A 461373-nucleotide genomic window follows, 5' to 3' on the forward strand; every position below is an offset into this window, starting at 1 on the left:
AAACGGGCGCCGAGCGACACGATCAGGTCGGCCTCTTGCAGCGCCAGCACGGCGGGAACCGTGCCGTGCATGCCGGGCATGCCGAGGTTGTGCTGGTTCGAGTCGGGGAACGCGCCGCGCGCCATGAGCGTCGTGACAACGGGGATGCCGGTGGTCTCGACGAGCTCGAGCAGTTCTTCAGAGGCACGCGCACGGATGACTCCGCCACCCACGTAGAAGACGGGCTTCTTGGCCGAGGCCATGAGTGCCGCTGCGGCGAGGATTTGCTTGCCGTGCGCCTTGGTGATGGGGCGGTAACCCGGCAGGTCGATCTTGGGCGGCCACACGAAGGGCGCGGTCTCTTGCTGCGCGTCCTTCGTGATGTCGACGAGCACGGGGCCCGGGCGACCGGTGGAGGCGATGTGGTAGGCCGATGCGATGGTCGCCGGGATCTCGGCGGCCGACGTCACGAGGAACGAGTGCTTCGTGATGGGCATCGTGATTCCGACGATGTCGGCTTCTTGGAAGGCATCCGTGCCCATGAGGTGGCTGAACACCTGGCCGGTGATGGCGAGCATCGGCACCGAGTCCATGTGGGCGTCGGCGATGGCCGTCACGAGGTTGGTGGCACCCGGGCCGGATGTCGCGATGCAGACGCCCGTGCGACCGGAGGCCGAGGCATAACCCTCTGCCGCGTGCCCGGCACCCTGTTCGTGGCGAACGAGGATGTGGCGGATCTTGTCGGTGTCCATGAGCGGGTCGTAGACCGGCAGGATGGCCCCGCCGGGCAGACCGAACACATCGTCGACGCCCAGGAGTTCGAGCGTGCGGACGACGGCCTGTGCACCCGTCAACAGTTCGGGCCCCTGTTCGGGCGCGCCACGCTGGGCGGCGGCCTGAGAGGCGAAATCGGATGGGGATTTTGCGGTACGAGTATCCGCTGACATAACGAGTCCCTCTTCGATGGTGATGAGTGAGAGTGAAGGGCGAGAACTACCCCGTCGTCGCGCCTTCGGCTGCGGAGCGCACGAGTTTGGAGTATTTCGCCAGAACGCCACGGGTATAGCGCGGAGGAAGCGGTGCCCAGCCAGAGCGGCGAGCGTCCAGCTCAGCTTCGTCGACAAGTAGGTCGAGTGAGCGAGCTGCGATATCGACCCGTATCAGATCACCATCGCGCACGAATGCAATCGGACCTGCGTCGACTGCTTCGGGTGCTATGTGGCCGATGCACAGGCCGGTTGTGCCGCCTGAGAATCGTCCGTCCGTCAATAGTAGTACATCTTTTCCGAGGCCTGCGCCCTTGATGGCGGCCGTGATGGCCAGCATCTCGCGCATGCCCGGGCCGCCCTTGGGGCCTTCGTAACGGATGATGACGACGTCGCCCTTGGAGATGCGTCCCTCGGTGAGGGCATCCATCGCGGCGCGTTCGCGCTCGAACACGCGCGCGGGGCCCTCGAACACGCTGGCGTCGAAACCGGCGGTCTTGACGACGGCGCCGTCGGGGGCGAAGGAACCGTGCAGCACCGTGATGCCGCCCGTGGCGTGGATGGGGTTGTCGAGCGTGCGGATGACCTCGCCGTCGAGCGGGTCGGGGTTGATCTCGGCCAGGTTCTCGGCAACGGTCTTGCCCGTCACCGTGAGGCAGTCGCCGTGCAGCAGGCCCGCGTCGAGCAGGGCCTTCATGACGACGGGCACGCCGCCGTGGCGGTCGACGTCGTTCATGACGTACTTGCCGAAGGGCTTGAGGTCGCCGATGTGGGGAACCTTGTCGCCGATGCGGTTGAAGTCGGCGAGCGTGAGCTCGACCTCGGCCTCGCGCGCGATGGCGAGCAGGTGCAGGACGACGTTGGTCGAGCCGCCGAAGGCCATGGCCACGGCGATCGCGTTTTCGAACGCCTTCTTGGTCATGATGTCGCGCGCCGTGATGCCGAGGCGCAGCATGTTGACCACGGCCTCGCCCGAGCGGTGCGCGTAGTAGTCGCGGCGACGGTCGGCCGAGGGCGGCGCGGCCGAGCCGGGCAGGCTCATGCCGAGGGCCTCGGCGACGGATGCCATGGTGTTGGCGGTGTACATGCCACCGCAGGCGCCTTCACCCGGGGCGATGGCGCACTCGATGCGCTTGAGGTCTTCTTCGCTCATGGTGCCGGCCTTGCAGGCACCGACCGCTTCGAACGAGTCGATGATGGTGACTTCTTTTTCGGTGCCGTCTGACAGCTTCACCCAACCGGGCGCGATCGAGCCCGCGTAGAGGAAGACAGAGGCGAGGTCGAGGCGCGCGGCCGCCATGAGCATGCCGGGCAGCGACTTGTCGCAACCGGCGAGCAGCACCGAGCCGTCGAGGCGCTCGGCCATCATGACGGTCTCGACCGAGTCGGCGATGACCTCGCGCGAGACGAGCGAGAAGTGCATGCCCTCGTGGCCCATCGAGATGCCGTCGGAGACGGAGATGGTGCCGAACTGGAGCGGGTAGCCGCCGCCCGAGTGGACGCCCTCTTTGGCGCCCTGGGCGAGTCGGTCGAGCGACAGGTTGCAGGGGGTGATCTCGTTCCACGACGAGGCGATTCCGATCTGGGGCTTATCCCAGTCCTCGTCTCCCATACCGACGGCACGCAGCATTCCTCGGGAGGTCGTAGCTTCGATTCCGTCGGTGACGTCGCGACTGCGCGGCTTCACATCGATTTCAGACATGTTACGAGTGTAGTAGCGTCACCGCGCCCGGATTGCCGCCTCGCGGGCCGTCGCCAGCGCCGCGAGCGTGGCCGCGACCTCGTCGGGGCCGCCCACACGGAACGGCGCAATCGTGGCACCGTCTCCGCTCTTCAGCGGCAGGTCTCCGGCGTGCAGAACGGCGAAGGCATCTTCGTCGGTGACGTCGTCTCCCGCGTAGAGCGCAGCCGTGGCGCCGGTGTAGCGACGCAGCTCCTCGATGCCGTCGCCCTTGGTGGCCGAGCGCACCGAGAATTCGAGCACATCCTTGCCGTCGCGGATGGTGACACCCGGCAGCGAGAGTTCGGCGAGCGCGCGTTTTCCGGCCTCGAGCGCGACATCGTCTGCGGCGCGTCGCGTGTGCAGCGCGAAACCGGCGGGCTTCCGTTCGACCCAGACGTTGTCATAGACCGCGGCGATCTGGTCGAGCAAGCGCTCAACCTCGGCCGCGCGAGCGGATTCCTCGGGAGAGAGCGAGGCTTCGGCATCCGGGTCGTCGAGGCGCACTTCGACGCCGTGCGAACCGATGAGCAGGATCTTGTCGTCGGGCTCGGACACGTGGATGAGGCTGTCGAGCGCGCGACCCGAGACGTAGGCCACCCAGGTGTCATCGAGAGCGACGAGACGCTGGATGGCTTCGCGCGCGGCGGGCACGGCTCGAGCATCTTCGGGGCGGTCGACCGTCGGCGCGAGCGTTCCGTCGAAGTCGAGCGCGACGAGCAGGCGGTCGGTGGCGGCGAGCGCCTCGAGGGCCGCCTGCAGCTCGGCCGGGTCGGTCGAGGGTTCGGGCAGCGGTTCGATGTGCGTCATCGCCCGGGCTCCTCGTCGGTGCGCGACCCGGCCTCGGCGGCACCCGGTGCACCCGAGGTGTCCACGTTGTCGGCGACGGCCTCGCCGACGGGCGCAACCTCTGACCGGAACGCCGCATCCGGATCATCCAGAGACACGTCGGCATTCTGGATGCCCGTCGGCCCGACCTCGGACGACTGGCGGGCCTTGCCGTCATACCCCTTCTGCAGGGCGTCGAGGAACGTCTCCGACCACTTCACGACGTCGTTCTCGAGCACGCGTTTGCGCAGCGACCGCATGCGGCGCGAGCGCTCGGACTTGGGCATCTCGATGGCGCGCATGATGGCGTCCTTGGTGCCCTCGATGTCGTGGGGGTTGATGAGCAGGGCCTGCTTCAGGTCATCCGAAGCGCCGGCGAATTCGCTCAACACCAGCACGCCGTCGTTGTCGAAGCGGCAGGCCACGTATTCCTTGGCGACGAGGTTCATGCCGTCGCGCAGGGCGGTGACGAGCACGACGTCGGCTGCCAGGTAGAGCGCCACCATTTCTTCGCGCGGGTAGCCGTGGTGCAGGTAGTTGATGGCCGTGTGGCCGATCGAGCCGTAATCGCCATTGATGCGGCCGACCGTGAGCTCGATCTCGTCGCGCAGGGCCTTGTAGGTCTCGACGCGTTCGCGGCTGGGGCTGGCGACCTGCACGAGCGTGACGTCTTCGACGTTGAGGCGGCCCTCGGCCAGCAGCTCGCCGTAGGCCTTCAGGCGGTGCATGATGCCCTTGGTGTAGTCGAGGCGGTCGACGCCGAACAGGATGGTCTTCGGGTTGCCGAGTTCTTCTCGGATCTCCTTGGCGCGGGCCTGCACATCGGGGCGGCGCGCGAGCACCTCGTAGCTCTCGGAGTCGATCGAGATCGGATAGGCCTTGGCGATCACCTGACGCGTCGCGCCGACCGGTTTGTTCGAACGCGCGCGGCGCTCGGGATTGGCGTCGAGCGGGCGGAAGATGCTCGACCCCTTGGTCTCGTAGGAGAGGAGCCGGCGCACGGCGCGCGTGAAGTTGCCGGCGTCGGCAACGCGCTGGAACCCGAGCACATCGGCGCCCAGCAGGCCCTCGATGATCTGGGTGCGCCAGGGCAGCTGCGAGAACAGGCCGTAGGCCGGGAACGGGATGTGGTTGAAGAAGCCGATGACGAGGTCGGGGCGCACCTCGCGCAGCATGCCGGGCACGAGCTGCAGCTGGTAGTCGTGCACCCAGACGGTTGCACCCCGCTCGGCGAGGCGGGCTGCGGCATCCGCGAAACGCTGATTGACCTTCACATACGCCTCCCACCACTCGCGGTGGTAGCTGGGCGGCGCGATGACGTCGTGGTAGAGCGGCCAGAGGGTGTCGTTAGAGAAACCCTCGTAGTATTCCTCGATTTCCTGCTCGCTGAGCGGGATGGGGACGATCCAGGTGCCGTGGTTCTCGAAGGGTTCGATATCGAGGTCGGGGCCGCCGGCCCAGCCGATCCACGCACCGTTGGCCTTGGCCATGACGGGGTCGAGCGCCGTGACGAGACCGCCGGGAGACGTGCGCCACTGCACCTCACCGTCCTCGCTCGGAACACGGTCGACGGGCAGCCTGTTGGCCACCACGACGAAGTCGAATTGCCGCGTCTCGCCGTTCGAGGCGTCGGTCTCCTGTGACATGATCCACCTTTCGAGGCCCGAAAACCGGGCGGGTACCAGGCTATCAGCGAGCGAGATTCGACATCGGATGGTCAGAGTCCGGGTCTATCATTGGCCCAATGATCCGCATCGGCATGAGTTCCTCCTGCGTCTACCCGCTCGAGACCGAGCGAGCGTTCGCCTTGGCCGACGAGGCCGGCTACGACGGTATCGAGATCATGGTCACCAACGATCCGGTGACGCGAGACGCCGACGCCCTCCTCGCGCTCAGCGACAAGTACCAGCTGCCGATCATGTCGATCCACGCGCCCGTGCTGCTGCTGACGCACTTCGTGTGGGGCCGCGATCCGCAGATCAAGCTGGAGCGGTCGGCAGAGTTGGCTCGCACCCTTGGGGCCTCGAGCGTGGTCGTGCATCCGCCGTTCCGCTGGCAGAAGAGCTACTCAGAAAACTTCCTCGACATCGTGCGCCAGACGGCAACCAACTCGGGTGTGCACATCGCGGTCGAGAACATGTTCCCCTGGGCCGTGCGCGGCCGCAGCATGAAGGCATACGCCCCCGGCTGGGACCCGAGCGATTGGGACTGCGACGACATCACGCTCGACTTCTCGCACGCCGCGCTCTCCGGCCAGGACAGCCTCGAACTGGCCAAGAAGTTCGGCAAGCGCCTGCGCCATGTGCACCTGTGCGACGGGTCGGGTTCGCTCGACGAGGGCAAGATCTTCGACGAGCACCTGCTCCCGGGCCATGGCGGCCAGCCCGTCGCGGCCGTGCTGCAGATGCTCGCTGCCGAGGACTGGGACGGCCAGGTGGTCGCCGAGGTCAACACGCGCAAGGCCAAGACCGAGTTCGAGCGACTCATCGCCCTGCGCGAGACGCTCGAGTTCGCGCGCGAGCACCTCGGGCAACAGCGCACGAGCATGGACCACCTCAAGGGGTACCGTCGCCGCGCGATCAACAACCTGCTCCCCCACCACGAGAACACGCCGACCTCGGGCGATTCCGAGAACGCATTGACGGATGCCGCGAGCGACACGTCCACCGACTCGAACGGCGTTCTCGACCCCGAGCCCTCCGACTAGACGGGACGGGTCGCCCGCTCCCTCGGCAGCTCGGGAGTTGAGGATCATCTGTCGCGCCTGCGGGACGGCCTGTCGGCACGTGCCGTCGCGCTGTCCTGGCGCCTCGGCGAGTGTCCGCCCGTCGGTTACAGGAACGCCAGCGCGAGCGTGGCGCCGACAACGGTGATCGGCGCGACGATGAGGCCGAGGAGCGCGTAGCGCGTCCAGGAGATGCGAACATCCATGGCGGTGAGGCGCTGATGCCACAGCAGCGTGGCGAGCGACGCCCATGGTGTGACGAGCGGGCCCAGGTTGACACCGATGAGAAGTGCGATGAGGCGGTCGGGACTCGTGGCCGCGGGTTCGAGCGCCAGGTAGGCGGGCAGGTTGTCGACGAGGTTCGCGCCCACGCCCGCGGATGCCGAGAGCCGCAGCAGGTCGGCCGGCGAATTGCCCGTTCCGGCGACCTGTTCGAGGAACGCGCCGAGGCCGACGTTGTGCAGCGCCGCCATCGACAGGAACAAGCCCGACGCGAGCACGACCAACTGCCACGGCACGAGGTCGAACCGCAGCACGCGCGGGTTGCGCCAGGCCGTCACGGCGATCAGCAGCAGGGCCGCGGCCGATGCGGGCAGCCACACGGGCAGGCCCGATACGAGCAGCGGCAGCAGCAGCACGAGCACGACGGCTGACGTCACGAACAGGAGGCGATCGGATGCGGGGGCTGCGGCATCCACCGTGAACCGCCCCGACAGCGGCCGGCGATAGACGATGGCGAGCACGACGACGGGCACGACGACGCCGACGAGCGCCGGCCAGAAGGAGAGCGCGAGGAACCCCAGCGGGCCGACCCCGCCGAGGCGGTGCTCGGCGAGCAGGTTCGTGAGGTTGGAGACCGGCAGGAAGAGCGAGGCCGTGTTCGCCAGCCAGACGGTCGTGAGCGCGAAGGGCAGCGGGCTGACGCCGATGCGCCGCGCCAGCACCACCACGATGGGCGTGAGGAGCACGGCCGTGGTGTCGAGCGAGAGGAACGCGGTCGAGACGACGGCCATCAGCACGACGAAGAGCCACAACACGACCGTGCGACCGCGGGCGAGGCGCGCGGCGTGACCGGCGATCGACTGGAACACCCCGGCCTGGTCGGCCAGCTCAGCGACGACCGTGATCGCCACCACGAACAGCAGCACGGGCCAAATGCGATCGGCGAGCGCCAGAACTTCGGTGCCGTCGAGGATGCCGAACGCCCAGGCGGCGAGCCCGAGAACGAGCAGCACGGCTCCGACGAGAGCGGTTTTCATGCGGGGGTCACGCGGGAAGTCGACAGCACGAAGTTCACAGTACAACCCCCTGCGGCGAGTCGGCCCGACACGCTAGCGTGGAAGCCTACGGAGGCTAACAACATGCGCAAATACCTTATGAACACGAGCATCCTGGGCGCGGTCACCGGCGCCTGGAGTGTCATCCAGACCACCCGCAAGGGCCCGCGCGACTGGCGTCTCGCCCTGGCTTGGGCCAGCTGGATCATCTCCCTCGCACTGGCCGTCGGGTCGGTTGCCGAAGAGAACCAGCGCAAGCTCAAGAAGTAGGTCCCCCAGTTCGGGCCGGCACGTTCAGCGTGTCGGCCCGTTCTGCTGCCCGTTTGCCCTTCGTATCGACACAAATCGGCGTGTCAGCAGGGGTTTCGAATGCCTCGCGTGCACACTAGAGGCAACGACCGCCCCCTTCGCTCACAAACGGCGGTCCGGCAAGGAGCCTCACGATGTTCGGACGCCGTAGTCGCCGCTTGATCGCCGCCGAGAATGCCGCGCGCGCCGCAGCCCTCGAAGCCGGTGCCACCGGGTCGTCGCACCCCGACAGCCGCGTTGACGAGGCGGGCCCGCACGGCGCTGCCCCGGGCGCAACCGGCTCGGCCACCGTTGAGCCCATGGCATCCCCCGCACCGGTTCTCGAACTCAGCGAGGAGCGCGTCTTCGCGGCCGTGCTCGATCGTTTGCAGGACTTCGTGGGCGAGAACGGCAGCTGGACGCTCACGCGACGCAGCGACTCCGACACCGAGGTCTTCTTCCACGACATGGCCGCACTGTCGCTGGCCCGCGCCGTGACATCCACCCTCGTCGATGCGGCGGGGCTCGGTGACAGCACCGACAGCGCTCGGCGCGACGACCTGTCCGACCTCGACCGGGTTCACGCGACATCCGTCGTGCCCGCCGTCGACGGCGACTCCAACGAAGATGCGGCCGAAGCGGCCGCCGAAGCGACTGCCAACCCCGACCGCGCCGTCTCCCCCGCCGTGCGCACCATCATGGAACTCGACACCATCGCCGTGTGGGCCGACCCGAAGTCGCACGACCCCGCCTACATCGACGAGCGGATGCTGCACCCCGAGACGGCCCGCACCGCCGACGCCGACCGGGCGAATGGCCAGCGCCGAGCCTGATCCTTCACCCGGCAAACCGGGTCAGTGCAGGATGGACTCGAGGAAAATGATGCCTGCGCCGATGGCCGTGGACACCAGGCATCCGAGCAGGCACCACCACGAGCGATTTCCGCGAATGGCCAACGCGCTATAGCCGAGACCTGCAAGCGTCACGAGAACGACGCGCAACGCCCACGCCACCGCCTCCTCGCTCGTCAGTACACCGAAGACGCCCATCAGGAGCGGGATGCTCGGCAGGATCGCGGCCTCGAGCAGGCCGACCGACTCGGCCAGGGCGTGTCGCAGCGAACGGGCGACCGTGACGGTGCCCCGATGCTCGCCGCCATGGTGGCCGAGTGCCGCCGAGAAGACGTGAGCGATCCAGAAGGCGACGAGCGTGACGGCGCTGAAGACGAAGATCGCCAGGGGCCCGTTCTCGTCGTCGGCCGCCGTAGCCGTGATGAGGCTCGCATAGACGATCAGGCCGTAGATGGCCGATGGGCTAGCGAGGTGGTGCCAGAGTGCACGCAGAAGGCTCATGGCGTCACGTTAGCGAACACGCGTCTGTGGCGCGCGGTCGACTTCGAACTACCCGCGCCATCACAAGCGACACGCTGAGACGTGACGCGAGGCACCGCCCGAATGGGATCGCACCGCGCACGAAAAATGCCCCAGAATCGGCGAGATATCTGGGGCATTCAGTGCACCCCCTCGGACTTGAACCGAGAACCCACTGATTATGAGTTTGGGCGCACTCCCGCCATCGTAGTCGACCTGTTCGGAGGGCGAGCAGCATGAATAAAGTTGTCCTGATCGCGGCCACATTCAAAGATGGCTTGGAGCACTTGAGAACCGGTGATGTTCCGAAGGGCGCGGAGGTCATCATCGTCACGCCGCGCTCAAGGTACGGAGCACGTGGGGTGACCGCTGACGCGATCTACACAACGCCGGCAATGCGAGCACACCCGAGCCTCGATGACCTGCTCGAGGAGACAAGGCCCTGCCTGCTCCATGCCGCAGGCTTGGCGAGGTGGGGCGGACAGTTCCCGTTGGTGCTCAGTCACCGAGACGGAACGAAAACCTGCGTGGCAACAACTTTGGTTGCGATGCGGGGTTATGAAACGAAATGTGGAGGCACCGACTGTGCGCGCTGCCTCCCAGAATCGAACGATTCGGAGGCAGCACGATGAGACGACATGAGTTCCTTGGAGTGTCGGGGCATCCCGACGATGACGAGTGCACCTACCGAGCGGATGGTACCGACGCGACCTACTGCGGGGAACCAGAGGCAGCAAGTATTCACCAGCTATCAGGTGGGCTCTGTGATTACGACTATCGCGGGCTGATGTGCACGAGGGCCTATGGCCACGACGGCGAGTGCATCCTGGTGCCGGATAGCCCGCAGCCCGTTCCCAGTGGATGGGCCGGGGACGACGACTGGGAATCGAACGATTCTGGGGCATCGTAGCGGTGACCAAACCGACTCTCCGACTCGTGTCGAATAACGGTATGGGGAAACCGATACCGACCCCGGCTGCATGGTCGCAGCCGCTGGCGGATTACACACTGTTCCTGTCCGCTGCCAACCGACCGGCGACGACTCAGAAGCTCCGCCTGTACCATCTGCGCCGCTTCGCCGCGACCACGGGCGTCGAGCCTTACGAGGCCATCGAGCACGATCTACTCACGTACATGGGGCGTCATGCGTGGGATGCGAACACGCGCCGGTCGGTGCGATCTTCGCTGCGATCGTTCTACACGTGGGCGCACGCCAAAGGACGGATCAGCGTCGATCCGTCTCACGGTATGCCGATCGTCACGGGCACGCCGGGTCGTCCTCGACCGGCCTCTGAATCAGCCGTCGCCGCGGGCGTGACGGCGATAGATCGTCGGGTGCGGCTCATGGTCACGCTCGGCGCTCGGGTCGGCCTACGGTGCTGCGAGATAGCGAAGGTGAGCCTCACTGACATCCGGCCCGACCTGATGGGCTACTCCCTGCTGGTGCACGGCAAGGGCAACAAGAAACGGATCGTGCCCCTGAACGATCAAGTCGTGGGCGCGATCCGCGATTACGTTGCGCTGGAGGGGCTGACGGGCTACCTCTTCCCTGGTCAGATCGATGGCCATCTATCGGCAGGCTACGTGTCTAAGATCATTTCCGCGGTGCTGCCCGAAGGGGTGACGGCTCACATGCTCCGTCACCGCTTCGGGTCGCGCGCCTTCATCGGATCGAATAACGACCTACTGGCCGTCCAGCGCCTTCTCGGGCACGCGAGCGTGGCGACCACTCAGATTTACGTCGCCGTCCCCGACGACGCTCTCAGAGCCGGTGTCAACGCCGCTTGAGGGGTCGATGCCCTTCTCGATGAGCAGGTTCGTCAGGCGGTCGATCGTCGCGTCGCGCCGCGACAGGTTGCCGTTCGTCTGCTTCTGGATGGTGTCGAGTACCTGGTCCTGTCGCTCGAGCTTTTCGCCCTGCTTGCCGAGCCCGTAGAACAGACCCGCGGCGCTGGTCGCGAGGCCGAGCACGGTGATGAGCAAGCTTGTAAACGTGGCCGTGGCGTCCGGCCGATGGATGATGATGACCATGCAGCCGATGAGGCCGACGGCCGCGAGGGCGACGAATGTGATGAATACAACGGTCTTGTTCATTGGGTGCCTTCCGGGGCTATTTGACTTCGCGGAACCCGGCGAAGATCGCGGGCGACTGATCGGTTTTCTTCTCGACACCGAGGGCGGCGAACGTGTTGACCTGCGTGTCGTTCTGCATCCACTTGTAGGTGTAGTCCGACAGGTTCAGCAGGTACCAGTGAGGCCCTTTTGCGCCGGTCACGGGGTTGGTGGGCGTCTGGATGAGCCACAGGGTTTTCATGTCTTCGTCCTCTTCAATCGGTTTGGTTGGGGTCTTGGCGGGGCTCGGGAATGAGACGGCGATTTCGGCGGCGGGGATGTTGCCTGCCAGATAGTCGAGGATGAACGGGCGCGGGTCGAGTAGCGCGGCGCCCTTCTCCGTCTGCACGTGAACGTGGTTGCCGCTCGCGTTGGCAGCGGATGCGCCGGTACGGCCGATGATCTGCCCCGGCGTCACGCTCTCACCGACCTTGAGCGGCGAAGGTTCGTTGAGCATGTGGTACTTGACCACGAGGCCGTCTCGGCGCTTCACATAGACCCGGTGGCCGAACACAGGGTCGTAGCTGTTCAGGATCACCACGCCGGGTTGGATCGCGGGCACGGGGTCGTTGCCGTAGGTGGCCGCGTAGTCGTCGCCCTTGTGGGTGTCGCTGCGCTTCTTCTTGTCCTGCCCGATCCACGAGCGTTTGTCGCCGAACTTCGTGGTGCGGTTCTTAAGGTCGTAGAGGCCCATTGGTGCTCCTAGTCGATCGGGAAACTTGTCGAGCCCTTGACGCCGAAGTTCGTCCCGGGGCCGGCCGTTCGAATCTGGCCGTTGGCAAGGATCTGAATCTCGATGGCCGAGCTTGAGTAGACGCCGACCAGGTACCAGGTGCCGATGAGCTCGGAGGGCCGGAATCCGGGCGGCAGGGTGCCGATGACGGCGAACTGCGCGAACGTTTTGGGATCGAACGAAAGCTGTAGGTGGACGGTGCCGCCCTTGCGGCGGTAGCGAGCTCCGACTGAGGTCGGCGTCCAGCCTGACGAGAGCGGGATATCGAGCCACCCCGTGTCCGCCAGCACCTTGTTCACGTCGGCGTCGATCTGATCGAGCGCTAGCTGGAGGTCATAGGGCACGTTGGGAACGACCGTGCCGGGCGGGTAGGGATACTTGCGGTTGAGCGTCTGGCCCATGTCAGGCTCCTGTCTGAATCGTGATGTCGTCGGGTTGGCGGGTCTCGATGGTCATGAGGCCCGATGGCTGTTCAAAGTGCACCGCTGCGATCAGGTGGAGCTCTTCGGGGCCGGTTGGTAACTGGATCGAGATGGTGTCGCCGGGGCGGAGCCAATATGCGGCGATCGCCTCGATGGTGAGCGATCGCCCACGGGAGACGGCTCGGCGCACGAGCGATCGCGCGGCGGCTTGGGCGGTCGCGGTGGTGCCCGCGTAGTCGCGTTCCACGACCATGAGCTTCCGACCGATCGCGCCGACCGAGTAGGGGCCGCTCATCACGTCGGCGTAGCCCTGGACGACCTGATCGACCTTGTTCGCGTCGCGCCACGTGTGCCGCACGAGCACCGAGTTAGCGAAGTCTTTGCGGCCGACGCCGGTCTGCGCCGTGATGATCGTGCCGTCCACGCCCACCTTGAGCGCGAGCTTCGGCTTTCCGACGAGCGTCGGGCGCTTCGTGATGCGCCAGGTGCGCAAACCGTCGTCGTAAACCCACAGGTCGCCCGCACGGTCGGCTATATCGAGGATGGCGGCCATGCTGTTGTCACCCGCTTTGATGACGATGGGTTCGGCCCCGACCCACCCCGTGGCGCGGGTGCTGTCGTCGGCGGTCGGCGCGTTCGGGATCGACGCCCAGATGAGCGAGCGGATGGCGCTGAACGCTTCGGCGCTGGTCGGGATGGCCGTGTCCGTGACCCCTGAGCCGAAGTCCATAAGCACCCGTTCGTCGGACTGGCCCACGAGCTCCATGGTGTTCTGCGGTCGGCTCACGCGGCGATCGTCGAGGATCAGGTCTGCCATCCGCTGCACGTCGCGCGTGCCGCCCGCGTAGCGGTATCCCATGGCCACGGTCATCCGCTTCCCGAGACGCGGGTCTAGGGCATCGAGGTCGGCCTGTGACGTGGGCACCTTGCAGCGGGCGCGGAACAGGGCGTGCGGGGCTTGCGCTTCGTCAAAGGTGAGCGTGCACGACTCGACGTCCAGGGGCACGCCTGCGGCCTCGAACGCGCCTAGGTGGGTGATCGACTCAGTGAGGGCTTCCGCGGCCCGTGAATCGAACGTGACGGCCATTACTGGTCACCGCCTACGGCAAGGTCGTTGTACGTCGGGAAGATCATGGCGACTTCGTCATATGAGGCGAACTGGTCGCGCACGTCGTTGTAGGTCCAGCCGAACGAACCGGCGAGCGGGGACGACGGGCGGCGAATCTCGGTGTAGTTGACATCGACCTTGTAAAACCCGCTGGCCGATTCGCGATCGCGGTTCACGCGCACGTCGTCGGACAGGTGGTAAAGGTCACGCTCAGCCGGGTACTGCTCGCCCGTGAGCGGGTTGGTGCCGGTCGAGAACCTGAGCAGCACCACCTCGCCCTTGTCGTAGATCGCTTCAAGCTCGGTGGCCATGCTGGCGGATGCCACGAGGAACGACAGCGAGCCGGATCGGTAGCCGAGCGGGCCGAGCGCTGCGAGCTTGTCGGGGCGGTTGATGACCTGGTGCTTTGTCGAGGTCGAGGGGCGACCGTAGCTGTGCTCCAGCGTGAGCAGCGGGAAGTTCCGGTTCTGCGGGAGCACGGGTGTCAGCAGGATGTCGGTGAGCACCTGGCCGTCAAAGGTGATGGTCTGCGAAGCGGTGCCGATCGAGTAGACGACCTGGCCCATAAGCGACGCTTCGTTGTCGGTCACGAGCAGGCCGCCGTCGATGATGCCCTGGTTCGGGAACAGTCGGACCGGCGCGGTGCCGTTGCGATCGGAGCGCATGAGCTTGTCGTCTGTCGCTGCGCCGCCCACGATGAGCAGCACGGACCCGTCAGGGCTCGCGGTGGCGGTGAGTGTGGCGGGCATTAGGGCACTCCCATTCGGCCGGAACCGTTCTCGACGGCGCGGAGGTTGATGACGGCTGAGCGGGGCTTGTTCACGAACGCGTCGATCGCGGTTATCGCGTCCCGGAGGCCGGACTGCACGTCGAGCGTGATCTTCGGCCCGTTGATCTCTTTCGGGATTCCGGCCTCAAGCTCGGCCTTGTAGGTGTCGGTCGAGGTCTTACCGAGCGATCGCCAGATTTCGGCCAGTCGCCCCTTCTGATCGGCGGGCGCGTTGATGAACGCTGCGAGCAGCGGAGCGGAGTCCACGCCGAGCGAAGAGATGTAGTTGAGCGCTTCCTGCGAGAGCGTTTCCGATGCCGTCGAGAGGTTCTTTTGGTAGTCCTCCACGGCCTTCGCCTTGGCCTCAAAGTTGGCCACGTAGCCAGCGAGGTCCACCCCGCCCTCTTTGGTCGCGAACTCTTCCCACGACTCGCCAGCCTCACCGAGAGCGTCCTGGATCGACGTGGCGTAGTCCTCTGCCGCTTCGGCTTTGGCGAGCAGCTCGGGGCCACCGGAGTCGATGTAGTTCTGCTGCGCGTCAGCGGCCTGATCGGTCGCCGTCTTCGCTTCCTTGAGGTAGCCGACATATCGGTCGGTGGCGTCGGCCTGGTCCATCAGTTGCTTGTATCGTTCGGGGCCACCCTTGGCGGATGTCACCACGGCGTCGGCTTCGTCGCGCAGCTTGTCGGCGTATTCCTCCTGCTTCGCGAGCAGTTCGTCTAGACCCTCTGCATTACCGGCGTAGGCGCGCGCGAGCTCTTCGAATGAACCGCCCGATTCCGACGACGTTTTGCGCAGCTTGGCCAGGCTCACTTCGTTGTCGTCGGTCGCCGTGGCCAGTTCTTTCAACTGGTCAACCACGTAGCTGAGCGACGCCTCACCGACGTAACCGGTGTCGATGAGCTCGCCCGCGAGGTCGCCCACTTTGGCCTTGAACTCGTCGGACTTCTCGCCGCCCTGTTCGAGAGCCGACATCACGAGTCCGATCCCGAGGGCACCCGCGGCACCGGCGATCGCACCCGCGGGGCCGAGCGACGACACGATGCCACCGAGCGTCCCCTGGATGCCGTCTGCGAACGACTCTGCGGAGCCGTCGAACGATGAGAACGTTTCGGCCGCGTTGGCCTTCGCTTCGTTGCCGAGCTCGGCCAGGTCGCGCTTCGCTGCGGAGGTTGACTCCGACGTGTTGCGCTTGAGAGCGTCGCCGCCGTCCTTCGAGGATTTGGCGATCGCCTTTCCGAGCTCGGACTGTTCGCGCTTGAAGTCGGACGTTTCCTCCCGGGCGTCACGCATGGCCCGTTCGAGCTTGTCGCCGTTCTTCTGCCCGTCACGCCCGAGGTCATCGAGAGCGTCGGCCGCGTCCTCCAGCGGCTCGATGACGCCCTTCTTGACGCCGGACGTGAAGTCACGGGTATCCGAGGCCACGCCGATACTGATGCCCTTGGCCATGGCGTTACCTCTTCTCGATCAATTCGTGGAACGTGCGGATGGTGGTCTGGACCCACAGGGATGCGATGCGGGGGATGATTTCGGCGGCGGCTGGCATGACGACGTAGCCGTTCTTCTTGCGGGGGCGGAACTGCCGCTTCGTGTGACGTGTGACCTTGAACCGCTTGCCCTTCTTGGAGGTCGCCTGGTAGGTCGTCACGTCGTTCTGGTCCGCGCCGAACTCGACGCCCGCGAAGTTCTCGGAGGGCTTGAGACCGCCTGTGAGGGCTCGGCCGACCGCGGCGGACTTGAGTGTCACGTTCTGATCTGAGACGGCGACTCGGGCGGTGGAGCCGAGCACACGTGCTTCGCTGCGGGTCGAGGCCCGCTCGGCTACCGCCTTGCGCCACTCGGGGTCCACCACGGACTTCGTGACCCGGCGAATCTGCTTCGCCAGGTCACGCTCGAAACCCTTCATGGCGAGGATGACGCCCTGGAGCTCTTTCGAGTTGAAGACCGAGATGCGCACGGCGTGACCTACGTGACGGTGCCAGCGGCGTAGACCGGCTGGCCGACGACTTCGAGGCTCACGGTCGAGACACCGAATGCGTCCACCGCGCCGCCGACCGCCCCGGGCGTGATGAGCACGGTTGCGGTGAACTTCGGGCCGGTGCCGTGGGGCGAGAACTCCATGGCGACCTGCTTGCCGATGTTGTTGTTGAGGTAGATGCTGAGCGATCCGGCCGTCTCCCAGTCCTGGAGGTAGGACAGGTCCAGCTTCCACTCGGGGATGCCGGTGTCCACGATCACGGCGTCCGGCGTGCCGCCCTTGAACTTGGCGACCGGCACGGTGGGCGTGAGCGCGGCCGAGTTGATGGCTTTCTCGTAGCTGTCGGTGGCGATCTTCAGCAGGTAGTTCTTGAAGACGCGGCCCTTCGGGGCGATTGCGACCATGGGGGTTACTCCTTGTTTGATGTGACGGTGAGGGTGATGTCGTAGGCGAGGTGCTGGTCATCGAACTTGACCTTCTCGGCGTCCGCCCATCCGATGCCCGCCAGGTCGAGCTCATGGATGAGGGCGTTCACGCCGTCGTCCAGTTCGTCCTCTGCGGCGGTGGTGTCGGTCTTGGGCGAGACGATCGTGGCGGTGAACTCGATGGCGTGGAGCCCATCGGGGGCTTCGGGGAGACGGGTGATGCGCTTCTGTTTCAGCATCACGATCACGCCGGAGAGGGCGTCCACGTTGCGCTGATACGGGATGATGCGCCATTTCGGGTGCGCCGTCACGAGCGGCTTGAGCGCCCGCTCCAGCACGTGGCGCGGCTTGTTCGAGGCGGCCATCAGAGCGCCACCGGAACGGCCCGCTTGGGGCGCAGCAGCGCCTTCACTTGCCAGTCGAGCGGGAAGGGGCGCAGGACGAACTCTCCTTCGCCCATGCCGCCGTCAGGGTCGATCTTCGATGCGTTCCACAGGTTGCGGGTTTGCATCAGGTGGGCGAGCACGTAGCGCTCGGGCAGCGGGTCGTCCTCTTCGAGCTCGGGCGCAAATTCGAGCACCTGCGCCTTGGCCGAGTCCATGACGAGACGGAGGATGTCGTCATCCTGCGGAGCGTCGTCCCACACGTCGCGGATCGTGGTGAACGTGTACCAGGTCCAGACGGTCATCGAGACGCCCGAATGTAGAGTTTGCCCTCGCCCGCAAAGTCGCCGCTCGCGGCCGCCTGAATGAACGGCGGCAGGTTCGTTTCGGCGAACTCACGAGCGGCCCCGTAGATCGGGCTCGCACCCACGACGGGGAAGGGCAGCGACGTGGTGTACGTGCCTGCCGTTCCGTGCACCCACCGGGGGCCAGCGGCGCTGGTCATCATGTCGGGAGTGAGCCCGCCGCGGAACGTGACGCCACCGGCGGTGATGTTTCCAACGAACTGAATCTCGCACATGCTGTAGCCGGTCAGGTCGAGCACGTCGAGGTTGAACCGCTCGTCCTTCGAGATGGTGTACTCCCAGAGCGAGACGTCTGGGCGAGCCGGGTCTAGCGTTGACGGAATGAATTTTTGGATCGCCATGACGGCCTTTCAGAGTCGGTTGGGTGGGGTGCTGCCGCCCGGGTGAGGTCGCCGGGCGGCAGCAGGGGCGGGCTAGTTGGTGACGAGCTGGAGTGCCTTCGGGTACTCGACGCGGGTCTGGAGGTAGCCGAACAGGGCCTCGTCGTTTCCGCCTCGAGCGATGTCGATGGCCGAGACGCGGATGGGTGCGCCGCCGAGCTCCCGGGCCTGAGCGGCTTCCTTCGCGCCGACGAGCACGGTTCCCGTGGCCATCTGGGCGTGGGGCACGATCTTGAAGTTTTCGGTCTGGCCGTCTTCGAGTCCGAGGCTCATCGAGAGGAACGCGAGAACGTCGTCTTTCTTGGTGAACATGATCTGTTCGAACACGTCGGGTGCGACGACGGCGTAGGACGGGATCGCTTCGGCGGTGATGACGCGGAGAGCGCCGCGCACGACCTTGGCGATGCCGGAGCCGACGCCGGTCGGGATGGTGCCGACAGCGGCCGTCTGAGCAGCAGCGACGAGGTTGGCCAGGTGCTTGTTGTCGGACTTCATGGCGTAGCTGTCGGCGGCGAGGCGCAGGAACGACTCGATGACTTCGAGCTCACCGAAGTCCCAGAACTCGCGGGCGAAGTCCCAGCCGCCCGCGAAGCGGGTCGTGGTGAACGTGACTTCTTCGGTCGTGGGCGTGTTCGAGGGAACGTCGGCCTTGTTACCGGCCCACTCGTCTACCTCGGGCTTGACCTTGAAGCGCCATCCCTTCGACACGAGCTTGGTGAGCGGAGCGCCCGCGCCGGTCAGGGGGATGATGCGGCGCTGGTAGGTGCGGCCGTCCCAGACCTGGCCGACGTACTCGGGGACGACGACGCCGGTTCCGACCGCGCCGGTTCCGTCGATCTTGACGTCCTTGAACGCGGCGAGCAGGTTGCCGGTGTCGCCGGTCTGGACCGCATGAGCGATCGCGGCGAACAGGGCGTTCTTGTCCTGCTTGGGGGCGGCGGGGGCCGCGGGGGCGGCGTTGAACAGGCCGGGGGCGACTGCTGCGTTGGTCACGGTGGGTTCCTCTTCTGCCGGGGTTTCCGGCTCTTCGATGACGGTCTTTTCGGTGATGGTTGTGGTTTCGCCGTCCACGGTCGTGGTGCGGGTCGTGGTGCGCTTGCGGGTGACGCCCTGCTCATCGGTGAACTCATCCGAGAACTTCTCGGTCGTCACGACGGGCTCGCCCGCTGCGGGGGCTTCCGGCTCGGCGGGTGTCTCTTCGGGGTCGGTGTCCACGGCTGCGGCCATGAGCGCCGCCGACTCGAACGCGCCTCGCTCCACGAACGCTGCGCCCGTGAGCTCACCGCACGTGGCTTTGCCGTTCCGGATGCCGACGCCGCGGACTTCCGCCGAGAGCCGCATGGGCTTACCGGCCTGTTTGGCCTTCTCGATGCGGGCGAGCAGAGCGTCGTCGGCCGGGTTGCGGCCAATCCGGAACGACGCGTAAACGCCTGCCGGGCTCTCGGTGGCGGTGAGGAATCGGGCGCGGGGCTGTAGCTGGTCGTGGTCTTCGTTGGCGTTGAGCACCGAGATGTCGCCCGGGATCGTGATGATGCCGGGGCGGTCGATGCTGAACATGCCGATGTTGGTATGACCGACTTCGCCATAGGGCAGCAAGAGGCCAGAGACCACTCGCTCCTCATGGTTGGCCGTCAAGTCCCCGGCAATGATGTGGGCGTCTGTCATGGTTCTCAGTCCTCCGTGTACGGGCCGGTGTTGATGGTGGGTGCGGTGGGGTTCGAGCCGAAGTCGAACCGGATGCGCTGGCCGCGGGGGCACACGTTATCCATCGACAGCAGGGCCTCGAACGGCTCGGACCAGAACGCCATTCGGTCGGTGGTTTCGACCTTCGTGGTGGCGTCGGTTTCGTAGTTCAGCGAGGCCTTGGGCTGTGCGGCTTCGACGGCGGCGGCGGGCAAGTTGAGGAACGAGGCGATGTCGAGCTTCGCGGCGTTGCGCGCTTCGATGGCGAACGATGGTTCGGCGGTTCCTTCGAACGTGGCGGCGATCGAGTAGGGCACGAACATGACCGCGCCGTTGGGGTCCTGCCGGGCCTTGGCCACGGCGTCCACGTACTTCTTCGCTTCTCGGTCCGTCATGCCGTTGTCCTCTTTTTCGGTGAGGACGATGGCGGGAATGGGGTTGCGGGCTTTCCCGGCCCACGTCTTTTCCAGGTCTTTGGATGCACGGATCGTGGTCCCGGCGCAGTTGAGCAGACCGGGCATCGGGCCGGGCAGATACATCACGGCGTCCGGGTTGGTGACGGGCTTCTTGTCTACGAGGATGCCGCCGTTCTGGTCGAGCTCCCAGCGCTCGTAGGGGATGCGGGCGGCGTCGGTGATCGTGCCGTTGTCGCTGCGCTCGAATGCCCAGAGCGAGTGGCCGTAGAAGATCCAGTCATCGAGCGTCTGAGCGGTGCGGAACCACGGCGGGGTGCCGGTGTTGGTGCGGTAGAGCCACGTCGGCTGGTTGGCCACGAGGCCGTTCGCGTCGAGGGCACGGAGCGGGCGTCCGGCGAGCTCTTGGATGATGCGAGCTCGGCCGTTCACGACGGCCGCGACTGTCATGGCTTCGGCCCGGGTGACGGGGTTGGTGGCGATTCCGAAGATGTCGGACCAGACGAACTCCTGGAGGGATGAGTCCGACCAGGGCGACACGACGCCGGATGATCCGGCGAGGCCAGCGAAGCCGCCACCAACGAGGTTAGACGGGTCTTGGAGCCCGAATGCTTCGCGGAGTGTCGTGAGGAATCCCATGTCGAGAATCATCTGGACGCACGGCTTCATCGGACGAACGGGCGGCGTTGCGGCGGATGTATTGCGCGCGCAGACGGTGGGCATCCTGGCGGGGCGCGTGCACGTTCTCTTCGTGAAGAACCGCGGAATCGTGGGCCGCGAGCATGGTCCAGGTGAACGCCGACCAGTAGGCGCATTCGTCACAGGTGACGACGACTGAGGTCGAGGATTGGTCGAGCTTGATCGTCATGGCTTAGTCCCCTGCGGTGATGATGGATGAGGTCGTGCTGTTGCTCTTGTTCGCGAACCATTGGTCCCAGTTGCGCAGCGCGCGAGTGGCCGCGACAAGGGTCGTGATGTCGCCGCCTGATGCTTCGACGCCCCAGAGCCACACGCCCTGTTCGCCGCGCACTTCGCGCTTCGCTGCGCGGTCTACGGCGTCATCGAGCGAGGTCTGGCCGAAGTGCTTGAGCTTGCCCCGTTCGAGGTCGCGCATGATCTGCACGCACCCGGCCGCGTGCTCGCGGTAGGTCTGCACCCGGAGCCGTGGCTTGGGCTTCATGCGCGCCGTTTCGGTCGCTGTGGCCTTGCCCTCTGCGATGTCGTCGTAGGCGATCGTGGAGCCGCGGTATCGCTTGCTGAGCTCGCCATATCGCTCGGGCATCCAGGCGGTGCCCACGCGGTGCTCGACAACCTCGATGTAGGCGACGCCACGGGAGTCTCGCCATGCCACGACGATCGCGGCCACACCGCCGCCCGGCTTGATGTCGGCCCCGAATGCGACGCGAGCGGGCTTGGTCTTCTTCTTGGCCAGGGCGGCGTTCTCCCACCACTCGGCGGGGATGGCCTTGACGCCGAACGACTCGGGCCAGAGTGACAGGTACTCGCGTGCCCACTGCGGCCGCGGGAGCTTCGCCCAGTTCTTCCGCATCTTCGCCATGGTCGTCAGAGTGCCGATGCCGGGGTGGACTTCGGCCACGAGCTTCATGGCCTCTTCGATGTCCTCGATGAGCTCCCACGGTGTCGTGTCGTCCACGGCGAAGTCGATGCCGCCCATGTCGGGGCTGCCCTTGCGCAGCTGTTCGAGGAACTCCCAGAACGGGCCGACCCGCGCCTCGCCGGCCGTTCCCGAGATGAGGATGGCGGAGCCCTCTTTGGTGTCCTGCAGGGGCACGATACCGGCGAGCAGTTCGGCGCCCTCCAGCGGGTCAATCTCCTGCGCCTCATCGAGCCACGACACGTCCGCCGCCTCGCCGCGGTACGAGTCGGCGTCGGGCTTGAGCACGAGCATCGTCGAGCCGTTGTCCCAGTAGATGCCCTTGCCGACTTCGCCTCGCATGATCTTGAAGCCGCGCGACTTCGGCTCGACGGTCGGAACGGCATCCGGGCCGAAGAGCGCGACAGCCTGCGGCGGGCGCTTCGGCTTGGCCCCGCGAAGCCACGGGGGTAGCTCCTGGTCGTCGGGCGGCTGGATCGCGTCGAGCCGTCCGGCCCACTCGCGCAGACGCCGTGAACCGGCGACGCCGGACTGCGCCGAGAACGTGACCTGATAGCCGGGACGGTTCGCGCACCGGCCTGACAACAGGCAGAAGATCGTGGTCGTCTTTGACCCGCGTCGGGGAACCTCGACCACTTGCGAATCGAAATCGGCGTTCAGCGTGTCAACCATCTGCAACTGCTGGGGCTGGATCGGATTCCGCGGCGGCTTCATCATCTTGAGCGCGGCGATCGCGTCGGGGTCGTCCAGGTCTACGAGCTCCAGACCGTAGGCGCGGGCACCCGTGAGGAAGTCCAGACGGCCCTCGCGATCCGCTGTGTAACCTGAGTGGAATTTTGGAGAAATCCCCCGGTCCCGAATCCTTTCCCACAGATCGAGAGAGAATTCCGTGCTGCCCCCAAGCGGAGGTACGGGTGGATTCTCAAAAACCGGGGCAGATCGAGGCGTTTCGAGCGTCGATGTGGTCATGATGGCTACCATTCGCGGATGTCTTGTGCACGATTACGTGCGGTCGAGCGTCGGGAGTTGGTGATCTGCGCGCCGAGTTTGCCGCCCGCGATCTGGTTGCAGTTGCGTGGCCAGAGCTCGGACTTCCGGTGCACTGGCCCGACGTTGGCCAGGGTCGGCTCGCCGCCTCGGGCTGCGTCGATGCGGTGACCGACCTGCCACTTGTGCTCGCGGAGTACCGGCTTGCCGCAGTTGACGCACGGCAGCGGGAGCATGGGCTCCAGCTTCTTGCGCAGCTTCGGTGAGTGCGTCGTCCACTTCTGGTTGCGGTGGTGTTGGCTCATGACCATGCCTCCATGCGGTCGCGCTCGAACCGGCAGAAGGGCACGCGAGGATGAATGCGCCAGTGCTCTATGAGCTCTTCGGATGCGTACGCGAGGGCTCGGGTTTCGTTGCCCTTGAATAGCGTGTAGGCGTCGATGCCAGCGCGTTTCCCGCGTGCGTTGAGTAGAACCCCGTTCGTCGCCGTCTCGGCCCTCTCGTAGGCGGCTTCGAGGAACAGTTCGTACTCGACCCGCGCGGCTCTCCACTGGTCGATGGCCTGGTCGAAGTAGGCGCTCACGATAGGCTCCCGCCATGGATACCGATACTCTGCTTGCCCTGCTCGGCTACGTCGTCGGCCTCGCCGTCGCTCTGGTCGCCCTGTACTTCATCATCAAGTCGGCGGTGCTGGCCGCTCTGCGCGAGCACACGCTGAGCAGCACCACGGCCGTCTCGGTGACGACGGTCAGCGACGCGGCTGCGGCGGCACTGGCCAAACCACACGAGCCACAGCAGAGCGCCTAGCGGCCACGCAACCATCGGGTCGAGGTATTCGCCGGTCATGCGAAGAGCTCCTGTCGCACGGGGTATGCCTGACCCATGGCGAACGCGAGGGCTGCGTCCCACGTGGTGAAGAATGCGCCGATGTCATTGCAGTCTTGAACGAACCATCCGAGGCCATAGCCCCCGGTCGCAGACCCGGCCCGCGTGATGAGCCATCGGTTCGATCGCCACAGGCCTGTGTGTGCCGAGACGTGGCTGGTGCTTCCAACTTCGGGCATGCTCATGAGGCGCTCCTTGCGTAGAGGCTCGCGCCGCACCGAACGCACGTCGTGCCCTCGGCGTCTCGACGGTGGCCGTAGGTCAACTTGCATTCGTCCTGGTCGATCAGCGCTTGCGCGCGTTCAGGTACGTAAGGTTCTTTTGTTAACTGGTTATAAGTAGTTCCATTAGTTCCTAGTGGAACCGCAGCTGTCCCCCCGTGTGTCCCCCCGTGGGAACCTGTGGATAACTCTGTCCCCCCGTCCGGAGCTGCCTCTTCGGGTTCGTCTTCCTCATCCTGCGGAAGGGGGATCTCGGGCTGCGCGAACATGCGATGCCAGCCGAACTCCATGTCGTAGACGGTCGGACGGCGGTCGGCGCGGATGTGAGCCACTGCCCGCTGGTCACCGAGGCGGATTAGGTGAGCGTCCTGGAGCTCACGCAGCGCGCGGCCGATGCTCTTCTGATGCACGCCGAGCTCTTCGGCCATCTCGTACTTGCTGCGCCACGCCCTCGTGCCGTCCTGTGCCGCCACATTGGCGAGCTTGAACAGAACGCGAGTGGCAAGAGGTTTCACCACGTCATAGGGCAACTGGTCGGCCCAGTCGGTTGCTTGCCAACTCATGCCGTCCGAGCCTCACGAAACTCACGGACGATCTGCGCCTCATAGCGGCGGTGGCCGCTCGGGAGGATCGTGACGGGCATAGTGCCGTTGTCGGCCATTCGAGACAGCGTGCGCACGCTCACGCCGAGAAGCGTCGCTGCTTCGCCGGGCGAGATATAGTCTGATTCGACCTGATTCTGCTGATTGGTCATAACGGACAGAATAGGCCAAAACGGACTAGGCGCGTGACCATTGGCACAGATGTTGCGGATTTGTCCGATTTGGCCGTAATCTGTACGCATGACAATGCATCAGCCTGAATTGGACATTGAGGATGCCGACGCCGCCACTGGCCGTCGTGTGCACCTGCTCATGTGGGATCAGAAAATCACCCAGACCGCCCTGGGGAACATGATCGGAATGGAACAGTCGAGCGTCGGCAAGCGGCTTCGCGGAGAGCGTGGCTGGTCGATCGCAAACCTGCTCGCGACGGCCCGCGCGTTAAACACAACGGTCGCCTACCTCGTGGGAGAGGTAGACGACCCAGAGTGCACCCCCTCGGACTTGAACCGAGAACCCACTGATTAAGAGTCAGTTGCTCTGCCGATTGAGCTAGAGGTGCATTTCGGACCGGAATTTTGCACTTCCGGACCGAGGAATACTTTAGCAGGAGAATTGCGACGAGCGCGAATCGAGCCGCGCGGCCGAGCATCCGGGGTCGATACGCTGGGGGCATGAGTGCTGACGCATCCCCCGTTCCCGCCGGTTCTGCCGACCCCTCCGCCGCCGGAAACGCGCTGGCCGACGACCTGCGGCTCGCCCTGCGCATCGCGGATGCCGCCGACGCGATCTCGCTCGAACGCTTCCGGTCGAACGACCTCGACGTGTCGACCAAACCCGACCGCTCGTTCGTGACCGACGCCGATCTCGCCGTCGAGCGCCGCATTCGAGAGATCCTCACCGAGGAGCGGCCGGAGGACGGCATCCTGGGCGAGGAGTACGGCACGGCCGGCTCGACCGCGCGGCAGTGGATCATCGACCCGATCGATGGCACCGCCAACTACCTGCGCGGCGTTCCCATCTGGGGCACGCTCATCTCCCTCGCCATCGACGGCGTACCCGTTGTGGGCGTCGTCTCCTCCCCCGCGCTCGAGAAGCGCTGGTGGGCGGCCGACGGCTCCGGCGCCTGGTCGTCCCTACGGGGCGGCGCGCCCGAGCAGCTGAGGGTCTCTCGTGTGGAGAAGCTCGCCGACGCATCCGTCAGCTTCCAGAGCGTCACACAGTGGGACGACGCCGGCTACCTCGACCAGCTCGTCGCGCTGACCCGGGCCAGCTGGCGCGACCGCGCCTACGGCGACATGTGGGCGTACATGCTGCTGGCCGAGGGACTGGTCGACGCGGTGGGCGAATTCGATGTCAAGGAGTACGACGTGGCGGCGCTGGTGCCGATCGTGCGCGAGGCGGGCGGCGCGACATCCGCGATCGATGGCACCGATCGCATCGACCGACGCAGTTTTCTGGCCACCAACGGCCTGCTGCACGAGGAGATCCTGGCGCTTCTGCACGGCTGAGCCCCTCTCACCTGTGAGTCGGCTTTGAAAGTGAGGCGTGCTGCGGATAGCATCGTGCAACGCGGTGCCGCATCCCGACCGGTGCCGTTCGATTCTCCGAATGGACCAGCATGCCCACCCCGTCTCGCCTCAGCCGCCGCCTCCTCGCCGTGGGCGCCGCAACCGCTCTCGCCGCCTCACTTTCGGGCTGCAGCCTGATCAACAGCATCATCGACAAACCCGTCACACGGGATGCCGAGACCGAGGAAGTCGTCGAGGGAGGCACGTCGAGTGTCTTCTCCATCAAGGTGGGCGACTGCATCAACGACGACAGCACGAGCGAAGAGGTCTTCGAGGTGGAGGCCGTTCCGTGCGCCGAGCCCCACGATCTCGAGGCCTTCCACGAGTTCTCGCTCGACGGCTCGGAGTACCCGGGCGACGACGAGGTCGCGCAGCAGGCCGACACCGGATGCTACGACCAGTTCACGACCTTCGTGGGCCTGAGCTACGAGGACTCGACGCTCGAATACGCGCCCTACACGCCCACCGAGGCGAGCTGGACCGAAGACGGCGACCGCCTCGTGAGCTGCATGATCGGTGACCCCGAGGGCCGCACGACCGGCTCGCTCGCGGGCGTCGCGCACTAAGCCTCGCGGGCGTCGCGCACTCAGCCTCGCGGGCGTCGCGCACTCAGCAGCGGCTACGCGGTCTGAGCTGAACGCTTGCGCCGCTTGCGCGCCCCGAGGTCGAGGAAGCCGAGCACCAGCGCAACGGCCACGAGCGTCAGGGTCACGGCGAAACCGGCCCGGAACGCGTCATGGAAAATCTCGAGCTTCGGCGCTTGGCCGGTCTCTGAATAGATCGTCGCGTAGAACGCCGCACTCGCGGCCGCCGTGCCCATGGCCGTTCCGACGCGCTGGCCGAGCTGCGCCATCGAGCCGGCGACACCACCCTGCTCGACGGGGACCTCGGCGAGCGTGAGCGTCTGATTGGGCGAGATGACGAAACCGCCACCCGTGCCCGCGACCAGCATGCCGACGCCCATGCCGTAGATGGCCACATCGGCGGGCAGCAGCTCGGCGGCCAGCAAGACCAGCGAGAAGCCGATCAGCACGATGACGATGCCGATCACGACGAGTTTGCGGCCCACGCGGTTGACAATCGTGCCGCCGTACCAGGCCGTGACGGCCGACGACAGCGCGAACGGGATGCTGACCATGCCGGCGAACACGGGCTCGAGTCCGATGCCCTGCTGCAGGAACAGGGTGGTCAGGAGGAACATGGCGGGCATGGCCGCGAAGTACGCCATGGCGATGAGCAGGCCGTTGCGATAGGAACCCTTGCGGAATAGGTCGAAGTGCACGACGGGCGATTTGCCGATGCGCTTATAGCGGCGCTCCCACAGCACGAAGGCGGCCGCCGCGATGGCCGCCAGGATGAGCAGGTACCAGCGCGCGGGCTGATCGTCGGGCCCGCCGGTGGTCAGCACGAACGGCAGCATGACGCTGAAGGTGGCGACGGCCAGGATGAGGATGCCGATGAGGTCGAGTTCGCGCGAACCCGGCGAACGCTCCTGTTTGGCGGGCAAGAGCTTGAGCGCGAACGGCAACAGGATGATGACGAGCGGCACGTTCATCGCGAAGATGTAGCGCCAGCCATCCGTGGGCCCGCCGACCGCGATGAGCAGGCCGCCGAGTGTGGGGCCGAAGGCCGTGGAGACGCCGATGGTGGCGCCGAAGAGCCCGAACGCGCGCCCGCGCTCCTCGCCCTGGAAGAGCTGCTGCGTGAGGCCGATCACCTGGGGCATCTGGATGCCGGCCGCGATGCCCTGCACGATGCGCGCCACCATGAGGAACTCGATATTGGGGGCAACGGCACACGCCAGGCTCGAGACCATGAAGAGGCTGAGCCCCACGACGAACATGGCCTTGCGCGAGTGCAGGTCGCCGAGACGGCCGGCCGGCACGAGCGCGAGACCGAAGGCGAGGGCATAACCCGCCACGATGATCTGCAGCTCGGCGGGGCCGGCGCCGAGGGACTTCTCGATCGACGGGAGCGCGACGTTGACCTTGGACAGGTCGAGGATGGTGAGGGCGGCTACGGAGACGCAGACGGCGAAGGCCTGCCAGCGTTGACGGCCGCTGAGGGCGTTGGCGAGTGAGGACGACATATACGGGGAAGCATACTCCCGGGCTGGCGCGGCTCCGGCGGCCCGCCGATAGGGTTGACGGGACGCGTTTCGCCGGTGCGGAGCGGCCGAGTGAGGAGCACCATGTCCGAGAAACGCGCGGGAGCGAAACCCGGAACGATTCGCCGCCGCATCCGCACGACCGGGTGGCTCGCCCTGCTGGCCCTCGTGCTCGCCGTCGTGGCCTTCGTGGTGTGGACGCAGATCGTCATGGCCGGTGACCGCCGCGCCACCATCGAGGTGTTCGACAACGCGGCCGTGCAGGTGACCGACACGGGCGACAGCATCGTCATGACCCCCACGGGCGAGGATGGCGGGGCCGACGCATCCGGCGAGGGCCTCGTGTTCATCCCGGGCGCCAAGGTCGACCCCTACGCCTACCTCTACAAGCTCTCGGGCGCCGTCGAAGAGTCAGGGCTCACGGTCGTCATCACGAAGCCCACGCTCAACCTGGCCTTCTTCGACCAGCGCCCCCTCTCGACCTTCACCGAGGCCGCCCCCGACGTGACCGACTGGTTCGTCGGCGGCCACTCGCTCGGCGGCGTGCGGGCCTGCCAGTGGGCCGACACCGAGGATGTCGCGGGCCTCGTGCTCTTCGGCAGCTACTGCGCCAACGACCTCTCGCAGTCGGGTCTGCCCGTTTTGAGCATCGGCGGCAGCAACGACGGCCTCTCGACCCCCGCCAAAATCGAGGATGCCTCGGGCCGGCTTCCCGCCGACACCGAGTTCGTCGAGCTCGACGGCGCGAACCATGCGGACTTCGGCGACTACGGCGTGCAGCCGGGCGACGGCACCTCGACGGTGTCGGACGAGGACGTGCGGGCCGAGATCACCGACGCGATCGACGCGTTCGTCGGCTAAAAGCGTTTGCGTGGCCTCGCCTCGCCTCGCCTCGCCTCGATGCGAGGCCCTCATGCGTTCGACGCCACGACGAGGTTTCGAGCCTGAACGAATCGTGAGCGTATCCGCGGCGCGTTGCCCGTCAGCCCTCGAACGCGACGGGGAGCCAGCGATTTTTGTTGCGGCGCGTGAGTGCGGCCGTGCGCGCCTCGGCGATCGTGCCGAACACCGCTAGCGCGTGCTCGCCGACCTGGCGCGCGATCTCGTCATCCTCGGCCTCGAAGCGGACCACGATGCGGGGCAGGCCGCCGACGATCTGCAGGTCGGACGCTTCCACGACCGTGAGAGTGGCTGCGGCGTCCGCGACCGTGGGAAGCACATCGGCGGGGTGAACGCCCGGCCGCACCGGGCCGACGCCGATCGTCACGCGAAAAGAGGGCATTGGCCCAGGATAGGACGGACGGCCGGGACGAAAAAGCGGGCCGCCCCGAAGGACGGCCCGCTGGTGTCGCGAGAGTGTGAGAACGACCGATGGTGGAGATGGGGGGAATTGAACCCCCGTCCACTGCTGTGATTCTGCGCCTTCTACGGGCGTAGCCTGTTGAGACGTTCTACTCGGCCCCACCCTTTGCTACAGGCATCTAGGGTGACAGGCCCAGCCCGAGAAAAAGTCCCGCGTCGCCCTCAGGCGTGACGACGCAGCAAGCTCTCTAAATGGCGCCAGGGTCCGGGACGAGAGCGAACCCGGTCTGACGGACCTCGAAGCTAGCCTAGGCGGCTAGGGCGAAGTCGGTGCGCTTAGAATTGGCACCTATATTTTGCAGAGATCGTTTACGAGATAACCCTGCATCCTCGGCCCGCTTCTCGCAGTTTCGCAGGCAATGTCGAAACCGATCATCCCCTCGAAACACCGCGATAGATCGCAGCGGGTCATTCTCACACTCTGTTGACTTGTGAACCGGCGAACCGGATCGAGCGCCTCTCGGACGCAGCTTTTCAGTATAGCCCTCATGCCAGCCGAGCGCCAGCGTCGGTACGACCGGCCGCAGCACCGCTCTCCTATTGCACGCCGCTGGTCGTGATGATGCGAGTCCAGGGTCCGGGCGGCGGATCGTTGTTCTCGGCGAACCGCCAGCTCACGCGATCGCTATCACCGTTGAGGTCGCGAAACCCGAGGCAGGCGTTGACGGCGGGTGAGACATCCATGCCGGCCCCGCCGTAGCGGGCGTTCTGCGGGCGAGCGTCGCCGGCGCCGAAGACGTAGGCCGCATCGTCGTACTTCCCCGGCCCGGCATCCTGGATCTGGGCGAAGCACGTGCGATCGCCGAGGCGCAGTTCGACCCAACGATTCTTGAGATAGCTGAAGTCTCGATCGCCCGCGTGCTCGGCATACCCCGGGTCGCCCGCCCATGGCACAACGGTGTCGCGCCGGGCGAAGGCCGCATCGTTGTTGATGTCGTCGAAGGGCAGGTCGAGGTAGAACGGGTTCTCGGCGGGGGTCATGCTCGTCGGGAAGTAGTCGTCGGCCGCGAAGCGACGTTCGGTCTGGCACACGGTGTCGACGATGATGCCGTCGCAGCCGCCGTAGCTCTCTTGCCACAGGGAATCGTAGGTGGAGTACACCTGCGACCCATCCGAGGCCGACGGGTCGAAGAGTTCGCCCACCCAGAAGGTCGTCGCCACGATGTCGGTGTGCCACGGATAGCCGGGCGTCGCGAGCACCCGCACCGTGCCCGCCGACGCACAGCCGGCGAGCACGAGGGTGAGGCCCAGCACGGCGCTCATTCCGAGCGTCGACACGAGTGCCGACGATCGCACCGCACGGAGCCCCACGTCACAACGTCCGATCGGTCATGGGCTCACACTGCCACGGCTGGTCGCGCTCTCGGTAGGCGTGTGTGCCTCGACGGGTGCCGTGACGGGCGGCGGGGCGACGGCGGACTTCAGCGCGACCGACGTGGTGGGTGACACGGATGGTGCACCCACGCTGTCGTAAAGGGCGTAATCGTCCGTCGTGATGCTGCCGTTGGAGAAGATGTTCAAGCCGAAGCTGATGCCCGTGACGCCGGCCGGGATGGCGGGGGTCTGCCACACGGCCTGCGTGTAACTCGGGGATGCCGAGAACCACGGGCTCGAGGTCCAGTACTGCCAGCCGCCCGAGGCGTTCCGCACATAGACCGCGAACTGGGTGACGGTCGTCGAGGTGTACCAGGCCCGCATCGAGTAGGTCTTGCCCGCCGTGACCGCTGGGGCGCAGCTGCCGAGGTCGAAGGTCGGCAGCACCTTGGCGTCGCCGTCGGTGTAGCCCGAGACCTTGACGGTTTCGGCCCGAGTGCCCGTGTGCGCGTTCGGTGTGGTGGCGAAGGTGGCCGTGTTGGCGCCGTAGCCGCCCTGCATCCAGCAGCTCGGCAGGCCGTTCGGCCCGTCGGTTTCGAGCCCGGGGTTGACCACTCCGTTGGCGCCGGCGGTCGGGGCGGGGATGCTGGGGCCCGCGACCGCAGGTTTCACGGCTCCGCCGACGACATCGCCCACCGGTTTCACGACCGTGTTGCCCGTGGTCGCGCGGGGGGCCAACCAGCTCGTGAATTGAGCCAGGACCGTTGGAGTGATGTTCAGGTCGCCGCATCCCGAGGCACACACGTTGTGGAAGGTGAACTGCACCCATCCCCCGGCGGCCTCCGCGCGCGTCACCGAGTTCTTGAGGTCGGCCAGGGTCCACGTGCTGTCGACCTGGTCGAGCGCCTTCGTGTAGTAGGGCTCGGCCGGCGGCACGGTTTCGGCATACGCGCAGTCGAGGCATCCGAACCGCGAGCGGATGTCGCCCAGCATGCGTGCGCTGTTGTACCCGCACGACGCGGCGGCCTGTTCGGCATCGGGGGTCGACGAGGCGAAGGGGTAGGCGAAGCTGCGCACCGCATAGCCCCACCCGAGCAGCGTCGAGCGGTCGTTGCAGATTTGGCGGCGCACCTCGTCGGCGGGCAGGGTGGCAAGATCGGCGTGGCTGACGGTGTGTCCGCCGATCTCCTGCCCACCCGCCTTCAGGGTGTCGAGATTAGCTCGGGTCATGTAGCTCGGCGCACCCACGAAACCCGAGACGATGTAGAACGTCGCCTTCATGTTCTGCGCGTTCAGGGCGGGCAGGGCGGCGAGCTGGTTGGCGTTGCCGTCGTCGAACGTGAGGCTCACGGTCGTGCGCGGCTTCACGGTGGCCGCATCGGCGGGCCCGGATGTCTTCACGAATGGCGACAGGATGAGTGCGAGTGCGGCCACCACGGCCAGGATCACGGCGATCATCGGGGGCCGCGTCTCGGAGCGCTCGGAACGTCCGGGCCGCTGCTCGTCGCCGTCGTCGCCGTCGTCGCCGAGCGAGCTGAAGGTCAGAGTTGTGTTCATCATTCGACCGTCACCGACTTCGCGAGGTTGCGCGGTTTATCGACGTCGAGGCCGAGCCGCAGGGCCAATTCGCGGGCGAAGAGCTGCAGCGGCACCACCGCCTCGAGCGGGCCCCAGCGATCCATGCCGCCGACGAGCGGTCGGCTCATGCTCATGCCGACGGCGGGGATGGTGCTGCCCGCGCCGCCGATGGTGATGACCCGGCCGCCGCGCGCCGCGACCTCCGAGAGATTCGACGCGAGCCGCGGGTCGCCGTTGTCGACCACGATCACGGGCGTGCCCTGGTCGACGAGCGCCAAGGGGCCGTGTTTCAGCTCACCCGCCGGATAGTGCTCGGCCCAGCGATAGCTGATCTCCTTCAACTTCAAGGCGCCCTCCTCGGCGAAGACGACACCGGGGCCACGGCCGAGGAAGATGAAGCCCGACCGGTCGAGGACCTCGTCGACGATGCCGGGGACGACACCCTTCGAGACCTCGAGGGCCTGAGCCAGCAGATCGGGCAGCCGGCGCAGATCGTCGGTCAGATCGGCCGCGCGCGATCGGTCGATGCGGCCCGTCGCCACGAGGGCCGATACCGCCACCGCAACGCCCGTGATCACCTGGGCCACGAACGTCTTGGTGGCGGCGACGCCGATCTCGGGCCCGGCGTTGCAATCGACGACGCTCGCGGCCCGGCGCGCGACGCTCGACGCCGGGTTGTTCGTCACGGCCACGAGCCCCGCCGAAACGGGTTCGAGCTGATCGAGAACCCGCAGGATGTCGGCCGTCTCGCCCGATTGGCTGAGCGCCAGAATCAGGGTGCCCGGGTCGAGGATCGTCTCGGATGCCTCCGACGCCACGACCGAAACCGTCGGGATGCCGCCCAGGGCGCCGAACGCGCGAGCGATGACGCGCCCGGCATTCAGCGATGTGCCACAGCCGAGCACGGCGATGCGCTCGAAGGCGGGCGCCTCGAGCGACCGCCACAGGGAGCCGTCGGCGATGTGGGGCACCAGATCGTCGAGGATGCGCGCCGCGATGGCGGGCTGCTCGTCGATCTCCTTGGCCATGTAGTCGGCGTGCGATCCGCGTTCGAGCGCCGCCGAGGTGAAGGGACAGAGGGCCGCCTGGGGGGTGGCGACCCTCTGTCCGTCTCGGGTCCAGACCAGCTCGTCGGCGAGTTCGACGATGTCGCCGTCGACGAGGGTCCGGTATTCGTCCACCCAGTCGGCGATGGCGCCGATGTCACTGGTGACGAAATCTCCGATCGCCGACGACGCGACGATCAGGGGCGAATGGTGGGCGGCCGCGACGAGGCGGCCCGTTTCGGCATCCGCCACGACGAGCGCCCACGAGCCCTCGAGGCGGCGGGTCGCCGCGTGCACAGAGCGCAGCAGGTCGCCCGAGGACTCGAGGTGGTCCTCGATGAGGTGGCACACGACCTCCGAGTCGACGTCCGACGCGAAGACGTGGCCGTCGGCCTCGAGCTCCTGCCGCAGGGCGCGGTGGTTCTCGATGATGCCGTTGTGGGCCACGCTGATGCGTCCCGTGCAATCCCGATGCGGATGCGCGTTGCGGGTCGTCACGGCGCCGTGCGTCGCCCAGCGGGTGTGGCCGATGCCGAGACCCGTGAGGGGCGCACCCGCCCAGGCCGCGACATCCGTCGTCAGACCGCCGACGCGGCCAACGGAACGGATGACAGCGGTCGAGGCATCCTCCGTCACGATGGCCACGCCTGCGGAGTCATAACCCCGATATTCGAGGAGCGAGAGGGCCCGGAGGAGAAACGGTGCCGCGCCGCCCTCGACCCGCGCGGCCACGATGCCGCACATCAGCGTGCCCATCCGGCCTGGGCCACCTCGGCGACGCGGGGGCCGCCCTTGGTGGGGTCGACGATGGCCGAACGTTGAGGGTCGGCCTTGGTGGTCTCGGCGATGGCCGCCGCGACATGCGCGAGCGTCTCGTCGAGCGTGGTCCGGGGAACGAACCCGACCAGGTCGAAGGCCGCCGTGTTGTCGGGCACGCGGCGACGCATGTCCTCGAATCCCTCGGAGTACGCCTCCTCGTAGGGGACGTAGGTGATGCTGCTCGACGAACCGGTCACGCGCAGGGCGCGGAGGGCCAGCTGTTCGATCGAGATCTCCTCGGCGCCGCCCAGGTTGAACGCTCGACCGACGGCCGCGGGGGCCTCGGCGATGCGCACCAGGGCGGGCACGACATCCCCCACGTAGGAGAAGCAGCGGGTCTGCTGACCGTCGCCGAAGACCGTGAGCGGTTCGCCGCGCAGCGCCTGGCCGACGAGGTTGGGCACGACCATGCCGTAGCGGCCGGTCTGGCGGGGCCCGACCGTGTTGAAGGGGCGCACGATGGCCACCTGCAGGCCGTATTGCGTGTGATAGGCGTGGGCGAAGGCCTCGTCGATGCCCTTCGAAGCCGCGTAGGTCCAGCGCGAGGTGAGCGCCGAACCCAGCACGCGATCCGAGTCCTCCGAGAGCTTGTCGGCCGTGTTCTTGCCGTACACTTCGCTCGTCGACACCAGCAGCAGCTTCGCGTTGTTCGCCAGGCAGGCATCCAGCACGTTCTCGGTGCCGTGGATGTTGGTGCGCAGGCTCGACAGCGGGTGTTCCACGATGAGCCTGACCCCTACGGCGGCTGCAAGGTGGAACACCCGGTCGGCTCCGCGGATGGTGTCCTCGACCACCGAACGATCGAGGATGGAACCCTGCACCAGGCGGAGTTTCGGGTCGGCGAGTGCGCCCAGCAGGTTGCGCGGCGCTCCCGTCGACATGTCGTCCAGGACGACGACGTCGTCGCCGGCCGCAAGCAGATATTCGACGAGGTGGCTGCCGATGAAACCGGCGCCTCCGGTGATGACACTTCTCATGATTCTGTTCCCCTCAAGCGCTGCAAAAAAAGTCGGTGGGTGGTGCGGGTGCGGCGCGCGTCAGATGACGCGGCTCTGGGCCAGCTCGCTGTCGCGGTAGGTGGCATCCAGCACGAGCTGGTCGGTGCGCACCCAGGTCAGGTCCGTCCCCGTGTGCTTGGTGTGCAGCAGAATGAGGTCGGCGTCGAAACCGGCGGCGTCGATGACGGCATCCACCAGCCGGCCGTCGGGCAGGCGCACACCGGCGAAGTGGTTGTCGACGAAGCCGACCGTCGCGCCGTGCTCGGCCAGACCCGAGAGGATCTCGATGGCGGGCGATTCGCGCAGGTCGGAGACATCCGGTTTGTAGGCGATGCCGACCACGAGGATGCGGGCGTTGGCGAGGGCAATACCGCCGCGGGCCAGCACGTCGCGGGCGCCGTCGACGATGCGGCCAGGCCGTGAGGCGATCTCGGTCATGGCCTGCGTGATGAGCGGAGCATTGACGCGTTGCTCGCGCAGCTGCCACAACAGATAGTGCGGGTCGCACGGGATGCAGTGGCCGCCGACGCCCGGGCCGGGGTAGAACGGCATGAAACCGTAGGGCTTGGTCGCAGCCGCGTCGATCACCTCGGTGACGTCGATGTCGAGCGTGGAGCAGATGTCCGCGAACTCGTTGGCCAGGGCGATGTTGACGGCGCGAAACGTATTCTCCAACAGCTTAGTCATCTCGGCGGCGGCAACCGACGAGACGCGGTGGATGTTGGTGGTGTAGCGCGAGACGACGCGCACCGCTTCCTCTTCGCACTCGGGCGTCGCGCCACCGATCACGCGGGGCACATCGTCGTGGTCGAAGCGTTCGTTGCCCGGGTCGATGCGTTCGGCACTGAAGGACACGTAGGCGTCGACGCCGATGCGGAACCCGCGGGCCTCGAGGGGTTTCTGCACGAAGTCCTCGGTGCAGCCGACGTAAGTGGTCGACGTGAGCATGACGAGCTGACCCGGCACGGCCTGCGCCACGACCATGTCGCACGCGCTCTTCAGAATGGTGAGGTCGGGGATGAGATGCCGGTCGACGGGCGTCGGCACGCAGATGATGATGGCGCGGGCCTTCGCCAGCATGGCGGGGTCGCTCGTCAGGTGGAAGCGTTCGTCGTTCTCGGCGACGTCGAGCCGGTGTCGGTCTGCCTCGACGAGGTCGGCGCGGTGGCCGCGGATGTCGTCGAGCCGGCGTTCGGAGACGTCGAGCGCGAGCACGCGGCTGCCCCCGTGGTAATAGGCCAGGGCCGTCGGCAGGCCGACGTAGCCGAGCCCCACGATGGCGAGGTCGTAGTCGAACGTCGCGTGAGGTTTCGAGGGGGTCTGGCTGAAGATCCATTCCGGGCGGTTGTCGGGTTCTTCCGGGTGGTCTGCGGTGCGGGTCGTCGTGAGAGTAGACATGGGTTCTCCTGGGTATGTGGCAGTACCGCACGGCACACCGATCCGGGTTCAGGAGATCGGGGGCCCTGCGGCACGATCGCGGTTCGGGCCGGATCGTGTGTCGGGTGAGCAGTCCGTCCAGGGTGAGAGTCCGGGTTGCCTGGTGCCACGATCCGCCGCGGATGGCCCGGTGGTCAACGCTTTTCGCCAAGGGTGCGGTTAACGCGGCGGACCGCCGACCTCGATGCGGGTTTCCGGCGTCCCATGCGGTTTTCCGCAGTGACTCTGCGGCTGCGTGCGGGTTCGAGCTGTCGACATCCGCTTACCGTCGATGTGAACAGCCCCCAACTCTTGGAGAACCGTGCTCACCTTCGCCATCGTGGTGTTCTTCACCATCGGCCTGAACACGCTCGTGTGGACGATCGCGGGCCTCAGCCGCATCGCCGTCGAGGCCACGCGCGCCCTCCGCGTGCGCCGTCGTCGCCAGAGCGGCAAGATCTTCCCGGCGGATGCCCTCGACCACCGTCCGTCGCGCTCCGATGTCGCCGTCGTCATCGCCGCCCACAACGAGGAGACCGTGATCGAAGAGACGCTGCGGGCCGCTGGTCGGCTCATCCCGCCCTACCAGATCTTCGTCGTGTCGGATGGCTCGTCCGATCGCACCGTCGAGCTGGCCCGGGCCGCGGGCGCCAACGTCTACGACCTCAACCCGAACCGCGGCAAAGCGGGCGCCATCGTCGCGGCCCTCGAGTACTTCGATCTCGCCGGCCGTTTCGACGTCGTCATGCTGCTCGATGCCGACACGCGCCTCGCCGACGACTATTTCGAAACCGGTCTCGCGCTCTTCGACTCCCCCGACGTCGTCGCCGTGGCCGGGCGGGCGACGACCCTGCTCGACGGCCCGAAGCAGGGGCTCGAGGCCCGCATCCTCACCTCGTATCGCGAGCGCGTCTACATCGCCATGCAGTTCCTGCACAAGTTCGGGCAGGCCGCCCGGCACGCCGACGCCGTGGCGATCGTGCCCGGGTTTGCGAGCATGTATCGCTCACGCATCCTGGCCCACATCGATATCGCCGCCGAGGGGCTGACCATCGAGGACTACAACATGACCTTCGAGGTGCACGCCAAGAAACTCGGCCGCATCGCGTTCCATCCGTTCGCGTCGATCGCACACACGCAGGACCCCGACACGCTGCGGGACTACATCAAGCAGGTGCGGCGATGGAACCTCGGCTTCTGGCAGACGTTGCTGCGGCACAAGCCCCGCCTCAACCGCTTCTGGGCCGCGCTGGCGCTCTTCGTGAGCGAGCTCGCCATTTCGAGCATCGTGATGGTGGCCCTGGTGCCGATTCTCGTCGTCTCGACGCTCGGGTGGGGTCTCGAGTCGACGGGTCTGCTGACGACAGGGCCCCTCGTGGATGTCGCAACCATCGCCCCTCCCCTGGCCCTGCTCCTCGGCGTCGTGCTGCCCGACTACGCACTCACGCTCCTCGCGGCGGTCGTGGCGAAGCGCCCGGGATACCTCGTGCTCGGCCTCGCCTATCCCCCGCTGCGCATCCTCGACGCGTGGTTGTGTCTGCGCGCGTTCGTGCAGGCGCGGTCGGGCACCTCGACGGGCGTCTGGCAGAGCCCCACGCGTCGGGCGACATCCAGCGCGGTCAGTTGAGCAGCGCCACCAGATGCGATCGCGACCGCGCCCCCGCCTTGCGATACACGCGCGTGAGCCGCAGCTCGACCGTGCGCACCGACACGTAGAGCGTCGCGGCGATCTCCTTGTTGCGCAGGCCCTTCAGCACGAGGTCGACCACCTGACGTTCGTCCTCGTTGAGCGTGTCGAGAACCGCCGCGGTTTCGGAACGATTGGCCGAGGGCGCTGGAGCCCCAGGCGTCGCAGCAGCGGGCGGCGCGGCTCCGATCCAGGCGTTCGCTCCCGCAGCCTGATAGATGGCCCGGGCGGTGGCGTGCGAATGCGCGGCCTCGTCGACCTCGCCGCGCTCGAATTGGCGACCGGCCAGCATCTCCCAGGTGCGCGCCAGCAGATAGCGGGAGTCATCGTCGCGGAAGGTGGCGATCGCCTCGCGGAACAGCGCCAGACTCGTGTCGGCGGGCGCGACAATGGCGCGGACGAGCGGGATGGACAGCTCGATCCAGCGGCTCGGATGCTGCGCCTCGGCCGCCTCGAGTCGCGCCAGCGTGCGTTCGGCCGCCGTCCGGTGGCCCGTCAACACCTCGGCGAGCGCGAGATCCGGCAGGTGCCGCACGATCGCCGGGTTCGGCATGGCGTTGCTGGTCGCATCGGCGTCGTCGAGCAGACGCCGGGCATCCGCGTATCGCTTCTGGGCGAGCGCGAGAGTGCCGATGATCGCCGAGCTGATGGCCGAAACTGCCATATTGCCTTCCTCGGTCGCCCGCTCGATGGCCGCGGCGAAGAGGGCGTCGGCGGCCTCGTAGTCACCCGTGCTCAGCGCATACCAGGCGCGCAGCTGAATGCGGGATGCGCGCGCGCCGAGGTGCGGTGCCGCCACCTGCATGCGGTGCCACTCCGCATAGGCCTCGCGGGCACGTTTCATGGTTCCGGCGCGGATCTCGTTCACGACGGAGCGGAACCACACCGCCTCCCGCCACAGCGTATTCTCGTCGTCGAGACGCGCGAGCCCGACCGCGTAGAGGCGGCGCGCCTGGGCGTATTCCTCGGACATGCTGGCGGTGTCGGCCGCGAGCAGAAGCAGCCGCAGGGGAATCGTGTCGGCGTCGTCGACCCGCACGAGTTGAGGTCGGTCATAGGAGTCGATGAGCGCAACGAGCCCGTCGCGCAACACCTGTTCGGCTACGCTCGAGGTCGATCCCACACCGGCCCGGTCGATGGCCCGCCGCGCCGACACGAAGTCCCGACGTTCGGTGTGCCAATAGGCCGCATCGATCAGGAGCCGCGTCGCTCCCGTGCGATTGCGCGAGCCATGGACGGCGATGGCGGTATCGATCTCGTGTTCCGGAACCACACCCGTCTCCGTGTAGTCGACGGCGGCCCGTATCTCGGCGAGAACGAAGGCTCCCGCCGCCCGGTCCTCCCCGAGCTGAGCGTGCATCAGATATCGCTGAGCCAACTTCACTTCTCCGTGGCGGAAGAACGCGTCGACGAGGTCGAGCACGTGCCGCAACAATTCATTCCGCGCGGGCGCGACGGCGATGGCCCGCTCCGCGTATTCGACCGCCGTCGACCGGCGTCCGGCGCGCTCGAAGGCGGCACCCGCGTCGAAGAGTTCGCGCGCGGCATCCTCATCTTCGGCCGTCGTAAAACTGGCATGCCACACGGCCACCTCGGGGGCATGATCGACCGCGGTCTGAGCCAGGGCCGCATGCATTCCGCGGCGCACTTTCGGATCGATACCCCAGTACAGGCTCGAGCGCAGCAGCGCATCCATGATGCTCACGGCACGGTCACGCACACGCACGAACCCGGCGTTGATTAGGTCGTCGATCACCTCGGCATCCTCCGCGTCGTCGGTCAGAGCGTCGACGTTGGCGGATGCCTGCAGCGAGATCTTCTGCAGCATGAGCCGCTGCCGGGGGCCCAGCGCCGCCGTGCGGGCCACCGAGTCTTCCAGCACGCGCGCGGTGTGCGGCAGCGGGAGCGGCACTGCCACGCGGCCCTCGAACTGTTCGAGCGTCAGCAACCGGCCCACGTCGATGAGGGCCGCGGGCACGCCGGCGGCCTGTTCGCACACGATCTCGAGCACCCCGCCGGCGGCCGTTGGCGGGCACGTGGCACGCAGAAGCGCCAAGGAGTCCGCGGGTCCGAGTGCGGGCAGCTCGAAACGCGTCGCCGCCTGGAACATCTCGCCGCTCGGCACCCGTCGCGCGGTGCCGACGAGTCGGATGCCCGTGCCCGCCAACCGCCCGGCCATGAAGCCGAGCAGCATGAGGGATTCGCGGTCCATCAGGTCGGCGTCGTCGATCATCAGAAGAATGGGTTCGAGCCGCAGGCCCCGCAATACCGACAAGAGGTCGCGTGCGGCCTGGAACATCTGCTGCGGTTCGGTCGAGCGCAGCGTGAAGCGCCCGCTGAACTCGATGGCCCGAGGGTCGTCGAGCGCGGCGAACAGGCGAGAGAAGCCCGCGAGGGGCCACGTCGATTCGGCGGCCGTCGTTGTGATCAGGGCCGTGCGCGCCCCGGCCCGGGCTGCTACTTCTTCCAGCAGCCGCGTCTTACCGATTCCCGGTCGCCCGGTGATGAGGATGGCTTGCTCGAAATGCTCATCAGTCGTACCGAGTACGCGGTCGATCTCGGCTTCGCGGTCGAGGAAGGGGGTGCTATCGGAGGCGGACGCGTGCATGGCGATGCCATTCCGCATGAACGTCGGTATTCATGGGGACCTCCCCTCCCAGCCGTGGTCGGGTCACCGCCGGTAGGGCTGAGTCTAATCACACTCGCGAGAAATGCTCAAGCAAGGGCTTAGCAGTAATCTGCGCCTTGATCGTCGAAACCGCACGATTCGTGCGCAAAGTGGATCACACACCGTGCGCTCATTGGATAGAACCTCTGGTTATTCGCCAAGGTGGTTGCGCGACGCCATCGCGCGCGCAGCCTCGCGCGTATCTTGACGCTCGCGCAGAGCCTGACGCTTGTCGTATTCGCGCTTACCCTTGGCGATCGCGATCTCGACCTTGGCCCGGCCATCGCTGAAATAGAGCCGCAGCGGAACGATCGTGTAACCGCCGGGGGCCACCTTGTGGGAGATCTTGGCGATCTGCTCCTTGTGCAGCAGCATCTTGCGCTTGCGCCGCACGGGGTGGTTGTTCCAGGTGCCCTGGTTGTATTCGGGGATGTGCACGGCATCGAGCCAGGCCTCACCACCCTCGATGAACCCATAGCCGTCGACCAGCGAGGCACGGCCGGCGCGCAGCGATTTGACCTCGGTGCCCGTCAACACGAGACCCGCCTCATAGGTGTCCTCGATGAGGTAGTCGTGGCGCGCCTTGCGGTTGGTGGCCACCACCTTCTCACCACGTTCCCTGGGCACGGCGTCTCCTGTTCGTTCGAGCGAATTCGTTGCCCGAGCGGGCAGCCTCTCAGTCTAGCAACGAAAGAGCGGATGTCGCAGCCCGGGCACGTTCGAGACGCGGGGCTCGCGACATCCGCTCGTCGTTTAGATCTTGAGGTAGCGCTTGATCGCGAAGTTGGCCGAGAGCGCCGCCAGCACGACACCCACCACGATGAGCAGCGGGATGACGATGAACGCGTCCTGCAGCCCGACGAAGTTCACGAACTGGGCCGAGGGCGCCAGATAGCCGTCGACGAAGAAGTGCACGATGGCGAGGATGGCTCCGCCCGCCAGCAGCGATCCGATGACGGCCGCGAACACACCCTCCAAGACGAAGGGCGTCTGGATGAACCGGTTCGACGCGCCCACCAAGCGCATGATCCCGATCTCCTTGCGGCGCGAATACGCCGACAATCGGATGGTGGTGGCGATCAGCAGCACGGCCGCGATGAGCATGAGCCCCGCGATGCCGATGGCCGTATAACTCGCCACGTTGAGCGCCTGGAAGATCGAGTCGAGGTATTGCCTCTGGTCGGTGACCGACTGCACGCCCTGCTTGCTCGAGAACGCCTCCGAGAGGACGGCCGACTGCGAGGGGTCCTTCAGGTTCACCCAATAGGTCTCGTTGAGCTGCTCGGGCGTCACCAGCTGGGCCAGGTCGTTGTCCTTGAACTGTTCCTGGAAGTTGTCGTAGGCCTGCTGGTGGTCTTCGAAGTAGAACTTGTCGACGAAGGGCGCGATGGCGGGCGATTTCAGGTCGGTTTCGACCGCTGCCTTCTGGTCGGGGGTCGCTTCGCCGCCCGTGCACGTCTCGTCGGTCGAGTCGGCTGTGCACAGATAGATGGCCACCTGGGCCTTGTCGTACCAGTAGTTCTTCATCTGGCCGATCTGCATCTGCATGAGAACGGCCGTGCCCACGAAGGTGAGCGAGATGAACGTGACGAGCACGACGGAGATGACCATCGAGACGTTGCGGCGGAGCCCCGTCGTGGCTTCCTGCCAGATTAGACCGAACCTCATTTGACCGGACCCACGTTCTGCTCGTCGTCTCCTGCTTGTTCGTCGTCACCCGAGCGCAATCCGAGCCGGTCGACCAGCGAGAGGTGCGCGTTGACCTCGTCGGGCGTTTCGTCGCGGCGGGGCAGGTTCACGATGCCCGTCTGATTTCCGGTGGCGGATGCGGCAGCCCCCGTGTCGTTCTGGGCCTCGCGTCGCTCGGACAGCGGGGCCACCTGCGCCGTGTTGGCGGCATCCTGGTTGGCCTGGACGGCCTGCAGCTGGATGGCCTGGGTCTCGAGTTCGGCGGCAGCCGCGGCGGCGGCGAGTTCCTTGCGCGCGACATCGGCCTGTTCGCCCTTGACGACGGCGGGGCGCAGCTCGGGCACGACGCCCGTGTTGCCGTAGCCGCCGCCGCGTTCGTCACGCACGATGCGTCCGTCGACGAGTTCGATCACGCGGCGCTGCATCTTGTCGACGATGCCGGCCTCGTGCGTGGCCATGAGCACGGTGGTGCCCTGGGCGTTGATGCGGTCGAGCAGCTGCATGATGCCGGCGCTCGTAGCGGGGTCGAGGTTTCCCGTGGGCTCGTCGGCCAGCAGCACCTGAGGCTTGTTCACGACGGCGCGCGCGATGGCGACACGCTGCTGCTCGCCACCCGAGAGTTCGTGGGGCAGGCGGTCGGCCTTGTTGTCGAGGCCCACCATGGCGAGCACGTCGGGCACGGCCTCTTGCACGAAGCCGCGCGATTTGCCGATGACCTGCAGCGAGAACGCCACGTTCTGGTAGACGGTCTTGTTCGGCAGCAGCCGGAAGTCCTGGAACACGACGCCCAGGTTGCGGCGGAAGTAGGGGATCTTACGGTTGGAGATGGTGCCGAGGTCGTTGCCCAGCACGAAGATGGAGCCGACGCTTGGCCGCTCCTCCTTCAACACCAGACGCAGGCAGCTCGACTTGCCCGAACCGGAGGCGCCGACGAGGAAGACGAATTCCCCGCGCGCCACCTCGAGGTCGATACCCTCGAGGGCGGGACGTTTCGTCCCGGCGTATTTCTTCGTGACGTTCTCAAAGCGAATCATGACGCATTGAGCCTAAGCAGGCATCAGTCATTCGGGCGGCAGACACGCCTAGGCGTGAGCAGTCCACAGACTCGTGCCGAGCCCGACGGGCGATCTAGTCGTCGGCCGGGGCCTTGCGCCAGCGGATGCCCGCCGAGATGAAACCGTCGAGGTCGCCGTCGAACACGTTCTGCGGGTTGTTGACCTCGTAGTCGGTGCGCAGGTCTTTGACCATCTGGTAGGGCGCGAGCACGTAGGAACGCATCTGGTCGCCCCAGCTGGCCGTGATGTTGCCGGCGAGCTCTTTCTTCTTGGCGCTCTCGGCTTCGCGCTGCAGCAGGAGCAGGCGTGACTGCAGCACGCGCATGGCGGCCGCGCGGTTCTGGATCTGGCTCTTCTCGTTCTGGCAGCTCACCACGATGCCCGTCGGCAGGTGCGTGATGCGCACGGCCGAGTCGGTCGTGTTGACCGACTGTCCGCCGGGGCCCGACGAGCGGAACACGTCGACGCGGATGTCGTTGTCGGGGATCTCGACCTCGCCGGCCTCTTCCATGAGCGGGACGACCTCGACGGCCGCGAAGCTCGTCTGGCGTTTGCCCGCCGAGTTGAAGGGGCTCATGCGCACGAGGCGGTGCGTGCCGGCCTCGACGCTCAGCGTGCCGAAGGCGTAGGGTGCGTCGATCTCGAACGTGGCCGATTTGATGCCGGCCTCTTCGGCGTAGCTCGTGTCGAGCACCTTGGCCGGGTATTTGTGCTGCTCGGCCCAGCGCAGGTACATGCGGAACAGCATGTCGGCGAAGTCGGCGGCATCGACGCCACCGGCCCCGGCGCGGATCGTGACGACGGCGGGCCGCGGGTCGTACTCGCCGTTGAGGAGCGTCTGCACCTCGAGCTCGCCAATGCTCTTCTGCAGCGAGGCGAGCTCGGCGGCCGCCTCGTCCTTGGAGTCGTCGTCGCCCTCGTCGTTGGCCAGCTCGACCAGCACCTCGAGGTCGTCGAGCTGCTGCTCGATGTGCGTGATCTTGGCCAGCTCGGACTGGCGGTGGCTGAGCGCGCTCGTGATCTTCTGCGCGTTCTCGGTGTCGTCCCACAGGTCGGGTTTGCCGGCCTCTGCGCTCAGCTGCTCGATCTCGGCGCGCAGCCGATCGAGCCCCACGACCTCGCGAATGTCGGAGAAAGTGGTTCGGAGTTGGGCGATCTGATCGCCGAAGTCTAGCTCTACCATGTCACGCTCCAGCCTAGCGGGCCGGGCCCGAGGCGTAGGGTGAAGGTCTATGTCGAATGCCGCTCAGCCCTTCAACGTCAAGGGGCTCGCCGTCTCGATGTTCCTCCCCACCCTGCTGTTCTCCATCGGCGAGGGCGCGCTCATCCCGCTCCTACCCGTGGCCGCTGGTTCCCTCGGGGCCAGCCTCAGCATCGCGGCCGTCGTGTCGGCCATGCTCATGATCGGCGAGCTCATCGGCGACATCCCGAGCGGATGGCTCGTGGCACGGGTCGGCGAGCGCGCGGCCATGATCGGCGCGGCGTTTGTGTCGGTCGCCGCGGTCCTCCTCGCCATCCTCGCGCCGAACCCGTTCCTGCTGGGCGTCGCCGTGTTCCTGCTGGGGCTCGCCACGGCAGTGTTCGCGCTGGCCCGGCACGCCTTCATGACCACGTACGTGCCGCTGCGTTATCGGGCCCGGGCGCTCTCGACTCTGGGCGGAACGTTCCGCGCTGGGCTGTTCATCGGGCCCCTGCTGGCGGCTCCCGTCATCCATCTCACGGGCACGCCGCAGAGCGCGTTCTGGATCATGGCCACGTTCTGCGTGCTGGCCGCCATCATCCTGGTGGTCCTGCCCGATCCGTCGACGATGATCGGGCGGCCGAATGTCGAGGTCACGCCGGAGGGTGCCGTGGCGACATCCGGTGCCGAGCTCGTGGCCGAGGAGTCGGTGGGGCTGTTCCAGACGGTGTGGCGGCACCGCGGCATTCTGCTGAAGCTCGGGTCCGGCGCAGCCCTCGTGGCGGCGCTCCGCTCGGCCCGCACCGTGATGCTGCCGCTGTGGGCCGTCTCGATCGGCGTGTCCGAGGCGAACACGGCGCTCATCATCGGCCTGGCGGGTGCCATCGACTTCGGCCTCTTCTACTTGAGCGGCCAGATCATGGACAAGCACGGGCGCAAGTGGAGCGCCATCCCCGCCATGATCGGACTCGGTGCCGGCATGGCGCTGTTGGCGCTGACGCACGACGTTCCGGGCGCCGTCGCGTTCTTCATCGCCGCGGCCGTGGTGCAGTCGCTCGCCAACGGCATCGGCTCGGGCATCCTCATGACCCTCGGTGCGGATGTCGCACCTCCCGCCGATCCCGCGCCCTTCCTCGGCGCCTGGCGCTTCACGACGGATGCCGGGGCTGCCGCCGCTCCCCTCGTCATCGCCGCTGTCACGGCTGTCGTCTCCCTGCCGGCGGCCGCAGCCGTCATGGCGGTGCTCGCGCTCGTGGGCGCCGGCATCCTGGCCCGCAACATTCCTCCCCACGCGAGTCTCTCCACCCACCGTTGACGCTCGGCCAATCTTCGCCCAGCATCCAGGTTCGGGTGTGAGCATGTCCTGATGGGTATCGGTGTGATGTTCTGTGGGTTCGCGACCAGCATGGTCGTCGCAGCCACGACCATCGTTCTCGGATGCCTGCTCGGCTGGCCCCAGCAGAACGACACGGCCGGCCAGGTGCTCGCCGGCAGCGTGTGGATCATCCCCGCTCTCATCGGAGGCTTCGCGGCCGGTTTCATCGGCCCCGGCTACGCCATGCCTGGCCCCGACCTGGGCGAGGAATATCACTCCCGCCCGCTCAGCGTGCTGCGCCGCACCATCATCGCGGCCGTCTCGGTTTCGGGCCCCGCGTTTCTCTTCATCTTTGGTTCCGTGGTCGCGGGCATCGCGCGCCCCGTCAGCCAGCTCGCCGTGACGGTCGGGTTCTACGGGCTCGTCTTCTCGGTGCTCGTCGTGCTGGCCGGCTCGGGAGCCTTCGCGCTCGCCTTCGCTTCCACGAGTCGCAGCCTGAAGCGGGCCGCTCCGCACCCCTTGTAGACTGATTCGCGCCAGCGGGAGTGGTGAAATTGGCAGACACGCAGGATTTAGGTTCCTGTGCCTTCGGGCGTGAGGGTTCAAGTCCCTTCTTCCGCACAGATCGGCGTTCGTTTGGGTCTTGCGTCTTTTGCGCGGGGGCCATGTCCTCCCGAAGGATGAGATTGCGCGTGGCCCGAGCATTTGCCATGGATTCGGCAGGATAGCCGGATAGGCTCTCACCGTGAATCACACCGCACTCATCCCCTGGCTCGACCCCGAAGCCATCATCACGGGCGTCGGCCCCTGGGCACTCCTCGTGGTGTGCGCGATCGTCTTCGCCGAGACCGGCCTTCTGATTGGCTTCCTGCTTCCCGGTGACACGCTGCTGTTGATCACCGGCATCCTCACCTTCTCGGGCGTGATTCAGCTCGACATCTGGTGGGTGTGCCTCGCCATCGGCTTCGCGGCGTTCCTGGGCGGTGAGGTCGGCTATCTGATCGGCCATAAGTTCGGGCCCAGGGTGTTCGAGCGCAAAGAGTCCGGCCTGTTCAGCATCGAGAACGTGAATCGCACCAACGCGTTCTTCGAGCGCTTCGGCGCCATGGCCGTCATCCTGGCCCGCTTCGTGCCCATCGTGCGCACGTTCGCGCCCATCGCCGCGGGCATCGGGCACATGAACTACAAGAAGTACTCGCTCTACAACCTCGTGGGCGCGCTCATCTGGGGTGCCGGGCTCACGCTCGTGGGCTACTTCCTGGGCTACATCCCGCCCGTGCGCGACTTCGTGCAGAACTACATCGACCTGATCCTGCTGGCCGCCGTGGCCGTCACGGTCATCCCCACCGCGTTCCACTACGTGCAGTCCTCGCGCAAGGCCAAGAAGGCCCGACTCGCCACAGCCGCGACGGCTGCCGCCGAAAGCGCTCGCAACTCCGAATAACCCCGCCACACGTTTCACCCTCGGGTGGATCACCGGCTCCCACACCTCTGCCCCGCCATCCGGCACGACAGAAAGAGAGAACCTCTGATGAAACCCGCACTCCTCGGCATCGACTGGCTCGATGCCGAATGGCTGATCACCTGGTTCGGCCCGTTCGTGCTCATCGGCGTCTGCGTCGTCGTCTTCGTCGAGACGGGCTTCATCGTCCTCTCGTTCCTGCCGGGCGACTCGTTGCTCTTCACGGTGGGCCTCCTGACGGCGACGGGCGTCGTCCCCACGCCCATCGGCATCACCGCGCTGTGCGTTTTCGTGGCGGCTTTCGCGGGTGACCAGCTGGCCTATGCCATCGGGCGCAAGGCCGGGCCCGCCGTCTTCCGGCGGGAACAGAGCCGATTCTTCAACCCCGAGAACGTCGAGCGCACCAACGCCTTCTTCACCAAGCACGGCGGCAAGGCCATCATCCTGGCCCGCTTCCTGCCCGTGTTCCGCGCGTTCGTGCCCGTTGCGGCGGGCGTGGGGCGCATGTCCTACAAGACCTTCATCACCTTCAACGTCATCGGCGCCTTCGCCTGGGGCGTCGGGCTCACGCTCGTGGGTTACTTCCTCGGCCAGATCGAGTTCGTGGCCACGTATAGCGAGTTCTTCATCATCGGCATCGTACTGCTGAGCGGCATCCCCATCCTGCTCGAGCTCACTAAAGCCGGGCGCGGCTGGCTGCGCGACCGACGAGCGGGCACGGCTGCCGCGAGCGAGTAGGGCCGCCGCCCCTCAGGGGTGGACGGGCGTCTCGTGGGCGCTGTGCTGCGCGGGCTCGAGCTGGAAGGTCGAGTGGGCCACGTCGAAGTGGCTGCTCAGGCATCCCGACAGGTCGTCGAGGAGCGAACCGGCCGACCCTGACGAGAAGACCTCGGGTTCGACGACGACGTGGGCAGTGAAGACCGGCGCACCGGTCGTGATCGACCAGACGTGGACGTCGTGCACGTCGACGACGCCGCGCTGCCCGAGAATGTGTTCGCGGATGCGCGCCACGTCGGTGTCACGCGGCGCCGACTCGAACAGCACGTGCACGACATCTTTCAGCAACACCAGCGCCCGCGGCACGATCATGGCCGCGATGACGAGAGACGCGATCGCATCGGCGGGGCCAAAGCCCGTCGTGAGGATGACGACGGCCGCGATAATAACGGCGATCGAGCCGAGCAGATCGCCCAGCACCTCGAGGTAGGCGCCCTTCATGTTGATCGAGCCGGCCGCGGCGGGCCGCAGCAACAGCAGGGCCACGACGTTTGCGACGAGACCTATGGCGGCGACGAGCAGCATGATCCCGCCCGTCGGATGCTCGTCTCCCCCGTTGACCAGACGGCCCACGGCCTCGATCGACACACCCGCCGCGACGCCCACGAGGATGATGGCGTTGATGAGCGCCCCGAAGACCTCGGCGCGCTGGAACCCGAACGTGGACCGGTCGGTCGCGGGCCGCGCGGCGACGACCGTCGCGATGAGCGCAATCGTGAGCCCCGCGAAGTCGGAGAGCATGTGCCCGGCGTCGGCCAGGAGCGCGAGCGAACCGCTGAGCACGGCGCCCACGACCTCGATAAGCAGCACCGTGCCGACGATGCACATCGCACCGATCAGACGGCGCCGGTTGGTGGCGCCCGTCGCGTGGTCGTGCGTGTGCGAGTGGCCCATGATGCTTCAACCGTAAGCGCCGCGCACACGCGGATCAACCTGAGGCGCTTGATAGGAATGATGCCGGTTCTCATTACCCGAGCGGGGTATTGCCCGCGCCGCATCCGAGGCCGGTTCTCACCGGTCCGGCGACAACGGTCAAGCGGTTTCGGCGGCCGCGACGATCGAAAGGGCGGGAACGATCTGGGCGAAGGCCAGGGCGCGGTGGCTCACGTCGTTCTTCGCCGCGGGCGAGAGTTCGGCCGCGGTCAGCTCGCTGCCGTCGGGCACGAAAATCGGGTCGTAGCCGAAACCGTTGTCGCCGCGGGGGCTCGTCGCCAGGGTCCCGTGCCACTCCCCCACAACGACCTCCTCCGAGGCGCCGGCCGGGTGCCCCTCCGGCACGACGAGCGCGATGGCGCAGGAGAAATGCGCCTGACGGTGCTCGGGCCGCACATCGCCCAATTGATCGAGCAGCAGGGCGAGGTTCGCCGCCGAATCGTGCGCGTGGCCGGCCCAGCGCGCGGAGAAGATGCCCGGCGAGCCGCCTAGAACGTCGACCGCGATGCCCGAGTCGTCGGCCAGCGCCACGAGCCCCGTGTGCGCCGCGGCTGCGCGGGCCTTGATGAGGGCGTTCTCCGCGAAGGACACGCCATCCTCAACGGGTTCGGGGCCGTCGTACGCCACGACACGCACCGAGGGGACGTCGCGCGACAGGATGCGCTGGAACTCCTCGACCTTGTGGGCGTTGTGGGTTGCCAGAACGATCTCGAGCGCCATCGTCACACGCCCGTGTAGCTGACGGCGGTGCTGCCGGCGATCGCGGGGCCCGAGCCATCCGCGTTCGTGAGGGCCGCGGTCTGGATCTCGGCCAGGTCGACGGCACCCGCGAGGGCGAGGTCGAGCAGGGCGTTGAGTTCGGCGCGGTCGAACGGCGCACCCTCGGCCGTGCCCTGCACCTCGACGAAGAGGCCGCGGCCGGTCACGACGACGTTCATATCGGTTTCTGCGCGGACATCCTCGACGTAGGCCAGGTCGAGCATGGGCTCGCCGTCGATGATTCCGACCGAGACGGCCGACACGCTGTCGATGAGGGGCGTGGACTTCTGGCCGATGTACTTCTTGGTGCGCGCCCACTCGATGGCATCGGCGAGGGCCACGTAGGCGCCCGTGATGGCGGCCGTGCGGGTTCCACCGTCGGCCTGCAGCACGTCGCAGTCGATGACGATGGTGTTCTCGCCGAGGGATTTCATGTCGATGACGGCGCGCAGGCTACGGCCGATCAGGCGCGAGATCTCGTGCGTGCGGCCGCCGATCTTGCCCTTGACCGATTCGCGGTCCATGCGGCTGTTCGTCGAGCGCGGCAGCATCGAGTACTCGGCCGTGACCCAGCCCTTGCCCTTGCCCGCCAGCCAGCGTGGAACGCCGTTCGTGAACGACGCCGTGCACAGCACCTTGGTCTTGCCGAAGGACACGAGCGCCGACCCCTCGGCCTGGTCGCTCCATCCGCGTTCGATGGTCACGGTGCGCAGCTCGTCGGCTGCGCGTCCGTCGGCACGGGTCTTCTCGGTCACGGGGTCTCCTCGGGGGTTGTGCGGGTCGAAACAGTGGGGCTGGATGTGGTGGGCGCGGCGATCTCGGCCGACGCTTCGGCCAGGCCGCGCACGTCGATGACGCCCGTCTGCACCAGGTCGACGCGCTGGATCTCCCGCCCGATGAGCCGGTGCGCGAGGCGCAGGAACTCGTCCTCGCTCTGGCCGGTGGCCTCGTAGTGGTGCTCGGGCGCGGCGGGGGCGCGGCGCTCGAGTCCGCGCGACACGAGCTGGCGATAGACGTCGTTCGCGGTCTCCGTGTCGCTCGAGACGAGCGTGACGCCCGGGCCCATCACGTAGCTGATTGCGCCCTTCAAGAAGGGGTAGTGCGTGCATCCGAGCACCAGGGTGTCGATGCCCGCGTGGCGGAGCGGTTCGAGGTACTGCTCGGCGACGCCCAGAACCTCGCTGCCCGAGGTCACGCCGGATTCAACGAACTCGACGAATCGGGGGCACGCCTGTGTGAAGAGCGTCAGGTCGGGGGCCGCGGCGAAAGCATCCTCATAGGCGCGCGAGTTGATGGTGCCCTCGGTGCCGATCACACCGATGCGGCGGTTGCGGGTGACGCTCACGGCCGAGCGCACGGCCGGCTGGATGACCTCGACCACGGGCACGTCGTACCGCTCGCGGGCGTCTCGCAGAACCGCGGCCGACGCCGTGTTGCAGGCGATGACGAGCATCTTCACGCCCTGGGCCACCAGATCGTCGAGCACCTCGAGCGAGTAACGCCGCACGTCGGCGATGGGCTTCGGGCCGTAGGGCGAACGCGCCGTGTCGCCGATGTAGAGGATCTCTTCGTTCGGCAACTGGTCTTGAATGGCTCGGGCGACGGTCAACCCGCCGACCCCCGAATCGAAGATGCCGATAGGTGCGTCGCTCACGATCCCCCAGCCTACCCGTCGGTTTAGGCTAGAACCGTGAGCACATCGACGGCACTGCACACCGACCGCTACGAACTGACCATGATCGACGCCGCGCTGCAAGACGGCACGGCGCACCGACGCTGCCTCTTCGAGGTCTTCGCCCGACGCCTGCCGGGTGCCCGGCGTTACGGCATCGTGACGGGAACCGGCCGCCTGCTCAGCCTCATCGCCGATCTGCGTTTCGGCGACCGCGAGCTCGAGTGGCTGCGCGCCGAGCGCGTCGTGTCCGAGCGCACGCTCGACTGGCTCGCCGACTACCGTTTCTCGGGGTCGATCGACGGATATCGCGAGGGCGAGGTCTACTTCCCGAACTCGCCGCTGCTCACCGTCGAAGCATCCTTCGCCGAGGGCGTGTTGCTCGAGACGCTGGCGCTCAGCGTGCTGAACTTCGACAGCGCCGTCGCGAATGCCGCCACACGGATGGTCACGGCCGCTGGCAGACGTCCGCTCGCCGAGATGGGGTCGCGGCGAGCCAATGAGGAGGCGGCCATCGCGGCATCCCGAGCGGCTTATATTGCCGGGTTCGGGGCCACGAGCAACCTCGAGGCGGGTCTGCGCTGGGGCATCCCGACGATGGGAACGGCCGCGCACGCGTTCACGCTGCTGCACGACAGCGAGGAGGAGGCGTTCCGGTCGCAGGTGGCCGCGCTCGGGCCGTCGACAACGCTGCTCGTCGACACGTATGACGTGAAGAAGGGTGTCGAGACCGCCGTGCGCGTGGCCGGCACCCAGCTCGGGGCCGTGCGCCTCGATTCGGGTGACCTGCCCGTGCTCGTGTCCGAGGTGCGGCAGCAGCTCGACGAGCTGGGCGCGCGCAACACCAAGATCACGGTGACCAACGACTTGGACGAGTTCACGATCGCGGCACTGTCGCCGTCGCCCGTCGACTCGTTCGGCGTGGGAACCTCGCTCGTCACCGGCTCGGGCTCGCCCGCCGCCAGCATGGTCTACAAGCTGGTGGCCCGGCGCGACGACGACGCCGAGGATTGGACGCCCGTGGCGAAGGCGTCGGCGGGCAAGGTTTCGCGCGGCGGCCGCAAGAGTGCCGTGCGCCGACTGGATGCCGCGGGCAAGGCCACTGCCGAGGTCGTGCGCGTTCTGGGCTCAGAGCCGCGCGAACGTGCTTTCGAGACGCGGGATGCCTCGGAGCGCGGGCTCATCGTCCCGCTCGTGACCGACGGGGTCGCCGACGAGCGGTACCTCGGCATCGAGGGCACGCGCGCTGCCCGGGCACACCGTGAAGAGGCCGTGGCCGAACTTCCGATCGGAGCGCTGCGACTCAGCCGCGGCGAACCCGTGCTCGAGACGATTCTCGAATAGGACTAGTCCTTCTTCATTTTTTCGTAGATCTCTTTGCACGTGGGGCAGACGGGGAACTTCTCGGGGTCGCGCCCCGGGGTCCACTTCTTGCCGCACAGCGCGCGCACGGGTTTGCCCGTGAGGGCCGACTGCATGATCTTGTCTTTCGGCACGTAGTGCGAGAAACGCTCGTGGTCGCCCGGGTCGAGGCTTTCGTTGCGCAGTAGCTCTTCGAGTTCACGATCGAGCGTGGCCGTTCCGCCGCCGTCGGGGATGGCTTGGGGGTCGAGGGTGCTCATGCGTACGTCCATACCCTCATTTTACTCCGTGTGCGGCGACGGCGCTGGCCGTTCAGACGCTCGTCGCGAACGCCATGATCTCGGGGCCGCGCTTGTTGAAGGCGCGCCCTCCGGCCAGAACTCCGATCGCGAACACGATGAGGCCCATGCCGACGCCCGCGAGCAGCGCGTAGAGGGGCCACTCGCCGCCGTCGAAGAGTCCACGGGCCGCGAAGTACAGCGCCGGCGCCGTCAGCAGAACCGAGCCGAGGAGCGAGAACGACTGCACGACGGCACCCGTCGTTCCGGATGACTGCGGCTGCTGGAACGGGCTGTCGCCGGGCGCCGAGGCGGGGTAGGGAAAGCGCGCGGAGGTGTAGCTCGAGATGCCGACACCCGTGAGCAGCAGACTCGTCGTGACGCCGATCATGGAGGGCAGGGCATCCCAGTCGCCGAAGAATGCGATCGAGATCATCGAGCCGACGATGATGAGCGGCACGCCGACGAGCAGCACGGGGAAGGTGCGACCGAGGCGGTCGGCGGCTCCGCGCACACCGGAGGCGACGTGCAGCCAGATCGCCGATGAGTCGTGCGCGAGGTCGTTGTGCAGCGACCATCCGAGGAACACGGACATGATCGGCAGGGGCAGAAGGGCGAGCGGCGCGGCCGGAACACCCGCGACGATGAGCGGCACGATCATGATGAAGGGCAGGATCGGCACCACGAGGAGCGACACGAGGTAGCGCGGGTCGCGGCCCCAGTAGGTGATGGAGCGCGCGGCGATGACGGCTCCCGGGCGGGCCGGCATGAGGTCGAACCAGCCGAGACCCGAGTAGGTGCGCACGGCCGGCGGACGGTCGGCGGTGACCTGCATGCGTGCCACGAGCGCGCTCCAGGCAAGCCAGAGCAGGCCCAGCGTGGCAAGTGCGATCACGAGCTTCAAGAACCCGGTGGATGCCTGACCCAGCGCGATATCGCCGGGCACAGCCCACACGGCACCGAACGGCGTCCAGCTGACGACATCGGCCGCGTTCGACAGCACGGGACCGCCGCCCGACGACCAGTCGACGCTCGAGAGGAAGATGGCGGCCGGAGCCACGAGGACGATGAGAACGAGCCCGACGATGGCGCTGAATTCGCGCGAACGTCGCGAGGCGAGCAGCAGCGTGGCGACCGAGGTCATGACGCGCGCGACGAGCACGCACGTGAGCACGGCGATGAGCGCCGACAGGATGGCCATGACGAGGGTGAACCCGTCGCGCGTCCAGGTCACGACCGTGAACGAACTGAGCACCGCGATGACGATCGAGGGAACGCCGATGAGCGCCGCGGCGTAGAGCCCCAGGCTGAGCACGCGGTTGGGCACGCCGAACAGCACGAACTTGCGCGGGTCGAGGGCGTCGTCGACGCCGAAGACGACGGGCAGGAGCGTGAAGCCGAGCACGACGAACGAACCGCCGATGACGAGGATGTCGCGCGCGAACTCGGTGGGAGCGACGCGCAGCGCCACGAGGCCGAAGCTCGTGAGCCAGATGATGGCGACGCCGAGACCGCCGCCCACGAGCATCCAGATCACCTGGGTGCCGCCCCGTTTCACGAGGTTGGCGTAGATCGAGAATCTTAGTCGGAGAAGCTGTGCAACCATTCCATCCCCTCCGCGGCTTTGCGCCCACCGGCGAGTTCGACGAAACGTTCTTCGAGCGTGCCCGTGCCGCGCACCTCGTCGACCGAGCCCTGTGCGAGCACCTGGCCGTTGACGATGATGGCGACGTGGTCGCACACGCGCTGGATGAGGTCCATGCCGTGGCTCGAGAGCACGACGGTGCCGCCGTGGTCGACGTACTTCTGCAGAATCTCGATGACGTTCGCCGCCGACACGGGGTCGACCGATTCGAACGGTTCGTCGAGCACGAGCATGCGCGGCGAATGGATCATGGCGGCGGCGAGGGCGACCTTCTTCGTCATGCCGGCCGAGTAGTCGGTGACGAGGCGGTGCAGGGCGTCTTCGAGTCCGAAAGCCTTGGCGAGGTCATCCACGCGGGAACGGACGGTCGCGCCGTCGATGCCGCGCAGGACGCCCGAGTAGTAGAGCAGCTGGGACCCGGTGAGCCGGTCGAAGAGACGCAGGTGGTCGGGCAGCACGCCGATGCTGCGCTTGGCGGCGTCCGGCTCCTTCCACACGTCGATGCCGTTGATGGTGATGCTGCCCGAGTCGGGGCGCAGCAGACCCGTGATCATCGACAGGGTCGTGGTCTTGCCGGCGCCGTTCGGCCCCACGATGCCGTAGAACGAGCCCGCCGATACCTCGAGGTCGATGCCATCGACCGCGACCGTGTCGCCGAAACGCTTCGAGAGTCCGCTGACGCTGAGGACGCCCGAACCGGCGGCATAACTCGGCGCGCCGGCCTTGCGGCGTTCCTCGTCAATCGAGGTCGACGCGGATGCCGAGTCGATGAGTCCGAGCGGGGTGGCGTGGGCTTCGGGCGCGTCCACGGCGATGGCGTCGATGGCGGCTTCCTGCTCCTCATCGACCTCGGCCACGGCGGAGCCCGCAGGCGCTGCAGCGGGGTCGGAGTCGTCGGTGACGGCTGTCTCGCGAGCTTCGACGAGGGACGCTTCCGAGTCAGTGTTCGCGGGCTCACCGTTTGCGCCGAAGAGAACTGCCGCGGCATCGGTGGAGTCCTCATCGCGGGGGGCGGCTCCTGAGACAGAGCTTTCTTCGACGAGCGGCGACTCGGTGTCGACCCACGAGGGGTCGGCGCCGAACGCCGCGATCTCCTCGTCGGTGAGTTCGACCTCCGGCTCGTTCGCGGCGGCAGCGCCGGGCAGCGCGTCTGCACCGGGCTGAGCAGTCTCGGACTGAGCGGCGCCGGACTGGGCGGTTTCGGCTCGAGCCGCACCGGCCGGGGTCTCGCTGAAAGCGGCCTCGGGCTGAACGGATCCGGCCGGAGTATCCGCCGCAGTGCGCGGTGCGGCGACGCTCGCGTCGGCAGCGGCCGTGTGAGCCTGGTCTACCTTGGCCTGATCTGCGCTGGCGTCCGCCAGTGCGATGAACGGCCACTTCTTCGAAAACACAACGCGGCGAGCCGGTTCTTCTGCCTGGCCCGCAGACGTGGCGCCCACCCGGGAACCCGAGCTCGACGCATCCGGGAGCTGGAGGATCTCGGTGCGGTCGTCATTCACCGACGGGCGCGGATCGTGCTGCTCGGAGCTCACCGGCGAAACGGCGGAGTCATCGGCAGGAGTCACCGTCGGAAGCAATGAGGTCGGCTGCTGCCAAACCGGCCGCGTGACATCGTCTGCAGCCGTATCGTCCCGAGCAGTATCGACCGGTGCCGGAGGCGGGCTCGATCGCCGGTACTGCGGGGTGACCGGCTCGGGCGCTGCCGCGAACAGTTCGGCCGCCTCACTCGCCGAGAGCTGCGGTTTCGGGGGCGCGGGCGGGGCCGAGGGAAGTGTGGGGGCCGGGCTCGACAGAATCGCAGTCGGCGCCGCATCGGATGCCGCCAGCACGGGTTTCTGCGGACGCTCATCGCTCGGGGCAGCGTCGGCGGCAGGAGCCGAGGAACCCGCGGGGGCCTTCGATTCAGCGGAATCGCCTGCACCGGTGACGGTCGACCCCGACGGGGCTGCGCCGCTGGAGGTCGGTGCGGCCGTCGGGTCGTCGGTGCCCGCGCTCGAGGTAGGTGCCGATGTCGCTGCTGTTTGTTTCGCTGCCGCCGCCTTCGACGTCGTGGTTTTGGCCGCCGTCGTCTTGGCCGTCGTCTTCGAGGTCGTCTTCTTCGGCGTCGTGGTTCGAGCCGTCGTCCGCTTGGCCGCCGTCGTCTGTTTCACGGCGGGATCGGCGAGTGATTCCGAGGTCGGCTCAGCGGCCGACTGAACGGCCGCTTCCTCGGTCGCCGATGCGCTCGCGCCCGTTGCCTTCGTCGCAGCACCCTTCGTCGTCGACGTCTTCGCTGCCGTCGACCGAGGGGTCGTCGTGCGAGCTGCGGTCGTCGTGCGGGGCGTCGTCGTGCGCGGCGTGGTCGTGCGCGCGGCAGGTTTGCGAGCAGGCTTCTGCGCCGCGGCGGTCGACTCAGCCTCGGTGACGGATTCACCGACGGGTGCAGCATCAGCGGATGCCGCAGCATCGGTCGTCTTCTTCGTGGTCGTACGCCGAGCCGCCGGTTTCTTCACGGCGGGCGTCGCCGGAGCGGACGGCGCTGGCGATTCCGAGCTCTGCGACGATCCGCCGTCGTCCTGCGCCTCGCTGGCTGCAGCAGACGAGCGCGAGCCCGTCGAGCTCGCCTTCTTCGTCGTGCCCGTAGCGCGTGCGGGCGTCTTGCGAGCGGGAGCCTTCTTCGCGGGAACGGCCTTCGAGGGCGTTGCGGCCGGGCTTGCGGGCTGGGCGTCACGGGAGGCCGCGCCATCCGTCACCGCGTCGACACCCTCAGCGGGCGCCGCTCCGGTACCGGCGCCGGCACCGGACACCCCGTCGACACCTGTCGAAGTAGCGGAGCGAGGGTCGTTCGGCTCGTCGGGCACGGTTTCGGTGGGGTCTGGCTCGGCGGAAGTCACCGGTCAAACCTACCAAGAACGGGGGGCAACGGCGAGGTAACGCGTGTCGGCGGAAGCGCCTGACTGGCTGGGAGAAACCCGAGTGCCGCATAACGAAATGAGCACGACTCGTCAAGACCCGTGACCCCCAAGAGGGTGCACCGCTATCGTGGAGCCTGGCATAACGAGGTGTCGTATCACTGACTTTCGGGTGAACAGCGAGAAATTCATCGCTCAGATTCCCCCGACGAAGAGTATTTTCGCCAGAGTCGTACCTCCGGGTCGCGGCTCAACCACGATGTTGAGGAGTTCACCCGTGACCACCCAAGTAGTCATTCTCGCCGCAGGAATGGGCAGCCGTCTCGGCCGCTCGCTCCCCAAGCCGCTCACGCAGCTGAGCGACGGCCGTTCGATCATGCAGCAGCAGTTCGATAACATCCGTCACGCTTTCGGCAACGACGCCAAGGTGACGATCGTTGTTGGTTACAAGCTCGACCACATCATCGAAGCCTTCCCCGACGCGTCCTACGTCTTCAATGAGCAGTACGACCAGACGAACACGTCGAAGAGCCTGCTGCGCGCTCTCGCGGCTTCGGCGCCCGGCGGCGTGTTGTGGATGAACGGCGACGTCGTGTTCGACCCGACCGCCCTCGATCGCGCGGCCGCCATGATCAAGCGCGACCAGTCGTTCGTGACCGTCAACACCGCCAAGGTCTCCGACGAAGAGGTCAAGTACACGACGAGCGCCGAAGGCTACATCCGCGAGCTGTCGAAGACCGTCGTTGGCGGCCTCGGCGAGGCCGTCGGCATCAACTACGTGTCGCGCGACGACAAGGCCAAGCTGCAGCGTCAGCTGGCTCGCGTCGACGACCAGGACTACTTTGAGCGCGGCATCGAGCTCGCCATCGAGCAGGACGCCATGCTGGTCGAGCCGGTCGACATCTCCGACCTGTACGCCGTCGAGGTCGACTTCGCCGAGGACCTCGAGCGCGCCAACCTCTTCGTCTGATTCCCTGACCGCACAGGTCACCGAGACACAGCTTTCGACCAGCCCCGGTCGTGTCGGCCCGAACGCGTCGTCCTCTTCGGAGGGCGGCGCGTTCGGCATTGGTGGCGGCGCGCAGCGCACCACGCACATCGCGGCATACGTTTGCGGATATGTTTGAGGCGTGAGTTCTCTGGCACCAGCGCGCCCCGCACGCTCCTCGTGGGGCCGATATCGTCATGCGCTGTGGCTGCTGGCGTCACGTGACCTGAAGGTGCGCTACTCGACGAGCTTCCTCGGCTACTTCTGGTCGATTCTCGACCCATTGGTCATGGCCGGCATCTACTGGTTCGTCTTCACGCAGGTTTTCCAAAGGCCGGTCGGCAGCGACCCCTACATCGTCTTCCTCCTCACGGCCCTGCTGCCGTGGACGTGGTTCAACACCACCATCAGCGAGTGCACGCGGGCCTTCACCAAAGAGGCGAAGCTCATTCGCTCGACCACGATCCCGCGCACGATCTGGGTGAACCGCCTGGTGCTGTCGAAGGGCATCGAGTTCCTCGCATCCATCCCCGTCGTCGCCGCCTTCGCGATCTTCTCGGGCGCGCACCTGTCGATCAACGCGCTGCTGATCCCCGTGGCGATCGTGTTGCAGGCCATCCTCACCATGGGTGTCGGGCTCATCATCGCCCCGCTCGTGGTGTTCTTCCGCGACCTCGAGCGGGCCACCAAGCTGGCGCTGCGGTTCCTGTTCTACGCCTCTCCCATCATCTATGGCGTCACCGATCTGCCCGAGCAGCTGCACACGCTGGCGTGGTTCAACCCGCTCAGCGGCATCTTCAGCCTCTACCGCTCGGCGTTCTTCCCCGAGCAGCTCGACCTCATCGGCGTCGCCATCGCCGCGGGCATGTCGCTCGCCATTTTCGGCATCGGCCTCTTCGTCTTCAAGCGTTCCGAGCGTTCCGTCCTGAAGGAGATCTGATGGTCGAGGCAATCGCCGTCACGGGTGTCGGCATCCGATTCCGCCGCAATCGGGGCGGGCGCCGCAGCTTCAAGGACCTCTTCGGCCGCAGCGAGCGACGCGTGCGCCCGGGCGAATTCTGGCCGCTCCGGGATGTCTCGTTTACGGTGCAGGCGGGCGAGGCCATCGGAGTCGTGGGCCGCAACGGCCAGGGCAAGTCGACCCTGCTGAAGCTCGTGGCCGGCGTCGTGCTGCCCGACGAGGGCACCGTGAAAGTCAATGGCGGCGTCGCACCCCTTATCGAGATCACCGGCGGGTTCGTCAACGATCTCACCGTGCGCGACAACGTCTACCTCACGGCGGGGCTGCACGGCATGTCCAAGGCCGAGATCGACCGCCGGTTCAGCGATATCATCGAGTTCGCCGAGATCGGTGACTTCATCCACACGCCCTACAAGCACCTGTCGAGCGGCATGAAGGTGCGCATCGCCTTCGCCGTGATCTCGCAGCTCGAAGAGCCGATCATCCTGGTCGACGAGGTGCTCGCGGTCGGCGACAAGTCGTTCAAGGAGAAGTGCTACCGCCGCATCGACGAGTTGCTGGCGGGCGGCCGCACCCTGTTCTTCGTGTCGCACAACGAAAAAGACCTGCGCCGCTTCTGCACGCGCGGCCTCTACCTCGACCGAGGCAAACTCGTTCTGGATGCTCCCATCACCGAGGTTCTCGACCGCTACAACGCCGACTACAACAGTCACTGACCCGCGTCAACGGGCACCGACATCCGGGGCGCGCCCAGCGTCGGAGCGTAAGCTGAAAAGCCGACGTGGAGGTTCACATGAGCAACGAACGTTTTTCCGATCAGCCCCTGATCGTGGGCGGCCAGAACGACCAGATGCAGCCCTCGCGTGACCCAGCCTGGGTGCGCAGCATCGACCGCGTGCTGGCCGTGCAGCGCCCCCTCATCGTGGCCTACATCAGGTCGCTGCGCCGCCGCTACCCCAGCGCCACCCCCGAGCAGCTCATCCGCGTGCTCGAGCGCCGCTACCTCACAGCCGTCACCTCGGGAGGCGCGGCCGTCGGCGCGACAGCCGTCGTCCCGGGCATCGGCACGAGCGTCACCCTGGCCCTGTCCGGCGTCGAGACCGCGGGTTTCCTCGAGTCGACGGCCATCTTCGCGCAGTCGGTGGCCGAAGTGCACGGCATCGCCGTGAGCGACCCCGAGCGTGCGCGCGCCCTCGTCATGACCCTCATGTTGGGCAAGGCCGGCACCGACCTGCTGCAGCAGTTCACCGGGCAGGCGTTCCACAACGGCCCCGCCCGCAAGGTCTACTGGGGCGAGATGATCACGTCGAGCATGCCGCAGATGGTGATGGGGCCCGTCACCGACCGCCTCAAGCGCACGTTCCTCAAGCGTTTCGCCGTCAACCAGGGCACGTCGTTCGTCGGCAAGGCCCTGCCGTTCGGCATCGGGGCCGCTATCGGCGGCGTGGGCAACCACATGATGGGCCGCCAGGTCGTGCAGGCCGCGCGAACGAACTTCGGCCCGCCGCCCGTCGTCGTGCCGCTCGAACTCGAGCCGATCCCCTTGGCCGACGGTGAGCGCAAGCAGGGGGCGCTCGCTCGCCTCACGCGCAAGCGTTCGTCCGGCAAGCACGACGACTAATCGCAGGGCCGCTGACCCGTCGCAGGCCCGCTGACCCGTCGCGAGCTGACTGTCTCGTTGCGAGCCCACAGGCCGGTCGCGCGCCCGGATCCAGACTCGAGTCCGACTAGTCGTCGGAGTCGTCGCCGTCGTCCGAGCGCCCGCTCGGCGCTGTGCGGGCCCCCGTCGAGGCCCCGAGCTGTTCGTCACCCGAGTGCACGGCCGCGTGCTCGTCCCACCGATCCATGAGTTGCTGGATGGCGGCGTGGAAGCGTGCCGTCGTGGCACCGGGCGTCGTGTCACCGAAGTAGCGCTCGACCCAGAACGCGAGCCGCTCGGCCGAGGCCGGATCGGCACGCACGGTTTCGATGCGCGAGACGATGCGCGGAGCATCCGCTGCGTTGAGCCATTCGCAGGCCGACAGATAGCCGCCCTCGTCGATCTCGGCCTCGCGTGCCACCGGCCGGGTGATGAGCAAGGGTTTGCCGCTCGCCAACCGGTCGTAGACCATGGCCGAGATGTCGACGATGGCGACATCGGCGGCCGACAACTGCCAGCCGAGCTCGGCGCCCTGGTCGAAGACGTGCTGCGCGGCGGGGTCGCGCTGGTTGGCCGCGGCCAGCAGTTCTTGGATCTCGCGGTTGGCCTGGCCGTAGGCGCGGTCGACCACGCCGCTGCGCGGGTGCGGCCGATAGATCACGCGGTGCGTGCCCGTCTCGAGCAGGCGGCGCACGAGCGTGACGCCGTGCGAGGCGATCGAACCGTAGGCGGCTGCCGCGCGGTCTCCTTCCCACGTCGGTGCATAGAGCACGACCGTGCGGTCGTCGGGCGTGTAGGGCAGCGTGCCCGAATAGTGGTCGGCCTGCGGTCGCCCGATCGGGATGGCGCGCTTGTCGAAGTCGTAATCCCACAGAACCTTCTTCAGGCGCGCGACAGCGGCGTCACCGGCGACGAGGCTGTAATCGTAGGCCTTGAACTGATTCGTGGTCATGTACATCTTGTCGCTCTCACCATGGTTGATGAAAACGTGCCAGCGCCGCCCATAACGGAACATCTGGAAGTTCTTGGCGTTCTGATTGACGTACAAAACGATGCGGATGTCTTGTTCCGCCAGCGTCTGCTCGAGGTCGGTCACGCGCCGCACGTAGGCGACCGGCAGCGGCGACTCCTCGTAGAGCGCGGTCGCGGCCGTGGGTGCCCGGCTGAGCACGACGACGGGCCACGTTTTCGCCAGCTCGGCGAGCGGTTTGTACCACTGACGGATCTGATAAAGATTGACGGCGCTATCGGCGAAGTAGACGGCGATCTTGTAGCGACCGGGCTCGAGCGGCGTGAGTTTGGAGAGGCGTTGGGAGAGTTCTGCGCGCGCACGCCGGTTGGCCAACACGTCTCTCGCGAGGGCCACCGCACGTCGAGCGTCGTTCAGCAATGGCATCTCTCCAGGCTACCGAACTTGTGCGCGGCCCGCCCCGAAACAGGGGGCAGCGAGGTCACACCTAGATAACGGGTGGGCGGCCCGCCCGGGTCATCCGCAGCACCGTGCGCCAAGACAGCGCGCGGCGGCCACCCGGGTTCTGCCGCCAGCCCTCGGCCCAGCCACGGAACCAGGCCCTGAGGTCGCCGGGCTTGCGCCACCAGCGGAGGATCTGGATGCCCGTCCACACGCCCACATAGACGAGGGCCAGCGGCACGGGCAGGTTGCGCTTGGCGAGCCACACGCGGTTGCGCGCATTGAGGCGGAAGTACTCGGTGTGCCGGGTCGGCTGCACGACGGGGTGGTTGGCCTCGAGGTCGCCCGCATACCAGGCGATGAGGCCCTGATCCCACACGCGCCAGGCCAGTTCGATGCCCTCGTGGGCGTAGAAGAATGGTGCGGCCCATCCCCCGGTGCGGTCGAAAACCGGCCGCGGCAGGAACACGGCCGCTTCGAGACACGAGAACATGACGCTCGGGTCGCGCGCGTCGCCCTTGCGCGAGCGGGGAATCCAGCGCAGCGGGGCCGGGATGCCGGTGGGATCGTCGAGACGCGGCTGGATGAGGCCGATCTCGGGCCGCTCGGTGACGAGCCGCACGCACGCGAGCAGGAAGTCGTCGTCGGGCAGCGACGCGTCGTCGTCGAGGAAGAAGATGTAGTCGCCCGAAACGGCCCGCGCCCCCGCGTTGCGCCCGGCGGGGATGCCGACGTTCTCGGGCAGGGCCAGGGCTCGGGCGCCGCCCGGCAGATCGACAGGGTTCCAGCCGTTGCCCACCACGACGATGTCGACCTCGACGTCGCGCTGGCGTTGCACCGACAGGATGCCGCGGCGCAGGTCATCCGGACGCGTGCCCTGCGTGAGCACGACCACGCCGATGCGCGGAAGCCGACCGGCGGCCCCGTCGGAGCCCTGGTTGCGCGGCACTCTAGGCCCGCACGCGGTTCGACGTGATGATGGCGAGGAAGTGCCCGAAGAGCGTGAGGATGCCGAGACCCAGCAGCAGCACGAGAACGCCGCGCATGGCCTGCAGGTCGCCGATGAACAGGCCGACGACGGCGGCCGCGAAGATGACGAAGCTCAGCTCGACCGAGTGGAACAGGCGGTGGAACGGCACGAAGCGCGCGACCTTGCGGGCCGAGGCGAGCAGCCCCGTGCGGGGTGCGGACTCGGCGCTCGTGTAGGTGAGCTTGGCGGCGCCGTAGTTGGCCCGGGCCACGCGCACCATGTCGTTGAGCGCCTTGTTCAGGATGATGACGAGCGCGAGCAGGGCGCCGAGCGTGGTCCAGAGGTAGTCCTCGGGAGCGTCGAACGGGTAACCGGCGGCACGGATGGCGAGGGCGAGAGGAATGAGCGCCTCGGTCGAGTAGTGGCCGACGGCGTCGAGGAAGGCTCCGGCGGGCGACGACGTCTTGCGCCAGCGGGCGACCTCGCCGTCGCAGCAGTCGATGAGCATCTGCAGCTGACCGAACAACACAGCGAGGAGGGGGCCCGCAAAACCGGGCACGAGCAGTGACGCCGCGACGCACCATCCGGTGATGATCATGAGACCCGTTACGCCGTTGGCCGAGATGCTCGTGCGCAGCAGCATCCAGGTGACGTAGGGCGACAGGTTGCGCAGGTAGAGCGATGCCGTCCAGTGCTCGGCGTTGCGGCGGCCGCGCACCTCGGGCGGCTGCGCGACGGCCTTCAGCTCGGCGATGGAACGCGGGCGGGCGCCCAGGTCAACCGGTCTCTCGGTCACGTGCGGCACCGCCTCTCTCGTTCGCTCGATCGGAGATGTTGCTGGCCAACGATAGATAGCCGAGCAGGAAGCCGATCCCCCAGCAGAAGTGTATACAGGGCAGCACGACCAGGAACCACAGCATCGAGCGCGCGCCGTCGGGCCGGGCGTAGACGAGGGTCGCGAGCACGACGAACACGAGGTAGAGGGCCGGGATGGCGAAGCCGAGCGTGGGCCACCAGACATCCGCCAGGGCGCCCGTGACGAGGCCGACGAGACCCACGACGAGGCCGAGCAGGACGCCCAGGACCATCACGGGCGGCGCGAAGTAGCGCAGCGAGCGGCCGCCGGGGAAGCGTCGCGTGAGTTCGCCGCGCCACAGGCCCGTCGAGAGGAATTGGCGCGCGAGTCGAGAAAAGCTCGGACGGGGGCGGTAGGTGACGCGCAAAGCGGGCGTGAACCAGACGGTGCCACCGGCGGCGCGCAGTCGGTGGTTGAGTTCCCAGTCTTGGCCGCGTTTGATGCGCTCGTCGAACATGCCGACGGCCTCGAGCGGCTCGCGCTGGAAGACGCCCAGGTAGACCGTGTCGGCCGGGCCTTCTGCCCCGCCCACGTGGTGCGGCGTGCCCCCGAGGCCCACCTTGGTGCCGTAAGCGCGGGCGACGGCGCGTTCGAAAGCCGAGATGCCCTGAGCATCCATGATTCCTCCGACGTTGGCGGCCCCCGTGCGGGCGAGCGCTTCGACGGCGATGCGGGCGTAGTCGGGCGGGAGAACCGAGTGGGCGTCGACGCGGATGACGACGGGGTAGGTCGTCGCGCGAATGGCGATGTTGAGGCCGGCCGGCGTCGAACCGACGGGGTTGGGGATGACGCGCACACGGGGATCGGTGCGGGACAGCTCTTCGACGAGCTCTGTCGTGCCGTCGATGCTCGGCCCGAGAGCGATCGCAACCTCGAAGGGGCCCTCATAATCTTGCGTGAGCAGCGAATCGACCGCTGCCCGCACGTGCGTGACGTCGTTGAGAACCGGCATCACATACGAGACGCCCGTGGCAGGCGTCGAAGCGCCCGCTGAAGAACTGTGACTCATGCTCTCCCACTACTCGGCAGACGTCATCCGCTTGAGCCTAGCAGCCGTCTCCGCACGAATGCCCGCACGCGGGGTGCGGGCATTCGTGCGGTCGAACAGTGGAAGGTCGTGCCGATGATCGGGCGGTGAGGCGGTGCGAACGGTTAGAGAACCAGCTCGCCGAGGGTCACGTCGACCGTGAAGCTCTTGCCGTCGCGAACGTAGGTGACCTCGGCTTTGCTGTTCGCGGCGAGGGCACGAACCTGGGCGGTCAGGTCGTTGGCGTCGGTGACGGGGTGGCCGTTGAAGTTCGTGACGATGTCACCCGTTTTGAGGCCGCCCTTCTCGGCCGCGCCACCGGAGCTGATGTCGCCGAGAAGCGCACCCGCCACCGTGCTGCCCGAGACCTGCGCGGCGTCGCGCACCGACGCACCGAGCAGGCCGTGGGTCGCCTTGCCGTCCTTGATGATCTCCTTGGCGATGCGCTCGGCCGTGTCGGACGGGATCGCGAACCCGACGCCGATGCTGCCGGACTGGCTGTCCGACGAGCCCGAGCCCGCCGAGGCGATGGCCACGTTGATGCCGATGAGCTTGCCGTCGCTGTCGAGCAGCGCGCCACCCGAGTTGCCGGGGTTGATCGACGCGTCGGTCTGGATGACCGCGAGCGAGATGGACGACTGAGCCTGCGTCTGCGACTGCTCCTGGCCCGGCAGCTGGAAGCCGAACGGGTTGCTCGGCTTGTCGGTGTTGCTGTCGGAGTCGCTGCCCGATTCTTCGGGCACCGCGGACGAGGCAACCGTGATGCTGCGGTTCAGCGCCGAGACGATGCCGTCGGTGACGGTTCCGGCGAGGCCGAGGGGCGCGCCGATGGCGATGGCCACGTCACCCACGTTGAGCTTGTTCGGGTCGCCGAATTCGATGGGCTCGAGGCCCGAGGCGTCGTCGAGTTTGATGACCGCGAGGTCGTAGACGGGGTCGGTGCCGACGATCTTCGCCGAGTAGATCTTGCCGTCGTTCGCCGTGACCTGGATGGTGGGCTTGGCGTTCTGGCCGTCGAGCGTGATGACGTGGTTGTTGGTCAAGACGTAGCCATCCTTGCTGAGGATGACTCCCGAACCCGTTCCTGCGCCGTCGTCGCCCTGCACGGCGATCGTCACGACGCTCGGGGATGCCTTGGCGGCCACGGCCGACGTGCGGGTGACGCTCGTGGTGTCGTTGATCGTGACCGACTGGGAGCCGTTCGACGAGCTGGCCACGGGCGTGCCCGAGCCATCGATCAGGGCGTAGGAGCCGGCACCGGCCGCGCCGCCGATGAGCGCGCCGATGGCGAGCGTGGCGACGAGCAGAGCGGCCGTGGGGCGACGCTTGGGCGCGGAAGACGACGGCTGGTGCTGCGCGGCCGGGCCGAAGGCGCCAGTGCCGTTGCCGTGGCCTCCACCGTTGTGTGAGCCGCTGCCGGCGGGCGCGCCCTGCTGCGCGTGTGCTCCGTGCTGACCGGCCTGCTGGTGCTGACCGGCCTGCTGGTGCTGACCGGCCTGCTGGTGCTGGCCGGACGCACCCGTGGCCGGGTAAGCCGCGGTCTGAGCGAAGGGGTTCGACGCGCCCTGGCGCGGAGCACCGTAGGCGGGGTAGGGCGTCGTGGGCTGGTTGGGCTGGCCGTTCTGCGGCGCACCGTAGGCTGCGTTCGCGCCGTAGCCGGCGGCGGTCGGGAACGAAGCCGGGCGCTGCGGGATGGGACCGTAGGCGCTCTGGCCCTGCTGCGCGTTCTGCGGCTGCTGCGAGCTCGGCTGCTGAGGGCTCTGCTGCGACTGAGGTGCCTGGGGCTGCGGCGCCGCGTAGCCCTGATCGGCCGGGCGGTAGCCGTCTCGCGAGTCGTTCGAGGAGAACGCCGCGGCACCGAAGTCTTCGGTGGGGGTCACGTTCGGGTTGTGCGAAGTCTGGGGCTGCTCGGCGTCGTTCGAGCGGTCGTTGTTCTCGGCTCCTGTGGCGCCGGTGGGGTTTTCGGTCATCGGTTGCTCCTTCCAAGCAGGATCAGGTTCTCGCTCGAACCTGTGCTTATTCAATGGACCGACTGGGAACTGCCCAACGCCTAGCTGGGATATCGCTACATGGCCGAATCCGGTTTCCCTCGGGCTCCAGTTTAGCGATGCCGTAGGTTTACACCAGGATCGCGGGCGGGGCTTGACCGCTCGCGAGAGACGCATGAAAGGAAGAATCCTCGGCATGGATGCTTCAGCCCCCTGGCAGCGGACCGCTCGCGCAGCAGGCCTCCTCGGGCCCACAGGCCAGCTGTCGCCGACGATCTTTGCCGAGATGAGTGCGCTCGCCTCGGCCACCGGCGCGATCAACCTGGGCCAGGGCTTTCCCGACGAAGACGGACCAGCCGAGGTGCTCGAGGCGGCGCGTCGCGCGATCGCCGACGGCGCGAACCAGTATCCGCCCGGTCGCGGCATCCCCGATCTGCGCGCGGCGATCGCCGAGCACCAGCACCGGTTCTATGGCCTGACCGTCGATCCCGAACGAGAGGTCTGCGTCACGGCGGGCGCGACCGAGGCGCTGGCTGCAACCATCCTCGCGTTCTGTGGGCCCGGCGACGAGATCGTCGTGTTCGAGCCCTATTACGACGCGTATGCCGCGCTTGCCGGGCTCTCGGGCGCGACACTCGTGCCCGTGCCGCTGCGCTTCCCCGATTTTCAGCCCGATGAGCGCGACATCCGCGCCGCCGTCAGCGATCGCACCCGGCTCATCCTCGTGAACACGCCCCATAACCCGACGGGCACGGTGTTCGGGCGCGACACTCTCGTCACGATCCTTGCCGAAGCCGAACGGGTGGATGCCCTCGTCGTGACCGACGAAGTGTATGAACACCTCACGTTCGGCGCGGCGCATGTCCCGCTCGCGACCCTGCCGGGAGCCGCTGACCGCGTCATCACGATCTCGTCGGCCGGCAAGACGTTCAGCACGACCGGGTGGAAGATCGGCTGGGTGACAGCGTCGGCGGCGCTCATCGACCCGATCGTCACGGTCAAACAGTTCCTCACCTATGTGAACGGGGCGCCGTTCCAGCCGGCCATCGCGGCCGGGCTCCGTTTGCCGGAGGCGTTCTTCGACGGGGCTGCGGCGGCGCTCGGCGAGAAACGCGACATCCTGGCGGCGGGCCTGCGGGCCGCGGGGTTCGCCGTCTCCAACCCGGCCGGCTCCTATTTCGTCATCGCCGATGCCGCGCCGCTCGGCGTCACCGATGCGGCCGACCTCTGCCGGCGGCTCCCCGAACTGGTCGGCGTCGTCGGCATCCCGGTTTCGGCTTTCGTGTCGGCCGAGCATGCCGGCGACTACCGCTCGCTCATCCGCTTCGCGTTCTGCAAGAAACGGGATGTCCTCACCGAGGCCTCCGCACGCCTCGCGCAGCTGGGCACCGCGCTCCACGACTGAGCACAGCGCCTCTGCACCCGAGGTCCGGGCCGCGCAACGCGCAGGGCCCTGTCCGGCTCGCCGACTGCTCCTACTCCCCCGGTACGACCCGGTAGCGGCGCAGCTCGAGGGCAGGGTTTCGCCTGCGAACGGCATCGAGCTCGGCCCGGTCGAGCGTCGCATCCACGACTCCGGCGTCGTCCCCCAACTCCGCCAGCACGACGCCCGCCGGGTCGACCAGCACGCTGAGCCCCACACCGGTGGGACGCGGATGGTCGGCGGCCAGCACGAAAGCGGTGTTCTCGATCGCACGAGCGCGCAGCAGAGTCATCCACTGGTCTTCTTTGCCCGGCCCCGGCACCCATTCGGCCGGCACGACCAACACGTCGACCGCCGCATCGATGAGGCGACGCGACACCTCGGGAAAACGGATGTCGTAACAGGTCTGCAGGCCGACCCGGAATGGCCCGACCTCGAAGGTCTGGGGGGCCTCGAGCGGCCCGGGCTCCACCCACTCGGACTCCCGCTGGCCGAAAGCGTCGTACAGGTGCTGCTTGCGGTAGGTGGCGACGATCTCGCCCGACGCATCGACGGCGACGAGTGTGTTCGAGAACCGATCGCCATCTTGGTGCGCCTCGACGAGCCCCACGACGACGTGGATTCCGCTGCGCGCGGCGGCGGCCCGGACATCCCGCAGGAATGGACCGTCGAGGTCCTGTGCGGCGGCCACCATGCGCCCGTCCACCGGGTTGGCAAAGTAGCTCGAGTATTCGGGGAAGACCACGAGCTGAACACCGGATGTCGCGGCCTCGGCGATCTGCGCACTCACGGTGTCGGCGTTCACCGCCGCGTCGGCCAGCGGCGCGAACTGCACGGCACGGACACGAAGGCCCGTTTCGAGCGGCTCGGACCCTGCCGTCGCGTCACTCGCACCAGACGAGGATGCCTCGGACATGGATTCCACGCGTGCGCTCTCGGTCATGCGCCCAGCCTAGTGAGCGGCCCTCGGGCAGCCAATGGTCGGTCGAATGTCGTCCCGAGCCCCGCCCGCCAGGAGGCCCGCCGGTGACGCACGAGCCCGGACACGACGAACGGGCGAGGCCCGAAGGTCCCGCCCGTTCTGGAATCGTGTCTAGCCGATGTGCGCCGGAACTAGTCCTTGCGCTTCACGCTGTTGTCGTTGGACTGCGTCTTGGTTTCGCGCGCGCCCGGCTCGGGGACGATCTGCAACCCCTGGCCGCTGTTCGCCGAGGCGGTCAGCAACTCGAGCCATTCGCGGTTAATCGTGGGCTGCCGGCCACCCGAATACTTGAAGTACATCGGGATGCTCGGCTCGACCCAGATCGCACTGCGACCATCGCCCACGCTCGGGTCGTCTCGCCAGGTGAAGAAGAAACTCTCACCCCGGCGGAGCTTGGCGCCCATGACGAGCTGCACATGCGTCAGAAGACGGTCATCGAATTCGATCTCGATGCCGGCGTTCGCATAAATCAACGAGCCCAACGGTCCTCCTAGCGTGACTCTCAGCTAGGACAGGATACTAGACGCTCTTCTTGCCGGTGATGAAGCGCAGCAGGAAGACGATGAGCGCGATGATGAGGAGCGCGAGGCCGACCCAGATGAGGAAGTTGAGCGACGACGTGACGCCACCCGTGATCAACAGGATGACGGCGACGATGGCGATGATGATAACCAGCAGGTTCATGGGGTTCTCCCTAGTTAGGCGGATGATGCTGTAGTAAGAGCCTAACGAGATGGCGCGACATCCGTGCCGCCCCGACGGCACATATTCGCGCGCACACGTGAACCGCGCGCGTTGCACGCCGAGAACGACTCTGCAACCCCTAGATGATCCCCTGAACGCAGTCGTAACGTCGGTGACGTCCAGTTCCACAAAGCTAGGAGGCTCACTTATGAGCGCAGGAGACAAGATCGGTAACGCCGCAGAAAACCTCGTCGGCAAGGCGAAGGAAGCTGCAGGCAAGGCCACCGACAACGAACGACTCGAAGCTGAAGGACACACCGACCAGGCCAAGGCCAACGCCAAGAAGGTCGGCGAAGACGTCAAGGACACCTTCAAGAGCTAGAACGAAGGATGTTGCGTCTCTGACGCCCGAGGAGGTTCCGCGATGCGGGGCCTCCTCCGTCGTTTAACCGGGGTTGCGAGCGAGCGAGGGAGGGACCCCGAGCGACTGCGCCCGAGCGCCTGAGCGCCTGTGCCTGAGTGCCTGAGCGTCTGAGCGTCAGAGCGTCAGAGCGTCTAAGCGTCTAAGCGTCTAAGCGTCTAAGCGTCAGAGCGTCAGAGCGACTGTGCGCCTGAGCGACTGAGCGACTGTGCGCCGCACACTGAGAGCGACGGAGGACGCCGCGGGTTCTCTGGCGACACGCTCCCCGGACGGATCGGGCGCGTCAGCGGTTGTTCCGCGTGCGCCCGAGAGCGCCCACGCGGGCGTCGAGCAGGCGCAGCGCCGCGAGGGTGACGGCGTCACCGAAGTCCGCGCTCGTGCGATTGAGAGTGCGCTCGGCCACGTGATCGCTGCCGTTCGGAGAGTGGAGGGCGAAGTACACGATGACACCTGCCTGGCTTTCGGGCGGGGCAGGCTGGTTGACGACCTGCAGGACGTCCGTCGTCGTGTCGCCGAACTCCGTGATCGAGACCGGGGCCGTCACCGTGCGCGGCTCGCGCGCGGCGGGCGCGGGCTCGTCGGTGCGGGCGACGACGACCGCGAGCGTGAGGTTGGCTCCCGTGACGCGCGCGGTTGCTCGGGCCATGTCCTGCGCCAGAGCGGCGTCGGCCGGACGATCGGCGTCGAGCTGCAGCACGTGCATCGATTCGTGGCCGGGGCGCGCGACGATATTCCCGGCGAACCAGGCGCCCGACGGATCGGATTGGGCCAGCTCGTGCGAGATCGCGCCGCCGTCTTCGGGCTCGGTGACCGCGATGCTGATGCGGCAACCCCGGGCGCGCTCGGAGATCGAGGCGGCGAGGGCGGCAACGGTGCGCCTCGCGCTGTCCCCGCGGCGGTCGGGCACGGTTTCGGCGAGCATGTTCTCATTGTCGCGCGGTGTCCCCCGAACGGGTAGGGATTGACAGGGATGCTCAGCTTGGCCTCGCTGAGGCATCCGGGGTTTTGCCCATGTTCAGGCGCCGTCGCCACCCATAAGCTCGGTGTAGACACCGCCGAGAACAGGGGGCGACATGGCGCGACGCACGGAGTCCGGCCGGCCGGACTCGAATGAGCGGCCCGGCGCGGGCGACTCGACCGGTTCTGCCGACAATGTGGCCAATCCCTCACGCCGGACGTTCCTGCGCGGCGCCGGGATCGCCGCGGCGTCGACCGCCGCAGCCGGGGCAGCCGTGGGCGTCGGTGCCGCCGCCGTGAACGGTGCGCCCGCGACATCCGATCGCCGTTCAGCGGTGAACCGGCCCGCATCCTCCCCCGCGCCGACCCTGCCCCCGCGCGCGGGCGGACCCGGTTTCGATCACCTCGTCGTGGTCATGTTCGAGAACCGCTCGTTCGACAACATCTTCGGCTATCTTTACGACGACCAGACGCTGCCAGAGGGACAGAAGTTCGACGGGCTGCACGGCGGCGACCACGCGAACACCGCCCCCGACGGCACGCGCGTGCCCGCGCATCCCTATACGGGTTCGACCGACCAGATCATGTCGAGCCCGCAGCCCGACCCGGGTGAGGAATACCCGCACGTCAACACGCAGCTCTTCGGAACCGTGTCGCCCGAGAGCAACCGCGCCCTGAAGGCGCAGCGCATGACGAAACCCTTCAACGCGCCCGCCGATACGTCGCGGCCCACCATGTCGGGGTTTGTCGACGACTACGTCAACAACTACCTCTCCGACCACCAGGGCGAGTTCCCCTCGGCCGACCAGTACGGCGTCGTCATGGGCTCCTTCACGCCCGACATGCTGCCCGTCTTCTCGACTCTGGCCCGTGAGTTCGCCGTCTACGACAATTGGCACTGCGCCGTGCCCTCGCAGACGTTCTGCAACCGCTCGTTCTTCCACGCGTCGACGTCGCACGGCTTCGTCACGAACCACGGGGATGGCGGCTACGGCAAGTGGCTGCGCGAGGAGAACGCCGCGCCCACGATCTTCAACCGCCTGGGCGAGGCGGGCCTCACGTGGCGCGTCTATTACGACCGCCGCCAGGTGGTGTCGATGACGGGACTCATCCACGGCCGCGCGCTCGAGCCCTTCTGGAAGAGCAACTTCCGCACCATGGAGCAGTTCTACCGCGACGTCGAGACCGGCAACCTGCCCGACTATGCGTTCATCGAACCGCGCATGGTCTATGACCACAACGACATGCATCCGCCGGTGGGGCCGTTCACCGAGACCGACTATGACGGCCGCGTGGTCACGGGCGGCGCCATTTCGGATGTCCGCGCCGGAGAACGTCTGCTGCATCAGGTTTACACGGCCGTACGTGCGAGCGCGAGCGAACGCGGGTCGAACGCGCTGAACACGCTTCTGCTCGCCACGTTCGACGAGCACGGCGGAACGTACGACCATGTTCCTCCGCCCGTTGCCACGCCGCCCGACGGGGGCGTCAGCAACGACAGCGTCGGCAGCGGCGAAGACGGCAGCGGCAGCGACACCAGCGACGGCAACCGCGGTGCCGGAGCCAGGGAGCGAGAACGTCGCCGCCCGAACGAGATGGATTTCACCTTCGACCGCCTGGGCGTGCGTGTGCCCGCCGTAGCCATCTCGGCCTACACGAAGAAGGGCAGCGTCATCAACGAGCTCATGCACCACGGTTCTGTTATCAGCACGCTCGCTGGCGCGCACGGCCTCGAACCGCTGACCGCGCGGGATGCGGGCGCGCCGACGCTGCAGAACGCCGTCATGCTCGAGGAGCCGCGCCAGGTGACGGACTGGCCGCAGACGCACCCGCAATATGTGCCCGCGAACCCCGAGGCCGATCTGCCCGACGATTCGCCGTTCCCCTTCGGTCAGGAGGAGCGCCCGCTGAGCGCACCGGGCGTCGGGCTCGTCGGGATGCTGACCGCGAGGTTCGCGCCGGGTGAGAAGATTCCCGAGACCTATGCCGAAGCGCGCGCCACGCTCGACCGTCACGGCCGCGGGTTGTTCGGCACGACCGACTAGACGCGAGAGTTCTGACGACATCCGGACAAGAAAAAGGCCCGGAATCCGGTGAAATTCACCGTGATTCCGGGCCTATCTGTTGCGGGGGCAGGATTTGAACCTACGACCTCTGGGTTATGAGCCCAGCGAGCTACCGAACTGCTCCACCCCGCGGCACAAGAATTGACTCTAGCACGGATATCGGGGCGGCGCCAATCGTGGGCGGCTCAGCATCCGAATTCGGGGGCGAAACCTGCCTCAGTTTTCGCGACCACTGCCCGGTCGGGTCTGGCCCACCATGGGCTTCACGGCCGTGAGCGAGTGCGCGAGCGGCAGCCACCTCGTGTCGTCGGGCCAGCCGTACATGCCGTCGCCCTGCGACTGCAGACCCGGGTAGGCCTGCCACGGGATCTGGTAGTGCTCCTCATAGTGATCAAGACGCAGCGTCGCGCCCGTGATGGCCTTCCAGAGGGCCGATACCGGGTGCGACCACTCCCAGGTGCGCCCGTGCTCGATGCGCGCCTCCTGGTCGGCGTAGTCGGACGGGTCGTCGATCACGAACGGCTCGGTCGCCCCATAGGGGTAGGCGAAACGCGGGAAGCCGTTCTCGAGGCCGTCGAAGACGCCCGCCACGGGATGCCCGTCGGCGAAGTAGAAGAGCGCGCCAGGTTTCAGGAACCACTCGATGATGCTCGCCCACTCGGTCAGGTTGGGCAGCCACGTGATGGTGCCCCAGCTCGTGAACACCAGGTCGAACGAGTCCGGCTCGGGCAGTGCGTGCCGCAGGTCGTAGACGTCGGTGACGATGAAGCGCGCTCGGTCGGCGAGGCCGAGTTCAGCGGCCAGCTTGCGCGCCTCCTTGATGGCGGGGCGCGAGAAGTCGATGCCCACCACGTCGGCCCCGGCCTGCGCGAGCCGCAGCGTGTCGGCGCCGAAGTGGCACTGCAGGTGGAGGACGCGCAGACCCGTGAGGTCGAAGGTGCCGTCCTCTCCCCCGGGAAAGAGCCGCGCGAGTTCGGATTCCTCGATGGGCGTCAACCGGCCGCGGCCCGCGCGCAGGGCCGTCAGATCGTAGAAGTCGCTGGCGACGTGGACGGGAACGCGGTCATCCCAGTTGGCACGGTTGTCGTCGAGCCAGGAGGATGCACCATCCTGTTCGTCGTGCTCGTGCTCGTCCGTGGTGTGCGACATGTGGCGGTTCCCTTCTTCGACGGCGCGAAGCCTTGGTGCGAGCCGGTGCTGGCCGGCCGTTCGGTGCATAGTGCATGGTGCGTGATAAGCGATGCGTTAACGCAAACGCACCGCCCCCAATGTACAAGCGGGGCGGTGCGGATGCGCGGGGTGTGTCAGCGAGTGCGACTCGTGGTACTACTTGCCGCCGGTCAGCTCCAGCGCACGGGCCACGGCCTCGGCGAGCTTGGCGTCTGCGGCGCCATAGGCGGCGAAGTCACCCTTCTCGAGCGCGGCCTGCTTGTCGGCGATGGCCTGCTTGGCCTCGTTGAGCGCCTGCTGCAGCTGTGCGTCGGTCGCGGGATCACCCGTCGTGACGCCTGTGCCACCGTCGGTGCCGGCGTCGGTCCCGGTATCGGTGCCCGTATCCGTTCCGCCGTCGGTGCCCGTGTCGGGGTCGACGCTGGGCGTCTCGGGCGCGACGGTCGAATCCGTGCCCGTGTCACCGGCCTCGGCACCCGAGTCGCCGCCGAAGAGGACGTCGAGCGCCTCGTCGAGCGTGTTCTCGAACGCGATCTGGTCACCGAAGGCGACGAGCACCTTCTGCAGCAGCGGGTAGGCCGTCTCAGCCGTCGACTGCACGTAGACCGGCTGCACGTAGAGCAGACCGCCACCGACCGGCACCGTGAGCAGGTTGCCGTTGATGACCTTGGTCTGACCCTGCTTCAACAGGTTGATGGCCGAGGAGACGCTCGGGTCGGAGTTGAAGTTGTTCTGCACCTGGCCGGGGCCGGGCACGGTATCTTCCTTCGGCAGCGTCAGCAGCCTCAGCTTGCCGTAGTCGTCGCCCTTCACGCCCTTCTCGGCACCCGCATCGGCGTCGGCCGCGAGGTAACCCGTGAGGATTGATCGCGACGAGTCGCTCGTGCCTCGAGGGATGAACGAGGAGTACAGCGAGAACGCCGGAGCGTCCTGCCCGGGCATCTGCATCGTCAGGTAGTACGGCGGCTGCAGCGTCGTGTCGTTCGCCGTGGCCTGCGGGTCGGCCGGTGTGGCCCACGCGTCGGACCGCGAGTAGAACGGGCCGGCGTCGGTCACGTGGTACTGGCCGAGGATCTGGCGCTGCACCTTGAACAGGTCGGCCGGGTAACGCACGTGGCTCATCAGGTCTCCGGACATCTCGGAGATCGGCTTGACCGTGGACGGGTAGATCTTCTGCCAGGTGGCGAGCACCGGGTCTTTGTCGTCCCACGCGTAGAGCGTGACCTTGCCGCTGTAGGCGTCGACCGTGGCCTTGACCGAGTTGCGGATGTAGTTGATGTTGTCGAGCGCGTACTGCTGCGTCTGCGTCGCCGAATCGGCGATGGCGTTCGACAGCGACTGCGTCTTGGCGTACGGGAAGTTCGCCGAGGTGGTGTAGCCGTCGACGATCCAGACGACCTTGCCGTCGACGACCGACGGGTAGGGGTCGGAGTCGAGCGTCAGGTAGGGAGCCGCCTTCTGCACGCGATCCTTCGGGTTGCGGTCGTAGAGGATCTGCGACTCGTTGTTCACGGCATCCGACAGGAAGATCTGCTCGGACTGGAACTTGAGCGCGTAGATGAGCTTCTTGAACGCGTTGTCGAGCTTGGGGCCGCCGTCGCCGTCGAACGTGTTGTACGTCTCCTGCGAGTCGTCGGTGGCCGACGGGTAGTCGAGCTCGACGGGGTCGGTGGACGACGGCGAGCCGACGATCGAGTACTCGGGCGATTTCTCGCCGAAGTAGATGCGCGGCTGGAAGTCTCCCAGCTCACCCGAGGTGGGCACGCCAGACTCGAGGAACACGGGGAAACCGTCGGACGAGCGCTGGTTGCCGTAGGCGGCGACCAGGCCGTAACCGTGCGTGTAGACGACCGTGTTGTTGTACCAGCTCTGGGCGTCTTCGAGGCCGGACTGGCTGAGCTCGCGCACGGCCACGACGGCATCCTGGGTCTTGCCGTCGATCGTGTAGCGGTCGACGTCGAGCGCCTTGTTGAACTGGTAGTAGTTCTTGAACTGCTCGAGCTGCGAGACCGTGGGGCTGACGACCGCGGGGTCGATGATGCGGATGTTCGCGGTGGTCTCGGCGTCGGCGCGCAGGGCGCCGGGCTCGGCATCGGTCGTGGCGTTGTAGGGGATCTCTTCGACCGTGTCGACGCCGTAAGCCTCACGCGTGAGGTCGATGTTGCGTTGGATGTAGGGCGTCTCGAGCACACGCGCGTTCGGGTCGACCTGGAAGCGCTGCACGACCCACGGGTAGGCCGTGCCGATGAGCAGGCCCGAGATGAGCAGTAGCACGAGGCCGACGACCGGGAAGCGCCAGCGGCCGATGAAGGCCGTGACGAAGAAGAGCAGGGCGACGAGGATGGCGATACCGGCCAGGATGATGCGGCCCGGGATCGTGGCATTCACGTCGGTGTAGCTGGCACCCGTGATCAGGTCGCCGGTCTGCGTGAGCGTGACGTACTGGTCGAGCCAGATGCTGACGGCCTGCAGGAGCAGGTAGACACCCGCGAGGATGGCGATCTGGATGCGGGCGCTCTTCGAGATGCGCAGCTCGCGGCCGGCCACACGGATGGAACCGTAGAGGTAGCTCACCGCGACGGTGGCGAGCACGGCAAGAAGGATGACGGCCGAGGCGAACGCGACGACGCCGCGGTAGAACGGCAGCTCGAAGAGGTAGAACGAGGTGTCGAGACCGAACTGCGGGTCGGTGGTGCCCGACGGCGTGCGGTTGAACCACATGAGCACGACCTGCCAGCGCGTGGCGGTGGCGAAGCCCGCGAAGAGACCCAGGATGACCGGGATTCCCCACGTGGCGAGGCGACGCAGCGGCTCGACGAGCTCCTGGTAGCGGTCGAGCTGGCTCGAGAGCTTGGCGTACACCGGGCGCAGGCGGTAGGCCAGCTGGATCGAGATCCAGACGGGCACGGCCATGGCGATGAAACCCACCAGGAACATGCCCAGGGTGGCGAGCCATCCGGTGGTCAGGACGGTTGCGTAACCGAGCTGGTCGTACCAGAGGAAGTCGGTGTATAAACCGGAGAAGATGAAGAAGGCCACCACGAGCGCGCCGACCACCGCGAGGGTGATGGCAAGGGGTGCTCGGGAACGCTTCGGTTGGGTCGGCTGTGCTGCTGTCGTGGATGTCACGGTGTCGGCCTCTTTGCTGTCGGGGTCACCGAATCAGTCTACGTTCCGATCCTGAGAAGAGAGCCGCGCTCAGGGCGAACAGCCGCGGCTATTCGGTGGGCGCCGCAGCGGCCGTTTCGCACGTCGGAAGGGCGTCGAGGTCGCCCTTCTCGCGCACCGCATCGAGCACGGCCATCGAGTCGTTCAAGGTGGAGACGCTGAAGACTCGGATGCCGTCGGGAACGTGACCGACGACCTCGTCGCAGTTGGCCGAGGGCGCCAGGAAGATGGTCGCCCCGTCGTCGCGCGCCGCGAACAGCTTCTGGCGGATGCCACCGATCGCGCCGACCTCACCCGATTCGGTGATGGTGCCCGTGCCCGCGACATCCGCACCGCCGTTGAGCTCGCCCGGGGTGAGCTTGTCGATGATGCCGAGTGCGAACATCATGCCGGCGCTCGGGCCGCCCACGTTGTCGAGCTGGATGGTGACGTCGATCGGGAAGTCGTAGACCATGCGCGTGCCGATGCCGATGACCGTCTGCGTCTCGCCCGCGGCATCCTTCTGCTCGATGGGCGTCACCTCGATGGTCATGGGCACTCCCCCGCGCACGATGTCGATGGATGCCGGCTTATCGGCACCGTTGGCCGAGATGGCCGTGCGCACCGACTCGAGGTCGTCGACCGTCTCGCCGTTGACGGAGACGAGGTCGTCGTCGACCTTCAGCACGTTCTCGGCGGGCGAGCCCTTGGCGACCGAACCGACCGCCAGGTGCTGCGGATAGGTGTAGCCGAGCTCGGAGAGAGCGGCGGCGACGGCATCCTGCTGCGAGTCGACCATGAGCGTGGCGTTCTGCTCAGAGCGCTGTTCGGTGGTGACGCCGGGCGGGTAGACGGCCTCGAGCGGCACGACGGCGCGGCTCGGATCGAACCACGACATGGCCACCTCGAACCAGCTCGGGCGCTGATCGGGAGTGCCGTTGACCTGCACCGTGAGCATGTCGAGGCTGCCGGCAGTGTCGTACGTCTCGGCGCCCTGGATGTCGATCATGGGCACGTCTTTGTCGTCGTGCTGAACGGTGCCCAGCGTGTTGAAGACGGGGCCCGGCTGCTCGATGACCCACGGGCTCGGCCACAGGGCCAGGACGCCCAGCAGGACGAAGGCGATGGCGAGCGACAGCCACCCCGCGCTGCGGCGCCTCGACTGCGCGCTCCTCGCCGGAGAGACGGGGGAAGAGGGCTGGTCGTCGAAGAGCGTCACAGCGAGCCATCCTAGATGACCCCTCGATGGCCACCCCGGGAAACAGCCGTACGGCCGCATGTCGGCGCCCCGGTTTCAGACGCCGGACCTGTTCGCGGCGGGCGGACAGTGAGACCGCCCATCCCACGGCCTGCACCGGGCGGCACGGGTTAACGTTGAGATCAGAGCAAACGTTGCCCTGCGGAAAGGTGGCCATCGTGTCAGACGACGAGTCCAAGAAGCCCGAAGACGAATTTCAGGAGATGCTTCGCGAACTCCTGTCCGGCAACGGGGCCATCGACCCCAGCCAGCTCGCGGGAGCCGCCGGACTGCCCAACGACCCGGCCGCACTGCAGGCCTTGATCGGCCAACTGCAGAACGCCATGCAAGCCGCACCCGGTGGCGGGATCAACTGGCAGACGGCCACCGATCAGGCCATCGCCATCGCCTCGGAGGGTAGCGTCGCGACGACCCCCGCCGAGCGCAACGCCCTCGAGCAGGCCTTCCACGTGGCCGCACTCTGGCTCGACGAAGCGACGGTCGTCACGGCCCTCGCGCAGGAGCCCATTCTCATGACGCGCGCGCAGTGGGCTAAGGACACCATGCCCGTGTGGGCGCAGATGGCCGAACCCGTGGCGACGAGCATCTCCGACGCCCTCACCCGGGTCATGACCGACCAGGCCCCCGAAGAGATGCGCTCGATGATGGCGGGCGCGAGCCAGATGATGCGCAATATCGGCGGCGCGCTCTTCGCCATGCAGCTCGGCCAGGTCGTGGGGCAGCTGTCCCGCGAGGTGGTTTCCGGCGGCGACATCGGCATCCCACTGCTCGACGAGAACCGTGCGGCGCTCGTGCCGCAGAACGTCGCATCCTTCGGCGAGGGGCTCGACCTCGGCGACGACCAGGTGCAGCTCTATCTCGCGGTGCGCGAGCTGGCGCACGCTCGACTGTTCCGCCACGCCCGGTGGCTGCGACTCGACCTCATCTCGTCGATCACCGAGTTCGCGCGCGGCATCACGATCGATACCGAGCGGCTCGAAGACCTGGCGGAAGGGTTCGATCCGTCGAACCCGGAGGAACTGCGCCAGGCGATGGTCGACGGTTCGCTCATCCCGCCGAAGAGCGAGGCCCAGCTGGCCACTCTGGCGCGCCTCGAAACGACACTCGCGCTCATCGAAGGCTGGGTGGATGTCGTGACCGCTCAGGCAACGACGCGACTGCCCAAGGCCGACTCCGTGGCCGAGATGGTCCGGCGTCGCCGGGCGACCGGCGGGCCCGCCGAATCGGCTTTCGCCACGTTGGTGGGTCTCGAGTTGCGGCCGCGACGGTTGCGCGAGGCCGCGGCGTTCTGGCAGAAGGTCAGCGACGCCGTGGGCACCGAGGCGCGCGATGCCCTGTGGGCGCACCCCGATCTCGTGCCCTCGGGCTCGGATATCGACGACCCGACGGCCCTCATCGCCCGGCTCGAGGCCGAAGCGCGCGGCGAAACGCCCGAACCCGATGAGTTCGACACGGCGCTCGAGCAGTTGTTGCAGCAGGAGGACTCCCGGGAGGACGATTCTGCCGGTTCCGAGGGTGATTCGGGTTCAACCGACGAGCGTCGGGACGATCCTCCCCACGTGTGATCGAGGCCCGCGGGACGAGTTACTGCCGGTGAAAACAAAACCTGTGGATAACCGTCTCGCGGCCTGATTTCCGCGCCAGACTGGGCGCATGATCCTTCGTATCGACCCCAGCCACGTGATGGTGTGGACCTCTCCGACCACCGTGCAATTCGGCATCGACCGCAGCGTGCTCACGCTCACGGTCGATCCCGTGCGCGAGCGACTTCTCTCTGCGCTGCAGGCCGGCTGCACGTTTCGTGCGCTGTGCCGCGTCGGGCGCATCGAGCCCGTGCCGGCGCGCGTGGGGCTCAGCGAGGCGGATGTCGAGGGGTTCGTTCGTGCGCTTCGTCCCGTGCTGCTGCGGCCGCCGGGGTCGGGGTCGTCGTCGCCAGTGGCTGCCGCCGCAGTGGTGCCAGGTGCGCCGGCGCCGGTGCACGTGTTGCAGTGCACGACGTCGGGTTCACCGATCGACGAGGCTGCGCCGGCGCGCGCGATCGCCGAACTATTGCGGGTGGCCGGTCGGCCGGTCATGGCGGGGCGCGGCGTTCCCCCAGCGGCGCTGCACAAACCGGCCTTCGCCGTTCTCCTCGCCTCCTGGAGCGTGCCGCCGGCTGCGTTCCAGCGTTACACCAGCGACGGGGTCCCGCACCTGCCCGTCGTGTTCGGCGACGAATCGGTTCGAGTCGGTCCGCTCGTCCGGCCGGGGGTGGGAGCGTGCGTGCGGTGTCTGCATCTGGCTCACCGCGACCGAGAACCCGCCTGGCCGGTCATCGCCGCCCAGCTGGCCGGCACGCGCGCCCCGCAGGAGGGCGGAGCGCTCGCCTTCGACGCTGCGGGCCGGGCCGCTCGCGTGGCGCGCACCTGGCTCGACGAGCGACGTGATGTGCTGCGCGGCGGTTCGGTCAGCCTGCAGGTGCGGGCGCGGAGCGAGAAGTGGACCTGGCACCGGCCGCACGCGGAATGCGGGTGCCGATCTCCGTGAGAAAGCGCGAACGCTCGCGCGGCTGGGTCGAACGGATTCCGCGCTCAGACCACGAGAGGAAGAGCGTGCGGCGTGCGCGGGTGATGCCCACGTAGAGCAGACGACGCTCCTCGTCGATGGCCTCGAAGCCGCTGGCATAGCTGATGGGCACGAGGCCCTCGGACAGCCCGATAAGGAACACGGTGTCCCATTCGAGGCCCTTCGCCGAGTGCAGGGTGGCCAGAGTGACGGCCGAGACATTCGGCTCGTGCTGACCCGCCTGTCTCTCGAGCAACTCGTCCGAGAACTGGCGCAGCGTCGTGCCGGGGGCCGCCTGGTCGACGAGACCCATGATGGCGTTGAGCGACTCCCAGCGGTCGCGCACCGCCCCCGCCACCTCGGGCGCGTGGTGTGACCATCCGAGAGAACTGAGCACATCGCTGACCGACTTGAAGAGGGGCTCACCCGTGATCGAGACCGAGGCGCCGCGCAACGCCATGAGCGCCTGACGCACCTCGGGCAGATCGAAGAAACGCTTCGATCCGCGCATCTTGGTCGACACCCCGGCATCGGCGAGCGCCGTCTCGATGGCGGCCGCCTGCACGTTGACGCGATACAGGATGGCGATGTCCTCGGGTTTCGTGCCGCCCTCGATCGCCTCGAGCACCTGGGCGGCGACCGTGCGCGCCTCGGCGTAGTCGCTCGTGAACCCGGTGACCGTCGGCTCGATCGCCCCCGCTCCGTCATGCACCGCGTGCAACGTGAGAGCACCCGGCCGGCCGCGCATGAGCCGGTTGGCGGTGTCGACCACCTGGGGCGTCGAGCGGTAGTTCTGCTCGAGGCGCACCACCGTGGCATCCGGATGTTTGTGCCCGAAGTTCAGCAGATAGTCGCTCGAGGCACCCGCGAACGAGTAGATCGTCTGGCTTGCGTCGCCGACCACGCAGAGGTCGCGGCGGTCGCCCAACCACAGGTCGAGCAGCTGCTGTTGCAGCGGCGAGACGTCCTGATACTCGTCGACCACGAAGAAGCGGTACTGCTCGCGCACCTGCATGGCGACGGACGGCTCGGACTCGATCATGCCGGCGCAGGCCAGGAGGACGTCTTCGAAGTCGAGCTGTCGGCGCTCGTCCTTCAGAGCCTCATAACCGGCCTGCAGGTCGAGCACCTTCTCGCGGTCGAGGCGGTCGGGAATCGGGCGGTGTTTGGCACCGTACTGGTCGATGCTGAGACCCGAGACCTTGCGCCACTCGATCTCGGCCGCGACATCCCTGAGCGTCGCCGTGTCGAGTTTCAGCGCCAGCTTCTCGGCGGCATGGCCGAGGAGGCGCGCCTTGTTGTCGAGCAGAGCGGGAACCTGCCCGCCCACGACCTGCGGCCAGAAGAAGTTCAGCTGACTGAGCGCGGCGGCGTGGAAGGTGCGCGCGGCGACCTGGCCGGCACCCAGCTGCCGCAGACGCGTGCGCAGTTCGGCGGCCGCCCGATTCGTGAAGGTGAGCGCCATGACACGGTTGCCCGCATAGGTGCCCGTGGCCACGCCATACGCGATGCGGTGCGTGATGGCGCGGGTCTTGCCCGTGCCCGCGCCGGCGAGCACACACACCGGGCCGCGCAGGGCCTCGGCGGCGACACGCTGATCGTCGTCGAGCCCGGCTAGCAGAGCCTGCGGTTCGGTCGGATCGATCGCGGTCATCGGGCGGCGGGGTACGGGTCTTCGGTTCGGTCGTCGAGCGTCGGGCCACCGTCGGCCGCGAGCCAGGCCTCGATGAGGGCCCGCGCGATCGATGTGCGGCCCGGCAGGAGGAGGCCGGAGTTCTGGTCGCGCAGTTGGTCGCGCGTGAACCAGCGCAGATCGAGGATCTCTTCGCCGTCCGGACGCAGGGCCGCTGGGTCTGTTCCCGCGGCGACGCGCGCCTCGAAACCGACCATCAGCGAACGCGGGAAGGGCCACGGCTGCGAACCGAGGTAACGCGGATCGGACACCGTGATGCCCGACTCCTCCTCCACCTCGCGGATCACGGCCTGCTCGAACGATTCGCCCGCCTCGACGAAGCCCGCGAGCAGCGAATAGCGGTTGTTCTCCCACAGGGCGTTCGAGCCGAGGAGCAAGCGGTCGTCGTCATCGAGTACGAGCACGATGACGGCCGGGTCGGTGCGCGGGAAGAGTTCGTGGCCATTGTCGCAGCGTCGCGCCCACCCCGAGTGATCGTTGCGGGTGTCGGCACCGCACTTGGGGCAGAAGGTATAGCCCGCGTGCCAGTTGACGAGCGCCATCGACTCGGTGAGCAGATCGGCGTCTCGCGCCGACAGCGCGTCACCCGAGGCCCGAAGGTCGAGCCATTCGGCGCCCTCCCGCTCGGGGGCGTCGTCGGGTTCGACGGCCAGGAGCACCGTCGTTCCGGCGGGTGCGTCGGGGGCATCGTGAAGCGTGTGGCCGAGGTATCCCAAGAGCTGATCGGCGGGGATGTCCGTGCCCGAGACCAGGAGCAACGATGCTCCGCTCGCCAGTGCGCGTCGCGAACGGATGATGACGACCCGCGTTGCCGGCTCTGCGGCCATGTCGACCAGGGCGTTCTCCGGCAGGCGCGCCGCGTAGTTGCGGTTGATGCCGGTTCGAGAGAGCGGGAGATCGGTGAGGGACCGAAGAAGAGAACTCATGCACAACCAATCATCCGGGCGTGGCGGGAGGGCCGCCGACCGTTGCTCGACCTAACCTAGATCCATGGCCAGATCCCCTCTCACTCTAGCCGCGTTGGCAACAGCGGCGGTGCCGGACCTCGTGGTGACGGGCAGCGGTCCGCTCGGGCACGGCGCCGACGGCAACTACGACTCCGCTCTGTTGCGCACGGGCGACGACCGCGACGTCGTGGTGCGGGTTGCCGCCCACCAGCAGGCGCAGACGGAACAGTCCATCGAACTTCTCGCTTTGCAGGCGATGACGGCGGGCATCCGCAGCCGTCTGCCCTTCCAGGTTCCGCAGGTGCTCGGCCAGACGCAGGCATCCGGTGCTCGCGCGGTCGTCTACGACTTCCTCCCGGGTTACAGCGTCGCGGTCGACAAGATCCCCGCGGGTGACGGTGTCGCCACGTCGATGGGTGCTGCACTGGCGGCCATCCATTCGTTGCCCGGCGGTTTCGTGGCCGAGGTCGGTTTGCCGCATCTCTCGGCGGCCGAGGCTCGTGACGAGGCCCGCAACGTGATCGAACGCGCGGCGTCGACGCGACTTCTGCCCGCCGCCGTGCGCACGCGCTGGTCGCAGGCCATCGACGACGACGACCTGTGGCAGTTCCAGCCGACCGTGGTCAACGGCAGCATCGACGCAGGTTCGTTCTTGTTCACCGACTACGAGGTCGGCCCGGTCGTGTCCGGTGTCGTCGGTTGGGGTTCGCTGATGGTGGGCGACCCGGCGCGCGACTTGCACTGGTTGTCGGCGGCGGGCGAGGCGGGCGAGAGCGTTCTGGCCGCTTATCGCGCCAGCACCACGCGGCATGCCGACGGTCATCTGCGCCAGCGCTCGTTGTTGCACGCCGAACTCGAGCTCGCTCGCTGGTTGCTGCACGGCGTCGACACGCACGATCAGGATGTCGTGGAAGAGGCGGTTGCGCTGCTCGACGGCCTGGTCGAACACGTTCTGAACGACTCGATGAACCCGTTGTCGCACGACACGGGTGAGGTGTTGTCGCAGGAGGATGTCGAGGAGCTGCTGTCGCGCACTCCCCCGGCCTCGTCGCAGGCGCACCAGGGTTTCTCGTTGGAGACTGATAGCTACGAGAACTTCGATCTGGATGCGCTCGAATACGGCGATGGGCGCAGCTCGAACCGCCGCTCGGCCGGCGACTCGACCGAGGATGATTCGGACGCCGCGGGTTCTACCGGCGGCACGGACGCGCACGCCTCGGATGGTGACGAAGAGCCGGCAGACCCGTTCGCCGACGCCGACGATGAGTCCGCCGATTCCTCTCGTGCCGAGCGCGACGCTCGCACTCTTCTCGCTTCCCGTGACCACACCGAGACGGGCCCCGTCGAGACCGTTCGCGACGCCGAACACGATGCGGGCTCCGACCGCCGCTGACAGCGCATCGCATCGCTGCAGTACCGAACGCCGCTTGACGGTGGTCGGTGGTCGGTGGTCGGTGGTCGGGAGTTGACTGTCACGCCAGCATGCCGTGGCCACGCCGGTGGGGGCTTACCGCGGCTGTGCGTGCCCGGTATCACCCGGGCACTCAGCGGCTAGCGGGCACGCGTCGGCGTTACGCCCGTGACACGGCTTCGGTCCAGCGCCTCACGAGTTCCTCCTCGGAGTACAGCGTGCGCGGCCTGATGACGATGTCCTCGGCGACGTAGTAGAACACGGCGTCGATGTCCTCGGCCGGGATTCCTTTCCAACGCGCGTAGGCCACGCGGTACAGAGCGAGCTGATACTGCCGCTCCTCGAGTTCATCGTCGCCCCGGGGGCTGCGGCCGGTTTTCCAGTCGACGATCTGGTAGCGGCCATCCGTTTCGTACACGGCATCCAGTTTGCAGATGAGCACCTGCCCGGCGAGGGTGACATCGATCTCGATTTCAACGTCCACCGGTTTCCTCTCGGCCCATTCGGATGCCTCGAAGGTCGCCTGCAGGGCGCGCAATGCGTCGAGCTCGGCCCCTTCGACGGGATACTGGGTGGCGGTCAGATCGTCGCCGTCGAGTTCGAGCACCGTGGCGTCGAGCACGTCGCCGGTTCCGGTCATGCCGGAACGTTGCTCGACCCAGGAGTGGAAGAGGGTTCCGAGGCGCGTCTGACGGTAGGGCTTCTCGGGCAGAGGTCGCCTGAGGCGCGTCGCTACCTCGGCGGGGTCGCTGACGAAGTCCTTGAACCGTGAGGCGGGCACGCGCGCGGGCAGGGAGACGCGCTGGTCGCCGGTTCGCCGGTCCTCGCGCTCGGCAAGGAGGAGGGCGATATCGGCGTCCCAGCGGGTGGAACGCTCGGGGTCGGCCTCACGCACGGCGCCCGCCGCCGCGATCACCCGTTCACGGCGGGGCCCCAGGGGGTCGAGCGGCCAGTCGACGCGGTGTTGGATGCCGGCGAGCGGGTTCTCCTCGAATTCGCTGTGCGCAGGCAGCCGGTCGCCCGCCGCGCCGCGCAGCCGTTCGAGCGCTTCTTCCGTTTCGCTCAGGTAGGTGCTGGCTTCGCGGGGTTTGCTCTGGGTCGCCCAGAATGAACCGCCGAGGTGCAGGGCATCCCGCGCCCTCGTGATAGCGACGTAAGCGAGACGACGCTGTTCCTCCGAGTTGCGTTGCTCGAGCTCTTCGCCGAACCGCGTGTACGCCTCGTCGAATTCGAGGTGCGTCTCGGCGCTGCGCCACTGCAGCTCGGGCAGCACGTCGCGGTCGCCACGGAAGTCGAAGGGCAGCTCGCCGAAGGCGGTCCACCCACGTTTGCTGCGCAGCTTTCCCGGCATCTCGTCGGCGACAAGGCGCGGAACGGCAACGCTGTCCCATTCGAGGCCCTTCGACCCGTGGATGGTGAGGATCTGAACCGTTCCGGGCTCGGGTTCGTCGCTGCGGGGCGCGAGCTTTTCCCGCTTCTCGGCTTCGTCGAGCCAGGCGAGGAAGGGCCCGAGTGTTCCGGACTCGTCGACGGCGAGGTAGGACTCCACTTGCTCGACGAATGCGTCGAGGCTGGCCTGTCCGAGTGTTGCGGTCTCGTTGGCCGCGATCTCGATGTCGAGCAGGAGCTCTTGAACGACGAGCGAGACGAGGTCGAGCAGGTCGAGGCCGCCGCGCCGACGGATCCCGGCGAGTTGTGTCGCAGCGGCCCGCATGCGGCGTCGACCTTCGGCGGTGATACCGGCGAGGGCGCGGTGGGTGTCGGGCGCTTCGATGAGGAAGTCGATGGCTTCGACGAGCGAACGCGCGTCATCCGGGTTGGTCGATTGGCGCAGCGCCTCTCGCGTGCTGTCGTCGAGCAGGGCGTATCCCGTGTCGCGGTCGCTCAACCACGCGGCGAGGCGGTTGAGCGCGGCGATGTCGCGCGGGCCGATCTGCCAGCGCGCGCCCGTGAGCAGCCTGATCAGTTCGGAACCGGCGGTCGGGTCGTGCAGCACGCGCAGCGCCGCGACGAGGTCGACGATGACGGGCTGCTCGAGCAACCCGGCGAGCCCCAGCACGTGATAGGGAACGTCGGCGGCATCGAGGGCGTCGGTGAACGGCGCGATGTTCTTGACCGATCGGCACAGCAGGGCTGCCGTGCGCTGTTTTCCCGACGCCGTCGGCCGGCGCAGTTCGCGGTGGAACCATTCGGCCACCTCGCGCGCCTCGTCGTCGATCGTTTCGGTGAACGACACGTCGACGCGCCCGTCCGCCGCGGCCGGGCTCGCCCGCAGTTCGGAGACGGGCACGGTCGGCAGCACGGGCAGACGGCCGGCGACGGCGTTGGCGGCCGCCAGGATCTCGTGCGCATTACGCCAGCTCGTCGACAGAGAGTAGGTGGCCGAGGGACTGGCGGGGGCGAAGTCGGCCAGATAGCGGGCGAGGTTCGAGGCGCTCGCGCCGCGCCATCCGTAGATCGACTGGTTGGGGTCACCAACCGCCATGACGGGATGGTCGGCGAAAAGCCCCGAGAGCAGATCGGTTTGCACGACCGATGTGTCCTGATATTCATCGAGGATGACGACGCGGAAACGTGAGCGGTAGTCCTCGCGCGCCCGCGGCACGCGCCGGCAGATCTCGAGGGCCAGCGCAACCTGGTCGCTGAACTCCACGAATCCGCGGCGGCGCTTCTCCCGCGCGAAGTCGTCGGCGAGCGCGAGCAACACAGGCAGCGCGCTGAGGTCGCGCACGGTGTCGACGACCATCTTCGAGGGTGTGCGTTTGCGTGACCCCCACGGCATCGCTTCGAGCTGAACGACGCGCTCGACCATGCGCAGGATGTCGTCGCCGCGGTCGGCGGCATCATTGTCGCTGAGCGAACGGCTGAGCCAGACGACCGCCGAGGTGATCTGGTCGATACTCTTGTCGAGGGTCACGAGTCGGTCGTCGTCGCTGCGGATGACGATGTCGCGCGCGAGTCGCCAGGCAGAGGCATCCGTGATGACGGTCGATTCGGGTTCACGCCCGATGGAGCGCCCGTATTCGCGGAAGATGCCGCTGGCGAAGGCGTTGTAGGTGGACACCGTCGGCGCCTCGAGGATGTCTCGACTGCCAGCCTCGATGACGCGCCCGAGCTGTTCGATGCGCTTGAGGATGCGTTCCTGCAACTCGCCCGCGGCTTTGCGCGTGAAGGTGAGCCCGAGGATCTGTGGCACCTCGACCAACCGGTTGGCGAGCAACCAGACGATGCGGTTGGCCATGGTCTCGGTCTTGCCGCTGCCCGCTCCGGCCACGACCATGGCGGGTTGGAGCGGCGCCTCGATCACGAGGATCTGTTCGTCGGTGGGCCGCGGCAGCTCGAGCATCTCGGCGATCTCGACGGCCGAGTAGCCGCGGGGGCTGGTCTCCGCGGCCTCGCCGGCGCGTTCGTCGATCAGGGTGCTCATGCCGACACCGCCCCGACCAGGTGGATGCGGTAGACGAATCCGGCTTTCGGGTCGCGTTCGTCGAGGTCGCTGACTCCCGGGAAAACCGCGGCGGCCATGCCGTGTCCGGAGCCGAGCACACGCGTCTCGAAGCCGGCCAGCTCCTCGTCGGTCAGCGGCTTCTGCGTGAGCAACCGATAGGACTTGCCGCGCACACCCTTCGACACGTAGAGCAGGGCTCCCCCGGCCGACACCTCGGTGCCTTCGACACCGGGGATGGCGCCGCGGCGCCCGGCGAGTTGGTATCCCCCGAGCTGCGCGTTCTGATCGACGCTCGGCTGGCTGGGGGCGTTGCGCCCGGTCTTCAGGTCGACGATGACGATCTCTCCTTCGGCTGTGCGTTCGACGCGGTCGATCTTGCCGCTCAGCGTGACCTGATCGATGGTCACCTCGAACGCTCCCTCGGCGTTGACGAGGGTCGCTCCGCTGCGCAGGAAATCGGTGAGGTATTCGGAGAGCCCGTGCACGAGCGTGTCCACGGCCCGCCGTTGGCGCTCGGCGATCCACGGCGCCTCGAAGGTCAGCTCAGACCATCTGTCGTCCACGTGCTCCCACAGCTTCTCGGGCGTGACATCGGCGAGCTCGCGGGCATCGGCGGTGTTCTCGAGCGCGCCGTGCACGATCGTGCCGACGTTCGCGGCGATCCCCGACGGCATCGCGGCCATCTTGTCGATGAACCAGGCCAGCGGCGTCTTCTCGAAGGTTTCCATCTGCGAGGGCGACACGCGCACGCGGGCCTCCTCGTCGGTGAGGTCGATCAGCGGGTCGGTCGTCGTCGGCTCGCTCAGCCCGTACCACTCGTCCGGCGCCGCCCCGGGCACTCCCGCCGCAGCGAGGCGCGCGAGCGCGGCTGCCGCGTCGGCAGCGCCAGTAGCTGTGTCGGCAACGCCGGCAACTCCATCCGCGTTCGCTTCCACGTCAGCGAGATCACCGCGTGCGTCAGTCTCGCGGGTGGGCGCGGCGACCTCGCGCCGCAGGTGCCCCACCAAACCGCGCAGCGTCAGCGGATGCTCGGGGGCACCCGTTTCGGCGGGCGGCACGCTCGGGAACCGCAAGAAAGGTGACGGGTGTTCATCTTCGCTGTCGACGGCGGCCAATACGACGAGGCTGCGAGCGCGCGACACCGCCAGCTCGAACAGCCGCAACTCGTCGGACAGCACGGATGCCCGTGCGTCGAGTTCTTCGACCGGCAACCCGGCGACGCGCTGGGTGAATTCCTGCGGGTACAGCAGCGTTCCGCGCACGCGGGGGTTCGGCCACACACCGTCTTGCATGCCGGCCACGACCACCACGTCGACCTCGGCCCCGACGACGGTGTTGGGCGTGCCGAGCCAGACGGCCTCGCCCGCCGACGTGGGGGTCAGGCTGTCTTCGCGAATCGTGGCGCTGCGGGCTTCGACGATGAAGTTGGATGCCGGAGCCCCCGGTGCGCGCTCGACGAACCGTTTCGCCGCCGTAAACAGGGCCATGACGCCGTCGAGTTGGCGATTGGCTTCATCGGCGGCCAGCCCGTGCCCCAGGGCGGCGGAAGCCCACGGTGCCGCGAGTCCGCTGCGGTCCCACAGATGCCACAGCACCTCTTCGATGCTGCCGCCGTCGCCGGCCAGGCGCGTCGCCTCAGCCAGCGTCGTGGCGAATCGGTGCGCGCGGCGGGCGAGCGTCGAATCGACGCTCGCGAACCCCACCCCGGTGAGCAGGGCCTCGTAGAGCAATTGCGTGCCCTGCTTGGCTCCTCCCCCCGCCAATTCTTCGTGCCGCAACGCCAGCCGCAGCCGCCGGAGCGCCATGCGGTCGAGCCCCGAGAGAGGCCCCGTGAGCAGGTCGACGGCCGATGCTTCGGTGAGAGGCTCGGCGCCGACCGCGACGGCCGCAGCCGTGAGAAGGTGACCCGCGGCGTGATGATCTTGCACGGTGCGCGACCCGACCGAACCGCGCGTCGGCACATCGGACAGCGCCAGGGAGCGTTCGAGCGGTGCCAGGAGCGACCCCGAACGCACGACGACGGCCATCTTCGACCACGGAACCCCGTGCAACAGGTGCTGCTCGCGCAACACGCGCCCGATGCGACGGTGCAGCCGAGCGGGTGTGTTCTCGCAGACATACCGGATGCCAGACCCTTCACCGGCCTGAGTATCAGCATCAACATCAACCTCAGCATCAACATCGGCATCGCCATCGGCATCGGCCGAACCGCCGACACGCCCGCCGCGATCATCCGACGGCGAAGCCGCCTCGGCCTTTCGGTGCGCGACGACACCGGACGCGCCGATGCGCTGCGAGATCTCGCTCACTAGCCCGCGCACCTCGTCGCCGTGTCGGTGCACGGTGTCGAGCGTGAGGGTCTGGGCGTCGACGCCCAGACGCGACCCGAACTCGGCGAGCGCCAACGGATCGGACCCACGGAACGTGGCCGCCGCGACATCCGGATCGCCGAAACCCACGACCGTGACGCCGCGCCCGGCCAGGGCACGCAGGAACTCGAGCGTGGCTGCGCCCTGTTCTTGCACGTCGTCGACCAGGAGGAGCTCGAGCGCGCCGAGCGGCACACCATCGACAATCGATCGGGTGGCCTCGGAAATCAGCTCGGCCGAGTCGAGATAGGGGGTGGGAAAGCTGTCGATCACGGCCTCGTAGTCGACCATGAAGTCGGCGGCAGCAACCCACTCGGCCCGGTCGTATCGCTCGCCCGCCGTGCGCAGGTCGCCGGGGCGCAGACCGGCCTCGGTGACGCGCATCATGAGCTCGCGCAGCTCGGTGCGGAAACCGGCGAGCGCGCGCACCTCGCCGTCGATCTGCTCGGGCCAGCGCGGCCCGCCCGTGACACCGGCCTCGCCCGCGAGCAGCTCGCTGATGATGCTGTCTTGTTCGGCGCCCGTGAGCAACCGGGGCGCAGGCTCGTCGCGCAACGTGGCCTGGGACTGCACGATGCTGAACGCCACCGAGGTGACGGTGCGCGCGAGGGGGCCGTTGGTGGGCCGGTCGACCCGCAGGGCGAGCCTGTCGCGCAACCGGTTGGCCGCCAGGCGGCTGGGTGCGAGAACGAGCAGCGCGCTCGGATCGAGGCCCAGCCGGTGCACCCGGTCGACGGCGAACTGCACGAGCGTCGTCGTCTTGCCGCTGCCGGGAGCGCCGATAACGATGGCGGAGTCGCGGAGGCCCAACTCGAGCACGCCCCACTGCGACTCGTCCAGGGCAGGCTCGACGTCTGACGCGCCCGCCCGTTCGCCTGCCACCACGGGCGCAAATCCTCGTATTGCCACGTCTGCAACGCTATCGCCCACCACCGACATCGCTGGGGCGCCGCTCGGCCCCGCGCGTGTTCGCTGTCGGCGAGTGCCGGGGGTGCATCCGGCCGCCGGTGGTGCCGTAATCTGGGCAGGTAGGCAATCGAAAGGCTCATCCTGTGGAAATCCGTATCGGTATCACCAACAGCCCCCGCGAAATCAGCTTCGAGACGACGCAGTCCGCGTCTGACGTGCAGGATGTCATCGCCCAGGCTCTCGAAGCCGGCAAGGCGTTCTTCTCCCTGACCGACAGCAAGGGCAAGGTCTACCTCGTCCCCACCGTCAACCTCGGCTACGTCGAGATCGGTTCGGAAGAGTCCCGCCGCATCGGCTTCGTCGGCTAGTCAGCATGGAACTCCTCTTCGTCGTGCTCGGCGGCCTCATCATCGGCCTCATCGCCCGATACGCCTTGCCCCGGCGCAGCACCCACGGTGAAGCGCTCGTTCCGGCGGTCGCGGCAATCGCTGCCGCCGTGGTTTGGGTGGCCCTCACCTGGGCCGGCTGGCCATGGGATGGCGGATGGATCTGGGCGGTGTCGCTTGTCGCATCCGGCATCGTCGCGGTCGCCGTCGACATCCTGATCGGCCGTCGCCGCGAAGAAAGCGACCGTCGCATGCTCGTCGAACTCGGCGGATAGCAGCGCACTGAGACGCAAGAGATCGGCCCGTCAGCGCTCAGCGCGGCGGGCCGATCGTCGTATCTCGCTCAGCAGTGGATGCCGCCCTCCGACCGCCAGCACCGTGGCGGCACGCACCCGAACCGATCTCGGCGGTCTAACCGGTCACGACCTAAGCGGTCAAGCCCAGAGCATCCATTCGGCGCGTGTGGGTGGCGATGAGTTCAGTGAAGACGGGCTCGACGCGAGCCTCTTCGGTGGCCGAGCCGGGGTTGATGCGCAGGGCGTGGTGCGCCAGCAGGAGCGTGTCGCCCACGAGGCGCCGGCCCCACATAGCGAGGAAATCGGCACGCTTCGGGTCGACGTCGATCGCGTCGGTGAGCAGGGCGACGAGGCCGTTGGCCCCCGAATCGCTGCCCAGCAGACTGGCGATGCGCGGCCCGACATCGGACGGCAGCCCGTCGGTCAGCCCGATATAGAGGTCGTCGAGAAAACCCTGCGTGATGTACACCGACAGCAGCGCTTCATTCTTGGTCGCCCCGGCGGTGGACACGAGGAACTCGTCGACGGCGGGCGCGAACGGCGCCATGGCCTCGTCGGGCTTCTTCTCGCGACGCACGATCTCCGACACGATGCCCTCGTGTTTGGCCAGCGCGAAACCGGCGGCCTGGGCGATGATCTGTTTGGCGCCCAGATCGGATGTCGTCACGCTCAGCTCGCTCAGCACCTGGAAGAACCCGAGCTGCACGTAGGCGGCCTGGCCGAGGTAGCTGTCCACGTCGGGCGTGAGGTCGGAGAAGTCGACTTTCTCGAAGCCCGTCGGGCGACGGCGAGCGGACGAGCGTGACTGCTCTATCACTCCGCGACGACGCCGTACCCAGGAAACCACGGGTCCAGCTTAGATGCTCCGCTAGGGTGAGAGTGTCCCGGCGACGGATCGGGACCCTACGCCCGAAGTGACTGTGACAGGCGTAGACCTACACATTGATAACTGACAGGCGAATAATCGTGACTTTTTCCGATCTCGGCGTCGACCAAGACTTGGTCGATGCTCTTGCATCCAAGGGCATTCTCGAGCCCTTCCCCATCCAGGAACAGACCATCCCCCTCGGGTTGGCCGGCCAAGACATCATCGGCCAGGCTAAGACGGGAACGGGTAAGACCTTCGGTTTCGGTCTGCCGCTGATCCAGCGTCTCGGGCTCGACCCGGCCCCGGGCGTCCAGGCGCTCATCGTGGTGCCGACGCGTGAACTCGCCGTCCAGGTGACCGAGGACATCGAGCTCGCGGCATCCAACCGAAAGACCGCCATCGTCTCCATCTACGGCGGCAAGGCCTACGAGGGCCAGATCGAACAGCTGCGGGCCGGCGCCCAGATCGTCGTCGGAACCCCCGGGCGCCTGATCGACCTCAACAACCAGCGCCTGCTCGACCTCAGCAACGTGCGCGAGATGGTGCTCGACGAGGCCGACAAGATGCTCGACCTCGGCTTCCTGGCCGACATCGAGAAGCTCTTCTCGAAAACGCCCGAGAGCCGCCACACCATGCTCTTCTCGGCCACCATGCCGGGCCCGATCGTGGCCCTGGCGCGCCGCTTCATGACGAAGCCCATCCACATCCGTGCGACGGACCCCGACGAGGGCCTCACGCAGGCCAACATCAAGCACCTCATCTACCGGGCACACTCGCTCGATAAGGACGAGGTCATCGCGCGCATCCTGCAGGCCGAGGGCCGCGGCAAGACCGTCGTGTTCACGCGCACCAAGCGCGCCGCCGCGAAGCTCGTCGAAGAACTGAACGATCGGGGCTTCAACGCCGCGGCCGTGCACGGTGACCTCAACCAGGAGCAGCGCGAGCGGGCCATGGCCGCGTTCAAAGCGGGCAAGCGAGACATCCTCATTGCTACGGATGTCGCGGCGCGCGGTATCGACGTCGACGATGTCACCCACGTGATCAACCACACCATCCCCGAAGACGAGAAGACCTACCTGCACCGCGTGGGCCGCACGGGCCGCGCCGGCAAGACCGGTATCGCCGTCACGTTCGTCGACTGGGACGACCTGCACAAGTGGGCGCTCATCAACCGCGCTCTCGAGTTCGGCCAGCCCGAGCCCACCGAGACCTACTCGTCGTCGCCGCACCTGTTCAGCGACCTCGACATCCCGGCCGGCACCAAGGGCCGCCTGAAGCCCGCCGCCGAGGTTGCCCGTCCCCCGCGTTCGGCGACGGCCACGGGGCAATCGGGTTCGGGCCGTGGCGGTTCCGAGCGCTCGGGTTCCGAGCGTTCCGGTTCCGACCGGTCCCGCGGTGGCGACTCCGCTCGCGGTGAGGGCGGCTCGAGCCGTCCGCCGCGCACGCGCAACCGCCGTCGCGGCGAAGGCACGGGCAGCGAATCTGAGCAGACCACGTCGGGTGCCGCGGCATCCAACTCGACGGATGCTACAGCCACCGATGCAGCGGGCTCGACCTCGGCCGACCAGGCGCCCGTCGCCGCCGGCACGCACGACGGTCAGGGCACCGAGCACCACGACGGCAACAGCGCACCGCGCCGCCGCAACCGCTCGCGTCGCCGCGGCCCCAAGCCCGAATAGCCCCGGTTCGGTCGGCGCCCTGCGTGCCGCCCACAGCCTGAGAAGCGCTCGACGTCTGCGGATGTCGAGCGCTTCTTGCATGTGAGGGTGATGCGGACCGGAAGCGACAACACCTCACGCCGCCGTCGACATGACCGCGGTCTCCGCTACGGTCGCACGGGCTCCCAGCCGGTCGCCTCGTCGGCGATGGCCTGAACGACCTCGGGGGCCGTCGTGTTCTCGCCCAGACGGTTGGGCTTGCCCGAACCGTGGTAGTCGCTCGAGCCGGTCACGCGCAGCCCGTATGTCTCGGCCAGCTCGTGCAGGCGCACGCGCCCGTCGGGCGTGTTCTCGCGGTGATCGATCTCGAGCCCGAACAGCCCGGCATCGGCGAGCGCCGCGATGTAGTCCTCCTCGAGCACGTTGTCGCGCCCGCGCGTCGCGGGGTGGGCGATAACGGGGATGCCGCCGGCCGCACGCACGAGCCGCACGCCGTCGAGCGTGTCGGGGGCATAGTGCGGCAGGTAATACCCGGTGGCCGGGTGCAGGATTCCGGCGAAGGCTTCGCTCCGCGTTGGCACGAACCCGCGGGCCACGAGCGCGTCGGCGATGTGCGGCCGACCGATGGTCGTTCCCGGGGTCGTCTGCTCGACGACATCCGCCCACGTGAGGTCGTAGTCGGCCGACAGCTTCTGCACGATGGTCTCGGCCCGTGTGAGCCGGGACTGCCTGATGCGCGCGGTCTCTTCGACGAGGTCGCCGTTGGTGGGGTCGAAGAGGTAGGCGAGCAGGTGCACGCTGCGCCATCCGTGTCGCGTGCTGAGTTCCATGCCCGGGATGAGGGTGATGCCGTTCTCGACGGCGGCCTCGGATGCTTCGTGCCACCCCGCCGTGGAGTCGTGATCGGTGAGCGCCACCGTGCCGAGACCGGCCTCGCGGGCGGCGCGCACGAGCTGGCTGGGCGTCTCGGTGCCGTCGGAGACCCGGGAGTGGGTGTGCAGATCGGCGGGTGCGGGGAAACCGGCCTCTGCAGTCATCCCCCCAGTCTATTGCGCCGTGCGCGGAGGTTTCCCAGGAGCGGCTGGTTAGGGTGATGCCGATGTTCAAGTTCCTGGGTGCGCTCGTCACCATCGCTGTCGCCGTCGGCCTGCTCGTGCTCGCGTGGCCGCAGTTCTTCGGGTTCCAGGATGCGTTCCCGATCGCGCAGGCCGTGGCCTTGCGCGGGGGGCTCGTGGTTGCGGGGATCGTCGCGCTTATCGTGTGCCTGCTTCTCGCGCTCGCCCGGCCGCTCCGCGCCTTCGCGGGCACACTCGCCGTCCTCTTCGCGGTGTTCACCGTCGCCAACGTGGCCATCATTGGCGTGCGCGGCATCACGGGCACCGAGGCGCCCACGGCCTCCGAGGCATCCGGGCCATCCGCCACCGACGCGAACGTCGACCCCGCGGCCGGCCAGGACATCACGGTTCTCTCGTGGAACACCCTGGGCGACGCGCCGGGTTCCGACACGATCGCCCAACTCGCCATCGAGTCACGAGCAAACGTCATCGTGTTGCCCGAGACCACGGAGGCGACGGGTGTCGAGGTCGCCCTGCAGATGCGCGCGGCCGGCCTGCCCATGTGGGTCAAGACCGTGGCCTTCGACCAGATCTCGCCCGCGCGCTCGACCACCCTGCTCATCAGCCCCGGCCTCGGCGACTACGACACCGTCACGAGCAACGAGAACCGCGCCGAGAACACGGCCGTGCTGCCCACCGTCATCGCCACGCCCTCTGATGGTGTCGGCCCTACGATCGTGGCCGCCCACGCCGTCTCCCCCTCCCCGGCCCAGATGCAGAACTGGCGCACCGACCTGCAGTGGCTCGCGCGCCAGTGTGCAAGCGACGACGTCATCATGGCGGGCGACTTCAACGCCACCATCGACCACATGGCGGGGCTCGGCACGGGCGACGGCACGACTCTCGGCCAGTGCACGGACGCCGCAACCTCGGCGGGTGCCGCGGGGCTCGGAACCTGGCCGACCGACGTCCCCGCCCTCGTCGGCTCGCCCATCGACCACGTCATGGTGGGCTCCAAGTGGACCGTCACGGGCATGCGCGTCGTGACCGACCTCGACGGCACGGGCAGCGACCACCGACCCGTCGTTGCGACACTGTCCCCGACCTCCTGAGAGCGCTGCTCGGGCATCCCTCATGTTCGGCGCCTCGTGTGGTGGGAGAATGGACGGATGAGCCATTCGACTGACACCGCGCACGCCGACTCCGTGCACACCGACACCGCCGGGCAGCCCGTGAGCACCGAGCCGACCGCCGAGCAAACTTCGGAACACGCGCCGGGTGCCGAGCCCATCGAGCAGCCCGAGGGCACCGAGAATCGCTCAACGACCCCGTCGTCGAACCAGTTCCAGCAGTTCATCGGCTCGAAGTGGGCCGAGCGCGTCGACGAGCTTCCCTCGCCCCGCGAGCAGGCCCCCTACGCCGCACGACGCCGCGACACGCTCTCAGCGGCCTTCGTGGGCCAGCGACTCGTCGTGCCCGCCGGCTCCCCGAAGCAGCGTTCGAACGACACCGACTATCCGTTCCGCGCACACACGGTCTTCACCTATCTGACCGGGTGGGGCAGCGACAGCGAGCCCGACGCCGTGCTTGTCTTCGAGCCCGCCGGCGACACGCACGAGGTCACGCTCTACTTCCGCGAGCGCGCCGACCGCACGAGCCCCGAGTTCTATGCCAACTCGGCCATCGGCGAGTTCTGGATCGGCGCCCGACCCTCGCTCGCCCAGGTGGCCGCCGACCTCGGCATCGAGACGGCGCACCTCGACGAGTTCCAGGCAACGGCCATCGATCGCACGGTCGAGGAGGACGCCGAGCTGACGCAGTTCACCTCAGAGATGCGCCTCGTCAAGGACGCCTACGAGATCGAGCAGATGCGCCAGGCCGTCGACGCCACGCAGCGCGGTTTCGACGACGTGATCGCCGACTTCGGCCGCATCACGCAGCACGCACGCGGCGAACGTCTGGTCGAGGGCGTTTTCTACACCCGGGCCCGCGCCGACGGCAACGCCGTGGGCTACGACACGATCGCGGCATCCGGGCCCCACGCCTGCATTCTGCACTGGACGCGCAACGACGGCCCCGTCACGCCCGGCGACCTCATGCTGCTCGACGCGGGCGTCGAACTCGACAGCCTCTACACGGCCGACATCACGCGCACCCTGCCCGCCAACGGAACCTTCACCGATGTGCAGCGCCTCGTCTATGAAGCCGTGCGCGAGGCAGCGGATGCCGCGTTCCAGATCGTGAAGCCCGGCATCACGTTCCGCGATGTGCACGCCGAGGCCATGCGGGTCATCGCGCAGAAGACGGCCGAGTGGGGCTTCCTGCCGGTCAGCGCCGAAGAGTCGATGCAGCCCGACAACCAGTACCATCGCCGCTACATGGTGCACGGCACCAGCCACCACCTGGGTATCGACGTGCACGACTGCGCGCAGGCCCGGCGTGAGATGTACCACGACGGCATCGTGAAGGAGGGCATGGTCTTCACGATCGAGCCCGGCCTCTACTTCCAGCCCGACGACCTGACCGTGGCTCCCGAGTTCCGCGGCATCGGCGTGCGCATCGAAGACGACATCCTGGTCACGGCCGACGGCGCCGAGAACCTGTCGGCCGGCATCCCCCGCACGGCTGACGACGTCGAAGCGTGGATCGCGCGCCTCAACGGCTAGCAGGCATCAACGGCCAGTTCGCATCAACGGCCAGTTCGCATAAACGGCTCAAACGCATCAACACACAGAGGCCGACATCCATCACGGATGTCGGCCTCTCAGCGTGTGTGGCGCAGTGCGGGCTAGAAGGGCCCCTGGCCCGCCTGCCGGTCACCCGACGCATCGGGCTGGCTCAAGATGTTGCGCGCGCGGTTCGCCAGCTCGGGAGCCACGATCACGGTGTAGCTGGTGGCGAGCACCTGCATGACCGAGGTGAAGTCGCGGCGTCGGCGGTTGAGCGAGTAGGTGACGATGGTGAACATCATGCCGAAGGCCGCACCGATGAGGATGGCCGCGCCGACGAACGCCAGGCTCGACGCGGGGTTGACGATCACGAGCAGCAGGCCGAAGAAGAGGCCCAGCCACGCGCCGCTCAACGCTCCGCCGCCGGCCGCGCGGCCATAGCTCAGCTTGCCCGTGACGCGCTCGACGCTCTTGAGGCCGTCGCCCACGATCGACAACTGTTTGACGGGGAAATCGGCGCCCGCGAGGCGATCCACCGCCTGCTGCGCGGCCTCGTAGGTCTCGAAGCTCGCCACGGTCTCGCCGCGGGGAATCTGCCCGTCGAATCCGGCTCGACCGCCGGCACGTCCTGGTTGTTGTGTGCTCACCCCCTCATCTTCTCAGACCCGTCTGTGCGGGGCATCCGGCTGCGGGTGGGGCGACTAGATTAGAGGGGTGAGTACCACGAGGATTTTCGTCGCCCGCCTGGCCGGGTGCATCGTGTTCGACCCCGCGGGCGACCGCGTGGGCAAGGTTCGCGACGTCCTGGTGGTCTACCGAAAAAACGACCCGCCCCGTGTGGTCGGCCTGCTCGTCGAGATTCCGGGCAAGCGACGCGTGTTCGTGTCCATCGGGCGCGTCACGTCCATCGCATCCGGTCAGATCATCACGACGGGCCTCATCAACGTGCGTCGCTTCGAGCAGCGCGGCGGCGAGGTGCGCGTGATCGCCGAGCTGCTCGGCCGCAAGGTGCTCTTCACCGACAAGCCCGGCGAGGCGACCATCGAAGACGTCGCCATCGAAGAATCCGCGCCCGGCGAGTGGGCCGTGAGCCAGTACTTCGTGCGCCAGCCGAAAGCATCCTCGTCGCCGTTCGCCAAGGGCGCCACGTCGTTCGTCACGTGGCGCGAGATCCGTGAGAAGCCGCAGGGCGGCGAGGCCCAGTCGGCCGAGCAGCTCATCGCCACCTATAGCGATCTGAAGCCCGCCGACCTCGCCAACACGCTGCTCGACCTGCCGCGCGAGCGCATGATCGAGGTGGCCGAGGAGCTTTCCGACGACCGGCTCGCCGATGCGCTCGAAGAGATGCCCGAAAAAGACCAGGTGCAGATCCTGGGGCAGCTCGACGACGACCGCGCCGCCGACGTGCTCGACCACATGCAGCCGGATGACGCGGCCGACCTCATCGCGCAACTCCCCGAAGAACGCGGCGAACACTTACTCGAGTTGATGGAGCCCGAAGAGGCCGAAGACGTGCGCATGCTGCTGAGCTTCGCGCCCGACACCGCGGGTGGTCTCATGACCACCGAGCCCATCATCCTGTCGGCCGATTCGACCGTGGCCGAGGCCCTCGCCATGATCCGGCGCGCCGACCTCGCCCCCGCGCTCGGTGCGGCCGTGTGCATCACGCTGCCGCCCTATGAGCCGCCGACCGGCCGCTTCCTCGGCATGGTTCATTTCCAGCGCATGCTGCGGTATCCGCCGCACGAGCGCCTCGGGTCGATCATGGACCAGAGCCTCGATCCGGCGACACCCGAGACGTCGGCCGCCGAGGTGTCGCGCATCCTCGCGAGCTACGACCTCGTATCGGTGCCCGTGGTCGACGAGAAACACCGCCTCGTCGGGGTGGTGACGATCGACGACGTGCTCGACTATCTGCTGCCGAACGACTGGCGTTCCCACGCCGACGACGATGGCCGCGCCCGCCGCACCCCCGCCGTGAGGAGGAACCTCCGTGGCTAAGATCCGTCGCACCGACAACAGCCGCCTCGACGCGCCCAAGGGTCTGCGCCCCTCGGTGCTGCCCGCCCGCAACCGCGAATCGCGCGACCGCTTCGGCCGCGCCACCGAATGGGTCGCGCGCGCCATGGGTACGCCGTGGTTCCTGCTCATCCTCACGTTCTTCTGCCTCGTGTGGATCGGCTACAACACGTGGGGCCCCGAGAACTTCCGCTTCGACTCGGCCGCGCTCGGCTTCACGGCGCTGACCCTCATCCTGTCGCTGCAGGCGTCCTACGCCGCGCCCCTCATTCTGCTCGCGCAGAACCGCCAGGACGACCGCGACCGGGTGCAGATCGAGCAGGACCGTCAGCGCGCCGAGCGCAACCTCGCAGACACCGAATACCTGGCGCGCGAGGTCGTCGCGCTGCGCCTGGCGATGAAAGACATGGCCTCGAAGGAGTTCATCCGGCAGGAGCTGCGCTCGCTGCTGGAGGAGCTCGAGAAGGATCGGCCGGAGCACGAACAGACGGGAACCGCCGGCGATGGCGGGCGCTGACCTGAGCGCCGCCCAGCCCGACGACGCGCTGCCCGACGACGCACTGCAAGACGACCCGCTGCCCGACCCCGTCGTCCAAGACTCCGCCGAGCAAGACTCCCCCATTGCGGCGCTGATCCGCCGGGCGCTCGACGGCGTCATCGACCCCGAGATCCGCAAACCCATCACCGAGCTCGACATGGTGGGCGACATCCGCGTGGGCGAGGCGGGTGAGGCCGATGTCGCGATCAAGCTGACGATCGTCGGATGTCCCGCAGCAACGGCCATCGAACGTGACGTTACCGCGGCCGTCGCCGGCGTGCCCGGAGTCACCGATGCCCGAATCTCCGTCGGCGTCATGACCCCCGTCGAGCGACGAGCCCTCACCGAGAAGTTGCGCGGAGACGGCGCCCGTCGCGAGATGCCCTTCGGCCCCGGCACCCTCACGCGCGTCATCGCCGTGACGAGCGGCAAGGGTGGCGTGGGCAAGTCGACGCTCACGGCCAACCTCGCGGCCGAGCTTGCCTCCCGTGGTCTGCGCGTGGGCGTGGTCGACGCCGATGTGCACGGTTTCAGCATCCCCGGCGTGCTGGGTCTCGTCGACGCCGCTGGCCGGGCCCCGCGCCCCACGCGCGTCGACGACATGATCCTGCCGCCCGTCGCACACGGTGTGAAGGTCATCTCGATCGGCATGTTCGTCGACGACACGCAGGCGGCCGTCGCGTGGCGCGGGCCCATGCTGCACCGCACCATCGGGCAGTTCCTCACCGACGTCTACTTCGGCGATCTCGACGTGCTGCTGCTCGACCTGCCGCCCGGCACGGGCGATGTGGCCATCTCGATCGGGCAGTTGCTGCCCAACGCCGAGGTGCTCGTCGTGACCACACCGCAACCGGCCGCCGCGGATGTCGCGGAGCGCAGCGGTGTCGTCGCGCGCCAGACCGGCCAGCGCGTCGTCGGCGTCATCGAGAACATGTCGGGTCTGGCCCAGCCGGACGGCAGCGTGCTGCACCTCTTCGGCGAGGGCGGCGGCGCGCAGGTGGCCGAGCGTCTGGGCGCGTCGGTCGGCTCCCCCGTGCCGCTCCTAGCGCAGGTTCCCCTCAGCGTTGCGCTCCGCGAGGGCGGGGATGCCGGAGCCCCCGTCGTTCTCAGCGACCCGTCCGACCCCGCCAGCGTCGCCATCCGCGCAGCGGCGGATCAGCTGCTCGCGGTCGGCCGCGGCTTGGCGGGCCGCAAGCTCGGCTTCAGCACGCGCTAGAGCGCATACGCGGGCTCAGTTGGGCGGGGTGCGACGGCGCGCAGCACTCCGCAGCCGAGGTCCTGGGCATCTCTGCTCGTGCCGCTGAGGCGGAGGCGGAGGCGGAGGGCTTCGCTCTCGCCGCCGAGCAGCCACGTCCGGCCCGCGCTCTCGAAGTCGCCTAGGTAGCTTCGCTGTCGAAGGGCGGGGCTCCGACAGCCTCGCCGCGCTGGAGGCGTCCGACGCGGTCGCTGGCGGCGGCCAGGGCCACAGCACGGGGTGCTGCGGAGGCGTTCATAGCCGGCGATGTGGCGGCCCCGGCATCCGGCGCACTCAGGCGGGGAGGCGGTGCCGGCGCGTCTTCTTCGAGCAGGGCCTCGCGGATGATGCGGCGCGGATCGTATTGCCGCGGGTCGAGCTTCTGCCAGTCGACGTCGTCGAACTCGGGGCCCATCTCGTCGCGCATGCGATCTTTCGCCCCGCGCGCCATATCGCGCACCGTGCGCACGAGCTTGGCGAACTGCGCGGCGTAGTGCGGCAACCGCTCGGGACCGAGGATGAAGACGGCAATGACCCCGATGATGAGGAGCTTTTCGAAAGTCAGGCCGAACACAACATCAGACTACCGCGCCGCGCCTCACCGCCGGCCGCGAGTTCCCCCGATATCCTGACGTCAAACATCCCTGGGAGCAACCGTGTCAGAGCAAGATTCGAACTGGAAGTACGCCGACCAGATCGTCAACGAGGCCGAACCGATCGCGCGCGCCCGTCGGCACGCCCTCGAGATGGGCATCGAGCCGATCTCGCCCGCCGTCGGTGCGCAGAGCGCCCTGATCGCGGCCGCCACGAATGCCCAGAACATCGTCGAGATCGGCACGGGAACCGGCGTGTCGGGCCTCTGGCTGCTGTCGGCTTCGCCGCGCGCCGTGCTGACCTCGATCGAGGCCGAGACCGAACTGCAATCGGTGGCCCGCCAGTCGTTCACCGACGCGGGCATCGCGCCCAACCGCGTGCGCCTCATCACGGGCCGCGCGCTCGACGTGCTGCCCCGCATGAACGAGAACTCCTATGACATCGTCTTCGTCGACGGCGACCCCGCTCAGGTGATCGAGAACGTCGAGCACGGCTTGCGTCTCGTCCGACCCGGCGGAACCGTGCTCGTGCCGCGCGCCCTCTGGCGCGGACGCGTCTCCGACCCTGCCCAGCGCGACGAGGTCACCACGTCGTTCCGCACGCTCGTGCAGGAGATCGCCGCATCCGACGCCGTCGTGGCAGCCCTCTCCCCCGTGGGCGACGGCCTGCTGCAGCTGACGACGCGCTACTGACCCAGACCGCCCGGCGCACGCGAGGCGCTTAACGAACGAAGGGCGGATGCTGAAGCATCCGCCCTTCAATCGTTCGGGTTGATCAAGCTCCGGAGACTACTCCGGCCAGTGCATCGTGCAACTCTTTTGCTTCGGCATCATTCACCGAGACGACGAGTCGGCCCCCACCTTCGAGCGGTACGCGCACAATGATGAGCCGACCCTCCTTAACAGCCTCCATTGGGCCGTCTCCGGTCCTTGGTTTCATCGCTGCCATGCGATCCCCTTTCGTGGCTAAGTACTCCCTATTATCCGGTGTCGAGCCGCCCTTTACGAAATCGCGCGACAGTGAACTACAGGTGTCGAGCGAGTAATGCTCGTTACGGCGGCGTCCAATCGGCGCCGTTCACGCGCCAACACCACTCGAGCCACACCCATTGCCCGGCCACGCTCAGGACGACGAGGGCCACGCGGTAAACCTTATTCTTGGGGATCGCCAGCGCGCCGAGGAGGGGGAACATCGGCGCCAGCAGCCGGAACGTGCTCGACTGCGGGAAAAACACCGCGAGGAGATAGAGCGCGTAACTCGCCAACCAGAGCCGCAGGTCGACGCCCAAACGCTTCACGAGCGGCGTGAACAGGATGAGGGCGAACGCCACGACGAGCGCGACGAGGAAGATCGTGCCGTAGACGGGCCCGAACCACCAGTGGAAGCCCTGGATCCACGGAGTGAAGGGCAGCAGCTCCTGATAGCCGATGTAGTCGGCACGCCACGACAACTCGGTTTGCGTATACGAATGGATGTCGCCCGTCACGATGCCGGCGATGGCGGGCCAGGCGAATCCTGCCACGAGTGACACCGCCGTCGCTCCGACAGCCGCCGCGATCTGCCGCGGCGGGAACGGATCTCTGCGACGCGTGAACCAGCGGTAGACCACGTGCAACCCGAGGAACAGTGCGAAAGCCAGGCCCGTCGGCCGCACGAACGACATGACGACCACGACGGGGATGAGCGCGACATACCGCCGCTCGAGCGTGAGATAGAGGGCCAGCGCGATGAAGAAGAGCTGCATCGACTCGGCGTAGCCCACCTGCAGCACGGGCGAGGCGGGTGCGACCGAGAACAGCACGACCGCGAACAGCGACGAGCCGTGCCCCTGCACGCGCCGCATGAGTTTGTAGAACAGGAGCGCGGCACCGAACCCGAAGGCAATGGCGACGACGAGGGATGCGGCGTTCCACTCGAGCCCCGTCACGGTCATGAGCCCGCGCACCGTGAACGGGTACACGGGCATGAACGCCCACGCGTTCTGCTGCACGTGGCCCTCGGCGCTGATCGGCAGCACTGACGGATAGCCCGAGAACGCGACGATGTTGTACCACCGGCTGTCCCACATGGTGGCGAAGGCGCCGTAGTCGGGCGATGCGCCCGTCCACGCGTTCATGAGCTGCCCGCGCGCGAACCCCATCATGATGAGAGTCGTGACGCCGCGCGCGGCCGCGAAGATGAGAAGGACTTGCGCCCACCAGGGCAGGCGCGCCCAGCGTGCGATCACCGAACCGTCCCGGCACCAGGAGCGGCACTGGCACTGGCACTGGAACTGGCACTGGCACTGGCACTGGCACTGGCACTGGCACCGTCATTGGCACCGGCAGCCCGGGTGTCGTCTGCCGCCTGGAGCCACGACCGCAGCCCGGCCTCGCAGTCGAGGATCTGCTGCACCGGCACGCGCTCGTCGTCCGCATGCGCCTTCACCGGGTCGCCGGGGCCGTAGTTGACGGCGGGCACGCCGAGGGCCGAGAATCGGGCCACGTCGGTCCACCCGTATTTGGGCTTCGGGGCGCCGCCGACAGCCTCGGCGAAGGCCCGCGCGAGCGGCGCGTCGAGCCCCGGCCGAGCACCCTCGGCGCGGTCGACGACCGTGATGTCCCACGCGCCGAACAGTTGCTCGAGGTGCGCGATCGCCTGGTCGGCCGTCTTGTCGGGGGCGAAACGATAGTTGATGTGGACCATGCACTCGTCGGGGATCACGTTGCCCGCGATGCCGCCCGAGATGCCCACGGCGTTCAAACCCTCGCGGTAGACGAGCGAATCGACCTCCACCTGAGCGGCCTCGTAGCGCGACAGCACGTCGAGCACGGGCGCGGCCGCGTGGATGGCGTTCACCCCGACCCAGCTGCGGGCCGAATGCGCGCGCGTGCCGAATGTTCGCACCTCGATGCGGACGGTGCCATTGCATCCGCCTTCGATCTGGCTGTTGGACGGCTCGCCCAGAATGGCGAAGTCGGCCTCGAACAAATCGGGGCGCGCCGCGGCGAGGATGCCCAGGCCGTTGAGCTCGGACGACACCTCCTCGTTCTCGTACCACATCCACGTGATGTCGACCCGGGGGTCGGTCAGCTCGACAGCGAGCTTCAGCTGCACGGCCACGCCCGACTTCATGTCGACCGTTCCCCGGCCCCACAGATAGTCGGCGCCGTCGATCTGCTCCCAGCGTGTCGGCAAGTTGTCGTTGAGCGGCACCGTGTCGATGTGGCCCGCGATGACGACCCGTTCGGCGCGGCCGAGGCGGGTGCGCGCGACGACGTTGTGACCGATGCGGATGACCTCGAGATGCGGCAGCCCCGACACGGCGGCCTCGATGGCATCCGCGAGAGGCCCCTCGTTGCCCGAGACCGACTCGATGTCGCAGATCTGCCGGGTGATCTCGGGCGTGGACTGGCTGAGGTCGAGCGAGGGCGTGGAGACGTCAGTCATGGCATCAGTTTAGGGTGAAGCCGGACACCGATCCTGGGCGTCACACGCGAACCCGTGTCGGCACCATTCGCTAGCCTGGAGACATGACCAGCGCGCAGACCTCCCCCGCCGACGAGACCGCCCGACCGACATCCGCGTGGGGTTACGGCCTCGCCACCATCGCCGCCGACGGCACCGTGCTCGACACGTGGTTCCCCGAGCCACAGCTCGGCCGCATTCCCGAGGGCCGCGAGCGATGGATCGCCCCCGCCGAGATCGAGGCGCTGGCCGGCGACGACGAGCGCCGCAACGTGCGCGTCGACATCGTGACGGTCGAGATCGACCTCGATGCAGCCCCCGCGTCCACGCCTGACGCCTACCTGCGGCTGCACCTGCTGTCGCACACACTCGTGGCGCCCAACACGCTCTCGCTCGACGGCATCTTCGGCCACCTGCCCATCGTCGTGTGGACGAACGCTGGCCCCGTGCACCCCGACGACTTCACGCGACTGCGCCCGGCCCTGCAGCGGGCGGGCATCCACGCCACCGCGATCGACAAGTTCCCGCGCCTCATCGACTATGTGACGCCGCGCGGCGTGCGCATCGCGGATGCCTCACGCGTGCGTCTGGGCGCACACCTCGCCCCCGGCACCACCGTCATGCACGAGGGTTTCGTCAACTTCAACGCCGGCACGCTCGGCCAGTCGATGGTCGAGGGCCGCATCTCGCAGGGCGTCGTCGTGGGCAACGGGTCCGACATCGGCGGCGGCGCCTCGATCATGGGCACGCTCTCGGGCGGTGGCACGCAGCGCGTGTCGATCGGCGAGCGGGCACTGCTCGGTGCCAACTCGGGCATCGGAATCTCGATCGGCGACGACAGCGTGGTCGAGGCGGGGCTCTATGTCACCGCCGGCACCAAGGTCGTCGTGCTCGACGGGCAGAAGAAGGCCGACGGCACGCCGCGCACGGTGAAGGCCGTCGAGCTGTCGGGGGTGGCCGGGCTGCTGTTCCGCCGCAACTCGGTGACGGGCGCCGTCGAGGTGCTGCCCCGCACGGGTGCGGGCGTCGTGCTCAACGAGGCGCTGCACGCCTAACCGCTTCGGCAGCGAGCATCCCCCACGACACACGAGAGCCCCGACCGATCATCCGGTCGGGGCTCTGTCGTGTTCGAGGCGTTCTACCGCTGAGGCAGGTCGCGCGCGCCCGAGCCGATGTACAGCTGCTGCGGGCGGCCGATCTTCGTCTGCGGGTCGGTGTTCATCTCGCGCCAGTGCGCAACCCAACCGGGCAGGCGGCCGATGGCGAAGAGCACCGTGAACATGCGCGTGGGGAACCCCATGGCCTTGTAGATGACACCCGTGTAGAAGTCGACGTTGGGGTAGAGCTTGCGCTCCTTGAAGTAGTCGTCTTCGAGGGCGATCTGCTCGAGCTCTTTCGCGAGGTCGAGCAGCGGGTCGCTGATGCCGAGAGCCTGCAGCACCTCGTCGGCGCTCTCCTTGACGATCTTGGCGCGCGGGTCGTAGTTCTTGTAGACGCGGTGCCCGAAGCCCATGAGCTTCACGCCGTCTTCCTTGTTCTTGACGCGCTCGACGAAGCGTTGAACACTCTCGCCCGAGTCGCGGATCTGCCCGAGCATCTGCAGCACGGCCTCGTTGGCGCCGCCGTGCAGCGGGCCCGAGAGCGCGTTGATGCCCGCCGAGATGGACGCGTAGAGGTTGGCGCCCGTCGAGCCGACGAGGCGAACGGTCGACGTGGACGCGTTCTGCTCGTGGTCGGCGTGCAGGATGAGCAGGCGGTCGAGCGCCTTCGACAGCACGGGGTCGATCTCGTACGGCTCGGCCATGGTGCCGAAGTTCAACTTGAGGAAGTTGTCGACGAAGTTGAGCGAGTTGTCGGGGTAGAGGAACGCCTGACCGAGCGACTTCTTGTGCGCGTAGGCCGCGATGATCGGCAGCTTGGCGAGCAGGCGGATGGTGGTCAGCTCGACCTGCTCGGGATCGTTCGGGTTTGCACCGTTCTCGTAGAACGTCGACAGCGCCGACAGGGCGCTCGAGATGACCGACATCGGGTGCGCGGTGTGCGGCAGCGCCGAGAAGAACCGCTTCAGATCTTCGTGCAGCAGCGTGTGGCGGCGGATCTTCTCGTCGAATTCGGCGAGCTGATCGGCTGTGGGTAGCTCACCATAGATGAGCAACCACGAGACCTCGAGGTACGTGGAGGAGGCTGCCAGCTGCTCGATCGGATACCCGCGGTAACGCAGGATGCCCTGCTCGCCGTCGATGTAGGTGATCTTCGACTTGGTGGCCGCGGTGTTGACGAACCCGTAGTCGAGAGCCGTGTAGCCCGTCTGCTTGGTGAGGCTCGAGACATCCAGGCTGGATGCGCCGTCTACCGACCGCACGAACGGGAACTCGGCCCGACCCCCCGGATAGGTGAGAAAGGCTTTCTCGGTCTCGTTCGGTGACTGCTGGTCGACGTCGCCCACGGCGCCTCCTTGACTTATGTGGCCTTCAGGATGCTGGCGGCGATCCGGTGGTGACCGTGCATCGCTGCCTTATACAGCCTAGACCGCCCGCGCCCCCACTGCGTCATCGTGCAACGATGCTGGAGATCGCCTGGAGGAATCCTCTAGGCGCTTGCGCTGAGCCGCTCGGCCGCCGCAGCGATGCGCTCGTCGGTGGCCGTGAGCGACAGGCGCACGTGCTCCGGATAGAAGTCGCCGTAGAAATGACCAGGTCCCGCAAGAATTCCGAGATCGGCCAGTCGCTCGATGCTCTGCCACGCGTCTCGGCCCTCGGTGACCCACAGGTAGAGGCCGGCCTCGGAGCGATCGATGCGGAAGCCCGCACGCTCGAGGGCGGGGCGCAGAATCTCGCGACGCACGCGGTAACGCTCGCGCTGCTCGGCCACGTGCTCGTGGTCGCCGAGCGCCGTGACCATGGCCTGCTGCAGCGGCGCCGGCAGCATGAGTCCGGCGTGTTTGCGCACCGTGAGGAGGCGACCGATGAGCGTGGCGCACCCGGCAACGAAGGCGGCCCGATATCCGGCCAGGTTCGACTGCTTCGAGAGCGAGTAGACCGACAGCACGTTGCGGCGATCGTCGCCGATCACACGGGGGTCGAGAATCGAGGGGATGGCTTCGACATCCCACGGCGCGTCCCAGCCCAGCTCGGCATAGCATTCGTCGCTCACGATGGTGGCGCCCAGCTCGCGCGCTCGCTCGACCGCCGCGCGCAGCTCGTCGACCGTGAGCACGCGGCCGTCCGGGTTGCCGGGCGAGTTGAGCCACACGAGCTTGGTATTCGCGGGCCACTCGGCGGGATCGTCAGAGGGGAACGCGTCGGCGCCGGCCAGAGCGGCCCCGATGGCATAGGTGGGGTACGCGGCGCGCGGATGCACGATCACATCGCCCTCGCCCACCCCCAGCATGAACGGCAGCAGTGCGACGAGCTCCTTGGAGCCGATGGTCGGCAACACGTTGGCGGGTGTGAGCGTGGAGACTCCGCGACGCTCGGCGTACCAGCGCACAATGGCCTCTTGCAGGGCCGGCGTTCCCGCCGTCGTCGGATAGGCGTGCGCGTCGGTGGCATCGGCCAGGGCGTGGCGAATGAGGTCGGGCGTGGCATCCACCGGCGAACCGATGGAGAGATCGACGATGCCGTCGGGATGCTGTTTCGCCCGGGCCGCGAAGGGAGCCATCTGGTCCCACGGGTAGTCGGGCAGCGGCTGCAGCGCCATGGGCTAGGCCTGGGGAGGCAGCGCGGCGATCACGGGGTGGTCGTACTTGATGACGCCCACCTTGGCGGCTCCGCCGGGCGAACCGACCTCGTTGAAGAACTCGACGTTGGCCTTGTAGTAGTCGGCCCACTGGTCGGGCAGGTCGTCTTCGTAGTAGATGGCCTCGACGGGGCAGACCGGCTCGCACGCACCGCAGTCGACGCATTCGTCGGGGTGGATGTAGAGGGAGCGTTCACCCTCGTAGATGCAGTCGACGGGGCATTCATCGATGCACGCACGGTCTTTAACATCCACACAGGGGAGGGCGATGACGTAGGTCACAGTACTGAGGGTCCCTTCGACGATGACTGGTTCAAGTCTAGGCGCTGTCGCGCGGGCCGAAAGCCGTGGGGCGCGGCCCGGCGGCGTTCTGGCCGAGGTTGCGCGGCCAGGAGATCACGACGACGGCGATGAGGGCGGGAACGACCGACCAGACGATGCCCGTGAGGCCCTGCGGGATCAGCACCGATCCGCCCGCGCTGCGGAAGGAGAACAGCACGATCATGCCGACCACACCCACCGCCGACAGCACCGTGGCGACGCGATCTTCGAGCAGCAGGCGCACGCCCACGAAGAGCGCGGCCATGCCGATGAGCCCGAGCACGAGGCCGACGGGCAGGGCAGCGCCGAAGATCGTCACGGTGATCTGGTGCGCGACCGTGCCGACGGTGCCGAAGATGGCGCCGATGACGAGCGCGAGCACCCAGCCGAAGACGCGGCCTCCCGTGGTGACCTCGTCGCCGCTGCGCTCGACCGTTTCGGCATCCCCCATTTCGCGGGGGCTTTCGAACGCGAACCCCGAAGAACCGGGGGTCTGCGGCGAGGAAGAGGTGGGAGGAAAGGTCACCGGCCGATTGTAGCTGGACAGGATGGGAGTCCCGGGCTAGTGTTCAAGTCGGTAAGGCAAGGCTTACCTCTTCTCACTCCCCCGAGATCGGCCGCTTTCACCGGCGCAGCGTCGACCGTCTCCTGTCTCCACCGAAGGTACCGTGTTCGCGAACTATCTCATCGGGCTCCGCGAGGGCCTCGAAGCCGCACTCATCGTCGGCATCCTCATCGCCTATCTCGTCAAGATCGACCGCCGCGACCTGCTCCCCCGGGTGTGGATGGGCATCGGCCTGGCCGTCGCCGTGTCGCTCGGCGTGGGGGCGATCCTCACGTTCGGCGAATACGGTCTGTCGTTCCAGGCGCAGGAGATCATCGGCGGCGGCCTGTCGATCGTGGCCGTCGGCTTCGTCACCTGGATGGTCTTCTGGATGGGGCGCACGGCCAAGGACCTCAGCCGCAACCTGCGCTCGGGCATCGATCGCGCGGCAGAGGGCGCCGGCTGGGGCATTGTCTTGCTCGCGCTGCTGAGCGTCGGGCGCGAGGGCCTCGAGACGGCGCTGTTCGTCTGGTCGACGGTCGGGCCCAACGCCAGCGGCACGGAGGCGCTCGTCGGCGCCGTGCTCGGCATCCTCACCGCCATCGCGCTCGAGGTGCTCATCTACCGCGGGCTCATCAGCATCAACCTGTCGAAGTTCTTCACGTGGACGGGTTACGCGCTCATCGTCGTCGCCGCCGGCGTGCTGGCCTATGGCATCGGGGACCTGCAAGAGGCCGGCGTGCTGCCCGGGCATTCGTCCACCGCATACGACATCTCGGCCGTCATCCCGCCCACCAGTTGGTACGGCGCGGTGCTCGGCGGCATCGTCAACTTCAACCCGGCACCCACCGTGCTGCAGGTCGCCGGATGGCTGGTCTACATGATCGTGACCGTGCCGCTGTTCTGGCGGCTCACGCGCAAGAAACTCGGCCGCCCGGCCGCGGCACAGGCATCACCAACACCCTCGACATCCGACCGCGCATCCGCATCGGCCAACACCCCCGCTCCAGGAGACATCGCATGAGAAAAACTCACCTCGCCCCCGCTGCCGTCGGAGGCGCCCTGACCCTCGCCGTGCTGCTCTCGGGCTGCGTCGCCAACAACCCCGCATCGTCGGCGCTCACGGTCGACATCACGGATGACGGCTGCAACGTCTCGGCCGCCACCGCTGCCTCAGGTGCCGTGAAGTTCACCGCGAGCAACAAGGGCACCCAGGTGAACGAGTTCTACATCCTGGCCGACGACAAGCTGCGCATCGTGGGCGAGAAGGAGAACATCACGCCCGGCTCGACCGTCGACTACGTGGCCCAGCTCTCCCCCGGCACCTACTACACCGAGTGCAAGCTCGGCATGGTGGGCGCGGGCATCGGCACCTCGAAGTTCACCGTTACGGGCGACGAGGTCGCTCTCTCGGGCACCGACAAGGAGCAGTCCGACACGGCCGTCACCAACTACGTCGCCTACATCAAAGAGCAGACGGATGGCCTCGTCACCAACGTCGCCGCCTTCACCGCGGCCTACGTCGCCGGCAACGACGACGAGGCGCGCGCCCTGTTCCCCACGGCCCGCACCAACTACGAGCGCATCGAGCCCACGGCCGAGGCGTTCGGGGACCTCGACCCCAAGATCGACTTCCGCGAGCCCATGGCCACCGAGGACGGCATCCCATTCACCGGTTTCCACCGCATCGAGAAAGACCTCTGGGCGCCCGCGGGCTTCACGCCCAGCACGCCCGCCGAGCGCCAGGAGCTCGCCGACGGCCTGAACGCCAACGTCAAGCAGCTGTTCGACCTCGTGCGCGAGAAGGACTTCACGGTCTCGCTCTCGGACATCTCGAACGGCGCCATCGGGCTGCTCGAAGAGGTTGCCACATCGAAGATCACGGGCGAAGAGGACGAGTTCAGCCACACCGACTTGTGGGACTTCCAGGCCAACGTCGAGGGCGCCTCGGTGGCCTACGGCAACGTGCGCGACATCGCCGTGTCGAAGGGTGACGACGGCAAGAAGCTCGTCGAGAAGATCGACAAGCAGTTCGACGCGCTGAACAAGCAGCTGGCCGCATACGGCAGCCTCGACGCCGGTTTCGTCACCTACGACCAGCTGAGCACCCAGCAGGTGAAGGAACTGTCCGACGGCATCAACGCGCTGTCCGAGCCGCTCTCGCAGCTCACCCACACGGTTCTCGGAATCGCCGAGTAATCTCGGGCGGGTCTCGTGGCACGCAGCGTCGCGAGACCCCCACCCCGTTCCACCCGGCCGGCCCTCCCCCAGCCCGCCTCCCCGAAAGAAGACGCCCGTGACGACCCCCGACGACCGGATGCCTGACCAGCCCAAGCAGCCGCACGCCTCCACCCAGGCCGACCCTGCTGTCTCGGCCGGCGCACCCGCCGCCTCGGCCTCCTCTGCCACCTCGGCACCCTCTGCAGCGGCGGGCCACTCTGGCGACCCCGCCGCGGCCTCCTCTGCCGCTTTTGCAGCCGCCGGCCACTCGGGCGACCCCGCCACGGATGCTCGGCCGAAGCGCACGCTCTCGCGACGGGGCCTTTTCGGGCTCGCCGGCGCGGCCGCTGGCGGACTCGTGGTGGGTGGCGCCGGAGCCACAGCCGTCGCCCAGGCGACAGCATCCGGAACCTCGGGCGCCGCCGACTCCTACGCGTTCTTCGGCGCGAACCAGGCGGGCATCGTGACGCCGGCGCAGGACCGGCTGCACTTCGCGGCCTTCGACCTCAGTTCGACGGCGTCGCGCCAGGATGTGATCGAGCTGCTGCAGGACTGGACGCTCGCCGCATCCCGTCTCACCCAGGGCCTCGACGTGAGCGAGGACGGAGCGGTCGGCGGCCCTTCTCTCGCGCCGCCCGACGACACGGGCGAAGCCCTCGGGCTGCCCGCCGCGGGCCTCACCATCACGATCGGTTTCGGCCCCACCCTCTTCACGTCGCGCGATGGCATCGACCGTTTCGGCATCGCCGACAAGAGGCCCGCCGCCCTCGTCGACCTGCCGCACTTCTCGGGCGACACGCTCGACGACGCGCAGTCGGGCGGCGACCTCTGCATCCAGGCATGCGCCGACGACCCGCAGATCGCCGTCCACGCCATCCGCAACCTTTCGCGCATCGCCTTCGGGCGCGCCTCGCTGCGTTGGTCGCAGCTGGGCTTCGGCCGCACGTCGTCGACCTCGACCGCTCAGGCCACGCCGCGCAACCTCTTTGGCTTCAAGGACGGCACGGCCAACATCAAGCTCGAGCAGCCCGAGATCGTCGACGATCAGGTCTGGGCTCAGAAGACAGACGGCGCGGGCTGGATGGCGGGCGGCTCCTACCTCGTCAGCCGCAAGATCCGCATGCTCATCGAGAACTGGGACCGCGTGGCGCTCGGCGAGCAGGAGCGCGTCGTGGGCCGCGACAAGGGCGAGGGGGCACCGCTCTCGGGCGGCACCGAGTTCACCGAGATCGCGCTCGACAAGACCGGGGATGACGGTCGCTCCATCGATACGGCCGCTCACGTTCGCCTCGCACACCCCAGCCAGAACAAAGGCCAGCAGCTGCTGCGCCGCGGCTACAACTTCGTCGACGGCAACGACGAGCTGGGCCGCCTCAACGCCGGGCTCTTCTTCATCGCCTACCAGCGCGACCCGCGCACCCAGTTCATCCCGATCCAGCGCCAGCTCTCGCAGAACGACCTCATGAACGAGTACATCAAACACGTCTCGTCGGGCATCTTCGCGGTGCCGCCGGGCGCCCGCAACGCCGACGACTACATCGGCTCGACGCTCTTCGGCTAGTCCTGCGGCGTGGGACCAGGTCATCCGTGGCCCGTGCCGCTTCGCCGCGCCCGCTCACCGATCTCCCGGGTCGACCGCCGTTGCGCGTTAACGGCGGATGCCCCGGGCCGTGGGGCTCGGGGCATCCGATGTGGAGCGTTGCTCGTCGTGACGAGTGTTACTCGGACTGCTTCTTCAGGCGCGAGGTGTTGCGCGCGCGGGCCTGAGCGTCGAGCTCGACCTTGCGGATGCGAACGGCCTCGGGCGTGACCTCGACGCACTCGTCTTCGCGAGCGAACTCGAGGCACTCTTCGAGCGACAGCTGACGCGACGGCGTCATCGACTCGAAGGTGTCCGACGTGGACTGACGCATGTTGGTCAGCTTCTTTTCCTTGGTGATGTTGACGTCCATGTCGTCGGCGCGCGAGTTCTCGCCGATGACCATGCCCTCGTAGACCTCTTCGGTCGGGTTGACGAAGAACGTCATGCGCTCCTGCAAGGCGATGATGGCGAACGGCGTGACGACGCCCGAACGGTCGGCCACGATGGAGCCGTTGTTGCGGGTGACGATGGCGCCGGCCCACTCGTCGTAGCCGTGCGAGATGGCGTTGGCGATGCCCGTTCCGCGCGTGATCGTGAGGAACTCGGTGCGGAAACCGATGAGGCCGCGCGACGGGACGATGAACTCCATGCGCACCCAGCCGGTGCCGTGGTTGGCCATGTTCTCCATGCGACCCTTGCGGGCGGCGAGGAGCTGAGTGATGGCGCCGAGGTATTCTTCGGGGCTGTCGATCGTGAGGTGCTCGTAGGGCTCGTGCACCTTGCCGTCGACGCGCTTCGTGACCACCTGGGGCTTGCCCACGGTGAGCTCGTAGCCTTCGCGACGCATCTGCTCGACGAGGATGGCGAGGGCCAGCTCGCCGCGGCCCTGCACCTCCCACTTGTCGGGGAAGCCGATGTCGAGAACCTTGAGCGAGACGTTACCGACGAGCTCGCGGTCGAGGCGGTCCTTGACCATGCGGGCCGTGAGCTTGTGGCCCTTGACCTTGCCGACGAGCGGCGAGGAGTTGGTGCCGATGGTCATCGAGATGGCCGGGTCGTCGACCGTGATGGTCGGCAGGGGGCGCACGTCGTCGGGGTCGGCGAGGGTCTCACCGATGGTGATGTCGGGGAAACCGGCGACGGCGACGATGTCACCGGGGCCAGCCGACTCGGCCGGGTAGCGGTCGAGGGCCTTGGTGATCATGAGCTCGGTGACGCGCACGTTGTGCACGGAACCGTCGTGCTTCACCCAAGCGACCGTCTGGCCCTTCTTGATGTGACCCTGGAAGATGCGCAGCAGGGCGAGGCGACCGAGGAACGGCGACGCGTCGAGGTTGGTGACGTGGGCCTGCAGCGGGTGCTCGTCGTCGTAGACGGGAGCGGGGATGTGCTCGAGGATGGCCTCGAACAGCGGCTCGAGGTCTTCGTTGTCGGGCAGCTCGCCGTTTTCGGGCTTGTTCTGGCTGGCGGCACCGTTGCGGCCCGACGCGTAGACGACGGGGACGTCGAGCACGGTGTCGAGGTCGAGGTCGGGCACGTCATCGGCCATGTCGGACGCGAGGCCGAGGAGGAGGTCCTGGCTCTCGGAGACGACCTCGTCGATGCGCGCATCGGGACGGTCGGTCTTGTTGACCAGCAGGATGACGGGCAGCTTGGCCTCGAGCGCCTTGCGGAGCACGAAGCGCGTCTGGGGCAGGGGGCCCTCGGATGCGTCGACCAGCAGCACGACGCCGTCGACCATGGAGAGGCCGCGCTCGACCTCACCACCGAAGTCGGCGTGGCCCGGGGTGTCGATCACGTTGATCGTGATGGGACCCTCGGTGGCGTGCTTGCCGTTGTAGGAGATCGCCGTGTTCTTGGCGAGGATGGTGATGCCCTTTTCGCGCTCCAACTCGTTGGAGTCCATGGCGCGCTCTTCGAGGTGCGCGTGCGCTTCGAAGGAGTTGGTCTGACGGAGCATGGCATCGACCAGGGTGGTCTTACCGTGGTCGACGTGAGCCACGATGGCTACGTTGCGGAGGTCGTTGCGCGAGGCAAGCGCCATGAAGAGATTCCTTACCGGGTGTGTGCCGCGTGGATTCTCACACGACGAAAGTGGATGGTAGTGCCAGAAGTGGCCCAAAATACCATTCTACTGTACCGGGCCAAATTAACGGCTAGGTACGATGGCGTGACCGCAAGACGCCGAGCCGAGGACATCGTGACCCCTGCACAGAACCCCGACCATTCCGCCGACGAGGCGCCCGCTGCACGCCGATCTGATGACCGTTTTGTGCGCATTCGCACGCGTTCGTCGTGGTGGATCTGGGGTTTTCTCGCGATTCTGACGGCGTTCTTCCTGGGCGACGCCGTGGTGCGCGGCGCGTGGGGTTTCGTGCTGCTGGCGCTGCCCTGGATGGCCCTGGTGCTGTGGGGCACGTGGGTTGTTCTGGTGCGGCCGAGCGTGACCTTGCGGCCCGACCGGCTCGTGGTTCACAACGTTTTCCGGGTGCACGACATTCCCTGGGCCGCCGTGTCGCGCCTCACCGATCGCTTCCAGCTCGTCGTCGAACTCGCGGATGGCCGCACGCTCGTCAGCTGGGGAGCCCCGACGGGTGGTCTCGGCAAGGCGTCCGTCTCGGGCGACGCCGCGGGCGTCACGATCGTGCGCGACAACGCCGAGGCCCCGCGCGACGGCCGCCGCACCATGGCCGACCGGCGCGGCCGTTCGGCCTCCACCCCCACCACGCAGTCGGTCGTCGACAAGGTGCGCCGCGCGTGGAACACCAGCACCGCGAAGAAGACGTCCCCATCGGCGTCACAAGCTCAGGCGCTGCCCCAGGCCCACGTGGATGCTGTGGCCGTCGGTGTCACAGTCGCCATCGTCGTCTGGTGCGCCATCACGGCGGGCGTCTCGACGCTGCTCTAGTCCCGTCAACGAAAAGGCCGGGCCGCGACGTGATGCCGCGGCCCGGCTTTTTCGTGTCTCGATGCGGTGTCTGCGGCGTGGCCGCTCACCGATCGAACGGGACTAAATACCGAGCTGGATGCCCGCTCCCGGGATGGCCTCGAGAAGCGCCTTGGTGTACTCCTGCTGCGGGTTCTCGAACACCTCGTCGGTGGTCGCGGCTTCGACGATCTTGCCGGACTGCATGACGGCCACGTTGTCTGCGATCACGCGCACGACCGCGAGGTCGTGGGTGATGAACAGGTACGTGAGCTTCAGCTCTTCCTGCAGCTCGGCGAGCAGCTGGAGGATCTGCGCCTGCACGAGCACGTCGAGCGCCGAGACGGCCTCGTCGAGGATGACGATGTCGGGCTTCAGGGCCAGTGCACGCGCGATGGCGATGCGCTGACGCTGTCCGCCGGACAGCTCGTTCGGGTAACGCGAGACCACCATTTGCGGCAGCGACACCTGGTCGAGCAGCTCTTTCACGCGGGCGCGCTGCGTCTTGCGGTCGCCGACCTTGTGCACGCGCAGCGGCTCGGAGATGATGTTGCCGATCGACTGCAGCGGGTTAAGCGAGCCATACGGGTCTTGGAACACGGGCTGCATGCGGCGACGCAGCGCCAGCAGCTCGCGGCCCTTGAGCCCGTTGATGGTGTCGCCGTCGATGACGATGTTGCCCGACGTGGCTTCTTCGAGCTTCAGCAGCATCTTGGCCACGGTCGACTTGCCCGAACCGGACTCGCCGACGAGAGCCGTGGTGGTGCCGCGCTCGACGTTGAAGCTGACCTTGTCGACCGCGGTGAAGTCGATCGACCGGCCGGAACCCTGACGGATCTTGAACACCTTGGTGACGTCGTCGACCACGATCGCGTTGCCGCGGTGACCCTCGGCCGCCTGCGCCTCGGCCCGCGACGCCGCCTGGGCGATGAGGTCGAGGTTGCTGTCGGCTTCTGGGCGGTGCTGGATGTCGACGAGGTCGGCACCGGTGGCCTGGATGCGGCGCGACGCCAGGCTGGGCGCTGCGGCCACCAGCCGCTGCGTGTAGGGGTGCAGCGGGTTCTGCAGGATCTCGACCGACGGACCCGACTCGACGACCTGACCCTTGTACATGACGACGAGCTGCTCGGCGCGCTCTGCAGCGAGACCGAGGTCGTGCGTGATGAAGATCACGGCCGTGTTCGAGTCGCGCGTGAGCGTTTCGAGGTGGTCGAGGATGACGCGCTGCACCGTGACGTCGAGAGCCGAGGTGGGCTCGTCGGCGATCAGGAGCTTCGGGTTGGCCGCGAGGCCCATGCCGATGAGCACGCGCTGACGCATGCCGCCCGAGAACTGGTGCGGGTACTGCTTGAGGCGGCGCTCGGCATCCGAGAGACCGGCCTCTTTCAGCACCTCGATGGCGCGCTTCTTGACGTCTTTGCGACCCTTGGCGATGCCGTTGGCGCGGACCGCTTCTTCGACCTGGAAGCCGATGTTCCACACCGGGTTGAGGTTCGACATCGGGTCCTGCGGCACGAAACCGATCTGGCTTCCGCGGATGTCTTCCATCTTCTTCTCGGAGACCTTGGTGAGGTCGACACCGTCGAAGAAGATCTCGCCACCCGTGATCTTGCCGCTGCCGGGGAGCAGGTTGATGATGGCCGAGGCCGTCGTCGACTTGCCCGAGCCGGACTCGCCGACGATCGCGAGGGTCTGGCCCGCGTTGAGCGTGAGGTTCGCGCTGCGGACAGCCTTCACCTCACCGTCTTGCGTGCGGAACGAGACGTCGAGGTTCTTGATCTGGAGGAGTGGTTCGGTCATCGCAGTGCCCTCGCCTTCGGGTCGAGTGCGTCGCGAACGGTCTCACCGAGCATGATGAAGGCGAGGACCGTGAGCGACAGAGCGAGTGACGGGTAGATCAGCACCTGGGGAGCCTGGCGCAGAGTGGTCTGGGCCTGGCCGATGTCATTACCCCAGGACATGACGCTCGAGGGCAATCCGACACCCAGGAAGGACAGCGTCGCCTCGGCGACGATGGCCGACGCCAGCGAGATCGTCGTGATGACGATGACGGGGGCGATCGAGTTGGGCAGCACGTGCTTCCACAGGATATTGAAGCGCTTGACGCCGATGGCCGTTGCAGCCGTGACGTAGTCGGCGTTCTTCACCCGCAGGATCTCCGACCGGAGCACACGGGCCGTCGCCGGCCAGGCGAAGATTCCGATGGCGAGCGAGATCACCCACACGTTGCGGTTCGAGGAGAAGACCGACATGATCACGACGGCCGCGAGGATGTAAGGAATCGAGAAGAAGATGTCACCGGCGCGCGACAGGACGGCGTCGATCCATCCACCGTAGAAACCGGCGAACGCACCGAACAGGATGCCGAGCGTGAACACCAGCACGGTCACGATGATGCCGACCGAGAGCGACGTCGACGTGCCGTAGATGATGCGCGCGAAGACGTCGCAACCCTGGCGCGTGAAGCCCAGGATGTGACCCTCGCTCGGGCCCGCGTTGCTGTTCGACAGCTCGCAGTTGTCGTTCGGCGCGGTCTGCGTGAACAGACCGGGGAACAGAGCGACGATCACGACGAGCAGGATGATGACGGACGAGATCCAGAACATCGGGCGGCCCCGCAGATCGCGCCAGGCGTCGATCCAGAGGTTGGACGGCTTGCCGTCGGTTTTGACGGAGTCGATGGCGACGAGAGGGGTCTCCTCGAGCGGCGCGACGAAGTGCCCGGGTGAGGGCTTCTGTGTGCTATTTGGCATAACGGATCCTTGGGTCGAGCACTGCGTAGAGCAGATCGACTAAGAGGTTGACGACCAGGTAGATCAGGACCATGACGGTGACGAAGGACACGACGGTGGGTCCTTCACCCTTCAGGATGGCCTGGTAGAGCGTGCGACCGACACCGGGCACGTTGAAGATGCCCTCGGTCACAGTGGCGCCCACCAGCAGAACACCGAAGTCGGTACCCAGGTAGGTGACGACGGGGATCAGGGAGTTGCGCAGGATGTGCACGGGGACGATGCGCTTCGAGGAGAGACCCTTGCTGTACGCGGTGCGCACGAAGTCGAGGTTCTTGGTCTCGATGACCGAGGAGCGCGTCAGGCGCACGATCTGGGCGAAGCTGATGCTCGCCAGCACAAGGGCCGGCAGGATCAAGTCCTGTATCGGTGCACCTGCGCCGACGGTGGGCCGGAACCATCCGAGTGCGATGCCCAGGAAGTACTGGCCCAGGAACGCCGTGACGAAGATCGGCAGCGAGATGAGGATCAGGCTAACGACGAGGGCGCTCGCGTCGAAGATGCCGCCCTTGCGGATACCCGAGACGAGACCGATCAGGATGCCGGCGATCATCTCGAACAGGAGGGCGAGGATCGCGAGGCGGATCGTGACCGGGAAGGTCTGCGCCAGGATCTCGGTGACCGGCTGACCGGAGTAGGAGACGCCGAAGTCGAAGCGGAAGATGCCGCCGAGGTAGTAGAGGTACTGAACGAAGAACGGTTCGTTCAAGTGGTATTGCTCACGCAGCTGCTCGAGCAGCGCGGGGTTGGGGGTCTTGTCGCCGAAGAGCGCCAACAGCGGGTCTCCGGGCATGGCGAAGACCATGAAATAAATCAAGAACGTTGTTCCCAGCAAGACTGGGATCGCCTGCAGGAGGCGGAACAGGATATATCGGGCCATATCCTAGCTCGCCGTTCCTTGGTGCTTACTCATGTGAAGTTGAACCTATCTTTGAGGGCGATTGCGCCGCTGGTGGCGGACGCGTCGTGGGGCGGCAGCGGGTAAGCTGCCGCCCCACATCGCTAGCTGGTGGAACGTGACGGTCAAACCGTCAGACTACTACTAGCCCTTGGTCACGTCATAGTAGAGCGGAACGGAGTTCCAGCCGAACTTGACGTTGTCGACATCCTCGCCGTAGCCACCGTTGACGTTGGCGTACCAGAGGGGGATGACGGGCAGGTCTTCCATGAGGATCGCCTGAGCGTCCTGGAAGTCCTTGTTGGCGGCCTCTTCAGAGGTTTCGCCCTGGCCCTTCTTCAGCAGCGCGTCGAACTCGGGGTTCGAGTAGTCACCGTCGTTGGAGCCGGCGTTGGTCGCGTACAGCGGGCCGAGGAAGTTGAACAGACCCGGGTAGTCGGCCTGCCATCCGGTGCGGAACGCGGTCTGGATGGTGCGGTCGGTGATCGCGGTGCGGACCTCGGCGAAGGTCGGCGAGGGAGCGCCGGACGCGTCGATCTTCAGCGTGTTCTTCAGCTGGTTCGACACGGCGTCGACCCAACCCTGGTGTCCACCGTCAGCGTTGTACGCGATCTGGAAGGTGCCGGTCCACGGGGAGATGGCGTCTGCCTGGTCCCAGAGTTCCTTGGCCTTCTTGGCGTCGAACGTGAGGACCTCGTTGCCCTTGATGTCTTCGGAGAAGCCATCGATGACCGGGGACGTGAAGTCCTTGGCCGGGGTGCGGGTGTCCTGGAAGATCACCTTCGTGATCTCGTCGCGGTTGATGGCCATGGAGATGGCCTGACGACGCAGCTTGCCCTCTTCACCCGAGAAGTGCTCGAGGCGCTCCGGGATGGCGAAGGACTGAAAGATGGCTGCAGCCTGGTTGACGGCACGGTCGCCCAGGTCGCTCTCGTAGGAACCGAAAGCGGAGTCCGGGATGGCGTCGAGGATGTCGAGGTTGCCGGCGATGAGGTCGGAGTACGCGGCGTCCTGCTGAGCGTAGAACGTGATGGTGAGACCACCGTTCTTCACCTCGCGTCCACCCTTGTAGTCGTCGTTCTTCACGAGGGCGATGGACTCGTCGTGCTTCCACGCGCCTTCGCCGTCGAGCTTGTACGGGCCGTTGCCGACCGGGTTCTGGCCGTAGGCGTCGATGTCTTCGAACGCAGCCTTGGGCAGCGGGTAGAAGGCCGAGTAGCCGAGGCGCAGCGGGAAGTCAGCCGTGGGCTGCTTCAGCGTGACCGTGAAGGTGGTGTCGTCGACGACCTTGAGGCCGGACAGCGTGGCGACGTTCTCGTCGTAGCTGAAGCCTTCGATGTCTTCGAAGAAGTAGCTCGAGAGCTGCTTGTTGTCGAGGGCGGCGCCGTAGTTCCAGGCGTCGACGAAGTTCTGAGCGGTGACGTCTTCACCGTTGGTGAAGGTGTTGCCTTCCTTCAGCTTGATGGTGAAGGTCTGCGAGTCGTCGGTGTCGATCGACTCAGCCATGTCGTTGACCGGCTTGCCATCGGCGTCGTAGTAGACGAGGCCCGCGAAGAGCGCGTCCAGGATCTTGCCGCCGCCAACTTCGTTGGTGTTGGTGGGGATGAGCGGGTTCTGGGGCTCGCTGCCGTTGGTGGTGATGATCGCGGATGCGTTGGCCGACGGCTTGCTGTCGGTTGCGCCTCCACCGGAGCAGCCGGTCAGGGTCAAAGCCCCGGCTGCGACCAGCGCCACGGCCGTCAGGCCGATGCGGTTGATTCTCAATGTTCCTCCTGTGCAATGGATGCAGCGCCGGACAGAGTTATGCCCTGACTGGCGTGCTGGATAAGAATGACGATAAGTAGCGCTCCTCGAATTTCCAAACGCAAGCTGCGAATCGTTACACACCGGAAACGCGATTGCCGGAATTTTGCACGTTGCGCACAAAATGTGCGGCGTACCGACATCCACCACACAGAAAGAGCGGGGCTCGCAATGATGAACAGCGAACCGAAGGACAATCTGCCTCCCGTTCACCCCGCCGTTACCGGGCGACAGAGGCTTTTCGAGGGGCGCGCGGCCCTGCCCGGGGAGCGAGCGCGGGTGTGGTGGGAGATCGCGATCGTGCTGGGCTTGTCGCTCGGGGCATCCGCTGTGTATTCGATCGTGTCGCTGCTGTCGATCGTGACGGCGGGCAAGACGCTTGCGGGGTCGAGCACATCGCTCAACAGCAGTCAGTCGCCCCGAGAGTGGCTCGACTTCACCTACCAATTCCTGTCGCTGTTCTTTGCGCTCGTGCCCGTTGCCCTGGCGTTGTATCTGCTGTGGCGGCCGGGGCGCAGCGCTTTTCGGCGCGTGGGGCTCGACCTGACGCAGCCCGGGCGCGATCTCGGGCGGGGCCTGCTGCTGCTGGCCGTCATCGGGGTGCCGGGCATCGCGTTCTATGCCGTGGGGCGGATGCTGGGGCTCACGGTCGCCGTGAACGCCGCACCCCTCGAGGGCTACTGGTGGACCATCCCGATGCTCATCTTCTCGGCCATTCGCGCGGGGTTGCAGGAGGAGGTCATCGTCGTGGCCTACCTGTTCGAGAAGCTGCGGCAGCTGGGATGGAACACGTGGTCGATCATCCTGTCGACGAGCCTGTTACGCGGCAGTTATCACCTGTATCAGGGCGTGGGGCCGTTCGTGGGCAACGTCGTGATGGGTGTGGTTTTCGGGTGGTGCTATCAGCGCTGGGGGCGCGTGATGCCGCTCGTCGTGGCGCACGCGATCATCGACATCGTGTCGTTCGTCGGGTACCCGCTGGCCGCGGCGTGGTGGCCCGGCATCTTCACGGTCGGATCGTAGAGAACGCGTCGGCCGCTCGATCGAATGAGCAGGAAACGGCGAAGGGCCGCTCATCCGTGGGGATGGGCGGCCCTTCGTGTCGCGGGGACGGGAACCGTTAGGCGAAGGCCTCGGGCGGCGGGCACGCGCACACGAGGTTGCGGTCGCCGAACGCCTGGTCGATGCGTCGAACCGGCGGCCAGTACTTGCCGCGGATGAGCGTGGACACGGGGTAGACGGCATCCTCACGCGTGTAGGCGTGCTCCCACTCGCCCTCGATGACCGAACGCGCGGTGTGCGGGGCGTTGACGAGGGGGTTGTCGTCGGCCGGCCACTCCCCCGCGGCGACCTTGTCGGCCTCCTGCTTGATGGCGATCATGGCGTCGATGAAGCGATCGATCTCGGCCAGGTCTTCGCTCTCGGTGGGCTCGACCATGAGCGTGCCCGCGACGGGGAACGACATGGTGGGCGCGTGGAAGCCGTAGTCGACGAGGCGCTTGGCCACATCGTCGTTGCTGATGCCCGTTGCCTCTTTGAGCGGGCGCAGGTCGAGGATGCATTCGTGCGCCACGAGACCCGCGTCACCCGCGTAGAGCACCGGATAGTGCGGGGCCAGGCGCGCGGCGACGTAGTTGGCGGCGAGGACCGCGGCCCCCGTCGCCTGAGTCAGGCCCTCGAGGCCCATCATGCGCACGTAGGCCCACGAGATCGGCAGGATGCTCGACGAGCCGAAGGGCGCGGCCGAGACCGCTCCCCCCTCGTGCGCGTAGCCCGAGTGCTCGTTGCGCTGCGCGAACGGGTGGCCCGGCAGGAACGGAGCGAGGTGCGCCTTGGCCGCGACCGGACCGACACCAGGGCCGCCGCCGCCGTGCGGGATGCAGAACGTTTTGTGCAGGTTGAGGTGCGAGACGTCTCCGCCGAACGATCCGAACTTGGCATAGCCGAGCAGGGCGTTGAGGTTGGCGCCGTCGACGTAGACCTGGCCGCCCGCGTCGTGCACGGCATCCGTGATCGCCTGGATCTCGTGCTCGTAGACGCCGTGGGTGGACGGGTAGGTGACCATGAGCGCGGCCAACGTGTCGGCGTGCTCGGCGATCTTGGCGCGCAGGTCGTCGAGGTCGACGTTGCCGAGCTCGTCGCACGCAACGACGACCACGCGCATGCCCGCGAGAACGGCCGAGGCCGCGTTGGTGCCGTGCGCGCTCTGCGGGATGAGGCAGACCGTGCGGGCCTCGTCGCCGCGGGAGAGGTGGTAGCCGCGGATGGCGAGCAGGCCCGCCAATTCGCCCTGGCTGCCCGCGTTGGGCTGCAACGAGACCGTGTCGTAGCCCGTGAGCTCGGCGAGCCAGTCCTCGAGCTGCGCGATGAGCTTGAGGCTGCCCTCGACCTGGGCTTCGGGCGCGAAGGGGTGCAGACCCGCGAACTCGGGCCAGGAGACGGCTTCCATCTCGGTGGCCGCGTTGAGCTTCATGGTGCAGGAACCCAGCGGGATCATGCCGCGGTCGAGCGCGTAGTCGCGATCGGCCAGCGTCTTGAGGTAGCGCATCATGGCGGTCTCGGAGTGGTGCGCGTTGAAGACGTGGTGCGTGAGGAAGGGCGTGGCGCGGAGGAGGGCTTCGGGCACGCGGGCCGGGCACGGGACGAAGGCGAAGTACATCTCGCTGATGTCGCGCACGGCGCGGACCACGGCGAGCACGTCGTCGAGCGTTGTGGTCTCGTCAACCGAGACCTGCACGACCGTGTCGCTCGCCTTCCAGAGGTTGATGCCCCTCTCGCGGGCGCGTTCGATGACCCCGTCGGCTCCGTTGGGCACACGGATCTGGACCGTGTCGAAGAAGTCGGCGTGCACGGTCTCGAAGCCCTCGGCCTCGATCAGCGACGCGAGCGTGGCCGCCCACGTGCCGACCTCGTTCGCGATGCGCTTGATGCCGTCCGGGCCGTGGTAAACCGCATACATCCCGGCCATGACGGCCAGCAGAACCTGAGCGGTGCACACGTTGGAGGTGGCCTTCTCGCGGCGGATGTGCTGTTCGCGCGCCTGCAGGCTGAGGCGGTAGGCGGGGTGGCCGTCGGCATCCTTCGAGACACCGACGAGGCGGCCGGGCAGCTGGCGCTCGAGGCCCGAGCGCACCGCGAGGTAGCCCGCGTGGGGCCCGCCGAAGCCGAGCGGCACGCCGAAGCGCTGCGTGGTGCCCGCGGCGACGTCGGCGCCCATCTGGCCGGGCGACGTGATGAGGGCGAGGGCCAGCAGGTCGGCCGCGACGACCGTGAGGGCACCCGTGGCCTTGACGGCTGAGATGACCTCGGTCGGGTCCCAGATGAGGCCGGATGCGCCGGGGTACTGGATGAAGGCGCCGAACGCCTCGGGCAGGCTCTCGTCGCCCGCCGCACGCTCGTCGGATGCCAACCACGCGGGGAAGTCGACCTCGACGATCTCGATGCCCGTCGCCTCGGCGCGGCTGTCGAGCAGAGCGCGCGTCTGGGGCAGGGCATCCGCGTCGACCAGGAAGACGTTCGAGCGGGACTTGGAGGCGCGCCGCGTGAGCAGCATGCCCTCGACCACGGCCGTGCCCTCGTCGAGCATCGATGCGTTGGCCGTGTCGAGCCCCGTGAGGTCGGTGACCATGGTCTGGAAGTTGATGAGCGCCTCGAGCCGGCCCTGGCTGATCTCGGGCTGGTACGGCGTGTAGGCCGTGTACCACGACGGGTTCTCGAGCACGTTTCGCTTGATCACGGCGGGCGTGATGGTGTCGTAGTAGCCCAGGCCGATCATCGAGCGCGCGACCTGGTTCTGGTCGGCCAGCGCGCGCAGCTCGGCGAGCGCCTCACGTTCGGAGGCGGGCTTTCCGAGGATGTCGTTGAGCGGGCGTTCGCCCTCCGGCACCTGGATGGAGGCGGGCACGGCCGCGCGCACGAGGGCGTCGACGCTGTCGTAGCCGAGCACGTCGAGCATGTGCTTCTGCTCGGCGGAGCCCGTTCCGATGTGGCGGGTGCTGAAACGCTCCGCCATTACTCGCCGACCAATGCGCGGTACTCGTCGTAGCCGAGCAGGCCCTCGGGCAGGGCCTCGAAGCGCACCTTGATGAGCCAGCCGTCGCCGTAGGGATCGGTGTTGACGAGCTCGGGGGCGTCCACGACCTGGTCGTTGACCTCGGTGACGACACCGTCGACGGGCGCGAAGAGCTCGCCGACCGACTTGGTCGATTCGACCTCGCCGACGACCTTGCCGCTCGCCACGTCGCTGTCGACGTCGGGCAGGTCGACGAAGACGACGTCACCGAGCTTCTCGGCGGCGTAGTCGGTGATTCCCACGGTGGCGATGTCGCCCTCGACGAGAAGCCATTCGTGCTCGGGCGTGTACTTCAGGGCGGTCTTGTCGGCCATGGTCAGTTCTTCTTCCGTGAGTAAAAGGGCAGGTCGGTGACGGTGACGGGAATGCGGGTGCCGCGCACGTCGACGGCGAGTTGCGTGCCGGTGCGGGCCGATCGGGGGGCCACGTAGGCCATGGCGATGGGATGTCCGAGCGTCGGCGACAGGGCGCCCGACGTGATCTCGCCCACGGGTTCGGTGGGTTCGGCGCCATTCTCGGTCGCGGCGGCGAAGACGGAGTAGCCGGCACGCGGGGCACGACGCCCCTCGGCGACGAGCCCGACGAGGACGTGGGCCTCGGCATCCGGGCCCTCTTCGCTGGCGGCACGACCGACGAAGTCGCCGGGCTTCGAGAGGTCGACGACGCGACCGAGGCCAGCCTGCGCGGGGAATGCACCCTCGCCGAGCTCGTGGCCGTAGAGGGGCATGCCGGCTTCGAGGCGCAGGGTGTCGCGGCTGGCGAGACCCGCGGGCACGAGGCCGAGCGGGGTGCCCGCGTCGGTGAGCGCCTGCCAGAGGGCGGGGGCGACATCCGGGGCGACATAGATCTCGAAACCGTCTTCGCCCGTGTAACCCGTGCGCGCGATGAGCACGGGGTGCTGGTCGAACGTGCCCGCGACCGAGCGGTAGTAGCGCAGCTCGCCCAGGACGTCGAGCGAGTCGCGGCCGTCGCGGTCGCCGCCGTCGATCGCCAGGCCCTGCGTGACGCTCAGGATATCGAGCGACTTGGGGCCCTGCACGGCGACGAGGGCCATCTGGTCGGACTCGTCGAAGGTCTCGACGTCGAACGGGGCCGTGCGCGACTGCAATTCGCCGGCCACGCGGTGCGCGTTGGAGGCGTTGGCCACGACGAGGTAGCGGTCTTCGCCCGTGCGGTAGACGATGAGGTCGTCGATGACGCCGCCGTGACGCGCGAGGAGGAGCGAGTACTTGGCCTGGCCCACGGCGATGCGCGACAGCGTGCCGGCGAGGGCGTAGTCGAGGGCTTCTCCGGCTTCGGGGCCGAGGACGAGGATCTCGCCCATGTGGGACAGGTCGAAGAGGCCGGCGGCCGTACGCACGGCGTGGTGCTCGGCCAAGTCGCTCGAGTAGCGCACGGGCATCTGCCAGCCCGCGAAGTCGGTGAAGCTCGCGCCGAGCGCCTCGTGCACGGCGTGCAGCGGGCTGTAGCGGATGCCGTCGGCGTGCGCGTCTTGAGCGGCCAGCTCGTCGATCGACACGGCCGTCGGCACGGCGTCGGGCACATTGCCGACGTCGGTGCGTTCGCCCGTGGGCTGAGCGGCGGGGTTGTTGTCGTGGGACATCGGAGTTCTCCATTCACTGCATGCAGTGGCACGGCGCACGGGTGCGCGTTCTGCCCACACGCGTGTGCGGGCTGGGAACTCCCCCTCTGTCATGGGCCTGAGAGCTTCGCGCGACCAGCTCGTGGTCGTGCTTTCACCGTGGGCGAGGCTCGTGCGGCGACACCGGGGCGAATCCGTGGCGGATTCGCGGGCGCGTCGCGCGTCCTGCTTTTCAGAGTGGCCAGTTCGATGCGGTACAGAACCTGAGAGATTGGCGGGGAGGCTTGCTCCTTCGGTGCTCGGCGAACCGAGCTCTCCCGCATCGCGTGTGCGGCCCACTATTCAATTGACGGCTCTCAGCCTAGCGGGTGGCCGCGCGGCGCGAGCGGGGGTTTTGAAACGTCTTCGAAATACGGTGCGTTTCCTGTTTGAGTCATCCTGACTATAAGATGGCTCCAGCGAGTTCGGGTCACGGTGACTTTTACTCGGATGCACGAGCTACACCCCTTGACTGGAGCCCCCATGTGCCCTGACGACGATGCCGTCACGCTGGCCGTGTCGACCGTGATCTGCGCGCTCCGGCCCGATCCCGAGACGGGGGTGGCGGGCGTGTGGATTCCGCTGGTCCGTCGCATTCGCGAGCCCTATCTGGGGCTGTGGGCACTGCCGGGCGGGCCGTTGCAGAAAAGCGAGCCGCTCGAGACATCCGCGAGCCGCACGCTGGCCGAGACCACGGGGCTGACGCCGCAATACCTCGAGCAGCTTTATGCCTTCGGCGACCCCGACCGCTCCCCCGGCCCGCGCGTCGTATCGATCGTCTACTGGGCGCTCGTGAAGAACGACGAGGCCGAGCGCGCCGCCGAGAGCGAGAACGTGCGCTGGTTTGCGGCCGATCGGCTGCCCGAGCTGGCGTTCGACCACAACGAGATCGTCGAATACGCACTGTGGCGGCTGCGCAACAAGATGGGTTATAGCCGCATCGCGCACGCTTTCGTGGGAGAAACCTTCACGATTGCCCAGCTGCGCGAGGTGTACGAGGCCGTGCTCGGAAAGGCGCTCGATCCGGCGAACTTCCGGCGGCAGCTCGAGTCGTCGGGCACCATCGTCGCCACCGAGCACCGGCTCACGGGCACGCGGCATCGGCCGCCACGGCTGTATCGGTATGCGCCGCCTCCGACGTTCACGCCGAGCACCGCGTCGGGTGCGGATGACGACTCCTCCGCCGCGAAGCTTCCCCCAGGCGCGCAGCCCAGGCCCGCCGCGCTGTCGTCGCCTTCCTCGCCTTCCTCGCCTTCCTCGCCTTCCTCGCCTTCCCTTGCTCTTTCCCCCACGGAGACCCGCCCGGGTGTTCCGCCGCTCGAACCCGGAGATGCCTCGTGAACACCCCAGCGTCAACACTCGCCGCCTCGGTCGACTACACCATCCAGCTCATCGAGAAGGGCGCGCAGGACGGCGCCACGTGCACGCCCGACCTCGTGCAGGCGCCCTGGAACTTCGACGCCGGCGCACCCTCCTACGGCCCCGGCGCGTCGATGGGCGACGTCATCCCCGTGAACACTCCGCGCCAGGGCCAGCTGCCGCAGGTCTACCGCGACGCCTCGCCCGCCGAACTGCACGCGCGCATCATGCGGGCCAAGCAGATGCTGGGCGACAAACTCGTGATTCTCGGGCACTTCTACCAGCGGGACGAAGTCATCCAATATGCGGATTATGTGGGCGACTCGTTCCAACTCGCCAACGCCGCCAAGGCGCGACAGGATGCCGAGGCAATCGTCTTCTGCGGCGTGCACTTCATGGCCGAGACCGCCGACCTGCTCTCGCAGGAGAACCAGGCCGTCATCCTGCCGAACCTAGCGGCCGGCTGCTCGATGGCCGATATGGCGAACATCGACCAGGTCGAGGAGTGCTGGGAGCAGCTGATGGAGCTCTACGGCGAGCAGATCGACGAAGATGGTCGGGCTCAGATCATCCCCGTCACTTATATGAACTCGTCGGCCGCGCTCAAGGGATTCTGCGGGCGCAACGGCGGCATCGTGTGCACGTCGTCCAACGCCGAGACGGTGCTCGAGTGGGCGTTCGAGCGCGGCAAGCGCGTGCTGTTCTTCCCCGACCAGCACCTGGGGCGCAACACCGCCAAGGCCATGGGCGTTCCGCTCTCGCGCATGCCCATGTGGAACCCGAACCGCCCCCTCGGCGGCAACACGGCCGACGAGGTGCTCGACGCGCAGGTGCTGCTGTGGCACGGATTCTGCTCGGTGCACAAGCGCTTCACGGTGGCTCAGATCGAGCAGGCGCGCGCCGACTACCCCGATGTGCGCGTGATCGTGCACCCCGAATGCCCCATGCCCGTCGTCGACGCGGCCGACGAGTACGGCTCGACCGACTACATCACCAAGGCCATCGCGGCAGCGCCCGCCGGCAGCACCTTTGCCATCGGCACCGAGATCAACCTCGTGCAGCGGCTCGCGGCCGAGTATCCGCAGCACACCATCTTCTGCCTCGACAGCGTCGTGTGCCCATGCAGCACCATGTATCGCATCCACCCGGGTTATATGGCGTGGGTGCTCGATGGGCTGCTCGACGGGCAGGTCATCAACCAGATCACGGTGTCGGATGATGTGGCGGTGCCGGCGCGTGTGGCGCTCGAGCGGATGTTGGCGGCGAAGCCTCCCGTTGCGGGCGGGGGCGGCGCTGTCGAGGGTGCTGGTGATGCGGGTGCTGGGAGTAGTGCTTCCGCTCCCGCCTCGGACGCTGCTGCTACTGCCAAGTCGGATGTCGCGGCGCCCGAGGGTGCTGTGGACGTGACGAACCGGGGCTGATCGTGGACGGTGGAGAGCGCAGGCTCGTCGGCAGCTCGGCGGGTGCGCGGCCGCGCGAGGTTCTCGTCGTCGGGTCGGGCATCGCCGGGCTCGTGGCCGCCTTGAGCGCCGTGTCAGGGCCCGAGCCCGTGCGGTCGAACGTCACGATCGTGACCAAGGGCGCGATGGACGAGTCGAACACGCGGTATGCGCAGGGCGGTGTTGCGGCGGCATGGTTCCCGGATGATTCGGCAGCCGCGCATGCCTCCGACACCTTGCGTGCGGGGGCCGGTCTCGCGGATGCCGCGGCCGTCGATGTCTTGACCGGCGAAGGTGCGAGTGCGATCGACGCGCTCATCGGCTGGGGCGTGGAGTTCGACCGCGCCAGCGGTGAGGGCGACGGCGGCGAGTGCGGCAGCGGCGAGCGTGGTGACGGCGGCGGCGGCGGCCATCGTGAGGCAACGTATGCCCGCGGGCTCGAGGCGGCACACTCGGTGGCCCGCGTGCTGCACGCCGGCGGTGACCAGACGGGTGCCGAGATCGAGCGGGCACTTGTGGCGGCGGTGCGCGCGGCCGGGATCCGCGTCATCGAGAACGCCGTGCTCGTGGATGTCGTCGTGGACTCACGTTTTGAGGCGGACTCGCGCGTTGCCCGGGTCGCCGGGGTCTCGATCCTGCGCGAGTCGACACAAACGGACAACGGCTTCGGCTCGCTCGAGTTCTTGCCAGCCGACGACGTTGTGATGGCGACGGGCGGAGCCGGTCAACTGTTTGCCCACACGACCAACCCCGGCGTCGCGACGGGCGACGGCGTGGCCGCGGCGTGGCGCGCCGGAGCCGAGGTTGCCGACCTGGAATTCGTGCAATTCCATCCGACGACGCTCGATGCGCCCGGAAACTTCCTCATCTCTGAGGCGGTGCGCGGCGAAGGGGCCGTCCTGCTCGGCGCGGACGGCGACCGGTTCATGACGCGCGTGCACGACGACGCCGAGCTGGCGCCCCGCGACATCGTGGCCCGGGCGATCGCCGCGCAGATGGCCCGGCAGGGTGGCGCACCGGTTCTGCTCGACGCGACTGCCCTGGGCGCCGAGTTCCTCGCCCGACGCTTCCCCGGCATCGACCGCGCCACGCGCGCGCTCGGCTTCGACTGGGCTCAGCAGCCCCTGCCGATCACGCCGGCCGCGCACTACTCCATGGGCGGAATCGTCACCGACCTCGACGGGCGCACGAACGTGCCCGGGCTGTGGGCGGTCGGCGAGGCGGCCCGCACGGGTGTGCACGGCGCGAACCGTCTCGCTTCCAACTCGTTGCTCGAAGGCGCGGTCTTCGGCATGCGGGTTGGGCGGATGCTGGGTGAGCCCGTCGCGGGACCGGTGGCCTCCCCGCGAGCGTCCGAAGCGACGACTCGTGCCGCCGGACAACCCGCAGTGCCCGCGCAGGACCGCGCAGATAACGGTGTCGCGGTGATCGACCAGGCAGCTGCGTTCGACAAGCCCACGATTTTCGACCGCGCCGCACTGCAACAGATCATGTGGGAGCGGGTAGGACTGTTGCGCGACGAAGCCGGTTTGCTCGCGGCATCCACAGAGCTCGATCGGATGATCGCACCCGCCGCCCTCGACCGGCGCAGCGTCGAAGACCGTAATCTGCTCGACCTGGCGCGGCTCACGGTCGCTGCCGCGCTCGCCCGCACCGAGTCGCGAGGGGCGCATTCGCGAAGCGACATCCCCGAGACCCGACCCGGGCTGGCGCGACCCCTCGTGTCGGCCGCGCGGCCTTCGGCAACCGCTGCCGCGCCCGCCGCCACCGACCGGTTCGACTCACGGGTGCCGGCCGGCCAGCGCGACATCATCCATTCCATCGAACCGTCCGATCCCGGCGAGCGCTCCGACCCGAGTGAACGCACCGAGCCGCACGACCGCTCCGACCCGCGCGACACCTCCGACACAGAAAAGACCTCAGCATGCTGACCGCCCGCACCATCGACCGTGTCGTCCTCCTGGCCCTCGACGAGGATGCGCCGTTCGGCGACCTCACCTCCGAGGCGCTCATCCCGGCGAGCGCCACCGCGACGGCCGCCCTCGTCGCGCGCGAACCGGGTGTGTTCGCGGGCGGCGCCGTGTTCGAGGCCGCCTTCCGTCTGACCGATCCGGCCGTCACCGTAACGCTGCTCGCGGCCGACGGCGACCGGTTCGAGCCCGGCGACACGCTCGCCCGCGTGCACGGGCCCGCGCGCGGCGTGCTGCAGGCCGAACGCATCGGACTGAACTTCACCCAGCGGATGAGCGGCATCGCCACCCTCACGGCGCGGTTCGCCGACGCCATCCGCGGCACGGGTGCCCGCATCGTCGACACGCGCAAGACCACGCCCGGCCTGCGCGCCTTCGAACGCCACGCCGTGCGCTCGGGCGGCGGCCACAACCACCGATTCTCGCTGTCGGACGCGGTCATGGCGAAGGACAATCACCTCGCCGTGCTCACGGCCGACGGAACCGGCCTCACCGAAGCCCTCGCCGGCGTGCGCGACCGCCTTCCGCACACCACGCACATCGAGGTGGAGGTCGACCGTCTCGACCAGATCGAACCCGTGCTCGCGGCGGGCGTCGACACGATCATGCTCGACAACTTCACGCTCGACGACCTGCGCGAGGGCGTGCGTATGATCGCCGGCCGCGCCATCGTCGAGGCGAGCGGCAACGTGACCCTCGACACCGTGCGCGCGATCGCCGAAACGGGTGTCGACGTCATCTCGTCGGGCGCGCTCACCCACAGCGTGCGATCGCTCGACCTCGGGTTGGATGTCGAGCTGCACGTGGCCTCGGCATCCTGACCATGCTCTACCTCGACAATGCCGCCACCACGCCCGTGAGGCGCGATGTGCTCGAAGCGATGTGGCCCTTCCTGACGGCCGAGTTCGGCAACCCGTCGAGCCATCACACCGTGGGCGAGCGCGCCGCATCCGCTCTGGCCGATGCCCGCCGCACGGTGGCCGAGTGGTGGGGTGTGCGAGCCAGTGAGGTCGTCTTCACCTCGGGCGGCACCGAGGCGGACAACCTCGCGGTCAAGGGCATCGTCCTCGCCCGCCGGCCGCGGGGCGCGCACATCGTGTCGACGCGCATCGAACATGAGGCCGTGCTCGAATCCCTGCACTACCTCGAGCGCTTCCACGACGCCCACGTCACCTACGTCGACACCGACGACACGGGCCTCGTCACGCCCGAGGCCCTCGCCGCAGTGCTGCGCGACGACACCACGCTGGTGAGCATCATGCTGGCCAACAACGAGATCGGCACGGTCCAGGATGTCGCGAGCCTCGCTCAGGTCGCACACGGCGTCGGGGCAGCTTTTCACACCGACGCGGTCCAGGCCGCCGGATGGCTCGACCTCAACGTCGCAGCGCTCGGCGTCGACGCCCTGAGCGTGTCGGGCCACAAACTCGGTGCTCCGAAGGGCATCGGGGCCGCCTACGTGCGCGCCCGCGTGGGTGTCGAACCCGTCCTGCACGGCGGCGGCCAGGAGCGCGGCTGGCGCAGCGGCACCGAGAACGTGGCGGGGGCCGTGGGCATGGCGGCGGCGGTGCGGGCCGCCGAAAGCGAGCGGGTCTCAGCATCCGCTCGGGTCACCGCCGTACGCGACCGCTTCATCGCCGAGGTCCTGCGCCAGGTGCCGGGCGCCCTCCTGACGGGCCACCCCACGCGGCGCCTGCCGACCATCGCGTCCTTCTGCTTCCCGGGAACCTCGGGCGAGGCTGTGCTTCTCGAACTCGAACAACGCGGCGTCGTGTCATCCAGCGGCTCGGCCTGCGCCGCCGGCAGCGACGAACCCTCACATGTGCTGACAGCCATCGGCATCGACCCGGCCATCGCCCAGACCGCCGTGCGCTTCAGCCTGGCGAGCACCACCACCGACGAGAACATGGCGCATGTCGCAACCGCCCTCGCCGCGTCGGTCGCGACGGTCTCGGGCCTCGGCTCGGCCTGACGGGCAACCCCGGTTCGCCTCGCGCCTCGGCTCGGTGCGACGAGCAACCCCGGTTCGCGAGTGCCCGCTCGTGTGAGTCAGAGCCCTCTCTTCGTTCCGCTCGATGAACGGGCACCCCTGCCCATCGAGCGCGGAACGCGGGGCCGATAACCTGAGCCCATGACGGACAGTTGGAACAACCAATACGAGGCCTTTTCCACATCCGCTGACCCGCTGACACCGCTTCGACCTGCGCAGCCGACCGGCCCGGCCAGCCCGGCCCTGACAGCCCTCCCGCTCCACCGGTGGCGTCTCGTCAACCTCTACCTGCTCGGCATCCCGCTCATCATGCCGATAGCCCTCTTCGCGTCCTTCGTGTCCGGTCGCCGGGCAGAAAACCGCGGACGCACACCCTTGCCGTTCGAGGTGTCGTTGCTGATCACAGCCATCCTCGTCGTGCTGATCATCGTCGTCCTCTACATCGACCAGGTGCGAGCCGCACGACGGTGGCGATTGCTGCGTGAGCATTTCTCGGATGCCCTGCTTATCGAGGTCGACGTCCCCAAACACACCCGCGCACACGTGAGGATGCTTCGAGCCGCCCACTACCGCATGCGACCACATGCCGTCCTCATGGTCGGCCCCCACGGCATCGGCATCTTCGGAGACCCCAACCCGCTGCGTCCCGATCTCGCGCTGCGCTGGGACAACGTCGGACGCGTCGCCACCACCGCGAGCCCCCGCACGGTGTGGATCATCATCGAGACGCGCAACCCCGAGAATCCGACGGAGAACGGCGTGCTCATCGACCTCAAGATGAGCCCGTTCCACGCGGCGACGCTCCTCTCCTATGTCAAGACGGAGCCACAACTCGCGCAGACGCTCGCCCAGGTCCCCGCATGGCGCGACCGCCTCCACACCGGAGTGTGAACCCGCTGGCAACCCCTTTTCGTCGGTCGGGCCCGTCGCTACGGTGGAACCATGACTGACGCACCGGAACACCACAACCCGAAAGACGCCGACCACGACCTCGAAGAGGAGCTCGAGCTCGCTCCCGAGGAGAAGAGCGACTGGCTGCCCGAGGCCGAGCCCACCGACGGCCCCGCCCCCTCGGTCTGAGTTTCGCTCACGAACGAAGAGGCCCACCACCGCATGCGCGGGGTGGGCCTCTTCGTTGTGAATGTGGGTTTGTTGTCGGGGTTCTACGAGCCTGGAGCCGGCTCTGACGCGCAAGCATTTCGGCCTGAAGCCTGCCCTGACGCGAAGGTGCGTATGACTTGGGGCTTTCTAGGCGTCGCTGCCTCGACCGGCCCGAGGCGCGGCGCTCGAAGTCCCGGTTGAGGCCCCGCGATCATTCCTGCAGCGCCTCACAGTAACCGTGAACCACACGGCCACCAACACCACGGTCAGGCCGAGAACTCCGGCGGATATGAGGTACCCCATCGTTGCAACCATCGGACTAACCTAGAAGGAGCCGCTGGAGAGCGCAAGGCAACCCGTTCTTGCGACCGCCGCCTGCACCTCTCCTCCTCGCGCTCACCCCACCCCTCTCGCTCGGAAGCCTCATGACCTCCTCCCCCACACCGACTCCCCCGACATCCGAATTCGACGAGCGCGTCGACGCGTTCTGGCGGGACTTCGACGAGACGCGCGGCGACGACCTGGTCGACGAAATGCAAGTGATCGTCGACAAATCGGTGGGCGCCACGGCATCCGCTGCTCTCTATGAGCTGGCCTCGGTTCACGATGCGCTCGGGCAAGAGGATGACGCGATCCCTCTCTATGAGTCGGCGCTCGCCTCGGGCCTCGACGCCGCACGCTACCCGCAAGCCGTCGTGCAACTGGCGAGCACCTATCGCAACGTCGGCCGCCTGGATGATTCGGTCGCCCTCCTCGGAACGCTCGACCTCTCCGACCCCGCCGTCACCGACATCGTGGGAATCGCGCCGGTCGCCTTCCTCGCGCTCTCGCTGCACGACGCTGGCCGCCCGACCGAGGCCCTCGCCCAGCTGCTGGCGGCGGTCGCGCCGACGCTGCCGCTCTACACGCGCTCGATCACGAACTACGCCGCGGCACTCGAGCCGCCGCGCAACTCCTAGCCCGCGCATCCGCTCGACGCCACCGTTTCGGGCGTGTCGCGCGGCCCACGCAGAACTCTCGCAGCCGCCGCTTACCCCGCGTTCACGCAACGTTTGGACAGCTATAAGTTGCTCCCCAGCCGCCTGCAACCTCCGATTCCTATCGTTGTTCTCAGTTGAGACGGGATGATTCGCTCTCCCGGTCAGCTACATCACACCCAGCAAGTCCCCGTCGGCCCGAGGCCACGGGGACTTCGCCATTAACGCCCGCCGACCGCCGACCGCTCTAGAGTGCGACCCGTTCGACCAGGATGAGCAGCAGGAACGACCCCAATCCCACGACGGCGATCGCGGCCATCAGTGCTGCCAGGATCTTGTTCCGTAGCCCGACGCTCTTCACGGTGCCCGCCACCACGAGCATCCCGAGGTAGAGCGCAACCGTCACCCCGATCGCCGCCGCCGGAACCGCGACCTGGATGTCGAGCGCCAACACCAGCAAGACGACGACCACCAGCGCCAGCAGTCCGCCGGGAACGAGCCACTGCCGCCGTCGCCCCCGCCGCAGCGCGTTCTGGTTGCGCACCAGGGTCGGGTCGTTCCGTCGTGCGTCGGCGTGCATCATCCGAACCTCCTCCGTCGTCGAATAGCCACCGTAAACAGCGAGCCGCGCTCACGCGAGAGGATTGACAGCTCGCGGTGGGCTTGCCCGCCTCCCCTCGTGCCCGCCTCCCCTCGTGCCCGCCTCCCCTCGTGCCCGCCTCCCCTCTCCCCTCGGGCCCGCCTCCCTGGGCGAGCTCTGTGTTAGCTAAGCTGGAAGGCTGGCCTCTTTCGGTCGCACCCGCCCACGACGAATGGATGCCGCGCAATGACGCCCGCCGACACCACACCTTCCGCAACACCCGCCGATGACGGCTCTCTCGAGGCCACCTCTGACACAGCCCCGCCCGCTGACGCGCCCCTTCCTGCCCCGGACCGCGCCGCCGCCAACGCCTTCTGGGCCGACTATGCGGCAGCCCACCCGGACGTCGTCCGCGTCGCCCCCGACTACACGGTCGAGTCGTTCGGCGACTCCCCGCGCCTCGCCGACGCCCTGCTGCGCGAGGTGACCCACGGAGCGAAACGCGCCACCGCCGAACTCGCGACCGCCTACCACGCCGACGGCGACCAGCTGCCGCGCATCGGCTCGCACTGGATCGCGTGCGACGGCCGCGGCCATCCCGCCATCATCATGCGCAGCACCGAACTGCGCCTCGCCACCTTCAACGAGGTCGACGAGGCGTTCGCCTACGACGAGGGCGAAGACGACCGCACCCTCGCCAGTTGGCGCCGCGAACACCGCCGCTACTGGGAGCGCACGTGCGCGGCCCGCGGCGTCGAGTGGTCGGAAGACGACGAGATCGTCCTCGAACGCTTCCGCGTGGTCTGGCCGCCGGAGTTCGCTGACTAGCGCGCGGCAACCGCGCTCACGCTCCCGTGTATGAAAAAAGCGCTCCCTCTCACCGGGGGCGGCTGAGAGGGAGCGCTGCGTCTAATCATCATCATTGTGGCGGGCCGCGGTTCGCCCGCCAACACCCCAGTACAAGGGTCGCGTTTCTCCAGGCCTGAGTACTGACGCAGCGCCATCGTCCGAGGTGGTTAGGCTTGCCGGATGGCAACGGTTCTTCTCGTGCGGCACGGCCGCACCACAGCAAATGCCGCTGGGATTCTGGCCGGGAGGGCCGCGGGCGTCGGTCTCGACCAGATCGGCCGCGACCAAGCCGCTCTGACCGGTGAGCGGCTCGCGGCCGTTCCACTGGTCGCGGTGGTGGCAAGCCCTCTCGAGCGTTGTCAGCAGACTGCCGAGTACATCCTTGACCACCAGGCGGGCACACCGCATACCTCGGTTGATCTCGATCTCACCGAGTGCGACTACGGGCAGTGGCAGGGCCGCACGCTCTCCGAGCTCGCGACCGAAGACCTGTGGTCGGTGGTGCAATCGCAACCATCCGCGGTCATCTTTCCCGGTGGTGAATCCATGGCCGCGATGCAGGCCCGGTCGGTGGCAGCCATCCGCCGGCACGATGCAGCCGTAGAAGCCGAGCACGGGCCTGAGGCCGTGTGGGCCGCGGTCAGCCACGGCGACATCATCAAGTCGATTCTCGCCGACGCGCTCGGCATGCACCTCGACCTGTTCCAACGCATCAACGTGTGGCCGGCATCCGTATCAATCGTGCGCTACGGCGCCGGCCGGCCGAGCGTCCACGCGACCAACACAGAGGCGGGTGACCTGTCGTGGCTGGCGAAGGGCATCCGCTCCGGCGATGCAGCGGTCGGTGGTGGCCCCGGGCACGGCGCGCCGTCGACGAGAGACGCTTAGGCTACTGACATGCCTCTACGTGTTCACGAGTTCGATTGGCCCGACCGAGCCGTCATCGGCACCGTCGGCCCTCCCGGGGCTCGCACCTTCTACCTGCAGGTGCGCTCGGGAACGCGACTGATGTGCGTCGCCCTCGAGAAGCAGCAGTCGGCCCTGCTCGCGGACATGATCGACGAGATCCTCGACCAGCTCATCACCGTCGAAGGCAACCCGTTCAGCGTGCCCGCTGGCACTCCCCCGGAACTCGTCGACAACGATCAGCTCGATCCCGTCGAGGAGCAGTTCCGCACCGGCGCCATCAACCTCGGTTGGGACCCGACGACCGCACAGGTCGTCATCGAGGCCTACCCGCTCGCCGACGACGATGCAGTGTTTGACGACGCCGTCCGGATGCTTGCCGAGGACAGCACTCCCGAGGCCGAAATGCTCGTGCTGCGGATGCCCGTGGGCACCGCCCGCGCATTCGCCAACCGCACCCGGGAGATCGTGGGCGCCGGGCGCCCGGCGTGCCCGATATGCGGCTATCCGGTGGACCCCGACGGTCACATCTGCACGCTTCCCGAGGACTGATGTCGACCACAGACCTGATGACCACCGAGCTGAGGATCGTTGGCCGCATCAGGACGGCGTCCAACGCCACGTTCCTCGGGAGCATCGGCGACGTCAGCGTCGTCTACAAGCCCATAGCCGGGGAGAGTCCGCTGTGGGACTTCCCCGACGGCTGCCTGGCGCACCGGGAGGTGGCCGCCTACCTGGTCTCGCAGGCCCTCGGCTGGGATGTCGTGCCGCACACCTGGCTGCGCGACGGCCCCCTCGGCGAAGGCATGGTTCAGCTCTGGCAGGAAACGGATGCCGACCACACCGCCGTCGACCTCATCGGGGCCGAGCAAGAGCCGGAGTTCGGCTGGAAGCGCGTTCTCGAGGGGGTCGACGAGGACGGCCAGACGGTCATCCTCGTTCATGAAGACACCGCGGCGCTGCGGCGCATGGCCGTGTTCGACCTGGTGGTCAACAACGCCGACCGCAAAGGCGACCACATCCTCGCCCTGCCGGACGGCCACCGGCACGGCGTCGATCACGGGCTGACCTTCCACCGCGACTACAAGTTGCGCACGGTTCTCTGGGGCTGGCTCGGAGATGCTCTCACGGCCGACGAGCTCGCAGGCGTCGATCGCATCAGCGCAGGGTTACAGGGGGCCCTGGGGGACGACCTCGCGGACCTGCTCAGCGCCCCAGAGATTTCCGCGCTCGCCGCTCGGTGCTCCGCGGTGCGCGCGGCAGGGCGGTTTCCTGCTCCCCTCGGCGGGATGCCGGCGGTTCCCTGGCCGCTGTTCTGACGTGGCGCGTCTCGCTTGCCGAGGCGAGCGTCGAACGCTCGGCCGCTCGGCCGCTAGCCGATTCGTGGGCGCTATGGTCTATTCGTCGAAAGGCCGCGGAGGCCCCTGCTTGGTGGAGTAGGAAGACCATTCGCCGGTCTTCTCATACCAGCGCACTGTTTTGTAGTGGTCGCCGAGCGCACGGCGAACAGCCGCTCGAACCACGACAAACAAGATCCAAAAGAACAGTGCCGTCCAGCCTGCAATCCACAGCAAACTCGACCCGTCGAAATATGTGTCCATCGTTCCCCCCAAAGCGTCCAATAACTCCGCTCAATGTAGCCGAGAAAACGATCTCTGATTCAGCAAAAGCACCACCGATCCCCTTCGCGGGTCCGCAGGGGCCCGCCGGGGCCCGAGGTAGCCGTTGACGACGCACGGGCGGCTCACCGTTCCCCGCCAACACGCGAATGTGAGGGTGATTCGTCGAAGTCGAAAAGCTAGGCAGCCACCTGCGGAAGCAGGTTGATCTTATCTAGGCCTTCAAGACGTTCCTTCGCCACGACGAGATCGAAGTGGCTCTGCAGATTGAGCCAGAACTCGGGCGTCGTGCCCAGCGCGCGCGACACGCGCAGTGCCGTGTCCGCTGAGATGCCCCGCTTCCCGTGGGCAATCTCGTTGATGCGACGGGGCGGAACATTGATCGCAACGGCAAGAGCGTTCTGCGTCGTACCCAGCGGGATTATGAACTCCTCGAGGAGGATCTCCCCAGGATGAATCGCGGTGCTCATCTTTCTCTCCTTCTGGTGCACTCCCACAAGAACCAAGCGAGCGATGTCAACACCCCGGTGGAACTGAGATGACGATGCTTCAGGTTTTGTGCCGGAGACCCGCGATCTAGACGTTGAAGCGGAACTCCACCACGTCGCCATCCTGCATGGTGTAATCCTTGCCTTCCATGCGGGCTTTGCCCTTGGAGCGGGCCTCGGCGACCGAGCCGGTTTCGACGAGGTCGTCGAAGGAGATGACCTCGGCCTTGATGAAGCCCTTTTCAAAGTCAGTGTGAATGACACCGGCGGCCTGAGGGGCCTTGGCGCCCTGCGGGATCGTCCAGGCGCGCGACTCTTTCGGGCCTGCCGTGAGGTAGGTCTGCAGGCCGAGTGTGGCGAAGCCGATGCGGGCGAGCTGGTCGAGGCCCGACTCGGTCTGGCCCGTGGACTCGAGCATTTCTGCGGCATCCGCCTCGTCGAGGTCGATGAGTTCGGATTCGAGTTTGGCGTCGAGGAAGACGGCCTTGGCGGGCGCGACGAGGGCGGCGAGTTCATCCAGTTTGGCGGCGTCTTGCAGGATGGGCTCGTCGACGTTGAAGACGTAGATGAAGGGCTTGGCAGTGAGGAGGCCGAGCTCGCGCACGGGGGCCAGGTCGATCGTGGACGACGAAAGGGGCTTTCCTGTGTCGAGGTATTCGCGGGCGGCCTTCGCCGTTTCGAGAACGATGGGCTCGAGCTTCTTGCCCTTGACCTCTTTTTCGAAGCGCGCCTCGGCCTTTTCGAGGGTCTGGAGGTCGGCGAGCACGAGCTCGGTGTTGATGGTCTCCATGTCGCTGGCCGGGTTGACCGCACCGTCGACGTGGACGACGTCGCTGTCGCTGAAGCCGCGCACGACCTGGGCGATGGCGTCGGCCTCGCGGATGTTCGCGAGGAACTGGTTGCCCAGGCCCTCACCTTCGCTAGCGCCGCGAACGATGCCGGCGATGTCGACGAACGACACGGTCGCGGGCATGATGCGCTCGGAGCCGAAGATCTCGGCGAGCTTGTCGAGGCGCGGGTCGGGCAGGTTCACCACACCGACGTTCGGCTCGATCGTGGCGAACGGGTAGTTCGCCGCGAGCACCGAGTTCTTGGTCAGCGCGTTGAAGAGGGTCGATTTGCCGACATTGGGAAGTCCGACGATTCCGATAGTGAGAGCCACGGGGGTCTATCGTACCGGTGATTGCCGCATGGCGTCCGCCGCCGTCGCCCGACGCGCGCCCACCTCCCCGCCGATGTCGGTGGTCGCTGCGATGCTTCACCCATGGACCCCCTCATCGCACTCATCCTCGGCCTGCTCGCGGGCGCCGTTCTCGGTGTCGTGCTGGGTCTCGTTCTCGCCACGGTTCTGGGCCGAAGCGGTGGGCGTTTTGGGGCCGGCGGTCGCTACGGCTCGGCCAGCGACGGCAGCATCGAGGCGGATGCCGCAGCCTCCGTCCTCGAGGCCCGCCACGCCGCCGAGATCCAGCGGGTGCTCACCGAGGAGTCCGAGCGGCGCGGAGCCTTGCGCGAGCAACTGGCTGCCGCGCAGGCGACGATGTCCGCGCTCGACGAGCAGTTGGGTGCGGCCCAGGAGCAGTATCGCGAGCTGGTCGAGCGCCACCGCGCCGAGCGGCTCGAGCAGGCCGAGAAGGAGCGGGCCGAGAGCCGGGTCCTGCAGGCCCTCGCGCCGGTCAACGAGACGCTGGCAGCCATGCAGCGCAAGGTGGCCGAGCTCGAAGAGCAACGCAGCGCGCAGCACGGGCAGATCAGCGAGCAGCTGCGCTCGGCTACCGAGTCGGAGGAGCGGCTGCGATCGACGGCAGAGACGCTCGCGTCGGCGTTGCGCGCCAACAACACGCGCGGGGTATGGGGCGAGACGCAGCTGCGCCGCGTGGTCGAGGCCGCCGGGCTGATCGAGCGCGTCGACTTCGACCTGCAGGCCAACATCGTCACCGACGCCGGGGCCGGTCGCCCCGACATGGTCGTGCACCTTCCCGGTGGCAAGAACATCGCGGTCGACGCCAAGGTTCCGTTCACCGCCTACCTCGAGGCCACGAGCATCCGCATGGATGCCTCGGCCGCCGAACAGGCACGCCGCCACACGCTCCTCGCGGCCCACGTGAAGGCCGTGCGCGAGCACATCGTCGCTCTCGGCAGCAAGACGTATTGGCAGGGGCTGCCCTCCTCCCCCGAACTCGTGATCGCGTTCATCCCGAGCGAGTCGCTCATCTCGTCGGCGCTCGAGAGCGATCCGTCGCTGCTCGAGTTCGCATTCTCGAAGCGGGTCGCGCTGGCCTCCCCTGTCACGCTGTGGTCGGTGTTGAAGACCGTCGCATTCAGTTGGCAGCAGGACGTGCTCACGGCCGAGGCGAAGCAGCTCTTCGACCTGTCGCGCGAACTGCACGGCCGGCTGGCCACGACCGCGACGCACATCGACAAACTGGGCCGCTCACTCGAACGCAGTGTGAAGGATTACAACGGGTTCGTCGGGTCTCTCGAACGTCAGGTGTTGCCGAGCGCGCGCAAACTCTCGGCGCTCGACGAAACGAAGATCATCCCGCAGCTCACAGTCATCGACGAGCCCACGCGCAAGGCGACCGCGTACGAGCTCATCGCGCACAGCACGGACGAGACCTCGGAGCTCTCGAAGGACGGAGATTTGGTCGTCGCACCCCGTGAGCATGACGGGCGCATCCCCGAAGACGTTCGGTCGCGGGCCGCTGACACGAACGATGACGACCCGGACTCTCGAATGAGCGAGCGGGTTGTCGATGACATGAATGCGCGGGCGGGCGAATAAGCCGCTGGCGGTAAGGGCCCTCGCCTCATGCTTCCGTGAGACGCGCATGCCTCATAACGCACCCGGTGATTCAGTGGGGGGCGAATGGCAACAAGCGACCTAACGCTGCAGTGGCAAGCGGATGTCGAAGCGAACGCCGCCGCCCTCGACATCCACGATCTGAGCAGAGCCGCCGTGAGCCGACACGATCTCGGCGACGATCGAGAGGCCCAGCCCCGAGCCACCCTGGTCGCGAGAACGGGCGTCGTCGAGGCGCTCGAAGCGTTCCCAGACGCGGGACTTGTCCGCATCCGAGATGTTGGCACCGTCATTTGCGACAGACACGACCGCGACGTCGCCGTGAACCGTCGACGACAGCCAGACGCGGGAGCGGGCGTGGCGTAGCGCGTTGTCGCCCAGGTTGCGCAAGACCCGCGCGATCAGACGCGCGTCCGCTGGCGCCTGAGCAGCAGACACGCCTCGCGCGTCGACAACGATCGGCGGCGTCGGAACCGCGTCGGCATCGTCGTTTGCGGGCGCGGGCGTCGTCGCCACGAGTGTGCGCAGGCGGGACGCCTCGGCGAGCACGAGGTCGTCGAGGTCCGTGGGCTGGGTCGAGAGCGCGAGACCGTGCTCGTCGGCGCGAGCCAGCAAGAGGAGGCCCTCGACCAGGTCGGCCATACGCTGCGACTCCTCGGAGGTCGTGCGGGCGAACTCCTCGACCGGCACACGGCCGGGGTAGCGCAACATGACCTCTGAGCTTTGGCGCAGCGACGCGATCGGTGAACGAAGTTCGTGCGAGGCATCCGAGACGAAACGGCGCTGGCGCGACTGTGCATTGTCGAGACGCTCTAGCATGCGGTTCATCGTCGCGGCCAGCGCGTCGATTTCGTCGCCCGTTCCCGGAACGCCCACGCGAAGGCTCAGGTCGGCGGCCGACACGCCCTCGGTTTCCCGGCGGATGCGGTCCACGGGGCGCAGAGCACGGCCCACCACCACCCAGCAGGTCACCGCGACCAGCGCAACCAGCAGCGGCAGAGCGGCGAGCAGCAAGACCGCCGTTGTCGAGATCGCTTCGCGTCGGGCCTCATCATCGACGCCGACGACCAACACGCCATCGTCGACCTCGGCGGACACGATGAAGACCGGGTCGTCGTCCTCTGGCAGGGTTGCCTCGCGGCCACCCTCGAACTCCGAATCGGCGAGCGCCGGAACCTCGTCAGCGTCGTCGGATGCCGCGAGCACACGGCCGTCTTCGCCGACGAGTTGAGCGAATCCATCCGCGTCGTTCAGCGCCGACGGGCCCGAGGCGTCGATCAGCGACTCGAAGCGGTCGAGTTGGGCCTCGGCGGCGACGGTCGCCTGATCGAGCAACGTGGACTGCAGGACGACAGCGAAACCGACCGCGCCCGCGGAAACCGTGACGGCGACGACCACGCTCGCGATGACCGTGATGCGCGCCCGCACCGAACGCAGCCTACGCTTTCGCGTCGGGCTGGAGGTGTTGGCGGCAGGGGGCGCTGCCACATCACCCGGCGAACGGCTTGTGCCCGGGTCCTGACCGCGATCGGGTGTATGCCCGAGGGGCGCGTGGGCAGACGGATGGCTGCCGCGTGTCTGGCCAGGGGCACGATCAGGCGTGTGGGCTCCAGCCCAGTTGCGCTCAGACATCCGCGACCAATCGGTAGCCCGCGCCGCGCACCGTTTCGATCGAGGTGCGACCGAAGGGGCGGTCGACCTTGTTGCGCAGCGTGCGGATGTAGACCTCGACGATGTTGGGGTCGCCCTCGAAGTCGAAATCCCAGACGCCGCCGAGGACATCCTTCTTCGAGCGGACCTCACCCGGCCGTGACGCCAGGAACTGCAGCACGCTGAACTCCCGCGTCGTCAGCTCGATCGGAACGCCGCCGCGCGTAACGCGCCGGGATGCCGGGTCGAGCGTGAGGTCGCCGACCGTCATGAGGGTCGGCCGCTCTCCCCCGCCGCGGCGGATCAGCGCCCGCAGCCGAGCTAGGAGCACCTGGAACGAGAACGGTTTCGTGAGGTAGTCGTCCGCACCCGTGTCGAGCGCCTCGACCTGATCGAGGTCGCCATCCTTGGCCGTGAGCATGATGACGGGCGTCCAGTTCTCGTCGGCCCGCAACTGCTCGCAGATGCGATAGCCACTCATGCCGGGCAGCATGATGTCGAGCACGATGACCGCATACTCGTTCTCGCGCACCAGCCACAGGCCGTCGACACCGTTCGTCGCGGTGTCCACGGCGAAACCCTCGGCCTCGAGCCCCGCCTCGATGGCACGCAACAGGTTCTTCTCGTCATCGACCACGAGAACGCGCATGTGTCACCTGCTTCGCATCAGAGGGGCCATCGGGATGACTTGGGCCGGGGTTTCAGACTATTCGACGCGCTCACGCGGGCGAGGGCGTGTCGCCGGCGCGTGATGGCCGGCGACGGCAGCGTCGCCACCGTGAGACGTCGGCCCTGCCGCAGAGACGCGCAGGGCCGACGGCGATGCGGCCCCGCGCCCAGACGAGCTGCAGGGCCGACGATGATGCAGGCTAGCGCTGCGTGCGCACGACGCCGAAGGACTCGTCGAGGTCGACATCCACTTCGGTGCCGTCCTCGAGGCGCACCTCGACCTCGAAGCGGTGGTCGGCGTCGTCCGAGCGCTCGGCATCGACAACGGTTCCGCCACCGGCAGCCTTGATGGCCGCCTCGGAGGCCTTGGCGAGCTCGTCGCCGACCAGATCATCCTTGTCGACGGACGCACCGGCCTGCCTCGAGGAACCCTCGGTTGCGGCGTCGTCGGAGTCAGAGCCGGTCGACGACGAGCCGGAACCCGCTCCGCCCGACACTCGAGCCCGGTCGTCGTCGCCGTCGGCACGCGAAGACAGCACCTTGAACGAGTCGTCGAGGACGACGTCGTAGGAGACACCATCCGACCCGAGCACATCGAGTTCGTAGCGGTTGTCGTCACGCTCGGCATCGATCACCTCGCCGCCACCGACCTCTTTCACGGCAGCCTTCGACGCGCGGTCGAGGTCGGCGCCGGTCACGGCATCCGAACCCTCGAATCCGTCGGTGACCGCGTAGGCGATGCCCGTGCCACCCAGCACGATTCCGGCCGTGATAGCCGAGGCGGTGATGATCTTGGTCTTCTTCTGCATGGGATGCTCCTTCGTGGTTCGCTGCCCTGTTGTGGGCATGAACAGAGCATCTCGAACCGACGCTGAAGCCAACCTGAAGCGCTCAGAAATCAACCGGTGCCGGTTAACGCGAATGTCGCACCGGGCCGAAGCCAGCGGTGCGACATCCACTCAGTTCTATAGAACCCTTACAGCCACTTCTCGACGAGGTGGTCGGCCACAACGCGACGAGCTGTGCCCGAACGCGAGCGCAGCACGAGGCTCTCGGTGCGGATGATCGGACCCTTGCGCTGCACTCCCGCAACCAATTCGCCGTTGGTGACGCCGGTCGCCACGAAGTAGGTGTTGTCGCCGCGCACGAGGTCGTCGCCCGTGAGGATGCGGTCGAGATCGTGACCGGCCGCGATGGCCTTCTCGCGCTCGGCGTCGTCCTTCGGCATGAGCTTGCCCTGGATCAGGCCGCCCAGTGCCTTGACGGCGCAGGCCGTGATGATGCCCTCGGGCGTTCCGCCGATGCCGACGCACATATCGATGCGCGACTCGTAACGGGCCGCGTTGATGCCACCGGCGACGTCGCCGTCGAGCAGCAGTCGGGTGCCGGCACCGGCCTCGCGGATCTCCTCGATGAGGTTGGCGTGGCGGGGGCGGTCGAGCACGGCGATGCGCATCTCTTCGACGCTCTTGCCCTTGGCCTTAGCCAGCGCGCGGATGTTCTCGCCGATGGGGCGCGAGATGTCGATGACGCCGTGGCCCTCGGGACCGGTCACGATCTTGTCCATGTAGAACACGGCCGACGGGTCGAACATGCTGCCCCGGTCGGACACGGCGATGACCGAGAGCGCGTTCTGGCGGCCGGCGGCGGTGAGGCTCGTGCCGTCGATGGGGTCGACCGCGATATCGCACGCGGGGCCCGATCCGTTGCCGACCTGTTCGCCGTTGTAGAGCATGGGCGCGTGGTCCTTCTCGCCCTCGCCGATCACGACGACACCCTCGAAGTTGACCGTTCCGAGGAACTTGCGCATGGCGTCGACCGCGGCACCGTCGGCGGCGTTCTTGTCGCCCCGGCCGATCCACGGCGTGGCACGAATGGCGGCCGCCTCTGTCGCTCGCACCAGCTCCATTGCGAGGTTGCGGTCGGGGTGCAGGTATTGGGTTTGTGTTTCTTGCGTCACGGGAATCCTCTGATTCGATCGATACATCGGCTGCATATTTATCAGGTGCTGGGGGCCCACTCCCAGCCTAGCCGCCGTCATTTCGCGAGCACCGGTCAGATCGGATGCCCCGCACGAACGTGCACTCCGCGTGCGCACTGCGCGACATCCCCCCGATCACTAAACTGGCTGCAGTAGTCCGATCTCGAAGGAGAAATCTATGCCCGTCGCCACCCCAGAGCAGTACGCCGAGATGCTCGACACCGCCAAGACGAAGGGCTTCGCCTTCCCGGCGGTCAACGTCTCGAGCTCGCAGACCATCAACTCCGTGCTGCAGGGCCTGACCGAGGCCGGCTCCGACGGCATCATCCAGGTCACCACGGGCGGTGCCGACTACTTCGCCGGCCAGACCGTCAAGAACCGTGCGGCCGGCGCCATCGCCTTCGCCAAGTTCGCCACCGAGGTCGCCAAGAACTACCCGATCACGGTCGCGCTGCACACCGACCACTGCCCCAAGGATGCGCTCGACGGCTTCGTCATGCCCCTCATCGCCGCGAGCGAAGAAGAGGTCAAGGCCGGCCGCAACCCCATCTTCCAGTCGCACATGTGGGACGGTTCGGCCGTTCCCCTCGACGAGAACCTGCGCATCGCCGAAGACATGATCGCCCGCACCAAGGCCATCAACGCCATCCTCGAGGTCGAGATCGGCGTCGTCGGCGGCGAAGAAGACGGTGTCAGCCACGACATCAACGAGCACCTCTACACGACGCTCGACGACGCGATCGCCACGGTCGAGGCCCTGGGCCTCGGCGAGAAGGGCCGCTACATGGCCGCCCTCACGTTCGGCAACGTGCACGGCGTCTACAAGCCCGGCAACGTCAAGCTCAAGCCCGAGCTGCTGAAAGAGATTCAGGATGGCCTGGCCGCCAAGTACGGCCACGGCCCCAAGCCGCTCGACCTCGTGTTCCACGGCGGCTCCGGCTCCACCGATGACGAGATCGCCGAGGCCGTGCGCAACGGTGTCATCAAGATGAACATCGACACCGACACGCAGTACGCGTTCAGCCGCTCGATCGCCGACACCGTGCTGAAGAACTACGACGGCTTCCTCAAGGTCGACGGCGAAGTGGGCAACAAGAAGGTCTACGACCCGCGCTCGTGGGGCAAGATCGCCGAGACCGCCATGGCCGCGCGCGTCGTCGACGCCACGCGCCAGCTCGGTTCCGCGGGAAACTCCATCTCGCGCTAGACCCTCGGTCGGCCGCGTGCGATGCGCGGCCGACCCGCAACGACGAACGCCCCGTGGATGCATCCGCGGGGCGTTCGTCGTTGGTGCTGGAGTTGTCGCGGATCAGCCGCGCTGCATGACCGCATCCATGATGGTCGGGTCGGTGGCGAAGCCCGCGAAGATGACGACCGTTGCCACGACGACGAAGATGACGCCGCACAGCACGGGGATCCACCAGCTGAGCTTTCCTCGACGGATGGCGCTCAGCGACCAGAGCAACGCGACGACCCACATGACGGCGTGGATGCCGGCCGTGATCCAGCCGAGCGTGATGAGCAGGTCGGTGGGCGGCGTGGCCGTGACGTTCATCTGCTCGAACGCCTGCTTGACCGAGACGGGGAGCGCCGAAATGCCGCTCACCGAGTTGAGCACCGCGAGCAGGCCGAAAGCCAGCAGGAGATACGTGATGAGACGGTCGCGGCGGGCCGGGGCGACGCCACCGGCCGAGCCATCTGCCGTGGCGGCCGCGGATGAACCGCCGCCGAAAGCGTTGGCGAAGAATCCGCCGGGGGCCTGCTTGCCGTTGGCCGAACCGGAGCTGTTTCCCGTGCCAGAGCCGTTGCCGGACACCGGACCGTTACCGCCGCGGCCAGCAGAACGTGCCGGCTTCGATGAGCCAGAGGGCCCAGCAGCAGAGGGCGCGTCTTGGCCGCTCGGCTTCGAAGAAGGCCGTTGCGCACCCGCAACTCGCTCGCCATAGCTGGCGGGTGAGGATGCCGCGTGACCATCGTGGTCGACGGGCGCAACGGGGGTGTCTGCGTCGGCGACGACCGGAACGCCCTCTTCGGTGTCGAACGGCACACGGATGGCGGCACGCTGCTCTTCGGGTGTCGCGTATTCGCCGAACGCCGGACGTTCGGGACGAACGGGCGCCGCAGCCGCCGGACGGGAAGCCGAGGCGGAACCGGTCGCCGAGCCGGATGCCGCCGCAGCTGCAGCGGCCGCGTCGACGGTCTCGCCGTACGTCTTCCCTGTTTCGGGTGCGTCGGTGGGCACGCCGGAATGTGCCCCCGTGTCGGGAGCATCACCGGGCTGCGGCGAACCGCCGCCCATCACCGGGTCGGTCGTAGAACGAGGTGTGTCTGTCGTGTCGCGGTCGCCGCTCACGAAGAGACCCGCCCGCCGAGCGCACGCGCTTCGCGCTGGCCCTTCAGGTTGGTGCGCAGCTCCTTGGGAAGCGAGAACATGAGGTCTTCTTCGGCCGTCTTGACCTGCTCGACGTCGAGGTAGCCCGCCGTGGCGAGGTCTTCGAGCAGCTCTTGCACGAGCTCTTCGGGCACGGAGGCACCCGAGGTGACGCCGACGGTCTTCACGCCGTCGAACCACTCCTGCTTGACCTCGTGCGAGTAGTCGACGCGGTAGGCGGCCTTGGCGCCGTATTCGAGCGCGACCTCGACGAGGCGCACACTGTTAGACGAGTTGGCCGAACCGACGACGATCACGAGATCGGAGTCTTGCGCGACCTTCTTGATGGCCACCTGACGGTTCTGCGTGGCGTAGCAGATGTCGTCGCTGGGCGGGTCTTGCAGGTTGGGGAAGCGCTCCCGCAGGCGGCGGACCGTCTCCATCGTCTCGTCGACCGAGAGCGTGGTCTGCGAGAGCCACACGACCTTGTCGGGGTCTTTGACGTGGATGTTGGGAACGTCGTCGGGGCTGTTGACGAGCGTGACGTGATCGGGAGCCTCACCGGCGGTGCCCTCGACCTCTTCGTGGCCTTCGTGGCCGATCAGCAAGATCTCGAAGTCGTCGCGCGCGAACCGCACGGCCTCGCGGTGCACCTTGGTGACCAGCGGGCACGTGGCGTCGATGGCGAGCAGCCCGCGGTCTTGGGCCGCGTTGACTACGGCCGGGGACACGCCGTGGGCGCTGAACACGATGTGCGCGCCCGGCGGAACCTCGTCGACCTCATCGACGAAGATGGCGCCCTTGTTCTCGAGCTCGGACACCACGTGGATGTTGTGCACGATCTGTTTGCGCACGTAGACGGGCGAACCGTACTGCTCGAGCGCCTTCTCGACGGCGATGACGGCGCGGTCGACGCCGGCACAGTAGCCGCGGGGGGCAGCGAGCAGAACCTTCTTCTCGCCCTGAACCGGGGTATTCTTGAGCCTCGCCCGTGCGCCTGGAATCCGGGGCATTGGCAGGCTGATCGTTGCGTCACTCACCCTTCGATTCTAGGCGCTGCCGCTGGGCGTGAGGTTAGAGGAGGAACGCATGGCTGCCGAACGGTCGACGACGGGTCGAAGCCCGAGCACGACGGGGCCGTCTTTCCGCGCAAACACGGGCTCTGGCGGGGGTGCCGACGAGGTTTCCGGGTCGCAGCGGGCCGGTGCTCAGGCATCCGCGAACCCCGCCGCGCCGAGCGGGCCGTCGGCCGAACATCCCTGGCCCGTGTCGATGTTGGGCCAGAAACTGCGCGAATACATCGATCGCCTGGGCTCGGTGTGGGTCGAGGGCGAGATCACGCAGTGGGGCGTCTCGGGCGGAAACGTCTATGGAAAACTCAAAGACCTCGATGCCGACGCCACCATCTCGTTCACCGTGTGGTCGTCGGTGAAATCCCGCATCCCGTCGGACCTGAAGCAGGGCGATCACGTGGTCGCCATGGTCAAGCCCAACTACTGGGTCAAGGGCGGCTCGCTCACCATGCAGGTCTTCGACATGAAACACGTCGGCCTGGGCGACCTGCTCGAACGCCTCGAACGCCTGCGAGCGCAGTTGAAAGCCGAGGGGCTCTTCGACATGTCGCGCAAAAAACCGCTCCCCTTCCTCCCCGGTTGCATCGGCCTCATCACGGGCAAAGACTCGGATGCCGAGAAAGACGTCCTGCGCAACGCCCAACTGCGCTGGCCCGCCGTGCGCTTCCGCGTGGTGCACGCCGCCGTGCAGGGAGAACGCACCGTGGCAGACGTCTCGGCAGCCATCCGCACGCTCGACGCCGACCCCGACGTCGACGTCATCATCGTGGCGCGCGGTGGCGGCGACTTCCAGAACCTGCTGGGCTTCAGCGACGAACGCGTCGTGCGCGCGGCCGCCGAATGCACCACGCCGCTCGTGAGCGCCATCGGCCACGAAGCCGACCGCCCGCTGCTCGACGATGTCGCAGACTTACGCGCCTCGACGCCCACCGACGCCGCCAAACGCGTGGTTCCGGATGTCTCGGAGGAGCTCGCCCGCGTGCAACAGGCCCGCAGCCGCCTCACCGTGCGGCTCACCACCTATCTGCAGCACGAGATCCACCGCGTGGAACAGCTGCGGTCGCGCCCAGCGCTCGCCTCCAGCGCCTGGATCGTCGACCAGCGCTCGCAAGACCTCACCCGTTACGTGGCGCGCGGCGCCGAGCTCGTCGACCGCGCCCTCGAAAAGGCCTCCACCGAGACCGCCCGCCTGCGCTCCGAACTGCGCGCCCTGTCGCCGCAGCGCACGCTCGACCGCGGCTATGCCATCGCGCAGCTGCCCACGGGTCATGTGCTGCGCGACGCCGCCGATGCACCGGATGGCGTCGCCCTCACGCTTACGCTCGCGACGGGTTCGATCGGCGCCACGTCCTCCGGCCCGACGGGCGAGGCGGATGCCGCAGACCCGCGTCGCCCGAGCGTGTGACCCGGCCATCCGCCCGCTTTCAGCCGAGTAGAATCGGGGGCATGGCCAGCACCCCCGACGTCGCAGAACTCAGCTATGAAGAGGCGCGCGACGAACTCGTCCGCGTCGTCTCCGAACTCGAACAGGGGTCGGCCACGCTCGAGCAGTCGCTGGCGCTGTGGGAACGCGGCGAGGCACTGGCCCGCCGGTGCGAAGACTGGCTGATCGGCGCCAAGGCCCGCCTCGACAAGGCGCGCGCGGCCCACGACGAGAACGCGGCGGCATCGGCCGAATGAGCACCAACCCGCCGAGCGACCCGAACGCCGGCACCAGCAGCACCGACTCCCCCCGCGCCGACTCCTCCCGCGCGGGCACACCCGGCGCGCCGAGGCCTCGCAGCGGCACGCCCGCCGATCAGCGTGACGAGCGCCGCCGCCAGCGCGTGGTGGCCGAGCTCGGCCGGCCCGAGACGCCCGAAGAGACGGCCGCCCGCAAGGCCGAAGATTCGCGCAAATACCGCATGCGCAAGACCGTGAACAACCTGGTCTTCTCGCTGCTCGTCACCGTCGCGGTCGTCGTGGTGATCGTGTTCGCGGTTCCGCGCAGCGATAAGCCGCTGCATCCCGATATCGACTATTCGCAGGTCGCACAGACGACGCAGCAATCGCAGACGCAGATCCTGGCCGACCCCGAGCTGCCCGACACGTGGAGCGCGAACTACGCCGAGATCCGCACGAGCAAGGCCGCGGGTGTGGCGTCGTGGAACATCGGCCTCATCGCACCGGGTAACGACTTCATAGGGCTGACGCAGGGCTTCGACGCCAACCCCACGTGGGTCGGGCAGCAGCTCGAGCAGTCGACGGCCACGGGCGTGACCACCATCGACGGCATCGAGTGGACCGTCTATGACAACCGCGGCTCGAGCGACGACCTGGGCAACCTCGAATACGCGCTCACCACCGAGGCGGGCGGCAGCACCTACATCATCTTCGGAACCGGCACCGACGCCGAGTTCGAGCAGGTGGCCTCGGGCATCACGTCCGACATCCAGGCCAACGCGGCGCGCGCCTCGGCCACGCCGACGCCGGCCGCCACCCCTGCCTCCTAACGAGAGCTTCTGTCACACCCGCGTCTGTTCCCTCGAGAGAAAACGGAGTCCCGATGCCTACGAAACGCCCCGGAAAAGTCTGGTCAGAGATGGTGCGCGGAAACGTGCGCTTCGTCAACGGCGAGCCGCAGCATCCCCGTCAAGACGTCGAGCACCGCGCGTCGCTCGCGCACAGCCAGACGCCCAGTGCGGCGCTCTTCGGATGCTCGGACTCGCGTCTGGCCGCCGAGATCATCTTCGACAAGGGGCTCGGCGACCTGTTCGTCGTGCGCAACGCCGGCCAGGTCATCTCGGACTCGGTGCTCGGATCGCTCGAGTACGCCGTGACGGTGCTGAACGTTCCGCTCATCGTGGTGCTCGGGCACGACGAGTGCGGGGCCGTGCGCGCCGCCATCGACTCGCAGGTGCCGGGGGCCGAACCGCTGCCGCCGCACATCGACGGCATCATCCAGCAGATCGTGCCCGCCGTGCGCCGCGTCACGGGCGGCGAACCCGCCGACGACCAGGTGAACGCGCTCGAGGTCGGCCGCGAGCACCTGCGCGACACCGTGGCCGAGATGCTCGAACGCTCCGAGATCATCAGCGACCACGTGGCGCGCGGCGTGCTGGCCATCGTGGGCGCCAACTACCGTCTGCTCGACGGCACGGCGATCGCCGATGTTATCGTGGGCAACGCTGACACTCACCAGCCATGAGCGACGAGAACAGGAACAACGTGGTCACCACCTCTCACACCGAATACCGCATCGAGCACGACACCATGGGCGAGGTGAGGGTTCCGGCCCACGCGCTCTACAGCGCCCAGACGCAGCGCGCCGTCGAGAACTTCCCGATCTCGGGTGCCGGCCTCGAGCCCGCCCAGATCGCCGCCCTCGCGCGCATCAAGAAAGCCGCCGCCACCGCCAACGCGCGTCTGGGTGTGCTCGACCAGGGCATCGCCGAAGCCATCGCCCGCGCCGCCGACGAGGTCATCGCCGGCAACCACGACGGCGAATTCCCCATCGACGTGTACCAGACGGGCAGCGGCACGTCGTCGAACATGAACATGAACGAGGTGCTCGCTTCGCTCGCGACGACGAGCCTCGGCCAGCCCGTCCACCCCAACGACCACGTCAACGCCTCGCAGTCCTCGAACGACGTCTTCCCGACCTCTGTGCACATCGCCGTGACCAGCGCTCTGATCGACGACCTCATCCCGGCTCTTGACCACCTGGCGGTCGCCTTCGAGAAGAAGGCCGAACTGTGGAAGAACGTCGTCAAGGCGGGTCGCACCCACCTCATGGACGCGACCCCCGTCACGCTGGGCCAGGAGTTTGGCGGCTACGCCCGCCAGATCCGCCTGGGCATCGAGCGCGTGCGCACGGCCCTCCCTCGCGTCGCCGAGGTTCCGCTGGGCGGCACCGCCGTCGGCACCGGCATCAACACGCCCCAGGGCTTCCCCCAGCTCGTCATCCAGCTGCTGCAGGAAGACACCGAGCTGCCCATCACCGAGGCCGTCGACCACTTCGAGGCACAGGCCAACCGCGACGGACTCGTCGATGCGTCGGGCGCTCTGCGTGTCATCGCCGTGAGCCTCACCAAGATCTGCAACGACCTGCGCTGGATGGGCTCCGGCCCCAACACGGGTCTCGGCGAGCTGCACATCCCCGACCTGCAGCCCGGATCGTCGATCATGCCGGGCAAGGTGAACCCCGTCATCCCCGAGGCCGTGCTCATGGTCGCCTCGCGCGTCATCGGCAACGACGCCACCATCGCCTGGTCGGGTGCGTCGGGCGCCTTCGAGCTCAACGTCGCCATCCCCGTCATGGGCACGGCGCTGCTCGAGTCCATCCGCCTGCTGTCGAACGCCTCGCGCGTGCTGGCCGACAAGACCGTCGACGGCCTCGAGGTCAACGCCGAACGCGCAACGGCCCTCGCCGGTTCGTCGCCCTCGATCGTGACGCCGCTCAACAAGATCATCGGCTACGAAGCCGCCGCCAAGATCGCCAAGCACGCGGTGGCCAAGAAGATCACGGTGCGCGAAGCGGTCATCGACCTCGGCTACGTCGAGCGCGGCGAGATCACCGAGGAGCAGCTCGACGAGAAGCTCGACCTGCTGAGCATGACGCACCCCGGCTAGACCCGGTTCACGCCTAACCGCCGCCTCTGCGGCACACCCTTCGAGGGCCCCGAGAGATCGGGGCCCTCGTTCGTTGGGGGCTGCCGCTGCTTCTCGCACTCGGAAGCGCTTCCCGCACCAGCGCAGTCACCACGCGCCAGAGCATCTCGCGGCGACCAAGGCCAGCCAGAAGCCGACGATCAGCGCAGGGCCGATGGGGATGCTGCTCCCTCCGTCGATCGCCCCACCCCGCGTGCGCGCGACTCGTGCCAGACGACTCAGGCCACCGAGGAATGCGCCGAACACGCCCAGACCCACCGCGAGGACGACGACGCCGAGCCCGATCGAACCGGCCGCAGCGCCCAGCAGGAAGGCGAGCTTGACGTCCCCGAAGCCGAGACCACCGAACCACCAAGCCAGCGCGCACGACGCCCCGTAGACGAGCGATCCGAGCAGGATCCAGACGAGCGCCTCCCCATCGGCGGCCAACCACGGCGCCGCCGATGTGATCACGGCTCCGGCGCCGTCGAAATTCGTCGAGGTCTCGCCACTTCCGGCCAGCTCCGCGCTCGAGCCGTTAAAGATGCCGACAACCGTCTCAGCTCTCCCCCTCGGCAGCGGCGCCGGACTCCGAAGATCGGTGTCCACGCTGCGAGCGGCGTCCAGAGCTCTGAGCGAACCGGCGAGGACGGCCCAGGCGGCGAGCGCTAGCCCGGGCACGGTGGACCTATTGGGGAGACGGTGGAACAGGACATCCGAATTCACGAGAGGGAGAGAGACCGCTGCGACGTAGGCGATGAGCACAATGTCGGGCGAGACACCTCCGGCGACGAGCACAGCGCCTAGGAGTGCCACCACGGCGCCGGAGGACGGCAGCCATACTCCTCCTGCGCGGGTGCTCACATGACGAAGCATTCGTGAGCGACGCATTTGCGAAAGCGGCACTCGAGGGCGAGGCGCTCGCGGGCGAGGCGGCTGCGGCAGGGCGGAAGTGACGGACATCCCGTAACCGTAGAAGTGGCTCCGCTCCCCCCCACGTTGTGCACAGGAACACGTTGGAAACCGGCCTGTGGAGAACGGATCGCAGAGCTCGAAGCCCCACGAAAAGGTCCGGCCGACCCCCGCAGGAGTCGGCCGGACCGGTGAAACGTCGAGCAACTAGGCCAGCTCGTTGCCCTCCAGCATCTCGGTGACGAGCGCGGCGATGGCCGACCGCTCGGACCGGCTGAGCGTCACGTGCCCGAAGAGACGGTTGCCCTTCAGCGCCTCGATGACCGACGCGACGCCGTCGTGCCGCCCGACCCGCAGGTTGTCGCGCTGAGCCACGTCGTGCGTCAGCACCACGCGCGAGTTCTGTCCGATGCGGCTGAGCACGGTGAGCAGCACGTTGCGTTCGAGCGACTGCGCCTCATCCACGATTACGAAGGCATCGTGCAGCGAACGCCCGCGGATGTGCGTGAGCGGCAACACCTCGAGGATGCCTCGCTCCACGACCTCTTCGAGCACGTTGTTCGACACCACCGAACCGAGCGTGTCGAACACGGCCTGGCCCCACGGGTTCATCTTCTCGGCCGCGTCGCCCGGCAGGTAGCCGAGCTCCTGACCACCCACCGCGTAGAGCGGGCGGAACACCATGATCTTCTTGTGCTGCTGCCGTTCGAGCACGGCTTCGAGGCCCGCGCACAGGGCGAGCGCCGACTTCCCCGTCCCCGCTCGACCTCCCAGGCTGACGATGCCGACCTCCGGGTCGAGCAGCAGGTCGATGGCGAGACGCTGTTCGGCCGAGCGCCCGTGCAGCCCGAAGACGTCGCGGTCGCCGCGCACGAGCTTGAACTCGCGGCGTCCGGTGACACGGCCGAGAGCCGAGCCGCGCTCCGAGTGGATGACGAGACCCGTGTTCACGGGCAACTCCTCGACCTGCCGCGACAGCCCCACCTCGGTTTCATAGAGGTCGCTCATCTCGTTGGCGCTGAGTGAGACATCCGCCATGCCCGTGTAGCCGGAGTCGACGGCCTGCTCGGCGCGATACTCCTCGGCCGCCAGGCCCACCGACGCGGCCTTCACGCGAAGGGGCAGATCTTTCGAAACCACCGTGACGTCGAGCCCGTCACCGCGCAGATTCATGGCGACGGCCAGGATGCGCGAGTCGTTGTCGTTCAGCTGCAAACCGCTCGGCAGCACCTGCATGTTCGAGTGGTTCAGCTCGACGCGCAGGGTTCCCCCCTCGTCGCTGACCGACACCGGGAAGTCGAGCCGCTCGTGTTTCACGCGCAGCTCGTCGAGGATGCGCAGCGCCTGCCGGGCGAAGTAGCCGATCTCGGGGTCGTTGCGTTTGCCCTCGAGCTCGGAGACGACGATCACCGGGATGACGACGGCGTGTTCGGCGAACCGGAACAGCGCCTTCGGATCGGACAGCAGGACCGACGTGTCGAGAACATAGGTCTTCTCGGCGGTTTTGGCGCCGCGGGGACGCCTGCGCGAAGCGGCGGGGCTCTCCTGGCCCGCCGTCTCGGTGGTGCTCAGAATGTCTTGGGTTTCGTGCGCGGCCACAACCACTCCCACCCCGGGCGGCGAGCGCCCGGATCTCTTTTCGAGTCGGCCACGAAGCGGTTACGGGTCGAACTTATGTGGCCGTCTCGACCGGGCCCCATGCCCGATGAGTATGAAACTACGCGGTTGTAATTCGGTTGGCAAGACTCTTGCGTGGCAGCAGGTTTCCGTCAGATTAACGTTTGGAGACGGGCGGCAGAATGACCTCTACCTGGGCCCGGATCTGGGCGACGAGGCTCTCGACGCTGCTGGTTGCATTGGGGGTCGCGGCGAGCGTCGTGAACATGATCGCCGAGACGACTTGGGCGCGCGTCACTGCGTCGTCGGGTGTGACGGAGGCGAGACGGGTGAGCACGGCGGCAACGGCTTCGGCGGTGGCCAGGGAGTAACCCACGGCATCCCGATGGTGTGGTTCGTCGTGGTCGCCGAAGACGATCTCGCGCAGGTAGGTGCGGCCATTGTCGACCTGGGTGCGATTGCATTCGACGACGGGCGTGAGGATCGCCATGATCGCGTCGAGGGGGTCGTCGAGCGAGGATGCTTCGGCCGTGCCCCGCTTGAGGGCGTCGGCGTAGGCGGAGTTCTGCACGAGCAGCAACAGCTCGCCCTTGCTCTTGGCGTAGAGGAACAGTGTGCCCGTGCCGATATCGGCCGCGTCGGCGATCTGTTGAGTCGTCACGTCATCGATGCCGTGCTGCGAGAAAAGCTCACGTGCGGCGGCCGTGATGCGGTCGAGTTTGTCCTGCTTGTTGCGCTCGCGCCGGCCGGGCGCCGAAGAAGTGGTGGGCATATCCGTCCTCGAGGGGTAGAGTATGAGCGTACTCACTTTTGAGCGCACTCAGAAACGGGTGCACTCAGATCGCTCGTCATCATTCTCGCACGCGGATGTCCCGCATCCGTGTCTCTTCAGAAAGTGAACCCCATGCCCACTCTCACCGACGCCATCGTCCTCGTCACCGGAGCCAACGGGGGCATCGGCACGCAATTCGTGCACCAGGCCCTCGCCCGCGGCGCCGCGAAGGTCTACGCCAGCGCCCGCACGCCACAGACATGGGATGACGAGCGCATCGTCCCCCTCCCCCTCGACATCACCGACGAAGCGTCCATCCGTGCGGCCGTCGCGACGGCGGGCGACATCACCGTTCTGATCAACAACGCCGGAGCGAACCCCCCGAGCGCCAGCCTGCTCGACATCAGCGAAGAAGACATCCGTCTCAACATGGAGACGAACTTCGTCGGGCCCGTTCTGCTGGCCCGCGCCTTCGCCCCCACCCTCGTCGCCGCGCCCTCGGCCGTCCTCGTCGACGTGCACTCGGTGGCGAGCTGGTACGCCTTCGGCGGCGTGTACAGCGCCTCGAAAGCCGCCCTCTGGTCGGCTACCAACTCCCTGCGCCTCGAGCTCGATCCGCAGGGCGTGCATGTGGTCGGCGTGCACATGGGTTATGTCGACACCGCCATGGCCGCACACGCCGACGGGCCGAAGCTCACCCCGAACGAGCTCGTCGATGCCGTCTTCGCCGCGGTCGAGGCGGGCGCCTACGAGGTCATCGGCGACGAGCTGACGGCCGGTGTCAGGGCCGCCCTGAGTGCACCGCTCGAGGCGCTCTACCCCGAACTCGGCACGCACGGCGCCTGAACCCCACCCGATCACACAGACAGGAGACCCACCATGAGAGCGTTCCTCTTCGACGACTACAACCAGCCCCTCCGCGAAGCCGCCGTGCCCGAACCGGTCGTCGGCGACCACGACGTTCTGGTGCGCGTGCGTGCCGCGGGCGTCAACCACCTCGACGAGAAGCTGCGAACCGGCGAGTTCCGACAGATCCTCCCCTACCCGGTGCCTCTCGCGCTCGGCCACGACGTCGCCGGCACCGTCATCCGCACGGGTTCACAGGTGCGCAACTTCGCCCCGGGCGACGAGATCTTCGCGCGACCCCGCGACCATCGCATCGGCACATTCGCCGAACGCATCGCCATCGACGAAACGGATGTCGCACACCGACCGACCTCCCTCTCCGTCGTCGAGGCGGCCTCACTCCCCCTCGTCGCCCTGACGGCCTGGCAGGCACTCGTCGAACGCGGCCGCGTCACACCCGGACAGAAGGTCCTGATCCACGCGGGCGCGGGGGCGGTCGGCTCGGTTGCGATCCAACTGGCCAAGCACCTCGGGGCGCAGGTCGCCACCACCGCCTCGGCCGCCAACGCGGAGCTCGTGCGCGGGCTCGGCGCCGATACCGTCATCGACTACCGCAGCGACGACTTCGAGCAGCAGCTCTCGGGCTATGACCTCGTGCTCGACAGCGTGGGCGGCGAGACGCTCGAGAGGTCGCTGCGCGTTCTCGCGCCGAGCGGTCTCGCCATCGGCATCTCGGGCCCGCCCACACCGGCGTTCGCGAAGCAGGCCGGGCTCAACCCGGTCGTGCGGCTCGCCATTGCCGGCCTGAGCGGCAAGATCCGTCGCCAGGCTGCCAAGGCGGGCGTCGACTACGAGTTCCTGTTCATGTCGGCGAGCGGCAGCCAGCTCGCCGACATCGCGAAGCTCGTGGATGCCGGAGCCATCCGCCCCCTCGTCGGTGCGACATTCCCGTTCGACGACACCCCCGAGGCGCTCCGTCAGGTTGCGGCGGGACAGGTTCGCGGCAAAGCCGTCGTCACGATGCCGTAGCGCGCCTCAGTACGTGACGGCCGTGCCGAACGACACGAACGCGTCGCGCAGCATGGTCAAGGTCTCGTCGGTCGTGCCGGCGTGGCACGAGATGCGCACGCTCCCCTGGCGCACGGTCGCGGTGAGCCCGTGGTTGTGCAGGCTGGCCGTCAGCGGGTTGAGCTGGTCGTCCTCCAGGTCGAGGACCACCATTCCCGCGCGCTCGTGTTCGGCGCGCGACGACGCCACGGCCACGCCGAACTCGTCGGCCAGGTCGATGACCTGCGCGGTGCGTTCGGCGACGAGCGCGCTGACCTGGGGCACACCCACGGCGGCGAGATCTTCGAGCGCAGCCGCGAAGCGGGACTCGGCAACCTTGTCGGCATTGGTGGTCTGAAAAGCGCGCGCCGCCGAAGCGGGTTCGGACACGGCATCCCACCCGCCGGCCGTCGGGTCGTCCTCCTCGATGCCCGTCCAGCCCGAGAACACGGGCACGAGCTCGTGGATGGCGCGATCGCTGAGTGCCAGGAAACCCGTGCCCCAGCCGGCGCGCATCCACTTCTGGCCGCCCGTCGTCACGACATCCGCGACCTCGTAGGGGGCGTCGACGACCCCGAAACCCTGGATGGCGTCGACGATGAGCAAACGGTCGTCGCCGATGACCTGGCGGATGCCCTCGATGTCCGAGAGATACCCGGTGCGCGAGTCGACGAGGCTCACGGCCACGGCGACGGTCTGGTCCGTGAGCTGCTCGCGGATGCGCGCGGGCGTGACGCGTCCACCGTCGGTCTCGAGCCACGTCGGCTCGAGCACGTGCATGTTCTCGGCCGCGCGCTGAACCGCGAACGTGAGGCTTGGAAACTCGTGGGGTGAGAGCAGGATGCCGCCCGTCAGACCGAACATGACGTGCATGAGGCCCGTCGAGGTGTTCGGCTGCGTCACGATGTTCGAGGCGGGAAAACCCGTCATGACTGAGACGGCCTCGTGAAAGCGGGTGCCGGCGTCGAGGAGGGGTTCGAGGCTGCCGTGCCGCGCGCGACCCAACACCTCGGCTTGCAGCATCATTTCGGAACGCACGGCCTCGGACAGCGGCCCGATGCGGCCGTAGTCGAGGTAGCCGGGCTCTTCGCCGAATCCGGCGAGGTAGTCGTCGATGCTGCTCACGCGCGTGCTCCTTGCTGTGGGTGTGAGTCAATCCTGCCGTAGCCGTGAGGATGCCTCGAACCGGGTAGTAGCCGGGCAGCCGCCGGGTAGCTGCCTCTCAGCCGCCGTAACGCCGGTGGCGCCGCGTGTAATCGCGCATCGCGCGCAGGAAATCGACCTCTCGCAGGTCGGGCCCGAGCGCCTCGACGAAGTAAAACTCGCTGTGCGCGCTCTGCCACAGCATGAAGTCGCTCAACCGCTGCTCGCCCGACGTGCGGATGACGAGGTCAGGGTCGGGCTGCCCACCCGTGTAGAGGTGCTCGCCGATCAGGTCGGGGGTCAGCAACTCGGCGAGCTCCTCGAGCGCGCCGCCCTGCAGGTGGTGGTTCTCGACGATGCGGCGCATGGCATCGACGATCTCGGTGCGGCCGCCATAGCCCACCGCGAGGTTGACGTGCAGGCCCTTCTTCTGGGCCGTGCGGCGTTCGGCGGCTTCGAGCGCTGCGATCAGCGGCTCGGGCAGGCCCGCATTCGAACCCACGTGTTTCACGCGCCAATCGCGGTAGTGCGAGAGATCTTCGGCGAGATCGGCGATGATCTCGACGAGGGCGTTCAGCTCGTCGCTCGAGCGGTTGGTGAGGTTGTCGCTCGACAGCAGGTAGAGCGTGACGACCTTGACGCCGATGTCGTCACACCACTCGAGGAACTCGCGCATCTTGGCGGCGCCCGCTCGGTGACCGTGCGCGGCTGTCTCGTAGCCGAGCTGCTTCGCCCAGCGCCGGTTGCCGTCGATGATCATGGCAACGTGCTCGGGCGGCTGATGCCCGACCAGATCCTTGCGCAGGCGCTTCTGGTACAGGTTGTACAGGAGTCCCGGGCGGGGCCGATTCTCTCCAGTTTTCACAACGCTACGTTAGTGCACGATCCCGTGAGAGTCCGCTCACCGGAATACGACCTGTCGTAGTCTGACGGTATGTCTCAGGAGAACACCCCGCACCGCCCGCATCCCGAGCACCCGGGCGATCCCATCGAAGACACGCGCGACCGGCTCGAGCATCCCGTATCGGCCGCTGACCAGGCTGTCGCGCACGATGACGCCAGTGGCCCCGAGCTGCCCAACCTGCCGCTCATCGACGCCTCGCCGGCCGACGCCGCCGAGGTCAAACCGACGTGGCGCGGATGGCTGCACGCGGGCATGCTGCCCGTCTCCCTCGTCGCCGGCATCGTGCTCATCAGCGTGGCCCAGGGCGCGCCGGCCAAGTGGAGCTCGGCCGTGTTCATGGTGTCGTCGCTGCTGCTCTTCGGCAACTCGGCGCTCTACCACCGCTTCAATTGGAAGCCGCGCGCCAAGATCATCCTGAAGCGCATCGACCACGCCAACATCTTCCTGCTGATCGCGGGCAGTTACACGCCCATCGCCGTGCTCGCGCTGCCGCCCGCCAAGGGCACGCTGCTGCTCAGCCTGGTGTGGGGCGGCACGGTGCTGGGAATCGCCTTCCGAGTGTTCTGGATCGGCGCGCCGCGGTGGCTGTACGTGTTCCTCTACCTGGCGCTCGGGTGGGCCGCCGTCATGTACCTCGGCGACATCCTGGAGTCGAACGCCCTCACGATGATCCTGGTCATCGTGGGCGGGTTGTTCTACACGGGCGGGGCGATCATGTATGCGATGAAGCGGCCGAATCCGTGGCCGGGGCACTTCGGTTTCCACGAGCTGTTCCACCTGTGCACCGTGCTGGCGTTCATGTGCCACTGGGTGGCCATTCTGCTGCTCGTCGTGGACCCGACCTATAACGCCTAAACCGCGCTCGACCCGGCCACGATTGTCTGAGCCGGGTCAGCGGCGCTACCGCTCAACGATCGCGTGAGTGCCGAGCGAGTGCGATGCCGTTCAGCGGGTGCGCGGGTCAGTGAACCGGTCGTCGTCGGCCTCGCCGGTGGGGCGGCCGCCGTTCTCGTCGCTCGCGTGCGACCGCTCGTCGGGCGCCACATAGGGCTGCCCCGTGCGCTCGGCCTCCTCGCGCGCGGCGACCTCGTCAGCCAGGCGCTCGGCGATCTCACCGCGATAGGTGGCACGACGGATGCGGCGCACCATGTCCACGATCAACAGAACGACGACGACAACGACGAGGAACGGCACGAGGAATCCGAAGATGCCGGGCGTGACCTGGTCGGGGTCGACCTTGAGCGTCGGGGTCGGGCTGGGCGTGGGGCTCACGGCCGCGTAGGCGGCATCCCGGATCGCGGCGGTCAGGGCGTGGGTCATTCGGTGTCCTCGATTCCGGTGAACAGGTCGGTTTCGGAGTCGAGGGTCTCGACATCCGACCAGACGAGTTCGAAGTCTTCATACGGCCAGGCGGTCCGCTGCAGGTCGTTCGACCAGAAGAAGAAGTTGCTGTCGGGCGAGACCTGGCAGGCGTGCGAGCGCAGGGCCTGGTCGCGCACCTCGAAGAAGTCGCCCGCCGGAACGTGCGTGGTCGACGTGTCGGGGCGGTCCTTCATCCACTCGAGCGTGCCCTGCAGCTCTTCGAGCAGGGGCGACTCGGGGTCGGTGCGGTGCAGCTCGTCGACGTTGGCCTTCATGCGCGGGTAGTTGAAGATGCGGTCGTAATAGAGCTTCGTCACCTTCCACGGCTCGCCCAGCTCGGGATAGAGCGTCGGTTCGGCGGCGGCCTCGATGGCGGCGACCGAGATCTGGTGGGTGCGAATGTGGTCGGGATGCGGGTAGCCGCCGTTCTCGTCATAGGTCACGAGAACCTGCGGCTTGAACTCCCGGATCAGCTTGACGAGCGGCTGGCGCGAGATCTCGAGCGGGATGCTGGCAAACGAGTTCGCGGGCAGCGAGCCGTCTTCACGAGCCATCCCGGAGTCGACGTAGCCGAGCCAGCGGTGTTGCGCGCCGAGGGCCTGCTGCGCGGCCGCCATCTCGAGGCGCCGCAGCCCCGGCAGGTCGCGTTCGGCCATGGCCTGGCGTTCGAGATTCGGGTTGAGGATGTCTCCCGCCTCGCCTCCCGTGCAGCTGACGATCATCACCTCCCGCCCGAGCGAACGGTAGTAGGCCACAGTCGCAGCCCCCTTCGACGATTCGTCGTCGGGGTGGGCGTGAACGGTCATCATTCGCAGGGTCACGAAGCGGTCTCAACTCTCAGCATTTGGCAATAGCCTTGTAGGACAAGCGTAATCGTTCCGCGTGTGGAGACTGATCCGATGTCACAAGTTGAGGGCCCGTCCGGCCGTCGTCCCGGTCAGGGGCGCCAGGGTTCGGGCAGTGGTACTCCCGCGACGGGTTCGCGTTCCTCCGACATCCCCGTCGATGCCGCTGAGAGCGGCTCGGTCAGAAGCGGTGTGACCGGAAGCAGTGTGACCGGAAGCAGTTCGGTCAGAAACAGTTTGGTCGTCGAGGACGATGTCGCGGCCGAGGACGGTGCCTTCGGCGCTGAACGACCGAGACTTCCCGAGCCCGTCGTAGCCGCCGGCAACGAGTCGATTGCCGAGCGCTATGGCCGCGGTCGCCGCACTCGCTCTCGCGAGAAGACCGTGCTGGCGATCTTCGGCGGACTCATCGTCGTCGTGTTCGCAGCCTGGGTGCTGTGGGCGGGGCTCGATGGCAACGCGCCGGCGCTCGAGGCCCGCGACATCGGGCACAAGGTGGTCGACGAGCACCAGGTGCAGGTCACGTTCGAGGTCACGGCCGAGCCCGGCACGCCCATCAACTGCGTCGCTCAAGCCCTCAACGAGGAGTTCGCTCCCGTGGGTTGGAAGGTGCTCGAGATTCCGGCATCCGAGCAGCGCACGCGCCAATTCACGACGGATGTCTTGACGACAGAACTCGGCAACACCGGGTTGATCTACCGTTGTTGGCTCGCCTAGACTGACCAGCTAATACGTTTTGACTTCCAGCGCCCCGGCCTTCGTCGGGGCGTTCGTTACTGTTAGGAGTTCCTCGTGGCCGATCAGACCGACGTCACCTTCCTCACCCAGGACGCGTTCGACCGTTTGCACGCCGAGCTCGACCGCCTGTCGACGACGGGTCGCGAAGAGATCGCCAAGCGCATCGAGGCGGCTCGCGAAGAGGGCGACCTGAAGGAGAACGGTGGCTACCACGCCGCCAAGGACGAGCAGGGCAAGCAGGAGGCACGCATCCGCACACTGACCGCCCTGCTGCGCGACGCCAAGGTCGGCGTCACGCCTGAATCGTCGGGTGTCGTCGAGCCCGGCACCGTCATCACGGCCAACGTCGCGGGTGGCAGCGAGGTCTTCCTGCTCGGCAACCGCGAGATCGCCGCCAACAGCGACCTCGACGTCTACAGCGAGAAGAGCCCGCTCGGCGAGGCCATCCTCGGCCTCAAGGTCGGCGAGAAGACCAGCTACACGGCGCCCAACGGCAAAGAGATCTCGGTCGAGATCGAGAAGGTCGAGACCTACGCCGGCCAGTAGCCGGCCCGCTCTCCTCCTCGACCTTGCTTAGTCGCACAGGCCCCGGTTCCGCCGGGGCCTTTTGCGTGTCGGCTGACACGACGCGGACAGCCCCGAGGGGCTCAGTCGTCGAGGATGTGCGGGTCGTAGCCCGCGGCGCGCAGCGTGTCGACGACATGCTGACGGTGCTGCGGGTCGCGCGTCTCGACGCTCAACTCGAGCTCGACCTGGCCGATCTGTAGGCCGTGACCGTGCCGCGTGTGCAGCACCTCGATCACGTTGGCGTTGGCGGCGGCGACGAGTTCCGACGTGCGCGCCAGCTGGCCCGGGCGGTCGGGCAACGGGATGCGCAACGTCAGGTAGCGATCGGATGCCGCCAGGCCGTGTGCGATGACGCGCTGCATGAGCAAGGGGTCGATGTTGCCGCCCGACAGGATGAGAGCGGTGGGCCCCGAAGCCGTCACTTTGCCCGCGAGCACGGCCGCGACACCCGCCGCACCGGCCGGTTCGACGACCATCTTGGCGCGCTCCAGCAGCACGAGCAGGGCCTTGGCCATGTCATCTTCGGTGACCGTGACGACCTCGTCGACATAGTCGCGGATGATCTCGAAGTTCAACGCTCCGGGGCGCCCGACCGCAATGCCATCCGCGATGGTCGGGTTGACCGTGATGGTGGTCGGCTCCCCCGAGGCGAGCGACGGCGGATAGGCGGCGGCGTTCTGGGCCTGCACGCCGATGACGCGCACGACGCGACCATCCTTGGCGGCCCGCTGCTTGACCGCTGCCGCGACGCCCGCGATGAGCCCACCGCCGCCGATCGGCACGACGATCGTCTCGAGGTCGGGCACGCTCTCATAGATCTCGAGGCCCAACGTTCCCTGGCCCACGATGATGTCGGGGTGATCGAACGGCGGGATGAAGATGGCGCCCGTCTCTTCGGCGTAGGCGGCGGCCGCACGCAGGGCCTCGTCGACGGCCGTGCCGCCCAGCACGACCTCGGCGCCGTAGTTCTTGGTGGCCTGCAGCTTCGGCAGAGGCACACCCATGGGCATGAAGATGGTCGAGCGGATGCCCAGCTCCCGCGCCGCGAACGCCACACCCTGGGCGTGGTTGCCGGCCGACGCCGCCACGACACCGCGCGCGCGTTCCTCGGCGGTGAGCTGCGACATCCGGTTATAGGCGCCTCGGATCTTGTAGGAGCCCGTGCGCTGCAGGTTTTCGCACTTCAGGTAGACGGGCTGGCCGAGCAATTCAGCGAGGTAGCGGGATGATTCGAGCGGCGTGTCCTGAGCGACCTTCGCCACGACGGTGCGTGCCGCCTCGAATTGCTCGAGCGTGGCGATCAGACCGCGTTCGGACGCGGAACCGGTGTCGGACGCGGCCTCGGAGAGCCCACCGCCCACCGATTCGGCGACGAGTTCGTCTTCGACATAGGTGCGGGAATCTTGCGTGTCACTCATTCGGGAGCCTGAGCGCCTTTCTTGCGAGCGGATGACCCGACGCGCGGGTTCCGCGGAACGGTTTGCCAGAGCGCAGAGCCCGGGACGACCTGGGGAGATAGCCCCGGCGTCTTCCAGACTCCGCTCGCGACGTAGCGCACCATCACGTTGATGACGGCGGCGATCGGAACCGCGAACAGGGCGCCGGGGATGCCGGCTAAGAGAGTGCCGCCGGCCACGACGAGCACGACGGCGAGCGGGTGCACCTTGACGGCGCTGCCCATGAGGAGGGGCTGCAACACGTGGCCCTCGACCTGCTGCACGAGCAGGACGATGCCGAGCATGAAGAGCGCGATCGCCCAGCCGTTGTAGACCAGGGCGATGAAGACCGCGACGGCCCCCGTGACGACGGCACCGACGATGGGCACGAACGCGCCGAGGAACACGAGCACGGCGATGGGGGCGGCGAGCGGAACTCCCAGAGCGAAGGCGCCGATGCCGATGCCGGCCGCGTCGATCGTGGCGACCAAGATCTGGGTGCGGGCGTAGTTGGTGAGCGTCGACCAGCCGGCCGTTCCGGCCCCGTCGACGGCGCTGCGGGCGCGGCGCGGCATGAGCCGCACGACCCACCGCCAGATGCCCCGGCCGTCGATCAGGATGAAGAGCAGGCAGAAGAGCGACAGGAACACGCCCGTGGCGACGTGCCCGAGGGTCGAACCGATCGAGAGCGCGCCGCTGACCAGAACTTGTGAGTCTTGTTGGATCGAGCCGAAGAGCCCCTGGATCCAGGCGTTGATGTCGGCCTCGGTGACGTGCAGGGGCGACTGCAGCAGCATCTCTTTGAGGTCGTCGAACGACTGCACCGTGCGATCACGCACCTCGCCGAACTGGCGGGAGATCTGCCAGATGGCCAGGGCGAGCAGGCCCGAGACCGCCACGAGAGCACCCAGCACGGCCGCCGCGATGGCCAGACCGCGCGGCCACTTGTGCCGGTGCAAGAAGTTGACGAGCGGCGTGAGCAGAGCGGCCACGAGCACGCCGATGAGGAGCGGGATGACGATCAATCGAAGCTGGATGACGAGGAAGACGGCGAGCGCCGTGACCCCCGCGATGACCAGGATGCGCCAACCCCACGCCCCGGCGATGCGCATGCCGCGCGGCACCGCGTCCTCATCGACACCGGAGTCTTCGATCACGACGACGGGCTCGTCGGACGGGGTCTGGAACAGGCGCTGCCACCAACTGCTCTTCGTCGTGTCGCTCATCGCTCAAGTCTAGGAGTAGGGCCATACCCATGGGGCTATACCGGGTGCCCCAGAACGGCCGCCGCGCGTGTCGGTGGCCGGAGCGCGTGTCGGTGGCCGGCGATACGCTGGCCCACATGAGAGAACAGGGGCGCGCATGACCGAGAAGGTGTCGATCATTAGCGCGCGCCGCATCGCGTTGGCCGCGCAGGGGTTCGGGCGCGAGGTGCCGGCGAGCGTCGGCACGCGTCAGCTCACCGGCACGCTCGACCGGCTCGGCGTCTTGCAGATCGACTCGGTCAATGTGTGGGAGCGCAGCCACTACTTGCCCGTCTTCGCGCGCCTGGGCGCCTACGACAAGTCACTGCTCGACGCGATCACGCTGGCACCCCGCGCCCGCTACCTCGAATACTGGGGCCACGAGGCCACGTTCATGCGGCGCGAGATGTTGCCGCTCTTCCAGTGGCGCATGGATCGTTACCGCGACCGCGCGCTGGCCGATTCCGACGGCTGGGTGCGCGAGAACCGCGCCACGCTCGACTGGCTGCTCGCCGAGATCGGCCGCGGGGGCCCGCGTGCCGCGAGCGACATCGAGCACGAAGACAATGTGCGTCAGGGGCCGTGGTGGGGCTGGTCCGACGTGAAGCGCGGGCTCGAGGTGCTGTTCCGCAGCGGCGAGCTCGTGTCTGCCGGGCGCAAGGGGTTCGAGCGGCGTTACGCGCTACCCGCCCAGGTCCTCCCGGCCGAGATCACGTCGCGCGTCGTGGCGAAACCGGATGCCATCCGCGAGCTCGTCGCCCACGCGGCCCGGGCCCACGGCATCGGCACCCTCGACGACATCGCCGACTACTTCCGCCTGCCCTCGGCCGACACGCGCGACGCCATCCGCGATCTGGTCGACACGGGCGAGCTGCTGCCCGTCGCGGTCGAGGGGTGGACTCAGGGTGGCAAACCTCGCGCGGCCTGGCTGCACCGTGACGCCCGGCGCCCACGACGCATGGATGTCGACGCCCTCCTCTCTCCCTTCGACCCCGTCGTCTGGGCCCGCAGTCGCGCCCTGCGGCTCTTCGACTTCCACTACCGCATCGAGATCTACACCCCCGAGCCGAAACGTGTCCACGGCTATTACGTTCAGCCCGTGCTGATCGACGGCGTGATCGCCGGCCGCGTCGACCTGAAGAACGACCGGCAGAGCAAGACGCTGCTCGTGCAATCGGCGTGGCGCGAGCCATCCGCAGCGCCCGAGACCGCCGAGAAGCTCGCGGCATTGCTTCGACGCGCCGCCGAGTGGCAAGGTCTCGAGAAGATCTCGGTGCGTGACCGAGGAACCCTCAGTGGAGAGTTACGAGGGGCCCTCGGAGACGCGCTCACGCACTAAAGCGTCTGTGCCGAGTGGCGGATGGGGAGAAGTGCCCATGACATCCGCGTATTTTCGGGCTTCTTACCCTCTTTCAGGGGTCCGAAAACTGCTACGTTTGCCACGACGCACCGAACACTGAGGACGAGTGATTGCCATGGCAGACGAAGAGCGCCCCGACCAGCAGGGGCAGAACGAGAACACCCACCGACCCGAGAACGGCGAACAGCACGCCGGCTCGACGCCGCCGCCCATCCCGCCGCAGGGGCAGCAGCCCTTCGTGCCGCCGGTTGCCGGCCAGCAGGGCTACGGCGCCCCGCAGAACGGTCAGCAGGCCTACGGTGCGAACCAGCAGGGCCAGGCACCCTACGGCGCAGGGCAGCAGGGTCAGCAGGGCCAGGCGTCGTACGGCTCCGGCCCACAAGACCCCTCGACCCCGGCCGGGCAGCAGGGGCCCTCCGGCCAGGCGCCCTACGGTGCTGGTCAGCCCGATTCCTCGCAGTCTCAGCCTCAGCCGCCCTACGGTTCGAGCCAGCCCGGTCAGCCGCAGCCTCCCTACGGTGCAGGCCAGCCGCAGCCCCCGTACGGCGCCCAGCCCGGCCAGGCCGGTACCCCCGGTCAGCCGGGACAGCCCGGACAGCCTGGTCAGCCGACCCAGCCCGGTCAGCCGGGACAGCCCGGTCAGCCCGGTCAGCCTCCTTACGGAGCGGGACAGCCCGGTCCGTATGCCGGTCAGCCCGGACAGCCAGGCCAGCCCGGTTACGGAGCGGCGTACTTCCCGGCAGGTGGCCCCGGTCCCCAGAAGCCGCGCATGGATCCCAAGAAGAAGAAGCGCGTCATCCTGCTCAGCGTGGTCGCCGCGGCAGTCGTGCTGCTGCTCGCCATCGGTGGAATCGTGGCGGCTGTCGTCGTGGGCGCGAACAACGGCCCCGAGGCGCTCGTGCGCAACTACCTCACCGCGATCAGCGAGGGCAAGGCCGAGGAAGCCAACAAGCTGGTCGACCCGGGTCTCGGCGAAGAAGAGACCGTTCTGCTCACCGACGACGTGTTGCGCGAATCGCCCGAGTTCATCTCGAAGCCCAAGGTCTCGCGCATCTCGTCAAGCCGCGACAGCGCCTACGCCTCGATCACGTACGTGCTCGACGGCCGCACCTACGACGCCACGCTCGACCTGAGCAAGGACGACGGAAAGTGGACCATCGACAAGCCGCTGCTGTCGACGATCTACATGTACTCCTCGACCAACACCAAGGCCAGCGTCAACGGCACCACGGTGGACTTCACCGACAAGGGCAGCATTCAGGCTTACCCCGCCGTCTACGACATCGGCGCTCCCGAGGGCGACCTCTTCGAGGCCGAGGCGCAGACCTTCACGGCCGGCACGGGGGGCAAGGCCAACTACGAGGGCATCGAGCTCGGACTGAAGCCGACGAAGGCCCTCACGGATGCCGTGCAGAAGGAAGTCAACGCGCACCTCGACGAGTGCGTTGCCTCGACGGACACCAACCCCGAGGGCTGCGGACTGCGCATCCCCACCTACCTCGACTTCTCCTCGGTGTCGAGCGTCGCCTACAAGGTCAACACCTACCCGACCGTGACGGTCGACGAGAACGGACGCTACTTCGAGTCCGGTGAGGGCGATGTGGGCGCGACCGTCAACGGCACCAAGTTCGACGGTTCCGCCGGAACGGTCGAATACGGTTCGGACGACTGGGGCCCCTCGGGCAAGATCAACATCGACGACGACGAGAAGGTCTCGCTCGAGTTCTACTAAACCGACAGTCCGCTGAGACGCGGCCCGCCGGTACACGGAAAAGGGGCGGTTCGAACCGAGAGGTTCGGACCGCCCCTTCGTCGTCGGCGCGGAAGACGAGACCGGCGAGAAGCGCCTCTGCCCGGCGGGAGTGCCCGGCGATCAGCCAACACCGTATGACTGGCCCAGGGGCACGAGATATCGGCTCAGCGGGCGACCCCTATGACCGAACTAATCGCGGCTCCGTGGGACCCGGCAGGTCTACGTGGCGTAGCTGGACGACGAGGCAGCAGGTTTAGAAGCCGCCACCCATGGTGCGCAGGCGCTCGACCCGGTCGGGAATGGGCGGGTGCGTGGCGAAGAGGCGATCCATGACGCCCGGCTTCATCGGGTCGGCGATCCAGAGGTGAGCCATCGAGCTGTTCTGCTTCTGCATGGGGCGACCGTAGGCCGCGAGCTTCTGCAGGGCGCTGGCGAGGGCCTCGGGGTGACGCGTCGTGAGGGCGCCCGTGGCGTCGGCCAGGTACTCGCGCTGACGCGAGATGGCCAGCTGCACGACCGTGGCCACGAGCGGCGCGACCAGCATGGCGACGAGGCCGACGATCATGATGACCGGGTTGCCGCCGCCATTGTTGTTGTTGCGGTTGCCGCCGAAGAACGCCATGCGCAGGAACATGTCCGAGATGAAGCCCACGGCGACGACGAGCCCGAAGACAACCATCGAGACGCGGATGTCGTAGTTGCGCACGTGGCCCAGCTCGTGCGCCATGACGCCCTCGAGCTCGGGGTCGGTCATCAGGTCGAGCAGACCCGTGGTCGCGGCGACCGAGGCGTGCTCGGGGTCGCGACCCGTGGCGAACGCGTTCGGTGCCGGGTCGTTGATGATGTAGACCTTCGGCATGGGCGTGCCCGTAGCGATCGACAGGTTCTCGACGATGCGGTACAGCCGCGGGTTGTCGCGCTTCTCGATCTCTTGCGCGCCCGACACCGCGAGGGCCTGCTTGGCCGCGAAGAAGTACTGGAACAGCGCGTAGGCCGAGGCACCCAGGATCGTGAAGATAACGATAGTCGGGCTGTTGTAGATATAGCCGGCGAGCCAGCCCAGCCCGCCGATGATCAGCAGGAAGAACACGATGATGAATACCGTGTTGCGTTTGTTCTTAGCTATTGCGCGATACATCTAGACCTCGTCGATCAGGGCGGGCCGGATGCCGCGACTAGAACTGCACGCGCGGAGGCTCTGCGATGGCCGCGCTGTCGGTGACCTCGAAGAACTCGCGCTCGGAGAAGCCGAGGTTCTTGGCGAACAGGTTGTTGGGGAACACCTTGATCTTGGTGTTGAGCTCGCGCACACCACCGTTGTAGAACCGGCGCGAGGCCTGGATCTTGTCTTCGGTGTCGACCAGCTCGCCCTGCAACTGCAGGTAGTTCTGCGACGCCTGCAGCTGCGGGTAGGCCTCGGCCACGGCGAAGATCGACTTCAGGGCCTGCTGCATGTGGTTCTCGGCCACGGATGCCTCGGCCGGGCTGGCGGCGCCGAGCGTCTCTGCGCGGGCCTTCGTCACGTTCTCGAACACCGACTTCTCGTGGGCGGCATAGCCCTTCACGGCTTCGATGATGTTCGGGATGAGGTCGGCTCGGCGCTTGAGCTGAACCGTGATGTCGCTCCAGGCCTCGTCGACGCGAACATTCAGCGTGACCAGGGAGTTATAGGTGACCCAGAAGTAGATGCCGATCACAGCGACCAGGGCGACGACGATGAGTACCGGGATGAGCCATTCCATGGCCTGGGCTCCTAAAAGTTATGAGGCAGAAAAAGGTGCGGGTGTTGGTAATCCTACTGGCCCCTGTCCGAGTGTCGGCTGTGTTTCGGCCGGGGCTCCGCTCGGCATCCGCTTTGACCGGAAGAGTCGAGAGAGCGCTACCACGCGTCGAAGAAAGACCGGGCGGGCTGGGAAATACGTCCAAAGGCGGCGAGTGGGTTGCGGGAAACCGGGATGGCCGGGCTAAATGGTATGTGGTGGGGATTTCACGTAATAACCGAGCAGCAGAAGCCCGGGCGCAGTCGTCTGTGTCGCCTGAGGCCCGCTCGGCGATCCGTCGCCAGACGTCGAGTACGACATCCGCTCGTTTTCGCGGCCTCATGGGGGTCGCACTAGCCGCTGTGATCGTGCTGACGGGCGCTTCGGTACTCACCGGCACCTCCGCGGCCTTCGCCGAGTCGACGCCCAGCCCCGCACCTCCGGCCACGTCCCCCGCGCCGCTGCCGGCGCCCGCCATCACCTCCCCCGCGCCGGGCACCTTCGTCAACGGCACGAGCGTGCGCGTGCAGGGCACCAAGGCGTCGGGCACGAGCATCCAAATTCTTGCGGGACCGGCGCAGGACAGCCTGTGCCAGGTTTCGGGCGACGCAGGGACGACCTTCGACTGCGTCGTGCCGGTGTCGCAAAGCGCGCGCCAGTTCGTGCTCACGGCCGTGCAATACGGCGGGGGCCAGGCCGAGAACCAGCGCACGTCGGTGACGATCCAGGCGCTTATGCCGCCCACCGTGAACCCGCAGAGCGGCACGACGCCCGGGCCCATCAGTGGAAAGGGCTACCCGGGTGCGACCGTGACGGTGGCCTCGAACGGCAACGTGTTCGCCACGACGACCGTCACGAACGCCGGAACGTGGGGCGCTACCATCCCCGATTCGACGCCGTCGGGCACGTACGACATTCAGGCGACGCAGGCGTTCACCCCAGGTGGAGCCGCGTCCCGACCGAGCACGAGCGTGCCGATCCGGGTCGAGATCGAGAGCATCCCGGCGCCGACCATCACGTCTCCGACCAACGGGCAGAGCGTGTCGCCCGCGAACGCGACCTACTCGGGCACCGGCAAGGACGGCCTCACCGTGATGGTGAACGCCGGAAACGAACAGGGCGAGCGGCTCGTGTGCACCGCGACCGTCTCGGGCGGACGCTGGAGCTGCTCGGGGGCTGGCCTGCCATCGGGCGCCGCCACAGTGATCGCGCTGCAGACCGATGGGAAGAACCTGCCGGCCTCGAGCATTCCCGTGAGCGTGAACTACGGCGCGGCATCCGGCTCGGGTGGCACGCCCACGGCGCCGGGCACACCCGGCAGCACGCCTCAGACACCGGGCACGAAGACCCCCGCGCCCACGGCAGCGCCCGCGCCCGGTTCGACAGCGACTCCCGCGCCCGCTCCGGCGACGCCCGGTGAGACGCCGAGCGAGGGAGCTACTCCCCCGGGCGGTGGCGGCGGCCTGCAAGAGGACGGCGGCACCTGGGCCGACAGCACGCCTTTCACCAACGCGCTGCAACCCACATCCGGTGTGCTGTTCACCGCGGACTGGTGGCGCGCCGTCGCGCTGGCCGCCGGAGCCATCGCCCTGCTGCTCGTGCCGGCCCGGCTGCTCGCGAACATCGTCGCCGCGCGCATCTCGCCCGTCAGACGTCACGGGCACGGCATCTCCCACTTCACCGGGCGCAACCGCTCGGCCGCCGAGTTCGACCGCGCGCCCGAGCTGCCGAGCCCCGGCGTGTGGGTGACCGGCGCCTTCGGCATCGTCATGACGGCCATCCTCGTGATGCTCGCCAACCCCATCGAGGGCCAACCCGGCTATCTGCGGCTGCTGCTCGCCTCGGTGATCGCGCTGCTGCTCGTCAACGCGGCCGGAACGTTCGTGCCGGTCGTGCTCGCGCGGTGGTGGAAGGCCGGGCCCGCCACCATCAAACTCGCGCCGCGCTACCTGATCGCTGTCGCGGCGGCATCCGCCCTGTCGCGCGTGCTCGAATTGCAACCCGCCATCCTGTTCGGGCTGGTCTTCACCGTCAGCCTCGTGAGCGTGATCGGCGCCGAACTGCGCGGCAAGGTGGCGCTCGCCCGCATCGCCGCCGTGTTCTCGGTGGGTGTGGTCGGATGGGTCGCTACCGGCTTGATCGGGCAGCCGTCGGGTTTCTGGGGCGCTCTCTGGTCTGAGATCGCCGGCATCACGGCCATGGCCGGTGTCGGATCGGCAGCCATCATGCTCATCCCGCTGGGGCAGTTGAGCGGGCGCGCGATCTACTCGTGGTCGAAACCGCTGTGGATGGCCGTGACGCTCGTGATGTTCACGGCGCTGTTCCTGCAGCTGGGGCCCGTGATCGACAGCTGGCAGGGCGGGGTGGCCGCTTCGGTCGCCGTGTTGCTGGCCGCGGGGTTCGGCGCGCTGTCGCTGTCGCTGTGGTTGTGGCGGCGCTACGTTCAGCCCGCGCTCCGCTGAGCGGGCTGAGGTCGAACCGGGTTGATGTCTAGCGGTCGCCGAAGACGACCGGAAGGCCGCTCTGGTGCCAACCCGTGATGCCGCCCACGATGTTGACGGCGTCGTAGCCCTGCTGCTCGAGGTAGTCCGTGACGCGCGCGCTGCGGCCGCCCGAGTGGCAGAGCACGTAGACCGTGGAGTCATCCGGGATCTTGTCGAGGTTTTCGGTGAGGGTGCTCATGGGCACGTGCGTGGTGCCGTCGACATGCGCCTCGGCCCACTCGTCGTCCTCGCGCACGTCGATGATGCGGGGGGTGTCGATGGCCTGCAGGTCGCTGGGGGTGATCTCCTTCATGCATCCATCCTGTCACGCTCTCGGCTCGGCGATCAGGGGGCCGTGGCGACGGATGTCGGTGGCTGCGGCGAGAATAGGGGGATGTTCCTCGTGCTCGATCGCCTGCCCGGCGGTTCGGCGCGCCTCACCGAGGTCGATGACGCGGGGGTCGTGCTCGACAGCATGACGCTCGGTGCCGACGAGGTGGCGCGCGAGGTCGACCGGCGCGAGCGCGTGGCCGATGCCGCCGCGGCCGTTGGTGCTGATGCGAGTGCGGGTGCCGGTGCCGGTGCCGGTGCTGCTGCCTATGCCGATGCTGGCGCTGGTGCTGCTGCTGACTATGCCGACGCGGGCGCTGGTGCTGCTGCCGCCCCTAGCCGTGGTGCGAGCTCGGCCGCCGCGCGGCCCCGCTGGGTGTGGGACGACACGTCGGTTTGGTATGGCGAGCTGCTGCAACAGGGGGTGCTCGTCGAACGCGCCTGGGATCTGCGCCTGTGTCGAACCATTCTGCGCCGCGCCGTCTCGACCCGTGCCAGCCGTTTGCGCGCGTCCCCGCTGGATGCGTGGGACGCGCCGCCCGCTTTCGTGCGGCCCTCCCGCGGCGAGACCCTCTTCGATGGCCTGCTCGACGACGACGCTCCGGCCGACTCCGGGCTCTCGGCGCTCGACGAGTTACAGCGCCAGCTCGAGGCGCTCGCGTCGAGCTCCGAACCCGGGCGCCTGCGGCTGCTGCTCGTCGCAGAGTCGACGGGTGCGCTCATCGCCGCCGAGATGCGCCACAGCGGTGTGCCGTGGCGAGCGGATGTGCACGACCGGCAGCTGACCGACATCCTGGGTCCTCGCCCCACCCACAACGGGCGGCCCGAGAAGCTCGAACGCCTGGCCGACGAGATCCGCGGGCTGCTCGGCGCGCCCCAGCTGAACCCCGATTCGCAGCCCGAGCTGTTGCGGGCGCTCCGGCAGGCGGGCCTCGGCGTGACCTCGACGAGCAAGTGGGAGTTGGGCGAGCTCAAGCATCCGGTCATCGAGCCCCTGCTGCGGTACAAGAAGATGTCGCGACTGCTGGGCGCCAACGGCTGGGCCTGGATGGATGCGTGGGTGCGCGACGGCCGGTTCCACCCCGACTATGTGGTGGGCGGCGTCGTGACGGGCCGCTGGGCAACCTCGGGAGGCGGCGCGCTGCAACTCCCCGCGCAGATCCGTTCGGCCGTGCAAGCCGACGACGGCTGGAAACTGGTCGTCGCCGACGCCGCGCAGCTCGAGCCGCGCATCATCGCCGCCATGTCCCGCGATACGGCGATGGCCGACGCCGGGCGCGAACGCGACCTCTACCAGGGCCTCGTCGACGCGGGCGTCGTCGACACCAGACCTCACGCCAAGCTCGCCATGCTGGGCGCCCTCTATGGCGCGACGTCGGGTGAGAGCGCGCGACTCATGCCGCGCCTACTCAAGGCCTACCCGAAGGCCACGGGACTCGTCGAGGCTGCCGCGCGTGCCGGCGAGGCGGGCGAGCAGGTGAGCACCTGGCTGGGGCGCAGCTCGCCGCTGCCCTCCGACGAGTGGCGCGAGGTGACCCGGCTCATCGGGCAAGAGGGCACCTCGCCCGCCGACGAGAAGCGCGCCCGCCAGGTGGCTCGCGACTGGGGCCGGTTCACACGCAACTTCGTGGCGCAGGGCACCGCGGCCGAGTGGGCGATGTGCTGGATGGCGGGGCTGCGGCTGCGGCTGCGCTCCCTGCGCACGGCCGAAGGAACGCCGCAGCTCGTGTTCTTCTTGCACGACGAGGTCATGGTGCACGCGCCCGCCGCGGTGGCCGACGAGGTCGCGAGAGCCGTGCGCGAATCCGCGGCCGAGGCCGGGCGCCTGCTCTTTGGCGGCTTCCCCATCGACTTCGCACTCGAGGTCGTCATCGCTGATAACTACGCCGAAGCGAAATGAACATTCGGGGTCGGCGTCTCCGGACCACCCCCGACAAGCCCGATTCTCCGGGCGGCCTGACTGAGTACCCCCGGAAGCGGGGGTATCTGATCATCCGAACATGCTGTTGTCTGAACACGTGTCCGATTCGACGCCGCCAGCTGTTGCGAAACGTTATCGGAGCCCCCAGGCACGGCCGACGGTGACCGACATCTACTCCTCCGATTCCGGATGGACGAGAGCACCGGGCGCTCCGCGTTTGACCCTCACCCTCGCCACCGAGCTGCGCGCCCAGGGGGTCACCATGGTGCGCACCCGGTGGCGATTCACGACCAAGGAGTTCACGATCGCGTCCCTGATCCCGCCGGGCTAACCCGGCAGGCGGCCGAGGCCGTCGACGACGGGGATGGCCGCGAGCAGACGCTGCGTGTAAGCATCCTGGGGGTTCGTCCACACGCGGTCGACGGGCCCGCGCTCGACGATCTTGCCCGCGCTCATGACGGCGACGTCGTCGGCGATCACGCGAACCACCGACAGGTCGTGGCTGATGAAAAGCAGAGCCGCACCCGTCTCGACCGCCAGCTTGCGCATGAGCTTCGCCACCCGCGCCTGCAGCGAGGCGTCGAGCGAGGCGATCGGTTCATCCCCGATCAACAGTTCGGGCCCGGCCGCGATGGCCCGCGCGATGGCGATGCGCTGACGCTGACCACCGGAGAACTGGTGCGGGTAGCGGTCGCGGCTCGAGGCATCCAGTTCGACGTGTTCGAGCAGCTGCGGCACATCCCACGCATCGCGATCGGGGTTCACGCGCAGACCGTCTTCGATCTGGCTACCGATCGTGCGGCGCGGGTTGAGCGACGCGAACGGGTTCTGGAACACCATCTGGATGCGCATGAGCGCGGGGTCGCGTTTGCGCAGGCCGAGCTTGCCGATGCGCTGGCCGTTGAAGCTGATCGAACCGGCCGACGTGGGTTCGAGACCACAGACGGCGCGCGCCAACGTCGACTTGCCGCATCCGGATTCACCGACCAGGCCGAGCACCTGACGGGGTTCGAGGTCGAAGCTCACACCGTCTACGGCGTTCAGGGTGCCGCGTCCGGGCAGCTTGTAGGTGACGCGCACGTCGTCGAGCGAGAGCAGAGTCATGACAGACCGCCTTCGGTAGGTGCCGCATCCGACGACGCATTCGCCGCCGAAGTCGCACCGGGCGCATCGGCGGCATTCGGCGCATCGGCCGCTTCGGGCAGGGCCTCGATGAGCGCCCGCGTATAGGGATGCTGCGGATCGGTGATGACCTGGAACCGTGAGCCGTGCTCGACGATCTCGCCCATGCGCATGACCGCGATCGTGTCGGCCAGCGCCGACATCACGCCGAGGTCGTGCGTGACGAGGATGATCGCGATGCCGAGTTCGTCGCACAGCGTGCGCAGAAGCCGCAGGATTCCGGCCTGCACCGTCACGTCGAGCGCTGTGGTGGGTTCGTCGGCGATCAGCACCGACGGCTCGCACATGAGCGCCGAGGCGATGGCGATGCGCTGCAACTGCCCGCCCGAGAACTGGTGCGGGTACTTGCGCAGGGCCGCCTCGGGGCTCGGCACGGCGACGAGGCCCAGCATCTCGAGCGCCCGCTGCTTCGCAACCTTCTTCGACGCGCCCGTGTGGTGCCGGTAGTGGTCGATCAGCTGCGCCTCGATCGTGAGCATGGGGTGCAGGCTCGCGGTCGGGTCTTGGAAGATCATGGCAATCTTGGCGCCGCGGTATTCGTTCATGGCGCGCTGCTTGAGCTGCGTGAGTTCGACACCCTCGAACCGGATGCTTCCACCCACGTTGGCGCCCGCGGGCAACAGCCCGCACACGGCGAGCCCCGTCATGGTCTTGCCCGAGCCCGATTCGCCCGCGAGCCCCGTGATCTGGCCGGCCGGCACGTCGAGGTCGATGCCGCGCAGGATCTGCTTCTCGGCATCCCCTCTCCCGAAGCTGAGGGTCAGTCCTTCAATGGTGATTCCGGATGCACTCACAGTGCCCTCCCCTGAACGGCTTCCTGCGAGCGCGGGTCGAGCGCGTCCCGCAGCGCGTCGCCCAAGAAGTTGAAGGCGAGCACGACGGTGAGAATGGCGAGGCCCGGGAATGCGGCGATCCACCACGAGGAGAAGTTCTGCACGCCATCCGACACCATGGCACCCCAGTCGGGTGTGGGCGGCACGGCACCGAGCCCCAGGAAGGAGAGGCCAGAGAGCAGCAGGATGGCGGTGCCCACGTCGAGCGTGGCGAGGACGACCACGGGCGACACGACGTTCGGCAGGATGTCTTTGCTGAGCGACGTGAACGGACCGTTGCCGAGCAGGCGGCCGGCCACCACGTATTCGGCGTTGCGCGCGCCCAGCACGAGCGAGCGCGTGACGCGGGCATAGGCCGGCCACGACACGATGAGCATGGCTATGACGGCGTTGGTCAGGCTGGGCCCGAGCGACGCGGCGATGACCATGGCCAGGATGATGGTCGGGAAGGCGAACACCAGGTCGGCGATGCGCATGATGGTCTCGTCGAGCGCCTTGCCGAAGTAGCCGGCGATGGCGCCCAAGACCGAGCCGATGAGCATGGCGAAGATCACGAGCATGAGGGCGAGCGGGATCGACACCTGTGCGCCGCTGATGACGCGCGACAGAACGTCGCGACCCACCTGGTCGGTGCCGAACCAGTGCGCGGCGCTCGGTGCCTGCAGGCGGTCGAAGTCCTGCGCCAGCGGGTCGAACGGGCGGATGAGGGGTGCGAACACGGCGACCAGCAGCCAGAAGGCCACGATGACACCGCCCGTGATGGCGAGCGGCGTGCGCAGCTGCTTTGAGATGCGCAGACGCGAGCGGCGCTTGGTCTGAACGGCCAGGACGTCGGTCATGCCACCCTCACTCTCGGGTCGATGAAGCCATAGAGAACGTCGACCAGGAAGTTGAGGCCGATGTAGACGAAGCCCACGACGAGGCCCACACCCATGATGGCGGGGAGGTCGAGCTTGGTAGCGGCCGAGTAGGCGTACTCGCCGAGGCCGTGCCACGAGTAGACCTTCTCGACGAGCACGGTGCCCGACAGCAGCGAGCCGAAGGCGACGCCCAGCACCGTGATGATGGGCACGAGGGCGCCGCGCAACACGTAGCGCGTGACGACGACGCGGCCGGGCAGGCCCTTGGCGCGGGCGGCGCGCACGAAGTCCAGGTCGAGCACCTCGAGGATGGCCGAGCGGGCGAACCGCGTGAGCAGGCCGATCGTGTAGAGCGCCAACACCGAGGCGGGCAGGATGAGGTGAGCCACCGCATCCAGGAACGTGTCGACCTGCCCGGCGAGCAGCGAGTCGACCGTGAACAGCCCCGTGACGGTGGGCGGCGGGATGGCCGCGGGTGACAGGCGGCCCGAACCCGGGAACCAGTGCAGCTGCGAGAAGAAGACGAAGTAGACGACGAGCGCGAGCCAGAACGACGGCACCGAGATGCCGATGAGGCTCACGACGCGGATCATCTGGTCGGTGATGGTGCGACGCTTCAGGGCCGCCCACATGCCGAGGCCCACGCCGATGACGATCGAGATGACGATGGCGGTGAGGGCGAGTTCGGCGGTGGCGGGGAAAGCGCGGCCGAGTTCATCCGCCACGGCACCGCGGGTCTGCTGCGACGTGCCGAGGTCGCCGTGCAGCAGGTTGGTGACATACGTCACGTATTGCACGGGCAGGGGCTTGTCGAGGCCGGCGTTCTCGCGAAACTGCGCGACGATCGCCGGGTCGGCCGCGGCCTGCTCGCCGAGCGCCGCCTGGACGGGGTCGGCGGGGACGAGGTTCGTGAGCGTGAACGTGACGAGCGTGACCCCGAGCATCAACAGGACCGTGAGGCCCAGGCGGATGCCGAGGTAGCGCGCGAGCGGGTGCAGACCCGCTCGCGCGCTCTTCGTCGGAGCGGTTTTACTGGATACCGGCAAGATCGACGGTCCAGGCGGGGTTGAGCGGCACCGTCTTGATCGTGGTCGCGGTGACCACGTTCTGGGCGGGCTGCAGCAGCGGGATGAACGGGCCGGACGCGTTCTGGGCCTTCTGCAGGTCCTGGTACGCGGCGGCACGGGCGTCGGTGTCGGTCGCGGCGATCGCGGCGGCGGCGAGGTCGCTCACGGTCGGGTCGGCACCGGCAGCCCAGCCGGCGCGCAGGCCGACGAGTTCACCGGGCGTGAAGGCGAGGTAGTTCGACGGGTCCGGGAAGTCCGGGCCCCAGTACCAGAGGCCGACGGTCTCCTTGCCGTCGCGGTAGGAGTCGAGCTCCGTGGCGACGGGTGCGGGTGCGAGGGTGACGGTGATGCCGACGCTCTTCAGCTGCGCCTGCACCGATTCGGCGATGCTCTGCAGCGACAGACCCTGCACCGTGATGTCGTTCGGGAAGTTCAGCGTGACGGCCTCGCCGGCGTAACCGGATTCGGCGAGGGCGGCCTTCGCGGCGTCGGCGTCGAACTGGTTGCCGTCCTTCGCGTCGAGCGCACCGTTGAAGATCGAGGGGATGAATCCGCCAGGGCGCACCGAACCCTCACCCGAGAGGTCGACGATCTTGTCGTAGTCGATGCCGAGCTTGACGGCCTCGAGGAACTTGGGGTTGCTCGTGATCTTCGAGACGGACGGGTCTTGGTTCAGCAGCAGGAAGATCATGTAGCGCGAGGGGTTCGCGATGATCGAGACCTTCGAGTCGTCGAGCTCGGCGACCTGGTCGGGGTTCAGGTCGAGCGCGACCTGCGAGTCACCGGCCTCGACGTTGAGCTTCTGCGTGGGGCCCTGCACGTTGCGCAGCACGACGCGCTCGTAGGCCGGCTTCGTTCCCGTGTATTCGGGGTTGGCCGTGAAGACCACCTGCGAGGCCGCGTCGAAGGACTCTAGCTTGTAGGGGCCAGAACCGGCCGATTCCTTGTTCAGGAACGCTTCGGCGTCGTCGTCGGCCGAGGCGCTGCCGCCGTTCTTCTCCACGATCTCCTGGTTGACCACGCCGAGGGCGGGGTTCGGCAGGATGAACGGGAGCGCCGGGTTGGGGGTCGCCGACGTCAGGGTCAGCGTCGTGTCAGAGGTCTTCTCGATCGTGATGCCGTCGAGCAGGAACGAGGGGTTGCCCTTCACGCCCTGCACGCGCTGCAGCGAGAACACGGCATCGTCGACGGTCACGTCGGTGCCGTCGGAGAACTTCTTGCCGTCTTTCATGGTCAGGGTGAGCACCGTGTTGTCGGCGTTCATCTCGTAGCTGGCGAGTCCGTCGACGGGCTTCGTCACGTCGTCACCGTCGAAGGTGAGGAGCGTTTCGTAGAGCGCCTTCGCGACGATCGACCCTGTGGTCTCGTATTCGCGGTTGGGGTCGGCGGTCTTCAGGTCGAACGAGGCGTCGACGACGAGGGATTTTCCGGAGGCGGCGTTCTCGGTGCCGCCCGCGGAGCAGGCTGTGAGGGCGAGAGCGGCGGCGACGACGAGGCCGACCGCTGCAGTGCCGCGTCGGGTAGCGCGGCGGGAGATTGGTGACAAGGTGGTGCTCCTTATCTGGTTGGAAGGATAGGGCTGAAAGTAGTGTGTTTGCCGATCATTCGTCAATTACAGATTGCAACGTACGGAAAAAATGTCTCGAAATTCGTGCGGCGATGCCATAACCTCTCAAACACTCACCCCGAGCACCCTCCCGTCTGGACAAATGGAGAAGACGATGCAATTGGATGACACGCACGTTCGGATGCTGGAGCTACTGCGCGAGGACGGCCGCATGTCCGTCGCGGCCCTCGCCGAACACCTGGGCATCTCGCGCTCGAACGCCTATGCCCGGTATGAGGCGTTGCTGCGCTCGGGCGTCGTGAAGGGCGTGCACGCCGAGGTGGAGCCATCCGCTGTCGGCCTCGGGGTTGCGGCCATGGTGTTCATCACGCTGCGGCAGAGCCAGTGGGCCGACTTTCGCGCGCGGTTGTCGTCGGTGCAGGAGCTCGAGTACTTCGCGGTGACGACGGGCGAGCACGACGGCATGATGCTCGTGCGGGCGCCCGATGTGGCCGCCATCCACGAACTGGTCGCCACGCAGCTGGCGCAGTGGCCCTCGATCAAAGCGACAACGACGGTGTTCGTGATGGACGAGGAGCGGGCGCAGGTGTCGCTGCGCATGGCGCGGTCGAGTCGCACGTCGGTCGAGGATTCGGGCGAGCGCTTCGGCATGACCCGGTTCGTGCGCACGAGCGACGAGCGCGCGCAGCGGGTGCCCGAGCGGGCGCCGCGCGTGCCGGAGCGCCGGGCGCGGTAGAAGCGGTCAACCGCTGGATTCTCCGCGCCGTCGTGCTCGTGGGCGCGTGCCGAACGCGGGCGGGCGATGAGGTCTGCGTTGCCGGCTAGACCGTGACCTCGCGGCAGACGCTCACGTGGAGCTGGCCGTCGGGCGTCCGGAACTCCTCGGTGAGCAACAGACTGCCGTCGGTGTCACGCGAGATGACGGATGTCGCCGCACCCGTCGTGGTGTTGTCGTCGTGGCCGCGGTGCACGAAGTTCACGTCGATGCGGGCGTCGCGCCGCACACCGCAGAACCGCCCGACCGACACCGTGTCGCCGATGTACTCCCCCCACAGCACCCCGGACTTCTCGTGATAGACGAAGCGCGTCGGTGCGCTGGCATCCACCGCGCTCGCGGTCGACGAGACCATGTCGAAGACGCGGCGGTCGAGGTCGATCGCGAGAGTGTCGGCGGTGTCGGGGAGGTTCGTTCCTGTCATGACGCTCATTGTGGAGATCGGTCCGAAGGGCTGTCAACCGCGCCGCTATCCGTCCGCCGATCGGATCGCGCGGATCATCCGCCCGGGACGAATTTTCGAGAAACGGGCGCCGCCGCGGATGAATCGCCGAACGTGCTCGCGGCGACTTGACGGCTGCACTGCCCGGATGTCTTACTGGCAGCATGTCTGCCGAACCGTTCGCGTTTCGCGATCCCCGCACCCAGCCGTTGCCCGACACCGACGCGTTCCGCTCCTATATGGCGGCCGATTGGGGACCGGTCGACCGACACGTCGATCTGGTCGCGGGGGCCGCGCAGTCGGCGGCGGGGCACCGAGCCGCGCTGAGCGCACAGTTCGCCGGCCGCACGCTCGTCGTGACGTCCGGCCGTCCGGCCGTGCGCGCCAACGATACCGAGTACCCGTTCCGCGCCGACAGCGACTTCGTATGGCTGACCGCGTGCCAGGCCGAGGGTGCCGTGCTGATCATGACGCCAGCGGGCTCCGGACACGACGCCACACTCTTCATCCCCGAGCCCGCCCCGCCCGGCGACGAGGTGTTCTACGGCGACGCCCTGCGCGGCGAACTGTGGATCGGGCCCGTCGCGGGCCTCGCCGACTGGTCTGCGGCGCTCGGCATCGACGTGCGCTCGCTCGACCTGCTCGACCGGGCCCTCGACGCACTCCCCGCGGATGCTCTCGGCGCCGGCGCACCCGAGCCTCGGACGGCGACGCGCGTGCGGGAGTCCGGCGAGCTGCTGATGGCTCTCTCAGCCGCGAAACTTGTCAAGGACGACTGGGAGGTCGGGCAGCTGCGCGCGGCCGTCGACGCCACCGTCGAAGGCTTCCGCTCGGTCATTCGTGAGCTGCCCTCGGCTCTCTCCTTCGGCGGCGAACGCTGGCTGCAGTCCACCTTCGAGCGCCACGCCCGCACCTTCGGCAACGGCGTCGGTTACTCGACTATCATCGGCAGCGGCCCGCACGCCCCCACCCTGCACTGGACGCGCTGCGACGGCCCGGTTCTCGCGGACCACGTCATCCTCATCGATGCGGGCGTCGAAGCGCGCACGCTCTACACGGCGGATGTCACGCGCTCGTTCCCCGCCGGCGGCACGTTCTCGCCAGCCCAGCGTCTCGTGCACGACCACGTGGAGCGCGCCCACCGCGCCGCCATGGCCCAGGTCGCCCCGGGCAAGACGTTCCTCGACATGCGCAACACCGCCTACGAATCCATCGCCACGTCGCTGCACGAGCTCGGCATCCTCACGGTCTCGGTCGACGAGGCCATGTCGCCGGAGGGCCAGCAGCACCGCCGCTACCTGCCGAGCGGCACGGGGCACCACCTGGGCCTCGACGTGCACGACTGCGCAAAGATCGGCGACGAACGCTACCTGCACGAACCGCTGCAGCCGGGCGCCGTCCTCACGGTCGAGCCGGGCCTCTACTTCCACGCCAACGACCTCACGGTCCCGCCGGAGCTGCGCGGCATCGGCGTGCGCCTCGAGGACGACCTGCTCGTCACGTCGACGGGCCAAGACATCCTCTCGAGCGCGCTCCCCATCGACGCCGCCGGCATCGAAACCTGGATGCGCGGCTGATCCGGTCGGACTGACCGGTAGGTGGTGCCCCCACAGGGACTCGAACCCTGACTGAAGCGATTTTAAGTCGCCTGCCTCTGCCGATTGGGCTATGGGGGCTGGTGTGCGAAGAGCCCGCCCGGATGCCGGGACGGGCTCTTCGACGTACTGCTGAGGTTACTTCGTCTCGGCCGGGGTGGTGGTGCCCGTCGGGACGTCGGCCGGCGTGGGGTCTTCCACAGCGGCGTCGGCCTTCTTGGCGGGAGCCTTCTTGGCCGGTGCCTTCTTGGCCGGAGCCTTCACGGGCTCGGCCGAGGTGCCGGCCGCGTCGGTGCTCGACTGCGAGGGAGCCTCGGAGTCGGACGGGGCCGTGTTGGCGGCACCCGAGGCGGCGTCGGTGGACGGCGACGACGAGTACGAGGCCGGGATGGGCTTCTGAGCCGGCTCGGCCGGGGCCGCTGCGGCAGGCTTCGGACGCGAGGCGAACTGCTCGAACACGGCGCGCGGCGTCTGCACGGCCGAGATGCCGGCGATATCGCGACCGAGGAAGAAGTTGCCGACCCATCCGCCGATGACGCGCAGCTTGCGCTCCCAGCTGGGCATGGCGAGACCGTGGTAGCCACGGTGTGCGAGCCAGGCGGGAACACCCTTGATGGCGATCTTGCCGGACTGGAAGACACCCACGCCGATGCCGAGGCCCGCGACGGCGCCCAGGTTCTTGTGCGAGTACTTCTGGGGCTGTTCGCCGCGCAGGTCGGCGACGACGTTCTTCGCGAGCAGCTTGCCCTGACGCACGGCGTGCTGGGCGTTGGGCACGCAGAAGCCGCCGACGCCTCCACCCGTGATGTCGGGGACGGCTGCGACGTCACCGGCGGTCCAGGCGTTCGGGATGAACTCCTCGTCGGTGCCGATGCGCAGGTCGGCGCGGGCCACGAGGCGGCCGCGCTCTTCGATCGGGAGGTCGGTGTTGCGCACGATCTGCGGGTTGGCCATGACGCCTGCGGTCCAGACGATGAGGTCGGACTCGAACGACTCGCCCGTTGACAGTTCGATGGTGCCGTCGACGGCGCTCTTCAGCTGCGTGTCGAGGTGCACGTTGGCGCCGCGCTCGGCGAGGTTCTTGAGCACCCAGTGGCTGGTCTTCAGCGAGACCTCGGGCATGATGCGGCCCATGGCTTCGATGAGGTGGAAGTGCGTGTCTTCGAAGTCGATCTGCGGGTAGTACTCGATGAGTGCCGACGCGAACGAACGCAGTTCGGCGAACACCTCGATACCGGCGAAGCCACCGCCGACGACGACGAACGTGAGCAGGCGGTCGCGCTCAGGGCCCGCGGGAAGCTGAGCGGCCTTGTCGAAGTTGTCGAGCACGCGGTCGCGGATGGCCACGGCCTCTTCGATCGTCTTGAGGCCGATGGCCTCGTCGGCGACACCCGGGATCGGGAAGGTGCGCGACACGGCACCGGCCGTGACGATGACCTGGTCGTATTCGAAGTCGTAGGCCTCGCCGAGGGGCGGCTGGATGGTCGCCTTCTTCTCGGCGTGGTTCACATAGGTGACCTTGGCCGTGATGACCTTGGTGTGGTTGAGGTGGCGTCGGTGGGACACGACCGCGTGGCGGGGCTCGATCGAGCCGGAGGCGACCTCCGGCAGGAACGGCTGGTAGGTCATGTAGGGAAGCGGGTCGACCATGGTCACTTCGGCTTCACCCTTGCGCAGGTGCTTCTCGAGCTTCCAGGCAGTGTAGAAGCCGGCGTAACCTCCGCCGACAATCAGGATTTTGGGCACGTTGGAAAAATCTCCTACCTCGGTCAGTATGCACACAGGCTACTCCCTGTGAGCCGCCCGTCTGAAATGCCGGGTGACGCCGATGGCCCCGAGCATTACGAGAGTACCAGTTCCGAGAAGGACGGCTAGCGGAATGCTCACGTACAGCAGGGTCTCGGTGGTGGGCAGGAACGGGTTCGGTCGCGCGGCAGCGTCGGCGGGTGGCAGAGGCTTCGGCGTGGAGGTGTCGGTGGGCACGGGCACCGAGGTGGCGGATGCGCGGCGGTGCACGGTGATCCACTCCTGCAGCTGCTCGGCGGGGCCAGCGCCCGAGAAGGCGGGGACGTCGGCGGTGACGGCGGCTCGAGCATCCACGAGACCGTAGCCGTAGATGGGGCTCGGGATGGCGGCGCCCTGACCCGGGGCCGGTGTGGCAGTTTTGACGACGCGGTCGATCACGGCACCCGCGTCGAGGTCGGGGTACTTCGCCTTCACGAGGGCGACGATGCCCGCGACGATGGGTGAGGCGCCGGATGTTCCGGACCATCCCACGTAGCTGCCGTCGGGCGAGACGCCCACGAGTTCTTCGCTGGGCGCGGCGACCGAGATGGTGATGCCCTGGCTGGAGGCGTCGAAGCTGGCGGTCTTGTCGCGTTTCACGCCACCGACGACGAGCACGCCGGGGATGGTCGCCGGGGCTCCGACCTCTTCGGTGCCGCTCCCCCGGTTGCCGGCCGCCGCGACGACGACGACGTTGTGCTCGAAGGCGTATTTGAAGGCGTCGTCCCAGCTCTCGGGCCAGTCGAGCGTGTTGGTGGTGAGGGACATATTGATCACGTCGGCGCCGTTGTCGACGGCCCAGCGGATGCCCGAGGCGATCTGGTCTTCGAACGGGACCGTCGACCCGCTCGTGCGGAAGCCGACCGATACCGACAGGAGCGTGGCGTCGGGAGCGGCTCCGAGCACGCCGTTGTCTCCGCCCGCTCCGCGGCCTGCGGCGAGCGACCCGACCCAGCTGCCGTGTTCTTTCTCGTCTTTCTGGCCGAGGGGCGTGCGTCCGTCGGGGCTGCCGACACCCGAGGCGTCGTAACCGGCGGCGACCGCTCCGTTGAATTCGGCGGGACCGGACGAAATGCCCGTGTCGATGACGGCGATGGTGACGCCGGCGCCGCGCGTGGTGTTCCACGCGTCGCGGATGCCGTAGTCGGAGAGCCAGTATTCGGCGTCGCGAACGGCGTCGGCGTGCGCCGGCGTGACCCCGCCGAAAACCGTGGCGAGGCCGATGAGTGCCGCGATCGTGGCGGAGGCGGCTCGTGGCGCCCGCCCGCGCGACCTTGTCATTCCGCCCGCAGCGCCCATCCCCCGGTCGCTGCCCTTCCGTCCCCAGGCCATGGTCTACTCGCGACCGGTGGAGTCGCCGAGCGCGGCGGTGGCCATGTCAGTCGCGGAAGCGGACGCGGCCGGAATCGCGGATGTGGTCGTGGCGGCGGATGTGGGAGGGCGCACCGTTGCGGAGCCGGGTGCCGTCGCTGATGCCGGCAGATCGAGCGGCTCGTCGCTGACGTCGTCGCCGAGGTCGTAGACGTCGCACTGGCACACGGCGGGGCTCCAGGCGCTGCGTTCGAGCGCGAGGTCGCCGATCGGGTTGACGCCCGCGCCGGCGGCGAGCGAGTGCCCGGCGAGTGCGTGCAGGCATTTCACGCGCACGGGCATGCCGCCCGCGGAGATGCCGTGGATCTCGTCGACGACACCGATGCTCTCGCGGTCGGCGAGGTAGGCCTCGTGCGCGGCGCGGTAGCGCTGCTGCAGCTCGTCGTCGCCGGCGAGCTGGTCGTTGTATTCGTTCATCACCTGGGTGGCTTCGAGCGCCGAGATGGCTGCGGTGGCGGCCGGGTGGGTGAGGTAGTAGAACGTGGGGAACGGCGTGCCGTCTTTCAGGCGCGGGGCCGTCGACACCACGGTGGGCGCTCCGCAGATGCAGCGCGCGGCGATGCCGACGACGTCGCGGGCGGGCCGCCCGAGTTGGGCGGAGACGGTGCGGATGTCTCGCGTGCTGACCGGTCCGAAGGGCGGGGTGCTCATATGTCCATTATCGGGTCTAGGGGGTGGGTGCGGGGCTGGATCCGCCGGTGCCGGGTGTGGTGCCGGTGCCGCCTGTGCTGCCGGGCCCGGGTGTGACGTCGGCGAGTCCGGAGCTCATGACCGACCCGAGGAGCGCTTGGCCCCAGTCGATGTCGGTTTCGGTGAGGGTGTCGCTCACGGGCGTTTCGGTGTCGCCGAGCAGGGCGGGGTCGACATCGTCGATGACGATGAAGCTGATCTCGCCGGGGTTGGCGTAGAAGAGGCGGTCGCGAGCCTGCGTGGTGACGTAGGTGCTGTCGTTCCAGCGCTGGCGTTCGGCCGTAAGTTGATCGATCTGGTCGGCGCGGTCGTCGACGGTCTGTTGCAGGGCGGCGATCTGCTGGCGTTGTTCGATGTAGGCCTTGAGGTTGGGCGCCAAAACGACGACGCCCAGCACGATGACGGCGAGCATGAGCACGGTGAAACCCGAGAAGCGGATGCCGCGCAGCCAGTTGCCGCGCTCGGTCTCGGCTTGTGCGCGACTCTCGTCGCCGGCGCGGTCGAAGCGGCTGCCTGCGCTCGGGGCCGCGGGGCGCGCTTTCGGGGCCGGCCGGTTGGTGACGGGCTTTTTCGGCACGGGCCGTCCTCCTGACGCAGAAAGCTCCGGGTGTCGCTGACGCGAAGCACCCGGAGCTTTCAGAGGTGCTTGTTACGCCTGGAAACGCGGGAAGGCGGAGCGGCCGGCGTATACGCCCGAGTCGCCCAGCTCTTCTTCGATCCTCAGCAACTGATTGTACTTCGCGACGCGCTCGGAGCGGGCAGGCGCACCGGTCTTGATCTGGCCGGCGTTGGTGGCGACGGCGAGGTCGGCGATGGTGGTGTCTTCGGTCTCTCCCGAACGGTGCGACAGGATCGCGGTGTAGGAGGAGCGCTGCGCGAGCGACACGGCGTCGAGCGTCTCGGTGAGCGTGCCGATCTGGTTGACCTTGACGAGCAGCGAGTTGGCAGCGCCGCGACGGATGCCGTCGGCCAGACGCGTCGGGTTGGTGACGAACAGGTCGTCGCCGACGATCTGGACCTTCTTGCCCAATTCGGGCGTGAGGTGGGCGTAGCCTTCCCAGTCGTCTTCGTCGAGCGGGTCTTCGATGGTGACCAGCGGGTAGTTGGCGACGAGCTCGGAGTAGTAGGCCGTCATCTCCTGGCTCGAGAGCTGCTTGCCCTCGAACTGGTAGGCGCCGTCCTTGAAGAACTCGCTCGACGCCACGTCGAGGCCGAGGGCGATATCGGTGCCGGGCGTGAAGCCGGCCTTCTGGATGGCTTCGACGATGAGGTCGAGCGCCGCGCGGTTGTTGGAGAGGTCGGGGGCGAAGCCACCCTCGTCGCCGAGGCCCGTTGCGAAGCCCTGGGCCTTGAGCAGGCTCTTGAGGGAGTGGTAGGTCTCGACGCCCCAGCGGACGGCCTCACTGAAGGACTCTGCACCGATAGGCAGGACCATGAACTCCTGGATGTCGACGCCGGTGTCGGCGTGGGCACCACCGTTGATGATGTTCATGAGGGGAACGGGCAGCACGTGCGCGTTGGGGCCACCGACGTAGCGGTAGAGCGGGAGGTCGGCCGAGTCGGCAGCGGCCTTGGCGACCGCGAGGCTGACGCCGAGGATGGCGTTGGCGCCGAGGCGGCTCTTGTTCTCGGTGCCGTCGAGCTCGATCATGGTCTGGTCGACGAGGCGCTGGTCGTCGGCCTCGAGTTCTTCGACCGCCGGGGCGATCTCGTCGAGGACGGCGTCGACGGCCTTGAGGACACCCTTGCCCTGGTAGCGGTCGTTGTCGCCATCGCGCAGCTCGTAGGCTTCGAATGCGCCGGTGGAGGCGCCGGAGGGGACGGCAGCGCGGCTGACCGTGCCGTCATCGAGCAGAACCTCGACCTCGACGGTCGGGTTGCCACGGGAGTCCAGGATTTCGCGAGCGCCTACTGCCTCGATGAGTGCCACTTGATGTGCTCCTTGCTGGGAAAGTGTTCGTTTCGTGGGCCGCAGAGGCCCGGGGCCAGTCTAGCGACACGGGGTGTGAGGGCATCCGTGTGTGTCGACCTGTTGATGAATGTTCAGCTGGACGACCTGTGCAGAACGATCTGCGGGCCGCCGCGAGCGTCAGCCGAGGGGTTTGAACTCGAGTTGCTCGATCGTGGACGTGTCTCGGCCGACGAACGCGAAAGCCCCGAAGCCGGCCGCCTCGACGCGGTCGAGCGTGGCCTTCAGGTTCTTCGTGCGGCGCTCGAGGCGCACGCGTTTGCCCGCCGCCACGAGCGCGGTCTTGAGCAGTGCCAACTGCGCGGGCTGCGCGTCGGCGTCGTGCACGAGGACGACCTGGTCGGCGGCACCCGACGCATCGACCTCGACGAGGTCGACGATGCGCTCGAAGCCGATGGAGAAGCCGGCGGCCGGCACGTCTTGGCCGAGGAAGCGGCCGATCATGCCGTCGTAGCGCCCGCCGCCGCCGAGCGAATAGCCGAAGTCGGGGTGCTCGATCTCGAAGATCGTGCCCGTGTAGTAGCCCATGCCCCGCACGAGGAACGGATCGAAGACGAGGACGGCCGCCGCGTCGGCCTGCTGCACAGCGGCACCGATGTCGGCAAGCGACTGCAGCGCCTCTGGCGCGACACCCGATGGGACTTGGCGCTGGATCGACTCGAGCCCGAAGGGGTGGATGGTGTCGTCGACACCGTCACCGACCCGCGCCGTGAGGTAGGCGCCGAACGCCTCGACGGCCTCGGGCGACGCGCTGCGCTCGCGCAACTCGGCTACCACACCCTCTGCGCCGATCTTGTCGAGCTTGTCGATGGTGATGAGCACCTGGGCGTGCTCGCCGGCCGCGAACCCGAACGACTCGAGCAGGCCGAGCAGCACGCGCCGGTCGTTGATGCGCACGCGCGTGCCCGAGAGGCCGAGCGTGCGCAGGGCGGCGGCGGTCGCGGTGATCAACTCGACCTCGGCCAGCGGGCCCGCCTCGCCGATGATGTCGATATCGCATTGCACGAACTGGCGGTATCGGCCCTTCTGCGGGCGCTCGGCACGCCAGACCGGTGCGATCTGAATGGACCGGAAGACCGGCGGCAGCTCGGCGCGGTGCGTGGCATAGAAACGAGCGAGCGGCACCGTGAGGTCGAACCGCAGCCCGAGGTCGGTGAGCCCGGACTGATCGCCCGAATCAGCCGCGTGGGCGAGAGCAGTGGCATCGAGCCCGCGCTTCAGCACCGAGAAGGCGAGCTTCTCGTTATCCCCGCCCAGACCCGAATGCAGCCGCTCGAAATCCTCGACGACGGGGGTCTCGATCTCGTCGAAACCGTGGGCCGAATAGACCGAACGGATGACGCCGAGCGCGTGCTCACGACGGGCCTTCTCGGCGGGGAGGAAATCGCGCATGCCGCGCGGCGGGTTCACGGATGTTGCCATGCAGACGATTCTTCCACGGGGCGCGTGTGGCCTCCGCATCCGCTCGCCCGCTGTGGAGAAGAACGGGGTTCGGCGCCTGTGGAGAGCCGTCACGGCCCTGTCACACGCAGCGGCTATGCTCGGCCTGACCGATGACGGCAGGGGGAAGAGTGAGCATCGAAGTCGATACCGGGCGTGGCCCGACATCCGACGGAACGTCACCGCACGGGGGCATCATCGTGAGTGACGTGAAGCGATCGTTCGGCGCGGTGCATGCCGTGCGCGACGCGAGCTTCGAGGCGCATCCCGGTTCGGTGACGGCGCTCATCGGGCCGAACGGCTCGGGCAAGACGACCCTCATGCTCATGCTCGCGAGCCTGCTCGCCCCACAACAGGGCAGCATCCGGGTGGCCGGTTTCGACCCGGTGGCGCAACCCCGCGAGGTGCGCCGGCGACTCGGGTGGATGCCCGACGCGCTCGGCTCCTGGGGTGCGCTCACCGTGCGCCAGGCGTTGACGACGACGGCCGCGCTCTACGGGATGCCTCGGGACGAAGCATCCGGCCGCACCGAAGAACTGCTGCACATCGTCGACCTGGTTCCCCTCGCCGATCAGGCCAGCCGCTCACTCTCGCGCGGGCAGAAGCAAAGACTGTCACTCGCGCGCGCCATCGTGCATGACCCTTCGGTGCTCGTGCTCGACGAGCCCGCCTCGGGTCTCGATCCGGGCGCCCGGGCGTCCCTGCGCGAACTCGTGCGCCAATTCGCCGGCCAGGGCAAGACCGTGCTGGTGTCGTCGCATGTGCTCGCCGAACTCGACGAGATGGCCGATGCCGCCGTCTACATCGAACAGGGCGCCACGGTCAGCGCCGAGCGCGTGGCTCAGGCACGGTCCGGTCTGCGCGACTGGCGCATCCGGGCGACCTCGGCCGGCACGCCGCTCGGGCACGCGCTGCTCGCGCTCGGGCTGCCGGCATCCCATATCTCTGCCGACAACCTTGGCACGCTCGTGAAGGTCGGCGGCGACGAACAGGCCGCGCGCCTGCTCACCGACCTCGTTGGCCGCGGTGTCTCGATCAGCGCATTCGCCCCCGCCGTCGGCGAACTGGAACACACATTCCTCGATATCACCGACCGTGGAGGCCGACGATGACCGCCACCGAACCGCAACCCGGCCGCTTCGTGCCGCACACTCCCCCGCCCGGCCCCGACGCGCCTCGTGCCCGCGGGCTCAGCTGGTTTGGCGGCGTCGGCGTGATCATCGGTCTCGAACTGCGCCAGCGCGTGCGGGGCGTCTCCTTCTATGTCTTGCTGGGCCTCTTCGTCGTGCTCATGTTGCTCGTCAGCGTGCCGCTCGGCATCCTGGGCGGCAGCGACGACGCCTTCGGGGGCGGCGGCTCCTACTACTCGGCGATCATCTACTTCGTCCTCCTGCTCGGCACGCTCATCGTCCCGGCACTGTCGGGCAACGCCGTCAACGGCGATCGGGATGCCGGCACGCTCGCCACCACGCAGGTCACCCTCGTCGGCGCAGGCCAGATCATCATCGGCAAGTTCGTGGCCGCGTGGATCACCGCCATGGCGTTCCTCGTAGTCTCGATCCCGTTCCTCCTCGTCGCCTTCGCGTCGGGAGACATGTCGGCCCGCACCATCGTTGTCTCGCTGGTCGTGCTCGCCGTCGAGCTGGCCGTTGTGGCTGCCGTCGGCGTGGGGTTATCCGCCATCCTGACCCGGCCCCTGTTCTCGGTGACCGTGACCTATCTGGTGATCGCGGCCCTCTCCATCGGCACCCCGATCGCCTTCGCGCTCGGCGGCGTCGTCGCACGCACCCCGGTCACGCAGACCTACATCTCGCTCGACTACAGCGAGGAGAATGTCGACCCCGAGACGGGAGACATCATCAACTCCGTCTGCCTGCCGCCCGTGACATCGACCTACGACATGCCTCGTTTCGACCTCTTCTGGGGTGTGTTGGCCGCGAACCCGTACGTCGTGCTCGCGGACGCCTCCGCCGGGGACTTCGATGCCAACGGTCAGGCGCGCGACCTGTTCTCCGGTTTCGCGTCCGGGGTTCGTTCGGCGCAGATTCCGCCCGAGCGGGAGGTCGTCGTCAACGACTGTGCCAGCCCGGGCAGCGAAGGCTACGCGGACGACAATCCCACTCCTGAAGAGATTTTCGAGAGGACCGTTCCGTCGTGGTTCGTCGGGTTGGGCCTGCACATCCTGCTCGGTGCCGGACTTCTGGTCTGGGGCATCGCACGCACGCGCACGCCCGCGCACCGTCTCCCCCGCGGCAGCCGGATCGCCTAGCCGGCCGAAGGGGCTGCGAGGCGACGAAGCTACGAAGCTACGAAGCTACGGACACGCTTTCTGCCGTGCGCACGTCGCCTTCGAGTTCACGGATGGCCCGGCGCAACGCGCGTTCCGCATCGAGACCTGCGCCCCGCGCTTCCTGAACTTCCGCGAGGAGGCGACGGCCGAGTTCGAGTTCGGCGTCCGCGTCCGCGTTCGAGTCCGGGTCGGCGCCCGTGTTCGAGTCTGGTTCTGCGTCCGCGTTCGAGCCGGGGTCTGCGTCCGCGTTCACGTCGGGGTCGGCCTCCGCGGTCGGGCCCACGTCTGCGTCCCCGCTCGGCTCACGGTGCGCGTCCACCGTCAGGTCCACGTCTGCGTCCCCGCTCGACTCACGATGCGCGTCCCCCACCCGCCCGCGCTCCGGGTGCGCTCCGTCGACCGTGACCCCGACCTTGCCTGCGCGCGACAGGACCTTGTCGGCGAGCGCGAGCGCCGGCATCCCCCGCGGGATCCCGTCGAGCACACTCGTGCGCGTGGACTTCTCGGCGGCCTTCGCGCGGAACCACAACGTCATGACCTCTTCGGGCGTCGTGGCGACGTCGTCCCCGAAGACGTGCGGATGCCGCGGCACCATCTTGTCGAGGGCGGCCTGCGCCACGTCATTCAGGTCGAACGGTTCGGTTCCCGCTCGCGACGCGATTTCGGCGTGGAAGAGCACCTGCCACAGCACGTCCCCCAGCTCCTCGATGAGCTCTGTTCGCGTGCCGGTCTCGATCGCCTCGACCAGTTCGAAGCTCTCCTCGATGAGGTACGGCACGAGGGCGTCGTGGTCGATGGCCTGCGTCCACACGCAGCGGTCGCGGATCTGGCTCATTGCGTCGACGAGACGCTCCATCGGGGTGTTGCCGGCGGGTTGGGATGCCATGGTTCTCCTCGAATAGGGACGGGGGCTCTCCGGCATCCAGCCTAGCCACGCGATAGGCTGGGGGCTGGTGTGCCGGGAAGTCTGGTCGGCAGGAGCGCGTCTCCTTCTGTCCGTCGTCGAACCCGTCTTCCGGGAAATCGGAGAAACATGAGCATCATTCGTTCCGAGCGCTACGCCGCATTCTTCCTCCTCGCCGCCGCCGCGCTGGGCCTCATCCTGGCCAACACCGCCATCGGCCCCGCGCTCATGGGTCTGCAAGACGCCCATCTCGCGATACCCGGCACGCCGCTCGACCTCTCGGTGGGGCACTGGATCAGCGACGGCCTGCTCGCGGTCTTCTTCTTCGTCGCGGCTATCGAGCTGAAGCACGAGCTCGTGGCGGGCGAGCTCAACACGGTGGCGAAAGCCATCCGCCCTGCCATCGCGGCCCTCGGCGGCGTCATCGTGCCGAGCATCATCTATCTCATCGTCACGGCGGGTTCGGGCTACGAGGGTGGATGGCCCATCCCCACCGCCACCGATATCGCCTTCGCCCTCGGGGTGCTCGCCGTGTTCGGCCGCAGCCTGCCCGGGCGCTTGCGCATCTTCCTCTTGGCCTTGGCGATCCTCGACGACATCATCGCCATCGTCATCATCGCCGTGTTCTTCACCGAATCGCCGAACCTGCTTCTGCTGGCCGCGGCCGTCGTCGGCGTCGTGCTCTTCGGAGTGCTGAGCCGCCAGCTGCACACCCGCGCGCGCCCGTTCGTCATGGCCGCCATGCTGGTCGTCGGCGTGCTGACCTGGAGCGTCGTGTTGCTCTCTGGGGTGCACGCGACCATCGCGGGCGTGGCGCTCGGTCTGGCCATGGCGCTGAAACCGGCCATGCGCACCCGGCACGCGCTCGAGCCCGTCACCAACGGTTTCGTGCTGCCGATCTTCGCCTTCTCTGCCGCTCTCGTCGCGATCCCGCAGGTGGGCGTTTCCGAGCTCGCCGCGCCATTCTGGGCCATCCTCATCGCCCTGCCGGTCGGCAAAATGATCGGTATCGGCCTGGGCGGATGGATCGCGAGTTTCTTCGGGCCGAAGGGCCAGCGCCCGCACCTGACGCCGCTGTCGCTTCTGGCCGCCGGGTCGCTCGGGGGCATCGGCTTCACCGTGTCGCTGCTGATGAACGAGCTCGCCTTTGCGAGCCAGCCCGAGGTCGCGGATGAGGGCACGCTCGCCGTATTGCTCGGCTCGACGATCTCGATCCTGTTGTCCGCGATCTTCGTGAGCCTGCTCTCGCGGCAGCACCGTCGCCAGAAGGCCGCCTCGGCGCTCATCCACGCTCGCTAGCCGGCGCCGGGAGGGGCTCCCCCGGCGCGTCAGCCCGCGTTCTGAGTGGCGGCCTCGGTTTCCTTGCTGTCGGGGAAGATGGCGCCCAGGAATTGCGTCACCCAGTCGATCAGGTCGGCGTCGGGCAACGGCTGATCGCCGACGCGCGGCATCGGCACGACGAGCGCGTTCGCCTGGGCGAGGTACTTCGCGCCCGGGTACATGCGACGCAGGCGTGCCTGGATCGAGTCGGGCAGATCGGCGGGCGCCACGCGCACGTTCGACCCCATGGCGACGAGATCGCTGAGCCCGGCCCGTTGCGCGCGCTGACGCAGACGCGACACCTTGATCAGGTTCTGCACCGCGAGGGGCGGCTCGCCGTAACGGTCGGTGAGCTCTTCGATGACGAGCTGGATCTGGTCGTCCTTCGCGGCCGGACCTGAGGCCGCCGAGAGCTTCTGATAGGCCTCGAGCCGCAGGCGCTCGCTGTCGACATAGTCTTCGGGGATATGGGCGTCGACGGGCAACTCGAGACGCAGCTCGGTCTGCCCCTCGGCCACGTCGCCGCGGAAGGTGGAGACGGCCTCACCGATCATGCGCAGGTAGAGGTCGAACCCGACGCCCGCGATGTGGCCGGCCTGTTCGCCGCCCAAGAGGTTTCCGGCACCACGGATCTCGAGGTCCTTCAGCGCCACCTGCATGCCGCTGCCGAGCTCGTTGTTGGCCGCGATGGTCGACAAACGGTCGTGCGCGGTCTCGGAGAGAGGCTTGTTCTCGTCGTAGAGGAAGTAGGCGTAGGCACGCTCGCGACCACGGCCGACACGACCGCGCAGCTGGTGCAACTGGCTCAGGCCATACTTGTCGGCGCGGTCGATGATGATGGTGTTGGCGTTCGAGATATCGAGGCCCGTCTCGATGATGGTCGTGCAGACGAGCACATCGAACTTGCGCTCCCAGAAGTCGACGACGACCTGCTCGAGCGCGGCCTCACCGAGCTGACCGTGAGCGATGGCGATGCGCGCCTCGGGCACCAGTTCGGCGATCTGCGCCGCGATGCGGTTGATCGACGACACCCGGTTGTGCACGAAGAACACCTGACCTTCGCGCAGCAGCTCGCGCCGGATGGCCGCGGCCACCTGTTTGTCGTTATAGGGCCCGACGAAGCTCAGAATGGGGTGCCGCTCTTCGGGCGGGGTGGCGAGCGTGGACATCTCGCGGATGCCCGTGACGGCCATCTCGAGCGTGCGCGGAATGGGCGTCGCGCTCATGGCGAGGATGTCGACGTTGGTCTTCAGCTTCTTGAGCTTGTCTTTGTGCTCGACGCCGAAACGCTGCTCCTCGTCGATGATGACGAGGCCCAGGTCTTTGAAGATCACGTTGTCGGTGAGGAGGCGGTGCGTGCCAATCACCATGTCGACCTCGCCGCGCGTGATGCCGGCCAGCGTCTCGCGGGCCTCTTTGTCGGTCTGGAACCGGCTGAGGGCGCGCAGGTGCACGGGGAAACCGGCGAAACGCTCCTGGAAGGTCTCGAAGTGCTGCTTGACGAGCAGCGTGGTCGGCACGAGCATGGCGACCTGCTTGCCATCCTGGATGGCCTTGAACGCGGCGCGCACGGCCACCTCGGTCTTGCCGAAGCCGACGTCGCCCGAGAGCAGGCGGTCCATGGGAATGGGCCGCTCCATGTCGGCCTTGACCTCGTCGATCGTGGTCAGCTGGTCGGGCGTCTCGGCAAACGGGAAGGCCTCTTCGAGCTCGCGCTGCCACGGGGTGTCGGGCGGGAAGGAGTGACCCTTGCTCGCCATGCGCGCCGAGTAGAGCTTCACGAGCTCGACGGCGATATCGCGCACGGCACGACGCGCCTTGCCCTTGGCCTGAGACCAGTCCGAACCGCCCATCTTGCTGAGCTGGGGGGCCTCGCCGCCCACGTAACGCGTGAGCAGATCGAGCTGGTCGGTGGGCACGAGCAGCTTGTCGCCCGGATATCCGCGCTTCGAGGGCGCGTATTCGAGCACGAGATACTCGCGCATGGTCTTGACGGCGTTGCGGCCGCCCGACGACACCTGGCGTTGAGACAACTCGAGGAACTTGCCGATGCCGTGCGTCTGGTGCACGACGTAGTCGCCGGCTTTGAGCTGCATCGGGTCGACGACGTTCTTGCGCCGCGAAGCCAGCTTCTTGACGACGCGCGAGTCGTAGCCCGCCGTGCGGCCGTAGAACTCGGTCTCGCTGACGACCGCGAACTTGATCTCGGGCACTTCGAAACCGTGCTCGGCGTCGGCCTGCAGCAGGTAGGCGATGCCGGTCTCGGGCTCGGCGGGCAGTTCGTCGACGGGGCGGGCAGCAACCTCGCGCTCGGCCAGGACGTCGGCGGCGCGCTCGACCAGGCCGGTGCCGCGTGCCGTCACGGCCACGGTCCAACCCTCGGCCAGGCGCGTCTTCACGTGCTCGATGGCACCCTCGACGTTGCCCTGGAAGCTCGGCACGGCCTCGGCGTCGATGCGCACGGCCAGCAGCTCATCCATCTCGAGCTCTTCGGGCAACACATCGGCGGGGCCCTGCTGGAACGGGCTGAAGGTCCACCACGGGTGGCGACTCTTCGACCCGGATGCTTCGCGGTCGCGCTTCTCGGCGTCGTGCACGGCATCGCGCAGCTCGCCGAGCGGGATGAATTCACCCGACGCCAGGTCGATGGGAGCGTTGGCGCCCACCGTGGCGGCGCTCCACGCGGCAGCGAGGAACTCTCGGTTGGTCTCGGCGAGGCTGATGGCGCGCGTGGCCACCCGCTCGGGCGCCATGACGGCGACGGCCGCCCCCTCGGGCAGGTAGTGCGCGATGGTGACGAGGCGGTCGAGCAGCGCGGGCGCCAGCGATTCCATGCCCTCGACGGGGATGCCCTCGCCGATCTTCTCGAGCATGCTCGACAGGCTCGGGAACTCGTGCTGCATCTCTCGCGCACGCTGGCGCACCGACTCGCTGAGCAGCATCTCGCGGCTGGGCGGCAGCTCGACCGAGCCCACGTCTTCGGGCAGCGAGCGCTGGTCGGCGACCGAGAATTTGCGGATCTGCTCGACCTCGTCGCCGAAGAAGTCGATGCGATAGGGGTGCTCTGCCACGGGCGGGAACACATCGAGGATGCCGCCGCGCACCGCGAATTCGCCGCGGCGCGACACCATGTCGACGCGCGTGTAGGCGAGGTCGACGAGGCGCAGGGTGAGCTGCCCCAGGTCGTTGCCCCGGCCACCGGTCTTCAGCGTGATCGGATCGAAGTCGGTGAGGTTGTCGGCGAGCGGCTGCAGCGCCGCGCGCACCGAGGCGACCACGACGAGCGGCGTTTCTCCCGACCACTCCTTCATGCGCCGCAGCGCCTGGATGCGCTTGCCGACGATCTCGGCGCTCGGGCTCAGGCGCTCGTGCGGCAGGGTCTCCCACGACGGGAACTCGACCACCTGGGTGCCGGGCTGGATGCTCTGCAGCGCGCCGCGCAGCCCCTCGGTGTCGCGGCCCGTCGGCGCGATGACGAGCGCCGCGGCGGGAAGGCCCGCCTGCTGACGCTGCTCGAGCAAGCCCGCCAGGAGGGGCACGCGCAGACCGTCGACCACCGAGAAATCGGTGTCACGGTTGGCATGCGCCAGGGCGTCGTCGAACGTGGAGGCGCGCGAAAGCGCTCGAGTAATGCCCTGCAAAGTCACTCGGCAAGTCTACGGCCGACCACCGACACTCGGGCCGGAGTTCGCGTCAGGCGGATGGCGGCCTGGCTGGTCAGGCCAACCGCTCAGACCTTGGGGCTGTGAAACTTCTGCTGCGCCGACGCGAGCCCGTCGGTGATGATGGCCTCGACGGCATCCGCGCCATCGGCGATGAGGTTCGGCAGCGTCTGCTTCTCGGTGCCCGAGAAATCCTTCAACACGAAGTCGGCGGCCGGCTGACGGCCGGGGGGACGCCCGATGCCCACCCGCACGCGCGTGAAGTCGGCACCGCCCGTGGCGGCCAAGATGTCACGGATGCCGTTGTGCCCGCCGTGACCACCGCCCGACTTCAATCGGATCTCGTCGAACGGGATGTCCAGCTCGTCGTGCACCACGATGAGGTGGTCGGGCTGCACCGAGTAGAACTTGAGCAGCGCCGCCGTCGGCCCGCCCGACAGGTTCATGAACGAGTTCGGTTTGCCGAGCACGAGCTTCGGCCCGCCGAACCCCAGCCGCCCCTCGGCGACCCGGTTGTTGCTCTTGTGCGCGCCGAAACGGGCCGACAGCCGCTCGGCCAGCTCGTCGAGCACCATCTGCCCGACGTTGTGGCGGTTGCCCGCGTATTGCGCGCCCGGGTTGCCCAATCCGACGACGATCCAGGTGTTCTCGGCCATGGGTTCCTCCCGCTCGGGCGCTCGACGTTCTCCGCGCAACCATCTGCCGACACCCGCGAAATCAACCACCCCACGATGCTAGCGGGTGCGACGAAGGGGCGGATGCTCGAGCATCCGCCCCTTCGTGTGTGCGCTGTTGCGCGAGCCGCCGTGAAGCTGTGGCGGCCGTGAAACGTGCTTATTCGGCAGCAGCCTCGGTGGACTCGGAGCCTTCGCCCTCTTCACCCTCGGCCAGCGTGGCGGCCGGCACCATGATGCCGACGACGAGCAGCTCGGGGTCGCTGATGAGCGTGGCACCGGCGGGCAGCGGAACGTCCTTCGCGAAGACGTGCTGGCCCTCTTCGAGGCCCTCGACCGAGAGCTCGAAGCCCTCGGGGATGTGGGTGGCCTCGACGCTCACGAGCAGCGTGGTGGTCTCGAGCGACGCGATCGTGCCGGGGTAGGACTCGCCCTCGACGCGGATCGGAACCTCGACCTCGACCTTTTCGCCCTGGCGGACGACGATGAGGTCGAGGTGCTCGATGACCTGGCGAACCGGGTCCTTCTGAACGTCTTTCACCAGCGTGAGCTGCGTGGTGCCGTCGATGTCGAGGGCCAGAACGGCGTTCGACTTACGGATGATGAGCGCGACCTGGTGGCCGGGCAGCGACACGTGCTGCGGCTCGCCACCGTGGCCGTAGATGACGGCGGGGATCTTGCCCAGCGCGCGCAGCTTGCGGGCAGCGCCCTTGCCGAAGGATTCGCGCAGTTCTGCGACGACCTTGTTTTCGTCAGCCATGATTTCTCCTCCGGGGCTCGTGGCCCCGATCGTGTGCCCAACGGATGCCGGAGCACACCGTTGCAGCGTGGAGCCGCCCGCCCGGTGGGCCGACGACAGATCTGTGGTTTTCAACTCGAACGCATGTCAGCGTGAGGAAAAGCTCTGGAACGCTTGCCCACCGCGTCGATCACGGATGCCGGAGCATCCCTCGCCGAAGTTCAGGTGCCTACTCTACCGTACGCGGGCACCCCCGGCCCAGCACCCTGAGCCACCGCTACATATTCCGGCCGCCCGAGGCGCGCTTTGCTAGCGTTGATCGGAGCGCTCCACACCCGCGAACCTTGGCGTTCGCATCCTATTTAGAGGAGAAGTTCAATGGCGGATTCCACCGCAACAGGCGACACCACCGCACAGGCCAACATCGGCGTCATCGGTCTCGCCGTCATGGGCAGCAACCTGGCCCGCAACCTCGCCAGCCGCGAAGGCAACACGGTCGCCGTGTACAACCGGTCGGCCGAGAAGACCCACACGCTGACCTCCGAGCACCCCGAGGCCAACTTCGTCGCCTCTGAGACGATCGAAGACTTCGCGAAGAGCCTGCAGACTCCCCGCACGGCCATCATCATGGTCAAGGCGGGCGCGGGCACCGACGCCGTCATCGACCAGCTCACCAAGGTCTTCGAGCCCGGTGACATCATCGTCGACGGCGGCAACGCGCTCTTCACCGACACCATCCGCCGCGAGAAGGCCGTCAAGGAGACGGGCATCCACTTCGTGGGCGCCGGCATCTCGGGCGGCGAAGAGGGCGCCCTCAAGGGCCCGAGCATCATGCCCGGCGGCTCGGCCGAGTCCTACGAGACCCTCGGCCCCATCCTGTCGTCGATCGCCGCTGTCGCCGAGGGCGAGCCCTGCGTCACCCACGTGGGCACCGACGGCGCCGGCCACTTCGTCAAGATGATCCACAACGGCATCGAATACGCCGACATGCAGCTCATCGCCGAGGCCTACGACCTGCTGCGCAAGGTGGGCGGGCTCGAGCCGGCCGAGATCGCCGATGTGTTCACCGAGTGGAACCAGGGCGAACTCGAGTCCTACCTCATCGAGATCACGGCCGAGGTGCTGCGCCAGACCGACGCCACGACGGGCAAGCCCATCGTCGACATCATCGTCGACGAGGCCGGCTCGAAGGGCACGGGCGTCTGGACGGTTCAGAACGCGCTCGACCTGGGCGTTCCCGTCTCGGGCATCGCCGAAGCCGTCTTCGCGCGCAGCCTGTCGTCGCACCGCGAACAGCGCGACGTGTCGACCAACCTGCCCGGCCCGTCCAACCCCTGGACGGTCTCGGAGGACGACAAGAAGGGCTTCATCGAGGATGTGCGCCTGGCGCTCTACGCCTCGAAGATCGTCGCCTACTCGCAGGGCTTCGACGCCATCAACGCGGGCGCCGAGAAGTACGACTGGAACATCGACAAGGGTGCCATCTCGAAGATCTGGCGGGGCGGATGCATCATCCGCGCGCAGTTCCTCAACCGCATCGCCGATGCCTACGACGAGCAGCCCGCCCTCGAGGCCCTGCTCACGGCTCCGTACTTCACCGAGGCGCTCGTGCGCGCACAGGAGTCCTGGCGCCGCGTCGTCGCCGGCGCCGCCGGTGCCGGCATCCCCGCGCCCGCGTTCTCGTCGTCGCTGTCGTACTACGACGGGCTACGCGCCGAGCGCCTGCCCGCCTCGCTCGTGCAGGGTCAGCGTGACTTCTTCGGAGCGCACACCTACAAGCGCGTCGACGCCGAGGGCACGTTCCACACGCTGTGGTCGGGCGACCGCAGCGAGATCGAAGCGGTCGACACGCACTAGCTCGTCGACGCAGCTCGTCTGCCGCGAAAGCGCCGGTCCTTCGGGGTCGGCGCTTTCGCGCTTTTCAGGAGGCGGCGGGACGCCCGATCACTGAGCGTGCACGGCGAGGCGCGACGCGACCGCCTCGAGCGCCGTGACGAGGCCGTGCACGACGTCGTTCGTCGCCCTTCGCGACGGCAGCGTGACGCCAACGGCGCAGGGGCTCGCTCCCCCGGGCACGCGCACGGCGAGGCACGCGACCCCGACGACGCTCTCCTCGAGGTCGATGGCGAAGCCGCGCTGGGCCGTGGCCCGAAGGTCGTCGACGAGCGCCTCGATCGTGGCGTGCGACCGGTTGGTGCGCAGCGGCAAACCGCCTCGCGCCTCGGCCGCCGCCAACCGATCGTCCAGGACGTTGCTCGGCAGCCCCGCCAGCATGGCCTTGCCCACGGCCGTCGAGTAGGCCGACGTGCGCTCACCGACCGCGGCGCTGACCCGCACGACCTCGGAGCCGCGGCGCTCGGCGAGGTAGAGGACATCCGCGCCGTCGAGAGCCGCCAAGCGAACGTATTCGTGCCGCAGCGGAGTGGTCGATCTCACGATGGGTTGGAAATGGCTCACCACGGTGAGCCGGTCGAGGCTGGAATGCCCGAGCTCGATGAGCCGCAGCCCGAGTGCCCAGCCGGCGTGGGTGCGGCGCACGAGGCCCGCGCTCGAGAGCGACGTGAGCAGGTTGCTGACGGATGACTTGGCCAGGTCGGTTGCGTCGGCGAGCTGCGTGACCGTGGCCACTCCGCCGAGCCCGTCGATGGCCTCGAGCATGAGCACCATGCGGTGGATGGCGGGCACGGGAGCCACCCGGGTTTTCTCGTTGGTCAGCACGTGCATCACCTCCTGTGATGCAAATAAACCTCAAGAACCCCCGCAAAGCAAGAGCGCTGTTCGACCTGTGGAACGATCGCCGAAATCGGCCCTGTGGAGAACGAAAAACGAAGCCCCGCCTCCGAAAAACGGGGCGGGGCTTCGACAGGAAAGCTAGCGGAAGATCAGGCCGCGCCGTCGAACATCGACGTGACCGAACCCTCTTCGAACACCGCCTGGATGGCCTGGGCGACGAGAGGCGCGATCGGCAAGATCGTGAGCTTCTCGAAGCGCTTCTCTTCGGGGATGGGCAGCGTGTCGGTGACGACGACCGAGTCGATGGCGTCGCTCTGCAGCAGCTCGACGGCCGGGTCGCTGAACACGGCGTGCGTGGCGGCGACGACGACGCCCAGGGCGCCGGCCTTCTTGAGCGCTTCGGCGGCCTTCACGATGGTGCGGCCGGTGTCGATCAAGTCGTCGACGAGCAGGCACACGCGGCCCGACACGTCACCGACGATCTCGTGCACCGACACCTGGTTGGGCACCAGCGGGTCGCGACGCTTGTGGATGATGGCCAGCGGCGCGCCCAGCTTGTCGCTCCAGATATCGGCCACGCGCACACGACCCATATCGGGCGACACCACGGTGAGCGTGTCGGTCGCCATCTTGGCGCGGAAGTGCTCGAGTAGCACGGGCATGGCGAAGAGGTGGTCGACGGGGCCGTCGAAGAAGCCCTGGATCTGTGCGGCGTGCAGGTCGACCGACATGATGCGGTCGGCGCCGGCGGCCTTGAACAGGTCGGCGACAAGGCGCGCTGAGATGGGCTCGCGGCCGCGACCCTTCTTGTCTTGACGGGCGTAGGGGTAGAACGGCGCGACAACGGTGATGCGCTTGGCGGATGCTCGCTTCAGGGCGTCGACCATGATGAGCTGCTCCATGAGCCACTCGTTGATGGGCGCCGTGTGCGACTGGATGACGAAGGCATCCGACCCGCGCACGCTCTCGTCGAACCGCGCATAGATCTCGCCGTTGGCGAAGGTGCGCGAATCGGTGGGAACGAGCTCGGACCCGAGCTCTGCGGCGATCTCCTCTGCCAACTCAGGGTGCGCACGCCCCGAGATCAGGACGAGGCGTTTCTGGCCGGTGATTTTGATGCCGGACACGAACCCTGCTTTCTGCCGGGCGACCCGGCATCTTGCCTCTCGGCGGTATTTCTGTGATTAACCTTCGGTGGTGTTGCCCGAGGTTTCCGAAGCCTCCCGGGGAGAGGCGGCTTCGGCGGCTTGTGCTGCCTCGCTGCCCGGGCGGTGAGTCGAAACCCACCCCTCGAGGTTGCGCTGCGGGGCGACGTTGATGGCGAGGGACCCGGCCGGCACGCTCTTGCGAACCACCGTGCCCGCGCCCGTGTACGCTCCGTCGCCAATTCTAATCGGTGCGACGAAGACGTTGTGCGATCCCGTTCGAACGTGCGAACCGATCTCGGAGGCGTGCTTGTTGACGCCGTCGTAGTTGGCGAAGATCGTGCCGGCGCCGATGTTCGAGCCCTCGCCGACCGTGGCGTCGCCCACATAAGACAGGTGGGGCACCTTGCTGCCGTCGCCGATCGACGAGTTCTTGGTCTCGACGAAGGTGCCGATCTTGCCGTCGACGCCGAGGCGGGTGTTGGGCCGCAGGTAGGCGAAGGGGCCGACACTCGCCCCCGCGCCGATGACGGCGAGCGTGGCATCCGTGCGTTTGACCGTCGCGTTCTCGCCGATCTCGCAGTCGAGGATGGTGCTGTCGGGGCCCACGATCGCGCCCTCGGCGATGACGGTCGCGCCGAGGATCTGCGTGCCGGGGAGGATCGTGACGTCGGGAGCAAGCTTGGCCTGCACGTCGATCCAGGTGGATGAGGGGTCTTGGATGGTGACGCCGGCCAGCTGCCAGCGGCGCAGAACGATCTGGTTGAGGCGCCAGGTGGCGGTGGAGAGCTGCACGCGGTCGTTGATGCCCTCGGCGATCCAGGCATCCGACACGGGAACGGCGATGACGTCGTCGCCCGAGGTGCGCATGAGGTGGATGACATCGGTCAGGTACTTCTCGCCCTGGGCGTTGTCGACGCCCAGCTTGCCGAGCTGCTCGCGCAGCGCCGGGGCACGGAACAGGTAGACGCCCGCGTTGATCTCCGTGGCGGCCAACTGCTCGGGCGTGGCGTCCTTCTGCTCGACGATCTGGTCGAGGGCGTCGTCGGCGGTGCGGATGATGCGGCCGTAGCCCGTGGCATCGGCCAAGATCGCCGACAGGATGGTGGCCGAAACGGGCTGGCGGCGGTGGTGCTCGATCAGGTTGCCGAGCGTGTCGGCGTTGAGCAGCGGAACGTCGCCGTTGATGACGAGCACATCGCCGTCGAAGTCGGCAGGAAGGGCCTCGACCGCGAGTTCGACCGCGCGGCCCGTGCCGGGGATTTCGTCCTGGTCGACGATGACCGTGCCGGGCAGGTCGCGCTCGATGACCTCGACGAGGCGCTCGCGCTCGTGGCGCACAACGGCGAGCACGTGCGCGGCATCGAGCGCACCGGCGGTTGCCAGCACGTGCGAGACGACGGGCAGGCCGCCCAGCGGGTGCAGGAGCTTGGGGGTGCGGGATTTCATGCGCGTGCCCTGGCCGGCGGCCAGAACGATGATTGCGAGAGTCGAGTCCGTCATCACATTCCCTTGAGTCGGGGCCGGGCTGGAACGCCCACTGAACCGTATCGAGGCTACCGGACTCGTGCCCGCAAGAATTCTCGAGAATGCGCTGTCGCGTTATTTTCGAGCTCCGCCTCCAGGACTCGAACCTAGACCTAACAGCTCCAAAGGCTGCCGTGCTGCCATTACACCAAGGCGGACCGTGCGCGTGCGCACCAGACAAGTCTGCCAGATGCGGCGGCCCCGGTGCGCGCGAGTGTCGGAGGTTCGCGCCCGGGCGGCCTTCAGACGGGCGCTGCACGCCGGCGTCCCGACATAATGGACGAATGGATGCCCCGCACGACGAAGTCGACCGGATCGTCGAGGACTGGCGGCGCGAACGCCCCGACCTCGACTTCTCGCCGCTCGAAGTGTTGAGCCGCGTGGGCCGGCTGGCGAAACACCTGGATCGGGCGAGGCGCACGGCGTTCACGCGGTCGGAGCTCGAGGCATCCGAATTCGATGTGTTGGCGGCCCTGCGCCGCGCGGGCGAGCCGTTCGCCGCGTCACCCAAGTACCTGTTGCAGCAGACGCTCGTGTCGTCCGGCACCATGACGAATCGCATCGACCGACTCGTGGGGCGGGGGCTCGTCGAGCGCCGCACCGACCCGCACGACGGCCGCGGCATCCTGGTCGTCATGACACCGGCAGGGCTGACCCGCGTGGATGCCGCCATCACCCGTCTCGTCGACGCGGAGGCCGAGCTGCTCGGCGCCCTCTCCCCCGCCGACCGTCGCCGCCTCTCGGCGCTCCTGCGCACCCTCAGCCGCGACTTCGACGAGCTGGCGCCCTGAGCTTTACTCGCTAGGACGCACGTGCCGCGGTTCTCCTCGGCCACCGCGCCGTCGGCGGCGCTGATGCCAGCGTACGCGGAGGAACTGCGCGATCACGTCGAACGCAGCGCCGATGACCTCGCCGATGACTTCGAAAAGCAGGCTCATCCGGTGACGACCGTCGCGTAGGGAGACCGCGCCATCAGACGTTCTCGCTCTCGCCCGGGGATCTATCGGGAGTCGGAGCGCGCTGCGGAGCGGGATCGGGGCCTTGCGGTCTGGGGTTCTTCTTCAGCGCGACGATACCCGTGATCGCTAAAACGACACCAAGTCCGAGTTGACCCCACAGGCCCTTCCATGATGCCGACGAAATCAACATGAGAACCGGGATGCTGATCGAGAGCGCACCGAGGACGACGGCGAACCAGGCTCGCGCGCGCGCCGCTTCGACGCGGCGGCGCTGTTGGAGGGGTGTGGTCACGGGAACAACCTAGTGGCGTCGGGCAGACGGGGACAACGGGGTCGGGCGACTGAAGACCGTTTTGACTCCCGGCGAGTAGAGGACCGAGTCGGGAGGGGTGTCGGCGAGCGCGGCGAATCCGGCGGCCTCGAGGAGCGTGTCGTCGAGGTGGAGCAGCTCGGCGCGTTGGAGCGGCCAGGGGCCGTGATGGTTCGACCCGAACCAGGTGCGGCCGAGGTGGGTCTCGTGGAATGCCCAGCGCGCGGTGAGGAACTCGGCGATCGGATCGCCCGTGACGGCTCCCGGCAGGGCACGCGCAATGAGGTGGGTGGAGGCGCTGGGCACGTGGCCGGGGTTGCGTTTGTCGCCGAGGAGACGGTCGGCGAGGTGGCGGCGCGAACGGTAGGCGAAGAGCTCGCCCCGGTCGTCGGAGCGGCGGCCCATCGACATCCGGGCCCAGCGATAGGGCAGGCCGAACGCGGCCCGGGCCGTGAGTACGCTGACGAGCCGCGAGGCGTCGAGGGAGGCGAAGACGACGGCTCGGCGGCCGTGGTCGTCGATCGAATAGAGCCGCACGTTGATCTCGGGGAACGTGCCGAAGAAGGGCACCGGGGGCAGGCCGAAGAAGGCACTGTCCGAGAGGCGGAAGGCGATGAGGCCCACCCAGCTCGAGCCGTCGATGACGTCGGGGCGCGTGCCGGGCGGCAAGAGCGGCGCAACCTGCGCGGGGTCGACGCGCCAGTGCAGGAACGTGAGGTCGCTCCAGCGTTGCGCGATGATGGCGCGGCCGGGAAGCTCGGGGGCGTCGGGCCAGGTCGCCGTCGCGGGTTCGCTCATGGGCTCAGCCTAGGACTCGGGAACGACGAAACGGATGCCGCGGCCGGGGTTTGGCTCGCGACATCCGCTCGGGTGGGTCGATCAGCGGCGCAGGGCCTTGCGCGCCAGCCAGTTGCCGAAGAACTGAACGAGCTGCACCATGACGATGATGATGATCGTGACGACGATGGTGACTTCCCAGTTGAAGCGGCCGTAGCCGTAGACGATGGCGAAGTCACCCAGGCCGCGGCCGCCGATCGAACCGGCGATGGCCGACATGTCGACGATGGCGATGAACACGAACGTGTAGCCGAGGATGAGGGGTCCGAGCGCCTCGGGAACGAGCAAAGTCGTGATGATGCGCCATGGGCTCGCGCCGACGGCACGGGCGGCCTCGATGGTTCCCGGGTCGATGGACACGAGGTTCTGTTCGACGATGCGCGCGATGCCGAACGTGGCGCCCACGATCATGGTGAAGATCGCGGCGGTCGTGCCGATGGTCACGCCGATGACGGCCATCGTGACGGGTTGCAGGGCCGCGATCAGGATGATGAACGGGATGGGCCGCACGATGTTGACGAGCACGTTGAGGATGGCGTTGACCGCCGTGTTCTGCAGGATGCCGCCGCGCCGGGTCGTATAGAGCAGGATGCCGAAGACGAGGCCGAGGAATCCGGCCACAAGCAACGTGACGGCGACCATGTAGAGGGTCAGCCACAGGTTCTCGAGCAGCAACGGGCCGAGCTGACCCCAATCGGTGGTGGCGGTGCGGATCATGCGGCCACCTCCTCGACCGTGGTGAGGGCTCTCAGGTCGGTCACGAGGCGCTCGACGTCGGCGTCCGAACCCGAGAGCTCGACCGTGAGCGAGCCGAATGACTTCGACTGGATGGCGCTGATGCCGCCATAGACGATCTCGAAGCGCACGCCGTAACGTTCGTGCGCATGCGAGAGAACCTCGCCGACGCGCGCCGACTCGTGCACCTCGACGTTCACGATGCGACCCGTGTGACTGCCGCGCAGACGCTGGATGTCGTCGGTGGCCGGCTGATTGCGGATGACCGTGCTGATGAACTTCTTGGCCGTGTCGGTCTGCGGGTCCGAGAAGACGTCGAACACGTTGCCCTCTTCGACGATCTTGCCGTCGGCGAGCACGGCCACGCGGTCGGCGATGGAGCGGACGACATCCATCTCGTGTGTGATGACGATGATCGTGACGCCCAGCTCGGCGTTGACCTTCTTGAGCAGGCGCAGCACCTCCTGCGTGGTCTCGGGGTCGAGCGCCGACGTCGACTCGTCGGCCAGCAGCAGCTTGGGCGACGTGGCGAGGGCGCGGGCGATGCCGACGCGCTGTTTCTGGCCGCCCGAGAGCTGCTCGGGGTAGTCGTAGGCGCGGTGCAGCAGACCGACGAAGTCGAGCAACTCGGCGACGCGCTTGTCACGGTCGGCCTTCGACCAGCCGGCGACCCGCAGCGGGTAGGCCACGTTGCCCGCGATGGTGCGCGACCGGAACAGGTTGAACTGCTGGAAGATCATGCCGATACCGAGCCGCAGGGGCCGGATCTCGCGCTCCTTGAGCGACGAAATCTCGTGTCCGTCGACGACGACCCGCCCGCTCGTGACGCGCTCTAGCCCGTTGATGAGGCGCACGAGCGTCGACTTGCCCGCCCCCGAGTGGCCGATGATGCCGTAGATCTCGCCCGCTTCGACGGCCAGCGAGACACCGTCGACGGCGTTCGTTTTCTCCTTCTGGCCGTACGTCTTGACGACGTTCTCCAGTTCGACGAGAGGGGGCATGTTGGTCCTTCGGTTGATGCGGGGTGTGGTGCGGATGGTGCGGATGCTCGCGCCGACGGGGTCGGGTGGCCGCGACATCCGCGGACCGCCCGACCCCGAGGGTCACGAGCGAGACGTCATGGTTATTCGGACGCCTTCAACTGCTCTTCGATTTTCTTCAGCTCGGCGCGCAGCTCTTCGGGGGTCCAGCCCTCGACCAGCACGGCGCTGCCCTTCGATGCGGCCAGCACCTGGTCGGTGACCGTCTTGTCGTGCCAGAGTTCGGCCACCTTGAGGTAGGCGGGGTTGTCGGCGTCGGCTCCGCGGGCCACGATCACGTTGATGTAGGGCGTGGCACCGGGGTCTGTGGGGTCGTCCTTGAAGATGGCCTTGTTGGGGTCGAGGCCGGCGTCGGCGACGTAGTTGTTGTTGATGATCGAGCCGTCGACCGAGTCGAGCGACAGGGCGGTCTGCGCGGCATCCACCGTGACGACCGTGACCTTGGACTTCGCGGCGTCGATGTCGGCGGGGGTCGGGGTTGCCTTGTCACCGGTCAGAGTGATGAGGCCGGCCTTCTCGAGCACGAAGAGGCCGCGGGCCTGGTTCGACGGGTCGTTCGGGATGGCGATCTGCCCGCCCTCGGGAATGTCCTTCACGTCGGTCCACTTCTTGGAGTAGAGGCCGAGGGGGACGATGACTGTCGAGGCGATGGGCACGAGGTCGTCCCCGGTCTCGACGTTGTTCTGCGCGAGGAAGCGCAGGTGCTGGAACGAGTTGAGGTCGGTCTGCTTCTGCACGAGCGCCGGGTTGGGCTGCTGGTAGTCGCTGAAGTTGGTCACCTCGAGCGTGATGTTCTCCTTGGCGGCGAGCTTGGTGAGCGTGGCCCAGTAGTCCTGCGACGAGTCGGTGACACCGATCGAGACGGTAGTGGGGGCGGACGACGAACCCGAGCCCGAACCAGCGCCGTTGGCCTCCGTGGATGCCGGGGCCTGCAGGTTGACGATCACGAGCACGACGGCCACGATGACCGCGATGAGGCCGACGGCGCCGCCGACGATCCAGCCGGTCTTCGACTTCTTGCGCTGGGGAAGCTGGGGCGCGTTGTTCGAGCCTGCGCCCGTGCCTGCGCTGGTGCCTGATCCGGTGGCGCCGGCGGGGATGTTGGTGCCTGACATGGTGCCTCTTTCGTTCTATGCCGTGGAGAAGTGTGGAAAAAATGAGGGGTGCTCGGGTGCGTGGTCACCCGGGCCGAAAGCCGTGTGGGGCCGCCCCGTCGAGCGGCCGAGACCCCAATATGGCAAGCCCCGGTCGGGTTGGCGAATTCGTGTTCCGCTCTGTGTCGTCATGTTTCGTTTCATGACAGAAGCGCCGAAACGGATGCCGGGAGCCCCCGCTGTTCACGGCACCCCGCTCCCCCGCCTACGCTGGACAGGTGGCACATCTTCTCGGGGCCGAGTCCCTGCATCTCGAATTCCCCACCCGCGTCGTCTTCGACAACATCACCCTCGGAGTCAACGAGGGCGATCGCATCGGCATCGTCGGGCGCAATGGTGACGGCAAATCCAGCCTCCTGGCCATGCTCGCGGGCCGTCTCGAACCCAACGACGGCCGCGTCACCCTGCGTCGCGGCGTGACCGTCGGCGTGCTCGACCAGGCCGACACGCTGGGCGACGTCGGAACCGTCGGCGAAGCCATCGTGGGCGACATCGACGAACACGTCTGGGCGGGCGACTACCGCGTGCGCGACGTCATCGACGGACTCGTCGCCGACCTCGCCTGGGACGCCCCCGTGACCTCCCTCTCTGGTGGTCAGCGCCGGCGCGTGTCCCTCGCCAAACTGCTCGTGGGCGATTGGGACATCCTGTTCCTCGACGAGCCCACCAACCACCTCGACGTCGAGGCGATCGGATGGCTGGCGGCGCACCTGCGCAAGCGCTGGTCTCCGACATCCGGCGGGCTGCTCACCGTGACGCACGACCGGTGGTTCCTCGACGAGATCTCGACCGACACGTGGGAGGTGCACGACGGCATCGTCGAACCCTTCGAGGGTGGGTATGCCGCCTACATCCTGCAGCGTGTCGAACGCGACCGGATGGCTGCGGCCTCCGAGTCGAAGCGACAGAACCTCATGCGCAAGGAACTCGCCTGGCTGCGCCGCGGAGCCCCGGCCCGCACGGCCAAGCCCAAGTTCCGCATCGAGGCGGCCACGCAGCTCATCGAGAACGAGCCGCCGCCCCGCAACAAGGTCGAGCTCAGCCAGATGGCCTCGGCCCGCCTGGGCAAGGACGTCGTCGACCTGCTCGACGTCTCGGTCAAATACGACGACAAGCTCATTTTCTCGGATGTCGAGTGGCGTATCGCACCCGGTGAGCGCACGGGCATCCTGGGCGTCAACGGCGCCGGCAAGTCGACCCTGCTCGCGCTCATCACGGGCGAACTCGAGCCCACCACGGGGCGCGTCAAGCGCGGCAAGACCGTCAAGGTGGCAACGCTCACGCAGCAGCTGTCCGAGCTGAAGGACATCGGCCACGAACGCGTCAGCGACGTCATCGGGCGCTACCGCACCAGCTATGTGGCTGGCGGCAAAGAGATGACGCCCGGTCAGTTGCTCGAGCGTCTGGGGTTCACGAGCGCGCAGCTGTCGACGCCCGTGAAAGACCTGTCGGGTGGGCAGAAGCGACGCCTGCAATTGCTGCTCATCCTGCTCGACGAGCCCAACGTGCTCGTGCTCGACGAGCCCTCGAACGACCTCGACACCGACATGCTCGCGGCCATGGAAGACCTGCTGGACTCGTGGCCCGGCACGCTCATCGTCGTGTCGCACGACCGCTACCTCATGGAGCGCGTGACCGACCAGCAGTACGCGTTGATCGGCAAGCAGCTGCGGCATCTGCCCGGCGGCATCGAGCAGTACCTCGAGCTGCGCAAGATCGAGCAGAAGCACACCGGGCCTCTCGGCGACTCCCCCGCGGATGCTGCGGGCGCGGGTTCTGGGTCGGGATCTGGCTCAGGCTCGGGCTCGGGCTCGGGTGGCGGCGGTGGCAACACCACGCGCGGCGGGCTGTCGATCGGCGGAGCCGAGCAGCGCAAGCTGCAGAAGGAGATCCAGGCGATCGAACGCAAGCTGCAGAAGCTGGGCGGCGAGATCAGCGATGCCCACGAGAAGCTGGCCACGCACGATCAGAACGACTACGACGGCATCATGGCGCTGAACGCGAAGGCCCAGGCCGCGCAGGCCGAGACGGAGCAGCTGGAGCTGCGTTGGTTGGAACTGAACGAGATTCTCGGTTAGGAGCGTCGCGGCGGGGCTGCGCGTTCAGTCTGCGACGCGTGAGCCGGGGTGCGGGTCTTTGCGGCGGGGCTGCGTGTTGCCGCAGCGACACAGTCGGGGCGCGCGGAGCCTGACGGGCGTGTGAGCTCGCGAGGCAGCGCGCTAGCTGAGCAGCGGCTCAGTCGTTGACAAGACGGGCGCCGTGCACCGGGCCCGTCACGCGCAGCGCCGTGATCCCCGACGCACTCAGGGCGATCTGAAGTTCGAGCGCCGAGTCGAGGTCGGCGGCGAGGAACGCCACGGTGGGGCCGGAACCCGACACCATGCACGACAGCGCACCGCTCTGCTCGCCCAACTCCATGACGCCCGAGAGCTCGGGGCGCAGATGCAGCGCGGGGGCCTGCAGATCGTTGTGCATCGAGGCGGCGAGCATGTGCGCATCGCCCGCGCGGAGCGCCTGCAGAACGTCGGCGTCGACAACGGGCTGGGTGACGGCCGGCGAGATGTCGAGCGCGTGGCGGGCGCGGTGGGCGTCGAGCTCACGATAGGTGGCGGGCGTGGACATGCCGAAGCCGGCGAGGGCGAGCACCCACTGGAACTGCCCGGTCGCGAGCGCGGGGCTGAGCTCGTCGCCCCGGCCCGTGCCGATGGCCGTGCCACCCGTTAGCGCGAAGGGAACGTCGGCTCCCAGCTCGGCGGCGAGGCTGAGCAACTGGTCTCGGGTGAGGCCGGTCTGCCAGAGGTCGTCGACCGCGAGCAGGGTGGCTGCGGCATCCGCTGAGCCGCCACCCATGCCGCCCGCGACGGGCACGTTCTTCTCGATGGTGAGGCTGACGCCGCCGCGGTAACCGGTGTCGCGCGCGATGAGCTGTGCCGCGCGGATGGCGAGGTTGGAGGCGTCGGTCGGAACGTCGCTCGTGTCGATCGGACCCGAGAACGACACCTCGAACGTGTCGGAATGCGCCGCGCGGACGTCTTCATAGACCGACACAGCCTGATAGGCGGTGGCCACCTCGTGATAGCCGTCGTCCATCACAGCGCCGACAGCCAGGAAGACGTTGATCTTGCCGGGAGCCCGGGCATGTGACGTGTTCGAGGGCGTCTCGCGGGTCATAGAACCAACCTAGCTCAGCGCGCGCGGGTTGAATGCCGCTCACGTTTGCGTAGGAGTCGCGGGACTAGTTGATGCAGGCCGTCTCGCCGAAGTTCTTCGGGGTGTCGGTGCTCGTCGGCGTCGGTGTCGGTGCCGCCTCGACGGGAGCCTCGGTGGCGGGCGGCGGCGCGGCATTCGGGTCGGTGGGCGCCTGGTTGTCGGTTCCGATCGTGAGGGTAACACCCGTGGCCGTGGTCGACGAGATGACCGAAGCGTTCGGGTAGTACGCGGCGAGGGCCTTCGCCTGCGCCTCCTGCCCCGCGGGATAGCTGATCGTCGTCTTGGCGATCGTGGCGCCCGAGGTGGGCGGCTTCGTCTGGAAGCCGAAAGCGGCCAGGGCGTCGGTGTTCGCCTGCGCCACGCCGCCGATCGCGGCGCCATTCACCACGGTCACGGTCGTCTCGGCGGGGGTTGCCGCGGTGGCAGCGCCATAGGCGGTGGGGGTTCCGACCACTTGGGCGATGAACTCGGGCATGGCGGCTTGGTCGATCTCGACGATCGAGAGCTTCTGCCCCCGCACCGTGATGGTGGGGGTGCCTGTGATAGGCACGGTGGCCGACACGATGTTGTCGGCGCGCAGGTTGCGCACCTGGCCGGCGAGTTCGAGCAGGTTCAGCCCCGGGTCGGTCTCGATCGAGGACGAGACCGCGTCGAGCACGTTCTGCAGCTTCACCGGGTTGAGCAGGGTGCCGGCCGAGAGCATTTTGCGCGCCTCGACCGAGAGGAAGTATTGCTGACGCACCTGGCGGTCGAGGTCGCCGTTCGGCAGACCGTGGCGCTGGCGAACGAAGGCGAGGGCCTGTTTCGCATCGAGCGTGGACACACCGGCCGGCAGGTCGATGGTGGAGTACGGGTCCTTCACCGGGTTGATAAGGCAGACGTCGACGGGGCCCAGGGCGTCGACCACGTTGTAGAAGCCGAGCAGGGAGACCCGAACGAAGTGGTCGATCGTCAGCCCGGTCATGTTCTGGATGGTCTGAATGAGCAGCTGCGCGCCCGCCGAATCGTCGCCGTTTTGCGCGCCCAGCGTGAAGGCGGCGTTCAGCTTGTTCATGCCGTAACCCGGGATCTCGACCCACGAGTCGCGCGGGAACGACACCATCGTGACCTTGCTGCCGTCGGCCGGGATGTGCATGACGATCATGGTGTCGGTGTTGACGCCGCCGCCGTCGTCTTCGGTGCCGAGCTTGTCGAGCTCGGCCTGTGTGGCACCCGCCGGGCGGTGATCGTCGCCCACGAGCAGGATGTTTTGATCTTGACCATCGACGTCGTCGTCGGCGCTGTCGGTGGACTGCGGGATCGCATCGATGTGGGTGATTCCCGAGACGAAGCGCTGGTAGTTGTAGAACGCGTAACCGCCGCCGATGAGGAGCACGGCGACGAGGCTGAACCCGACCCAGCGGGCTATGAGTGCGCCGGGGCCGCGCTTGCGGCGATGGGCGACCGGTTTCAGGTCGAGGATGCTCGGCTGATCGCTCATCGGATGCTGCCTCCGGGCGTCATTCGGGCGCGGGTCAGGCGCGAAGGCGCGGTGACGAGGCGGGAAAAGGGCGAGGAAAGCACACTCCAGGGTAGGGGATGAGGACTGGGCGCGTGCTGGAGAGGTCATGCGAAAACGCCGTGCGCGGTCATCCCGTCACATCGTTCTCCACAGGCGCGACGCGTAATAGTTGTCCACATTCGAGCGGATGTCTGGGTGCCCGCCGCTTCACCTGGCAAGAATGAGGACAGCACAGAAACGGAGCACCATGACGGACAACATCGCCTTCAATCTCTTCGAGATGAACTGCGTCGGCCATATCTCGCACGGTTTGTGGCGGCATCCCGACAACAATCGGCATCGATTCAACGACCTCGATTTCTGGGTCGAAGAGGCGAAGCTGCTCGAAGAGGGTCTGTTCGAGGCGGTGTTCCTGGCCGATGTGATCGGCACCTACGACGGTTACCGAGACGGGCCAGAGACGGCGCTGAAAGAGGCCGTGCAGATTCCGAACAACGATCCGCTGCTCGTCATCCCCGCTATGGCCGCAGCGACCAAGAACCTGGGCTTCGCGGCGACGTTCTCTACCACCTATGAGCCGCCCTTCGCATTCGCGCGACGCGCCTCCACGCTCGACCACCTCACCAAGGGCCGCTTCGGCTGGAATGTGGTGACGAGCTATCTGCCCAACGCCGCGCGCAACTTCGGGCACGACGACGAGGTCGCACACGGCGATCGATACGCCATCGCCGACGAATACCTCGACGTGCTCTACAAGCTGTGGGAGGGCTCGTGGGACGACGACGCGGTCGTGCAAGACCGCGAGAACCGCATTTACACCGATCCGTCCAAGGTGCGATACATCGACCACGTCGGCGAGCACTTCCGCGTGAAGGGGCCCCACCTGAGCGAGCCGTCCCGCCAGCGCACACCCGTCATCTTCCAGGCCGGTTCGAGCGATTCGGGCCGGGCGTTCGCGGCCAAGCACGCCGAGGGCGTCTTCGTCGGCGGCAACTCGCTCGAGGTGTACCGCGACAACATCGCCGACATCCGGCGCCGCGCGGTCGAGAACGGCCGGGGCGCCGATCACGTGAAGACGTTCGCTTCGGCGGTCGTGATCGTCGACCGCGATCGTGATGCGGCCCTGGCGAAGGCCGAGGAATACAAGCGGTATTCGAGCGACGAGGGCTACCTCACCCACTCGGGTGGCGGCGGCATCGACCTCGCCGCCTATCCCAAAGACGCCCTCATCAGCGACATCCTCGCTGCCGAGGCGAAAGCCGGCCGTGACAATGCCGGGGCGAACCGCCGGCACTACCCGCCCGGAGCCACGGTGGCCGACGCCCTCGAAGCCGTGACACGGTTCGACCGCCCGCCGTTCTTCGCCGTCGGAACCCCCGTCGAGGTGGCCGACGCGATCGAGCGTTGGGTCGACGAGACGGGCCTCGACGGCTTCAACCTGCGGCAGTTCCTCACCCCCGGCACGGCGCGCGACTTCATCGAATACGTCGTGCCCGAGCTGCAGAAGCGGGGGCGCTATCGCACCTCCTACGAAGCTCCCACGCTGAGGGAGCGCCTGTTCGGCGCCGGCAACGCGCGATTGTTCCCCGAGCACCCCGGCGCCCGCTACCGCGGCGGCGCACACCTGCACGACTAGACCACCCTCACGTCACACATTCACGACCACCGCGGGTTTCGCCCGCCCTGGTCTCACCGCTCGAACGCGGACAGCTTCGAGCGGTGTTCGCCGACCCGTCCGAGGTCCGGCGCTCCGCCAACGATTGGATCATCATGACCACAGACACGATCGAAAAGCCCGAGTCGACGTCGACTCTAGCCACGCCCCCCACCTATACCGAGCTGGCAGCACGATTCCGGCCCGTGTTCGACCGCATTCGCGACACCGCGGTCGAACGAGAGACCGATCGGCGGCTCGCCCACGACGAGGTGACATGGCTGCGTGAGGCGGGCTTCGGGCGCGTGCGGGTTCCTCTCGAGTACGGTGGTCTCGGTGCTTCGCTCAGTCAATTGGTCGAACTCCTCATCGAGCTCGGCGAGGCGGATGCCAACCTCCCGCAGCTCTGGCGCGGCCACCACGCCTTCGTCGAATCGCGTCTCAACTCGCCCGAGCGCCTCGACCAGAAGAAGTGGTTCGACCTCATCGTCGGCGGAGCCGTCATCGGCAACGCCCAAGCCGAGCGCGGCCCCGAGACCGCCTCCTCGGCGCTGCTCGAAGAGACCGACGACGGGTGGCGGCTCACGGGCGAGAAGTACTACAGCACGGGCAGCATCTACGCCGACTGGATTTGGACGGGCGCGGTCTACGGCGGCTCGCAGGCCGGTCTGGCCGTCCGCGCCGATCAGCCCAACGTGACGCGGCTCGACGACTGGGACGGCTTCGGTCAGCGCCTCACCGGGTCGGGCACCACACGCTTCGAACGGGCCGTCATCGAACCCGAGCACATCGTGTTCGCCAACTTCGACGACGAGCGCACGCAGGCCAACATCACGAGCTTCTACCAGACCGTGCTCCTGGCCGCCCTCGCGGGAACGGGCCGCGCCGTGCTGCGCGACGCCGTCGACTTCGTCCGCGGGCGCACCCGCACCTTCGGGGTGCTCGGCGCCTCCCGCCCCGCAGACGATCCGCTCGTGCAGCGTGTCATCGGCAAACTGAGCGCCCTGTCGGCCACGGCGGACGCGCTCGTGCGAGACGTTGCGCGCGCCCTCGAGGCGAACTTCGACCGCTTCCACGCGGGCGACTGGTCACAGGACGACTACGACGAGACCCTCATCACCGTGTTCCGCGCCCAGCAGCAGGTCATCGCTGCCGTACTCGAGGCGACCACGCTGCTCTTCGAGGTAGGCGGCGCCTCGGCCACCTCCAGCGCGCGACAACTCGACCGACACTGGCGCAACGCGCGCACCCTGTCCAGCCACAATCCGGCCATCCTGCGCGAGCGCGCCATCGGCGACTACCTGCTGAACGGCACCCGCCCGGTCAGCGCCTGGTCGAAACGCGCCGAGAAGGCCGGGGCCTCGGCCGAGGGCTGAGGCGGGCCGGGTCGCGCGGGCGCGGTCCGCCTGCGGGCGCTGCTCCACGGGAGCGGTTCAGAGCGGGCCCGGGCACGCTAGGCTCAAGCCCGGCTCGGGCTGTGCGAGGCGTCGGTTATTCGGCGGCCCGGGCGATGGCGAGGAAGTCGTGCACGGTGAGCTGCTCTCCGCGCGCGGTCGGCTCGATGCCCGCACGCACCATCTGCTCAGAGGCGGCCTGCGAGCTGCCGAGCAGCTGGCCGAGGGCCTGGCGCAGCATCTTGCGGCGCTGCTGGAACGCGGCATCGATGATGCCGAACGTGGCCAGGCGCTCCTCCTCGGAGCCGAGCGGCACCTCGCGCTTCTCGAAACCGACGAGCACACTGTCGACATTGGGCACCGGCCAGAACACCTGGCGGCTCACATTGCCGGCCAGACGCCACTTGCCATACCAGGCCGCCTTCGCGCTCGGCGATCCATAGACCTTCGAGCCGGGGTCGGCGGCTAGCCGGTGACCGACCTCCGCCTGCACCATCACGACGCCGGACTGCAACGACGGAATGTGCTCCAAGAAGTGCAACAACACGGGCACCGACACGTTGTACGGCAGGTTCGCCACGAGCCGCGTGGGCGCATCGGGCAACTCCGTGATGCGCAGCGCGTCCTCGGCGATGACCGTCAACGGCGCACCCGGATGCATCAGCTCGACCGTTTTCGGCAACTGTGTCGCCAGGCGCGTGTCGATCTCCACCGCCACGACCGAGGCGCCCACCTCGAGCAGACCGAGCGTCAGCGAGCCGAGGCCCGGGCCGATCTCGACGACGCTGTCGCCCGACTCGACCGAGGCGACCTTCACGATGCGACGCACGGTGTTCGCGTCGATGACGAAGTTCTGGCCCAACTTCTTGGTGGGCTGCACGTCGAGGAGTTCGGCGAGGTCGCGGATCTCTGCGGGGCCGAGAAGGCTCATCGGGATGTCATCCAGTCGGTTCGAGTGAGGCGGCCGGGAGAGCCCGACAGTCGATTCTACGGGGCCTAGGACGGGGATGGCTGGTCGGCGAACGGGCCACGCTGAGACGTCACCGGCTCGTCATCCCAATGCCCGTAGACCGACTCCGTGTTCGAATTGATTTGCGCCGCCAACATCGTCACATCGGTGCCGAGATGCGACGCCATGAAACGCAGGGTGTGCGGCAGCAGGTACGGCGCGTTCGGGCGACCGCGGTAGGGCACGGGCGTGAGGAACGGAGCATCCGTCTCGACCAGGAGCAACGAGCGTGGCGCGCGATCGAGGGCCTCGCGCAGCGTGACCGCGTTCTTGAACGTGACCGTGCCCGCGAACGACATGTACCAGCCGTTCTGCGTGCAGATCTCCGCCAGCTCCTCACCACCCGAGAAGCAGTGGAACACCGTGCGCTCCGGGGCGCCGACGCGCTTCAACGTGGCCACCACATCGTCGTGCGCGTCGCGATCATGAATCTGCAACGCCAGGTTGTTCTTCTTCGCGATCTCGATGTGCGCCTCGAAAGCCCGCATCTGCGCGGCTCGCCCGGCCGGATCGGTCGTGCGGAAATAGTCGAGCCCGGTTTCGCCAACGGCGCGCACGCGCGGCCGAGTAGCCAACGCAGCGATCGCCTCGAGGGCCGCATCGAGCTCACCGCGCGCCTCGAGCACGGCCGTCTCGTTCGGGTGCACCGCCACCGCCGCCAACATGCGCGGCTCGATGGCCGCCATCTCGGCGCCCCACGTGCTCGTCGCCACATCGGTGCCGACCTGCACGATGCCGCGAATACCCACGGCCGACGCGCGGTCGAGCTGTTCGCGATACGTCAGCGGCTCGACGCCGTCGGCGATCTCGAGATGCGTGTGATTGTCGTACACCCCGACGACGAGCGATTCGGGCGTGGGCGGGTAAGAGAGGTCTTTCCGCTCACCCTGGTCGCGCTGTCTGACGTGCTGAGGCTCAGTCATACCCCGACGCTACCGCACCCCCGCGGGGGCCGGTCAGGGTTTGGCGATCAGGGTTGACGAACTGCGGCGCCGAATCTACGCAAGGGGTGACGGGCCTAGGCCGCGGGCGTCTCGATGCGCGGGAACAACGGCTCGAGGCCATTGACGCTCGTGCCCGCCGTCAGCTGACCCCACGTGGCCGCCTCGCGCACCGGCTGAGCCGACAGCTCGCCCAGCACGTCGCGGTGGCCAAGCGCCGTCCACAGCTTCTCGGTGGCCTTCGGCATGATCGGGTGCAGCAGCACGGCCAGCGCGCGCAGCCCCTCGGCCGCCGTGTAGAGCACGGTGCCCAGACGCTCGCGGTTGGCGTCGTCCTTCGACAACTGCCACGGCGCCATGTCGGTGATGTAACCGTTGAGCTCGTCGACGATGGTCCAGATGGCCGACAGGGAGTCGTGGATCGCGAGACGCTCGACGGCCGCATCTGCCGCCGCCGCGGCATCCGCCACGACCTTCTGAATGGCGAGGTCGGCCTCGGATGCCGGGCCCTGGGGCGGCACGACGCCCTCGAAGTAGCGCTCGATCATGGCGACGACACGCGACGCCAGGTTGCCGAAACCGTTGGCCAGCTCGGACTGGTAGCGGGCCGACAGGTCTTCCCAGCTGAACGAGCCGTCTTGACCGAACGTGATGGCACGCATGAAGTAGTAGCGGAAGGCATCCGAACCGAACGTGTCGGTGATCTCGGTGGGCGCGATGCCGGTCAGCTTCGACTTGCTCATCTTCTCGCCGCCGACGAGCAGCCAGCCGTGGCCATAGACCTGGCGCGGGACATCGAGCCCCGCCGCCATGAGCATGGCCGGCCAGATGACCGAGTGGAAACGCAGGATGTCTTTGCCGACGATGTGCGTGGCGGGCCAGCGCCGGTCGAAGTTGGCGTCGTCCTGGCCGTAACCCACGGCCGTGACGTAGTTGAGCAGCGCGTCGAACCACACGTAGACGACGTGCGACTCGTCCCAGGGAACCTTGACGCCCCAGTCGAACGTGGACCGTGAGATCGACAGGTCGCTGAGGCCCTGGCGGATGAACTGCAACATCTCGTTGCGCGCCGAATCGGGCTGCACGAACGTGGGGTTGGACTCGTAGAGATCGATCAACCGCTGCTGGAAGTCGCTCATGCGGAAGAAGTAGTTCTTCTCCTGCAGGCGCTCGACGGGGATCGAGTGGATGGCGCACACCTTCTCGCCCTCGTACTGCCCCGTGCCATCGGCCAGCTCGTTGGGGAGTTTGTACTCCTCACACCCGACGCAGTAGAAGCCCTCGTATTCGCCGGCGTAGATGAAGCCGTCGTCGTACAGCTTCTGCAAGAAGTCCTGCACGGCCTTCTCGTGCCGCGGGTCGGTCGTGCGGATGAAGTCGTCGTTGGCCACGTCGATCGTCTCGATGAGCGGCTTCCAGCTCTGCTCGACGAGTCTGTCGGCCCACTCCTGCGGCGTGACGCCGTTGGCCGTGGCGGTGCGCAAGATCTTCTGGCCGTGCTCGTCGGTGCCCGTGAGCATCCACGTGTCGTCGCCCGCCTGGCGGTGCCAGCGCGCCAAGAAGTCGGTCGCGACCTCGGTGTAGGCGTGGCCGATGTGGGGCGCATCGTTCACATAGAAGATGGGCGTGGTGACGTAGAAGGACTTGCCGCTGGACATGCTTCCCATTCTAGGGTTTCGGGGCGGCGGGCTTTTCGATGGCCGCCTGATAGAGGTCGCGCTTCGACATTCCCGTGGCCTCGGCGACCTCGGCGGCCGCCTCCTTCACGCGCATGCCCCCGGCGACGAGCGCACGCACCTGCCGAATGCCCTCCTCCGCGTCGATGATGCGCTCGGGGGCGCCCTCGACGACCACGCAGATCTCGCCGCGCACGCCCGGGTCGGCCCACAGCGCCAACTCGTGCGCCGTTCCCCGCTTGACCTCTTCGAACATCTTGGTCAGCTCGCGGCACACGACAACGCGCCGGGTGGGGCCGAACGCCGCCTCCCCCGCCATATCGTGCAGCGACGCCGCGAGCCGGTTGGGCGACTCGAAGAACACCATTGTGCGGCGCTCGGCGGCGAGCGCGTGCAGGGCCTGGCGCCGCTCGGACGGCTTGCGCGGCAGGAACCCTTCAAAGCTGAACCGGTCGGTCGGCAGACCCGCGACGGCGAGCGCCGTGATGACGGCCGAGGGACCGGGCAGCGCCGTCACGGTGACACCCGCAAGCGCGGCGGCCTCGACCAGGTGGAAACCCGGGTCGGACACCGTGGGCATGCCGGCATCGCTCAGCACGAGCACGTCTTCGGTCTGAGCGATGGCGACCAGCTCGCCGGCCCGATCGCGCTCGTTGTGATCGTGCAGGGCGATCAGCCGCGGACGGTTCTCGATCTTCAGCCCTGCCAGCAGCCGCACGGTCGTGCGCGTGTCCTCGGCGGCGACGACGGTGGCGTTCTCGAGCGCCTCGACGAGTCTGCGCGACGCGTCGCCGAGGTTTCCGATGGGCGTGGCCGCGAGAATGATCATGGGGCCAGTCTTCCATCACTTCGCCAGCGACTCGCTGTGGCACCATTGCAGAGTGCAGCCCGAGAACCGTGAGCCCCTCGCCGATGTCGTCTTCGGCGCGTCCGCATCCGGTCAGCCCGCCGCGCCAGCGCAGACGGCGGCAGCAGAGGGCCCGGATGCCGCGGCCACACCCTCCGCGACAGCATCCGTAGCGACGGCCGACGCCCCCGGGCAGGGCCGACACGCCGATTCCGAGGACGCCACGGGAACTCGCTCCTCGGGTGCCCGCGCCACCTGGGACCGCATCCTCACCGGCAACCGCGATGGTTCGCACGCCGAGCCGCGACCGACCGAGACTCTTCTGCCCGAGCAGCGCGGCAGCCGCCTCGACGACTGGTTCGGCCGCGTCATCAACTCGCCGCGCCGCCTGCAACTCTGGTACTGGGGCGCCCCCGCGCTCGTCACGCTGCTCGCCGCGGTGCTGCGGCTGTGGAACCTCGGCTACCCGCACACGCTCATCTTCGACGAGACGTTCTATGTGAAGGACGCCTACACGCTCCTGAACAACGGCTACGAGTCGTCGTGGCCGACGGGCGCCGACGAGAAGTTCGCCGCGGGCGACACCGAGATCTTCCTCGACTCCCCCTCTTATGTGGTGCATCCGCCGCTCGGCAAGTGGCTCATCGCCGTGGGCCTCGGCGCGTTCGGGGCCGGCGACGCCTTCGGGTGGCGCGTCTCGACGGCCGTCATCGGCATCCTCGCGGTCGTGCTGATCATGCTCATCGCGCGCAAGCTCTTCGGCAGCACGCTGCTGGCCGTCATGGCCGGGTTCCTGCTCGCGATCGACGGGCACGCCATCGTCATGTCGCGCGTCGCCATTCTCGACAACTCGGTCATGTTCTTCGCGCTCGTGGGGTTCGGCGCGATCCTGCTCGACCGCGACTACACGAACACGCGCATCGCCGTGAAGTTCCGCGTTATGCAGGAAAAGGGCATCATGCCCGACTGGGGGCCCGTGCTGTGGTGGCGCCCCTGGCTGCTCGTCGCCGGCATCGCCTTCGGTGCCACGTGTGCGGTGAAGTGGTCGGGCCTCTACTTCCTGGCATTCTTCGGCGTCTACGTCATCGTCGTGGATGCCCTCAACCGTCGCCGGCTCGGCATCCCCTTCTGGTTGAGCGCGGCGATCCTGAAACAGGGCCCCATCGCCTTCATCCTGATGGTGCCGATCGCGTTCGTCGTCTACCTCTCGTCCTGGACCGGCTGGCTCGTCACGTCGGGTGGTTACTACCGCGACTTCGCCGACCAGCCCGGCAACGCCTGGACGGGCACGTTCGCGTGGGTTCCGCACGCGCTGCAATCGCTGCTGCACTATCACGAGAGCGCCTACTCATACCATGTGGGCCTGCACGAACCGCACCCCTATATGGCGAACCCGCTGGGCTGGCTGCTGCTGCTGCGCCCGACGAGCATGTACTACCAGGCCGTGCCCAATGGCGACTGCTTCTCGGACAACTGCGTGGGCGCCATCACGTCGATCGCCAACCCGCTCATCTGGTGGGCGGCCACAGCGGCCATCCTCTACCTCGTCTACCGCCTCGCCCGCTACCGCGAGTGGCGCGTGGGCCTCATCCTCATGGGCATGGCCGCCGGCTACCTGCCCTGGTTGCTCTACCTCGGCCGCACGGTGTTCCAGTTCTACACGATCGCCTTCGAGCCCTACATGATCCTCGGGCTGGTGTTCACTCTGGGCCTCATCCTCGGCAAGAGAACGGATGAGCGCTACCGACGCACCCGAGGCATCGGCATCGTGGGCGTGTTCCTCGCCGTCGCAACGCTGTTGAGCGCCTTCTGGTACCCGCTCTGGACGGGCACAACTGTTCCGTATTGGTTCTGGCTGATCCATGAGTGGATCCCGTCGTGGATCTAGTCCGGCCGTGAGCATGGCCGGCCCGCCGCCCGTGACGTCGTTCGTCTCGTCATTCGTCTCGTCGCTCGCGACGTCGACGCGGCGCAACCTGCCGGGTCTTGCGATCGCCGGTGTGGCCGTGCTGGTGGCGTGGGGCGTGCACGGCGTGCTGCCGGCCGTGCCCCTCCTGACCGCATGCGTGCTGCTCGGCATTCTCATCGGTCAGCTGCCCGTGACCAGGCGGCTGCTCTCCGGGGTCGCGAAGCCCGGCCTGTCGTTCGCGGCGAAGCGCCTCATGCGCATCGGCGTGGTGCTGCTCGGCCTGAAACTCAGCCTGGTCGACGTGTTCTCGCTCGGCTGGGTGACGCTCGTGTCGACCATCCTGATCGTGTTCGTCACGTTCGGCGCGACGCTGTGGTTCGGTCGGCTGATGAAGCTGCCGGGGCATGAACCGCTGCTCGTCGCCACCGGGTTCTCGATCTGCGGCGCCAGTGCGATCGGCGCTATGGGTGGGGTCGTGCGCGCCGACGAGAAGGAGCAGGCCACGCCCGTCGCGCTCGTGACGTTGTGCGGAACCCTCGCCATCTTCGTGCTGCCGGCGCTGTGGCATCCACTGGGTCTCGACGCCACGCAGTTCGGCCACTGGACCGGGGCCAGCGTGCACGATGTCGGGCAGGTCGTCGCCACCGCGCAGATCGCCGGGCCGTCAGCGCTCGCCGTCGCACTCGTCGTCAAGCTCACGCGTGTGCTCATGCTGGCGCCCATCGTCGGTGTCGCCGGTGTGGTCGTCAGCCGACGGGATGCCGCGAGCGCGCGCCCGGCCACCAAGCGCCCACCCCTCATCCCCCTGTTCGTCGCGGGTTTCGTGGGCGCCGTGCTCGTGCGCACGTTCGTCGATGTGCCCGCGCCGGTTCTCGCGGCGGCCGACACCCTGCAGACCGTGCTGCTCGGTCTCGCCCTCGTCGCGCTCGGTGCAGCCATCCGTGTCGCTTCGCTCGTGCGCACCGGATGGCGGGCGCTCATCGTCGGGCTGGGCTCCTGGGCTCTCATCGCCGCGCTCGCCTTCGGAGCCGTGCAGCTCGGCTGAGCCCAGCGTTCGACCGTTCGGCGAGCCTCACGCGGCAGGCGTGCCGTGGTGACTTCCGCGCGAGCGGCTCGCGCCCGAATCACGCATGAACCCGGCCTCCGACGCCGAATAACAACCTCTCGGCAACCGCTCGTTCACGATCGGTTTGCCACGGCTGCCTAGCGTGAAGGAACGGGCCCGGCGCCATCGCGCCCCCACGCCCGCTCCCCTGCACAGCCGATACGGAGTTCTTTCTTCAATGAGCATTTCTTCAGTCCAGGCGGGGTCTCCCCGCACGCGACGAGTGACACGATTCTCGATCGCGACGCTCGGCACCCTCGGCCTTCTGGCCGGGTCGGTGGCCGTCGCCACGAGCGCCGCGCCCGCCGAAGCAGCCGTCACCTTCCCCACCACCTACCTGAGCACGGCCAACAGCACCTGGACCTACTCGGACAACAACACCGACCCGGCCGCCGGTAACGCCGACCGCCTAGTGTGGACCCAGCCCGCATTCGACGACGCCGCCTGGAAGAGCGCCAAGGGTGCCTTCGGCGCCAAGAACGGCACCAAGAACATCGGTCTCGGCCTCACCATCAACACGCTGTTGAACCAGTACGCCAACGGAACGTCGACCCCCGACGTGAAGACCTATCACTTCCGCTCGGACTTCACGGTCTCGAGCGAGCAGCTCGCCGCCCTGGGCAGCCTCGACGGGACGATCACCTACGACGACGCGGTCCAGATCTTCGTGAACGGCAAGCAGGTTGCCGGCTTCGTCGACGACCTCGTCAAGGCGGCTCCGGAAGCTGAGAAGAACCTCATGTACGCGGGCGCGAGCGGTGGAGATCCCGTTACGAGCACGTTCACGGTTCCCAGCTCAGCGCTGACCGCCGGCCCGAACACCATCGCCATCGCGCTCTACCAGGACCGCGAGAAGAGCTCGGACATCTACCTGGACGTCCCTCGTCTCGCGCCCGTCCTGCCCACCGCACCGGTCCCTCCGAAGGAGGGCGCGACGCTCGGCGACATCGTCATGAACATCGGTACTGACGAAACCTCACGTCGTCTCGCCTGGTACTCCGACATCGACACGACCCAGGTGGCGCAATTCGCCCCGAAATCGGCCATGAGCGGCACCACATTCCCGGCCGCTGCGGCGACCACGGCAACCGCGACGGGAGGCCGCACGACGAGCGACGAGTTCAACCGACACGCGGAGTTCACCGGCCTCGCCGAGAACTCGTCCTACGTCTACCGCGTCGGAAGCCAGGCGGACGGCTGGTCGTCGACCTATGAATTCAGGACCCGTGACTTCGACGGCGACTACAACTTCTTCTTCGTCGGCGATCCTCAGATCGGCGCCTCCGGTAGCGTGGCGAACGACCAGGCCGGCTGGGCCGACACCCTGAAGGTTGCCCAACAGACTTACCCCGACGCCGAGATGCTGTTCTCCGCGGGAGACCAGGTCGAGCACGCGGGCAACGAAGCGGAATACCAGGCGTTCCTCGCCCCCGACGCGGTGCGCGAGCTGCCCGTCGTACCCGTGAACGGCAACCACGACGTGGGCTCCAAGGCTTACGAACAGCACTACAACGAACCCAATGTGGACTACAACTACGGTGCCGGCACAGCCGTGTCGTCGGGCGGCGACTACTGGTTCATGTACAAGGACGTTCTGTACATGGTGCTCAACTCCAACAACCGCGACAACGCGAGCCACAAGGCGTTCCTCGAGAAGGTCGTCGCCGAACAGGGCGCCAAGGCCAAGTGGAAGGTGCTCGCGTTCCACCACTCGATCTACTCCGTCGCCTCGCATGTCGATGACACCGACATCATCGCTCGTCGCGCCGAGCTGCCCACGACCATTTCGGCACTCGGTATCGACCTCGTGCTCATGGGCCACGACCACAACTACACCCGCACCTACTTGATCAAGGACGGCGTCGTCGCCAACCCCGACGAGGCCGCCGCCCAGGGCACGGTCGAAGCAAAGGATGGCGAAGTCCTCTACGTCACCGCAAACTCCGCCAGCGGCTCGAAGTACTACAACACCAACGAGACCTTCCCGCACCCGTGGGCATCCGTCATCAACCAGGAGCGCGTGCGCAACTACTCGAACATCCAGGTCACCGATGATGCAATCACCGTCACGACCCTGCGCTCGCAGCAGAACGGCACCGCCTCACCCGTGAACAGCGTCGTCGACAAGGTCACGCTCGAACGTGCGGATGTCACACCGCCCGTTCTGACCGTGCCCGCGGCCTCGTCCATCCAGACCGGTTCGACCTTCGACCCCGCCACGGGCGTCACCGCCACCGACGACAAGGATGGCGATCTCACGTCGGCCGTCACCGTCGCAGGCACCGTCGACACCGTCAGCGAGGGCACCTACACGCTCACCTACAGCGTGACGGATGCTGCCGGCAACACCACCACGGCAACCCGCCAGGTTACCGTGGCCGACGGCGCGTTCACGCAGCGCGGCCTGCCCACCATCACGGGTGACGCCCGCGTCGGCGAGACCCTCACAGCCTCGGCCGGCGAGTGGACGCCCGCCCCGACGGGTGTGGCCTACCAGTGGCTGCGTGCCGGTCAGCCGATCGACGGCGCCACGTCAGCCACCTACACCCCGGTCGCCGCGGATTCCGCCTCGGCACTCTCGGTGCGCGTGACCGTCTCGGCAGCGAACTACGCCGACGCCGTGGCCTCCTCGGCCGCCGTCGCCGTGGCCCCTGCCGCCGAACCGACGCCCGCGCCGACCCCGGCGCCCACGACGGCTCCGACCGCTGCACCCACGACCGCGCCCACCGCGCAGCCGACCGGCGCTCCGGCCGCCGACCCGACGACCAGCCCGCTGCCGGGTGCGTCGAACGGCGCGCTGCCCTCGACCGGTAGCGAGACCGCCGCGGGCCTCAGCCTGCTGGCCGTGTTGCTGCTCGTCGCCGGCGGAACGTTCGTCGCCCTGCGCCGCACGCGTCGCCACAGCTAGTCCCCGGGCGGTGGCCCGGCCGGTGAGAGCCGAGCCGGGCCACCGCCCTCCTGCACTACGCACTACGCACTACGCTTCATCCGCACCATGCGCGGTGTCACCGGCCGACACGACCGGGCACCGCGCCGCACTCGTTCTGAGGAAATCATGTCGACGTCTCACTGCCCGTTCCCGCTTACCCTCGCCGGGACGATCGGCCTCGCCGCCCTCCTCTTAGCGGCGACGACGGCCTGCACCAGCGCCGCACCCACGGACGGCGGCCCGCAGGCATCCACCTCTCTGAGCACCGAGGACATCGCCGACACGTCGGCTACCCGGCCTTCTCCCGGCGCGACGTTGCCGCCGGTCGCGGCTCCCCCCGCATCCACCGACCGCCTCGCCAGTTTCACGGTGCGCATCGTCGCCGCCGACGACGCCCTCTCGGCATCCGGCACCGCTGCGGCCATCGCCTTCGCCGAACAGAACGGCGCGGATGTCGAAGCCTCCGTCTCGGCCGCGGGCGACGACGACGCCTTCGCCGCCCACCTCGAGGAAGCCGTCGCCGCAGCGCCGAGTGTCATCCTTACCGTCGGCCCGAACGCAATCGACCTGGTCGACTCGGCCTCGGCCAACAACCTCGGCCAGCTCTTCCTGCTCGTCGGGGCCCAGCTGCCCGAACCGACGGCAAACGTCACCGCGGCGGTGTGGCCGGGCGCCGACTCGCGCGGCACGGTCTCGATGGCCGAGACATCCCCCGAAGCTTTCACGGCTCACGTCGACGCAGGCCTCGAAGCCGGTTTCGCCGCCATCCTCGCGGACGAGACGGGCTACGTCTACGAACTTTCCGTCCAGTAGCACGACCGGCAGCGACTCGAGCGTCTCCGCCAGGCCGCCCCGCGTATTCGCGGACAGGACCGCCTCGCATGGGCTGGTCGAGCTGCGAGGAGAACTAAGCGGGCAGGATCTCGGAGAGCAGCTGGTCGATGCGGCGCTTGATGTCGTCGCGGATCGGCCGCACCGACTCGATGCCCTGGCCAGCCGGGTCGTCGAGCTGCCAGTCCTCGTAGCGCTTGCCCGGGAAGATCGGGCACGCGTCGCCGCAGCCCATCGTGATGACCACGTCCGCCTGTTTGACGGCATCCACCGTCAGGATCTTGGGCACGTTCCCTGCGATGTCGATGCCCTCTTCGGCCATGGCCTCGATGGCGACGGGGTTGATCTCGTCCTTCGGTTCGCTGCCGGCGCTGAAGACGTCGACGCGGTCGCCGGCGAGGGCGCTCAGGTAGCCGGCCGCCATCTGCGAACGGCCGGCGTTGTGCACGCACACGAAAAGCACGGCGGGTTTGTCGGTCATGTGCTCGCCCTACTCGTCATCCGAGACAGCTTCGTCGTTGTCGAGCGCCTCTTCGTCGGGACCCATCAGCAGGAACAGGCCAGCGTAAGGCTCGAGCCGCACGGCGAAGGTCTGCAGGTCGTCGACCCGCCCGATCTCGAGGCCGGATGCCGCATCGATGACGGCACGGCGCGGGATGAGTTCGCTCGACCGCACGCTGCCCTCGATGGGCTGGTCGGTGAAGTTCAGCACCGTGACCTGCAGGGGCGCGTCATCCCAATCGGCCTTGCCGCCGTCGAGGCGGTGCACCATGACGAGCATGCCGGGGTGCGAGACATCCGGAACGTCGACCTGCGTGCCGATCGCGATGTCGTTGGCGTCGCGGATGGCCAGCAGCTCTTTCAGCTGCGAGGCGAACGAGTCGGGGCGCTGCAGCTGGTCGGGCAGCGTGCCGTAGAGCGAGCGACCGCGGGGCATGCCGGATGCCGACGCCACCGCCTCCTCGTCGAAGCCCATCAGGTCGTGGGCGGCGCGTTCGATCCAGCGCGTGTCGCCCTCGGCGATGAGCTCGGAGACCTGTTCGGAGGGCAGCGGCAGGGCGCCCACGAGGTCCCAGGCGGAGAGCGCGAAGACGCCCGGCTGCCACGCGTTGAAGCGCGCGAGCAGCAGGTGGGCGCGGGCGATCATGTCCACGTCGTCCTCGCGGATCTTGTCGAGCTCGTTGAAGCCCTGGGCCGCCGCGATGACCGAGGCCGTCGTGCAGGCGATGCCGTTGGTCGTGAACACGCGGTTGTAGGGCGCGTTCTCGCCCGTGAGGCGTTCGATCATGTCGGCGCGGATCGTCTCGGCAAGGTCGCCGCCCGCCATCTGCTGGTCGCGGAACGTGTACTCGTCGGCGCAGTGCAGCGTGGCCCAGTGCACCAGCTCGTAGGTGAGCTCGTCGTGGTTCTGCAGGGCGTGCACGAGCTGAACGGGTTGCACATCGGTCTCGAGCGACGTGCGCAGCGTGAGGCGCAGGAACTCGGTGTCGCCCATGGCCAGCGCGTGCTGGTAGGCGGGCCGGTTGATGAAGTCGTAGGACAGGTCGGCCCCCACACGGCCGGTGTTGCGGATGTCTTCGACCGTGAGGTTGAGCTCCTGGAACGTGAAGCCGCCCACCTTGCGCACCATGCTGGCGATGAGGTGGTTGGCGGCCTCGGACAGTGGGTGACCCTCTGACCAGGCCGGCATGCCCTCTGCGCTCTTCTCCACGCCGAGGAACCCGTTGGCGTCGAGGCGCAGGGCCGTCGAGCCGAGGTCGCCGAGCGAGTGCAGGGCGTCACCGATGACGAGGCGCATGCCCGCGAAGGTGGGGTCGAGCCAGTTGATAGAGGGCTGACCCTGCTTGAAGTAGTGCAGGTAGACCCAACGGCGGGTGCGGCCGTCGACGCCCAACACGGGTGCCGTGGCGCTCCAGTTGGTCTCCTTCACGCCGGGCGCGTAGAAGATGACGCGCTGCAGGGCGCCGATGATGTAACCCTGGTCGGCCAGGCTCTGCTCGGCCGCGGCGTCGAGGTTGACGGCATCCCGACCCTCGGGCACGTCGGGCAACAGGGGCCAGTCCGCCTCGGGGATTTCGATCATGTGGTAGATGCCGGGGAAGTCTTTATAGGCCATCTCGGCGAGGCGGAAGTCGGCGCCCTTGCCCGTGTGACCGGGCACGATGTCGTCGATGACGCTGCCCGAGTACTGGTCGGCCACGTCGCAGAGCGAGCGGAACTCGTCTTCCGTGCCGAACGCGGGGTCGATCTGCGTGGAGATACGGTCGAAGTGACCGTCGACGCTGGCCGTCTGGCGCCAGCCGGTCAGGCCGCCGGCGCGCTTCACGGGGCCCGTGTGCACGGCGTCGATGCCGATGCGCTCGAAGGCGCGCCACAGGTCTTCGTCACCGAGGGCGCCGAGGTAGGACTGGCCGGGGCGCGTGATGAGCGAGATCGGGTAGGCGGTGAACCACACCGAAGCCGACTGGATGGCGCGGCGCGCGTCAGGCCGGGCATACGGGTTGCGCCACATGCTGGGCTGGCCGGAGTGCTGACGGCTGAGGACATCGGCGTCGCCGAGCATCGACTGACGCACCAACCAGGCCACGTAGGCCGGGTTCGAACCGTCGGGTTCGCGGGGGTCGAGCTTCGAGCGCGTGATGCCCGAGGTGCGCAGGTGGGCGCTCGGGCGCAGGCGCTTCGGGCGGGCCGGATAGCGCTCCTCGTCGTACGAAATCTCTGCCGCTTCCGGCACCGTGTCGGGTGTCGTCTCGGGGGTGACGTCAGTGCTGTCGTACTCAGGGGTTTCCGTCATGGTCTTAGTAGATCACGCCCGGGAGAACGCCCGCACCCCCTACCGGCCGCGGCCGCCGATGTGGTGGAATGCGGACGCGGCGGCAGGGGCGGGGTGTCCGCCTTCAGCGGGTCCCTTCGGCTTGCGCGAGGGCTAGTGGCCGTCGACCATTTTGAGGCCGACGACGCAGCCGACGAGGCCGAGGATGAGGAGGATCTTGATGACCGAGATCGATTCGCCGCCGAAGACCATGGCGTAGACGACCGTGAGGCTGGCACCGATTCCGACCCAGACGGCGTAGGCCGTGCCGACGGAGATGTCGCGCATGGCGAAGGCGAGGCCGCCCATGCTGGCGATGAGGGCGACGCCGAAGATGATGGTCGGCCAGAGCTTCGTGAAGCCCTCCGACTTGCCGAGGGCCGTGGCCCAGACGGCCTCGAGGATGCCCGACACGATGAGGATGATCCAAGCCATGACTGTTACTCACTTTCGTGGTCAGTCTTGTCGCTTTCCGGGTACTGCGCCCTCGTCCGGATGCCGCTCTCGCTGCGGCACTCCCCCAGTATGCCAAACCGGCCTGATCACGGCCTGTGCAACCGGGTGCCCGCGAGCGCCGAGCAAAGAATAGGGCGTGGATGCGGCATCCCACCGTCTATGACGATGCGTTACGGCCGCGCCTCCACTGTCAGTTGCCGCGACTAATCTGGGGCGTATGGCAGATCGCGAATACGGTTTCCGCACGCGTGCGATTCACGCGGGCAACATCCCCGACCAGGTGACGGGGGCGCGCGCGCTGCCCATTTACCAGTCGACCGCTTTCGTGTTCGACGACACGGCCGACGCCGCGGCTCGGTTCGCGCTGCAGAAGTACGGCAACATCTACTCGCGCCTGTCGAACCCCACGGTGGCGAGCTTCGAAGAGCGCGTGGCCAGCCTCGAGGGCGGGCTCGGCGCTGTGGCCACCGCATCCGGTCTTGCGGCCCAGTACATCGTGTTCGCCTCACTGGCGGGCGCGGGCGACCACATCGTCGCCTCGGCCAACCTCTACGGCGGGTCGATCACACAATTGGATGTCACGCTGCGCCGTTTCGGGGTCGAGACCACGTTCGTGGGCTCCTCGAACGCCGAGGACTACGCGGCCGCCATCACGCCCCGCACCAAGGTGCTCTTCGCCGAGACCGTGGCCAACCCGTCGGGTGAGATCGCCGATATCGAGGCGCTCGCCGATGTGGCCCACGCCCATGGCATCCCGCTCGTCATCGACTCGACTATTGCCACGCCTTACCTCAACCGCCCGATCGAGTGGGGTGCCGACATCGTCACGCACTCGGCCACCAAGTTCTTGGGTGGGCACGGCACCACGGTGGGTGGGCTGGTCGTCGAGAGCGGTCGGTTCGACTACTCGGCCGATAAGTTCCCCCTCTTCCACGAGCCCGTCGCCAGCTATGGCGGGTTGACGTGGGCCGGCAACTTCGGCGAATACGCCTTCCTCACGCGCCTGCGCGCCGAACAGCTGCGCGACATGGGACCCGTTTTGTCGGCCCAATCCGCCTTCCAGCTGGCGCAGGGCGTCGAGACGCTGCCCTACCGGATCGACGCGCATGTGGCGAACGCCCGGGCCGTGGCCGAATGGCTCGACGCCGACCCGCGCATCGAGGCCGTCAACTGGGCGGGGCTGCCCGCGCATCCGCATCACGAGCGCGCCAACAAGTACCTGCCGAAGGGGCCGGGTTCGGTGTTCACGTTCGAGGTCAAGGGCGGCCGTCCCGTCGGGCAGAAGCTCATCGAATCGGTCAACCTGGCCAGCCACCTCGCCAACATCGGCGACGCCAAGACGCTCATCATCCACCCGGCGTCCACCACGCACGCGCAGTTGACCGAGCAGCAGCTGCTCGAGGCCGGCGTGCGGCCAGGCGTGGTGCGTTTGAGCGTGGGCATCGAAGACCCCGACGACATCATCTACGACCTCGACCAGGCACTCGCCCAGGCAGTGGAGGCATGAGCATGAGCACCGCAACCGGCACCGCCGGCACCCCCAGCACCGTCGAGAGCACGTCGACCGGCATCGACGGCAGCGCCGCGGCATCCACCGGTGGCGACACCGTGAACGCCGTGCTCGCCAACGGCCTCAGCTGCCAGCTGCCCGCCGACTCGCCCCTCGCCCGCCTGCTGAAATCGCAGCGCACCTGGGAGGGCCCCGACGCCAAGAAGCGACTCGGAATCCTGCGTCGCGCGAAGTCCATCGCCATCGTGGGTGCGTCGTCGAACCCGTCGCGCTCGAGCTACTTCGTCGGCACCTACCTGTTGCAGTCGACCGACTACCGCGTGTACTTCGTCAACCCGAACGCCACCGAGATCCTCGGGCAGAAGGCTTACCCCGACCTCGCGTCGCTGCCCGAAGTGCCCGACATCGTCGACGTGTTCCGCAAGGCCAGCGACATCCCGTCGGTCGTCGAGGAGGTCGCGGCGGTCGGCTCACCCGTCATGTGGGTGCAGCTCGGCATCTGGAACGAGGATGCGGCGCGCGATGCCGAAGCTCGCGGCATCGAGGTCGTCATGGACCGCTGCGTCAAGATCGAGCACGCGAGATTCCACGGCGGCCTGCACCTCATGGGATTCGATACCGGGCAGATCACGGCGCGCAAGACGATTCGCTGAGCGGGCTGGCTTCCGCCCGATGATAACGGCAGGTCCAGTGGGAATCGAGCCCCTGGATTGCCCGATGCCTCGGGCGTAGGTTCGTAGAATGAGCCAAAGAATTCTGATCCTCGGCGGCGGATACGCCGGCCTCTACGCTGCGAAAAGCCTGCAGAACCAGAGCGATGCGCTCCTCGAGATCACCGTCGTCGATGCCAACCCCTACATGACCTACCAGCCGTTGCTGCCCGAAGTGGCCGGCGGACACGTCAACCCCGCCGACGTCACCATCGACCTGCGACGCACCCTGCGCCACTGCACCGTGCTGCGCGGCACCGTCACCGACCTCGACGTCGAACAGAAGACCGCGAACATCGACCTGCTCAACGATCAAGAAATCTCGATCGACTACGACCAGGTCATCCTGGCGCTCGGCGCCGTCACGCGCGTGTTCCCCACCCCCGGGCTGAAAGAGAACGCCGTCGGGTTCAAGACCGTCGAAGAAGCCGTCTACACCCACAACCGGGTGCTCGAGCAGGTGGCACGCGCCGCCGAAACCACCGACGAGGCTGAGAAGCGCAAAGCTCTCACCTTCGTGTTCGTGGGCGGCGGCTACACCGGCGTCGAGGCTCTCAGCGAACTGTCCGACCTGTCGAAAAACGCCGTGCGCAATCATCCGTCGCTCGACGAATCAGACCTGCACTGGGTGCTCATCGAAGCGCTCGACCGCGTGGCGCCCGAAGTCGGCCCCGAGCTCTCGAAGTGGACACTGCAGGCGTTGCGCGACCGCGGCATCGACATCCGCCTCGAGACAACCATTGAGTCGTGCGAAAACGGCGATGTGGTCTTGAAGGGCGGCGAAGTCATCCCCGCGAACACCATCGTGTGGACCGCTGGCGTACAGCCCAACCCGCTCTACAAGAGCACCAACGTGCCGCTCGGGCCCAAGGGTCACGTCATCGCCAACGCGCATTTGCAGGTCATGCGTGAGGATGGCTCGATCGTCGACGGCGCCTGGGCACTCGGCGACAACGCGCAGGTGCCCGACCTCACGGCCGCCAAGCAGCCCGCCTACTACCCGCCCAACGCGCAGAACGCCATGCGGCAGGCGCCCGTGGCCGCGAAGAACGTGGTGTCGAGCATCCTGTCGCGCCCGCTCGTCGAATACCGCCACGAATCGCTCGGCACGATCGCCAGCTACGGCATCGGGCACGGTGCCGCCAACGTCAAGGGCATCAAGCTGAAGAACCTTCCGGCCTGGCTGATGCACCGCGCCTACCACGGGGCCGTCATCCCGACCTTCCACCGCAAGATCCGAGTGTTCATCGGATGGTTCGCCGAGGCGTTGACGTCCCGCGAGACGACGGCCATGACGGCGCTCGAAACGCCGCGCAAGGCGTTCACGGCCGCGTTCGGAAAGTCGCGCGCGAAGAACTGACCGTGGCCGGGCTCAGGCGGGCAGCGACGACTCGATGAGCGAGACGATCTCGGGGGCGTCGGGCTCGACCGTGGGGCGGAAGCGGTGCACGCGGCCGTCGGGCGTGATGACGAACTTTTCGAAGTTCCACTTCACGCGGCCCGCCTTGCCATCGGCATCCTCGGCCTTCGTCAGCTCCTGGTAGAGCGGGTGAGCCGAGCGGCCGTTCACCTTCACCTTCTCGAACATGGGGAATGTGACGCCCCACGTCATCGAGCAGTACTCCTTGATCTTGTCCTCGTCGCTGAGTTCCTGCAGAAACTGGTTGCTCGGAAAACCGAGCACCGTGAAGCCGCGGTCGCCGTAGGTCTTCTGCAGCTGCTCGAGCTTCTCGTACTGCGGGGCCAGGCCGCACCGCGAGGCCACGTTGACGATGAGCTTCACGCGCGCATAGTCGGCGAGGGTTGCGGCATCCCCGTCGATGGTGGTGATTTCGATGGAGTCGAGGGCGTCGGTCACGGTGTCTTCTCTCTGAGTGGCGTCACGCGGTGAGCGTTGTTCGACTCTAACCCCGCCGGTTGGATGTCGGAGCTCACGTGGGTGCACAGTGGTGCCATCTGGAGTAAAAACGCAGGGTCTGGCCACTGGCCACCTGGGCCGGATCACTCGATGCCGCGTGCCTGCGCAGGTCCTTACTACCCGCTACCGGGCGCCGGTTTCTCTTGTTCATTGGTCAGCGCACGCTGTATATTCATTGTATGCTGACCAGTGCTCCCCGACTCGACGTTCTCGGCCGCCTCGGGCGTGCGCTCGCAGATCCGACCCGCTCACGCATCCTCATGGCTTTGCTCGAAGGGCCCGGATACCCCGCCCAGCTCGCGCGCGACCTCGACCTCACGCGGTCGAACGTGTCCAACCACCTGAGCTGCCTGCGCGGCTGCGGAATCGTCGTGGCACTGCCTGAGGGGCGGCAGACGCGCTATGAGATCTCAGACCCTCACCTGACTCGCGCTCTCGAGGCCCTCGTCGACGTCGTCCTGGCCGTCGACGACGGGCGCGACTGCGAAGACGATGCGTGCGATGTGCCGCTGTGCTGCGGAACCGGAACCGGAACCGCCGTGGGGTCGCGGCGATGAGCGCGGTGCTGGAGACATCGCGCCGCGACACGTTGCGTCGCCGCATCCGCTGGATTGTGGCAGGAACCATCGCCTACAACGTGGTCGAGGCGATCATCGCACTCGCGGCCGGTTCGGTGGCATCATCCGCTGCTCTAATCGGGTTCGGGCTGGACTCGATCGTCGAGGTATTGTCGGCGGCGGCCGTGGCATGGCAGTTCGCGGCGCCCGACCCCGAGCGTCGTGAGAAGACGGCCCTGCGCGTCATTGCCGTATCGTTCTTCGGGCTCGCGGCATATGTGAGTGTCGACGCGATCCTCTCGCTGGTGGGGATGCGCGAGGCCGATCACAGCCCTGTCGGCATCGTGCTCGCGGCCGTCAGCCTCGTCATCATGCCCGGACTCAGCTGGATCGAACGCCGCACCGGACGCGAGCTCGGCTCGGCATCCGCGATCGCTGATTCGAAACAAACGCTCATCTGCAGCTACCTGTCGGCGGCCCTGCTCGTGGGCCTGCTGCTCAACTCATTGCTGGGGTGGGCCTGGGCCGACTCGGTCGCCGCCCTCGTGATCGCCGTCTTCGCCGTGCGCGAGGGGCTCGAGGCGTGGAAGGGCGAAAGCTGCACCGTGCCCGTCTCGGCACTCACGGGCGAACGCGAGGTCGAAGCCTGCGAGTGTTGCGCGCCGGCTCGCTGATGGGCTCGTTGGGCACCGACTAGCCCCAGCGACCCCCACTAGCCATGCCGCAGCCGCCTAGCCTCAGCGTGCCAGCCCCGGCGGTCTAGCCCCAGCCACCGAGGTAGCCCGCCACGCGAACGTTGGCGGCGACGGGGTGGATGTCGCGAGCCTCGACCTGCAGATCGCGCACGTGTGCGTCGGCACCCCAGCGCTCGAGGCGCCTGGCGGACCGCTCAGAGATCACGCGCACCGTCGATCCGAGATGGACGGCCAGGATGCCCGGGGCCGACGCTTCTCGAAGTGCGCCGATGAGGTCCAACGCAAGGTTGCTCGCGCCAGCCCGCTCGGCGCCGTCGGCTTCCTCGGCAGAGTCGCCGGGCGAACCCAGCTCGACGCGCACACACTCGTCGAGTTCAATGCGCAGGCGACCGATCGGCGCCTCCCCTGGCGCACCGACGCGCGGGTCGCCGGCGAAGACGCTCAACACCGCGGTCGGCACGACGACCCGGGCTTGCGGCAGCACGGCTAGAACGCTGTCCACGCACACGAAAGCAGCGGCGGCACTCGCAGCGGTGCGCAGAACGACGACGGCGTCGGGGACGGCGGTCAGCAGCGCGCGCGGGCGTGATCCGTCCACCGCGATTACCCCGCTGAGGAGCATGGCCTCGGCGTTCTCGGCGTCGCGTCGTCGTCGGTCGTTGTCGTCTCGACCCGCCCAGTCGGCGCCGTCGTGCCAGGCAACGGCCTCGGGCTCGTGGGCGAAGATCGCGCCGGCGAGCCAGGCGCGGTGCGCCCACTCCCAGTCCTCGCCGCCGTAGTTCGAGAAACCCTCGTAGAACCCGCCCGTTTCGGCGAAGAACCACGCCGAGCACGCGAATACGGCGCCGATGATGTGACGGTAGGAGCGGTCATCCGCGTCGAGGAGGTTGCGGGTGCGGTGGTATTCGTCGCGCAGCCACGCGGGTTCGGGCACTTCGCGGGCCGGGCCGGCCTGTTCGACGGGCGTCGAAACGGAGGTGTCGCCGAAGTCGGCGTGGAGGCGGTGGCCGGCGACGACGGTTTCGGGCAGCAGGGACGGGAGGCGCGCCATGCACTCGAGGTAGTGCGGTTCGGGCGCGGTGTCGGCGTCGAGGAAGCAGAGGATGTCTCCGGATGCGTGGGCGGCACCGAGGTTGCGGGCGGCGGCGGCCCTGAACCCCTGGTCCTCTTGCACGAGCAACGTGACGCCCTCGGGAACCGTTGGCGGCACGGGCGATCCGTCGTCGACGACGATGACCTCGACGAGTTCGGGGGCGAGCGTGTGGCGTGCGAGGGCGGCGAGCGTGCGGTCGAGTTCACGCTGCTGGTCGAAGTGCACCACGATGACGGAGACCGTGCGGGCGGGCGGTTCGACGCCGTCCACGAGGTCCCAGCGATTGCCCGGAACCGTGCGGCCGAAGGGCGGCGGCGTGACCGGCACAGCCCGCGCCACCCACTCGGTCGGCTCGGCGGGCTCGGTCAACTCGGTCGACTCAGCGGGCACAAAGCTCATAGCGCAGCCCACCATTCGGCATACGCGCGAGCCGTGTCACCGATCGTCGGGGATGACGGAGTGCCCGGTTCGACCCAGGTGGCGTCGGGGTCGTCGCGCAAATCCGTTATGGCGGCGGCAAGCGCGTGCGGATCGCCGTCATCGAACAGGGACAGGGTGCCGGGGCGCAGCTGCAACATCTCGGCGAAATACGGCGAACGGATGGTGAGGGGGCGTCGGCCGGCGCTGATCCAGTCGGTGAGCGAACCCGACGCCGAGACGTGTTGATGCGCAATCACGGGCACGGCGACGGCCCGCACCAGGGCATCCCGGTCGTCAACGCTCAGAAAACCGGTGCTGCGAAATCGCACACCCGAGGATGCGGCGTGCTCGGCGAGCTCCGCGAGTTCGCGTTCGTGGCCGGGCGATGCACCACCGAGAGCGACGACTCCGGGTCGACGATCGGCAGGCAGGAGCGCGACCGCGTCGACGACCTCGCGGTGGCCCTTGCCGGGGTAGAAGAAACCGAGAACTGCGACCTCGTCTACAGGCCGCCAGACGTCGGGGCGGGGCACCGGGGGCTGAGCGGGCAACGGGATGACGTGGGCCCCGACTGCCTCGCCGAGCGCCTGCTCGAGCAACCGCCGCTCGTGCTCGCTGTTGCAGACGACCCCGGATGCCGCGGCCACGACGCGTCGGTAGGACGCCGTGCGCCGGGCGAACCCCCGCGGCCCGTCGGAGGGCTGCGGCACGTCGTGCAGCGTGACCGTCACGGGGCCCGACGCCGCAAGTCGCTCGATGCGCTGCGCGGCGTCCTCGGCATCGACGCCCCAGAGGCGGTCGGTGAAGTGCATGTGCCGCGCGCCCCGGTCGTCGGACGTCTCGGGCGCGAGCTCGACGGACACACCGAGGGCATCCGCGATCGTGCGGGCATACTGGTCGACCCCGTGCAGCCCGTCGCCGCGGTGCAGCAGGGCGGGCGTACCCCTCACAGGAGGCCCAGAGTGCTGAGCGCAAGCGCGTGCCGCGTGAGCCCGGCCGTGACCGCGTCGGGATGCTCGGCATACCAAGCCAGGTGGGCCTCGCGCAGCTCGACGGGGTCGATGTCGAGGCCGCCGACGGTCCAGGTGGATCGGGCTTCGGCATCCAGGCCCCAGGCGTCGATGACGGCTTGGTCGCGCGGTGCGTGGATGTTGTCGAGCAGCTCGCGCGTGAGGGTGACGGACACGTCGGCGAGACCGAGGCGCGCGCGCACCCGTTCGGCGAGCGCGGTCCAGACCGTGTTGCCCGGGTGGTTGACGGTGCGCATGAGCGAGAAGTCGGGCTTGAGGAAGAGATCGGAGACGACGACAGTGTCGTGCGCCTTCTCGCGGGACCGCAGCTGGCGAATCGACTCGTCGGCAATCGCATGGATCTGGGACTCCGTGACGCTGCCGCGGTCAATGTTTGCGCCGCCGCTCATGCTGCTTCCGCCCATCGAGGGATCGACGAGGCCCGCCCGCCGTGCAGCCTCGGCCACGAGCCGCAGGTCGTGATAGGGCACGACGGGCGGCACGAGCGAGGTATCGGAGGGCGGCCGGATGATCGCCTGGAACGGGTACAACCCGGCGAAACGGATGACCGGAACCGTCGTCGTCCGCGCGCCCGTCGGCAGCAGCGCCCGCATCTGCTCCGAGCCGAGCGGCAGTCCGCGGTAGTCGTCGCGGATGGGCTGCGTGACGAACACGTCGGTGCGCGCCAGGATGCGCGCGAGGAGGGGCATGTCGTCGGCCTCGAGTTCGTGCACGGGCGGGACGCGGAGGAAGCGGACATCCTCGTCGCCGAGCGCCACCCGCAGAGATTCGGCCTGACAGTTGCCCATGATGACGCCGATCGGACGCGCGTCGCCGGAACCGGATGTCTCAACCGACCCGGCACCGAAGAAGTCGTCGTAGTGCGCGCGGTAGCCCTCGTCGTGGGACATCAGACCTGATCTTTCGTATCGAACAGCACGAAGTGTTCACCGCAAGGGGTACACCGCCGAGCTCTCGGTGTCGGGGGTGAGCACTACTGTGAATGGTATCCCGCTCACGTCTTCGGCCAGGAGTCCGCATCACCCATAACGCCCGCATTCGCACGCCCCTGCGCGTCGCGTCGGTCCCCGGCGCACACCCTTATATGGAGAGCCTTTTCCGGGCGCTTCCCGAGGTGATCAGGCTCGCCGACCCCATCCCCGATCCGTCGTTCCCGACGCGCTGGTGGCCGCCCGCGATGATCGATGCGGAATGGGTGCACCGTCACCGGGATGACTTCGACGTGATGCACGTGCACTTCGGCCTCGAGTCGCTGCCCGCCGGCCGCCTGCTCGGCGCGCTCGACGCCCTCGACGCGGTCGGGCGCCCGCTCGTCTTCACGGTGCACGACCTCGAGAACCCGAACCTCGACGTGCAGACGGCGCATCTGCGCGACCTCGACGAGATCATCCCGCGGGCCGACGCCATCCTCACCCTGACGGGCACGGCCGCCGCCGAGATCACGCAGCGCTGGGGTCGCACGGCCCTCGTCGCCCCGCACCCCGCCATCACCTCCGTCGGCGCATCGACCCCGCGCGGGCGACTCTCCGCGGAGCGCATCGTCGGCATGCACCTGCGCGATGTGCGCCCCAACATCGACGCGATCGGCGCCGCCCGCACGCTGCTCGGCGCCCTCGACCTCCTTGCCGCCAACGGCACCCCCGTGCGCGGCCGCATCACGGTGCACGACCGCGTGCGCGACGCCCGGGCCCGCGATGCCGTTCTGGCGCTCGTCGCCGACCGTGCCGATGTCGACGTCGAGGTGGTCTCGCGGCCCAGCGACGAAGCCCTCGAAGCAGAGCTCGCCGGCCTCGACGTCGAGATCCTCCCCTACCGTCACGGCACGCACTCGGGGTGGGTGGAGCTCTGTTACGACCTCGCCGTGCCCGTCGTGGGCACGTCGGCCGGGCACATGTCCGACCAGCATCCGGATGACTTCGAGTCCTACTCCCTGGGCGACAGCGCGTCACTCGCCTCAGCCATCGACCGCTCCCTCGCGTCGGGCACACGCCCGGGCACGGCCGAGCGGGGTCGTGCGATCGTCTCGCATGCCGCCCACCGTCGACGCCAGCGGCAGCACGTGGCCGATGTGCACCTCGGCGTGTACCTGTCTGCGGTCGCGGCGCGCCAGTCGGTCGGCGACACGGCGTTCGCCTCGCTCGACGGCGACCAGCAGACCGCCTGATCTCGGCGCAACTCTGTGCGGTTAGTGACCGCCGAACCGCGTCTTCGTTGTGTCGAGCGGCACAGTCTTGCGTCCTCAGGGCCTGCCCCGTTACACCCGCGAGGCCCCGCGTATAGTGGCAGCGGTACCAGGTAAGGAGCCCCATGGCGGTGTACGTTTCGGCGTTCGATCTCTTCTCGATCGGAATCGGCCCCTCCTCGTCGCACACGGTCGGCCCCATGCGAGCGGCCCTCGTTTTCGCTCAACGCCTGCGCGAGACAGGACTACTCGAAAACGTCGATCGCGTCACGTGCTCCCTCTACGGTTCCCTCGGCTCGACGGGCATCGGCCACGGCACACCCGACGCCATCGTCGCGGGCCTCGCCGGTTTCGCGCCCGAGACGTGCGACCCGGACGACGTGCGCGGTGCCTGGACCGCACTCGGCGACGGCGGCCAGACCATACTCCTCGCCGGCGAGCGACCGGTCACGATGATGATGGCCGACGTGTCGTTCGAACCGCGAACGCGGCTGCCCGGACATCCCAACGCCCTGGCCTTTCACGCCTGGCACGAGGGCGACGCGCTGCCCCTCGTGAGCGAAACCTACTTCTCGGTCGGCGGCGGCTTCATCCACCGCGAAGGCGAAGACAACTCGGATGTCGCAGAGCCCGTCTATCCGCACCCCTACCGCACGGCCGCCGAACTCTTGCAGATCTGCCGCGACACCGGGCTCAGCATCTGCCAGATCGCGCGCGTCAACGAAGAGGCCATCCGCCCGCGCGCCGAGGTGGATGCGGGGCTCGACGCCATCTGGTCGGCCATGGCCTCGTGCGTGGCGCACGGGCTCGAGACCGAGGGCGTGCTGCCCGGCGGCCTCAACGTCAAACGCCGAGCCAACCTCGTGAAGAAGCGCCTCGATGCCGTGACCAACCCGGCCGAGCGCGACCTCGCGACCGAGTGGTTGCAGGCCTTCGCTCTGGCCGTGAACGAGGAGAACGCCTCGGGTGGGCGCGTCGTCACGGCCCCGACGAACGGGGCCGCCGGCATCATCCCGGCCGTCGCCAGCTACTACCTGCGTTTCGTGCCGGGCGCCTCCGCCGACGGCATCCGCCGCTTCCTGCTGACCGCCACGGCCATCGGCTCACTGTTCAAGGCCAACGCGTCGATCTCGGGTGCCGAGGGCGGATGCCAGGCCGAGGTCGGTTCGGCGTGCGCCATGGCCGCCGGAGCGCTGTGCGCCGTGCTCGGTGGGACCCCCGCGCAAGTCGAGAACGCCGCCGAGATCGCCATGGAACACCACCTCGGTCTGACGTGCGACCCGGTCGCGGGCCTCGTGCAGATTCCGTGCATCGAGCGCAACGCCATTGCCTCGTCGACAGCCGTGAGCGCGGCTCGGCTCTCGCTGCACGGCGACGGAACCCACCTCGTCTCCCTCGACATGGTCATCGAGACCATGCGCCAGACGGGCATCGACATGTCGACGCGCTACAAGGAGACGAGCGAAGGCGGCCTCGCGGTCAACGTCACCGAGTGCTGATTCAGAGGGCGGACTCCAGCTCCTCGGCCGTGTGCACGGGCAGCCGGCACACGAAATCTTGGCAGAGGTACGCCGTCGCGCGCGACTCCAGGGCCGTGCGGCCGGCGAAGAGTTCGAGGCCGATCAGGCCCAGCTCGATAGCCGCCGACTGACGCACCGCGATACTGAGGCTCGTGGGCAGGGTGGCGAGCGCGTCGAGGAACGGCGAGGCGTCGGCGGCGGCATCCGGAACCACCACGACGAGCTGCACGAGCGGCCGACGCAGTCGCTCGGCGAGCGCCAACGTTGCGCCGAACGACACCGGGTTGGCGAGGGCCAGCGGCGCGACCCGTCGCACGGTGCGCTCGGCCGCCTGCCGGTAGCGCTCCCCCGCGCCCAGTTCGTAGAGCCGCCAGCAGGCCTGCGCGATCGACGTCGGGCCCGATGGGTAGGCGCCCTCGGAGGGGTCACCCGCCACCGCGAGCCCGTGCGCGCCGAGCAACGGGTCGCCGCCCTCGGGCAAGACGAAGGGGTCGTCAATGTCGGCGGGCAGCGTCGCATCGACGAGCCACCGGGCCGAGATGAAATAAACCGTCTGACCGGTCGCGATGCCGAGCTCGAGCAGGCCGCCCGCGAGCATCCCATAATCTTCGAGCGACGCGGCCGCGTCGGACTTCTGCTCGGCCACCGAGGCGCGCACGAGCTTGCCGTTCAATTGCACGTGGTTCTCGAGCAGGTAGTCGGCGGCCCAGCGCGCCGACTCGATCCATTCGGGATGCCCGAGCAGACGCCCGGCGCGCGCCAGGGCTCCGATCGCCAAACCGTTCCAGCCCGTGAGCACCTTCTCGTCGAGCGCGGGTGCGGACTGGCTGGCCCGCTCGGCGGCGTCCAACGAGTAGTAGCCGCCCTCGACCCGCTGCCCGTCGACGTCGCTCTCGGAGTCTTGCGCGCTCGCGAAGCCTCCGGTCGGCAGCTGCATGACCTGCAGTAGGAACGCGCCGATGCCTTCGGCGGCCTCGCGGGCCCAGTCGGTGCCGGTACCGCTGCCGGTCTCGGTGCCGGTGCCGCTGCCGGTCTCGGTGCTACGCGTCGCATAGATGTCGAGCAACAGCGCGTTGTCATAGAGCATGCGCTCGTAATGGGGGTCTGACCAGTCGCGCTGCGTGGCGTAGCGGAAGAAACCGCCCTCGACATCGTCGCGCAGGGGCGAGGATGCCATGGTGCGCAGCATGCGGTCGGCGAGTTCGCGGCCGTCGGCGCGTTCGGCGAGGAATCCGACGACGGGGGCGACGGGGAACTTGGCTTGCGTGCCGAGCCCACCGAACTGCGGGTCTTCGTGGGCGGCGAGGGCGCGCACGGCGCGGGCGAGCTCATCATCGCCGAGGGCTCGTGACGAGGCGTCACCCGACGACTCCCCCGCGGGAAGCCTCACGGCACCCTCCGTGCGCGAGTCGTCTGCGTCGGCCTCACCCGCGCCCGCCGACGTGCCCGCACCCTCACCGGTCGCCGTACCGTCGGCCGCATTCGCCGCCGCCATCTGCTCGGCGGGCATATCGGATGCCGCCTGAATCGCCTCGGTCAGCTGCCGGGCGGTCTCTTCCACGCCGTCGCGCCGCTCGGTCCACGCCTCGGTCACGGCCTGCAGCACCTGCGAGAACGAGGGGTGCCCCTCGATGGGCACGGGCGGGTAGTAGGTGCCCGCGAAGAACGGTCCCCCGTCGGGGGTCACGAAAACGGTGAGCGGCCAGCCGAGGTTGGGGGTAAAGGCGCCGGCGGCTGCCAAGTAGCTGGCGTCGACATCCGGATGCTCTTCGCGGTCGACCTTCACCGCCACGAAGTTCTGGTCGAGATAGGCGGCGATGCCCTCATCCGAGAACGACTCACGCGCCATGACGTGGCACCAGTGGCAGGTCGAATAGCCGATCGAGACGAACAGCGGCACATCGCGTCGTTTGGCCTCGGCGAAGGCCTCCTCGCCCCATGGATACCAATTGACCGGGTTTTCGGCATGCTGGCGCAGGTACGGGCTGATGGCGGATGCGAGCCGGTTCGTCATACCCCCAGAGTAGGGACGGGCTCCCGTCGGGCCAAGGGACTTGCGTCGAATGCCTGAGCTTGCTTCACGGCTGGCCGCGCCGGTCGCGCGTCGAGGTGGATGCCCGCCAACATGCAGCGCACCGACCCGCCCGCGAGCTCGATGGTGGGCACGTCGAGTGCAACCACGCGGCAGCTGCGTTCGATGACGGCGAGTTGGTCCGGCCGCAGGCTGCGGTGTGCGCGTGACGACAGGGCCAGGATGCGTTCCCCCGACGCCGTGCGCAACTCCATGGCGTTGCCCGCGAAGTCGCGCACCTGGCCGAAGTCGAGGGCTATGACATCCCGACCGTGTGAGGCGATGCGCTCGGAGACCTCGGCCCGGCGCGCAGCCGACGTGATGAGGTCGAGGCCGATGAGCGCGAAGTCGGTGGCGATGCACATCATGACGTTGGTGTGGTAGATCGGCACAGCCTCGGGGTCGGCCGCGTCGAACACCATGGGTTCGTAGCCGAAGTCGGCGCAGAACCGTTCGAGCGCGATCGGGTCGGCGCGGTGCGACCGGGCCACGTAGGCGACGCGCGCGGCGTGATCGAGCACCATGGCGCCCGTGCCCTCGAGAAACGTGTCGTCGTACTCGAGACCCGAATAATCGATCACGTTCTGCACGCGGTAGTCCCGCTTCAGCATCTCGATCACGTCGCCGCGCCGCTCGCCGCGCCGGTTGGGCGCATACATGGGGAAGAGCCCGACGTGCCCGCCCGCGTGCGTCGACAACCAGTTGTTCGGGAACACGCTGTCGGGGCGGTCGGGTCGCGGGTCGTCGAATAGGTGCACGCGCACGCCGGCCGCCTCGAGGATGCCGGCGGCGCGCGTCACCTCGTCGTGCGCCGTGCTGGCGACGAGCGGTTCGGCCGCCTCGGGCACGCCGCCCGTCACCTGGAACACGTTGTCGGCCGCGGTCAGCGGATTGGGCGTGAAGTGGTGCGGGCGGATCATGACGACCGCCCGCGGAGCCTGGACGCTCACCGGTGTCGGTCGTTTCAGCCGACGGGCGAGAGCTGGCCGACGAGCCCGAACAGGTCCTTCGGGTCTTCGGGCGCGGCCACGAGGTCGATGTCCTCGAAGAATTCGGTGCCGTCGACGGCGTCGCGCAGATAGCGCAGAGCCGAGAAGTCCTCGATCGCGAAGCCCACCGAGTCGAAGATCGTGATCTGCTCGGGCGACGTGCGGCCGGGGTGTTCGCCGGCGACGACGCGCCAGAATTCGGTCACCGGGAACGCGGGCGACATCTGCTGGATCTCACCCTCGATGCGCGTCTGCGCCTCGAACTCGATGAACACGTCGCCGCGCTCGAGAATGGCCGGGTCGAGCTCGGTCTTGCCGGGGCAGTCACCGCCGATGGCGTTGAGGTGCACGCCGGGGGCGACGAGGTCGTCGGTGAGCACGGTTGCGAGGGCCTTGTCGGCCGTGCACGTGGTGATCACGTCAGCGCCATCGACCGCGTCGGCAGCGCTCGTGGCGATGACGACGTCGAAGCCGAGCGGGGTCAGGTTGCGGGCAACCTTCTCCATGGCGGCGGGGTCGGTGTCCCAGAGGCGCACGTGCTCGATGCCGAGGGCTGCTCGCATCCCGAGCGCTTGGAATTCGGCCTGGCTGCCCGCGCCGATGAGGGCGAGGGTGCGCGAGTCGGGGCGTGCGAGATATTTGGCGAAGAAGGCGGATGTCGCGGCCGTGCGCAGCGCCGTGAGCAACGTCATCTCGGCCAGGAACGTCGGGTAGCCGTTGTGCACATCGGCCAGAACGCCGAATGCCGTCACCGTCTGGAAGCCGCGCGCGGGGTTCGACGGGTGACCGTTGACGTATTTGAACGCGTAGGTCTCGCCGTCGCTCGTCGGCATGAGCTCGATCACGCCGAAGGGCGTGTGGCTGGCGACGCGCGGCGACTTGTCGAAGCTGTTCCAGCGGGCGAAGTCTGCCTCGACATAGTCGATCATTCCTCGGATGATGCGCTCGGGGCCGGTGGTCGACACCCACCGCACCATGTTCTTCACGTCGACGAATCGGGTCATCGGGGTTCCCTTTCTCACGGCGGGGCCGGAGAACCCCGTCCCCTCGACGCTATTCCTAGGCGATATGCACGCTCAATATGCTGAGTGCGGTACATCTGCGTCATCACTGCACACAGTGCTCGCTGCCGACATACACTGTGACAATGGCCCAGCTGGATGACCTCGACCGACGCCTCCTCGCCGAACTCCGTGCCGACGGCCGCGCGCCCGTGGCCGAGCTCGCGCGCACCCTGCATGTGGCCCGCGCAACCGTGACCAGCCGGCTCGATCGGCTCATCGCATCCGGAACCGTCGTCGGTTTCACCGTGCGCGTGCGCGACGAGGTCGAGGCGGGCAGCGTGCAGGCCGTGGCGTTCATCGAGGTGGAGGGTCGCTCGACGGACCACGTCATCCGCGAGCTGCGCGGCTTTCCCGAGATCAGCTCGCTGCACACGACCAACGGCGGCTGGGACCTCGTGGCCGAACTGCGCGCCGAGACGCTGCTCGACTTCGACCGCGTGCTGGGCGCCATCCGCCGCATCGAGGGCGTCATCAACAGCGAGACGAGCCTGCTGCTGAGCTCGGTGCTGCGCTGAAGTTTCTCGCGCGGGAGGGCTAGAAGACGCGCTTGGAGACGTCGACCGGGGTCGCTGCAGCGAGCGTCGACGAGACCGTGTCAGCCGGAGTGACTCCGGGCACCGAGGACATCAGCTCGGAGTCGGGCGTGGCCGGGTCGGCGAGATACATGCGCGTGTAGGCGGCCGACTCCGGTTCGAAGCGCCAGCTATCGGCGATCGAGCCGGCATCCACGGTGTCGAAACCGAGCTCGTCGATGATTCGTGCCGCTTCGAGCTTGGCTTCGGCGTCATCTGACGCGATCGGCAGGGCTGAGCGATCTGCCGCGCCCTGTGACCGAGCGAGCAGCGGGATGTGGTGGGCGAGGATGTTGTTGAACGCCTTCACGTAGCGCGTCTCCCCCAGCCATCCGCGCACGAGCTCGCTAGTGGTCACGTCACCGGCGTCGAGCTCGGCGATCCGACCGTCCCGCGAGGGGTAGTAGTTGCTGGTGTCGAGGACGATCTTGTCGTTGAGCAACCCGTCGGCGAGGCCCCGCACCGCGGGCAGTGGGATCGAGAGCACGACGGCGTCGCCGACACGGGCGGCCTCATCGACCTCGGCGGCGCGGGCGAGCGGGCTGAGCTCGGCGATGAGGTCCGCGAGCGATTCGGGGCCCCGTGAGTTCGCGATGACGACGTTCATGCCTGCCGCGACGGTGAGGCGCGCCACGGCCGATCCGATGTTGCCGCTTCCGATGATTGCCAGTGTCGACATGAGATCTTCTTTCTCTCTGCTTGAGGTGATGCGCGCGCTGTCCGTCGTGCGCGCTGAGCGCGGTGCTGACTGAGCGCGGTGGGCGCGAGCCCGCTCCGACTCAGGGCACCGCGACGCCTTGTTCGGTGGACGAGCTTCACCCGATCGGGCAAGATGTACATGACACCGCGTACATCAACCGTATCCCATGTACGCACCAATGTGAACATGTTTTGGATGCTCGAGAAGGGAGTGTGTATGGCCAGCCGCTTGTCGAACCCCCTCACGATTCCCGGCGAGGACGAGTTCGACCTCTTCGAGGTCATGCGGGCACTGAGCGACCCGGTGCGACGCGCCCTCGTCCACAACATCGCCTCCACACCCGGAACGGCGTGCAGCACCTCCGACTTCGGGGTGTCGAAGTCTGCACTGACTCGGCACTGGCGCGTCCTGAGGGAGGCCGGCATCATCCGCCAAGAGGTCGACGGCACGCGTCACCGCAACTGGCTGCGCGACGAAGAACTCGACCGTCGCTTCCCCGGCCTGCTGGCCCTCGTCCTGCAGGAACACGAGGCCGAGCTGCATCGATCGAGCTAGCCGCGTGCCGCCTCGCGCGTGAACCTCTAAGCGAGAGGCGCCGCCTGGCGAATGGCGCAGCACAGCGAATGGCGTCGCAGAGGGCAGTCCTGCCCATGTGCACGTTGCGCCGGCCGCACTACGTTTGACGCACCAGCCAGGTGAATCAGCGAGGAGCCGACAGTGACGAAGAAGCGATCGGTCCTCGGCACCCTGGGCTGGGTGGCAATCTGCCTCGGCATCATCGGGATGCTCGGCGCCCTCGCCATGCTGGCCGCTCCCGGCCTGAGCACGGCCGCGCCGGTTGCCTTCGGCGAGCGCCTGACCGTCGACGTCTCGGCAGGTGACCACGCGGTCTATGTCACGCCATCCGAGGAGTCGGGCTCGATCACCTGCACGGGCGAGGTCGCCGGCGACGAGCTCAGGCTGAGGCCGGACATGACGCAGGAGTCCCTCTTTTTCCCGGTGGCTTGGGATGCGCGAGGCAGCTTCGTCGCAGAACGCGCTGGCCTCGTCATCCTCTCGTGCGACGGGCCCGTCAAGGGCGCAGCCTTCACGATCGGCCCGGTCGTGTCGTTCTGGCACGTCGCGGGGGCGACCCTGCTCGGCATCGCCTCGCTCATGGTGGCCTTGACGGGTGGCGCCCTCTTGTTCTGCGCAGCCGTAACGCGCCGACGCGCGCGCACAATAAATGGGGGTGGGACATGTTCATGAGGCGCGGAAAAACCACCGACGGCTGGGCGATCATCGGCTTCGGAATCTTCGCCATCATCGTTTCCGCCACCTGGTACGCCGGATGGTGGGGGTCTACGCCCTCGGGCAGCCGCTCGCAGCTCTTTGCCTATCTCGGCCTTCCACTCGGCATCATCGCAATCATCGCCGGCATCGTGAGCCTCTACCGCGACGGCCGTCGCGCTGAAGAACAGCGCGAGCGGGAGGACGAGGATGAGCGGTCGTCTGGAGCGGCTGGCGGGTCCTGAGAACCTGCCCAGCCGCAACCGCGTCACGCACGCGTGCACCGTCGGACCGCATCCGAGCCCGTCAGCGCAAACGGGCGGCGACGGGGTCCGGCTGTTTGTCAGCGGCGAGGGCAAGCGCGCGCCAGCCGGCTGAGAAGTTCTGCGGCAGGTCGTCGTGACTCGGCCAATTCGGCAGGCGGGCGGCGAGATAGAACCCACAGTCGCGCCAGGTGGCGTCTTTCCGGCGAAAACGCGTCACCGAGTAGATGAGCGGGCGGCGGGGCATGGCCCGCGTCGCCGGCACCATGTGGGGCATCAGTCGGCTCAGCACGTCGCCAGTCGGCAGCTCAGGGCCCGACCAGTTCAGCCATTCGAGGCTGGGGGCGTCGCCGTATCGCGAACGCCGCACACCGGCCACGCGGAACAGGACCAGTCGGCCGTCCGCGGTCGTGTAGCTGAGGACATCTCCGGCCGTCAGCTCGGTTTCGATGTGACGCCAGGGGCGCCGCACGCGCTTCGAGGCCGGCTGGGGCCCGGTGAGCTGGGTGCGCAACTTCTGCAGGGCCGCCTGACGACGAGCGAGCTCGGTGGTTCCCGCCTCGGCCCAGACGTCGAGACCGTCGCCGCGATTGATGGCGGTCAGCGCGGCATCGCGCACGTCGTCATCCAAGCGCCCCACCTGCGATTGCGCGGCGGCCAGGGCGATCCAGAACTCCGCCGCGGTGTCGTCGCCGACCAGGAGATACGAGAACTGTTCGAGGACGCGTTGCCGGGCCGCGTCATCCGGCAGCTCGTCTTCGAGGGCTTCCCGATACTCGCTCCGGATGTCGGCCGCCGTGTCGTTGGCGAAAACGCCCGCACCCCAAGCACCCATGGCGAGATTATGTCATCTCGGTCGGCGCCAGGACGTGCTCAGCAGCGCCAGCCCCACCACGCAGAACGCGAAACCGACGAACGCTAGGAAGCCCGTGCTTCCGTTCAGAATGATGAGCGCGCCGCCGACGATGAGGGAGCCCGCGCCGATGCCGAGCTTCTGGGCGCGCCGCCGGCGCGAGTGGTCGGGGCGAGGAACACCGGGTTCTTCATAGTCGACGCGACGACCCAACCCGGTGGGAGGCTCGACGGGCACCTCGCCGATGACGGCATCGAGGTTGGAGCCGTAGTAATCGATCCACGACCCGACACCCACCTCGGGGCAGGCCGCGTGAAGCTGCTTTTCGAAGACCGAATAGTCGGCCGGGTCGCGCTGGTACATGAGCGCGCTCGGGCTGATGTTGCGTTGCACCCAGCCGTTGGGCCAGAAGGCGTCGTAGAAACAGACCCGCCGGGGCCGCCGCAGAATGAGCGAGGGACGGACGGACGCGATCGCGCGGATCGCCAGGGGCCGCGGCGAGGTCATCCTCACATCCTGTCAGACCGCCGCCGCGTGACTCAGCGGGCGGCGCTAGCAGCCAGAGCGACCGCATCGTCGAGCGTGGCCGGGCAGGACGCGTCGTCGGGGTGTGCGGCGATCGCGATGAGCGCCGAGAGACGGCCGTACGCCGCCTGCAGGTCGACGATCTTCGCGCCCAATCTGGCCCGCTCGAGGACGAGCCGGTCGGACAGCTCGTCGGCGAGCCGCCCGTCGTCGATGGCGGGAAGCAGTGTCACCAGCAGCTCGCTGCCCAAACCGGCGGAGAAGAGCTGTTGGATGAGTCGCACACGGTCGACAGCCGACGCGTCATACGTTCGCTGGCCCGTGAGGGTGCGCACGGGATGAAGCAGCCCTTGCTCCTCGTAATACCGCAGTGCGCGGGTGCTGACGCCGGCGCGGGAGGCGAGTTCTCCGATACGAATCACGGTGGCCTGTGCTCTCTTCTTCGATTTCCGACTTGCAGTTGACGTTGACGTCAGGTCTTAGCGTGTGCGGGAGGCGGGACATTCCCGCAGGGAACAAGGAGCACCATGAACGTCGAAAACTCAATCGCACTGGTCACGGGAGCGAACCGTGGAATCGGTCGCCACTTCGTCACCGAACTCCTCGCAGCGGGCGCGCAGAAGGTCTATGCCGCCGCGCGCAACCCCGAGTCGATCGAGGTGGACGACCCGCGCGTCGTCCCGCTGCGACTCGACCTGCTCGACGAGGACTCGATCGCGCAGGCTGCGGAACGGGCATCCGATATCTCTGTCCTCGTCAACAACGCGGGCATCACCACGGGCGCCGATCTCTTGAGCTCTCCGATCGACGATATCCGCGCCGATCTCGAAACCCACCTCTTCGGCACGCTGCGCGTGACCCGGGCGTTCGCCCCGGCACTCACGGCACATCCAAAAAGTGCGATTGTAAACATCCTGTCGGTTCTGTCGTGGGTGGCGACGCCGGCCGGTTCGGGCTCATATTCGGTGGCAAAGGCCGCGGAATGGAATATGACCAACGGAGTGCGCGTGGAACTGGCCGGCCGGAACGTGCTCGTGCAGGGCGTTCACCTCGGAGCCGCCGATACCGACATGATGGCTAGCAGCGACGCACCGAAGATCGACCCGGCGGATGTCGCGCGCGCGAGTATCGCGGGCCTGCACGCCGGCGCCATCGAAGTTCTGGTCGACGACCCCAGCCGTTTCGTCAAGGCGGCGCTCGCCGGAGACCCGGCTGTTCTCTACGCGTGAGGCACGCGGTTCAGCTCTCCCTCGCTCGCCCGCCTACCAGGCACCGACGTAACTGGAGACGGGCTCATCGATGGACGCTCGCCGGGCGATGACCGGCAGGCCGCGCGTGACGGCCAACTGGATGCGCTGGATGAGCGCCTCGGAGCGGATCTCGTAGCCATCGAAGTCCGAATTCGACGCGTAGACGCCGATGGGCAGCGTGAGCGCCTGGAAGAAACCGAACAGCGGACGGAACGAGTGCTCGAGGATGAGGGCGTGCCTCTCTCCCCCGCCCGTCGCGGCCAGCAGCACGGGCGTGTCGACGAGCGCGTACTGGTCGACGAAATCGAAGAGGTGTTTGAAGAGCCCGGTGAACGAGCCTCGGTAGACCGGGCTGGCGACCACGAGCAGGTCGGCCTGTTCGATGCGCACGAGTTCCTGCTCGACGCTGTCGGGCAGTTGGCCGCGGTTCAGGGCGCCCGCGAACTCGGGGCCGATCTTCGAGATCTCGATGAGGTGCACGTCGATGTCGATGCGTTCACCGAGCTCGGCGACGATGCGGCGAATCAGCGCCGTCGTCTTACTGGGCTCGTGCAGGCTTCCCGACACGGCAACGACTCGCAGGCGGGACGACACGTTTTCAGACATGTCTCGACGCTAGACCCGCCTGCCCGTGACCGCACGGCGGGCCGCAACACGGCGTAAAGAGCGCCCCGGTCGGACTGTCGTGATCGCCCCCTAGGCGGGCTGCTCGACCAGGTCGAGGTTCTTCTCGCCCGCGCGGATGGGCGTCGTGAGGCGGTTGCCGGCGGGCGGCAGAGGGCACACGTAGAAGTCGCTGAACGCGCACGGCGGCAGGTAGAGCCGGTTGAAGTCCACGCGCACGCGGCCGTCGGCACCCGGCGCGTCGATGCGCAGGAATCGGAAGCGGTAGGTCTCCGAGCCGCTCGTGCCGTCGGCCAGCACGGCGCTGAAACCGCGCGGCCCACCCGTCACAGTCAGCGACACGGCCTCACCGTTCAGGTCGAACGACACGGTTCCGGCGGGGTGCTCCTCGGCCACGTGACCGTCGATCGCCTCGTTCCGGAAGCGGTGATCGGCGTCGGCGGGGGTGAACTCCGCCTCGAACACCCAGTTCTCGTCGGGTTCGAAAGCGAGGATGTCGCGCACGGCGCTGCGCGTGGGAGCATCCGGGTCGATCAGGCGCAGGGCCAGCACGCCGTCACGCTCGAAGTAGCGCAGCCGCTTGTCACCCCAGGCGATCTCCTGGCCGGGCCGCAGCGTCACGCCGTCTCCGCCCACGGTCGCATACGGCTCGCCGTCTTGCAGCACGGCCGAGCCGGTCAGCTCGTCGGCCACACCGCGCACGCCGTCGCGCGTCGCCGACCACACGCCGGGAACCCCGTCATAGGAGGTCGGCTCGTTGGTCAGCCAGTGCGTGGCGGCGAGCGACGCGAGGCCGAGCGGCGACAGCGTGGCGCGCAGACGCGCCTGGTGCCAAGCCGCCCAGCTGCGCCGGAACGCGTCGTCCGTCGCCTCGCCCAGGAAGCTCTCGGTCTGTTCGATGCTGTCGCTCATAGCTGACTCCTCAAATCTCTGCGCCGGTCGGATCGCTGACCCGGCCGCACTACCCTGTCGACTTTCGCCGACCTCCTTATTCAACCCGATCCCGCCGGCGATTATGCCCTCAGGATGTCGTGAGCACGACCTTGCCGCGCACGTGCCCGCCCTCGAGCAGACGGTAGGCCTCGCGCACCTCGTCGAGCGAGAACGCTCGCGCGATCGGCAGCACGAACGATCCGTCGGCCAGGCGTTCGGCGATCTCGACGAGGTCGTCGGGCCGGGCATTGGCGCCGCCAACGCCCTGCGCGCCGATGCGGGCGGCGTGCCCACGGTCGGCGATGGTGTTGATGCGGGCCGGGTCGACGCCGAGCGCGAGCCCGGCATCCTGCGTCTCGGCGCCTGCATTGTCGAGCACGGCATCGACGCCCTGCGGCGCGAGCTCGCGCACACGTTCGACGAGGCCCTCACCGTAGGCCACCGGAATGACCTCGATGGAACGGAGGAAGTCATGATTGGCGGGGCTCGCGGTACCGATGACCGTGGCACCGCGCAGCCGAGCGACCTGGCAGGCAAGAATGCCCACGCCGCCGGCCGCAGCCGATACGAGCACCGTCTCTCCGCTCGCCACTCCCACCGCCCGAACGGATGCCTGGGCGGTGCGCCCGGCGATCGCGAGCGTTCCCGCGACCTCGTCAGGCAGCGCCTCGGGCGTCGGTTGAAGTTCGTGCTCGGGCCCCACGATCACGTAGTCGGCCTGGGCGTAGAACCGGCGAGCGCCGAACACGCGCTGCCCGACCGTCCACTCCGTCACACCCTCCCCGACCGCGTCGACAACGCCGGCGAAGTCGTTCCCGTTGCCCGACGGCAGCTTCACGCCGAAGGCGGCTGCGGCGGGCCCACCCTCGCGCAACTTGTAGTCCACGGGATTGAGGCCGGCGGCGGTCACCCGCACCCGCACCTCTCCGGCGGCGGGCTCGGGGGTGTCGACGTCGACCACCTCGAGACGGTCGACGTCTCCGTACTCGGTGAACTGAACGAAACGAGGCATGAGATTCCTTTCACGTGCGGGGCACGGCCAAAACGCACAAGGGCCGAAACATCCGGTCTGAATGTCTCGGCCCTCGAGAGGCAACCCTCGCGGGCCGCCCGATGAAACTAGTTGACCTCGTTGGGGTGTGCACCCACGCGGCCGTCACGCTCGAGCGCGTCGATGGCAGAAACCTCTTCGGGCGTCAGCTCGAAGTCGAAGATCTCGAAGTTCTGCTGGATGCGCTCGCGGCTGTTCGACTTGGGGAACACGATGTTGTCGTTCTGGATGTGCCAGCGCAGCACCACCTGGGCGGGCGACTTGCCGTGCGCCTCAGCGGCCGCGACGACGGCGTCCTCTTCGAATAGCGGGTACTTGCCCTGGCCGAGCGGACCCCAGGCTTCGATCTCGATGCCGTGCTGACGCGCGAACTGCGTGAGCTCGAGCGACTGCAGGGCGGGGTGCAGCTCGATCTGGTTGACGGCCGGAACGGTGCCGCCGAGGTCGAGGATGTCTTGCAGGTGCTCGACGAGGAAGTTCGAGACGCCGATGGCGCGGGTCTTGCCGCTTGCGAGGATCTCTTCCATGGCCTTCCAGGTCTCCACGTAAAGACCCTTCTCGGGCGTGGGCCAGTGGATCAGGTAGAGGTCGACGTAGTCGAGCCCGAGCTTCTCGAGGCTCGTGTCGATGGCGGCGTGTGCCGACTCGGTGCCCTGGTCGCTGTTCCAGAGCTTGGTGGTGATGAAGAGTTCGTCGCGCGGGATGCCGCTCTTCGCGATTGCGCGGCCGACACCCTCCTCGTTGCCATAGATGGCGGCGGTGTCGATGTGACGGTAGCCCACCTCGAGAGCGTCGGCGACGATGCGCTCGGTCTCGTCGGGGTCGACCTGGAAGACGCCGAACCCGAGCTGGGGAATGGTGGCTCCCGTGTTGAGCGTGAGCGTGGGGACAGTGGTCGATTCAGTCATGTTTCAAGATAAGCACTCGCCCCGCCGATTGATTCCGCGGATGTCTGAGAACCCGTCTTTTCTCGCTGTCAGCGAAAAGCAGCGACCTCCCTTGACAGGGCCTCAGGCGTGCGGCCCGAGCATTGCTCGCAGCGTCTCCATGTAGTCCTCGAACGCGCGCCGGCCCGTCTTGCTGAGCGCCAGGTAGGTCACGGGCGTGCGGCCGTGGTGGGTCTTCTCGACCGTCACATACTGGGCGTCTTCGAGCTTGCGCAGGTGCGTGGAGAGGTTGCCAGCCGTCATGTCGAGCAACTCCTGCAGCCGCGGGAATGACATGCTGCTGTCGGCGTCGAGGGCCGCGAGCGTGGACGTGATGCGCAGACGCGCCTGAGCGTGGATGACGGGGTCGAGGTCGTCCATCAGTTGACCGCCGCTCGAGCATCCGTGCGGCCGTAGCGGGCCACGCGACGGCGCTGGCGCAACACGAGCCAGACTCCGTAGACGAGGAACGCGCCGCCACCCAGCAGCCCCATGACGAGATAGTTGGTGGGGGCGCCGAAGAAGGGCGCGCCGATGCCAACGACGATGATCCAGATGCCGACGCCGAGCATGGGCTTGTCGTTCCAGAGCGCCGCGCCGGCCAGGTAGAGGATTCCCACGACGAGAGAATAGCCCGCCGGATAGAAGAGCGCCGCGAGCTCGGGCGACATGCCGTTGGCGAGCAGGGCGCCGCCGAAGAAGGGGACGGCCATGCACGCGATAGCCCACGAGATGCCGTAGACCGTGCCCTGGAAGGCAACGGCGCCGCGCATGCCACGGCTGGTGCGCGACCCGACGACCGCCGACACGATGATGCCCGCGACCATGAGCACCGTGAAGACGATGCCGGCCGGAACGATGGGGGTGCGGAACCAGGGGTTGCCCTCAGTGGCGGACCACAGCGTGAGGAAGCCGACGAACCAGGCCACGCCCCATGTGAGCACGATGATGGTGGTCGGGCGGTCGAAGACCGAGGACATCTTGTCGCTCTGCTGTTGGCTGAGCCGCAACATCTCGCGGATGTCGGCGGGGGCGTCGTCGGCGCTCGAGGCTGCCGGTGTGTGATTTGTCATGTGTACTTTGTATCGCAAACCAGTTTGTTAAGTCAACAAGTTTGATTTGCGCGGTCGAGCAGCCCGGCCGCTCACTCCCCCGCCCGGCGCATAGAATGGAAGGCTATGTCTTCCACGATCACGTACCCGCCCGAGCTGCCCGTCAGCCAGATGCGCGAAGACATCCAGCGCGCCATCCGCGACAATCAGGTCATCATCATCGCGGGTGCCACGGGGTCGGGTAAGACCACGCAGCTGCCCAAGATGTGCCTCGAGCTGGGCCGCGAGAACATTGCCCACACGCAGCCGCGCCGCCTCGCCGCGCGCACCATCGCCGAGCGCATCGCCGACGAGATGGGCCAAGAGGTCGGCGAGCTCGTGGGCTATCAGGTGCGTTTCACCGACAAGGTGTCGAAGAACACGCGCATCAAACTCATGACCGACGGCATCCTGCTCAACGAGATCCACCGCGATCGCACTCTGTCGAAATACGACACCATCATCATCGACGAGGCGCACGAGCGCAGCCTCAACATCGACTTCCTGCTCGGCTACCTCAAGCAGCTGCTGCCCCAGCGCCCCGACCTCAAGCTCATCATCACGTCGGCCACCATCGACCCCGAGTCGTTCTCGAAGCACTTCGGCGGCGCCCCCATCGTCGAGGTGTCTGGCCGCACCTACCCGGTCGAGATCCGGTATCGCCCGCTGGTCGCCGACGCGGATGCCGCAACCGACGATTCCTCATCATCCGACGGTGAGGGCGGCACACTCGACCCCGCGGATGCCTCGGCCACCGACGACCGCAACTACATCGACGGCATCGCCGACGCCCTCGACGAACTCTCGCTCGAAGCATCCGGAGACGTGCTCGTCTTCCTGTCCGGTGAGGCCGAGATTCGTGACGCCGCCGACGCGCTGAATGCGAAGTACAACGGCTCGCGCGTGGGGGCCACGGGCACGACCGAGATCCTGCCCCTCTATGGGCGCCTGTCGACGGCCGACCAGCAGAAGGTGTTCCAGCCGTCGAAGCGGGTCGGGGTGCGCCGCAGGGTGGTGCTCGCCACCAACGTGGCCGAGACGAGCATCACGGTGCCGGGCATCAAGTACGTGATCGACGCGGGCACGGCGCGCATCTCGCGCTACAGCGTGCGGTCGAAGGTGCAGCGCCTGCCCATCGAGGCCATCTCACAGGCGTCGGCGAATCAGCGCTCGGGCCGGTCGGGGCGCACGAGCGACGGCATCGCCATCCGGCTGTATAGCGAGCTGGACTTCGAGAAGCGGCCCGAGTTCACCGAACCCGAGATCCTGCGCACCAACCTGGCGGCCGTCATCCTGCAGATGGTGTCGCTCAACCTGGGCGACCTCGAGGCGTTCCCGTTCTTGCAGCCGCCCGACTCGCGCGGCGTGAAGGACGGCGTCGACCTGTTGCTCGAGCTCGGCGCGCTACAGAAGCCCGGCGAGGATGACCGGACGCGACGGCGCGGCTCGGGTTCCTCGGCACGCGGCGCTGAGCGTGCTGACAAGGGCGACGCCGGCACCGGCGACGAACGAAGCGACGACACGGCCGCTGAGAAGAAGGCCGCGGCCGAGACCCGATCCGGTTCCGCCAGCGGCACGCGCGCGCACCGCCTGACGCGCGTCGGCCGCGACCTGGCCCGCCTGCCCATCGACCCGCGATTCGCGCGCATGATCGTCGAGTCGAAGAAGCACAACACGTCGCGCGAGGTCATCGCGATCGTCGCGGCGCTCACCATCCAAGATCCGCGCGAGCGCCCGCTCGAGAAGCGTCAGCAGGCCGACGAGCAGCACGCGCGGTTCGTCGACAAGACCAGCGACTTCCTCAGCTTGCTCAATCTATGGAACTACCTCGAAGAGCAGCAGGCCGAGCTGTCGTCGAGCGCATTCCGCAGGCTCTGCAAGGCCGAGTTCCTCAACTACATGCGCGTGCGCGAGTGGCAGGACGTGTATCGGCAGCTGCGTCAGCTGGCCAAACCGATCGGTCTCGACATCCACGAACCGGCCGTCAACCCGGATGGCATCCACCGCTCGCTGCTCGCGGGCCTGCTGTCGCATATCGGCCTGAAAGACCAGACCGTCGCGGCGCCCGTGAAGGGGCGCGGAGCGAAACCCCTGCCCGGCCAGAAGTCCGGTGCCGCGCGCAAGGGCGAGTACATCGGCGCCCGCCACACCCGTTTCACCCTGTTCCCGGGCAGCGCTCTCGCGAAGAAGCAACCCGCCGCCGTCATGAGCGCTGAACTCGTCGAGACGAGCCGCTTGTTCGCGCGCACCAACGCCGTCATCGACCCGGCCTGGGCCGAGCCCATCGCGGGCGACCTGTGCAAGCACAGCTACGGCGAGCCGCACTGGGAGAAGAAGCAGGGCTCGGTCGTCGCGTTCGAGAAGGTCACGCTCTATGGCGTGCCCATCATCCCGCGGCGGCGCATGCAGTACTCGCGCGTCGACCCCGAGCACTCGCGCGAACTGTTCATCCGGCACGCGCTCGTCGAGGGCGAGTGGGAGTCGCCGCAGCAGTTCGACCGCGCGAACCGTCAGCTGCGCAAGGAGCTGTCGCAGCTCGAAGAGCGCACGCGCCGCCGCGACATCCTGTTCGACGACGAGGCCGTCTTCGAGTTCTATGACGCGCGCATCCCCGCCGACGTGTTCAGCACGCGCAGCTTCGAGGGATGGTGGCGCCAGGCCAAGCGCGCCACCCCCGACCTGCTCACCATGCGCCGCGAGGACCTGCTGCCCGACGACGCGCCCGATGTCGACGAGTCGCTGTTCCCGCCCGAGTGGCGCCAGGGCGACCAGCGCCTCAAGCTGAGCTACCGTTTCGAACCGGGCACGGAGGACGACGGCGTGACCGTGACGGTGCCCATCGCGCTGCTGCCGCGGCTCTCCCCCGCCGGTTTCGACTGGCAGGTGCCGGGGCTCCGCCACGACCTCGTCACGGCCATGATCAAATCGCTGCCCAAACACATCCGCAAGAACGTGGTGCCGGCCGCCGACTGGGCGACGCGCCTCATGAACGAGCTGCCCGAGGCGCCGCCGACCCCGGTGGCGACCGACGCCGACACGCTCGCCGCGCGGCTCACCGACTCGATCAAGCGTCTCTCCTACATGGAGGTGGGCGCGGGCGACTTCGACCTCGAACGCGTGCCCGACCACCTCAAGGTCACCTTCAAGGTGGTCGACGAGCGCGGACGACGCATCGCCTCGGGCAAGGACCTGCGCGAGCTGCAGCGGCAATTGGCGCACCGCAGCCGTGCATCGGTGGCCAAGGCCGCCGAGGCCACGCCCAACGCGCTCGAACGCTCGGGCCTCACAAAGTGGGATCTCGACGAGCTGCCCCGCTTCGTCGACGTCAACCTGGGCGGCAACGTGATCCGTGGCTACCCCGCGCTCGTCGACGACGGCGACAGTGTGTCCATCCGCATCCTCGCGACGCCCGAAGAGCAGGCCAAGGCGTTGCCCGCCGGTGTGCGCCGCCTGCTGCTGCTGTCGGTCGCCTCCCCCGCGGCCTATGTGCAGCAGCACCTCACGAGCGCCGAGAAGCTGACCCTCGCCACGAGTCCCTACACGACCACCGCCGCGCTCTTCGATGACTGCCTGGCCGCCGCCGTCGACGATGTCCTGTTCCGCATGAAACCCGACGGCGCCGTGCACCTGCGCGCCGAGTTCGAGGCCGTGCGCCACCGAGTATCGGCCTCGGTCATGGACCTCATGTTCGAGATCGTCGCCCTCGTCGCTCGCATCCTCACGGCCGCGCGCAACGTCGACAAGGCCATCAAGGATGCCACGAGCATGACGCTCATCACGGCGCTCAGCGATGCCCGCGACCAACGCAACGGGCTCGTGTTCCCCGGTTTCGTGTCGGCGACGGGCCTCGAATACCTGCGCCACCTGCCGCGCTACCTCGCGGGCATCGCCTACCGCGTCGACCGCCTGGCCGACAACCCCAACCGCGACCGCGTGTGGATGACCGAGGTGCAGACTGCCACGCAACGCTTCACGGAGGCGGGCGGCCGCATCCCCCTGGCCCCGCACAGCCCACCCAACTTGGCGCGCGCCCGCTGGATGCTCGAAGAGCTGCGCATCAGCCTGTTCGCGCAGCAGCTCGGCACGGCGCAGAGCGTCTCGCTGCAACGCATCTCGAAGGTTCTCGCCGGCGGCAAGTAGCGCCCTGGTGGCGCCGGGAATTCGACACGTGACGACCGGGTTACCCCTGGGGATGACTTCTTCAGCGACAACCTCCCCGTCCCTGTCCTCCCCCGCCGTCCTCGATGGCACCGGCCGCACGGCGCTCGTCGTCGGCGCGACCGGTATCAGCGGCTCGGCGACCGTCGACCTGCTGGCCGCCAACGGGTGGACAGTCCTGGCCCTCTCCCGCCGCCCCGGCACGCCGCGCGACAACGTGCGGTGGATCTCGGTCGACCTGCAGAACGCCGCCGACCTCTCGCAAACACTGGCCGCCGAGAAGCCCAGCCACGTCTACATCACGGCGTGGTCGCGTCAGGCCACCGAGGAAGAGAACATCCGCGTCAATGGCGGGATGGTGCGCGATCTGCTCGCGGCCCTCGACCATGCGCCCCTCGAACACGTCGCCCTCATGACGGGCCTGAAGCACTACCTCGGGTCGTTCGACGCCTATGGCAAGGGCGAGATCCCCGAGACGCCGTTCCGCGAGGAGGAGCCGCGCCGGGCCGAGCAGAACTTCTACTATGCGCAGGAGGACGAGGTGTTCGCGGCCGCCTCGCGCCGCGGGTTCACCTGGTCGACCCACCGCTCGCACACCGTCGTCGGCCACGCCGTCGGCAACGCCATGAACATGGGCCTGACGCTCGCCGTTTACGCCACGATTTGCCGCGTTCTCGAGCGCCCCTTCATCTTCCCGGGCAGCGAGACGCAGTGGAACGGCCTCACCGACATGACCGACGCCACCGTGCTCGCCGAGCAGATGGTCTGGGCATCGACGCATGAGGCCGGCCGAAACGAGCCGTTCAACGTTGTCAACGGCGACGTCTTCCGGTGGCGCTGGATGTGGCAGCGACTCGCCGACTACTTCGGTGTCGAGCCCGTGGGCCCGGGCGCCGAACCGCAGCCTCTCGAGCAGCAGATGGCGGGCATCGAGTCGGCCTGGTCGACCATCGCGCACGACCACGGCCTCGCGGAAGCGGACGTCTCGCGCCTCGCATCCTGGTGGCACACCGACGCCGACCTCGGTCGCACCATGGAGGTCGTCACGGATATGTCGAAGAGCCGCCTCGCCGGTTTCACCACCCACCACCGCACGGTCGACTCGTTCACGGCCCTCTTCGACCAGTACCGCGCCGAGAAGCTCATCCCCTAGCGAGCACGGCTCGGCGCCAGATCAGGGCTCCCGCTCTGCGCGAGCAGTCCAACTGTGCGTCGTTGACCCGGCACTGACGTGATGGGCTGACCCTGTCCGATACCTCGAAGTACCTCTCTCGCGGCGAAGGCTCCAAAGCAGGCCACCCGCGGAAGGTTCTTTACGCGTGTCGAATGCCCTGGCCGGCCAACACAGCTCGGTAGCCTTCGCGGTAAGTCGGGTAGGCGAACTCGAAGCCCGTCGAGCGCAGCAGCGCGTTCGAGAGCCGCTTGTCGCCTCCGGCCTGGCGCCCGTCGACGTCTCCGAACCCGGGCTCGGCCGAACCCGTCTCACGCGCGATGAACTTCAGCACGTCGTCCAATCGTGACGGCTCGTCATCGGTGCCGAGGTACAGCGGCGACGGATGCTGCAAGCCCGCGATGTGCACGAGTGCAGCGGCCGCGTCATCCCGATGAATGCGGTTGGTGTGAGGGGACATGGCGGGCGGGCGGACAAGCGTCGCCGTCCCCCCGCGCACCTGCTCGATCAGCCGCTCGCGCCCCGGGCCATAGATGCCGGACAGCCGCAGAAGGGTCGCTTCGGGCTTACGATCACGCAGCAACTCCTCGGCCTCGAGCAGAACGTCCGCGGTCGGCGTCCCTCCCCGAGCCGGAGTCTCCTCGGTGACGACGCTTCCGTCGGTCACGTCGTAGACGGCGGTCGACGAGACCACGATCAGCCGCGGGTCTGCGCGCGACGCTTCGATGCCGTCGAGCACTCGGCGCAGGCCATCCACATAGGTCGCGCGGTACTCCTCCACGGTGCGGCGCCCGGCTGCCAACGGCACGATCACAACAGAGGCATCGTCATCGATCGCGGGCGTCTCGGCCCGCAGGTCTGCCGCCCGCCCCTCGATCCCAGCTGGCAGCACCTCCGGCCTGCGTCGCAGCCCGACAACTCGCTCACCCAGCGCCGCGAACCGCAGCCCCGCCTCAGTGCCCAGGTCGCCGCATCCGGCAATGATCACGCTCATCCGGCAATCCTACGTTCCGCCCCCGACCGGGACGCCCGCTGGCCGGGGCCGTGGGCACGCACGGCGCTGCCATCACGACGAAGCGCCCCGACTCCCGGTGAGGGATGCGGGGCGCTTCGTTCGATTGACGGTTTCGGGGCTGAGGCTAGAAGTCCCAGTCCTCGTCTTCCGTGTTGACGGCCTTGCCGATGACGTACGACGAGCCAGACCCGCTGAAGAAGTCGTGGTTCTCGTCGGCGTTGGGCGAGAGCGCCGACAGGATGGCCGGGCTCACGTCGGTGACGGTCTTGGGGAACATGGGCTCATAGCCGAGGTTCATCAGCGCCTTGTTGGCGTTGTAGTGCAGGAACTTCTTGACGTCTTCGGTGAGACCGACCTGGTCGTAAAGATCTTGCGTGTACTGAACCTCGTTGTCGTAGAGCTCGAACAGGAGGTTGAACGTGTAGTCCTTGATCTCCTGGCGGCGCTCCTCGGTCTCTTTCTCGAGACCCTTCTGGAACTTGTAACCGATGTAGTACCCGTGCACGGCCTCGTCGCGGATGATGAGGCGGATGAGGTCGGCCGTGTTGGTGAGCTTGGCCCGGCTCGACCAGTACATGGGCAGGTAGAAGCCCGAGTAGAAGAGGAACGACTCGAGCAGCGTGGAGGCGACCTTGCGCTTCAGCGGGTCGTCGCCGCGGTAGTAGTTCATCACGATCTCTGCTTTTTTCTGCAGGTTCGGGTTCTCTACCGACCAGCGGAACGCGTCGTCGATCTCGGGGGTCGACGCGAGCGTCGAGAAGATCGAGGAGTAGCTCTTGGCGTGCACCGATTCCATGAACGCGATGTTCGTGTAGACGGCCTCTTCGTGCGGCGTGATGGCGTCGGGGATGAGCGACACGGCGCCGACGGTGCCCTGGATCGTGTCGAGCAGGGTGAGCCCCGTGAACACGCGCATGGTCAGCTGCTGCTCGTCGGGCGTCAGCGTGTTCCACGACTGCACGTCGTTCGACAGCGGCACCTTCTCGGGCAGCCAGAAGTTGTTGACCAGGCGGTTCCACACTTCGACGTCTTTCTCGTCCTGGATGCGGTTCCAGTTGATCGCGTTGACCTGGCTCACCAGGGGGATGCGAACCTGGTGTGCGGGGTCGTTCGCCGCGGCGTTGACCTTGTCGGTGATGGTCATGTCGTCTCAGTCCTCGGTTGTGGTTCTCGGATGCTTCGCAGCTCGGATGCTTCTACGCGGTGTGTCGGCGGCCGGCTACAGCATGCAGCTGACGCAGCCGTCGACCTCGGTGCCTTCGAGGGCGAGCTGGCGCAGACGGATGTAGTAGATCGTCTTGATGCCCTTGCGCCATGCGTAGATCTGCGCCTTGTTGATGTCGCGCGTGGTGGCGGTGTCTTTGAAGAACAGCGTGAGCGAGAGGCCCTGGTCGACGTGCTGCGTTGCCGCGGCGTAGGTGTCGATGATCTTCTCGGCGCCGATCTCGTAGGCGTCCTGGTAGTAGTCCAGGTTGTCGTTGGTCATGAACGGCGCGGGGTAGTAGACGCGGCCGAGCTTGCCTTCCTTGCGGATCTCGATCTTCGAGGCGATCGGGTGGATCGACGAGGTCGAGTTGTTGATGTAGGAGATCGAACCGGTGGGCGGCACGGCCTGCAGGTTCTGGTTGTAGATGCCGTACTGCTGGATGGACGCCTTGAGCGCCTTCCAGTCGTCCTGCGTGGGGATGTGCACGTTCGACGTGGCGAACAGCTCGGCCACGCGGGCCGTCGCGGGCACCCAGGCCTGGTCGGTGTACTTGTCGAAGAACTCGCCCGAGGCGTAGGTGGAGTCGTCGAAGCCGTCGAACTTCTCGCCGCGCTCGATCGAGATGTTGTTCGAGGCGCGCAGGGCGTGGAACAGCACCGTGTAGAAGTAGATGTTCGTGAAGTCGATGCCCTCTTCGCTGCCGTAGTAGACGCGCTCGCGGGCCAGGTAGCCGTGCAGGTTCATCTGGCCGAGGCCGATGGCGTGCGACTTGTCATTGCCGTCTTCGATCGAGCGCACCGAGCGGATGTGGCTCTGGTTGCTGACCGAGGTGAGGCCGCGGATGGCGGTCTCGACGGTGGCGCCGAAGTCGGGCGAATCCATCGTGAGGGCGATGTTCAGCGAACCGAGGTTGCAGCTGATGTCCTTGCCGATCTGGTCGTACGACAGGTCGTCGTTGTACGTGGTCGGCGTGTTCACCTGCAGGATCTCGGAGCACAGGTTGGACATGTTGATGCGGCCCTTGATGGGGTTCGCCTTGTTGACGGTGTCTTCGTACATGATGTACGGGTAGCCGGACTCGAACTGGATCTCGGCGAGCGTCTGGAAGAAGTCGCGGGCCTTGATCTTGGTCTTCTTGATGGCCGGGTTGTCGACCATCTCGCGGTACTTCTCGGTCACCGAGATGTCGGCGAAGGGCACACCGTAGACGCGCTCGACGTCGTAGGGCGAGAAGAGGTACATGTCCTCGTCCTTCTTCGCCAGCTCGAACGTGATGTCGGGCACGACGACGCCCAGGGACAGCGTCTTGATGCGAATCTTCTCGTCGGCGTTCTCACGCTTGGTGTCGAGGAAGCGCAGGATGTCGGGGTGGTGCGCCTGCAGGTAGACGGCACCGGCGCCCTGACGGGCACCCAGCTGGTTGGCGTAGCTGAAGGAGTCTTCGAGCAGCTTCATGACGGGGATGATGCCCGAGGACTGGTTCTCGATCTGCTTGATCGGCGCGCCGGCCTCGCGGATGTTGGAGAGCAGCAGGGCCACGCCGCCGCCGCGCTTCGAGAGCTGCAGGGCGGAGTTGATGCCGCGCGCGATCGACTCCATGTTGTCTTCGATGCGCAGCAGGAAGCAGGAGACGAGCTCGCCACGCTGGGCCTTGCCCGTGTTGAGGAAGGTGGGCGTTGCGGGCTGGAAGCGGCCGGCGATGATTTCTTCGACGAGGCCGATGGCGAGCTTCTCGTCACCCTGGGCCAGGCCGAGGGCCGTCATGACGACGCGGTCTTCGAAGCGCTCGAGGTAACGCTTTCCGTCGAAGGTCTTGAGCGTGTAGGACGTGTAGTACTTGAACGCGCCCAGGAAGGTTTGGAACCGGAACTTCTTCGAGTAGGCGAGGTCGTTGAGCTTGGTGATGAACTCGAACGAGTACTGGTCGAGCACGGCCTGCTCGTAGTACTCCTTCTCGACCAGGTAGTCGAGGCGCTCTTTGAGCGAGTGGAAGAAGACGGTGTTCTGGTTGACGTGCTGCAGGAAGTACTCGCGCGCGGCTTCACGGTCTTTGTCGAACTGGATCTCACCGTTGGGGCCGTAGAGGTTGAGCATCGCGTTGAGCGAGTGGTAATCGAGCGCCTGGGGCGCCGCCACCTCTGTCAGTGTGTTTGCCAAAATGATTCCAATCCGTCATGGACCACGCTCACGTCGTCCGGGGTTCCGAATACTTCGAACTTGTACAGGGTGGGAACCTTGCACTTGCTCGAGATGATGTCTCCGGCGATGCCATACGCTTCGCCGAAATTGGTGTTCCCCGCGGCGATGACACCGCGGATGAGGTTTCTGTTATTCGCGTCGTTGAGAAAACGGATGACTTGTTTGGGCACGGCGCCGCCTTCGCCTCCTCCCCCATAGGTGGGGGTGAGGAGGACGAAGGGCTCCTCGGCCGTGATGGCCGGGTCGCGTGCGTAGAGGGGAATTCGAGTCGCCTCGACACCGAGCTTCTGGACGAAGCGGTGCGTGTTGCCCGAAATGCTCGAGAAGTAGATCAGTTTGGTCAACGGACCGATGCCCCCTCGGGACTGCGCTGCGGATGAGCGCGGTGCGTGATGTTGCTGTGGTGCGTCGCACTCTCGTGCGCGGTGGCTCGGCGCGTTTCAGCGCCGCGCGCCGGATCAGGCGAGGCGGTCGGCCAGCTCGGAGATCTTGTCGGGGCGGAAGCCGGACCAGTGGTCTTCGTCGGTGATGACGACGGGGGCCTGCAGGTAGCCGAGGGCCTTGACCTGCTCGAGAGCGTTTTCGTCGGCCGACAGGTCGAGGACTTCGTACTCGATGCCCTTGCTGTCGAGCGCACGGTAGGTAGCGGTGCACTGGACGCAGGAGGGCTTGGTGTAAACCGTGATTGTCATCGCCGGATGGCCTTTCATTCTGAGAAATCTGATACCGCGAAAAAGACTCCGCTTTGTTCACGGTGGTGGGTGTAAAACGGTGACGCAGCGGAGCGTGTGAAGCAGTAACTCAATACTACATATAGTGTGCGATGACGGCTACACCCCCAGGGGTAGTAGTTACATCTGTGTAGTTATCCACGGGAGTTTCCACCGAAAAGCGGTAGTTATCCACCGGTTATCCACCGAAAGTGCACAGGTTCTCACGGCCCGACAACGCCGGAATACCGGCCTTCTCCCGGTGTCGGCGGGCGATCTCTCCACAGATTTCACGTTACGGCCGACCACCGACATTTCCACCTCTCGAGACACCCGCACGGCGTGTCGCGGGCCTCCTAGACTGGACACCATGAGCAGTTACTCGAGCCTTCTGAAAACACCCGGCGTGGCTCGGATCATCGCGGCTCAGCTCGTGGCACGTTTCCCCTTCGGAATGCTGTCGCTCGCCATCCTGCTGCACGTCGAACGCCAGACCGGCAGCTACGGTGCGGCCGGCGCCGTGCTCGCGGCCGCCAGCATCGGCCAGGCCATCGCGGGCCCGCTCACGAGCCGCTGGATGGGCCAGTGGGGCATGCGGCGCGTGCTCTGGCTCACGCTCGCGGTGTGCGTCGTCACGGTCACGATCATCGCCGTCGTGCCCATGGGGGTCGTCTTCTACATGGTGCTCGCGTTCATCGCCGGGCTCAGCACTCCCCCCATCCAGCCCGCCGTTCGCACCATCTACCCCAAGATGGTCAACTCCACGCAGCTCACTCCCCTCTTCTCTCTGGATGCCTCGGCGCAAGAGATCATCTGGGTGCTCGGTCCCGTCATCACCACGTTCACCTCGACGCAGGTGTCCACGGTCGCGGGTCTGGTGCTCGCCGTTGCGCTCATGATCGGCGGCGGCACCTGGTTCATCTCGAGCCCCGAGGTCGGCCGCGTGCGCATCCCCCGCAGCCGCCGCAAGCTCGGGGTCGTGCTCAAGAAGCCCGCCGTGCTGCTCGCCACCGTCGTGGGCTTCCTGCTCATCGGCGCGTGCTCGGCGCTCGAGGCGGGCGTCGTGGCCGTGTTCGGGCATTCGGGCCTCGAGGCTGGAATCGTGCTCGCCATCTTCGCGCTCGGCAGCCTGCTGGGCGGTCTGCTACTCGGCCACATCCCGATCGGCCCGTGGGCCCTCGCCCGGCGCATGCTCATCGTCGCCGTGGGCATGACGGTGGCCTTCGCCATCCCCGGTTTCTTCCCCAACGTCATCTGGCTCTCGGTCACCCTGTTCGTGGCGGGCATCGGCATCGCGCCCGCGTTGGCCGTGCTGTTCGCCATCGTGTCGTCGTCCGTCAAATTCAGCGACACGGCAGAGGCATACGGATGGGTGGGCACCGGCCAGCTCATCGGTGCGGCCATCGGGTCGGCCGCGGCGGGTGTGCTCATCGACGCGAACGGCGCCGTTGGGGCGTTCTGGGCGGCATCCGTGCTGGCCATCGTCGGATTCATCGTGCCGCTGCTCGGCCGCCGCTGGCACCCCGATCTGCGCGGCCGCGACGCGAGCCCCATCCCCGACACCGAGCCCATCCAGGTGCAGCCGTCCTAGACGGAGCACCGGGCCGACAGGCATCGCCGGCCCGCCAGACGCTCCCGCGCATCATGACACGAAACGAGGCACCCATGACCTCCGACGCTTCAGCTCCAAGCTCCGACCGGTCTGCGCGCGACGACTCCGCGCCGGCGCCGACCCCGAACCCGCTCGACGACGCGCTGCTGGAGCGCATCCGGGCGCGGGCGGTCGTGCACGATGCCGAGAATACGTTCTTCGACGACGACCTGGCCGAGCTGCAGGCATCCGGTTATCTGCGGGCCTTCGTGCCGCGCGAATTCGGGGGCCTCGGGCTCGGCCTGCCCGAGATCGCGGTGCTGCAGGCGCGCCTGGCCGGGGCCGCACCTGCCACCGCGCTGGCCATCAACATGCACCTGGTCTGGACCGGGGTGGCGAAGCTGCTGCACGACCGCGGCGACGACTCGCTGGAGTTCGTGCTGCGCGGCGCGGCGGCGGGCGAGGTCTATGCGTTCGGCGTGAGTGAGGCCGGCAACGACCTCGTGCTCTTCGGCAGCGACACCGAGGCGCGACCCGACGGCGAAGGCGGTTATGCGTTCTACGGCACCAAGATTTTCACGTCGCTCTCGCCTGCCTGGACGACGCTCGGCACCATGGGCCTCGACACGGTCTCGCCCGACGCCCCCAAGGTGGTCTATGGCTTCGTCGGCCGCGAGGGAACCTCGTCGAAGGATGACTGGAACACCCTCGGCATGCGGGCCAGCCAGAGCCGCACGACCATCCTCGACGGCGCCCATGCATCCGCCGACCGCGTGGTGCGACGCCTCGACCCCGGGCCTAACCCCGACCCCATCGTCTTCGGCATCTTCGCGAACTTCGAGATCCTCATCGCGTCCGTCTATACGGGCATCGGGCAGCGGGCTCTCGACATCGCCGTCGAGACCGTGAAAAAGCGCACCTCGAAGAAGACGGGCGCCGCGTATGCAGCCGACCCCGACATCCGCTGGCAGATCGCCACGGCATCGATCGCTCAGGAGGGCATTCCGCCCCAGATCGACACGCTGGCTCGGGATGTCGAGAACCAGGCCCCGCACGGTGCGGCGTGGTTCCCCAAGCTGGTCGGCCTGAAGGTGCGCGCCACCGAGAATGCGCGCGTCGTCGTCGACCATGCCATCCGCGTTTCGGGCGGCTCGAGCTACTTCGCCAGTTCCGAGCTGAGCCGGCTCTATCGAGACGTCCTAGCCGGTATGTTCCACCCCTCCGACGCCGAATCGGCGCATTCGACGGTGGCGTCGAGCCTGCTGGGGCCCGCGTAAGCCTTCGCAACGGCTAGGGCGCTCGTGACCGCGGACACCGGGTCGCACCCAGGGCGTCGTGGCTCTGGTGCGCCTATCATCTCGCTGATATGTTGATATCTGAAGGCGGGATCACTCGCTTTCGCGAGCTCACAAAGGGATCTTCATGTCAGCAACAGCTCCTCCTCCACGACCGAAACATCATCGGGCCGCCCGACTCCTAGCGACAGCGAGTGTCGTTTGCCTCGTCGGCATCGGCGCGGGCACCACTCACGCCGCCAGTGCAGCGAGCACAACCTCGGCTACAACGATGTCAGCCGCAGCCTGGTCTCCCATCGAGGGCGAGCCCATGAATTACGCGGTCAACGGCGCGACCGGCCCCGCCGCCGCGGGCGCGATCCGCAACGCCATCGAGAGCACCGGTGGCCGGGTTCTCGTCGCCTACCCCGAGATCGGCGTCACGATCGCGCAATCGACCCGCGCCGATTTCGCCCCCGCGCTCGCGACCGCCGGGGGCGTCGAGTCCGTCGGCCCCACACGCACCCGCGCCGTCACCGACGGCGAAGCGCCGCCCGCGCCGATGCCTCTCGCCGAAACCGTGACCGCACCCTCAGATCCGGACCTTCCTGACGAAGGGGCCGCCTGGGATGTCGCCGCCACACGCACCACGGCCGCCCACGCGGTCACGACCGGGGCACCCGAGGTCGTCGTGGGAATCGCCGACACCGGAATCGACGACACGCACCCCGATCTCGTCGGGCGCGTCGACGGGTCCCGGTCGGTCGGCTGCTCCGTGAACGGCGTCGCGGACACCGACCGTTCTGCGTGGCTGCCGACGTCGAGCCCCCATGGCACCCACGTCGCCGGCACGGTCGGCGCCATGCGAAACGACTCGGGCATCGTGGGGGTCGCTCCCTCGACGCGGCTCGCAGCGATCAAAGTAGACGGCGTCGGCGGTCACATCTATCCCGAGTACTCGATCTGCGGCATCATGTGGGCGGCATCGCAGAGGATGGATGTCGTCAACCACAGCTACTTCGTCGACCCCTGGGTGGGTTGGTGCCCCGATCAGCCGTCGCAGGCCGCCGCCCTCGAAGCGACGCGACGCGCCTACTCCTACGCCGACGACCAGGGCGTCCTATCCATTGCCGCCTCGGGCAACGCGAGTATCGACTTCGATGCCCGCACGACCGATGCGGAGAGCCCCAACGACGGCAAGCTTGCGAACCGGCCCGTCACCGCCGCCTGCACGTACGCCCCGGCGGGCCTGCCCGGGGTGTTGGGCGTCGGCGCTTCCGAATTAGAAGCCGCGTCCGGTGACCTGCGATACGCGACCCTCTCGAACTACGGCGGCGACACCGTGGACATGGTGGCCCCCGGAATATCGATCTGGTCGGCGACCCCGCCGCAGGGGGATGCCCTCTACGCACCGTTCCCCGGAACCTCGATGGCATCGCCCCATGTCGCGGGGGCGGCGGCGCTCGTGAAGTCCCGACAGCCGCAGAGCACGCCCGCCGACATCAGCAAGATCCTCACCGATTCAGCGCGCGCCGGCACGTGTCCCCCCGGGGTGGCCGACTGCCCCGATGTCGACCCGCGACGGGTGGGCGCAGGCCATCTCGATGTGGCAGCAGCCCTCGGAATTCCCGTTCCGGATGCGACCCCGAGCATCGGCATCACGACGCGGAAGATGTCGACCACCGAAGCCAGCCCCGTCATCGCCACCGGCTTCCGCGCGGGCGAAACCGTGCGCCTGCGGCTCACTCAAGGTTCCGTCGTGCAGGAGCTGACGACCGTGACGGCGGATGCTCGTGGCGACGTGCACGCGTCGGTTCGCGTGGCACCCACCGCCGGTTCCGAGCCGGTCCTGCTGTCGGCCGTCGGTCAAACGTCGGCGGTGACCGTGTCCACGCCCGTGCGGGTGACCGTCGGCGTCGCCGCGCCATCAATTTCATCGCCGAGTCCTGGCGCCATCCTTCCCGTCGGCACCGTCACGGTCAGCGGCACAGCCCTCCCCGGCGCCGCCATTGGCGTGACTCTCACCAAACCGACCTGGGATCCGAACACCGACGGCGCGCTGCCGAAACCGCCCGCGGCCGCGCCGGGTGAACCGGTTCCGTTCGATCCGAGCACGGGCCTCAGCATCGCGCGCACGGTCGCCGATGCCGCGGGCATGTGGTCGGTGACGTTCGCCGTTCCCGCTAATGGGTACAGCGTGTCCGCCCGCCAGCGCGTCGACGGCGTGGTTTCGGCCCCCGGCACGGCCGTCGCCTTCGAGGCCGCAGCCGTCGTGCCGACGGCACCTCCGACACCGGCACCGACACCCACTGCAACGCCGACGGCTCCCCCGACCGAGACCCCGATGCCGCAGCCGACCGCGGGAACCGGCGGCAGCCTTCCCGGTTCGGCGAACGCGTCGGCCGCCGCGTCCGGCTCCCCCGAACCCTCGCCGACTCCCGATGCGAGTTCGTCGACGGGCTCCGGTCCGGGCGCTCTCGCGGCGTCAGGAGCGTCGGATGGACTGGCCCTGACCCTCCTGGCCGTGTCCGGTGCGCTCGTCACCGGAGGGATCGTGATCGCCGCCCGCGCGCACAGCGTCCGCCGGCGCATCCGGCCGTAGCGTTTTCGACGAGGCCTCCGATCCGAGCAGGGCATCGGGTCGGAGGTCGAGTCGGCGCAGCAATTGCGCGTTGACCGCCACGACGACCGTCGACAGCGACATCAGCACCGCCCCCACCTCCATCGGCAGCACGAACCCGACGGGTGCCAAGACCCCGGCCGCCAATGGCACAGACAACAGGTTGTACCCCGCCGCCCACCACAGGTTCTGCTGCATCTTGCGGTAGGCGCGGCGCGACATCTCGATCGCGCCGACGACCGCACGGGGGTCGCTCGACGCCAGGACGAGGCCAGCACTCGCGATTGCGACATCCGTTCCGGCGCCGATCGCCAGACCCACATCGGCTTGCGCCAGGGCGGGGGCATCGTTCACGCCGTCGCCCACCATGGCCACGCGTCGGCCGTCGGCCTGCAGCGTCGCGACGATCGATCCCTTGTCGGCGGGTAGAACCCCGGCGAAGACCTCGTCGATGCCCAGTCGGGCGGCGACCGATCGGGCGACGGGCTCGGCGTCTCCCGTGATCATGGCCACGCGGATGCCTCGGGCGTGCAGTGCATCGACAGCCTGGCGAGACTCGGGCCGCACCTCATCCGCGAGCGCCACTGTGCCGAGCAACCGCCCATCGCGCAGCACACTCAGCACGGTGGAGGCATTTTCGTTCGCGCTCTCGCGGCCTTGGCCGACTGTCGTCGGGTGAGCAGATTCGAGTCCAGCGCGGCGCAGCATCTCGGGCCCGCCCACCCTGATGGTCTGATTGCCGACCCGCGCCGACACGCCCACGCCATTCTCCGACTCGAACGCTGTCGAGGTCGGCACGGAAAGTCCTCGTTCGTCCGCGGCTCGCACGAGGGCGCGGCCGAGCGGATGCTCGCTGTCCTGCTCGGCAGCCGCGGCAGCGCTCAGTAGCTCGTCGGCACCGACGCCGGGCGCCGGAACCATGTCGACGAGGGCCGGGCGTCCCACGGTGAGCGTGCCCGTCTTGTCGAACAGCACGGTGTCGACTGTGCGCATCCCTTCGAGCGCCATGCGGTTGGTGACGAGAATGCCCGCCCGGGCGGCGCGCTCGGTGGCGATCGAGACGACGAGCGGAATGGCAAGGCCGAGAGCGTGCGGGCAGGCGATGACCAGGACCGTGACGGTGCGGGTGACGACATCCTCGGGGGTGCCGAAGATCGACCACGCGACGACCGTGAGGACCGCGGCCCCCAGCGCGTACCAGAACAGCAGGGCCGCAGCCCGGTCGGCGAGCGCCTGAGCCCGCGACTTCGACGATTGCGCGTCATCGACCAGGCGACGGATGCCGGCGAGCGCCGTCTCCTCCCCCACCGCCGTCACGATCATGCGCACGCTTCCGTCGGCGGCCACCGTTCCCGCGACGACCTGGTCGCCCACCTCGTGCGCGACCGTCGTCGACTCGCCCGTGATCATGGATTCGTCGAAAGACGCGGCGCCCTCGACGATGCGCCCGTCGGCTGGGACGCGCCCGCCCGGCCGGATCACCACGGTGTCGCCGACAGCGAGGTCGGCGGGTGACACAGTCTCGACGCCGTCCTCGGTGACGCGTTCTGCCGTATCGGGCAGCAGCGAGGCCAGCGAATCGAGTGCGCTGGCCGACTGCGCGAGCGACCCCATCTCGATCCAGTGGCCCAACAGCATGATCACGATGAGGAGAGCGAGCTCCCACCAGAAGTCGAGTTCATGGCTCAGGATGCCGAGCGTCGCGCCCCAGGAGGAGAGGAACGCAACCGCGATGGCGAGGGCGATCAACAGCATCATGCCGGGTTGACGCGAACGGATCTCCGACCAGCCGCCCTGCAGGAACGGGATGCCGCCCCAGAAGAACATGACGGTTCCGAGCAGCGGCGAGATCCAGGCTACGGCGGGGTTGTCGGGAAGGGAGTACCCGACGAGGAAGGCGAACATCGTGTTCGCGAGCACGACGGGAACCGCGATGCCCAGCATGATCCAGAACAGGCGACGGAATTGCGCGACGTGATCGCCGTGGCCGTCGTGGCCGCCGTGGCCGCCGTGGCCGCCGTGGCCATGATGTCCCGCATGGGCGGCTTGGGCATCGTGACCCGCGTGACCGCCGTGGCTCGCATGACTGTCGTGACCCGCGTGGGCGTCGTGGCTCATGTGCGCGTCATGACCCGCATGACCGTGCTCGTGTGCGGAATGCTCGTCGTGGTTCTGGTGGCTCATACCGCCACGCTATACCCCCCCGGGGTACCAGATCAAGCCCTAGCCGCGGTTATTGCCCAACTCGAATGCCTTCAACAACTCGGCGACAGCCGCCTCGCGGGCATCCCCGCCCTCTTCGAACATCTCGGTCACGTGCGTGCGCAGGTGATTCTCGATGAGGAGCTTGTTGAGCGACCCGAGCGACTTCTGGATGGCCAACGACTGCGTGATGATGTCCATGCAGTAGTCCTCGTTGTCGACCATTTTCTCGATGCCTCGCATCTGGCCTTCGAGGATCTTGATGCGGTGCAGGGCGCGTTTCTTGATGTCGGCAATCACGGGCCCAGACTACCCCCGGCGGGTATCGGCGTTCTCAGGATGATGCGGAACAGTAGTGACAGCACGGTGACAACATCGCTGCGGCGCAGGTAGACTTACTAGATCGTCTACCTGACGTCACGCTTCACGAAAGGACCACCATGAGCGCTCTCTACACCGCATCGGCCACCTCCACCGGCGACGCCCGCAGCGGAGGAAACACCCGTTCGAGCGACGGCATCCTGAACATCGACATGGCGATCCCCACCGAGATGGGCGGCTCGGGCAAGGGTTCCAACCCCGAGCAGCTCTTCGCCGCCGGCTATGCCACGTGCTTCCACTCCGCCGTGAAGCTCGTAGCCGGCCAAATGAAGGCGCCCATCACCGATTCGGCCGTGACCGCCGACGTCAACCTCTTCCCCACCGACGAGGGCGGCTTCCTCTTGGGCGTCGCGCTGCACGTCGAACTTGGCAACGTCGACCAGGAGACCGCCGACGCCATCGTCGAGAAGGCCCACCAGGTGTGCCCGTATTCCAACGCTACGCGCGGCAACATCGAAGTCACGGTCGACGTCGAGGTCGGCTAAATTCACCGTCGAGCCAGAGAGGGTTTCACTCTCAGCAGCTTTGGAGGTCGCGGTCCTGCGGTGTGAAAACACCGCGGGACCGCGGTTGTTTAAGCCACTGAGCGCACTATTGAGGCAAGATAGAACTCCGACACGCCGATATGCGAAAGCGACGTCGTATCAGATTGCGTTTCTGAGTTAGCATATGAGAATTCTGCAATCGATTTTTTCCTGAAGGAGCCACCGTGCCGGTCCCTACTACCCCCCAAGCCGTCGCTCCCGTTTCCCGCCTCTTGAGGGACCAGGTTTTCACACGTGTTCTCGAAGCGATCCGCGCCGGCGACTACAAGCCGGGCGACACTCTGGCAGACGAAGACCTCGAGTCGTGGCTCGGCGTATCCCGCACTCCCATCCGCCAAGCTCTCGCTCGTCTCGTCTCGGTGGGTCTCGTCGAGATGGAGCCGAACCGCTATACCCGTGTGGCGTCGATCGACGCTCGCGAATTCATGAACTCGACCGGGGCCCTCGTGGCCCTGTGGAAGCTCGCCGCCGAAGCGACGGTCGGCAAGCTATCGGGCTCCGACGCAAAGAAGCTGAAGAATCTCTTCGACCAGGCCATCCAGGCCCTCAAATCGGCCAAATCGGTGGGCGATGTCATCCAAAAGACCCTCGAACCCCTCGCCTTCCTCGCCGAGAAGTCGGGCAACGCGGAATTGAAGCGGATTCACGACGACGTGATCATCCGCGAGGAATTCCAGGTCCGGGGCATCTCCGACCGCCTGTCGACCAAGAACTACCGCAAGCACCTCACGGCGATCCGCGACGCGTATCACGACGAAGACATGGCTGCCGTGGCATCCGCCCTCGACGATCTCCTGAAGACGTCGCTCGCGCGCGGCCAGGAATACCTGGACGAACTCGACGAACCCGCGTCCACGCATGTCGCATCGCGTCGCCGCCTGCTGCAAGACGACGTCTACGAGCGCATCGCCAGAGCCATTGTCGACGGCACACTTCTTCCCGGAGAAGTGCTGCGCGATGACGAGTTGACGGCCTGGCTCCAAGTGTCGCGCACGCCGCTCCGACAGGCCCTCGACCGCCTGGCCGATAACGGTCTTGTCGAGACGGCGCCCAACCGTTACACCCGCGTGGCCGTCCCCACCCCCGAGCGATTCCGTGACCAGTGCGCGGTGCTGGGCTCCCTCTCTGCCTACTCGGCATCACGCGGCGCCGCCGACCTGCCCGATGACGACCTGAGCCGACTGGCCGAGGTCGTGAAGACTCTGCAGAAGAAGCGCACCGACTCCGATGCGGCGGCCTTCGCCGACCGGCTCTCGCTCACGTCCGACGTCGTCACCATGTTCCCCCGCGCGTTCGGCGACCGCCGTCTTGCCACGTTGCTCGCCGATATGACGCTCGGCATCAACCAGTTCCTCGTCGCCCACCACAGCGAACTGAACCCGGCGCATCAGGCCGAGCTCTACCCCGCGTTCCTCGAGGCCGCCAAGAAGCGCGACGGCGATCGCCTGGCAACGCTCTCGCGGGACCTGTGGCGCGGCGGAGTCGACGCCGCGATCTCGCAGCTGCCCGCGGCGTCCGTCAAAGTCTGATCCGTCCCGGACCGCCCTTCGCGGGGGCGCTCATTGCCGCGTAGGCAGCGGGGCGCCCTTCTTCCGACGAGTCCGGTCTGGCTAGTGCACGGGCATGGGCGGTTCGCTGCTCAGACATCCGGGCGAGTTCGTCGTCGAGGGCGCGCCACATGAGCTGGAAACCCTCCACGGCGATGAGTGAGTCGTCGTCTCGAATGCCGTCGCACATGATGACCAGTCCGAGCATGCACCCGTCGCAGCACAGATCATCGATGAACGGGCGCACGAAGAAAGCGATCTGCAATCGCACGTCGGCGATGAGCATGCGCAGGAGCGGGTTGCGGCACCGCGCTTCGAGCGCATCGAGGATCCCGATCCATTCGTGCACGGAGTCGGACGCGCGAGTTCCGTTGGTCTCGAGGGCGCACAGGATGGCGAGCGAGTGCTCCAACAGCTCCGACCGGGCGTTCGACTCGGCCATCGCGCGGTCGAGCACAGCGCAGTAGAGAATTCCGGCCGTTTCGAAAACTCGTCTCAGGGAAGCGAGACAGACGCCGGCGATGACGACCGTTCCGTCGTCATGGTCCGACGCGATACCGAGGCGGATGAGGACCTCGTCCACCCGCGGCGCATGTGTGGGATGGAGCCCGAACTCGCGGCCAATGGCGCCCCCAGCGAAGGTGCGGCCCGGCGGAAGGGATTCGAGCGCGAGCGGGGAGCCCTCTCGATTGGATCGGAACTCGCGTCGCAGGTAATCCACGATGTCGTGATGGGTGCGCGGCAGGATCGTCAGCACTGGTGTCCCTCCTGGTGCGGGAAATGAGCCCGCGACGGTGCGTGAAGGCGAAATGCTCCCCGTGGCGGTGAGGGAATCATGCATTTCGTCGTCGCTCTGGAAGGGCCTCATGCGAGTGCGCGGCCGACTCGGAAGTCGGGATCGACGCACGGGGGTCTGCGGCACGCCAAGACGTGATCCAGCCCCCCAGCTCTCCGGACGCAAACAACGTGTCTGAAAGGATGATATATCGATACTGCCGAGCACACAAGAGTTCATATGAGCAACCCCTCGCTTGGCGGTGAGATGCCATATAGGTTGGGACGTTGGAGGAAAACAATGTCATCTGAAGCAAAGCTCGCCCACCTGCATAACGGTCCGCTGGACGGCCAGACCATTCCGCTCGAGAATGGGGCCGACGACGAACTCGTCTTGCCCTACAGCGAAGGTCAGCTCGTCTACCGCCTGGCCGAAACCCCCGCAGACGAAGAGGGCCCCACCACGGCGCACTATCACTACGCCGAGACCACCGAGGTTCTCCTGCAGGGCGACGACCAGCCGCGAGACGACGCGCGCTGAGAGCAGCCATCGGCAGCCCCGTTCCCGTGAGGGGCGGGGCTGTTTTGTGCGCGGGCTCGGGCACATTCGGCGCAGAGCCGTGGCAGCCGCCGCTGTCGGCGGCCCGACATCCGCGACCTTTCGCGATTGACCCGACACAGGTGAGGTCTCGACGTCGCCCGCCCCTCGCGTCCCGGCGAGTGGTTTGCATTGCAAGGCCAGAGGTCAGGAGGCCTTCGACGCGGACTTTCGCGAGGCGGGAGCCTTCTTCGCGGTGCTCGTTTCCTTCGCGGCCGTCTTGGACGGCGATTTCTTCGATGGGGACTTCGTCGCCGAACTCTTGCTGCCCGTCGATGAGGAACTCGAGGACGACGTCGAGGCGCTCGGCGTCTTACGCCGAGTTGTCTTCGGCTTCGAGTCCTCCGAATCCTCCGAATCCTCGTCGGCCGCATCCGTGTCGGCCTTCTTCGAGCGCGACGGGGACGTACCCGAACCCGCCTTCTTGGCCGAGCGTGAGCGGTCGACGCTCCGCCGCAGCGCCTCCATCAGGTCGATGACCTCGCCACCCGTGTCGTCGTCAGAGGCGTCGTCGTCGGCATCAGTCTCCTGCACATCGGTTCCGCTCTCGGCCTTGCGAGCGATGAGCTCGCGCAACTGCACCTGATATTCGTCGACGAACTCCTGGGGCTCGAAGTCACCCGAGAACGATTCGACCAGCTGCTGCGACAGCGCCAACTCCTTGTCCGAGATCTTGACGGATGCCTTGAGCTTGTCGAACTCGGCATCCCGCACCTCGTCGCTCCACAGCAACGTCTGCAGCACGAGCACATCGTCGCGCACGCGCAGGGCCGCGAGGTGGGTCTTCTGCCGCATGGCGAACCGCACGATGGCCATGCGGTCGGTGGCCTCGAGGGTGCGCCGCAGCAACACGTAGGACTTCGGTGACGTGCTGTCCGGTTCGAGGTAGTAGCTGCGGTCGAACATGAGGGGGTCGACCTGTTCGCTCGGCACGAATTCGACGACCTCGATCTCGCGGTCACGTTCGGCCGGCAGCGTCTTGAGGTCGTCGTCGGTGAGCATCACGCGCGTGCCGCCCTCTTCGTAGGCCTTGTCGATGTCGCGGAACTGCACGACCTCGTTGCATACCTCGCAGCGGCGCTCATAGTGGATGCGGCCGCCATCCTTCTCGTGCACTTGATGCAGGGGGACGTCATGGCCTTCCGTGGCGCTATACAACTTCACGGGAACGTTGACGAGCCCGAAGCTCAGCGATCCCTTCCAGATGGCGCGCATGTCCACTCCGATCCTTGGCGGCGTTGTCGAGTATCCAGTACATACCCGAACGGGCGTCAAGGGGTAACGATCGGGCAGGGGTTGCGGTAGACAAGGGGCCATGGCAGCAGCATCCGACAAGCAGATCGTGACGGTGGATGGCCGCCGGTTGCAGGTGACGAACCTGAGCAAGGTTCTCTATCCCGAGACCGGCACGACCAAGGCCGACGTGCTCGACTACTACACGCGCGTGGCGCCGCTCATGCTGCCGCACAGCGCGTGGCGGCCCGCGACCCGCAAGCGCTGGGTGCACGGCGTCGGCACCGAGGAGTCTCCGGGCCAGATGTTCTTTCAAAAGGATCTCGGCGATGGGACCCCCGAGTGGGTCAAGCGCTTCGAGATCGAGCACAGCGATCACACCAACACGTATCCCGTGGTGAACGACCGGGCGACGCTGGCGTGGCTGGCACAGATCGCGGCGCTCGAGATCCACGTTCCGCAGTGGCGGTTCGGGCCGCGGGGGGCGCGCAAGAACCCCGACCGCATGGTGTTCGACCTCGACCCGGGTGAGGGTGTCGGCCTGCCCGAATGCGTCGAGGCCGCGCGCCTGTGTCGAGAGATTCTCGACGATATGGGGATGCCGGTGTTCCCCGTCACGAGCGGGAGCAAAGGCATCCATCTGTATGCCTCGCTCGACGGAAAGCAGACGTCGGACCAGGTGTCACAGGTGGCGCACGAGCTGGCGCGGGCCCTCGAGGCCGACCACCCCGACCTGGTCGTGAGCGATATGAAGAAGACGCTGCGGGTGGGCAAGGTGCTGCTCGACTGGAGCCAAAACAACGGCGCGAAGACGACGATTGCTCCCTACTCTCTGCGTGGCCGGATGCGGCCGACCGTGGCCGTGCCGCGCACGTGGGAGGAGCTGGAGTCGCCCGATCTGCGGCACCTCGAATACGACGAGGTGCTCGAGCGCATCGAGGCGGAGGGTGACCCGATGGCCGAGATCGACAGCGATCTCATCGGCGAGTTCGGTGAGGGCGGCGGACTCGGCATCGGCGGCGGTACGGATGCGGCCCCGGCCGCGCCCGCGAAGCAGGCCGGTGGCAAGCCGCAAGCGCACCGCGCCCAGCGCGCATCCGACGCGAGTTCCGACAAGCTCGAAACGCCGCGGGACCGCCTGCACATCTATCGCTCGAAACGGGATGCCGCGATCACGAGCGAACCCGTACCCGCCGAGAGTCCGGTCGACCGCGAGGGCAACAGCTTCGTCATCCAGGAGCACCATGCGTCCAGGCTGCACTGGGACTTCCGCCTCGAACACGCGGGGGTGCTCGTGAGCTGGGCCCTGCCGAAGGGTGTGCCGACCGACACGAAGGGTAACCACCTGGCCGTGCAGACCGAGGACCACCCGATCGAGTACGGGTCCTTCGAGGGCAGCATCCCCGCCGGCGAATACGGCGCGGGCGAGGTGACGATCTGGGATGCCGGCACCTATGAGCTCGAGAAGTGGCGCAAGGACGAGGTCATCGCGCGCCTCACGGGGCGACCGGACGGCGGCCTCGGCGGCACCGTGAAGCTCGCGCTGATCCGCACGTCGGCCGGCCCGGGCGGTGAGGATGGCGGCGACGAGAACAGCGGCACCATTCCGAAAAGTTCGTGGCTCATCCACCGCATGAAGGACACGGGCGCGCACGCGGAGCATCACGCCGACGGGGACGGCCGCGACGCGTCTCGGTCGAAGGCGAGCGGTGACAAGGCGGACGGCGCCTCGACGACGGCATCTGCGAGCAAGGCGGAGAAGGGCACTTCGACGTCTGACGACAGCGGCTCGGATGACGCGGCTCCCGACGCCCCGGCGTCCGCCCCCGGCACCTACAAGCCCATGCTCGCGACCGCGGGCGCCCGCAAGGATCTGCGCTCGAGCAAGGAGTGGTCGCTCGAGATGAAGTGGGATGGCATCCGAGCGATTGTCACGGTCGACGACGGCGCGGTGACAATCACGAGTCGCAACGGGCACGACATCACGAAGCGGTACCCCGAACTGCTCGACGCGGCCGACGGTGTGCACGCGACATCCGCCGTGCTCGATGGGGAGATCGTGGCGCTGGATGGCTCGGGCGTGCCCAGCTTCGGGTTGCTGCAGCAGCGCATGAACCTCGACAAGGCAGCCGAGATCGAGCGAGCCTCGACGAAGACGCCCGCAACGCTCATGCTGTTCGACGTGCTCGAGGTGAATGGCGTGTCGATCATCGATCAGCCGTACCGCGAGCGACGCGACCTGCTCGAGCGGCTGATCGCCGACGACCAGCGCGGTCGCGTGCGGGTGCCGCCCGCGTTCGACGGCGAGATCGACGACGCCGTCGAGACCAGCCGTCGCCTCAAACTCGAGGGTGTGGTCGCAAAAATCGTCGACTCCCGCTACGACCCGGGCCGGCGTTCCGACGACTGGGTGAAGCTCAAGCGCCAGAAGACGCAGGAGGTCGTTGTGGGCGGCTGGCGGCCGGGCAACGGCGGCCGCAGTGGGCAGATCGGGTCACTGCTGGTCGGCATCCCGGGCGAGGATGGCTTGACCTACGTCGGCCGCGTGGGCACGGGTTTCAGCCAGGCCGATCTCGCGGCCATCGGGAAGCGCCTCGACGCCCTCGAGCGCAAAACGTCGCCGTTCATCGAGGTGCCCTCGGATGTCATGCGCGATGCCCACTGGGTGACGCCGAAGGTCGTCGGCGAGGTCACCTTTAGTGACTGGACCGACTCGGGCCACCTGCGGCATCCGTCGTGGCGCGGCGTGCGCGCCGACAAGACGCCCGAGGATGTCGTACGCGAACCGAACCCCGACATCGACGGCGACTAACCGCCCACGGCTCACGGCTCACGGCTCACGGCTCCCGGCTCACGGCTTGTCGCCCGCGGCTGACTGCTGACTGCTGACTGCTAACTGCTGACTGCTAACTGCGAACGGAATCCGATCTGGTCGCTCCCACACAGACGGACCCCGCGGAAACGATCTCCGCGGGGTCCGTGCGTTCTGCTCTGTTGGCTAGAGAACAGCCGGGTTCGGCGCCGACGGGTTGTCGGGCGCGTTGCCCTCACCCGCCAGGCCGGCCGGGGTTTCTGCGGTCGCCGGGGCCTGGCCTGCGGCATCCGCACCGGCGCCCGTGATGTTCACCATCCAGTTGACGTTGTACTTGTCGCGCAGCATGCCGAAGCTGTCGCCCCACGGCGACTTCGCGAGCGGCTCGACAATGGTGCCGTCCTCGACGAGACCGTTGTAGTAGCCCGTCAGCAGATCTTCATCGTCGCCGCTGAGCGCGATCGAGATGCTGTCGCCGGGGTTGAAGTCCATCTTCGTGGGCGTGTCGGCGCCCATGAGCACCAGGCCGTTGGGCGCGATGAGCTGGGCGTGCATGATCTTGAGCTTCTCGACCGGGTCGTTGCTCATCTCGAACTCCTCGAAGGTGCTCATGGTCAACTCACCGCCGAACACGCGCTGGTAGAAGCTCATGCCCTCGCGGGCGTCGTCTCGAAAATGGAGGTAGGGGGTTATCTGACTGGTCATGCTTCACGCTCCTCGTCGATCATTCGTGGCACAGCGGCGCGTCGATACACGTCGGTGTTCGTGGACTGCTTCGAGTATGCCCGGCGCATCGGCCAGGCGGGAGGGGTTGCCTCTCGCAGCATCGGCACTTCGGCGCATGCGCACATCGCGGCCCAGCTCTCAGATTCTGACCTGCGCTCCGGCGACACGCGGCAGGGTATTCGGAGGTAACTCACGTACTTTCGTCGGACCGGCACACCCCGACGCGCCGCTGCCCGGCGCCCCACCGCATCCGGAGAGGTAGACATGTCCCCGTCCTCACGTTTGGCTTCTGCGTCGCTCGGCGTGTCGCTCGTAGCCGCCCTCGTCGGATGCTCGGCAGCCGGCCCCGGCGGCAGCGAAACGCCTTCACGCACGACCGCGACCTCCGCTCCCCCGGCGGGTGCGACATCCACGCCCTCTCCCACCCCCACGGACGACGGCGCCGCAGCCCCCTCGGGAACGCCACGGGTCATCGCCACGGGCCTCGACCTGCCGTGGTCGCTCGTGCGCCTCGAATCGGGCGCCACCCTCGTCTCAGAGCGCGACACGGCGCTCGTGAAGGAGGTTTCGGCAGCCGGCGAGGTGCGCACGGTCGGCGAGGTCCCGGGCGTCGCCCCCGGTGGTGAGGGCGGCCTCCTCGGCCTCGCGGTCTCCCCCGACGACCCGACGTCGCTGTATGCCTACACGTCCACGTCCTCCGACAACCGCGTGCTGCGCATCGACCTCACGGGCGACGCGGGCGGCTACGGCCTGGGCGACGCCGAAACGGTGATCGACGGCATCCCCCGCGCCGGCAACCACAATGGAGGCCGCCTCGCCTTCGGCCCCGACAAGATGCTCTACGTCACGACGGGCGACGCGGGCAACACCGCCAACTCGCAGAACCCCGACTCTCTGGGCGGCAAGATTCTGCGCCTCGACCCCTCCGGCGCCATCCCCGCCGACAACCCGTTCCCCGGCTCCCCCGTCTTCACGCTCGGCCACCGCAACCCGCAGGGCATCGCGTGGGACGCGGCCGGCAATATGTTCGCGTCGGAATTCGGCCAGAACACCTGGGACGAGTTCAACCAGATCACGGCCGGCTCGAACTACGGATGGCCCACTGCCGAAGGCATCGCCGGCAACCCCGACTTCGTCGACCCCCTCGTGCAGTGGTCGCCCCGCGACGCGAGCCCCAGCGGCCTCTCCTACGCCGACGGCACCTTCTTCCTCGCGGCGCTGCGCGGCGAACGCCTCTGGACCCTCGACACCACATCCCTCGACCCCTCAGCCGTGCCGCCCACGGCCGCATTCTTCGAGGGCGACTACGGCCGCTTGCGCGACGTCATCCGCGGCCCGGGCGACACTCTCTGGCTGCTCACCAACAACACGGGCCGCTCCCCCCGCCCCGGAGACGACCAGATCCTCGAGGTCGACCTCGGCTGACAACCACAGACCTGTCAAACGGAAAAGCCCCTCCGCGCGAACGGAGGGGCTTTTCGTAGCTTCTGGTGGACCTAGGGGGATTCGAACCCCCGACCTCTTCATTGCGAACGAAGCGCGCTACCAACTGCGCCATAGGCCCAAAGCTCTACGAGACTATCACGCCTCGAGAGTCGGTTAGCTCGCCGCGCGACGTGCGCGCAGCATGGCGGCGACGTCGGGTCCGGCGATCTCTGAGTCGTCGATAATGCCCATTCCGGCGAAGCGTGAATCAACCTCACGAGCACCCGACGAAGCGGATGCCGATGCGGCGCGTTCCTGGCCCGAAACCGCGGCGCGAGCACCCGTCTCGGCCTGCGAACCCGTTTCGGCCGAAGCGGCGGCGTCGACCGTCGAACGTGCGGCGATCGTCGGAATCTGCGGCGCCAGCTGAGCGGCACGCTCCGCCATGACCTGCGCGATAGCGGCGCGTCGCAGCGCAGCCTGGGCGTCGGCCTTGGCCATCGCCTCGGCGGCCGCGGAGCCCTGAGACTGGTAGAGGGGCTTGGGCAGGGGCTGCGGCGTCCAGGCGACGGCGGTCTCGGCGACCGGGGCATCCTCGAACTGCACGGGCTCGAAGGCCTGGGCGGCCGACTGGGCGGATGCGGGAACGGCGACGGGCACGGCAATAGTGCGGACGCGCGACATCCGACCGAGAAGGAGAACGGCGACGACCGCGACGACGGAACCGGACGCCAGCATGGCGACCGAGCCGCCCGCGGCGACCTGGAACCCGCCGACACCGGCAGCGATAACCGCGGCGAAAAGAATGAGGGTGGTGGTCAGGCGGGCGCGGCGACGGGCGCGGCGCATGTGCGCGGCGGCCGACGAGGTGGCCTGTTTGTGGGCGGCGAGGGCTTCGCGGCGGGCGCGTTCGGCCTGCTCGGCCTGCACGCGGCGCAGAACCTTCTGCTGCTCGGCGACCTCACGGGCGGTGGCTTCGACGCGGACCTCTTCGGGCGTCTCGGACGTCTCGGCCAGAATGCGCAGCGTCTGCTGCAGGCGCACGGCGTTGCGCTCGGTGGCCATGTACTCGTTGCGACGCACCCATGTGGGCATGAGGTAGATCACCCATAGCGCCGCGGCGATCGCGAGAACCACCCCGCCGCTCAGAAACCCAGTACCCATGCGTACACGGTATGAGCGCGCGCCGACGATTCGTCGCATTGCGCCGGTGTGTCACGCCAAGTCGGGCCAGATTGCCGGTCGGCGTTCCGAAACGGCCCGCTCACCCGCGTGTGCGCGACGGGCGAGAGGCAGACGGCATCCGCAAGTCGGCCAGCGAGAACCGGTCAGCGGGTCAGGGGCGCGACGGGATGAGCGGTGTCATGGACGCGCGGCGGTCGGCATCCGAGATCAGCGTGGCACCGGGCGGCACCTCGCCGGCCCGCCACCGCCGCAACACGCCCTGCGGGATCTCGTCACGCACGAGCGCGAAGCTGAAGTGGTCTCGCCAATCGCCGTTGATGTGGATGAATCGGCGCCGCAGCCCCTCGTAGCGGAACCCGAGCTTCTCGACCACTCGCAACGACGGCCCGTTCTCGGGGCGGATGCAGATCTCCATGCGGTGCAGGCCCAGCTGCTGGAAGCAGTAGTCGGTCGCCAGGGCCACGGATGCAGGCGTCACACCCTTGCCCGCGAACCCCTGTCCCACCCAATAGCCGAGCGTGGCCGACGACAGCGACCCGTAGGTGATGCCCGACACGTTGAGCTGCCCGGCCATCTCGCCGTCGTACTCCATGACGAACGGCAGCCCGTTGCCCGAGCGCGCGTTCGCCTGCAGGGCTCGGATGCTCGAGCGCAGGTCGAACGCCACCGGCCCGTTGGGGCTCGTGGCCTCCCACTGCTGCAGCCAACCTCGGTTTTCGAGCAGCAGACGTTCCATGGGCTTGGCGTCGCGCACGCGGATCGGCCGGATGCTGACGTGCCCGTCACTCAGCGTGGGGATGGGGAGTGGCACGACGGCCCCCTTCTGGAGAGGAGTGTGGTGAGGTGCGAACGGCCCGCCGGTGCAACCACGTCAGACGGGTCGAGCACCGGCGGGCCGGAACGGATGAATCGGAGCCTAGCTCAGCTTCGAGACGAACTCGGTGAGCCACGGCTTGAGGTCGGGGCCGAGGTCTTCGCGGTCGGAGGCGAGCTGCACGATGGCCTTGATGTAGTCGAGGCGGTCGCCCGTGTCGTAGCGGCGGCCCTTGAAGACCACGCCGTAGACGCCGCCGGCGATCTCGTCGTCGGCCGCGAGCACCTGCAGGGCGTCGGTCAGCTGAATCTCGCCACCCTTGCCGGGCTTGGTCTCTTCGAGGATGTCGAACACCTCGGGCTTCAACACGTAACGCCCGATGATGGCGAGGTTGGAGGGCGCGTCTTCCTTGGCGGGCTTCTCGACGAGACCCTTCACCTTGACGACACCGTCTTCATCGGTGGGCTCGACATCGGCGGCACCGTAGAGGTGGATGCTGTCGGGGTCGACCTCCATGAGGGCGATGATCGTGGCGTCGCGCTTCTCCTGCTGCTGCAGCATGACGCTGAGCAGCTCGTCGCGCGCATCGATGAGGTCGTCGCCGAGCAGGACCGCGAAGGGCTCGTCGCCGATGTGCTTGCGGCCGCGCAGGACCGCGTGGCCGAGGCCGTGCGGGTCGCCCTGGCGCAGGAAGTAGATGTCGGCCAGGTCGCTCGAGGCCATCACGCGGTCGAGGCGATCTTGGTCGCCCTTCTTTTCGAGGTTCTGCTCGAGCTCAGTGACGCGGTCGAAGTGGTTGGCGAGGGCGTTCTTGTTGCGCCCGATGATCATGAGCACATCCTTGAGGCCGGCGTTGACGGCCTCTTCGACGACGTACTGGATGGCCGGCTTGTCGACCACCGGCAGCATCTCTTTGGGCATCGCTTTTGTTGCGGGCAAGAATCGCGTTCCGAGGCCAGCGGCGGGAATGACGACCTTCGTGACAGGCTTAGACATAGGCAACACCCTAGCGGCCCCGGGTGACATTTCGAGGGGCATTGCGCGGGGGCGCGACATCCGTAATGCCGCATCAGCTGTGAGAGCGGCTTACACTTATCGGCATGGCAACCGAGGTGGACCACCAAAAACGCGCGCTCAGAGCCGAACTGCGTGAGAGGCGGCAGAACCTCACCCAGACCGAAAAGGACAACGCCACGATCGGCGTGACAGAGCACCTGCAGTCGCTCGTGACGGCCCTCGACGCGCGCTCGGTGGCGTGCTACTTGTCGACGCAGACTGAGCCCGATACGCGACCTTTCCTCAACTGGGCGCTCGAGCGCGGCATCCGCGTGCTGTTCCCCGTGAGCCGCGACGACGGCCTGCTCGACTGGACCGTCGGCGAGACGGGCGACGAGACGCAGGGCCTTTTCGGCATGCCCGAACCGGTCGGCGAGCTGCTCGGGCCCATCGCCATCAACCAGGTCGACCTCATCATCGTGCCCGCCGCAGCCATCGACCAGGGCGGCATGCGCATGGGTTGGGGCCGCGGCTACTTCGACAAGACGCTCGGCTCGATGGAGAAATGCCCGCCCGTCTATGCCGTCGTCTATGACGCCGAGCTGCTCACCGACCTGCCGCGCGAGGTGCACGATCAGCCCGTCAACGGCGTCGTCACGCCCTCGCGTATCCTGGACTTTTAGGCACCGTAGCCTGCCCTTCTGTCGCCGGCCGGTTTCGCCGGCACCCGCGCCAAAGAGAGCACATGCCCACTTACTCCTATAAATGCACCGAATGCGGCAACGCGTTCGACATTCAGCAGGCCTTCACCGACGATTCGCTGACCGAATGCCCCGTGTGCGGCGGCAAGCTGCGCAAGATCTTCGCCGCCGTCGGCGTCACGTTCAACGGTTCGGGGTTCTACCGCACCGATTCGCGCGCGGGCTCGGGCAAGTCCTCGTCGATCCCGAAATCGGATGCCTCGGGCTCGTCGTCCTCGTCCGACTCGAAGTCGTCCGGCTCCGGCTCGGGCTCGGGTTCCTCCGGCTCCAGCTCGTCCGGTTCCGGTTCCTCCGGCTCTGGCTCGTCGGGTTCTGGTTCTTCGGGCTCGGCAAGCTCCTCGTCGGGCAGCGGCTCGTCCGGCTCGTCGTCGTCCTCGTCCTAAACGGAAAGGTCCCTCATGTTCAAAGGTTTCAAGGAGTTCATTCTTCGCGGCAACGTGATGGACCTCGCGGTCGCCGTCGTCATCGGAGCCGCGTTCTCGGCCATCGTGACGGCCCTCGTGACGGCGGTGTTCAACCCGCTCCTCGGAGCGCTCTTCAACGCCGAGAGCCTGGCGAAGGCGCTCCCCCTCAGCATCCCTACCACCTCGGGTGGAACCGCAACGCTCTACTTCGGAGCCGTCATCGGGGCCGTCATTCAGTTCCTGCTCGTGGCCGCGGTCGTGTACTTCGTGCTCGTCGTGCCCATGAACAAGCTGAAGGAAGCCGCGTTCGCGAAGAAGAAGGCCGGCGAGGTGGATGCTAAGGCGACGCCGACCGAGCTTGAGATGCTGACCGACATCCGCGATCTGCTTGCGCGCCAGCAGGGGGCTGACACGTACACCGACAACAAGGGTGAAGACCCCCGCGCCCACAGCTAGCGCTCGGTGTCGACACCTTCGGCGCCGGAAGAGAACGTCGGCGACCCTGAGAATTCGGCGATGCCGGCCGACCGACGTGCCACCGGCCGCGCCCGGGCCCGCGCCCTCTTCGTCGACCTGACGCCGCTGCGGCGCTCGCCCGCGTTTGCCCGACTTTGGCTCGGAACATCCATCGCCGCTATCGGCACGCAGATGACGACCGTCGCGGTCGGCCTCGAGATCTACGACATCACGGCGTCCACGTTCGCCGTGGCGCTCGTCGGGGTCATAGCGCTCGTGCCCATGATCATCGCGGGGCTCTACGGCGGCATGCTCGCCGATGCCTTCGACCGGCGGGCCGTCGCACTCGTGTCGGCCGTGCTGGCGTGGGTGTCGATCGCGGCCATCGCCCTGCACGCCTGGCTCGGCCTCGACAATGTGACGCTGCTCTATGTGCTCGTGACCGTCAACGCCGTCGCCGGAACGGTCGTGAGCGCCAGCCGCTCGGCCATCATCCCCCGCCTCATCGGCACCGACCTGCTGCCGGCCGCTGGAGCGCTGAGCGGCATCGGCACAGGCTTCGCGGTCACGCTCGGGCCCGCGGTCGCCGGTGTGCTCGTGGCCGCGGTCGGTTTCGCGCCCACCTACACGGTCGACGTGGTGCTGTTCAGCTTCGCGTTCCTCGGCATCGTCGCGCTGCCTAAAATGGCGCCCGAGCACGACGCCCTGCGCCCGGGGCTTCGCAGCCTAGTCGAGGGCGCACGATTCCTGCGCCGCTCCCCCACCATCACCATGACGTTCGTGCTCGACATCATCGCCATGACGTTCGGGCAGCCGCGCGTGCTTTTCCCCGCAATCGGCGCGCTCGTCATCGGCGGCGGTGCCATCACGGTCGGCGTTCTGACCTCGGCCTACGCGGCCGGCGCGCTGCTCTCGAGCATCTTCTCGGGGCCGCTCGGGCGCGTGCGGCGGCAGGGTGTCGCGGTCGGCTGGGCCATCACGGCCTACGGCGCGGCCATCATGGGCTTCGGTGTCGTCATTGCGATCGCGCATCTGCTGGGCGGGCGCATGCAGGATGCCATGAGCCCCGACATCCTGCCCGCCCTGGCCCTCGCCGCCCTGTTCCTGGCCCTGGCGGGTGGAGCCGACAACGTGAGCGCGGTGTTCCGCAGCACGATCTTGCAGGCCGCTGCCCCCGACGGTATGCGTGGGCGGCTGCAGGGCATCTTCATCGTCGTGGTGACGGGCGGGCCGCGGCTGGGCGACCTCTACGCGGGTGTCGTGGTAGCGGCGGGCATCGCGTGGCCGCCGCTGCTCGGAGGCGCGCTCATCATCGTGCTCGTTGCCGTGCTGCTGCGGGCCGTTCCGTCGTTCCGCCAATACGACGCGCGCATCCCGACAGGTCAGCTTCAAGACAAGCGCTGACGAGCGGACACCTGCTCTGCACAGGCTGCGGGCCGGGAACCGACACGACAGAAGCTGACGGCAGGTCAGCTACACGGCGAAAGCGGGCTGCCGGTCAGCCCCAGTGCGGCGGCTTGTCGCGGCGCAGCTGCTCGTCGTTGCCCGAGGGTGCGGCACCGGGCCGAGCCCCGGTCTCGGCATCCTCTTCGAGCCGGGATGTCGTGTCGTGCGGCGTGGGGTCTGCGGCCTCGTTACCCGGGCGCACCACGCGACGCGACCCGGCCACGCGGCGCACCGCCGACTCGGCGGCGCGCGCGGGAACGAGGGGCTCGTCGCCCGCTGAACTCACGGCCGTGCCGCCGCTCAGTGACGGCCCGACGACACCACGGCGATGGGGCCCGTGGCGAGATCGTCGGGGTTCGAGGCATCCGGTTCTGAGACCGCACCGAGCATCGACATGACCTTGCGGGCCACGCCTTCCGGGTCGCTGAACAGGTCGAAGCTGTGCACGCGCAGGTAGTGCCAGCCGAGGCGGCGCAGCACATCGGGGCGCAGGCGCAGCGACTCGCGCAGCGAGTCCGAGGCAACCTCGGGATCGGACTCGATCGCCACGGCCTTGTTGCCGTACGAGGCGACGAGCGCGAGCTTGCCGCGGTAGCCGATCTCGACCTGCAGGCCGTTGCGGTAGAGGCGCTCGGCGAGGTCGAGCAGCATGGGCTCGGCACCATCCGTCACGGGCGGGGCCGGGCGGTGGATGTCGGGCTCGCGCAGGATCTCGGCCAGGGCCGCGATGCCGTGCTGCATGCGATCGGCGTCCAGGTCGTCGGGGCGGATGCACGAGACGATGACCATCGAGCGCCGGGCGCGCGTCATGCCGACCGCGAGCAGGCGGTCGCCGCCGGGGCGACCGAGGGCACCGAAGTTCGAGAGCACGCGGCCGTGCGGAGTAACTCCATAACCGAGCGAGAAGATGACGCGATCTCGGCTTTCGGCGACGGACTGCTCGAGCGTCAGAACCGTGAACGGCTCGGCGCGCTCCTTCAGGATGAAGCCCGCGATATCGCTGCGCTTGGCGAAGGCCGACAGGACCGCCTGGTGCACGCGCACGGCGTGCTTGTCGCTCGCCGTGATGACCATGAGGGATTCTCGAGGGCGCTCGGTGGCGTGTTCGAGCACGAGGTTGACCACGCGTTCGACCTCGGCGTCGACGCTCTCCACGCCGCCCGTCTCGGGGTCGGGCATGCCGTGGCCGCGAGGTACGTAGTCCAGCGTCAGGCTGCCGTGACCGAGGAACGAGCCGGCCCAGGGCAGCGACTCGATCTCGCCGCCATAGAAGCGGTGGTTCACGAGCTGCGCCAGGTCCTCGCCGCCCGCGCGGTAGCTGCGCGTGAGCGTGAGGGTGGGCAGGAGGCCCGAGAGCTTGGCGAGGGCCGATTCGGGGTGCAGCGCGTCGGCCATGACACCGATGCTGCGCCCGGGGGCCGAGGCGGATGCAGCATCCGAACCGCTGCCGGTGACGATCGCGTTGGGCACGGTCGACGACGAGACGGCGACGGTGCGCGCAACCTCGGGGGCGCGGTTGGCGGCGTCGAAGCGCGGGGCTTCGGCGGCCGAGGACGATCCGGTCGGGGCGGCGCCTTCAGCGGTGCCAGAGACGTCGGACGCCGAGCTGGAACCCGAGTCAGCCTCAGAAGTGGTGTCGGATGCTGTCTCACTCGACTCCGTCGACGCACCCGTCGACCCGGCAGGACGCCCGGCCGTCGCGGAGCCGCCACTCAGGCGCTCCTCGGTGCGGATGGCATCAGCGCGCGCCGCGTTGGCGGGAGCCGCAACGGGCGTGGGGTTGGGATCGACACGTGCAGCGTCGGGCGCACCGGTCAGCGGGTCGCGGCGAACCGAGCCGAAAGCACCGAACGCACCGGCAGCCCCGGTCTTCGCGGGAGTCGAGGAATCCGAAGCAGTCGAACCCGCACCGGAGGCACCGGCAGCGCCGGAACCGGCACCCGGGCGCCCGACACCGAAGGCGCCCAGCGCCCCCTGACCGTCGGTCACGGCGATCTCGAACGGTGTCGGCGACTGCGTCACGGGGTCACCAACGGCGATCACCTGACGAGCGCGGCGAATCGCGGCGGCGTTCTCGGCCAGGGTCGTGGCTCCGGCATCCACCAGGAAGACGGTGTCGAAGCGCACGGACGACGGAATCTGCGAGACCTCGTAGGGCGACACCATCCACACCGGTGCGAGCACGCGCGACAGGTGCGGCGCCTGCTGCTCGAGCATGGTGGGGGTCACGCGCTCCTGTTTGAGCATGCGGCGCAGGGCGTTGGCCTCGTCGTTCCAGTCGACCAGGCCGATCTTCCAGTTGTCCGACAGCAGCGCACCGAGCAGGGCGCCGGATGCCGAGGCGTGCGCTTCGTCGACGAGGCGGAAGTCGCCCTCGAGCCGATCGATGACGCTCGTGTTGGCCCCGAGCAGCGCGCGGTCGGTCGCGAGCACGTGCTCGAGCACGGACTGCCACCAGGCGAGTTCGAGTTCGTCGGCCACACGCGATTCGGGCACGTGGCGCACCGACAGGTCGGTGATGAGCGGGTTCAGGCCCTTTTCGCGCAGCTCCTGAATCAAAGCCGTGCGCTCCTGCAGGTTCTCCATGACCTCGGAGTCGGCCGCGAGTCCCGACATCAGGCGCACGAGCGACTTGATGGGCAGGGTCTTCAGGCGGTCGTTGCCGTCGGCACGCTTGAGGGGGACGTCGAGGCGCGCGAGGTCTTCGACGACGCGCTGGTAGGCCACCTGCACATCGGCGATGCCGAGCGGAACCTCGGGCGTCACACCGGCGGCCACATAGCGCTGCCACAGCGTGCGCTGCTGCTGGATGTTGCGCAGCGATTCGTTCAGGTCGGCAATGTGCACACCGGGGCGCACGTATTCGCGCGCCAGCTTCTTGAGGCGGCGGCGGTTGGCGCTCGTCATGGCGGGCGCATCGCGGCGCGACGAGGTGGCGGCGATCAGTTCGCCGAGCGACCGGTCGAACACGGCCGGCTGGAACTTGTCGAGCGTCTCGCGGATGTCGAGCAGCAGTCGCAGATAGGTGCCCAGTTCTTCGATCGAGTCGAAGGGGCGCATGCGCGTCTGGCCGATGAGTTCGTAGCCGCGTTCGAGCAGGCGCGGCAGTTCGGCGCGGTGCAGGTTCTTGGCGAGCTCATGCGTGGCCTTGGCATCACGCGTGCTGCTGAACGAGGCTCCGTACCAGGGCGAGTCGCCCGGGCCGTACTGGAATTCGCCCAGCGCGGCGGCGTGCGCGAGCTTCTGAGCGACCTCGGGGCGGCCCGTGGCGAGCTTCTCGAGCGAGATCAGGTCGAGGCGCGCCGTGGTTCCGGGCGGCTCGGCCAGGTTGCCCAGACGCGTGAGTGCCTCGAGGGCGTCGAGCACCGACACCCCAAGCGCGGGGTTCTTGTGGCCGAGGGCGCCGCGGTAGTCGAGCAGCACCTTGCGCAGGCGCACGAGCGCGTCGTCGACGTCGGCCACGCGCGGGGCGACGGCCTTCTCGTTGCGCGTGATGGCCTGGATGAGGTCGCGGCGAATGGAGCGCGGGTGCACGGTCAGGCCGGGCAGCCCCACTTTCTGGAAGCGGTGACGGATGCCGTCGAGGCTCGAGCGGCGGGCGCTCACGACGAGCACGCGCTTGTGTTGCGAGACGAGCGAACCGATGGCGTTGACGACGGTCTGCGTGCCACCCGTGCCCGGCAGGGTCTGCACCACGATCGAGTGGCCGTTCGTGATCTGCGCGATCACGTTCTCCTGCTCGGTGTCGGCGTCGAGCAGCAGCGTGTCGGTCGACGGCGGCCGGTCGTCCTGGCCGACGGCGTCGACGGGGCTGAAGAGTCCCTCGACGAGGCGCCGGGCGCCGGGGTTGCCCGCGAGGGCGTCGAGGATGGGGTGGTCGAGGTCGTCGGCGTCGCGCACGAGGGCGGTTCCGACATCCGCGAAGCTCGAGACGACGAGGCGCGGCTGCACGCTGAACCAGTCGAGGTGCGTGGTGAGGCCGCGCAGGCGGTCGATCACGGGCTGGGGTTTGAAGACGCCGTTGGTGGTGGCGAGGGCCTCGAAAGCGGCGGCGTCGAGCGTGATGCCGAACTGCTCTTTCAGGGCGCGGGCGAGCTCGGGGTTGAGCACGGTTGAACCTGTGAGCTTGAGCTCGAAGTCGCGGCCGTAACGACGGATGGCGAGCGGGCGCAACAGCACCGGAGCCGAGTAGTCTTCACCGTCGCGGCGCCATTCGGCCAGACCGACGGCCAGGTGGATGGAGTCGATGCCGCGCACGGTGCGCAACTCGACGCCCTTGGCCGCGATGACCTCGGCGGCGCTCTTGGCGCGGCGCAGGGCCAGATCATCCCGAATCAGGTTCGAGAGCAGGGTCGACTTGCCCGAGATGAACTGGGGCAGACCACCCGGATGCGTCGAGCTCAGCTCGATGCGCGTGCGCGGTGCGTCGACGAAATGCAGCAGGGGTGAGCGCCCGCCGACCTGCGCGAGTTGCTCGCGCCACAGCCGCCGTTGCTCATCGGCAACGTTGCCAACGGGGTAGTCGGGGCTTCCCGCCGACAACCCTCCCGGAGACGTCGCCGTGAGGCCGCCGCCGCGTTTGGCGTCGGCCGATACCTCGGACAGTCCGTCCGCTTCTAGTTTCCTGTCAAGCCGCCACACACCGTCACCTTAGACGCTGATTCGGCCGTCGCCCGGTAGGCGGGGCGGGTTTTCGCCAGCGTGGCGGGTTTTTGAGGCCCGTCGGCTGCGAGAATGGAGAAATGCTGGGAAACATCGGAAAGACCGTCGCGTCGCGCCTCAGCGACGAGTCGTCGACCTGGTTGTCCCGCCTGCTGCGCATGACCTGGAATGTGTTGGCCCCGGCCCTCACGGTCGACCGCCTGCTGCTCGCGGCGAAATGCGCCGTCGCGGCAACCGTGGCCTGGTTCCTGGGCGGCCAGCTGCCGGGCGAGACGGGCGACTACGCCTACTACGCCCCGCTCGGCGCTCTGATCAGCATGATGCCCACGCTCATGGGCTCGCTGCGACTGAGCCTGCAGACCGTGGCCGGGCTCGCGCTCGGAATCGGGCTCGCGTTCGTCACCATCCAGTTCGGGGCATCCGGTTGGATCACCGTTCCCATTTCGACGGGCGTCGGCGTGCTCGTGGGGGGCCTGCGGGGGCTGGGGCCGGGCCGCGACTATGTTCCCATCGCCGCCCTGTTCGTGCTCGTCATCGGCGGCGCGAATGCCGAGGACTTCTCGATCGGCTACATCGCGCAGATGGCACTCGGCATGGGCGTCGGCATCGCCATCAACCTCATCGTCGTGCCACCCCTGCACACCACGCAGGCGGCCGCGCGTGTTTCGTCGCTGCGCCGCATGATCGCCGACGACCTCGAGGCCATCGGTTCGGTCATGCACGAGAAATGGCCGCCCGGGCACACCGAGTGGCAGCGGCAGGGCCAGGCGTTTCGCAACTCGGCCGACAGCGCCGAAGAGGCCCTGGATGATGCGAGCGAATCGCGCCGCATCAACCCCCGCTCGCGCTGGAACCACCGTGATATGGCTACCGACTACGACGACCTCACCTCCCTGCGCCGCCTGAGCGCCAGCACGGTCGACATCAGCGATGTGCTGCAGACCGCCATCTGGGGCGCGCAGGACGAGCGCGACGTGCACGCGAGCCTGCCCGCATCCGTTCGCGAACCCATCGGCGACTGTCTGACTGCCTTTGCCGTGCTCATCCGCGCCTGGGACGACAAGAAGGACGAGGAGCAGGCCGAGAAAGAGGCGCTCGAGGCGCTCGAAGCGCTGCGCACGGCCGCGCGTTCGGTGCCGGACGACGACGAGGGCGACTCGGATGCCGTCGACGCGCTCGTGTTCACGCTGCGACGCATGATCTCGCTCATCATGAAGCGGCTTCCTTCGCACCGTGACACCGAAGCCGCGAAGATCGATGCCGAGACGGCGGCCGCTCATGCCGAGGCCGCGGCCGAGGAGCGCGCGGGCGACGACGACGCCCGGTCGACGGCGGATGTCGCGCAGGACGCGATCGATCGGGCGGTTGCCGAAGCTGAGGCGGAGGCGGAGTCCGGAGCGGACGCCTCGGGCCACGGACGGGGCAAGCACGGCGGGAGCGGCGACGGCGGCGGTTCGCGATTGTCCGGCAAACCCCACCCCTCCAAAGGGTGACACCTAAGCGTCACCTCTCGTTCTCTTGGAGTTCTCAGGAGATGCATAGCGTCGAGACATCCCTTGTTTTCTGTCTCGAAGGTGAACTGTGTCCCCCTCCGCTTTCTCGCGCTCCACGCGCACCCTGTTACCGCCGCTGGCGCTCGCGCTGACGGCCGCCGTCGGCATCGGTGCCGCACCGCTGCCCGCCGTCGCTGCTTCGGTTTCGACGTCTACGTCGGCATTCGGAACGGCGTCGTCCGCGCCCGCCGGCGTCGACGCGCTGCCCGCCTCGGCGTCTTCAGCCTCGGCGTCTCCCGCTTCGTCGTCGGCCGCCCGCGCGGCCGTGGCCGCCGCAGCTGCTTCGGCCTCACCCCTCGTCGTCACCGAGATCGTTGGCGACAACGTGGGCTACGACGAGTTCGAATACTTCGAGGTGACCAACGTCTCCGACGCCCCCGTGACGGTGGGCGGCGAGGGCGGCTACTCCTTCGCCTACAGCTTCACCAACGCCGCCGATGTGGCGCGCGACAAGCCGCTCGTCGTCGAGACCCCGACCGTCGTGCCGGCCGGCGGCACCGTCGTGTTCTGGCTGAGCTACACGGCCACCAACGTCGACTCCTTCGCCCGCACGGTCGACGAGTTCCGCGCCCACTTCGGTGCGGCCGTCGACTACCCGGTCGTGCGCGTCACCGGTCAGGCCGGTATCGCCAACGGCGGCGAGCGCGGTGTGCGTGTGCTGTCGGGCGGTTCGCCCGTGAGCTGGTCGTGGGCGCCCAAGGGTTCGATGGCGGCCGGGCTCGGCGTGAACTTCGCGCTGCCGGCCGACCCGACCGTGGCGGCGATGGACGTGCTCGAGACATCCGTGGCCCCGACGCCCGGAAGCGTGAAGCCCGAGGCTGTCGGCGGCACGCCGAACCCCGAGCCGACGCCGACACCTGCGCCGACCACCGCGCCGACGGCGACGCCCACCCCGGCGCCCACGGCCACGCCCGAGCCGACCGCGACCCCCACCGCCACGCCCACGGCCACCCCCACGGCAACCCCGCAGCCGACGGCCACCCCCACCGCGACGCCCGCACCCACCCCGGCCCCCACGGCCACCCCGGGCCCCGCGCCCACTCCCCTGCCCGACCCGTCGCTCGTCACGGCGCCGCTCCAGATCACCGAGCTGCTGCCCGACTCCGCCAACGTGGGCGGCGGCGACGGCTACGAGTTCATCGAGGTCTACAACGCCACCGCCGAGCCCGTGAACTTCGCCGACTACGAGATCAACTACCTCTACCCCGTCGACACGACGTCGAACAGCAATGCGGTGCGCTGGCCCAGCATCCCGAACGACCCCATCATCGAGCCGGGTAAGACGCTCGTGCTCTGGGTGAAGAACTCGGGCAACCAGGCCCTCACGGCGGCGGACTTCAACGCCAAGTTCGGCACGAACCTCGAGGCCGGCTCATCCCTGGTCGAGATCCAGAGTGCGGGCATGGCCAACGGCTCGGCCCGCGGCATCCAGATCGTCACCCAGACGGGCATCGGCATCAACCGCGCCTACTACAACATGAACGCCAACGTTAAGGATGTCGCGGCCGACCGCGGCATCCAGTACGCCGTGCAGCCCACCGACACCACCCTGCAGCGCCTCGTCGGTCAGGACGCCGCGAACCCCGGCCGCGTCTCGGCCGACCAGGTTCCCGCTGGCCTCATGATCCAGCCCGCGGATGCCGCAGCCCCCGTCATCGCCGACGCCACCCCCGCGAGCATCGACCCGAAGGCCGACTTCGTGATCGACCTCGGCATCACCGACGCCCAGCAGGTGCGCACCGCGACCCTGACCTTGCGCAACGACATCGACGCCGACACGCGCACCGTGAACCTCACGGTGGGTGCCGACGGCCGCTTCCGCCACACGGTCGCCGCCGCCGACCTCACGGGCAAGGCCTGGTACGAGTACACGGTCACCGCGACCGACGGCCGCAACAGCGCCACCACCGAACCCCGCCGCCTCGCCGTCGACGGTGTCGACACGGCGCCGCTCCGTCTCAACGTCGACGAGGGCGAATTCCTCGGCGGCACGTCGACCATCTCGGCCGCCACGCGCACGTTCCCGAGCGTCATCGACCTCGGCATCGACGGCAAGCCGGTCGCGACCTCGCCGTCGCTGCCCGACCAGCCCGTCTTCGCGTTCGAGGCCACGCAGGTGAACACGTTCTTCCGCAACGGCGTGCGCATCGGCGACGACGTGCTGCGCATCTTCGACGACGGCATCTTCGAGGGCTGGGACACCATCTCCACGCCCGTGCCCCTCACCTACGTGGTGCAGGGCGACGAACTGGTCGTGAGCGTGTGGGCCGGCACCAAGGCCGCACCGGTGATCGACCTCAACGAGAACAACGACGACTTCCAGATCCGGGGCCTGCGTCTCGTGCTGCCCGACGGCCGCACGCTGCAGCCGTCGAACTACACCGACCCCGCCAAGGTGCTCGACATGGGCGACTCGACCGGAAAGCTCGACTTCTTCGAGGCGCGATTCGCGCTGCCTGCCGACGCTTTCACGGCCGCGGCCTACAACTGGGACACCACGACGACCACCGACGGCGCCCACACGGTGCGCGCGGCATCCGGAACCGATGTGCTCGAGCGCGGCGTGCGCGTCGACAACACCGTGCCCGACATCCGCTCGACCATCGTCGACGGCAGCCCCTACCAGGGCGAGATCGTCATCAACGGCGACATCACGGATGCCGGATCGGGCGTGGCCGACACGCGTGCGACGCTCGACGGCCAGCCCATCACGCTGCCGCACACCACGTCGTCGCTCGACCTCGCCGCAGGTGAACACGCCCTCATGATCGAGGCGACGGATGCCGTGGGCAACGTCGGCCGCTACGAGGCGTCGTTCACCACCTTTGAGGAGCAGCCCACGGGCGGCCTCGTCGCCCCCGAAGACGGAGCCGTGCTCACGGCCGACGACGTCACCCTGCAGGCCCAGGTCACCGACCCGACGGGAGACCGCCTCAACGTGGACTTCCTCGAGGGCACGCGCCTCGCCCCGACCGACGCGGCCGTCAAGAGCTACGCCGGCACCACGGGAACGGCCTCGGATGTCGCCCGCACCGAACGTGAGCCGCTGACTGCAGACGAACTCAAGAACCTGGTCGGCACGGATGGCCTCACCGCCGATGTGTCCTCCGACGCCGAGTTCCCCTACCAGCTGTTCGACGTGACCGTGCCCGCCGCAGCCGGAACCGACGCCACCGCGCGCGTCGACTGGCAGGGCAGCGCCAACCCGGGCGCCCAGGTCATCCTCTACGCCCTCAACACCAAGACCGGTGCGTGGGAAGAGATCGACCGACACCTGACGACGCAGGCCGAAGCGGATGCCGCAGCAACCGCCGCAGCCACGCCGACGGGCCAGGCCGGTGCCGCCGCAGCATCCGATGCCCTGGCGCCCTTCACCCTGACCGCCGATGTTCCCGTCGCCGACCACCTCACGGGCGAACAGCTGACCGTGCTCGTGCAGCATTCGGAGGGCTTCGCGGGCGAGAACCGCTCGACGCGCGACACCCCCGTCACCCCGAACAACCCGGCCGACACCCCGCGCAGCGACTACGACTTCACGTTCGCGTGGGAGTCGGACACGCAGTACTACAACGCGCAGTTCTATGAAAACCAACTCAACATCCACAAGTACCTGCTCGACCAGCGCGACCAGTTGAACCTGCAGTACCTGTTCCACACGGGCGACATCGTCGACGACTCGACGCAGCAGTACCAGTGGGACAACGCCAACAAGGCCTACTCGATGCTCGACGACGCGGCCCTGCCGTACGGCGTGCTCGCGGGCAACCACGACGTCGACCAGAAGAACAACGACTACACCCAGTACTCGGCCAACTTCGGCGAGAAGCGTTTCGCGAACAACCCCTGGTACGGCGGCGGTTACAAAGACAACCGCGGCCACTACGACCTCATCTCGGCCGGCGGCATCGACTTCATCAACGTCTACATGGGCTGGGCGCCCGCCGATGAAGAGATCGCGTGGCTGAACGAGGTGCTGGCCCGCTACCCCGAGCGTGTCGCCGTGCTCAACCTGCACGAGTTCATGCTCACGACGGGTGGCCTCGGACCGGTGCCGCAGCGCATCCAGGACGAGGTCGTGGCCACGAACCCCAACGTCAAGATGGTGTTCTCGGGTCACTACCACGACGCGTTCACGCGCACCGACCAGTTCGACGACACGGGCGACGGCGTCGCCGACCGCACCGTCTACTCGATGCTGTTCGACTACCAGGGTCTGCCCGAGGGCGGCCAGGGCTTCCTGCGCCTGCTGCACTTCGACAACGAGCAGGGTCGCATGATCGTGCGCACCTACTCGCCCACGCTCGACCAGTACAACTCGGCCGACCCCTCCCTCGAGGTGCAGCACCAGGACTTCGAGGTTCCCTACACGGCTCTCGGCATCACGCCCGCCGTGAAGCAGTTGTCGACCGACTCGTTCCGGGCCGACATCCTCACCACGCACAAGATCGCCTCGTTCACGGATGTCGCGAGCGGCTCGATCCTGAGTGCGCCGTGGACGAACCCCGAGCCGGGCCTGCGGGGCTGGTACGTGCGCACGGCTGACCCGTTCGGCGCGGTCGACGCCTCCGAGGTGCGCATGCTGACGATCCTGCCGGCCGCCATCACCGAGCCGACTCCGACGCCGAACCCCGGTGGCGGCAACGGCGGCGGCTCGGGCCCCGGCACGGGCGGCGGCGACCCGGCCGGCAACGGTTCGGGCGCGCTGCCCGGCGGCTCGGGCTCCGGTTCGGGTAACGGCTCGGGCTCTGGCCCGCGCAACCCGGACGGCTCGCTCGCCAACTCCGGTTCGGGCATCGAACCGGGCGCGCTCTCGGCCCTGATCGCGGCGTCGCTCGCGGCCATGGCCCTCGGCGGCCTCACGTTCCTGCGCCGCCGCAAGCGCGGAGCGACCCAGACCGACTAACCGGTCTCACACGAACGACGGGCGGTGCCATGTGGCATCGCCCGTCGTTTCGTTTCTCGGTCGTTCTAGTTCGAGAGGTACACAGCCCCGACGGCAACGTAGCTGCCCACGATCAGCACGGCGAACAGCGCCAGCCACACCACCGACGGAACACCGGTACTGTGCGCCAACAGGTACGCATCCGACGACGCCAACCGCTCCCGATGCCGCACATGCACGGCCGCCACGGTCACCCACCCGCGCACGGCCCCGATCAGCAGCGCCACCCCGACGATCACGAGCGCATACGCCTGCACGGTCGGCGTCCCCCACACCCACAGTGCCGCACTCACCGCAATGGATGCCAGCACCACGACCACCCCGAACACATTCCGCACCACCACCAACGTCACGACGAGCACCACGCCACCCACGAACAGCGCGGTCGCCTGCCATCCGGTCAGCACGCTGCATACGAGCGCTGCCCCCACGATCGCCGGCGCCGGATACCCCATCACGCCGCTCAATACCGTGCTGAACCCGGACCGCCCCATGCTGCGCGTATCCCCCGAATGGTCCCCCCTGATGCGGATGCCGCTCACGAACCGCCCCGTCACCACCGCGGCCACGGCGTGCCCCAGCTCGTGCACCAGCGTGGTGAACAACCCGAACCACCGCCACGTCACGCGCGGCACGCTCAAAACCAGCGCCGCCACGACGACGGCAACCACCACCCCGGCCGACACGTCGACGCGCTCCCCCGGCGCCAGCAGCGCACCCCAGTCCACGACAAGCTCATCCATCGCGCCAGCATCGCAGACGCATCTCTTAAGCCATCGCCAATATCTACAATCCGCGATATTGTCGACTCATGTCCCCCTCGGCCGCAGTGCTTCTCCGACAGGCCCGGCAGCGAGCCCACCTCACTCAGCGTGAACTCGCCGAGCGCGCCGGCGTGGCGCAAAGCGTGATCAGCACCTACGAACTCGCCGGGCGCGAGCCCTCGCTGCCCACCCTCGAGCGCCTCATCGCGGCCACCGGCTTCACGCTCAACCTGTCGCTCCACAGCGCGATCGCCGATTCGCTCCGTGAACGTCTCGCCTCGAACCGCGTCGAACTGCTTGCATCCCTCGCCGCACTCGGCGCCGAAAGGGTGCGCGTCTTCGGAAGCGTTGCCCGGGGCGACGCGGGCCCGCAGAGCGACATCGACCTCCTCGTCGATCTCACCCCCGACGTCGGCCTCTTCGCGCTAGCCCGCATGCACGGCGAAGCCGAACGCATCCTGGGCGTCCCCGTCGACATCGTCCCTGCTGACAGCCTCAAACCGGATGTCGCAGCCTCCGCTCTCGCCGAAGCCCTCCCCCTGTGAGCCGCAGCACCACCCAGCGCCTCGACGACATCGTCGCCGCGTGCGTGACCACCTGAGGCCCTCCTCAAAATGAACTTGACTCCGAGGGGTCCAAGGTCCGTTCTTCGCGTCGGGTGGTCGCCGAAGCATCGTGTCAGGACTTTGGCGCGCTGCCACCGACCGCGCTTATTGGACGCGGCCGAAGACACCACTGCGCGAGGTCTGCAGAAAGCGCGGAATGGGCTGACCTGGTGCTCTTCAATACGTGAGTCGGAATCGACATACAGATGGGATGATCACAGATATGACCGAGTCTGTTTCAAACTCTGGCGACGCTGCTGACGTGAATTTTAGGTCGCACTATCTACGAAGCGCATTACTCGAGCCTGAGGTCGAGACCCGCTCAAGCTCACGAGAGTCCATTCCTCTCCAACTGATTGCGTATTGGGACGAGAGTGCCATTCCGTCTGACGTGAGGCATTGTCTGGACAGTTGGCTTGTCCTAGAACGTCTTGGATTCGAACGACAGGTCTTCGATAGGAAACAGGCTCGCGCATTCATCGCGCAAAACTTTGATGGAACTCACCTTCTGGCTTTCGATTCCTGCATTCATCCAGCGATGCGCTCCGACTATTTCCGCCTTTGCTATCTCCAAATAAACGGAGGTCTGTACGTCGATGCTGACGATGAACTAAAGGTGCCTGAAGCGATACTCCCCCTCATGCGTGCTGGACTCCTTCAGCTACAACCTCTTTGCTATCAGTTGTCGACAGACTCGATGGTTGTTCCCGCTGACTATGCCGGCGATGCGGCTGACGACTTCATTTTCTACTTAGCTAACGACCCAATATTCGCCCCCGCTAATCATCCCGTGATAGGGGCCGCACTCACCCAAGCAACGGCTCGCCTTCTTGCTGCCGCTGGGACGAGTAGGGACATCCAGTGGCTGTCAGGCCCGGGCAATTTGACCGAAGTCTTGGTTCGTCACGCGCAACTTACATCCGACTTGGACTTCAAGTTCCTCCACTCATGGGTCCAAATTGCTCCAGGCGATTGGACTCTGGAGTACAGAAAAGATGCCCGCAATTGGAGACTGTGGATCGATGGAGATCTTCCGCGATGAATCTTCTCGAATCTGCCGAGCTGCGCGCAAAATTGGCCCACCGGATCCGTGTGATTGTTCGACACCTCGATCCATTCAGGAAGGTGCATGCTTTCTCTACCCAGACCTCGCAGGATTCGATTGGGAGAATTTATGCCATCAATCTCGATAGAAAACCTGAACGCTGGAAATTCGTCAGGAGAGAGCTGGGCAGATTTCGTTCCAAAGAGAATCAGCCGCTCACCGCCATCACTCGGCGCTTCTCCGCAATAGACGCTCGATACCTTCCCGAATCGCCGCGAACGGACCTGCTAATACCAACGTTCACCCTCGCAGAGCAGCTCGCTATCCACCCAGACCCTCTTTTAGTCATCGACGACAACGCACGAGAGCGCACGATTTCGATGACGAAGCCGGAGGTTGCTATTGCGCTGTCACATATCAAGGTGTGGAAACTAATCGCGCGCGGAGATGCAGAGTTTGTCATGGTCCTAGAGGACGACGTCATGATGCGTCCCGGCTTCACAAGAAGGTTGAACAAAGAATGGCCTGCGCTTCAAGCCGAGAAGGCTGAACTCGTATATCTATCGTTCAGAGATGTCAGTGGGGTCGCGTCAAATCATCGAAAATCCGTGCACCGGCAGGAGAGACCCGGCTTATGGGAGGCGTCGGCCTATGTCTTGTCCCGGGGCGCTGCGCGAAAGCTGTTGGGCGCGCTACCAGCCAATGGCCCGATCGATCTCTGGATGAATTTCCAATTCGAGAAGCTACGAACCTTCACAACCTCAATTCAACTTATCGAACAGAGATTGGCTGAGCCCTCAACCAACTCCTACTCAATACTCCCCATCCTCTCTCAAGTCGGATCTGTAACTCGCGAGAAGGTTCCCGTGGTTAAAGACAGACGGATGCCAGGACCTGTGCTTGCTATCGGGGCCGAAGGCTCCGGCCTCACCGCCCTCGCTGTCGCACTCTCAACGCTTGGCTATTGCGTTGCCAGTGATCTTGCGGTACTACCCGAAAAGGAACTTGCTGATCTCCGAGCAGGCAAACGGGGAACCTCATTTGATGCCTTCGTTAACGTGGGCTCGGTTGACGAAGCTCTCATAGCAAGAGTGATGAAGAGTAAAAGTGCCCTACTAATCATCACTGATGGGCGAGACACTCCTCTCGCGATTCCTGACCATCGCATCTTGCATATGCCGTCGGAAATCGCAGATAAATGGGATCATTTGTCGAAGTTTTTGAAGATCGATTACCCCAGCCATCCATACCCATCCGATCTCGACCTCGGCCAGCGCTTTTCCGTTCAAGCCCCCGCGACCAGTGCAGACTATCCGCACGTGGATCTGAAACGGGACCGATCGCCGTGGATTATGGCACCGGGGCGCTTGCAAGATGGTCTTGTCCTCGGTTCCACACCGTCATCGAGAGTTGAACAGGTTAGTTGGCATAGAGGTGACGAACTTGCCGAACACTTGTGGTTTAAGCGGCAAGACACATTCCCGAGCAACCTAGCCATCTTTCACCCGTTGAATGTCAGCTCCGGTGGAGCAGTCAATCTGACCTTGAGGTCAGAGAAGTCTCTTGTGCGGGACTTCACTTCTGGAGCGATCGCCGCCCGCGAACCCTTCCTGTACGGATCATTCGGCGCTTCGCTTCGCCCAGCCCGAGGCTCTGGCATCGTCACCGGGCTTTTCCTGCACCGTAACGGGCCTCGTCAGGAGATAGATATCGAGTTCCTCGGCAAAGACACGACCAAGATGCTCGTTAACGTCTTCTACAACCCTGGTGCTGAAGGAACAAAACTCGAGCATGGATATAGGGGGACTCCTACCGAGATCAGCTTGGGTTTCGACGCTGCAGAAGAGTTTCACCATTACGAGATTGAATGGCGTCCGGAAGTTATACGGTGGAAAGTTGATGGAACGGTGGTCTACCAACGAAACCTCTGGAATCCAACACCGATACCAAACCGCCCCTTGGAGTTCAACATAAACATCTGGGCGTCCCGTTCGGTGGAGTTTGCCGGCCGACTGGACGTAGAAGCGCTGCCACGCACCAGTTCGCTCAATGAAATAGCGATCCGTGATTAGCTTTCGAGGTGAACGGTCAAGCCCTGTTCCGAGTTGCCAACGGCCCGCTCAGTACTTACGGAGTCTGGCGCGTAAACGAAGAGAACCAGCTCAGCTCGATCAGAGAGTTCGTTAGTTGCGCACAAAATGCAAAACACACTGGCGAATCTCGACACTTCGAACAGGTGCCCCTGGAGGGACTCGAACCCCCAACCCTTTCCTTAGGACGGAACTGCTCTTCCATTGAGCTACAGAGGCTGACCGCATCCACTTTACCGTGTGCGGTTCGGGCGCGAGCGGCAGCCCGCAGGGACCACCCGCGGCGCAGGACGAACGGCGAGACCTAAGCCGCCCGCTGCCCCAGGTACTGCTCCCAGTGCGGCAGCGGGCGCTCGACGCCGCGTACCGCCCAGGTCGGGCCGACGGGAACGCGCGGGATAGTCCGCAGCGTCCAGCCCATCTCGGCGGGCGTGCGGTCGCTCTTGGCGTTGTTGCAGCGCAGGCAGCAGGCGACGAGGTTCTCCCAGCTGTCCGCTCCCCCGCGCGACTTCGGCAGCACATGGTCGATGGTGGTGGCGTTCTTGGCGCAGTAGGCGCATTTCTGGCCGTCGCGGCGCAGCACCCCTCGGCGTGTCACGGGCACCCGCCGAGAATGCGGGATGCGCACATAATGCGTGAGCAGGATGACCGACGGGCGGTCGAGCGCCATGGTGGCGCCGTAGACGGGGTGGCCGGCATCGATCTCGACGATGGTGGCCTTCTTATTCATCACCAGCACGAGCGCTCGTTTGAACGAGACGATGGCCAGCGGTTCGTATCCTGCGTTCAGCACCAGGGTGCGCATGAGGTTCCTCTCAACAGTCGTGACGGCTTCACGTTGTTTCGACAGCGTGACCGTGGCGGAGAGAGTCAGGCCCAGGTACGAAAAAAGGCACCGTCTGAGACGATGCCTTCACACTCCCGCAGCGCGCGTGCGCACACTGCTGGCCGTGCTCGTAAAACTGGAATGCCGCAGCGCGAAACGACCAGAGGTATCCGTGGTGTGGATACGCGGTTGTTCGCACATGAGCTGCCTGCCCCTTTTCGCTTGGGTCAAGACAATAATGTAACCCACGAATGCCCGACCGTGGTCGAAATATCGACCGAGAAACTCATCTGTAACGAAGAGTTCACGCGCCGGGCGGCCCCATGCTGCCCGGCACACGACCTCACACGCACGAACCGCCCGCCGAGGAGGTGTCGGCGGGCGGTTCGAGGTGCTGGATGCTCGAGGCATCCTCATCGGTCTTGTTAGCCGGTGAAGCGCACGTAGGTGTAGTTGCCGTACATCAGGCCGATGCGGAGCGGCGTGCCCGGCTGCGAGGCGTGCAGGATCATGCCGTTGCCCGCGTAAAAGCCGATGTGTCCGGGCTTGACCAGCAGGTCGCCGGGGACGGCCTCGGCGGCCGAGATGACCGTGCCGCGAGCCCCCTGAGCGGTGGACGAGTGCGGCAGCGAGATGCCGAACTGCGCGTAGACGTAGAGCACGAAGCCCGAGCAGTCAAAGCCGGCAGGCGTCGCACCACCGAAGACGTAGGGAACGCCCTGGTACTTCAGCGCGGCGGCGAAGACGTCGGCCTGGGCGGGAAGCCCGGCACGCGGGGCCGCAGCGAGCAACTCGGCGGCGGTCTTCTGCGTGCTCGCGGTCTCGACGTAGCTTGCCGTCGTGGCCGTGCGCTGGGCGGCGACCGCGGTTGCGGCGCGTGCCGTGGCGAGCTCGGCGGACGTCGTGGCCGTATAGCCGTCACGCGCGACGGGCGCAATGGCTGCCTCGTCGTCGACGGTCATTTTCTGAGCGCCGGTCTCTTTCGCGACCTGCACGCCCGAGGCGGCCGTCTGGTCGTCGGTGCCACCGGGCGTCATGGCGTAAGCCGGGATCGCGATGGTGGCGAAGAGGCCGGGAACCACGAGCGCCATGATGGCCGTGGACCGGAAGCTGCGCCATCCCTTGCTCGGCGCCTTCTTGGCGGCCGGCTTGGCGAATGCGGGCGACACGGCCGAGGGGGCTGCGGCCTGCGTGGCGACCGCGGCGGTCTTGACGCTCACGCGGGTCGAGGGGGTGAGACTCGAGGCGGTGGGGGTCTTGGCACCGATGCTGCTCGTGGCGGCGGGGGTGCGGGCCGGCTGAGCGGCCTGTGCGGCGGCGGCAGCTGCTGCTTCGCGGATGCTTCGGCGGGTCGGAGTCGCCGAGGGGGTGGTGCTTTCGGGGGCAGTGCTGGGGTTCGGGTTGGTGGAGCTGTTGGGCGAGTCTGGCGACTCGGGGGTGACGTTTTCGGCCAAAGTTTTTACCTCCGGCGCCTCTCCAGCCCGGGCATGGGACTGGCTCATCCACAACAAGAATCATTGGGGATCTGCCGTAAGGGAATGAGCGGGGAAGGCGCCTCACGACAGGCCCTGCGACCGGTTTGCGGCCATCGGACTCGTTCGACCATACGCGAGGGAAGGGGCTTTGTCACATATATCCGGGTCTTTTTTAACGAATTGGTAACGGAAAATGGCCCCCTCTTCGGGGCCTATCATTGACGGCCCGTTTGCGTATGGTCGGACAACGAAAACGCCGCGTCGCCCGTCATATCGGGCGACGCGGCGTTATTCGGCCGGCTTAGACGGAGGCGACGTAAATGTGTGTCGCGACCTCGTGAGGAAGTTCTAAACCATCCCCAAAACCTTCAACCTGGACTAGAACGTAGGTGCCCGCGGCGGAGAACGTGGCCTCGTTGCCGGGCAGCACGCCCGACTGCTTCAGCTGCAACAACAGCTCGGGCTCGAATTGCACGGGCTCGCCCAGACGACGGATGGTGGCGGCCACGGGTTCGGCCGACGAACGCACCAGCTCGACAATGCTCGTGACACCCGCTCCGAACGCGCCGGCCGGGTCGTCGCCCAGCTCGTCGAGCCCCGGAATGGGCGTGCCGTAGGGAGACTCGGTGGGGTGGTTGAGCATGGCCAGCAGCTTGCGCTCGACCTGCTCGCTCATGACGTGCTCCCAGCGGCAGGCCTCTTCGTGCACGTACTCCCACTCGAGCCCGATGACGTCGCTCAAGAGACGCTCGGCGAGACGGTGTTTGCGCATCACGTGAACGGCCTTGCGGCGGCCATCCGTGGTCAATTCGAGGTGGCGGTCGCCCGAGACGACGACCAGGCCGTCGCGCTCCATGCGGCCGACGGTCTGCGAGACGGTAGGGCCCGAGTGGCCGAGGCGCTCTGAAATTCGCGCACGAAGGGGAACGATGTTCTCTTCTTCGAGTTCGAGGATGGTGCGGAGGTACATCTCCGTCGTGTCAATTAGATCGGTCATCGACGTCTCCCTGGGGTTCTGCGCGGTTCGACCAGCCTACTGTGACCGGCCGACATAGAACGAAGCGGAACGACCCGCGCCTCTACAATCAACGTATGGCTGACTTGCACATTCCCGCTGACCTTCTGCCCGCCGACGGACGCTTCGGTTGCGGCCCCTCCAAGGTTCGTCCCGAGCAGATCCAGGCGCTCGCCGCCGCCGGAGAATCGCTCCTCGGCACGTCCCACCGCCAGGCCCCCGTCAAGAACCTGGTCGGCAGCGTGCGCGAAGGCCTCTCCTCTCTCTTCCGCCTGCCCGACGGTTATGAAATCGTCCTCGGCAACGGTGGTTCGACAGCGTTTTGGGATGCCGCATCCTTCGGTCTCATCGAACGCCGTGCCGAGAACCTCTCGTTCGGCGAATTCGGTTCCAAATTCGCCAAGGCTGCCGGCGCGCCGTGGCTCGAGGCCCCCGTCGTGAAGACGGCCCCGGGTGGTTCGCGCAGCGAGGTCGAGATCGTCGAGGGTGTCGACGTCTACGCCTGGCCGCACAACGAGACGTCCACGGGCGTCATGGCCCCCGTCACGCGCGTGCACGGCGACGAGGGCGCGCTTACCGTCATCGACGCCACGAGCGCCGCGGGTGGCATCGACATCGACGCCGCCGAAACCGACGTCTACTACTTCGCGCCGCAGAAGAACTTCGCCTCCGACGGCGGCCTGTGGTTCGCCCTCTTCTCCCCCGCCGCCCTCGAGCGCGTCGAGAAGATCGCGGCATCCGACCGCTACATCCCCGAGTTCCTCAGCCTGAAGAACGCCGTCGACAACTCGCGCCTCAACCAGACCCTCAACACGCCCGCCATCGCCACCCTCGTCATGCTCGACAGCCAGCTGCAGTGGATGAATGGCAACGGCGGCCTGTCCTGGGCGTCTGCGCGCACGGCCGAGTCCTCGAACGTGCTCTACGACTGGGCCGAGCGCACCTCTTATACGACGCCGTTCGTCGAGAACCCCGAGCACCGCTCACAGGTCGTCGTCACCATCGACTTCGACGACGCGATCGACGCCGCCCAGGTGGCCAAGGTCCTGCGGGCCAACGGCATTGTCGACACCGAGCCCTACCGCAAGCTGGGCCGCAACCAGCTGCGCGTGGCCACGTTCACGGCCATCGACCCCGATGATGTGCGTCAGCTGGTGCGCAGCATCGAGCACGTGGTCGGCGCCCTCTAGGCTTCCCACGGCACAGAAGAGGGGCGGATGACTTCGGTCACCCGCCCCTCTTTTCGTATCGTCTTCTCAGCCCGACGTCCGCGACCTACTTGCGGCGGGGGCGTCGACGCCACAGGCGGCGGCGACGCGGTTTCTCGTCGCCGGACTCGCCGTCGCCGTCAGCGCCGGACGCGTCGTTCGAGCCGCTCGCGTCGTCGTCTGAATTCGTGTCGTCGTCGTCTTCCGAGTCGTCGTCGTCGTTGTCTTCATCGTCATCATCCGAGTCGTCGGAGTCGTCGCCGTCCGACGCGTCGTCCTCGGACTCGTCATCCGAGTCTTCGTCTTCGTCTTCGTCTTCGTCGTCGTCATCGTCGTCGTCGTCGTCGTCGTCATCCGAGTCATCCTCGGAATCCTCGGCATCGTCGATGTCCACGCCGTCGATCTCATCGTCGTCGTCGTCGAGATCGCTCTCGTCTTCGTCGTCGAATTCCTCGTCGTCGGCGGCAGCGGCGAGTGCAGCCTCGGCCTCGAGCTGAGCGGACCGATAGTCGGCGAGTCGATCCGACCACGGCACCCACTCGGGAGCGATGAGCGCGAGCTCGCCCGGCATCAATTCGACCTCGAGCACCGTGGGCGCCGTCTCTTCGTCGACGCGGGCGATCGTGGCGCTCCAGAACCAACCGGGGTAACCGGCCTGCAGGTTCTCGAACAGGAGCGACATCACGTGTTCGCCCTCGACGATGTGCCCGGCCGGCTCGCCGATCGTCTCGGCGGGCGTCACCTCGGCGAGCGCCGTACGCGCCAGGTCGACGGAGGCCAAAAGAACCTCGTCGGGAACGGCCGGCGCAGCCTCGACGGGCTGAGCATCCGCATCGGCGTCAGCATCCGCGCCAGCGTCAGCATCCGCGCCAGCGTCAGCGTCCGTCGCAGCTTCAGCGTCTGTGTCCGTCGCAGCGTTGGAAGCGTCGGCGTCACCCTTCACGGAAACAGCGTCAGAACCCTCGGCGCCGGCACCGTCAGCCTGCTCGACGGGCTCGCTCACAGCATCCGACACGCCGTCTGCACCGGTGTCGGCCAAACCCGCTCGCTCGTCATGCTCGCCCGAGAAGAATGCGTCGTCGTCGCGCGGCTCAGGCATCGAGTTCATCCGCGACCCGGCGCAGCACCTGGGCGACTTTGTGGCTGTGGGCGCTGTCGGGGTAGCGGCCCTTGCGCAGATTGCCGCCGATGCCGTCGAGCACCTTGACCAGGTCTTCGACGATGATCGCCATGTCGTCGGCCGGTTTGCGCTTCGCCTTGGCGAGGCTGGGCGGGGCGTCGAGAATGCGCACGGAGAGCGCCTGAGCGCCGCGTTTGCCGTCGGCGACGCCGAAATCGAGGCGGGTTCCTGCTTTCACCTGCGTGACACCGGCGGGAAGCGCCGACGCGTGCAGGAACACTTCCTGACCGTCATCGCTCGCGATGAAGCCGAAGCCTTTTTCCTCGTCGTAGAACTTGACCTTGCCGGTTGGCATTGAAACCTCGCTGCTGTTGTTGCACGCCACCCGGGTGTGGCGTGAGACGCATAGACCTGACTTCCGGGCTCGTCAGGACGGTGGGCTCCTGCCCGCCATCCATCAGTTTAACTGTTTGTCACCCGGGAGCCGATATCCTGGTCAGGTGACCGATCAAACATCTTCCGGCGTAACGAGGTTCGAGCGTGTGCTCGCCGTGATGCTGGTCGCAATAGTCTTCCTGTCCATTCTCAGCTTCGTCGCCATCATCGTGGGCACCGCCACGGGCCTCGAGCGGGGCGATTTCCAGAACGGCCTCTGGCCCGTCATCAGCTTCCTGCCGCTCATCGGCCTGCCGATCGCGTTCCTCATGGTCCTCACGCTGCTGATCGTCGGTTTCACCCGTCGCGGCCGCGAGAACCGCGCGTCGGCGACATCCGGCTCGGCTGCAGGCAAACCCGCCGCAGCATCCACCGCACGGCGAACGCCGGGCGGTTCCACGCGTCCCCGGTCGAGCCGATAAGGGCCCGGTCGTCTCCGTGACTGACACTCTCGCGCTTGCAACGTCGCTCCGCGCCTGGCCCGACGAGGCCATCCGCACGCTCCTCACTGCGCGCTCCATCTCCCCCGATGCGCGCATCTCCGATCTGTTCGACCTCGCCGACCTGCTCTTCGACCCCGAGCGCGTGCAGCAGTCCTTGAGCCACCTCGATCGCCGCACCTTGGCCCTCGCATCCGGCGCCCCGGTCGACCCCTCCGACGACACGGATGTCGCACGCCAGCGCCACCTCGTCACCCTCGCCCTCGGCACGGGCACGCCACGCGCGGTCGACCCGCTCGACATCGACCCGGCCACCTACCGCACCTTCGCCGCCGTCGACGCGGTGCTCGCCTCGTGGCCCGAGCGCGGTCTGCCCGACGCCGATGCCCTCACGAGCGAACCGGCGCCCGCCATCGACGGCTTCACCGCCCCGTCGGATCCCGGCGCCACCGCCCCCGCCGAGCAGCACCACGGCGGCCACGCCAGCGTTCCGTCCGGCGCCCGCACCACGCAGACCATCCCGATCACGGCCCCCGAGTCCCTCGCCTCCGAGCGCGCATTCGAGGCCCTGTCGGCCGTCGCCGAGATGATCATCGAGCTCACGCAGATGCCCGCGCGCGAACTCGGCCGCGGCGGCCTCGGCCAGCCCGACACCAAGCGCATGGCCGAGTCGATGCACGTCGAGCCCACGGCCGTCACGACCTACTTCGACCTCGCCCGCCGCGCCGGTTTTGTCACGCTCGAATCGTCCGGCTGGTTGTCCACGCCCGACGGCGAGCGCTGGCTGCGCGGCAGCGTCGTCGACCGCTGGTCCCTGCTCGCGAGCACCTGGCTCGAGTCCGTGCCCGCCGAGGTGCGCGCGGCCCTCGCGCCGCTGGCCCAGAGTTCGTGGGGCCAGGCCCTCACGTCCTACGCCGCCTGGCTCTACCCGGCCGGCAGCGGCTGGATCACGGCCCAGCTCGCTCGCGTCACGGCGCAGGCCGAGGCCCTGGGCATCACCACGACGGGCCACCCCACATCCGCCGGCGTGACGGTGCTCGAACGGGGTGCGGATGCCGCAGCCGCCCTTCTCGCCGACAGCCTGCCGCACCAGGTCGACAACGTCTACATCCAGCACGACCTCAGCATCGTCAGCCCCGGCCCCCTCAACCCCACGGCCGATCTGCGCCTCCGCGGAATCGCCGGCCTCGAAGCCCGCGCGCAGGCCGCGAGCTACCGCCTGAGCGCCGAATCGGTGACGAAGGCGCTGTCCTCCGGTGAGACCGCCGACAGCATCCTCGAGTTCCTGTCCAAGATCTCGCTCACCGGCATCCCGCAGCCCGTCGACTACCTCGTGCGCGAGAGCGCCAAGCGTTTCGGCCGCGTGCGTGTGGGCACCCTGCCCGAGTCCGAGGCCCTCGAATCGCCGAGCGGCGCGCGCACCTATGTGCGATCCGACGACGAACACCTGATCAGCCAGATCTCGGTCGACCACTCGCTCACGGCCGTTGCCCTGCAGCAGTCCGGCCGCAACCGCCTCGTCAGCCGCTTCGCCGACGACGTCGTGTTCTGGGCGCTGGTGGACGCGCGCTACCCGGTGGCTGCCGAAACCATCGACGGCGAAATTCGCACGCCGCGCCGCCGAGCCCTGCGCGCCCGCCCCACACCGCCGCCGCCCGCCGACTACTCGCCACTCATCGCGCGTCTGCGCGAGAACACGGCCGTCGAGGGCGATGCCTCCGACGAGGCGTGGTTGGCGCGCCAGCTCGATGCGGCCATCAAGGCAAAGCAGACGGTGCTCGTGTTGGTCTCGCTCCCGGGTGGGGTCGAACGCGAATTCTTGCTCGAGCCGACAGCCGTCGCGGCGGGTCGCTTGCGCGGTCGCGATCGTGCCGCCGACATCGAGCGCACGCTGCCGATCAAGAACATCACGCGCCTGAATCCCGCCTGATCGGGGCTGGCGGCCCGCGTCATCCGTTCTCAGAAAGCGCGACTAAACTGAGCAGTTATGTCTGACGGACCACTGATCGTCCAAAGCGACCGCACCGTGCTGCTCGAGGTCGCGCACCCTCTCGCCGAGGAAGCGCGGCACGACCTCGCCGTCTTCGCCGAGCTCGAACGTGCACCCGAGCACATCCACACCTACCGCATCACGCGCCTCGGGCTGTGGAACGCGCGAGCCGCCGGCCACGAGGCCGAGGACATGATCGGCACGCTCGAGAAGTACTCGAAATTCGCCATCCCCCAGACCGTCACCATCGATATCGCCGAGACGGTGTCGCGTTACGGCCGCCTCAACATCGAGCGGGATGACGAGGGTGCCCTCATTCTGCGCTCGCTCGACGAGGCCGTCATCGCCGAGGTCGCCAACGCCAAGCGCATCGCGCCCCTCCTCATCGGAAACCCCGCGCCGGGCGTCTTCCTCGTCGAGCCCTGGGCGCGCGGCCAGCTCAAGCAGGAGCTCGTGAAGCTCGGATGGCCGGCCGAAGACCTCGCGGGTTACACCCCGGGCACCCCCCACGTCATCGACCTGAAGGAAGACGGCTGGGCCCTGCGGGACTACCAGAACAAGGCTGTGCAGAACTTCTTCGACGGCGGCTCGGGCGTCGTCGTGCTGCCCTGTGGTGCCGGCAAGACGCTCGTGGGCGCGGGCGCGATGGCCACGGCCAAGACCAACACGCTCATCCTCGTCACCAACACGGTCTCGGCGCGTCAGTGGCGCGACGAGTTGCTCAAGCGCACGACGCTGACGGCCGATGAGATCGGTGAATACTCGGGCGAAGTCAAAGAGGTCAAACCCGTCACGATCGCCACGTACCAGATCCTCACGGCCCGCCGGAAGGGCGAATACACACACCTGGCCCTGCTCGACGCCATGGACTGGGGCCTTGTGGTCTACGACGAGGTGCACCTGCTGCCCGCGCCCGTCTTCAAGCTCACGGCCGAGCTGCAGGCCCGCCGCCGCCTCGGCCTCACGGCCACGCTCGTGCGCGAAGACGGCCGCGAGGGCGACGTGTTCAGTCTCATCGGCCCGAAGCGTTTCGACGCGCCGTGGAAAGAGATCGAGGCGCAGGGCTACATCTCCCCGGCCACCTGTTACGAGGTGCGCATCGACCTACCGCAGTCCGAGCGCCTCACCTACGCCGCCGCAGCCGATGACGAGCGCTACCGTCTCGCCGCCACGGCTCCCGCCAAGTTGGATGTCGTGCGCGAGCTCGTGAAGAAACACAAGGGTGAGCGCATCCTCGTCATCGGCCAGTACCTCGACCAGATCGACGAACTCGCCACCGCGCTCGGAGCCCCGCAGCTCACCGGCTCGACGCCCGTCGACGAGCGCGAGCGACTCTTCCAGGCGTTCCGCGTGGGCGAAGAGCAGGTGCTCGTCGTGTCAAAGGTCGCCAACTTCTCGGTCGACTTGCCCGAGGCCACCGTCGCCATCCAGGTGTCGGGGTCGTTCGGTTCGCGCCAGGAAGAGGCCCAGCGCCTCGGCCGCCTGCTGCGCCCCAAGGAGTCGGGCCTGGCTGCCAACTTCTACACGCTCGTGGCCCGCGACACGGTCGACCAGGACTTCGCGCAGAACCGCCAGCGCTTCCTCGCCGAACAGGGCTACAGCTACACCATTCTCGACGCCGACAGCATTGCGGCCTAGGCCGGCAGGGCGCTCGGATGTCGTCGAGCCGGCGCCCTGCGCACATCCCTAGCGCTCCCAGACAACGTGCAGACAACACGCAGATACTAGGGGCATGACCGGACCACGCATCCTTATCGTCGACGACGAACCCAACATCCGCGACCTCCTCACCACGAGCCTGCGTTTCGCCGGTTTCGCGGTGCGTGCGGTCGGCAACGGCGCTCAGGCCATCTCGGCCGTTCTCGAAGAAGAGCCCGACCTGATCATCCTCGACGTGATGCTGCCCGATATGAACGGCTTCGGCGTCACCAAGCGTCTGCGCTCCTCGGGCTACACGGCCCCCATCCTCTTCCTCACGGCCAAAGACGACACCGAAGACAAGATCACGGGTCTCACGGTCGGCGGCGACGACTACGTCACCAAGCCGTTCAGCCTCGACGAGATCGTCGCCCGCATCAAGGCCATCCTGCGCCGCACCATGCACGCCGACGAAGACGCGGTCATCCGCGCGGGCGAGCTCACCATGGATCAGGACACGCACGAGGTGCTCGTGGGCGAGACGGCCATCGAGCTGAGCCCCACCGAGTTCAAGCTGCTGCGCTACCTCATGCTCAACCCCAACCGCGTTCTCAGCAAAGCCCAGATCCTCGACCACGTGTGGGAGTACGATTTCAACGGTGACGCGGGAATCGTCGAGAGCTACATCTCCTACCTGCGCCGCAAGCTCGACCAGTTCTCGTCAGAACCCCTCATCCAGACCAAGCGTGGCTTCGGCTACATGTTGAAGACCGGTAAGGCCTGATCCGCACCCAATGAACGATTCCCTCTCCGAGTGGTGGAATTCGATTTCGCTGCGCACCAAGATCACCGGTGTCACCGTCATCGTCCTCGCCATGGGGTTGCTGCTCGCGGGGGTCGGCACGGTCGCCATTCTGAAGCCGGCGCTCACCAACCAGGTCAACGCCAAGCTGCAGGCTCAGGCGCAGAACGAATACATCGCGGGGCTCGTCGACAATAACGTGGTGCTCGACGGGTCGAACTCCGACTTCTATGTCGCGTTCTACGACCCGACGGGTGCCTACGTGGGCAACACGTGGCGCAGCAAGCCGTCCAGCACGCTGCCCGTGCCGCCCGCCACGTTCACGCTCGAGCAGGCGGCCGGGCGCGACCTGGTGCCGTTCGAGCTGCACAACGCCAACGGAGCGGTCACCTACTCGGCCGTCGCCGCTCCCATCCGTTGGGATGACGGGCGCAGCACGGGTGTGGCCGTCGTGGCCATGTCGATGCGCGAAACCGACAATGTCGTTGCCACCTACCTCACGATCTTCTTCGGCCTGGGGCTCGGGGTCATCATTCTCGGGGCCGTGCTGACACGTTTGCTCGTGACATCCACGTTCCAGCCGTTGCGGGATGTCGAGAGCACCGCCGCCGCCATCGCCAAGGGTGACTTCAGCCAACGCCTCAGCGTCTCGACCCCCAACACCGAGGTCGGCCGCCTGAACCGTTCACTCAACACCATGTTGAACCGCATCGACCAGGCGTTCTCCGACCGCAGCAAGACCATCAGCCAGATGCGCCGCTTCGTGGGCGACGCCAGCCACGAACTGCGCACGCCCCTCGTCACCGTGCGGGGCTACGCCGAGCTCTACCGCATGGGCGCCCTGCAGACCCCCGACGACGTCGCCCAGGCCATGGAGCGCATCGAAAAGGAAGCCATCCGCATGGGTGGCCTCGTCGAGGACCTGCTCGAGCTCGCGCGCCTCGACGAGACGAAACCTCTCCAGCGCACGGTCGTTGACCTGACCCCCATCGCCCGCGACGCCGCCATGGATGCTTCGGCCGCCTCGCAAGATCGCACGGTCACCGTGGTCGCCGACAACCCGCCCCAGACCGCGCTGCGCGCCACCCCGGCCTCCGCATCGAGCCCTGCTTTGGGTGCCGCTGCGGGCGCACTCGCCTCCGCAGGTTCGGGTGCCGGCACCGACCCCCGTGCCGCCGAGGCCGCGCGCAATGGCGACGGCACGCCTGACGCCCCGGGGTCTCGCAACACCCCCGCCTCAGATGGCCAGGCACCCGCCACCGCACCCCTCGTTCGCCGCTCCCGTGCCGACGGCACCGGACAGGCTGCCGCAACAGGGCCCATCGCTTACGCAGGCGCCACGCTCGCGCGCCTCCGGTCCCGTCGTCCTCGCTCCGGCGCCCCCGGCGTCGGCCGCGACACCGGCGAGCACGACATCATCGACCTGTCCGCCTCCGAGGACCTCGACGGCGTGCGCCCCGAGACCCCCGCGCTCGTCTACGCCGAAGAGAACAAGATCCGCCAGGTGGTCACCAACCTCATCGGCAACGCCCTGCGCTTCACACCGCCCGGAAGCCCGATCGAGATCGGTGTCTCGGCCAACCCCGACGCCGGCACCGCGACCATCGCGGTCATCGACCACGGCGAGGGCGTGCCCCCACAGATCCGCGACAAGATCTTCGAGCGCTTCTGGCGCGCCGACAGCTCCCGCACCCGCGAAACCGGCGGCAGCGGCCTGGGCCTCGCCATCGTGTCCTCGATCATCCGCGCCCACGAGGGCACCGTGACGGTCGACGAGACGCCCGGCGGCGGAGCCACCTTCCGTGTCACCCTGCCGCTCCTCGACGCCCAGCGCGCCGCCGAGCTCGCGCCGCGCGGCGGGGACGCCTCCCCCGTCACCCGCTAGCACGCGGAACGGCCCGGCGCGTTCAAGCCCCTCCCTGCATCCACGCCAAGCCGTGCGACGACGTGCCAACCACGGGCCTGCGAACGGAGCCGCGAATCCGCCTCACCCTGACTTCCGTCGGACTCGACGCTCGGGCAGGCGGATTTGGCGCAGCGGTTAAACGACGAGAGGCGCCCTCCCAAAGGAGGACGCCTCTCGTGTGTGCAGGACTTAGAAGTCCATGCCACCGGTGGGGTCGGCCGGGGCCGGAGCGTTGCGCTCGGGCTTGTCGGCGACGACGGCCTCGGTGGTGAGGAACAGACCGGCGATGGAGGCGGCGTTCAGCAGGGCCGAACGCGTCACCTTCACCGGGTCGTTGATGCCGGCGGCCAGCATGTCGACGTACTCACCGGTCGCGGCGTTGAGGCCGTGTCCGACGGGCAGGTTGCGAACCTTCTCGGCCACGACGCCGGGCTCGAGGCCCGCGTTGAGGGCGATCTGCTTCAGCGGGGCGTCGATGGCAACGCGCACGATGTTGGCACCGGTCGCCTCGTCACCCGTGAGGTTGAGCTTGTCGAAAGCGGTCTTGCCGGCCTGGATCAGGGCGACACCACCACCGGCGACGATGCCCTCTTCGACGGCTGCCTTCGCGTTGCGAACGGCGTCTTCGATGCGGTGCTTGCGCTCCTTGAGCTCGACCTCGGTGGCGGCACCGGCCTTGATGACCGCAACACCGCCGGCGAGCTTCGCCAGGCGCTCCTGCAGCTTCTCGCGGTCGTAGTCGCTGTCGGTGTTCTCGATCTCTTTACGGATCTGAGCAACGCGACCGGCGATCTGCTCGGCGTCGCCGGCACCCTCGACGATGGTGGTCTCATCCTTGGTGATGACGACCTTGCGAGCGCGACCCAGCAGGTCGAGCGTCACGTTCTCGAGCTTGAGGCCGACCTCTTCGCTGATGACCTGACCACCGGTGAGGATGGCGATGTCCTGCAGCTGGGCCTTGCGGCGGTCACCGAAGCCGGGAGCCTTGACGGCGACCGACTTGAAGATGCCACGGATCTTGTTGACGACGAGCGTCGCGAGAGCTTCGCCGTCGACGTCCTCGGCGATGATGAGCAGCTGCTTGCCCGACTGGATGACCTGGTCGACGATCGGCAGAAGGTCTTTGATGTTCGAGATCTTCGAGTTCGCGATCAGGATGTAGGGGTCTTCGAAGACCGCTTCCTGACGGTCGGCGTCGGTCACGAAGTACGCCGACAGGTAGCCCTTGTCGAAGCGCATACCCTCGGTGAGCTCGAGCTCGGTGCCGAACGTGTTCGACTCCTCGACGGTGACGACACCTTCCTTACCGACCTTGTCGATCGCCTCGGCGATGATCGCACCGATCTGCGGGTCGGCGGCGGAGATGGACGCCGTGGCGGCGATCTCTTCCTTGGTCTCGATTTCCTTGGCAGCGGAGATGAGCTCGGCCGAGACGGCGGCGACGGCCTTCTCGATGCCCTTCTTCAGGCTGATGGGGTCTGCGCCGGCGGCGACGTTGCGAAGTCCTTCGCGAACGAGGGCCTGAGCGAGGACGACGGACGTCGTGGTGCCGTCACCGGCAACGTCGTCGGTCTTCTTGGCGACCTCTTTGACCAGCTCGGCGCCGATCTTCTCGTACGGGTCGTCGAGTTCGATCTCCTTGGCGATGGACACGCCGTCGTTGGTGATCGTGGGGGCGCCCCACTTCTTCTCGAGGACAACGTTGCGACCGCGGGGCCCGAGGGTGACTCGGACGGCGTCGGCCAGCGTGTTCAAGCCACGCTCGAGGCCGCGGCGGGCCTCTTCGTCAAAAGCAATGATCTTAGCCATTGTGTTTTTCGTCCCTCCCGGACGTCATGAACGTATTTAGCACTCAGGTTGATCGAGTGCTAACACGATTCTGGCACTCTCCCCCACCGAGTGCAAGCCGCGTGACCGGGAATGAAGAACGCCGCCCGCGGTGTGCGAGCGGCGTTCTCCGTGATCGTTGATGCGGTCTCAGGCGAGGCGCACCGACTCCGCCTGCGGGCCCTTTGCCCCGGTGCCGACCTCGAACACGACGGCCTGGCCCTCTTCGAGGACCTTGTAGCCGGACATGTCGATCGCCGAATAGTGGACGAAGACGTCCTGTCCCTCTCCGTCGACGGTGATGAAGCCGAAACCTTTTTCAGCGTTGAACCATTTCACGGTCCCGTTCGCCATGAGTAACTCCCAGTTGCTGTGTTATTGCCGCACCAACGTTTTGCCTGTGCGGGGTCTACTGCATATGTGAGGATGCAGCCATCGTGCGTATCGAGGCCGATCCGAGTGGAGCGTACTGACGGCAAAATGTGTGACCAATTTCAGATAGTAATGAAATGGACAGCCAGGTCAACGGGTAAATGACCCGATTTCGCGATTGCGTACAACAATTCAATGAGAATTAAACATCGCCGAAATATGCGGGCAGTTTCGGGGGCCGCACCGGCCCGAATACCGACGGGTCGAGGCCACCTCGCCCGGTTGCGTTCGGCGGCGCTAAGGGGCTGTGGTGGTGGGCGTGTAGTCGGCGCCGAGCACGATCGTGATGGTGGTCGCCTCACCCTCGGCTCCGGCATCCGGTGCCTCGGTTTCGGTCAGCAACTGGATGGTCGCGCCACCGAGCGCTTGCGCGAGCCCGCGGGCCACACCCTCCTGCGCGGCATCCCGGTAGTACACGATCGTCGTCTCGACGTCGGTCGAGGTGGAGTTGCTCGGCGTGATGCTCTGCTCCCAGCCTGCGGCGTTGAGCTGCGAGATGGCCGTCGCGGCGAGACCCGCGGTCTTCGTGCCGTTGAGCACCACGATCTCGGCGTTCGGATCGATGGTGGGCGCGGCGGTCGGAACTTCGCTCGCGGGCGCCGTTCCCGTGGCGGCGGGCGTATCGGTGAACTGCACACGGTCGCTCAGCACGTTGATGGCCACGGCCCCGATGGCGACGAGCAGAAGTGTGACGACCGCGGCGACCACGAACCCGATCCAGCCGCGACGCTTCGCGGGCGCACGGTGCGCCCCCACGCGTTTGAGGTCGCGCGGCGCTTCGTCGAACCGGTCTTTCGGGTAGCTCTGTCCCATGGCTTAGTCGTTGGTCCTCTGGGTCGGGTCAGGGGCGTCGCACCGGGCGACATCCGCTCGTCTCATAGGCTGCGCCGGGCACGCGCGTCGCGGCGGGCGAGGCGTCGGTCGTGCAGGCGGCGGAGTCGGTTGACGAGCAACGGATCGTAGGCGACCGCCAGGGGAGATTCCAGCAGTGCGCCCAGCAATTGATAGTAGCGGGCGGGGCTCAGCGAGAAGGTGTTGCGAATGGCCTCGTCTTTCACGGACTGTTCGCGCCACGTGCGATTCTCGAAGTCGAGGATGGCTGCCGAGAGTTCGTCGAGTCGGTCACCGGTCGTTCGAGCGTCGTTTTGAGCTTGTGTCGACATCAGGCGGGCCTCCTCACGAGCGCCATACTATCCAGCGCCGCCTGGACGCCCGCTCACCGCCCCCGGCGTTTGTCGAACCCGTCGCTCACACGAACCGCAGCCACTGCCCGTGCGGTCCGGCTACCGCCACGGGTTCGCCGTCGAGCGCAACGATGAAACGGCCCGGTTCGGATGCCGCAGCCTCCGTCCCCTCGATCACCGCCAGTCGTTCGGCCACGGCCGGCAGCACACGCTCCCCCTCGTTCGAGATCCACCGCACGCCCAGCCGGCGAACCTCGCGGGCGAACTCCTCGCGCCGCGCCGGGGACAGGTAAGCCAGCACGCCCGCGGTGACGACGACCGGGGTCGTGCCGGCGGGCGCCCGGGCGACCAGCGCAGCGAGATCATCCACGGCGTCTCCGGCGACCAGGAGCGGCGGGTTTCGGCGCACGATCTCGAGCGCCGCCTCGATCCGCGAGCGCCGTTCGGTTTCTTCGGGCCACAGGAGCGTCAGAAACCAGCGGATGTCCTCGGCATCCCGCACATCGATGGGCGCGAGATCGATCCCGGCACGCCACGCGATGCGCGGCATCCGACTCGGCAGCGCACACCTCACGCGAACCGCCTGAGCCGAGTCCTGCGCAGCATCACGACCTGCACGGGCCCCCAGCTCGGAGACGTCCTGCGTGTGCTCGTCCCTTTCGGCCGGGCCAAGCGCCGCCTCGTTCACGCCCGCCGACTCGGTGACCGCCGTCTCCAGCACGACCGAGCTGGGCCCCTCTTGCGGGTCGAGACGCCAGACACCGTCATCCGGGTCGAACTCCTGAGCGCTTGGGTCCGCGTCGAGGCTCGGGATGGCGCCCGCGCGCGTGAAGCGGAAACTGTAGCGGTCGGGGTAGAGACACAGCCCGGCCGACGCCCCCACCTCGATCAGCGCGAGCGGCCCCTCGGCGGCGTCGATCTGCGCCAAGAGCGCCAGGATGCTCGCGGTGCGCCCGGGTTCATTCGTCTGCGTGGATCGCATGCGCATCTCGCCTGACACCCTCGACCAGTTCGACAGGACGAACTCGCGGAAGGCCGCGTAGGACGTGGCTCCGACGTCAGCGTCCACAGGCGACGCCGCCCGCATCCCGTCGGCGGCCCCGCACCAGCGCGCGCACGCGAACAGCAGGTTCGGCTGGCGCTTCTCGGGCGGCAGCTCGCCCAGCAACGCGAGCACCTCGTCGTCGGCCGCGACTCCCTCCGCCCAGGCGACGTAAAGGGGCGACCGACCGGCCGCCTCCTGCCGCGCGAAACGCTCGTACCAGGCGCGTGTTCGATCCATCCCGGCATCATGTCATGCGGGAACAATATTCAGCTCCTGCCGGTTTAATAGGGTGATCTGTCTATGACCGCAGGAGGCACCATGACTTACGAAGTAAACAAGAGCGACGCCGAGTGGCGCGAGAACCTTCCCGCCGACCAGTACGCCGTCCTCCGCGAAGCGGCCACCGAACGCCCGTGGACGGGTGAGCTCCTCGACGAGGCCCGCTCGGGTCTCTACACCTGTGCGGCGTGCGGCAACGAGCTCTTCAAGAGCGGAACGAAGTTCGACTCCGGCTGCGGATGGCCCTCGTTCTACGAGTCGGTCGACCCCGAGGCCGTTCAACTCATCGAGGACAAGAGCCTCGGAATGGTCCGCACCGAGGTGCGCTGCGCCAAGTGCGGTTCGCACCTCGGCCACGTGTTCGACGACGGTTTCGGCACCCCCACGGGCGACCGCTACTGCATGAACTCCCTCGCCCTCGGCTTCACCCCGAGCGAATAAGTGACCGACCTCGTCGAGATCGTCGCGGGTCGGCGCTCCTGGTCCAAAGTGACCTCGGATGCTCCCACCCACGACGAACTCCTCCCCCTGGTGCAGGCTGCCGGGCGTGTGGCCGACCACTCCTCGCTCCGCCCCTGGCGCCTGATCGAGCTGCGCGGCGACGCCCGGCTCGAGCTGGCCCGGGCGCTCGGCAAGGCCGAGGGGTCGAGCAAACCGTCCAGCAAACCGCTGAAGGCTCCACTCATCCTCGCCATCGTCGCGAACGTGAAGAAGAGCAAGGTTCACCCCTGGGAGCAAGAGGCCACGGCCTCGGGCGTCGCCCACATGATGAGCCTGCTTCTGCACGACGCCGGCTGGGGCGTGTTCTGGCGCACGAGCCACTACACGCGCGCCAAGTCGGTGCGCAAGATGCACAAGTTGGACAAGAACGAAGAGCTGCTCGGATGGCTGTACGTCGGCGGTCTCCCGGCTAACGCCCGGCCCGGCCGCCGCAAGCTCATCGACCCCGAGCAGTTCCTGCAGCCGCTGCATCCCCACGCTCTGGCGGGTGTGACGGCCAGCTCGGATGCCGACAGCGAGGACGAGTTCCACCCGGCTCCGGTTGCGGCGACGGGCGAGAAGCCGAAGAAGGCCAAGAAAGACAAGAAGAGCAAGAAGAGCAAGAAAGACACGACGGGCAAGAACGTCAAGAAGGCCGTGGCGCTCTAGCCCACCGTCCTCAGCTCGCACAAAGAGGGGCGCTCCATCACGGAGCGCCCCTCTTTGCGCTGCTAGCGGGTGCGGCGCTTCCAGCGTGCGCTCGCGATGACGACCGCGCAGAGCGCGAGCGCCGTCGAGCCGAAGGTCGCGAAGCCGAGGTGCGTGGCATCGCTCGGGAAGATCACGTCGATGGCGATCGCGGCGAGCAGCTGCCCGGCCACCGAGGCGAGCCCCAACACGAGCACACCGGTGTGCTGGACGAGCCAGGCGAGGGTTCCGATGAAGACGCAGCCGATCGCGCCGCCGGTGTAAAGCCACCACTCGGTGGGCAGCGACGTGGGCCAGCCGACGAACGACGAGTGGATGAGCATGGCGACGACGAGTGCCGCTGTGCCGACGACGAAGTTGCCGAACGTGGCCGCGAGCGTGCTCTGCGCCGCAACCTTGACGCGGCCGTTGACGGCCTGCTGCCAGCTGAGGCCCAGACCGGCGATGAGCGGAAGGATGAGCACCCAGACGGGCACGGGGCCGCCGAGCTGACCCGACACCGACCAGCCGACCGCGATCAGGGCGAGGATGGCTCCCGCGGCGCGCGGCACCGTGATACGCACGACCCCCGTCGGTCCGAAACCGGCGCGGTCGAGCAGGAGCCCGCTGACCGTCTGCCCGGCGATGACGGCGACGCTGAAGAGAGCGACACCTACGAGCGCGGCCGTGAGGCCCTGTGAGAGCACGAGCAAGGCGCCCGCGAGTCCGCCGAGCACGGTCCACCAGGGCATCGTGCCACTGCGCAGCATGCCCCAGACACGCGCGACACCGGTGCGACCCGATCGCATGATCAGCAGACAGATCAGCAAGATGACGAGACCGCTGCCGAACGAGATCGACGCCGCCACGAATCCGTCGCCCGCTCGCGCCGACAGCTCGCCGTTGATGCGGGCCTGGGCCGCGATACCGCCACCGACGACAACGGCGATGAGGATGGCCAGCCCGGCCGGTAAAGGCTTCTTGGCGGCCGGAGCTTCACCGACGGCGGTCACAGCTGCGGGACCTGTGGCGGAAGTCGCGGCGGAGTCCGAGGCGGACCTGTCAGCGTTCCCTGCGGCGGCGGAATTGATGTCTGTCATTCGTATCTGTCCCTTGCATCTCGTTCGTGCCGAGCGCGAGCGCACCGGCATCCGAGGACAACCGCGCACCCCTCCGAATAATGCCCGCGGCCCTGCACATGCCGGGCCCCGCACAAGCCAGACCCCACACATGCAAAGACCCGCCGGTCACGTGGACCGGCGGGTGCCTGCATTCTGTTGCTACATCTGAGCTGCCTGTCAGATTCGAACTGACGACCTGCTGTTTACAAGACAGCTGCGCTACCAGACTGCGCCAAGGCAGCAGCTTTGAAGCATCCCAACCTTATCGGATGGGGGCCGACCAGACCACTCGGTCGCCCGGGCGGTCTGGTCGAAAGGCCTTATGGAGCGGGAGTCGGCGCGGGCGTTTCGCTCGGGGCCGGCGTCTCGGTCGGAGCGGCCGTCTCGCCCGAGGTGGGCGTGGGGCTCGACGTGGAGTAGGTCTCGGATGCCGTCGACAGCACGAACGCCTGGAACTCCTTGGCATCGGTGATCGACCCCGTGTACTGCTTGTCGTTCACCAGGATGGTGGGCGTGGCCTGCAGCTTCTCGAGGGACGAGTTGGGGATGGGCTCGCCCAGCGCGCGATCGGTGGCGTTCTGCACCCACGACTTGTAGGTGAAGTCGTCGATGCACGAGTTGATCTTCTTGGCCTCTGACGTGCCCGTGTCGGCGACGAGCTTCTTGATCTGGTCGTTCGTCAGACCGGCCGTGCCCTCTTCGGGCTGGTTGGCGAAGAGCGCGTTGTTCAGCGCAGGCCAGTCGTTGGGCGAGTAGTTCGCGACGCAGGCGGCCGCGTTGGCGCTGCGGAGCGAGTACTGCGTGCCCGCCGATTTGCTCGTCAGGAAAGCGATGGGGTGGTATTCGACGGTGACGGTGCCCGACTCGGCCCAGCTCGTGAGCTGCTCGGCATTGGTCTCTTCGAATTGGCCGCAGAAGGGGCACAGGTAGTCGAGATAGATGCGGATGTTGGGCACGTTCGGGTCGGTCTTCGTGGCCTGCGGCTCGGCGCCGGCGGCCAGCGCATCGGACGGGACGACCTTCATTTCCTGGCCGAACACGATGCCGTCGCTCGCCATGTTGGCGGGGCCGGGGGATGCCGGACGGATCGCCGTTGCGATGATGACGGCCACACCCGCGACGATGGCGAGAACGACGACGACCAGGCCGCCCTGCAGGAGGACGCGGTTGCGGCGGTCCTTCTTGCGCTGGGCTTCGCGCTGAAGCTTGGCCTTCTCGCGCGCCGCTTCGCGACGCTCGTTCTTGGAGGGACGGTGCCCGGGACCACCGATGCTCATGGATCCTCGCTCTATCGTGTTGGGGAAGTCGTGACGGCTCACGGGAAGAGCCAAACCTCACCGAGGCTACCTCTCTCATCTGGGAATCGTCCAAACGACGGCTGAATGAAAGAGCTGTATGGCCCGGCACGGGATGCCCCCCGAACGTGGCATAATGAGCGCACCGGTGTCGCGCTTCGGCGTGCGCCGCGACAACACAACGATGTGTTCACCCGGACGGTTCCGACTGCACGGGTGTGACCATCGACATCCATCACAACGGATCGTCCGGCACGTACCTGCCGGTGAAGGAGAAAATAATGGCGTCAGTAACGTATGACAACGCAACCCGTCTGTACCCCGGTGGCACGCGCCCCGCGGTCGACAAGCTGAACCTCGAGGTCGCCGATGGCGAATTCCTCGTTCTGGTCGGCCCCTCCGGTTGCGGAAAGTCGACGTCTCTTCGCATGCTCGCCGGCCTCGAAGAGGTCAACTCGGGCAGCATCCGCATCGGCGACCGCGATGTCACCGATGTTCCCCCGAAAGACCGTGACATCGCCATGGTCTTCCAGAACTACGCGCTCTACCCGCACATGACGGTCGCCGAGAACATGGGCTTCGCGCTCAAGATCGCCGGCGTCGGCAAGGACGAGCGCGCCACCCGCGTGCTCGAGGCGGCCAAGCTCCTCGACCTCGAGGAATACCTCAACCGCAAGCCCAAGGCCCTCTCGGGTGGTCAGCGTCAGCGTGTTGCCATGGGTCGCGCCATCGTGCGTCAGCCCCAGGTGTTCCTCATGGACGAGCCGCTGTCCAACCTCGACGCCAAGCTCCGCGTCCAGACGCGCACCCAGATCGCGTCGCTCCAGCGTCGCCTCGGTGTCACCACGGTCTACGTCACGCACGACCAGACCGAGGCCCTCACCATGGGTGACCGCATCGCCGTGCTGAAGGACGGCCTGCTGCAGCAGGTCGGAACGCCGCGCGACCTGTACGAGAAGCCTGAGAACGTGTTCGTCGCCGGCTTCATCGGCTCCCCCGCCATGAACCTGATCCAGGCCGACCTGGCCGAGGGCGGCATCGTCTTCGGTTCCTCCGTCGTCCCGGTCGACCGCGAGATCCTCTCGGCCACCTCGGCCAAGGAGGTCACCGTGGGCGTGCGCCCCGAAGACATCCAGGTCTCGACCGAGCCGGGCGTGGGCCTGCAGGTCACGGTCGACCTCGTCGAAGAACTCGGCGCCGACGGCTACCTCTACGGTCACGCCGACATCAACGGCAAGCGCACCGACCTCGTCGCCCGCGTCGACGGTCGCCTGCACCCCTCCGCCGGTGACACGGTCGGCCTCGTTCCGACGCCGAACCACCTGCACACGTTCGACATCGAGTCGGGCGAGCGCCTCAACAAGGCCGTCGTAGCCTAACGACGATCAGACGCCGGCCGGGTCCGCACACCGTGCGACACCCGGCCGGCGCTATCGTTTAACGATCATGAGCGGTTCACTGAACATCACGGCGGCCACCGTCGACCCTGCCCTGCTAGACCTGCCCTGGAACCTGCCGCTCGACACCTGGCCGTCCGAGAACATCGCGTCGCTGCCCAAGGGCATCTCGCGCCACCTCGTGCGCTTCGCCAACCTGTCGGGCTACGTCATCGCGGTCAAAGAGACGACGAGCGAGATGGCCCGCGGCGAATACGACATGCTGCGCACGTTGCAGCGGCTCGACATCCCGTGCGTCGACCCCGTCGCGGTGATCACCAACCGCACGACCGACGACGGCGACCCCCTGCCCTCCGTGCTCGTCACGCGGCACCTCAAGTTCTCGCTGCCCTATCGCGCGCTGTTCTCGCAACAGCTGCGGCCCGATACCGCGACGCGTCTCGTCGACGCCCTGGCCGTGCTGCTCGTTCGCCTTCACGTGATCGGCTTCTTCTGGGGCGACGTCTCGCTCTCGAACACGCTCTTCCGCCGCGACGCCGGCGCCTTCGCCGCCTACCTGGTGGATGCCGAGACGGGCAAGCTCTTCGACGGTGGGCTCTCCAACGGTCAGCGCGAGAACGATCTCGAGGTCGCGCGCGTCAACATCGCGGGCGAGCTCATGGACCTCGAGGCCGGCGGCCGCGTCGACGACGAGCTCGACCCGATCACGGTGTCGAACGGCATCGTCGCCGCCTACCGCTCGCTGTGGAAAGAGCTCACGGGCAGCGAGCAGTTCGAGAGCTCCGAGCGCTGGCGCATCAACGAGCGCGTCGCGCGTCTCAACGAACTGGGCTTCGACATCGAGGAGCTCGCCATCAAGGCCAGCGCCGAGGGCACCCAGATCCGCATTCAGCCGAAAGTCGTCGACGCGGGTCACCACCAGCGGCGGCTGCTGCGGCTCACGGGTCTCGACACGCAGGAGAATCAGGCAAGGCGCCTGCTCAACGACCTCGACTCCTACATGGCCACCATGCCCAACCCGAACATCGACGAAGAAATGGCCGCGCACGAGTGGCTGATCCGCGTGTTCGAGCCCGTGGTCAAATCCATCCCGCGTGATCTGCGCGGCAAGCTCGAGCCGGCCGAGGTGTTCCACCAGCTGCTCGAGCACCGGTGGTATCTGTCCGAACAGCAGGGGCGCGACATCCCGCTCGCCGAGGCGCTCACGTCCTACATCACCAACGTGCTGCGGCACCGGCGCGACGAGGCCACCGTCATCGAGCCGCCAACGGGCACCATCACGCTCCCGGTGGATGTCGTGAGCGACGACGCCTCGTCGGAGGACGACGTCGACTGGCGCGAACTGGTCTAAGCCAACTGCTCCGAGCTGACTGCTCCGAGCTGACTGCTCCGAGCTGACTGCTCTGAGCTAACTGGGCTGAACGAACTGGGGCTCAGCTAACTCGACCGAGCGGGCCGGTCGACCGGTCGCGAAAAAGGCCGGCACGGGATGTCAGACATCCGTGCCGGCCTTTCGCTGCCTCTGAGCGCTAGCGGGTCTTCGCCGCGGCGCGCAGCTTCGAGATCTCGTAGAGCGTGACGCTCGCGGCGATGCCGGCGTTGAGCGACTCGGTGTCGGCGCCGATCGGGATCGACACGACGGCGTCGCAGTTTTCGGTCACGAGACGCGAGAGCCCCTTGCCTTCGCTGCCCACCACGACGAGCAGCGGGCGGTCGGCGAGAGCCAGGCCGGGCAGCGACACGTCGCCGTCTCCGTCGAGGCCGATCACAAAGACACCCTGCTGCTTGAACGCCTTGATGGTGGCGGTCAGGTTGCCGGCCATGGCGACGGGCAGGCGAGCGGCGGCACCGGCCGACGTCTTCCACGCCGAGGCGGTCAGGCCGACCGAACGACGCTGCGGCAGGATGATGCCGTGTCCGCCGAAGGCCGCGGTCGAGCGGATGATCGCACCCAAGTTGCGCGGGTCGGTGATGCCGTCGAGCGCCACGAACAGCGGCGTCTGCGCGCGGCTGATGGTCTTCTCGAGCAACTCCATGGGGTGCGCGTATTCGTACGGCGGAACCTTGAGCGCGAGGCCCTGGTGCACCGAGTCGAAGCCGCCGAGGCGGTCGAGCTCGGGCTTCATGACCTCGAGAATGGGGATGCCGCGGCCCGTGGCCATGGCCAGGACCTCCTTCACGCGGTCATCGAATTCGATGCGCGTGGCGACATAGAGCGTGGTCGCCGGAATCTTGGCGCGCAACGCCTCGAGCACCGAGTTGCGGCCCGTCACGATCTCGCTGTCGTCGGCCTGCTTCTGCTTGCGCGGCTTCTGGCCGGTGGCGGTCGTCGGGCGTCCGCCGCCCTTCTTGGCCTGGGCCTCCTGCAGTCGCTGCTGGGCGATCTTGCGCTTGCCGGCGACGTGGTAGGTGCGGTCCTCGGCCTTGGGGGTCGGGCCGCGGCCTTCGAGCGCCTGCCGACCGTTGCCGCCGGTGCCCTTGACGGCACCCTTCTTCATCTTGCGGACCGCGCCGGGGCGGCCTTGTTTGCTAGCCATCGATACTCCAATGTGCACCCGTCGGGGTGTCTTCTACGGTGATTCCCGCCGCGGCGAGGTCATCTCGGATTCGGTCGGCGGCGGCGAAATCGCGCCCCGCTCGTGCGTGTTCGCGGGCATCGACCAGGCGGGTGACGAGGGCGGCCAGCACATCGTGCGAGTCGTTCTCACCGCCCTGTTCCCATTCGGGGGCGAGGGGGTTGATGCCCAGGACGTTACTCATGGCCCAGACGTGGCCGCGCGCTTCGGCAGCCACACGCAGGTCGTCGTCGTCGATCGCGGCGTTGCCCGATCGAATGGTGTCGTGCAGAACGGCGAGCGCCTGGGGAACGCCGAGGTCGTCATCCATGGCTTCGCGGAACTCGTCGGGGATGCTCTCGGCACCCGTTCCCGCGAACCGCGTGCCGGCGAGCCGGCGGTCTGCACGGCGCAGGAAGCTCTCGATGCGCTCGAGCGCGGCCTCGGCCTCGGTGAGCGCGTTGTCGTGGTAGTCGATCGTCGATCGGTAATGCGCCTGCCCGAGGTAGTAGCGCACGACGATGGGCCGCGCCTGCGACAACAGGTCGGCCGCATAGACCGAGTTGCCGAGCGATTTGGACATCTTCTGCCCGTTCACGTTGACGAGGCCGTTGTGCACCCAGTAGTTGGCGAAACCGTGGCCGGCCGCGGTCGACTGCGCGAGTTCGTTCTCGTGGTGCGGGAAGCGCAGGTCGAGCCCTCCGCCGTGGATGTCGAAGTTCTCGCCCAGGTAACGGCTGGCCATCGCGGAGCATTCGATATGCCATCCGGGTCGCCCGTCGCCCCACGGGGACGGCCAGGATGCGCTCTCGGGCTCTGAGTCTTTGTGACCCTTCCAGAGTGCGAAGTCGCGGGGGTCGCGTTTGCCGCGCGGGTCGGCGTCGGCGGCCTGTTCCATGTTGTCGATGCTCTGGCGCGTGAGGTCACCGTAGGAGGGCCAGCTGCGCACGTCGAAGTAGACGTCGGCCGAGTCATCCGTGGCGGGGTAGGCGTGGCCGTTGTCGATAAGGCGCTGAATGATGGCGTGCATCTGCTGGATGCTGGCGGTGGCGCGCGGCTCATAGGTGGGAGCGAGCACACCCAACGCGCGGTAGCCAGCGGCGAACTCGAGCTCCATGCGGTAGGCGAGCGCCCACCACGGCTCGTGCTCGGTGGCGTTCTGCAAAACCTTGTCGTCGATGTCGGTGACATTGCGCACGAGCGTGACGTCGTAGCCCGAGAAGTTCAGCCAGCGACGCAGCTGGTCGTAGACGAGCGCCGAACGCAGGTGCCCGATGTGGGGCGAGGACTGCACCGTCGGCCCGCACACGTAGAGCCCCACCTTGCCGTCGACGATCGGCGTGAAGTCTCGAAGCGCCTGAGCCTTCGTGTCATAGAGTCGCATTCCCACTCCCTCAGACTACTGGTCGGGCGGCAGAGGCGGCCCGGATGTCGGCGAGTAATGCCGTGGCGATGGCGGCGATGCCTTCGCCCCGGCCGGTGAAACCGAGGCCGTCGGTGGTCGTGGCGGACAGCGACACCGGCGCCCCCACGAGCGCGGTCAGCAGTTCTTCGGCTTCGGCGCGGCGCGGCGAGAACCGGGGGCGGTTGCCGACGATCTGCGCCGTGACGCTCTCGATGCGGTAGCCGGCTTCACGCACGCGCTCGACGGCGGCCTCGAGGAACACGCTGCCGTGGGCGCCGTCGAATCGCGGATCGTCGGTGCCGAACATGCCCCCGATATCACCGAGGCCCGCCGCGCTGAGCACGGCGTCGACGATGGCGTGGGCCACCGCGTCGCCGTCGCTGTGGCCCGAGAGCCCGGGTTCGCCCGGCCAGTTCAGGCCCGCGAGCCAGAGCGGCTGGTCGTCGTCGAATGCGTGCACGTCGATACCGAGGCCCGAGCGGAGGGCGGGGGCGGTGCCGGCGGAGGCTAGCGCGGCAGCGGCGACTCGCTCGGCGAGCAGGCGTTCGGCGCGCTGCAGATCCCACGGCGTCGTGATCTTGAAGGCCAGCGGGTCGCCCGCCACGACGATCGAAGAGAATCCGTGCGCGGCGCACAGGGCGGCGTCGTCGGTGTGGTCGTCTCCCCCGGCGGCATAAGCGGCGAGGATCTGGGCGCGCGGGAAGCCCTGCGGCGTCTGCACGGCCCTCAGCGCCGATCGGTCGACCGTGCCCGTGATGGTGCCGTCGGCGTCGACGCTCTTGATGGTGTCGGCCACGGCCAGGCCGGGCACGACTCCCCCACCGGTCTGCTCGACGAGCATCGCCACTCGCTCGAGATGATCGGATGTCGCGAGCGCCCGCGCGGCATCGTGCACCAACACGGTCTGCACCGAATCGAGCAGCAGCCCGAGTCCCGCGCGCACGGACTCCTGCCGCGTGGCTCCGCCCGAGACGACGCTGACGTAATCGCGCGCGGCTCCGGCGGCGCGGAACGCGATCTCTTCGGCCTCGGGCACGAGCGCGGCGGGTGCGACGACGATCACCTGGGCCGCTTCGTGCATGCCGAACACGCCGTCGAGGCAGTGCTCGAGGATGCTGCGGCCCGCCAGTGTGACGAACGCCTTGGGCCGTTCGGCCCCGAGTCGCTGACCGCTGCCGGCTGCGACGATGACGATCGCGCGCCCGGGAGTCGGAGCGCCGGACGCATCCGGCCCGCTCGTTTCGAGACGAGAATCTGGCACGGCATTCGATCCGGGTTCGGCGACCGTCGGTTCGGGCTCGGGCGTTCGCTCGGGTGCGGGATTCATGGGCCGATTCTAGGGGTGTGCACGACGAATGCCCGCCCCGTCTCCGGAGCGGGCATTCGTTCGAGGGTTAGGACGCGAGGACCTCGTCGAGAACGGTGGAAGCCGCCTCTTCGCTGGACTTCTCGGCGAGCGCGAGCTCGGAGATGAGAATCTGTCGCGCCTTTGCGAGCATGCGCTTCTCACCGGCCGAGAGGCCGCGGTCCTGGTCGCGACGCCACAGGTCGCGGACGACCTCGGAAACCTTGATGACATCGCCGGAGGCGAGCTTCTCGAGGTTGGCCTTGTAGCGGCGGCTCCAGTTGGTGGGCTCTTCAGTGAAGGGCGCACGCAGAACCTCGAACACCTTGTCGAGGCCCTCTTTGCCGATCACGTCGCGAACGCCGACGAGGTCGACATTCTCGGCCGGAACCTCAATAACGAGGTCACCCTGGGTGACGCGAAGCTTCAGATAAAGCTTTTCTTCCCCCTTGATGACCCTGGTCTTCACTTCGGAAATCGTTGCGGCCCCGTGGTGGGGGTAAACGACGGTTTCGCCAACCTCAAAAAGCATGGATATGTATCCCTTCAGCAACATCTAGGATACCACAGGGCTGCATACACTAAGGTTCGCCTAACCGCCGACTTCGACACGTCGCCACTAGGCTAAACTCGTGAATTGTTCCGCATTCGTGCGCCCCGCGCGCGACTGCCATCCGAGGCTCCGTGGAGGGTTTTTGTGAAGTCGCGTCTCGTCGCATCCGCTGTTCTGGCGGCCACCGTCGTCCTGGGCACGGCGGGTTGCAACCTCGTCGCTCCGCAGGCCACGACGCAGATCCAAGAGGTCACCGACGGCGTCAGCGGAACGGTCGGCGATCTGCGCATCCGCAACGCCTTCGTCGTCTCCGATGACGGCAAAGTCGGCAACCTCATCGTCTCGGTCGTCAACCCCAGCAACGGCCCTCACGCCCTCGACATCCAGTTCGGCAAGGGTGCCGGTCGCGTGTCTGGCACGGTGACGGTCGACGGCAATTCGAGCCCCACCTTCGGCGACGAGCAGACGATCACCCTGACGGGTCTCGACGTGGCCCCCGGCGGCCTCGTGCCCATCTTCTTCCAGTACGGCACCGAGACGGGTGTCGAGTTGCTGGTTCCGGTGCTCGACTCCGAGCTGCCCGAATACGAGGACTACGCGCCCTCCAGCAGCATCGATAACGACCGCCGCGCGGTCGTCATCTCCTAACTCCACAGGTCATCTCCTAGCTAACAGTCAAGACACGCAAGAAGCCCCCGCTCAGTGAGTGGGGGCTTCTTCGTTGGCCGAGCGCTTCGAATGCTTCTGCCGGCGCCGGGACGAGGGCTACGCCTCGAAGCGGTAACCGAGCCCGCGCACGGTCACGAGCATGCGCGGCTCGGACGGGTTCTCCTCGATGCGCGAGCGGATGCGCTTGATGTGCACGTCGAGCGTCTTGGTGTCGCCGAAGTAGTCGCTGCCCCACACGCGGTCAATGAGCTGGCCGCGCGTCAACACGCGCCCGGCGTTACGCAGCAGCAGTTCGAGCAGCTCGAACTCCTTGAGCGGCATGCCGATCTCCGAGCCACGCACGGCAACCGTGTGGCGGTCGACATCCATGCGCACTCCCCCGGCCTCGAGGATGGCGTCATCCTCTTCGGGGTCGCTCTGGCGGCGGCGCAGCACGGCACGGATGCGGGCCAACAACTCGCGGCTGGAATAGGGCTTCGTGACGTAATCATCCGCCCCGAGTTCGAGGCCCACGACGATATCGACCTCGGAGTCCTTGGCCGTCAGCATGATGATGGGGGCCGTCGAGACGTTGCGGATCTGGCGGCACACCTCGGTGCCCGGAATGCCCGGCAGCATGAGGTCGAGCAGCACGAGGTCGGCCTCTTCGGCCAGGAAGGCTTGCACGGCGCTCGGCCCGTCCTCGGCGATCTGCACCTCGTAGCCCTCGCGTTCCAGCAGGTAGGCCAGCGGTTCGCTGAGGGCGGCTTCGTCCTCGACGAGGAGGATGCGGGTCATCGCGTTTCCTTTCGGATGTCGCCAGAGAGTTCCGGCACAGGTGTCACCTTCGACGCTTCGGGTAAACGGATGGTGAACGTGGAGCCGTGATCGACCTGCGACCACACGCGCACATCGCCTCCATGGTTCTGCACGGTGTGTTTGACGATGGCGAGGCCGAGACCCGTTCCGCCCGTGTGACGGGAGCGCGCCTCGTCCACGCGGAAGAAGCGTTCGAAGACCCGCTCGCGGTCCTCTTCGGGAATGCCGACGCCCTGGTCGGTGACCGAGACCTCGACGGCGTCATCCGCGTGACGCAGCCCCACGCCCACGCGCGAACCGGCGGGCGAGTAGTGGATGGCGTTGGAGATGAGGTTGTGTACCGCCACGACCAGCAACGCCTCGTCGCCATAGACGTAGGCGTCCTTGGCGCTCTTGGCCACGAGCGTGACACCCGTCGCGTCGGCGGCCACGCGGTTGCGGTCGACGGCGGCGGCCACGACACGCTCGAGGTCGACGAGCGTGGGTTGGTGCAGGGCATCGGCCGACTGCAGGCGCGACAGGTCGATGATCTCGGCGGTGATCTTCGAGAGACGCTGGGCCTCGGCGCTTAACCGAGCTGCGAACTTGCGCACTTGAACGGGGTCGTCGGATGCGGGCTCCAAAGCCTCGGCTAGCAAGCTCACGGCTCCGATGGGCGTCTTCAGTTCGTGAGAGATGTTCGCGATGAAGTCGCGGCGCACCTCGTCGAGGCGCACGGCCTCGGTGTGATCCTCGGCGAGGAGCACGATGTAGCGGGTGCCGAGACGCGCACCCCGCACCTGCAGGTTGCGCACGGCATCCCCGAACCGGCCCTTGCTGACATCGACGTCGGCGACGGCGGGGGCACCCGTTTCGCGCACGCGCGTAGCCAACTCGTCGAACTCGGGATGCGCGAGCCGCCCGTCCCACACCAACCCGAGCGCTAGGGCACCCGGCGACGCCTTCACGACATTGCCGGACGGATCGATCACGATGCCCGCGCTCTCAAGCACGTCGAGCACCTGGCTCACGCCATCCGGAACCGTGGGGGCCACGACGTCGGCCACCTGCCGCCCACGCTGCGCCGCATAGTGAAACAGGTACATCAACCCGGCTCCGATGGCGAGGCCGAGCGCCAGCGAGACGAGCACCAACCAGTGGGACTCCATAGGACTAGATTAGAGGCACGCCATCCGGCCGGGGATTCCCGAGGAGCCTGGGGGCGGTCCCGACCAGGGCATTTGGGGCGCCGTTCAGACAGGCGGCACCAAACGTTAACCTTGGACCGGCACGCTGATGACAAAACGGTGTCATCGCAGAAAAAGGAGTTGCCATGCGCGAAGTCTTCCAACTGGAACTGGAAGAGGTGCAGGACCGGCTCGTCGCGATCTCAGAACTGGTCAGCATCTCGATCGATAACGCCACGCAGGCGTTCAACAACTCGAACGTCGCTCTCGCCGAGCGCGTCATCGAAGATGATCACCGCATCGACGAGCTGGCCATCGCCCTCGACGAGCTGGCGATCAACATCTTGGCGCGGCAGCAGCCCGTGGCCCGCGACCTGCGCATCGTCGTGAGCGCCCTGCGCATCAGCGCCTCGCTCGAGCGCATGGGCGACATGGCCGAGCACATCGCGCAGCTCGCGCGCTACCGCTTCCCCGAGAAGGCCGTGCCCAAGGGCCTGCGTTCCACGTTCGCCGAGATGGGCCGCCTCGATGTCGAGATCGCCCGCAAGCTGACCGACCTGCTGCGCACGGAAGACGTGAAGCTGGCCGAAGAGATTCGCAACGAAGACGACAAGGTCGACGAGCTGCACGTCAGCGTCTTCGACAAGGTCCTCGGCGAGACCTGGAAGGGTGAGCCCGTCGCAACGGTCGACGCCACCCTCGCCTCGCGCTACCACGAGCGTTTCGCCGACCACGCCGTGTCGATCGCCAAGAAGGTTCAGTACCTGGCGACCGGTGACTGGCAGCAGCCGCTCGAGGCGTAACCCGCTTCGCCTCGGACGCTTTGCCGCGGGCACTCCGCTTTGGGCGTCGCACGTCCGTCGCCGCGCCTCGAGCGTCGTGCCTGACGCCCCCGCTCAACACGAAGGCCCCCCGGATTTCTCCGAGGGGCCTTCGTCGTTCGGGCTGTGCGCCCGCGGGTTACTTCTTGTTGCCCTGCGCGGCCACGGCGGCAGCGCCGGCGGCGGCGGCCTCGGGGTCGAGGTAGGCGGCCGGCTCGATGGGACGGAAGTCGGCGTCGAGCTTGTAGACGAGCGGGATGCCCGTGGGGATGTTGAGCTCGGCGATGTCCTCGTCGGAGATGCCGTCGAGGTGCTTCACGAGCGCGCGCAGCGAGTTGCCGTGCGCCGTGACCAGGACCGTCTTGCCGGCGGCCAGGTCGCCCGTGATGTCGGAGTGCCAATAGGGCAGCATGCGGTCGATGACGTCTTTCAGGCACTCGGTGGCGGGGATGTCGCCGTCGATGCCCACGTAGCGGGGGTCGTTCGCCTGCGAGTACTGGTCGTCGGCGTCGATGGGGGGCGGCGGCACGTCGAACGAGCGGCGCCAGGTCTGGAACTGCTCGGGGCCGTACTCGGCGAGCGTCTGCGCCTTGTCTTTGCCCTGCAGCGCGCCGTAGTGGCGCTCGTTGAGGCGCCACGTGCGCTTCACCGGGATCCACAGGCGGTCGGCCGTGTCGAGGGCCAGGTCGGCGGTCTGGATGGCGCGGCTCAGCACCGAGGTATAGAGGATGTCGGGGGTGAGACCCGATTCCTTCAGCAGCTCGCCTGCGCGCTTGGCTTCGGCGACGCCCTGTTCGCTCAGGCGCACGTCGACCCAACCGGTGAACAGGTTCTTCTGGTTCCAGTCACTGTTTCCGTGACGGAGGAGGATGAGAGTGTAAGGCTCGGACATGCCTCCACTCTAGCGGCGGCGGCCCTTTCCGCGGCCCCGGGCGGCCGAGCCTTTGTGGGGCCGATTTCCGCCGAGCGGCGCGTTCTTCTTCGAGGCGGCGCGCTTGCGATTGTTCTCGGCGGCCTTCTTCTCGGCGGCCTTGCGGTCGGACTCCTTCTTGCCCGCGGCCTTGCGGGCACTGGCCTCGCGGTCGGCATCCGACATCCCGTCGCGCGAGCTGTGCGCGGTGCGGCCCCGCACGATCCCCACGAACGTCTGGATCTCGTCGCTCGCTCGTGAACGCGGCCACGCCAGGGCGATGGTGGTGGATGCTGCGCCATCAAGTGGCACGGCGGCAACGTCCTTGCGGGCATACAGCCGGGCGACCGATTGGGGCAGGATGGCGTACCCGCTGCCGGCCGCGACGACCTCCACCACATCCGCATATTCGGAGCCGGGCTCGCGTTCCGGCATGTCCTCGGGGTAATCGAGATTGCCGACAAGCGTGTCGTCCGCCAGGTCGTCGAGGCTCAGGCGATCGGCCTCGGCGAAGGCGTGCTCCTTGGGAAGGACCGCGAACGGGAGCTCCTCGTAGAGCGAGATGAGGTGGAACGCATCGGGGTCGTCGATGGGCAGACGCAGCAGCACGACATCCGCACCGCCGTCTTGCCCCACGATCTCGGTCTGCTGCGCCTCGTCGACGCGCACCAACTCGAGGGGCACGTTCGTGTGCCGCTCGTTCCAGACCCTGACCCACTTGGTGGGGGTCACACCCGGCACATAGGCCACCCGAAAACGGATGTCTGCGCCAGCGGCTGGTGTCTCGCTGCCTTCGGCCTGCGGCTGCATGTTTCGCCCTCCTGATGAGTGCTCCACTTTACCCAGGTTGGGGCGATGCCCCCGGCAGAGTAGCCTGGACCGGTGAGTAGCGACAAAGAACAGACCATGAAACCGTCGACGGCGGCCAAGAAGCTCGGCATCTATCTGCCGGCCGCGCCCGAAGACTTCCGTGAGGGTCTGGTCACGCGCGCCCAGCTGAACGACCTGATCGAGAACCCGCCCGAGTGGCTGGTGCAGCTGCGCCTCACGGGGCCGCACCCGCGCGACATCGTCGCCCGCAAGCTCGGCATCTCGATCTCGGGCCTCGCGCGCTCGGGCACCGACGACGTGCTCACCACCGAAGACATCCAGGAGATGCTGCAGTCGCCGCCCGAGTGGCTCGTGCGCGAGCGCCAGGTGCAGGCCGATGTGCGCGCCGAGAACAAGCGTGTCAAAGACCGCGACGCCGAGCGCGCCGCCCGCCACGCCGCCGAATAGTCGGCTCTAGCTTCACACGGTGAGCGTCATGCCCATCGGCACCATTACCCGAGGAACGACGAACACCAATCGGCTTCGTCGTGTCGACCGGTATCTGCAGGTCGCTCCCGCGTTGCTCGATGCCACGGACCCGCTCGTCGTCGACCTCGGCTACGGGCACAGTGCCAGCACGAGCCTCGAGTTGCAGCATCGCCTGCGCCGGGTGCGCCCCGACGTCGAGGTGCTGGGACTCGAGATCGACCCCGCACGTGTGGTGCTCGCGACCCGTCAGCTCGAGGCCGTGCAGCGGGGCGAGAGCCACTTTCGGCCAGACGCGGCCGTGTCTTTTGCGCGGGGTGGCTTCGAGGTTCCGACACCGGCCGGGCGCCGGCCCGCGGTCATCCGGGCGTTCAATGTGCTGCGGCAATACGACGAGAGCCAGGTGGCGGATGCCTGGGCCCTCATGACGTCTCGCCTGCAACCCGGCGGGCTGCTCGTCGAGGGCACGTGCGACGAGATCGGCCGTATCTCGAGCTGGGTGGATGTCGACACCGACGGGCCCCGCGCGTTCACGATCTCGCTGCGGCTGCGCGGACTCGAGCGGCCGTCCGTCGTGGCCGAGCGGTTGCCGAAGGCGCTCATCCACCGCAATGTCGAGGGCGAGCGCGTGCACGATCTACTCGTCGACCTCGACCGCTTCTGGCAGTACAACGCGGCGCTCGATGTGCACAGCCCCGTGCAGCGCTGGGTGACCACCGTCACCGGGCTCCGGGATGCCGGATGGCCCGTGCTCGGCCGTGCCAGGCGCTGGCGGCTCGGCGAGGTCACGGTTCCGTGGGTCGCAGTTGCCCCGCGCGACTGACTCCCGAGGCAGGGATACGGCAGACCGTTTCGCGTTCGGAGACATCCGCCGCCCCGGGCATCGGGCGCGCGGGATGCCTGCGCTACCGCCGCTGGCCCTGAAGCGAATCAGATTCTACGCTCACCTAGAGGGGCGGCAGTAACTCGCGCGCCTCGGCGACGGGCACGCCCGAAGCCGCGAGCAGGTCGACGACGAGCGGGCGCAGCAGCAGGACCATGTTCTGCTCGGTGACGGGAGCCCCGGGCATAGCCTCGGACGGGTCGAGATGCCGGGCGAGCTGCCGGAAGGTCTGCTGCGCGACCGGCAGCTGCGAGATATCGTCGATGGACTGCCCGAGCACGGCCACGCCGACGAGCACGCGCGAGAGCAGGTCGGCGAGGGCAGGTCGGGGTTCGCCGTCGACGATCAGGTAGTCGATGCGCCGCGTGACGACACGCAGGTTGCGGGTGGCGAGGTCCATGCCGGACTGCAGCGTGCGCTGGCTTTCGAGTTGCCCGAGGTAGCGCCGCAGGAACGGCGAGATGCGCGCAATGGCGATGGCCGATTCGAGCGAACCGCGCCAATCGTCGACGACGGGCTGCGTGGCCCGGGCCCTGGCGAGCGCTCGGTCGGCTTCGCCCTGATCGGCCAGGTGCAGCACCGACACGAGACTCGTGAGCACTCCGCCGAACTCGTGGAACAGCCGTCGCGCGTCGCGTCGCGCCACCCGTCGCGGGTCACGCGGGATGAGTGCCGTGGCGAGCAGGGCGACGGCGCCGCCGATGAGGCCGTCGACCGTGCGGATGAAGGGGCCACCGGGTGGTGCCGCGATCAGCATGACGAGCACGGCCTGCACGCCCGCGGCGATGGCGAAAGCCGCCGAGCCCGACAGGAACCGCGCCACCATGAGGCTGAGGAACAGAGCGACGCCCAGCTGCCAGAGGCCCTGCCCGAAGCCCAGGAGGAGGAGTTCGGCGAGCGCGATGCCGACCGACATACCGACGGCCGTTTCGAGCACGCGGATGGGGCGGGCATCCCGCACGAAGCCGAGGCTCGACACCGTGACCGTGACGGCGAGAAGCGGAACAGGATGGCCCAGCCCGTAGTGGGCGATGGCGTAGGCCGCGACGGCCGCGACCGTGATCTGCAGCCCGGCGGGAAGCGAGGAGACGAGGCGCTGCCACGCCAGATCGAGACGCACGTGACGATTCACATACCGTGCCCAGCGCCCGGGCGCCGGCGGCTGCCCGCTCATCGACGACCGTTCAGCGCTTGACGGCGCCGAGTCGCGGCAGCCGGGGAATGTCGGCGACGGCACCGGCATCGGAGGGGACGATCACTTCTTGGGCCGCCGCGATGCTCGTGTCGTCGGCGAAGACGACGAGGGGGGCATCCGGTTTGACACCGCGTTTGATGACGGCGAGCGCGACGGGCCCGAGCTCGTAGTGCATGGTCGACGAGGTGACGGCGCCCACGTCGAGCCACTCGCCCTGGCGCTCGGCGCGCACGATCGAACCGGGCGCGGGGAGCACGGACTCGGAACCGTCGAGGTGAAGAAGGACGAGGCGACGCGGCGGGTGCCCGAGGTTGTGCACCTTGGCGACCGTCTCTTGCCCGCGATAGCACCCCTTGCTGAGGTGCACGGCGGAACGCAGCCAGTCGAGCTCGTGCGGGATGCTGCGCTCGTCGACCTCGCTCGCAAAGCGCGGGCGCCAGGCGGCAATACGGAGCGCCTCGGCGGCGAGGCTGCCCGCGGCGGGGAACTGCGTCACGATCTCGGGGAGCGCGGCGCGCGGAACGAGAACCTCGGCCCAGGGAAGATGCTCGCCCGGGTGGTCGCCGTGCGCGTACTGGTGGCCGCCGTGCGTCACGCCCGTCCACGGGTCGCGCCACACGAGAGGGACGCCGTTGGGGTCGGCGATGGGCAGGCTGGATGCGGCGCCGCTGCCCGCGAGGAAGCGGTCGCCGACGACGCCGATCGTCGCGAACTCGGCCGTGCGGTCTTCGGGTTCGACGCGCAGCATGAAGCGCATGCGCGTGAGCCACGAGAGCACCGGCTCGGCCTCGGATGCTTCGACGAGCAGCCAGACCGTCACGCCGTCGTCGATCAGCTTGGCCGCGTGCTCGACGCGCCCGTTCTGGTCGAGGAACAGCGTCTCGGTGGACTGGCCGGGGGCGAGCCGCGTCAGCTCTTGGCTCGTGATCGAGTTGAGCCACGACAGGCGGTCGGGGCCCGTGACCGAGAGCACGCCGCGCGACGAGAGGTCGACGATGGCGTTGCCGGCCTCGAGCGTGCGCTGCTCGATGGTCGGGTTGCCGTAGTGCGAGGGCACGCCCTGGTCGGCCGCGCCCTCGAGGAGGACGGCCGCGTCGAGCGCGAAGAACGGAGAGCTGCGGTCGGGCGCGGGGGCCTGCAACTCGGCGGCCTCGGACACCGCCTCGGAGCCGTCGGTGACGGAGCGAGAAGCGTGATCGGCGGGCTGGGGCTCCAGGGGCGAAGAATCGTCAGACATCGGGTCTAGTCGACTTTGCCGAGTCGACCGGACGCGTGCGTGCGCAGGTCTTGTCCGAGCGCGGCGATATCCCAGGCCCAGAGCAGGTGGTTGTCGACGAGACCGTAGAGACGGGTCGCCGCGGCGTACTCCTTGGCACCGGCCGTTCGCATCACGGCATCCGTCGACAGATCGACGCGCGGGCCCTTGACCTGGCCCAGGTAGAGCTCGGAGACACCGCCGGGGTGCACCACGGAAACCTGCAGATCGAAGCCGCCGTCGTCGTTGCGCAGCGATTCGACGGACTCGGCGTCGGCGAAGGGGCGCGGACCGGTGCCCGGCAGCATGGCCGGCCCCGGATCGCCCTCGCCCAGCGCGCGGTTGAGGCGCCAGTAACCCGATTCGGCCACGAGGGGCGTGCGCTCGTCGTCGAGCAACCAGGTGTAGGAGTTGTAGTTGAGGTAGGGAAGGCCGTCGTGGCTGAAGCTCACGCGCTGACCGAACTCTCGGCTCACCGACTCGTCACCGATCTTGTAGTCGATGACGCCGGTGCCCTCCCAGACTCCGATCAACCACGACAGAGGAACGAGCTCGGCCGGAAGGTCGGTGGGGATTTCGATCATGTGCGGAGGGCTCCGATCAGCGCTGGCCGCGGAAGAGGTTGTAGAGCACCACGACCGAAACCCAGCCGATGGCGAGGCTGGCGAGACCGAGGAGACCCACGTAGAAGAGTTCGAGTGCGAGCATGCGACAAGTCTAGCCGAGCCATCCGACACCGCCAGATGGGGCGCGGGAAAACCGACCGCGTTCAGCCGAGCGATCTATCGACCGGATGAGCTGGCCGGACGACCCAAACGAACCAGACGAGGCCGGCTAGATGTAGACGAGCGTGAAGATGCCCGCTGCGATCGACAGGATGATGAGGGCCCCGGCCACGCTGGCCGACACCCGCGCGATGAAACCGGTCTTCTCGGTCGTGCCCAACTGGATGCCGAACGTGAGCAAGGCGCATGCTGCGAGTGCCAGCGCCAACCAGGAGAACCGCAGGGCCGGGTCGACGAGGACTCCGACCGCGATCGCGAGAACGACGGCAGCAACCCACACGCTGGCGATGCCGCGCCAGGCGCGTTTCGGGGTGAGGGTGACGTCGCTCATGCATCCATCTTGCCGGAGTCGCGAGCTGGTTGCAGCCGAAAACGGTCTGCCGAGCGATCACGCTGGAGGCAAAAAGCCCTGAGCCGCCCTCGGATCGGTGCGCCCCGCGCGTGTCGCTAAGATACATACAGCTATCACTGGAGGAACCCGCGTGGCGCAACTGTTGATCCTGACCTCTCAGGTCAACCACGACGTATTGCCGTCGTTGGGGCTTCTGAGTCACCGAGTGCGCCAAATACCCGCCGAACCGGCACAGCTGGTCAACGCGCCCAACGCCGACATCATCATGGTCGATGCGCGGCGCGACCTGGCCGGCGCCAAATCGTTGTGCAAGATCCTGACCACAACGGGCATCGGCGTTCCCCTCCTCCTCATCCTCACCGAGGGCGGGCTCACGGCCGTCAGCGCCGACTGGGGTGCGGATGACGTCATCCTCGACTCCGCCGGCCCCGCCGAGGTCGATGCGCGCATCCGTCTGGCGATTGGGCGTCAGGCCCAGGAGCACACCGCCACCAAGATCCAGACGTCGGGTGTCGTCATCGACGAGGCCAGCTACTCGGCCAAAGTGCAGGGCAAACCGCTCGATCTGACGTTCAAGGAGTTCGAGCTGCTGCGCTTCTTCGCCACGCACCCGTCTCGTGTGTTCACGCGCGAGCAGCTGCTCAGCGAGGTGTGGGGCTACGACTACTTCGGCGGCACGCGCACGGTGGACGTGCACGTGCGGCGCCTGCGCGCCAAGCTCGGCGATCTCGAGCAACTGATCGGCACCGTGCGCAACGTCGGATACCGCTTCAACGTGTACGAGGAAGACGATGCGCCGACTGACGCTGCGCGTTCATAACCTGTCCGATGCCGATGTGGCCGATGTGTTCTGGCGCATCGTGCGCCGCGCCGAGGCCGTCGACGGGCAGCCGCCCTTCAACGATCAGGCTCTGGTCGACGTTCGGGCGGGCAGCCGCACGCTGATCGCGCTCGTCGAACCGAGCGACGACGAGCCCGGCGACACCATCATCGGCGCGGCCATCCTCGGGCAGGGCGAGCTCGACCTGGTGCTCGACCCCGAGTGGCGGGGCGTCGGTTTCGGCGGTGCCGCCCTGACCGGTTTGTTGGGAAGCGCGTCGCCTCATCTGACCGCGTGGTCGCATGGCGATCATCCGGCTGCCCGCGCCCTGGCGGAATCACACGGGTTCGATCGTGTGCGCACCTTGCTGCAGCTGCGCATGCCGTTGAGCGACGGGGATGCTGCCGCCCCTGTTTCTGGAGCGGGAACCGGCGGCGTGACCATCCGCTCGTTCGATGCCGACACGGATGCCGAAGCGTGGGTGGCCCTCAACGCACGCATCTTCGCCCACCATCCCGAGCAGGGAAAGATGACCGTCGCCGACCTCGCCGCTCGCCAGGACGAGGAGTGGTTCGACGCCGGCGACTTCCTGCTGGCCGTCGACGAGCAGGGAGATCTGATCGGCTACAACTGGCTCAAGGTAGAGGATGACCTGGGCGAGATCTATGTGCTGGGCGTCTCGCCCGACGCTGCAGGCCGTGGCCTCGGCCGCACGCTGACGAACGCCGGACTGGCGCGGTTGCGCGAGCGCGGAGTCTCGACCGCGGCGCTCTACGTCGAGGCCGACAACGAGCCCGCCGTGCGCCTCTACCGCTCGGTCGGTTTCGCCGACCACACGATCGACGTCCAGTACCGTCGCAAAAGTTCTGCACAGGCGAGTTCTGCACAGGTTTAATCCTCCGTTCACCGGCACCGTCGCGAGCCGGGTGCGCGCGGTGCAATGATGTTCAGATGGCAGCAATAGACGTAGTGAACGACGCGGGTCTCGGCGACGACGACGACTTCGACGAAGCAATCGAGACCGACGATCCGGCGCTGCCCGAGGGCCGCTACCTCGACCGCGAGATCAGCTGGCTCGCGTTCAACCAGCGCGTGCTCGAGCTGGCCGAGGACGAGACGATCCCCGTGCTCGAGCGCACCAACTTCCTGGCCATCTTCGCCACCAACCTCGACGAGTTCTTCATGGTGCGCGTGGCCGGGCTCAAGCGCCGCATTCTCACTGGCCTGGCCGTTGCCAGCAACGTCGGGCGCGCGCCATCCGACATCCTGGGTGACATCTCGGGCACCGCGCACGACCTGCAGAATCGGCACGCCGCCGCGTGGGAGAACCTGGTGCGCCCCGCCCTGGCCGACGCCGGCATCACGATCGTCGACTGGTCGAGCCTCGACGAGAGCGACCGCGGCCGCCTCACCGAGTACTTCCAGCAGCAGGTGTTCCCCGTGCTCATGCCGCTCGCAGTCGACCCGGCGCACCCGTTCCCCTACATCTCGGGCCTGTCGCTCAACCTGTCGGTGCGCGTGCGCAACTCGCGCTCGGGCCGCCAAGAGTTCGCGCGACTCAAGGTGCCGCAGATGCTGCCGCGCTTCGTGCCCGTCGAGCTGGTGGCCGGTTCCGGTGCCATCCGATTCATCGCCCTCGAAGACCTGATCGCCAACCACCTGGGCGACCTCTTCCCGGGCATGGAGGTGCTCGAGCACCACGTGTTCCGCGTCACCCGCAACGAAGACGTCGAGATCGAAGAAGACGAGAGCGAAAACCTCATCCAGGCGCTCGAGAAAGAGCTGCTGCGCCGCCGCTTCGGCCCGCCCATCCGCCTCGAGATCACCGAAGACATGGATGACGTCACGCTCGGCCTGCTCGTCCGCGAACTCGACATCACCGAACAAGAGGTCTACCGCCTGCCGGCCCCTCTCGACCTCGGCGGCCTCTTCTCGTTCTCCGACCTCGACCGTCCGAAGCTGCGCTACCCCAAGCGGCTGCCCACCACGGCCCTGCAGCTGCAACCCTCCGAGCCCAATGGCAAGGCCGACATCTTCCAGGCCGTGTCCGAGCGCGACGTGCTGGTGCACCACCCCTACGAGTCCTTCGCGACGAGCGTGCAAGCGTTCCTCGAGCAGGCGGCGGCCGACCCCAACGTGCTCGCCATCAAGCAGACGCTCTATCGCACCTCGGGCGACTCCCCCATCGTCGAGGCCCTCATCGATGCGGCCGAAGCCGGCAAACAGGTTCTGGCCCTCGTCGAGATCAAGGCCCGCTTCGACGAGCAGGCCAACATCTCGTGGGCGCGCAAGCTCGAGAAGGCCGGCGTGCACGTGGTCTACGGTCTCGTCGGCCTGAAGACGCACTGCAAGCTCGCGCTCGTCATCCGCCAGGAGAACGGTCGCCTGCGGCACTACAGCCACATCGGAACGGGCAACTACAACCCCAAGACCAGCCGCATCTATGAAGACCTGGGTCTCTTCACCGCCGACGACCAGGTGGGCAAAGACCTGACGCGCCTGTTCAACGAGCTCAGCGGTTATGCCATCGAGAAGAAGTTCAAGCGCCTCCTCGTCGCGCCGCTCCACCTGCGCAAGGGTCTGCTCAAGCGCATCGAGCAGGAGCGTCACAACGCCGAGGCCGGCAAGCCCAGCGGCATCCGTATCAAGATGAACTCGATCGTCGACGAGGCCATCATCGACGGCCTCTACCGCGCCAGCCAGGCCGGCGTTCCGATCGACATCTGGGTGCGCGGCATCTGCAGCCTCAAGCCCGGCCAGCAGGGGCTGAGCGAGACCATCCGCGTGCGGTCGATCCTCGGTCGCTACCTCGAGCACTCGCGCATCTTCTCGTTCCACAACGACGGAGACCCGCAGGTGTTCATCGGCAGCGCGGACATGATGCACCGCAACCTCGACCGCCGCGTCGAGGCCCTCGTGCGTCTGACCGACCCCGGCCACCTCAGCGAAATCGAGCAGCTCTTCGATATGGCCCTCGACGACAAGACATCGTCGTGGCATCTCGAATCCGAGGGAACATGGACGCGACACAGCGTCGATGAGGCGGGCGAACCGCTCACCGACCTGCAGGATTGGCTCATGTTGAAGACCAGCCGCAAACGCCGCACGCGGGTTCGACGGTGACGGGCGCCGTCTACGCCGCCGGTGCCGTGTGCTGGCGATACGTCGACGGCAAACCGATGGTTCTCCTGATCCACCGCACCGCCTACGCCGACGTGACCCTACCCAAGGGCAAGGTCGACCCCGGCGAGTCCCTGCCCGAGACCGCCGTGCGCGAGATCGAGGAAGAGACGGGCCTGGCCGTGCACCTCGGCGTGCCGCTCGGCATCACGCGCTACCCGCTGCGGAGCGGCCGCGAGAAGGTCGTGCATTACTGGGCCGCGCAGGTGTCGGACGACGCCATCCGCCGGTCCACGTTCGCACCCAACCACGAGGTCGCGGCGCTCGAATGGGTCACCCTCAAGAAGGCCAAGAGCTACCTCACCTACGAACACGACCGCGAGATCGTGCGCACCTTCGAAAGCCTGCTCGACGATGGCGTCTCCGAGACCTTCGCGCTCATCGCGCTGCGCCACGGCAAAGCCGAACCGCTCGCGGCGGGCGACGGGTCGGACGAAGACCGACGCCTCACGCCGCGCGGCATCAAACAGGCCGCATCCATCGTCGGGCCCCTTCGGGCCTTCGGTGTGCGGCGAATCGTCACGAGCACGGCCGTTCGTTGCGCCACCACGGTCGCGCCACTCGCCGCGGCGACGGGTATCGCCCCGAAACGCACCGAGTTGATCAGTCAGCGCGCGCACGAAGAGGGCACGAGCGATGTGCGCCACGTCGTCGGAAAACGCGTGCGCAGCGGCAAGACGGCCGTCCTGTGCAGCCACGGACCCGTTCTGCCCGAAATCATCCGCGAGATCGCGCTGGCCACGGGAAGCATCCCCGGCTCCTATCTGAGCGAGGCGGCCGCTCTCGAGACCGCCGCCTTCTCCGTTGTGCACCTGAGCGCCACCAACCCGGCGTCGGGCATCGTGACCATCGAAACGCACGTTCCCCGCGTCTGAGCGCACGGACGTCCTTCGCGACACGAAACGCGAGATGCCCGGAAACACGCGGAATCTGGCGTTCGGGCCGTGATGAAGTTGACCGGTCGTTTACCGTCCGTTTACCGGGCTGAGGGAGTCTCGTTAAAGCAGCCGCTTAGCGTGACCATCGAGCCTGCACCGGCTCGTCCTCACACATAACGAATGGAATCTACGTGAAGCTCTCGAAGCTCGGCCGCATCGCGGCCGTCGCCGCGGTCGCCACCATCGCCCTCACCTCGTGCGCCTCGAACGAAGGCGGCACCGCTCCGGACTCCTCCAGCAGCGCCTCCAGCCTCTCCGGCGAACTCGTCGGCATCGGCGCCAGCAGCCAGGGCAGCGCCCAGGAAGCTTGGATTGCCGGATTCCAGACCGCCAACCCCGAAGTCACGGTCAACTACGACCCCCAGGGCTCCGGCGCCGGCCGCGAAAGCTTCATCAGCGGCGCATCCGCCTTCGCTGGTTCCGACTCCGCCCTGAGCGACGACGAACTCGCCGGCACCTTCGCCGGTTGCGCGACGGACAGCAAGGCCATCGACATCCCCGTCTACATCTCCCCCATCGCCGTGATCTTCAACGTCGATGGCGTCGACGAGCTCAACCTCGACTCCACCACCCTCGCCAAGATCTTCAAGGGCGACATCACCACCTGGAACGACCCGGCCATCGCCGCGCTGAACCCCGACGCGAAGCTGCCCGCCGGCAACATCACGGCCGTCCACCGCTCGGACGACTCGGGAACCACCAAGAACTTCGCCGACTACCTCAACAAGACGGCCCCCGACGTGTGGACCGAGAAGCCGGCCGACCCGTTCCCCTACAACACGGGTGAAGGCGCACAGGGCACCACCGGTGTCGTCGACGCCGTCAAGAACGGCTCTGGCACCATCGGTTACGCCGACGCCTCGCGCGCCGGTGACCTGGGTGTCGCCAAGATCAAGGTCGGCGAAGAGTTCGTCGAGTACACGGCCGAGGCCGCTGCCGCCGTCGTCGCCGAGTCGCCCGCCGTCGAAGGCCGCGCCGACAACGACATCGCGATCGCCCTCGACCGCGAGACCACCGACCCGACCCACTACCCGCTGGTTCTCGTCTCCTACGCCATCGCGTGCGACAGCTACGAAGACGCCGACCAGGCCGCACTCGTGAAGGCCTACCTCGGCTACATCACGAGCGAAGAAGGCCAGAAGGTCGCCGCCGACTCCGCCGGCTCGGCTCCCCTGTCCTCCGACCTGACCGAGAAGGTCACCTCGGCCATCGACAGCATCAAGTAACACCCCCTGTGCTCCCCTCGTCTGCTCACCGGCACACGAGGGGAGCACACAGGCGTTTTTGGCGCCGAATGCACCACCGCAGCATCCCCGCACCACCCACCCGACACCAACGTGAGGTCACCTGCAGATGACGACACCGACGCTCGACCGGACAAAGGCCGCACCCGTAGTGCGCACCGGTGACCGCCTCTTCCGCGGCAGCACGCTGACCGCCGGCATCCTCATCCTCGTCACCCTCGCCGCCGTCGCCATCTTCCTCGTCGCCGAGTCCATTCCGGCGTTCACCGAGGACCCGGCCAAGATCAAGGGCTCGCCGTCGAGCTTCTGGGCCTACGTCGGACCGCTCGTCTTCGGCACCATCTGGGTCGCCTTCATCGCGCTGCTGATCGCCGTGCCGCTCTCCATCGGCGTCGCCCTCTTCATCACCCACTACGCACCCCGCCGCCTCGCCCAGAGCCTCGGCTACGTCGTGGATCTGCTCGCGGCCGTTCCCAGCGTGGTCTACGGCCTCTGGGGCATCTCGGTGCTCGCGCCGGCCGTGCAGCCCATCTACTCCTGGCTCACCGACAACTTCGGCTGGTTACCCTTCTTCGCCGCCCCCGTCTCGGGCACCGGCCGCACGGTTCTGACCGTCGGCATCGTGCTCGCCGTCATGGTGCTCCCCATCATCACCGCGCTCTCGCGCGAGATCTTCCTGCAGACGCCCAAGCTGCACGAGGAAGCCGCCCTGGCCCTCGGCGCCACGCGCTGGGAGATGATCCGCATCGCGGTCCTGCCCTTCGGTCGCCCCGGCATCGTCTCGGCCTCCATGCTCGGCCTCGGACGCGCCCTCGGCGAGACCATGGCCGTCGCCATGATCCTCTCCCCCGGTGCCTTCATCACGTGGGCACTCACGCAGTCGCAGAACACCAACACCATCGCGGCCAACATCGCGCTCAACTTCCCCGAGTCGCACGGCCTCGACGTCAGCGTCCTGATCGCGACCGGCCTCATCCTCTTCGTCATCACCTTCGGCGTGAACTTCATCGCACGCGCCATCGTCGACCGCCGCAAGGCCTTCTCGGGAGCGAACTAATGGTTGCCACCACCGGAACGTCACTTCCTTCCACCCTCACGGCGGGCAAACTGCCGAAGATGGTGCCGCTGTACGTGCTCCTCGGAGCCATCGCGGTCGTCGCCCTCGTCTTCATCCTCATGGGCGCCCCGAACGTCGCCGGCATCCTCGTCGTCGGCGTGATCGTGTACGGCGTCGCCCTCTACGTGCTCTCCCTCGCCATCGAGGGGTCGCGTAAAGCCAAAGACCGCCTGATCACCATCTTGGTCGTGTCCGCGTTCCTGCTCGCGCTGATCCCGCTCATCTCCGTGGCCGTCACCACCGCCATCAACGGCGCCGCGCGCTTCGACCTGCCGTTCTTCACCGAGTCGATGCGCAACGTCGTCGGTGCCGGCGGTGGAGCCCTGCACGCCATCACGGGCACGCTACTCATCACGCTCGCCACGGCGATCATCTCGATCCCCATCGGCATCCTGACGGCCATTTACCTCGTCGAATACGGTCGCGGCGCCCTGGCCCGCGGCATCACGTTCCTCGTCGACGTCATGACCGGCATCCCCTCGATCGTGGCCGGTCTGTTCGCCTACGCGCTGCTGGCCCTGATCCTCGGCCCCGGCATCCGACTCGGCATCGGTGGCGCCATCGCGCTGTCCGTGCTCATGATCCCCGTGGTCGTGCGCTCCACCGAAGAGATGCTGAAACTCGTGCCCAACGAGCTGCGCGAAGCCTCGCTGGCCCTCGGTGTGCCGAAGTACCTGACCATTATCAAGGTCGTGCTGCCGACATCCATGGCCGGAATCATTACCGGCTCGATGATCGCCGTGGCCCGCGTGATCGGCGAGACGGCGCCCCTGCTGCTCATCGCCGGCTACACGCAGAGCATGAACTACGACCTCTTCGACGGCCGCATGATGACCCTGCCGGTGTTCGTGTACAACCAGTACGCCATTCAGGGCGTCGATGCCCAGGCCTACACCGACCGCGCCTGGACCGGTGCGCTCGCCCTCATCCTCATCGTCATGGCGCTGAACCTCATCGCGCGCCTCGTGGCCAAGATCTTCTCGCCGAAGATCGCCCGCTAGCCGGCCACCCCACCGTCCCGCAATCCGCACACTCCTCGAACCGAACCCGAAGAAACGAGCCCCGTGTCCAAGCGCATCGAAGTCAAAGACCTCAACGTCTACTACTCCAACTTCCTCGCCGTCGAAGGCGTGGGCCTGACCATCGAACCGCGCACCGTCACGGCATTCATCGGCCCGTCCGGATGCGGCAAGTCCACGTTCCTGCGCACGCTCAACCGCATGCACGAGGTCATCCCGGGCGCCCGCGTCGAGGGCGAAGTGCTCATCGACGGCGACAACCTGTACGGACCGGGCGTCGACCCCGTGCTCGTGCGCCGCCAGGTCGGCATGGTGTTCCAGCGCCCCAACCCGTTTCCCACGATGTCCATTCGCGACAACGTGCTCGCCGGCGTGAAGCTCAACAACCGCAAGATGTCGCGCTCCGACGCCGACGACGTGGTGGAGCGCTCGCTGCAGGGCGCCAACCTGTGGAACGAGGTCAAGGACCGCCTCGAGAAGCCCGGCTCCGGCCTCTCGGGCGGACAGCAGCAGCGACTCTGCATCGCCCGCGCCATCGCCGTTCAGCCCGACGTGCTGCTCATGGACGAGCCCTGCTCGGCCCTCGACCCGATCTCGACGCTCGCCATCGAGGACCTCATCGAGCAGCTCAAGAACGAATACACGATCGTCATCGTGACCCACAACATGCAGCAGGCCTCGCGCGTCTCGGACCGCACGGCCTTCTTCAACATCGCCGGAACGGGCAAGCCCGGCAAGCTCATCGAATACGACGACACCAACACCATCTTCACGCAGCCGTCCGTGCAGGCGACCGAAGACTACGTGTCGGGTCGCTTCGGATAAACCCTCGACTCGCGCTGAGCGGATGCCGTCGTCCCCCGTGGGGGCGGCGGCATCCGTCGTTCGCGGCCGCACAGAGCGCCCGACAGCGTGACGCGCACCGAGCGCTGAAGCGCCGCTCCCGCCGGGCAGGTTACTCCGAGTCGACCTCTACGCCGCGATGTTACGACAAGAAGGGATGCGGGGTACTAACGAGAAATGCCGCCTCCCGAGGGAAGCGGCATTCTCACATTGAGCGAGTTAGGAACTGGGCCAATCGTTAGGCCGTGGGGATCGCGATCACGGGTTCGGTCGTCGGCTGCTTAGAGCCTCCGGCCGGTTCGACCGTGACGCCGACCGTTGCACCGGCCGTCATCTCGCCTTCCAGAACCGAGTAGGTGTGACCCGAGTCGGGGATGGTGAAGAGACCAGCCGAGATCGGCGACCCTTCGCCATCGATGTACCAGAGCTCGTAGACCTTATCGTCGGGCAGTTGCTCGAGCCCGTTGACGAGGAGAACTGACTCGCCGATGTTCTCGGACCAGACGAGCGTGGCCGTCGAGGAGTTGTGGCCGTCGACGTTGGCGAGCAACGGCACGGTCGAACGCTGCACATCGGGCTGGGCGTTGATGGATGCGAGAGCCAGAGCCTGCTGCACCTGGTTGCCGTTGTTCAGCATGCCTGTGAGCGAACTGGCGCCGAGGAAGACCGCGACAACGGCAGCGGCAGCCGCGAGGAACGCGACGGGCTTCTGGAACCAGCGCGCCTGCGCCTTGGACTGGGCCGACGAAGCCGGCCGAGAGGCAGCGGGACGAGTGGCCGTCGAGCCCGAAGGCGCCGAGGCAGAACCGGACGCCGGGATGCCGCTCGCAGCGGGCGTCGAACCAGCGGCGTGCAAGGGCCGGACGGGAGCGATCGCGGCATCGTCGGGCGCCGAGTCTGTGGCTGCAGCATCCGAGGTCTGGGCGGTCTGCGGAGTCACCGTCGAACCGTCGCTCTCGCGCTTCTGTGACGCCGACGAAATCTGCTGAGCAGAACCGTCGGCCGGAGCGTCTTCGGGAGCGATGGCCGGAAGCTGCGGCGTGACGGCGATGAGCGCCATCAGGTTGGACTTCAGCGCGGGGGTCGGCTGCACCTCGAGGGAGGCGAGACCCAGGCGGGCCGCGGTGTCTTCGAGCTGCGTGGCCTCGGTGCGCGCTTCTTCGCGCTGGGCGAGGTATTCCTCGTAGCGGTGTGCGTCATCGGCGTTCAGCGCGCCGAGGGCGTAGGCCCCTGCCAGGAGGGAAAGGTCGTTGTCGTTGTCGGTCATGAGGCCACCCCCAATTCATCTCGTAGTCGGATCATCCCGTCGCGCAAACGGGTCTTGACGGTGCCGAGCGGCACGCTGAGGATCTCAGCCACTTCGCTCTGGCTGTATCCCCCGTAGTACGCCAGCGTGACCGCTTGACGTTGGAGTTCGGTGAGACGGGTCAAAGCCGTCTTCACTTTTGCATGTTCAATACTGATCTCCGCCTGTTCGGCGACCTGGTCGTACGCGGTGTCGATGTCGCGGATGCCGATCTTCACGTCTCGATCGCGCCCGGCCTGTGAGGCGCGAACCCGATCAATAGCGCGGCGGTGAGCAATCGTCATCATCCAGGATGTCGCAGCACCCCGACCTTCTTCGTACCGCGTCGCGGTCTGCCAGATCTCCAAGAAAACCTCTTGGGCAACCTCTTCGGATTGGGCGTTGTCGATGAGCACGCGCCGGATCAAACCCAGAACGCGCGGAGCGAGCATGTCATACAGCTCGGAGAACGCGGCTTGATCGCCGCGCGCCACCCGAGCAAGCAGCTCTTCCGCGGAAGAACGTGAGACGAGATCGAAACTCTCGTCAGACTCTGAAGGTGGGGCCACAACAACTAGCATCTCAGGTCCAACCTCCTTCCGCACATCGACAGGCGGTGGGGAGCAGCTCCGCCAGGTACCGCTCCCCACCTTGGGGGGTGAGGGACAATCACCCCCGATGCTGTCGCGCTGAGAATAAATCCTCAGGCGACTCCCTCCGTAACGTCGACCAGCGACGGTGGAACACCGTTCACGCGGCGCGCACACGGATGGGGGCTCGTGACCGACCGACGGAGTGCGACGCGGGCTGCGTCGGTCACTCGCTTTACGTGCTTCGATCGGGTCATACAAGGGGTTCGGCGCACGGCGGGGATCGGATTGGTCGGATCTGGGAAATTTCCGAGATCGGCTGGGAATTGCCCGGCGGGAGTTTGCGGCCGGACCGCGGAAACCCGACAGGTCCTTCTGCGGATCGCCGGCTAGTTCTCCTGCGAATCGTCCAGCAGGTCTTTCTGCGGATCGTTCCGAGGCACTTGGCAGACAAAAAAGGCCGGGCCGCAGAACGCCTCTCGGCGCGAGGCCGCTCAGAGCGGCGAATATTGGAGCCCGGGGTTACTGCGGCCCGGCGAGAAACAACTCTAACAAAATCCGGCGGGGCCGGAGCGGTGTTCGCGGTGAGCGAGAGCCACGCCGTGGATGCTTGACAGTCGGGCGACGCAGCGGGCCCGGTTCCCGGCACGGCTCGTCAGTCGCATGAGGCGGGCTCCCGGTGCGGCTGGTCAGTCGAGCGACTCCGAGCGCCAGAGCTTCGCACCGCTGGCCAGATCGGTGGCGAGGTGCGACAGGCGCGACGCACGCGTGGTGAGGACCGTCGAGCGTTCGGGTTCGGTGGGCTCGGAATCATCCGCGACGCTCGTGCACCCCGCCGAGGACACCCGGCAGAAGGCAGCCGCACGTTCGAGCGCGACCGCGAAGTCGCCCGTGTAGACACCGCGCAGGATCTCGTCGGCGAGGATGGTGATCTCGTCGGGGCCCGTCGGCATCGAGGCGCCGGCTACGACCGGATCGATCGAGTCGATGACCTCGGTGCCGCGCTGGAAGTAGAAGCTCGACGAGGTGGGGTCCTGGCGGATCATCAGGCGCAGCAGGTAGATGCGCCACAGCACGCCCGGCAGGGTGCGCGGAAGGGCACGGGACCAGAGCTCGGCGATGGCGTCGATGCCGTGCTGGTCGGTGTAGGCGATGAGGCGTTCGACGGTCTCACCGTCGGGGTCGGCGCGCACGCGGGCGAGAAGGGCGTGGGCCGTTTCGTGGGCAACGCGGCTCGTCACGGCGGGATCGACGCCGCCCTGCATCCCCTCGAAGACGAAGCCCGGCACCTTCACGGGCTTGTGGAATTCTTCTGACATGGTCCCCCTCGAGTGTTCGAAGCACTGCTTGGAACACGGTAAGTTAATACGTGTTGGGCCTGTAGCTCAGTTGGTAGAGCATCGGACTTTTAATCCGCGGGTCGTGGGTTCGAGCCCCACCGGGCCCACCACGAAAACAGCCGGTCGAGAATGAATATTCCGAACCGGCTTTTTTCATGCCCGTATGCGGTGTCGCGCAGGGCGGGCGACGGGGCGAAGGGCGAAGGCGAGGGGCGCTGCGTCAGTAAGACGTGGCCATGTACTTGTCGAAGCATTCGTCGCTGCAGCAGAGCATGCCGCGGCGCGGGACACGCTTGCGACAGCGCGCGCATTTCATGCCGGCGTCGTGGCGCAGCCAGAACGCTATTCTCTGGATCGAGGAAGTGGGCATGACATCAGTTTATGTCCTCCTTTTGGTGGACAAGGGGGGTATCCCCTCCAAGTGGGGGTCCACCCCACTTCTGGGGAACTCCGGGGTGCAGTCCAGTATGGATGACATCCCGAGACGCGGGCAGGATGAACCACCCGCCACCCGCCGCTTCTACATGGCCTCGAGGCCATCCTCGTCGTAGAACTGCCGCTCACCCCACGATTGATCGTGGTAGGCGACACCGCGCGGGCGGGACAGTGCGTCGGCGCGACGGTTGAGGCTGGAGATGACGGCCGAGGTGTCCGGCTCTTCGATGTCCGAGGTTTCGGGCATGCTGACCAGTTCGCTGGCCGGCCCGATGACCAGTTGCACGGGCACCATGTCCCCGCGATCGCCGACAGCCGGTATCTCGACGGTTTCCGCTTTCTGTTTCAGGCCCAGCGCGGCCACGAAACGAAGGAGCGCGTCCGCGACGCCGTCTGTCGTCAGGAATGAGACACCTGCATACGAGACTCGTTTCATGACCTCAGTGTCTGTGTCGCTCCTTCGGGCGGACAAGGGGTTGCGATCTCAGAGTGCCAGGAGTACCGGGACGCCCCCGTGGTGGCCGGACTCAGTAGCGGCAGTCTCGGTGTTGGCCAGTCTCGGTGATGGCCAGTCTCAGTAGCGGCAGTCTCAATAGCGGCCGGTCTCAGTAGCGCCCAGTCACCGGTCGCGATCGGTCCAGCTGTGTGCCGGTCGCAGATGTGACGAAGGAGGAGACCCGCAGGTCTCCTCCTCGTGGGCACGGCCGCAGTTGCTGCGGGCCCGTGCGAGTGTGTGGGCGCTCTAGCGCGCGGAGCGGCTGTTGAGGAAGTGCACCGGGATGGCGATCGCGAGCGAGATGGCGACGATGCCGGCGAAGAAGACGAGCGCCTGGAAGCTCGTGAGCGTGATGGCGAGACCGAACAGGTACATGCCGCCGACGAAGAGGATGATTGCGAGAACGAAAGCCATGCAAGCATTCTAGCCGTGACGGCGGGGTGTCGATACGCTCGGCCAGCGCCGGTTCACTGGAAATCCCGCGACCGCGTGCGCGCGCTGAGGCTGAGGCTTTCGAGCCCGTCGGCGACGAGGTTGATGATGCCGTCGTCTGAGCGCTCGAGGAGTCCCCGCACGATCATGGCGGGTGCCTCGCGCGCGACCCGCAGGTGTCGCCGCCACACCCCGACGCTGCAGATGACGTTCATCAGTCCCGTCTCGTCTTCGAGGTTGACGAAGGTGATGCCGGATGCCGTCGCGGGCCGTTGGCGGTGCGTGACGACCCCGGCCACCCGCACGCGTCGGCCGCTCTCGGCGCTGCGCAGCTCTTCGGCCGACAGGATGCCCTGCTGCCGGAGCTCGGCGCGCAGGTGCCTGACGGGATGGTCGTCGGGCGACACCCCCGTCGACCACAGATCGGAGACGACCTCTTCTTCGGCCGTGAGCAGGTCGAAGAGCGGGGGTTGCACGTCGACGAGGGTGCCGGCGAGCTGGTTGGGGCGTTCTTGTGAGGCTTGTTCGGCTTTCCAGAGGGCCTCGCGGCGCTGCAGCCCGAGCGACTGGAACGCACCGGCCGCCGACAGGGCTTCGAGCTGGGGTGCCGTGAGCCCGACCCGGCGCGCCAGGTCGTGCATGTCTCGGTAGGGCCCGCCGCGTCGGCGTTCTTCGACGATCTGGGTAGCCTTGGCCAGGCCGATCTTGGTCACGCTCGCGAGCCCCTCGCGCACGGCGTAGCGGCCGTCGCGGCGGTGCACGGTGGAGTCGAACGGGATCGAACGGTCGAACGGGGGCACGGGCGGCTGTTCGGCATCGCAGCAGGCGTCGAGCCCCGTCGCACCCGCGGGCCGGTCGTCGTCGGGGTCGAGCGGCTCGAGCGTGGCGTGCGCCTCTGACCGTTGGATGTCGGGGCGGTGCGTGATCACACCGTGACGACGGGCATCGGCCACGAGGCTCTGCGGCGAGTAGAAGCCCATCGGTTGCGCCCGCAGCAGCGCGGCGAGGAACGCGGCCGGGTAGTGCAACCGCATCCACGCGCTGGCGTAGACGATCAGGCCGAAGCTGATGGAGTGGCTCTCGGCGAAACCGAAGTTGGCGAAGGCCTGGATTTTGCCGTAGACGACATCGGCGTCCTCCCCCACGATGCCGTTGCCCGCCATGCCGGCGTAGAGCTTGGTCTTGAGCGACTCGATCTTCTCTTCGCCGCGTTTGGAACCCATGGCCCGCCGCAGCAGATCGGCGTCTTCGCCCGTGCATCCGCCGACCACCATGGCCATCTGCATGAGTTGCTCTTGGAAGAGGGGAACGCCGAGGGTGCGTTCGAGCACGGGCTCGAGGGCGGGGTGCAGATAGGTGATCTCTTCGGCCCCCGTGCGCCGGCGGATGTAGGGGTGCACGGCGCCGCCCTGGATGGGGCCCGGCCGAACCATGGCGATCTGGATCACCAGATCGTAGAAGCGGCGCGGCAGCATGCGCGGGAGCATGCCCATCTGCGCGCGCGATTCGACCTGGAAGACGCCCACCGAGTCGGCGTAGCAGAGCTGGTCGTAGACGGCGGCCTCTTCTTTGGGCAGGGTGGCCAAGGTCCAGCGTTCGCCGCAGAACTCGTCGGCCAGGTCGAAGGCGTATTGCATGGCGGCGAGGATGCCGAGGCCCAGCAGATCGAATTTGACGAGACCCATCCACGCGCAATCGTCCTTATCCCACTGCAGCACCGTGCGGCCATCCATGCGACCGTGTTCGATGGGGCTGACCTCGCCGACGGGCCGGTCGGTGAGCACCATGCCGCCGGAGTGGATGCCGAGGTGCCGGGGGAAACGCAGCACCTGCTGGGCCAGGTCGACGACCGCGTCGGGGATGTCGTGGTCTTCGCTCGAGGCGACGGCCCCCCAGCGCTCGACCTGTTTCGACCAGGCATCCTGTTGCCCGGGGCTGTGGCCGAGCGCCTTGGCCATATCGCGCACCGCGAATTTGGGGCGGTAGGTGATGACGTTGGCCACCTGCGCCGCGTTGAAGCGCCCGTATCGCTCATAGACGTGTTGGATGACTTCTTCCCGTCGGTCGGAGTCGAAATCGACGTCGATATCGGGCTCTTCGTCGCGCATGCTCGACAGGAAACGCTCGAAGGGCAGGCCGTAGTAGATGGAGTCGACGGCCGTGATGCCGAGCAGATAGCAAACGGCCGAGTTGGCCGCCGAACCACGCCCCTGGCAGAGGATGCCGCGGTTGCGGGCGAAGTGCACGAGCTCGTGCACGATGAGGAAGTAGCCCGGGAAGTCTTTGTGCTCGATGACCTCGAGTTCGCGTTCGATGCGCGTGCGCACCTCGGGGGTGAGGGTGCCGTAGAGCTTGTCCGCGCCCTCCCAGGTGAGGGCCCGCAGCCAGCTCATGGGCGTGTGGCCGGGCGGTACCTCTTGTTTGGGCAGGCCGGGGCTGACGCTCTTCAGCCGGAACCCGAGTTCGTCGGCATAGCCGACGGTGCGCGCGACGGCGTCGGGGTAGCGGGCGAAGAGGCGCGACATCTCGCGGCCGGAACGCAGGTGGGCACGACCCGTCGCGGGCAGCCATCCATCGAGCTGGTCGAGGCTGCGGCGCGCGCGCACGGCGGCGAGCGCCTCGGCCAGACGGTGTTGTTCGGGGGCCGCGTAGTGCACATTTCCCGTGACGACCGTGGGCAGGTGGAGTTCGCTGGCCAGCACGGCGAGCGCCGCGTTGGCCGCACTGTCGGTGGGATGGCCGTGGTCGGTGAGCTCGACGATCACGTTGTCGGGGCCGAAGCGGTCGACGAGCCGCCGCAGTTCGAGCCGCGCGGCGTCGGCACCGGAGCGCTGCAGGGCCGAGCGGACGGTGCCCTTGCGGCATCCCGTGAGCACGAGCCAGGAGTCTTCTGCCGCGTCGGCGAGATCGTCGAGCCGGTAGCGCGGGCTGCCTTTCTCGGCGCCGTCGGCGAGCTGCGCCGTGGTGATGGCGCGCGAGAGCCGATGATAGCCCTCTTGCCGGCGGGCCAGCACGAGCAGGTGATGACCCTCGGGATCGGGTTCGCCGTTTTGCGGGGCCGTGAGTTCGAGCGAGAGTTCGGCGCCGAAGATGGTGCCGAGGCCCGCATGCGCCTCGGCGGCTTCGGCGAGGCGCACGGCGCCGTAGAGGCCGTCGTGATCGGTGAGGGCGATGGCGTGCAGCCCGAGCCGCACGGCCTCTTCGACCAGGGCTTCTGGCCCGGAGGCGCCGTCGAGGAAGCTGAAGTTCGAGTGCGCGTGCAGCTCGGCATAGGGCACGACGGGCGCGCGCCGCGACGCGTCGAAGGGTGGGGTGCCGGCCGCATCGGGCGTGTAGGGCTGGCGTTTGCGCGACCATCCGGGGCTGTCTCCGCCGTCGGCGCCGTGGGGAACCGGGTCGGGGCGACTGAGGTCGGTGAGTTTCTTCTCGAACTCGGACCAGGGAATCGGGGGGTTGTGCCATCCCATCCGGGACTCCTTTCTGTGGGGCTGTGAGCGGGGTGGTGAGCGGTATCGGTGTGCGGGTCAGTCGTAGAGCGCCTCGGCCCACCACTCGTGTTCGGCGAGGACGAGCAGCCAGGCCCGGCCGAGCGCGTCGACGAGCTGGAACCGGTTGATGCTGCGGGCGCCGTCCTCCCACCACCGCTCGGTGAGCGGCCACGGCCCCGACCAGGACGTGACGGGATGCTCGCCGCTGCCGCCCGATCGCTCGCCGATGCCCGCCGCGAACACCGCCGGTATCCCGGTGAGGATGCCTCGGCCATCGACGTCGACGAGCCGCCCACCCGCGTCTCTGACGAGCGCCGGGACCGGCGCCTCGAACACCGTCGACGGCAGCGGACCCGGCACGTTGCCCGGCCACGGCAGTTGCCGCCGCCGGGCCAGCTCTTTCTCGCCCCCCGGGGGCAGATCGCCCCACGGCACGAGAACCGAACGAGAGCTGAGCAGGCGACCACCCGTGAGCACGGCCGTGACGACCCCCTCGTGCCCGAGCATGCTCTGCACGCGCGAGAAGCCGTGGTGGATGCTCTCGTCGGGGCCGCCGCCCCACAGCCCGTCTTCGTGGTTGAGCGCGCGGTCGACGCTCTCGGGCGACACCGAGACGCTCACGACGGGGGCCGCGAGACCCGCGTCGATGCCGTGCCCGCCCTGCAACTGCCACCGCACGCGGTCGAGCACATCGGATGCCGTGAACCACCGTGGATGCAGCCACGTGCGCCCCGTGCGCCGACCGTCGTCGGTGTGCACCTCGACCCGGATGGCCGTGGCGACGAGTCGGGCCTGCGCGATGGTCGCGACGAACCGCTCGGCCGTCTGCCGGAACCCGAAGGCCACTTGGTCGACGCGATCGAGCGGGGTCTCGAATTCGACGCGGCAGTCGAGTTGCGGCGGGGGCACACGCGCCGTGACGTCTCGCCCGTCGAGCCCCGCCGCCAGCCGGTGACAGAAAGCCCCGTCTTCGCCGAACCGATCGCGCACGCTGACGGGGTCGAGCGCCGCGAACTGCGCGAGCGTGTGCACCCCGAGCTGATGCAGCAGCGGGTTGAGCTCGGGCCGCCCCAGGAGCTCGACGGGTAGACCGGCCAGGAATTCTGCCGACAGCCCGGCGGGGACGATGCGCACCATCTCGGTGCCCGGCACGCGCGCCGCCTGTTCGGCCGCGAAGATGCCGTCGGCGATGCCGATGCGCGCATCGTGGATGCCGAACCGCGCGAGGGTCTCGATGAGCAGCTCACCGGCGCTCTGCTCGCCCCCGTAATAACGGCTGGGGCCCTGGGCGCGGATGGCGCACATGCCCGGGCGCAAGACCTGGATGCCCGGCACGACCTCTTCGAGCGCGAGGATGATGGGCTCGAAGGCCCGCGCATCGATGGCCGGATCGTAGTTCTCGACGATGAGCTCGGAGCACCGCGATTGCGCCTCGCGCACGCGGAGACCGCGACGCACGCCGGCCGCGCGGGCCGGCAGCGAGCAGGCGAATACCTCCCCGCGCTCGACGAGGGCGATGGTGCTGCCCTCGCTCGACAGCGCCCCCGAGCCCATCTCTCGGCACCACGCGGCGATGGGCCAATCGGGGCACCACACAACCAAAGTTCTCGTAGGAGTGGGGCCCAGCGTTCTCGTGGGCGTAGGCGTGGGCGTGCGAGGCAGAGTACTCGTGACCCCCGGGCCACTTGCGGTTGTCATGAGACGAGCGCGCGCAGCGGCGCAACCTCGGGCTCGCGCACCTCATGTGACGCGGGCCGCTGCTCGCGCTGCGGCACCGACGCAGGCGTCTGCCAGGCCGCGGGAACGCGCTCGGCGCGGCGCAGACGCCCGTCGGCGTCGGGCAGGAACAGCGAAGCGGAGCGTGGCCGACCGGCCCCGGCGCGAGCGTTGACCGTGACCGTGACGCGGCGCGCCTGCAGATGCCCGCTGCCGGCGTCGAGCCCCACCCATTCGCTGCTCGAGACGCGCAGGGTGGCCTCGGATTGCGGCCAGTCGCCCAGGGCGATGAGGGTGGACCCCTTGCCCCGGAGGCGAGCCCCCAGACGAGACACCTCGGCGGGCGCGACCCGGCTGGGCGGAACGGCGACGACGACACCGACCACATCGGCGACGGCGGCCGTGACGGTGAGCCACTGATCGCCCGGATCGGGCACCAACACGAGCCGCTCGAGGTCGACCCCCGCGGCCGCAGCCGCCTCGACGCCGAACGAGGGCATGCCGACGACGGCGCACCACACGCCGGCAGCGCTGGGCGCCGCCATCATGGCCGTGGCGAGCGCCACCGAATCGGGAACGGAATAGGCGCTGCCCGCCCGCAGCGGCCCGCCCAGGAGGCTGGCGATCTCGGGCGCTGTCGGTAGTCCGTGCGAATCTACTCGTGTTCGTTGCATGCCCCGGATGCGCGCCTGAAGCTCGGCCACCTTCTCGGCGGCCGAACCGGATGACGCGACGGCAGGGCTCATGGGTTAAATGTTCGAACATGTGTTCGAAGAAGTCAACGTGAGAGCAAAAAGTTTTACCGTTTACGGCGTGTCGCGCCGGGGCACGACGGTAGCGCCCGAAAGATTCCCGGGCGCAAGAATCCTGAGCCGCCACTGCGGGCCGGGCATGCAGTGGCGCGGGCCGGGCATCCCGTAGGCGCGGGCTGGTCACCTGTGGGGCGCGGGCAGGTTATTCGGCGGGCCACCAGTAGATCGAGCCACCATCGCGGCCCTGGAAGCCGAAGGAGCACTCGTAGACCTCGACGATGGTCTGCGACTCGAGCACGATGCGGTTGCCCTTGGGCGGCTGGCTCTCACCGGGCACGCAGGAGGGGTCGACAATGGTGTCTCCGTGCCAGGTCGCCACGTGCACGCGGGGGTTGGAAAGCACACGGATGTCGCGCGCATTGTCTGGCAGCTGCTCGGGCAGCTTGCCCGACTCGATGAATGCCACGGCCTGCGTCTTCGACGTGAAGTACTCGAACGAACTCTCGCTCGAGCATCCGATCACGGACACACCGATGACGGCACCCACGACGGCCGTCGAAACGACCTTGACCAACTGACGCATACGCTCTTTCTCCCCCCGGCATCAGTGTGGCAGAACGCACCCGTCGGCCGCGGAAAACGTGGCAATCGAGACCCACCCGTTGCCAAAAACGGCATTTTGCGACAGTGCGAAAAACGCGTGCCCGGGGAATCGCTCCATGGCCCGTCGTCGGTGGTCGGCGGTAGGCTGGAACGCGTGAGCGTACCCCACCTGAACGGCGTGCATCTGGTCGGTTCCATCAACCTGCCCGATGCCGAGACGACCTTCCGCACCGTGTCCGAGAGGCTCGGCGCACATGCGGCGCGCCTGCCCGACGGCGAGGTCGGCGAGCGCTTCCACTGGATTCTTTTTCAGGGCGCCAGATTCGAACAAACCTCCGGCCTGCACCGCGTGGGCGCCGAGCCGTTCCTGGTCGCGGGATTCGACCTGCGCCCCGTCGACATCGACGAGGGTGTCGACCCCGACGGCATCGAGTTCGGCCCGTTGGGATACGCCGACGCCGCTCTCAGCAGCTACGCCGCCTTCAGCGCCCTGCGCGAGAGAGGCGAGATCGCGCCCGGCACGCGTTTCCAGGTGAGCCTGCCGACACCTCTCGCGCCGCTCACCACGTTTGCCATGCCATCCGCCCAGCCCGCGCTCTATCCCGCCTACGAGGCTGCGTTGGCGCGCGAGATCGAGCAGATCACGGCGGCCATCCCGGCCGACGACCTCGCCATTCAATTCGACCTCGCCACCGAATTCGCCTTCATCGAGCAGGTCAGCCTGGGTGGCGGGCCGCTCACGCCCTGGTTCGCCGAGGCGGGGGCCGATGCCGACAGCATCATCGCCGGATGCGTGGTCGCCGCATCACGCGTCGCCAACCTGGTTCCGGCGGGCGTTCAGCTGGGCTTCCACCTCTGCTACGGGGATGTGGCCGAGAAACACTTCGTCGAGCCATCCGACACCGCCAACCTCGTCGCCGTCGCCAACGGGCTCACCACCGGTGTGACCCGTCGCATCGACTGGGTGCACCTACCCGTGCCGATCGAGCGGGACGACAGCGACTACTTCGTGCCGCTGGCCGCGCTCAACCTGCGCGCCGAGACCGACCTCTTCCTGGGAGTCGTGCACCACGAAGACGGCGTGGCCGGCGCCCACCGGCGGCTCGAGGCCGCTGAGCCGGCGCTCACCACGGCCGGAATCCGCCAGGTGGGCATCGCCACAGAATGCGGCTTCGGGCGCGGGCCGCAGGAGCGGACCGTTCCGCTGCTCGACCTGCATGCCGAGATTCTTTCGACGCTCGGGGCGAAGCACTAGAGCCGCGAACGACTAGAGTCTCGAAGCACTAAAGCCACAAAGCACTAAAGCCACAACGGGGCCGGGGCCGTAATAGCCCCGACCCCGACAGCGTCAGCTCACATCACTACGGCTCAGACCGCATCGATTCAGATCGCATCGACTCAGACCGCCGCGAACCCGTCAGCACGCACGCCCCAGGTGGCCTGGAACGTCTCGCCGGGAGCGAGGTAGCGCACGTTGCGACCCGTGTTGAAGGCATCCGTCGGCGCGGTCATGGGCTCGATCGCCACGGCCGTCGACTGGCCCGGGTATTTCTTGGTCGTGAAGACCTGCCAGTAGGGGAAGTTCTCGTCGCCCCACACCGTGACGACGCGGCCGTCGTCGGCCGCGACCGTGTGCTCGGTGACGCCGTTCTCGAAGACCGCCTGACCGAAACCGTCATCCAGCACCAGGCCGCCGAGGCGACGTCCGCTGCGCAGATCGTATTCGGTGCCCTCGACAGGAACCTCGCCCGTCGGCAGCAAGCGCTCGTCCACCGTGAAACGAGTCTGGCAATTGAGCGTGACGGTCAGATCATCCGGTTCGACGTCGCCGATCGTGAAGTACGGGTGCGTGCCGATGCCCGTCGGCGCCGTGCCCGTGCCCACGTTCTCAATGGTGTGCGTGACCTCGAGGCCCGCGTCGACCAGGCGGTAGCGCACCGACGTGTCGAGCAGGAACGGGTAGCCGTGCTGCGGGTAGACCGTGGCCGTGAGCATGACCGAGTCGTCGGTCTGCTCGGCGACGTCGTAGGCCGTGAAGCGGAGCAGGCCGTGGATGGCGTTCTGCTTGTCGGGCTCGGTCAGGTCGAGCTGCATCTCTTCGCCGTCGAGCTCGTACTTGCCGTCGCGGATGCGGTTCGGCCACGGCACGAGCACGATGCCGCTGCCGTAGGGGCGCTGCACACCCTCGTCGTAGGGCGGCATGATGTCGATGCCGTTGACGCTCAGTCGACGGATGCCGGCACCCACCTGGGTGATCACGGCAGAGACCGTGCCGGCCGAAGCCTGGCGGGTCAGAACGTATTGGTCGCCGGTGACGGCGCGCGAGTGGGTCATCTTCGTTCCTCTCGGGGGTGTGTAACGAGCGTAGCGGGTGGATGTCTGGGCGCGAGCTAGCCGGTGGGAGCTAGTCGGTGCGCTCGAGCCCCGTGATGACGCGCACGCCGCGCGCCGCGATCTGGTCGACGAGCGCGGCATCGGCCTGATCGTCGGTCACGAGCAGGTCGATGTCGTCGAGCGTGGCGATGCGCCCGAGATGCACCTGACCGAGCTTGGCGGCGTCGGCCACAATGACCACGCGTTCGGCCGCGCCCATCATGAGGCGTTTCACCTCGGCCTCTGGCAGGTTGATGTTGGTGACGCCGCGTTCGCCGTCGACGCCGTTGCAGCCGATGAAGGCGAGGTCGGCGTGCAACTGGTCGAGCATGGGGGCCGCAAATGGCGCGACGAGCGAGTGTTGGCGGGGCCGGAGCGTGCCGCCCGTGACGATGACCGTGAAACGCGGGATGTGCGGTTCGAGGGCCAGCGCGACGGTGAGGCTGTTGGTGATGACGGTGACATCGGTGAGATCGGCTCGGGAGGCGAGCGCCCGGGCGACCGCGAGGCCGGTGGTGCCGACATCCACGATCACAGTGTTGCCCGAGCGCACGAGCGCGGCCGCATTGCGCCCGACCCGCTCTTTGCCGGCGGCGGATGAATTGAGCGCTTCTTCGAATTGCCACTCACGTTCGGGACGCGGTGCGAGGTCGTTCGGCGGCATCGCTCCCCCGTGCACGCGGCGGGCTCGGGCCGTGTCGACGAGCGCATCGAGATCGGCCCGGGCCGTCACACCCGAGATGCCGAAGCGATCGGCAAGTTCGGCCACGCGCACGAAACCGCGCTCGGCGATGAGGTCGGCGATCGCGTTGCGACGCAGCTCGGCTGGCAGGGTCTCCGACATAGGCCAATCTTCACTTACTTCGCTTTACTTTTCAATATGAAAGGGCTAGATTTCAGGACATGAGCACCACATCGACGACCGATGACACCGCCGACGGCCGCAGCACGTTCGTGAGCGATCCGAGCATCCGCGTGCACGGCGACACTCTCGCCGACGGCCGCGAGCTGATCTACTTCGACGACGCCGACACCGCGCTCGGCACCGAACGCAAGGCCGACACCCGCGCCCTCGATCCGCGTCCCGCCACCGCGAGCATGCGCCAAGACCCGCTCACGGGCGAATGGGTGTCCATCGCGGCGGCCCGCCAGAACCGCGTATTCCTGCCGCCCGCCGAGCTCGACCCGCTCGCGCCCGCCTCGGCGACGAACCCCTCCGAAATCCCCGATATCTACGACGTCGCCGTGTTCGAGAACCGCTCACCCTCGTTCGGGCCGCTCCTCGAAGACGACAACGCCCCCCGCGGCGGGGACGATCTCACCCGCATCGAACTCGGCCGCACCCGCACGTCGGTCGGCCGCTGCGAGGTCGTCTGCTTCAGCCCCGCGTCGACCGGTTCGTTCGGCAGCCTCAACCGCAGCCGGGCCCGCACCGTGATCGAGGCCTGGGCGCAGCGCACGGATGCCCTGAGCCACAAGCCCGGCATCGCGCAGGTGTTCCCCTTCGAAAACCGTGGCGTCGAGATCGGCGTCACCCTGCACCATCCGCACGGCCAGATCTACTCCTACCCCTACGTGACGCCGCGCACCACGCGTCTGCTCGAATCGATCGAGAGCTACGGGCCGACGCTGTTCGCCGACATCCTCGAGTGCGAGCAGAACGACGAGCGTGTCATTCTGCGCGGCGAGCACTGGACCGCCTACGTGCCGTTCGCCGCCCGCTGGCCCATCGAGGTGCACATGCTGCCGCACCGCCACGTGCCCGATTTCGCCGGCACCACCCTCGAGGAGCGCGACGAGCTCGCCGGGCTCTACCTGCGCCTGCTGCGCGGCATCGACGCGCTCTACGACACCCCCACGCCTTACATCGCCGCCTGGCACCAGGCGCCCGTGAACGTCGGTCGGGATGACATCCGCCTCATGTTGCAGATCACCTCGCCGCGTCGCGCCGCCGACAAGCTGAAGTACCTCGCCGGATCGGAAGCCGCCATGGGCGCCTGGATCGGCGACGTCCCACCCGAACAATCCGCCCAGCGCCTGCGCGACGCCGTGGCGAAGGCCGACCAGGAGAACCCCGTATGACCGCCGACTCTGCAGCCACGCCCGCCTCGAAATCCCCCAGCGCCTCGGCCGCCACGCCCGCCTCGGCCGACGAGGGCGCGCACCGCTCCGACTTGCAGCACGCCGCCCTCTCGCGTTTCGCCGAGGTCTATGGCCACGACCCGCAGGGCCTGTGGTCGGCGCCCGGCCGCGTCAACCTGATCGGCGAGCACACCGACTACAACGACGGTTTCGTGTTCCCCTTCGCCATCAACTACCGCACGGTCGTGGCGCTGCGTTCGCGCGACGACCAGCTCGTGCGCGTCGCCAGCGCCTTTGCCCCGGGCGAGGTCGTCGAGGCCTCGCTCACCGATCTCGAGCCGGCCAACCTCCACGGCTGGTCGGCCTACCCGCTCGGCGTCGTCTGGGCGCTCGGCCAGTTCGGCGCCCCGCTCGGCGAACTGCGCGGTGTCGACCTCTTTATCGACTCGGATGTTCCGGTCGGCGCGGGCCTCTCGTCATCCGCCGCCATCGAATGCGCCGTCGCCGCCGCCCTCACCGACGTGTGGCACCTCGATTTCGACCGACAGACCCTCGCCAAGGTGGGCCAGCTGGCCGAGAACAAAGCCGTCGGCGCGCCCACCGGCATCATGGACCAGTCTGCGTCGATGCTCGGCCGCCCCGACCACGGCGTGTTCCTCGACTGCCGCTCGCTCGACGCCGAGGTCATCGAGTTGGGCTTCGACGGGGCCGACCTTGAGCTGCTCGTGATGGACACGCGCGTCAGCCACTCCCACGCGACCGGCGGCTATGCGGCCCGACGTGCGTCGTGCGAGGCCGGCGCGAAAGCCATGGATGTCTCCTCCCTGCGCGACCTCGGCGTGCACGACCTGCCGCGCGCCGAAGAGGTACTCGACGACGAGACGTTCCGCCGCGTGCGCCACATCGTCACCGAGAACCAGCGTGTGCTCGACACCGTGCGCACCCTGCGGGAGCACGGGCCCACGGCCATCGGCGAGCTGCTCGACGCCTCGCACGTGTCCATGCGCGACGACTTCGAGATCTCGGTGCCCGAGCTCGACCTGGCCGTCGAGGTGTCCCGCCGTGCGGGCGCCATCGGCTCGCGCATGACGGGCGGCGGCTTCGGCGGCGCGGCCATCGCGCTCGTGCCCCGCGCACGCCTCGCCGAGGTCGCCTCGGCCGTGACGGCCGCCTTCGCCGAGGCATCCTTCACCGCCCCCGTCATCTTCCCGGTGACGGCGGCCGGCGGAGCAACGCGCGAGCGCTGACGCCCGGCACGGCGGGAGAAAGTTTCGGATGTCAGAATCGATCGACGACTTCCCGCCGGGAATCGGCAACCCCGCGCGCAACGCGCTCCACAACGCGGGCTATCGACGCCTCGCCGACCTCGTCGGCGTCCCCACGAGCGACCTCGCCGCCCTCCACGGCGTCGGGCCGAAAGCGCTGCGCCTTCTCACCGAGGCGCTATCGACCGATTAGCCGCTGTCCACGTCGCCGGGCGCCCCGGCGCAGACACAAGCGCCCGAACCTAAGCACGTAGAAGGCCCGGACACAGGATGTCCGGGCCTTTCGCGTGCGGCGGCGGGCCGCCGTTCAACACTCTCAGCGGCGCGCGTTGCGCTCCGCGGCTTGCACCACGTTGGAGACGAGCAGCGCGCGCGTCATGGGCCCGACGCCACCCGGGTTGGGCGACAGGTGACCCGCGACATCCCAGACGCCCGGGTCGATATCGCCGGCCAGCTTGGCCTTACCGCTCTCGGTCGTGCCCACGCGGGTGACGCCCACGTCGAGCACGGCCGCGCCCGGCTTCACCCAGTCGGGCTTCACGAGGTGCGGCACGCCCACCGCGGCCACGACGACGTCGGCCCGGCGCACCTCGGCGGCCAGGTCGACCGTGCGCGAGTGCGTAAGCGTGACGGTGGCATCGACACCCTTGCGCGTGAGGAGCAGCCCGAGCGGGCGCCCGACCGTGAGCCCGCGGCCCACGACCGTGACGTGCTTGCCCGCGAGCGGCACGTCGTAGCGTTTCAGCAGCTCGACGATTCCGGCGGGCGTGCACGGCAGCGGCGAGGTCAGCTCGCCCTCGACGCCCAGCACGAGGCGCCCGAGGTTGGTCGGGTGCAGGCCGTCGGCGTCCTTATCGGGGTCGATGAGCTCGAGCATCTCGTTCTCGTCGATGCCCGCAGGCAACGGCAGCTGCACGATGTAGCCCGTCACCTCGGGGGCCGCGTTGAGGTCGGCGATGGCGGCGCGGATGTCGGCTGCCGACGCGGTGCTCGGCAGGTCGACGCGCACCGACTCGATGCCCACTTCGGCACAGTCGCGGTGTTTGCCGGCTACGTAGGAGCGCGAGCCCGGGTCGTCGCCGACGAGCAGCGTGCCGAGTCCGGCGAGCTTGCCCGAAGCCCGCAGCACGTCGATGCGCTCGCGCAGCTCGGATTTGATGGCCGTTGCGGTGGCGACGCCATCCAGTGTGATCGCGGTCACGGCGGCGCCTACTGCTCGAGGCCCGGGTAGAGCGGGAACGCGTCGGTCAGCGTCTTGACGCGCGCACGCAGGGACGGCAGGTCGGCGTCGGGGCGCAGGGCCGCGGCGATGACATCCGACACCTCGGTGAACTCGGCGTCGCCGAAACCGCGCGTGGCGAGGGCGGGCGTGCCGATGCGCAGGCCCGACGTGACCATGGGCGGGCGCGGGTCGAAGGGAACCGAGTTGCGGTTGACCGTGATGCCCACCTCGTGCAGGGCGTCTTCGGCCTGTTTGCCGTCGAGGGGCGAGGTGCGCAGGTCGGCGAGCACCAGGTGCACATCGGTGCCGCCCGTCAGCACGTCGACGCCGGCCTCGCGTGAGTCGTCGGCGGTGAGGCGGTCGGCGAGGATGGCGGCGCCGCGCAGGGTGCGCTCCTGGCGGTCGACGAACTCGGGCTGCGCCGCGAGCAGGAAGGACGTGGCCTTGGCCGCGATGACGTGCATGAGCGGCCCGCCCTGCTGGCCGGGGAACACGTTGCTGTTGAGCTTCTTGGCGATATCGGCGTCGTTCGACAGGATGAAGCCCGAGCGCGGGCCGCCGATGGTCTTGTGCACGGTGGACGACACGACGTCGGCGAAGGGCACGGGCGACGGGTGCAGACCCGCGGCGACGAGGCCGGCGAAGTGCGCCATGTCGACCCAGAGCTTGGCGCCCACCTCGTCGGCGATGGCGCGGAAGGCGGCGAAGTCGAGCTGACGCGGGTAGGCCGACCAGCCGGCGATGATGACCTGCGGCTTGTGCTCGAGCGCCTTCTCGCGCACGACGTTCATGTCGACGAGGAAGGTCTCGGGGTCGACGCCGTAGGAGACGGCGTTGTAGAGCTTGCCCGAGAAGTTGAGCTTCATGCCGTGGGTGAGGTGCCCACCGTGGGACAGCTCGAGGCCCAGGATGGTGTCGCCCGGCGTGGCGATGGCGCTCAGCACGGCGGCGTTGGCCGACGCACCCGAGTGCGGCTGCACGTTGGCGAAGTTGGCGCCGAACAGGCTCTTGGCGCGCTCGATGGCGAGGCTCTCGGCGATGTCGACGTATTCGCAGCCGCCGTAGTAGCGACGCCCGGGGTAGCCCTCGGCGTATTTGTTGGTGAGAACCGAACCCTGGGCCTGCAGGATGGCGCGGGGAACGAAGTTCTCGCTCGCGATCATCTCGAGGTAGTCGCGCTGGCGACCCAGTTCGAGCTCGAGGACTTCGGCAATCTGAGGATCGACCTCGGCCAGGGGGGCGTTGAAGGTGGAAGACAAAACTGGCTCCTTTTAGACACAGTTGACGGAACAATCGGTTCTCGTATCGGCCCAGGCGTGCGGCCGAATCCGTGTCAGTCGCTCCCCGATGGTAACCATCTCGGGCGGATGCGCCAGCTGCTCACGATCCGTCACTACGCCAGTTGCGACCCGTCCAGCATAGCAGCGGCGGCCCGGTCGAACGCTAGTGTTGCCAGCGTGAACGCCTTGCCCACGATCATCCATTCGGCCACCCTCATCGACCACGCGCGCCGGGTCACCGACGCTTGGGTGTGCCTCGACGGCGGCCTCGTGACGCACGCCGGGCGGGGCGACGGATGGCGTGAGCTGAGCGCCGCGCCCACGGCCGATGTGGTCGACGCCACCGGCCTCTTCCTCACCCCCGGCTTCATCGACCTGCACGCACACGGTGGCAACGGCGCGGCGTTCGACGACGGTGCGGATGCCATCTCCCGCGCGCTCCTGGTGCACCGCCGTTCGGGCACGACCCGTTCGGTGCTGTCGCTCGTCACGGCCTCGATCGAGGACCTCGCCGCCCGCGTGGCCGGGATCGCGCGGCTCGCGGCATCCGACCCGGCCATTCTGGGCTCGCACCTCGAGGGCCCTTTTCTCGACCCGGGGCACAAGGGCGCGCACACCGAGTCGCTGCTGCGACCCGCGGATGCCTCGAGCATCGAGCACCTGATCGAGGCGGCCGCCGGCACCCTGCGTCAGGTGACCATCGCCCCCGAGCGCCCGGGAGCGCACGACGCCATCGCCCGGTTCACGGAGTCGGGTGCGCGCGTGGCGGTCGGGCACACCGATGCCGACTACGACCAGACGCGCGCGGCGTTCGACGCGGGGGCCAGCATCCTGACCCACACGTTCAATGCCATGCACGGCTTGCAGCACCGCTCCCCCGGGCCTGTCGCGGCCGCGTTCGACGATGAGCGCGTGACGCTCGAGCTCATCGCCGACGGGGTGCACGTGCATCCGCGCATGTTGCGGCTGGCGTTCGACGAGGCGCCCGGCCGGGTGGCGCTCGTGACCGACGCGATGGCGGCGGCGGGTGCGGCCGACGGACGGTACTCGCTGGGCGGCCTGGCCGTCGATGTGCGCGACGGTGTGGCGCGGCTGGCCGACGGGGGCGCGATCGCCGGGTCGACGCTCACGCAGGACGAGGCGTTGCGGGTCATGACACGTGACGCGGGTGTTGCCCTCGAGGTGGCCGTCGAGGCCCTGACGACGACCCCAGCTCGTGCCCTGGGCCGCGAAAACGACCTCGGTCACCTGAGCGTCGGGTTTGCGGCCGACGCCGTGCTGCTCGACGAGTCGCTGCACGTGTCGGCCATCTGGGTAGCGGGCACCCGCGTCTGACCTCGGCGACCTGAGCAGCCGAGCACACCCGCGCCCGACAAGATCGCCGCCGGGCCAGATCGGCGTCCGGCGACATCGCCCCCTGCTACGGCTGCTGCAGGTCTTCCCGCCGGAGCAGGTCGTCGCGGATAAGCAGGTCGTGGCGCACGTGATGCGTGCGATACGCGGCACGGGCGACCATGTGAGCCGAGATGGGCGCCGTCAGCGACTGAAACAGGATGATGGCGATGGCGAGCGTGATATTGCCGACCGTGGGGGTCGAGACCGCGACATCCGCCGTGATGGCGAGCAGGCCGAGCACCTGCGGCTTCGTCGCGGCGTGCAGACGCGACAGCACGTCGGGGAAACGCAGGAGACCCACTCCGGCCGCGAAACACATGATGGCGCCGATCATGACCAGCAGCACCGTGAAGGTGTCGCGGATGGGATCGCCACTGAATTCGGGCATGCGCGGCGTGATCTCGGGCACGGCGCTCGTGGCGGCGCCGGTCGCGTCAAGCGATACGGCCTGCGTCGCGGCCGCGGCGGCGACGGCGACGGCGACGGACGTCACGCCGATCATGCGTCGTCCTGCTTCGCCATGAATCGCGCAACGCTGATCGACCCGAGCACCGCGAACATCGCGAGGGCCAGCAGCACGGGCAGGTTGTCGGCGTGATGGTTGAGCGCCATCTCGGCTCCCAGCGCGCACATCACGGTGGCGACGAGCACATCCGAGGCGATCACCCGGTCGAGCAGGCTGGGCCCCTTGATGATGCGGTAGACGGCGGCGAGCGCGCCGGCCCCGAAGAGCACGGTGATCACGATGACGACGGCGAGCATCAGCTGTTCCCTTCTGTCGCACTCGACCCGGACGCGGACCCGGAATCGGTCTGGGCGTCGGGCCGGGCACGGGCGGTCGGTGTCGCACCCGCGTCGCGCGCACTCACGCGGTCGACGTCGTCCCGCGACCCGAAGGCCATGACGAGTCGCCGCTCGGTGCCGAGCGCCTCGCTGAGGACGCGTTCGACATCCGCTTCGTCGTGGGTGTCGAGCGAGTGCAGGTAGAGCACCGAGTTGGCGCGGTCGAGGTCGACCACGATCGAACCGGGCACGAGCGAGATGGCCTCGGCCGTGGCCGACATGATGAGGTCGGAGCGCGTGGACAGCGGCACCTCGATGATGGCGTTACTGGGCGTATAGGTGGGTTTGGTCACGAGCCACGTGATCTGCGCCGAGGCGCGCACGATGTCGACGACGAGCCGGCCGAAGAAGTAGGCGGCCCAGAGCACGTTGACACGGCCCGAGAGTTGCACGGCGGGCAGGTAGAACACGAGGGAGACGAGCACGGCGAGAGCGATGCCCGTGACGATGGTGAGGACATCCGCTTTGCCCCAGAGGAGGCACCACAGCACGACGAGGCCGAGCAGGAGCGTGATCTGGCTGACGATCGAGCGTGTGGGGCCGGAGTTCGATCCGGCGTTCGAGGAGCTCATTCCACACCTCCCGGGAATACGGCGTCGACGTAGTTCGAGTGGTTCTCGTTGGCCACGGCCGCGCGGTTGGCGAGGTCGAAGAGCGGCCCGGCGAAGACCGTGAGCGACAGGCTCAGCAGCACCATGCCCGTCGTGGCGGCGATCATGAGGCGCGGCGTGTGCTTGCGGTCGATCTCTCCGGCGTCGTCGGGGTTCTCGGCGAGCGACTGGATGAGCGGCGACTCGTAGTCCTTGACCTCGTCCTTGCGGCGCCAGAAGCCCATGTTCCAGACGCGCATGAGGGCGTAGAGGGTGAGGAGCGATGTTGCCGCGCCGGCGCCGATCAGAATCCAGGCCAGCGGGTCGTTCAGCTGCACACCCGCCTGGAAGAGCCCGACCTTGCCGAGGAAGCCCGAGAATGGCGGGATGCCGCCCAGGTTCATGGCACCGATGAAGAAGAGGATGGCCACGAACGGGGATGCCTTGAGCATGCCGCCCAACCGCGAGATGGATGCCGTGCCGCCGATGCGTTCGACGAGCCCGATGGCCAGGAACAACGTGGTCTGCACGATGATGTGGTGCACCACGTAGTAGATGGTGGCCGTCATGCCCAGCTCGGAGCCGACCGCGATGCCGAAGATCATGTAGCCGATGTGACTCACGAGCGTGAACGACAGCAGACGCTTGATATCGGCCTGGGCGAGCGCGCCGAAGATGCCGATGAGCAGCGTGAAGAACGCGACCACCATCAAGGGCACGGCGAGCGGCACATCCGTGAAGAGCACGGTGTCGGTGCGGATGATCGCGTACACACCCACCTTGGTGAGCAATCCGGCGAACACGGCGGTGACGGGTGCGGGCGCCGTGGGATAGGAGTCCGGCAGCCAGAACGACACCGGGAACACGGCGGCCTTCACGGCAAAGCCCAGCAGCAGCGCGCAACACAGGATGAGCTGCACATCGGGTGGCAGGTCGCGCACGCGTTCGGCGATGAGCGCGATCGTGACCGTGCCGGTTGCGCCGTAGATGAGCGCAATGGAGGCCAGGAACAGCAGCGACGACATCAGGCTGATCACGATGTAAGTGACGCCGGCTCGGATGCGGGCGCCCGTTCCCCCGAGCGTCAGCAGCACGTAGCTCGCCGCCAGCAGCATCTCGAAGCCCACGTACATGTTGAACAGGTCGCCCGCCACGAAGGCGTCGAACAGGCCGGCCGCCAGCACGAGATAGGTGGGGTGGAAGATCGACACGGGCGTCTCGTCGTGGTTGTCGGCCACGCCCTGCCCGATCGAGAAGATGAGCACGCCCAGCAGCATGAGCGCCGAGACGAGCAGCATGATGGCCGAGAGCCGGTCTACGACGAGCACGATGCCCCACGGCGGCTGCCAGGCCCCCACGTTGACCACGACCGTGCCGTGCGTGTCGACCCAGACGAGCAGCATGGCGCTGATGATGGTCACGGCCGTGAGCGCGAGCGAGCTGATGGCGATCTGGATGCGCGGGCGGTGCCCGAAGATGAGCGCGATCGCCGCCCCCAGCAGCGGGATCGTGACGACGAGAGGGACCAGGGCGTTCATCGGCGCTCCTTCTCTCGTGCCTCGGGGTCGTCCTCGATGGGACCTGAATCGCTGTCGCTGTCGCCGTGTTCGTTCGACGCGTCGAGCACCTGTTGAATGGCGAGATCGTCTTCGTCGACGGCCGCGAAGGCCGCCTCGGTCGAGGCCTCGGTCTCACCCGCGTGTTCGTCGGTGAGCGTGTCGCCCTCGTCGCCCAGCTGGGCCAGCCACCACGAGCGGTAGACGAGCGCCAGGATGAAGGCGACGACGCCGAAGTTGATCACGATGGCCGTGAGCATGAGCACCTGCGGCACCGGGTCGACCATGTTCTCGTCGGCGGCCGTGCCCGTGACGATGGGCGCGCTGCCGCTCGGGCCGCTCATCAAGAAGATGAGGATATTGGTGGCGTTGCCGACCAGCAGGAAGCCGATCAAGAGGCGCGTCAGGCTGCGTTCGAGCATGACGTAGATGCCCGTTCCGTACATGACGGCCATCAGCACGACGAGGGTGAGCGAAGCGGTCACGGGCGCACCTCCGCGGGCGTGAAGTCGTCGTCGGTGCCGGCCTCGAGGTCGGTGTCCTCCTGCTGGCGGTCGACCTCGGCGCCCAGCGAGCGCAGGATGTCGAGCGTCAGGCCGATGACGACGAGGTAGACGCCCACGTCGAAGATCGACGACGTTCCGATCGACAGATGGCCGAGCACGGGGACATCCGCTTCGAGGTAGGCGGATTGCAGGATCTCGCCGCCGAAGAAGAGCGAGCCGATGGCCGTGCCGACCGCGAGCAGCACGCCGACGCCGAGCACCTTGCCCGGGTCGATGGGCGCGGCCTCGCCGAGTTCGTATCGGCCACCCGCGAGGTAGCGGAACACGAGCGCGAGGCCCGCGAGCAGGCCGCCCGCGAAGCCGCCGCCCGGCGCGTTGTGGCCGACGAAGAGCAGGAACACGCTGACGACGATGGCGGGGTGGAACAGCAAGCGCACGAGCACCTCGAGCAGCACCGAGCGGTTCTCGCTCGACACCTTGAGCCCGCCGAGCAGCCAGGACTGGCGGTGCGTGCTCTCGGGGTGCTCGGTGGTCTGCGGGTCGTCGATCACGTTGCGGCGGTGCTCTGCGCGGCGCTGATTGCGCGACCCGCTGAGCCGCGGCAGGGCCTTGGCGCGTCCCGAGACGAACAAGAGGCTCGCGATGCCCGTGGCCACGACGACGAGCACCGACAGCTCGCCCATGGTGTCCCACGCGCGGATGTCGACGAGCATGACGTTGACGATGTTGCGGCCGTGGCCCTCTTCATAGGCCAGCCGCGGCAGCTCGGCGGCGATGGATGGCGCCTGCCGCGCGCCCAGCGCGATCAGGCCGATCGTTCCCATCACGAGTCCGACGAGCACGCCGATGATCAGGCGCCGCGTGCGCTGCTCGGGCTTGTTGTGCTGCGCGATCTTGACGGGGAGGCGCCGCAGCACGAGCACGAAGACGACGACCGTGATGGTCTCGACGAGCGCCTGCGTGAGCGCCAGGTCGGGCGCACCGTGCAGCGCGAAGAGCCCGACCATGCCGAAACCGGTCACACCCGCGAGCAGAACGGCCGTCATGCGCTGCTTGGCGAGCGCGGCGGCGATGGCGGCGATGCCCATGACCACGGCGACGACGAGCTGCGCGGGCGAGTCGAACCAGCGGATGCCGGGGGGCCAGGTGCGCCCAAGGGTGGCCGTCAGGCCGAGCGCCAACACGAAGACCACGAGGATGGTCGAGAGGTACTGCGACAGTCCACCGCGCTGCGCGAAGATCGTGATCTTGGCCGACAACCGGTCGACACCCTGCGTGGCAGCCCAGTAGCCGCGGCTGGCATCGACGAGCGGCGGAACCTTCTCCTGCAGGCGCGCCACGCCCCGGCGCCGCCAGAACAGCAGGCCGCCGAGCACGAGCACCGCGGCGCTGATGAACAGCGCGGGCTCGAGCCCGTGCCAGAGCGCCAGGTGGTAGTGGCCCTCGCCCGGCACGGTGTCGGCGTAGAGCGCGAGCAAAGGATCGAGCAGGGGGACGGCGATGCCGAGGACGACGGTCGCGAATGCCAGCACGGCGGGCGCGAACTGGATGCCCCAGCCATCCGCGTGCAGTTCGGTGGGGACGATCTTCTTGCGGTTGCCGAACGCGCCCCACAGGAAGCGCGCGCTGTAGGCCACCGTGAGCACCGAGCCGACGGCCGTGCCGACGAGCGCCACCCAGCCCCAGAACTCGCCCGCGACGGCAGCCTCGACGAAGGCGCCGAAGACAGCTTCCTTCGCGACGAAGCCGAGCAGCGGCGGAATGCCCGCCATCGAGGCGACCGCGATGGCCGTGATGACGAAGAGCGACGGCGTGGTGCGCCACAGCCCCGAGAGTTTGCGCCAGTCGCGCGTGCCCGCCTGGTGGTCGATGATGCCGACAACAAGGAAGAGCGTGGCCTTGTAGAGCGCGTGGGCGAGCAGGAGCGCAGCGGCGGCCAGTGCGGCATCCCGTGAGCCGAAGCCCGTGATGACCATGAGGAAACCGAGCTGCGAGACCGTGCCGTAGGCGAGCACGAGCTTGAGGTCGTATTGCCGCAGGCTGCGCCAGGCCCCCACAATCATGGTCCAGACGCCGAGACCCACGAGCAGGGCCTGCCAGCCCGGGATGTCGGCATAGCCCGGCGCCAGACGTGCAACCAGATAGATGCCGGCCTTCACCATGGCGGCCGCGTGCAGGTAGGCGCTCACGGGCGTGGGGGCGGCCATGGCGGCGGGCAGCCAGAAGTGGAACGGCACGATGGCCGACTTCGAGAGCGCGCCCACCAGGATGAGCAGGATGGCGACCGTGGGCCCGGCGCCCTGCGGGGCCTCGGAGACGATGGCGGCCAGCGACGTCGTGCCGGCGAAGGACGAGATCATGATCACGCCGACGAGCATGACGAGCCCGCCGAAGGTCGTGACGAGCAGCGCCTGCAAAGCCGCACCGCGCGACTCTTTGCGCCCCGTGTAGTGCCCGATGAGCAGGTAGGAGAGGATGCTCGTGATCTCCCAGTACATGAACATCACGATGATGTCATCGCTCGTCACGAGGCCGTACATCGTGCCGGCGAAGGCCAGCAGCAGGCCCGCGAAACGCCCGAGGCCCGGCTCGTCGGCGTCGAAGTAGCGGGCGCAGTAGACGAGCACGAGGGCGCCGACGCCCGTCACGACGAGGGCGAGGAGCCAGCCGAGTGCGTCGACGCGGGATGTCAGGGCGATGCCGAGCTGCGGAATCCACTCGATCTTCTCCTCGATCACCCCGCCTGAGGCGATGGTGGGAGTCTGCGCGAGGGTAATGCCGAAAACGGCGGCCGGCAGAAGCGCGATGACGTAGAAGACGCGGGTCGAGAGCCAGCGGGTGAGGAGCGGAGACGCGACAGACAGCGCTGCAAACAGAGCGAGGATGAGTGTCATGCAGGTCTCCTGATCGAGGCGGCCGCTGGCTTACAAACTTATCAGGTGTGCGGATACCTCTTATACGGGGCTTGCGCGTGGGGGCGCCTATCTGCATGGCGACGACGATCAGCTGATTCGGATACATAAATGTCAGCATTGTATGTATTCCGTCGATCGCTCATCAGAGGAGGCTCACATGCCACGGCATCGACCCACATTCGCGGGCAACTCATCCGGCTCGGTCGGTCAGGCCGCCGTACCCGCATCCGGCACCACAACGGCCAGGGGCGGCGCGTCCCTCCCTGAACCCGATGACACGGGAACTCTCGTCGTCGACTCGGCCCGGGCGGCACTCGACACGCTTCCCGAGGCCTGGCGTCGCAGCCTGGGCGACCTTCGAGCGTCACACGGCACGTCCGCACACACGCGACACGCCGATGCGAAGAAGGCGCGCACGGATGGATCGCGCGGGCACGCGTCGACGCTGGCCGAACGCCACGATCCGCGGATGCGCCAGCTGGCCGCGACCGCGCTCGACGCGTCCTGGCGCCATGAGCTTGCCCTGCGCATCGATACGACCTCGCCACACCGCGTGATCGTCGACCGCGGCGACGACTACCAGGCCGGCCGGCTGGGCGACCGCACCCGACAGCGGGCCGCCCAACACATCGACCCTTGTGCGCTCTGCACCCGAATTCTTCCCCTCTTTGCGGCGAGCGACGCTATCGTCGACGCGGCGAACGCCTGGGTGCCCGAGCGGCATCGGCGCACGACTCCGGTGCACTATTACCGCAGCGGCACCGGCTCGGTGGCGGGTGGAGTCGGCGTGGCGGTAGCGACTGCCGTCGGCTCGACGGGCGTGGCGTCGGCAGCGTCGGTGCCGGTGCCGGTGTCGACGGCCGCCGCGAGTTCCCCGTTCGCCGCTGCCTCTGCCGTGGTCGGCGCCCTGTCGGCGTCGCTGCGCCGCACCGGTTCTGCCTTCACGCGGGGAACGGCCATCGCGGCCACCGCCACGATCTGCATCGTCAGCGTCGGAATCGGCACCTCGATCGCCCTGTCGGCCGCACAATCGAACGACGGTTTTCCCATGGTGCTGGCGGCGGGTCAGGCCGCACAAGCGGCGAGCGCGTCTCCGCGCCCGGGTGTCCCGGCCGAACCGCGCGCGGAGGCGTCGACGGCGCCCGCGGCCCCGCCCGGCGTTCCCGCCGAACCCGGAGACGAGCAGCATCCCCCCGCGGCCGTCGAGGCGACACCGCCCGCTCCCTCCGAGCCGACGGTTCCCCGCTCGCCGAAGTCCGGGTCGGTGCCGCCGCGAACCGCCGCGCCGCCTCATCGTCCGGCGAACGCGGGCACGCCGTCTGACGGCGTCGCGCCGAGCGGTTCGGCCCCCGTGGCCGCCTCGACGGTCGCTGCACCCACGCCAGCCGTTATCCCGTCGTCGGCTGGGGAGAGCGTTCCCGTCACGACCTCGCCGGCAGGGGGCGCGGCGTCCGTCGCGTCGACGGATGCATCGACCACTGCGTCGGCGAACGCGTCGTCCGGCGCCGGCGCGAATGCCGCGTCGGCGAGCAACGGAAGCGCGGGTACTGCCAGCGCCGGTGACGGAAGCGCGGGAGACGCGGGAACCGGTGCGACGAACGGTTCGGGTTCCGGTGCGATTGGCAGCGCAGAGGGCAGTGGCGGCAGCGGCAACTCCGACACGAATGGCGCGAGCGGCACCGGTGGCACCGCTGGCGCAGGTGGCACAGGTAGCACAGGTAGCACAGGTGGCACAGGCAGCGCCGGGGGCAGCGCGTCGAACAACGCCGATGGCGGGACGAGCGGAACGACCGGGGGCGGCTCGCAGTCCGTGCCCGACTCCGAGCAGCCCTATCGACCCGGCGGGAACGCACCGGTGCCCACACCGACCCGGCCCGACCCGATCGATCCGGACGCATCCACCCCGGCCCCCGCCTCGCCGTCCTCGGGGACAACAGGACCGACCGAACCGAACGCGCCTGCGCCCGGATCTGTCGGACCCGTCTCGGGCGACCCCGAGACGCCCGGGGTGCCCGCGGTGCCCGCGAGGCCCGCCGAGCCCGCGAAGCCCGCGGCGACGCCAGGCACAGCGCCCGCGCCGGTTACTCCCCCGGCACCGGTTGCGCCGACCGCGCCGACCCGGCCGGTTGCCCCGCCCGCAGCCGCGCCGACTCCGGCAGCCAAGCCCGCCAACCAACCCCGGCCGACACCTGTGGCTCCCGTAGCGCCCACGGCCGCGCCGTCACCCGTCACCCCCGTGGGCGAAGGTCCGGCGGCGGGCGGCGCTTCGTCCGGCGGGGTCGGCATTCCCGATGCGCCGACCCGCCCGGCGCCCGTGCGCCCGCTGGGCTAGCGGCACGCGAGCTGTTCTAGCGCGTGGGCGTCACACCTGAGCGTCGTCGCACGGCGAGTTCGTATCGCCGTGCGACGACGACCAAGACCCCACCGATCACGAGCAGCACGACGTAGAAGTACGGCAGCGATTCGATGCCGATGCCGTCGAGCAAAAGGCCGCCGACGAACGCGCCGCCGCCGATGCCCACGTTGAACGCCGTCGTGTAGAAGGCGCTGGCGGTATCGCGAATGCGCGCACTGGCCGAATGCAGCATGCGCGTCTGCATGAGCGGCGCGATGGCGCCGTAGGCGATGCCCCAGACCAGGAAGATGATGAGCGCCGCCCAGAACCATCCGGCGACGAGCGCGAGCGCCGTGACGAACACAATCGACAGGCCGATGCAGATGAGCAGGCCCCGCGTTGTGCGTTTGGCGAAGACCGTGCCGGCGAGCACGAGACCGAGCGCGCCCGTGATGCCGAAGCCGAACAGCGCCAGGCTGATCTGGGCCTCGGGAACACCGATGACATCCGTCAGGTAGGGCGCGATGTAGGTGTAGAAGCTGTAGTGGCCGATCATGACGATGGCGACCGTGATGCAGACGAGCGCGACCGAGAAGACCGTGGGGTCGACGGGGCGGCGCGCACCCGAGCGACCGCCGGCGGCCGAGGTGCCCGATGCTCGAGCATCCGCTGCGCTGTCGTCGGCATGTGCGTCGAGCTCACGTTCGACGGGCGGCAGGAACTTGTAGACCACGACGGCGCCGACGAGCAGCAGCACCGCGATGCCCACGAACGAGAGGCGCCACCCGACCGCATGGCCGGCGGCCGTTCCGAGCGGAACGCCCAGCACGAACGCGAGCGTTCCTCCGGCGAGGGTGATCGAGACGGCCCGGCCGATGAGCTCCTTCGGCACCAGGTGCGCGGCATAGGCGCCCACCATCGACCAGAAGAGACCGTGCCCGATGCCACCCAAGACGCGCGTCAACAACACGAGCGGATACGTGGGGGCAAGCGCCGTCAGCACATTGGCGACGGCCAGCAGCACGAGCACCGACATGATCAGGGTCTTGCGCGGGATGCGCACCGTGAGCGCCGTCAAGGGCGCCGACGTGAGCACGACCGTGAACGCGAAAGCACTCACGAGGAAGCCGACCTGCGATTCGGTGACGCCGAGCGACGCGCTCATATCGGGCAGCAAACCCGTGGGGATCATCTCGCTCGTCACCGAGAGGAAGACGGCGGCCGAGAGGGCGATGAGGCCCACCCAGGGAAAGCGCGCGCCAGCGGGCGGCGACGAGGTCACGGGCCCGGTGACGATCGGCAGGGAGCCGGTCGGGGTGTCAGACCCGCGATCGGGCAGGGGAATAGGAGAAGTGGTCATCAGTGTGTCCGACGATGGCGTTCACTCCGGCACCGGCTGGCCGTCACACTGAGGGTGACCCCTGGCCGCGGGAGTTCGTCTGCGCGCTCATGTGCGCGCCCAGGGCCGGGCGAACCGCCGCGGCCAGCACCCATTCTACGGGCGGGCGGCGCGCGACACCAGAAGGGGTTCGCGAATGCCACGAGCCGCCGTCCCAGCGACCGCCACGGTTCGAGCGCCCCGGTGTCCTATCCTGGGCGAATGACTTCCGACGCCACCGCCTCCGCGCCCCACAACCACTGGGTGCTCACGTTCGTCTGCCCCGACGCGCCGGGAATCGTGCACGCCATCTCGGGGGCCATCGTCGAAGCATCCGGAAACATCACCGAGAGCCAGCAGTTCTCGAGCGCCGACACGGGCCGCTTCTTCATGCGCCTGCAGGTGCAGGCCCCGACCGACCAGCAGCAGTTCGAGGCCGCCATCACACCCGTCGCCGAGCGTTTCCAGCTGGACTGGCGACTCGACCGCGTGGGCCGCCCGCTGCGCACGCTCGTGCTCGCCTCGACGGCCGCGCACTGCGTCAACGACCTGCTGTTCCGCCAGCGCGCGGGCCAGCTGCCCGTCGAGATCCCGCTCGTGCTGTCGAACCACGGGTCGCTGCGCGAGCTCGCGGCGTTCTACGGCGTGCCGTTCGAGTCGCAATCGGTCACGGATGCCGCGAGCAAGGCCCTCTTCGAACGCCGCATCCTCGAGGCCGTCGAGGAGCACGACATCGAACTCGTCGTGCTCGCGCGCTACATGCAGATCCTGTCGCCCGAGCTGTGCGAGAAGCTCGCGGGCCGGGCCATCAACATCCACCACTCATTCCTGCCCGGTTTCAAGGGCGCGAACCCCTACCGGCAGGCGCACGCGCGCGGCGTGAAGCTCATCGGCGCCACGGCGCACTTCGTGACGAGCGACCTCGACGAGGGGCCCATCATCGAGCAGAACGTGGTGCGCGTCGACCACGCGCAGAGCCCCGCCGAGCTCGTCGCCATCGGACAGGACGAGGAGAGTCGCACGCTCACGCAGGCCGTCAAGTGGTTTGCCGAGGACCGCGTGCTGCTCGACGGCGCCCGCACCATCATCTTCCGCTAGCGCGCCTAAGATTGACGGGTGCAGAACCAACGAACCACCCCCGCAATCGGCGTCATCGCCGTCATCCGTTTCGTGCTCGAGATCACGGCCTTCGTCGTGCTCGCGGTGTGGGGTTTCGTCACCTGGCCGTTCCCGTGGAACATCCTCGTCGGTGTGCTCGCGCCCGTTCTCGCCATCGTGCTGTGGGCGCTGTTCCTGTCACCCAAGGCCGTTCTGCGGGTCGATCCGTTCGGCAAGGCGCTCATCGAGATGCTCATCATGTTCTCGGCGGCGTTCGCGTTCCTGCAGCTCGGCCTCTGGCCCGTGGCCATCGTCTTCGCGGTGCTCGCCGTCGTGACGGGCGTGCTCAACGGCCGCAAGGAGATTTCCGCGTGACCTCCGCGCGCGTTCTCGACCTGTTGACGGCCGCGCTCGGTGACCGGGTGGTCACGAGCCCCGAGGTGCTCGACGAGGCGCGCGCCGACAAGTCCGGCCACCGCTCCGACGCCCCGCCCCTCGCGCTCGTCGAAGCCCGCAGTATCGACGACGTGCAGCAGACCCTGCGCATCGCCACCGAGACCGGCACCCCCGTGGTCCCCCGCGGCGCGGGCACGGGTCTCGCGGGCGGCGCCATCGCCGCGGGCGGCGAGATCGCACTGTCGCTGCGTGCGATGGACCGTGTGCTCGAGATCGACGAGAACGATCTGATCGCGGTCGTCGAGCCCGGCATTCTAAACGGCGAATTCGGCCGCATTCTGGCCGAGCGGGGCCTGTGGTTCGCGCCCGACCCGGCGTCGAAAGAGATCTCGACCGTCGGCGGCAACATCGCGACCAACGCGGGCGGCCTGCTGTGCGCCAAATACGGCGTCACGCGCGACGCCGTTTTGGCACTCAAGATCGTGCTCGCCGACGGCACCCTCATGTCGCTCGGTCACCGCAGCGTCAAAGGCGTCACGGGGCTCGACCTCACGGCCCTGCTCGTCGGTTCCGAGGGCATCCTGGGCGTCATCGTCGAAGCCACCGTACGCGTGCGCCGCGCCGTTCCCGGGGTCGTCACGACACTCGCGGCCACATTCCCGCACGTCACGGATGCCGCGGCCGCCTGTTCCGCCATCACCGCCGCCGGCATCCAGCCCGCCGTCATGGAGTTGCTCGAGCCCACGGCGCTGGCCGCCATCCACGACTATCTGGGGCTCGAGGCGCCCACTCCCGGCCGCACGCAGATCATGGTGCAGACCGACGGGCCGCTCTCGGCCGACGACGCCCGCGCCTGCCTCGCGATCATCGAGGCCAACGGGGGCGTGGGCGAGGTCGCGGCGAACGAGGCCGACGGCGAGCGCCTGCTGTCCATCCGGCGCGCCATGCATCCGGCCATGGAGAAGCTGGGCCATCCGTTGATCGAAGACGTGTCGGTTCCGCGCAGCGCGCTCGTGCCCATGTTCGAGGCCATTCAGGAGGTCGAGCGCGAGTTCGGCATCAGCATCCCGACCGTCGCGCACGCGGGCGACGGCAACCTGCACCCGAACTTCGTCTATCAGGGCGACGAGGTGCCCGAGGTCATCTGGCAGGCCGCCGACGCGCTGTTCCTGTCGGCCATCCGGCTGGGCGGCACCCTGACGGGCGAGCACGGTATCGGCATCCTGAAGCGGCGCTGGCTCGAGGCCGAGCTGGGTGCCGAGCAGGTCGATCTGCAACGGCGCATCAAGGCGACGTTCGACCCGCAGGGGTTGCTCAACCCGGGCAAGGTTTTCGACCCGATCGTGTGAGGCTGGGCCGGTTCACTCCGCGTCGGGGACGCGCTGCCAGGACGGTTTGTTCTCGAACGTGTGCCGGTAGTAGTCGGTCAGGGTGAGGGCGGATGCCGCGGCCTCATCGAGAACCACGACCGCCCGCGGGTGGAACTGCAGAACCGAGCCCGGGCACATCGCGCTCACGGCACCCTCGACCATGGCCGCAACGGCCCGCGCCTTTCCGTCGCCCTGTGCCACCAGCACGGCCTCGCGCGATTCGAGGATGGTTCCGAGCCCCTGCGTCAGGCAGTGCGTCGGCACGTCGGCGGGGTCGTCGAAGAAACGCGCGTTGTCGGCGCGCGTCTGCGGCGCGAGCGTCTTCAGCCGGGTCCGTGATGCGAAGGACGAGGTCGGCTCATTGAAACCGATGTGGCCGTTCGAGCCGATGCCGAGGATCTGCAGGTCGATACCGCCCGCGTCGGCAATGGCGCGCTCATAGTCCCGGGCCGCCTGCTCGAGGTCGGCCGCGCGCCCGTCGGGCACCCGCACGTTCTCGGGCCGCAGGCCGAGAGGCTCGACCACCTGCGAGCGGATGACCCGGGCGTAACTCTCGGGGTGCGTGTCGCTGATGCCCACATACTCGTCGAGCGCGAAGCCGCGCACCCCCGAGAAGTCGAGGCCGCGTGCAACAGCTCCGGTTAGCTCGGCGTAGATCGCCGTGGGCGACGAACCCGTGGCGAGGCCCCAGACGAGGGCCGGCCGGGCGCGAACACGCGCTTCGACGAGGCGCGCGGCATACCGGCCTACATCGGCGGGGGTGGGGAGGATGACTATTTCCACGGTGAGACTCCAGGCGTGAGGTTCGGGACTGGCTGGGCAGGTGGCGGGGCGGCGGTCGGAGGCCGCTACGCGACCGTCGCCACGCTCTCGGTCGGGATGCTCGCTCCAGAGATGCTCGCGTCAGGGCCGCTCGAGTCCGCGATGCTCGCGTCGGCGCCTCTCGAGTCCGCGATGCTCGCGTCGGGGATTCCGACGAGGGCTGCTCCGACCGCCGCCGCGGGGAACGCGTCCGGGATGAAGCGCATGCGGGACGCCAGATCGAGCGACGCCAGGAACGGCGAGCGCTCCCCCCATCCGGCGAACACCTCAACGACATCGTCGCGCAGCCGATCACCCAGCGCCGTCAGGCCACCCCCGACCACGACGTCCTCGACATCGACCGTGAGCACGAGCACGCGCACGGCGTTGGCCACGCCCTGCGCCAGACTGCCGCGCACCCGGCGGGCGTCGGAGTTGCCCTGGTCGGCGCGGTCGAAGAGGTCGAGGGGCGGGACCGGATGCGACGTCGGCCACTGCCGGGCGATCGCCGACCCCGAGGCGACGGTCTCGAGGCATCCGCGCTGACCGCATTTGCAGAGCACGCCCGCGGGGTCGACCACGATGTGCCCGATCTCGCCCGCCGTGCCGCGGGAGCCGCGCCAGAGCCGACCGCCGATGACGATGCCGGCGGCGAGACCCGTTCCGAGGTTGAGGTAGGCCATGGACTGCGCCGAATCGTCGTCTCGCGTCGCGCTATCGCCGCTCAGCAGGTGGAACGCGCCGAGGGCGGCCGCCTTGACGTCGTTCTCGATGCTGACGGGTGCGCCGATGACGGCCGAGAGCTCCCGGCCGAGCTCGAGCTCTTCGACGTCGAGGTTGACGGCGTGCTGCACGCGTCCGGCCCGCCGGTCGACCTGACCCGGGATGCCCACGCCGATCGACGCCACCTCGTGCGGCGCCAGGCCGGCCAACGCGGCCAATTCGGTGACGCCCCGCACGGCCGTCGCGACGACCTGCTCGGGGCCGCGACCGGTGGCGAAGCGGCGGCGTTCGATGACCGTGCCCGCCTCGTCGATGACGACGGCGTCGGTTTTGGTGCCGCCGATGTCGAGGCCGATCCTCATGCCGACTCCCCCACGATCAGGTCGAGCAGGGCGTCGCCCGCGAGGCGCGACGCACCCCAGGTGGCGACGTCGGCGTAGCTCAGGGCCGGGTCGGGCCAGCCCATGTCGATGACGACGACATCGTCACCGCGGTCGGCGCGCAGGGCGTCGATGGCGGCCACGGCGGCGGCACGACGATGGATGTCCTTGCCGACGACCAGCACCACGCCTGCGCCGGTCGCGCTCGCGTCGAACGAGCCCTGCTCGGGGATGGTCGCGGCGGGGGCCGCGGAGAAGCGCTGGGCGCGCTCGAGGGCGGCAGCCGAGTTGGAGGCCGGGGCGGGCGCCGAGTCGGCCGCGAACGCGAGGTCGGAGGGGAATGTGGGCGCCGGGTCGGCCGCGGATGCGGGGTCGGAGGCGGATACTAAGTCGGCGGCGGATGTGGATTCGGCGGCGAAGCCCACGGCCGCGAACGGCCCCCAGGGCGATGCGCCCACGGCGATATTGGCGACGCTCTCGACCGTGACGACCGTGAACGACTCACCCCCGCGCGTGCGGGCGAGCCCACGGGTGGCCCGATCGTTGACGTCGAAGACCGAACGCACGCGAGCACGCTCCTCAGCGGTGCCGAGCCGCGTGGACGTTGCGTCGGTCGCGGTCCCGGTCCCGGGCGAGGTCGCCGCTTCGGAGCTCACGTCGCTGAGGCCCGCGGCAACCGAAGCGTCACCCGCAGAAACGCGAGCCTCTGCCGTGCGCTCCGCCAACCAGGCCACACGAGCGGATGCCTCAGCCACACGCTCGGCCGACAGCCGCCCCTCCTCGACCGCACGCAGCACGTGCTCGAGGATCTCGCCGATCTCGGCATCCGAGTTGTCGGTGCCGATGCACAGCAGGTCGCAGCCTGCCCCAAGCGCCCGGACGGCAGCTTCGGGGATGCCGATCTCGCCCGACGCGCCCACCATGTCGAGCGCATCCGACACGATGACGCCCGTGAAACCGAGCTCACCGCGCAAGATTCCCTCGAGGATGGGCGCGGAGAACGTGGCCGGGTTCCGCTCGTCGACCGCCGGCACGAGGATGTGCGACGTCATCACCGTGAGCGTGCCCGCGTCGACGGCCGCCCGGAACGGCTCCAGCTCGCGCGAACGCAGCGTCGCGGCATCCACGTCGATCACGGGGAGCGCCAGATGCGAATCGGAGGACGTGTCGCCGTGCCCCGGAAAATGCTTGGCGCACGCGGCGACGCCCGCCGACTGCACGCCGCGCGTCCAGGCCGCCGAGTGCCGCGCCACGAGGGCCTCGTCGGCGCCGAAACTGCGCACGCCGATCACGGGGTTGAGCGGGTTGGAGTTGACGTCGACATCCGGCGCGAAGGTGAGGGTGCATCCCGTTTCGGCGAGCTCCTCCCCCACGCGGTGCGCCACGGCATACGTGTAGTCGAGGTCATCCAGGCGCCCGAGGATGGCGTTGCCGGGGTAGGGGGAACCCTCGAGGTGATGCACGCGGGTGACATCCCCGCCCTCTTCGTCGATCGCGATGACGACGTCGGGGTGGGCGCGCGCGAGGGATGCCGTGAGCGCGGCCAGCTGTGACCGCGAGGCGACATTTGGCCCGAACAGGCAGACCGCCCCGAGCCCCTGCTCGAGCCGGGCCTCGACCCAGGCGGGCGGGGTCGTGCCCACGAAACCGGGCATGAGGGTCGACAGAACCTGCCGCGACAGCTCGGCGGCCGACGGAGAGGGAGCGGGACTCGACGCGGCGACGCCGCCCGAGGTGACGGTGCCGGTCATCCCTTCACCGCCCCCGACACGAGGCCGCCCGTCATGCGACCCTGCACGATCAGGAAGAAGATCATGACGGGGATGGCGAGCAGCGTCGACCCGGCCATGATGGCGGCCCAGTCGGTGGCCTGCGTGGCCTGCTGGAAGGTGCGCAGCCAGATCGGGAGCGTGAAGGCATCCGGTCGCTGCATGATGATGTTGGCCATGGTGAATTCGTTCCAGGCTTGGATGAACGCGAAGATGCCGGTCGAGACCAACCCCGGCGCGAGGAGCGGGAAGGTGATGCGCCAGAAGGCCTGGCTGCGGCTGCATCCGTCGATCATGGCGGCCTCTTCGAGGTCGGCCGGCACACCCGCGACGAAACCGCGCAGGGTCCAGATGGTGAACGGGAGCACGCCCGAGAGGTAGACGATCGTGAGGCCGATGATGGTGTTGAGCGCCTGCCAGCTGTCGATCATGCCGAAGATGGTGAACATCATGGCCTCGCCCGGGATCATCTGCACGATGAGGATGGCGACGACGAATTGGCGGCGGCCCGTGAAGCGAAACCGCGAGACCGCGAGCGCGCCGAGGAAGGCGAAGACGAGGCAGATCGCGAGGGTCAGGAGCGTGACGGCGATCGACACCATGAACGACGTGGGAAAGTTGCCGCGATCGGGGCGAGCAGGCTCGAACAACACCGTGAGGTAGGCGCGAATGGTGGGCTCGCCCGGGAAGAAGCTCGGCGTCGGCGAGACAATGTCGCGGTTCGGCTTGAGGCTCGTCGACACCATCCAATAGACGGGGAAGACCGAGCAGACGAAGACGATGACGGCCGTGATCGAGAGCACCGTCTTCGTGAGGCGGGCTCGGGCGCGATAGCCGTTGTTGCTGCGGTTGATGGGTTTGTGCGGCACCGTGCGGTTGCTGGTGCTCACGGCGGGCACGGCGTCTTCGATCGGTTCGGCGTCGCCCGTGATCGACGAGTTCAGGCTCATACTTCTTCCTCTTTCACGGTCTTGCGCACGTAGTAGATCGAGATCAGCAGCATCATGGCGACCATGATGAACGAGACGGCGCCCGCAACCCCGAGGTTGCTGTTGCCGAGGTGGTAGATGTAGGTGCCGAAGACGTCGGTCTGCGACGAGATGCCACCCATGCCCTGCAGGGCATACACCTGGGTAAAAACGCGCAGGTCCCAGATCACCTGCAGAATCGTGGTGACCAGCAGGATGCTCTTGAGATAGGGCATGACGATCAGGAAGAAGCGCGTCGGGCCGCCGGCTCCGTCGAGTTGCGCGGCCTCGAGCACCTCCTCGGGCACCTGCGTCAGGCCGGCATAGACCACGAAGGCGACGAACGGGATGGACTGCCACGTGATGATCACGGTCAACACGGCGAAGAACGACAACGGGTCGATCAGCCACGAGTGACCGGTGAAGGCATCCGATTGGGTCAGCCAGTTGAGCACGTAGTTGAGCAGGCCGTATTTGGTGTCGACGATCCAGCCCCACACGATGGTGGCGCTGAGCGGCGGCATGGCCCACGCGAGCAGCAGACCGACCGACATCAGCAGGCGGAAGAACTTGTTGAGCTTCGTCATCATGACGGCGAGCAGGATGCCGATGCCCATCGTGAGCACGACGAGAACAGCCGCGAGCCCGAAGCTGCGGCCGGCCACGGCCCAGAACTCGGGGTCGCCGAGCGTCGACATGTAGTTGTCGAGGCCGATCCACTCGGGCGGGGCGCCGAAGATCTGCGCCTTGCCGTACTTCTGGAACGAGTTGATGGCGAGGCGCACGAGCGGGTAGCCCACCATGACGCCCAGGATGATGATCGACGGGGCGAGCAGCAGCCACGGTGCCGTGGGAAATCGCCGGCGTTTCGACCCGGCGGGCAGATCGGATGGTTCGGCGCGGCGGCGTTTCGGGGCGCGGTTGCCGGCCCCCGGATCGGCGTCGGGCGCGGGTGGCGCGGTGACGAGCGAGGTTGTCATGGGTTACTCCCGAGCGAGTGGTGCGAAATCGGTGCGCGGTGCGAGGGGGTGGGCGAAGGCATCCGCCCACCCCCTGCTCGCTTAGGAGTTGAGGATCTCTTCGATCTTGGCGTCGAGTTCCTTGGCGATCTGTTCGACGTCGCCGCCCTGGGCGATCTTCACGAACGAGTCCTGCAGCACGTTGGAGGCTTCCACGTCGGCCCACTTGGGGGCGGCGGGGGTGAGCTTCGAGGCGGCGGCGGCCTCGGCGGCAGCCTTCGTCACGGCGTCATCGGGCAGCGAGGATGCGGCCGACACGAGTCCCGGGATGAGCCCGTTCTCGGCCATGATCTTCTGGTACTCGGGCGAGACGAGGATCTTGAGCGCGTCGTAGGCCAAGTCCTGGTGCTTCGCCTTCGTGGGAATGGCGATGTTCGAGCCCCCGGCGAACGCTGCGGCGGCCTTACCCTCGGTCATGCCGGGCAGGGCGAATGCGGTGGCATCCTTGCCGAACGTGTCGGGGCAGCCGGGTGCGGTCGGGTCGTCGGCGGCCGTCGCGAGCGAGCCCGCGAACCAGCTGGGTGCCGACAGGTACCCGACCTTGCCCTCGCAGAACGGCACCTGCGCGTTGGTTTCGTCGCCGTCCTTGGGCGCGGCGCTGGCCTTCTCATAGACGGTCTGCATCTGGGTCAGGCCCTTGATGCCGCCCGCGGAGGAGAAGCCGGCCGACCAGGTGTCACCGTCCTGCTCGGCGACGAAGCCGCCGTTCTCCCACACGTAGGGAAGCACGTTGTACCAGTCGCGGCCGGGCGCGTAGATGCCCGAGACGGTCGGGTCGGCGCTGTGCAGGGCCTCGCCGTTGGCCACGTATTCGTCGAGCGTCGTGGGAACGCCGGCGGTCGCGATCTGGGGCGTGTAGAAGACGACGCGGGCGCCGGAGTAATACGGAGCGGCGAAGAACTTCTTGTCATACGTGCCGGCCTCGACGAAACCCGGCAGCAGGTCGTCGCCGCCCAGGTCGTCGAATTTGTCGGTCAGGTCGGTGAAGGCGCCGGCCGAGGTGAAGGCGGCGGCCTGCGTGTTTCCGATCTCCACGACGTCGGGGGCGTCGGATCCACTGAGTGCCGTCGTGTACTTGTCGACGAGACCCGTCCACTGCTGTTCTTCGATGACGAGCGTCGAACCGGGGTTCTCCTTCTCGAATGTCTTCTTCAGGTAGTCACGCGCGGCGTCGGGGGTGTCTGTTCCGACGAGCCAGACGCGGACTTCCGCCGAGCTGTCCGATGTCGATCCACCGCCGGAGCCGGCGCAACCGGCGAGGGCGATCACGGCAACCGTTCCGAGTGCCGCGAGGCTGAGTTTCCTCATCTGAATGTTCCTTTCTAGGGCTTTTCAGTTTTTCTAGGGCTGAATGAGTGGGGTTGAGAGCTACGAAACGCCGAGCTGGCCCGAGAGAACCATGACGGCCGCCCCGCGCAGGACGATGTCCTGCCCGAGGGTGGTGAGCCGAAGCGTCAGATCGCCGTGGAATTCGGCCATCGTCCGGTTTCGGAGGGTCTCGACGGTGGCCTGGGCCAGTGCTCCGTCGAGAAGTTCTTCGGGGCCCGAGAGCACGATCTGCGAGAGATCGAGGGCTCCGACCACGGGCGCGAGCGCGATGCCGAGGCGTTCGCCCGCATCCCGCAGCAGCTGATCGATGCGCGCGGCGGCTGCGTCATCGTCGGCCGAGTCGGCGCGGATGGCCTGGATCTCGGCTTCGAGGCGCGGAATGGCCACCCAGGCTTCGAGGCAGGCCGTCTTGCCGCAGGCGCACAGCGGGCCGCCGTCGGTGCCGACCGTGACGTGGCCGATCTCGCCTGCCGCGAATCGGCTGCCGTAGATGGCGATCCCGCCGAGCAGCAATCCCGCGCCGACACCGTGCCCGATGCGAACGAGCATGAGGTCGCTCTCGGCGTGCCCGAATCCGTGTTCGGCCAGCACGGCCGCGTTGGCGTCGTTCGAGACGATGACGGGGCAGCCGGATGCGTCGGCCACCCGACGCTGCAACTCGAGGTCGTGCCAGCCCAGGTTCGGCGCGCTGTGCACGATGCCCGCGAGGTCGACGACGCCCGGCGAGGCGATGCCGATGCCCAGCACGGGCCGGGTGGATGCCTGCAGCAGGCGTTCGGTCAGCGCGAGCACTTTCTCGACCGCTCGTTCACCGGTGGCACCCTCGAGCGCCACGTCGATCCGTTCGAGGATCTCGCCGTCGAGGTTCATGACGGCCCCGTGAAAGTCGGAGTAGTCCGACAGGTCGAGCCCGATGATCTGATGCGCTTCGCGGTCGATGTCGATGAGCGTGGCGGGTTTGCCCGGGCGCACGCCTTCGCGCTGTCCCCGTTCGGCGATGAGACCGTCGGTGATGAGTTCGGCGACGAGATCGGAGACGGTCACACGGGTCAAGCCGGTTTCGCGCGAGACATCCGCTCGGCTCATGGCGCCGGCCCCGTAGAGGGTCTGCAAGACGAGAGCCCGGTTGTGGTTGCGGGCGTGTTCGGGGAGCACTTTCGCGCTCGGCCGGAGCCGCCGACCGGGCAGATAAGCCGAGGTCTGGGCGGTATTCGGGTGCGCGGCGTCCAGGGTGGAAGAGCCGCGCTGCACTTCCGATGCAGTCATGTTTGTTAGTAAAGCTTACGAACTAATGTCTGGCAAGCAATTCATCTCAGATGGGTGCCCTGTTTACCAGACCGTTACATTTTGTGAGGGTGGTTAACAAACACGAAACGCGGCTCAGGCGTCGGGATGGCTGGACCACAGGGCGCGCACCGACTCGAGTTCATCGCGGCGGCTGATGCCGAGTTTTCGGAAGGCCCTGTTGAGGTGGTTTTCGACGGTGCGTACCGAGACGCTGAGCCGGGAGGCGATGGTGTGGTTCGACGCCCCAACGGCGGCGAGCGCGGTGATCTCTTGTTCCCGCTGGGTGAGCGCGGGGCGGGACGCAGCCTGTGCGTGCACGTGCCACAGCACGTCGGCGTCGAGGGTGCCGCCGAGGGCCTGGGCGAGCTGATCGGCCCGGTCGGCGTCGCCGGCTCGACCAGCCAAGCGATAGGCATCGGCCGCGCGCAGGTAGGCCCCGGCCGCGTGCACGGCCTGGTTGGCGGCGCGCAACCGGTCCCCGGCCCGTTCGATCCAGTCGGCCTCGGCTCCGCCGACGCCGCGCAGGTAGTCGAGCAGGGGGCCGAACAGTTCTCCTTCGAGCGCGGCCGACCGCACCACCCGGGCCGCATCGGAGACGCTCTCGAGCGCCATGATCTCGGCGATCGCCGCCTGGACGGCGAAGCCCCGGCGGGAGAAATCGGCTTGAGCGGCGGCCAGCAGGCGGCGGCTTCGGTCGTCGTCGCCGCGGGCATGGGCGCTCTGCGCTTCGGCGAACTCGGCCGCGGCGAGCGGGAGGGACGACACGTGCGGCAACCATCGCCGAGCCTGCACGGTGAGCGTTTCCGCCACGTCGAGAGCGCCGCGGCGTGCGGCGACGATCGCTCCGAGCACGAGGATGGCTCCATAGACGTCGGCCGATTCAGCGCCGGGTTCGCCGAGCGCCAGCGCGGCACCGATGGCGTCGTCGGCCTCGGCGTTTCGCCCCGTGTGCACGAGCGCGAGGGCGCACACATAGGCCTGATCGCGCAGCGCGTCCGCGTCGAGATCGGCGAGGGCCGCGTCGCGCCACTCGGCGGCCCGGCGCAGCGCCTCATCGATGCGCCCTACGCCGAAAAGCGCCAAGACGGTGACGCGCCTCCGCCGCCTGCGCCAGTGCACACTCTCGTCGACGGGTTCGTCAGGCATCTCCACGAGGCGCAGTGCCCGCGCGAACCACCCCTTGGCCTGCACTATCTCGGCGAGCGCCACGGCCGCCTCGTCGACGCGGGCCGCGCCATACTCAGCCATGGCACCGCCGGCGGCTTGGCCCTCGGCCGCTCCGGCCCCGGCGGCTCCGGCGGCTCCGGCCCCAGCGGCTCCGAGCTCGGCATCCCCATCTTCATCCCCGCCTCCGCCGACTCCCACCCCGGCGGATCCCACTCCCGCGCGATCAATCAGCTCTCTGACAAGCTGCTCGCTGCCCGCCGAGAAACCGTGTGCGCGGACCTCAGCCTCGAGACCGATGACCTCGATGGCGTCGATGGCGTCGGCCGACCCGGGCAAATACGAACGCGCTTCGCTCAACACCCGCGCGAGTTCGCCTTCTCCCCCGTCACGCACCGCGATGTTGACGCGATGCGCGAGTAAAGCCAGGTTGGCCCGCTGCTCCCCCTCGACATAGTCACTGTCGCGCAACACGTCATGGGCGACGCGCTCGGCGCCCGCATCGCGACCGAGCGCGTCGGCTAAGGCCAGCGCGGCGTGCAGGCCAGGATGCCGCCGCCACGCGTCGAGCGCCCGCGCCGCTTCTGCCTGGCGATGTTCTGTCATGAGCCGCGCGACGGCGGGATTGCGCACCGCCTCCCACTCGAGCGCCGCCGGCAGCACGCGGCTCGGCAGGGCGCGGGCCGGCAGCTCGGCTCGCGGCGCGTCTACCGCCGGCCCGGCCTCTCGTTCCCCGCGATCGCTCGCTACCCTCTCGACGAGCCGCACGCGCCGCGCACTGATCGACTGATGCCGGTAGTACTCGGCGATCAATGGAGGGTTGACCGCCACCATCACACGCACCCCGTTGCGGAACACGGTGACGAGCCCGCGGGCCTCGAGCTGTTCGAGCACCGGCGAACCGATCAGCCGCACGCCCCGGTCGATCGTGACGATGCCGGCGAGGGCGAGCATTTCGAGCCCCTCGCGCAGGGATGCCGTGAGCGGGTAGAGGATCTCGGTGATATGCGGGGCGAGGGCGGGGTGCCACAGATCGTCACCCGCGTGCCAGGAGCCGGCCTGCTCCCTGAGGATGCCGTGCTGCCGCCCCGTCTCGCCCACGGCGACGACCAGCCGCGGGAGCCCCCCTGACTTCGAGAACACCCGCCCGGCGGTGTGCGCGTCGACGCCGCCACCGAGGACGTCTTCGAGCAAGGCCCTGACTTCCTCGTATCGCAGAGCCTCGAGGGCCACGCGCGCGACCCGGCACTCGAGCACGTGCAGCGCACCCGAACCTTCGGGGGCGTGAGCGTCGAGCGCATAGACGACGGGCACGTCGGTGCGCCGTTGCACAGCCGAGATGACGCCCCAACTCTCGGGGTCGACTACGGCCGCGTCGTCGACGAGGATCAGCGCCGGCCTGGCGAGCGCCCACCCCGTGAGCGCCTCGACGCGGGCCGAGATGGCACTCTTGCCACCCGCGGACGCAGATCGAACCCCCGCCACCCCGAGCGCTTCGAGCGCATGGGCGCGCAACGCGAATTCACCGGACACCGACAGTGTGCCGAAATCCTCGTCGCGTGCAGCCCGCTCGACACCGCGCAGCAACGTGCTCCGGCCGCTCCCCCATGAGCCACGCAGCTCGACGGAGACCCCTTCACGCACGTGCGCCAGGACGGCCGCCAGCTCGCGACGTCGGACACTCATCACATCTGCCTCTCCGGCGCGAACCCGCGCTCGTACTCAATATATCGATACTTCACATGGCGAACCGAGGCAGACATCGGCCGACGTGTGCAACTACTCAGGCCAGGCTTGCTCGCTACTCAACCCGACCCGCGCGCTACTCAGGCGCTCGCTTGCCCTGCACGGATACACACTGTCACTACTCAAATCTCACGCTGCGCTACTCAAATAACCCGATCAGAGCCAATATATGCGTGTCGCCTGCCTACCATTATGAGGCACGGCATCCCCACTCATTTCGACCGGTCGAACAACCGCACACAAATCCGAGCGGGCGCTGCCATTCAGAAAAAAGAAAGGCACAACGATGATTCGAGTCGAACGTCTGCGCTCCGACGGATCTCACGAGCGCGGCGACCTGGTCGCCACGGATTGCGGCATGGTCTACATCTTCCCCGCCGAGGTGCCGCTGTCCGCTCGACGAACGGGGCGCGGTTGGTACCAGCACCGGGTGGGTTACATCGTCTATGAATGCGACCTCAGCTGGACGGTGCGCAACATCGGCAACCGCATCCTGCACGACCTGATCGAAGACCGCTTGGATGCCCTCGCCACCATCGCGGCCTCCGAGGGGTTCCGCATCACGGCTCTCGGCCGCCCGGATCGCCTCGTCGACATGAAGCTGCCCGTCACCCTCACGATTCGAGAGCGATCGCGCCGGTACGCCACCCTCTCCACCACCTCGGGCAAGGTCTTCCTCTTCCCCGAACGCGTCGCCCCCAAACACCGCCGGGTGGGATCAGGGTGCGGCGAGGTGTTCCTCGGTTGTGTGCGACGCACGGCGCGCGGCTGGGACATCGAACTCGAGTCCGGAGAAAGCGGCGAGATCCTGCGCGATTCACGGGTCGACGCGGTGCACGAGCTCGTGAGCCTGCACACGACCCTGATGGAGCAGACATCCGCGCCGGCCACCGCGCTCACCCGCCCCGCCGAAGCCGAGACCGAAACCGTGTTCGTCAGCCTCGGCGATCCAGATGCCTCGGATGCTTCGAGCCGCGCCCATGCGCTCGAGACGGCCATCCGCGAGCACGATGCCTCACGCTTCACCGCGCCACGCGCCTACCGCCCCGCCCCCGCATCCACGCGCCCTCTGCAGAGCCTCTATGCCTGACGAAGGCCGGTAACCGCCCCCTGATAAGGTCAACTCGTCCACAACACAGAATCGAGGGGCCCGTGTTTCGAGCACGCACCAAGACCATTTCCATCATCGGATCGTTCGCCGTCGCCGGCCTTCTCCTCACCGGTTGTGCCGGCGGACAGAGCAAGGCCGATGCGTGCAACGAGCTCAACAAGAGCGTCGAGTCGCTGCAGGACGAACTGACGTCGAGCGTCAGCAACCTGTCGTCCGACCCCTCGGCCGCCTCCGATGCCATCGACAAGCTCGCCAAGTCGTTCTCCGAGAGCACCGGCAAGGTCACGAACGACGAGGTCAAGCCGTCCGCCGACAAGGCGAACAAGGCCATCACGTCGATGGCCGACGAGTTCGGCAAGTACGCCGACGACCCGACCGCGGCCGACCCGACGGCCCTGTCCGAGAGCGCCACCGACGTGCAGACCACGTTCTCCGATCTGGCGACGCTCTGCAACTAGTTCGTCCAGTGCGCGTCCAGCAATCACGCGCCGAGTAACTACGCGTCGAGTGACCACGCGTCCAGCAACACGGAAGGGCCCCGATCCGAGGATCGGGGCCCTTCTCGTATCACGAGCGACTATTCGCCGATGCGCGCCTTCAGGTTGTCGGCCAGAGTCGCGAGGAACTCTTCGGTCGTCTGGTAGGCCTGGTCGGGGCTGACCAGCAGCGCGAGGTCTTTCGTCATCTTGCCCGACTCGACGGTCTTGATGACGACGTCTTCGAGGGTCGACGCGAAGTCGATGAGCTCCTGGTTGCCGTCGAGCTTGCCGCGGTGCTGCAGGCCGCGCGTCCACGCGTAGATCGACGCGATCGGGTTGGTCGACGTGGGCTTGCCCTGCTGGTGCTGACGGTAGTGGCGCGTGACCGTGCCGTGAGCGGCCTCGGCCTCGACGACCTTGCCGTCGGGCGTGGCGAGCACGCTCGTCATGAGGCCCAGCGAGCCGAAGCCCTGCGCCACGGTGTCGGACTGCACGTCGCCGTCGTAGTTCTTGGTCGCCCAGACGTAGCCGCCCTCCCACTTCATGGCCGAAGCGACCATGTCGTCGATGAGGCGGTGCTCGTAGGTGAGGCCCGCGGCGTCGAACTGCTCCTTGAACTCGGCCTCGAAGATCTCCTGGAAGATGTCCTTGAACCGGCCGTCGTAGGCCTTGAGGATGGTGTTCTTCGTCGACAGGTACACCGGGTAGTTACGGCTGAGGCCGTAGTTGAGCGAGGCGCGCGCGAAGTCGCGGATCGACGCGTCAAGGTTGTACATGCCCATGGCGACGCCCGACGAGGGGGCTTCGAAGACCTCGAACTGCTGCGGCTCGGAGCCGTCCTTCGGGGTGAACGTCATGGTGAGGGTGCCGGGGCCGTCGAACAGGAAATCGGTGGCACGGTACTGGTCGCCGAACGCGTGGCGGCCGACGATGATGGGCTTGTTCCAGCCGGGCACGAGACGCGGGATGTTCGAGATGATGATGGGCTCGCGGAAGATCACGCCGCCCAGGATGTTGCGGATGGTGCCGTTCGGCGAACGCCACATCTTCTTCAGGCCGAACTCTTCGACACGCGCCTCGTCGGGCGTGATCGTGGCGCACTTGACGCCGACACCGTGCTTCTGGATGGCGTGCGCAGCATCAACAGTGATCTGGTCGTCCGTCTCATCGCGCTTCTCGATACCGAGGTCGTAGTATTCGAGGTTGATGTCGAGGTAGGGGTGAATGAGGGTGTCTTTGATGGCCTGCCAGATGATCCGCGTCATCTCGTCGCCGTCGAGCTCGACGACTGTGCCTTCAACCTTGATCTTTGACAATGCATACTCCTTGGCTTTTGGCCGGGAAAATGGCCACGGCCAGCTTACCGTCTCGCCGAGAAGTATCTCGACGTCGAGAGAGTTTGGCGCGAGCTACGACCCGACGCCTCATCCCTGAGGATGAACGTTGGGCGTCACACTACCGGCGGGCCAGCATGGGCCGGTAGCCTAGGACTATGTCTGAATTGCGACTGGAAGAGCTGTCCGCGTCGACCATCGTGGCGGTCAATGCCCTCACGCTCAAGCCCGGGCAGGAGCAGTTCGTGGCTCCCGTGTCCTACGCGGTTGCGGCCGCCGTGCTCGACCCGGCCACCAGCTGGCAGCGCGTCGTGCTCGACGGCGACGAGGTCGTCGGTTTCGTCCAGGGCAACTTCGACGAGCACGCCCACCAAGACGAGTTCCGCAGCATCCTGTGGCGCATCAACGTCGACGCCGACGACCAGGGGCGCGGCATCGGCACCTTCGCGGTCGAGGCCCTTCTCGACGAGGCGAAGCAACGCGGTTTCGACCACGTCAACGTGATCTACGAGCCCGGCGAAGACGGCCCAGAGGCCTTCTTCCTGCGCGTCGGCTTCGAGCCGACGGGCGAGACGCAGTACGGCGAAGTCGTTGGCAGCCGCGCGCTCTGATCCTTCAGCCGCAGCCGCCAGGTCCCTAGCCGCTGACGCCAGATCGTCAGCCGTAGGCGCCGAGACGATCTCATCGCGACGCCGTTCCATCAACGAGGCCATGCCCGATACAGCCAGCCACTCCGACCCCGAGGCTTTCGTCGAGGCCGTGCTCAGCGTGGTCGACGACATCCCGGCCGGCCGCGTCATGAGTTACGGCCAGGTCGCCGCCACCCTCGGCTCGCGTTCGGCGCGCGGCGTCGGCCGCATCATGGCCGTCCACGGTTCGGATGTCGCATGGTGGCGTGTCGTGCAGGCGTCGGGTTTTCCGCCCGCCGGCCACGAAGTCCGCGCGCGCGAACACTATGCGGCCGAGGGCACTCCCCTCGTCGACAGCGCGCGCGACCCCGGGTTCCGCGTGGCACGCTGGGCCTTCGTGGGCCACGAAGATCGATAGCCAGGTCATCCTGAAGTCCGAGCGGTCGGGTACGCGCGGCGGATGGCAGGGCAGGGCCCCCGCGATTGACTGGTTCTACCGTCGACCGAGGAAAGTCCCATGCCCCACAGCAGCCGCAGCATTTCACGAACACGCCACCCCTCCCGCATCCGCGCCGCGCGCTCGCGCCGCATCGGCCGCCTCACCGCGACAACCGCGGCCGCCGGCATCGCACTCGTCGCCCTGACGGGCTGCGGAACCCTCGATGCCTTCGCCACCCTCGGCAACCCCGTCGGCCGCGGCCTCTATGAGACCGCCGCGACGTTCGAGAAGACCGAGACCGCAAAGACCCTCTCCTCCGACTGGCTGCCCGACGACGCCTCGCGTGTGCGCCTCACCTACCGCCACGACGGCTCGGCAGCGCTCCTCATGTTTACGACGGCCCAGAGCCTCGACCAACTCTGCAAGCCAGCCAACACCGTTCCCGTGCCCGCCCTCGAAGACTCGTGGTGGCCGCAGACACTGCCCGAAACCGCATACCTGTGCGGCGACCGTTGGACGGCCTTCGCCGACGGCGGCACGGTCTACGCCTTCACGGGCACCGACACGTCGGCGGGAGCATCCCTGAAGTCGGGCGGCGGCGAGGCGCAGACCACCCGCTCCCCCGGCTACTGATTCCTCCGACTGCCCACACCCGGTCCGGCGGACTGTCGACACCGCACAGGACATGCGTCGGCTCTCTCGCCCCAGCCTCCAACACAGAAGCGGTTCGCCAACCCGAAGGTCGGCGAACCGCTTCTGTCGTTTCGAGACGACCCTGGTGCTAGACCAACGAGTCGCGCCAGGCCGCGTGCAGCTGCGAGAACCGGCCGGTGCCGGCGATCAGATCGCCGGGCGTGCCGTCCTCGACGATGCGCCCGTGCTCCATGACGAGCACGCGATCGGCGATCGCGACCGTCGACAGGCGGTGCGCGATGATGACGGCCGTGCGATCGGCCAGCAGCGTCTGCAGCGCCTCCTGCACGAGCCGCTCCGACGGGATGTCGAGCGACGCCGTGGCCTCGTCCAAGATGAGCACCTGAGGGTCGGCCAGGAACGCACGCGCGAACGAGATCAGCTGACGCTGCCCAGCCGAGACGCGCCCGCCGCGCTTGTTCACATCGGTGTCATACCCGTTCGGGAGCGAGCGGATGAACTCGTCGGCACCGACCGCCCGGGCCGCGCGCTCGATCTCCTCGCGCGAGGCATCCGGTTTGCCGATGGCGATGTTGTCGGCCACCGAACCCGAGAAGAGGTACGCCTCCTGGGTGACCATGACGATCGCTCGTCGCAGGTCTTTGGGGTGCAGCATCCTCAGGTCGACGTCGTCGAGCGTCACGCGCCCGGCCGACGGGTCGTAGAAGCGCGAGATGAGCTTGGCGAGCGTCGACTTGCCGGCACCCGTCGAACCCACGAGCGCGATCGTCTGGCCGGCCGGCAGGTCGAGCGTGAAGTCGGGCAACACGACCGCGTCCTCGTTGTAGGCGAAGCGCACATCCTCGAACCGCACGTGCCCGCGCGCCGACCACAGGTCGACGGGCTTCTCGGGGTCGGGCACGGTGGGCTTTTCCTCGAGCACACCCGAGATCTTCTCGAGTGCGGCCGAGGCCGACTGATAGGAGTTGTAGAACATGGCCATGTCTTCCATGGGGTCGAAGAACCGTCGCGCATAGAGCACGGCCGCGAGCAGCGCACCGATCGCGAGCTGACCGTCGACCACCCGGAAACCGCCGACGAGCAACACGGCCGCGACCGTCACGTTGCCGATCAGGATGAGACCCGGGTCGAACACGCCGAACAGCTGGATGACGCGCGCGTTCACATCGCGGTAGTTCTCGACGAGCCCGCCGAACTCCTTCTCGTTGCGACGCTCCTTGCGGAACGCCTTCACGGCACGGATGCCCGTCATGGTCTCGACGAACTGCACGATGAGCTTGGCCGAGGCCACGCGCGACTGCCGGAACAGCTTCTGCGAGCGCACCTGGAACCAGCGCGTGAGGATGAACAGCGGCACGAGCGCACCGAGCAGCACGAGGCCGCTGGTCCAGTCGAGCAGGAACAGCGCGATACCCGTGAACAGGCTGTAGAGGATGCCCGAGACGAGCTGGTTGATGCCCGAGTCGAGCAGCTCGCGGATGGAGTCGAGATCGCTCGTCTGGCGCGAGATGATGCGACCCGACGTGTAGCTCTCGTGGAACTCCAGGCTCAGCTTCTGCGTCTGCAGGAACACGCGTTTGCGCAGGTCGATCAAGATCGCCTGGCTGACGCGCGCCGCGAGCACCGTGTACCACGCCATGAGCAGCGCGCCGATGACACCCGTGACGAGGTAGGCGGCAACGGTCAGGATGGCGGGCATCCAGTCCTGGTCGAGCACGGCGGGCAGCGCGCGGTCGATGCCGAAGGCGATCAGCGCGGGGCCGGCCACCTGGGCGGCGGTCGAGATCGCGACCACCACCATCGTGAGGGCCACTTGAGCTTTCAGCGGCGACAGCAGCGAGCCGAGCAGGCGCGTCGACCGTCGCCGGATGGACTTCGATTCGGCGCGCGTGAAATCGTCACGCTCTTCGCCGGTCACACCCGAGACAGATGTCTGGCTCATCGGTTGACCTCCATTCCGGTGTTGCTTCTGTCGTCGCGGTCGCGATCGGGGTGCGTGTCGTCGAGCCCCTGCCGCACCGCCTCGGTGATCTGGATGTCGCGCTCGGCGTCACCCTCGGTGCGCGTGTCGTCGGCGTCCGCGTTCGACTCTGCCGCCCCCACACGTCGGCGCTCGGCCGCCTCGCGCTTCTCTTCGTCCTCGAGGCTCGAGATGACGAAGCGGTAGTGCTCGTTGGTGGCCAGCAGCTCGGAGTGCGTTCCGACGGCCACGATGCGTCCCTCCTGCATGAGCGCCACGCGGTCGGCGAGCGTCACGGTCGAGGGGCGGTGGGCCACGATGAGCGCGGTCGTGGACGAGAGGACGCGGCGCAGGGCCGCCTCGACGAGCGCCTCGGTGTCGACATCCAACGCCGAGAGCGGGTCGTCGAGCACGAGGATCGACGGCGCCGCCGCCACCGCTCGGGCCAGGGCGAGGCGCTGACGCTGGCCGCCCGAGAGGCTGAGCCCCTCCTCACCAACGGTCGTGTCGACGCCGTCGGGCAGGTTGTGCACGAACGCCGCCTGCGCGATGTCGAGCGCCTCGGCCAGCACGCGGTCGGCCTCGGGCGAACGCGGGTCGAGGTCGGCGCGGCCGAGCAGCACGTTCTCGCGCACGGTCGCCGAGAACAGGGTGGCGTCCTCGAAGGCCATGGCGATGTGGGTGCGCAACTCCTCGCGCGTCAGATCGCGCACGTCGACGCCATCCACGCGGACCGCTCCCCCGGTGACGTCGTAGAGACGCGTCGTGAGGGCCGTGAGCGTCGACTTGCCGCAGCCCGTCAACCCCACGAGCGCCATGGTCTCACCGGGCGTGATGGTGAGATCGACGCCGTCGATGAGGTCGCCGAAACGCTCGGGCGAATCCTGGTAGCGGAAGTGCACGTTGTCGAAACGCAGCTCGCCGCGCGGCTCGGCCACGGTGAGGGGATGCTCGGGGTCGGTGATTGCGTTGGGAGCATCCATGACCTCGAAGAACCGGTCGGTGGCGGTGCGCGTGTCGAACGTCATCGACAGCAGGAAGCCGATCGACTCGATCGGGAAGCGCAGCACCGTGGCCGTGGCGAAGAACGCGAACAGCTGTCCGACGGTGATCTGATCGGTGGACGCCAACCAGATGCCGCCCAGCAGACACAGCGCGAACGCGACATCCGGAAGCAGCAGCAGCCACAGCCAGATGCCCGCGATGGCCTTGGCCTTGGCGATCTCGGTGCCCCGCAGGTCTTCGGCCTGAGCCTCGAAGTTCTTCAGCGCATAACGCCCGCGACCGAAAGCCTTGAGCACGCGGATGCCGTGCACGCTCTCCTCGACGGCCGTGGCCAGGTCGCCCGCCTGATCCTGGCTGCGGCGCGCGATCTCGGAGTACTTCTTCTCAAAGACGAACCCGTAGATCCAGATGGGAACGGCCATGACCAGGAAGATGAGGCCCAGCAGCCAGTTCCAGTAGAACAGCACGGCGGCGCCGATGAGGATCGTGACGGTGTTGACCACGAGCAGCACGATGCCGAACGACAACCAGCGGCGGATGAGGCCGAGGTCACTCACGGCACGCGACAGCAGCTGCCCGGACTGCCAGCGGTCGTGGAACGAAACCGGCAGGTCTTGCAGCTTGGCGTAGAGCGCGTTGCGCATCTTGGCCTCGACATGCGTGCCGGGTGTGAGCACGAACCAGCGCCGCAGCGCGATCATGATGGCCTCGACCACGCCGAGCGCCAGCACGAGCAGCACGGCGGGCCAGATCTGGGCCGAATCACCCGTCGACAGCGGGCCGTCGACGAGGCGCTCCAGGATGAGCGGGATGCCGAGGGCCACGACTCCGGCGATGAGAGCGGCCACCATTCCCAGCACGATGCGGGGCACGGCGGACTTCACGTAGGGGTACATGCGCCAGAGCGCCTGCGCCGTGTTCAGGTCGGACTTGTGGGAGGGCGGACGTTGTTCGTTCGCGTTTCGAGACATTCGTTGTCAACTCTTCTATGCGTGGTGCGGGTGCCGCTGTCGGGCGGCGAGGCGTGTCGGCGCGGTGGGCGAGACGGATGCTGTCGCCCCGTGAGTCTGTAACTCCGGGGTCGGGCGCAATAGTTCTCGAGCGGCGACGGATGTGGATGGGTGAGCGCTCGGGGCGCTGATGGCGACGCCGAACGAACCGAACCCCGACGATGCGGTGGCCGGCGGCCGGACGGGCAGCGAACCGAGTGGTTTAGTCGGCGGTCACCGGGTTGTGGGCGGACGCGCGGTCGGTCGCGGGCTTCCGGCGCGGCTCAACAGCCACGAGGAACGCCGAGACCGCATTGCGCGCGGCGCTGAAGCCGGCTCCGTGAATGCGTGTAATCGTCATGACGCTCCTCCTGGTTTCGTATTCGTCGTCAGCGTGCGCGGTATTTTCGAGGCCCTCGCGAAGAGGGGACGAAATAACCGCGGACAGCCCTACAGAATATGAGTAAAGAGAAGCCCGGGGCAAGCAATCCGGCACAATCGGCCGGAAAAGGTGTGTGAACGGTCGGTGAACGGGTCAGCGCACCCGCACGGACAGGCACGTGACGCAGCCCTCGCGCTTCTCGAATTCGCTGATGTCGACGCGCACGACCGTGAAGCCGAGGTCTTCGATGAGCGCGGCCGTCTGCGGCGCGGCGGCCGACAGTAGCACGGTGTCGTCACTGAGGACCACGACGGCCGATCCCTCGGGCTCGGGCACGGCGCGGAAACGGTCGAAGAGGCGCACATCGTCGACGAGCGGCTCGTAGCCGATGACGGTGCCGTCGGGCAGAGCCGTAACGGCCGTCTTCAGGTGCAGCACCTTGGTGACGGGAACGGCGACGACGACGTAACCCAGCGGGGCGAGCAGGGCGCGCAGCTGGCGCACACCCTCGGCGTTGGTGCGATCAGAGCGGCCGACATACACGGTCTCGCCCGCCGTGAGGATGTCGCCACCCTCGAGTGTTCCCGGCGCCTCGATGCGCTGCACCCGCAGGCCGAAGTCGCGCAGGTTGGCCTCGATACCCTCGACCTCGGGGGCGCGCGACTCGAGGGCCGGGCGCGTGATGACCGCCAGGTCGCCGAACAGCGCGACGACGTCCTCGACGAACACCGAATCCGGCAGGCCGTCGGCGAACGGCAGCTCGGAGGTGGTCCAGCCGTTGGCCTCGAACGCCTTGACGTAGGCATCCCACTGCTCGTCGACCTTGTCGCTGTCGACCGGCACGCGTTCGAGGTGGGTGACCACGCCGTCGTCGTACGTGGATGCCGGCATGCGCACGATCGCGATGCGCCGGTCGTTCGCCCGCGCCGACGCCCCGCGCCGCAGCACGGCGTTGTAGACGAGGCGCCCGAGCGTGGCCGCGAAAACGATGTAGAGCAGGATGAAGATGGTGTTGACCCCCAGCAGGGTGCCGAACAGGTAGGCAACGACGCTGCCGTCGAGCACCTGGCCGCCCTGCAGGATGGGGATCAAGAGGCCGATGATGCCCGCGATGATGCCGGCCACGAGCCCAGCCGGAACGGCCGTGAACCAGACCCGCAGCCCGCCCACGAGCGCCAGCGCGAAGATGATCACGAAGCCGATGAGGCTCGCGATCGAGAAGTAGCTGTTGGCCGAGCCGATGATGGCCGACGTGAACTGGTTCGAGAAGAAGAACGCGAACACCGTGGCGACGTGCACCCCGACAGCAACCGTGAGAGCGGCCAACAGAGATGCGACGAGCCGGCGGCCCCAGGTAACAGACATGACTCACACCCTAGGGGTGATGTCTATGACGAAACTGTGGACCGCCGGCTCGGCGGACAGGTCGGGCGTGGCGCGGCCTCGATCGTGCAGCAGCGCCACGCTCCGACTCAGTGGAAGAAGTGGCGCTCCCCCGTGAAGTACATGGTGATGCCCGCGGCCTGAGCGGCCTGGATGACCTCTTCGTCGCGCACCGAACCGCCGGGCTGCACGACGGCCTTCACACCGGCATCCAGCAGAACCTGCAGGCCGTCGGCGAAGGGGAAGAAGGCGTCGGATGCCGCCACCGAACCGGCCGCACGGTCACCCGCTCGCGTCACCGCCAGCTGGCACGAGTCGACGCGGTTGACCTGGCCCATGCCCACGCCGACGGACGCGCCGTTGTGCGCCAACAGGATTCCGTTGGACTTGACCGCCCGGCAGGCCTTCCACGCGAACACGAGGTCGACGATCGTTTCTTCGTCGGCGGGTTCGCCCGTGGCGAGGGTCCAGGATGCGGCCGTGACGGCGGGGTCGACGGCGGCGAAGCGGTCGGTGTCCTGCACGAGCAGGCCGCCCGAGATCTGGCGCACTTCGGTGTCTTCGCGCTGGAAGCCCTCTGGCAGCTGCAGCAGGCGCAGGTTCTTCTTGGTCTTCAGCACGTCGAGCGCGGCGTCTTCGAAGCCCGGGGCGACGAGCACCTCTGTGAAGATCTCTTTGACCGTCTCGGCCATCTTCAACGTGACGATGCGGTTGGCTGCGATCACGCCGCCGAAAGCCGACACGGGATCGCATTCGTGCGCGCGCTGGTGGGCCGAGGCGATGGCGTCGGGGGCCTTGGGCTTCGCGACCGCGATGCCGCACGGGTTGGCGTGTTTGATGATGGCGACGGCCGGGTAGATGAAGTCGTAGGCGGCGCGCACGGCGGCGTCGGCGTCGACGAAGTTGTTGTAGCTCATCTCCTTGCCGTGCAGCTGCGTGGCCTGGGCGATGCCGTGTCCGTCGGGGCGCGCGTAGAGCGCGGCCTTCTGGTGCGAGTTCTCGCCGTAACGCAGCGTCTGCTGCAGGTCGCCGCCGAGCGTGACGGTCGCGGGGAAGGCGTCGGCGGATGCGGGGGCTGCGGCATCCGGCCCTGCATCGTTTGAAGCGCCGTCGTTCGAAGCGCCATTGTTGTCGACGAACCACGCGGCAACGGCCGTGTCGTAGGAGGCCGTGTGCTGGAAGGCCTCACGGGCGAGCGCGCGACGTTGGGCGAGCGAGGTGCCCCCGGCCGCGACGGCCTCGATGACGCCCGGGTAGGCGTCGGGCGACACGACGATCGCGACGTTGGCGTGGTTCTTGGCCGAGGCACGCACCATGGCGGGGCCGCCGATGTCGATCTGTTCGATGACGTCGTCGCCCTGGGCACCCGAGGCGACGGTCTCGACGAACGGGTACAGGTTGACGACCACGAGCTGGAACGGGGAGATGCCGAGCTCGGCCAGTTGCTCTTCGTGTGATTCGAGGCGCAGGTCGGCGAGGAGGCCGGAGTGCACGGCCGGGTGCAGCGTCTTGACGCGGCCGTCGAGCGACTCGGGGAAACCCGTGACCTGGGCGACATCGGTGACGGGGAAACCGGCGTCGCGGATGGTCTGGGCCGTGCTGCCGGTCGACACGATCTCGACGCCGGCACCCGCGAGGGCCTCGGCGAGCGTCAGCAGGTCGCGTTTGTCGCTGACCGAGAGGAGGGCACGGGTGATGGGGACGATGTCGCGTTCGCGGTACAGGCTCTTGTCGTGGCTCGGGCCGGACATGGGATCTGATCTCCTCGGTTGGGGTGTGCCGGCCGCAGGTCGCGGCCCGTGGGGTTAGAGGGCGGCGAGGTCGACGTCGCCGGTGGCGATGCTGCGCACCGTGTCGACGAGCAGTCGGCGCTCGACCGGTTTGATGCGCTCGTGCAGCGCGTGTTCGGTGTCGCCCGGCAGGACGGGGACGCGCTCCTGCACGATGATGGGGCCGTCGTCGACACCGTTCGCGACGACGATGATGCTCGCACCCGTCTGCTCCACGCCGGCCGCGAGCGCATCGCGCACGCCGTGGGCGCCGGGGAACTCGGGCAGGTAGGCGGGGTGCGTGTTGATGAGGTGCGGCGCGAGGGCGTCGACGACCCCGGCGGGCAGCAGGCGCATGAGGCCCGAGAGCACGACGAGGTCTGGCTGCCACACGCGGATCTGCTCGAGCAGCGCCTCGCCCCATTCGGCGCGCGAGTCGAACGACGAATACGGCACCGTGAAGGTGGGGATGCCGAAAGCCTCGGCGTGGGCCAGACCGTCGGCCTCGCGATCGGCACCGACCGCGATCACGCGAGCGGGGAACGCGTCATCGCTCGACGCCTCGAGGAGGGCGCGAAGATTGGAACCGGTGCCGGAGATGAGCACAACCACGGAGAGCACCCGAACAGCCTACCGTTTTGAGCGAGAACCCGATTCCCGCTCGGTCAGGCGCGAGCGACCGGATGTGGTGGATGCCGAAGCGGCGTCATGGTGATCGTCGGAGTGCCCGCTCGCCAGCATGCCGATGAGCGCCGCGATCGTCACCTCGACGAAGACGAAGAGCGCCACCCAGAGCGGGTTCGGGCCGACCTCGGCCAGGCGTCCCGGCCCGATCGCTCCGCCCGACAGCGACGCGAGCACGGCGAAGATGAGCGCGGAGATGAGCCCGATAGCGACGGCGCCCGCGGCAAGGGTGCGGTTGGCGTGGGCGGGAGTGGCGGCATCCGTCAGTCGTTCGCGCACGAGCATGGCGGCGAAGAAGCCGGCGAGCAAGGGCACAAGGATGCCGACGAAGCCGAACAGGAGGTCGGCGGTGGGCACGGCGCCGAGGATCGGGAAGGCGGGCAGCGGGCCGACGACCGTGTTGACGGGTGAGACGCTCGTGCCGGCGCCCAGCGCGAAACCGGGGCCCACGAGCCACGAGGCCACCCAGATGACGAGGTTGGGCATGAACGCCAGCTGGCCGAGGGTGACGGCGATGCCGCCCGTCACGCCCAGCTGCGTGCTCTCGTAAAGCGTGGTGATGGTGCCGAAGTTGGCGAAGATCGTGAGCGCGAGCAGCACGCTGGCCACGGCGAGGATGGCGGCGACCACGGCTGTGGCGCCCGTGAAGCCGGCGCGCAGGATGGCCAGTTGGGTGTCGCTGAAGCGGTCGGCTATGCGTTCGCCGAGGCCGGACGACGACCCGCGGGCGGCAGCGCCCGAACGTGTCCCGGACGCTTTGGCAGAAACGGCCGAGCCAGACGCGCTCGAGGGGGCAGACGCGACCCGGTGGCGGATGACTCCGATCGCGAGCCCCACGGCGATGACGAGCGGCGGCAACACGATGCCCTGCAGGATCGACGGCCGCAACTGATCGGACAACGCCGAGAACGTGAGGAGCGCCGATAACACGAGCGCCGCCACGAGCGAACCCGCGACGCCCGACTGCCAGTAACGGGTCTCGGCCGCCCGACGGCCGATGCGCACGGCTGCGAGAACCGAGAAGAGCGCGAAGGCGAGGGGCGCGATGGTCACGAAGAAGGGTTGCGCGGCTTGTGCCACGCCGACCTGGGCGATGGTCGCGGCATCCGCGGTCGCCCGGATGTCGACGCCGTTACCCGCCAACCAGATGTCCACGGCGGCCCGCCAGAAAACAAGCCAGTCGGTCGCGAAACCGTCCTGTATCGCCCACAGGAGCGACAGGGGTACGAGCGGGATCGCCACGCCGATGGCGATGGCGATGAGGGTCTCGAGGGCGGCGAGAGTGGCAGTCTGTGAGCGGTTCATCCGACTTGGAGCCTACCCTCAGCCCGCTTCCTCGACAGGCTGCCCGGCCGGGGTGTTGTGGGCCGGGCGCTGAAGCACTTCGAGCACGAACAGCAGCACGAGGGCCCCGATCGCGATCCAGGCCATGTCCGCCACATCGATCGGTCGAACCAGGAGAACGATCGCAGCCGCAACCAAGAGGACGACCCAGCGGAGCAGACCGATGACACGGGCCAGACGTGCTCCGAAGGCGCCCGTGGTCACGCCGTGCGCCTCGCCGAAACCGCGCACCGCGGATGCCGCGTCCCGTGCGCCCGCACGCAACACCCGAGGTGCCCGGCCGGGGCCGCCGAGCCACACGGCCACCGCGCTCGCCACACCGATCACCACGACACTACTCACGAGCGCGAACAGGCCCGCCGTCGCGTGGTCGAAGACCACCTCGAGCGCGTCCCCCGGGAAGCCGTCGGCGCGGGCCGCGCGGCGCAGGAGCGGCCTCGAGATCGCGAGCGCAACGCCGAGCGCCATGCCCGTGGCCGCGACGGCGATGGCCGCGGCGATGGCGGCACGACGCTTGTTGCGTGCCAGGAGGACCCCTCCGGCGGCAGCCACCAGCGCGATCGCGGGCAGCCACGGCCCCACCGCGACGACGAGCGTATAGAGCGTCTGCACACCGGCCGCCTGCGACGTGTCGGCGATCACGATGGTGCGGTCGATGGAGGGAATCCGTTCGGCCAGCGTAAAACCGTCGGCAACCAGGGCCGCCTTCACCCGGTCCACGATCGGCCCGAGCTGCACGCCGATGTCACCCCGCGGGTCGGCTCCGATCTCGACGACCGCATCCGGGTCACCCTCGAGACTCAGGGTCAGTTGACGGTGGGTCCGCGTGAGGGCTTCGTTCCACACGGTCGAAAACGCGTCCGAGCGGACGACCTTCTCCACCACACGGTCGATGGCCGAGGTCACACCGGCCGCAGCCGGGTCGCGCAGCAGGTCGAGGGCGGCAGCGGCCTTCGGCGGCACACCCAGACTCTCGATCCCGTCGAAGAGGTCGTCGGTGAGGGCCTCGACGTCGAGCGCCTCGCTGATGGCCGCCTCGGTTTCACGGATCACGGCATCTTGCACCGCCGGTTCGTCCACGAGGGGACCGAAGGTTTCGACGAAAGACTGCGTGTCCGTGAGTTCTGTGACCGCCCAGCTCGCGGCGATACTCACGGGCGCGAGCACGGCGGCCACGACGATGAGCATGGCTGAGAGGAGCTGAGAGAAAAGCCGCGCGACTCGACCCGTCTTCGGCGTGTCGGATTTCCCGGTCGTCACGCGTTCACGTTGCCGAAGCCTCGCGTTCTCGGCCTCGAGACGGGCAATCCGCACGCTTTGGGCGCTTTCCGACTCCGTCATCATGCTGCCCTTCTCGATCGGGCACGCGGTCTCCTACCGGGCGCTGAGCACACGGTAGCGCTTCGATGACTCAGCCCGCTGGCGTCCGTTCGAAAGAATCAACGCGGATGCCCACGGCCGGCAGCAGCACGCCGTCGATGATGGAGAGGAGGAACGGGCGGTCGACGGGTTTTTGCAACACGAGCACGCGATACGCGGTCATGGCGGGGGTGATGAGGGCGAGCGTCTCGAGGTCGCAGTCGCTCGCGATCTCGCCACGCTCGATGGCCCGCCGCAGGAGCGTCTTGTTGGCCTCGGCGCGCGGGCGGATGATGGCCTGCTCAATCGCCTGCGCGAGCTCGGGCGACTTCGAAAGCATCGACGAGAGCCCCGCCATGATCTGCAGCTTCTTCTCGGCCTCTTCGATCGTGCGCGGTTTGATGAGACCCACGAGGTCGCCGCGCAGCGTGCCGGTATCGGGCAGGTGCTCGAGGTCGGCGCGTTTCATGCACGCGACGGCGTCGATCACGAGTTCGTTCTTCGAAGCCCAGCGGCGGTAGAGCGTGGCCTTGCCGGCCTTGGCGCGGGCGGCCACCATCTCCACGGTCATGCCGTCGTAGCCGCATTCGGCGAGCACCTCGAGTGCCGCGTCGAGGATTTCGGGGTCGCGCGAGTGATCGCGCTTGCGCCCCAGTTTGGGGGATTCGACCTGCGTCATTGCGGCGGCCTCCTCGTGTTTTCGGGCCTCGACGGGTTCATCCCATGTTAGCGAAGGGTTAAATATAGAACTGATCGTATCCGAAACTGGCCGGTTCCGTATATAGTTCTCGACATGCCACAGACTTCCTCCGCTTCACCCGTTATCGCGGCAACCGCTGCCGCCGCGTCATCCCGCCGGTGGTGGACGTTGACCGCCGTCGCCATCGCGCAGCTCATGGTCGTTCTCGACGCCACCGTCGTCAACATCGCACTGCCCGCCGCGCAGGCCGACCTCGGCTTCTCCAACGGCGACCGCCAATGGGTCATCACCGCCTACTCCCTCGCCTTCGGCAGCCTCCTGCTGCTGGGCGGCCGCCTCTCCGACCTCATCGGTCGCAAGCGCGCCTTCATCATCGGCCTCATCGGCTTCGCCCTCGCCTCCGCGCTGGGTGGTGCCGCCGACAGCTTCGGCCTGCTGGTCGCCGCCCGGGCCCTGCAGGGTGCCTTCGGCGCACTGCTCGCCCCGACGGCCCTCGCCGTGCTCACCACGACGTTCACGATCCCCAAGGAACGCGCCCGCGCATTCGGCGTCTTCGGCGCCATCGCCGGTGCGGGTGGCGCGGTCGGCCTGCTGCTCGGCGGCTTCCTCACCGAGAAGCTCGACTGGCGCTGGAACCTCTACATCAACGTCTTCATCGCCATCATCGCCATCATCGGCGCCGTCATCTTCGTCTCCTCGCCGAAGCGCGAAGGCGCGCGGCCGAAGCTCGACGTTCCGGGAACCATCCTCGTATCTGGTGCCCTCTTCACGCTCGTCTACGGCTTCTCGAATGCCGAGACCGACGGCTGGGACTCCCCGGCCACGTGGGGCATGCTCGCCGCGAGCGTCGTGCTGCTCGTCGCCTTCGTGTTCTGGCAGCGTCGCGCCGCGCATCCGCTCTTGCCGCTGTCGATCGTGCTCGATCGCAACCGCGGGGCCGCCTACGCGTCGGTGCTCATCGCCGGCGCGGGCATGTTCGGAATCTTCCTGTTCGTCACCTACTACCTGCAGGCGTCGCTCGGCTACTCCCCCATCCAGACCGGCCTATCGTTCCTGCCCATGATCGGCATGCTCGTTCTCGCCGCGCAGCTCTCGACCAATATCTTCGTGCCGCGCTTCGGCCCCAAGGTCATGGTCCCGTTCGGCATGCTCCTCGGCATGACGGGGATGCTGCTCCTCACGCGCCTCACCCTCGACAGCAGCTATGCGGCCGATGTGCTGCCCGCGCTCATGGTGCTCGGTTTCGCGATGGGTTCGATCATGCCGGCGTCCATGCAGACCGCGACCCTCGGAGTCGACCGCCAGTTCGCCGGCGTCGCCTCGGCCATGGTGAACACGAGCCAGCAGGTCGGCGGGTCGATCGGCACGGCGCTCCTCAACACGCTCGCGGCAACCGCGGCCACCGACTTCGTGGCCTCGAACCTGCCCGCCTCGCCCGAGGTGCTCGCCGATGCGGCCGTGCACAGCTACTCGACGGCCTACTTCTGGGGCGCGGGCTTCTTCCTCGTCGGAGCGATCCTGTCGGCCCTGCTGTTCCGCCGTCGCGGCCACGGCGTCTCGCTGCACAACCCCGAGGGCACCGCTCCGGCGGCCGCCGAGCCGGTCGTCGCGCACTAGCCCGTCCGCGCACGTAGAACGCCGGGTGTCGGCCGCGGATCTTCCACGACGATGCCCGGCGTTCTGTTTGCGCTAGAGACGCAGGGCTGCGGCATCCAGAACCACCTGGTCGTGAGCTTCTGTGAGCAGCAGGTGCTCGTGGAGCACTTGCAGATGCGTGAGCGCATCGTCGAGGTGATCAGCGTCGGTCCTCTTCACAGCACGACCGCCGACGCGAGAAGAGCCTCGAGCGCCTCGGCCTTCACTTGGTGCTCGGGAACGATATCGACCGGCACACAGAGCAGGTCGCTTAGATCGTCTCCCAGGCGCGCGATCGCTAACATGCCAGTTCCGGCGCGCATGTCGACGAGAAGATCGAGGTCACTGCCCTCGGTGTCTTCACCGCGCGCAACGGAACCGAAGACCCGCAGCCTGCTGGCACCGTGCTCGCGCGCAATGCGAACGATGTCGTCGCGATACTCGAGGACATGTCGTCCGATCGGGCCCTGGCCCAGCGACGTGCGGCGCACTGTTCCGAGCATCTGGGACACCGCGGGCTGACTCACACCGAGAATGGATGCGATCTCGCGCTGCGATAGTCCCCACGTCGAGGCGCGCAACACGGCGAACCTCAGGTCGGCGGATGCATCGGCCCGACGCTTGGCCGCCGACGCCAGCTCGACTCGAAGCCCCTCTTCAATGGCTTTCTTCATACTCACCTCCTATAAGGCACCTTATCGCGCCTCGCACGCTCTAACCAGGGGCGGGACGCCGACCGACCTTCCTTTGCAAACGCAGAAGGCCCGCACCGGCGAACCGGGCGGGCCTTCTGTCGTGCGTGCGCTGAGCGCGGGTTAGAGTGACGCGATGATGTCGCGCATGAGGTTGGCGGTCTCGGACGGCGTCTTGCCGACCTTGACACCCGCAGCCTCGAGGGCTTCCTTCTTAGCCTGAGCCGTTCCAGCCGAGCCCGACACGATGGCGCCGGCGTGGCCCATGGTCTTGCCCTCGGGAGCCGTGAAGCCCGCGACGTAGCCCACGACGGGCTTCGTGACGTTGGCCTTGATGAAGTCGGCGGCGCGCTCTTCGGCGTCGCCACCGATCTCGCCGATCATGACGATGGCCTTGGTCTCGGGGTCGGCCTCGAACGCGGCGAGCGCGTCGATGTGCGTCGTGCCGATGATGGGGTCGCCGCCGATGCCGATGGCCGTAGAGAAACCGATCTCGCGCAGCTCGTACATCATTTGGTAGGTCAGCGTGCCCGACTTCGAGACGAGCCCGATGGGGCCCTTGCCCGTGATGTTCGCGGGCGTGATGCCCACGAGCGACTCACCGGGCGTGATGATGCCGGGGCAGTTCGGGCCGATGATGCGCGTCTTCGAGCCCTTCTCCTTGGCGTAGGCCCAGAACTCGGCCGAGTCACCGATGGGAACACCCTCGGTGATGATGACGAGCAACGGGATCTCGGCGTCGATGGCCTCGATGACCGCATCCTTGGTGAAGGCGGGCGGCACGAAAGCGATCGACACGTCGGCGCCGGTCTTCTCGATGGCCTCGGCTACGGTGCCGAACACGGGCAGCTCGACGCCACCCTCGTGCGTGACGGTGGTGCCGGCCTTGCGGGCATTGACGCCACCGACGACCTGGGTGCCGGCCTTCAGCATGAGGGCCGTGTGCTTGGTGCCCTCGCCGCCGGTGATGCCCTGGACGATGACCTTCGAATCCTTGTTGAGGAAGATTGACATGCTTTTTTCCTTAGTCCTTTCCGCGCTTTAGCGGGAAGCCAGTTCGGCGGCCTTGTCGGCGCCCTCGTCCATGGTGGCGGCGAGGGTGATGAGGGGGTGGTTCGCGGCCTGCAGGATGGCGCGGCCCTCCTCGACCTTGTTGCCGTCGAGTCGCACGACGAGCGGCTTGGTGGCGGTGTCGCCCAGGATGCCGAGGGCGTCGACGATTCCGTTGGCCACGGCGTCGCACGCCGTGATGCCGCCGAAGACGTTGACGAAGACGCTCTTGACCTGCGAGTCACCGAGGATGACGTCGAGGCCGGCGGCCATGACGGCTGCCGAGGCTCCGCCGCCGATGTCGAGGAAGTTGGCGGGCTTGACGCCCCCGTGGGCTTCGCCGGCGTAGGCGACGACGTCGAGCGTGGACATGACGAGTCCGGCACCGTTTCCGATGATTCCGACCTCACCGTCGAGCTTGACGTAGTTGAGGTCGTTCTCCTTGGCCTTCAGCTCGAGCGGGTCTTCTGCCGCCGTGTCTTCGAGGGCCGCGTGGTCGGCGTGACGGAACGAGGCGTTCTCGTCGAGCGAGACCTTGCCGTCGAGCGCGATGATGTCGCCCTCTTCGGTGAGTACGAGCGGGTTGACCTCGACGAGCGTCGCGTCTTCACCGGTGTAGACGGCGTAGAGCTTGACGAAGACGTCGGCCACCTTGTCGACAAGTTCGGCCGGGAAGTTCGCGGCTTCGGCGATCTCGCGGGCCTTGGCGATGTCGATTCCGGCGATCGGGTCGACCTCGATGCGCGCGAGCGCCTCGGGCTTCTCGACGGCGAGCACCTCGATCTCCATGCCGCCCTCGACGCTCGTGAGCGACAGGTAGGAGCGGTTTGCGCGGTCGAGCAGCACCGAGAAGTAGAACTCCTGGGCGATGCGGGCGCCGCCGGCCACCATGACGCGCTTGACGACGTGGCCCTTGATGTCGAGTCCGAGGATGGCCTTCGCCGCTTCCTCTGCCTCGTCGGGCGTCTTCGCCACCTTGACGCCGCCGGCCTTGCCGCGGCCTCCGGTCTTCACCTGGGCCTTGACGACGACGACACCGCCCAGCTTCTCGGCGGCGGCGCGCACCTCCTCGGGCGTCTCGGCGACGATACCGGGTAGCACCGGCACCTCGTACTTCTCGAATAGGTCTCGTGCCTGGTACTCGTAAAGATCCACGTTCGGTTCCTAACCCCGCCTCTATCTGTGTGAGTGTATGCGGCGTTCTCCGGCCGAGGTTTGCTCGACGTCGAGAGAAATTGCCTCCCCCGACTCTACTCCCGTGCGGCGGTCGGGTTGTGGCAGGGGCCTCCAAGCTGGCCACGATATGGTGCACGCCATGACCGATTTGGGGGATGTCGCGCGCGAGGGTGTGCTCATCGCGGGCGGTGGCCGCGCCATCCTGTTGCAGATCGCCGACCCCCGCATCGGCGTCGCCGTGGCCGCGCACTCCAACTTCAGCGAACGGCCGCTCGACCGCCTGAACGGCACCCTGTCATTCGTTTACGCGCAGGTGTTCGGCAGCGAGGAGGAGCGGCGCGAGACGGCGCGGCGGGTCAACCACGCGCACGGGCCGGTCCATAGCGATCCGCCGCCGCGTCGTGGCTCTCACGAGGCCGAGACGCCCGGTCGCGACGAGTCGCCGACGTCTTCGCACACCGCCGGCGGCCCCCACACGGTCGCCTACAACGCCTTCGATGCGGATGCGCAGCTGTGGGTCGCCGCCACGCTCTACGACACCGCCATCCAAATGTTCGAGCGCATCTTCGAGCCGCTCTCGCCCGCCGACGCCGAGCGCGTCTATCAGGGCTATGCCGTTCTCGGCACGGCCCTGCAGGTTCCCGAGGGCGCGTGGCCGACCGATCGCGCGGCTTTCCAGGTCTATTGGGCCGAGCGGATGTCCGAGCTCACCGTCACGCCCGAGGCCCGACGTGTCGCCGCTGACCTGCTGCACCCGCGCCGGGGGCCGATCTGGTTGAAGGCCGGCATGCCCCTCGCACGCCTCGTCACCGTCGGGCTGCTCGACGATCGCCTGCGCGAGGCGTTCGGCTTCCGTTGGTCGAGGGGCCGCCAGCGACGGTTCGACGCGGCGATGCGGATGACCCGGGCGATCTGGCCACGCCTGCCCCGGGTCATCCGCACCGCCCCGCGCGATCTCTATCTGCGTCGGCTGCGGGTCAGCCGTTCCTCAGCAGCTTGAGCTTGACCAGCAGGTCGGGGCCCGTGCGGTCGAGCGTGCGGCCGCCGACACGGATGCCGACGAACATGAGCACGAGTCCGAGAATCACGCCCACCGCGAGCGTCGCGTAACCGAAGACGATGTCCCCCGTGACGAACGCGATAATCGTGAGGACGATCTCGGGCAGCGTGAAGAGCAGCAGCATCCCCATCACGGCGAAGGAGATGCCCGCCTGCCCGATGCTGCCGCCCGCGTTCGACTTGAAGGGCGAGTCGCCCGCGGCGGGAACGGTGATGACGAACCGCGCGGACGACACGCTGACGACCGCCATCCCGGAAAACAGCAGTCCGAGGCTGAGGCCGAGGATGGCGGGCAGGAACGGCCATTCCTTGGAGATGACCACCGACCCGACGGCGCCGAGCACCGTGGCGGGGAGCCCGAACGACAGCAGTGCGGCCACCCGACCCCAGCGGTCGTCGACGCCGCGCACGCCGTTGGCCAGGTGGGTGGCGAAGGCCGTGCCGTCATAGGAGATGTCGGCGAAGATGACGAGGGCCAACGAGAACGCGATGAACGGGCCCGTCAGGTAGAGCAGGATGTAGTTCTCGTTGAACGACGACACCAGCCAGAACACGGCGAAGAGGATCGGCACCGAGATCAGCTGGCGCAGGTAGCGCGGGTCACGCACCCAATAGGTGAGTGACCGAGCCATGACGGCCCCGCGCGGGGTGGCCGGCAGAACGCCGAACAGACCGATCTTGCCCGCGCCGCGCAGCTTGTTGGCCTGCTGCGGCGGGTTGACCAGTGCGCTGGCGAAGGCGCGGTACCAGATCACGATGACGATGGCGAGGAACGCCAGGGCGATCACGAACTTGGCGAGCGCGGGCAGCCAGTCGCCCACGGCGATATCGGCGGGGACGGCCCAGGGGGCTCCGAGCGGCGTCCAGCCGAGCACGCGGGCGACGCGCGGGAACGTGTCGGAGTCGAGGCTCGACAGGCCGCCCGTGACGCCGATGATGATGGGGCCGGCGAGAATGAGCGGGATGAGCACGATCGTGCCCGAAACCTCGCGGAAGCGGCGCTTCGACGCGAGTCCCGACCCGAGCGCGGCGACGGCGCGCGACAGCAGCACGCAGGTCACGGCGCCGACGAGGCCGCACACTGCCGCTGCGATAGCCGCCGCGGGGTAGCGGATCCAGCTGATCGTGATGGCCAGCGCCGCAACAGTGGTGACGAGGCCGGGCACGCCCAGAATGCCCGAGAGGCCGAGCCCGAGGAGGAGTTTGGGCAGCGGGATCGGGAACTGCACGAGCCGCGCCGGTTCGAGGGTCTGCTCGATACCCGAGAAGACGAGCGGGATGATGACCCACCCGAGCACGAGGACCGACCCGGCGATGATGAGCACCTGCGTGGTGACCTCGAGGGGCGCGAAGCTCAGCGCGACGAGGCCCGCGACGATGCCGAAGAGCAGCCCGAGCCCGTAGAGCGCGCCGATGACGACGGCGACGATCTGCCAAGGGCTGCGTGACAGCGTGTTCTTGAGGACGAGGAAACGCAGTCTTACGAGAGTCGCAACCATTCCGGGCCCTCCGCGTGGTGTCGGCCGCCGACGAGTTCGACGAACTTGTCTTCAAGCGTGGATTCGCCGCGCACCTCGTCGACGGTTCCCGCCACGAGCACGCGCCCGGCGGCGACGACGGCCACGTGGTCGCACATGCGCTGCACGAGGTCCATCGAGTGGCTCGACACGATCACGGTGCCGCCGTTCTGCACATACCCCTTGAGGATGTCGCGGATGTTGGCGGCCGAGACCGGGTCGACCGATTCGAACGGCTCGTCGAGCACGAGGACGCGCGGCGCATGCACGAGGGCGGATGCGAGGGCGATCTTCTTCGTCATACCGGCCGAGTAGTCGACCACGAGTGTTCCGCCGGCCTTGTCGAGGTCGAGCAACGCGAGCAAATCATGGGTGCGCTGGGCTACGGTGTCGCGGTCGAGACCGGAGAGCAGCCCGTTGTAGGTGACGAGCTGCTCGCCCGTCAGGCGGTCGAAGAGTTTGACGCCGTCGGCGAGGATGCCGAGCAGACGCTTCGCCTCGATGGGGTGCTGCCACATGTCGATGCCGTGCACGAACGCCTGCCCGTAGTCGGGTCGCAGCAGGCCCGTGGCCATGCTGAGGGTCGTGGTCTTGCCGGCGCCGTTGGGGCCGACGAGGCCATAGAACGACCCGGTGGGCACGGTCAGGCTGATGCCGTTGACGGCGATCTTCTCGCCGAATTTTTTGGCGAGCCCGGTGACCTGCAGGGCAGGAGTGTTCGGATCGACCGAATGGTCGGGAGCGGGTGGACGTTGGCTGGCGTTCGACATGGGAACCCCTCGGATCGTCGGCGGATGGTCGGCGAGGGGTCACGGCGCTCTGACACGCCACCCCCGGTCGCCACCGAGCCTACAAGAGCCGCGCATCGCGGCGACAGGCGCAACCTCCCGCCGCGCTTGCCCGACACAACCGACCGGCGCGCTAGATCTTTTCGATCGGCGCGATCTTGATGAGCAGCTTCTTGGCGCCGGCCGAGTCGAAGGCCACGTGCGCGATGCGTTTGGCGCCGATTCCGGTCACCTGTTGCACGCGCCCCTCGCCGAAGTCGGTGTGCCGGATGCGGTCGCCGCTCTGCAGCTCGAGGTCGCCGTTGTCACGCACCTGGTTGGTGACCCGGTTGGGCCAATCCTTCTTCTCGGTGAGCGCCTTGCCGTTGAACGACCCCTGCAACCCGGGCGCGGAGTCGTCGCCCCAGCGGGACTTCTGCGCGTTGAGTGCCCGCGACTGGGTGCCGCCGCGCGAGTTGGCCATGCCGGGCGATTGACGCCACTCGATGAGCTCGGCGGGGATCTCTTGCAGGTAGCGGCTGGGCATGGCCACCGACGTCTCGCCGTATTGCGCGCGCGTCATGGCGAGCGAGATGTGCAGCTTCTTGCGGGCGCGCGTGATGCCGACGTAGAACAGCCGGCGCTCTTCGGACGGGCCGCCCGGCTCGCCGGCCGACATGCGATGCGGCAGCAGGTCTTCTTCGACGCCCGTGAGGAAAACGGCGTCATATTCGAGACCCTTTGCCGTGTGCAGCGTCATGAGCGAGACGGTGCCGGAGCTGTCGTCGAGGTCGTCGGCGGCGGCCACGAGCGACACCTCGGTGAGGAAGTCGACGAGGTTGCCGTCGGGGTTGTTGCGCTCGAAGTCTTTCGTCACGGCGATGAGCTCTTCGACGTTCTCGGCGCGTGCCTCGTCTTGCGGGTCGCGGCTGGAGCGCAGGGTCTCGACGAGACCCGACTTGGTGATGAGCAGCGTGATGACGTCGGACACCTTGCCCTCGGCCACGAGAGCGCTGGCCTCGTCGAGCAGCTCGGACAGGCCCGTGATGGCGCGCGTAACCTTGGGCCCGAGGCCGAGCGAGGCCGCGTCGCGCAGAGCTTCGCGGAACGAGATGTCGTTGGCCTCGGCGAAGGAGGCCAGCTGGGTCTCGGTGGCGGGCCCGATGCCGCGCTTCGGCGTGTTGAGGATGCGGCGCATGGCCAGCGTGTCGAGCGGGTTGGCGACGGCCGCCAGATAGGCCATGGCATCTTTGATCTCGGCGCGCTCGTAGAACTTGGTGCCGCCCATGATGCGGTAGGGCAGGGCCGACCGGATGAAGATCTCTTCGAGCGCTCGCGTTTGCGCGTTGGTGCGGTAGAAGACGGCGATCTCGGAGTAGGCCATGCCCGCGGCGTGCAGCTTCTCAATCTCGTCGGCCACGAACTGGGCTTCGTCGTGCCCCGAATAGCCCGTGAAGCCGATGATCTTGTCGCCGTCGCCGCCGGCCGACCACAGCTTCTTGTCCTTGCGGTCGAAGTTGTTGGCGATGACGGCGTTGGCGGCCGACAGGATGTTCTGGGTCGAGCGATAGTTCTGCTCGAGCAGCACCACCTTGGCACCCGGGAAGTCGCGCTCGAACTCGGTGATGTTGCGGATGTCGGCCCCGCGGAAGGCGTAGATCGATTGGTCGGAGTCACCCACGACCGTCAGCGAGGCGCCCGGGATCTTGCCTTCGTCGTCGCGCAGGTTGCGCACGTGGTCGCCCGCGGCCTCGAGCTCGTTGACCATCTCGGTGGGAACGGCGCGCGTGAGCTCGCGGATGAGCGAGTACTGGGCGTGGTTCGTGTCCTGGTATTCGTCGACCAGCACATGGCGGAACCGACGCTGATACTTGGCGGCGACATGCGGGAACGCGCGGAACAGGTAGACCGTCTGCCCGATGAGGTCGTCGAAGTCGAAGGCGTTCGCGGCCGTCAGTGCGCGCGTGTAGGCGCGGAAGATGGCGAGGAACACGGCCTCTTGCGGGTCGGACGTGTTGACCATGCGCGCGAAGCTGTCGACGTCGGCCAGCTCGTTCTTGAGCTTCGAGATGCGCGCGGATGCATTGGCGGGCGTGAACCCGAACGTGTCGGCCTCGAGCTCCTTGATGATGCGCTTGAGCAGCACGCGCGAGTCGGCGGAGTCGTAGATCGTGAAGCTCTGCGTGAACCCGAAGTTCTCGGCCTCTTTACGCAGGATGCGCACACACGCCGAGTGGAAGGTGGAGATCCACATGCCGTCGGCGCCCTGGCCGAGCAGCGCGCCCACGCGCTCGCGCATCTCGGCGGCGGCCTTGTTGGTGAAGGTGATGGCGAGGATCTGGCTCGGCCACGCCTCGCGGCTCTCGATCAGGCTGGCCACGCGGCGGGTGAGCACACTCGTCTTACCCGAGCCGGCGCCCGCCACGATGAGCAACGCCGGGCCGCGGTATTCGACGGCCTCACGCTGCTGCGGGTTCAACCCGTCGAGCAGGCGCGACGCACCACCCCAGCCGGGCCCGCCAGCAGTCGCACCGGCACCGCGAGCGCCGCCGTCACCGCCGCCTGGCCATCCGTTCGCTCCATCGCGAGACCCGTTGCTGTAAACGCCGTCGCCCGAAGGGATCTCGGCGACGGGCCACCCGTCGAGGATGATGGGCGTCGCGGAATCGCGGTCGGAGGGGTTCTCAGTCGTCATGTCCCCCCAAGTCTAAGCGGCACCACCGACACTCTCCCGGCCGAGATCGGGGTGGTCCACGAAGATGCCGTCGACGCCCGTTTCGAGCACCGCCCGGAACTCGCCGCGCCAGTCGCCGAACGCATTCTTGCCGCCCGCCAGCCGGAACGCCGGGGTGAGGAAGCGGTTCTCCGGCCGCAGCGTCCAGGTGAAGACATCCAGGCCGGAATGGTGGGCGAGATTGACGAGAGCGGCCCCGTCGGCGCGCTGTTCCTCCGAGCCGTCGGCGCCCAGCAGCAGGCTCTTATCGACGCTGATGCCCTGCACCCAGGCGCTCGCCCCGAATGCCGCAAGGCTCTCGGATGTCAGCTGCTCGGCGTAGCTCGGCGCATCAGACCCCTCGGCGGCGACCCGATCGAACGGCGCCCCCTTCTTCTCGACGAGGTACACGCCGCGCCCGCCGAGACCGCGCTCGTGCAGCTGTCGCAGCACCGTCTCCTCGAACGATTCGACGACGAGGTGCTCGGCCGGGAGCGACGCCAGCGCATCGGCGATGAGACCGTCGAGCGGCAAGCCGATGGAGGCGAAATGGGTCGCGTGTTTGACTTCGGCCACCAGACCGAGTTGCCGGCCGCGACGTTCGGAGGCCGCATCCACGATGTCGAGCAGGTCCTCGAGTCGCAGCAGCGGTTCGGTTCCGTCGAATGCAGCGCTGGCGGGGCGCACCCGGGGCAGACGTTCGCGCGCACGCAGCGTCTGCAGCTCGGCCCAGTCGAAGTCCTCGGTGAAAAAGCCCGTGTGCTCGCGGCCATCCACCGTCGTCGTGCGGCGGCGGTCGGCGAATTCCGGATGCTCCGCCACATCGGTCGTGCCCGAGATCTCGTTCTCGTGCCGCACCACGAGCACACCGTCGCGCGTGGCCACGAGGTCGGGCTCGACAGCGTCCGCCCCCATCTCGAATGCGAGTTCGTAGGACGAGCGCGTGTGCTCGGGCCGGTACCCCGGGGCGCCCCGATGCCCGATGACGAGGGGTTCGCTGCGGCCGTGCTTCTCGCGTTCAGTCATGCCATCCAGCTAACCACCGCCGTCCGAACGGTCGCCGCACGGCAGCTTAAGTCTCGGGCGCATAGTTCGGTTACGGGGACGGCGTCGGAAGCCCCGGATGCCCCCGGAATAAGGGACAGTTCTCAGCGTTCTCTACTACTGTTGAATGAATCTCTCGCACCACGAGAAACCCCACACGCATCGCTCCAACGACGAAGGACAACCAGAAATGGCTGCATCGAACAACCCGGCTTTCAATAACCGAGCGTTCCAGGGCGCTAACGGGCAGACGCTCGCCGTGCCTCCTGTCTCCGCCGACCAGCTGCAAGACATGTACAACCAGCCCGCCGCTGGTTCCGTGCAGACCGACCGCATGTCGGTCGAAGACACCGTGATGAAGAGCATCATCGCCTTCGGCGTGCTCCTCGTGGGCGCGGCGGCCGGTTGGCTGCTCGTCTCGGCCGTCCCCTCCGCCATCGGCGTGGTCATGGTTGCCGGCGTCATCGGCTTCGTGCTCGCGCTCGTCAACATCTTCAAGAAAGAGCCGTCGCCGGCGCTGATTCTCGCCTATGCAGGTGTGCAGGGCGTGTTCGTCGGCGCGATCTCGCTGACTTTCGAGATGGTGTCTCCCGGAATCGTCGGCCAGGCCGTTCTCGCTACCCTCGCGGTTGTCGGTGCCACGCTCGCCCTGTTCGCAAGCGGTAAGGTCCGCGCCTCTAAGCGCGCCACCAAGATTTTCATGATCGGTATGGTCGGCTACCTGGTTTACTCGCTCATCAATGTCGGCCTCGTGGCATTCGGTGTGGTCGACTCGGGCTTCGGCCTCGACTCTGAGGTCACCATCCTCGGCATCCCCCTTGGCCTCATCCTCGGCGTCCTCGTCGTGCTGATGGGCGCCTACTCGCTCGTGCTCGACTTCGACGCCATCCAGCAGGGTGTGCGCAACCGCGCCCCCCGCAAGTACGGTTGGACCGGCGTGTTCGGCATCATGCTGACGGTCATCTGGCTCTACCTGCAGATCCTGCGCATGCTGGCCATCGCCCGCGATTAGTCGCCGCGCTGCCGGCTCCGCCTAGCCGCACGAACAACAACGAAGAAGGGCCGTTCCCACAGGAACGGCCCTTCTTCTGTGCACGGCGTCAGGAGCCCGCACTCACTCCCATTCGATGGTGCCCGGCGGCTTCGACGTGACGTCGAGCACGACGCGGTTCACACCATCCACCTCGTTGGTGATGCGGTTGGAGATGCGGGCGAGCAGGTCGTAGGGCAGGCGCGTCCAGTCGGCCGTCATGGCATCCTCGCTCGACACGGGGCGCAGCACGATCGGGTGACCGTAGGTGCGGCCGTCGCCCTGAACGCCCACCGAGCGCACGTCGGCGAGCAGCACGACCGGGCACTGCCAGATCTCGCGGTCGAGGCCGGCCGCCGTGAGCTCTTCGCGCACGATCGAGTCGGCCTTCTTGAGCAGCTCAAGGCGCTCGGCCGTGACCTCACCGACGATGCGGATGCCGAGGCCCGGCCCGGGGAACGGCTGGCGCTGCACGATGACGTCGGGCAGGCCCAACTCGGAACCGATCGCCCGCACCTCGTCCTTGAACAGGGTGCGCAGCGGCTCGACGAGCTCGAACTGCAGGTCTTCCGGCAGGCCGCCCACGTTGTGGTGGCTCTTGATGTTGGCCGTGCCCGTTCCGCCGCCGGACTCGACGACGTCGGGGTAGAGCGTGCCCTGCACGAGGAAACGGATGGGCTCGCCATCGGCCTGCGCCTCGCGCACCAGATCGGCCTCGGCCTGTTCGAAGCTTCGGATGAACTCGCGCCCGATGATCTTGCGCTTCTGCTCGGGGTCGGTGACACCGGCGAGGGCCGTGAGGAACTGCTCGCGGGCGTCGACCGTGACGAGGCGCACACCCGTGGAGGCCACGTAGTCTTCTTCGACCTGACGGCGCTCGTCTTGGCGCAGCAGGCCGTGGTCGACGAAGACGCAGACCAGCTGGTCGCCGACGGCCTTGTGCACGAGGGCAGCTGCGACGGCGGAGTCGACGCCGCCCGAGAGGCCGCAGATGACGCGAGCCGAACCGACCTGGGCGCGGATGTTGTCGACCTGCTCGGCGATGACGTTGCCCGGGTTCCAGTCGGAGGGGATGCCCGCGGCACGGTGCAGGAAGTTCTCGAGCACGGCCTGGCCGTGCGCCGAGTGCTTGACCTCGGGGTGCCACTGCACGCCGTAGAGCTTGCGCTCGTCGTTGCCGAACGCGGCCACGGCGGTGGAACCGGTCGATGCGAGCACCTCGAAGCCCTCTGGCGCCTTGGACACCTGGTCTCCGTGGCTCATCCACACCGTCTGATCGGTGGGCTGGCCAGCGAGCAGCGTGCCGCCGTCGCCCGTGATGGTGGCGCCGGTCGAACCGTATTCGCGCAGACCCGAGTGGGCGACCTCGCCGCCCAGCGACTGGGCCATGACCTGGAAGCCGTAGCAGATGCCCATGGTGGGCACGCCGAGGTCGAAGATCTTCGCGTCGAGTGCCGGGGCGCCCTCTTCGTAGACGCTCGAGGGGCCGCCCGACAGCACGATGCCGGTGGGGTTCTTCGCCGCCACCTCTTCTGCCGTGATGGAGTGCGGGACGATCTCGGAATAGACGCCGGCCTCACGCACGCGTCGGGCGATCAGCTGCGCGTATTGCGCACCGAAATCGACGACGAGGACGGGTCGTTGGCTCGTGGCCTTCTCGCTAATGGGAAACCTCCGTGGGGGTGTTGGCGCGCTCAGCGCGGGAAGCAAGATAGGCCTTCACCTCGCGGCCGACTTTGGCCTCGAGGAAGAAGGAGAGGAACGGAACGATGCCACCCAGGGCGATCAGGATGAAGCGGCTGAACGGCCAGCGCATGAGCGACCACAGGCGGAAGTCGCTGAAGAGGTAGACCACGTAGAACCAGCCGTGCGCGATGAGGATGCCGGTCGAGAGGTTCACGCCCGTGACGGTGTCGACGGGCACGAGGCCGAGGAAACCGGAGCCACCGCCCAGCTCGATCTCGAAGCCCATGGCGTATTTCAGCAGCATCTCGATGCAGAGCAGCAGCAGCATGACACCGGTGATGATCGACGCGATCTGGTAGAAGCGCAGGGCGCCACGGATGCGCGGCAGATCACTCTGTCGAGGTTCTAGGGGCATGGCCCTAGTCTACGCGAACGGGTTCGTGGCCGGCTCCCGAGGCCAGGAGCTTCTCCTCGTATTCGCGCTCCCACGTGTCGCGCACGAGGCGGTACCAGAGGAACACCGCGAAGCCCGCGAAGACGACCCACTCGACGGCGTAGAAGATGTTGAGCCAGTTGACCGTGGTCTCGGGCACGGGCGGCGGCGCATCGATGGCCACGAGTCCGTCGACCTGCCCCACCTCGGCGGGGTCGCCCGCGATCACGTAGCCGCCGTAGACGTCGTGGCCGGTCATGTCCTGCCAGCGGTTGATGAGCGCCGACACGGCCATGGTGTTGAGCACGTTCGGGTCGCCATCCTCGGCGGTCTCGGGCGCCTGGCCCGGGATGAGCCGCCCGGTGACGGTGACATCGTCGGATGCCGCGGGCTGGGCGTTGAGCTCGGCGGCGGCGTCCTTCGCGACCTCTTCGCTCTCGGTCCATCCGACCGCAACGGCGATAGCCGCCCCCTCGGAACCGGTCGTGCCCTCTGAGCCGGCCTTCTGCTCGAAGTGCGCGGCGACCCAGTAACCCGTTCGGCCGTCTTGCACACGCTCGGTGATGACGCTGAAGTCGCCCGGAACGTAGCGCCCCTCGGCCGTGACGGTCTGGCCGATGGACGTGTCGTACATGGGTTTGCCCGGCGTCTGCGCCTCGCCGATGGGGCGCGCGATCTCGCTGACCTCGGCGGTGTCGGCCGCGGGGACGACGGCGCGCTCGAGCTGCCAGTGGCCGAGCCAGGCGAACGCTCCCGCGATCGCGATCGCGAGGAGCAACATGGCGATCCAGCGCGGCCGCACCATGACGCGCACGATGGTGCGGTCGGGCTTCGGCCGCTCATCGGGGGCCACGGCCACGGCGTTCTCGTTAGTAATCGTCTTCTCGCTTTCGGGGGCGCTCTTCGTCTGATTGGCGCATGGCCTGCTCGATCAGACGCTCGATGTTATCCGGCTCGCCTGGGCCGGCGCCGAGAGCGGGCCTCGGTTTCGGGCCTCCCTCGCGCGGCGGTACGGGCCGCTCGGGGGCTGAGTGGCTGTAGGGGTCGGGGTCGACGATGGCGGCGCGGCCGGCGTCGTGCCCGGCCTCGAACCCGGCCTCGAACCCGGCGGCGTGGCCCTCGCGGCGCCCGGCCGCGTGTCCTTCGTCCCGCCCGACGGCGTGACCCTCATCGTGGCCGGCTGCCCGGCCCTCATCGTGGCCGGCACGGCGCGCGGCTTCACGGGCCACGGCGGCGTCTTCTGCGGCCGCGCGGGCGGCGTCATCGGCCTCGAGGTCGCGGGTGCCGCCGGAGTTGCTCCCGCTGCGGGGGCGCGCGAGCTCGGCATCCATCGGGTCGACGTCGGGTTCCTCGAGCGGATCGCCGAAGGGTTCGCGGGGGCGGCGTGCGCGCGGCTCATCCGAGCCCCCGCCGAAGGCATCGGCCAGAGCCGCATCGAGAGCCGTGTCGCCGTCGTCGGTGGCGGTGGCTGCGGCATCCGTTCGAGTGCCGGCGGGAACCTGGCCTCGCGCACCGCGTTCGCGCGAACCGCCGTCGGTCGCAGAGGGGGCCGTCGCCGCCGCCACGAGACGTTCGGCCTCGTCGAGCACGGGGTCGGCCGAGCGCGCTGCTTTTTCGCGCCGCGCGGCTTTCTGCTTGGGGCTGCGCAGGATGACGCGACCGATCTGCTCCGACCGCGACGCGATGATGGGCCCGATGACGGCCATGATCAGCACGTAGAGGCCCGCGAAGGGCGAGATGCGCGGATCGAGCCCCGCGCTCACGGCCAGGGTCGCCAGAATCAGCGCGAACTCGCCACGGTTCTGCAGGATGACGGTGGTGTTGATGCCCGCCTGGGGCCCGAGCCCGTTGAGCCAGGCCACGAACTGCCCCGCGATGATGTTCAGCAGGATGGTCATGCCGACGGCGGCCAGCACGGGAACGAGCACGCTGCCGAATTCGGCGGCATTGAGGGCCAGACCGAAGTTGAGGAAGAAGAAGGCGCCGAAGACATCCCGCAGAGGAACGGCGACGCTCTCGATGCGGTTGCGGTAGCGCGTGGCCCCGAGGACGAGGCCGATCAGGAAGGCGCCGATCGCGTCGGTGACGCCGAGGAATTCGCCGACTCCGCCGAAGAGGACCGCCAGTCCGAAGAACAGGATGGTGAAGAGCTCGTCGTCCTTGGTGCGGAACAGCCGAGACACGAGTTTGCCGCCGTAGCGCGCGATGGCGAACATGGCGATGATGAAGGCGAAGGCGACGACCAGTTTGCCGATCACCGGCAACAGCTCGGTCTCGCCCGAGAGCACGACGCCCACGATGGCCAGGTAGATGGCGATGAAGATGTCCTCGACCACCGTGACGCCCAGGATCATGGGGGTCTCGCGGTTGGTGAGGCGGTTGAGCTCGATAAGCAGTTTGGTGACGATGGCGCTCGACGAGGTGGCCGTGATGCCCGCGATGATCAAGGCTTCTTTGGCGCCCCATCCGACCATGAAGCCGAAGGCGATGCCCGCCGCCATGTTGAACGCGATGTAGGTGCCGCCCGAGATGAGCAGTTTGCCCGCGTTCTCGAAGAACTCGTCTTGATCGAACTCGAGCCCCAGGTTGAACAGCAGCAGGATGAGGCCGAACACCGCTATGAGCTCGATGTGGGAACCATCGAACGAGAGCGGGAACCATCCACTGTTCGGGCTCGCGATCAAGCCCACCATCATGTAGATGGGGATGGCCGGAAGGCCGATCAGTTTTCCGAGGCGTCCGAGCACATACGCGATGACGAGGAGGACGCCGAGGATGATGAGGTCTTCGCCGAGGTGCATGGGCTAACCCCCGGGCGGGGAGTCGACGCCGGCCTTGGTTTTCGAGCCGGTGCGGAAGAACATGAACGCTTTTGCCACTTTCTCGGGCGAACCGGCGACCACGAGCGTGTCGCCGGGGAAGACGCGGAAGTCGGGCGAGGGGGCCGGGTTGGCCGATTCGCCGCGCACGACGGCCACGACCGTGAGGCCGACGATGCCGCGCTCGGCAGGGTTGCCGAGCGGCTGACCGGCGATGTAGTCCTCGTAGTCGACGCGGAACCAGTCGATCGAGAGGCCGGGGATCTGGTCGAGCGCCGTGAGCGATTCGGTGATCTGCGTGCCGCCGAGCAGCTCGGCGAGCGTGTGCGCCTCGTCTTCGGAGAGGCGCAGCGACACCTTGGTGGCGTCGGAACCGTCTTCGTCGTCGCTGAACGTGATCAGGTCGCTGTGACCCGAGCGGTGCGCGATGACGCCGACCTTGCCGCCGTCGTCGGTGACGAACGTGTGAAGAACGCCCACACCGGGAAGTTTGACCCGCCGAACATCAGCCATGCCGGAACTCCTTGTACTTGTGGCTCGCACCGATTCAACGACCGATGGCGCGCTTGTATTCCTCAGTCTATCGAGCGGCGCGCGCGGCCCGGCCGGGAACCGAGGTCGGCGACAACAGTTGCCGGCGCGACCGCGGTTGTCAGCGCGGCCGCCGGGAACTCGACGCCGACTCAGCCCTGCGTGACCGCGAGCGTCTGCCGCGCGATCTCGAGCTCCTCGTTCGTCGGCACCACGAGAACCGTGATCTCGGAGTCGTCTGCCGAGATGCGGCGGATGCCCCGCTCCCGCGACTCGTTGCGCTCGGGATCGATGCGAATGCCGAGGCGCTCCATACCGGCCAACGCCCCCGCGCGCACGGCCGCGACGTTCTCGCCGACGCCCGCCGTGAACACGATGACGTCGAGCCGCCCGAGTTCGGCGTAGTACGCGCCGACGTAACGCTTGATGCGGTGCAGGTAGACATCGAGGGCCTCGACGGCTCCCGCATCCCCCTCGCCCGCGCGCTCTTGCAGGTCGCGCATGTCGCCGCGGCCCGAGAGGCCGAGGAGACCCGACTTGCGGTTCAGCAGTTCGTCGAGCGCCGCGAAGTCGTAGCCGCCCTTGCGGTTGAGGTGCAGCAGCACGGCGGGGTCGATATCACCCGAGCGCGTGCCCATGACGAGTCCCTCGAGCGGCGTCATGCCCATCGACGTGTCGACCGAGCGGCCGCCTTCGATGGCCGTCGCCGAAGCGCCGTTGCCGAGGTGCAGCACGATCTGGTTGAGCTCGCCGAGCTCGCGGCCCAGGAACTCGGCCGCCGCCTCTGAAACGAACTTGTGCGACGTGCCGTGGAAACCGTAGCGCCGGATGCGGTGCTGATCGGCGACCTTCTGATCGATGGCGTAGCGGTAGGCGGCGGGCGGCAACGTCTGGTGGAACGCGGTGTCGAAGACGGCCACGTGCGGCACATCGGGGAACGCCTTCTGGGCGGCCTCGATGCCCTGCAGGTTGGCGGGGTTGTGCAGCGGCGCCAGGTCGGCGAGGTCTTCGATGTTGATCTTGACCAGGTCGGTGACGACGGTGGCCTCGTAGAAGCGTTTGCCGCCGTGCACGACGCGGTGACCCACGGCGATGGGTGGCTCCTCGGTGAGCGAGGGACCGGTCTCGTCGAACGCCTTGAGCATGAGCTGGAAGCCCGCGGCGTGGTCGGCGACGGGTTCGGTGACGCGCACCTCGTCGTGGCCGGGGCGGCGGTGCACCGCGACCCCCTCGGACTCGCCGATGCGCTCGACCAGTCCCGAGGCGAGGGTCTCTTCGGACTCGCTGTCGATCAGCTGATACTTGAACGACGACGAACCCGAGTTGACGACCAGGATGCCGCTCATGCCGTCGCCGCCTGGATCGCGGTGATGGCCACGGTGTTGACGATGTCTTGCACGAGAGCTCCCCTGGACAGGTCGTTGATGGGTTTGTTGAGGCCCTGCAGAACGGGCCCGATGGCGACCGCGCCGGCCGAGCGCTGCACGGCCTTGTAGGTGTTGTTGCCCGTGTTGAGGTCGGGGAAGATGAACACCGTCGCCTGGCCCGCGACCTTCGATCCGGGCATCTTGGCGGCGGCAACGGCCTGGTCGGCGGCGGCGTCGTACTGGATGGGGCCCTCGACGAGCAGTTCGGGGCGGCGCTCGCGCACGAAGGCGGTCGCGGCGCGCACCTTCTCGACATCCGCGCCCTGGCCCGATTCGCCCGTTGAGTAGGAGAGCATGGCCACGCGCGGCTCGATGCCGAACTGTTCGGCGGTGGCGGCCGACGAGATCGCGATATCGGCGAGCTGCTCGGCCGTCGGGTCGGGGATGACGGCGCAGTCGCCGTAGACGAGCACGCGGTCGGCGAGCGCCATCAGGAAGACGCTCGAGACGACCCCCACATCCGGTTTCGTCTTGATGATCTCGAAACCGGGGCGGATGGTGTGAGCCGTCGTGTGTGCCGCGCCCGAGACCATGCCGTCGGCCAGCCCCAGGTGCACCATCATGGTGCCGAAGTAGGAGACGTCGGTGATGGTGTCGCGCGCGAGCTCGACCGTGACACCCTTGTGGGCCCGCAGCCGCGCGTATTCTTCAGCGAACCGCAGGCGCAGTACGTCGTCGAAGGGCGAGAGAATCTGCGCCTTCGAGAGGTCGAGCCCCAGGTCGAGCGCGCGCGAACGCACCTCGATCTCTTCGCCCAGGATGGTGAGTTCGGCCACATCGCGCGCCAGGAGCGTGTGGGCGGCGCGCAGCACGCGGTCGTCGGAGCCTTCCGGCAGGACGATGTGGCGGCGATTCTGGCGGGCCCGCTCGAGCAGGGTGTACTCGAACATGAGCGGCGTGACCACATTGGTGCGGCTGACGTGCAGCAACTCGAGCAGCTGTTCGGCGTCGACGCTGTTCTCGAAGAGCGCGAGCGCGGTGTCGTATTTGCGCTGCGAGTCGGCGGCGAGGCGCCCACGGGTCTGCGTGATGCGCACGGCGGTGTCGTAGCTGCCGAGCTCGGTGCGGATGATGGGCACTGCCGGTGTGAGGCCGTCGAGCAGCGTGGTGATGGAGTCGGCCAACTCGAACCCACCGTTGAGCACGATGCCCGCAACCGACGGGAAGGTTCCGGATGCCTGGGCCAGCAGCACGGCAAGAAGCACCTCTGACCGGTCGCCCGGGATGACGACGACGGCGCCGTCGGTGAGGCGCGGCAGCACGTTCTCCATGGACATGGCGGCGACGACCACGCCGAGCGCCTCGCGGCTGAGCAGCGACGGGTCGCCCGACATGAGCGTGCCGTCGACCGATTCGAGGATCGACTGCATGCTGGGCGCGATGAGGAAGAGGTCTTCGGGGATGGCCCACACGGGGATGGTGCTGGCGCTGTCGTTGGCGCTTGGCGCGCCCGATGCGCCGGACGAGTTCTCGCCGTGGGCACCGCTGCCCCCGGGCAGGACCGAGCGGATGGCGGCGACGATCTCGTCGAGCGACTCGGGGTCGGCGCGGTTGGCGACGACGGCGAGGAGTTGCGCGTGCTCGCTCTGCAGTTCGGCGAGCGCGAGTTCGGTGATCTGCCGCATATCGTCGGCTCCGCGCGGCTCTGAACCGCCGAGCTGTTCGCCCATCCCCTGACCGACACGCCCGCCGAGCACGAGCACGACGGGGGCACCGAGGTTGGCGGCGATGCGCGCGTTGTAGCCCAGTTCGGTGGGGCTGCCGACATCCGTGTAGTCAGAGCCGAGGATGACGACGGCGTCGCTTTCGGCTTCGACCCGTTTGAAGCGCTGCACGATGCGGGCGAGCGCGGCATCGGGATCCGTGTGCACCTCGTCGTAGGTGACGCCCACGGCATCAGCGGCGCTCTGCGACACGGCGTCGTGCGCCAGGAGCATGTCGAGCACGTAGTCACCTTCGGCGCCCGTGCGGGCCACCGGGCGGAACACGCCGACGCGCGGGGTTTCGTGACTCAGGGTGTCGAGCACCCCCAAAGCCACGGTCGACTTGCCGGAGTGTCCTTCTGCAGAGGTGATGTAGATGCTGTGTGCCACGGTTTCCAGCCTATTGCGGCGAACCTTGGCGGCACCTCGATGCGGGGCGAATGCACACCTGTGCAGGGCAAAGAAAATGACCCCCCGCGCACCCGCCAGAGCCCGGTTACCCTTGCTACGTTTCCGTCCTGGGGGAATTGGCCTGGATGGCGCCACGCGAGGAGCCGAGAACCAGTGTAACCCACTCGCGAGCCTGGATGCGGTCACCGGCACCCTCCGCGACCGGGTAGGATACTTGAGGTCGTGTTGCCCTGGAGCACACATCTGGAGGATTCGCCTAGTGGCCTATGGCGCACGCTTGGAAAGCGTGTTGGGTGAAAGCCCTCGGGGGTTCGAATCCCCCATCCTCCGCCAATGGAAAAGGCTCGCCCCTTTAGGGCGAGCCTTTCTCCTTTTTTGGCAATAAACACAGCGATTCGAGGAGGAAGGCTGGGGAACCCAGCCTGACGGGGTCCACCATCCTCCGCCAAAGGAAAAAGCTCGCCCTCCTGGGCGAGCTTTTCTCCGTTAATTGGCAAACAAACACAGCGATTCGAGGAGGAAGGCTGGGGCACCCAGCCTGACGGGGTCCACCGTCCTCCGCACAGCTACCGCAGCCCGCTCCGCGGGCTTCCCCTTTTATGGCAATCTTTCTACCCGCCGCTCCCCTAAACATCCCTCCCCCACACCCCGACACACCGCACCACCCCTCATCCCCATAACGCACCCCACCAGCGATTTAACAAACCCGTCACACCCCAAGCCCCATTCGGCCGCCCACATACGGCTAGGCTTTCCCCGGTCGTAACGGGTCGTTTATCAACGCATCCGAAAGCCTTCCTGGGGGGAACACGGTGACCGATGTGTTGACGGTCAAGCCGCGGCGCGCGCTGCTCGGACAGGGCCTTCTGGCCGCTGCGATGATCGTCGTGCCCGTTTTCGCTGTGCTTCTCTGGCTGAGCCGCGATTCGGCGGCGTTCCCGTACGTCGTCGGCCTGCTCGCCGCCACGGTTCTGGCTGCCGCCGTCTGGGCGGCCCTGTTCCTGAGCGTCGAGGTGCGCGTCTCGGGCGACGAGATCGTGCGCCGCACCATCTGGGGCCGCCGCGTGACCATCCCCGTTTCGGGTGTGAGCCGGTCGTTGGTGCTCGATCTGCACCGCACCATGGCGACACAGGCACATCCGCAGTTGTTCGTGCTGGACGACGACGAGCGCGCGCTCGTGCGTCTGCGCGGCGAGTACTGGGGGCGGCACGACATGGAGTTGCTGGTGGGGCGTTTGCGGGCGCCCGTGCAGAGGCTGCAGCATCCCGTCACCCTGGGCGAACTGCAGGTGACGAACCCCCACATGCTGTATTGGTTCGAACGCAAACCGTCCCTGCGCTCCGAATAGGAGATATCGCTCGGCCGGTGGTGGGAGCATGGGTTACTTTTAACGGATGACCGACAATCAGCTGGGCCGATCCGGGTATTGGTACGACCGTGCCGACGACACCACGGCGGCCGTGACGAGTGTCGACGTGCTGAACCTGTTCCGCCAGTACCGCGCCGCCGAGACTCAGATGCGTCGCGACACGCGTGATTCCATGGGCATGGGCGAGACCGACCTACTGGCGCTGCGCTACCTGTTGCGGGCCGCCAAAGCGGGCGAGACGATGACGCCCGGCAAACTCGCGCAGCTGCTCAAGATCTCGACCGCATCCACGACCATTCTGCTCGACCGGCTGGAGAAGAGCGGGCATGTGCGTCGCGCGCCGCATCCCACCGACCGCCGCTCGTCGATCGTGACCGCCACCGACGGCAGCGATGACGAGGTGCGCGCCACCCTGGGTCGCATGCACCAGAACATGGTCGCCGCGGCCGACAGCCTGACCGCCGACGAGATTCGCACGATCAGCCAGTTCCTGCAGCGCATGATCTTCGCCGTCGAGAGCGCCCACGATCACACGGCGACCGACGCCGAGGCCACGCCTGGCAATGACGTGTCAGCCACGGGCGCAGCCGCCGCAGCGTCCGTGACCCCGCGAGGCGCGGCCGCGGTCTAACCGCTCGCAAACGCTACGCCCCGCTCGCACGCGCTACGCCACGCCGTGATTCCGACACAGCGACTCAGGCCGTCTGCCGCCCGCCGGACGCGTGGCGCTGCACGGCCCCCTCCAGCACCTCACGGATGCCGGCGATGAGCGACGACGGCACGACATGCGGCCGCCCGCCCGTGACGGCCTCCCACTCGCGCAGCGCGACGTGTTCGACCTCGGCCGCACCCAGCTCAGGGAAGGCCGCGCTCATCTGGGCGAGGAGGGCGTCGTATCCGACGAGGGCGACCCCGTCGACGACGCCGACCACGTTTTCTTCGGCTGACATCCCGGCCAGCTTACGCGACCCGCATTCGGGGGTCACGGAGGAATCGCCTAGAGGTCCAGTCCGCGCACCGATCCGTCGGGGTTGCTGGCGAGGAGGGGCACGAAGCCGAGGCGTTCGTAGAAGAGCCCGGCGCCCGCATTGGCCGGGTCGAGCGCGAGGTGCACGGCCGGAACTCCGCGTTCGCGCAGGAGGTCGAACATCTCGTTCATGAGACGCCGCCCGAGGCCTCGGCCCTGCGCCTCAGGCAGGAGGTCGATGTGCAGATGCGCGGGATAGCGGTCGACATCGGCGAGCAGCATCCGCTGGGGGTCGTCGGCGGATGTCACGAGCGCAGCGTCGCTCGCCGCCACCGGGTCGGGCCGCACGCCCGGCCACCACACACGGCTGAACCACTCGGCGAAGGCCCGCGTGTCGGCGGTCGCCAACACGTATCCGACGACGCGGCTGCCGTTGTCGACGACGAGCGCCAGCGACGGATCGTGGCGCGCATAGGGCACGGCGTAGACATCCGCGAGCAGGGTGGGTGAGGCGTAGAGCTGCGAGGCATCCTCACCGGCGGCACCCGTGCGCAGGCAGACGTCGGCGAGATCGGCCTCGTCGGCGGGTTCGAACGGTCGGATGGTCAGGGGCCCGAGCTCGCCGCCCGCCCCGGGCAGGCCCGCACCGGGCAGGCCCGCACCGGGCAGGCTCGCACCGGGCAGGCCCGACGCGCCGTGTGACGTCACGGCAGGACCGTGGCCCGCAGCCGATCGTTGCGGAACACGCCGTGCGGGTCGAACCGGTCGACGAGACCGCGGAAGTCGCCCAGCCGCGGGTAGAGTTCGGCGTAGCAATCCGGCTCGATGGTCGACACCTTGCCCCAGTGCGGGCGGGCCTCGAACGGTTCGAGCGCGGCCTCGAGCGTGGGCAGGAACGCCAGCACCTCCGGCGTGCGCGGGTGCCACGTGAAGTGCAACGCCACGACGTCCTCCCCCGAGGCCGGGCTCAGCCACAGGTCGTCGGCCGCGACCGTGCGCACCTCGGCGACCTGCAGGAGCGGCGCGATGCGACCCGCGAGCGAGCGGATGGCGCGCAACGCGTCGACCGCGTGACGTCTCGGCACCAGGTATTCGGATTGAATCTCGGCGCCCGAGGACGGTGTGTGGTCGAGCCGGAAATGGGGCAGGCGATCGAGCCACGCACCCGGCACGCCGAGCTGCGTCGTGCAGGCGAACGCGGGGTTGCCGGGCACGGGGTGGCGGGGGCCCGGGGCGGGCACGGCGCCGAAGACGGTGGCGGGCGCATCCGCATCACGGTCAGGGCGGCGCTTGTGCCACACCTGGTCGATCACATCGGGGTTCTTCCACGTGGTGAACAGGCTGACGCTCGTGGCACCCGAGGTGATGGCGTCGAAGTTGTCGAGGGCCGCCTCGACGGGCAGCCCCTCGTAGACGCGCTGCTCCACCTGGTAGGTGGGCTCGAGGTCGAGCGTGACCCGCGTGACGATGCCGAGGGCGCCGAGCGACACCACGGCACCGGCGAAGTCGTCGTCGCCGCGCACGAGCCGGCGCAGATCGCCGTCGGCCGTCATGAGCTCGAGGCCCGAGACCGTGGCGGCCAGGCTCTGCGCGCCATCGCCCGAACCGTGGGTGCCCGTGGCGATCGCGCCACCCACCGAGATGTGCGGCAGCGACGCCATGGCGGACAGCGCGAAACCCTCGGCCTCGAGACGGTGGGCGAGCTCGCCGTAACGCACCCCGGCGGGAACGTGCACGCGCGAGCCATCCACGTCGATGAGGATCTCGCCCGGGAGCGCCGCCGTCGAGATGAGCGTGCCCTCGGTGTCGCACAGGGCGTTGAACGAGTGACGCGACCCGATCGCGCGCGCATGGTCGGCCGCCGTCACCTCAGCGCGCAGCTCTGCGATGGTCGTCGGAGCGGCCAGGCGCCCGGCCGTGTAACGGTGGTTGCCCGCCCAGTTGAGGCCCGCGTCGATGGTCATCGGGCCGTCGAACCGGTGGCGGGGCCGAATGCGGGGGCGTCGGCATCCGATCGACCGCCGGAGGCTGACCGGGGTATGGGTTCACCGCGCAGGCGGGTGGCGAAGGGCGCCCAGACGATGAGGGCCACGCCGACACCGATGAGCAGGCCGCCGAGGGTGTCGCTCAGCCAGTGCGCGCCGAGATAGGTGCGGGACAGCAGCATGAGGACGGTGTAGAAGAGCCCAGCGATCCACACCCAGACCTTCGGGAAGATGATTCCCAGTGCCACGGCGAGGGTGGCCGCATTGGCCGTATGCCCCGACGGGAATGAACCATAATCCGAGGTGACCAACATGTCCTCGGGGCGCGGGCGGCCCACGATGTTCTTGATCAGCTGCACGACGCCGGCGCTCAGAACCGTCGAGATCGTGAAGAAGATGGCGGCCCACGGGCGGCGGATGATCAGGAGCACGGCGATGATCACGAGAGGCACCACGTAGATGCCGACGATACCACCGCCCAGGAAGTCCATGCCGTGCGCCATGAAGTCGAGCACGGGCCCGCGATTCTCGATCATCTCGTCGAGGAACTCGCTGTCGAACTCGAACGGCAGATCGCCGTTGCGTGACAGGACCAGCGGCACGATGAGCCCCGCGATGAGGAGCGCCAGCGCTCCGCTGATGATCGGCCACCGCCTCGAGAGGTGACGCTCGGTCGGCGTGGCGTTCGATTCGCCGATTCTGGCGGCAATGTCTCGGGGCATAGGGACTATCCTGCCCGCGCCCGGCCGCGATAGCCAACGCGCCGACCGGTAAACGATCGGGGTTGACGAACGCCCCGACACCAGGATCAGTGTCGGGGCGAACATGCCGCTGCCGGGTGAACCGGCCGAAACGGGCTAGTTGGCGAGAGCGGGAACCGTGCGCGGTCGCACGATGAACCACAGCGACAGCACCGAGATGACCGCCGTGCCCGCCATGACGATGCCCATGGGCGCCGCCGTGCCGATGCCCATGACGCCCACGAGCGGCGAGATGATGCCGGCCAGGCCGAAGTTCAGCGCACCGAGCAGCGAAGCCGCCGTGCCCGCCTCGTGGCCGTGGTTGACGAGCGCCAGAACCTGCACGGCCGGGAAACCGAAACCACACGCCATGATGAAGAAGAAGAGCGGAATCAGGATGCCGAGGAGCCCCGCATCCGTGCCCGCGAGCGCCACGATCGTGAGGGCGGCCACGAGTTGCACGGCCGTCGTCACCGACAGGATCCACTGGGCGCCGTAGTGCCGCATGAGCCGCGACGAGACCTGCACGCCGATGACGATGCCGATCGAGTTGACCGCGAACAGGAAACCATATTGCTGAGCATTCAGCCCGTAGACCTGCTGGAACAGGAAGGACGACGAGGACAGATAGGCGAAGAGGCCCGAGAAGCTCATGCCACCGATGAGCGCCACGCCGACGAACACGCGGTCGCTGAAAACGGACTTGTAGCGCTGACCCACGGTCGAGTGACCGGCTCCCACGCGGCGCTCCTGCGGCAGCGTCTCGACGATGAAGAACGACACGGCGACGAGCACGAGGATGCCGTAGGCCGCGAGCACCACGAAGATGCCGCGCCAGTCGACCACCCGCAAGAGTTGCGAGCCGATGACAGGCGCGAGGATCGGCGCGAGGCCGTTGACGAGGGCCAGGCGCGACAGCATGCGCACGAGCGGTTTGCCACCGAAGAGATCGCGCACCATGGCCATCGCCACGACACCACCGGCCGCGGCGCCCATGCCCTGCAGCACGCGGAAGACGCTGAGCCACACGATGTCGGGCGCAAAGGCCGCACCGACACTCGCGGCGATGTGCACCGACGTGGCGATGATGAGCGGCAGTCGCCGGCCCACCTTGTCGCTCCAGGGGCCCATGAACAGCTGGCCCACCGCGAAACCGACCGTCGTGCCCGTGAGCGTCAGCTGGATGAGCGCGGCCTGCACGTCGAGTTCTCGCTCGAGCACCGGGAAAGCCGGCAGATACAGGTCGATGGTGAACGGGCCGAGCGCGGTGAGCGCACCCAGAATGAGAACGTAGACGAGTCGTTGGCGGCGCGTGAGCGCGTCACCGGGGTGCAGAACGGTGGTCACAGAGCAGTTTTCCTCGCGGGGTCGAATCGATTCGAGACAATCGACAACTCTAACAGCGCGGGCGCGGGTCGATATTCCGATCGCGGCCGAAAAAGATGACGAATGGATGAACGGGGGCACAGGTGAGGCCCCGCGAGCGTGAACTCGACGGGGCCTCGGGGGTGCGCATGCCCGACGCACGCGCACCCGGTTGGGGAATCCCTGTTACTTCTGCGGGTCAGCTGCCGTCACGTGCGGCTCCCTTCCGCCCGCGCAGGCCGGGGATGCGACGCCGGAGCGCCGCGCCCAGTCCGAGGGCCAGCAGGAGGATCGATGCGGCCAGGGCGCTTGAGGCATCCTGAGCGCCCGTGTTCGAAAGCGAATCGGTGCCGATCGAGCCACCGGAACCTCCCGTGCCCGTGCCGCCACTCGACGAACCCGCGGATGCAGGGGCATCGGCGGTAGTGCGGCTGCCGTCAGTTGTGTCGGGCTTGCCATCGCCATCCGAATCCTTGTCGAGATAGTCCGGGATGCCGTCGTCATCCGTGTCGGTCGGCGACCCGGGAATGGGGCCGGCCTCTTCACTATCGGGCACGCCGTCGTCATCGGAATCCTTGTCCTGATAATCAGGCTTGCCATCCTTGTCCGTATCGACAGGTTTCGTCGGGTCTGAACCAGCCTCGACCGAATCGGGGATGCCATCATCATCCGCATCCGTATCGACAAGGTCGGGTTTGCCATCCTTATCGGTATCGACCGGTTTTGTCGGGTCGGAACCAACCTCGACCGAATCGGGGATGCCATCGTCGTCGGAGTCGGTGTCTTTCGTGTTGGGCACACCGTCGCCGTCGGTGTCGGCCGGGTTCGTGGGGTCCGGGCCGATCTCGACCGCATCGGGCACGCCATCGCCGTCGCCGTCGCCATTAGAGACAGTGGGCGTCGGGTCGGTCGCGTCGGGGATGCCGTCACCGTCGGAATCGTTGTCCTGATAATCCGGCTTGCCATCCTTATCGGTGTCGACAGGCTTCGTCGGGTCACTTCCGGCCTCACTCTTGTCAGGCAGGCCGTCGCCATCCGAGTCTTCGTCTACCGCATCGGGCTTGCCGTCGCTATCGGTGTCGACGGGCTTCGTCGGGTCGGCACCGGCCTCGACCTGATCGGGGATGCCGTCTTTGTCTGCGTCGCCATTCGCATCGGTCGGCGAGGGGTCGACCCCGTCGGGGATGCCATCGCCATCGGAGTCTGGGTCGCGGTAGTCGGGCAGCCCGTCGCTGTCCGTGTCGACGGGCTTGGTCGGATCGGACCCCGCCTCATTTTCATCGGGGAGACCGTCGCCATCGGAATCGGTGTCGAGGTGATCGGGCTTGCCGTCGCCATCGGTATCGACGGGCTTCGTCGGGTCGGGACCCGCTTCGACGGAATCGGGGATGCCGTCATCGTCGGAATCGGTGTCCCGGAGATCCGGAACCCCATCCGAATCCGAGTCCACCGGCTTCGTGGTCGGATCTGCGTCACCTGCCTCGACACTGTCTGGAATGCCGTCGCCATCCGAGTCGTCGTCCACGTTATCGGTCTCGCCGTCACCGTCGGTGTCGGCTGGGTTACCGTCAGGATCCGCCTCATCGGCGTCGGTGACATCGTCGTCATCCTTGTCGGTGGTGGGCTCGAACACTTCCGCGCTCCATTGCTGCGCTCTGGTGTCGAAGGTGCTGCCGCATCGGTTCAGGACCGTTGCGTGGTATGGAACACCGTCGGAGGTGATGATCTTGGTGATCGTGGCAGACATGCAAGCCTCGTCCTTGGCCGCCCAATAGACGTTCGTCCACCGTTTCGAGGCGTTGCTGTACTCCCACTGCTGCGCTGCCACGTTGAACGGCGAGGCGCAGTCGGACACGACGACGTCGGCGTAGCGCGTGGTGACGCCACCGATCGTCTCACTGACGGCGAGGTCTTCGGTACCCGTCAGACATTGTGGCTTGCCGAGAGTCTGCGAGTAGTAGTCGTTCGTCACCCTCTTCGAGACCGGATCGTAGCGCCACAATTGAGACCGCTCATCGAAAGTGCCTGTGGGACCGCACGCTGCGATCACTACACTGACGGACGGAACCCCCATCGAGACAACGGGCTTGTCACGAGTAGCGGTCAGACACTCATTCGCAGTTCCGCCCTGTGCAAGCCAGTATGCACTCTGGATGTAGGCAGGAGGTTGTGGTGCCGCTTGCGCGAGCGTGGGAAACGCAGTCACCGCCGATGCGAGCATCAGGATCAATGCTCCGCCGAGCGCCAATTCTCTCGGCACATGGAGCACCGAGGTCCTGGGTGGCGGGCAACCCCCTGGATGCGTTCTTTTCGTCGACTTCATGTGCGCAACCCCTTCGATGAGCATGACTCGCTGACTCTCAGGCCATTGAGTGAATGTTGTATGCTGATATTCAGACATCCGCATACTCGCACGATTCACAGAAGAAACACAAGAGGAGCGAACCCATGCCGCGGAAGGGTTGCCAATAGGAACAGCAAGTACGCCCGCGGGCCCGGGCTTTGATGACAGTCCGTCTGAGACCCCACGAAGCGCCCGGGCTAACCTGGCATCGCGACGTTTCGAATCCGCTACTACGGCGAAAGCGGACGCAAGCGAGCGCGGACAACGCGTCGAATGCGATCTTTCTCCGAGAGACCGATCAGGTTCATCTGCTCGAGAAGGGATCCCGACTGGACGGTGAGAAGGCGATCCGCGCAGCTCGCGATGTCGGAGGGGCGAGCGGAAACGACCATAGCGGCGCCGCCACCAGCCACGAAAGACAGCACCGCGGCGATTCGCGCAGCGCGGTCGTTGAGGAAGGGCTCGTCGAGGATGACGACGGCCGGGCCGGACGCAGACCAGGAGCGGAGGACATCCGTGAACGCCGATGGGTCGTCGCCACCCCGCAGGGCGGCCACGAGCGACGGACGGGATGTTCGATAGGCCCGGCGCGGGTCGATGACGCCCGAGGAGGCTAACCGTTTCAGAGTGGCGCCGGACACGCTGGTCGGGATGCCGCCTAGAAGGCCCACATCGTAGGAGAGGGGCCACTCGCTGCCATACGAGATGCCCGCAGAGATCGCCTCCGCAGCGGTCAGCGATCCGACCTCCACATCGTGTGCGTCGGAGCCCTGTGCGCCTGACAGGTGTGCACCTGAGAGGTGTGCGCCCACGCGGCGTTCGTCCGACGGGGATGCATTCACGCCGTCGAGGCGCGGTCCGCCAACCCGGCGCGCACGCACGCTCCCCTGCGTGGCCGGGCCCATCGAGGCACCGAACAGGCTGAGCGCGAGCTCGCGCGCCCCCTGGCCCGTCAGGGCGGTGATCTCCCCGGCGCGGAGATCGAACGACACCCCGTCGGCGACGGGAGCGGACACGCCGGGAAGGGCGGGGACCGTCCACCCCGACACGGTGAGGACGGGTGACGACCCCGTCGCCGACCCGGGAACGACCGGGCGGTGGTCGAGCTGTTCGGCTCGCTCCCCGGTCGCGCCGACATCCCCACCCGCTTGGGCCGAGAGAAGCTCGACGACCTCCTCGGATGCGCGCGACCCCGGCTCGCACGTTCCGGCAACGCGCGCCACGCCCGAGTCGAGGCTCACGACCGTGATCGTCTGCGCGTGGCCCAGGAAAGCCCCCACGGCGGCGCCGGCCGCGACGACCCGCACGCCCCTCGACAACAGGTGGCGGCAGGCGCGCACGACCGATTCGGATGCGACTTCGAGCCGGTCTGCGTTGATGGCGCAGGCGCGCGCTCCCTGAGCGGCGACGCGCGCGAGAGCGAAAAGCAGGTGATCTTCGTGGCGCAGGGTCAGCGGCCCGTCGGGGCTCAGATCAAGACCAAAGCTCGAGAAGACCCCGGCGGCCTCGCGCCGCATTCGGCCACGATCGACCAGGCCGAAACGGCGGGGTTCGTGACCCAGGAAGAGGTTCTCGGCGGCATCCTGATAGGGGCTGAGCGCCAGATCGCCGTCGATGACCGCATCGACCGGCACCTGGAGGCGGGCGAGCAGATCGGCGACGTCGTCGACATCGATGTCGGTCGCGATGACGTGCAGACCGGGACCATCGAAAGCACCACTGGCTTCAGACATCCCGCACGCCCTTCGTTAAAGCCATCGGCGGAGGTCTCCGCCCTAGAAAAGAGAGGCCTCCGCCGATGGGTGTTACCAGATTACCGTGGCCCGCAGGCCGTCGGGCTTAGCGGCCGCCCGAGCGACGCTTGTTGTAGACGTCGAAGGCGACGGCCAGAAGGAGCACGAGGCCCTTCACGGCCTGCTGCCACTCGATGCCGATACCCATGATCGACATACCGTTGTTCAGCACACCGATGATCAGACCACCGATGATGGCTCCACCGATCGTTCCGACACCACCCTGAACCGCAGCGCCACCGATGAAGGCGGCGGAGATGGCCTCGAGCTCGAAGCCGTCACCGGCCTTGGGGCCGGCCAGGTTGAGGCGGGCGGTGAAGATCAGGCCGGCGAGGGCGGCCAGGATGCCCATGTTGACGAACAGGAAGAAGTCGACCTTGCGGGTCTTGATACCCGAGAGCTCGGCGGCGTGACGGTTTCCGCCGATCGCGTAGATGTGGCGGCCGAACACGCTGCGGTTCATGATGACGCCGTAGATCATGACGAGCACGGCGAGGATGATGAGCGTGACGGGGATGCCCTTGTAGGCCGCGAGGGCGTAGGCGAAGAAGCCGATGGCGGCGATGATCAGCACGAGCTTGATGGTGAACCACACGATGGGTTCGACATCCTGGCCGTACTTCTGGCGACCGCTGCGCGTGCGCACCTGGCTGATGACGAGGGCGATGATGGCGATGACGGCCACACCGAGCGTCAGGGGGTCGAGCTCGAACTCGCCGAAGACACCGTCGAGGAAGCCGTTACCCAGGGCACGGTACTCGGCGGGGAACGAACCGATGTTGGCGTTGCCGAGCACGACGAGCGCGAGACCGCGGAAGATGAGCATGCCGGCCAGCGTCACGATGAACGCTGGGATGCCCACATACGCGATCCAGAAGCCCTGCCAGACACCCACGGCCGCGCCGATGGCGAGCGAGAGGATGACCGAGAGCCACCAGGGCAGCCCCATGTTCACGGCGAAGACACCCGAGACGGCGCCCACGAAGGCCGCGACCGAACCGACCGAGAGGTCGATGTGGCCGGCGATGATGACCATGACCATACCGATGGCCAGAACGAGGATGTATCCGTTCTGAACGATCAGGTTGGAGATGTTCTGCGGGCGCAGCAGGATGCCGTCGGTCAGGAACGAGAACAGCACGACGACCGCGATCAACGCGATGAAGATGCCGTTCTTGCCCAGGTCGCTGAGCACGTGAGTGAGCCAGCTGGTGAATTTGTTCTCGGTCGGGTTGACCAGAGCGCCGGCGGCGACGTTGTCCGTCGGCTTGGTTTCGAGATCAGACATTGTGATTCCCTGTTGTCGGTGCCGGGCGCCTTAGCGCGGCTTTTCCATGGTCATGAGTTTGAGAAGTGCTTCGGGGTTGGCTTCCTCGATGGGGAGTTCACCCGTGATGCGGCCTTCCGAGAGTGCATAGATGCGGTCGCAGATGCCGATCAGCTCGGGCAGCTCCGACGAGATCACGATGACGCCCTTGCCGGCCGCGGCCAGCTTGTTGATGATCGTGTAGATCTCGTACTTCGCACCCACGTCGATACCGCGCGTGGGCTCGTCGAGGATGAGCACGTCGGGGTCGGAGTAGATCCACTTCGACAGCACGACCTTCTGCTGGTTTCCGCCCGAGAGCTTGCCCGTCTTGACGAGCACGTTCGGCGCCTTGATGTTCATCGACTTGCGGAACCCGTCGGCGACGGCGTACTCCTCGTTGTCGTTGACGAGGCCGCCCTTCTCCAGCTTGTTCAGCGAGGCGAGAGCGATGTTGCGCTTGATGTCCTCGATCAGGTTGAGGCCGTAGTACTTGCGGTCCTCGGTGGCGTAGGCGAGGCCGTTCTTGATGGCCTCGGAAACCGTGCGGGTCTTGATCTCTTGGCCGCGCTTGAACACCTTGCCGGTGATGCGCGTTCCGTACGACTGTCCGAACAGGCTCATCGCGAATTCGGTGCGTCCGGCGCCCATGAGCCCCGCGATGCCGACGATCTCGCCGGCCTTCACGTTGAGGTTCACGGCATCCACGACCACGCGGGTCGGGTCTTGCGGGTGGTGGGCGGTCCAGTCCTCGACGCGCAGGATCTCTTCGCCGATGGAGGGCGTGTGATCGGGGTAGCGGTGCTCGAGGTCACGGCCGACCATGTCCTTGATGATGCGCTCTTCGGTGACGTCGGTCGACCGGATGGTCTCGATCGTCTTGCCGTCGCGGATGATCGTGACCGAGTCGGCGACCTTCTTGATCTCGTTCAGCTTGTGGCTGATGATGATCGACGTGATGCCCTGCTCCTTGAGGTGCAGGATGAGGTTCAGCAGGTGGTCGCTGTCGTCGTCGTTCAGGGCGGCGGTGGGCTCGTCGAGAATGAGGAGCTTCACGCGCTTCGAGAGCGCCTTCGCGATTTCGACGAGCTGCTGCTTGCCCACGCCGATGTCGAGGATCTTGGTGGTGGGGTTCTCACGCAGGCCGACGCGGGCGAGCAGCGTCTGGGCCTCGTGGTTGGTCTTGTTCCAGTCGATCAGGCCGAACTTGTCGCGCTGCTCGTTGTTGAGGAAGATGTTCTCGGCAATCGACAGGTAGGGGCTGAGCGCCAACTCCTGGTGGATGATGACGATGCCCTCGGCCTCGGAGTCGCGGATGTCCTTGAAGGCCATGACCTTGTCTTCGAAAACGATGTCGCCCTCGTATGTGCCGTGGGGGTACACACCCGACAGCACCTTCATGAGGGTCGACTTGCCGGCGCCGTTCTCGCCGCAGATGGCGTGCACTTCACCGCGCGCCACATCGAGGGTGACATCCGAGAGCGCCTTCACGCCCGGGAACGTCTTCGTGATCCCCCGCATTTCGAGGATGTTCGTTGTCATGACGACACCTTTACCATTCCGCGTTTTCCTGATCGTTAAGTAGTGGGTGGCGGGGGCCGGCCGACGCGTGCGCCGACCGACCCTCACCGGGTGGTGCTGTGGACTGAGAGCCCGGTAATGCTGAGAGCGAGAGCTCCGCGTGAGGCGGAATTAGCCCTTGATCTCGTCTTCGGTCCAGTAGCCCGAGTCGACGAGGACGTCCTGGATGTTGTCCTTGACGACGATCTGCGAGTCGAGCAGGTAGGACGGAACTTCCTTGACACCGTTGTTGTAGTCGGTGTCGTTGTTGGTCTCCGGCTTGTCACCCTCGAGGACGGCCTTGGCCATGTTGACGGCTTCCTTGGCCAGGTTGCGCGTGTCCTTGAAGATGGTGGCGTACTGCTCGCCCGAGTCGATGGCCTTGACCGAGTCGAGCTCAGCGTCCTGACCCGAGATGACGGGCCATTCGTCGCCCACCGAGTAGCCGGCGTCGGTCAGAGCCGAGATGATGCCTCGCGAGATGCCGTCGTACGGGGACAGGATGGCCTGCACCTTGTCGCCACCCGAGTAGGTCGACGTGAGGATGTTCTCCATGCGCTTCTGAGCGGTTTCGCCATCCCAGCGGAGCGTTGCAGCCTGCTGGAAGTCGGTCTGGCCGGAGCCGACCTTGAGCGTGCCCGCGTCGATGAAGGGCTTGAAGGTGTCCTGCGCGCCGTCCCAGAAGAACGTGGCGTTGTTGTCGTCGGGCGAACCGGCGAACATCTCGATGTTGAACGGGCCGGCGGGAGCGCCATCGACGGGCTTGCCCTCGAGGTCGACCAGGCCGAGGCCGTTCAGAACCGACGTGGCCTGCTGGACGCCGACCTTGTAGTTGTCGAACGAGGCGTAGTAGTCCACGTTCTCGGTGTCGCGGATGAGGCGGTCGTAGGCGATGACGGGGATGTCGGCGTCAGCGGCCTCCTGCAGAACGCTCGTGAGCGTGGTGCCATCGATCGAGGCGACGATCAGGGCCTTTGCGCCCTTGGTGATCATGTTCTCGAGCTGCGAAACCTGGGTGGGGATGTCGTCCTCTGCGTACTGCAGGTCGACCTTGTAGCCGGCGTCTTCGAGCTGCTTCTTGACGGCGTCGCCGTCCTGGATCCAACGCTCGGAGGACTTGGTCGGCATGGCAACGCCGACGAGGCCGCCGTCGCCTTCGCCGGAGCCGCCGCCGGAGCCGCCCGACGAGCACGCTGCGAGGGAGAAGACCATTGCACCTGCGGCGATGGTCGAGAGAATCACACGCTTCTTCACTGTGTTTCCTTTCAAGGGGTTGGACGTCACTGTCTCGTGGTGCTGGGGGGTTCCGATCACGTCCATGTCGATCGGTTCCCGGTATTCAGTTGTTGGTTCGTAGGTGGTGCTGTTTTTTGGGGTATTCAGAGACCCTGCGCCAGGCGGTAGTAAGCCTGGTTCCAGCGCACTTCTCTCTGAAATTCGGGGAGCGAGGTCGACTCGTCGATGATGAGGAGTTCGGTCTTCGCCATCTCGGCGAAGTCGCGGAACACCTCGATCCCGACGGCGGTCGACATCACAGTGTGGTGGGCAGCGCCGGCGGTGAGCCAGGCTGCGGCGGAGGTGGCGAAATCGGGGCGGGGCTTCCACACCGCACGACCCACGGGGAGCTTCGGGAGCGCCTCGGCGGGTTCGATGACATCCACGACGTTTGCCGTGAGGCGGAACCGGTCACGCATATCGCTCATGGCGACGACGACGGCCGTGCCCGGGTCGGTGTTGAAGACCAGGCGGACCGGGTCCTCCTTGCCACCGATGCCGAGCGGGTGGACCTCGAGCGTGGGCGTCGAGGTGGTCAGCGAGGGCGAGACCTCGAGCATGTGGGCGCCGAGGATCTGCTCGTTGCCGGG

At 67.7% G+C, this 461373-nt stretch carries 412 protein-coding genes, 10 tRNA genes, 2 other RNA genes and 3 riboswitches (2 of these 427 only partly in view); of the genes, 159 read left to right on the forward strand and 265 right to left on the reverse strand.

Annotation, left to right across the window (positions count from 1 at the left end; genetic code table 11):
- The 4 genes in view from ALI44B_RS04480 to otsA are tightly spaced (at most 46 nt apart) and all read right to left on the reverse strand, a layout consistent with a single transcriptional unit that may run on beyond the window.
- Positions 1 to 926, reverse strand: the 5' portion of a protein-coding gene (locus ALI44B_RS04480; protein WP_077053485.1) for an acetolactate synthase large subunit. It extends 907 nt beyond the left edge of the window; the window shows 926 of its 1833 coding nt (coding positions 1-926); it begins with the start codon at positions 924 to 926; the stop codon falls past the left edge of the window.
- A 46-nt stretch (positions 927 to 972) separates the two neighbouring features.
- Positions 973 to 2667, reverse strand: a complete 1695-nt coding sequence (gene ilvD, locus ALI44B_RS04485) for a dihydroxy-acid dehydratase (RefSeq protein WP_077053486.1) — start codon at positions 2665 to 2667, stop codon at positions 973 to 975.
- Between the two features lie 18 nt (positions 2668 to 2685).
- The gene (gene otsB, locus ALI44B_RS04490) at positions 2686 to 3495 is read right to left on the reverse strand and encodes a trehalose-phosphatase (RefSeq protein WP_077053487.1); all 810 of its coding nucleotides are present in this window, start codon (positions 3493 to 3495) and stop codon (positions 2686 to 2688) included.
- Positions 3492 to 5159: an alpha,alpha-trehalose-phosphate synthase (UDP-forming) gene (otsA, locus tag ALI44B_RS04495; protein WP_179100202.1), complete on the reverse strand. Its 1668-nt coding sequence runs from the start codon at positions 5157 to 5159 to the stop codon at positions 3492 to 3494. Before otsA ends, otsB begins: the two co-directional genes overlap by 4 nt.
- Positions 5160 to 5272: 113 nt before the next feature.
- Here otsA and ALI44B_RS04500 point away from each other — a divergent pair, with 113 nt between their 5' ends.
- Positions 5273 to 6220 (forward strand): sugar phosphate isomerase/epimerase family protein, encoded by a 948-nt coding sequence (locus ALI44B_RS04500; RefSeq protein WP_353615663.1) that lies wholly within the window; start codon positions 5273 to 5275, stop codon positions 6218 to 6220.
- Between the two features lie 125 nt (positions 6221 to 6345).
- Here ALI44B_RS04500 and ALI44B_RS04505 read toward each other — a convergent pair whose 3' ends face one another.
- The gene (locus tag ALI44B_RS04505) at positions 6346 to 7497 is read right to left on the reverse strand and encodes an SLC13 family permease (RefSeq protein WP_077053489.1); all 1152 of its coding nucleotides are present in this window, start codon (positions 7495 to 7497) and stop codon (positions 6346 to 6348) included.
- Between the two features lie 102 nt (positions 7498 to 7599).
- On the opposite strand from ALI44B_RS04505, the gene ALI44B_RS04510 reads away from it, so the two are divergent.
- Positions 7600 to 7785: a hypothetical protein gene (locus tag ALI44B_RS04510; protein WP_077053490.1), complete on the forward strand. Its 186-nt coding sequence runs from the start codon at positions 7600 to 7602 to the stop codon at positions 7783 to 7785.
- Positions 7786 to 7958: 173 nt separating this feature from the next.
- Positions 7959 to 8636, forward strand: a complete 678-nt coding sequence (locus ALI44B_RS04515) for a hypothetical protein (RefSeq protein ID WP_143458971.1) — start codon at positions 7959 to 7961, stop codon at positions 8634 to 8636.
- Positions 8637 to 8657: 21 nt separating this feature from the next.
- Here ALI44B_RS04515 and ALI44B_RS04520 read toward each other — a convergent pair whose 3' ends face one another.
- Positions 8658 to 9155, reverse strand: a complete 498-nt coding sequence (locus tag ALI44B_RS04520; RefSeq protein ID WP_077053492.1) for a hypothetical protein — start codon at positions 9153 to 9155, stop codon at positions 8658 to 8660.
- A gap of 954 nt (positions 9156 to 10109) precedes the next feature.
- On the opposite strand from ALI44B_RS04520, the gene ALI44B_RS04525 reads away from it, so the two are divergent.
- A complete protein-coding gene (locus tag ALI44B_RS04525) occupies positions 10110 to 10961 on the forward strand; it encodes a tyrosine-type recombinase/integrase (RefSeq protein ID WP_179100203.1) in 852 nt (283 codons plus the stop codon).
- Here the strand turns inward: ALI44B_RS04525 and ALI44B_RS04530 are convergent.
- From ALI44B_RS04530 to ALI44B_RS04590, 13 genes are all read right to left on the reverse strand, one after another.
- Complete coding sequence (locus tag ALI44B_RS04530) at positions 10857 to 11267, reverse strand: hypothetical protein (protein WP_077053493.1); 411 nt, start codon at positions 11265 to 11267, stop codon at positions 10857 to 10859. The two genes, ALI44B_RS04525 and ALI44B_RS04530, sit on opposite strands and share 105 nt — an antisense overlap.
- A 16-nt stretch (positions 11268 to 11283) precedes the next feature.
- A complete protein-coding gene (locus tag ALI44B_RS04535) occupies positions 11284 to 11979 on the reverse strand; it encodes a M23 family metallopeptidase (RefSeq protein ID WP_077053494.1) in 696 nt (231 codons plus the stop codon).
- Between the two features lie 8 nt (positions 11980 to 11987).
- Positions 11988 to 12419 carry a hypothetical protein gene (locus tag ALI44B_RS04540; protein WP_077053495.1) on the reverse strand — a complete coding sequence of 144 codons (432 nt, stop codon included), beginning with the start codon at positions 12417 to 12419 and terminating at the stop codon, positions 11988 to 11990.
- 1 nt (position 12420) lies between these two features.
- Entirely contained in the window at positions 12421 to 13527 is a 1107-nt protein-coding gene (locus ALI44B_RS04545) for a hypothetical protein (RefSeq protein WP_077053496.1), read from the reverse strand.
- The gene (locus ALI44B_RS04550) at positions 13527 to 14297 is read right to left on the reverse strand and encodes a hypothetical protein (RefSeq protein ID WP_077053497.1); all 771 of its coding nucleotides are present in this window, start codon (positions 14295 to 14297) and stop codon (positions 13527 to 13529) included. Before ALI44B_RS04550 ends, ALI44B_RS04545 begins: the two co-directional genes overlap by 1 nt.
- A complete protein-coding gene (locus ALI44B_RS04555) occupies positions 14297 to 15766 on the reverse strand; it encodes a hypothetical protein (RefSeq protein ID WP_077053498.1) in 1470 nt (489 codons plus the stop codon). The genes ALI44B_RS04550 and ALI44B_RS04555 overlap by 1 nt, the downstream gene beginning before the upstream one ends.
- Positions 15767 to 15770: 4 nt before the next feature.
- Positions 15771 to 16274: a hypothetical protein gene (locus tag ALI44B_RS04560; RefSeq protein ID WP_077053499.1), complete on the reverse strand. Its 504-nt coding sequence runs from the start codon at positions 16272 to 16274 to the stop codon at positions 15771 to 15773.
- 8 nt (positions 16275 to 16282) lie between these two features.
- Positions 16283 to 16699 carry a hypothetical protein gene (locus tag ALI44B_RS04565; RefSeq protein WP_077053500.1) on the reverse strand — a complete coding sequence of 139 codons (417 nt, stop codon included), beginning with the start codon at positions 16697 to 16699 and terminating at the stop codon, positions 16283 to 16285.
- Between the two features lie 5 nt (positions 16700 to 16704).
- The gene (locus ALI44B_RS04570) at positions 16705 to 17085 is read right to left on the reverse strand and encodes a hypothetical protein (protein ID WP_077053501.1); all 381 of its coding nucleotides are present in this window, start codon (positions 17083 to 17085) and stop codon (positions 16705 to 16707) included.
- On the reverse strand, positions 17085 to 17408 hold the full coding sequence (locus tag ALI44B_RS04575; protein ID WP_077053502.1) for a hypothetical protein: 324 nt from the start codon (positions 17406 to 17408) through the stop codon (positions 17085 to 17087). The genes ALI44B_RS04570 and ALI44B_RS04575 overlap by 1 nt, the downstream gene beginning before the upstream one ends.
- Entirely contained in the window at positions 17405 to 17809 is a 405-nt protein-coding gene (locus ALI44B_RS04580) for a hypothetical protein (RefSeq protein ID WP_077053503.1), read from the reverse strand. The genes ALI44B_RS04575 and ALI44B_RS04580 overlap by 4 nt, the downstream gene beginning before the upstream one ends.
- Before the next feature lie 72 nt (positions 17810 to 17881).
- Positions 17882 to 19513 carry a phage major capsid protein gene (locus tag ALI44B_RS04585; protein WP_077053504.1) on the reverse strand — a complete coding sequence of 544 codons (1632 nt, stop codon included), beginning with the start codon at positions 19511 to 19513 and terminating at the stop codon, positions 17882 to 17884.
- 5 nt (positions 19514 to 19518) lie between these two features.
- A complete protein-coding gene (locus tag ALI44B_RS04590) occupies positions 19519 to 20583 on the reverse strand; it encodes a hypothetical protein (protein WP_077053505.1) in 1065 nt (354 codons plus the stop codon).
- Here ALI44B_RS04590 and ALI44B_RS04595 point away from each other — a divergent pair.
- Entirely contained in the window at positions 20582 to 20782 is a 201-nt protein-coding gene (locus ALI44B_RS04595; RefSeq protein ID WP_077053506.1) for a hypothetical protein, read from the forward strand. The two genes, ALI44B_RS04590 and ALI44B_RS04595, sit on opposite strands and share 2 nt — an antisense overlap.
- A 33-nt stretch (positions 20783 to 20815) precedes the next feature.
- Here ALI44B_RS04595 and ALI44B_RS04600 read toward each other — a convergent pair whose 3' ends face one another.
- From ALI44B_RS04600 to ALI44B_RS04610, 3 genes are all read right to left on the reverse strand, one after another.
- On the reverse strand, positions 20816 to 22231 hold the full coding sequence (locus ALI44B_RS04600) for a hypothetical protein (protein ID WP_077053507.1): 1416 nt from the start codon (positions 22229 to 22231) through the stop codon (positions 20816 to 20818).
- A 302-nt stretch (positions 22232 to 22533) separates the two neighbouring features.
- Positions 22534 to 22851, reverse strand: a complete 318-nt coding sequence (locus ALI44B_RS04605) for a hypothetical protein (protein WP_077053508.1) — start codon at positions 22849 to 22851, stop codon at positions 22534 to 22536.
- Positions 22848 to 23129 (reverse strand): hypothetical protein, encoded by a 282-nt coding sequence (locus ALI44B_RS04610; RefSeq protein ID WP_077053509.1) that lies wholly within the window; start codon positions 23127 to 23129, stop codon positions 22848 to 22850. The genes ALI44B_RS04605 and ALI44B_RS04610 overlap by 4 nt, the downstream gene beginning before the upstream one ends.
- 14 nt (positions 23130 to 23143) lie before the next feature.
- Between ALI44B_RS04610 and ALI44B_RS04615 the strand changes: the two genes are divergently transcribed.
- Entirely contained in the window at positions 23144 to 23353 is a 210-nt protein-coding gene (locus ALI44B_RS04615; protein WP_077053510.1) for a hypothetical protein, read from the forward strand.
- 35 nt (positions 23354 to 23388) lie between these two features.
- On the opposite strand, the gene ALI44B_RS04620 is transcribed toward ALI44B_RS04615, so the two are convergent.
- The 3 genes from ALI44B_RS04620 to ALI44B_RS04630 are packed head-to-tail and all read right to left on the reverse strand — an operon-like array spanning position 23389 to position 24406.
- Complete coding sequence (locus tag ALI44B_RS04620) at positions 23389 to 23616, reverse strand: hypothetical protein (RefSeq protein ID WP_077053511.1); 228 nt, start codon at positions 23614 to 23616, stop codon at positions 23389 to 23391.
- Positions 23613 to 24215, reverse strand: a complete 603-nt coding sequence (locus ALI44B_RS04625) for a helix-turn-helix domain-containing protein (RefSeq protein ID WP_077053512.1) — start codon at positions 24213 to 24215, stop codon at positions 23613 to 23615. Before ALI44B_RS04625 ends, ALI44B_RS04620 begins: the two co-directional genes overlap by 4 nt.
- Positions 24212 to 24406: a helix-turn-helix domain-containing protein gene (locus ALI44B_RS04630; protein ID WP_077053513.1), complete on the reverse strand. Its 195-nt coding sequence runs from the start codon at positions 24404 to 24406 to the stop codon at positions 24212 to 24214. Before ALI44B_RS04630 ends, ALI44B_RS04625 begins: the two co-directional genes overlap by 4 nt.
- 160 nt (positions 24407 to 24566) lie before the next feature.
- Here ALI44B_RS04630 and ALI44B_RS16565 point away from each other — a divergent pair, with 160 nt between their 5' ends.
- On the forward strand, positions 24567 to 24782 hold the full coding sequence (locus ALI44B_RS16565) for a helix-turn-helix domain-containing protein (RefSeq protein ID WP_353615667.1): 216 nt from the start codon (positions 24567 to 24569) through the stop codon (positions 24780 to 24782).
- On the opposite strand, the gene ALI44B_RS04640 is transcribed toward ALI44B_RS16565, so the two are convergent.
- Positions 24744 to 24816 (reverse strand) — tRNA-Lys (locus ALI44B_RS04640). The two genes, ALI44B_RS16565 and ALI44B_RS04640, sit on opposite strands and share 39 nt — an antisense overlap.
- 112 nt (positions 24817 to 24928) lie before the next feature.
- Between ALI44B_RS04640 and ALI44B_RS04645 the strand changes: the two genes are divergently transcribed.
- Positions 24929 to 25765, forward strand: coding sequence for an inositol monophosphatase family protein (locus tag ALI44B_RS04645; protein WP_077053514.1), 837 nt, complete (start codon positions 24929 to 24931; stop codon positions 25763 to 25765).
- A 110-nt stretch (positions 25766 to 25875) separates the two neighbouring features.
- On the forward strand, positions 25876 to 26391 hold the full coding sequence (locus ALI44B_RS04650; protein ID WP_077053515.1) for a septum formation family protein: 516 nt from the start codon (positions 25876 to 25878) through the stop codon (positions 26389 to 26391).
- 53 nt (positions 26392 to 26444) lie between these two features.
- On the opposite strand, the gene ALI44B_RS04655 is transcribed toward ALI44B_RS04650, so the two are convergent.
- Entirely contained in the window at positions 26445 to 27914 is a 1470-nt protein-coding gene (locus ALI44B_RS04655; RefSeq protein ID WP_077053516.1) for an MFS transporter, read from the reverse strand.
- A gap of 102 nt (positions 27915 to 28016) precedes the next feature.
- Between ALI44B_RS04655 and ALI44B_RS04660 the strand changes: the two genes are divergently transcribed.
- Positions 28017 to 28793: an alpha/beta hydrolase gene (locus ALI44B_RS04660; RefSeq protein WP_077053517.1), complete on the forward strand. Its 777-nt coding sequence runs from the start codon at positions 28017 to 28019 to the stop codon at positions 28791 to 28793.
- Between the two features lie 121 nt (positions 28794 to 28914).
- Here the strand turns inward: ALI44B_RS04660 and ALI44B_RS04665 are convergent, their stop codons facing one another.
- The 7 genes from ALI44B_RS04665 to ALI44B_RS04695 all read right to left on the reverse strand — a co-directional run bounded on the left by ALI44B_RS04665 (position 28915) and on the right by ALI44B_RS04695 (position 36447).
- The gene (locus ALI44B_RS04665; RefSeq protein ID WP_077053518.1) at positions 28915 to 29214 is read right to left on the reverse strand and encodes a hypothetical protein; all 300 of its coding nucleotides are present in this window, start codon (positions 29212 to 29214) and stop codon (positions 28915 to 28917) included.
- Positions 29215 to 29304: 90 nt separating this feature from the next.
- Positions 29305 to 29674: a transfer-messenger RNA gene (gene ssrA, locus ALI44B_RS04670) on the reverse strand.
- 157 nt (positions 29675 to 29831) lie between these two features.
- Entirely contained in the window at positions 29832 to 30605 is a 774-nt protein-coding gene (locus tag ALI44B_RS04675) for a hypothetical protein (RefSeq protein ID WP_143458974.1), read from the reverse strand.
- Between the two features lie 18 nt (positions 30606 to 30623).
- Positions 30624 to 32168 (reverse strand): polysaccharide deacetylase family protein, encoded by a 1545-nt coding sequence (locus tag ALI44B_RS04680; protein ID WP_083709523.1) that lies wholly within the window; start codon positions 32166 to 32168, stop codon positions 30624 to 30626.
- Positions 32165 to 33988 (reverse strand): glutamine--fructose-6-phosphate transaminase (isomerizing), encoded by a 1824-nt coding sequence (gene glmS / locus ALI44B_RS04685; RefSeq protein WP_238592058.1) that lies wholly within the window; start codon positions 33986 to 33988, stop codon positions 32165 to 32167. The genes ALI44B_RS04680 and glmS overlap by 4 nt, the downstream gene beginning before the upstream one ends.
- The gene (locus ALI44B_RS04690) at positions 33976 to 35028 is read right to left on the reverse strand and encodes an NAD-dependent epimerase/dehydratase family protein (RefSeq protein WP_077053520.1); all 1053 of its coding nucleotides are present in this window, start codon (positions 35026 to 35028) and stop codon (positions 33976 to 33978) included. Before ALI44B_RS04690 ends, glmS begins: the two co-directional genes overlap by 13 nt.
- A 60-nt stretch (positions 35029 to 35088) precedes the next feature.
- Entirely contained in the window at positions 35089 to 36447 is a 1359-nt protein-coding gene (locus tag ALI44B_RS04695; RefSeq protein WP_083709525.1) for a nucleotide sugar dehydrogenase, read from the reverse strand.
- Positions 36448 to 36787: 340 nt separating this feature from the next.
- Here ALI44B_RS04695 and ALI44B_RS04700 point away from each other — a divergent pair, with 340 nt between their 5' ends.
- Positions 36788 to 38092: a glycosyltransferase family 2 protein gene (locus ALI44B_RS04700; protein WP_077053521.1), complete on the forward strand. Its 1305-nt coding sequence runs from the start codon at positions 36788 to 36790 to the stop codon at positions 38090 to 38092.
- On the opposite strand, the gene ALI44B_RS04705 is transcribed toward ALI44B_RS04700, so the two are convergent.
- From ALI44B_RS04705 to prfB, 5 genes are all read right to left on the reverse strand, one after another.
- Complete coding sequence (locus ALI44B_RS04705) at positions 38085 to 40778, reverse strand: LuxR family transcriptional regulator (RefSeq protein WP_077053522.1); 2694 nt, start codon at positions 40776 to 40778, stop codon at positions 38085 to 38087. The two genes, ALI44B_RS04700 and ALI44B_RS04705, sit on opposite strands and share 8 nt — an antisense overlap.
- A gap of 192 nt (positions 40779 to 40970) precedes the next feature.
- Positions 40971 to 41447, reverse strand: coding sequence for an SsrA-binding protein SmpB (gene smpB, locus ALI44B_RS04710; RefSeq protein WP_077053523.1), 477 nt, complete (start codon positions 41445 to 41447; stop codon positions 40971 to 40973).
- Between the two features lie 126 nt (positions 41448 to 41573).
- A complete protein-coding gene (gene ftsX, locus ALI44B_RS04715) occupies positions 41574 to 42488 on the reverse strand; it encodes a permease-like cell division protein FtsX (RefSeq protein ID WP_077053524.1) in 915 nt (304 codons plus the stop codon).
- Positions 42485 to 43543 (reverse strand): cell division ATP-binding protein FtsE, encoded by a 1059-nt coding sequence (ftsE, locus tag ALI44B_RS16080; protein ID WP_077053525.1) that lies wholly within the window; start codon positions 43541 to 43543, stop codon positions 42485 to 42487. The genes ftsX and ftsE overlap by 4 nt, the downstream gene beginning before the upstream one ends.
- A 94-nt stretch (positions 43544 to 43637) precedes the next feature.
- On the reverse strand, positions 43638 to 44747 hold the full coding sequence (gene prfB / locus ALI44B_RS04725; RefSeq protein WP_077053526.1) for a peptide chain release factor 2: 1110 nt from the start codon (positions 44745 to 44747) through the stop codon (positions 43638 to 43640).
- 49 nt (positions 44748 to 44796) lie between these two features.
- Between prfB and ALI44B_RS04730 the strand changes: the two genes are divergently transcribed.
- The 5 genes from ALI44B_RS04730 to ALI44B_RS04750 all read left to right on the forward strand — a co-directional run bounded on the left by ALI44B_RS04730 (position 44797) and on the right by ALI44B_RS04750 (position 48259).
- Entirely contained in the window at positions 44797 to 46059 is a 1263-nt protein-coding gene (locus tag ALI44B_RS04730; protein ID WP_077053527.1) for an MFS transporter, read from the forward strand.
- A gap of 51 nt (positions 46060 to 46110) precedes the next feature.
- Positions 46111 to 46584 carry a hypothetical protein gene (locus tag ALI44B_RS04735; RefSeq protein ID WP_077053528.1) on the forward strand — a complete coding sequence of 158 codons (474 nt, stop codon included), beginning with the start codon at positions 46111 to 46113 and terminating at the stop codon, positions 46582 to 46584.
- 14 nt (positions 46585 to 46598) lie between these two features.
- Positions 46599 to 46680 (forward strand) — tRNA-Leu (locus tag ALI44B_RS04740).
- Positions 46681 to 46804: 124 nt separating this feature from the next.
- Complete coding sequence (locus ALI44B_RS04745; protein WP_077053529.1) at positions 46805 to 47503, forward strand: DedA family protein; 699 nt, start codon at positions 46805 to 46807, stop codon at positions 47501 to 47503.
- Positions 47504 to 47590: 87 nt separating this feature from the next.
- The gene (locus ALI44B_RS04750; protein ID WP_077053530.1) at positions 47591 to 48259 is read left to right on the forward strand and encodes a DedA family protein; all 669 of its coding nucleotides are present in this window, start codon (positions 47591 to 47593) and stop codon (positions 48257 to 48259) included.
- A 12-nt stretch (positions 48260 to 48271) separates the two neighbouring features.
- Here the strand turns inward: ALI44B_RS04750 and ALI44B_RS04755 are convergent, their stop codons facing one another.
- The 4 genes from ALI44B_RS04755 to murI all read right to left on the reverse strand — a co-directional run bounded on the left by ALI44B_RS04755 (position 48272) and on the right by murI (position 51644).
- On the reverse strand, positions 48272 to 49192 hold the full coding sequence (locus tag ALI44B_RS04755; RefSeq protein WP_077053531.1) for a cation diffusion facilitator family transporter: 921 nt from the start codon (positions 49190 to 49192) through the stop codon (positions 48272 to 48274).
- A gap of 138 nt (positions 49193 to 49330) precedes the next feature.
- Positions 49331 to 49951 carry an RdgB/HAM1 family non-canonical purine NTP pyrophosphatase gene (rdgB, locus tag ALI44B_RS04760; RefSeq protein WP_077053532.1) on the reverse strand — a complete coding sequence of 207 codons (621 nt, stop codon included), beginning with the start codon at positions 49949 to 49951 and terminating at the stop codon, positions 49331 to 49333.
- 2 nt (positions 49952 to 49953) lie between these two features.
- The gene (gene rph / locus ALI44B_RS04765) at positions 49954 to 50745 is read right to left on the reverse strand and encodes a ribonuclease PH (RefSeq protein ID WP_077053533.1); all 792 of its coding nucleotides are present in this window, start codon (positions 50743 to 50745) and stop codon (positions 49954 to 49956) included.
- The gene (gene murI, locus ALI44B_RS04770) at positions 50742 to 51644 is read right to left on the reverse strand and encodes a glutamate racemase (protein ID WP_083709527.1); all 903 of its coding nucleotides are present in this window, start codon (positions 51642 to 51644) and stop codon (positions 50742 to 50744) included. The genes rph and murI overlap by 4 nt, the downstream gene beginning before the upstream one ends.
- A 36-nt stretch (positions 51645 to 51680) precedes the next feature.
- On the opposite strand from murI, the gene ALI44B_RS04775 reads away from it, so the two are divergent.
- Positions 51681 to 53006 carry a nicotinate phosphoribosyltransferase gene (locus tag ALI44B_RS04775; RefSeq protein WP_077053534.1) on the forward strand — a complete coding sequence of 442 codons (1326 nt, stop codon included), beginning with the start codon at positions 51681 to 51683 and terminating at the stop codon, positions 53004 to 53006.
- Positions 53007 to 53008: 2 nt separating this feature from the next.
- On the opposite strand, the gene ALI44B_RS04780 is transcribed toward ALI44B_RS04775, so the two are convergent.
- From ALI44B_RS04780 to ALI44B_RS16605, 3 genes are read right to left on the reverse strand one after another with little or no spacing between them, the layout of a single operon-like run.
- The gene (locus tag ALI44B_RS04780; protein WP_238592059.1) at positions 53009 to 53296 is read right to left on the reverse strand and encodes a DUF3039 domain-containing protein; all 288 of its coding nucleotides are present in this window, start codon (positions 53294 to 53296) and stop codon (positions 53009 to 53011) included.
- A gap of 40 nt (positions 53297 to 53336) precedes the next feature.
- Positions 53337 to 54908, reverse strand: coding sequence for a hypothetical protein (locus ALI44B_RS04785; RefSeq protein WP_077053535.1), 1572 nt, complete (start codon positions 54906 to 54908; stop codon positions 53337 to 53339).
- Positions 54884 to 57820, reverse strand: a complete 2937-nt coding sequence (locus tag ALI44B_RS16605) for an ABC transporter ATP-binding protein (protein ID WP_496507415.1) — start codon at positions 57818 to 57820, stop codon at positions 54884 to 54886. The genes ALI44B_RS04785 and ALI44B_RS16605 overlap by 25 nt, the downstream gene beginning before the upstream one ends.
- 295 nt (positions 57821 to 58115) lie before the next feature.
- On the opposite strand from ALI44B_RS16605, the gene ALI44B_RS04795 reads away from it, so the two are divergent.
- From ALI44B_RS04795 to ALI44B_RS04810, 4 genes are all read left to right on the forward strand, one after another.
- Complete coding sequence (locus ALI44B_RS04795) at positions 58116 to 58808, forward strand: phosphocholine cytidylyltransferase family protein (protein ID WP_077053536.1); 693 nt, start codon at positions 58116 to 58118, stop codon at positions 58806 to 58808.
- 169 nt (positions 58809 to 58977) lie between these two features.
- Positions 58978 to 59766: an ABC transporter permease gene (locus ALI44B_RS04800; RefSeq protein ID WP_202969365.1), complete on the forward strand. Its 789-nt coding sequence runs from the start codon at positions 58978 to 58980 to the stop codon at positions 59764 to 59766.
- Positions 59766 to 60503, forward strand: coding sequence for an ABC transporter ATP-binding protein (locus ALI44B_RS04805; protein WP_077053538.1), 738 nt, complete (start codon positions 59766 to 59768; stop codon positions 60501 to 60503). The genes ALI44B_RS04800 and ALI44B_RS04805 overlap by 1 nt, the downstream gene beginning before the upstream one ends.
- A 77-nt stretch (positions 60504 to 60580) precedes the next feature.
- A complete protein-coding gene (locus tag ALI44B_RS04810; protein WP_143458976.1) occupies positions 60581 to 61408 on the forward strand; it encodes a hypothetical protein in 828 nt (275 codons plus the stop codon).
- 106 nt (positions 61409 to 61514) lie between these two features.
- On the opposite strand, the gene ALI44B_RS04815 is transcribed toward ALI44B_RS04810, so the two are convergent.
- The 5 genes from ALI44B_RS04815 to ALI44B_RS04835 all read right to left on the reverse strand — a co-directional run bounded on the left by ALI44B_RS04815 (position 61515) and on the right by ALI44B_RS04835 (position 67660).
- Positions 61515 to 62822: a CDP-glycerol glycerophosphotransferase family protein gene (locus tag ALI44B_RS04815; protein WP_143458978.1), complete on the reverse strand. Its 1308-nt coding sequence runs from the start codon at positions 62820 to 62822 to the stop codon at positions 61515 to 61517.
- A 61-nt stretch (positions 62823 to 62883) separates the two neighbouring features.
- Positions 62884 to 63786: a glycosyltransferase family 2 protein gene (locus ALI44B_RS04820; protein ID WP_077053540.1), complete on the reverse strand. Its 903-nt coding sequence runs from the start codon at positions 63784 to 63786 to the stop codon at positions 62884 to 62886.
- A 1-nt stretch (position 63787) separates the two neighbouring features.
- Positions 63788 to 64603, reverse strand: coding sequence for a CDP-alcohol phosphatidyltransferase family protein (locus ALI44B_RS04825; RefSeq protein WP_077053985.1), 816 nt, complete (start codon positions 64601 to 64603; stop codon positions 63788 to 63790).
- Positions 64584 to 65672, reverse strand: a complete 1089-nt coding sequence (locus ALI44B_RS04830; protein ID WP_077053541.1) for a glycosyltransferase family 2 protein — start codon at positions 65670 to 65672, stop codon at positions 64584 to 64586. The genes ALI44B_RS04825 and ALI44B_RS04830 overlap by 20 nt, the downstream gene beginning before the upstream one ends.
- Before the next feature lie 143 nt (positions 65673 to 65815).
- Entirely contained in the window at positions 65816 to 67660 is a 1845-nt protein-coding gene (locus ALI44B_RS04835) for a S1C family serine protease (RefSeq protein WP_083709531.1), read from the reverse strand.
- Between the two features lie 214 nt (positions 67661 to 67874).
- Between ALI44B_RS04835 and ALI44B_RS04840 the strand changes: the two genes are divergently transcribed.
- Positions 67875 to 69083, forward strand: a complete 1209-nt coding sequence (locus ALI44B_RS04840; protein WP_077053542.1) for an aminotransferase class I/II-fold pyridoxal phosphate-dependent enzyme — start codon at positions 67875 to 67877, stop codon at positions 69081 to 69083.
- A 70-nt stretch (positions 69084 to 69153) separates the two neighbouring features.
- Here ALI44B_RS04840 and ALI44B_RS04845 read toward each other — a convergent pair whose 3' ends face one another.
- The 3 genes from ALI44B_RS04845 to ALI44B_RS16085 form a co-directional block, all read right to left on the reverse strand.
- Positions 69154 to 70044, reverse strand: a complete 891-nt coding sequence (locus ALI44B_RS04845; protein WP_238592061.1) for a carbon-nitrogen hydrolase family protein — start codon at positions 70042 to 70044, stop codon at positions 69154 to 69156.
- Between the two features lie 170 nt (positions 70045 to 70214).
- Positions 70215 to 70565, reverse strand: coding sequence for a DUF7882 family protein (locus tag ALI44B_RS04850; protein WP_077053543.1), 351 nt, complete (start codon positions 70563 to 70565; stop codon positions 70215 to 70217).
- 37 nt (positions 70566 to 70602) lie between these two features.
- Positions 70603 to 70767: a hypothetical protein gene (locus ALI44B_RS16085; RefSeq protein WP_179100204.1), complete on the reverse strand. Its 165-nt coding sequence runs from the start codon at positions 70765 to 70767 to the stop codon at positions 70603 to 70605.
- Between the two features lie 208 nt (positions 70768 to 70975).
- Between ALI44B_RS16085 and ALI44B_RS04855 the strand changes: the two genes are divergently transcribed.
- Positions 70976 to 71149, forward strand: coding sequence for a CsbD family protein (locus ALI44B_RS04855; RefSeq protein WP_077053544.1), 174 nt, complete (start codon positions 70976 to 70978; stop codon positions 71147 to 71149).
- A gap of 322 nt (positions 71150 to 71471) precedes the next feature.
- On the opposite strand, the gene ALI44B_RS04860 is transcribed toward ALI44B_RS04855, so the two are convergent.
- On the reverse strand, positions 71472 to 72110 hold the full coding sequence (locus ALI44B_RS04860) for a CinA family protein (RefSeq protein WP_077053545.1): 639 nt from the start codon (positions 72108 to 72110) through the stop codon (positions 71472 to 71474).
- A gap of 151 nt (positions 72111 to 72261) precedes the next feature.
- On the opposite strand from ALI44B_RS04860, the gene ALI44B_RS04865 reads away from it, so the two are divergent.
- Complete coding sequence (locus tag ALI44B_RS04865; protein ID WP_083709532.1) at positions 72262 to 74190, forward strand: alkaline phosphatase family protein; 1929 nt, start codon at positions 72262 to 72264, stop codon at positions 74188 to 74190.
- 79 nt (positions 74191 to 74269) lie between these two features.
- Here the strand turns inward: ALI44B_RS04865 and ALI44B_RS04870 are convergent.
- The 4 genes from ALI44B_RS04870 to ALI44B_RS04885 form a co-directional block, all read right to left on the reverse strand.
- Positions 74270 to 74343 (reverse strand) — tRNA-Met (locus ALI44B_RS04870).
- Positions 74344 to 74427: 84 nt separating this feature from the next.
- Positions 74428 to 75360: a class I SAM-dependent methyltransferase gene (locus ALI44B_RS04875; RefSeq protein WP_077053546.1), complete on the reverse strand. Its 933-nt coding sequence runs from the start codon at positions 75358 to 75360 to the stop codon at positions 74428 to 74430.
- A gap of 177 nt (positions 75361 to 75537) precedes the next feature.
- Entirely contained in the window at positions 75538 to 78510 is a 2973-nt protein-coding gene (locus tag ALI44B_RS04880) for a UPF0182 family membrane protein (RefSeq protein WP_238592063.1), read from the reverse strand.
- An 88-nt stretch (positions 78511 to 78598) separates the two neighbouring features.
- Entirely contained in the window at positions 78599 to 79747 is a 1149-nt protein-coding gene (locus tag ALI44B_RS04885; protein WP_077053548.1) for a YlbL family protein, read from the reverse strand.
- 197 nt (positions 79748 to 79944) lie between these two features.
- Between ALI44B_RS04885 and ALI44B_RS04890 the strand changes: the two genes are divergently transcribed.
- Both ALI44B_RS04890 and ALI44B_RS04895 read left to right on the forward strand, forming a co-directional pair.
- A complete protein-coding gene (locus ALI44B_RS04890) occupies positions 79945 to 81351 on the forward strand; it encodes a zinc-dependent metalloprotease (RefSeq protein ID WP_077053989.1) in 1407 nt (468 codons plus the stop codon).
- Positions 81352 to 81439: 88 nt separating this feature from the next.
- Positions 81440 to 82312, forward strand: a complete 873-nt coding sequence (locus tag ALI44B_RS04895; RefSeq protein WP_077053549.1) for a hypothetical protein — start codon at positions 81440 to 81442, stop codon at positions 82310 to 82312.
- On the opposite strand, the gene ALI44B_RS04900 is transcribed toward ALI44B_RS04895, so the two are convergent.
- Both ALI44B_RS04900 and nudC read right to left on the reverse strand, forming a co-directional pair.
- The gene (locus ALI44B_RS04900; protein ID WP_077053550.1) at positions 82233 to 83984 is read right to left on the reverse strand and encodes an ATP-dependent helicase; all 1752 of its coding nucleotides are present in this window, start codon (positions 83982 to 83984) and stop codon (positions 82233 to 82235) included. The two genes, ALI44B_RS04895 and ALI44B_RS04900, sit on opposite strands and share 80 nt — an antisense overlap.
- Positions 83981 to 84949 (reverse strand): NAD(+) diphosphatase, encoded by a 969-nt coding sequence (gene nudC / locus ALI44B_RS04905; RefSeq protein ID WP_077053551.1) that lies wholly within the window; start codon positions 84947 to 84949, stop codon positions 83981 to 83983. The genes ALI44B_RS04900 and nudC overlap by 4 nt, the downstream gene beginning before the upstream one ends.
- Before the next feature lie 64 nt (positions 84950 to 85013).
- Here nudC and ALI44B_RS04910 point away from each other — a divergent pair, with 64 nt between their 5' ends.
- Positions 85014 to 86363: a phosphotransferase gene (locus tag ALI44B_RS04910; RefSeq protein WP_083709536.1), complete on the forward strand. Its 1350-nt coding sequence runs from the start codon at positions 85014 to 85016 to the stop codon at positions 86361 to 86363.
- Positions 86364 to 86541: 178 nt separating this feature from the next.
- On the opposite strand, the gene ALI44B_RS04915 is transcribed toward ALI44B_RS04910, so the two are convergent.
- A complete protein-coding gene (locus ALI44B_RS04915; RefSeq protein WP_077053553.1) occupies positions 86542 to 89808 on the reverse strand; it encodes an ATP-dependent helicase in 3267 nt (1088 codons plus the stop codon).
- Complete coding sequence (locus ALI44B_RS04920; RefSeq protein WP_077053554.1) at positions 89805 to 93083, reverse strand: UrvD/REP family ATP-dependent DNA helicase; 3279 nt, start codon at positions 93081 to 93083, stop codon at positions 89805 to 89807. Before ALI44B_RS04920 ends, ALI44B_RS04915 begins: the two co-directional genes overlap by 4 nt.
- A gap of 167 nt (positions 93084 to 93250) precedes the next feature.
- Here ALI44B_RS04920 and ALI44B_RS04925 point away from each other — a divergent pair, with 167 nt between their 5' ends.
- Together ALI44B_RS04925 and ALI44B_RS04930 are read left to right on the forward strand one after the other, a co-directional pair.
- Positions 93251 to 93475: a DUF3107 domain-containing protein gene (locus ALI44B_RS04925; protein ID WP_077053555.1), complete on the forward strand. Its 225-nt coding sequence runs from the start codon at positions 93251 to 93253 to the stop codon at positions 93473 to 93475.
- 5 nt (positions 93476 to 93480) lie between these two features.
- Positions 93481 to 93768 (forward strand): hypothetical protein, encoded by a 288-nt coding sequence (locus ALI44B_RS04930; protein ID WP_077053556.1) that lies wholly within the window; start codon positions 93481 to 93483, stop codon positions 93766 to 93768.
- Positions 93769 to 93919: 151 nt separating this feature from the next.
- On the opposite strand, the gene ALI44B_RS04935 is transcribed toward ALI44B_RS04930, so the two are convergent.
- Entirely contained in the window at positions 93920 to 94606 is a 687-nt protein-coding gene (locus ALI44B_RS04935; protein WP_238592064.1) for a ferritin-like fold-containing protein, read from the reverse strand.
- A 146-nt stretch (positions 94607 to 94752) separates the two neighbouring features.
- On the opposite strand from ALI44B_RS04935, the gene ALI44B_RS04940 reads away from it, so the two are divergent.
- On the forward strand, positions 94753 to 96336 hold the full coding sequence (locus ALI44B_RS04940; RefSeq protein ID WP_179100224.1) for a DEAD/DEAH box helicase: 1584 nt from the start codon (positions 94753 to 94755) through the stop codon (positions 96334 to 96336).
- A 146-nt stretch (positions 96337 to 96482) separates the two neighbouring features.
- Here ALI44B_RS04940 and ALI44B_RS04945 read toward each other — a convergent pair whose 3' ends face one another.
- A complete protein-coding gene (locus tag ALI44B_RS04945) occupies positions 96483 to 97352 on the reverse strand; it encodes a PHP domain-containing protein (RefSeq protein ID WP_077053559.1) in 870 nt (289 codons plus the stop codon).
- 62 nt (positions 97353 to 97414) lie between these two features.
- Between ALI44B_RS04945 and ALI44B_RS04950 the strand changes: the two genes are divergently transcribed.
- Positions 97415 to 98482, forward strand: a complete 1068-nt coding sequence (locus ALI44B_RS04950; protein ID WP_077053990.1) for an endonuclease/exonuclease/phosphatase family protein — start codon at positions 97415 to 97417, stop codon at positions 98480 to 98482.
- A 57-nt stretch (positions 98483 to 98539) separates the two neighbouring features.
- On the forward strand, positions 98540 to 100036 hold the full coding sequence (locus ALI44B_RS04955) for an aminopeptidase P family protein (RefSeq protein WP_077053560.1): 1497 nt from the start codon (positions 98540 to 98542) through the stop codon (positions 100034 to 100036).
- Positions 100037 to 100158: 122 nt separating this feature from the next.
- Here ALI44B_RS04955 and ALI44B_RS04960 read toward each other — a convergent pair whose 3' ends face one another.
- Positions 100159 to 100686: a YflT domain-containing protein gene (locus ALI44B_RS04960; protein ID WP_077053561.1), complete on the reverse strand. Its 528-nt coding sequence runs from the start codon at positions 100684 to 100686 to the stop codon at positions 100159 to 100161.
- Between the two features lie 67 nt (positions 100687 to 100753).
- Here ALI44B_RS04960 and ALI44B_RS04965 point away from each other — a divergent pair, with 67 nt between their 5' ends.
- Genes ALI44B_RS04965 through ALI44B_RS04975 form a run of 3 tightly spaced genes read left to right on the forward strand, consistent with a single transcriptional unit; the run spans position 100754 to position 103812 of the window.
- A complete protein-coding gene (locus tag ALI44B_RS04965; protein WP_077053562.1) occupies positions 100754 to 102040 on the forward strand; it encodes a magnesium transporter MgtE N-terminal domain-containing protein in 1287 nt (428 codons plus the stop codon).
- 1 nt (position 102041) lies between these two features.
- Positions 102042 to 102575, forward strand: coding sequence for a DUF1003 domain-containing protein (locus ALI44B_RS04970; RefSeq protein ID WP_077053991.1), 534 nt, complete (start codon positions 102042 to 102044; stop codon positions 102573 to 102575).
- Positions 102562 to 103812, forward strand: a complete 1251-nt coding sequence (locus ALI44B_RS04975; RefSeq protein WP_143458982.1) for a P-loop NTPase — start codon at positions 102562 to 102564, stop codon at positions 103810 to 103812. Before ALI44B_RS04970 ends, ALI44B_RS04975 begins: the two co-directional genes overlap by 14 nt.
- Before the next feature lie 160 nt (positions 103813 to 103972).
- Here ALI44B_RS04975 and ALI44B_RS16365 read toward each other — a convergent pair whose 3' ends face one another.
- Positions 103973 to 104404, reverse strand: a complete 432-nt coding sequence (locus tag ALI44B_RS16365) for a twin-arginine translocase TatA/TatE family subunit (protein ID WP_077053563.1) — start codon at positions 104402 to 104404, stop codon at positions 103973 to 103975.
- Positions 104405 to 104486: 82 nt separating this feature from the next.
- Here ALI44B_RS16365 and ALI44B_RS04985 point away from each other — a divergent pair, with 82 nt between their 5' ends.
- Positions 104487 to 105116, forward strand: a complete 630-nt coding sequence (locus ALI44B_RS04985; RefSeq protein WP_077053564.1) for an O-methyltransferase — start codon at positions 104487 to 104489, stop codon at positions 105114 to 105116.
- A gap of 82 nt (positions 105117 to 105198) precedes the next feature.
- On the opposite strand, the gene ALI44B_RS04990 is transcribed toward ALI44B_RS04985, so the two are convergent.
- From ALI44B_RS04990 to dapE, 3 genes are all read right to left on the reverse strand, one after another.
- Positions 105199 to 105372, reverse strand: coding sequence for a DUF3117 domain-containing protein (locus tag ALI44B_RS04990; RefSeq protein WP_077053565.1), 174 nt, complete (start codon positions 105370 to 105372; stop codon positions 105199 to 105201).
- Positions 105373 to 105475: 103 nt separating this feature from the next.
- Positions 105476 to 106651, reverse strand: coding sequence for a putative hexosyltransferase (locus tag ALI44B_RS04995; protein ID WP_077053566.1), 1176 nt, complete (start codon positions 106649 to 106651; stop codon positions 105476 to 105478).
- Entirely contained in the window at positions 106648 to 107853 is a 1206-nt protein-coding gene (gene dapE / locus ALI44B_RS05005) for a succinyl-diaminopimelate desuccinylase (protein ID WP_083709538.1), read from the reverse strand. Before dapE ends, ALI44B_RS04995 begins: the two co-directional genes overlap by 4 nt.
- A gap of 83 nt (positions 107854 to 107936) precedes the next feature.
- On the opposite strand from dapE, the gene dapD reads away from it, so the two are divergent.
- Positions 107937 to 108926 carry a 2,3,4,5-tetrahydropyridine-2,6-dicarboxylate N-succinyltransferase gene (gene dapD / locus ALI44B_RS05010; protein ID WP_077053567.1) on the forward strand — a complete coding sequence of 330 codons (990 nt, stop codon included), beginning with the start codon at positions 107937 to 107939 and terminating at the stop codon, positions 108924 to 108926.
- 83 nt (positions 108927 to 109009) lie between these two features.
- Here the strand turns inward: dapD and ALI44B_RS05015 are convergent, their stop codons facing one another.
- The 4 genes from ALI44B_RS05015 to ALI44B_RS05030 all read right to left on the reverse strand — a co-directional run bounded on the left by ALI44B_RS05015 (position 109010) and on the right by ALI44B_RS05030 (position 112456).
- The gene (locus ALI44B_RS05015) at positions 109010 to 110317 is read right to left on the reverse strand and encodes a citrate synthase (protein WP_143458985.1); all 1308 of its coding nucleotides are present in this window, start codon (positions 110315 to 110317) and stop codon (positions 109010 to 109012) included.
- 143 nt (positions 110318 to 110460) lie between these two features.
- Positions 110461 to 111570, reverse strand: a complete 1110-nt coding sequence (gene dapC, locus ALI44B_RS05020; RefSeq protein WP_077053569.1) for a succinyldiaminopimelate transaminase — start codon at positions 111568 to 111570, stop codon at positions 110461 to 110463.
- Between the two features lie 3 nt (positions 111571 to 111573).
- Positions 111574 to 111891, reverse strand: coding sequence for a ferredoxin (fdxA, locus tag ALI44B_RS05025; protein WP_077053570.1), 318 nt, complete (start codon positions 111889 to 111891; stop codon positions 111574 to 111576).
- Positions 111892 to 111928: 37 nt separating this feature from the next.
- Positions 111929 to 112456, reverse strand: coding sequence for a DUF6113 family protein (locus tag ALI44B_RS05030; protein WP_238592065.1), 528 nt, complete (start codon positions 112454 to 112456; stop codon positions 111929 to 111931).
- Between the two features lie 142 nt (positions 112457 to 112598).
- Between ALI44B_RS05030 and efeU the strand changes: the two genes are divergently transcribed.
- From efeU to efeB, 3 genes are all read left to right on the forward strand, one after another.
- The gene (gene efeU, locus ALI44B_RS05035) at positions 112599 to 113498 is read left to right on the forward strand and encodes an iron uptake transporter permease EfeU (RefSeq protein WP_077053571.1); all 900 of its coding nucleotides are present in this window, start codon (positions 112599 to 112601) and stop codon (positions 113496 to 113498) included.
- On the forward strand, positions 113495 to 114673 hold the full coding sequence (efeO, locus tag ALI44B_RS05040; protein WP_077053572.1) for an iron uptake system protein EfeO: 1179 nt from the start codon (positions 113495 to 113497) through the stop codon (positions 114671 to 114673). The genes efeU and efeO overlap by 4 nt, the downstream gene beginning before the upstream one ends.
- 97 nt (positions 114674 to 114770) lie before the next feature.
- Complete coding sequence (gene efeB / locus ALI44B_RS05045) at positions 114771 to 116255, forward strand: iron uptake transporter deferrochelatase/peroxidase subunit (protein ID WP_238592073.1); 1485 nt, start codon at positions 114771 to 114773, stop codon at positions 116253 to 116255.
- A gap of 157 nt (positions 116256 to 116412) precedes the next feature.
- Here efeB and typA read toward each other — a convergent pair whose 3' ends face one another.
- Positions 116413 to 118320 carry a translational GTPase TypA gene (gene typA / locus ALI44B_RS05050; RefSeq protein WP_077053573.1) on the reverse strand — a complete coding sequence of 636 codons (1908 nt, stop codon included), beginning with the start codon at positions 118318 to 118320 and terminating at the stop codon, positions 116413 to 116415.
- 126 nt (positions 118321 to 118446) lie between these two features.
- Here typA and ALI44B_RS05055 point away from each other — a divergent pair, with 126 nt between their 5' ends.
- Positions 118447 to 119184 (forward strand): PH domain-containing protein, encoded by a 738-nt coding sequence (locus ALI44B_RS05055; RefSeq protein ID WP_179100205.1) that lies wholly within the window; start codon positions 118447 to 118449, stop codon positions 119182 to 119184.
- A gap of 102 nt (positions 119185 to 119286) precedes the next feature.
- Here ALI44B_RS05055 and ALI44B_RS05060 read toward each other — a convergent pair whose 3' ends face one another.
- From ALI44B_RS05060 to ALI44B_RS05075, 4 genes are all read right to left on the reverse strand, one after another.
- Positions 119287 to 121002, reverse strand: a complete 1716-nt coding sequence (locus ALI44B_RS05060) for a dipeptide ABC transporter ATP-binding protein (protein WP_077053575.1) — start codon at positions 121000 to 121002, stop codon at positions 119287 to 119289.
- Positions 120999 to 121955, reverse strand: a complete 957-nt coding sequence (locus tag ALI44B_RS05065) for an ABC transporter permease (RefSeq protein WP_077053576.1) — start codon at positions 121953 to 121955, stop codon at positions 120999 to 121001. Before ALI44B_RS05065 ends, ALI44B_RS05060 begins: the two co-directional genes overlap by 4 nt.
- Complete coding sequence (locus tag ALI44B_RS05070) at positions 121945 to 122874, reverse strand: ABC transporter permease (RefSeq protein WP_077053577.1); 930 nt, start codon at positions 122872 to 122874, stop codon at positions 121945 to 121947. The genes ALI44B_RS05065 and ALI44B_RS05070 overlap by 11 nt, the downstream gene beginning before the upstream one ends.
- Before the next feature lie 162 nt (positions 122875 to 123036).
- The gene (locus ALI44B_RS05075) at positions 123037 to 124656 is read right to left on the reverse strand and encodes a peptide ABC transporter substrate-binding protein (RefSeq protein ID WP_077053578.1); all 1620 of its coding nucleotides are present in this window, start codon (positions 124654 to 124656) and stop codon (positions 123037 to 123039) included.
- A 210-nt stretch (positions 124657 to 124866) separates the two neighbouring features.
- Between ALI44B_RS05075 and ALI44B_RS05080 the strand changes: the two genes are divergently transcribed.
- Positions 124867 to 125718 carry a CPBP family intramembrane glutamic endopeptidase gene (locus ALI44B_RS05080; RefSeq protein ID WP_238592075.1) on the forward strand — a complete coding sequence of 284 codons (852 nt, stop codon included), beginning with the start codon at positions 124867 to 124869 and terminating at the stop codon, positions 125716 to 125718.
- A gap of 97 nt (positions 125719 to 125815) precedes the next feature.
- Here ALI44B_RS05080 and gcvP read toward each other — a convergent pair whose 3' ends face one another.
- The 3 genes from gcvP to gcvT are packed head-to-tail and all read right to left on the reverse strand — an operon-like array spanning position 125816 to position 130370.
- A complete protein-coding gene (gcvP, locus tag ALI44B_RS05085; RefSeq protein ID WP_077053579.1) occupies positions 125816 to 128707 on the reverse strand; it encodes an aminomethyl-transferring glycine dehydrogenase in 2892 nt (963 codons plus the stop codon).
- On the reverse strand, positions 128707 to 129081 hold the full coding sequence (gcvH, locus tag ALI44B_RS05090) for a glycine cleavage system protein GcvH (protein ID WP_077053580.1): 375 nt from the start codon (positions 129079 to 129081) through the stop codon (positions 128707 to 128709). Before gcvH ends, gcvP begins: the two co-directional genes overlap by 1 nt.
- A gap of 2 nt (positions 129082 to 129083) precedes the next feature.
- Positions 129084 to 130370 (reverse strand): glycine cleavage system aminomethyltransferase GcvT, encoded by a 1287-nt coding sequence (gene gcvT, locus ALI44B_RS05095; RefSeq protein WP_083709540.1) that lies wholly within the window; start codon positions 130368 to 130370, stop codon positions 129084 to 129086.
- 221 nt (positions 130371 to 130591) lie between these two features.
- Positions 130592 to 130679, reverse strand: a riboswitch (glycine riboswitch).
- A 192-nt stretch (positions 130680 to 130871) separates the two neighbouring features.
- Here gcvT and ALI44B_RS05100 point away from each other — a divergent pair.
- The 8 genes from ALI44B_RS05100 (at position 130872) to ALI44B_RS05130 (ending at position 139206) form a co-directional block, all read left to right on the forward strand.
- Positions 130872 to 131729 (forward strand): NUDIX hydrolase, encoded by an 858-nt coding sequence (locus ALI44B_RS05100; RefSeq protein ID WP_077053581.1) that lies wholly within the window; start codon positions 130872 to 130874, stop codon positions 131727 to 131729.
- Positions 131726 to 133168 carry a quinolinate synthase NadA gene (gene nadA, locus ALI44B_RS05105; RefSeq protein WP_083709541.1) on the forward strand — a complete coding sequence of 481 codons (1443 nt, stop codon included), beginning with the start codon at positions 131726 to 131728 and terminating at the stop codon, positions 133166 to 133168. Before ALI44B_RS05100 ends, nadA begins: the two co-directional genes overlap by 4 nt.
- 2 nt (positions 133169 to 133170) lie before the next feature.
- Complete coding sequence (gene nadB, locus ALI44B_RS05110; RefSeq protein WP_077053582.1) at positions 133171 to 135117, forward strand: L-aspartate oxidase; 1947 nt, start codon at positions 133171 to 133173, stop codon at positions 135115 to 135117.
- Positions 135111 to 135977, forward strand: a complete 867-nt coding sequence (nadC, locus tag ALI44B_RS05115) for a carboxylating nicotinate-nucleotide diphosphorylase (protein WP_077053583.1) — start codon at positions 135111 to 135113, stop codon at positions 135975 to 135977. The genes nadB and nadC overlap by 7 nt, the downstream gene beginning before the upstream one ends.
- Positions 135978 to 135979: 2 nt before the next feature.
- Complete coding sequence (locus ALI44B_RS05120) at positions 135980 to 137128, forward strand: cysteine desulfurase family protein (protein WP_077053584.1); 1149 nt, start codon at positions 135980 to 135982, stop codon at positions 137126 to 137128.
- Positions 137129 to 137287: 159 nt separating this feature from the next.
- Positions 137288 to 138037 (forward strand): hypothetical protein, encoded by a 750-nt coding sequence (locus ALI44B_RS05125; protein ID WP_077053585.1) that lies wholly within the window; start codon positions 137288 to 137290, stop codon positions 138035 to 138037.
- A gap of 51 nt (positions 138038 to 138088) precedes the next feature.
- Positions 138089 to 138226, forward strand: a complete 138-nt coding sequence (locus tag ALI44B_RS16090) for a hypothetical protein (protein WP_179100206.1) — start codon at positions 138089 to 138091, stop codon at positions 138224 to 138226.
- A gap of 446 nt (positions 138227 to 138672) precedes the next feature.
- Positions 138673 to 139206 carry a tetratricopeptide repeat protein gene (locus ALI44B_RS05130; protein WP_077053586.1) on the forward strand — a complete coding sequence of 178 codons (534 nt, stop codon included), beginning with the start codon at positions 138673 to 138675 and terminating at the stop codon, positions 139204 to 139206.
- A gap of 265 nt (positions 139207 to 139471) precedes the next feature.
- Here the strand turns inward: ALI44B_RS05130 and ALI44B_RS05135 are convergent, their stop codons facing one another.
- Positions 139472 to 139807, reverse strand: a complete 336-nt coding sequence (locus tag ALI44B_RS05135) for a hypothetical protein (RefSeq protein ID WP_077053587.1) — start codon at positions 139805 to 139807, stop codon at positions 139472 to 139474.
- A gap of 243 nt (positions 139808 to 140050) precedes the next feature.
- Between ALI44B_RS05135 and ALI44B_RS05140 the strand changes: the two genes are divergently transcribed.
- The 4 genes from ALI44B_RS05140 to ALI44B_RS05155 all read left to right on the forward strand — a co-directional run bounded on the left by ALI44B_RS05140 (position 140051) and on the right by ALI44B_RS05155 (position 142878).
- Positions 140051 to 140632, forward strand: coding sequence for an ASCH domain-containing protein (locus ALI44B_RS05140; RefSeq protein ID WP_083709542.1), 582 nt, complete (start codon positions 140051 to 140053; stop codon positions 140630 to 140632).
- Between the two features lie 201 nt (positions 140633 to 140833).
- Entirely contained in the window at positions 140834 to 141541 is a 708-nt protein-coding gene (locus ALI44B_RS05145) for an MSMEG_4193 family putative phosphomutase (RefSeq protein WP_077053588.1), read from the forward strand.
- A 9-nt stretch (positions 141542 to 141550) separates the two neighbouring features.
- A complete protein-coding gene (locus tag ALI44B_RS05150; protein ID WP_077053589.1) occupies positions 141551 to 142111 on the forward strand; it encodes a DUF3090 domain-containing protein in 561 nt (186 codons plus the stop codon).
- Positions 142111 to 142878 (forward strand): SCO1664 family protein, encoded by a 768-nt coding sequence (locus ALI44B_RS05155; RefSeq protein ID WP_077053590.1) that lies wholly within the window; start codon positions 142111 to 142113, stop codon positions 142876 to 142878. Before ALI44B_RS05150 ends, ALI44B_RS05155 begins: the two co-directional genes overlap by 1 nt.
- A 78-nt stretch (positions 142879 to 142956) precedes the next feature.
- Here the strand turns inward: ALI44B_RS05155 and ALI44B_RS15820 are convergent, their stop codons facing one another.
- The 3 genes from ALI44B_RS15820 to ychF form a co-directional block, all read right to left on the reverse strand.
- Positions 142957 to 143160, reverse strand: a complete 204-nt coding sequence (locus ALI44B_RS15820; RefSeq protein ID WP_143458989.1) for a hypothetical protein — start codon at positions 143158 to 143160, stop codon at positions 142957 to 142959.
- Between the two features lie 197 nt (positions 143161 to 143357).
- Positions 143358 to 143648, reverse strand: coding sequence for a HigA family addiction module antitoxin (locus tag ALI44B_RS05160; RefSeq protein ID WP_077053591.1), 291 nt, complete (start codon positions 143646 to 143648; stop codon positions 143358 to 143360).
- Positions 143649 to 143754: 106 nt separating this feature from the next.
- Positions 143755 to 144828 (reverse strand): redox-regulated ATPase YchF, encoded by a 1074-nt coding sequence (gene ychF / locus ALI44B_RS05165; RefSeq protein ID WP_077053592.1) that lies wholly within the window; start codon positions 144826 to 144828, stop codon positions 143755 to 143757.
- A 102-nt stretch (positions 144829 to 144930) separates the two neighbouring features.
- Here ychF and ALI44B_RS15515 point away from each other — a divergent pair, with 102 nt between their 5' ends.
- Complete coding sequence (locus ALI44B_RS15515; protein WP_083709543.1) at positions 144931 to 146448, forward strand: DNA recombination protein RmuC; 1518 nt, start codon at positions 144931 to 144933, stop codon at positions 146446 to 146448.
- Between the two features lie 99 nt (positions 146449 to 146547).
- Here the strand turns inward: ALI44B_RS15515 and ALI44B_RS05175 are convergent, their stop codons facing one another.
- The 4 genes from ALI44B_RS05175 to glpX all read right to left on the reverse strand — a co-directional run bounded on the left by ALI44B_RS05175 (position 146548) and on the right by glpX (position 150781).
- Positions 146548 to 147894 carry a sensor histidine kinase gene (locus tag ALI44B_RS05175; RefSeq protein WP_179100207.1) on the reverse strand — a complete coding sequence of 449 codons (1347 nt, stop codon included), beginning with the start codon at positions 147892 to 147894 and terminating at the stop codon, positions 146548 to 146550.
- A gap of 196 nt (positions 147895 to 148090) precedes the next feature.
- The gene (locus ALI44B_RS05180) at positions 148091 to 148765 is read right to left on the reverse strand and encodes a response regulator transcription factor (protein ID WP_077053593.1); all 675 of its coding nucleotides are present in this window, start codon (positions 148763 to 148765) and stop codon (positions 148091 to 148093) included.
- 220 nt (positions 148766 to 148985) lie between these two features.
- On the reverse strand, positions 148986 to 149594 hold the full coding sequence (locus ALI44B_RS05185; RefSeq protein ID WP_077053594.1) for a PepSY domain-containing protein: 609 nt from the start codon (positions 149592 to 149594) through the stop codon (positions 148986 to 148988).
- Between the two features lie 167 nt (positions 149595 to 149761).
- On the reverse strand, positions 149762 to 150781 hold the full coding sequence (gene glpX, locus ALI44B_RS05190) for a class II fructose-bisphosphatase (protein WP_407668751.1): 1020 nt from the start codon (positions 150779 to 150781) through the stop codon (positions 149762 to 149764).
- Between the two features lie 163 nt (positions 150782 to 150944).
- Here glpX and fbaA point away from each other — a divergent pair, with 163 nt between their 5' ends.
- Complete coding sequence (gene fbaA / locus ALI44B_RS05195) at positions 150945 to 151973, forward strand: class II fructose-bisphosphate aldolase (RefSeq protein WP_077053596.1); 1029 nt, start codon at positions 150945 to 150947, stop codon at positions 151971 to 151973.
- 102 nt (positions 151974 to 152075) lie between these two features.
- On the opposite strand, the gene ALI44B_RS05200 is transcribed toward fbaA, so the two are convergent.
- Both ALI44B_RS05200 and ALI44B_RS05205 read right to left on the reverse strand, forming a co-directional pair.
- Complete coding sequence (locus ALI44B_RS05200; protein ID WP_143458993.1) at positions 152076 to 153008, reverse strand: DUF6264 family protein; 933 nt, start codon at positions 153006 to 153008, stop codon at positions 152076 to 152078.
- 107 nt (positions 153009 to 153115) lie between these two features.
- Positions 153116 to 154150, reverse strand: coding sequence for a 4-hydroxy-3-methylbut-2-enyl diphosphate reductase (locus ALI44B_RS05205; RefSeq protein WP_077053598.1), 1035 nt, complete (start codon positions 154148 to 154150; stop codon positions 153116 to 153118).
- A 259-nt stretch (positions 154151 to 154409) separates the two neighbouring features.
- On the opposite strand from ALI44B_RS05205, the gene xseA reads away from it, so the two are divergent.
- Genes xseA through ALI44B_RS05230 form a run of 5 tightly spaced genes read left to right on the forward strand, consistent with a single transcriptional unit; the run spans position 154410 to position 158821 of the window.
- The gene (xseA, locus tag ALI44B_RS05210; RefSeq protein ID WP_077053997.1) at positions 154410 to 155615 is read left to right on the forward strand and encodes an exodeoxyribonuclease VII large subunit; all 1206 of its coding nucleotides are present in this window, start codon (positions 154410 to 154412) and stop codon (positions 155613 to 155615) included.
- Positions 155616 to 155656: 41 nt separating this feature from the next.
- Positions 155657 to 155890, forward strand: coding sequence for an exodeoxyribonuclease VII small subunit (locus ALI44B_RS05215; protein ID WP_077053599.1), 234 nt, complete (start codon positions 155657 to 155659; stop codon positions 155888 to 155890).
- Positions 155887 to 156702, forward strand: a complete 816-nt coding sequence (locus ALI44B_RS05220) for a DUF4245 domain-containing protein (protein WP_083709549.1) — start codon at positions 155887 to 155889, stop codon at positions 156700 to 156702. The genes ALI44B_RS05215 and ALI44B_RS05220 overlap by 4 nt, the downstream gene beginning before the upstream one ends.
- A gap of 53 nt (positions 156703 to 156755) precedes the next feature.
- The gene (locus ALI44B_RS05225) at positions 156756 to 157397 is read left to right on the forward strand and encodes a carbonic anhydrase (protein WP_077053600.1); all 642 of its coding nucleotides are present in this window, start codon (positions 156756 to 156758) and stop codon (positions 157395 to 157397) included.
- Positions 157394 to 158821: a class II fumarate hydratase gene (locus tag ALI44B_RS05230; RefSeq protein WP_077053601.1), complete on the forward strand. Its 1428-nt coding sequence runs from the start codon at positions 157394 to 157396 to the stop codon at positions 158819 to 158821. Before ALI44B_RS05225 ends, ALI44B_RS05230 begins: the two co-directional genes overlap by 4 nt.
- A 126-nt stretch (positions 158822 to 158947) precedes the next feature.
- On the opposite strand, the gene ALI44B_RS05235 is transcribed toward ALI44B_RS05230, so the two are convergent.
- The 3 genes from ALI44B_RS05235 to ALI44B_RS05245 form a co-directional block, all read right to left on the reverse strand.
- Positions 158948 to 159703: an A24 family peptidase gene (locus tag ALI44B_RS05235; RefSeq protein WP_143458995.1), complete on the reverse strand. Its 756-nt coding sequence runs from the start codon at positions 159701 to 159703 to the stop codon at positions 158948 to 158950.
- Between the two features lie 255 nt (positions 159704 to 159958).
- Entirely contained in the window at positions 159959 to 161350 is a 1392-nt protein-coding gene (phoH2, locus tag ALI44B_RS05240) for an RNA 5'-3' helicase PhoH2 (protein ID WP_496507416.1), read from the reverse strand.
- A gap of 175 nt (positions 161351 to 161525) precedes the next feature.
- On the reverse strand, positions 161526 to 162140 hold the full coding sequence (locus tag ALI44B_RS05245; RefSeq protein ID WP_077053603.1) for a TetR/AcrR family transcriptional regulator: 615 nt from the start codon (positions 162138 to 162140) through the stop codon (positions 161526 to 161528).
- Positions 162141 to 162272: 132 nt separating this feature from the next.
- On the opposite strand from ALI44B_RS05245, the gene ALI44B_RS05250 reads away from it, so the two are divergent.
- Positions 162273 to 162986 (forward strand): SDR family oxidoreductase, encoded by a 714-nt coding sequence (locus ALI44B_RS05250; RefSeq protein WP_077053604.1) that lies wholly within the window; start codon positions 162273 to 162275, stop codon positions 162984 to 162986.
- A 33-nt stretch (positions 162987 to 163019) separates the two neighbouring features.
- Positions 163020 to 164015, forward strand: a complete 996-nt coding sequence (locus ALI44B_RS05255) for an NADP-dependent oxidoreductase (protein ID WP_077053605.1) — start codon at positions 163020 to 163022, stop codon at positions 164013 to 164015.
- 6 nt (positions 164016 to 164021) lie between these two features.
- On the opposite strand, the gene ALI44B_RS05260 is transcribed toward ALI44B_RS05255, so the two are convergent.
- Both ALI44B_RS05260 and ALI44B_RS05265 read right to left on the reverse strand, forming a co-directional pair.
- On the reverse strand, positions 164022 to 165158 hold the full coding sequence (locus ALI44B_RS05260) for an aminotransferase class V-fold PLP-dependent enzyme (RefSeq protein ID WP_077053606.1): 1137 nt from the start codon (positions 165156 to 165158) through the stop codon (positions 164022 to 164024).
- 97 nt (positions 165159 to 165255) lie between these two features.
- On the reverse strand, positions 165256 to 166041 hold the full coding sequence (locus tag ALI44B_RS05265; RefSeq protein ID WP_077053607.1) for an isoprenyl transferase: 786 nt from the start codon (positions 166039 to 166041) through the stop codon (positions 165256 to 165258).
- 69 nt (positions 166042 to 166110) lie between these two features.
- Between ALI44B_RS05265 and trhA the strand changes: the two genes are divergently transcribed.
- Positions 166111 to 166935: a PAQR family membrane homeostasis protein TrhA gene (trhA, locus tag ALI44B_RS05270; RefSeq protein WP_083709551.1), complete on the forward strand. Its 825-nt coding sequence runs from the start codon at positions 166111 to 166113 to the stop codon at positions 166933 to 166935.
- 90 nt (positions 166936 to 167025) lie between these two features.
- On the opposite strand, the gene ALI44B_RS05275 is transcribed toward trhA, so the two are convergent.
- Positions 167026 to 167400: a hypothetical protein gene (locus ALI44B_RS05275; protein ID WP_077053608.1), complete on the reverse strand. Its 375-nt coding sequence runs from the start codon at positions 167398 to 167400 to the stop codon at positions 167026 to 167028.
- The gene (mca, locus tag ALI44B_RS05280) at positions 167397 to 168263 is read right to left on the reverse strand and encodes a mycothiol conjugate amidase Mca (protein ID WP_238592080.1); all 867 of its coding nucleotides are present in this window, start codon (positions 168261 to 168263) and stop codon (positions 167397 to 167399) included. The genes ALI44B_RS05275 and mca overlap by 4 nt, the downstream gene beginning before the upstream one ends.
- Positions 168264 to 168341: 78 nt before the next feature.
- On the opposite strand from mca, the gene ALI44B_RS05285 reads away from it, so the two are divergent.
- Both ALI44B_RS05285 and greA read left to right on the forward strand, forming a co-directional pair.
- Positions 168342 to 169004, forward strand: a complete 663-nt coding sequence (locus tag ALI44B_RS05285) for a DUF4307 domain-containing protein (protein ID WP_083709553.1) — start codon at positions 168342 to 168344, stop codon at positions 169002 to 169004.
- A gap of 75 nt (positions 169005 to 169079) precedes the next feature.
- Positions 169080 to 169571, forward strand: coding sequence for a transcription elongation factor GreA (greA, locus tag ALI44B_RS05290; protein WP_077053611.1), 492 nt, complete (start codon positions 169080 to 169082; stop codon positions 169569 to 169571).
- 101 nt (positions 169572 to 169672) lie between these two features.
- On the opposite strand, the gene ilvA is transcribed toward greA, so the two are convergent.
- The gene (gene ilvA / locus ALI44B_RS05295; protein WP_083709555.1) at positions 169673 to 171010 is read right to left on the reverse strand and encodes a threonine ammonia-lyase; all 1338 of its coding nucleotides are present in this window, start codon (positions 171008 to 171010) and stop codon (positions 169673 to 169675) included.
- On the reverse strand, positions 171007 to 172254 hold the full coding sequence (locus ALI44B_RS05300; protein ID WP_077053612.1) for an AI-2E family transporter: 1248 nt from the start codon (positions 172252 to 172254) through the stop codon (positions 171007 to 171009). Before ALI44B_RS05300 ends, ilvA begins: the two co-directional genes overlap by 4 nt.
- Before the next feature lie 136 nt (positions 172255 to 172390).
- Between ALI44B_RS05300 and ALI44B_RS05305 the strand changes: the two genes are divergently transcribed.
- Positions 172391 to 173611: a winged helix-turn-helix domain-containing protein gene (locus ALI44B_RS05305; protein ID WP_077053613.1), complete on the forward strand. Its 1221-nt coding sequence runs from the start codon at positions 172391 to 172393 to the stop codon at positions 173609 to 173611.
- Between the two features lie 136 nt (positions 173612 to 173747).
- Positions 173748 to 175364: a hypothetical protein gene (locus tag ALI44B_RS16095; RefSeq protein ID WP_077053614.1), complete on the forward strand. Its 1617-nt coding sequence runs from the start codon at positions 173748 to 173750 to the stop codon at positions 175362 to 175364.
- A 274-nt stretch (positions 175365 to 175638) separates the two neighbouring features.
- Here the strand turns inward: ALI44B_RS16095 and ALI44B_RS05315 are convergent, their stop codons facing one another.
- Entirely contained in the window at positions 175639 to 176523 is an 885-nt protein-coding gene (locus tag ALI44B_RS05315) for a M48 family metalloprotease (protein WP_077053615.1), read from the reverse strand.
- 37 nt (positions 176524 to 176560) lie between these two features.
- Entirely contained in the window at positions 176561 to 177127 is a 567-nt protein-coding gene (locus ALI44B_RS05320) for a LemA family protein (protein ID WP_077053616.1), read from the reverse strand.
- A gap of 359 nt (positions 177128 to 177486) precedes the next feature.
- On the opposite strand from ALI44B_RS05320, the gene ALI44B_RS05325 reads away from it, so the two are divergent.
- Complete coding sequence (locus tag ALI44B_RS05325) at positions 177487 to 179607, forward strand: hypothetical protein (protein ID WP_143458997.1); 2121 nt, start codon at positions 177487 to 177489, stop codon at positions 179605 to 179607.
- A 28-nt stretch (positions 179608 to 179635) separates the two neighbouring features.
- On the opposite strand, the gene ALI44B_RS05330 is transcribed toward ALI44B_RS05325, so the two are convergent.
- Positions 179636 to 179941, reverse strand: a complete 306-nt coding sequence (locus tag ALI44B_RS05330) for a rhodanese-like domain-containing protein (protein WP_077053618.1) — start codon at positions 179939 to 179941, stop codon at positions 179636 to 179638.
- Positions 179942 to 180022: 81 nt separating this feature from the next.
- On the opposite strand from ALI44B_RS05330, the gene ALI44B_RS05335 reads away from it, so the two are divergent.
- Positions 180023 to 181858, forward strand: a complete 1836-nt coding sequence (locus ALI44B_RS05335) for a bifunctional 3'-5' exonuclease/DNA polymerase (protein WP_077053619.1) — start codon at positions 180023 to 180025, stop codon at positions 181856 to 181858.
- A gap of 181 nt (positions 181859 to 182039) precedes the next feature.
- A complete protein-coding gene (locus ALI44B_RS16100) occupies positions 182040 to 182210 on the forward strand; it encodes a hypothetical protein (RefSeq protein ID WP_179100208.1) in 171 nt (56 codons plus the stop codon).
- On the opposite strand, the gene ALI44B_RS05340 is transcribed toward ALI44B_RS16100, so the two are convergent.
- Genes ALI44B_RS05340 through ALI44B_RS05360 form a run of 5 tightly spaced genes read right to left on the reverse strand, consistent with a single transcriptional unit; the run spans position 182207 to position 187367 of the window.
- Positions 182207 to 182983, reverse strand: coding sequence for an ABC transporter ATP-binding protein (locus tag ALI44B_RS05340; RefSeq protein ID WP_077053620.1), 777 nt, complete (start codon positions 182981 to 182983; stop codon positions 182207 to 182209). The genes ALI44B_RS16100 and ALI44B_RS05340 overlap by 4 nt on opposite strands.
- Positions 182980 to 183855, reverse strand: a complete 876-nt coding sequence (locus ALI44B_RS05345; protein WP_077053621.1) for an ABC transporter ATP-binding protein — start codon at positions 183853 to 183855, stop codon at positions 182980 to 182982. Before ALI44B_RS05345 ends, ALI44B_RS05340 begins: the two co-directional genes overlap by 4 nt.
- Positions 183852 to 184733 carry an ABC transporter permease gene (locus ALI44B_RS05350; RefSeq protein ID WP_077053622.1) on the reverse strand — a complete coding sequence of 294 codons (882 nt, stop codon included), beginning with the start codon at positions 184731 to 184733 and terminating at the stop codon, positions 183852 to 183854. The genes ALI44B_RS05345 and ALI44B_RS05350 overlap by 4 nt, the downstream gene beginning before the upstream one ends.
- On the reverse strand, positions 184730 to 185800 hold the full coding sequence (locus ALI44B_RS05355; RefSeq protein WP_238592082.1) for an ABC transporter permease: 1071 nt from the start codon (positions 185798 to 185800) through the stop codon (positions 184730 to 184732). The genes ALI44B_RS05350 and ALI44B_RS05355 overlap by 4 nt, the downstream gene beginning before the upstream one ends.
- Positions 185784 to 187367 carry an ABC transporter substrate-binding protein gene (locus ALI44B_RS05360; protein WP_202969355.1) on the reverse strand — a complete coding sequence of 528 codons (1584 nt, stop codon included), beginning with the start codon at positions 187365 to 187367 and terminating at the stop codon, positions 185784 to 185786. Before ALI44B_RS05360 ends, ALI44B_RS05355 begins: the two co-directional genes overlap by 17 nt.
- A gap of 175 nt (positions 187368 to 187542) precedes the next feature.
- Between ALI44B_RS05360 and ALI44B_RS05365 the strand changes: the two genes are divergently transcribed.
- Positions 187543 to 188124: an Lrp/AsnC family transcriptional regulator gene (locus tag ALI44B_RS05365; RefSeq protein ID WP_179100209.1), complete on the forward strand. Its 582-nt coding sequence runs from the start codon at positions 187543 to 187545 to the stop codon at positions 188122 to 188124.
- Between the two features lie 85 nt (positions 188125 to 188209).
- Here the strand turns inward: ALI44B_RS05365 and ALI44B_RS05370 are convergent, their stop codons facing one another.
- Positions 188210 to 188587, reverse strand: coding sequence for an avidin-fold protein (locus ALI44B_RS05370; RefSeq protein WP_143458999.1), 378 nt, complete (start codon positions 188585 to 188587; stop codon positions 188210 to 188212).
- A 182-nt stretch (positions 188588 to 188769) separates the two neighbouring features.
- Between ALI44B_RS05370 and ALI44B_RS05375 the strand changes: the two genes are divergently transcribed.
- A complete protein-coding gene (locus ALI44B_RS05375; protein WP_077053624.1) occupies positions 188770 to 190182 on the forward strand; it encodes an aminopeptidase P family protein in 1413 nt (470 codons plus the stop codon).
- 22 nt (positions 190183 to 190204) lie between these two features.
- Here the strand turns inward: ALI44B_RS05375 and ALI44B_RS05380 are convergent.
- The 7 genes from ALI44B_RS05380 to hisS form a co-directional block, all read right to left on the reverse strand.
- Positions 190205 to 190281, reverse strand: a tRNA-Leu gene (locus ALI44B_RS05380).
- A 57-nt stretch (positions 190282 to 190338) separates the two neighbouring features.
- Positions 190339 to 191946, reverse strand: a complete 1608-nt coding sequence (locus ALI44B_RS05385; protein WP_077053625.1) for an NAD(P)/FAD-dependent oxidoreductase — start codon at positions 191944 to 191946, stop codon at positions 190339 to 190341.
- 39 nt (positions 191947 to 191985) lie between these two features.
- Positions 191986 to 193266, reverse strand: coding sequence for a S8 family serine peptidase (locus ALI44B_RS05390; protein WP_077053626.1), 1281 nt, complete (start codon positions 193264 to 193266; stop codon positions 191986 to 191988).
- A gap of 54 nt (positions 193267 to 193320) precedes the next feature.
- The gene (locus ALI44B_RS05395; RefSeq protein ID WP_083709560.1) at positions 193321 to 194007 is read right to left on the reverse strand and encodes a DUF501 domain-containing protein; all 687 of its coding nucleotides are present in this window, start codon (positions 194005 to 194007) and stop codon (positions 193321 to 193323) included.
- A gap of 16 nt (positions 194008 to 194023) precedes the next feature.
- Positions 194024 to 194623 (reverse strand): FtsB family cell division protein, encoded by a 600-nt coding sequence (locus ALI44B_RS05400; RefSeq protein WP_143459002.1) that lies wholly within the window; start codon positions 194621 to 194623, stop codon positions 194024 to 194026.
- 72 nt (positions 194624 to 194695) lie between these two features.
- Positions 194696 to 195976, reverse strand: coding sequence for a phosphopyruvate hydratase (gene eno, locus ALI44B_RS05405; RefSeq protein ID WP_077053627.1), 1281 nt, complete (start codon positions 195974 to 195976; stop codon positions 194696 to 194698).
- A 159-nt stretch (positions 195977 to 196135) separates the two neighbouring features.
- Positions 196136 to 197437, reverse strand: a complete 1302-nt coding sequence (gene hisS, locus ALI44B_RS05410; RefSeq protein WP_077053628.1) for a histidine--tRNA ligase — start codon at positions 197435 to 197437, stop codon at positions 196136 to 196138.
- A gap of 149 nt (positions 197438 to 197586) precedes the next feature.
- On the opposite strand from hisS, the gene ALI44B_RS05415 reads away from it, so the two are divergent.
- Both ALI44B_RS05415 and ALI44B_RS05420 read left to right on the forward strand, forming a co-directional pair.
- Complete coding sequence (locus ALI44B_RS05415) at positions 197587 to 198567, forward strand: ABC transporter ATP-binding protein (protein ID WP_238592083.1); 981 nt, start codon at positions 197587 to 197589, stop codon at positions 198565 to 198567.
- Complete coding sequence (locus tag ALI44B_RS05420; RefSeq protein ID WP_238592085.1) at positions 198564 to 199724, forward strand: ABC transporter permease; 1161 nt, start codon at positions 198564 to 198566, stop codon at positions 199722 to 199724. Before ALI44B_RS05415 ends, ALI44B_RS05420 begins: the two co-directional genes overlap by 4 nt.
- A 37-nt stretch (positions 199725 to 199761) precedes the next feature.
- Here the strand turns inward: ALI44B_RS05420 and ALI44B_RS16570 are convergent, their stop codons facing one another.
- A complete protein-coding gene (locus tag ALI44B_RS16570; protein ID WP_083709563.1) occupies positions 199762 to 200631 on the reverse strand; it encodes a nucleoside triphosphate pyrophosphohydrolase in 870 nt (289 codons plus the stop codon).
- Positions 200632 to 200778: 147 nt separating this feature from the next.
- Between ALI44B_RS16570 and ALI44B_RS05430 the strand changes: the two genes are divergently transcribed.
- On the forward strand, positions 200779 to 201948 hold the full coding sequence (locus tag ALI44B_RS05430; RefSeq protein ID WP_077053630.1) for a Na+/H+ antiporter NhaA: 1170 nt from the start codon (positions 200779 to 200781) through the stop codon (positions 201946 to 201948).
- Between the two features lie 29 nt (positions 201949 to 201977).
- Here ALI44B_RS05430 and mfd read toward each other — a convergent pair whose 3' ends face one another.
- The 3 genes from mfd to ALI44B_RS05445 all read right to left on the reverse strand — a co-directional run bounded on the left by mfd (position 201978) and on the right by ALI44B_RS05445 (position 207065).
- Entirely contained in the window at positions 201978 to 205616 is a 3639-nt protein-coding gene (gene mfd / locus ALI44B_RS05435; RefSeq protein WP_077053631.1) for a transcription-repair coupling factor, read from the reverse strand.
- A gap of 83 nt (positions 205617 to 205699) precedes the next feature.
- Positions 205700 to 206287, reverse strand: a complete 588-nt coding sequence (pth, locus tag ALI44B_RS05440) for an aminoacyl-tRNA hydrolase (protein ID WP_077053632.1) — start codon at positions 206285 to 206287, stop codon at positions 205700 to 205702.
- A gap of 178 nt (positions 206288 to 206465) precedes the next feature.
- Positions 206466 to 207065 carry a 50S ribosomal protein L25/general stress protein Ctc gene (locus ALI44B_RS05445; RefSeq protein ID WP_077053633.1) on the reverse strand — a complete coding sequence of 200 codons (600 nt, stop codon included), beginning with the start codon at positions 207063 to 207065 and terminating at the stop codon, positions 206466 to 206468.
- Between the two features lie 357 nt (positions 207066 to 207422).
- Between ALI44B_RS05445 and gnd the strand changes: the two genes are divergently transcribed.
- Positions 207423 to 208901, forward strand: coding sequence for an NADP-dependent phosphogluconate dehydrogenase (gene gnd, locus ALI44B_RS05450; protein WP_077053634.1), 1479 nt, complete (start codon positions 207423 to 207425; stop codon positions 208899 to 208901).
- Between the two features lie 87 nt (positions 208902 to 208988).
- Here gnd and ALI44B_RS05455 read toward each other — a convergent pair whose 3' ends face one another.
- The 4 genes from ALI44B_RS05455 to ALI44B_RS05470 form a co-directional block, all read right to left on the reverse strand.
- Positions 208989 to 209762 carry an IclR family transcriptional regulator gene (locus ALI44B_RS05455; protein WP_179100210.1) on the reverse strand — a complete coding sequence of 258 codons (774 nt, stop codon included), beginning with the start codon at positions 209760 to 209762 and terminating at the stop codon, positions 208989 to 208991.
- 164 nt (positions 209763 to 209926) lie between these two features.
- Positions 209927 to 210904, reverse strand: coding sequence for a ribose-phosphate diphosphokinase (locus tag ALI44B_RS05460; protein WP_077053636.1), 978 nt, complete (start codon positions 210902 to 210904; stop codon positions 209927 to 209929).
- A 57-nt stretch (positions 210905 to 210961) separates the two neighbouring features.
- A complete protein-coding gene (gene glmU / locus ALI44B_RS05465; protein WP_077053637.1) occupies positions 210962 to 212425 on the reverse strand; it encodes a bifunctional UDP-N-acetylglucosamine diphosphorylase/glucosamine-1-phosphate N-acetyltransferase GlmU in 1464 nt (487 codons plus the stop codon).
- A 110-nt stretch (positions 212426 to 212535) separates the two neighbouring features.
- Positions 212536 to 212607: transfer RNA gene (locus tag ALI44B_RS05470), tRNA-Gln, on the reverse strand.
- 126 nt (positions 212608 to 212733) lie between these two features.
- Here ALI44B_RS05470 and ALI44B_RS05475 point away from each other — a divergent pair.
- Positions 212734 to 213240, forward strand: coding sequence for a MarR family winged helix-turn-helix transcriptional regulator (locus tag ALI44B_RS05475; RefSeq protein ID WP_077053638.1), 507 nt, complete (start codon positions 212734 to 212736; stop codon positions 213238 to 213240).
- Positions 213241 to 213261: 21 nt separating this feature from the next.
- Complete coding sequence (locus tag ALI44B_RS16105; protein WP_179100211.1) at positions 213262 to 213408, forward strand: hypothetical protein; 147 nt, start codon at positions 213262 to 213264, stop codon at positions 213406 to 213408.
- A gap of 13 nt (positions 213409 to 213421) precedes the next feature.
- Here the strand turns inward: ALI44B_RS16105 and ALI44B_RS05480 are convergent, their stop codons facing one another.
- From ALI44B_RS05480 to ALI44B_RS05500, 5 genes are all read right to left on the reverse strand, one after another.
- The gene (locus ALI44B_RS05480) at positions 213422 to 213700 is read right to left on the reverse strand and encodes a hypothetical protein (protein ID WP_077053639.1); all 279 of its coding nucleotides are present in this window, start codon (positions 213698 to 213700) and stop codon (positions 213422 to 213424) included.
- A gap of 9 nt (positions 213701 to 213709) precedes the next feature.
- Positions 213710 to 214516 carry a YqjF family protein gene (locus ALI44B_RS05485; protein ID WP_077053640.1) on the reverse strand — a complete coding sequence of 269 codons (807 nt, stop codon included), beginning with the start codon at positions 214514 to 214516 and terminating at the stop codon, positions 213710 to 213712.
- Positions 214517 to 214597: 81 nt separating this feature from the next.
- A complete protein-coding gene (locus ALI44B_RS05490; protein ID WP_077053641.1) occupies positions 214598 to 215272 on the reverse strand; it encodes a methionine ABC transporter permease in 675 nt (224 codons plus the stop codon).
- A complete protein-coding gene (locus tag ALI44B_RS05495) occupies positions 215269 to 216291 on the reverse strand; it encodes a methionine ABC transporter ATP-binding protein (RefSeq protein WP_077053642.1) in 1023 nt (340 codons plus the stop codon). Before ALI44B_RS05495 ends, ALI44B_RS05490 begins: the two co-directional genes overlap by 4 nt.
- Positions 216292 to 216413: 122 nt before the next feature.
- Complete coding sequence (locus ALI44B_RS05500; RefSeq protein WP_083709565.1) at positions 216414 to 217445, reverse strand: MetQ/NlpA family ABC transporter substrate-binding protein; 1032 nt, start codon at positions 217443 to 217445, stop codon at positions 216414 to 216416.
- Positions 217446 to 217702: 257 nt separating this feature from the next.
- On the opposite strand from ALI44B_RS05500, the gene ALI44B_RS05505 reads away from it, so the two are divergent.
- A complete protein-coding gene (locus ALI44B_RS05505) occupies positions 217703 to 219562 on the forward strand; it encodes an ABC-F family ATP-binding cassette domain-containing protein (RefSeq protein WP_077053643.1) in 1860 nt (619 codons plus the stop codon).
- Positions 219563 to 219719: 157 nt separating this feature from the next.
- Here ALI44B_RS05505 and ALI44B_RS05510 read toward each other — a convergent pair whose 3' ends face one another.
- Entirely contained in the window at positions 219720 to 220655 is a 936-nt protein-coding gene (locus ALI44B_RS05510) for a 4-(cytidine 5'-diphospho)-2-C-methyl-D-erythritol kinase (RefSeq protein ID WP_077053644.1), read from the reverse strand.
- Between the two features lie 64 nt (positions 220656 to 220719).
- Positions 220720 to 222174: an LCP family protein gene (locus ALI44B_RS05515; protein ID WP_238592087.1), complete on the reverse strand. Its 1455-nt coding sequence runs from the start codon at positions 222172 to 222174 to the stop codon at positions 220720 to 220722.
- A gap of 268 nt (positions 222175 to 222442) precedes the next feature.
- Here ALI44B_RS05515 and ALI44B_RS05520 point away from each other — a divergent pair, with 268 nt between their 5' ends.
- Both ALI44B_RS05520 and ALI44B_RS05525 read left to right on the forward strand, forming a co-directional pair.
- Entirely contained in the window at positions 222443 to 223831 is a 1389-nt protein-coding gene (locus ALI44B_RS05520) for an LLM class flavin-dependent oxidoreductase (RefSeq protein WP_077053645.1), read from the forward strand.
- A gap of 134 nt (positions 223832 to 223965) precedes the next feature.
- Entirely contained in the window at positions 223966 to 225225 is a 1260-nt protein-coding gene (locus ALI44B_RS05525; RefSeq protein WP_077054010.1) for an acyl-CoA dehydrogenase family protein, read from the forward strand.
- Positions 225226 to 225340: 115 nt separating this feature from the next.
- On the opposite strand, the gene rsmA is transcribed toward ALI44B_RS05525, so the two are convergent.
- The 4 genes from rsmA to rsmI all read right to left on the reverse strand — a co-directional run bounded on the left by rsmA (position 225341) and on the right by rsmI (position 229698).
- Entirely contained in the window at positions 225341 to 226174 is an 834-nt protein-coding gene (gene rsmA / locus ALI44B_RS05530; protein ID WP_077053646.1) for a 16S rRNA (adenine(1518)-N(6)/adenine(1519)-N(6))-dimethyltransferase RsmA, read from the reverse strand.
- A gap of 65 nt (positions 226175 to 226239) precedes the next feature.
- Positions 226240 to 227175, reverse strand: a complete 936-nt coding sequence (locus tag ALI44B_RS05535; RefSeq protein WP_077053647.1) for a TatD family hydrolase — start codon at positions 227173 to 227175, stop codon at positions 226240 to 226242.
- Between the two features lie 95 nt (positions 227176 to 227270).
- On the reverse strand, positions 227271 to 228851 hold the full coding sequence (metG, locus tag ALI44B_RS05540; protein WP_077054011.1) for a methionine--tRNA ligase: 1581 nt from the start codon (positions 228849 to 228851) through the stop codon (positions 227271 to 227273).
- Between the two features lie 10 nt (positions 228852 to 228861).
- Complete coding sequence (gene rsmI, locus ALI44B_RS05545; protein ID WP_077053648.1) at positions 228862 to 229698, reverse strand: 16S rRNA (cytidine(1402)-2'-O)-methyltransferase; 837 nt, start codon at positions 229696 to 229698, stop codon at positions 228862 to 228864.
- Between rsmI and ALI44B_RS05550 the strand changes: the two genes are divergently transcribed.
- The 4 genes from ALI44B_RS05550 to ALI44B_RS05580 all read left to right on the forward strand — a co-directional run bounded on the left by ALI44B_RS05550 (position 229697) and on the right by ALI44B_RS05580 (position 236472).
- Entirely contained in the window at positions 229697 to 231604 is a 1908-nt protein-coding gene (locus tag ALI44B_RS05550) for a dolichyl-phosphate-mannose--protein mannosyltransferase (RefSeq protein ID WP_083709569.1), read from the forward strand. The two genes, rsmI and ALI44B_RS05550, sit on opposite strands and share 2 nt — an antisense overlap.
- Positions 231605 to 231617: 13 nt before the next feature.
- Positions 231618 to 232670 carry a putative sulfate exporter family transporter gene (locus ALI44B_RS05555; protein ID WP_083709689.1) on the forward strand — a complete coding sequence of 351 codons (1053 nt, stop codon included), beginning with the start codon at positions 231618 to 231620 and terminating at the stop codon, positions 232668 to 232670.
- Between the two features lie 238 nt (positions 232671 to 232908).
- Complete coding sequence (locus tag ALI44B_RS15520) at positions 232909 to 235638, forward strand: immunoglobulin-like domain-containing protein (protein WP_083709570.1); 2730 nt, start codon at positions 232909 to 232911, stop codon at positions 235636 to 235638.
- Between the two features lie 147 nt (positions 235639 to 235785).
- Entirely contained in the window at positions 235786 to 236472 is a 687-nt protein-coding gene (locus tag ALI44B_RS05580) for a hypothetical protein (RefSeq protein ID WP_077053649.1), read from the forward strand.
- A gap of 94 nt (positions 236473 to 236566) precedes the next feature.
- Here ALI44B_RS05580 and ALI44B_RS05585 read toward each other — a convergent pair whose 3' ends face one another.
- From ALI44B_RS05585 to ALI44B_RS05595, 3 genes are all read right to left on the reverse strand, one after another.
- Positions 236567 to 236971: an arsenate reductase ArsC gene (locus ALI44B_RS05585; protein WP_077053650.1), complete on the reverse strand. Its 405-nt coding sequence runs from the start codon at positions 236969 to 236971 to the stop codon at positions 236567 to 236569.
- Between the two features lie 9 nt (positions 236972 to 236980).
- Positions 236981 to 239284: a maltose alpha-D-glucosyltransferase gene (gene treS, locus ALI44B_RS05590; RefSeq protein ID WP_083709571.1), complete on the reverse strand. Its 2304-nt coding sequence runs from the start codon at positions 239282 to 239284 to the stop codon at positions 236981 to 236983.
- 132 nt (positions 239285 to 239416) lie between these two features.
- Positions 239417 to 239737 carry a DMT family transporter gene (locus ALI44B_RS05595; protein ID WP_077053651.1) on the reverse strand — a complete coding sequence of 107 codons (321 nt, stop codon included), beginning with the start codon at positions 239735 to 239737 and terminating at the stop codon, positions 239417 to 239419.
- 17 nt (positions 239738 to 239754) lie between these two features.
- Positions 239755 to 239821, reverse strand: a riboswitch (guanidine-III (ykkC-III) riboswitch).
- Positions 239822 to 239975: 154 nt separating this feature from the next.
- Here ALI44B_RS05595 and ALI44B_RS05600 point away from each other — a divergent pair.
- The 3 genes from ALI44B_RS05600 to ALI44B_RS05610 all read left to right on the forward strand — a co-directional run bounded on the left by ALI44B_RS05600 (position 239976) and on the right by ALI44B_RS05610 (position 243338).
- Positions 239976 to 241265 (forward strand): O-acetylhomoserine aminocarboxypropyltransferase/cysteine synthase family protein, encoded by a 1290-nt coding sequence (locus ALI44B_RS05600; RefSeq protein WP_077053652.1) that lies wholly within the window; start codon positions 239976 to 239978, stop codon positions 241263 to 241265.
- 164 nt (positions 241266 to 241429) lie between these two features.
- A complete protein-coding gene (locus tag ALI44B_RS05605) occupies positions 241430 to 241921 on the forward strand; it encodes a CoA-binding protein (RefSeq protein ID WP_238592143.1) in 492 nt (163 codons plus the stop codon).
- An 88-nt stretch (positions 241922 to 242009) separates the two neighbouring features.
- Positions 242010 to 243338: an NAD(P)/FAD-dependent oxidoreductase gene (locus ALI44B_RS05610; protein WP_077053653.1), complete on the forward strand. Its 1329-nt coding sequence runs from the start codon at positions 242010 to 242012 to the stop codon at positions 243336 to 243338.
- 12 nt (positions 243339 to 243350) lie between these two features.
- Here ALI44B_RS05610 and ALI44B_RS05615 read toward each other — a convergent pair whose 3' ends face one another.
- Positions 243351 to 243836 carry a glutathione peroxidase gene (locus ALI44B_RS05615; RefSeq protein WP_077053654.1) on the reverse strand — a complete coding sequence of 162 codons (486 nt, stop codon included), beginning with the start codon at positions 243834 to 243836 and terminating at the stop codon, positions 243351 to 243353.
- A 239-nt stretch (positions 243837 to 244075) separates the two neighbouring features.
- Here ALI44B_RS05615 and cmtR point away from each other — a divergent pair, with 239 nt between their 5' ends.
- Positions 244076 to 244453 carry a Cd(II)/Pb(II)-sensing metalloregulatory transcriptional regulator CmtR gene (gene cmtR / locus ALI44B_RS05620; RefSeq protein ID WP_077053655.1) on the forward strand — a complete coding sequence of 126 codons (378 nt, stop codon included), beginning with the start codon at positions 244076 to 244078 and terminating at the stop codon, positions 244451 to 244453.
- Complete coding sequence (locus ALI44B_RS05625; RefSeq protein WP_077053656.1) at positions 244450 to 245127, forward strand: cation efflux transmembrane domain-containing protein; 678 nt, start codon at positions 244450 to 244452, stop codon at positions 245125 to 245127. Before cmtR ends, ALI44B_RS05625 begins: the two co-directional genes overlap by 4 nt.
- Before the next feature lie 85 nt (positions 245128 to 245212).
- On the opposite strand, the gene ALI44B_RS05630 is transcribed toward ALI44B_RS05625, so the two are convergent.
- From ALI44B_RS05630 to ALI44B_RS05640, 3 genes are read right to left on the reverse strand one after another with little or no spacing between them, the layout of a single operon-like run.
- Entirely contained in the window at positions 245213 to 246640 is a 1428-nt protein-coding gene (locus tag ALI44B_RS05630; protein ID WP_083709574.1) for a glycosyltransferase family 2 protein, read from the reverse strand.
- A complete protein-coding gene (locus ALI44B_RS05635) occupies positions 246637 to 247611 on the reverse strand; it encodes a glycosyltransferase family protein (RefSeq protein ID WP_077053657.1) in 975 nt (324 codons plus the stop codon). Before ALI44B_RS05635 ends, ALI44B_RS05630 begins: the two co-directional genes overlap by 4 nt.
- On the reverse strand, positions 247608 to 248582 hold the full coding sequence (locus ALI44B_RS05640; protein WP_083709576.1) for a WcbI family polysaccharide biosynthesis putative acetyltransferase: 975 nt from the start codon (positions 248580 to 248582) through the stop codon (positions 247608 to 247610). The genes ALI44B_RS05635 and ALI44B_RS05640 overlap by 4 nt, the downstream gene beginning before the upstream one ends.
- Positions 248583 to 248776: 194 nt before the next feature.
- Here ALI44B_RS05640 and ALI44B_RS05645 point away from each other — a divergent pair, with 194 nt between their 5' ends.
- Complete coding sequence (locus tag ALI44B_RS05645) at positions 248777 to 249856, forward strand: glycosyltransferase (RefSeq protein ID WP_179100212.1); 1080 nt, start codon at positions 248777 to 248779, stop codon at positions 249854 to 249856.
- Positions 249857 to 249999: 143 nt separating this feature from the next.
- Positions 250000 to 251373, forward strand: a complete 1374-nt coding sequence (locus ALI44B_RS05650; RefSeq protein WP_077053660.1) for an L-serine ammonia-lyase — start codon at positions 250000 to 250002, stop codon at positions 251371 to 251373.
- A gap of 1 nt (position 251374) precedes the next feature.
- On the opposite strand, the gene ALI44B_RS16280 is transcribed toward ALI44B_RS05650, so the two are convergent.
- From ALI44B_RS16280 to ocd, 3 genes are read right to left on the reverse strand one after another with little or no spacing between them, the layout of a single operon-like run.
- Positions 251375 to 253408: a thioredoxin domain-containing protein gene (locus ALI44B_RS16280; RefSeq protein WP_077053661.1), complete on the reverse strand. Its 2034-nt coding sequence runs from the start codon at positions 253406 to 253408 to the stop codon at positions 251375 to 251377.
- Positions 253405 to 254415, reverse strand: coding sequence for a citrulline utilization hydrolase CtlX (gene ctlX / locus ALI44B_RS05660; protein WP_202969356.1), 1011 nt, complete (start codon positions 254413 to 254415; stop codon positions 253405 to 253407). Before ctlX ends, ALI44B_RS16280 begins: the two co-directional genes overlap by 4 nt.
- A 14-nt stretch (positions 254416 to 254429) precedes the next feature.
- On the reverse strand, positions 254430 to 255458 hold the full coding sequence (gene ocd / locus ALI44B_RS05665) for an ornithine cyclodeaminase (RefSeq protein WP_077053662.1): 1029 nt from the start codon (positions 255456 to 255458) through the stop codon (positions 254430 to 254432).
- 143 nt (positions 255459 to 255601) lie between these two features.
- On the opposite strand from ocd, the gene ALI44B_RS05670 reads away from it, so the two are divergent.
- Positions 255602 to 256033: an Lrp/AsnC family transcriptional regulator gene (locus tag ALI44B_RS05670; RefSeq protein WP_077053663.1), complete on the forward strand. Its 432-nt coding sequence runs from the start codon at positions 255602 to 255604 to the stop codon at positions 256031 to 256033.
- Positions 256034 to 256052: 19 nt separating this feature from the next.
- Here ALI44B_RS05670 and ALI44B_RS05675 read toward each other — a convergent pair whose 3' ends face one another.
- Positions 256053 to 256799 (reverse strand): NADPH-dependent F420 reductase, encoded by a 747-nt coding sequence (locus tag ALI44B_RS05675; protein WP_286140743.1) that lies wholly within the window; start codon positions 256797 to 256799, stop codon positions 256053 to 256055.
- Positions 256800 to 257006: 207 nt separating this feature from the next.
- Between ALI44B_RS05675 and ALI44B_RS05680 the strand changes: the two genes are divergently transcribed.
- From ALI44B_RS05680 to ALI44B_RS05690, 3 genes are all read left to right on the forward strand, one after another.
- Entirely contained in the window at positions 257007 to 257345 is a 339-nt protein-coding gene (locus ALI44B_RS05680; protein ID WP_077053665.1) for an ArsR/SmtB family transcription factor, read from the forward strand.
- A gap of 162 nt (positions 257346 to 257507) precedes the next feature.
- Positions 257508 to 258038 carry a hypothetical protein gene (locus tag ALI44B_RS05685; RefSeq protein ID WP_077053666.1) on the forward strand — a complete coding sequence of 177 codons (531 nt, stop codon included), beginning with the start codon at positions 257508 to 257510 and terminating at the stop codon, positions 258036 to 258038.
- On the forward strand, positions 258035 to 258304 hold the full coding sequence (locus ALI44B_RS05690; RefSeq protein WP_143459004.1) for a hypothetical protein: 270 nt from the start codon (positions 258035 to 258037) through the stop codon (positions 258302 to 258304). Before ALI44B_RS05685 ends, ALI44B_RS05690 begins: the two co-directional genes overlap by 4 nt.
- 61 nt (positions 258305 to 258365) lie before the next feature.
- Here the strand turns inward: ALI44B_RS05690 and ALI44B_RS05695 are convergent, their stop codons facing one another.
- Genes ALI44B_RS05695 through ALI44B_RS05705 form a run of 3 tightly spaced genes read right to left on the reverse strand, consistent with a single transcriptional unit; the run spans position 258366 to position 260122 of the window.
- Entirely contained in the window at positions 258366 to 259157 is a 792-nt protein-coding gene (locus tag ALI44B_RS05695; RefSeq protein WP_077053668.1) for a hypothetical protein, read from the reverse strand.
- 12 nt (positions 259158 to 259169) lie between these two features.
- Positions 259170 to 259682, reverse strand: a complete 513-nt coding sequence (locus tag ALI44B_RS05700; RefSeq protein ID WP_077053669.1) for a hypothetical protein — start codon at positions 259680 to 259682, stop codon at positions 259170 to 259172.
- A 32-nt stretch (positions 259683 to 259714) separates the two neighbouring features.
- Positions 259715 to 260122, reverse strand: a complete 408-nt coding sequence (locus ALI44B_RS05705; RefSeq protein WP_238592090.1) for a MerR family transcriptional regulator — start codon at positions 260120 to 260122, stop codon at positions 259715 to 259717.
- A gap of 105 nt (positions 260123 to 260227) precedes the next feature.
- Between ALI44B_RS05705 and ALI44B_RS05710 the strand changes: the two genes are divergently transcribed.
- The gene (locus ALI44B_RS05710) at positions 260228 to 260929 is read left to right on the forward strand and encodes an SDR family oxidoreductase (protein WP_077053670.1); all 702 of its coding nucleotides are present in this window, start codon (positions 260228 to 260230) and stop codon (positions 260927 to 260929) included.
- 33 nt (positions 260930 to 260962) lie between these two features.
- Here the strand turns inward: ALI44B_RS05710 and msuE are convergent, their stop codons facing one another.
- The 6 genes from msuE to ALI44B_RS05740 form a co-directional block, all read right to left on the reverse strand.
- Positions 260963 to 261556, reverse strand: coding sequence for an FMN reductase (msuE, locus tag ALI44B_RS05715; RefSeq protein WP_238592093.1), 594 nt, complete (start codon positions 261554 to 261556; stop codon positions 260963 to 260965).
- Between the two features lie 90 nt (positions 261557 to 261646).
- Positions 261647 to 262486 carry a DUF1684 domain-containing protein gene (locus tag ALI44B_RS05720; RefSeq protein ID WP_077053672.1) on the reverse strand — a complete coding sequence of 280 codons (840 nt, stop codon included), beginning with the start codon at positions 262484 to 262486 and terminating at the stop codon, positions 261647 to 261649.
- A gap of 109 nt (positions 262487 to 262595) precedes the next feature.
- Entirely contained in the window at positions 262596 to 263519 is a 924-nt protein-coding gene (locus ALI44B_RS05725; RefSeq protein WP_077053673.1) for an NADP-dependent oxidoreductase, read from the reverse strand.
- A gap of 107 nt (positions 263520 to 263626) precedes the next feature.
- A complete protein-coding gene (locus tag ALI44B_RS05730) occupies positions 263627 to 264466 on the reverse strand; it encodes an aldo/keto reductase (protein WP_077053674.1) in 840 nt (279 codons plus the stop codon).
- Positions 264467 to 264568: 102 nt separating this feature from the next.
- Positions 264569 to 264865, reverse strand: coding sequence for a transcriptional regulator (locus ALI44B_RS05735; protein WP_077053675.1), 297 nt, complete (start codon positions 264863 to 264865; stop codon positions 264569 to 264571).
- Positions 264865 to 265557, reverse strand: coding sequence for a hypothetical protein (locus tag ALI44B_RS05740; RefSeq protein WP_077053676.1), 693 nt, complete (start codon positions 265555 to 265557; stop codon positions 264865 to 264867). Before ALI44B_RS05740 ends, ALI44B_RS05735 begins: the two co-directional genes overlap by 1 nt.
- Before the next feature lie 105 nt (positions 265558 to 265662).
- Here ALI44B_RS05740 and hrpA point away from each other — a divergent pair, with 105 nt between their 5' ends.
- Positions 265663 to 269715 (forward strand): ATP-dependent RNA helicase HrpA, encoded by a 4053-nt coding sequence (gene hrpA / locus ALI44B_RS05745; protein ID WP_077053677.1) that lies wholly within the window; start codon positions 265663 to 265665, stop codon positions 269713 to 269715.
- Between the two features lie 52 nt (positions 269716 to 269767).
- Complete coding sequence (locus tag ALI44B_RS05750) at positions 269768 to 270886, forward strand: SDR family oxidoreductase (protein WP_077053678.1); 1119 nt, start codon at positions 269768 to 269770, stop codon at positions 270884 to 270886.
- 160 nt (positions 270887 to 271046) lie between these two features.
- Here the strand turns inward: ALI44B_RS05750 and ALI44B_RS05755 are convergent, their stop codons facing one another.
- The 5 genes from ALI44B_RS05755 to nrdH form a co-directional block, all read right to left on the reverse strand.
- Complete coding sequence (locus ALI44B_RS05755) at positions 271047 to 271898, reverse strand: NAD-dependent epimerase/dehydratase family protein (RefSeq protein ID WP_077053679.1); 852 nt, start codon at positions 271896 to 271898, stop codon at positions 271047 to 271049.
- Positions 271899 to 272043: 145 nt separating this feature from the next.
- Positions 272044 to 273063, reverse strand: coding sequence for a class 1b ribonucleoside-diphosphate reductase subunit beta (gene nrdF, locus ALI44B_RS05760; RefSeq protein WP_077053680.1), 1020 nt, complete (start codon positions 273061 to 273063; stop codon positions 272044 to 272046).
- Positions 273064 to 273138: 75 nt separating this feature from the next.
- The gene (nrdE, locus tag ALI44B_RS05765) at positions 273139 to 275283 is read right to left on the reverse strand and encodes a class 1b ribonucleoside-diphosphate reductase subunit alpha (protein ID WP_077053681.1); all 2145 of its coding nucleotides are present in this window, start codon (positions 275281 to 275283) and stop codon (positions 273139 to 273141) included.
- A complete protein-coding gene (gene nrdI / locus ALI44B_RS05770; protein ID WP_077053682.1) occupies positions 275268 to 275669 on the reverse strand; it encodes a class Ib ribonucleoside-diphosphate reductase assembly flavoprotein NrdI in 402 nt (133 codons plus the stop codon). The genes nrdE and nrdI overlap by 16 nt, the downstream gene beginning before the upstream one ends.
- Before the next feature lie 114 nt (positions 275670 to 275783).
- Positions 275784 to 276017 (reverse strand): glutaredoxin-like protein NrdH, encoded by a 234-nt coding sequence (nrdH, locus tag ALI44B_RS05775; protein WP_077053683.1) that lies wholly within the window; start codon positions 276015 to 276017, stop codon positions 275784 to 275786.
- A 388-nt stretch (positions 276018 to 276405) separates the two neighbouring features.
- On the opposite strand from nrdH, the gene ALI44B_RS05780 reads away from it, so the two are divergent.
- From ALI44B_RS05780 to ALI44B_RS05790, 3 genes are all read left to right on the forward strand, one after another.
- A complete protein-coding gene (locus ALI44B_RS05780; protein WP_077053684.1) occupies positions 276406 to 277626 on the forward strand; it encodes an MFS transporter in 1221 nt (406 codons plus the stop codon).
- A 74-nt stretch (positions 277627 to 277700) separates the two neighbouring features.
- The gene (locus tag ALI44B_RS05785; RefSeq protein WP_077053685.1) at positions 277701 to 278903 is read left to right on the forward strand and encodes an acyl-CoA dehydrogenase family protein; all 1203 of its coding nucleotides are present in this window, start codon (positions 277701 to 277703) and stop codon (positions 278901 to 278903) included.
- Between the two features lie 289 nt (positions 278904 to 279192).
- Complete coding sequence (locus ALI44B_RS05790; RefSeq protein ID WP_077053686.1) at positions 279193 to 281502, forward strand: S8 family serine peptidase; 2310 nt, start codon at positions 279193 to 279195, stop codon at positions 281500 to 281502.
- Here ALI44B_RS05790 and ALI44B_RS05795 read toward each other — a convergent pair.
- Both ALI44B_RS05795 and ALI44B_RS05800 read right to left on the reverse strand, forming a co-directional pair.
- On the reverse strand, positions 281386 to 283704 hold the full coding sequence (locus ALI44B_RS05795; protein ID WP_077053687.1) for a heavy metal translocating P-type ATPase: 2319 nt from the start codon (positions 283702 to 283704) through the stop codon (positions 281386 to 281388). The two genes, ALI44B_RS05790 and ALI44B_RS05795, sit on opposite strands and share 117 nt — an antisense overlap.
- A 39-nt stretch (positions 283705 to 283743) precedes the next feature.
- Positions 283744 to 284022, reverse strand: coding sequence for a metal-sensitive transcriptional regulator (locus tag ALI44B_RS05800; protein ID WP_077053688.1), 279 nt, complete (start codon positions 284020 to 284022; stop codon positions 283744 to 283746).
- A gap of 140 nt (positions 284023 to 284162) precedes the next feature.
- On the opposite strand from ALI44B_RS05800, the gene ALI44B_RS05805 reads away from it, so the two are divergent.
- Both ALI44B_RS05805 and ALI44B_RS16370 read left to right on the forward strand, forming a co-directional pair.
- Complete coding sequence (locus ALI44B_RS05805; protein WP_077053689.1) at positions 284163 to 284588, forward strand: organic hydroperoxide resistance protein; 426 nt, start codon at positions 284163 to 284165, stop codon at positions 284586 to 284588.
- 224 nt (positions 284589 to 284812) lie between these two features.
- Positions 284813 to 286177: a GntR family transcriptional regulator gene (locus ALI44B_RS16370; RefSeq protein ID WP_238592095.1), complete on the forward strand. Its 1365-nt coding sequence runs from the start codon at positions 284813 to 284815 to the stop codon at positions 286175 to 286177.
- Here the strand turns inward: ALI44B_RS16370 and ALI44B_RS05815 are convergent.
- Positions 286167 to 286952 carry a hypothetical protein gene (locus ALI44B_RS05815; RefSeq protein ID WP_077053691.1) on the reverse strand — a complete coding sequence of 262 codons (786 nt, stop codon included), beginning with the start codon at positions 286950 to 286952 and terminating at the stop codon, positions 286167 to 286169. The genes ALI44B_RS16370 and ALI44B_RS05815 overlap by 11 nt on opposite strands.
- Positions 286953 to 287270: 318 nt before the next feature.
- Between ALI44B_RS05815 and ALI44B_RS05820 the strand changes: the two genes are divergently transcribed.
- The gene (locus ALI44B_RS05820; protein ID WP_077053692.1) at positions 287271 to 287510 is read left to right on the forward strand and encodes a hypothetical protein; all 240 of its coding nucleotides are present in this window, start codon (positions 287271 to 287273) and stop codon (positions 287508 to 287510) included.
- Between the two features lie 204 nt (positions 287511 to 287714).
- Here ALI44B_RS05820 and ku read toward each other — a convergent pair whose 3' ends face one another.
- On the reverse strand, positions 287715 to 288782 hold the full coding sequence (ku, locus tag ALI44B_RS05825; RefSeq protein ID WP_077054020.1) for a non-homologous end joining protein Ku: 1068 nt from the start codon (positions 288780 to 288782) through the stop codon (positions 287715 to 287717).
- Positions 288783 to 288882: 100 nt separating this feature from the next.
- Here ku and ALI44B_RS05830 point away from each other — a divergent pair, with 100 nt between their 5' ends.
- Entirely contained in the window at positions 288883 to 291612 is a 2730-nt protein-coding gene (locus tag ALI44B_RS05830) for an ATP-dependent DNA ligase (protein WP_077053693.1), read from the forward strand.
- A 186-nt stretch (positions 291613 to 291798) separates the two neighbouring features.
- Here the strand turns inward: ALI44B_RS05830 and ALI44B_RS05835 are convergent, their stop codons facing one another.
- Positions 291799 to 292317, reverse strand: coding sequence for a VOC family protein (locus ALI44B_RS05835; RefSeq protein WP_077053694.1), 519 nt, complete (start codon positions 292315 to 292317; stop codon positions 291799 to 291801).
- 285 nt (positions 292318 to 292602) lie between these two features.
- Between ALI44B_RS05835 and ALI44B_RS05840 the strand changes: the two genes are divergently transcribed.
- Positions 292603 to 293763, forward strand: a complete 1161-nt coding sequence (locus ALI44B_RS05840) for a PQQ-dependent sugar dehydrogenase (RefSeq protein WP_077053695.1) — start codon at positions 292603 to 292605, stop codon at positions 293761 to 293763.
- Positions 293764 to 293826: 63 nt separating this feature from the next.
- Here the strand turns inward: ALI44B_RS05840 and ALI44B_RS05845 are convergent.
- The 4 genes from ALI44B_RS05845 to galU form a co-directional block, all read right to left on the reverse strand.
- A tRNA-Ala gene (locus ALI44B_RS05845) sits at positions 293827 to 293902 on the reverse strand.
- Between the two features lie 35 nt (positions 293903 to 293937).
- On the reverse strand, positions 293938 to 294927 hold the full coding sequence (locus ALI44B_RS05850) for a hypothetical protein (RefSeq protein ID WP_077053696.1): 990 nt from the start codon (positions 294925 to 294927) through the stop codon (positions 293938 to 293940).
- A 172-nt stretch (positions 294928 to 295099) separates the two neighbouring features.
- Positions 295100 to 295759, reverse strand: coding sequence for a GNAT family N-acetyltransferase (locus ALI44B_RS05855; RefSeq protein WP_077053697.1), 660 nt, complete (start codon positions 295757 to 295759; stop codon positions 295100 to 295102).
- A gap of 105 nt (positions 295760 to 295864) precedes the next feature.
- Positions 295865 to 296758 (reverse strand): UTP--glucose-1-phosphate uridylyltransferase GalU, encoded by an 894-nt coding sequence (gene galU, locus ALI44B_RS05860; RefSeq protein WP_077053698.1) that lies wholly within the window; start codon positions 296756 to 296758, stop codon positions 295865 to 295867.
- Between the two features lie 104 nt (positions 296759 to 296862).
- Here galU and ALI44B_RS05865 point away from each other — a divergent pair, with 104 nt between their 5' ends.
- The 4 genes from ALI44B_RS05865 to ALI44B_RS05880 all read left to right on the forward strand — a co-directional run bounded on the left by ALI44B_RS05865 (position 296863) and on the right by ALI44B_RS05880 (position 299783).
- The gene (locus ALI44B_RS05865; RefSeq protein WP_077053699.1) at positions 296863 to 297441 is read left to right on the forward strand and encodes a 5-formyltetrahydrofolate cyclo-ligase; all 579 of its coding nucleotides are present in this window, start codon (positions 296863 to 296865) and stop codon (positions 297439 to 297441) included.
- 62 nt (positions 297442 to 297503) lie between these two features.
- Entirely contained in the window at positions 297504 to 297902 is a 399-nt protein-coding gene (locus tag ALI44B_RS05870; protein ID WP_077053700.1) for an FmdB family zinc ribbon protein, read from the forward strand.
- Between the two features lie 15 nt (positions 297903 to 297917).
- Complete coding sequence (gene mscL / locus ALI44B_RS05875) at positions 297918 to 298379, forward strand: large conductance mechanosensitive channel protein MscL (protein WP_077053701.1); 462 nt, start codon at positions 297918 to 297920, stop codon at positions 298377 to 298379.
- A 60-nt stretch (positions 298380 to 298439) separates the two neighbouring features.
- Positions 298440 to 299783, forward strand: coding sequence for an MFS transporter (locus ALI44B_RS05880; RefSeq protein WP_077053702.1), 1344 nt, complete (start codon positions 298440 to 298442; stop codon positions 299781 to 299783).
- A gap of 94 nt (positions 299784 to 299877) precedes the next feature.
- Here ALI44B_RS05880 and ALI44B_RS05885 read toward each other — a convergent pair whose 3' ends face one another.
- The gene (locus ALI44B_RS05885; RefSeq protein WP_077053703.1) at positions 299878 to 300111 is read right to left on the reverse strand and encodes a hypothetical protein; all 234 of its coding nucleotides are present in this window, start codon (positions 300109 to 300111) and stop codon (positions 299878 to 299880) included.
- A gap of 14 nt (positions 300112 to 300125) precedes the next feature.
- Positions 300126 to 304466: a hypothetical protein gene (locus ALI44B_RS16375; RefSeq protein WP_496507417.1), complete on the reverse strand. Its 4341-nt coding sequence runs from the start codon at positions 304464 to 304466 to the stop codon at positions 300126 to 300128.
- A 101-nt stretch (positions 304467 to 304567) separates the two neighbouring features.
- Here ALI44B_RS16375 and ALI44B_RS05895 point away from each other — a divergent pair, with 101 nt between their 5' ends.
- Together ALI44B_RS05895 and ALI44B_RS15535 are read left to right on the forward strand one after the other, a co-directional pair.
- The gene (locus ALI44B_RS05895) at positions 304568 to 305980 is read left to right on the forward strand and encodes an FUSC family protein (protein ID WP_077053705.1); all 1413 of its coding nucleotides are present in this window, start codon (positions 304568 to 304570) and stop codon (positions 305978 to 305980) included.
- 88 nt (positions 305981 to 306068) lie between these two features.
- Positions 306069 to 310943, forward strand: coding sequence for a lamin tail domain-containing metallophosphoesterase family protein (locus ALI44B_RS15535; protein ID WP_083709582.1), 4875 nt, complete (start codon positions 306069 to 306071; stop codon positions 310941 to 310943).
- Positions 310944 to 311008: 65 nt separating this feature from the next.
- Here ALI44B_RS15535 and ALI44B_RS05915 read toward each other — a convergent pair whose 3' ends face one another.
- Positions 311009 to 311725, reverse strand: a complete 717-nt coding sequence (locus tag ALI44B_RS05915; protein WP_077053706.1) for a M50 family metallopeptidase — start codon at positions 311723 to 311725, stop codon at positions 311009 to 311011.
- Positions 311726 to 311793: 68 nt separating this feature from the next.
- Here ALI44B_RS05915 and ALI44B_RS05920 point away from each other — a divergent pair, with 68 nt between their 5' ends.
- Positions 311794 to 312291 (forward strand): XRE family transcriptional regulator, encoded by a 498-nt coding sequence (locus ALI44B_RS05920; RefSeq protein WP_077053707.1) that lies wholly within the window; start codon positions 311794 to 311796, stop codon positions 312289 to 312291.
- Positions 312292 to 313389: 1098 nt separating this feature from the next.
- Positions 313390 to 315468 (forward strand): family 16 glycosylhydrolase, encoded by a 2079-nt coding sequence (locus ALI44B_RS05930; protein WP_077053708.1) that lies wholly within the window; start codon positions 313390 to 313392, stop codon positions 315466 to 315468.
- Between the two features lie 165 nt (positions 315469 to 315633).
- Here the strand turns inward: ALI44B_RS05930 and ALI44B_RS05935 are convergent.
- From ALI44B_RS05935 to ALI44B_RS05950, 4 genes are all read right to left on the reverse strand, one after another.
- Positions 315634 to 315705, reverse strand: a tRNA-Arg gene (locus tag ALI44B_RS05935).
- Positions 315706 to 315790: 85 nt separating this feature from the next.
- Positions 315791 to 316291 (reverse strand): HNH endonuclease, encoded by a 501-nt coding sequence (locus ALI44B_RS05940; RefSeq protein WP_077053709.1) that lies wholly within the window; start codon positions 316289 to 316291, stop codon positions 315791 to 315793.
- Positions 316292 to 316737: 446 nt separating this feature from the next.
- Positions 316738 to 317766 (reverse strand): C40 family peptidase, encoded by a 1029-nt coding sequence (locus ALI44B_RS16285; RefSeq protein WP_077053710.1) that lies wholly within the window; start codon positions 317764 to 317766, stop codon positions 316738 to 316740.
- Positions 317767 to 318088: 322 nt separating this feature from the next.
- Positions 318089 to 318784: an iron-dependent transcriptional repressor DtxR gene (locus ALI44B_RS05950; protein WP_077053711.1), complete on the reverse strand. Its 696-nt coding sequence runs from the start codon at positions 318782 to 318784 to the stop codon at positions 318089 to 318091.
- Between the two features lie 95 nt (positions 318785 to 318879).
- Between ALI44B_RS05950 and serC the strand changes: the two genes are divergently transcribed.
- Entirely contained in the window at positions 318880 to 319992 is a 1113-nt protein-coding gene (gene serC / locus ALI44B_RS05955) for a phosphoserine transaminase (protein ID WP_077053712.1), read from the forward strand.
- An 85-nt stretch (positions 319993 to 320077) separates the two neighbouring features.
- Here serC and ALI44B_RS05960 read toward each other — a convergent pair whose 3' ends face one another.
- The gene (locus ALI44B_RS05960; protein ID WP_083709586.1) at positions 320078 to 321109 is read right to left on the reverse strand and encodes a DUF3027 domain-containing protein; all 1032 of its coding nucleotides are present in this window, start codon (positions 321107 to 321109) and stop codon (positions 320078 to 320080) included.
- A complete protein-coding gene (locus ALI44B_RS05965; protein ID WP_077053714.1) occupies positions 321102 to 321485 on the reverse strand; it encodes a cold-shock protein in 384 nt (127 codons plus the stop codon). The genes ALI44B_RS05960 and ALI44B_RS05965 overlap by 8 nt, the downstream gene beginning before the upstream one ends.
- 145 nt (positions 321486 to 321630) lie before the next feature.
- Here ALI44B_RS05965 and ALI44B_RS05970 point away from each other — a divergent pair, with 145 nt between their 5' ends.
- The 5 genes from ALI44B_RS05970 (at position 321631) to ALI44B_RS05990 (ending at position 328320) form a co-directional block, all read left to right on the forward strand.
- A complete protein-coding gene (locus ALI44B_RS05970) occupies positions 321631 to 321987 on the forward strand; it encodes a hypothetical protein (protein ID WP_143459010.1) in 357 nt (118 codons plus the stop codon).
- A 16-nt stretch (positions 321988 to 322003) separates the two neighbouring features.
- The gene (locus tag ALI44B_RS05975; RefSeq protein WP_077053716.1) at positions 322004 to 323935 is read left to right on the forward strand and encodes a helicase-associated domain-containing protein; all 1932 of its coding nucleotides are present in this window, start codon (positions 322004 to 322006) and stop codon (positions 323933 to 323935) included.
- 57 nt (positions 323936 to 323992) lie between these two features.
- On the forward strand, positions 323993 to 325633 hold the full coding sequence (locus tag ALI44B_RS05980; RefSeq protein ID WP_077053717.1) for a DNA repair helicase XPB: 1641 nt from the start codon (positions 323993 to 323995) through the stop codon (positions 325631 to 325633).
- Positions 325634 to 325727: 94 nt separating this feature from the next.
- A complete protein-coding gene (locus ALI44B_RS05985; protein WP_077053718.1) occupies positions 325728 to 326417 on the forward strand; it encodes a response regulator transcription factor in 690 nt (229 codons plus the stop codon).
- 10 nt (positions 326418 to 326427) lie between these two features.
- Positions 326428 to 328320 carry a sensor histidine kinase gene (locus tag ALI44B_RS05990; protein WP_077053719.1) on the forward strand — a complete coding sequence of 631 codons (1893 nt, stop codon included), beginning with the start codon at positions 326428 to 326430 and terminating at the stop codon, positions 328318 to 328320.
- Positions 328321 to 328530: 210 nt separating this feature from the next.
- On the opposite strand, the gene groL is transcribed toward ALI44B_RS05990, so the two are convergent.
- The 5 genes from groL to ALI44B_RS06015 form a co-directional block, all read right to left on the reverse strand.
- Complete coding sequence (gene groL / locus ALI44B_RS05995; RefSeq protein ID WP_077053720.1) at positions 328531 to 330150, reverse strand: chaperonin GroEL; 1620 nt, start codon at positions 330148 to 330150, stop codon at positions 328531 to 328533.
- A gap of 168 nt (positions 330151 to 330318) precedes the next feature.
- The gene (locus tag ALI44B_RS06000; protein WP_077053721.1) at positions 330319 to 330522 is read right to left on the reverse strand and encodes a cold-shock protein; all 204 of its coding nucleotides are present in this window, start codon (positions 330520 to 330522) and stop codon (positions 330319 to 330321) included.
- Between the two features lie 315 nt (positions 330523 to 330837).
- Complete coding sequence (locus ALI44B_RS06005) at positions 330838 to 331413, reverse strand: LytR C-terminal domain-containing protein (RefSeq protein WP_077053722.1); 576 nt, start codon at positions 331411 to 331413, stop codon at positions 330838 to 330840.
- A gap of 62 nt (positions 331414 to 331475) precedes the next feature.
- Positions 331476 to 331763: a DUF3263 domain-containing protein gene (locus ALI44B_RS06010; RefSeq protein WP_077053723.1), complete on the reverse strand. Its 288-nt coding sequence runs from the start codon at positions 331761 to 331763 to the stop codon at positions 331476 to 331478.
- Positions 331764 to 331848: 85 nt separating this feature from the next.
- Entirely contained in the window at positions 331849 to 333066 is a 1218-nt protein-coding gene (locus ALI44B_RS06015; RefSeq protein WP_077053724.1) for a DUF2332 domain-containing protein, read from the reverse strand.
- A gap of 81 nt (positions 333067 to 333147) precedes the next feature.
- Between ALI44B_RS06015 and msrB the strand changes: the two genes are divergently transcribed.
- Together msrB and ALI44B_RS06025 are read left to right on the forward strand one after the other, a co-directional pair.
- Positions 333148 to 333549, forward strand: a complete 402-nt coding sequence (gene msrB / locus ALI44B_RS06020; protein WP_077053725.1) for a peptide-methionine (R)-S-oxide reductase MsrB — start codon at positions 333148 to 333150, stop codon at positions 333547 to 333549.
- On the forward strand, positions 333550 to 334257 hold the full coding sequence (locus ALI44B_RS06025) for a nitroreductase family protein (RefSeq protein ID WP_083709588.1): 708 nt from the start codon (positions 333550 to 333552) through the stop codon (positions 334255 to 334257).
- A 62-nt stretch (positions 334258 to 334319) separates the two neighbouring features.
- Here ALI44B_RS06025 and ALI44B_RS06030 read toward each other — a convergent pair whose 3' ends face one another.
- The 3 genes from ALI44B_RS06030 to ALI44B_RS06040 form a co-directional block, all read right to left on the reverse strand.
- Positions 334320 to 335288 carry a DMT family transporter gene (locus ALI44B_RS06030; RefSeq protein WP_077053726.1) on the reverse strand — a complete coding sequence of 323 codons (969 nt, stop codon included), beginning with the start codon at positions 335286 to 335288 and terminating at the stop codon, positions 334320 to 334322.
- A gap of 276 nt (positions 335289 to 335564) precedes the next feature.
- A tRNA-Thr gene (locus ALI44B_RS06035) sits at positions 335565 to 335638 on the reverse strand.
- 78 nt (positions 335639 to 335716) lie between these two features.
- Positions 335717 to 336673, reverse strand: coding sequence for a thioredoxin domain-containing protein (locus tag ALI44B_RS06040; RefSeq protein WP_077053727.1), 957 nt, complete (start codon positions 336671 to 336673; stop codon positions 335717 to 335719).
- A gap of 299 nt (positions 336674 to 336972) precedes the next feature.
- Between ALI44B_RS06040 and ALI44B_RS06045 the strand changes: the two genes are divergently transcribed.
- Together ALI44B_RS06045 and ALI44B_RS06050 are read left to right on the forward strand one after the other, a co-directional pair.
- Positions 336973 to 338070 carry an ABC transporter ATP-binding protein gene (locus tag ALI44B_RS06045; protein WP_077054022.1) on the forward strand — a complete coding sequence of 366 codons (1098 nt, stop codon included), beginning with the start codon at positions 336973 to 336975 and terminating at the stop codon, positions 338068 to 338070.
- Positions 338071 to 338137: 67 nt separating this feature from the next.
- Complete coding sequence (locus ALI44B_RS06050) at positions 338138 to 339439, forward strand: DUF4032 domain-containing protein (protein ID WP_077053728.1); 1302 nt, start codon at positions 338138 to 338140, stop codon at positions 339437 to 339439.
- Positions 339440 to 339617: 178 nt separating this feature from the next.
- Here the strand turns inward: ALI44B_RS06050 and rlmB are convergent, their stop codons facing one another.
- The 4 genes from rlmB to ALI44B_RS06070 form a co-directional block, all read right to left on the reverse strand.
- Entirely contained in the window at positions 339618 to 340625 is a 1008-nt protein-coding gene (gene rlmB / locus ALI44B_RS06055; protein ID WP_077053729.1) for a 23S rRNA (guanosine(2251)-2'-O)-methyltransferase RlmB, read from the reverse strand.
- Positions 340618 to 342033 (reverse strand): cysteine--tRNA ligase, encoded by a 1416-nt coding sequence (gene cysS, locus ALI44B_RS06060; RefSeq protein WP_077053730.1) that lies wholly within the window; start codon positions 342031 to 342033, stop codon positions 340618 to 340620. The genes rlmB and cysS overlap by 8 nt, the downstream gene beginning before the upstream one ends.
- 4 nt (positions 342034 to 342037) lie before the next feature.
- The gene (ispD, locus tag ALI44B_RS06065; RefSeq protein WP_083709592.1) at positions 342038 to 343375 is read right to left on the reverse strand and encodes a 2-C-methyl-D-erythritol 4-phosphate cytidylyltransferase; all 1338 of its coding nucleotides are present in this window, start codon (positions 343373 to 343375) and stop codon (positions 342038 to 342040) included.
- A 67-nt stretch (positions 343376 to 343442) separates the two neighbouring features.
- The gene (locus ALI44B_RS06070) at positions 343443 to 343925 is read right to left on the reverse strand and encodes a CarD family transcriptional regulator (protein WP_077053731.1); all 483 of its coding nucleotides are present in this window, start codon (positions 343923 to 343925) and stop codon (positions 343443 to 343445) included.
- Between the two features lie 165 nt (positions 343926 to 344090).
- Here ALI44B_RS06070 and ALI44B_RS06075 point away from each other — a divergent pair, with 165 nt between their 5' ends.
- Positions 344091 to 344594: a hypothetical protein gene (locus ALI44B_RS06075; RefSeq protein WP_077053732.1), complete on the forward strand. Its 504-nt coding sequence runs from the start codon at positions 344091 to 344093 to the stop codon at positions 344592 to 344594.
- 117 nt (positions 344595 to 344711) lie between these two features.
- Here ALI44B_RS06075 and ALI44B_RS06080 read toward each other — a convergent pair whose 3' ends face one another.
- Both ALI44B_RS06080 and ALI44B_RS06085 read right to left on the reverse strand, forming a co-directional pair.
- Positions 344712 to 345392: a response regulator gene (locus ALI44B_RS06080; protein ID WP_077053733.1), complete on the reverse strand. Its 681-nt coding sequence runs from the start codon at positions 345390 to 345392 to the stop codon at positions 344712 to 344714.
- Complete coding sequence (locus ALI44B_RS06085; protein WP_077053734.1) at positions 345389 to 346561, reverse strand: sensor histidine kinase; 1173 nt, start codon at positions 346559 to 346561, stop codon at positions 345389 to 345391. The genes ALI44B_RS06080 and ALI44B_RS06085 overlap by 4 nt, the downstream gene beginning before the upstream one ends.
- Positions 346562 to 346725: 164 nt before the next feature.
- On the opposite strand from ALI44B_RS06085, the gene phoU reads away from it, so the two are divergent.
- The gene (gene phoU / locus ALI44B_RS06090) at positions 346726 to 347382 is read left to right on the forward strand and encodes a phosphate signaling complex protein PhoU (RefSeq protein ID WP_077053735.1); all 657 of its coding nucleotides are present in this window, start codon (positions 346726 to 346728) and stop codon (positions 347380 to 347382) included.
- 157 nt (positions 347383 to 347539) lie between these two features.
- On the opposite strand, the gene ALI44B_RS06095 is transcribed toward phoU, so the two are convergent.
- Both ALI44B_RS06095 and ALI44B_RS06100 read right to left on the reverse strand, forming a co-directional pair.
- On the reverse strand, positions 347540 to 348292 hold the full coding sequence (locus ALI44B_RS06095; RefSeq protein WP_077053736.1) for a phosphoglyceromutase: 753 nt from the start codon (positions 348290 to 348292) through the stop codon (positions 347540 to 347542).
- A 9-nt stretch (positions 348293 to 348301) separates the two neighbouring features.
- Positions 348302 to 349120 carry a LysR family substrate-binding domain-containing protein gene (locus ALI44B_RS06100; protein WP_077053737.1) on the reverse strand — a complete coding sequence of 273 codons (819 nt, stop codon included), beginning with the start codon at positions 349118 to 349120 and terminating at the stop codon, positions 348302 to 348304.
- Between the two features lie 72 nt (positions 349121 to 349192).
- Between ALI44B_RS06100 and ALI44B_RS06105 the strand changes: the two genes are divergently transcribed.
- Both ALI44B_RS06105 and ALI44B_RS06110 read left to right on the forward strand, forming a co-directional pair.
- Complete coding sequence (locus tag ALI44B_RS06105) at positions 349193 to 349588, forward strand: DUF5997 family protein (RefSeq protein WP_234990964.1); 396 nt, start codon at positions 349193 to 349195, stop codon at positions 349586 to 349588.
- Between the two features lie 28 nt (positions 349589 to 349616).
- The gene (locus tag ALI44B_RS06110) at positions 349617 to 350429 is read left to right on the forward strand and encodes an SAM-dependent methyltransferase (RefSeq protein ID WP_077053739.1); all 813 of its coding nucleotides are present in this window, start codon (positions 349617 to 349619) and stop codon (positions 350427 to 350429) included.
- A gap of 124 nt (positions 350430 to 350553) precedes the next feature.
- Here ALI44B_RS06110 and ALI44B_RS06115 read toward each other — a convergent pair whose 3' ends face one another.
- The 4 genes from ALI44B_RS06115 to ALI44B_RS06130 all read right to left on the reverse strand — a co-directional run bounded on the left by ALI44B_RS06115 (position 350554) and on the right by ALI44B_RS06130 (position 354055).
- A complete protein-coding gene (locus tag ALI44B_RS06115) occupies positions 350554 to 351609 on the reverse strand; it encodes an FUSC family protein (RefSeq protein WP_238592096.1) in 1056 nt (351 codons plus the stop codon).
- Between the two features lie 64 nt (positions 351610 to 351673).
- Entirely contained in the window at positions 351674 to 352921 is a 1248-nt protein-coding gene (ygfZ, locus tag ALI44B_RS06120; protein ID WP_083709594.1) for a CAF17-like 4Fe-4S cluster assembly/insertion protein YgfZ, read from the reverse strand.
- A gap of 5 nt (positions 352922 to 352926) precedes the next feature.
- On the reverse strand, positions 352927 to 353523 hold the full coding sequence (locus tag ALI44B_RS06125) for a nitrobindin family protein (RefSeq protein WP_077053741.1): 597 nt from the start codon (positions 353521 to 353523) through the stop codon (positions 352927 to 352929).
- A gap of 250 nt (positions 353524 to 353773) precedes the next feature.
- A complete protein-coding gene (locus tag ALI44B_RS06130) occupies positions 353774 to 354055 on the reverse strand; it encodes a hypothetical protein (protein ID WP_077053742.1) in 282 nt (93 codons plus the stop codon).
- Positions 354056 to 354206: 151 nt separating this feature from the next.
- Between ALI44B_RS06130 and ALI44B_RS06135 the strand changes: the two genes are divergently transcribed.
- The 8 genes from ALI44B_RS06135 to pstB all read left to right on the forward strand — a co-directional run bounded on the left by ALI44B_RS06135 (position 354207) and on the right by pstB (position 363219).
- Positions 354207 to 354896, forward strand: a complete 690-nt coding sequence (locus ALI44B_RS06135) for a winged helix-turn-helix transcriptional regulator (RefSeq protein ID WP_077054025.1) — start codon at positions 354207 to 354209, stop codon at positions 354894 to 354896.
- Positions 354868 to 355791 carry a mycothiol synthase gene (mshD, locus tag ALI44B_RS06140; RefSeq protein WP_077053743.1) on the forward strand — a complete coding sequence of 308 codons (924 nt, stop codon included), beginning with the start codon at positions 354868 to 354870 and terminating at the stop codon, positions 355789 to 355791. The genes ALI44B_RS06135 and mshD overlap by 29 nt, the downstream gene beginning before the upstream one ends.
- Positions 355792 to 355847: 56 nt before the next feature.
- Entirely contained in the window at positions 355848 to 358019 is a 2172-nt protein-coding gene (locus ALI44B_RS06145; RefSeq protein WP_077053744.1) for an RNA degradosome polyphosphate kinase, read from the forward strand.
- The gene (locus ALI44B_RS06150; protein ID WP_077053745.1) at positions 358016 to 358951 is read left to right on the forward strand and encodes an NUDIX hydrolase; all 936 of its coding nucleotides are present in this window, start codon (positions 358016 to 358018) and stop codon (positions 358949 to 358951) included. The genes ALI44B_RS06145 and ALI44B_RS06150 overlap by 4 nt, the downstream gene beginning before the upstream one ends.
- 194 nt (positions 358952 to 359145) lie before the next feature.
- Positions 359146 to 360240 carry a phosphate ABC transporter substrate-binding protein PstS gene (gene pstS / locus ALI44B_RS06155; protein ID WP_077053746.1) on the forward strand — a complete coding sequence of 365 codons (1095 nt, stop codon included), beginning with the start codon at positions 359146 to 359148 and terminating at the stop codon, positions 360238 to 360240.
- Positions 360241 to 360367: 127 nt separating this feature from the next.
- Positions 360368 to 361315, forward strand: coding sequence for a phosphate ABC transporter permease subunit PstC (pstC, locus tag ALI44B_RS06160; RefSeq protein ID WP_077053747.1), 948 nt, complete (start codon positions 360368 to 360370; stop codon positions 361313 to 361315).
- On the forward strand, positions 361315 to 362376 hold the full coding sequence (gene pstA / locus ALI44B_RS06165) for a phosphate ABC transporter permease PstA (RefSeq protein WP_077053748.1): 1062 nt from the start codon (positions 361315 to 361317) through the stop codon (positions 362374 to 362376). Before pstC ends, pstA begins: the two co-directional genes overlap by 1 nt.
- A gap of 63 nt (positions 362377 to 362439) precedes the next feature.
- Positions 362440 to 363219 (forward strand): phosphate ABC transporter ATP-binding protein PstB, encoded by a 780-nt coding sequence (pstB, locus tag ALI44B_RS06170; protein WP_077053749.1) that lies wholly within the window; start codon positions 362440 to 362442, stop codon positions 363217 to 363219.
- A gap of 256 nt (positions 363220 to 363475) precedes the next feature.
- Here pstB and ALI44B_RS06175 read toward each other — a convergent pair whose 3' ends face one another.
- From ALI44B_RS06175 to ALI44B_RS06185, 3 genes are all read right to left on the reverse strand, one after another.
- Positions 363476 to 364504 (reverse strand): anti-sigma factor, encoded by a 1029-nt coding sequence (locus ALI44B_RS06175; protein WP_077053750.1) that lies wholly within the window; start codon positions 364502 to 364504, stop codon positions 363476 to 363478.
- A complete protein-coding gene (sigK, locus tag ALI44B_RS06180; protein ID WP_077054026.1) occupies positions 364501 to 365091 on the reverse strand; it encodes an ECF RNA polymerase sigma factor SigK in 591 nt (196 codons plus the stop codon). The genes ALI44B_RS06175 and sigK overlap by 4 nt, the downstream gene beginning before the upstream one ends.
- A 710-nt stretch (positions 365092 to 365801) precedes the next feature.
- The gene (locus tag ALI44B_RS06185) at positions 365802 to 366431 is read right to left on the reverse strand and encodes a DNA-directed RNA polymerase subunit beta (protein ID WP_077053751.1); all 630 of its coding nucleotides are present in this window, start codon (positions 366429 to 366431) and stop codon (positions 365802 to 365804) included.
- A 55-nt stretch (positions 366432 to 366486) separates the two neighbouring features.
- On the opposite strand from ALI44B_RS06185, the gene ALI44B_RS06190 reads away from it, so the two are divergent.
- Positions 366487 to 366562, forward strand: a tRNA-Lys gene (locus ALI44B_RS06190).
- 110 nt (positions 366563 to 366672) lie between these two features.
- On the opposite strand, the gene ALI44B_RS16110 is transcribed toward ALI44B_RS06190, so the two are convergent.
- The 7 genes from ALI44B_RS16110 to ALI44B_RS06220 all read right to left on the reverse strand — a co-directional run bounded on the left by ALI44B_RS16110 (position 366673) and on the right by ALI44B_RS06220 (position 374354).
- Positions 366673 to 366822 (reverse strand): hypothetical protein, encoded by a 150-nt coding sequence (locus ALI44B_RS16110; protein WP_179100213.1) that lies wholly within the window; start codon positions 366820 to 366822, stop codon positions 366673 to 366675.
- 150 nt (positions 366823 to 366972) lie between these two features.
- Complete coding sequence (locus ALI44B_RS06200) at positions 366973 to 367323, reverse strand: hypothetical protein (RefSeq protein WP_077053753.1); 351 nt, start codon at positions 367321 to 367323, stop codon at positions 366973 to 366975.
- 306 nt (positions 367324 to 367629) lie between these two features.
- A complete protein-coding gene (locus tag ALI44B_RS16115; protein WP_179100214.1) occupies positions 367630 to 367797 on the reverse strand; it encodes a hypothetical protein in 168 nt (55 codons plus the stop codon).
- Positions 367798 to 367850: 53 nt separating this feature from the next.
- Complete coding sequence (locus ALI44B_RS06205; RefSeq protein ID WP_077053754.1) at positions 367851 to 371282, reverse strand: error-prone DNA polymerase; 3432 nt, start codon at positions 371280 to 371282, stop codon at positions 367851 to 367853.
- A 57-nt stretch (positions 371283 to 371339) separates the two neighbouring features.
- A complete protein-coding gene (locus tag ALI44B_RS06210; RefSeq protein ID WP_353615668.1) occupies positions 371340 to 372899 on the reverse strand; it encodes a DNA polymerase Y family protein in 1560 nt (519 codons plus the stop codon).
- A gap of 98 nt (positions 372900 to 372997) precedes the next feature.
- Positions 372998 to 373765 (reverse strand): DnaE2-dependent mutagenesis accessory factor ImuA', encoded by a 768-nt coding sequence (imuA', locus tag ALI44B_RS06215; RefSeq protein ID WP_077053755.1) that lies wholly within the window; start codon positions 373763 to 373765, stop codon positions 372998 to 373000.
- 208 nt (positions 373766 to 373973) lie between these two features.
- Positions 373974 to 374354, reverse strand: a complete 381-nt coding sequence (locus tag ALI44B_RS06220; protein WP_077053756.1) for a hypothetical protein — start codon at positions 374352 to 374354, stop codon at positions 373974 to 373976.
- Between the two features lie 174 nt (positions 374355 to 374528).
- On the opposite strand from ALI44B_RS06220, the gene ALI44B_RS06225 reads away from it, so the two are divergent.
- The gene (locus ALI44B_RS06225) at positions 374529 to 375629 is read left to right on the forward strand and encodes a hypothetical protein (RefSeq protein WP_083709692.1); all 1101 of its coding nucleotides are present in this window, start codon (positions 374529 to 374531) and stop codon (positions 375627 to 375629) included.
- A 143-nt stretch (positions 375630 to 375772) separates the two neighbouring features.
- Here ALI44B_RS06225 and ALI44B_RS06230 read toward each other — a convergent pair whose 3' ends face one another.
- Positions 375773 to 376708, reverse strand: a complete 936-nt coding sequence (locus ALI44B_RS06230) for an aldose 1-epimerase family protein (protein WP_077053757.1) — start codon at positions 376706 to 376708, stop codon at positions 375773 to 375775.
- A 70-nt stretch (positions 376709 to 376778) separates the two neighbouring features.
- On the reverse strand, positions 376779 to 377591 hold the full coding sequence (locus ALI44B_RS06235) for a DeoR/GlpR family DNA-binding transcription regulator (RefSeq protein ID WP_077053758.1): 813 nt from the start codon (positions 377589 to 377591) through the stop codon (positions 376779 to 376781).
- Between the two features lie 59 nt (positions 377592 to 377650).
- On the opposite strand from ALI44B_RS06235, the gene galT reads away from it, so the two are divergent.
- The 3 genes from galT to ALI44B_RS06250 are packed head-to-tail and all read left to right on the forward strand — an operon-like array spanning position 377651 to position 380287.
- The gene (gene galT, locus ALI44B_RS06240) at positions 377651 to 378829 is read left to right on the forward strand and encodes a galactose-1-phosphate uridylyltransferase (protein ID WP_083709599.1); all 1179 of its coding nucleotides are present in this window, start codon (positions 377651 to 377653) and stop codon (positions 378827 to 378829) included.
- Positions 378826 to 380076 (forward strand): galactokinase, encoded by a 1251-nt coding sequence (gene galK, locus ALI44B_RS06245; RefSeq protein ID WP_083709600.1) that lies wholly within the window; start codon positions 378826 to 378828, stop codon positions 380074 to 380076. The genes galT and galK overlap by 4 nt, the downstream gene beginning before the upstream one ends.
- 28 nt (positions 380077 to 380104) lie before the next feature.
- A complete protein-coding gene (locus ALI44B_RS06250; protein WP_077053759.1) occupies positions 380105 to 380287 on the forward strand; it encodes a helix-hairpin-helix domain-containing protein in 183 nt (60 codons plus the stop codon).
- Positions 380288 to 380410: 123 nt separating this feature from the next.
- Here ALI44B_RS06250 and ALI44B_RS06255 read toward each other — a convergent pair whose 3' ends face one another.
- Positions 380411 to 381295, reverse strand: coding sequence for a bifunctional methylenetetrahydrofolate dehydrogenase/methenyltetrahydrofolate cyclohydrolase (locus ALI44B_RS06255; protein ID WP_077053760.1), 885 nt, complete (start codon positions 381293 to 381295; stop codon positions 380411 to 380413).
- Positions 381296 to 381303: 8 nt separating this feature from the next.
- A complete protein-coding gene (gene glyA / locus ALI44B_RS06260; protein ID WP_077053761.1) occupies positions 381304 to 382575 on the reverse strand; it encodes a serine hydroxymethyltransferase in 1272 nt (423 codons plus the stop codon).
- Between the two features lie 42 nt (positions 382576 to 382617).
- Positions 382618 to 382732, reverse strand: a riboswitch (ZMP/ZTP riboswitch).
- 50 nt (positions 382733 to 382782) lie between these two features.
- On the opposite strand from glyA, the gene nagA reads away from it, so the two are divergent.
- Positions 382783 to 383931 carry an N-acetylglucosamine-6-phosphate deacetylase gene (nagA, locus tag ALI44B_RS06265; protein ID WP_496507428.1) on the forward strand — a complete coding sequence of 383 codons (1149 nt, stop codon included), beginning with the start codon at positions 382783 to 382785 and terminating at the stop codon, positions 383929 to 383931.
- An 85-nt stretch (positions 383932 to 384016) separates the two neighbouring features.
- Here the strand turns inward: nagA and mnhG are convergent, their stop codons facing one another.
- Genes mnhG through ALI44B_RS06295 form a run of 6 tightly spaced genes read right to left on the reverse strand, consistent with a single transcriptional unit; the run spans position 384017 to position 390380 of the window.
- On the reverse strand, positions 384017 to 384493 hold the full coding sequence (mnhG, locus tag ALI44B_RS06270; protein WP_238592097.1) for a monovalent cation/H(+) antiporter subunit G: 477 nt from the start codon (positions 384491 to 384493) through the stop codon (positions 384017 to 384019).
- Entirely contained in the window at positions 384490 to 384753 is a 264-nt protein-coding gene (locus ALI44B_RS06275) for an MrpF/PhaF family protein (RefSeq protein WP_077053763.1), read from the reverse strand. The genes mnhG and ALI44B_RS06275 overlap by 4 nt, the downstream gene beginning before the upstream one ends.
- Positions 384753 to 385406, reverse strand: a complete 654-nt coding sequence (locus tag ALI44B_RS06280; protein ID WP_077053764.1) for a Na+/H+ antiporter subunit E — start codon at positions 385404 to 385406, stop codon at positions 384753 to 384755. Before ALI44B_RS06280 ends, ALI44B_RS06275 begins: the two co-directional genes overlap by 1 nt.
- Positions 385403 to 386962 (reverse strand): Na+/H+ antiporter subunit D, encoded by a 1560-nt coding sequence (locus tag ALI44B_RS06285; RefSeq protein WP_077053765.1) that lies wholly within the window; start codon positions 386960 to 386962, stop codon positions 385403 to 385405. Before ALI44B_RS06285 ends, ALI44B_RS06280 begins: the two co-directional genes overlap by 4 nt.
- Positions 386959 to 387465 (reverse strand): sodium:proton antiporter, encoded by a 507-nt coding sequence (locus tag ALI44B_RS06290; protein ID WP_077053766.1) that lies wholly within the window; start codon positions 387463 to 387465, stop codon positions 386959 to 386961. The genes ALI44B_RS06285 and ALI44B_RS06290 overlap by 4 nt, the downstream gene beginning before the upstream one ends.
- On the reverse strand, positions 387462 to 390380 hold the full coding sequence (locus ALI44B_RS06295) for a Na+/H+ antiporter subunit A (protein ID WP_077053767.1): 2919 nt from the start codon (positions 390378 to 390380) through the stop codon (positions 387462 to 387464). Before ALI44B_RS06295 ends, ALI44B_RS06290 begins: the two co-directional genes overlap by 4 nt.
- A 178-nt stretch (positions 390381 to 390558) precedes the next feature.
- On the opposite strand from ALI44B_RS06295, the gene ALI44B_RS06300 reads away from it, so the two are divergent.
- Positions 390559 to 392733 (forward strand): hypothetical protein, encoded by a 2175-nt coding sequence (locus tag ALI44B_RS06300; protein WP_077053768.1) that lies wholly within the window; start codon positions 390559 to 390561, stop codon positions 392731 to 392733.
- Between the two features lie 16 nt (positions 392734 to 392749).
- On the opposite strand, the gene ALI44B_RS06305 is transcribed toward ALI44B_RS06300, so the two are convergent.
- On the reverse strand, positions 392750 to 394096 hold the full coding sequence (locus ALI44B_RS06305) for an MFS transporter (RefSeq protein ID WP_083709603.1): 1347 nt from the start codon (positions 394094 to 394096) through the stop codon (positions 392750 to 392752).
- A gap of 240 nt (positions 394097 to 394336) precedes the next feature.
- Between ALI44B_RS06305 and purU the strand changes: the two genes are divergently transcribed.
- Genes purU through ALI44B_RS06320 form a run of 3 tightly spaced genes read left to right on the forward strand, consistent with a single transcriptional unit; the run spans position 394337 to position 396957 of the window.
- Entirely contained in the window at positions 394337 to 395212 is an 876-nt protein-coding gene (purU, locus tag ALI44B_RS06310; protein WP_077053769.1) for a formyltetrahydrofolate deformylase, read from the forward strand.
- A gap of 18 nt (positions 395213 to 395230) precedes the next feature.
- Positions 395231 to 395587 (forward strand): YrdB family protein, encoded by a 357-nt coding sequence (locus ALI44B_RS06315; protein ID WP_077053770.1) that lies wholly within the window; start codon positions 395231 to 395233, stop codon positions 395585 to 395587.
- Positions 395584 to 396957: an FAD-binding oxidoreductase gene (locus tag ALI44B_RS06320; RefSeq protein WP_077053771.1), complete on the forward strand. Its 1374-nt coding sequence runs from the start codon at positions 395584 to 395586 to the stop codon at positions 396955 to 396957. The genes ALI44B_RS06315 and ALI44B_RS06320 overlap by 4 nt, the downstream gene beginning before the upstream one ends.
- A gap of 12 nt (positions 396958 to 396969) precedes the next feature.
- Here ALI44B_RS06320 and nagB read toward each other — a convergent pair whose 3' ends face one another.
- The 8 genes from nagB to ALI44B_RS06360 form a co-directional block, all read right to left on the reverse strand.
- Entirely contained in the window at positions 396970 to 397761 is a 792-nt protein-coding gene (gene nagB, locus ALI44B_RS06325) for a glucosamine-6-phosphate deaminase (RefSeq protein ID WP_077053772.1), read from the reverse strand.
- Positions 397762 to 397826: 65 nt separating this feature from the next.
- Entirely contained in the window at positions 397827 to 398864 is a 1038-nt protein-coding gene (locus tag ALI44B_RS06330) for an ROK family protein (RefSeq protein WP_077053773.1), read from the reverse strand.
- Positions 398861 to 400633, reverse strand: coding sequence for a glycoside hydrolase family 3 protein (locus ALI44B_RS06335; RefSeq protein ID WP_083709605.1), 1773 nt, complete (start codon positions 400631 to 400633; stop codon positions 398861 to 398863). The genes ALI44B_RS06330 and ALI44B_RS06335 overlap by 4 nt, the downstream gene beginning before the upstream one ends.
- A complete protein-coding gene (locus ALI44B_RS06340) occupies positions 400630 to 401601 on the reverse strand; it encodes a carbohydrate ABC transporter permease (RefSeq protein WP_083709606.1) in 972 nt (323 codons plus the stop codon). Before ALI44B_RS06340 ends, ALI44B_RS06335 begins: the two co-directional genes overlap by 4 nt.
- On the reverse strand, positions 401598 to 402599 hold the full coding sequence (locus tag ALI44B_RS06345; protein WP_077053774.1) for a carbohydrate ABC transporter permease: 1002 nt from the start codon (positions 402597 to 402599) through the stop codon (positions 401598 to 401600). The genes ALI44B_RS06340 and ALI44B_RS06345 overlap by 4 nt, the downstream gene beginning before the upstream one ends.
- 81 nt (positions 402600 to 402680) lie before the next feature.
- Positions 402681 to 403946, reverse strand: a complete 1266-nt coding sequence (locus tag ALI44B_RS06350) for an extracellular solute-binding protein (RefSeq protein ID WP_077053775.1) — start codon at positions 403944 to 403946, stop codon at positions 402681 to 402683.
- Positions 403947 to 404006: 60 nt separating this feature from the next.
- Complete coding sequence (locus ALI44B_RS06355; protein ID WP_077053776.1) at positions 404007 to 405233, reverse strand: ROK family transcriptional regulator; 1227 nt, start codon at positions 405231 to 405233, stop codon at positions 404007 to 404009.
- A 114-nt stretch (positions 405234 to 405347) separates the two neighbouring features.
- Positions 405348 to 408104 (reverse strand): helix-turn-helix transcriptional regulator, encoded by a 2757-nt coding sequence (locus ALI44B_RS06360; protein ID WP_077053777.1) that lies wholly within the window; start codon positions 408102 to 408104, stop codon positions 405348 to 405350.
- A 346-nt stretch (positions 408105 to 408450) separates the two neighbouring features.
- Here ALI44B_RS06360 and ALI44B_RS06365 point away from each other — a divergent pair, with 346 nt between their 5' ends.
- Both ALI44B_RS06365 and ALI44B_RS06370 read left to right on the forward strand, forming a co-directional pair.
- Positions 408451 to 409254, forward strand: a complete 804-nt coding sequence (locus ALI44B_RS06365; RefSeq protein ID WP_077053778.1) for a hypothetical protein — start codon at positions 408451 to 408453, stop codon at positions 409252 to 409254.
- 62 nt (positions 409255 to 409316) lie between these two features.
- The gene (locus tag ALI44B_RS06370; protein ID WP_077053779.1) at positions 409317 to 409733 is read left to right on the forward strand and encodes a hypothetical protein; all 417 of its coding nucleotides are present in this window, start codon (positions 409317 to 409319) and stop codon (positions 409731 to 409733) included.
- A 119-nt stretch (positions 409734 to 409852) separates the two neighbouring features.
- Here ALI44B_RS06370 and ALI44B_RS06375 read toward each other — a convergent pair whose 3' ends face one another.
- Positions 409853 to 411070 (reverse strand): NADP-dependent isocitrate dehydrogenase, encoded by a 1218-nt coding sequence (locus ALI44B_RS06375; RefSeq protein WP_077053780.1) that lies wholly within the window; start codon positions 411068 to 411070, stop codon positions 409853 to 409855.
- Positions 411071 to 411246: 176 nt separating this feature from the next.
- On the opposite strand from ALI44B_RS06375, the gene ALI44B_RS06380 reads away from it, so the two are divergent.
- The 3 genes from ALI44B_RS06380 (at position 411247) to ALI44B_RS16120 (ending at position 412789) form a co-directional block, all read left to right on the forward strand.
- On the forward strand, positions 411247 to 411699 hold the full coding sequence (locus ALI44B_RS06380) for a GNAT family N-acetyltransferase (RefSeq protein ID WP_077053781.1): 453 nt from the start codon (positions 411247 to 411249) through the stop codon (positions 411697 to 411699).
- A gap of 100 nt (positions 411700 to 411799) precedes the next feature.
- The gene (locus ALI44B_RS06385; RefSeq protein ID WP_077053782.1) at positions 411800 to 412135 is read left to right on the forward strand and encodes an MGMT family protein; all 336 of its coding nucleotides are present in this window, start codon (positions 411800 to 411802) and stop codon (positions 412133 to 412135) included.
- Positions 412136 to 412234: 99 nt separating this feature from the next.
- A complete protein-coding gene (locus ALI44B_RS16120; RefSeq protein WP_077053783.1) occupies positions 412235 to 412789 on the forward strand; it encodes a hypothetical protein in 555 nt (184 codons plus the stop codon).
- A 148-nt stretch (positions 412790 to 412937) separates the two neighbouring features.
- Here the strand turns inward: ALI44B_RS16120 and ALI44B_RS06395 are convergent, their stop codons facing one another.
- From ALI44B_RS06395 to ALI44B_RS06430, 9 genes are all read right to left on the reverse strand, one after another.
- Positions 412938 to 414752, reverse strand: a complete 1815-nt coding sequence (locus ALI44B_RS06395) for an ABC transporter ATP-binding protein (protein WP_077053784.1) — start codon at positions 414750 to 414752, stop codon at positions 412938 to 412940.
- A complete protein-coding gene (locus ALI44B_RS06400; protein WP_083709608.1) occupies positions 414749 to 416746 on the reverse strand; it encodes an ABC transporter ATP-binding protein in 1998 nt (665 codons plus the stop codon). The genes ALI44B_RS06395 and ALI44B_RS06400 overlap by 4 nt, the downstream gene beginning before the upstream one ends.
- A 241-nt stretch (positions 416747 to 416987) precedes the next feature.
- Positions 416988 to 417125 (reverse strand): hypothetical protein, encoded by a 138-nt coding sequence (locus tag ALI44B_RS16125; protein WP_179100215.1) that lies wholly within the window; start codon positions 417123 to 417125, stop codon positions 416988 to 416990.
- 174 nt (positions 417126 to 417299) lie between these two features.
- Complete coding sequence (ddaH, locus tag ALI44B_RS16505; RefSeq protein WP_077053785.1) at positions 417300 to 418511, reverse strand: dimethylargininase; 1212 nt, start codon at positions 418509 to 418511, stop codon at positions 417300 to 417302.
- Positions 418512 to 418618: 107 nt separating this feature from the next.
- The gene (gene purH / locus ALI44B_RS06410; RefSeq protein ID WP_077053786.1) at positions 418619 to 420280 is read right to left on the reverse strand and encodes a bifunctional phosphoribosylaminoimidazolecarboxamide formyltransferase/IMP cyclohydrolase; all 1662 of its coding nucleotides are present in this window, start codon (positions 420278 to 420280) and stop codon (positions 418619 to 418621) included.
- 54 nt (positions 420281 to 420334) lie between these two features.
- Positions 420335 to 420919, reverse strand: a complete 585-nt coding sequence (purN, locus tag ALI44B_RS06415) for a phosphoribosylglycinamide formyltransferase (RefSeq protein WP_077053787.1) — start codon at positions 420917 to 420919, stop codon at positions 420335 to 420337.
- 9 nt (positions 420920 to 420928) lie between these two features.
- Positions 420929 to 422287, reverse strand: coding sequence for a cell division protein PerM (locus ALI44B_RS06420; protein ID WP_077053788.1), 1359 nt, complete (start codon positions 422285 to 422287; stop codon positions 420929 to 420931).
- An 18-nt stretch (positions 422288 to 422305) separates the two neighbouring features.
- Positions 422306 to 423586 (reverse strand): hypothetical protein, encoded by a 1281-nt coding sequence (locus ALI44B_RS06425; protein WP_143459014.1) that lies wholly within the window; start codon positions 423584 to 423586, stop codon positions 422306 to 422308.
- Between the two features lie 151 nt (positions 423587 to 423737).
- Positions 423738 to 424364: a TetR/AcrR family transcriptional regulator gene (locus tag ALI44B_RS06430; protein ID WP_077053790.1), complete on the reverse strand. Its 627-nt coding sequence runs from the start codon at positions 424362 to 424364 to the stop codon at positions 423738 to 423740.
- Between the two features lie 114 nt (positions 424365 to 424478).
- Between ALI44B_RS06430 and ALI44B_RS06435 the strand changes: the two genes are divergently transcribed.
- Positions 424479 to 426002, forward strand: coding sequence for an MFS transporter (locus ALI44B_RS06435; RefSeq protein WP_077053791.1), 1524 nt, complete (start codon positions 424479 to 424481; stop codon positions 426000 to 426002).
- Between the two features lie 72 nt (positions 426003 to 426074).
- Here the strand turns inward: ALI44B_RS06435 and ALI44B_RS16510 are convergent, their stop codons facing one another.
- The 4 genes from ALI44B_RS16510 to sucC all read right to left on the reverse strand — a co-directional run bounded on the left by ALI44B_RS16510 (position 426075) and on the right by sucC (position 428917).
- Entirely contained in the window at positions 426075 to 426200 is a 126-nt protein-coding gene (locus ALI44B_RS16510; RefSeq protein WP_286140736.1) for a hypothetical protein, read from the reverse strand.
- Positions 426197 to 426694, reverse strand: a complete 498-nt coding sequence (locus ALI44B_RS06440; protein ID WP_083709609.1) for a nucleotidyltransferase domain-containing protein — start codon at positions 426692 to 426694, stop codon at positions 426197 to 426199. Before ALI44B_RS06440 ends, ALI44B_RS16510 begins: the two co-directional genes overlap by 4 nt.
- A gap of 141 nt (positions 426695 to 426835) precedes the next feature.
- The gene (gene sucD, locus ALI44B_RS06445; protein WP_077053792.1) at positions 426836 to 427726 is read right to left on the reverse strand and encodes a succinate--CoA ligase subunit alpha; all 891 of its coding nucleotides are present in this window, start codon (positions 427724 to 427726) and stop codon (positions 426836 to 426838) included.
- Positions 427727 to 427753: 27 nt separating this feature from the next.
- Entirely contained in the window at positions 427754 to 428917 is a 1164-nt protein-coding gene (gene sucC, locus ALI44B_RS06450; RefSeq protein ID WP_077053793.1) for an ADP-forming succinate--CoA ligase subunit beta, read from the reverse strand.
- A 160-nt stretch (positions 428918 to 429077) separates the two neighbouring features.
- On the opposite strand from sucC, the gene ALI44B_RS06455 reads away from it, so the two are divergent.
- Positions 429078 to 429938 carry an oxygenase MpaB family protein gene (locus ALI44B_RS06455; RefSeq protein ID WP_238592098.1) on the forward strand — a complete coding sequence of 287 codons (861 nt, stop codon included), beginning with the start codon at positions 429078 to 429080 and terminating at the stop codon, positions 429936 to 429938.
- On the opposite strand, the gene ALI44B_RS06460 is transcribed toward ALI44B_RS06455, so the two are convergent.
- The 4 genes from ALI44B_RS06460 to ALI44B_RS06475 form a co-directional block, all read right to left on the reverse strand.
- Positions 429916 to 431496 (reverse strand): transporter, encoded by a 1581-nt coding sequence (locus ALI44B_RS06460; RefSeq protein ID WP_077053795.1) that lies wholly within the window; start codon positions 431494 to 431496, stop codon positions 429916 to 429918. The genes ALI44B_RS06455 and ALI44B_RS06460 overlap by 23 nt on opposite strands.
- Positions 431478 to 432284, reverse strand: coding sequence for an ABC transporter ATP-binding protein (locus tag ALI44B_RS06465; RefSeq protein ID WP_077053796.1), 807 nt, complete (start codon positions 432282 to 432284; stop codon positions 431478 to 431480). The genes ALI44B_RS06460 and ALI44B_RS06465 overlap by 19 nt, the downstream gene beginning before the upstream one ends.
- 151 nt (positions 432285 to 432435) lie before the next feature.
- Complete coding sequence (locus tag ALI44B_RS06470) at positions 432436 to 434976, reverse strand: ATP-dependent helicase (RefSeq protein ID WP_077053797.1); 2541 nt, start codon at positions 434974 to 434976, stop codon at positions 432436 to 432438.
- 12 nt (positions 434977 to 434988) lie between these two features.
- Complete coding sequence (locus ALI44B_RS06475; protein WP_077053798.1) at positions 434989 to 436020, reverse strand: glycerophosphodiester phosphodiesterase family protein; 1032 nt, start codon at positions 436018 to 436020, stop codon at positions 434989 to 434991.
- A 208-nt stretch (positions 436021 to 436228) separates the two neighbouring features.
- Between ALI44B_RS06475 and ALI44B_RS06480 the strand changes: the two genes are divergently transcribed.
- Complete coding sequence (locus ALI44B_RS06480; RefSeq protein ID WP_077053799.1) at positions 436229 to 437050, forward strand: Bax inhibitor-1/YccA family protein; 822 nt, start codon at positions 436229 to 436231, stop codon at positions 437048 to 437050.
- Between the two features lie 102 nt (positions 437051 to 437152).
- On the opposite strand, the gene guaA is transcribed toward ALI44B_RS06480, so the two are convergent.
- The 8 genes from guaA to ffs form a co-directional block, all read right to left on the reverse strand.
- Positions 437153 to 438733: a glutamine-hydrolyzing GMP synthase gene (gene guaA / locus ALI44B_RS06485; protein WP_077054036.1), complete on the reverse strand. Its 1581-nt coding sequence runs from the start codon at positions 438731 to 438733 to the stop codon at positions 437153 to 437155.
- Entirely contained in the window at positions 438729 to 439169 is a 441-nt protein-coding gene (locus tag ALI44B_RS06490; protein WP_077053800.1) for a DUF3817 domain-containing protein, read from the reverse strand. Before ALI44B_RS06490 ends, guaA begins: the two co-directional genes overlap by 5 nt.
- 4 nt (positions 439170 to 439173) lie before the next feature.
- A complete protein-coding gene (locus tag ALI44B_RS06495; RefSeq protein ID WP_077053801.1) occupies positions 439174 to 440046 on the reverse strand; it encodes an SURF1 family protein in 873 nt (290 codons plus the stop codon).
- A gap of 10 nt (positions 440047 to 440056) precedes the next feature.
- Positions 440057 to 441988, reverse strand: coding sequence for a cation:proton antiporter (locus ALI44B_RS06500; protein ID WP_083709610.1), 1932 nt, complete (start codon positions 441986 to 441988; stop codon positions 440057 to 440059).
- Positions 441989 to 441991: 3 nt separating this feature from the next.
- Positions 441992 to 442519 carry a cation:proton antiporter regulatory subunit gene (locus ALI44B_RS06505; protein WP_077053802.1) on the reverse strand — a complete coding sequence of 176 codons (528 nt, stop codon included), beginning with the start codon at positions 442517 to 442519 and terminating at the stop codon, positions 441992 to 441994.
- Between the two features lie 170 nt (positions 442520 to 442689).
- Positions 442690 to 443883: an acetate/propionate family kinase gene (locus ALI44B_RS06510; protein WP_077053803.1), complete on the reverse strand. Its 1194-nt coding sequence runs from the start codon at positions 443881 to 443883 to the stop codon at positions 442690 to 442692.
- Positions 443880 to 446057 (reverse strand): phosphate acetyltransferase, encoded by a 2178-nt coding sequence (gene pta / locus ALI44B_RS06515; protein WP_077053804.1) that lies wholly within the window; start codon positions 446055 to 446057, stop codon positions 443880 to 443882. Before pta ends, ALI44B_RS06510 begins: the two co-directional genes overlap by 4 nt.
- 72 nt (positions 446058 to 446129) lie before the next feature.
- Positions 446130 to 446226: signal recognition particle sRNA small type (ffs, locus tag ALI44B_RS06520), an RNA gene on the reverse strand.
- Between the two features lie 97 nt (positions 446227 to 446323).
- Here ffs and ALI44B_RS06525 point away from each other — a divergent pair.
- From ALI44B_RS06525 to ALI44B_RS06535, 3 genes are all read left to right on the forward strand, one after another.
- Positions 446324 to 446411, forward strand: a tRNA-Ser gene (locus ALI44B_RS06525).
- Between the two features lie 479 nt (positions 446412 to 446890).
- Entirely contained in the window at positions 446891 to 447427 is a 537-nt protein-coding gene (locus tag ALI44B_RS06530) for a hypothetical protein (RefSeq protein ID WP_077053805.1), read from the forward strand.
- Positions 447428 to 447473: 46 nt separating this feature from the next.
- The gene (locus ALI44B_RS06535; RefSeq protein WP_077053806.1) at positions 447474 to 448079 is read left to right on the forward strand and encodes a MarR family winged helix-turn-helix transcriptional regulator; all 606 of its coding nucleotides are present in this window, start codon (positions 447474 to 447476) and stop codon (positions 448077 to 448079) included.
- 64 nt (positions 448080 to 448143) lie between these two features.
- Here ALI44B_RS06535 and ALI44B_RS06540 read toward each other — a convergent pair whose 3' ends face one another.
- The 11 genes from ALI44B_RS06540 to araA form a co-directional block, all read right to left on the reverse strand.
- Positions 448144 to 448398: a hypothetical protein gene (locus tag ALI44B_RS06540; protein ID WP_077053807.1), complete on the reverse strand. Its 255-nt coding sequence runs from the start codon at positions 448396 to 448398 to the stop codon at positions 448144 to 448146.
- A 47-nt stretch (positions 448399 to 448445) separates the two neighbouring features.
- Positions 448446 to 449123, reverse strand: coding sequence for a GNAT family N-acetyltransferase (locus tag ALI44B_RS06545; protein WP_238592099.1), 678 nt, complete (start codon positions 449121 to 449123; stop codon positions 448446 to 448448).
- Positions 449120 to 450379 carry an FAD-binding protein gene (locus ALI44B_RS06550; RefSeq protein ID WP_077053808.1) on the reverse strand — a complete coding sequence of 420 codons (1260 nt, stop codon included), beginning with the start codon at positions 450377 to 450379 and terminating at the stop codon, positions 449120 to 449122. Before ALI44B_RS06550 ends, ALI44B_RS06545 begins: the two co-directional genes overlap by 4 nt.
- A complete protein-coding gene (locus tag ALI44B_RS06555; protein ID WP_077053809.1) occupies positions 450376 to 451122 on the reverse strand; it encodes a phosphatase PAP2 family protein in 747 nt (248 codons plus the stop codon). The genes ALI44B_RS06550 and ALI44B_RS06555 overlap by 4 nt, the downstream gene beginning before the upstream one ends.
- A gap of 135 nt (positions 451123 to 451257) precedes the next feature.
- Entirely contained in the window at positions 451258 to 452487 is a 1230-nt protein-coding gene (locus ALI44B_RS06560) for a multidrug effflux MFS transporter (RefSeq protein WP_077053810.1), read from the reverse strand.
- A gap of 217 nt (positions 452488 to 452704) precedes the next feature.
- Positions 452705 to 454906 carry a thrombospondin type 3 repeat-containing protein gene (locus ALI44B_RS06565; RefSeq protein ID WP_143459015.1) on the reverse strand — a complete coding sequence of 734 codons (2202 nt, stop codon included), beginning with the start codon at positions 454904 to 454906 and terminating at the stop codon, positions 452705 to 452707.
- A gap of 173 nt (positions 454907 to 455079) precedes the next feature.
- Positions 455080 to 456582, reverse strand: coding sequence for a sugar ABC transporter ATP-binding protein (locus ALI44B_RS06570; RefSeq protein ID WP_077053812.1), 1503 nt, complete (start codon positions 456580 to 456582; stop codon positions 455080 to 455082).
- Positions 456583 to 456688: 106 nt separating this feature from the next.
- Entirely contained in the window at positions 456689 to 457930 is a 1242-nt protein-coding gene (mmsB, locus tag ALI44B_RS06575; RefSeq protein WP_077053813.1) for a multiple monosaccharide ABC transporter permease, read from the reverse strand.
- A 30-nt stretch (positions 457931 to 457960) separates the two neighbouring features.
- On the reverse strand, positions 457961 to 459490 hold the full coding sequence (mmsA, locus tag ALI44B_RS06580) for a multiple monosaccharide ABC transporter ATP-binding protein (protein ID WP_077053814.1): 1530 nt from the start codon (positions 459488 to 459490) through the stop codon (positions 457961 to 457963).
- 150 nt (positions 459491 to 459640) lie between these two features.
- Positions 459641 to 460720, reverse strand: a complete 1080-nt coding sequence (gene chvE, locus ALI44B_RS06585; protein WP_077054038.1) for a multiple monosaccharide ABC transporter substrate-binding protein — start codon at positions 460718 to 460720, stop codon at positions 459641 to 459643.
- Between the two features lie 167 nt (positions 460721 to 460887).
- Positions 460888 to 461373, reverse strand: the final stretch of a protein-coding gene (gene araA, locus ALI44B_RS06590) for an L-arabinose isomerase (RefSeq protein ID WP_077053815.1). 1032 nt of this gene lie beyond the right edge of the window; the window shows 486 of its 1518 coding nt (coding positions 1033-1518); its start codon lies beyond the right edge, outside the window — the gene reads right to left on this strand; it ends in the stop codon at positions 460888 to 460890.

The sequence above is a fragment of the Leifsonia sp. ALI-44-B genome, from assembly GCF_001984125.1.
Taxonomy (GTDB): Bacteria; Actinomycetota; Actinomycetes; order Actinomycetales; family Microbacteriaceae; genus Okibacterium.

Coding starts and splice junctions, on each gene's coding strand:
- ALI44B_RS05940 (WP_077053709.1), bottom strand. CDS start 316,291: ATGCGCACCCTGGTGCTGAACGCAGGATACGAACCGCTGGCCATCGTC.
- ALI44B_RS05080 (WP_238592075.1), top strand. CDS start 124,867: ATGATGAACAGCGAACCGAAGGACAATCTGCCTCCCGTTCACCCCGCC.
- ALI44B_RS16090 (WP_179100206.1), top strand. CDS start 138,089: ATGACTGACGCACCGGAACACCACAACCCGAAAGACGCCGACCACGAC.
- ALI44B_RS04630 (WP_077053513.1), bottom strand. CDS start 24,406: ATGACCAATCAGCAGAATCAGGTCGAATCAGACTATATCTCGCCCGGC.
- ALI44B_RS06250 (WP_077053759.1), top strand. CDS start 380,105: ATGTCAGAATCGATCGACGACTTCCCGCCGGGAATCGGCAACCCCGCG.
- ALI44B_RS16280 (WP_077053661.1), bottom strand. CDS start 253,408: ATGACGAACCGGCTCGCATCCGCCATCAGCCCGTACCTGCGCCAGCAT.
- ALI44B_RS05215 (WP_077053599.1), top strand. CDS start 155,657: ATGGCCAGCACCCCCGACGTCGCAGAACTCAGCTATGAAGAGGCGCGC.
- ALI44B_RS06505 (WP_077053802.1), bottom strand. CDS start 442,519: ATGGCTGATGTTCGGCGGGTCAAACTTCCCGGTGTGGGCGTTCTTCAC.
- ALI44B_RS06045 (WP_077054022.1), top strand. CDS start 336,973: ATGGCGTCAGTAACGTATGACAACGCAACCCGTCTGTACCCCGGTGGC.
- ALI44B_RS05670 (WP_077053663.1), top strand. CDS start 255,602: ATGGCCCAGCTGGATGACCTCGACCGACGCCTCCTCGCCGAACTCCGT.
- ALI44B_RS05805 (WP_077053689.1), top strand. CDS start 284,163: ATGAGCGCTCTCTACACCGCATCGGCCACCTCCACCGGCGACGCCCGC.
- ALI44B_RS16095 (WP_077053614.1), top strand. CDS start 173,748: ATGGCAGACGAAGAGCGCCCCGACCAGCAGGGGCAGAACGAGAACACC.
- ALI44B_RS04810 (WP_143458976.1), top strand. CDS start 60,581: ATGAGCAACGAACGTTTTTCCGATCAGCCCCTGATCGTGGGCGGCCAG.
- ALI44B_RS05870 (WP_077053700.1), top strand. CDS start 297,504: ATGCCCACTTACTCCTATAAATGCACCGAATGCGGCAACGCGTTCGAC.
- ALI44B_RS05275 (WP_077053608.1), bottom strand. CDS start 167,400: ATGACCCACGCCCTGACCGCCGCGATCCGGGATGCCGCCTACGCGGCC.
- ALI44B_RS06040 (WP_077053727.1), bottom strand. CDS start 336,673: ATGAGCATCGGTGGTCCCGGGCACCGTCCCTCCAAGAACGAGCGTCGC.
- ALI44B_RS04990 (WP_077053565.1), bottom strand. CDS start 105,372: ATGGCAGCGATGAAACCAAGGACCGGAGACGGCCCAATGGAGGCTGTT.
- ALI44B_RS06430 (WP_077053790.1), bottom strand. CDS start 424,364: ATGACGCAGGTCGAATCCCCCAAACTGGGGCGCAAGCGCGATCACTCG.
- ALI44B_RS05785 (WP_077053685.1), top strand. CDS start 277,701: ATGACCTCCGACGCTTCAGCTCCAAGCTCCGACCGGTCTGCGCGCGAC.
- ALI44B_RS05960 (WP_083709586.1), bottom strand. CDS start 321,109: ATGCCTGAGCCGCGCGACGACGACGCATTCTTCTCGGGCGAGCATGAC.
- ALI44B_RS05475 (WP_077053638.1), top strand. CDS start 212,734: ATGGATGCCCCGCACGACGAAGTCGACCGGATCGTCGAGGACTGGCGG.
- ALI44B_RS05610 (WP_077053653.1), top strand. CDS start 242,010: ATGAGCCAAAGAATTCTGATCCTCGGCGGCGGATACGCCGGCCTCTAC.
- ALI44B_RS06535 (WP_077053806.1), top strand. CDS start 447,474: ATGACCGACAATCAGCTGGGCCGATCCGGGTATTGGTACGACCGTGCC.
- ALI44B_RS06280 (WP_077053764.1), bottom strand. CDS start 385,406: ATGAGCTCCTCGAACGCCGGATCGAACTCCGGCCCCACACGCTCGATC.
- ALI44B_RS06510 (WP_077053803.1), bottom strand. CDS start 443,883: ATGAGCGGCATCCTGGTCGTCAACTCGGGTTCGTCGTCGTTCAAGTAT.
- ALI44B_RS04930 (WP_077053556.1), top strand. CDS start 93,481: ATGGAACTCCTCTTCGTCGTGCTCGGCGGCCTCATCATCGGCCTCATC.
- ALI44B_RS04835 (WP_083709531.1), bottom strand. CDS start 67,660: ATGACCGAAAACCCCACCGGCGCCACAGGAGCCGAGAACAACGACCGC.
- ALI44B_RS04500 (WP_353615663.1), top strand. CDS start 5,273: ATGAGTTCCTCCTGCGTCTACCCGCTCGAGACCGAGCGAGCGTTCGCC.
- ALI44B_RS06010 (WP_077053723.1), bottom strand. CDS start 331,763: ATGTCGACACAAGCTCAAAACGACGCTCGAACGACCGGTGACCGACTC.
- ALI44B_RS04955 (WP_077053560.1), top strand. CDS start 98,540: ATGAGCCATTCGACTGACACCGCGCACGCCGACTCCGTGCACACCGAC.
- ALI44B_RS06285 (WP_077053765.1), bottom strand. CDS start 386,962: ATGAACGCCCTGGTCCCTCTCGTCGTCACGATCCCGCTGCTGGGGGCG.
- nrdF (WP_077053680.1), bottom strand. CDS start 273,063: ATGACCATCACCGACAAGGTCAACGCCGCGGCGAACGACCCCGCACAC.
- ALI44B_RS04615 (WP_077053510.1), top strand. CDS start 23,144: ATGGATACCGATACTCTGCTTGCCCTGCTCGGCTACGTCGTCGGCCTC.
- ALI44B_RS06420 (WP_077053788.1), bottom strand. CDS start 422,287: ATGAACCGCTCACAGACTGCCACTCTCGCCGCCCTCGAGACCCTCATC.
- ALI44B_RS05600 (WP_077053652.1), top strand. CDS start 239,976: ATGGCAGATCGCGAATACGGTTTCCGCACGCGTGCGATTCACGCGGGC.
- ALI44B_RS05495 (WP_077053642.1), bottom strand. CDS start 216,291: ATGCCCCCTCTCGTCGAACTGGAGAACGTCGTCAAGACGTACGGCCAG.
- rdgB (WP_077053532.1), bottom strand. CDS start 49,951: ATGGCGCTCGAGATCGTTCTGGCAACCCACAACGCCCACAAGGTCGAG.
- ALI44B_RS04705 (WP_077053522.1), bottom strand. CDS start 40,778: ATGCGGAATGGCATCGCCATGCACGCGTCCGCCTCCGATAGCACCCCC.
- ALI44B_RS05985 (WP_077053718.1), top strand. CDS start 325,728: ATGACCGGACCACGCATCCTTATCGTCGACGACGAACCCAACATCCGC.
- ALI44B_RS06340 (WP_083709606.1), bottom strand. CDS start 401,601: ATGAGCCTGAACTCGTCGATCACGGGCGACGCCGAACCGATCGAAGAC.
- ALI44B_RS06475 (WP_077053798.1), bottom strand. CDS start 436,020: ATGACTGAACGCGAGAAGCACGGCCGCAGCGAACCCCTCGTCATCGGG.
- ALI44B_RS05835 (WP_077053694.1), bottom strand. CDS start 292,317: ATGACCAGTCAGATAACCCCCTACCTCCATTTTCGAGACGACGCCCGC.
- ALI44B_RS05840 (WP_077053695.1), top strand. CDS start 292,603: ATGTCCCCGTCCTCACGTTTGGCTTCTGCGTCGCTCGGCGTGTCGCTC.
- ALI44B_RS04875 (WP_077053546.1), bottom strand. CDS start 75,360: ATGTCGCACACCACGGACGAGCACGAGCACGACGAACAGGATGGTGCA.
- ALI44B_RS05920 (WP_077053707.1), top strand. CDS start 311,794: ATGTCCCCCTCGGCCGCAGTGCTTCTCCGACAGGCCCGGCAGCGAGCC.
- nudC (WP_077053551.1), bottom strand. CDS start 84,949: ATGAGTTCTCTTCTTCGGTCCCTCACCGATCTCCCGCTCTCTCGAACC.
- hrpA (WP_077053677.1), top strand. CDS start 265,663: ATGTCTTCCACGATCACGTACCCGCCCGAGCTGCCCGTCAGCCAGATG.
- ALI44B_RS05180 (WP_077053593.1), bottom strand. CDS start 148,765: ATGCGCGTTCTCGTGGTCGATGACGAGAAGAACCTGTTGCGTGCCATC.
- ALI44B_RS05250 (WP_077053604.1), top strand. CDS start 162,273: ATGCCCACTCTCACCGACGCCATCGTCCTCGTCACCGGAGCCAACGGG.
- ALI44B_RS05780 (WP_077053684.1), top strand. CDS start 276,406: ATGAGCAGTTACTCGAGCCTTCTGAAAACACCCGGCGTGGCTCGGATC.
- ALI44B_RS04625 (WP_077053512.1), bottom strand. CDS start 24,215: ATGAGTTGGCAAGCAACCGACTGGGCCGACCAGTTGCCCTATGACGTG.
- ALI44B_RS04830 (WP_077053541.1), bottom strand. CDS start 65,672: ATGAGTCACAGTTCTTCAGCGGGCGCTTCGACGCCTGCCACGGGCGTC.
- ALI44B_RS05430 (WP_077053630.1), top strand. CDS start 200,779: ATGAGCATCATTCGTTCCGAGCGCTACGCCGCATTCTTCCTCCTCGCC.
- gcvH (WP_077053580.1), bottom strand. CDS start 129,081: ATGGCCGACAAGACCGCCCTGAAGTACACGCCCGAGCACGAATGGCTT.
- ALI44B_RS05640 (WP_083709576.1), bottom strand. CDS start 248,582: ATGTCCCACGACGAGGGCTACCGCGCGCACTACGACGACTTCTTCGGT.
- glpX (WP_407668751.1), bottom strand. CDS start 150,781: ATGCAGCCGATGTATCGATCGAATCAGAGGATTCCCGTGACGCAAGAA.
- ALI44B_RS05255 (WP_077053605.1), top strand. CDS start 163,020: ATGAGAGCGTTCCTCTTCGACGACTACAACCAGCCCCTCCGCGAAGCC.
- dapD (WP_077053567.1), top strand. CDS start 107,937: ATGACCAGCGCGCAGACCTCCCCCGCCGACGAGACCGCCCGACCGACA.
- ALI44B_RS06350 (WP_077053775.1), bottom strand. CDS start 403,946: ATGAGGAAACTCAGCCTCGCGGCACTCGGAACGGTTGCCGTGATCGCC.
- ALI44B_RS04665 (WP_077053518.1), bottom strand. CDS start 29,214: ATGCCCTCTTTTCGCGTGACGATCGGCGTCGGCCCGGTGCGGCCGGGC.
- ALI44B_RS05535 (WP_077053647.1), bottom strand. CDS start 227,175: ATGACTGAGCCTCAGCACGTCAGACAGCGCGACCAGGGTGAGCGGAAA.
- hisS (WP_077053628.1), bottom strand. CDS start 197,437: ATGGCAACATCCGTGAACCCGCCGCGCGGCATGCGCGATTTCCTCCCC.
- ALI44B_RS04780 (WP_238592059.1), bottom strand. CDS start 53,296: ATGGACGTACGCATGAGCACCCTCGACCCCCAAGCCATCCCCGACGGC.
- ALI44B_RS05895 (WP_077053705.1), top strand. CDS start 304,568: ATGCTGGGAAACATCGGAAAGACCGTCGCGTCGCGCCTCAGCGACGAG.
- ALI44B_RS04730 (WP_077053527.1), top strand. CDS start 44,797: ATGTCGAATGCCGCTCAGCCCTTCAACGTCAAGGGGCTCGCCGTCTCG.
- ALI44B_RS06440 (WP_083709609.1), bottom strand. CDS start 426,694: ATGAAGAAAGCCATTGAAGAGGGGCTTCGAGTCGAGCTGGCGTCGGCG.
- ALI44B_RS06400 (WP_083709608.1), bottom strand. CDS start 416,746: ATGTCTCGAAACGCGAACGAACAACGTCCGCCCTCCCACAAGTCCGAC.
- ALI44B_RS04535 (WP_077053494.1), bottom strand. CDS start 11,979: ATGGGCCTCTACGACCTTAAGAACCGCACCACGAAGTTCGGCGACAAA.
- ALI44B_RS04950 (WP_077053990.1), top strand. CDS start 97,415: ATGTTCAAGTTCCTGGGTGCGCTCGTCACCATCGCTGTCGCCGTCGGC.
- ALI44B_RS05145 (WP_077053588.1), top strand. CDS start 140,834: ATGGCAACGGTTCTTCTCGTGCGGCACGGCCGCACCACAGCAAATGCC.
- ALI44B_RS04895 (WP_077053549.1), top strand. CDS start 81,440: ATGATCCTTCGTATCGACCCCAGCCACGTGATGGTGTGGACCTCTCCG.
- galK (WP_083709600.1), top strand. CDS start 378,826: ATGACCGCCGACTCTGCAGCCACGCCCGCCTCGAAATCCCCCAGCGCC.
- ALI44B_RS04860 (WP_077053545.1), bottom strand. CDS start 72,110: ATGCTCGCCGAAACCGTGCCCGACCGCCGCGGGGACAGCGCGAGGCGC.
- typA (WP_077053573.1), bottom strand. CDS start 118,320: ATGGCGCTTGCCTCGCGCAACGACCTCCGCAACGTAGCCATCGTGGCT.
- ALI44B_RS06015 (WP_077053724.1), bottom strand. CDS start 333,066: ATGGATCGAACACGCGCCTGGTACGAGCGTTTCGCGCGGCAGGAGGCG.
- cmtR (WP_077053655.1), top strand. CDS start 244,076: ATGCTGACCAGTGCTCCCCGACTCGACGTTCTCGGCCGCCTCGGGCGT.
- chvE (WP_077054038.1), bottom strand. CDS start 460,720: ATGGTCTTCTCCCTCGCAGCGTGCTCGTCGGGCGGCTCCGGCGGCGGC.
- ALI44B_RS06330 (WP_077053773.1), bottom strand. CDS start 398,864: ATGAGGATCGGCCTCGACATCGGCGGCACCAAAACCGACGCCGTCGTC.
- purU (WP_077053769.1), top strand. CDS start 394,337: ATGACTTCCGACGCCACCGCCTCCGCGCCCCACAACCACTGGGTGCTC.
- ALI44B_RS06050 (WP_077053728.1), top strand. CDS start 338,138: ATGAGCGGTTCACTGAACATCACGGCGGCCACCGTCGACCCTGCCCTG.
- ALI44B_RS05390 (WP_077053626.1), bottom strand. CDS start 193,266: ATGACAAGGTCGCGCGGGCGGGCGCCACGAGCCGCCTCCGCCACGATC.
- ALI44B_RS05185 (WP_077053594.1), bottom strand. CDS start 149,594: ATGCAGAAGAAGACCAAGATCATCACCGCCTCGGCTATCACGGCCGGA.
- ALI44B_RS06345 (WP_077053774.1), bottom strand. CDS start 402,599: ATGACAACCTCGCTCGTCACCGCGCCACCCGCGCCCGACGCCGATCCG.
- gnd (WP_077053634.1), top strand. CDS start 207,423: ATGGCGGATTCCACCGCAACAGGCGACACCACCGCACAGGCCAACATC.
- ALI44B_RS05375 (WP_077053624.1), top strand. CDS start 188,770: ATGTCTGCCGAACCGTTCGCGTTTCGCGATCCCCGCACCCAGCCGTTG.
- ALI44B_RS05125 (WP_077053585.1), top strand. CDS start 137,288: ATGACGGACAGTTGGAACAACCAATACGAGGCCTTTTCCACATCCGCT.
- ALI44B_RS06565 (WP_143459015.1), bottom strand. CDS start 454,906: ATGTCTGAATATCAGCATACAACATTCACTCAATGGCCTGAGAGTCAG.
- ALI44B_RS05485 (WP_077053640.1), bottom strand. CDS start 214,516: ATGAGCGAACCCGCGACGGCGACCTGGCCCGACGCCCCCGAGCTTCCC.
- ALI44B_RS05205 (WP_077053598.1), bottom strand. CDS start 154,150: ATGCCCCGGATTCCAGGCGCACGGGCGAGGCTCAAGAATACCCCGGTT.
- ALI44B_RS05365 (WP_179100209.1), top strand. CDS start 187,543: ATGCAATTGGATGACACGCACGTTCGGATGCTGGAGCTACTGCGCGAG.
- ALI44B_RS05595 (WP_077053651.1), bottom strand. CDS start 239,737: ATGGCTTGGATCATCCTCATCGTGTCGGGCATCCTCGAGGCCGTCTGG.
- ALI44B_RS06540 (WP_077053807.1), bottom strand. CDS start 448,398: ATGTCAGCCGAAGAAAACGTGGTCGGCGTCGTCGACGGGGTCGCCCTC.
- ALI44B_RS05120 (WP_077053584.1), top strand. CDS start 135,980: ATGCTCTACCTCGACAATGCCGCCACCACGCCCGTGAGGCGCGATGTG.
- ALI44B_RS06200 (WP_077053753.1), bottom strand. CDS start 367,323: ATGAAACGAGTCTCGTATGCAGGTGTCTCATTCCTGACGACAGACGGC.
- mmsA (WP_077053814.1), bottom strand. CDS start 459,490: ATGACAACGAACATCCTCGAAATGCGGGGGATCACGAAGACGTTCCCG.
- pstA (WP_077053748.1), top strand. CDS start 361,315: ATGGTTGCCACCACCGGAACGTCACTTCCTTCCACCCTCACGGCGGGC.
- ALI44B_RS05500 (WP_083709565.1), bottom strand. CDS start 217,445: ATGTCAGGCACCAACATCCCCGCCGGCGCCACCGGATCAGGCACCAGC.
- ALI44B_RS05160 (WP_077053591.1), bottom strand. CDS start 143,648: ATGAGCACCGCGATTCATCCTGGGGAGATCCTCCTCGAGGAGTTCATA.
- ALI44B_RS04785 (WP_077053535.1), bottom strand. CDS start 54,908: ATGGTTGCACAGCTTCTCCGACTAAGATTCTCGATCTACGCCAACCTC.
- ALI44B_RS05990 (WP_077053719.1), top strand. CDS start 326,428: ATGAACGATTCCCTCTCCGAGTGGTGGAATTCGATTTCGCTGCGCACC.
- ALI44B_RS05320 (WP_077053616.1), bottom strand. CDS start 177,127: ATGGAATGGCTCATCCCGGTACTCATCGTCGTCGCCCTGGTCGCTGTG.
- ALI44B_RS05315 (WP_077053615.1), bottom strand. CDS start 176,523: ATGTATCGCGCAATAGCTAAGAACAAACGCAACACGGTATTCATCATC.
- ALI44B_RS05625 (WP_077053656.1), top strand. CDS start 244,450: ATGAGCGCGGTGCTGGAGACATCGCGCCGCGACACGTTGCGTCGCCGC.
- dapE (WP_083709538.1), bottom strand. CDS start 107,853: ATGACTGACGTCTCCACGCCCTCGCTCGACCTCAGCCAGTCCACGCCC.
- ALI44B_RS04755 (WP_077053531.1), bottom strand. CDS start 49,192: ATGGGCCACTCGCACACGCACGACCACGCGACGGGCGCCACCAACCGG.
- ALI44B_RS06130 (WP_077053742.1), bottom strand. CDS start 354,055: ATGAGCGACGTCACCCTCACCCCGAAACGCGCCTGGCGCGGCATCGCC.
- ALI44B_RS05555 (WP_083709689.1), top strand. CDS start 231,618: ATGGCCGGCCCGCCGCCCGTGACGTCGTTCGTCTCGTCATTCGTCTCG.
- ALI44B_RS04865 (WP_083709532.1), top strand. CDS start 72,262: ATGGCGCGACGCACGGAGTCCGGCCGGCCGGACTCGAATGAGCGGCCC.
- ALI44B_RS04645 (WP_077053514.1), top strand. CDS start 24,929: ATGAGTGCTGACGCATCCCCCGTTCCCGCCGGTTCTGCCGACCCCTCC.
- mmsB (WP_077053813.1), bottom strand. CDS start 457,930: ATGTCTGATCTCGAAACCAAGCCGACGGACAACGTCGCCGCCGGCGCT.
- ALI44B_RS05420 (WP_238592085.1), top strand. CDS start 198,564: ATGACCGCCACCGAACCGCAACCCGGCCGCTTCGTGCCGCACACTCCC.
- ALI44B_RS06275 (WP_077053763.1), bottom strand. CDS start 384,753: ATGCTCGCCGTCGTCATCGTGATCACCGTGCTCTTCGGGGCCGGCGCG.
- ftsE (WP_077053525.1), bottom strand. CDS start 43,543: ATGATTCGCTTTGAGAACGTCACGAAGAAATACGCCGGGACGAAACGT.
- ALI44B_RS05650 (WP_077053660.1), top strand. CDS start 250,000: ATGGCGGTGTACGTTTCGGCGTTCGATCTCTTCTCGATCGGAATCGGC.
- ku (WP_077054020.1), bottom strand. CDS start 288,782: ATGCGCGCCATCTGGAAGGGATCGCTGAGCTTCGGGCTCGTCAACGTT.
- galT (WP_083709599.1), top strand. CDS start 377,651: ATGAGCACCACATCGACGACCGATGACACCGCCGACGGCCGCAGCACG.
- ALI44B_RS05155 (WP_077053590.1), top strand. CDS start 142,111: ATGTCGACCACAGACCTGATGACCACCGAGCTGAGGATCGTTGGCCGC.
- ALI44B_RS04600 (WP_077053507.1), bottom strand. CDS start 22,231: ATGGTTGACACGCTGAACGCCGATTTCGATTCGCAAGTGGTCGAGGTT.
- ALI44B_RS04595 (WP_077053506.1), top strand. CDS start 20,582: ATGTCGAGAATCATCTGGACGCACGGCTTCATCGGACGAACGGGCGGC.
- ALI44B_RS04910 (WP_083709536.1), top strand. CDS start 85,014: ATGGCCAGATCCCCTCTCACTCTAGCCGCGTTGGCAACAGCGGCGGTG.
- ALI44B_RS04565 (WP_077053500.1), bottom strand. CDS start 16,699: ATGGTCGCAATCGCCCCGAAGGGCCGCGTCTTCAAGAACTACCTGCTG.
- ALI44B_RS05630 (WP_083709574.1), bottom strand. CDS start 246,640: ATGAGCTTTGTGCCCGCTGAGTCGACCGAGTTGACCGAGCCCGCCGAG.
- ALI44B_RS06470 (WP_077053797.1), bottom strand. CDS start 434,976: ATGACGACTGAGAACCCCTCCGACCGCGATTCCGCGACGCCCATCATC.
- ALI44B_RS05490 (WP_077053641.1), bottom strand. CDS start 215,272: ATGATCCGCACCGCCACCACCGATTGGGGTCAGCTCGGCCCGTTGCTG.
- otsA (WP_179100202.1), bottom strand. CDS start 5,159: ATGTCACAGGAGACCGACGCCTCGAACGGCGAGACGCGGCAATTCGAC.
- rlmB (WP_077053729.1), bottom strand. CDS start 340,625: ATGGCTAGCAAACAAGGCCGCCCCGGCGCGGTCCGCAAGATGAAGAAG.
- nadC (WP_077053583.1), top strand. CDS start 135,111: ATGCTGACCGCCCGCACCATCGACCGTGTCGTCCTCCTGGCCCTCGAC.
- ALI44B_RS05830 (WP_077053693.1), top strand. CDS start 288,883: ATGGCAGCAGCATCCGACAAGCAGATCGTGACGGTGGATGGCCGCCGG.
- xseA (WP_077053997.1), top strand. CDS start 154,410: ATGTTGGGCCAGAAACTGCGCGAATACATCGATCGCCTGGGCTCGGTG.
- ALI44B_RS04620 (WP_077053511.1), bottom strand. CDS start 23,616: ATGAGCATGCCCGAAGTTGGAAGCACCAGCCACGTCTCGGCACACACA.
- ALI44B_RS04570 (WP_077053501.1), bottom strand. CDS start 17,085: ATGGCCGCCTCGAACAAGCCGCGCCACGTGCTGGAGCGGGCGCTCAAG.
- ALI44B_RS05525 (WP_077054010.1), top strand. CDS start 223,966: ATGACCACAGACACGATCGAAAAGCCCGAGTCGACGTCGACTCTAGCC.
- ilvA (WP_083709555.1), bottom strand. CDS start 171,010: ATGAGTGACACGCAAGATTCCCGCACCTATGTCGAAGACGAACTCGTC.
- ALI44B_RS06500 (WP_083709610.1), bottom strand. CDS start 441,988: ATGCACCTCGGCGAAGACCTCATCATCCTCGGCGTCCTCCTCGTCATC.
- otsB (WP_077053487.1), bottom strand. CDS start 3,495: ATGACGCACATCGAACCGCTGCCCGAACCCTCGACCGACCCGGCCGAG.
- ALI44B_RS05340 (WP_077053620.1), bottom strand. CDS start 182,983: ATGACTCTGCTCTCGCTCGACGACGTGCGCGTCACCTACAAGCTGCCC.
- ALI44B_RS06555 (WP_077053809.1), bottom strand. CDS start 451,122: ATGCCCCGAGACATTGCCGCCAGAATCGGCGAATCGAACGCCACGCCG.
- rsmI (WP_077053648.1), bottom strand. CDS start 229,698: ATGATCATTCTCGCGGCCACGCCCATCGGAAACCTCGGCGACGCGTCG.
- ALI44B_RS05230 (WP_077053601.1), top strand. CDS start 157,394: ATGAGCGACGAGAACAGGAACAACGTGGTCACCACCTCTCACACCGAA.
- serC (WP_077053712.1), top strand. CDS start 318,880: ATGGCTGACTTGCACATTCCCGCTGACCTTCTGCCCGCCGACGGACGC.
- ALI44B_RS06110 (WP_077053739.1), top strand. CDS start 349,617: ATGCCCATCGGCACCATTACCCGAGGAACGACGAACACCAATCGGCTT.
- ALI44B_RS05980 (WP_077053717.1), top strand. CDS start 323,993: ATGTCTGACGGACCACTGATCGTCCAAAGCGACCGCACCGTGCTGCTC.
- ALI44B_RS05880 (WP_077053702.1), top strand. CDS start 298,440: ATGCCGGCCGACCGACGTGCCACCGGCCGCGCCCGGGCCCGCGCCCTC.
- pth (WP_077053632.1), bottom strand. CDS start 206,287: ATGGCCGAGAACACCTGGATCGTCGTCGGATTGGGCAACCCGGGCGCG.
- gcvP (WP_077053579.1), bottom strand. CDS start 128,707: ATGGCGGAGCGTTTCAGCACCCGCCACATCGGAACGGGCTCCGCCGAG.
- trhA (WP_083709551.1), top strand. CDS start 166,111: ATGTCTCAGGAGAACACCCCGCACCGCCCGCATCCCGAGCACCCGGGC.
- ALI44B_RS05395 (WP_083709560.1), bottom strand. CDS start 194,007: ATGAGCACCCCGCCCTTCGGACCGGTCAGCACGCGAGACATCCGCACC.
- ALI44B_RS06175 (WP_077053750.1), bottom strand. CDS start 364,504: ATGACCGACAACGACAACGACCTTTCCCTCCTGGCAGGGGCCTACGCC.
- ALI44B_RS04660 (WP_077053517.1), top strand. CDS start 28,017: ATGTCCGAGAAACGCGCGGGAGCGAAACCCGGAACGATTCGCCGCCGC.
- ALI44B_RS05865 (WP_077053699.1), top strand. CDS start 296,863: ATGGCAACCGAGGTGGACCACCAAAAACGCGCGCTCAGAGCCGAACTG.
- ALI44B_RS06455 (WP_238592098.1), top strand. CDS start 429,078: ATGACCGATTTGGGGGATGTCGCGCGCGAGGGTGTGCTCATCGCGGGC.
- ALI44B_RS16125 (WP_179100215.1), bottom strand. CDS start 417,125: ATGACGATTACACGCATTCACGGAGCCGGCTTCAGCGCCGCGCGCAAT.
- ALI44B_RS04590 (WP_077053505.1), bottom strand. CDS start 20,583: ATGGGATTCCTCACGACACTCCGCGAAGCATTCGGGCTCCAAGACCCG.
- ALI44B_RS06300 (WP_077053768.1), top strand. CDS start 390,559: ATGCCACGGCATCGACCCACATTCGCGGGCAACTCATCCGGCTCGGTC.
- ALI44B_RS04815 (WP_143458978.1), bottom strand. CDS start 62,822: ATGCCATTGCTGAACGACGCTCGACGTGCGGTGGCCCTCGCGAGAGAC.
- ALI44B_RS05915 (WP_077053706.1), bottom strand. CDS start 311,725: ATGGATGAGCTTGTCGTGGACTGGGGTGCGCTGCTGGCGCCGGGGGAG.
- glmS (WP_238592058.1), bottom strand. CDS start 33,988: ATGGGCACGCTGATGTGCGGCATCGTGGCCGCGCGGGTCGAGGGCGGC.
- ALI44B_RS06360 (WP_077053777.1), bottom strand. CDS start 408,104: ATGAGTGTCCGACGTCGCGAGCTGGCGGCCGTCCTGGCGCACGTGCGT.
- ALI44B_RS06395 (WP_077053784.1), bottom strand. CDS start 414,752: ATGAGCCAGACATCTGTCTCGGGTGTGACCGGCGAAGAGCGTGACGAT.
- ALI44B_RS06435 (WP_077053791.1), top strand. CDS start 424,479: ATGCCACAGACTTCCTCCGCTTCACCCGTTATCGCGGCAACCGCTGCC.
- ALI44B_RS05710 (WP_077053670.1), top strand. CDS start 260,228: ATGAACGTCGAAAACTCAATCGCACTGGTCACGGGAGCGAACCGTGGA.
- ALI44B_RS05790 (WP_077053686.1), top strand. CDS start 279,193: ATGTCAGCCGCAGCCTGGTCTCCCATCGAGGGCGAGCCCATGAATTAC.
- ALI44B_RS05930 (WP_077053708.1), top strand. CDS start 313,390: ATGAATCTTCTCGAATCTGCCGAGCTGCGCGCAAAATTGGCCCACCGG.
- ALI44B_RS04575 (WP_077053502.1), bottom strand. CDS start 17,408: ATGACCGTCTGGACCTGGTACACGTTCACCACGATCCGCGACGTGTGG.
- ALI44B_RS06380 (WP_077053781.1), top strand. CDS start 411,247: ATGTCTGAATTGCGACTGGAAGAGCTGTCCGCGTCGACCATCGTGGCG.
- ALI44B_RS05350 (WP_077053622.1), bottom strand. CDS start 184,733: ATGACCGACGTCCTGGCCGTTCAGACCAAGCGCCGCTCGCGTCTGCGC.
- ALI44B_RS06085 (WP_077053734.1), bottom strand. CDS start 346,561: ATGGAGTCCCACTGGTTGGTGCTCGTCTCGCTGGCGCTCGGCCTCGCC.
- ALI44B_RS05325 (WP_143458997.1), top strand. CDS start 177,487: ATGGGGGTCGCACTAGCCGCTGTGATCGTGCTGACGGGCGCTTCGGTA.
- ALI44B_RS05135 (WP_077053587.1), bottom strand. CDS start 139,807: ATGATGCACGCCGACGCACGACGGAACGACCCGACCCTGGTGCGCAAC.
- ALI44B_RS04915 (WP_077053553.1), bottom strand. CDS start 89,808: ATGAGCACCCTGATCGACGAACGCGCCGGCGAGGCCGCGGAGACCAGC.
- fbaA (WP_077053596.1), top strand. CDS start 150,945: ATGCCCGTCGCCACCCCAGAGCAGTACGCCGAGATGCTCGACACCGCC.
- galU (WP_077053698.1), bottom strand. CDS start 296,758: ATGTCTAAGCCTGTCACGAAGGTCGTCATTCCCGCCGCTGGCCTCGGA.
- ALI44B_RS16570 (WP_083709563.1), bottom strand. CDS start 200,631: ATGGCATCCCAACCCGCCGGCAACACCCCGATGGAGCGTCTCGTCGAC.
- ALI44B_RS16085 (WP_179100204.1), bottom strand. CDS start 70,767: ATGAACCTGCTGGTTATCATCATCGCCATCGTCGCCGTCATCCTGTTG.
- purH (WP_077053786.1), bottom strand. CDS start 420,280: ATGTCCGGCCCGAGCCACGACAAGAGCCTGTACCGCGAACGCGACATC.
- ALI44B_RS06465 (WP_077053796.1), bottom strand. CDS start 432,284: ATGTCGAACGCCAGCCAACGTCCACCCGCTCCCGACCATTCGGTCGAT.
- ddaH (WP_077053785.1), bottom strand. CDS start 418,511: ATGTCTGTTACCTGGGGCCGCCGGCTCGTCGCATCTCTGTTGGCCGCT.
- ALI44B_RS05285 (WP_083709553.1), top strand. CDS start 168,342: ATGTCACAAGTTGAGGGCCCGTCCGGCCGTCGTCCCGGTCAGGGGCGC.
- ALI44B_RS06460 (WP_077053795.1), bottom strand. CDS start 431,496: ATGGTTGCGACTCTCGTAAGACTGCGTTTCCTCGTCCTCAAGAACACG.
- ALI44B_RS05130 (WP_077053586.1), top strand. CDS start 138,673: ATGACCTCCTCCCCCACACCGACTCCCCCGACATCCGAATTCGACGAG.
- ALI44B_RS05150 (WP_077053589.1), top strand. CDS start 141,551: ATGCCTCTACGTGTTCACGAGTTCGATTGGCCCGACCGAGCCGTCATC.
- ALI44B_RS06490 (WP_077053800.1), bottom strand. CDS start 439,169: ATGCCCCTAGAACCTCGACAGAGTGATCTGCCGCGCATCCGTGGCGCC.
- ALI44B_RS05730 (WP_077053674.1), bottom strand. CDS start 264,466: ATGACTGAATCGACCACTGTCCCCACGCTCACGCTCAACACGGGAGCC.
- ALI44B_RS05520 (WP_077053645.1), top strand. CDS start 222,443: ATGACGGACAACATCGCCTTCAATCTCTTCGAGATGAACTGCGTCGGC.
- ALI44B_RS06295 (WP_077053767.1), bottom strand. CDS start 390,380: ATGACACTCATCCTCGCTCTGTTTGCAGCGCTGTCTGTCGCGTCTCCG.
- ispD (WP_083709592.1), bottom strand. CDS start 343,375: ATGAATCCCGCACCCGAGCGAACGCCCGAGCCCGAACCGACGGTCGCC.
- ALI44B_RS16115 (WP_179100214.1), bottom strand. CDS start 367,797: ATGGCTTTCGTTCTCGCAATCATCCTCTTCGTCGGCGGCATGTACCTG.
- ALI44B_RS06080 (WP_077053733.1), bottom strand. CDS start 345,392: ATGACCCGCATCCTCCTCGTCGAGGACGAAGCCGCCCTCAGCGAACCG.
- ALI44B_RS16120 (WP_077053783.1), top strand. CDS start 412,235: ATGCCCCACAGCAGCCGCAGCATTTCACGAACACGCCACCCCTCCCGC.
- ALI44B_RS05645 (WP_179100212.1), top strand. CDS start 248,777: ATGGAGAGCCTTTTCCGGGCGCTTCCCGAGGTGATCAGGCTCGCCGAC.
- ALI44B_RS04945 (WP_077053559.1), bottom strand. CDS start 97,352: ATGACTGCAGAGGCCGGTTTCCCCGCACCCGCCGATCTGCACACCCAC.
- ALI44B_RS05225 (WP_077053600.1), top strand. CDS start 156,756: ATGCCTACGAAACGCCCCGGAAAAGTCTGGTCAGAGATGGTGCGCGGA.
- ALI44B_RS05220 (WP_083709549.1), top strand. CDS start 155,887: ATGAGCACCAACCCGCCGAGCGACCCGAACGCCGGCACCAGCAGCACC.
- ftsX (WP_077053524.1), bottom strand. CDS start 42,488: ATGAGGTTCGGTCTAATCTGGCAGGAAGCCACGACGGGGCTCCGCCGC.
- ALI44B_RS04605 (WP_077053508.1), bottom strand. CDS start 22,851: ATGAGCCAACACCACCGCAACCAGAAGTGGACGACGCACTCACCGAAG.
- ocd (WP_077053662.1), bottom strand. CDS start 255,458: ATGACCCGATTCGTCGACGTGAAGAACATGGTGCGGTGGGTGTCGACC.
- nrdH (WP_077053683.1), bottom strand. CDS start 276,017: ATGACAATCACGGTTTACACCAAGCCCTCCTGCGTCCAGTGCACCGCT.
- ALI44B_RS04975 (WP_143458982.1), top strand. CDS start 102,562: ATGGCGGGCGCTGACCTGAGCGCCGCCCAGCCCGACGACGCGCTGCCC.
- ALI44B_RS05695 (WP_077053668.1), bottom strand. CDS start 259,157: ATGGGTGCTTGGGGTGCGGGCGTTTTCGCCAACGACACGGCGGCCGAC.
- ALI44B_RS05725 (WP_077053673.1), bottom strand. CDS start 263,519: ATGCCTCGTTTCGTTCAGTTCACCGAGTACGGAGACGTCGACCGTCTC.
- mscL (WP_077053701.1), top strand. CDS start 297,918: ATGTTCAAAGGTTTCAAGGAGTTCATTCTTCGCGGCAACGTGATGGAC.
- ALI44B_RS05140 (WP_083709542.1), top strand. CDS start 140,051: ATGACGCCCGCCGACACCACACCTTCCGCAACACCCGCCGATGACGGC.
- mnhG (WP_238592097.1), bottom strand. CDS start 384,493: ATGATCGGCGTGACGTCCGTCGCCGTCGCCGTCGCCGCCGCGGCCGCG.
- ALI44B_RS06550 (WP_077053808.1), bottom strand. CDS start 450,379: ATGACCATCGACGCGGGCCTCAACTGGGCGGGCAACCACCGTTACACG.
- ALI44B_RS15820 (WP_143458989.1), bottom strand. CDS start 143,160: ATGGACACATATTTCGACGGGTCGAGTTTGCTGTGGATTGCAGGCTGG.
- ALI44B_RS04515 (WP_143458971.1), top strand. CDS start 7,959: ATGTTCGGACGCCGTAGTCGCCGCTTGATCGCCGCCGAGAATGCCGCG.
- ALI44B_RS05245 (WP_077053603.1), bottom strand. CDS start 162,140: ATGCCCACCACTTCTTCGGCGCCCGGCCGGCGCGAGCGCAACAAGCAG.
- ALI44B_RS05680 (WP_077053665.1), top strand. CDS start 257,007: ATGGCCAGCCGCTTGTCGAACCCCCTCACGATTCCCGGCGAGGACGAG.
- ALI44B_RS06305 (WP_083709603.1), bottom strand. CDS start 394,096: ATGACCACTTCTCCTATTCCCCTGCCCGATCGCGGGTCTGACACCCCG.
- metG (WP_077054011.1), bottom strand. CDS start 228,851: ATGTCCAGCGGCAAGTCCTTCTACGTCACCACGCCCATCTTCTATGTG.
- ALI44B_RS05580 (WP_077053649.1), top strand. CDS start 235,786: ATGTCGACGTCTCACTGCCCGTTCCCGCTTACCCTCGCCGGGACGATC.
- ALI44B_RS06125 (WP_077053741.1), bottom strand. CDS start 353,523: ATGATCGAAATCCCCACCGACCTTCCGGCCGAGCTCGTTCCTCTGTCG.
- ALI44B_RS06000 (WP_077053721.1), bottom strand. CDS start 330,522: ATGGCGAACGGGACCGTGAAATGGTTCAACGCTGAAAAAGGTTTCGGC.
- pstC (WP_077053747.1), top strand. CDS start 360,368: ATGACGACACCGACGCTCGACCGGACAAAGGCCGCACCCGTAGTGCGC.
- ygfZ (WP_083709594.1), bottom strand. CDS start 352,921: ATGTCTGACGATTCTTCGCCCCTGGAGCCCCAGCCCGCCGATCACGCT.
- ALI44B_RS06335 (WP_083709605.1), bottom strand. CDS start 400,633: ATGACCGGCACCGTCACCTCGGGCGGCGTCGCCGCGTCGAGTCCCGCT.
- ALI44B_RS05965 (WP_077053714.1), bottom strand. CDS start 321,485: ATGCCAACCGGCAAGGTCAAGTTCTACGACGAGGAAAAAGGCTTCGGC.
- ALI44B_RS05070 (WP_077053577.1), bottom strand. CDS start 122,874: ATGGCCCGATATATCCTGTTCCGCCTCCTGCAGGCGATCCCAGTCTTG.
- ALI44B_RS04505 (WP_077053489.1), bottom strand. CDS start 7,497: ATGAAAACCGCTCTCGTCGGAGCCGTGCTGCTCGTTCTCGGGCTCGCC.
- ALI44B_RS05305 (WP_077053613.1), top strand. CDS start 172,391: ATGACCGAGAAGGTGTCGATCATTAGCGCGCGCCGCATCGCGTTGGCC.
- ALI44B_RS05300 (WP_077053612.1), bottom strand. CDS start 172,254: ATGAGCGACACGACGAAGAGCAGTTGGTGGCAGCGCCTGTTCCAGACC.
- ALI44B_RS05750 (WP_077053678.1), top strand. CDS start 269,768: ATGACTTCTTCAGCGACAACCTCCCCGTCCCTGTCCTCCCCCGCCGTC.
- ALI44B_RS04845 (WP_238592061.1), bottom strand. CDS start 70,044: ATGACCGAGAGCGCACGCGTGGAATCCATGTCCGAGGCATCCTCGTCT.
- ALI44B_RS05795 (WP_077053687.1), bottom strand. CDS start 283,704: ATGAGCCACCAGAACCACGACGAGCATTCCGCACACGAGCACGGTCAT.
- ALI44B_RS04655 (WP_077053516.1), bottom strand. CDS start 27,914: ATGTCGTCCTCACTCGCCAACGCCCTCAGCGGCCGTCAACGCTGGCAG.
- ALI44B_RS06185 (WP_077053751.1), bottom strand. CDS start 366,431: ATGTCAGAAGAATTCCACAAGCCCGTGAAGGTGCCGGGCTTCGTCTTC.
- ALI44B_RS04735 (WP_077053528.1), top strand. CDS start 46,111: ATGGGTATCGGTGTGATGTTCTGTGGGTTCGCGACCAGCATGGTCGTC.
- ALI44B_RS06220 (WP_077053756.1), bottom strand. CDS start 374,354: ATGCGTCAGTTGGTCAAGGTCGTTTCGACGGCCGTCGTGGGTGCCGTC.
- ALI44B_RS06205 (WP_077053754.1), bottom strand. CDS start 371,282: ATGGGATGGCACAACCCCCCGATTCCCTGGTCCGAGTTCGAGAAGAAA.
- ALI44B_RS05720 (WP_077053672.1), bottom strand. CDS start 262,486: ATGAGCGACAGCATCGAACAGACCGAGAGCTTCCTGGGCGAGGCGACG.
- prfB (WP_077053526.1), bottom strand. CDS start 44,747: ATGGTAGAGCTAGACTTCGGCGATCAGATCGCCCAACTCCGAACCACT.
- msuE (WP_238592093.1), bottom strand. CDS start 261,556: ATGTCTGAAAACGTGTCGTCCCGCCTGCGAGTCGTTGCCGTGTCGGGA.
- ALI44B_RS05335 (WP_077053619.1), top strand. CDS start 180,023: ATGTTCCTCGTGCTCGATCGCCTGCCCGGCGGTTCGGCGCGCCTCACC.
- mshD (WP_077053743.1), top strand. CDS start 354,868: ATGCGCCGACTGACGCTGCGCGTTCATAACCTGTCCGATGCCGATGTG.
- ALI44B_RS06145 (WP_077053744.1), top strand. CDS start 355,848: ATGGCAGCAATAGACGTAGTGAACGACGCGGGTCTCGGCGACGACGAC.
- msrB (WP_077053725.1), top strand. CDS start 333,148: ATGACTTACGAAGTAAACAAGAGCGACGCCGAGTGGCGCGAGAACCTT.
- ALI44B_RS05510 (WP_077053644.1), bottom strand. CDS start 220,655: ATGACCCGCGAGACGCCCTCGAACACGTCACATGCCCGGGCTCCCGGC.
- imuA' (WP_077053755.1), bottom strand. CDS start 373,765: ATGAGCCCTGCCGTCGCGTCATCCGGTTCGGCCGCCGAGAAGGTGGCC.
- ALI44B_RS06365 (WP_077053778.1), top strand. CDS start 408,451: ATGATTCGAGTCGAACGTCTGCGCTCCGACGGATCTCACGAGCGCGGC.
- ALI44B_RS05100 (WP_077053581.1), top strand. CDS start 130,872: ATGTGCCCTGACGACGATGCCGTCACGCTGGCCGTGTCGACCGTGATC.
- ALI44B_RS05515 (WP_238592087.1), bottom strand. CDS start 222,174: ATGAGCGATCAGCCGAGCATCCTCGACCTGAAACCGGTCGCCCATCGC.
- ALI44B_RS04805 (WP_077053538.1), top strand. CDS start 59,766: ATGGTCGAGGCAATCGCCGTCACGGGTGTCGGCATCCGATTCCGCCGC.
- ALI44B_RS04690 (WP_077053520.1), bottom strand. CDS start 35,028: ATGAGAAGTGTCATCACCGGAGGCGCCGGTTTCATCGGCAGCCACCTC.
- ALI44B_RS05950 (WP_077053711.1), bottom strand. CDS start 318,784: ATGACCGATCTAATTGACACGACGGAGATGTACCTCCGCACCATCCTC.
- ALI44B_RS04580 (WP_077053503.1), bottom strand. CDS start 17,809: ATGGCGATCCAAAAATTCATTCCGTCAACGCTAGACCCGGCTCGCCCA.
- phoU (WP_077053735.1), top strand. CDS start 346,726: ATGCGCGAAGTCTTCCAACTGGAACTGGAAGAGGTGCAGGACCGGCTC.
- ALI44B_RS05735 (WP_077053675.1), bottom strand. CDS start 264,865: ATGGACGACCTCGACCCCGTCATCCACGCTCAGGCGCGTCTGCGCATC.
- ilvD (WP_077053486.1), bottom strand. CDS start 2,667: ATGTCTGAAATCGATGTGAAGCCGCGCAGTCGCGACGTCACCGACGGA.
- ALI44B_RS06385 (WP_077053782.1), top strand. CDS start 411,800: ATGCCCGATACAGCCAGCCACTCCGACCCCGAGGCTTTCGTCGAGGCC.
- ALI44B_RS04510 (WP_077053490.1), top strand. CDS start 7,600: ATGCGCAAATACCTTATGAACACGAGCATCCTGGGCGCGGTCACCGGC.
- ALI44B_RS05755 (WP_077053679.1), bottom strand. CDS start 271,898: ATGAGCGTGATCATTGCCGGATGCGGCGACCTGGGCACTGAGGCGGGG.
- glmU (WP_077053637.1), bottom strand. CDS start 212,425: ATGACGGACTCGACTCTCGCAATCATCGTTCTGGCCGCCGGCCAGGGC.
- ALI44B_RS06005 (WP_077053722.1), bottom strand. CDS start 331,413: ATGGGACAGAGCTACCCGAAAGACCGGTTCGACGAAGCGCCGCGCGAC.
- ALI44B_RS05850 (WP_077053696.1), bottom strand. CDS start 294,927: ATGGGTACTGGGTTTCTGAGCGGCGGGGTGGTTCTCGCGATCGCCGCG.
- ALI44B_RS05060 (WP_077053575.1), bottom strand. CDS start 121,002: ATGACCGAACCACTCCTCCAGATCAAGAACCTCGACGTCTCGTTCCGC.
- ALI44B_RS04900 (WP_077053550.1), bottom strand. CDS start 83,984: ATGACCGCGATCGATCCGACCGAACCGCAGGCTCTGCTAGCCGGGCTC.
- ALI44B_RS06480 (WP_077053799.1), top strand. CDS start 436,229: ATGGCTGCATCGAACAACCCGGCTTTCAATAACCGAGCGTTCCAGGGC.
- sucD (WP_077053792.1), bottom strand. CDS start 427,726: ATGTCAATCTTCCTCAACAAGGATTCGAAGGTCATCGTCCAGGGCATC.
- ALI44B_RS04540 (WP_077053495.1), bottom strand. CDS start 12,419: ATGGGCCAGACGCTCAACCGCAAGTATCCCTACCCGCCCGGCACGGTC.
- ALI44B_RS05445 (WP_077053633.1), bottom strand. CDS start 207,065: ATGGCTGACGAAAACAAGGTCGTCGCAGAACTGCGCGAATCCTTCGGC.
- ALI44B_RS05690 (WP_143459004.1), top strand. CDS start 258,035: ATGAGGCGCGGAAAAACCACCGACGGCTGGGCGATCATCGGCTTCGGA.
- ALI44B_RS05370 (WP_143458999.1), bottom strand. CDS start 188,587: ATGACAGGAACGAACCTCCCCGACACCGCCGACACTCTCGCGATCGAC.
- ALI44B_RS06570 (WP_077053812.1), bottom strand. CDS start 456,582: ATGTCTGAAGCCAGTGGTGCTTTCGATGGTCCCGGTCTGCACGTCATC.
- ALI44B_RS05065 (WP_077053576.1), bottom strand. CDS start 121,955: ATGCCAAATAGCACACAGAAGCCCTCACCCGGGCACTTCGTCGCGCCG.
- ALI44B_RS05820 (WP_077053692.1), top strand. CDS start 287,271: ATGTCATCTGAAGCAAAGCTCGCCCACCTGCATAACGGTCCGCTGGAC.
- groL (WP_077053720.1), bottom strand. CDS start 330,150: ATGGCTAAGATCATTGCTTTTGACGAAGAGGCCCGCCGCGGCCTCGAG.
- ALI44B_RS06070 (WP_077053731.1), bottom strand. CDS start 343,925: ATGCTTTTTGAGGTTGGCGAAACCGTCGTTTACCCCCACCACGGGGCC.
- ALI44B_RS04545 (WP_077053496.1), bottom strand. CDS start 13,527: ATGGCCGTCACGTTCGATTCACGGGCCGCGGAAGCCCTCACTGAGTCG.
- ALI44B_RS05330 (WP_077053618.1), bottom strand. CDS start 179,941: ATGAAGGAGATCACCCCCAGCGACCTGCAGGCCATCGACACCCCCCGC.
- rsmA (WP_077053646.1), bottom strand. CDS start 226,174: ATGAGCCTTCTCGGCCCCGCAGAGATCCGCGACCTCGCCGAACTCCTC.
- ALI44B_RS05700 (WP_077053669.1), bottom strand. CDS start 259,682: ATGACCTCGCCGCGGCCCCTGGCGATCCGCGCGATCGCGTCCGTCCGT.
- ALI44B_RS04650 (WP_077053515.1), top strand. CDS start 25,876: ATGCCCACCCCGTCTCGCCTCAGCCGCCGCCTCCTCGCCGTGGGCGCC.
- ALI44B_RS06235 (WP_077053758.1), bottom strand. CDS start 377,591: ATGTCGGAGACCCTGCCAGCCGAGCTGCGTCGCAACGCGATCGCCGAC.
- ALI44B_RS05740 (WP_077053676.1), bottom strand. CDS start 265,557: ATGACAAATCACACACCGGCAGCCTCGAGCGCCGACGACGCCCCCGCC.
- efeO (WP_077053572.1), top strand. CDS start 113,495: ATGAGAAAAACTCACCTCGCCCCCGCTGCCGTCGGAGGCGCCCTGACC.
- ALI44B_RS06230 (WP_077053757.1), bottom strand. CDS start 376,708: ATGACCCACTCGCGCGCCGTCACCGGCGACCAATACGTTCTGACCCGC.
- ALI44B_RS06095 (WP_077053736.1), bottom strand. CDS start 348,292: ATGTCCGAGCCTTACACTCTCATCCTCCTCCGTCACGGAAACAGTGAC.
- gcvT (WP_083709540.1), bottom strand. CDS start 130,370: ATGTCCCACGACAACAACCCCGCCGCTCAGCCCACGGGCGAACGCACC.
- ALI44B_RS04530 (WP_077053493.1), bottom strand. CDS start 11,267: ATGAACAAGACCGTTGTATTCATCACATTCGTCGCCCTCGCGGCCGTC.
- ALI44B_RS04520 (WP_077053492.1), bottom strand. CDS start 9,155: ATGAGCCTTCTGCGTGCACTCTGGCACCACCTCGCTAGCCCATCGGCC.
- ALI44B_RS04840 (WP_077053542.1), top strand. CDS start 67,875: ATGGATGCTTCAGCCCCCTGGCAGCGGACCGCTCGCGCAGCAGGCCTC.
- ALI44B_RS04680 (WP_083709523.1), bottom strand. CDS start 32,168: ATGATGAACACAACTCTGACCTTCAGCTCGCTCGGCGACGACGGCGAC.
- ALI44B_RS04855 (WP_077053544.1), top strand. CDS start 70,976: ATGAGCGCAGGAGACAAGATCGGTAACGCCGCAGAAAACCTCGTCGGC.
- ALI44B_RS16565 (WP_353615667.1), top strand. CDS start 24,567: ATGTGGGATCAGAAAATCACCCAGACCGCCCTGGGGAACATGATCGGA.
- ALI44B_RS16110 (WP_179100213.1), bottom strand. CDS start 366,822: ATGCCCACTTCCTCGATCCAGAGAATAGCGTTCTGGCTGCGCCACGAC.
- ALI44B_RS05585 (WP_077053650.1), bottom strand. CDS start 236,971: ATGACCGACAAACCCGCCGTGCTTTTCGTGTGCGTGCACAACGCCGGC.
- ALI44B_RS04750 (WP_077053530.1), top strand. CDS start 47,591: ATGAAACCCGCACTCCTCGGCATCGACTGGCTCGATGCCGAATGGCTG.
- dapC (WP_077053569.1), bottom strand. CDS start 111,570: ATGGCGCTGCAGCCGCTGCCCGACTACCCGTGGGACCAGATGGCTCCC.
- ALI44B_RS04585 (WP_077053504.1), bottom strand. CDS start 19,513: ATGACAGACGCCCACATCATTGCCGGGGACTTGACGGCCAACCATGAG.
- ALI44B_RS04555 (WP_077053498.1), bottom strand. CDS start 15,766: ATGGCCAAGGGCATCAGTATCGGCGTGGCCTCGGATACCCGTGACTTC.
- treS (WP_083709571.1), bottom strand. CDS start 239,284: ATGACGGAAACCCCTGAGTACGACAGCACTGACGTCACCCCCGAGACG.
- ALI44B_RS15515 (WP_083709543.1), top strand. CDS start 144,931: ATGGACCCCCTCATCGCACTCATCCTCGGCCTGCTCGCGGGCGCCGTT.
- ALI44B_RS04695 (WP_083709525.1), bottom strand. CDS start 36,447: ATGTCTACTCTCACGACGACCCGCACCGCAGACCACCCGGAAGAACCC.
- ALI44B_RS05550 (WP_083709569.1), top strand. CDS start 229,697: ATGGGGCCAGTCTTCCATCACTTCGCCAGCGACTCGCTGTGGCACCAT.
- ALI44B_RS06100 (WP_077053737.1), bottom strand. CDS start 349,120: ATGCAGCCGCAGGCCGAAGGCAGCGAGACACCAGCCGCTGGCGCAGAC.
- ALI44B_RS04550 (WP_077053497.1), bottom strand. CDS start 14,297: ATGCCCGCCACACTCACCGCCACCGCGAGCCCTGACGGGTCCGTGCTG.
- ALI44B_RS06355 (WP_077053776.1), bottom strand. CDS start 405,233: ATGACTGCATCGGAAGTGCAGCGCGGCTCTTCCACCCTGGACGCCGCG.
- ALI44B_RS15520 (WP_083709570.1), top strand. CDS start 232,909: ATGAGCATTTCTTCAGTCCAGGCGGGGTCTCCCCGCACGCGACGAGTG.